418 protein-coding genes, 6 tRNA genes, 4 pseudogenes and 1 other annotated feature (1 of these 429 cut by a window edge) are annotated in these 461,373 nt (G+C 49.1%); of the genes and pseudogenes, 312 read left to right on the top strand and 116 right to left on the bottom strand.

Going from position 1 to position 461,373, the window contains the following annotated elements; translation table 11 throughout:
• Both AB1I67_RS03355 and nagA read right to left on the bottom strand, forming a co-directional pair.
• A protein-coding gene (locus tag AB1I67_RS03355) for a class II D-tagatose-bisphosphate aldolase, non-catalytic subunit (protein ID WP_367028404.1) crosses the window boundary here: on the bottom strand, positions 1 to 863 show its 5' portion. The gene continues 433 nt to the left of window position 1, outside the view; the window shows 863 of its 1,296 coding nt (coding positions 1–863); its start codon is at positions 861 to 863; its stop codon lies beyond the left edge, outside the window.
• 26 nt (positions 864 to 889) lie between these two features.
• A complete protein-coding gene (gene nagA, locus AB1I67_RS03350) occupies positions 890 to 2,029 on the bottom strand; it encodes an N-acetylglucosamine-6-phosphate deacetylase (protein ID WP_367028403.1) in 1,140 nt (379 codons plus the stop codon).
• A gap of 184 nt (positions 2,030 to 2,213) precedes the next feature.
• Between nagA and AB1I67_RS03345 the strand changes: the two genes are divergently transcribed.
• From AB1I67_RS03345 to AB1I67_RS03335, 3 genes are read left to right on the top strand one after another with little or no spacing between them, the layout of a single operon-like run.
• Positions 2,214 to 3,392 carry an SIS domain-containing protein gene (locus AB1I67_RS03345; RefSeq protein ID WP_367028402.1) on the top strand — a complete coding sequence of 393 codons (1,179 nt, stop codon included), beginning with the start codon at positions 2,214 to 2,216 and terminating at the stop codon, positions 3,390 to 3,392.
• Between the two features lie 50 nt (positions 3,393 to 3,442).
• A complete protein-coding gene (locus tag AB1I67_RS03340) occupies positions 3,443 to 3,877 on the top strand; it encodes a PTS sugar transporter subunit IIA (RefSeq protein WP_367028401.1) in 435 nt (144 codons plus the stop codon).
• A gap of 2 nt (positions 3,878 to 3,879) precedes the next feature.
• The gene (locus AB1I67_RS03335) at positions 3,880 to 4,161 is read left to right on the top strand and encodes a preprotein translocase subunit YajC (protein WP_367028400.1); all 282 of its coding nucleotides are present in this window, start codon (positions 3,880 to 3,882) and stop codon (positions 4,159 to 4,161) included.
• A gap of 396 nt (positions 4,162 to 4,557) precedes the next feature.
• Here AB1I67_RS03335 and AB1I67_RS03330 read toward each other — a convergent pair whose 3' ends face one another.
• The 14 genes from AB1I67_RS03330 to AB1I67_RS03265 form a co-directional block, all read right to left on the bottom strand.
• On the bottom strand, positions 4,558 to 5,526 hold the full coding sequence (locus tag AB1I67_RS03330) for a hypothetical protein (protein WP_367028399.1): 969 nt from the start codon (positions 5,524 to 5,526) through the stop codon (positions 4,558 to 4,560).
• Positions 5,526 to 7,040, bottom strand: coding sequence for a xylulokinase (gene xylB / locus AB1I67_RS03325; protein WP_367028398.1), 1,515 nt, complete (start codon positions 7,038 to 7,040; stop codon positions 5,526 to 5,528). The genes AB1I67_RS03330 and xylB overlap by 1 nt, the downstream gene beginning before the upstream one ends.
• Positions 7,041 to 7,042: 2 nt before the next feature.
• On the bottom strand, positions 7,043 to 7,996 hold the full coding sequence (locus AB1I67_RS03320) for an ABC transporter permease (RefSeq protein WP_367028397.1): 954 nt from the start codon (positions 7,994 to 7,996) through the stop codon (positions 7,043 to 7,045).
• A 14-nt stretch (positions 7,997 to 8,010) separates the two neighbouring features.
• The gene (locus AB1I67_RS03315) at positions 8,011 to 8,934 is read right to left on the bottom strand and encodes an ABC transporter permease (protein WP_367028396.1); all 924 of its coding nucleotides are present in this window, start codon (positions 8,932 to 8,934) and stop codon (positions 8,011 to 8,013) included.
• A complete protein-coding gene (locus tag AB1I67_RS03310) occupies positions 8,928 to 10,433 on the bottom strand; it encodes a sugar ABC transporter ATP-binding protein (RefSeq protein WP_367028395.1) in 1,506 nt (501 codons plus the stop codon). The genes AB1I67_RS03315 and AB1I67_RS03310 overlap by 7 nt, the downstream gene beginning before the upstream one ends.
• A 78-nt stretch (positions 10,434 to 10,511) precedes the next feature.
• Positions 10,512 to 11,618 carry an ABC transporter substrate-binding protein gene (locus AB1I67_RS03305; RefSeq protein WP_367028394.1) on the bottom strand — a complete coding sequence of 369 codons (1,107 nt, stop codon included), beginning with the start codon at positions 11,616 to 11,618 and terminating at the stop codon, positions 10,512 to 10,514.
• A gap of 73 nt (positions 11,619 to 11,691) precedes the next feature.
• A complete protein-coding gene (locus tag AB1I67_RS03300; protein WP_367028393.1) occupies positions 11,692 to 12,330 on the bottom strand; it encodes a helix-turn-helix domain-containing protein in 639 nt (212 codons plus the stop codon).
• A gap of 340 nt (positions 12,331 to 12,670) precedes the next feature.
• Positions 12,671 to 13,582 carry an ROK family protein gene (locus tag AB1I67_RS03295; RefSeq protein WP_367028392.1) on the bottom strand — a complete coding sequence of 304 codons (912 nt, stop codon included), beginning with the start codon at positions 13,580 to 13,582 and terminating at the stop codon, positions 12,671 to 12,673.
• Positions 13,583 to 13,593: 11 nt separating this feature from the next.
• The gene (locus AB1I67_RS03290; protein WP_367028391.1) at positions 13,594 to 14,301 is read right to left on the bottom strand and encodes an N-acetylmannosamine-6-phosphate 2-epimerase; all 708 of its coding nucleotides are present in this window, start codon (positions 14,299 to 14,301) and stop codon (positions 13,594 to 13,596) included.
• 17 nt (positions 14,302 to 14,318) lie between these two features.
• Complete coding sequence (locus AB1I67_RS03285; protein WP_367028390.1) at positions 14,319 to 15,281, bottom strand: ABC transporter permease; 963 nt, start codon at positions 15,279 to 15,281, stop codon at positions 14,319 to 14,321.
• Between the two features lie 37 nt (positions 15,282 to 15,318).
• Positions 15,319 to 16,797: a sugar ABC transporter ATP-binding protein gene (locus AB1I67_RS03280; protein WP_367028389.1), complete on the bottom strand. Its 1,479-nt coding sequence runs from the start codon at positions 16,795 to 16,797 to the stop codon at positions 15,319 to 15,321.
• A 57-nt stretch (positions 16,798 to 16,854) separates the two neighbouring features.
• Positions 16,855 to 17,913, bottom strand: coding sequence for a sugar ABC transporter substrate-binding protein (locus tag AB1I67_RS03275; protein WP_367028388.1), 1,059 nt, complete (start codon positions 17,911 to 17,913; stop codon positions 16,855 to 16,857).
• A 32-nt stretch (positions 17,914 to 17,945) separates the two neighbouring features.
• Entirely contained in the window at positions 17,946 to 18,668 is a 723-nt protein-coding gene (locus AB1I67_RS03270) for a GntR family transcriptional regulator (RefSeq protein WP_367028387.1), read from the bottom strand.
• A gap of 253 nt (positions 18,669 to 18,921) precedes the next feature.
• Complete coding sequence (locus AB1I67_RS03265) at positions 18,922 to 20,103, bottom strand: AraC family transcriptional regulator (RefSeq protein ID WP_367028386.1); 1,182 nt, start codon at positions 20,101 to 20,103, stop codon at positions 18,922 to 18,924.
• Between the two features lie 317 nt (positions 20,104 to 20,420).
• Here AB1I67_RS03265 and agaV point away from each other — a divergent pair, with 317 nt between their 5' ends.
• The 7 genes from agaV to AB1I67_RS03230 all read left to right on the top strand — a co-directional run bounded on the left by agaV (position 20,421) and on the right by AB1I67_RS03230 (position 25,990).
• Positions 20,421 to 20,897, top strand: coding sequence for a PTS N-acetylgalactosamine transporter subunit IIB (gene agaV, locus AB1I67_RS03260; protein WP_367029138.1), 477 nt, complete (start codon positions 20,421 to 20,423; stop codon positions 20,895 to 20,897).
• A 92-nt stretch (positions 20,898 to 20,989) separates the two neighbouring features.
• Entirely contained in the window at positions 20,990 to 21,799 is an 810-nt protein-coding gene (locus AB1I67_RS03255) for a PTS sugar transporter subunit IIC (RefSeq protein ID WP_367028385.1), read from the top strand.
• On the top strand, positions 21,789 to 22,613 hold the full coding sequence (locus AB1I67_RS03250; RefSeq protein WP_367028384.1) for a PTS system mannose/fructose/sorbose family transporter subunit IID: 825 nt from the start codon (positions 21,789 to 21,791) through the stop codon (positions 22,611 to 22,613). Before AB1I67_RS03255 ends, AB1I67_RS03250 begins: the two co-directional genes overlap by 11 nt.
• On the top strand, positions 22,600 to 23,283 hold the full coding sequence (locus tag AB1I67_RS03245) for an HAD family phosphatase (protein ID WP_367028383.1): 684 nt from the start codon (positions 22,600 to 22,602) through the stop codon (positions 23,281 to 23,283). The genes AB1I67_RS03250 and AB1I67_RS03245 overlap by 14 nt, the downstream gene beginning before the upstream one ends.
• Before the next feature lie 341 nt (positions 23,284 to 23,624).
• Positions 23,625 to 24,116 (top strand): A24 family peptidase, encoded by a 492-nt coding sequence (locus AB1I67_RS03240; RefSeq protein WP_367028382.1) that lies wholly within the window; start codon positions 23,625 to 23,627, stop codon positions 24,114 to 24,116.
• Positions 24,113 to 25,117 carry a hypothetical protein gene (locus AB1I67_RS03235; protein WP_367028381.1) on the top strand — a complete coding sequence of 335 codons (1,005 nt, stop codon included), beginning with the start codon at positions 24,113 to 24,115 and terminating at the stop codon, positions 25,115 to 25,117. The genes AB1I67_RS03240 and AB1I67_RS03235 overlap by 4 nt, the downstream gene beginning before the upstream one ends.
• Positions 25,118 to 25,129: 12 nt before the next feature.
• On the top strand, positions 25,130 to 25,990 hold the full coding sequence (locus AB1I67_RS03230) for an ATPase, T2SS/T4P/T4SS family (protein ID WP_367028380.1): 861 nt from the start codon (positions 25,130 to 25,132) through the stop codon (positions 25,988 to 25,990).
• Here AB1I67_RS03230 and AB1I67_RS03225 read toward each other — a convergent pair.
• From AB1I67_RS03225 to AB1I67_RS03210, 4 genes are all read right to left on the bottom strand, one after another.
• Positions 25,975 to 27,588: a recombinase family protein gene (locus tag AB1I67_RS03225; RefSeq protein WP_367028379.1), complete on the bottom strand. Its 1,614-nt coding sequence runs from the start codon at positions 27,586 to 27,588 to the stop codon at positions 25,975 to 25,977. The two genes, AB1I67_RS03230 and AB1I67_RS03225, sit on opposite strands and share 16 nt — an antisense overlap.
• Positions 27,589 to 27,766: 178 nt before the next feature.
• On the bottom strand, positions 27,767 to 27,985 hold the full coding sequence (locus AB1I67_RS03220) for a hypothetical protein (protein WP_367028378.1): 219 nt from the start codon (positions 27,983 to 27,985) through the stop codon (positions 27,767 to 27,769).
• Positions 27,986 to 27,987: 2 nt separating this feature from the next.
• The gene (locus tag AB1I67_RS03215; RefSeq protein ID WP_367028377.1) at positions 27,988 to 28,299 is read right to left on the bottom strand and encodes a hypothetical protein; all 312 of its coding nucleotides are present in this window, start codon (positions 28,297 to 28,299) and stop codon (positions 27,988 to 27,990) included.
• Between the two features lie 17 nt (positions 28,300 to 28,316).
• Complete coding sequence (locus AB1I67_RS03210) at positions 28,317 to 29,048, bottom strand: XRE family transcriptional regulator (protein ID WP_367028376.1); 732 nt, start codon at positions 29,046 to 29,048, stop codon at positions 28,317 to 28,319.
• 163 nt (positions 29,049 to 29,211) lie between these two features.
• On the opposite strand from AB1I67_RS03210, the gene AB1I67_RS03205 reads away from it, so the two are divergent.
• The 5 genes from AB1I67_RS03205 to AB1I67_RS03185 all read left to right on the top strand — a co-directional run bounded on the left by AB1I67_RS03205 (position 29,212) and on the right by AB1I67_RS03185 (position 30,717).
• Positions 29,212 to 29,430, top strand: a complete 219-nt coding sequence (locus AB1I67_RS03205; protein WP_367028374.1) for a helix-turn-helix transcriptional regulator — start codon at positions 29,212 to 29,214, stop codon at positions 29,428 to 29,430.
• 6 nt (positions 29,431 to 29,436) lie between these two features.
• Complete coding sequence (locus tag AB1I67_RS03200) at positions 29,437 to 29,607, top strand: hypothetical protein (RefSeq protein ID WP_367028373.1); 171 nt, start codon at positions 29,437 to 29,439, stop codon at positions 29,605 to 29,607.
• A 335-nt stretch (positions 29,608 to 29,942) separates the two neighbouring features.
• Positions 29,943 to 30,095 carry a hypothetical protein gene (locus tag AB1I67_RS03195; protein WP_367028372.1) on the top strand — a complete coding sequence of 51 codons (153 nt, stop codon included), beginning with the start codon at positions 29,943 to 29,945 and terminating at the stop codon, positions 30,093 to 30,095.
• A gap of 158 nt (positions 30,096 to 30,253) precedes the next feature.
• Positions 30,254 to 30,463, top strand: a complete 210-nt coding sequence (locus AB1I67_RS03190) for a hypothetical protein (protein ID WP_367028371.1) — start codon at positions 30,254 to 30,256, stop codon at positions 30,461 to 30,463.
• 44 nt (positions 30,464 to 30,507) lie between these two features.
• Positions 30,508 to 30,717 carry a hypothetical protein gene (locus AB1I67_RS03185; RefSeq protein WP_367028370.1) on the top strand — a complete coding sequence of 70 codons (210 nt, stop codon included), beginning with the start codon at positions 30,508 to 30,510 and terminating at the stop codon, positions 30,715 to 30,717.
• Here AB1I67_RS03185 and AB1I67_RS03180 read toward each other — a convergent pair.
• On the bottom strand, positions 30,677 to 31,114 hold the full coding sequence (locus AB1I67_RS03180) for a hypothetical protein (protein WP_367028369.1): 438 nt from the start codon (positions 31,112 to 31,114) through the stop codon (positions 30,677 to 30,679). The two genes, AB1I67_RS03185 and AB1I67_RS03180, sit on opposite strands and share 41 nt — an antisense overlap.
• A 93-nt stretch (positions 31,115 to 31,207) precedes the next feature.
• On the opposite strand from AB1I67_RS03180, the gene AB1I67_RS03175 reads away from it, so the two are divergent.
• The 33 genes from AB1I67_RS03175 (at position 31,208) to AB1I67_RS03015 (ending at position 56,513) form a co-directional block, all read left to right on the top strand.
• Positions 31,208 to 31,561: a hypothetical protein gene (locus tag AB1I67_RS03175; RefSeq protein WP_367028368.1), complete on the top strand. Its 354-nt coding sequence runs from the start codon at positions 31,208 to 31,210 to the stop codon at positions 31,559 to 31,561.
• A gap of 13 nt (positions 31,562 to 31,574) precedes the next feature.
• The gene (locus AB1I67_RS03170) at positions 31,575 to 31,763 is read left to right on the top strand and encodes a hypothetical protein (RefSeq protein WP_367028367.1); all 189 of its coding nucleotides are present in this window, start codon (positions 31,575 to 31,577) and stop codon (positions 31,761 to 31,763) included.
• A gap of 188 nt (positions 31,764 to 31,951) precedes the next feature.
• Positions 31,952 to 32,719, top strand: coding sequence for a hypothetical protein (locus tag AB1I67_RS03165; protein ID WP_367028366.1), 768 nt, complete (start codon positions 31,952 to 31,954; stop codon positions 32,717 to 32,719).
• 15 nt (positions 32,720 to 32,734) lie between these two features.
• Positions 32,735 to 33,106: an RNase H family protein gene (locus AB1I67_RS03160; protein ID WP_367028365.1), complete on the top strand. Its 372-nt coding sequence runs from the start codon at positions 32,735 to 32,737 to the stop codon at positions 33,104 to 33,106.
• Between the two features lies 1 nt (position 33,107).
• Positions 33,108 to 33,392 carry a hypothetical protein gene (locus tag AB1I67_RS03155; protein WP_367028364.1) on the top strand — a complete coding sequence of 95 codons (285 nt, stop codon included), beginning with the start codon at positions 33,108 to 33,110 and terminating at the stop codon, positions 33,390 to 33,392.
• A complete protein-coding gene (locus tag AB1I67_RS03150) occupies positions 33,385 to 33,900 on the top strand; it encodes a hypothetical protein (protein WP_367028363.1) in 516 nt (171 codons plus the stop codon). The genes AB1I67_RS03155 and AB1I67_RS03150 overlap by 8 nt, the downstream gene beginning before the upstream one ends.
• A 2-nt stretch (positions 33,901 to 33,902) precedes the next feature.
• The gene (locus AB1I67_RS03145) at positions 33,903 to 34,451 is read left to right on the top strand and encodes a hypothetical protein (protein WP_367028362.1); all 549 of its coding nucleotides are present in this window, start codon (positions 33,903 to 33,905) and stop codon (positions 34,449 to 34,451) included.
• 9 nt (positions 34,452 to 34,460) lie between these two features.
• On the top strand, positions 34,461 to 36,500 hold the full coding sequence (locus tag AB1I67_RS03140) for a PcfJ domain-containing protein (protein ID WP_367028361.1): 2,040 nt from the start codon (positions 34,461 to 34,463) through the stop codon (positions 36,498 to 36,500).
• The gene (locus AB1I67_RS03135; RefSeq protein WP_367028360.1) at positions 36,501 to 37,910 is read left to right on the top strand and encodes a hypothetical protein; all 1,410 of its coding nucleotides are present in this window, start codon (positions 36,501 to 36,503) and stop codon (positions 37,908 to 37,910) included.
• Complete coding sequence (locus tag AB1I67_RS03130) at positions 37,910 to 38,281, top strand: hypothetical protein (RefSeq protein ID WP_367028359.1); 372 nt, start codon at positions 37,910 to 37,912, stop codon at positions 38,279 to 38,281. The genes AB1I67_RS03135 and AB1I67_RS03130 overlap by 1 nt, the downstream gene beginning before the upstream one ends.
• Positions 38,282 to 38,326: 45 nt before the next feature.
• The gene (locus AB1I67_RS03125) at positions 38,327 to 38,647 is read left to right on the top strand and encodes a hypothetical protein (protein ID WP_367028358.1); all 321 of its coding nucleotides are present in this window, start codon (positions 38,327 to 38,329) and stop codon (positions 38,645 to 38,647) included.
• Positions 38,593 to 39,240, top strand: coding sequence for a hypothetical protein (locus AB1I67_RS03120; RefSeq protein ID WP_367028357.1), 648 nt, complete (start codon positions 38,593 to 38,595; stop codon positions 39,238 to 39,240). Before AB1I67_RS03125 ends, AB1I67_RS03120 begins: the two co-directional genes overlap by 55 nt.
• Positions 39,241 to 39,280: 40 nt before the next feature.
• Complete coding sequence (locus AB1I67_RS03115; RefSeq protein WP_367028356.1) at positions 39,281 to 39,838, top strand: hypothetical protein; 558 nt, start codon at positions 39,281 to 39,283, stop codon at positions 39,836 to 39,838.
• A gap of 223 nt (positions 39,839 to 40,061) precedes the next feature.
• Complete coding sequence (locus AB1I67_RS03110; protein WP_367028355.1) at positions 40,062 to 40,241, top strand: hypothetical protein; 180 nt, start codon at positions 40,062 to 40,064, stop codon at positions 40,239 to 40,241.
• Positions 40,213 to 40,626 carry a hypothetical protein gene (locus AB1I67_RS03105; RefSeq protein ID WP_367028354.1) on the top strand — a complete coding sequence of 138 codons (414 nt, stop codon included), beginning with the start codon at positions 40,213 to 40,215 and terminating at the stop codon, positions 40,624 to 40,626. The genes AB1I67_RS03110 and AB1I67_RS03105 overlap by 29 nt, the downstream gene beginning before the upstream one ends.
• 303 nt (positions 40,627 to 40,929) lie before the next feature.
• On the top strand, positions 40,930 to 41,250 hold the full coding sequence (locus AB1I67_RS03100) for a hypothetical protein (RefSeq protein ID WP_367028353.1): 321 nt from the start codon (positions 40,930 to 40,932) through the stop codon (positions 41,248 to 41,250).
• Between the two features lie 157 nt (positions 41,251 to 41,407).
• On the top strand, positions 41,408 to 41,818 hold the full coding sequence (locus AB1I67_RS03095; protein WP_367028352.1) for a hypothetical protein: 411 nt from the start codon (positions 41,408 to 41,410) through the stop codon (positions 41,816 to 41,818).
• A 289-nt stretch (positions 41,819 to 42,107) separates the two neighbouring features.
• On the top strand, positions 42,108 to 42,536 hold the full coding sequence (locus AB1I67_RS03090) for a DNA-packaging protein (RefSeq protein ID WP_367028351.1): 429 nt from the start codon (positions 42,108 to 42,110) through the stop codon (positions 42,534 to 42,536).
• A gap of 27 nt (positions 42,537 to 42,563) precedes the next feature.
• The gene (locus AB1I67_RS03085; RefSeq protein ID WP_367028350.1) at positions 42,564 to 44,411 is read left to right on the top strand and encodes a terminase gpA endonuclease subunit; all 1,848 of its coding nucleotides are present in this window, start codon (positions 42,564 to 42,566) and stop codon (positions 44,409 to 44,411) included.
• Between the two features lie 9 nt (positions 44,412 to 44,420).
• On the top strand, positions 44,421 to 44,657 hold the full coding sequence (locus tag AB1I67_RS03080; protein WP_367028349.1) for a peptidylprolyl isomerase: 237 nt from the start codon (positions 44,421 to 44,423) through the stop codon (positions 44,655 to 44,657).
• Between the two features lie 3 nt (positions 44,658 to 44,660).
• Positions 44,661 to 46,166 (top strand): phage portal protein, encoded by a 1,506-nt coding sequence (locus AB1I67_RS03075; RefSeq protein WP_367028348.1) that lies wholly within the window; start codon positions 44,661 to 44,663, stop codon positions 46,164 to 46,166.
• Positions 46,105 to 46,761 (top strand): HK97 family phage prohead protease, encoded by a 657-nt coding sequence (locus tag AB1I67_RS03070; RefSeq protein ID WP_367028347.1) that lies wholly within the window; start codon positions 46,105 to 46,107, stop codon positions 46,759 to 46,761. The genes AB1I67_RS03075 and AB1I67_RS03070 overlap by 62 nt, the downstream gene beginning before the upstream one ends.
• Entirely contained in the window at positions 46,758 to 48,275 is a 1,518-nt protein-coding gene (locus AB1I67_RS03065; RefSeq protein WP_367028346.1) for a hypothetical protein, read from the top strand. Before AB1I67_RS03070 ends, AB1I67_RS03065 begins: the two co-directional genes overlap by 4 nt.
• A 15-nt stretch (positions 48,276 to 48,290) precedes the next feature.
• A complete protein-coding gene (locus AB1I67_RS03060; protein ID WP_367028345.1) occupies positions 48,291 to 48,635 on the top strand; it encodes a DUF2190 family protein in 345 nt (114 codons plus the stop codon).
• An 11-nt stretch (positions 48,636 to 48,646) separates the two neighbouring features.
• The gene (locus tag AB1I67_RS03055; protein ID WP_367028344.1) at positions 48,647 to 48,901 is read left to right on the top strand and encodes a hypothetical protein; all 255 of its coding nucleotides are present in this window, start codon (positions 48,647 to 48,649) and stop codon (positions 48,899 to 48,901) included.
• Between the two features lie 4 nt (positions 48,902 to 48,905).
• Entirely contained in the window at positions 48,906 to 49,241 is a 336-nt protein-coding gene (locus AB1I67_RS03050; RefSeq protein WP_367028343.1) for a hypothetical protein, read from the top strand.
• Positions 49,238 to 49,855: a hypothetical protein gene (locus tag AB1I67_RS03045; RefSeq protein ID WP_367028342.1), complete on the top strand. Its 618-nt coding sequence runs from the start codon at positions 49,238 to 49,240 to the stop codon at positions 49,853 to 49,855. Before AB1I67_RS03050 ends, AB1I67_RS03045 begins: the two co-directional genes overlap by 4 nt.
• A gap of 1 nt (position 49,856) precedes the next feature.
• Positions 49,857 to 50,384: a hypothetical protein gene (locus AB1I67_RS03040; protein ID WP_367028341.1), complete on the top strand. Its 528-nt coding sequence runs from the start codon at positions 49,857 to 49,859 to the stop codon at positions 50,382 to 50,384.
• The gene (locus AB1I67_RS03035) at positions 50,381 to 50,617 is read left to right on the top strand and encodes a hypothetical protein (RefSeq protein ID WP_367028340.1); all 237 of its coding nucleotides are present in this window, start codon (positions 50,381 to 50,383) and stop codon (positions 50,615 to 50,617) included. Before AB1I67_RS03040 ends, AB1I67_RS03035 begins: the two co-directional genes overlap by 4 nt.
• On the top strand, positions 50,607 to 52,109 hold the full coding sequence (locus AB1I67_RS03030; RefSeq protein ID WP_367028339.1) for a phage tail sheath family protein: 1,503 nt from the start codon (positions 50,607 to 50,609) through the stop codon (positions 52,107 to 52,109). Before AB1I67_RS03035 ends, AB1I67_RS03030 begins: the two co-directional genes overlap by 11 nt.
• A 3-nt stretch (positions 52,110 to 52,112) precedes the next feature.
• The gene (locus tag AB1I67_RS03025; protein ID WP_367028338.1) at positions 52,113 to 52,628 is read left to right on the top strand and encodes a phage major tail tube protein; all 516 of its coding nucleotides are present in this window, start codon (positions 52,113 to 52,115) and stop codon (positions 52,626 to 52,628) included.
• A gap of 10 nt (positions 52,629 to 52,638) precedes the next feature.
• Positions 52,639 to 52,980, top strand: coding sequence for a hypothetical protein (locus tag AB1I67_RS03020; protein ID WP_367028337.1), 342 nt, complete (start codon positions 52,639 to 52,641; stop codon positions 52,978 to 52,980).
• A 179-nt stretch (positions 52,981 to 53,159) separates the two neighbouring features.
• Positions 53,160 to 56,513, top strand: coding sequence for a phage tail tape measure protein (locus AB1I67_RS03015; protein ID WP_367028336.1), 3,354 nt, complete (start codon positions 53,160 to 53,162; stop codon positions 56,511 to 56,513).
• 32 nt (positions 56,514 to 56,545) lie between these two features.
• On the opposite strand, the gene AB1I67_RS03010 is transcribed toward AB1I67_RS03015, so the two are convergent.
• Entirely contained in the window at positions 56,546 to 56,947 is a 402-nt protein-coding gene (locus AB1I67_RS03010) for a type II toxin-antitoxin system HicB family antitoxin (protein ID WP_367028335.1), read from the bottom strand.
• Between the two features lie 40 nt (positions 56,948 to 56,987).
• Positions 56,988 to 57,185 carry a type II toxin-antitoxin system HicA family toxin gene (locus tag AB1I67_RS03005; protein ID WP_367028334.1) on the bottom strand — a complete coding sequence of 66 codons (198 nt, stop codon included), beginning with the start codon at positions 57,183 to 57,185 and terminating at the stop codon, positions 56,988 to 56,990.
• 100 nt (positions 57,186 to 57,285) lie between these two features.
• Between AB1I67_RS03005 and AB1I67_RS03000 the strand changes: the two genes are divergently transcribed.
• From AB1I67_RS03000 to AB1I67_RS02850, 31 genes and pseudogenes are all read left to right on the top strand, one after another.
• Positions 57,286 to 57,486 carry a tail protein X gene (locus AB1I67_RS03000; protein WP_367028333.1) on the top strand — a complete coding sequence of 67 codons (201 nt, stop codon included), beginning with the start codon at positions 57,286 to 57,288 and terminating at the stop codon, positions 57,484 to 57,486.
• A 10-nt stretch (positions 57,487 to 57,496) separates the two neighbouring features.
• Entirely contained in the window at positions 57,497 to 58,588 is a 1,092-nt protein-coding gene (locus tag AB1I67_RS02995) for a contractile injection system protein, VgrG/Pvc8 family (protein WP_367028332.1), read from the top strand.
• 5 nt (positions 58,589 to 58,593) lie between these two features.
• Positions 58,594 to 59,001 carry a hypothetical protein gene (locus tag AB1I67_RS02990; RefSeq protein ID WP_367028331.1) on the top strand — a complete coding sequence of 136 codons (408 nt, stop codon included), beginning with the start codon at positions 58,594 to 58,596 and terminating at the stop codon, positions 58,999 to 59,001.
• Positions 59,001 to 59,390 (top strand): phage tail protein, encoded by a 390-nt coding sequence (locus AB1I67_RS02985; protein ID WP_367028330.1) that lies wholly within the window; start codon positions 59,001 to 59,003, stop codon positions 59,388 to 59,390. Before AB1I67_RS02990 ends, AB1I67_RS02985 begins: the two co-directional genes overlap by 1 nt.
• A gap of 8 nt (positions 59,391 to 59,398) precedes the next feature.
• On the top strand, positions 59,399 to 59,692 hold the full coding sequence (locus AB1I67_RS02980; RefSeq protein WP_367028329.1) for a hypothetical protein: 294 nt from the start codon (positions 59,399 to 59,401) through the stop codon (positions 59,690 to 59,692).
• Positions 59,689 to 60,837, top strand: a complete 1,149-nt coding sequence (locus AB1I67_RS02975; RefSeq protein WP_367028328.1) for a baseplate J/gp47 family protein — start codon at positions 59,689 to 59,691, stop codon at positions 60,835 to 60,837. Before AB1I67_RS02980 ends, AB1I67_RS02975 begins: the two co-directional genes overlap by 4 nt.
• Positions 60,830 to 61,774 (top strand): phage tail protein, encoded by a 945-nt coding sequence (locus AB1I67_RS02970; RefSeq protein WP_367028327.1) that lies wholly within the window; start codon positions 60,830 to 60,832, stop codon positions 61,772 to 61,774. Before AB1I67_RS02975 ends, AB1I67_RS02970 begins: the two co-directional genes overlap by 8 nt.
• A gap of 12 nt (positions 61,775 to 61,786) precedes the next feature.
• Positions 61,787 to 62,179 (top strand): hypothetical protein, encoded by a 393-nt coding sequence (locus AB1I67_RS02965; protein ID WP_367028326.1) that lies wholly within the window; start codon positions 61,787 to 61,789, stop codon positions 62,177 to 62,179.
• A gap of 13 nt (positions 62,180 to 62,192) precedes the next feature.
• Positions 62,193 to 62,612: a hypothetical protein gene (locus tag AB1I67_RS02960; protein ID WP_367028325.1), complete on the top strand. Its 420-nt coding sequence runs from the start codon at positions 62,193 to 62,195 to the stop codon at positions 62,610 to 62,612.
• A gap of 3 nt (positions 62,613 to 62,615) precedes the next feature.
• On the top strand, positions 62,616 to 64,031 hold the full coding sequence (locus tag AB1I67_RS02955) for a glycine-rich domain-containing protein (RefSeq protein WP_367028324.1): 1,416 nt from the start codon (positions 62,616 to 62,618) through the stop codon (positions 64,029 to 64,031).
• Between the two features lie 14 nt (positions 64,032 to 64,045).
• Complete coding sequence (locus AB1I67_RS02950) at positions 64,046 to 64,369, top strand: hypothetical protein (protein WP_367028323.1); 324 nt, start codon at positions 64,046 to 64,048, stop codon at positions 64,367 to 64,369.
• Complete coding sequence (locus AB1I67_RS02945; RefSeq protein WP_367028322.1) at positions 64,362 to 64,511, top strand: hypothetical protein; 150 nt, start codon at positions 64,362 to 64,364, stop codon at positions 64,509 to 64,511. The genes AB1I67_RS02950 and AB1I67_RS02945 overlap by 8 nt, the downstream gene beginning before the upstream one ends.
• A gap of 146 nt (positions 64,512 to 64,657) precedes the next feature.
• Positions 64,658 to 66,079: a glycine-rich domain-containing protein gene (locus AB1I67_RS02940; protein ID WP_367028321.1), complete on the top strand. Its 1,422-nt coding sequence runs from the start codon at positions 64,658 to 64,660 to the stop codon at positions 66,077 to 66,079.
• 158 nt (positions 66,080 to 66,237) lie between these two features.
• Positions 66,238 to 67,194: a hypothetical protein gene (locus tag AB1I67_RS02935; protein ID WP_367028320.1), complete on the top strand. Its 957-nt coding sequence runs from the start codon at positions 66,238 to 66,240 to the stop codon at positions 67,192 to 67,194.
• A gap of 79 nt (positions 67,195 to 67,273) precedes the next feature.
• On the top strand, positions 67,274 to 67,477 hold the full coding sequence (locus AB1I67_RS02930) for a hypothetical protein (RefSeq protein ID WP_367028319.1): 204 nt from the start codon (positions 67,274 to 67,276) through the stop codon (positions 67,475 to 67,477).
• Positions 67,478 to 67,495: 18 nt separating this feature from the next.
• Positions 67,496 to 67,960, top strand: a complete 465-nt coding sequence (locus AB1I67_RS02925) for a phage holin family protein (RefSeq protein ID WP_367028318.1) — start codon at positions 67,496 to 67,498, stop codon at positions 67,958 to 67,960.
• 128 nt (positions 67,961 to 68,088) lie between these two features.
• Positions 68,089 to 68,817: a M15 family metallopeptidase gene (locus AB1I67_RS02920; RefSeq protein WP_367028317.1), complete on the top strand. Its 729-nt coding sequence runs from the start codon at positions 68,089 to 68,091 to the stop codon at positions 68,815 to 68,817.
• 278 nt (positions 68,818 to 69,095) lie between these two features.
• Positions 69,096 to 71,258 (top strand): ATP-binding domain-containing protein, encoded by a 2,163-nt coding sequence (locus AB1I67_RS02915; protein WP_367028316.1) that lies wholly within the window; start codon positions 69,096 to 69,098, stop codon positions 71,256 to 71,258.
• Positions 71,245 to 71,901 (top strand): DUF2290 domain-containing protein, encoded by a 657-nt coding sequence (locus tag AB1I67_RS02910; protein ID WP_367028315.1) that lies wholly within the window; start codon positions 71,245 to 71,247, stop codon positions 71,899 to 71,901. The genes AB1I67_RS02915 and AB1I67_RS02910 overlap by 14 nt, the downstream gene beginning before the upstream one ends.
• A 387-nt stretch (positions 71,902 to 72,288) precedes the next feature.
• Positions 72,289 to 72,816 (top strand): annotated as a pseudogene (locus tag AB1I67_RS02905) (ATPase, T2SS/T4P/T4SS family); the annotation flags it as partial.
• A gap of 91 nt (positions 72,817 to 72,907) precedes the next feature.
• Complete coding sequence (locus tag AB1I67_RS02900; RefSeq protein WP_367029137.1) at positions 72,908 to 73,543, top strand: type II secretion system F family protein; 636 nt, start codon at positions 72,908 to 72,910, stop codon at positions 73,541 to 73,543.
• 36 nt (positions 73,544 to 73,579) lie between these two features.
• Entirely contained in the window at positions 73,580 to 74,833 is a 1,254-nt protein-coding gene (locus AB1I67_RS02895) for a hypothetical protein (protein WP_367028314.1), read from the top strand.
• A 13-nt stretch (positions 74,834 to 74,846) separates the two neighbouring features.
• Positions 74,847 to 75,029 (top strand): Flp1 family type IVb pilin, encoded by a 183-nt coding sequence (locus tag AB1I67_RS02890; protein ID WP_367028313.1) that lies wholly within the window; start codon positions 74,847 to 74,849, stop codon positions 75,027 to 75,029.
• Entirely contained in the window at positions 75,029 to 77,017 is a 1,989-nt protein-coding gene (locus tag AB1I67_RS02885; protein WP_367028312.1) for a DUF5702 domain-containing protein, read from the top strand. Before AB1I67_RS02890 ends, AB1I67_RS02885 begins: the two co-directional genes overlap by 1 nt.
• A gap of 188 nt (positions 77,018 to 77,205) precedes the next feature.
• On the top strand, positions 77,206 to 78,066 hold the full coding sequence (locus tag AB1I67_RS02880) for a hypothetical protein (RefSeq protein ID WP_367028311.1): 861 nt from the start codon (positions 77,206 to 77,208) through the stop codon (positions 78,064 to 78,066).
• Between the two features lie 22 nt (positions 78,067 to 78,088).
• The gene (locus AB1I67_RS02875) at positions 78,089 to 78,553 is read left to right on the top strand and encodes a prepilin peptidase (protein ID WP_367028310.1); all 465 of its coding nucleotides are present in this window, start codon (positions 78,089 to 78,091) and stop codon (positions 78,551 to 78,553) included.
• 88 nt (positions 78,554 to 78,641) lie between these two features.
• Positions 78,642 to 78,998: a hypothetical protein gene (locus tag AB1I67_RS02870; RefSeq protein ID WP_367028309.1), complete on the top strand. Its 357-nt coding sequence runs from the start codon at positions 78,642 to 78,644 to the stop codon at positions 78,996 to 78,998.
• Complete coding sequence (locus tag AB1I67_RS02865) at positions 78,995 to 80,248, top strand: DUF6382 domain-containing protein (protein WP_367028308.1); 1,254 nt, start codon at positions 78,995 to 78,997, stop codon at positions 80,246 to 80,248. The genes AB1I67_RS02870 and AB1I67_RS02865 overlap by 4 nt, the downstream gene beginning before the upstream one ends.
• 210 nt (positions 80,249 to 80,458) lie before the next feature.
• Complete coding sequence (locus tag AB1I67_RS02860) at positions 80,459 to 81,085, top strand: rhomboid family intramembrane serine protease (protein ID WP_367028307.1); 627 nt, start codon at positions 80,459 to 80,461, stop codon at positions 81,083 to 81,085.
• 33 nt (positions 81,086 to 81,118) lie between these two features.
• Positions 81,119 to 81,535, top strand: coding sequence for an HIT family protein (locus tag AB1I67_RS02855; protein WP_367028306.1), 417 nt, complete (start codon positions 81,119 to 81,121; stop codon positions 81,533 to 81,535).
• Positions 81,536 to 81,570: 35 nt separating this feature from the next.
• Complete coding sequence (locus tag AB1I67_RS02850; RefSeq protein WP_367028305.1) at positions 81,571 to 82,179, top strand: sigma-70 family RNA polymerase sigma factor; 609 nt, start codon at positions 81,571 to 81,573, stop codon at positions 82,177 to 82,179.
• 44 nt (positions 82,180 to 82,223) lie between these two features.
• Here AB1I67_RS02850 and AB1I67_RS02845 read toward each other — a convergent pair whose 3' ends face one another.
• Positions 82,224 to 83,294, bottom strand: a complete 1,071-nt coding sequence (locus tag AB1I67_RS02845) for an undecaprenyldiphospho-muramoylpentapeptide beta-N-acetylglucosaminyltransferase (protein WP_367028304.1) — start codon at positions 83,292 to 83,294, stop codon at positions 82,224 to 82,226.
• Positions 83,295 to 83,414: 120 nt separating this feature from the next.
• Here AB1I67_RS02845 and AB1I67_RS02840 point away from each other — a divergent pair, with 120 nt between their 5' ends.
• From AB1I67_RS02840 to rd, 5 genes are all read left to right on the top strand, one after another.
• Positions 83,415 to 84,290 (top strand): hypothetical protein, encoded by an 876-nt coding sequence (locus AB1I67_RS02840; RefSeq protein ID WP_367028303.1) that lies wholly within the window; start codon positions 83,415 to 83,417, stop codon positions 84,288 to 84,290.
• Between the two features lie 43 nt (positions 84,291 to 84,333).
• Entirely contained in the window at positions 84,334 to 84,852 is a 519-nt protein-coding gene (locus tag AB1I67_RS02835) for a DUF6147 family protein (RefSeq protein ID WP_367028302.1), read from the top strand.
• A gap of 1,011 nt (positions 84,853 to 85,863) precedes the next feature.
• On the top strand, positions 85,864 to 86,064 hold the full coding sequence (locus tag AB1I67_RS02830; protein ID WP_367028301.1) for a type II toxin-antitoxin system HicA family toxin: 201 nt from the start codon (positions 85,864 to 85,866) through the stop codon (positions 86,062 to 86,064).
• A gap of 27 nt (positions 86,065 to 86,091) precedes the next feature.
• Positions 86,092 to 86,517 (top strand): type II toxin-antitoxin system HicB family antitoxin, encoded by a 426-nt coding sequence (locus AB1I67_RS02825; protein WP_367028300.1) that lies wholly within the window; start codon positions 86,092 to 86,094, stop codon positions 86,515 to 86,517.
• Between the two features lie 88 nt (positions 86,518 to 86,605).
• Positions 86,606 to 86,770: a rubredoxin gene (gene rd, locus AB1I67_RS02820; RefSeq protein ID WP_367028299.1), complete on the top strand. Its 165-nt coding sequence runs from the start codon at positions 86,606 to 86,608 to the stop codon at positions 86,768 to 86,770.
• Between the two features lie 209 nt (positions 86,771 to 86,979).
• On the opposite strand, the gene AB1I67_RS02815 is transcribed toward rd, so the two are convergent.
• Positions 86,980 to 87,225: a TIGR03905 family TSCPD domain-containing protein gene (locus tag AB1I67_RS02815; protein WP_367028298.1), complete on the bottom strand. Its 246-nt coding sequence runs from the start codon at positions 87,223 to 87,225 to the stop codon at positions 86,980 to 86,982.
• A 161-nt stretch (positions 87,226 to 87,386) separates the two neighbouring features.
• On the opposite strand from AB1I67_RS02815, the gene AB1I67_RS02810 reads away from it, so the two are divergent.
• The 5 genes from AB1I67_RS02810 (at position 87,387) to AB1I67_RS02790 (ending at position 95,140) form a co-directional block, all read left to right on the top strand.
• A complete protein-coding gene (locus AB1I67_RS02810; protein WP_367028297.1) occupies positions 87,387 to 88,085 on the top strand; it encodes a 5'-methylthioadenosine/adenosylhomocysteine nucleosidase in 699 nt (232 codons plus the stop codon).
• A gap of 127 nt (positions 88,086 to 88,212) precedes the next feature.
• Positions 88,213 to 89,172, top strand: coding sequence for a hypothetical protein (locus AB1I67_RS02805; RefSeq protein ID WP_367028296.1), 960 nt, complete (start codon positions 88,213 to 88,215; stop codon positions 89,170 to 89,172).
• Positions 89,173 to 89,472: 300 nt separating this feature from the next.
• Entirely contained in the window at positions 89,473 to 90,822 is a 1,350-nt protein-coding gene (locus tag AB1I67_RS02800) for a glucose-6-phosphate isomerase (RefSeq protein ID WP_367028295.1), read from the top strand.
• A 210-nt stretch (positions 90,823 to 91,032) separates the two neighbouring features.
• Positions 91,033 to 93,000, top strand: a complete 1,968-nt coding sequence (locus tag AB1I67_RS02795) for a YcxB family protein (protein WP_367028294.1) — start codon at positions 91,033 to 91,035, stop codon at positions 92,998 to 93,000.
• A 46-nt stretch (positions 93,001 to 93,046) separates the two neighbouring features.
• Positions 93,047 to 95,140: a hypothetical protein gene (locus AB1I67_RS02790; RefSeq protein ID WP_367028293.1), complete on the top strand. Its 2,094-nt coding sequence runs from the start codon at positions 93,047 to 93,049 to the stop codon at positions 95,138 to 95,140.
• Between the two features lie 44 nt (positions 95,141 to 95,184).
• Here AB1I67_RS02790 and AB1I67_RS02785 read toward each other — a convergent pair whose 3' ends face one another.
• Positions 95,185 to 95,451, bottom strand: coding sequence for a hypothetical protein (locus AB1I67_RS02785; protein WP_367028292.1), 267 nt, complete (start codon positions 95,449 to 95,451; stop codon positions 95,185 to 95,187).
• Positions 95,452 to 95,677: 226 nt separating this feature from the next.
• Between AB1I67_RS02785 and AB1I67_RS02780 the strand changes: the two genes are divergently transcribed.
• Positions 95,678 to 96,766, top strand: a complete 1,089-nt coding sequence (locus AB1I67_RS02780) for a hypothetical protein (protein WP_367028291.1) — start codon at positions 95,678 to 95,680, stop codon at positions 96,764 to 96,766.
• Here the strand turns inward: AB1I67_RS02780 and AB1I67_RS02775 are convergent.
• Positions 96,748 to 97,788, bottom strand: a complete 1,041-nt coding sequence (locus tag AB1I67_RS02775; RefSeq protein ID WP_367028290.1) for a LacI family DNA-binding transcriptional regulator — start codon at positions 97,786 to 97,788, stop codon at positions 96,748 to 96,750. The genes AB1I67_RS02780 and AB1I67_RS02775 overlap by 19 nt on opposite strands.
• Before the next feature lie 297 nt (positions 97,789 to 98,085).
• Here AB1I67_RS02775 and AB1I67_RS02770 point away from each other — a divergent pair, with 297 nt between their 5' ends.
• The 9 genes from AB1I67_RS02770 to tkt all read left to right on the top strand — a co-directional run bounded on the left by AB1I67_RS02770 (position 98,086) and on the right by tkt (position 109,198).
• Positions 98,086 to 98,961: a sugar phosphate isomerase/epimerase gene (locus AB1I67_RS02770; protein WP_367028289.1), complete on the top strand. Its 876-nt coding sequence runs from the start codon at positions 98,086 to 98,088 to the stop codon at positions 98,959 to 98,961.
• 16 nt (positions 98,962 to 98,977) lie between these two features.
• Positions 98,978 to 99,928 carry a sugar kinase gene (locus AB1I67_RS02765; RefSeq protein ID WP_367028288.1) on the top strand — a complete coding sequence of 317 codons (951 nt, stop codon included), beginning with the start codon at positions 98,978 to 98,980 and terminating at the stop codon, positions 99,926 to 99,928.
• A 7-nt stretch (positions 99,929 to 99,935) separates the two neighbouring features.
• Positions 99,936 to 101,441, top strand: coding sequence for a sugar ABC transporter ATP-binding protein (locus tag AB1I67_RS02760; RefSeq protein WP_367028287.1), 1,506 nt, complete (start codon positions 99,936 to 99,938; stop codon positions 101,439 to 101,441).
• Between the two features lie 6 nt (positions 101,442 to 101,447).
• Positions 101,448 to 102,386, top strand: a complete 939-nt coding sequence (locus tag AB1I67_RS02755) for an ABC transporter permease (protein WP_367028286.1) — start codon at positions 101,448 to 101,450, stop codon at positions 102,384 to 102,386.
• Between the two features lie 28 nt (positions 102,387 to 102,414).
• Positions 102,415 to 103,434: a substrate-binding domain-containing protein gene (locus tag AB1I67_RS02750; RefSeq protein ID WP_367028285.1), complete on the top strand. Its 1,020-nt coding sequence runs from the start codon at positions 102,415 to 102,417 to the stop codon at positions 103,432 to 103,434.
• A gap of 79 nt (positions 103,435 to 103,513) precedes the next feature.
• Entirely contained in the window at positions 103,514 to 104,113 is a 600-nt protein-coding gene (gene yyaC, locus AB1I67_RS02745; RefSeq protein WP_367028284.1) for a spore protease YyaC, read from the top strand.
• Between the two features lie 69 nt (positions 104,114 to 104,182).
• A complete protein-coding gene (locus tag AB1I67_RS02740) occupies positions 104,183 to 105,550 on the top strand; it encodes a LysM domain-containing protein (RefSeq protein WP_367028283.1) in 1,368 nt (455 codons plus the stop codon).
• Positions 105,551 to 105,889: 339 nt separating this feature from the next.
• Entirely contained in the window at positions 105,890 to 107,161 is a 1,272-nt protein-coding gene (locus AB1I67_RS02735; RefSeq protein WP_367028282.1) for a DUF5711 family protein, read from the top strand.
• 48 nt (positions 107,162 to 107,209) lie between these two features.
• Positions 107,210 to 109,198 carry a transketolase gene (gene tkt / locus AB1I67_RS02730; protein WP_367028281.1) on the top strand — a complete coding sequence of 663 codons (1,989 nt, stop codon included), beginning with the start codon at positions 107,210 to 107,212 and terminating at the stop codon, positions 109,196 to 109,198.
• Between the two features lie 126 nt (positions 109,199 to 109,324).
• On the opposite strand, the gene AB1I67_RS02725 is transcribed toward tkt, so the two are convergent.
• Complete coding sequence (locus tag AB1I67_RS02725; protein WP_367028280.1) at positions 109,325 to 109,711, bottom strand: hypothetical protein; 387 nt, start codon at positions 109,709 to 109,711, stop codon at positions 109,325 to 109,327.
• Between the two features lie 766 nt (positions 109,712 to 110,477).
• On the opposite strand from AB1I67_RS02725, the gene AB1I67_RS02720 reads away from it, so the two are divergent.
• The 6 genes from AB1I67_RS02720 to AB1I67_RS02695 all read left to right on the top strand — a co-directional run bounded on the left by AB1I67_RS02720 (position 110,478) and on the right by AB1I67_RS02695 (position 117,174).
• Positions 110,478 to 111,473 carry a threonine synthase gene (locus tag AB1I67_RS02720; protein ID WP_367028279.1) on the top strand — a complete coding sequence of 332 codons (996 nt, stop codon included), beginning with the start codon at positions 110,478 to 110,480 and terminating at the stop codon, positions 111,471 to 111,473.
• Between the two features lie 107 nt (positions 111,474 to 111,580).
• A complete protein-coding gene (locus tag AB1I67_RS02715) occupies positions 111,581 to 112,525 on the top strand; it encodes an ROK family glucokinase (protein ID WP_367028278.1) in 945 nt (314 codons plus the stop codon).
• Positions 112,526 to 112,836: 311 nt separating this feature from the next.
• Positions 112,837 to 114,510: a putative manganese-dependent inorganic diphosphatase gene (locus AB1I67_RS02710; protein ID WP_367028277.1), complete on the top strand. Its 1,674-nt coding sequence runs from the start codon at positions 112,837 to 112,839 to the stop codon at positions 114,508 to 114,510.
• 116 nt (positions 114,511 to 114,626) lie between these two features.
• Positions 114,627 to 115,409 carry a flavin reductase family protein gene (locus AB1I67_RS02705; protein WP_367028276.1) on the top strand — a complete coding sequence of 261 codons (783 nt, stop codon included), beginning with the start codon at positions 114,627 to 114,629 and terminating at the stop codon, positions 115,407 to 115,409.
• Complete coding sequence (locus AB1I67_RS02700; RefSeq protein ID WP_367028275.1) at positions 115,406 to 115,927, top strand: shikimate kinase; 522 nt, start codon at positions 115,406 to 115,408, stop codon at positions 115,925 to 115,927. Before AB1I67_RS02705 ends, AB1I67_RS02700 begins: the two co-directional genes overlap by 4 nt.
• Before the next feature lie 44 nt (positions 115,928 to 115,971).
• Positions 115,972 to 117,174, top strand: a complete 1,203-nt coding sequence (locus AB1I67_RS02695) for a cofactor-independent phosphoglycerate mutase (protein WP_367029136.1) — start codon at positions 115,972 to 115,974, stop codon at positions 117,172 to 117,174.
• Between the two features lies 1 nt (position 117,175).
• Here the strand turns inward: AB1I67_RS02695 and AB1I67_RS02690 are convergent, their stop codons facing one another.
• Positions 117,176 to 117,682: a DNA-deoxyinosine glycosylase gene (locus AB1I67_RS02690; RefSeq protein ID WP_367028274.1), complete on the bottom strand. Its 507-nt coding sequence runs from the start codon at positions 117,680 to 117,682 to the stop codon at positions 117,176 to 117,178.
• A 159-nt stretch (positions 117,683 to 117,841) separates the two neighbouring features.
• On the opposite strand from AB1I67_RS02690, the gene AB1I67_RS02685 reads away from it, so the two are divergent.
• From AB1I67_RS02685 to AB1I67_RS02665, 5 genes are all read left to right on the top strand, one after another.
• Positions 117,842 to 118,780: a sugar-binding domain-containing protein gene (locus AB1I67_RS02685; RefSeq protein WP_367028273.1), complete on the top strand. Its 939-nt coding sequence runs from the start codon at positions 117,842 to 117,844 to the stop codon at positions 118,778 to 118,780.
• A 177-nt stretch (positions 118,781 to 118,957) separates the two neighbouring features.
• Positions 118,958 to 119,602 carry a dihydroxyacetone kinase subunit L gene (locus AB1I67_RS02680; RefSeq protein WP_367028272.1) on the top strand — a complete coding sequence of 215 codons (645 nt, stop codon included), beginning with the start codon at positions 118,958 to 118,960 and terminating at the stop codon, positions 119,600 to 119,602.
• Between the two features lie 171 nt (positions 119,603 to 119,773).
• On the top strand, positions 119,774 to 120,772 hold the full coding sequence (locus AB1I67_RS02675) for a dihydroxyacetone kinase subunit DhaK (RefSeq protein WP_367028271.1): 999 nt from the start codon (positions 119,774 to 119,776) through the stop codon (positions 120,770 to 120,772).
• Between the two features lie 47 nt (positions 120,773 to 120,819).
• Positions 120,820 to 121,140, top strand: coding sequence for a hypothetical protein (locus tag AB1I67_RS02670; RefSeq protein ID WP_367028270.1), 321 nt, complete (start codon positions 120,820 to 120,822; stop codon positions 121,138 to 121,140).
• A 12-nt stretch (positions 121,141 to 121,152) separates the two neighbouring features.
• Positions 121,153 to 121,995: a class II fructose-bisphosphate aldolase gene (locus AB1I67_RS02665; protein WP_367028269.1), complete on the top strand. Its 843-nt coding sequence runs from the start codon at positions 121,153 to 121,155 to the stop codon at positions 121,993 to 121,995.
• A 248-nt stretch (positions 121,996 to 122,243) separates the two neighbouring features.
• Here the strand turns inward: AB1I67_RS02665 and AB1I67_RS02660 are convergent, their stop codons facing one another.
• From AB1I67_RS02660 to AB1I67_RS02640, 5 genes are read right to left on the bottom strand one after another with little or no spacing between them, the layout of a single operon-like run.
• Positions 122,244 to 123,005 (bottom strand): class I SAM-dependent methyltransferase, encoded by a 762-nt coding sequence (locus AB1I67_RS02660; RefSeq protein ID WP_367028268.1) that lies wholly within the window; start codon positions 123,003 to 123,005, stop codon positions 122,244 to 122,246.
• Positions 123,002 to 123,541 (bottom strand): methylated-DNA--[protein]-cysteine S-methyltransferase, encoded by a 540-nt coding sequence (locus AB1I67_RS02655; protein ID WP_367028267.1) that lies wholly within the window; start codon positions 123,539 to 123,541, stop codon positions 123,002 to 123,004. The genes AB1I67_RS02660 and AB1I67_RS02655 overlap by 4 nt, the downstream gene beginning before the upstream one ends.
• A 26-nt stretch (positions 123,542 to 123,567) precedes the next feature.
• Positions 123,568 to 123,921, bottom strand: coding sequence for an antibiotic biosynthesis monooxygenase (locus tag AB1I67_RS02650; RefSeq protein WP_367028266.1), 354 nt, complete (start codon positions 123,919 to 123,921; stop codon positions 123,568 to 123,570).
• Positions 123,914 to 124,492 (bottom strand): Ada metal-binding domain-containing protein, encoded by a 579-nt coding sequence (locus AB1I67_RS02645; RefSeq protein WP_367028265.1) that lies wholly within the window; start codon positions 124,490 to 124,492, stop codon positions 123,914 to 123,916. The genes AB1I67_RS02650 and AB1I67_RS02645 overlap by 8 nt, the downstream gene beginning before the upstream one ends.
• The gene (locus tag AB1I67_RS02640) at positions 124,489 to 125,133 is read right to left on the bottom strand and encodes a DNA-3-methyladenine glycosylase (RefSeq protein WP_367028264.1); all 645 of its coding nucleotides are present in this window, start codon (positions 125,131 to 125,133) and stop codon (positions 124,489 to 124,491) included. The genes AB1I67_RS02645 and AB1I67_RS02640 overlap by 4 nt, the downstream gene beginning before the upstream one ends.
• 354 nt (positions 125,134 to 125,487) lie before the next feature.
• Between AB1I67_RS02640 and AB1I67_RS02635 the strand changes: the two genes are divergently transcribed.
• The gene (locus AB1I67_RS02635; RefSeq protein ID WP_367028263.1) at positions 125,488 to 126,252 is read left to right on the top strand and encodes a hypothetical protein; all 765 of its coding nucleotides are present in this window, start codon (positions 125,488 to 125,490) and stop codon (positions 126,250 to 126,252) included.
• A gap of 51 nt (positions 126,253 to 126,303) precedes the next feature.
• Positions 126,304 to 126,585, top strand: a complete 282-nt coding sequence (locus AB1I67_RS02630; protein WP_367028262.1) for a DUF503 domain-containing protein — start codon at positions 126,304 to 126,306, stop codon at positions 126,583 to 126,585.
• 362 nt (positions 126,586 to 126,947) lie between these two features.
• Here AB1I67_RS02630 and AB1I67_RS02625 read toward each other — a convergent pair whose 3' ends face one another.
• The gene (locus tag AB1I67_RS02625) at positions 126,948 to 127,475 is read right to left on the bottom strand and encodes a hypothetical protein (protein ID WP_367028261.1); all 528 of its coding nucleotides are present in this window, start codon (positions 127,473 to 127,475) and stop codon (positions 126,948 to 126,950) included.
• Positions 127,476 to 127,535: 60 nt separating this feature from the next.
• On the bottom strand, positions 127,536 to 128,408 hold the full coding sequence (locus tag AB1I67_RS02620; protein ID WP_367028260.1) for a MurR/RpiR family transcriptional regulator: 873 nt from the start codon (positions 128,406 to 128,408) through the stop codon (positions 127,536 to 127,538).
• Between the two features lie 277 nt (positions 128,409 to 128,685).
• Here AB1I67_RS02620 and AB1I67_RS02615 point away from each other — a divergent pair, with 277 nt between their 5' ends.
• The 18 genes from AB1I67_RS02615 (at position 128,686) to AB1I67_RS02530 (ending at position 147,399) form a co-directional block, all read left to right on the top strand.
• Entirely contained in the window at positions 128,686 to 129,102 is a 417-nt protein-coding gene (locus AB1I67_RS02615) for a PTS sugar transporter subunit IIA (RefSeq protein WP_367028259.1), read from the top strand.
• Positions 129,103 to 129,107: 5 nt separating this feature from the next.
• Positions 129,108 to 129,599 carry a PTS sugar transporter subunit IIB gene (locus AB1I67_RS02610; RefSeq protein WP_367028258.1) on the top strand — a complete coding sequence of 164 codons (492 nt, stop codon included), beginning with the start codon at positions 129,108 to 129,110 and terminating at the stop codon, positions 129,597 to 129,599.
• A gap of 15 nt (positions 129,600 to 129,614) precedes the next feature.
• A complete protein-coding gene (locus AB1I67_RS02605; protein ID WP_367028257.1) occupies positions 129,615 to 130,364 on the top strand; it encodes a PTS sugar transporter subunit IIC in 750 nt (249 codons plus the stop codon).
• A 1-nt stretch (position 130,365) separates the two neighbouring features.
• On the top strand, positions 130,366 to 131,193 hold the full coding sequence (locus AB1I67_RS02600) for a PTS system mannose/fructose/sorbose family transporter subunit IID (protein ID WP_367028256.1): 828 nt from the start codon (positions 130,366 to 130,368) through the stop codon (positions 131,191 to 131,193).
• Positions 131,194 to 131,223: 30 nt separating this feature from the next.
• On the top strand, positions 131,224 to 132,387 hold the full coding sequence (locus AB1I67_RS02595; RefSeq protein ID WP_367028255.1) for a DgaE family pyridoxal phosphate-dependent ammonia lyase: 1,164 nt from the start codon (positions 131,224 to 131,226) through the stop codon (positions 132,385 to 132,387).
• Positions 132,374 to 133,108, top strand: coding sequence for a KDGP aldolase family protein (locus AB1I67_RS02590; protein ID WP_367028254.1), 735 nt, complete (start codon positions 132,374 to 132,376; stop codon positions 133,106 to 133,108). The genes AB1I67_RS02595 and AB1I67_RS02590 overlap by 14 nt, the downstream gene beginning before the upstream one ends.
• A 483-nt stretch (positions 133,109 to 133,591) precedes the next feature.
• Entirely contained in the window at positions 133,592 to 134,956 is a 1,365-nt protein-coding gene (locus AB1I67_RS02585; RefSeq protein WP_367028253.1) for an extracellular solute-binding protein, read from the top strand.
• 84 nt (positions 134,957 to 135,040) lie between these two features.
• Positions 135,041 to 135,940 (top strand): sugar ABC transporter permease, encoded by a 900-nt coding sequence (locus AB1I67_RS02580; protein WP_367028252.1) that lies wholly within the window; start codon positions 135,041 to 135,043, stop codon positions 135,938 to 135,940.
• A gap of 10 nt (positions 135,941 to 135,950) precedes the next feature.
• Positions 135,951 to 136,781 (top strand): carbohydrate ABC transporter permease, encoded by an 831-nt coding sequence (locus AB1I67_RS02575; RefSeq protein WP_367028251.1) that lies wholly within the window; start codon positions 135,951 to 135,953, stop codon positions 136,779 to 136,781.
• 9 nt (positions 136,782 to 136,790) lie between these two features.
• A complete protein-coding gene (locus AB1I67_RS02570) occupies positions 136,791 to 137,222 on the top strand; it encodes a PPC domain-containing DNA-binding protein (RefSeq protein ID WP_367028250.1) in 432 nt (143 codons plus the stop codon).
• A complete protein-coding gene (locus tag AB1I67_RS02565) occupies positions 137,222 to 138,277 on the top strand; it encodes an ADP-ribosylglycohydrolase family protein (protein ID WP_367028249.1) in 1,056 nt (351 codons plus the stop codon). Before AB1I67_RS02570 ends, AB1I67_RS02565 begins: the two co-directional genes overlap by 1 nt.
• Before the next feature lie 15 nt (positions 138,278 to 138,292).
• Entirely contained in the window at positions 138,293 to 139,351 is a 1,059-nt protein-coding gene (locus AB1I67_RS02560) for a LacI family DNA-binding transcriptional regulator (protein ID WP_367028248.1), read from the top strand.
• Positions 139,344 to 141,149 carry a hypothetical protein gene (locus AB1I67_RS02555; RefSeq protein ID WP_367028247.1) on the top strand — a complete coding sequence of 602 codons (1,806 nt, stop codon included), beginning with the start codon at positions 139,344 to 139,346 and terminating at the stop codon, positions 141,147 to 141,149. Before AB1I67_RS02560 ends, AB1I67_RS02555 begins: the two co-directional genes overlap by 8 nt.
• 18 nt (positions 141,150 to 141,167) lie before the next feature.
• The gene (malQ, locus tag AB1I67_RS02550) at positions 141,168 to 142,607 is read left to right on the top strand and encodes a 4-alpha-glucanotransferase (protein ID WP_367028246.1); all 1,440 of its coding nucleotides are present in this window, start codon (positions 141,168 to 141,170) and stop codon (positions 142,605 to 142,607) included.
• Positions 142,604 to 143,398 carry an MBL fold metallo-hydrolase gene (locus tag AB1I67_RS02545; RefSeq protein WP_367028245.1) on the top strand — a complete coding sequence of 265 codons (795 nt, stop codon included), beginning with the start codon at positions 142,604 to 142,606 and terminating at the stop codon, positions 143,396 to 143,398. The genes malQ and AB1I67_RS02545 overlap by 4 nt, the downstream gene beginning before the upstream one ends.
• 16 nt (positions 143,399 to 143,414) lie before the next feature.
• Complete coding sequence (locus AB1I67_RS02540) at positions 143,415 to 144,797, top strand: glycosyl hydrolase family 28 protein (RefSeq protein WP_367028244.1); 1,383 nt, start codon at positions 143,415 to 143,417, stop codon at positions 144,795 to 144,797.
• Positions 144,798 to 144,842: 45 nt separating this feature from the next.
• Positions 144,843 to 145,784 (top strand): 2-hydroxyacid dehydrogenase, encoded by a 942-nt coding sequence (locus tag AB1I67_RS02535; protein ID WP_367028243.1) that lies wholly within the window; start codon positions 144,843 to 144,845, stop codon positions 145,782 to 145,784.
• Between the two features lie 274 nt (positions 145,785 to 146,058).
• Positions 146,059 to 147,399 carry an AAA family ATPase gene (locus AB1I67_RS02530; protein ID WP_367028242.1) on the top strand — a complete coding sequence of 447 codons (1,341 nt, stop codon included), beginning with the start codon at positions 146,059 to 146,061 and terminating at the stop codon, positions 147,397 to 147,399.
• Positions 147,400 to 147,640: 241 nt separating this feature from the next.
• On the opposite strand, the gene AB1I67_RS02525 is transcribed toward AB1I67_RS02530, so the two are convergent.
• Positions 147,641 to 148,687, bottom strand: coding sequence for a YARHG domain-containing protein (locus tag AB1I67_RS02525; protein WP_367028241.1), 1,047 nt, complete (start codon positions 148,685 to 148,687; stop codon positions 147,641 to 147,643).
• A 114-nt stretch (positions 148,688 to 148,801) separates the two neighbouring features.
• Positions 148,802 to 149,881: a LacI family DNA-binding transcriptional regulator gene (locus AB1I67_RS02520; protein ID WP_367028240.1), complete on the bottom strand. Its 1,080-nt coding sequence runs from the start codon at positions 149,879 to 149,881 to the stop codon at positions 148,802 to 148,804.
• A 383-nt stretch (positions 149,882 to 150,264) separates the two neighbouring features.
• Between AB1I67_RS02520 and AB1I67_RS02515 the strand changes: the two genes are divergently transcribed.
• The 6 genes from AB1I67_RS02515 to AB1I67_RS02490 all read left to right on the top strand — a co-directional run bounded on the left by AB1I67_RS02515 (position 150,265) and on the right by AB1I67_RS02490 (position 156,555).
• Entirely contained in the window at positions 150,265 to 151,413 is a 1,149-nt protein-coding gene (locus tag AB1I67_RS02515) for an ABC transporter substrate-binding protein (RefSeq protein ID WP_367028239.1), read from the top strand.
• 42 nt (positions 151,414 to 151,455) lie between these two features.
• Positions 151,456 to 152,241: an ABC transporter permease gene (locus AB1I67_RS02510; protein WP_367028238.1), complete on the top strand. Its 786-nt coding sequence runs from the start codon at positions 151,456 to 151,458 to the stop codon at positions 152,239 to 152,241.
• Positions 152,234 to 153,028, top strand: a complete 795-nt coding sequence (locus AB1I67_RS02505; RefSeq protein ID WP_367028237.1) for an ABC transporter permease — start codon at positions 152,234 to 152,236, stop codon at positions 153,026 to 153,028. The genes AB1I67_RS02510 and AB1I67_RS02505 overlap by 8 nt, the downstream gene beginning before the upstream one ends.
• Entirely contained in the window at positions 153,025 to 153,780 is a 756-nt protein-coding gene (locus tag AB1I67_RS02500; RefSeq protein ID WP_367028236.1) for an ABC transporter ATP-binding protein, read from the top strand. Before AB1I67_RS02505 ends, AB1I67_RS02500 begins: the two co-directional genes overlap by 4 nt.
• Positions 153,781 to 153,875: 95 nt before the next feature.
• On the top strand, positions 153,876 to 154,622 hold the full coding sequence (locus tag AB1I67_RS02495; RefSeq protein WP_367028235.1) for an ABC transporter ATP-binding protein: 747 nt from the start codon (positions 153,876 to 153,878) through the stop codon (positions 154,620 to 154,622).
• A gap of 16 nt (positions 154,623 to 154,638) precedes the next feature.
• A complete protein-coding gene (locus tag AB1I67_RS02490; protein ID WP_367028234.1) occupies positions 154,639 to 156,555 on the top strand; it encodes a sulfatase in 1,917 nt (638 codons plus the stop codon).
• 122 nt (positions 156,556 to 156,677) lie between these two features.
• Here the strand turns inward: AB1I67_RS02490 and AB1I67_RS02485 are convergent, their stop codons facing one another.
• Positions 156,678 to 156,956, bottom strand: coding sequence for a DUF6809 family protein (locus AB1I67_RS02485; protein ID WP_367028233.1), 279 nt, complete (start codon positions 156,954 to 156,956; stop codon positions 156,678 to 156,680).
• Between the two features lie 121 nt (positions 156,957 to 157,077).
• Here AB1I67_RS02485 and AB1I67_RS02480 point away from each other — a divergent pair, with 121 nt between their 5' ends.
• Positions 157,078 to 157,290, top strand: coding sequence for a ribbon-helix-helix protein, CopG family (locus AB1I67_RS02480; RefSeq protein ID WP_367028232.1), 213 nt, complete (start codon positions 157,078 to 157,080; stop codon positions 157,288 to 157,290).
• 143 nt (positions 157,291 to 157,433) lie between these two features.
• Here the strand turns inward: AB1I67_RS02480 and AB1I67_RS02475 are convergent, their stop codons facing one another.
• Positions 157,434 to 157,652: a hypothetical protein gene (locus tag AB1I67_RS02475; RefSeq protein ID WP_367028231.1), complete on the bottom strand. Its 219-nt coding sequence runs from the start codon at positions 157,650 to 157,652 to the stop codon at positions 157,434 to 157,436.
• 144 nt (positions 157,653 to 157,796) lie between these two features.
• A complete protein-coding gene (locus AB1I67_RS02470) occupies positions 157,797 to 159,086 on the bottom strand; it encodes an SLC13 family permease (protein ID WP_367028230.1) in 1,290 nt (429 codons plus the stop codon).
• 254 nt (positions 159,087 to 159,340) lie between these two features.
• On the opposite strand from AB1I67_RS02470, the gene AB1I67_RS02465 reads away from it, so the two are divergent.
• From AB1I67_RS02465 to AB1I67_RS02425, 9 genes are all read left to right on the top strand, one after another.
• Complete coding sequence (locus AB1I67_RS02465) at positions 159,341 to 160,729, top strand: MmgE/PrpD family protein (protein WP_367028229.1); 1,389 nt, start codon at positions 159,341 to 159,343, stop codon at positions 160,727 to 160,729.
• 50 nt (positions 160,730 to 160,779) lie between these two features.
• Positions 160,780 to 161,721 (top strand): LysR family transcriptional regulator, encoded by a 942-nt coding sequence (locus tag AB1I67_RS02460; protein WP_367028228.1) that lies wholly within the window; start codon positions 160,780 to 160,782, stop codon positions 161,719 to 161,721.
• 46 nt (positions 161,722 to 161,767) lie between these two features.
• Entirely contained in the window at positions 161,768 to 163,015 is a 1,248-nt protein-coding gene (locus tag AB1I67_RS02455) for an AAA family ATPase (RefSeq protein ID WP_367028227.1), read from the top strand.
• Positions 162,961 to 163,281 (top strand): PD-(D/E)XK nuclease domain-containing protein, encoded by a 321-nt coding sequence (locus AB1I67_RS02450; protein ID WP_367029135.1) that lies wholly within the window; start codon positions 162,961 to 162,963, stop codon positions 163,279 to 163,281. Before AB1I67_RS02455 ends, AB1I67_RS02450 begins: the two co-directional genes overlap by 55 nt.
• Before the next feature lie 101 nt (positions 163,282 to 163,382).
• Positions 163,383 to 165,515: a glycogen debranching protein GlgX gene (gene glgX / locus AB1I67_RS02445; RefSeq protein ID WP_367028226.1), complete on the top strand. Its 2,133-nt coding sequence runs from the start codon at positions 163,383 to 163,385 to the stop codon at positions 165,513 to 165,515.
• 158 nt (positions 165,516 to 165,673) lie between these two features.
• Positions 165,674 to 166,186 (top strand): QueT transporter family protein, encoded by a 513-nt coding sequence (locus AB1I67_RS02440; protein ID WP_367028225.1) that lies wholly within the window; start codon positions 165,674 to 165,676, stop codon positions 166,184 to 166,186.
• A gap of 205 nt (positions 166,187 to 166,391) precedes the next feature.
• Positions 166,392 to 167,189, top strand: coding sequence for a hypothetical protein (locus AB1I67_RS02435; protein WP_367028224.1), 798 nt, complete (start codon positions 166,392 to 166,394; stop codon positions 167,187 to 167,189).
• Positions 167,190 to 167,289: 100 nt separating this feature from the next.
• Positions 167,290 to 167,985, top strand: coding sequence for a helix-turn-helix domain-containing protein (locus AB1I67_RS02430; protein ID WP_367028223.1), 696 nt, complete (start codon positions 167,290 to 167,292; stop codon positions 167,983 to 167,985).
• Entirely contained in the window at positions 167,948 to 168,772 is an 825-nt protein-coding gene (locus AB1I67_RS02425; RefSeq protein WP_367028222.1) for a hypothetical protein, read from the top strand. The genes AB1I67_RS02430 and AB1I67_RS02425 overlap by 38 nt, the downstream gene beginning before the upstream one ends.
• Before the next feature lie 49 nt (positions 168,773 to 168,821).
• On the opposite strand, the gene AB1I67_RS02420 is transcribed toward AB1I67_RS02425, so the two are convergent.
• A complete protein-coding gene (locus AB1I67_RS02420) occupies positions 168,822 to 169,313 on the bottom strand; it encodes a hypothetical protein (protein WP_367028221.1) in 492 nt (163 codons plus the stop codon).
• 5 nt (positions 169,314 to 169,318) lie between these two features.
• On the bottom strand, positions 169,319 to 172,159 hold the full coding sequence (locus AB1I67_RS02415) for a transglycosylase domain-containing protein (RefSeq protein WP_367028220.1): 2,841 nt from the start codon (positions 172,157 to 172,159) through the stop codon (positions 169,319 to 169,321).
• A gap of 373 nt (positions 172,160 to 172,532) precedes the next feature.
• Between AB1I67_RS02415 and murC the strand changes: the two genes are divergently transcribed.
• The 6 genes from murC to AB1I67_RS02385 all read left to right on the top strand — a co-directional run bounded on the left by murC (position 172,533) and on the right by AB1I67_RS02385 (position 179,134).
• Positions 172,533 to 173,912: a UDP-N-acetylmuramate--L-alanine ligase gene (murC, locus tag AB1I67_RS02410; RefSeq protein WP_367028219.1), complete on the top strand. Its 1,380-nt coding sequence runs from the start codon at positions 172,533 to 172,535 to the stop codon at positions 173,910 to 173,912.
• Positions 173,913 to 174,177: 265 nt separating this feature from the next.
• Positions 174,178 to 175,335: a DnaD domain protein gene (locus tag AB1I67_RS02405; RefSeq protein WP_367028218.1), complete on the top strand. Its 1,158-nt coding sequence runs from the start codon at positions 174,178 to 174,180 to the stop codon at positions 175,333 to 175,335.
• 48 nt (positions 175,336 to 175,383) lie between these two features.
• Positions 175,384 to 176,379, top strand: a complete 996-nt coding sequence (locus AB1I67_RS02400; RefSeq protein ID WP_367028217.1) for an ATP-binding protein — start codon at positions 175,384 to 175,386, stop codon at positions 176,377 to 176,379.
• A gap of 180 nt (positions 176,380 to 176,559) precedes the next feature.
• Positions 176,560 to 177,732, top strand: a complete 1,173-nt coding sequence (locus AB1I67_RS02395) for a ribose-phosphate pyrophosphokinase (RefSeq protein WP_367028216.1) — start codon at positions 176,560 to 176,562, stop codon at positions 177,730 to 177,732.
• Positions 177,733 to 177,746: 14 nt separating this feature from the next.
• Positions 177,747 to 178,388: a signal peptidase I gene (gene lepB, locus AB1I67_RS02390; RefSeq protein ID WP_367028215.1), complete on the top strand. Its 642-nt coding sequence runs from the start codon at positions 177,747 to 177,749 to the stop codon at positions 178,386 to 178,388.
• Positions 178,389 to 178,774: 386 nt separating this feature from the next.
• The gene (locus AB1I67_RS02385) at positions 178,775 to 179,134 is read left to right on the top strand and encodes a hypothetical protein (RefSeq protein ID WP_367028214.1); all 360 of its coding nucleotides are present in this window, start codon (positions 178,775 to 178,777) and stop codon (positions 179,132 to 179,134) included.
• Positions 179,135 to 179,167: 33 nt separating this feature from the next.
• Here AB1I67_RS02385 and AB1I67_RS02380 read toward each other — a convergent pair whose 3' ends face one another.
• From AB1I67_RS02380 to AB1I67_RS02240, 29 genes are all read right to left on the bottom strand, one after another.
• Positions 179,168 to 180,850: a recombinase family protein gene (locus tag AB1I67_RS02380; protein WP_367028213.1), complete on the bottom strand. Its 1,683-nt coding sequence runs from the start codon at positions 180,848 to 180,850 to the stop codon at positions 179,168 to 179,170.
• A gap of 120 nt (positions 180,851 to 180,970) precedes the next feature.
• Positions 180,971 to 181,234, bottom strand: a complete 264-nt coding sequence (locus AB1I67_RS02375) for a DUF6870 family protein (protein ID WP_367028212.1) — start codon at positions 181,232 to 181,234, stop codon at positions 180,971 to 180,973.
• Between the two features lie 154 nt (positions 181,235 to 181,388).
• Complete coding sequence (locus AB1I67_RS02370; RefSeq protein ID WP_367028211.1) at positions 181,389 to 181,589, bottom strand: hypothetical protein; 201 nt, start codon at positions 181,587 to 181,589, stop codon at positions 181,389 to 181,391.
• A gap of 497 nt (positions 181,590 to 182,086) precedes the next feature.
• Complete coding sequence (locus AB1I67_RS02365; protein WP_367028210.1) at positions 182,087 to 182,509, bottom strand: sigma factor-like helix-turn-helix DNA-binding protein; 423 nt, start codon at positions 182,507 to 182,509, stop codon at positions 182,087 to 182,089.
• Between the two features lie 550 nt (positions 182,510 to 183,059).
• A complete protein-coding gene (locus AB1I67_RS02360; RefSeq protein WP_367028209.1) occupies positions 183,060 to 183,590 on the bottom strand; it encodes a GNAT family N-acetyltransferase in 531 nt (176 codons plus the stop codon).
• 1 nt (position 183,591) lies between these two features.
• The gene (locus AB1I67_RS02355) at positions 183,592 to 184,179 is read right to left on the bottom strand and encodes a TetR family transcriptional regulator (RefSeq protein ID WP_054349064.1); all 588 of its coding nucleotides are present in this window, start codon (positions 184,177 to 184,179) and stop codon (positions 183,592 to 183,594) included.
• A 296-nt stretch (positions 184,180 to 184,475) separates the two neighbouring features.
• On the bottom strand, positions 184,476 to 185,900 hold the full coding sequence (locus AB1I67_RS02350; protein WP_367028208.1) for a relaxase/mobilization nuclease domain-containing protein: 1,425 nt from the start codon (positions 185,898 to 185,900) through the stop codon (positions 184,476 to 184,478).
• A gap of 95 nt (positions 185,901 to 185,995) precedes the next feature.
• Complete coding sequence (locus tag AB1I67_RS02345) at positions 185,996 to 186,289, bottom strand: CD1845 family protein (RefSeq protein ID WP_367028207.1); 294 nt, start codon at positions 186,287 to 186,289, stop codon at positions 185,996 to 185,998.
• 329 nt (positions 186,290 to 186,618) lie between these two features.
• Entirely contained in the window at positions 186,619 to 187,755 is a 1,137-nt protein-coding gene (locus AB1I67_RS02340) for a hypothetical protein (RefSeq protein ID WP_367028206.1), read from the bottom strand.
• A 19-nt stretch (positions 187,756 to 187,774) separates the two neighbouring features.
• Positions 187,775 to 188,134 (bottom strand): hypothetical protein, encoded by a 360-nt coding sequence (locus AB1I67_RS02335; protein WP_367028205.1) that lies wholly within the window; start codon positions 188,132 to 188,134, stop codon positions 187,775 to 187,777.
• A gap of 221 nt (positions 188,135 to 188,355) precedes the next feature.
• Positions 188,356 to 188,697, bottom strand: coding sequence for a plasmid mobilization relaxosome protein MobC (gene mobC, locus AB1I67_RS02330; protein WP_367028204.1), 342 nt, complete (start codon positions 188,695 to 188,697; stop codon positions 188,356 to 188,358).
• Positions 188,697 to 188,879 carry a DUF4316 domain-containing protein gene (locus AB1I67_RS02325; protein WP_367028203.1) on the bottom strand — a complete coding sequence of 61 codons (183 nt, stop codon included), beginning with the start codon at positions 188,877 to 188,879 and terminating at the stop codon, positions 188,697 to 188,699. Before AB1I67_RS02325 ends, mobC begins: the two co-directional genes overlap by 1 nt.
• Positions 188,880 to 188,889: 10 nt before the next feature.
• Entirely contained in the window at positions 188,890 to 189,408 is a 519-nt protein-coding gene (locus AB1I67_RS02320; protein WP_367028202.1) for a hypothetical protein, read from the bottom strand.
• A 150-nt stretch (positions 189,409 to 189,558) separates the two neighbouring features.
• A complete protein-coding gene (locus tag AB1I67_RS02315) occupies positions 189,559 to 189,939 on the bottom strand; it encodes a cysteine-rich VLP protein (RefSeq protein ID WP_367028201.1) in 381 nt (126 codons plus the stop codon).
• 169 nt (positions 189,940 to 190,108) lie between these two features.
• Entirely contained in the window at positions 190,109 to 190,753 is a 645-nt protein-coding gene (locus AB1I67_RS02310) for a DUF4366 domain-containing protein (protein ID WP_367029134.1), read from the bottom strand.
• Positions 190,743 to 191,009 carry a DUF4315 family protein gene (locus tag AB1I67_RS02305; RefSeq protein WP_087361424.1) on the bottom strand — a complete coding sequence of 89 codons (267 nt, stop codon included), beginning with the start codon at positions 191,007 to 191,009 and terminating at the stop codon, positions 190,743 to 190,745. The genes AB1I67_RS02310 and AB1I67_RS02305 overlap by 11 nt, the downstream gene beginning before the upstream one ends.
• Positions 191,010 to 191,024: 15 nt before the next feature.
• On the bottom strand, positions 191,025 to 192,437 hold the full coding sequence (locus AB1I67_RS02300) for a C40 family peptidase (protein WP_367028200.1): 1,413 nt from the start codon (positions 192,435 to 192,437) through the stop codon (positions 191,025 to 191,027).
• 581 nt (positions 192,438 to 193,018) lie between these two features.
• Positions 193,019 to 193,837: a hypothetical protein gene (locus AB1I67_RS02295; RefSeq protein WP_367028199.1), complete on the bottom strand. Its 819-nt coding sequence runs from the start codon at positions 193,835 to 193,837 to the stop codon at positions 193,019 to 193,021.
• Positions 193,818 to 196,199: a VirB4-like conjugal transfer ATPase, CD1110 family gene (locus AB1I67_RS02290; RefSeq protein WP_367028198.1), complete on the bottom strand. Its 2,382-nt coding sequence runs from the start codon at positions 196,197 to 196,199 to the stop codon at positions 193,818 to 193,820. The genes AB1I67_RS02295 and AB1I67_RS02290 overlap by 20 nt, the downstream gene beginning before the upstream one ends.
• Positions 196,147 to 196,581: a PrgI family protein gene (locus AB1I67_RS02285; protein WP_367028197.1), complete on the bottom strand. Its 435-nt coding sequence runs from the start codon at positions 196,579 to 196,581 to the stop codon at positions 196,147 to 196,149. Before AB1I67_RS02285 ends, AB1I67_RS02290 begins: the two co-directional genes overlap by 53 nt.
• A 48-nt stretch (positions 196,582 to 196,629) precedes the next feature.
• On the bottom strand, positions 196,630 to 197,028 hold the full coding sequence (locus AB1I67_RS02280) for a hypothetical protein (RefSeq protein ID WP_367028196.1): 399 nt from the start codon (positions 197,026 to 197,028) through the stop codon (positions 196,630 to 196,632).
• A 51-nt stretch (positions 197,029 to 197,079) separates the two neighbouring features.
• On the bottom strand, positions 197,080 to 197,781 hold the full coding sequence (locus AB1I67_RS02275; protein WP_367028195.1) for a septation protein SpoVG family protein: 702 nt from the start codon (positions 197,779 to 197,781) through the stop codon (positions 197,080 to 197,082).
• A 54-nt stretch (positions 197,782 to 197,835) separates the two neighbouring features.
• Entirely contained in the window at positions 197,836 to 198,702 is an 867-nt protein-coding gene (locus AB1I67_RS02270) for a VirB6/TrbL-like conjugal transfer protein, CD1112 family (protein WP_160210645.1), read from the bottom strand.
• Positions 198,703 to 198,718: 16 nt separating this feature from the next.
• On the bottom strand, positions 198,719 to 198,934 hold the full coding sequence (locus AB1I67_RS02265) for a Maff2 family protein (RefSeq protein WP_002575635.1): 216 nt from the start codon (positions 198,932 to 198,934) through the stop codon (positions 198,719 to 198,721).
• 108 nt (positions 198,935 to 199,042) lie between these two features.
• On the bottom strand, positions 199,043 to 200,863 hold the full coding sequence (locus tag AB1I67_RS02260) for a VirD4-like conjugal transfer protein, CD1115 family (RefSeq protein WP_367028194.1): 1,821 nt from the start codon (positions 200,861 to 200,863) through the stop codon (positions 199,043 to 199,045).
• Positions 200,860 to 201,327, bottom strand: coding sequence for a PcfB family protein (locus tag AB1I67_RS02255; RefSeq protein ID WP_367028193.1), 468 nt, complete (start codon positions 201,325 to 201,327; stop codon positions 200,860 to 200,862). Before AB1I67_RS02255 ends, AB1I67_RS02260 begins: the two co-directional genes overlap by 4 nt.
• An 87-nt stretch (positions 201,328 to 201,414) precedes the next feature.
• Positions 201,415 to 202,197, bottom strand: a complete 783-nt coding sequence (locus tag AB1I67_RS02250; protein ID WP_367028192.1) for a DUF6674 family protein — start codon at positions 202,195 to 202,197, stop codon at positions 201,415 to 201,417.
• A gap of 60 nt (positions 202,198 to 202,257) precedes the next feature.
• The gene (locus AB1I67_RS02245) at positions 202,258 to 202,620 is read right to left on the bottom strand and encodes a hypothetical protein (protein ID WP_367028191.1); all 363 of its coding nucleotides are present in this window, start codon (positions 202,618 to 202,620) and stop codon (positions 202,258 to 202,260) included.
• A gap of 309 nt (positions 202,621 to 202,929) precedes the next feature.
• Positions 202,930 to 204,318, bottom strand: coding sequence for a ParB/RepB/Spo0J family partition protein (locus AB1I67_RS02240; protein ID WP_367028190.1), 1,389 nt, complete (start codon positions 204,316 to 204,318; stop codon positions 202,930 to 202,932).
• Positions 204,319 to 204,487: 169 nt separating this feature from the next.
• Here AB1I67_RS02240 and AB1I67_RS02235 point away from each other — a divergent pair, with 169 nt between their 5' ends.
• The 20 genes and pseudogenes from AB1I67_RS02235 (at position 204,488) to yabP (ending at position 224,335) form a co-directional block, all read left to right on the top strand.
• Positions 204,488 to 205,354: a hypothetical protein gene (locus AB1I67_RS02235; RefSeq protein ID WP_367028189.1), complete on the top strand. Its 867-nt coding sequence runs from the start codon at positions 204,488 to 204,490 to the stop codon at positions 205,352 to 205,354.
• The gene (locus AB1I67_RS02230; RefSeq protein ID WP_367028188.1) at positions 205,351 to 206,448 is read left to right on the top strand and encodes a glycosyltransferase family 2 protein; all 1,098 of its coding nucleotides are present in this window, start codon (positions 205,351 to 205,353) and stop codon (positions 206,446 to 206,448) included. The genes AB1I67_RS02235 and AB1I67_RS02230 overlap by 4 nt, the downstream gene beginning before the upstream one ends.
• 79 nt (positions 206,449 to 206,527) lie before the next feature.
• Positions 206,528 to 207,325: a collagen-like protein gene (locus tag AB1I67_RS02225; protein ID WP_367028187.1), complete on the top strand. Its 798-nt coding sequence runs from the start codon at positions 206,528 to 206,530 to the stop codon at positions 207,323 to 207,325.
• Positions 207,326 to 207,704: 379 nt separating this feature from the next.
• Positions 207,705 to 208,730, top strand: a pseudogene (locus AB1I67_RS02220) (exosporium glycoprotein BclB-related protein); the annotation flags it as partial.
• Positions 208,731 to 209,343: 613 nt separating this feature from the next.
• On the top strand, positions 209,344 to 209,814 hold the full coding sequence (locus AB1I67_RS02215; protein WP_367028186.1) for a hypothetical protein: 471 nt from the start codon (positions 209,344 to 209,346) through the stop codon (positions 209,812 to 209,814).
• Between the two features lie 980 nt (positions 209,815 to 210,794).
• Positions 210,795 to 211,961 carry a collagen-like protein gene (locus tag AB1I67_RS02210; RefSeq protein WP_367028185.1) on the top strand — a complete coding sequence of 389 codons (1,167 nt, stop codon included), beginning with the start codon at positions 210,795 to 210,797 and terminating at the stop codon, positions 211,959 to 211,961.
• Positions 211,962 to 212,150: 189 nt separating this feature from the next.
• Positions 212,151 to 213,542, top strand: coding sequence for a GGDEF domain-containing phosphodiesterase (locus tag AB1I67_RS02205; protein WP_367028184.1), 1,392 nt, complete (start codon positions 212,151 to 212,153; stop codon positions 213,540 to 213,542).
• A gap of 223 nt (positions 213,543 to 213,765) precedes the next feature.
• Entirely contained in the window at positions 213,766 to 214,542 is a 777-nt protein-coding gene (locus AB1I67_RS02200) for an ABC transporter ATP-binding protein (protein ID WP_367028183.1), read from the top strand.
• A gap of 4 nt (positions 214,543 to 214,546) precedes the next feature.
• On the top strand, positions 214,547 to 216,229 hold the full coding sequence (locus AB1I67_RS02195) for an ABC transporter permease subunit (RefSeq protein WP_367028182.1): 1,683 nt from the start codon (positions 214,547 to 214,549) through the stop codon (positions 216,227 to 216,229).
• Positions 216,226 to 217,215 carry an extracellular solute-binding protein gene (locus AB1I67_RS02190; protein WP_367028181.1) on the top strand — a complete coding sequence of 330 codons (990 nt, stop codon included), beginning with the start codon at positions 216,226 to 216,228 and terminating at the stop codon, positions 217,213 to 217,215. The genes AB1I67_RS02195 and AB1I67_RS02190 overlap by 4 nt, the downstream gene beginning before the upstream one ends.
• Positions 217,216 to 217,267: 52 nt before the next feature.
• Positions 217,268 to 218,368 (top strand): 2-aminoethylphosphonate--pyruvate transaminase, encoded by a 1,101-nt coding sequence (locus AB1I67_RS02185; RefSeq protein WP_367028180.1) that lies wholly within the window; start codon positions 217,268 to 217,270, stop codon positions 218,366 to 218,368.
• Positions 218,369 to 218,371: 3 nt separating this feature from the next.
• A complete protein-coding gene (gene phnX, locus AB1I67_RS02180) occupies positions 218,372 to 219,148 on the top strand; it encodes a phosphonoacetaldehyde hydrolase (protein WP_367028179.1) in 777 nt (258 codons plus the stop codon).
• 227 nt (positions 219,149 to 219,375) lie between these two features.
• Positions 219,376 to 220,299, top strand: a complete 924-nt coding sequence (locus AB1I67_RS02175; protein ID WP_367028178.1) for a sugar phosphate nucleotidyltransferase — start codon at positions 219,376 to 219,378, stop codon at positions 220,297 to 220,299.
• On the top strand, positions 220,292 to 221,047 hold the full coding sequence (locus AB1I67_RS02170) for an exodeoxyribonuclease III (RefSeq protein ID WP_367028177.1): 756 nt from the start codon (positions 220,292 to 220,294) through the stop codon (positions 221,045 to 221,047). Before AB1I67_RS02175 ends, AB1I67_RS02170 begins: the two co-directional genes overlap by 8 nt.
• 38 nt (positions 221,048 to 221,085) lie before the next feature.
• On the top strand, positions 221,086 to 222,384 hold the full coding sequence (locus AB1I67_RS02165) for a hypothetical protein (RefSeq protein ID WP_367028176.1): 1,299 nt from the start codon (positions 221,086 to 221,088) through the stop codon (positions 222,382 to 222,384).
• Positions 222,378 to 222,965: a hypothetical protein gene (locus AB1I67_RS02160; protein WP_367028175.1), complete on the top strand. Its 588-nt coding sequence runs from the start codon at positions 222,378 to 222,380 to the stop codon at positions 222,963 to 222,965. Before AB1I67_RS02165 ends, AB1I67_RS02160 begins: the two co-directional genes overlap by 7 nt.
• A gap of 16 nt (positions 222,966 to 222,981) precedes the next feature.
• On the top strand, positions 222,982 to 223,362 hold the full coding sequence (locus AB1I67_RS02155) for a MazG family protein (protein ID WP_367028174.1): 381 nt from the start codon (positions 222,982 to 222,984) through the stop codon (positions 223,360 to 223,362).
• A gap of 94 nt (positions 223,363 to 223,456) precedes the next feature.
• A complete protein-coding gene (locus AB1I67_RS02150; protein WP_367028173.1) occupies positions 223,457 to 223,732 on the top strand; it encodes an HU family DNA-binding protein in 276 nt (91 codons plus the stop codon).
• 5 nt (positions 223,733 to 223,737) lie between these two features.
• A complete protein-coding gene (locus tag AB1I67_RS02145; RefSeq protein ID WP_367028172.1) occupies positions 223,738 to 223,977 on the top strand; it encodes an RNA-binding S4 domain-containing protein in 240 nt (79 codons plus the stop codon).
• A gap of 73 nt (positions 223,978 to 224,050) precedes the next feature.
• Positions 224,051 to 224,335, top strand: a complete 285-nt coding sequence (yabP, locus tag AB1I67_RS02140; protein ID WP_367028171.1) for a sporulation protein YabP — start codon at positions 224,051 to 224,053, stop codon at positions 224,333 to 224,335.
• Positions 224,336 to 224,338: 3 nt separating this feature from the next.
• On the opposite strand, the gene AB1I67_RS02135 is transcribed toward yabP, so the two are convergent.
• Positions 224,339 to 224,479 carry a hypothetical protein gene (locus tag AB1I67_RS02135; RefSeq protein WP_367028170.1) on the bottom strand — a complete coding sequence of 47 codons (141 nt, stop codon included), beginning with the start codon at positions 224,477 to 224,479 and terminating at the stop codon, positions 224,339 to 224,341.
• A gap of 289 nt (positions 224,480 to 224,768) precedes the next feature.
• On the opposite strand from AB1I67_RS02135, the gene yabQ reads away from it, so the two are divergent.
• The 34 genes from yabQ to AB1I67_RS01965 all read left to right on the top strand — a co-directional run bounded on the left by yabQ (position 224,769) and on the right by AB1I67_RS01965 (position 280,767).
• Positions 224,769 to 225,101, top strand: a complete 333-nt coding sequence (yabQ, locus tag AB1I67_RS02130; protein ID WP_367028169.1) for a spore cortex biosynthesis protein YabQ — start codon at positions 224,769 to 224,771, stop codon at positions 225,099 to 225,101.
• A 34-nt stretch (positions 225,102 to 225,135) separates the two neighbouring features.
• Positions 225,136 to 225,459, top strand: a complete 324-nt coding sequence (locus tag AB1I67_RS02125; RefSeq protein WP_367028168.1) for a septum formation initiator family protein — start codon at positions 225,136 to 225,138, stop codon at positions 225,457 to 225,459.
• Positions 225,460 to 225,516: 57 nt separating this feature from the next.
• The gene (locus AB1I67_RS02120; protein WP_367028167.1) at positions 225,517 to 226,926 is read left to right on the top strand and encodes a SpoIIE family protein phosphatase; all 1,410 of its coding nucleotides are present in this window, start codon (positions 225,517 to 225,519) and stop codon (positions 226,924 to 226,926) included.
• A 254-nt stretch (positions 226,927 to 227,180) separates the two neighbouring features.
• Positions 227,181 to 227,384 carry a hypothetical protein gene (locus AB1I67_RS02115; protein ID WP_367028166.1) on the top strand — a complete coding sequence of 68 codons (204 nt, stop codon included), beginning with the start codon at positions 227,181 to 227,183 and terminating at the stop codon, positions 227,382 to 227,384.
• A 472-nt stretch (positions 227,385 to 227,856) separates the two neighbouring features.
• Positions 227,857 to 229,344, top strand: coding sequence for a tRNA lysidine(34) synthetase TilS (gene tilS, locus AB1I67_RS02110; RefSeq protein WP_367028165.1), 1,488 nt, complete (start codon positions 227,857 to 227,859; stop codon positions 229,342 to 229,344).
• Complete coding sequence (hpt, locus tag AB1I67_RS02105) at positions 229,334 to 229,876, top strand: hypoxanthine phosphoribosyltransferase (RefSeq protein ID WP_367028164.1); 543 nt, start codon at positions 229,334 to 229,336, stop codon at positions 229,874 to 229,876. The genes tilS and hpt overlap by 11 nt, the downstream gene beginning before the upstream one ends.
• Before the next feature lie 45 nt (positions 229,877 to 229,921).
• On the top strand, positions 229,922 to 231,685 hold the full coding sequence (ftsH, locus tag AB1I67_RS02100) for an ATP-dependent zinc metalloprotease FtsH (RefSeq protein WP_367029133.1): 1,764 nt from the start codon (positions 229,922 to 229,924) through the stop codon (positions 231,683 to 231,685).
• 304 nt (positions 231,686 to 231,989) lie between these two features.
• Positions 231,990 to 234,059 (top strand): glycoside hydrolase family 13 protein, encoded by a 2,070-nt coding sequence (locus tag AB1I67_RS02095; protein ID WP_367028163.1) that lies wholly within the window; start codon positions 231,990 to 231,992, stop codon positions 234,057 to 234,059.
• A 119-nt stretch (positions 234,060 to 234,178) separates the two neighbouring features.
• Positions 234,179 to 234,260 (top strand) — tRNA-Tyr (locus tag AB1I67_RS02090).
• A 5-nt stretch (positions 234,261 to 234,265) separates the two neighbouring features.
• Positions 234,266 to 234,351: transfer RNA gene (locus tag AB1I67_RS02085), tRNA-Leu, on the top strand.
• Between the two features lie 19 nt (positions 234,352 to 234,370).
• Positions 234,371 to 234,443 (top strand) — tRNA-Phe (locus AB1I67_RS02080).
• Between the two features lie 83 nt (positions 234,444 to 234,526).
• Positions 234,527 to 234,599, top strand: a tRNA-Gly gene (locus AB1I67_RS02075).
• Between the two features lie 318 nt (positions 234,600 to 234,917).
• Positions 234,918 to 235,613, top strand: coding sequence for an MIP family channel protein (locus AB1I67_RS02070; RefSeq protein ID WP_367028162.1), 696 nt, complete (start codon positions 234,918 to 234,920; stop codon positions 235,611 to 235,613).
• Positions 235,614 to 235,768: 155 nt separating this feature from the next.
• Positions 235,769 to 236,509, top strand: a complete 741-nt coding sequence (locus AB1I67_RS02065) for a LytTR family DNA-binding domain-containing protein (protein ID WP_367028161.1) — start codon at positions 235,769 to 235,771, stop codon at positions 236,507 to 236,509.
• A gap of 206 nt (positions 236,510 to 236,715) precedes the next feature.
• On the top strand, positions 236,716 to 247,662 hold the full coding sequence (locus AB1I67_RS02060) for a Cna B-type domain-containing protein (protein ID WP_367028160.1): 10,947 nt from the start codon (positions 236,716 to 236,718) through the stop codon (positions 247,660 to 247,662).
• 274 nt (positions 247,663 to 247,936) lie between these two features.
• Positions 247,937 to 250,783, top strand: a complete 2,847-nt coding sequence (locus AB1I67_RS02055) for a hypothetical protein (protein WP_367028159.1) — start codon at positions 247,937 to 247,939, stop codon at positions 250,781 to 250,783.
• A gap of 51 nt (positions 250,784 to 250,834) precedes the next feature.
• Positions 250,835 to 260,086: a SpaA isopeptide-forming pilin-related protein gene (locus AB1I67_RS02050; protein WP_367028158.1), complete on the top strand. Its 9,252-nt coding sequence runs from the start codon at positions 250,835 to 250,837 to the stop codon at positions 260,084 to 260,086.
• A gap of 194 nt (positions 260,087 to 260,280) precedes the next feature.
• Entirely contained in the window at positions 260,281 to 261,474 is a 1,194-nt protein-coding gene (locus AB1I67_RS02045) for a GHKL domain-containing protein (RefSeq protein ID WP_367028157.1), read from the top strand.
• 12 nt (positions 261,475 to 261,486) lie between these two features.
• Positions 261,487 to 262,770 (top strand): GHKL domain-containing protein, encoded by a 1,284-nt coding sequence (locus AB1I67_RS02040; RefSeq protein WP_367028156.1) that lies wholly within the window; start codon positions 261,487 to 261,489, stop codon positions 262,768 to 262,770.
• 87 nt (positions 262,771 to 262,857) lie between these two features.
• Positions 262,858 to 263,877 carry a leucine-rich repeat protein gene (locus tag AB1I67_RS02035; protein WP_367028155.1) on the top strand — a complete coding sequence of 340 codons (1,020 nt, stop codon included), beginning with the start codon at positions 262,858 to 262,860 and terminating at the stop codon, positions 263,875 to 263,877.
• Positions 263,878 to 263,919: 42 nt separating this feature from the next.
• On the top strand, positions 263,920 to 265,242 hold the full coding sequence (locus AB1I67_RS02030; protein ID WP_367028154.1) for a VWA-like domain-containing protein: 1,323 nt from the start codon (positions 263,920 to 263,922) through the stop codon (positions 265,240 to 265,242).
• Positions 265,239 to 266,810, top strand: a complete 1,572-nt coding sequence (locus AB1I67_RS02025; protein WP_367028153.1) for an AAA family ATPase — start codon at positions 265,239 to 265,241, stop codon at positions 266,808 to 266,810. The genes AB1I67_RS02030 and AB1I67_RS02025 overlap by 4 nt, the downstream gene beginning before the upstream one ends.
• A gap of 49 nt (positions 266,811 to 266,859) precedes the next feature.
• On the top strand, positions 266,860 to 267,681 hold the full coding sequence (locus AB1I67_RS02020) for a mechanosensitive ion channel domain-containing protein (protein ID WP_367028152.1): 822 nt from the start codon (positions 266,860 to 266,862) through the stop codon (positions 267,679 to 267,681).
• Positions 267,682 to 268,075: 394 nt separating this feature from the next.
• Complete coding sequence (chvE, locus tag AB1I67_RS02015) at positions 268,076 to 269,254, top strand: multiple monosaccharide ABC transporter substrate-binding protein (protein WP_367028151.1); 1,179 nt, start codon at positions 268,076 to 268,078, stop codon at positions 269,252 to 269,254.
• 115 nt (positions 269,255 to 269,369) lie between these two features.
• Positions 269,370 to 270,917, top strand: a complete 1,548-nt coding sequence (gene mmsA, locus AB1I67_RS02010) for a multiple monosaccharide ABC transporter ATP-binding protein (protein WP_367028150.1) — start codon at positions 269,370 to 269,372, stop codon at positions 270,915 to 270,917.
• 1 nt (position 270,918) lies between these two features.
• Positions 270,919 to 272,085: a multiple monosaccharide ABC transporter permease gene (mmsB, locus tag AB1I67_RS02005; protein WP_367028149.1), complete on the top strand. Its 1,167-nt coding sequence runs from the start codon at positions 270,919 to 270,921 to the stop codon at positions 272,083 to 272,085.
• An 18-nt stretch (positions 272,086 to 272,103) separates the two neighbouring features.
• Entirely contained in the window at positions 272,104 to 273,219 is a 1,116-nt protein-coding gene (locus AB1I67_RS02000) for a GntR family transcriptional regulator (protein WP_367028148.1), read from the top strand.
• Complete coding sequence (locus tag AB1I67_RS01995) at positions 273,206 to 273,472, top strand: hypothetical protein (RefSeq protein ID WP_367028147.1); 267 nt, start codon at positions 273,206 to 273,208, stop codon at positions 273,470 to 273,472. The genes AB1I67_RS02000 and AB1I67_RS01995 overlap by 14 nt, the downstream gene beginning before the upstream one ends.
• 73 nt (positions 273,473 to 273,545) lie before the next feature.
• A complete protein-coding gene (gene araA / locus AB1I67_RS01990; protein ID WP_367028146.1) occupies positions 273,546 to 275,039 on the top strand; it encodes an L-arabinose isomerase in 1,494 nt (497 codons plus the stop codon).
• A 41-nt stretch (positions 275,040 to 275,080) separates the two neighbouring features.
• On the top strand, positions 275,081 to 276,685 hold the full coding sequence (locus AB1I67_RS01985) for an FGGY-family carbohydrate kinase (RefSeq protein WP_367028145.1): 1,605 nt from the start codon (positions 275,081 to 275,083) through the stop codon (positions 276,683 to 276,685).
• 127 nt (positions 276,686 to 276,812) lie between these two features.
• A complete protein-coding gene (locus AB1I67_RS01980) occupies positions 276,813 to 277,514 on the top strand; it encodes an L-ribulose-5-phosphate 4-epimerase (RefSeq protein ID WP_367028144.1) in 702 nt (233 codons plus the stop codon).
• A gap of 49 nt (positions 277,515 to 277,563) precedes the next feature.
• Positions 277,564 to 278,217: a fructose-6-phosphate aldolase gene (fsa, locus tag AB1I67_RS01975; RefSeq protein WP_367028143.1), complete on the top strand. Its 654-nt coding sequence runs from the start codon at positions 277,564 to 277,566 to the stop codon at positions 278,215 to 278,217.
• A gap of 341 nt (positions 278,218 to 278,558) precedes the next feature.
• A complete protein-coding gene (locus AB1I67_RS01970) occupies positions 278,559 to 278,936 on the top strand; it encodes a hypothetical protein (RefSeq protein WP_367028142.1) in 378 nt (125 codons plus the stop codon).
• Positions 278,937 to 279,408: 472 nt separating this feature from the next.
• Positions 279,409 to 280,767, top strand: coding sequence for an MATE family efflux transporter (locus tag AB1I67_RS01965; protein ID WP_367028141.1), 1,359 nt, complete (start codon positions 279,409 to 279,411; stop codon positions 280,765 to 280,767).
• A gap of 161 nt (positions 280,768 to 280,928) precedes the next feature.
• On the opposite strand, the gene AB1I67_RS01960 is transcribed toward AB1I67_RS01965, so the two are convergent.
• Positions 280,929 to 282,311, bottom strand: coding sequence for an MATE family efflux transporter (locus AB1I67_RS01960; protein ID WP_367028140.1), 1,383 nt, complete (start codon positions 282,309 to 282,311; stop codon positions 280,929 to 280,931).
• Positions 282,312 to 282,469: 158 nt separating this feature from the next.
• Between AB1I67_RS01960 and AB1I67_RS01955 the strand changes: the two genes are divergently transcribed.
• The 5 genes from AB1I67_RS01955 to AB1I67_RS01935 all read left to right on the top strand — a co-directional run bounded on the left by AB1I67_RS01955 (position 282,470) and on the right by AB1I67_RS01935 (position 289,944).
• Positions 282,470 to 283,438 (top strand): AraC family transcriptional regulator, encoded by a 969-nt coding sequence (locus AB1I67_RS01955; protein ID WP_367028139.1) that lies wholly within the window; start codon positions 282,470 to 282,472, stop codon positions 283,436 to 283,438.
• Positions 283,439 to 283,521: 83 nt separating this feature from the next.
• Entirely contained in the window at positions 283,522 to 286,113 is a 2,592-nt protein-coding gene (gene clpB, locus AB1I67_RS01950; RefSeq protein WP_367028138.1) for an ATP-dependent chaperone ClpB, read from the top strand.
• A gap of 263 nt (positions 286,114 to 286,376) precedes the next feature.
• Positions 286,377 to 286,892 (top strand): hypothetical protein, encoded by a 516-nt coding sequence (locus tag AB1I67_RS01945; RefSeq protein WP_367028137.1) that lies wholly within the window; start codon positions 286,377 to 286,379, stop codon positions 286,890 to 286,892.
• A 47-nt stretch (positions 286,893 to 286,939) separates the two neighbouring features.
• Positions 286,940 to 288,127, top strand: a complete 1,188-nt coding sequence (locus AB1I67_RS01940) for an NADP-dependent malic enzyme (RefSeq protein WP_367028136.1) — start codon at positions 286,940 to 286,942, stop codon at positions 288,125 to 288,127.
• Between the two features lie 398 nt (positions 288,128 to 288,525).
• Positions 288,526 to 289,944 carry a spore germination protein gene (locus AB1I67_RS01935; RefSeq protein WP_367028135.1) on the top strand — a complete coding sequence of 473 codons (1,419 nt, stop codon included), beginning with the start codon at positions 288,526 to 288,528 and terminating at the stop codon, positions 289,942 to 289,944.
• Between the two features lie 10 nt (positions 289,945 to 289,954).
• Here the strand turns inward: AB1I67_RS01935 and AB1I67_RS01930 are convergent, their stop codons facing one another.
• Positions 289,955 to 290,977: an asparaginase gene (locus AB1I67_RS01930; protein ID WP_367028134.1), complete on the bottom strand. Its 1,023-nt coding sequence runs from the start codon at positions 290,975 to 290,977 to the stop codon at positions 289,955 to 289,957.
• Positions 290,978 to 291,124: 147 nt separating this feature from the next.
• Between AB1I67_RS01930 and AB1I67_RS01925 the strand changes: the two genes are divergently transcribed.
• The 7 genes from AB1I67_RS01925 (at position 291,125) to AB1I67_RS01895 (ending at position 299,168) form a co-directional block, all read left to right on the top strand.
• Positions 291,125 to 291,304 (top strand): DUF4250 domain-containing protein, encoded by a 180-nt coding sequence (locus AB1I67_RS01925; RefSeq protein ID WP_367028133.1) that lies wholly within the window; start codon positions 291,125 to 291,127, stop codon positions 291,302 to 291,304.
• 36 nt (positions 291,305 to 291,340) lie between these two features.
• A complete protein-coding gene (gene cls / locus AB1I67_RS01920; protein ID WP_367028132.1) occupies positions 291,341 to 292,810 on the top strand; it encodes a cardiolipin synthase in 1,470 nt (489 codons plus the stop codon).
• A 71-nt stretch (positions 292,811 to 292,881) separates the two neighbouring features.
• Positions 292,882 to 293,328: a hypothetical protein gene (locus tag AB1I67_RS01915; RefSeq protein ID WP_367028131.1), complete on the top strand. Its 447-nt coding sequence runs from the start codon at positions 292,882 to 292,884 to the stop codon at positions 293,326 to 293,328.
• 65 nt (positions 293,329 to 293,393) lie between these two features.
• Entirely contained in the window at positions 293,394 to 294,137 is a 744-nt protein-coding gene (locus AB1I67_RS01910; protein WP_367028130.1) for a lysophospholipid acyltransferase family protein, read from the top strand.
• A gap of 5 nt (positions 294,138 to 294,142) precedes the next feature.
• A complete protein-coding gene (pheA, locus tag AB1I67_RS01905) occupies positions 294,143 to 295,282 on the top strand; it encodes a prephenate dehydratase (RefSeq protein WP_367028129.1) in 1,140 nt (379 codons plus the stop codon).
• A gap of 175 nt (positions 295,283 to 295,457) precedes the next feature.
• On the top strand, positions 295,458 to 297,017 hold the full coding sequence (locus AB1I67_RS01900) for an exopolyphosphatase (protein WP_367028128.1): 1,560 nt from the start codon (positions 295,458 to 295,460) through the stop codon (positions 297,015 to 297,017).
• A gap of 3 nt (positions 297,018 to 297,020) precedes the next feature.
• The gene (locus tag AB1I67_RS01895; protein ID WP_367028127.1) at positions 297,021 to 299,168 is read left to right on the top strand and encodes an RNA degradosome polyphosphate kinase; all 2,148 of its coding nucleotides are present in this window, start codon (positions 297,021 to 297,023) and stop codon (positions 299,166 to 299,168) included.
• A gap of 57 nt (positions 299,169 to 299,225) precedes the next feature.
• On the opposite strand, the gene AB1I67_RS01890 is transcribed toward AB1I67_RS01895, so the two are convergent.
• Both AB1I67_RS01890 and AB1I67_RS01885 read right to left on the bottom strand, forming a co-directional pair.
• Complete coding sequence (locus AB1I67_RS01890) at positions 299,226 to 300,044, bottom strand: Abi family protein (RefSeq protein ID WP_367028126.1); 819 nt, start codon at positions 300,042 to 300,044, stop codon at positions 299,226 to 299,228.
• Between the two features lie 240 nt (positions 300,045 to 300,284).
• The gene (locus AB1I67_RS01885) at positions 300,285 to 300,983 is read right to left on the bottom strand and encodes a GntR family transcriptional regulator (protein ID WP_367028125.1); all 699 of its coding nucleotides are present in this window, start codon (positions 300,981 to 300,983) and stop codon (positions 300,285 to 300,287) included.
• Between the two features lie 339 nt (positions 300,984 to 301,322).
• Between AB1I67_RS01885 and AB1I67_RS01880 the strand changes: the two genes are divergently transcribed.
• From AB1I67_RS01880 to AB1I67_RS01795, 18 genes are all read left to right on the top strand, one after another.
• On the top strand, positions 301,323 to 302,444 hold the full coding sequence (locus AB1I67_RS01880) for a TRAP transporter substrate-binding protein (RefSeq protein ID WP_367028124.1): 1,122 nt from the start codon (positions 301,323 to 301,325) through the stop codon (positions 302,442 to 302,444).
• Positions 302,445 to 302,460: 16 nt separating this feature from the next.
• Positions 302,461 to 302,958 (top strand): TRAP transporter small permease subunit, encoded by a 498-nt coding sequence (locus AB1I67_RS01875; RefSeq protein ID WP_367028123.1) that lies wholly within the window; start codon positions 302,461 to 302,463, stop codon positions 302,956 to 302,958.
• The gene (locus AB1I67_RS01870) at positions 302,943 to 304,247 is read left to right on the top strand and encodes a TRAP transporter large permease (RefSeq protein ID WP_367028122.1); all 1,305 of its coding nucleotides are present in this window, start codon (positions 302,943 to 302,945) and stop codon (positions 304,245 to 304,247) included. Before AB1I67_RS01875 ends, AB1I67_RS01870 begins: the two co-directional genes overlap by 16 nt.
• A 19-nt stretch (positions 304,248 to 304,266) precedes the next feature.
• Positions 304,267 to 305,067, top strand: coding sequence for a 5-deoxy-glucuronate isomerase (locus AB1I67_RS01865; protein WP_367028121.1), 801 nt, complete (start codon positions 304,267 to 304,269; stop codon positions 305,065 to 305,067).
• A gap of 11 nt (positions 305,068 to 305,078) precedes the next feature.
• Entirely contained in the window at positions 305,079 to 305,951 is an 873-nt protein-coding gene (locus AB1I67_RS01860) for a sugar phosphate isomerase/epimerase (RefSeq protein WP_367028120.1), read from the top strand.
• A gap of 8 nt (positions 305,952 to 305,959) precedes the next feature.
• Positions 305,960 to 306,667, top strand: a complete 708-nt coding sequence (locus tag AB1I67_RS01855) for a ribulose-phosphate 3-epimerase (protein WP_367028119.1) — start codon at positions 305,960 to 305,962, stop codon at positions 306,665 to 306,667.
• Positions 306,668 to 306,852: 185 nt separating this feature from the next.
• On the top strand, positions 306,853 to 307,557 hold the full coding sequence (locus AB1I67_RS01850; protein WP_367028118.1) for a response regulator transcription factor: 705 nt from the start codon (positions 306,853 to 306,855) through the stop codon (positions 307,555 to 307,557).
• Complete coding sequence (locus AB1I67_RS01845) at positions 307,547 to 308,701, top strand: HAMP domain-containing sensor histidine kinase (protein ID WP_367028117.1); 1,155 nt, start codon at positions 307,547 to 307,549, stop codon at positions 308,699 to 308,701. Before AB1I67_RS01850 ends, AB1I67_RS01845 begins: the two co-directional genes overlap by 11 nt.
• Positions 308,702 to 308,706: 5 nt before the next feature.
• Positions 308,707 to 311,199: a hypothetical protein gene (locus AB1I67_RS01840; protein WP_367028116.1), complete on the top strand. Its 2,493-nt coding sequence runs from the start codon at positions 308,707 to 308,709 to the stop codon at positions 311,197 to 311,199.
• Entirely contained in the window at positions 311,199 to 312,161 is a 963-nt protein-coding gene (locus AB1I67_RS01835) for an ABC transporter ATP-binding protein (RefSeq protein WP_367028115.1), read from the top strand. Before AB1I67_RS01840 ends, AB1I67_RS01835 begins: the two co-directional genes overlap by 1 nt.
• Positions 312,139 to 313,032: an ABC transporter permease gene (locus tag AB1I67_RS01830; RefSeq protein ID WP_367028114.1), complete on the top strand. Its 894-nt coding sequence runs from the start codon at positions 312,139 to 312,141 to the stop codon at positions 313,030 to 313,032. The genes AB1I67_RS01835 and AB1I67_RS01830 overlap by 23 nt, the downstream gene beginning before the upstream one ends.
• 131 nt (positions 313,033 to 313,163) lie before the next feature.
• Complete coding sequence (locus tag AB1I67_RS01825; RefSeq protein ID WP_367028113.1) at positions 313,164 to 313,862, top strand: DUF969 domain-containing protein; 699 nt, start codon at positions 313,164 to 313,166, stop codon at positions 313,860 to 313,862.
• Positions 313,859 to 314,788 carry a DUF979 domain-containing protein gene (locus AB1I67_RS01820; protein ID WP_367028112.1) on the top strand — a complete coding sequence of 310 codons (930 nt, stop codon included), beginning with the start codon at positions 313,859 to 313,861 and terminating at the stop codon, positions 314,786 to 314,788. The genes AB1I67_RS01825 and AB1I67_RS01820 overlap by 4 nt, the downstream gene beginning before the upstream one ends.
• Before the next feature lie 49 nt (positions 314,789 to 314,837).
• Positions 314,838 to 315,482 carry a pyroglutamyl-peptidase I gene (gene pcp / locus AB1I67_RS01815; RefSeq protein WP_367028111.1) on the top strand — a complete coding sequence of 215 codons (645 nt, stop codon included), beginning with the start codon at positions 314,838 to 314,840 and terminating at the stop codon, positions 315,480 to 315,482.
• A 43-nt stretch (positions 315,483 to 315,525) separates the two neighbouring features.
• Positions 315,526 to 316,779, top strand: a complete 1,254-nt coding sequence (locus AB1I67_RS01810; protein WP_367028110.1) for an SPFH domain-containing protein — start codon at positions 315,526 to 315,528, stop codon at positions 316,777 to 316,779.
• 65 nt (positions 316,780 to 316,844) lie between these two features.
• The gene (locus AB1I67_RS01805; protein WP_367028109.1) at positions 316,845 to 317,861 is read left to right on the top strand and encodes a TFIIB-type zinc ribbon-containing protein; all 1,017 of its coding nucleotides are present in this window, start codon (positions 316,845 to 316,847) and stop codon (positions 317,859 to 317,861) included.
• Between the two features lie 23 nt (positions 317,862 to 317,884).
• The gene (locus tag AB1I67_RS01800; RefSeq protein ID WP_367028108.1) at positions 317,885 to 318,754 is read left to right on the top strand and encodes a TPM domain-containing protein; all 870 of its coding nucleotides are present in this window, start codon (positions 317,885 to 317,887) and stop codon (positions 318,752 to 318,754) included.
• Between the two features lie 231 nt (positions 318,755 to 318,985).
• Positions 318,986 to 319,405 carry an HIT family protein gene (locus tag AB1I67_RS01795; RefSeq protein WP_367028107.1) on the top strand — a complete coding sequence of 140 codons (420 nt, stop codon included), beginning with the start codon at positions 318,986 to 318,988 and terminating at the stop codon, positions 319,403 to 319,405.
• A gap of 71 nt (positions 319,406 to 319,476) precedes the next feature.
• Here AB1I67_RS01795 and AB1I67_RS01790 read toward each other — a convergent pair whose 3' ends face one another.
• The gene (locus AB1I67_RS01790; protein ID WP_367028106.1) at positions 319,477 to 321,447 is read right to left on the bottom strand and encodes a ferrous iron transporter B; all 1,971 of its coding nucleotides are present in this window, start codon (positions 321,445 to 321,447) and stop codon (positions 319,477 to 319,479) included.
• Between the two features lie 126 nt (positions 321,448 to 321,573).
• Between AB1I67_RS01790 and AB1I67_RS01785 the strand changes: the two genes are divergently transcribed.
• Positions 321,574 to 322,524 (top strand): N-acetylmuramoyl-L-alanine amidase, encoded by a 951-nt coding sequence (locus AB1I67_RS01785; RefSeq protein ID WP_367028105.1) that lies wholly within the window; start codon positions 321,574 to 321,576, stop codon positions 322,522 to 322,524.
• A gap of 229 nt (positions 322,525 to 322,753) precedes the next feature.
• Here the strand turns inward: AB1I67_RS01785 and AB1I67_RS01780 are convergent, their stop codons facing one another.
• The 9 genes from AB1I67_RS01780 to AB1I67_RS01740 form a co-directional block, all read right to left on the bottom strand.
• Positions 322,754 to 322,897, bottom strand: coding sequence for a hypothetical protein (locus tag AB1I67_RS01780; protein WP_367028104.1), 144 nt, complete (start codon positions 322,895 to 322,897; stop codon positions 322,754 to 322,756).
• Between the two features lie 184 nt (positions 322,898 to 323,081).
• A complete protein-coding gene (locus AB1I67_RS01775; protein ID WP_367029132.1) occupies positions 323,082 to 323,582 on the bottom strand; it encodes a superoxide dismutase family protein in 501 nt (166 codons plus the stop codon).
• Positions 323,583 to 323,684: 102 nt separating this feature from the next.
• Entirely contained in the window at positions 323,685 to 323,861 is a 177-nt protein-coding gene (locus AB1I67_RS01770) for a hypothetical protein (RefSeq protein ID WP_367028103.1), read from the bottom strand.
• Between the two features lie 242 nt (positions 323,862 to 324,103).
• Positions 324,104 to 324,484 (bottom strand): isopeptide-forming domain-containing fimbrial protein, encoded by a 381-nt coding sequence (locus AB1I67_RS01765; protein ID WP_367028102.1) that lies wholly within the window; start codon positions 324,482 to 324,484, stop codon positions 324,104 to 324,106.
• A gap of 131 nt (positions 324,485 to 324,615) precedes the next feature.
• Positions 324,616 to 325,554, bottom strand: a complete 939-nt coding sequence (locus AB1I67_RS01760; protein WP_367028101.1) for an Ltp family lipoprotein — start codon at positions 325,552 to 325,554, stop codon at positions 324,616 to 324,618.
• 13 nt (positions 325,555 to 325,567) lie between these two features.
• The gene (locus AB1I67_RS01755) at positions 325,568 to 326,059 is read right to left on the bottom strand and encodes a zinc ribbon domain-containing protein (protein WP_367028100.1); all 492 of its coding nucleotides are present in this window, start codon (positions 326,057 to 326,059) and stop codon (positions 325,568 to 325,570) included.
• A 238-nt stretch (positions 326,060 to 326,297) separates the two neighbouring features.
• The gene (locus tag AB1I67_RS01750) at positions 326,298 to 326,435 is read right to left on the bottom strand and encodes a DUF6774 domain-containing protein (RefSeq protein ID WP_367029131.1); all 138 of its coding nucleotides are present in this window, start codon (positions 326,433 to 326,435) and stop codon (positions 326,298 to 326,300) included.
• A gap of 115 nt (positions 326,436 to 326,550) precedes the next feature.
• Positions 326,551 to 326,623: transfer RNA gene (locus AB1I67_RS01745), tRNA-Val, on the bottom strand.
• 200 nt (positions 326,624 to 326,823) lie between these two features.
• Positions 326,824 to 326,894, bottom strand: a tRNA-Gly gene (locus AB1I67_RS01740).
• Between the two features lie 187 nt (positions 326,895 to 327,081).
• On the opposite strand from AB1I67_RS01740, the gene AB1I67_RS01735 reads away from it, so the two are divergent.
• Together AB1I67_RS01735 and AB1I67_RS01730 are read left to right on the top strand one after the other, a co-directional pair.
• Positions 327,082 to 327,690: a hydrolase gene (locus AB1I67_RS01735; RefSeq protein ID WP_367028099.1), complete on the top strand. Its 609-nt coding sequence runs from the start codon at positions 327,082 to 327,084 to the stop codon at positions 327,688 to 327,690.
• Between the two features lie 69 nt (positions 327,691 to 327,759).
• Positions 327,760 to 327,885, top strand: a complete 126-nt coding sequence (locus tag AB1I67_RS01730; RefSeq protein ID WP_367028098.1) for a hypothetical protein — start codon at positions 327,760 to 327,762, stop codon at positions 327,883 to 327,885.
• A gap of 118 nt (positions 327,886 to 328,003) precedes the next feature.
• Here the strand turns inward: AB1I67_RS01730 and AB1I67_RS01725 are convergent, their stop codons facing one another.
• Positions 328,004 to 328,231 (bottom strand): FeoA family protein, encoded by a 228-nt coding sequence (locus tag AB1I67_RS01725; RefSeq protein ID WP_367028097.1) that lies wholly within the window; start codon positions 328,229 to 328,231, stop codon positions 328,004 to 328,006.
• A gap of 172 nt (positions 328,232 to 328,403) precedes the next feature.
• Here AB1I67_RS01725 and AB1I67_RS01720 point away from each other — a divergent pair, with 172 nt between their 5' ends.
• From AB1I67_RS01720 to AB1I67_RS01610, 23 genes and pseudogenes are all read left to right on the top strand, one after another.
• A complete protein-coding gene (locus AB1I67_RS01720; RefSeq protein WP_367028096.1) occupies positions 328,404 to 329,957 on the top strand; it encodes an ABC-F family ATP-binding cassette domain-containing protein in 1,554 nt (517 codons plus the stop codon).
• 492 nt (positions 329,958 to 330,449) lie between these two features.
• Positions 330,450 to 331,211, top strand: a complete 762-nt coding sequence (locus tag AB1I67_RS01715) for a hypothetical protein (protein ID WP_367028095.1) — start codon at positions 330,450 to 330,452, stop codon at positions 331,209 to 331,211.
• A 171-nt stretch (positions 331,212 to 331,382) separates the two neighbouring features.
• The gene (locus tag AB1I67_RS01710; protein ID WP_367028094.1) at positions 331,383 to 334,781 is read left to right on the top strand and encodes a hypothetical protein; all 3,399 of its coding nucleotides are present in this window, start codon (positions 331,383 to 331,385) and stop codon (positions 334,779 to 334,781) included.
• 491 nt (positions 334,782 to 335,272) lie between these two features.
• Complete coding sequence (locus AB1I67_RS01705) at positions 335,273 to 336,247, top strand: hypothetical protein (protein ID WP_367028093.1); 975 nt, start codon at positions 335,273 to 335,275, stop codon at positions 336,245 to 336,247.
• Positions 336,248 to 336,344: 97 nt separating this feature from the next.
• On the top strand, positions 336,345 to 349,256 hold the full coding sequence (locus AB1I67_RS01700) for a SpaA isopeptide-forming pilin-related protein (protein ID WP_367028092.1): 12,912 nt from the start codon (positions 336,345 to 336,347) through the stop codon (positions 349,254 to 349,256).
• 611 nt (positions 349,257 to 349,867) lie between these two features.
• Positions 349,868 to 350,019, top strand: a pseudogene (locus AB1I67_RS01695) (toxin-antitoxin system HicB family antitoxin); the annotation flags it as partial.
• A 318-nt stretch (positions 350,020 to 350,337) separates the two neighbouring features.
• Positions 350,338 to 351,342, top strand: a complete 1,005-nt coding sequence (gene mreB, locus AB1I67_RS01690; RefSeq protein ID WP_367028091.1) for a rod shape-determining protein MreB — start codon at positions 350,338 to 350,340, stop codon at positions 351,340 to 351,342.
• A gap of 125 nt (positions 351,343 to 351,467) precedes the next feature.
• On the top strand, positions 351,468 to 353,717 hold the full coding sequence (locus tag AB1I67_RS01685) for an ATP-dependent RecD-like DNA helicase (protein ID WP_367028090.1): 2,250 nt from the start codon (positions 351,468 to 351,470) through the stop codon (positions 353,715 to 353,717).
• A gap of 69 nt (positions 353,718 to 353,786) precedes the next feature.
• Positions 353,787 to 354,488, top strand: coding sequence for a ComF family protein (locus AB1I67_RS01680; RefSeq protein ID WP_367028089.1), 702 nt, complete (start codon positions 353,787 to 353,789; stop codon positions 354,486 to 354,488).
• A 127-nt stretch (positions 354,489 to 354,615) separates the two neighbouring features.
• Positions 354,616 to 355,512, top strand: coding sequence for an N-acetyltransferase family protein (locus AB1I67_RS01675; protein ID WP_367028088.1), 897 nt, complete (start codon positions 354,616 to 354,618; stop codon positions 355,510 to 355,512).
• 46 nt (positions 355,513 to 355,558) lie between these two features.
• Positions 355,559 to 356,176: a 4Fe-4S binding protein gene (locus AB1I67_RS01670; protein ID WP_367028087.1), complete on the top strand. Its 618-nt coding sequence runs from the start codon at positions 355,559 to 355,561 to the stop codon at positions 356,174 to 356,176.
• A 285-nt stretch (positions 356,177 to 356,461) separates the two neighbouring features.
• Positions 356,462 to 358,993: a ribonucleoside-diphosphate reductase subunit alpha gene (locus AB1I67_RS01665; RefSeq protein ID WP_367028086.1), complete on the top strand. Its 2,532-nt coding sequence runs from the start codon at positions 356,462 to 356,464 to the stop codon at positions 358,991 to 358,993.
• Between the two features lie 24 nt (positions 358,994 to 359,017).
• Entirely contained in the window at positions 359,018 to 360,064 is a 1,047-nt protein-coding gene (locus AB1I67_RS01660) for a ribonucleotide-diphosphate reductase subunit beta (protein WP_367028085.1), read from the top strand.
• A 195-nt stretch (positions 360,065 to 360,259) separates the two neighbouring features.
• Complete coding sequence (gene rpmG / locus AB1I67_RS01655; RefSeq protein WP_080552267.1) at positions 360,260 to 360,409, top strand: 50S ribosomal protein L33; 150 nt, start codon at positions 360,260 to 360,262, stop codon at positions 360,407 to 360,409.
• 12 nt (positions 360,410 to 360,421) lie between these two features.
• Positions 360,422 to 360,628 carry a preprotein translocase subunit SecE gene (gene secE / locus AB1I67_RS01650; RefSeq protein WP_367028084.1) on the top strand — a complete coding sequence of 69 codons (207 nt, stop codon included), beginning with the start codon at positions 360,422 to 360,424 and terminating at the stop codon, positions 360,626 to 360,628.
• An 18-nt stretch (positions 360,629 to 360,646) separates the two neighbouring features.
• A complete protein-coding gene (nusG, locus tag AB1I67_RS01645; protein ID WP_367028083.1) occupies positions 360,647 to 361,162 on the top strand; it encodes a transcription termination/antitermination protein NusG in 516 nt (171 codons plus the stop codon).
• A 276-nt stretch (positions 361,163 to 361,438) separates the two neighbouring features.
• Positions 361,439 to 361,864 (top strand): 50S ribosomal protein L11, encoded by a 426-nt coding sequence (gene rplK, locus AB1I67_RS01640; protein ID WP_367028082.1) that lies wholly within the window; start codon positions 361,439 to 361,441, stop codon positions 361,862 to 361,864.
• Positions 361,865 to 361,941: 77 nt separating this feature from the next.
• Complete coding sequence (gene rplA, locus AB1I67_RS01635; protein WP_367028081.1) at positions 361,942 to 362,637, top strand: 50S ribosomal protein L1; 696 nt, start codon at positions 361,942 to 361,944, stop codon at positions 362,635 to 362,637.
• A 43-nt stretch (positions 362,638 to 362,680) separates the two neighbouring features.
• Positions 362,681 to 362,822 (top strand) — a sequence feature (ribosomal protein L10 leader region).
• Positions 362,823 to 362,884: 62 nt separating this feature from the next.
• Positions 362,885 to 363,388, top strand: coding sequence for a 50S ribosomal protein L10 (rplJ, locus tag AB1I67_RS01630; RefSeq protein ID WP_367028080.1), 504 nt, complete (start codon positions 362,885 to 362,887; stop codon positions 363,386 to 363,388).
• 240 nt (positions 363,389 to 363,628) lie between these two features.
• A complete protein-coding gene (rplL, locus tag AB1I67_RS01625; protein WP_367028079.1) occupies positions 363,629 to 364,006 on the top strand; it encodes a 50S ribosomal protein L7/L12 in 378 nt (125 codons plus the stop codon).
• A 180-nt stretch (positions 364,007 to 364,186) separates the two neighbouring features.
• Positions 364,187 to 365,086 carry a LysR family transcriptional regulator gene (locus AB1I67_RS01620; protein ID WP_367028078.1) on the top strand — a complete coding sequence of 300 codons (900 nt, stop codon included), beginning with the start codon at positions 364,187 to 364,189 and terminating at the stop codon, positions 365,084 to 365,086.
• Positions 365,083 to 365,526 carry a hypothetical protein gene (locus tag AB1I67_RS01615; RefSeq protein ID WP_367028077.1) on the top strand — a complete coding sequence of 148 codons (444 nt, stop codon included), beginning with the start codon at positions 365,083 to 365,085 and terminating at the stop codon, positions 365,524 to 365,526. Before AB1I67_RS01620 ends, AB1I67_RS01615 begins: the two co-directional genes overlap by 4 nt.
• 280 nt (positions 365,527 to 365,806) lie before the next feature.
• A complete protein-coding gene (locus AB1I67_RS01610; RefSeq protein ID WP_367028076.1) occupies positions 365,807 to 366,010 on the top strand; it encodes a cold-shock protein in 204 nt (67 codons plus the stop codon).
• A gap of 87 nt (positions 366,011 to 366,097) precedes the next feature.
• Here the strand turns inward: AB1I67_RS01610 and AB1I67_RS01605 are convergent, their stop codons facing one another.
• Positions 366,098 to 366,445: a helix-turn-helix transcriptional regulator gene (locus AB1I67_RS01605; RefSeq protein ID WP_367028075.1), complete on the bottom strand. Its 348-nt coding sequence runs from the start codon at positions 366,443 to 366,445 to the stop codon at positions 366,098 to 366,100.
• A gap of 172 nt (positions 366,446 to 366,617) precedes the next feature.
• Here AB1I67_RS01605 and AB1I67_RS01600 point away from each other — a divergent pair, with 172 nt between their 5' ends.
• The 16 genes and pseudogenes from AB1I67_RS01600 to AB1I67_RS01525 all read left to right on the top strand — a co-directional run bounded on the left by AB1I67_RS01600 (position 366,618) and on the right by AB1I67_RS01525 (position 385,216).
• Positions 366,618 to 367,217, top strand: coding sequence for a GGDEF domain-containing protein (locus AB1I67_RS01600; protein ID WP_367028074.1), 600 nt, complete (start codon positions 366,618 to 366,620; stop codon positions 367,215 to 367,217).
• 189 nt (positions 367,218 to 367,406) lie between these two features.
• The gene (locus AB1I67_RS01595) at positions 367,407 to 368,789 is read left to right on the top strand and encodes a PTS mannitol transporter subunit IICBA (protein ID WP_367028073.1); all 1,383 of its coding nucleotides are present in this window, start codon (positions 367,407 to 367,409) and stop codon (positions 368,787 to 368,789) included.
• 86 nt (positions 368,790 to 368,875) lie between these two features.
• Positions 368,876 to 370,234 carry a PTS transporter subunit EIIC gene (locus tag AB1I67_RS01590; RefSeq protein WP_367028072.1) on the top strand — a complete coding sequence of 453 codons (1,359 nt, stop codon included), beginning with the start codon at positions 368,876 to 368,878 and terminating at the stop codon, positions 370,232 to 370,234.
• Positions 370,231 to 372,378, top strand: a complete 2,148-nt coding sequence (locus AB1I67_RS01585) for a BglG family transcription antiterminator (RefSeq protein ID WP_367028071.1) — start codon at positions 370,231 to 370,233, stop codon at positions 372,376 to 372,378. Before AB1I67_RS01590 ends, AB1I67_RS01585 begins: the two co-directional genes overlap by 4 nt.
• 173 nt (positions 372,379 to 372,551) lie before the next feature.
• On the top strand, positions 372,552 to 373,031 hold the full coding sequence (locus tag AB1I67_RS01580) for a PTS sugar transporter subunit IIA (protein WP_367028070.1): 480 nt from the start codon (positions 372,552 to 372,554) through the stop codon (positions 373,029 to 373,031).
• The gene (pfkB, locus tag AB1I67_RS01575; protein ID WP_367028069.1) at positions 373,028 to 373,957 is read left to right on the top strand and encodes a 1-phosphofructokinase; all 930 of its coding nucleotides are present in this window, start codon (positions 373,028 to 373,030) and stop codon (positions 373,955 to 373,957) included. The genes AB1I67_RS01580 and pfkB overlap by 4 nt, the downstream gene beginning before the upstream one ends.
• A 41-nt stretch (positions 373,958 to 373,998) precedes the next feature.
• Positions 373,999 to 375,260, top strand: a pseudogene (locus tag AB1I67_RS01570) (zinc-binding dehydrogenase).
• A 360-nt stretch (positions 375,261 to 375,620) separates the two neighbouring features.
• Positions 375,621 to 376,976 (top strand): tagaturonate reductase, encoded by a 1,356-nt coding sequence (locus AB1I67_RS01565; protein ID WP_367028068.1) that lies wholly within the window; start codon positions 375,621 to 375,623, stop codon positions 376,974 to 376,976.
• A gap of 239 nt (positions 376,977 to 377,215) precedes the next feature.
• A complete protein-coding gene (locus tag AB1I67_RS01560; protein WP_367028067.1) occupies positions 377,216 to 377,995 on the top strand; it encodes a polysaccharide deacetylase family protein in 780 nt (259 codons plus the stop codon).
• 22 nt (positions 377,996 to 378,017) lie between these two features.
• The gene (locus AB1I67_RS01555) at positions 378,018 to 379,352 is read left to right on the top strand and encodes a replication-associated recombination protein A (RefSeq protein ID WP_367028066.1); all 1,335 of its coding nucleotides are present in this window, start codon (positions 378,018 to 378,020) and stop codon (positions 379,350 to 379,352) included.
• Positions 379,353 to 379,566: 214 nt separating this feature from the next.
• Positions 379,567 to 380,976 carry a transcription termination factor Rho gene (rho, locus tag AB1I67_RS01550; protein ID WP_367028065.1) on the top strand — a complete coding sequence of 470 codons (1,410 nt, stop codon included), beginning with the start codon at positions 379,567 to 379,569 and terminating at the stop codon, positions 380,974 to 380,976.
• A gap of 136 nt (positions 380,977 to 381,112) precedes the next feature.
• Positions 381,113 to 381,316 (top strand): 50S ribosomal protein L31, encoded by a 204-nt coding sequence (rpmE, locus tag AB1I67_RS01545; protein ID WP_367028064.1) that lies wholly within the window; start codon positions 381,113 to 381,115, stop codon positions 381,314 to 381,316.
• A 77-nt stretch (positions 381,317 to 381,393) separates the two neighbouring features.
• The gene (locus tag AB1I67_RS01540) at positions 381,394 to 382,341 is read left to right on the top strand and encodes a DUF1385 domain-containing protein (protein WP_367028063.1); all 948 of its coding nucleotides are present in this window, start codon (positions 381,394 to 381,396) and stop codon (positions 382,339 to 382,341) included.
• A complete protein-coding gene (prmC, locus tag AB1I67_RS01535; RefSeq protein WP_367028062.1) occupies positions 382,338 to 383,270 on the top strand; it encodes a peptide chain release factor N(5)-glutamine methyltransferase in 933 nt (310 codons plus the stop codon). The genes AB1I67_RS01540 and prmC overlap by 4 nt, the downstream gene beginning before the upstream one ends.
• A gap of 14 nt (positions 383,271 to 383,284) precedes the next feature.
• A complete protein-coding gene (prfA, locus tag AB1I67_RS01530) occupies positions 383,285 to 384,361 on the top strand; it encodes a peptide chain release factor 1 (RefSeq protein WP_367028061.1) in 1,077 nt (358 codons plus the stop codon).
• 117 nt (positions 384,362 to 384,478) lie between these two features.
• Positions 384,479 to 385,216, top strand: coding sequence for a hypothetical protein (locus AB1I67_RS01525; RefSeq protein ID WP_367028060.1), 738 nt, complete (start codon positions 384,479 to 384,481; stop codon positions 385,214 to 385,216).
• A 77-nt stretch (positions 385,217 to 385,293) separates the two neighbouring features.
• On the opposite strand, the gene AB1I67_RS01520 is transcribed toward AB1I67_RS01525, so the two are convergent.
• Positions 385,294 to 386,511 carry a bacterial transcriptional activator domain-containing protein gene (locus tag AB1I67_RS01520; RefSeq protein ID WP_367028059.1) on the bottom strand — a complete coding sequence of 406 codons (1,218 nt, stop codon included), beginning with the start codon at positions 386,509 to 386,511 and terminating at the stop codon, positions 385,294 to 385,296.
• A 241-nt stretch (positions 386,512 to 386,752) separates the two neighbouring features.
• On the opposite strand from AB1I67_RS01520, the gene srtB reads away from it, so the two are divergent.
• The 8 genes from srtB (at position 386,753) to AB1I67_RS01480 (ending at position 397,643) form a co-directional block, all read left to right on the top strand.
• Positions 386,753 to 387,652, top strand: a complete 900-nt coding sequence (gene srtB, locus AB1I67_RS01515; RefSeq protein WP_367028058.1) for a class B sortase — start codon at positions 386,753 to 386,755, stop codon at positions 387,650 to 387,652.
• Between the two features lie 137 nt (positions 387,653 to 387,789).
• The gene (rfbA, locus tag AB1I67_RS01510; protein ID WP_367028057.1) at positions 387,790 to 388,683 is read left to right on the top strand and encodes a glucose-1-phosphate thymidylyltransferase RfbA; all 894 of its coding nucleotides are present in this window, start codon (positions 387,790 to 387,792) and stop codon (positions 388,681 to 388,683) included.
• 86 nt (positions 388,684 to 388,769) lie between these two features.
• Entirely contained in the window at positions 388,770 to 389,792 is a 1,023-nt protein-coding gene (rfbB, locus tag AB1I67_RS01505; RefSeq protein ID WP_367028056.1) for a dTDP-glucose 4,6-dehydratase, read from the top strand.
• A 38-nt stretch (positions 389,793 to 389,830) separates the two neighbouring features.
• Positions 389,831 to 390,679 (top strand): dTDP-4-dehydrorhamnose reductase, encoded by an 849-nt coding sequence (gene rfbD, locus AB1I67_RS01500; protein WP_367029130.1) that lies wholly within the window; start codon positions 389,831 to 389,833, stop codon positions 390,677 to 390,679.
• A gap of 54 nt (positions 390,680 to 390,733) precedes the next feature.
• The gene (gene glmM, locus AB1I67_RS01495) at positions 390,734 to 392,104 is read left to right on the top strand and encodes a phosphoglucosamine mutase (RefSeq protein WP_367028055.1); all 1,371 of its coding nucleotides are present in this window, start codon (positions 390,734 to 390,736) and stop codon (positions 392,102 to 392,104) included.
• Positions 392,105 to 392,506: 402 nt separating this feature from the next.
• Entirely contained in the window at positions 392,507 to 394,180 is a 1,674-nt protein-coding gene (gene leuA / locus AB1I67_RS01490) for a 2-isopropylmalate synthase (RefSeq protein ID WP_367028054.1), read from the top strand.
• A 240-nt stretch (positions 394,181 to 394,420) separates the two neighbouring features.
• Positions 394,421 to 396,673, top strand: coding sequence for a glucose PTS transporter subunit IIA (locus AB1I67_RS01485; RefSeq protein ID WP_367028053.1), 2,253 nt, complete (start codon positions 394,421 to 394,423; stop codon positions 396,671 to 396,673).
• A gap of 139 nt (positions 396,674 to 396,812) precedes the next feature.
• Positions 396,813 to 397,643, top strand: coding sequence for a PRD domain-containing protein (locus AB1I67_RS01480; protein WP_367028052.1), 831 nt, complete (start codon positions 396,813 to 396,815; stop codon positions 397,641 to 397,643).
• 140 nt (positions 397,644 to 397,783) lie between these two features.
• Here AB1I67_RS01480 and AB1I67_RS01475 read toward each other — a convergent pair whose 3' ends face one another.
• Both AB1I67_RS01475 and AB1I67_RS01470 read right to left on the bottom strand, forming a co-directional pair.
• Complete coding sequence (locus AB1I67_RS01475) at positions 397,784 to 398,935, bottom strand: cell wall-binding protein (protein WP_367028051.1); 1,152 nt, start codon at positions 398,933 to 398,935, stop codon at positions 397,784 to 397,786.
• Positions 398,936 to 399,064: 129 nt separating this feature from the next.
• Positions 399,065 to 400,849 carry a phosphotransferase gene (locus AB1I67_RS01470; protein ID WP_367028050.1) on the bottom strand — a complete coding sequence of 595 codons (1,785 nt, stop codon included), beginning with the start codon at positions 400,847 to 400,849 and terminating at the stop codon, positions 399,065 to 399,067.
• Positions 400,850 to 401,292: 443 nt separating this feature from the next.
• Between AB1I67_RS01470 and AB1I67_RS01465 the strand changes: the two genes are divergently transcribed.
• Positions 401,293 to 402,939, top strand: coding sequence for a hypothetical protein (locus AB1I67_RS01465; RefSeq protein ID WP_367028049.1), 1,647 nt, complete (start codon positions 401,293 to 401,295; stop codon positions 402,937 to 402,939).
• A 139-nt stretch (positions 402,940 to 403,078) separates the two neighbouring features.
• Here the strand turns inward: AB1I67_RS01465 and AB1I67_RS01460 are convergent, their stop codons facing one another.
• Both AB1I67_RS01460 and AB1I67_RS01455 read right to left on the bottom strand, forming a co-directional pair.
• Positions 403,079 to 403,831 (bottom strand): hypothetical protein, encoded by a 753-nt coding sequence (locus AB1I67_RS01460; protein WP_367028048.1) that lies wholly within the window; start codon positions 403,829 to 403,831, stop codon positions 403,079 to 403,081.
• The gene (locus AB1I67_RS01455; protein ID WP_367028047.1) at positions 403,824 to 404,771 is read right to left on the bottom strand and encodes a helix-turn-helix domain-containing protein; all 948 of its coding nucleotides are present in this window, start codon (positions 404,769 to 404,771) and stop codon (positions 403,824 to 403,826) included. Before AB1I67_RS01455 ends, AB1I67_RS01460 begins: the two co-directional genes overlap by 8 nt.
• Before the next feature lie 206 nt (positions 404,772 to 404,977).
• On the opposite strand from AB1I67_RS01455, the gene AB1I67_RS01450 reads away from it, so the two are divergent.
• Positions 404,978 to 406,774, top strand: coding sequence for an argininosuccinate lyase (locus AB1I67_RS01450; RefSeq protein WP_367028046.1), 1,797 nt, complete (start codon positions 404,978 to 404,980; stop codon positions 406,772 to 406,774).
• Between the two features lie 129 nt (positions 406,775 to 406,903).
• Here AB1I67_RS01450 and AB1I67_RS01445 read toward each other — a convergent pair whose 3' ends face one another.
• Positions 406,904 to 408,118, bottom strand: a complete 1,215-nt coding sequence (locus tag AB1I67_RS01445; protein WP_367028045.1) for an ATP-binding protein — start codon at positions 408,116 to 408,118, stop codon at positions 406,904 to 406,906.
• Between the two features lie 427 nt (positions 408,119 to 408,545).
• On the opposite strand from AB1I67_RS01445, the gene AB1I67_RS01440 reads away from it, so the two are divergent.
• Positions 408,546 to 410,246 (top strand): argininosuccinate lyase, encoded by a 1,701-nt coding sequence (locus AB1I67_RS01440; RefSeq protein WP_367028044.1) that lies wholly within the window; start codon positions 408,546 to 408,548, stop codon positions 410,244 to 410,246.
• 270 nt (positions 410,247 to 410,516) lie between these two features.
• The gene (locus AB1I67_RS01435) at positions 410,517 to 411,320 is read left to right on the top strand and encodes a tyrosine-type recombinase/integrase (protein WP_367028043.1); all 804 of its coding nucleotides are present in this window, start codon (positions 410,517 to 410,519) and stop codon (positions 411,318 to 411,320) included.
• Between the two features lie 89 nt (positions 411,321 to 411,409).
• On the opposite strand, the gene AB1I67_RS01430 is transcribed toward AB1I67_RS01435, so the two are convergent.
• The gene (locus tag AB1I67_RS01430; protein WP_367028042.1) at positions 411,410 to 413,179 is read right to left on the bottom strand and encodes an argininosuccinate lyase; all 1,770 of its coding nucleotides are present in this window, start codon (positions 413,177 to 413,179) and stop codon (positions 411,410 to 411,412) included.
• Between the two features lie 304 nt (positions 413,180 to 413,483).
• Between AB1I67_RS01430 and AB1I67_RS01425 the strand changes: the two genes are divergently transcribed.
• Positions 413,484 to 414,878 carry an ATP-binding protein gene (locus tag AB1I67_RS01425; RefSeq protein ID WP_367028041.1) on the top strand — a complete coding sequence of 465 codons (1,395 nt, stop codon included), beginning with the start codon at positions 413,484 to 413,486 and terminating at the stop codon, positions 414,876 to 414,878.
• A 134-nt stretch (positions 414,879 to 415,012) separates the two neighbouring features.
• Here AB1I67_RS01425 and AB1I67_RS01420 read toward each other — a convergent pair whose 3' ends face one another.
• The 3 genes from AB1I67_RS01420 to AB1I67_RS01410 form a co-directional block, all read right to left on the bottom strand.
• Positions 415,013 to 415,339 carry a hypothetical protein gene (locus AB1I67_RS01420; RefSeq protein ID WP_367028040.1) on the bottom strand — a complete coding sequence of 109 codons (327 nt, stop codon included), beginning with the start codon at positions 415,337 to 415,339 and terminating at the stop codon, positions 415,013 to 415,015.
• A 150-nt stretch (positions 415,340 to 415,489) separates the two neighbouring features.
• Positions 415,490 to 415,630, bottom strand: a complete 141-nt coding sequence (locus tag AB1I67_RS01415; protein WP_367028039.1) for a hypothetical protein — start codon at positions 415,628 to 415,630, stop codon at positions 415,490 to 415,492.
• A gap of 33 nt (positions 415,631 to 415,663) precedes the next feature.
• Complete coding sequence (locus tag AB1I67_RS01410; RefSeq protein WP_367028038.1) at positions 415,664 to 416,095, bottom strand: hypothetical protein; 432 nt, start codon at positions 416,093 to 416,095, stop codon at positions 415,664 to 415,666.
• A 1,534-nt stretch (positions 416,096 to 417,629) separates the two neighbouring features.
• Here AB1I67_RS01410 and AB1I67_RS01405 point away from each other — a divergent pair.
• The gene (locus tag AB1I67_RS01405; protein ID WP_367028037.1) at positions 417,630 to 417,872 is read left to right on the top strand and encodes a DUF234 domain-containing protein; all 243 of its coding nucleotides are present in this window, start codon (positions 417,630 to 417,632) and stop codon (positions 417,870 to 417,872) included.
• 261 nt (positions 417,873 to 418,133) lie between these two features.
• On the opposite strand, the gene AB1I67_RS01400 is transcribed toward AB1I67_RS01405, so the two are convergent.
• A complete protein-coding gene (locus tag AB1I67_RS01400; protein ID WP_367028036.1) occupies positions 418,134 to 419,900 on the bottom strand; it encodes an argininosuccinate lyase in 1,767 nt (588 codons plus the stop codon).
• A gap of 228 nt (positions 419,901 to 420,128) precedes the next feature.
• On the opposite strand from AB1I67_RS01400, the gene AB1I67_RS01395 reads away from it, so the two are divergent.
• Together AB1I67_RS01395 and AB1I67_RS01390 are read left to right on the top strand one after the other, a co-directional pair.
• On the top strand, positions 420,129 to 421,838 hold the full coding sequence (locus AB1I67_RS01395; RefSeq protein WP_367028035.1) for an O-antigen ligase family protein: 1,710 nt from the start codon (positions 420,129 to 420,131) through the stop codon (positions 421,836 to 421,838).
• A 78-nt stretch (positions 421,839 to 421,916) separates the two neighbouring features.
• Positions 421,917 to 422,852: a tyrosine-type recombinase/integrase gene (locus AB1I67_RS01390; RefSeq protein ID WP_367028034.1), complete on the top strand. Its 936-nt coding sequence runs from the start codon at positions 421,917 to 421,919 to the stop codon at positions 422,850 to 422,852.
• A gap of 108 nt (positions 422,853 to 422,960) precedes the next feature.
• On the opposite strand, the gene AB1I67_RS01385 is transcribed toward AB1I67_RS01390, so the two are convergent.
• On the bottom strand, positions 422,961 to 423,974 hold the full coding sequence (locus AB1I67_RS01385; RefSeq protein ID WP_367028033.1) for a hypothetical protein: 1,014 nt from the start codon (positions 423,972 to 423,974) through the stop codon (positions 422,961 to 422,963).
• Between the two features lie 54 nt (positions 423,975 to 424,028).
• Between AB1I67_RS01385 and AB1I67_RS01380 the strand changes: the two genes are divergently transcribed.
• Positions 424,029 to 425,012: a hypothetical protein gene (locus AB1I67_RS01380; protein WP_367028032.1), complete on the top strand. Its 984-nt coding sequence runs from the start codon at positions 424,029 to 424,031 to the stop codon at positions 425,010 to 425,012.
• Here AB1I67_RS01380 and AB1I67_RS01375 read toward each other — a convergent pair.
• Positions 424,990 to 426,054: a polyprenyl synthetase family protein gene (locus AB1I67_RS01375; RefSeq protein WP_367028031.1), complete on the bottom strand. Its 1,065-nt coding sequence runs from the start codon at positions 426,052 to 426,054 to the stop codon at positions 424,990 to 424,992. The genes AB1I67_RS01380 and AB1I67_RS01375 overlap by 23 nt on opposite strands.
• Positions 426,055 to 426,303: 249 nt before the next feature.
• On the opposite strand from AB1I67_RS01375, the gene AB1I67_RS01370 reads away from it, so the two are divergent.
• From AB1I67_RS01370 to AB1I67_RS01305, 14 genes are all read left to right on the top strand, one after another.
• The gene (locus tag AB1I67_RS01370; protein ID WP_367028030.1) at positions 426,304 to 426,528 is read left to right on the top strand and encodes a helix-turn-helix transcriptional regulator; all 225 of its coding nucleotides are present in this window, start codon (positions 426,304 to 426,306) and stop codon (positions 426,526 to 426,528) included.
• Positions 426,529 to 426,898: 370 nt separating this feature from the next.
• Positions 426,899 to 427,594, top strand: coding sequence for a transcription termination/antitermination NusG family protein (locus AB1I67_RS01365; protein ID WP_367028029.1), 696 nt, complete (start codon positions 426,899 to 426,901; stop codon positions 427,592 to 427,594).
• A 133-nt stretch (positions 427,595 to 427,727) separates the two neighbouring features.
• Positions 427,728 to 429,140, top strand: coding sequence for a sugar transferase (locus AB1I67_RS01360; protein WP_367028028.1), 1,413 nt, complete (start codon positions 427,728 to 427,730; stop codon positions 429,138 to 429,140).
• A complete protein-coding gene (locus AB1I67_RS01355; RefSeq protein ID WP_367028027.1) occupies positions 429,121 to 430,344 on the top strand; it encodes a glycosyltransferase in 1,224 nt (407 codons plus the stop codon). The genes AB1I67_RS01360 and AB1I67_RS01355 overlap by 20 nt, the downstream gene beginning before the upstream one ends.
• Positions 430,345 to 430,364: 20 nt before the next feature.
• Positions 430,365 to 431,147, top strand: coding sequence for a LicD family protein (locus AB1I67_RS01350; protein ID WP_367028026.1), 783 nt, complete (start codon positions 430,365 to 430,367; stop codon positions 431,145 to 431,147).
• Positions 431,144 to 431,842 carry an IspD/TarI family cytidylyltransferase gene (locus tag AB1I67_RS01345; RefSeq protein WP_367028025.1) on the top strand — a complete coding sequence of 233 codons (699 nt, stop codon included), beginning with the start codon at positions 431,144 to 431,146 and terminating at the stop codon, positions 431,840 to 431,842. The genes AB1I67_RS01350 and AB1I67_RS01345 overlap by 4 nt, the downstream gene beginning before the upstream one ends.
• Positions 431,842 to 432,879 carry a galactitol-1-phosphate 5-dehydrogenase gene (locus AB1I67_RS01340; RefSeq protein ID WP_367028024.1) on the top strand — a complete coding sequence of 346 codons (1,038 nt, stop codon included), beginning with the start codon at positions 431,842 to 431,844 and terminating at the stop codon, positions 432,877 to 432,879. The genes AB1I67_RS01345 and AB1I67_RS01340 overlap by 1 nt, the downstream gene beginning before the upstream one ends.
• 11 nt (positions 432,880 to 432,890) lie before the next feature.
• Entirely contained in the window at positions 432,891 to 433,574 is a 684-nt protein-coding gene (locus AB1I67_RS01335; RefSeq protein WP_367028023.1) for a ribulose-phosphate 3-epimerase, read from the top strand.
• Positions 433,575 to 433,592: 18 nt separating this feature from the next.
• Positions 433,593 to 434,528, top strand: a complete 936-nt coding sequence (locus tag AB1I67_RS01330; RefSeq protein WP_367028022.1) for a glycosyltransferase — start codon at positions 433,593 to 433,595, stop codon at positions 434,526 to 434,528.
• Positions 434,510 to 435,955, top strand: a complete 1,446-nt coding sequence (locus AB1I67_RS01325; RefSeq protein WP_367028021.1) for a flippase — start codon at positions 434,510 to 434,512, stop codon at positions 435,953 to 435,955. The genes AB1I67_RS01330 and AB1I67_RS01325 overlap by 19 nt, the downstream gene beginning before the upstream one ends.
• A complete protein-coding gene (locus tag AB1I67_RS01320; protein WP_367028020.1) occupies positions 435,952 to 437,238 on the top strand; it encodes a hypothetical protein in 1,287 nt (428 codons plus the stop codon). The genes AB1I67_RS01325 and AB1I67_RS01320 overlap by 4 nt, the downstream gene beginning before the upstream one ends.
• Positions 437,239 to 437,253: 15 nt before the next feature.
• A complete protein-coding gene (locus AB1I67_RS01315; protein WP_367028019.1) occupies positions 437,254 to 438,330 on the top strand; it encodes an EpsG family protein in 1,077 nt (358 codons plus the stop codon).
• A 71-nt stretch (positions 438,331 to 438,401) separates the two neighbouring features.
• Positions 438,402 to 440,000: a hypothetical protein gene (locus tag AB1I67_RS01310; protein WP_367028018.1), complete on the top strand. Its 1,599-nt coding sequence runs from the start codon at positions 438,402 to 438,404 to the stop codon at positions 439,998 to 440,000.
• Positions 439,997 to 440,965, top strand: a complete 969-nt coding sequence (locus AB1I67_RS01305) for a glycosyltransferase family 2 protein (protein WP_367028017.1) — start codon at positions 439,997 to 439,999, stop codon at positions 440,963 to 440,965. The genes AB1I67_RS01310 and AB1I67_RS01305 overlap by 4 nt, the downstream gene beginning before the upstream one ends.
• 494 nt (positions 440,966 to 441,459) lie before the next feature.
• Here the strand turns inward: AB1I67_RS01305 and AB1I67_RS01300 are convergent, their stop codons facing one another.
• From AB1I67_RS01300 to AB1I67_RS01235, 14 genes are all read right to left on the bottom strand, one after another.
• A complete protein-coding gene (locus AB1I67_RS01300; protein WP_367028016.1) occupies positions 441,460 to 442,392 on the bottom strand; it encodes a glycosyltransferase family 2 protein in 933 nt (310 codons plus the stop codon).
• Positions 442,380 to 443,630, bottom strand: coding sequence for a hypothetical protein (locus AB1I67_RS01295; protein ID WP_367028015.1), 1,251 nt, complete (start codon positions 443,628 to 443,630; stop codon positions 442,380 to 442,382). Before AB1I67_RS01295 ends, AB1I67_RS01300 begins: the two co-directional genes overlap by 13 nt.
• Before the next feature lie 346 nt (positions 443,631 to 443,976).
• Positions 443,977 to 444,291, bottom strand: a complete 315-nt coding sequence (locus AB1I67_RS01290; protein WP_367028014.1) for a hypothetical protein — start codon at positions 444,289 to 444,291, stop codon at positions 443,977 to 443,979.
• 30 nt (positions 444,292 to 444,321) lie between these two features.
• Positions 444,322 to 445,731: a hypothetical protein gene (locus AB1I67_RS01285; RefSeq protein WP_367028013.1), complete on the bottom strand. Its 1,410-nt coding sequence runs from the start codon at positions 445,729 to 445,731 to the stop codon at positions 444,322 to 444,324.
• Positions 445,697 to 447,445, bottom strand: coding sequence for a PIG-L family deacetylase (locus AB1I67_RS01280; protein ID WP_367028012.1), 1,749 nt, complete (start codon positions 447,443 to 447,445; stop codon positions 445,697 to 445,699). Before AB1I67_RS01280 ends, AB1I67_RS01285 begins: the two co-directional genes overlap by 35 nt.
• A 6-nt stretch (positions 447,446 to 447,451) precedes the next feature.
• Complete coding sequence (locus AB1I67_RS01275) at positions 447,452 to 448,978, bottom strand: hypothetical protein (RefSeq protein ID WP_367028011.1); 1,527 nt, start codon at positions 448,976 to 448,978, stop codon at positions 447,452 to 447,454.
• Positions 448,944 to 450,377: an O-antigen ligase family protein gene (locus AB1I67_RS01270; protein WP_367028010.1), complete on the bottom strand. Its 1,434-nt coding sequence runs from the start codon at positions 450,375 to 450,377 to the stop codon at positions 448,944 to 448,946. The genes AB1I67_RS01275 and AB1I67_RS01270 overlap by 35 nt, the downstream gene beginning before the upstream one ends.
• Positions 450,370 to 451,362, bottom strand: a complete 993-nt coding sequence (locus tag AB1I67_RS01265; RefSeq protein WP_367028009.1) for a glycosyltransferase family 2 protein — start codon at positions 451,360 to 451,362, stop codon at positions 450,370 to 450,372. Before AB1I67_RS01265 ends, AB1I67_RS01270 begins: the two co-directional genes overlap by 8 nt.
• A gap of 64 nt (positions 451,363 to 451,426) precedes the next feature.
• Positions 451,427 to 452,290 (bottom strand): LicD family protein, encoded by an 864-nt coding sequence (locus AB1I67_RS01260; RefSeq protein WP_367028008.1) that lies wholly within the window; start codon positions 452,288 to 452,290, stop codon positions 451,427 to 451,429.
• Positions 452,291 to 452,308: 18 nt separating this feature from the next.
• The gene (locus tag AB1I67_RS01255) at positions 452,309 to 453,466 is read right to left on the bottom strand and encodes an SDR family NAD(P)-dependent oxidoreductase (protein WP_367028007.1); all 1,158 of its coding nucleotides are present in this window, start codon (positions 453,464 to 453,466) and stop codon (positions 452,309 to 452,311) included.
• 31 nt (positions 453,467 to 453,497) lie between these two features.
• The gene (locus tag AB1I67_RS01250) at positions 453,498 to 454,685 is read right to left on the bottom strand and encodes a CDP-glycerol glycerophosphotransferase family protein (protein WP_367028006.1); all 1,188 of its coding nucleotides are present in this window, start codon (positions 454,683 to 454,685) and stop codon (positions 453,498 to 453,500) included.
• Positions 454,686 to 454,696: 11 nt separating this feature from the next.
• Positions 454,697 to 456,154 (bottom strand): radical SAM protein, encoded by a 1,458-nt coding sequence (locus AB1I67_RS01245; RefSeq protein ID WP_367028005.1) that lies wholly within the window; start codon positions 456,152 to 456,154, stop codon positions 454,697 to 454,699.
• A 21-nt stretch (positions 456,155 to 456,175) separates the two neighbouring features.
• On the bottom strand, positions 456,176 to 456,946 hold the full coding sequence (locus AB1I67_RS01240) for a glycosyltransferase family A protein (RefSeq protein WP_367028004.1): 771 nt from the start codon (positions 456,944 to 456,946) through the stop codon (positions 456,176 to 456,178).
• Positions 456,936 to 458,330 carry a sugar transferase gene (locus AB1I67_RS01235; protein ID WP_367028003.1) on the bottom strand — a complete coding sequence of 465 codons (1,395 nt, stop codon included), beginning with the start codon at positions 458,328 to 458,330 and terminating at the stop codon, positions 456,936 to 456,938. Before AB1I67_RS01235 ends, AB1I67_RS01240 begins: the two co-directional genes overlap by 11 nt.
• A gap of 421 nt (positions 458,331 to 458,751) precedes the next feature.
• Here AB1I67_RS01235 and AB1I67_RS01230 point away from each other — a divergent pair, with 421 nt between their 5' ends.
• The 3 genes from AB1I67_RS01230 to AB1I67_RS01220 all read left to right on the top strand — a co-directional run bounded on the left by AB1I67_RS01230 (position 458,752) and on the right by AB1I67_RS01220 (position 461,176).
• Positions 458,752 to 459,285, top strand: coding sequence for a hypothetical protein (locus AB1I67_RS01230; RefSeq protein ID WP_367028002.1), 534 nt, complete (start codon positions 458,752 to 458,754; stop codon positions 459,283 to 459,285).
• A 405-nt stretch (positions 459,286 to 459,690) separates the two neighbouring features.
• Positions 459,691 to 459,948: a hypothetical protein gene (locus AB1I67_RS01225; protein WP_367028001.1), complete on the top strand. Its 258-nt coding sequence runs from the start codon at positions 459,691 to 459,693 to the stop codon at positions 459,946 to 459,948.
• Complete coding sequence (locus AB1I67_RS01220; protein ID WP_367028000.1) at positions 459,899 to 461,176, top strand: abortive infection system toxin AbiGii family protein; 1,278 nt, start codon at positions 459,899 to 459,901, stop codon at positions 461,174 to 461,176. Before AB1I67_RS01225 ends, AB1I67_RS01220 begins: the two co-directional genes overlap by 50 nt.
• Positions 461,177 to 461,373: the final 197 nt, after the last annotated feature.

The following is a 461,373-nucleotide window of genomic DNA, read 5'->3' as shown; positions in this document are numbered from 1 at the left end:
ATAGCGATGCCGTCCTCAACCATAGCCTTTAAGCATTCCGGGCTCTGGTAGTCGGTGGAATGACCCTCGAAGCATACCTCCGGGAACTCATTAAGTGCCGCGCACAGCTCGGTGGCAGCGTCATGGTCATAAAGGAACACCTGGTCGTCGCCGAACTCCACGCCCGGCTGAACTACTACGGCCACTACGTCCTTCATGCCGTCCTCAACGCCCTCTTCCTTCCAGACGCGGCGGTAGGTTGCCACGGTGTCGCGGAATGCGTCAGGGCTGGTAACAGCCAGGGTATCCTCGGCCTCCTGTGCGCCGCCCGGGATCGGGACTTCGCTGCCGATGACGAATACCGGGCGGATGGCGTCGGGCTTCTCAGCCTTTAACTCCTCGTAGCCCTTCATGGTGGACTTGTAGAGGATAGCGCCTCTGCGGGCAATGGTCTCTGTGGAGAGCAGCCCTTCCGGATCGTCCGCCACCTTCATGCTGGTGTCTAAATGGATCTTGGTAAAACCGGCGCGGGCATACTGGTAAACCAGCTCCATGGAATTCTCCATGGCTTCCTTTTCCGGCAGGTTCTGCCAGGTCAGCGGCCCCAAATGGTCGCCTGCAAGGATGATCTGATGCTCCGGAACGCCGATCTCCTGTGCCATCGTGAGGACCATCTGGTAAAAGTCTTTCGGAAGCATTCCGGTATAGCCGCCGAACTGGTTGACCTGGTTGGCAGTTGCCTCGATGAGCACTGCGGTATCCTGGGCCTTTGCGCGGCGCAGAGCGGTCTCAAGGACCAGTTCATTGGCACTGCAATAGGAAGGAATCCCACACTTGATGCCCTGGCGGCGGTTTTCCATCATCTGCTGAATCGGATGTTTCATAGTTATATATCCCCCTTTTATTTTGTTTATAACTGTGCTTTGCCCTTACAGTAGGTCTGGCGCACCTGGTAATCATTCTCAAGAACAACCAGGTCGGCGTCGCATCCGGTGCGGATCTGACCCTTGCGGTTTTCGATGCCCAGGCAGCGGGCCGGGTTGATGGTGCAGGCGTTGAGTGCATAGTTGAACGGGATCATGGCTTCCTCGACCAGGATGCGCAGGCCCTCGTTCAGACGCAGTGTGGAACCTGCAAGCGTGCCGGTGGAGGTTAAGTGAGCGCTTCCATCCGGATAGATCTCGATCTCATTGCCGCCGAAGATATACTTGCTGCCAACCGGAGAACCTTTTGCCATCAGCGCGTCGGAAACCATGATGGAATAATCCGGGCCTTTGGACATAAAGTAGTTGTTCAGCGCAGCGGTGGTGGAATGGTTGCCGTCGCAGATGATCTCGCCGTACATGGTGCGGAAACGGTACGCTGCGCCTACCAGGCCGTTCTCACGGTGCTTGAACGGAGTCATGCCGTTGTATACGTGGGTCATGGAGCTGGCGCCGTTGGCATAGGCCATGGCTGCCTGCTCGTAGGTGGCTGCGGAATGCCCGATGCTTACCACAACCCCGCGCTCTGCCAGGTAATGGGTCAGGGCAAAGTCTTCGTCGGTCTCAGTAGCCAGGGTGATGTAGCGGATATTGCCCTTCGCCGCATTCTGGTAACGCTCAAACTGCTCGATGGTAGGCTTCACGATGAACTGCTCCGGCTGTGCGCCCTTGTAAACCATGTCCAGATACGGCCCCTCAAAATGGATGCCCATGATCTCGGCGCCCTCATAGCCGTCCTCCATGACCTTTGCCACGTTTGCAACAGCCGCGGTCAGGACCTCCTCGCTCTGGGTAATGGTGGTGGCAAGCAGGCCCGTAACGCCCTCGCCTACGATATTCTTTGTCCAGTTGCGCAGGCCTTCCTCATTGGCATCGTTGGTGTCAAAGCCATATGCGCCGTGGCAGTGGATGTCCAAAAATCCAGGAACGATCCGCAGATCCCCATAGTCCTCGTCTGCCGGTTTGCTTCCATATGGGAAGATGTTGGTGATCCTGCCGTCCTCTGCTTCGATTTCAGCAGCAATAAACTGGTCCGCGATCCAGACCTTTTTACTTTGTATCAGCATAGTAAATTTCCCTCCTTTACTGTTTTAAATTCCTGTAACTTTATTATAACACCCGGATTTAAAATGAATTTGCATTTTTTGAGCCAATCATTATCTGTTTTAGTTGCTGTATTGTTTTTTATAAATACGTTGCGCTATAATGAAACCATGATACCAGAAAAAATCAATACAGGGGGTAGAAAAGATGGATATTTTTAAGTTTTCAGAGCAGAAAATGCAGGAAACATCATCGACATTTACATTGAACGAGATTTATCAGCAGCCTTCCACATGGAGAAAGACCTGCGCCCAGCTTGCAGCATGCAGGGACGAGCTTCAGGCATTTTTAGACCAGGTGCTGCTGGCGGATGATTTTGATGTGGTACTGACCGGCGCGGGAACCAGTGAATTTGTTGGCAATTCCCTGTTTCAGGCATTGAATAAAAAATACAACTACAAGGTGAAATCCTATGCGACCACCGATATCGTACCATCACCGGAGGATTTCCTTTCCCACACGAAGCCTACGATCCTTGTGAGCTTCGGGCGTTCCGGCAATTCACCGGAGTCCATCGGCGCTGTAGACGCAGCAGAGGTTGTGTGCCAGAACCTGTATCATCTGTTCGTGACCTGCAATCCTGACGGGGCGCTGTCCAAGATGGCCAAAGACCGCAAGAACTGTTTTGCACTGAACCTGACACCGGAGACCCATGACCAGTCCTTCGCCATGACTTCCAGCTTTTCCAATATGTATATGGCAACCTACTTGGCGTTCAATCTGGACCGTTTAGAGGAGATCACCGCCCAGATCGAGAAGGTATGCGCAGCAGGTGAAGCTTTCCTTGACAACACCTGGTCTGTAGCGCAGCAGATCGTTGAGGAGTTTGATTTCAACCGTATCGTATATCTGGGCAATGTGGCGCTGAAGGGCGTTTCCCAGGAGTCCGCACTGAAGATGCTGGAGCTGACTGCCGGTAAAGTGGCGACCATGTTTGATTCACCCTGTGGTTTCCGTCACGGCCCGAAATCTATTATCGACGACCGTACCCTGACTGTGGTATACTTAAGTGACGATCCGTACAGACGTCAGTATGAGGTTGATCTGATCAAGGAAATGAGCGGACAGAGGAAGAAGAACCGCATCGTGGCTGTTGTCAATACTCCGTGCGACGGCTTAAAAGAGCTGGTGGATTACACCGTAGAGCTGAATGTAGGCGCGTCTCTGGAGAATGTACTGCTGGGCTTCGATTATATTCTGTTTGCACAGACCCTTGCCGCGCTGAAGTCCCTTTCCATGGGCATCACGCCGGACAATCCCTGTCCGACCGGTGAAGTGAACCGCGTTGTTAAGGGCGTTACCCTGTACCCATACACGATGAAATAACAGGTACGGACCATATACAGGATCAGAAAACAAACAGGAGGATTATTAAAATGGTAGGATTATTAGTTACCGGACATGGTCACTTTGCCACAGGTCTTGGCTCTGCGCTGCAGCTGATCGCAGGTACCGCAGACAACCTGGCTTTTGTAGATTTTGAGGCGGACCACTCCACAGAGACCCTGACAAACAATCTGAGCAATGCGCTGGACGGCCTTAAGGGCTGCGACGGCGTGCTGGTGCTGGCAGACCTTGCAGGCGGTTCACCGTTTAAGGCAGCCGTAGAGTGCAAGTTTGCAAGACCTGACCAGAAGATCGAGGTAGTGGCAGGCACGAACCTTTCCATGCTTGTAGAGGGCTTCGTGATGATGGGCGCATTTGAAAGCCCGCTTGACATGTCCGAAGCATTGATTCCGGCAGGCAAGAATTATATTGTACGCTTTGAGCTGGAAGAACACAAAGACAACGAGGATGAGGACGGTATTTGATTATGCAGATCAACTGGGAAGTGATTGTTTGGACCTGTGTGACCCTGGGTGTGATCGCGGGCGTGATTGGCATCGTACTCTCGGTTGTTTCCGCGAAGAACGTGCGTAAGCAGCGGGAGAAGCTGGGAAAAGTACATACGGAACTGCACATCGGCAGCCAGGTTATGTTTGCGGGCGGAATCTATGGGCGTGTAGTGGGGATTGAGGCAGATACAGTGAACATCGAGGTCGCCAAGAGCACAGTCATCAAGGTTTCCCGTTATGCGATTCAGTCATTAATTTAGGGGGCGAGGGGGACGCAACCGCCGATAGATGTGTTTCCGGAGAGAACGGGGATTCGGCAAACCGGCGGTCTGGCTCCCGTTTCGGCTATAAGCGGCACTAACATAAAAAGAAGCAGATATCAGGGCAACGCTCCAGCTACGGAATATTCTTGATGAATATTCCTCCGCGGTCGCGCTGCGCCTGGGAGTTGTGCTCCCAGGCTCGGCCCTGATATCTGCTTCTTTTTATGCAAGTGCCGCTAATAGCCTGCAAATGTCGCCGAACCGCCGGTTTGCCGAATCCCCGTTCTCTCCGCCCGCCAGGCTGTGAGGCGGTTGCTGTGCACTGGCGGGTGGGAGGGTGCGGGAGCTGGGGGATTGGCAGCGGGTAGGGAGGGTGTGGGGGCTGGGGGCTTATTAGGGTTTGAAGGTGAAGCAGCGGGCGGGGTTATTGATGAAGAAGTCTTCGATCAGGGCTTTTCCGTTGAGGCCGGCTTCATCGGCTTCTTCGATGAAGCGGGGGATCCATTTGGTTATGATGTATTCCAGGCCGGGGCCGTGGTTGTAGTGTTTGTAGTAGGATTTGCGGGCGGTGTCTCCGCTGATCAGGATCTGTTTTTGATGGCCCGATTTTACCAGCTCCAGGATGCAGTGGATCCGCGTGCTTTCTGGGGCGTATTTTATTTTACCGATCCCGTCGAAGCTCAGGTATGCGCCGGTCTCGGCAATCTTTCGGTGGAGCCAGGGGTCTGGATTGCGGTCCATGTGGCCGAAGTTTACGTATTCTAATGGTACCCCTTCTTCTTTTATGATCGCTATTTGTTCCAGCGCCATGGTGCCGCTTTCGGTGTGGGAATGGACGGGGGCTTTTGTGCTGTGGTGGGCGCGGCAGGCAGCCCGGATGGTTTTTTCCTCCAGGGGCGAGATGCTGTTGTAGCCGGTCCCGAACTTGATCTGGCCGCAGCGGATGCCGGTATCTGCGATTCCTTCCGTGACGTCTTTTATGATAAAGTTGGCCAGCTCTTCTGTGGTGCTTTTTTCAATCCAGTCTTTGAAGGTGATCTGACAGCCGGGGATATTTGCATCCCAGAGAAAACCTTTGTTGAATCCGGCTGTGGCTATGACCTGGAGTCCGGTTTCCTGAGAGATCTTTTTGACGGCGGCAATGTCTCTTCCGTAGTCGATACAGGTTGCGTCAACGATGGTTTTGCCGCCTGCTTTTAAGTAATCCAGAACGTCCAGACTGGATTTTTCCGGGTCGTCTAAAAGAAGGTCATCCATGCCGCGCTCTTTCCAGTAAGGCGGTTCGCATACCAGGTGTTCGTGGGAATAGGTAAAACCCATCTGCTCGGGAGATATATCTCCGTCTATTGTTCGTATAAACATTATGCGTTCTCCTCCTTGCTTATATTGCCGATGTTATGGTAGATTTCTTTTAGGGCCGGGTAGATTTTTTTGTATATCTTGTAATTTGTTTCGTAGAACTCCGCCATCTTCTGGTCCTGTTTTAATTTTGTTTCCCGTACCAGTTTTTCTACAGCTTCATCCCATGTTTTATATGCCTGGATTCCCATGCCTGCCAGGATCGTGGCGCCTACGGGGGCGCTGTCTTTGTTTTTCATCACGCTGCAATCCGGGATATGAAAAGCGTTGGCAATGATCTCACACCAGAGCTGGCTTTTGCTGCCGCCTTCGCCAATCTTGCAGCAGTCAACCTGGATTCCGGCTTCCTCCAGGACTTTATAAATGTCTTTGCAGGCGTAACCAACCCCTTCCATGATCGCACGGACCATGTCTCCGGTGGTGCTGTTTAAGGAGAGTCCTACAAAGGAGCCTCTTGCTTTGGCGTCAGAGTGTGGGATCACGGTTCCTGCCATATAAGGAAGAAAGAAGATGCCGGAGCTTCCCATACCTGCTTTGTCGGCCAGCGTGTCTAACTGGCTGAAGGTCAGATTCTCGGATACTTCCATAAACCGCTCCCGGAACCATGCCAGATTGATCCCGCCTGAGAGGATCGGCCCAAATGCATAGTACTGGTTGGGGACTGCATGGCACATTTGATAGTAGTTGCCGATCTGCTCAGGGTTGACCTGATCCATGGGGATGATAATGTGTCCGGCAGAGCCGATGGTCACACTCATGGTTCCGGGTTTAATGGCCCCGGTCCCCAGCGCCGTACATGCCATGTCTGCTCCGCCGCAGACAACCGGTGTACCTTCTTTCAAGCCGGTGAGCATCTCTACCTGCCGGGAGGTGGAGCTGACAATCTCTGCGGATTCACAGATCTTCGGGAATTTGTCCAAAGAGATACCAACCTGCTCGATCTCCTCCATCCACTGGTGTGTTGCGTAGTCCATCATGGAGGTACCGGAGGCGTCGCTGATGTCAGTTCCAATATGTCCAGTCAGCTTCATCCGGATATAATCTTTGGGCATAACCCAACGGCAGGTCTCTTGCCAGACCTCCTTTTCATTGTGGGCTAGCCAGAGCAGCTTGGGGGCGGACATCATGCTGGTCAGAGGGTTATAGCCTCCCTGCTCTAGCCGGGTCCGCAGATCATCTGAAAAATATTTCAGTACGCTGTCGCCTCGGGAATCATTATACATGATGCAGTTGTATAGCTCCCGGTTTTTCTTGTCTATGGGGATGACCCCATGCATCTGTCCGGAAAGGCCGATTGCTGCAATCGCATCTGTTTTCTTCGGATATTCGGAAAGACATTCCCGGATTGCCAGGATTGCAGCGGTCCACCAGACGGTGGGGTCTGATTCGACCCAGCCGTGATGTGGGGTATAGAGGCAGTAACCCTGTTTCCCTTTTGCAACAATCTGCCCGGTGTCAGAATCAGTTACAGTGACTTTTACACTGGAGGTTCCCAAATCAATAGCCATTAAATCCATAATTACCCTCTCCCTGTTTTGTTCTTTTTTTGAATCCCGTACAAGATCAAGATAACAATAATGATCGTTCCGCGTATGATATCCCTGCCAAAGGTAGGAATGTTGATAATGTTTAGAGCATTTAAGAGCACTGCGAGGATCAGCGTTCCTCCGATCGTACCCAGGTAGCTTCCGTGTCCTCCGGACAACATCGTGCCGCCGATCACGACGACAGCAATGGAATTCATCTGATAATCCGTTCCGGCTCCCATATAGCTGGTTCCGGTGTAGCCCACCAGCAAAAGCCCCGTCACTGCAGCAAATATTCCCGAAAGGGTATAGACCCACAGCAGGGTTTTTGTTACGGGAACACCGGAATAATGTGCGGCAAGCTGATTCTCCCCTACGGCATACACATTTCTCCCAAACACCGTTTTTGTAAGTAAAAATACCATGAAGATCCCAAGGGCTGCCCACAGTACTAAAAGCGGCGACAGTCTTCCGATGAGCCGGCCGCTGACCATCCACCGCATCCAGGGGGCCGTATTTCCTTTCGGCGCCCCTTTGGTGTACAGATATGCCAGTCCCTGCAGTACGCTGCCAGTACCGAGGGTCATGATAAGGGATGGTATATTCAGGAGTGCAACCCCTATGCCATTGATGAATCCTACTATGATACCAATGATAAGTACAAGACACAGTGCGCGAAGTACATGTTCATCCTGCCCGGCCATGATCTGGGCGCCGGCCAGATTCCCCATGGTGATCAGGTAGGAGACGGACAGGTCGGTTCCGGCAGTCAGGATCACAAGGGTCTGTCCTGCCGCTACAATACCGAGGAATGCCGCCTGCCGGAATACATTTGACAGGTTGTCCGCCTGAAGATAGCCTGGCGACAGGCAGCCTACTATGGCGAGCAGAACAAAAAGTGCGCCAAAAACCTTCCATTCCGGCATTGATAAGATTTGTTTTTTCATGCGATCTCCTCCAATCATCCGGCATTCCTTTTTTTGCCGGACGTAACGGCTATGGCAAATATCAGGAGCAGGCCTTGTGCTACGTATTGATAAAATGTAGAGACGCCGGCCAGATTCAGAATATTGTTAATAATAGAAAACAGCAGCGCCCCGGCCAGGGTGCATTCAATCCGGCCTTTGCCGCCTGAAAAACTGGTTCCTCCTATGACAGCCGCTGTTATGGAGCGCAGTGTCAGCGGTCCTCCTGCCGTCGGGTCTCCGGAGTACATCTGGCAGGACATGACGATCCCGGCTATAGAGGCCAGAAGCCCTACCATGGCAAAGGCGGTGATCTTTGTTTTTTTGATGGAGATGCCGGCGCTGAAAGCCGCATTTTCATTGCCGCCCACGGCATAGACTGCTTTTCCCAGTTTTGTCCGGTTTAATAAAAGCCAGAGTGAAACGGAGACAAGGATCAGGATCAAAAATGCCGCGCTGTTTTTGGAAACTGTTTTTGCAAGTCCCATATGTATCCTGCCGCCGGGTTTTGGCAGCATAAAAAGAGCCAGTCCGCCAATGATCAGTGAGGTGGACAGAGTTGCGATCAGCGGCTGGATATGGAATACTGCAGCCAGTGTACCATTAGCTGTCCCGATCAGGATACCTGCAGCTATAGCAAAAAATATCCCGGGCAAAAATCCCCACGGTGTATCCGGTCTCATTTTGGTTGCACATATGGTTGTGGCAAAAGAGATCATTGCGCCCATGGACAGATCCACTCCCCCGGAGATGATCGCAATAGTCTGTCCATAAGCGGCAATGATGAAGGGAAGGGATGTGACCACAACATTAGTCAGGTTCTTTACCGAGAGAAAATCACGGTCCAGGGCAGATGCCGTCAGAAGCATTGCCGCCAGAAGGCCGTAGATCAGAATCGTGTCTTTTCTGTTTTTTAACATGGCCTGGTTCCTCCTTGCAGTCCAACTGCGCCGCGCATGATCTCTACCTCGTTTATGTCGTCTCCAGTCAGTTTCCGGGTGATCTGCCCTTCATACATGGTATACACCGTGTCGCTGACCCCCACTACCTCGATCAAATCACTGGAATATAACAGGATACATACGCCGCTCTGCGCCAATGTCCTGATTTTTCGGTAGATATCCTGTTTGGTCTGGACATCGATGCCGCGTGTGGGTTCCTGGAATAAAATAACCCTGGGTTTAATACCCAGTATCCTGCCGAGGACAACTTTTTGCTGGTTTCCTCCGCTCAGACAGTTTACGGGCTCCGAGTCAGAACTGCATTTGACGGACATATCCTGCAAAGCTTCGGAAACAAAAGCTTCCTCCGCGGATTGACTGAGGATGCCCGCCTTTTGCCTTAAGAACAGGCTGGAGACACCTAGATTTCTCAATATGCTGTGATTTAAAAATAAAGCCTGGGTTTTCCTGTCCTCCGGCACCAGGATGACGCCGTCCCGGACAGCGTCCCGGGGCGTCCGGTATCTTCTTGAATGATCGTCCAGGATCAGTTCCCCGCTGTCTATACGGGTGATGCCGGCGAGACAGGAGAGCAGTTCGCCCTGCCCATGGCCTTTTAAACCGGCGATGCCGACAATTTCACCTTCATGGACGGACAGGGAGATATCCTTAAGCCGGCCCTCTTTTGAGGACAGATGCCGGACTTTCAATACGGCCCTTCCCTGTTCCCGGCATTTGGGCGGGAATACCTCCTTTATGGAACGCCCCACCATGGATTCCACCAGAGTATCCTGATTCAATTCTGCTGCGGGAGCGGACAATACCGCCTGCCCATCTTTTAAGACAGTCACCCGGTCGCCGATCTCGAAGATCTCTTCCATCCGGTGTGAAATGAAAATAATGATCTTTTTCTCCTGTTTCAACTGATTGATAATGCCGAACAGATGGCGGACATTTTCAGAATCCAGCGCGGAAGTGGCTTCGTCAAAGAGGATTACGTCTGGTTCTGTGATCAGCGCTTTTAAGACCTCCGCCATGCATTGTTCGGATAAAGACAGATTTTTCACAAGGGATTTTTCGTTTACCTGGATACCGTATCGTGCGCTTATGGAATGAAGCCGCTCCTGTTGGCTGCGGGTTTTGATCATATTTGCCCGGTTGACCTGTTCTGTACCCAGAAACAGGTTATCAAAAACTGTCATTTCCGGCTGCAAAGTCAGCTCCTGGTATACCATGGATATTCTGTGCTTTTTGGAATCCATAGGAGAGTGAAGCTCCAGCCTGGCGCCGTCCAGAATGATATCCCCGGTATCCGGTGGATGATATCCGGCTATAATCTTAAGCAGGGTGGATTTGCCTGCTCCGTTTTCGCCCATCAGCACGTGGACTTCCCCTTCATGAAAGGTCATGTTTATGTCTTCCAGAACCGTATTTTGGCCAAAACATTTTGTGACATGTCTGACTTCCAGCGTTTTCATAAATACTCCTTTGCCGTTATAGTGGAACTGCCGCAAAATGGTAAGGATCATTTTGCGGCAGCTTCCTGTTACAATGTATCATTTGAAGATCTCGTTGATCTGCTCATCATTGAGATTGGTGATCACCCAATAGCTCTCCGGCAGTTCGGGGCTATAGTAGGTGTCGATATCGTCCTCTGTAATCGAGGCTGAAGGCAAAGTATACATTGCTTCGATAGTCTCTCCATTCAGTGCGCGGAGCGCCTGGTCCATGGCAACCGTGCTGATATAGGTGGGGTACCAGGGGCAGATGCTGATAAAGCCGCTCTCTTTGTTTTCTTTCCAGACCTTGAGGAAGCCGTTGCTTCCTTCGCCGGACATAGGCACGAGAGCCCACCCGGCTTCGTTGTAAGCGTCTACTGCCGCCTGTGTCATCGCGCCGCCCTGGGACCAGATGGCGTCTATATGCTGATTGCTGCCGATCAACGCCTCGACAGCTACCTTTGCTTTGGCGTAATCCCAATCGGCGTCTGTTTCATTGACGATCTTAATGTCGGGATACTGGTCAAATATTTCTTTTGCGCCCAGATAACGGTTTTCACTGCAGGTAGAACCTGCAATACCATTAAGGATGACTACATCACCTTTCCCGCCGATCTGTTCTGCGATAAACTTGGCGCCAATCCTTCCGAATTCCTGGTCGTCACAGGATACCTTGCCTGTCACCTTATCTGTATCCACCAGGCTGTCGAAAGAGATGACCACGATCCCAGCGTCGATGGCTTCCTCACAGACAGGGGACAGGGCAGAAGATGATGCAGCAGTGATGACGATCGCATCTACGCCCTTCGTCATAAGATCCTTAAAATCCGCAATCTGTTTGGAGACGTCCCCATCTGCGTTGGTGATATAGTATTCTGATAAAATGCCTTCTTTGACCAAAGCCTCTGCACGATATTTAAATTCTGCTTCCATCTGGACCTGCCAGGAGTTGGAGACTGCGTAGTTACAGAAGCCGATGGAATATCCGGAAGCTTCTTTTGGAGCATCCTGGCCGGTCTCGCTGGCGGCCTGGGTATCAGGGGCCTGCGTAGCTGCTGCAGAGCTGCTTTCATTGACCGGCTTTTCCCCACAGCCGGTCAATGAAACCGCAAGAATTACGGAAAGTGCTGCTGCCAGAAGTGAATTATAAACGCTTTTTTTCATATACCTCTCTCCTTCTTTTTGAAACACACCTGTATTCAGTTACGCTTCGGCAGCCGCTTATCCGGTTATTGCTTTAATCCTCCTGAGTCTGACTGGATCTTATGTCCTCCAGGTTAGAATAGAGGGTGAACATGGAGATATCCAGGAATTTTGCCACCTTGTCAGTTGACTTTTTGATCTGGAAGAACCCCCTTTCATCCAGGTAGCGGATAAACTCCTTTTTATCATTTTTGTTCATGTACATAGCGGGTTTTCCAATCATCTTTGAGGCTTTGGAAATAATTAGATCCATCAACTCATTGACATCGGAACATTCCTTATCCCCGGATGGGGCTGCGTAACCAGAAAGGTCCTGAAGCTGATTTTGAACAAAGACGATGTCTGTTACATCCAGATTGGTCGTCACTGTACCCACGATCTGACCGTCTTCATAGATTGCTGCTGTAGTGGATTTGATGAATTTTCCGCCGACAGAGACGGTACCTCCAGTAAGGAATCCATGGTTTTCCTCTAAGAGGTTCATATCCAGTCCATTGAAGATAAAACCCACTTCATGTTCAACAGAAGCGTTGCGGGACATTATGATCTTAAGATTCCTCTCCGCCGTTACCTCACATACAATCAGTTCGCATCTGCTTCCTAAATTACTGTCGAGCAATTGCATCATTGGATTTAAAACCGATTCGAGTTGCTCTTTAAACAGTTGAATCATCTCGTTCTCCCTTTCTTATGTTAAATTTACCATATCAAAATCCAAAAATCAACAATTTTATTAGATAATCTAAAATTATTTTATATTTTAGACCAATTATTGCTGATTTTTGGCATTTTTAAAGAAAAAAACTTAGATAATCAATAAAAATATTTGATTTATGGCACATATCCATATTTTACCATATATTTTTTGAATCGCCTAGTTGTTCACGGGAGAAGCGCTAAAACTGGAAGCGCTAAAACAGGATGTTGGAGATACGCAGGGAAAAAGGAGGCAAAAAAGGAGACCAGAGTATTGGGCAGCTCCGGTCTTCATTGTCAAATGTGTATAATAAGAGTTATTTTATTTTGCCGCAAAGATCGAAAGCCAGCCGCGCGGCGCCGAGGAGCGGCGCTTCGTTTCCTCTGGAGGCCAGGGCCAGCTTCTGGTTTTTGGTATGCAGGTTGCCGGTCTGGTGGTAGTGATCCAGAAATCCGTCCCACCAATAGGAGGCAGTATCGGATAACCCGCCGCCGATCAGGATCAGTTCGGGGTCCAGAAGATTTGCCAGGGTTACGGTAAGAGTGGCGAGGTCCCTCTGGAAGGCTTCCAGGATCATCAGGGCTGTCTTGTCTTTTTCATCGACAAGACGGAAGAATTCATAGCCGGAATGCAGGTGATCCCAGCCCAGCCTCTGATTGCAGCTGGTCCATAAGGCTGTTCCGGACAGGTATTGTTCCGCACAGCCCCTTTGGCCGCAGGTGCAGGGACGGCCGCCGGGATGGAGGATCATGTGGCCGATCTCGCCGAGGCCGCCGAAGGAGCCGGGCAGGAGCCTGCCGCGGCTGATCACTCCGCCGCCGAGACCGGTGCCCAGGATGACTCCGGTGACATCCTGATATCCGACGGCAGCGCCCAGCCACTGTTCCCCTGCCAGGGCTGCCCGGCAGTCGTTGGTGACGGCTGTGGGCAGATGGAATTCCTGTTCGAGAAGCTGTTTGATGGGCAGGCCGATGTAGTCTGTGTAGATCCCAACGGCGTACAATACCTGGCCTTTCTCCTCATCGATGCGTCCTCCGGCTCCAACGCCGATGGCGTCGAGCGGAAAGTCTTTCTTTAGTTCCTTTATGATCTGGCGGTAGGCGTCCATGATAAAGGGTCCGGTCCGCCCGGTATTTTCAATCCGTATTTTCTTAAGTATGGTTCCATTTTCATCTACAGCGGCTCCGCCTATCTTGGTGCCGCCGGTGTCGATTGCCGCTGCTATCATGGCGTTCTCCTTTATAAGTACGGCTGGATGTTGTCTACGATCTTTTTGGTGATGATCTGCGGGCGGGTGATGCCGGCTCCGATGACCACGTTATGGGCGCCGGCCTGGAAAGCCGGGATCGCCAGGGTGTCGTCCCAGTACCGGCCCTCGGCGATGACCGGGATCTTAACGCGGGCAGTCAGTTCCCCAACCAGCTCGATATCGGGCTTTTGGAGTTCGATGATCTTCATGTCATCATGGTTCTTTGTGTAATCTGTGTAGCCGGAGAGGGTAGTGGAGATCAGGTCACAGCCTTCATCCACGGCGGCCAGGCCCTCCTCCAGGGTGGAAACGTCCGCCATTAAAAGGATATCCGGGAACTTTTTTCGGATCTCACTAAGAAGCTGGTGAGTGGTGCGGCCTTCTGGCTTCGGCAGTTTGGTGGCGTCCACTGCAATGATCTCAGCTCCCGTCATGTAGACCGTTTCCACGTCTCGCAGAGTAGGCGTGATGTAGCTCCAGTAACCGGGGTAGACATGTTTTACAAGACCGATGACCGGGACCCGGACAAGCTGTTTTGCCGCCAGGATGTCACAGATGCCGTTGATCCTGACGCCCACGGCGCCGCCCATTTCCGCGGCTAATGCAAATCTTCCAATGATGGAACTGTCTCTCATGGGTTCTTCTGAGGTGGCCTGGCAGGAGACGATCAATCCTTTTTTCAGTTCTTCTATCTTCATAATATAGTTCCTTTCCTCTATGCTTTTTTCGTGGCCCGTTTCTGGCTGATCTTGTCGTAACTGATCGCCAGCAGGAGGACGCAGCCTTTTACTACTCGCTGATAATAATCCGGTATGTTCATCATGACCATGCCGTTTAACAGGACGCCCATCAGCAGCAGGCCGATGATCACATTCCGGATGCGGCCCTCGCCGCCGCTGGTGCTGACGCCGCCTAAGACAACGGCAGTGATGATGTCCATCTCATAGCTCTCGCCCGCCTTGGGCTGTCCGCTGTTGACGCGGCTTAAAAGGACCACGCCGGCCATGGCGGAGAGCATACCGCAGAGCCCGTATACTCCGTAGATCACTTTCTGTACATTGATACCGCTTAAGCGGGAGGCTTCGATATTGCTGCCGACCCCGTAGACATAGCGCCCGAACGCGGTCTTTTCCAGGATAAACCATCCGATCAGAAAGCAGATGATCATGATGATGACCGGAACAGGGATCGGCCCTACGTAGCCCTGGCCGATAATATTGAACTTTTCCGGGAATCCATAGACCGGAAGCCCTCCGGATATAATGTAGGTAATGCCTCTCAAAATACCCATGGTAGCGAGGGTGGTGATCATGGGCGGCAGGCTGACGTTGTGAACAAAATATCCATGGCACAGGCCGATGATCATCCCCAGTATCAGAACCATGATAACGGCAAAAAAAGGATGGATGCCGTTTACCATTAAGGTGGCGCAGCCAACCGAAGCAACACCCATCATAGAACCGGCGCTGATATCAATACCGCCGGTAATGATGACCATGGTCATGCCGACAGCAGCGATCCCATTCACAGCCACCTGGCGCAGGATATTGAAAATGTTGGTGGAACTTAAAAATCCTTCTGTTGTCACTGAAAAAAAGATCAGCAGGACAAACAGCGCGATCAACATGGCAAACTGTGACAATACGTCGGATACACTGCCATTCTTTTTCTTTATCATTTGAGGTACTCCCCTTTCGTAATTGAAATCTGTCTTATCAGAGCGTGGCGTACTCCAGGATCTTTTCCTGGGTAACCTCTGTACTGTCCAGCTGGCCTGTGATGCGCCCTTCATGCATGACCAGGATCCGGTCGCTCATACCGATCAGCTCCGGCATCTCCGAGGAGATCATGATGATGGATTTCCCTTCCTCGATCAATCTGCGCATAAGCTGGTAGATCTCTGATTTTGCCCCCACGTCGATGCCGCGGGTCGGCTCGTCAAAGATCAGGATTTCGGAATTTGTAGCCAGCCATTTGCCCAGCACTACCTTCTGCTGGTTCCCGCCGGACAGGGTTTTCACCATCTGGGCAGGGGAATTGGCCTTGATATTCATGGCATCCATGTATTTTTCCGTGACCTGCTGTTCCTTTTTTGCGCTGGGGACGCCAAACTGCCCCATGCTCTTTAAGCTCGCATAGGTGATATTGTAATCGATCCCCTGGTTAAGAAGCAGCCCCTGGTTTTTTCTGTCCTCAGTGATCAGGGCGATCCCGTGTGCGATCGCGTCCTGGGGGCTTTTGATATGTACTGGTTTTCCGTGAAGGGTCAGCTCCCCGGATAAAAGAGGATCGGCCCCGAAGATCGCCCTTGCAAATTCCGTGCGTCCTGCGCCCACAAGACCAGCCAGGCCAAGGATCTCCCCTTTCCTCAGTTCCAGGCTGCAGTCTTTTAGATGGGCGTTGGTAAAATGGGAGGCCGTGAGGAGCACCTCCCCGATCCCGGTAGTCCGTTCCGGGTAGACCTGTCCCAGCTCCCGGCCGACCATGTATTTGATCAGGGTGGTGCGGTCGATCTCACTGGTGGGAACGGTGATCACATGTTTTCCATCCCTTAAAATGACGGTCCGCTCAGAGATCCGAAAAACCTCTTCCAGTTTATGTGAGATATAGAGGATGGCCACGCCGCGTTTCTGCAGCCGTTCCACGATGTCAAACATTTTTTCCACTTCGCTGTCTGTCAGGGGAGCGGACGGCTCGTCCATGATCAGAAGCTTGATATCCTCAGAGACCGCTTTTACGATCTCTACGATCTGCTGTTCCGCGATGGACAGCTCGCTCACTTTTCTGGACGGGTCGATGCTTGATCCCAGCTCCTTTATGATCTGCCGGCTTTTCTCCAGCATTTCTTTCTGGTTTAATATGATTCCCTTTTTGATCTCTTTTCCAAAAAAGATATTTTCCGCGACAGTCAGCGACGGCATCATGTTCAGTTCCTGGTAGATCACGCCGATCCCCAGGGCCTTGGATCTGGACGGGGAGTTGTTCTCGATCTTTTTACCTTCAAACCAGATCTCACCCTCCGTAGGCTCATAGGCGCCGGTTATGATTTTGATCAGGGTTGACTTTCCGGCTCCATTTTCGCCAACCAGAGTCAGGATCTCCCCGGGACTTAAGTCTATGGAAACGTCATCCAGTGCGGGAACACCGGAAAAGCGTTTGGAAATGTGCCTAAGCTCCAATAGTTTTTCTGTCATTGTTTCCCTCCAAAAAAATTTCCCCACTATTAATAAAGCAACAGTGGGGAAATAAACTTATTTGTAATCGCTGATGTTGGAAGAGTTGACTACTTTCATCGGAATGTTGATGGTCTCTTCTAACGGGCCGTTCTGCATTACTTTGATCAGCGTGTCCACGAACAGTTTGCCGGATTCAAAAGGCTGGATATCCACGGTAGCGCGGAAGATCGTGCCGTCCTTTATCTTGTTCAGGGCCTCGTCGGTGGCGTCCAGTCCGCCGATGAAGAACTGGTCGCTGTCCTTATGGGCGGCCATGACCGCTTCATAAGCGCCCAGAGCGCCGGCGTCGTTGACACAGGCCAGGACCTGTACGTCAGGATTGGCCTGAAGGATGTTCTCCATGATCGCCATGCCTTTTTCCGGATTGTTTGCGCTCTGGCGGGCCACGATCTCAGCTTCCGGCGCCTGGCTTAAGATGCCCTCCTGAATTCCATTGCCGCGGGCAATGATGGATTCCAGCTCCGGATAGTCAAAGATAGCGACCTTGGCTTTGCCGTCTAATTTTTCTTTGATCCATTTGCCTGCTTCCTCGCCGATGGCAAATCCGTATTCATATTCAGGAACGGTGATGAAGGCGTCGCTGCCTTCCACAAGCTGGTTGCCTGAAATAACCGGAATCCCGGCCTCCCTGGCAGCTTTGACGGAAGGGATCAGGGCGGTCTCATCGATCGGGCTGATGATGATGCCGTCCAGTTTTTGGGAAGTGAAGTTTTCAAATGCCGTGATCTGATTGGCTACGTCCGCTTTTCCGTCCACGATATTGACTTCGATGCCAAGCTCATCACAGCGGGCCTGAACGCCTCTTGATACTTCTACGAAGTAGGTATTGGTCAGATCCTGGCAGGTATAGGCGATCCGGAGTCCCTCTGTCTTAAACTCCCCGCTCCCGTCCTCAGCTTTTTTATCATCCTGTCCGGCTGTATCCGGTGCCGGGGTATCTGCCGCATTCTTGCTCTGCTCTGCCGTGGTCTGGGCAGGCTGAGCGGCCGGAGCGCTCTCCGGCTTTGTGCTGCAGGCGGTACATGCAAGCGCCGCTGCTAAAAACCCTGTTGCTAACATTATATTTTTTTTCATAAACCCTTTCTCCTTTGCTGCTGCCGTTGTAATTATTTTACGTTCAGTTCTACGGTATAGCAGTATTGATTCCCTCTGTAAAAACGGTAGTTGTATTCGATCAGCCGGTCCTTGCTGTACGTCTTTCTGCATACTTTGAGTGAAGCCGTGCCAACCTTTTCCCCCAGCAGGTCAGCTTCCGTCTCATTAAGCCCTACGGCTAAAAAACACTCAACCGCTTTGTCCGGCACCACGCCCTGCATGCTGAGCATCTCATAGAGGGAATGATTGGTGAGATCTTCCTTCGTCAGATGCGCGCACAGAGAGCACGGTATGAAGGAATGATCGAGGACGATCACCGCATCATTTGCCAACCGCAGACGTCTGATATAATAAACCTTCTCATCTGCTCCCAGATTGAGGTTTTCTTTCACCTCATCATCGGGAGTTATGATCTCTGCATTCAGAATGACCGAACTCGGGGTCATTCCCCGGGCCTTCACCTCCTCTGTAAAGGAATAAAAATTCGTGAGCCGGTGGTCGATCTTAGGCCCTTTGACAAAACTCCCCCGTCCCTGAATGCGGTAGACATAGCCATCTGTCACCAGATCGTCCAAAGACTTTTTGGCTGTGATACGGCTGATGCTGTACATGTCGCATAATTCACTTTCCGAGAAGATCCTGTCGCCGGACTTAAGCTCGCCGGATTTGATCATTTGCTCCAATTCGTTCTTAACCTGCAGGTACATTGGGATTGGATTCGTTCTGTCAATCATAATATTCACCTCATACATTTAATGGTTGTTATGTTGACATACTTGATATATCAACATAATAGACCAGACTTTTTCTTTTGTCAAGAGTTTTCTTGTTAATTATAAACTTGGGAGGTTGTCATGTCAACATGATATGCTGGAATCGCCAGGAGGACTTCAAAGTCTGGCAGTAAGACAGTAAGGCAGTATCCCGCGACCGGCCTGGACATTGCGGAACACTGCCTTACTGAATCTGTTATGATTGTTTCGTTTCTTATGCTTTAAACAGCGTTTTCGAATATTCGCTGGGTGAGATGCGGTATTTCTGTGTGAAGGCCCTGGAAAAATAGTGGATGGAGTTGAAACCCATCATCAGGGCGATCTCACTGATCGTATACTTGTCCTCACAGATCATCTGACGGCTTTTCTCCATCTTCAGTTCATTGATATACTTCTTCGGGGACTGGTTTAAGTTCTCTTTAAACAGGATCTGCAGCGACGAGCGGGACAGGGAGAACTTCTGGCAGATCTCCGCAATGGTCATGGGCTTGCAGATATTTTCATCGATATAGGCGAGTATCTTTTCCAGGAATTCATCCTGGTAATGCTGGCGCGCGCCGGTGACCAGGTGTTCATTCTCCATATGGCTGCCTGTAAAATCATTCTGAAGCAGACGGATGATGGTCTCCTGAAGAAGGCAGAGCATCAGACTGTTCATGTAAGGGAGCTGGGAGGTGCTTTCCAGGATAAAAGTCTTGAGCAGTGTGTGTATTTTTTTCTCATAAGGAAAGACCCGGTTTAGAAGCGGCTCAAACTGGCTGCTCTCCATATCAAAAATGATCGTAACATAAGAACAGGGACCTTCCGAGGAGATCTCCTGGGTATGGAACTGGCCAGGGCCATATATCATCAGTTCCCGCTCCTTAAGCTCGTAGCGGACGCCGTCCACTACAGTCGTCATGGCGCCTAAATCTACATAGGTAAGTTCGAAATAATCATGGGTCTCGCCGTCAAAATGGTAGTCGTTGCTGCGGATGGAATAATAATAGCCAAGGATCTCGCGGATCTTGATCCTTGGAAGTATCCGTCTGAAGTTGTATGGAGTGGCAAGAGGCTCCACGGAAGATGTGTATTTTGCATCAAGGATCATCTTGCAGGTAATATCAGAAGAAATAGCAACCAGGGCAAAATACATATGTGGCTTAAGCCGGACCATCCGGTGGACGGCGAAGATCTCAAGGCTGTCGGCATCCGGGGTCTCGCCTACCAGCAGCGCAGCGATGCCGGACTGCATCTCCAGGCAGACCTCACAGTCGTAGCGGTACAGCTGGGTGACTTTTTTCTCCGCATTTACATGCCAGTCGCGGCTGATCATACCGGAGTGAGCCAGATCGATGGGATCTTTGTAAATGGTACCATATTTTTCAAACTGAGTACTGGATGTTTTCTGCTGCATTCTCTAACCTCCATTCGGGTTACATTATACCATTTTTTTCGAATGATGTCCATGAATCTTAAATACCTTATATAGGGAAAATAGATAAGAAAAATCTGAAGATAAAAGGAGTTGTTTGTCGTAACAGGCAGAAATCGACATTTTTGTCTAAAGTTTTTGTGAAAAATATAAAAAAACTATAAAGAAAAACCAAAATTGAAATGAATAACTTTTTCGCTAAAAATTATAAAGACGAAAAGTGCAAACCCGGACTATAATAAATTAAGATTCTAATTAGAATGTAGGGGAGCATGAAATTAGAGAAAGGAGAGAAAGAGATGCCAAACATTGTATTAACAAGAATTGACAACCGTTTAGTCCATGGACAGGTTGCAACTCAGTGGTGTGGGGCCATCGGCGCAAACTTAATCCTGGTTGCCAATGACGAAGTAGCCGGCAACAAGCTTCGTCAGGGACTGATGGATATGGCTGCGCCCAGTTACGCTGCTATGCGTTACTGGACTCTGGAGAAGACTATCTCCACGATCCACAAAGCGAGCGACAAGCAGATGATCTTCATCGTGTGTGAGAATCCGCAGGATGTGCTTACACTTGTAGAAGGTGGCGTTCCGATCAAAAAAGTAAACATCGGAAACATGCATATGGCGGAAGGGAAACGTCAGGTTGCAGGCTCTGTAGCCGTTGACGACGCTGATGTTGCCGCATTTGCAAAGCTGCGCGAATTAGGTGTGGAATTGGAGATTCGTCGTGTTCCGACAGAAGGCGCAGAGAACATTGAAAAATTGTTCAAATAACCAGGTGTAGCGGACCGAGATGACGTAGACAGTTTTCTCTCCACTAGAACTTAACACCCGGAAAACAATTCTGGAAAGGAGATTCACAAACCATGAATTTTAACGCAATTCAGATTTTGCTGGTCGCTATTTGGGCGTTTATCGTAGCAATCGACCAGTTCGATTTCCTGGAGTCTCTGTACCAGCCAATCGTAACAGGTGCTGTGATCGGTGCGATCTTAGGTGATCTGCAGACAGGACTTATCGTTGGTGGTACATATCAGCTGATGACAATCGGTAACATGCCGGTCGGAGGAGCTCAGCCCCCGAACGCAGTTATCGGTGGTATCATGGCAACCGTATTCGCTATTTCTTCCGGTCTTGACACGACTGCAGCCGTAGGACTTGCAGTTCCGTTCGCACTGATCGGCCAGTACATGGTAACCCTGCTGTTCACTGTTATGTCCCCGGTTATGGGCGTAGCAGACAAGATGGCAGCAAAGGGCGATGCCAAAGGTATCGTTAGACTGAACTGGATGGCAATGGGCGCTCTGGGTCTGTTGTTCTCTCTCGTATGCGTAGCCGGCCTGATCGGCGGTACTGCGATGGGCAGCACTCTGACCGCTATTTCTGAGAAATATGCATGGATCATGACTGGACTGGGAGCAGCAGGCGGAATGATGCGTTTCGTAGGTTTCGCAATTCTGCTTCGTATCATGCTTTCCAATGAGCTTTGGGGCATTTATTTTGCAGGTTTCGCACTGGCAACCATCATCGGATACATTCCGGAGTTAAGCGGCTCTGCACTGCTGCTTATCGCATTTGTTGGTGTAGCAATCTCTCTGTATGACTTCCAGACACGCTGTGCAATGAAGTCTGCAGGCGCAGGAAACGCAAACGGAGGTGACGAAGATGGCATCTAATGCAACTCAGTATAATAATCTTACACCGGCTCAGCCGCTTGACAAAAAAACTCTTAATAAGATGGTATGGCGTTCACTGAACCTGCAGGCATCTTTCAACTATGAGAGAATGCAGGCAGCAGGCTGGCTGTACTGTATCCTGCCGGGTCTTGAGAAGATCCACGGCGATAACAAAGAAGATTTACAGCTTTCCATGGAGCACAACCTGGAATTCTTCAACACCCATCCGTTCCTGGTAACGTTTGTTATGGGTATTGTATTATCCATGGAGCAGCAGAAGGCTGATATCAACACCATCCGTGCCGTCCGCGTTGCAGCAATGGGCCCGTTAGGCGGTATCGGTGATGCTATTTTCTGGTTTACCCTGGTTCCGATCACAGCCGGTATTACGGCTAACATGGCGATAAACGGATCGCTGGCCGGACCTATTTTGTTCCTGTTGATCTTCAACATTGTGCAGTTTGCCCTTCGTTTCTGGCTGATGAACTGGTCTTATAAGTTAGGTTCTCAGGCTATCGAGATGCTGACTGCTAATGCTAAAGAGTTTACGCGTGCAGCTTCCATGCTCGGTGTATTCATCGTAGGCGCATTGACTTCCAACTATGGCGGTACCACCGTTGCTCTTACCATAGCAAACGGCGAAAGCCCCATCGTTATCCAGAATATTCTGGATGGAATTCTGCCGAAACTGATTCCGTTGTCCATTACCTTAGGCCTGTATTTCCTGATCAAGAAAAAAGGCTGGACTCCGGTTGCCTGTATCGGTATGCTTCTGGTTGTCGGCCTGTTAGGAGCCCTTGTTGGAATCTTCTAAGCCACGGCTTATGAAAGCAGTTATATTTGATTTTAACGGTACGCTGTTTTTCGATACCGACTTCCATCTGGATGCCTGGGCGGAGATTTACAGTGAATATCACAGTGGGTCCGATGAGGTCCCCGACCGCAGTTTTTACTGCGGCCCCTGCAATGATGTGATCATCCGGCGCATTGCGCCGCAGCTGTCACAGAAAGAACGTGCACAGTGTTCTTCCCACAAGGAAGCGCTTTACAGGAATATCTGTATGCAGAACCCGCAGAAGCTTCACCTGGCGGCTGGAGCAGAGAAGTTGTTTGATGCTCTGGAAGAGAAGGGGATTCCCTTTGCGCTGGCGACGGCGTCTATCCGCGCCAATGTAGATTTTTACTACAAGGTGTTTGGATTGGACCAGTGGTTTGACCGGGATCTATGCGTTTATGACGATGGTTCATACGCAGACAAAGGTCAGATGCAATTGGAAGCGGCGAAACGTCTGGATATCAGATTCTCAGAGTGCGTCGTAGTGGAAGACAGTATGGCGGGGATTGGGTACGCCCGAAAGAACGGTGCTGGACTTGTTGTCGGCATTGGAGAGGTCGGAACCCATCCGGAACTGATGGCTGCAGGAGCAGATTGTTGCATCTGTGATTTTACCGGGTTTGACCTTGCATGGATGAGTGAAAACTGATAAAGGCCGTTCCGTTGGCAGAAATGCCGGCGGGGCGGCTTTTTTTGTGGTGAAAAAAGTCTTGATCAGTGTTAAAAAGTGTTGTAAAAAAATTTGAAAAATTTTTAAAATTCGGATTGACAGACCCGCAAAAAATGTGTATGATGTAAAAACAATCATCGTCCGTTCTGGACGTAAGATTCTGAAGATAGTTCGTGTCATCAGACAGTTTCCTTGTGAGACAGTTTGGGGCATCGGTCGTATCGGCAAAGTATTCGTAAGCAGTAAGTAGTTATGGATGACAGAGTAAGTGTTTTTTGCGTGGAAAAGGGGGATGTCTAATCAGGATTGTTTTACTTTATGTGTTCCTGCTGGGAGCCGCAGTTACGGATCTGACCAGAGGGAAGGTCTTTAACACATGGCTGGCGCTGGGCGCGGTTTTGGGTATCTGCTGTGTGGGGCGGGATTTCTTTTGGCCGGCAGCAGTGATGCTGATCGCAGGTTTTTTTCTGTTCTGGTTCCGTATGATGGGAGCTGGTGACGGGAAAATGATGGCTGTTATTGCAGGGTATCTGGGACTGTATACAGGGCTTCGGGCGATCGGAACCGGGTTTTTAGTGGGAGCAGTTTGGTCGTTGTGCCGGTTATGGCGCGACAGGAGCTTAAAAGCTCGTCTTTGGTATTTTTTAGCGTATTTCACGCGCATGTTTCAGGAAAAAGATGTAAAGGCGTATGACGAGCTGTCCGGAATGGATGGCAGGCATCACATTCCCTTTGCGGCATGTCTGGCTGCGGGGGTCTGTCTGTATCTGATCTGTTCGGAGGCGGTTCAGTCTGGAGGGAGGATTTTATGAAGCGGATTATGGCGGTCTATGATGTGGACCCGTTTTATGCGGACCGGTTTGCGGAGTTTGCAAACCATAAGGAGACGACGCCGTTTACGGCGGTGGCATTTACCAGTATCAGCAGGCTGAAGGCATTTGCAGCACAGCAGCCGGTGGAGCTTTTGCTGGTGGGGGACGATGTGGAGGAAGCGGAGCTGGAGGGGATTGAGGTTGGGCAGGTCATACGGCTCAGCGAGACTGGGGCGGCAAAGGACGGCGCGCCGGCAGTGTACAAATACCAGGCATCGGACAGTGTGCTGCGGGAGGTGATGGCGTGCTACCAGGTACAGGAGCGGCCGGTACTGATGACTGCCACAGGAAGAAAAAGCCAGGTCATCGGTGTGTATTCCCCGGTCAGCCGCTGCGGAAAGACCGGATTTGCCGTTACTCTGGGACAGGTGTTGGCAAGAGAGAAAAAGGTGCTGATGCTGAGTTTAGAGGAGTTCTCGGGACTGGGAGCGCTGACTGGGACAGTGCACAGCGGCAGCTTGTCGGACCTGATCTATTATTACCGGCAGGGGACTTACAACAGCCTGCGTCTTGGCAGTGTCGTGTATAACTGGGGCGGTCTGGATTATGTGCCGCCGGTGACATATGCGGAGGATCTGGCGGATGTGCAGGGGGAGGAGTTTGCAGGACTGATGGCGCAGATCGCAGGGGAAAGTGTCTATGAGGTGATCCTGGTGGATCTGGGACATTTTGGCCGTGATGTGGAAAAACTCCTGGCTCTATGTGATGTGATCTATGTCCCGGTTAAAGAAGACGTGGTTTCCACCGCAAAGCTGGAGGAGTGGAAAGGGTATTTGAGCGCTTCCGGCAGGGGGGCGATGTGGGAACGGATTCGTCTTCTAAGGCTGCCAAGACCGCGGTCTGTGGGACCGCGGGAAACTTATCTGGAACAGCTTCTTTGGGGAGAACTTGGGGATTTTGTCCGTGAGCTGGTCCGCGGAGCAGGGAAAGGATGGTGTTAGGAGGATGGCAAAATGGAAAAAAATATGGAAAACCGGGAGATACTGGACCGGATCAAGGGAGAGATCCGGGAAGAGCTGCAAAGCCGAAGCCAGGTTGAGGATGAGGAATTGTATGAATGCATCGACCAGGCGATCGCACGTGAGGCGTCGTGCCGTTACCTGCCGCTGAGACAGCGGCTGGAGCTGAAGAACCGGTTGTTTGATGCATTCCGTAGGCTGGATATCCTGCAGGAGCTGGTGGACGATCCGGAAGTGACGGAGATCATGGTCAATGGCAGAGACAATATCTTTTTGGAAAAAAAGGGCCGTCTGCAGCGCTGGGAACGGGGATTTGATGAAACAGAACAGCTGGAAGATATGATACAGCAGATTGTCAGCCGGATAAACCGGGCGGTAAATGTGGCTCATCCCATTGCGGATGCCAGGCTGGAGGACGGTTCCCGTGTCCATGTGGTACTGCCTCCGGTGGCTCTCGATGGACCGGTAGTCACCATACGGAAATTCCCGGAGCCGATCACTGCGGAAAAACTGATCGCTATGGGGTCTCTGAGCGCGGAGGCGTCGGAGTTTTTGGAGCGGCTTGTAAAGTCGGGCTACAATCTGTTCATCAGTGGCGGGACAGGTTCGGGCAAGACCACATTTTTAAATGCCATGTCCGGTTTTATTCCGGAAACGGAACGGGTGATCACGATCGAGGATTCGGCGGAGCTGCAGATCCGGCAGGTCCCGAACCTGGTACGGTTGGAGACGCGCAACGCCAACACAGAGGGGGAGGGGGCTATCGAGATCAGCGACCTGATCCGGGCTTCGCTCAGAATGCGGCCAGATTGTCGCAAGATGAAAAAGAGAAGATTAAATCATAATGTAATATGAAGAGTCTCGCCATCCCATACGCATTCTTTGAGGATGTCTTTAGCTATTTTGTTCCGTTCTTCAGGTGAAAACAGATCAAAGTCTGAAACGAGCCGACAGATTTCTTCACGCTTGGATATGGCTCTCATCTTGTCATCCTCATTTCTTATTTCTTCAGATTTCGCTAAGAGGAGATCACTTTGTAGGGAAATCAGTTCGGCATCTAAACGCTCTATTTCTTTGATAATATATTTCGTAGCAGTGGACTCGGAGTTAGCGGCCAGCGCAGCAGTAAGGTTATTTACCTGCTCCTGCGTGTTCCGGATGCTGGCGCGGATAGAAGCAGCTGATTTCTTGGACTTTGGGTTCTCTCTTTTTTTCATATATTTGTCAATCTCATTCGGATCAACCTGAATTTTATGAAAGATATCCAAGACCTTGTTGTCTAAAAATTCTGTCTTGATAAAGTGGCGCTGGCAATACTCTTCGCCCTGGCGCATTTGCCTTAAACAGAAGTACCACGAGCCGTATGTGTTGTCTACTTTGCGTTTCCAGCTTATCCTCATAACGGATCCACAGGAGCAGTGCAAGATTCCCTTTAACAACGTAGGAGGATGTTTTGATGTTTTGTTAAAGGTATTCTGTTGTAGCTGACGTATAATCTGAAAGTATCGCTCCGCATCCATGATTGGACGATGCCGGCCAATGCACACAAGCCATTTTTCTTGCGGGTTATGTATATGTTTCCCCTTCTGCTCCGAGGTACGCCCGTAGATTATGATTCCGTGCTTTCCGTCCCAATTCTCACGGGCAGAGCGCGTCTGTTCCATCTGGCAACCTTTTGATTCAAAAAAATCATACATTTCCTGTGTGTTTGCAACGCATTGCGGAGCGGTTAATATTGTGTAGATCTGATTGGTCGAGAAGAATTTCCCATTTTGTGTTTTTATGCCATTTTTTCTTAAATATCGCTCCATCCCGGATAAGCTCAATTGGTTATCCAGAAAAATCGATATAAGATTATTTCTATATTCAACAATTTCTGCCACAGGCTCCAATACTTTGTGTACCTTTCCGTTTTCTGTAACTGGAATGAGTGTGTACCCTATGGGAGGTCTTCCTCCAGACCAGTACCCGTACACGGCCAGAGAGCGTGAGTTGTCGTAAGACCGTATGGAGTCCTGCTTCACTTCATACGTGGCCATCATGGCTGCGATATATGCCATCACTTCGCCGATCAGGGGAAGGGACGAGTCGATGCCTTCTCGTACTGCGATGAGTTGCACGCCCTTTTCATCGACGAGCTTAGAATAGAAAAGAGAAAAGTCTTTCATGTTTCCGCTAGCGCGATCTATTCTATATACACATACCAAATCAAGAAAATGATTGTCCACATCACGCATCATTCGTTGCCAGTCTGGACGGTCTGTATTCCTTCGTGTAAATCCTTCATCCGCATAGATAGTTATGGATTCTATCTCCCCAGGAGCTGGATATTTTAATTTTAGGTGTGCTGTGCAGGTATCAATCTGCATTTTGATTGAATCAGATTTTTCACTATCGACAGTTCTTCTGGCATATATTCCCACGCGGAGGCCAGTCTGTTTTTTGTTTCGCATTATATCACCCTCCTTAAAAATAAGTATAAAAAATACACCCATTGACCGGGGGTGCTCCGAATGATATAATACAGGTGTCGAGCGGGTATTATATGTTGGGAGTGATCCCGGTAATAGTATCTATGTGAAAACCGCTTCTGTTATCAGCAGGGCGGTTTTTGCATTATAAAGCAGCAGTCTATTTTCTGTATTTTTTGGGAGTATACTTTTCTTTGTTGCGTTGTTTGCTAATTATAAAAGCACAATGCATAGCTTTTATTAAGCATTCCTTTGTGTCTTCGTCAAGATCCTGATCATCTAACTTTTGGCGTTCGATTTTTAAGGAATTTTCAATATCGCGCAGATCTCTTTTCGTCAAACCAGTCAAATCAACAGGGTCATTTGAGCAAATTATCATGCCTATGCCACCTCGTTAAAATCCAAATCGTTAATACCCTCATTTACAATTTCAAAAATGTCATTCTTTGCAATGAAGGAGATCCAAGATTCGCGCAGGTCGGATTTGATTTCGTGTTTTAGTTTATTATAAAGTGGCTCCATGGACGCTTTCCACATATCATAGGCAGCTTTCTCCATTTTTTCTTCAGTCCAGCGACTCTTAGGCGCTCGTTTTGCATTTTTATCTGATTGATACCGCCGGGCCTTTTGTATAAATGCCTGGTAACCGTCAAGATTGGATTCCAGATATTGTAAAAAATCTTTGTATTTCATATTTAAAATCCCTCCTACTACATTTCTACTTTGCCAAGAACCTCGCCTACCAGTCGGATATCATCGCTGGCCGCGATATTATTTCTTTTCCGGTTGTGAGACAAAAGGCAATCAAAGCCTAATTCCTTAATAAAACATTCATTCCCCCGTGTGAAAACACCAATATGTCCGGTTGGAATTTCGTTTGCAATTTTAACATAGACCATGTCGCCGTCATAATAAGTAGGCTCCATGGAGTCGCCGTTGACACCGATCACAAAATCAGCTTCCTCGGATAAATTGTTAAGCGGAACCTCGATGGTGTCGGTGGGCACACTGTCAAAAAGATATTCGCCGGTCCCCGCGCTGGCCAATCGCTGATAGTAACTGATGATGCGGGTGGGAGCGGGTACGATATCGCTGGCAGCAGTCAGTTGGCTAAGTCGTTCTGTCTCCCAAGAGAGGACGGCATTGACGTGTGATCTACCTGCATCATCAAGTAAGCGATACTGCTTGATATGGTCATATTCGGAAGCCCTTAGGCGAAAAGAATTTAAAACTTCTTTTTCGTCAGTTAGACCAAGCAAGTAATCAACAGAAACATTAAACATTTCAGAAATCTGTTTTAAAAAAGTATGTCCAGGCTCTCTGACACCGGTTTCGTAGTTTCTGAGAGTGGTGCTTGGAATACCTAATTTATCTGCAAATTCATTTCTTTTAGAATATCCGTTTGAAATTCTTAGTTCTGTAAGTCGTTCTCCAAAATTCATAAGATCAGTCCTCCTGTATGCCCATTATATGTAATAAATTACAATATGTCAATAATTAAATGCTCAAAATGAGCAAAAAATTATAAAATTCCCTTGACAAAAGCTCGAAACGAGTTTATTATATAGCCATAAAAGCTCAATATGAGCAGAAAAGAGGTGAAAAATGCTCAGTAGCATTGAGGCGGAAAGAGTACGCAAAGGCTGGACAAAAGAAGAATTAGCAAAAAAGCTTGGAATATCTATTAAAACTTACTACAACTGGATAAATGAAGAAACGGATGTTCCGAGTACTGCCCTTGTGAAAATGTCAAGGATGTTTGGAACCGATGTCGATTATTTACTGGTAGGAATGGCAGGAGTGCCAGATGAGAAAGGAGCGTGAGAATAGTTGGAATTGACAACAAAAAAGAAAATCAATATTAGACGAGCGGATGTTGAAAAGATAATCGTTACTCTTCAGCAAATTATTACCCCTGTCAAACTTGGGGAACCATTCCGGGTTGTGATTGAATACTCCCCGGAACAGCCTACCGTTGAGATTGTTATTCTGGGAGAATAACGGAAACCAAATGCTCAGGAATTCCAATAACTTGAAACAATGGGTCGGATAAATCCCAGAAAACTTCAAATAACCCTATTTTGTCAAGAAAGGGAGAGCACAAAAAAGCAAAACTTTCTAGTTTACGACAATATTGATCTCTTTCTTCCAAAGAGTAAGGCCGTAAATCAACATAATATCGTATTAGCGACATGGAACATCCTCCATATAGTGTATTTCAGTAGTGGCAGTACTGATAACACCATTATAAAACAGAGGAAACAGAAAAACAATCAAAGAGATTTATAAGATATGTACATTCATCCAGCGCATGCGATAAGAAAGGAGCGTGAGAAGTGATCAAAGCACAAGATATAAAAGTAAATGTCACGTTCACCGAGGGCTACCAGCAGCGTTTTACTGAGGCTTGCCTGCGGCAGCTCCGGAACAGGGAACGAAAAGAATGCTTAGAAAAAGAAGAACGGCCAAATCAACCCATGGCGGTGTAGGAGGGACTATGAAATATTACAGATATATTCCATTCAAAAATCTTCGCAGGATGTATCGACGGAGACGAAGAATCAAGGAGGAAGCAAAACAGGCAGCGGTCCTTATGACAATCATGGTTTTTATAGTTGTTCGGGCGTTGTTATGAAAGAGGTACAACATGGCGATCGGAGGGGCAAAGACAATCGCGGAGTACGCGATCCGGAAGTGGATGGAGCAGGAAGGATTTTCACAGGAGTGTTTTAACGTGAAAATGGTAGGACCGCATACGGCGGATGTCATGGATGCCAGCGGGGACAGCTTGCAGTTGATCTATGACCCGGAGAATCGGGTTGTGGTAATGAGAAATGACTGGGGAGTCGGATCATGATCACTGCAAAAAACCATCAATGTAATTGGGCGAGGAGGATAAACATGCAATTAAAAACAGTTAGAGGTAGAGAAGCAAAATCAAATAAAGTGACCATAATCATCAGGGCGGAGAATCAGGAAAAAGCGAATAAGTTACTCGCAGACATGAAAAAGGCGGTTATCAGAGAAAACCGCCACATGGATCATTCTATTGAGTTTGAGATTTTTTGCATTACGAAATCTTGTAATGAGACAACAACTTTTTTATCTTAGCCTGCAAATTTCTAATGTCGATCGATGCGGATTTAATTTCAGAAAGAACGTCTTTAGAGTAGGATGGGTCTTTGGAACACTCTTTAAGATATTCAAGCGCATTATCGACAGCGTGGGCCAGCGTGAAGATTTCTTTGTAAGTAAAGATAATATCACCACATGGGTCATCAGGGGAAAAGTGACGAGTGGAAGTATTGGAATCATAATCAGCCGGAACAGTGGATGATTCAACAGAATCATAGTCAATGCTGGAATATTCACTTTCTATGGCTTCAAATGATAAGGCAGCAGGACAATCATCATCAGCTTCTATTTCGTAGATATCAATATACTCATAACCTTCTGAAATGATTTGTGTGAGAAGTTTTAACAGATCGGATGTTTTATAAGTTGCCATATTAATTTCCTCCTGGATATGTAGTTTTCTTAATTATATGACTAGAAGAAAATAAAAGCAATCTTGTATTAAAAAAATGGAAGGAGAAACAGCATGCAGAATTTAGAAGATATAGAAATTTGGTTGGACAAGTTGTCCGATGATGACAACCAAATGAGCAATGAGCAGATCGTACAGGGATTTTTAAAATTCTACGCGCTGCATGGTCTGTCACTGGATGATGTGAAACACAGTCTGACAGACAGGGAGAGCAGACCTGAGTATTGTGAAGCAGCCATGCAGAACCTGCGGCTGGCCATGGAACACTTTGCAGACCGGGAGGAGAGCAGAACCCTGACGGAAGTACAGATGATTGTAGATGCGGTCAGGGAAGGAATACCAATCCATGTAGAATATTACGATCCTGACATTGATGATGACCCGTATGTAACGCGGGGATGCTGGTAAGGAGGTGACAACGATGCGGATAAGAGGATACCGATACCATAACACCTGCCGGGAGTGTGGCTGTCCGCTGGATGCAGGCGAGGGAGACTACTGCGAGGAGTGTCTGGAGGAGTTCGCCAGAGCGGAAGCCTATGCGCGGCAGTGGCATTTGACGGTAGAGCAGGCACGCGAACTGGTCCGGGAAGGTCTGGTAAGCGCATGAAAGGAATAAGGCACATTGACAACAGAAAAAAAGCTCCTGCGTTACGGCAAATAACGTTGGGAGCTTTCCTGTACAGCACAAAACTACTCACTAATATTATACGCTGTGCAGGCCGGAAAGTCAAGAAAATACAAGGGTTTTATGGCTTTTCTAACTTGATAAAAGGATTAACTTTAGGGGGACAGCAGGTGCACAGGTATAAGCAGATAGAGTACAAGGCAGGAGCAACGATAGAAGTGATCAAGTGCATCCCGCGGGGGTGCAGGAAGGGAGCAGACCGGGGGCTGGGGAGGAAGAAGACACCGGAGGAGATGCGGGAGGCGAACCTGAGGCAGGCGGCCCGGAAGCTGGCGAGAAAGATAAACGCGAACTTCCGGCCAGGGGACTGGCATATTACCCTGACCTATAAGCGGGAGAACAGGCCGGAACCGAAAGAGGCGCAGAAGGTCGTGGCTAAATTGCTGGACAATCTGCGCAGGGAGTTCAAGGCCAGAGGCTTCACTTTAAAATATGTTCTCGTTACAGAATACAAGCAAAAAGCCATTCATCACCATATGGTTATCAATCAGGTGAACGATGGTAAGGCAACAACTATCGGAATAGTGCGGAAGAACTGGAAGGACCGGGGACATATCCAAGCGGTACCGCTATATGAAGATGGGGAATACCAGACATTGGCCGAGTATCTGGTAAAGGAGACAGAAAAGACCTTCCGGGATCCGGAGGCGCCGTTTAAACAACGGTATTCTTGTAGCCGGAATCTGATAACACCAAAGCCGGAGTGCCGGAACCGGACGGCCAAGAAGGGATGGAAGCTGGATCCGAAGCCGAGGGCGGGGTATTACATCATAAGGGAATCCTTGTATAACGGATTTGACAGATTGGGTTATCCGTACCAGCGGTATGTGATGGTAAAAATCCATCCGACTGACGCGGACTGGGAACCCGCCGGATGAAGGGAGCGATTGACAGTGTACACAGTACATATAGAAATCGGCGCAAGCGCAAGTAATTACTGGGCGCGGCTGAGTTTTGAAGATAAAAAAGGCAAGACATACAAGAAAGAGATTATCAAAAATAGAAGTGCAAGTAAGCAAAGCAATCACCTGCAGGCCCTGATCGATGCCATTGAGGTCCTGCAAAGACCCTGCATGATCGATGTATATACTTCTTCCGAGTATATCATCGAGCCGTTCAAGCAGGGCTGGATCACGAACTGGGAGAAAAGCGGGTGGATGAATGCGAAAGGGAATACAGTGCGGAATGCAGGACAATGGAAGCAGTTAAGGAAGGCCCTGACGCCGCATTCTGCAAGATTTTTATATATAGATGGGAGAGGATAATATGGGAAGTAAAAAGCCAATCGGTATGATCCGGGTGGAGGATATCGCACAGATCAGGAATGAAATGTATATCGGAAAAGTGCTGGAAGAAAAGATCTATTTTGACAAGCTGGGAGAGCGCTTGATGAGACCAAAGGTTAAAGTGGTTGAAGTATGCGGTATTTATCCATATCTGGTAGCTGTGAAGGAAAAAGGACAGCCTGAGAAGCTGCCGGGACAGACGATCACCTATGTGGACCTGCTGCTTCGGCAGGTAAAGGAAGCGAGAGGAGAAGAAGATGTTTGATAAATTCGGGAAATTAAATACAGTTGAGGAACTGAATGCCGCGGCAGCAGGACTGCTGGCAGAAGGAGACACGGAGTCCATAATTGCGCTGGCGCAGGAAAATGGACTGGATGTGGAAGATGCGCAGGATTATGCAGATGGAATGGTGCCGGAGCTGGCAACGGTATATCAGGCCGCGGTCGGATGGCTGGGGATCCAGAGGACGCTGTACGTGAACAAAAGTAAGTATGTTGCAGAGCAGATGGCCTGCCATATCATTATCACCATGCTTTTGACCATGTGCACGGATCCGGAGCTGGTAGCAGCCGTCGTGAATAAGGATAAGAACGTGCTTGAAATTTACAATGCCATGGGGGCGGAGGCAAAAAAACACGCATCCGGCCAGCGGGAAGCCGTATCATGTGGGACGGACGAAGAGCTTAGAAAAATCATAAGGGCCTATTATTTAGACCCGAAATCCCTGAAAAAGAAACTGATGGCATTATATGTGCTGGATGGGGAGGGGTAACGATGCTGGCATACAAAGGATTTCATAAGGACCTGACCTGCACACTGGGAAAAGGAAGATACCAGTATCGGGAAAACGAATGGCATGAGGAGGCGAAGGCAAATTGTATGTCGAATGGATATCATTGCGCCGAAAACCCGCTGGACTGCCTGACCTACTACGGGAACTGGGACGAATCGGCATACTATCTGGTCGAAGCGGGTGGGGATATCGATGAAGATGGAGCAGACAGTAAGATATCCTGCACTAGAATCAAACTGATGAAGCGTCTGGATATCTATGATTTTATAGCAGCAGCCGTGGAATATATATGCAACCATCCGGAGCGCCGGATAAAAGCGGTAAACACAACAAAGATCCAGGTTGCAAGAGATATGGGAAAGGCGAGGGAAAACGGGGGAGTAATCGTATACGGAGAAGCGCCGCGGGCGACCGGCCCGGTAGGAAGCGTTATAGCTTTAGTCAAGATAAGGCAGGGTGAGCTGATAAGCATATCCATACAGCGAATAGATGGGAAAAAATACAAACCGGACAGGTGGTATGGAATATAGGAGGAAGCCATGGACAAAAAAATGATAGCTGCCATGCCGCACGGAGAGGCGGAGGACACGGGGAAGTGGGCAAGGGCATACATGGTGGATAAGACACTGGTTTTGGACTGTTTTGAAAGCCGGAAATACATTGGACGCTATTGTATGCAGAAAAACGGACGTTATGATTTCTTTTCCGAAAGAGAGCAGAAATGGCAGAAGAAGCGGCTTAATGTAGCATACGGTAATCCGTGGTACTACAGCTTAGACGTAACATGGAGCCAGGGAAGTGGAGAGATCATAAAGAGCTTCACAGGTTCTATGCGGGGATATAGAAATGGCGGAATCGATTATATGGAGGAGAATTATAACTCCGAAAAGAGGGATCGGGCGATGACAAGAAAAAGAGACAGGATAAACACATTGATGGATACGGTACCAGTGCTTCCGGATGGGTTTTACAACTGGCTGAATGATACCATTTTTGAAGGCCGGGAGTATATGTTCCGGGAATCGCCTGACACATGGAAATGTACAGCATGTGGAAAGAGGCATACATCAAAGAAACCATATAAGAACAATCAGGAAGTGAAGTGCAACAGGACCGGAAAGATCGTGATGGTAAAGAACCGGAGCAATAGTATAAAAAGACGGGAAAATGTCCTGATATTTCAGCAGACAACAGATCCAAGATGGAGCGTGGCGCGGCATTTTACAGCAGAAAGGATCTGGGAGGGAGCAGAAGGGAAAACAGAGGCTTATGAAAATATAAGATATATCCTCGGAAAAAACACAATTTCGGATCAAATGACTGGAAATACAGTGCCATATGTGGACTGGTATTACGGGCAGTATAACCAGGCCGATGAATTTGAACAGGATTGGTGGGACAGTAACAGGGAAAATAAGCGCTGCCAGTCAGAATACTGTTATCCGGACGGGGTGAAAGAAGCGCTTAAAGACACCCTGTATGAAAAATTGCGTCTTGAGACCTTTGCAGATCTCGGGTGGAAGCTGCAATACAATAAGGTTATGATCAACCATAATCACTGCGGATACATGGAATATTTTGCAAAGGCAGGGTTAAGGAGACTGACGGAAGATGCATCGAATGAACTGTCAGTATGGTCATACCGATACAATGCAGACTGGATCGATGAATCCGGACATAATGCGGCGGAGGTGCTGGGGATCGATATGCAGCGATTCCACCGGCTAAGGCAGAATGATGGAGGATCCAGGTATCTTGAATGGCTCAAATATGAGCAGAAGACCGGGAAAAAGCTGCCGGAGGATACGATACAATTTCTTGATGAAAGCAGGATTATGCCGGAGGATATCAAATTTATCGTTGACAGAATGTCACCGGTTCAGGTGGCTAACTATCTGGCCCGACAGGCGAAGGTATCAAAGAAAACTCCGGGAAGCCTGCTGGAATACTGGAAGGATTATCTGTCAATGGCAGTCAGACTGGAACTGGATGTAAATGACGAGATCATATACCGGGCAAAAGAACTGATTCTACGGCATGATGAACTGGTAGAGCAGATTAGTTGCATGAATGAGGATGCAGAAGCAAACAAAATGAGAGCGAAGTATCCGGATGTGGAGAAGATCCTTGAGAGAATCAAAACACGGTATGAATATGAAAATGAGAAATATCTGCTTGTGGTCCCGACAAGGATAGAGGAGATCATGCGGGATGGGCGGCAGCTCCACCATTGCGCTGCGTCCAGCGAGCGGTATTTTGAGCGGATCAGCAAGCAGGAGACATATATCATGTTCCTGCGCAGGAAGTCAAGGCCGTTGCATGCATGGTATACATTAGAGGTAGAGCCGGGAGGGACAGTCCGGCAGAAACGGTCAGAATATAACCGCCAGCCGGATCTGGATGAAGTAAAGAAGTTTATAACTGAGTGGCATCAGGAACTGAAGGCCCGGTTAAAACAGGAAGATCAGGAGCTTGCCGCCCGCAGCAGGGCAGTCAGGATCATGGAGATGCAGGAACTGAAAGTAGAAAATGAGCGGTTTGCCGGTGTGCTGGAAGCCGACTTGATGGAGGTTGGATAAATGCAGGAGATGAAGGAATATACACAGTATGCGGATTTTAAACAGGCGTTTGACCGGGAGTACAGGAACCAGACAGAAGGATACATAAGGATGGGGTATCTTCTCAAGGTGGCGCGGGATACGGACATATTAAGGGCGAGCGGTTATAAATCCATAGCAGAATTTGCCTGGAATGAGTACAAGATCCGGGATGATGCAGTGTCCCGCATGATCGATGTCAATGACCGATTCTCGGAAGATGGCTATTCTGACAGGCTTGACGAGAAGTACAGCGGATACGGGGCTTCGCTCCTGGCCGAGATGATCACAATGTCAGATGCCGTTATCGATGCGCTCCCTCCGGGGACCACAAGGGAAGTGATCCGGGAGGTAAAGAAAGAGATCCGGGATGAAAGCAAAGTGACGGATCTGGAAGTGCTGATCGAGGGACAGGACGGGCAGCAGGCGGATCTGGAATCAAACCTTGCCAGGATGCTGCACCAGTATTACCGGGAAAACAGTCGGGAATATCCGGGGATGCATAAGGCTATGACTGAGGAAACTGTCGATCGTGAAGCAGCAGTACAGATCCTTGCGCCAAACGGCGTATGCGTGAAATTTGCCAGGGTCCGGGGCGTGGGAAAATTCATGCTGTCGATAAAGGGGCGGGATCAGGATCTGGAACTTTTGAACGTAAGAGAAAACCAGACAGAAGCATACACATGGGAGGCGGCGCTCCGTGTTCTTTGTGGGCTATGCCCGACACCCAAAACGAGGACATCATGGGAAGCTGTATACGGAGAACCATATCCGGAGGATAAAAAGGAATTTGCGCCGGCGCAAGAGAAAAAGGCTGAACCTGTGAAGGAGGCAGAAGAGAAACCGGAAGCCAGGACGGAACCGCGTAGCGAGGACGGAACGGCAGCAGGTAGAGCGGAACAGAGGGACGAGGAAACGGAACCGCAGGAGCCGGAGACAGGAGCAGATCAGGAGAGCGGAGAAGTTATTGAGGAGACCGAGGCACAGGAAAGCACTATAGAACCGGCTAAAATAGAGGAGAAAGAAGATCCGGAACCGGAAGAAACAGAAACTGATACCGAAGAGCAGGATATAGATTTTGAAACGGAGATTCCGGAAGCCAGTGAAGCACAGGAAAGCCAAGTAGATACTAAGGGGGAGCCGGTGCAGCAGGGAATTGAGAGCTACCCGGACACCCTGCCGGAGAGCTATATCAAATGCCATGATGGATCCGAGGTAACAGAAAATGAGGAACACCGCAGATGGAAAGAGGCAGCGGAATGGTCAGAGCGACTGTCAAACACCTTCGAGATTGGGGAGTGGCCAATCGAACCGAAGGTGCTTGAGGAGATGGAGACCACAGCAGAAAACCTGCTGAATGCCATAAGAGCGTTAAGAGAAGCGTCAAAATAATGAAAAGCATCATGGAGCCGACACCAGCAGAGGAGTGCTTCCTCTGCGGTCGGTGCGGCCAGTTGGAGGAGCATCACATATTCGGCGGGAACCCGAACCGGAAGCTATCGGAGAAATACGGATTAAAAGTGCATCTCTGCTGCCGGTGCCATCGGGACAACCGTGAAGGAGTCCATGGAAACCGTGAAAAGATGGATCACCTGCATTGGACCGGGCAGCAGGCATTTGAGAGGACCCATAGCCGGGACGATTTTATCCGGATCTTCGGAAAAAATTATCTGGACGAGGAAAAAGTCGGGAATATGCCGGAGCAGGAGAGTGCGAAGCGGAAGCAGGACGCAAATTTAAACGGAATCATTTGGTTAAAATAATTGAAACGGTGACAAAATGTAGCCGTTTGAGAAAGAAGGCAAGATATGAAAAAAGATAGATGGATCAAAAGAGTGATGGGAATCCGGAAACAGGTTACTGACTGGATAGCAGAACAGGCATATGAATTCATTATCCGGTATTGTACACAGCACTTATGGACGGGGACATGTCGTGGATGTACATTCGAAAAAAGCGGTCACTGCCTGATTAGATTAAGAAAGAAATACGATCCGGAAACCTGCCAATATTCAAGGGAAACAGATCTGTACGATGGATGGGAATGCGGACTAACAGGAGGAGCCTGTCTGCATTGGAGAAGGAAGAAAAAGGACTGCACCATCGGGGGTATAAATACCCTGATTTGACTAAGGATACTGCTTTTGGTTTTTTAACCAGAGGATGTCCGCGCGGATGTAGTTTTTGCCATGTAGCAGCGAAAGAGGGACGGTGTAGCATCAAGGTTGCCAATCTTCGGGAGTTTTGGAACGGACAGGGGAAGATTAAGTTATGCAATTCTAATATATTTGCCTGCCGGGACTGGGAGGATTTGCTGGGGCAACTTGTAGAATCGAGGGCGGTCATAGATTTTACGCAAGGAATTGATGTGAGACTGGCGACGCCGGAGCGGATCGAGATGTTGAACCGGATGCGAATTAAGCGAGTGCATATGGCCTGGGATCAGCCCGATCAGGATCTTACAGAGGATTTTAAGAGATTTTCTGAGTGTTATAGTCGAAAGTCTGAAGCTGGAAAAGTAGTGTATGTGTTGACCAATTTTGACAGCACGATAGAGCAGGACTTACATAGGATATATACTTTGCGGGATCTTAAGTTTGATCCTTATGTGATGGTATACGACAAGGAGCACGCAGCGCCGATCTACCGGGATATGCAGCGTTGGGTAAATAACCGGATTATATGGCGGTCATGCAAATTTTTTGAGGATTATGTAGCTTAACAAATTAACATTTTCCGGGATTCTGAAGAAAGGAGAGACAATGGGACTGTTTAAAAAGCTGGACCTGTGGTCCGTAGATGATGGTTTGCAGAAAATTATAGATTATTATTATGACGGCAACGAAAGATACAGCCAGTATTGGGATCATTACAGTGACCAAATTAATGAAATGGGTGAACTTGCAGCCGATATGATGGGTGAGATGCGGGACATTAGGCAAAAGTTAAGCTATCAAATGCCCTGGAAAGAACAGCAGCAGTTTTGCGAAGATGATGAATGTACTTATACGGAGGTTGCCTGGTGGAATACAGCGGCCTGCATGTTATCGGATACGGATATGATAGAGTTGCTGGAAGGTGAAAACATCTATGGAAGCGACATCTGGGAAGAAAAGAACAAGCGGATAAAGGCGTTGGAGCGGCTGACGAAAAAACAGCAGATGTTTTTATACACAGAGGTAATCGGTTTTATATTCCGTTATCAGGAATTGGTTGCGGCATTTGAAACTATCACGGCGGTTATCCGGGAGCTGGAATATCATCAGTCGTTTGTGATTGGAAAATACGGCGTGGTTGCACCGGATGCAGCGTATCTTTAATCCTCTAAACTGAAATTTTCATAAAGAAGGAGAATTATGAAACAGACAACAAAAGAACGCCGGGAAGCCCACGCCGCCCAAGAGCGCGCCAGGCAGACCGGCTACGAGAAGATGCCGACCGGGCCCAAGCCGAAGACGTGGAGCGCGAGGATGCCGGCGTATTGCTTCACCGCGTTGTGTGCGGTACCGGAGTTGCGGAGGCCGCCGGGAGAAAGGAGTAAGGATGGAGAAGGTGAATCTGTTTGATGTCAGAAAGGAATGCAGGGTGTGCGGCCGTAAGTATTCGGCGGACAGCAGGCAGCGCACCTGTGAGTGCGGAGGCTTCTTGTATGCGGTCGGGGCATATTGGCAGAGGAGGACGGGAGGTGGTGCCGATGGGAAACGTAAGGCCATTGAATCATAGTAAATATGGAATCAGCAAGAACCGGTTTAAAGAGCTATATTACTGGTGTCTCCAGTACAATGAGTGGAAGGATGAATTGAAATACAAGACAGATACCGTAGGCGCAATGGAGATTACAGATATGCCGGTATATCACAGTAATGGAGATGCCACACAGAACCTAGCGATGAGACGGGCACAGTTGGAGCAGAACTGCAAGCTGATTGAGCAGGCGGCGATTGATGCGGATCCGGACATCTACCAGTATCTTCTAAAAGCGGTGACGGATGACAATGTTACATGGCGTTATTTAGAGATGATTATGGGGATTCCATGTAGTCGCAATACATATTACAGCCGAAGAAGAAAATTCTATTGGCTGTTGAGCCAAAGAAAAATTTCTTAAAGATTGGGACTCACGGGACAAGTCAATATGGTATTCTTATATTGTGCAAAGGTGGGAAATTACTGGAAGCACAGAAAACTCCATTTTAACGGATGTGAATAAAGCGCCGGAAAGAGGCAGTCTACTTCAGGGGACAACAGCCTGTGTGCTGATGTTACTGCCATACCAAAATGGCTCGTAGGAGCTGGAAACCCTCATGCAGTTGGTACGTTGCGGCGGCGTATGGACTGCATCTTCCCCAGTTTGAATATGCGACAGCCGGGGGTCACAGCTTGTCTGGCGATTATGTGGAGCATACCATCAATGGCAGATGGACAGGACAGTACCCTGGGTTCCGGTTCGATTCCGGATGCGGTCGCTCTATATGAAAAAATACTCTCCTCTGGAAAGGTGCCTGTCGTAAGATGGGTGCTTTTCTTTTGTAGGATTAAAAAAGTAAAAAGAAAAACATTGACATACGGTGCACCGTATGTTATGATATATACAAAAGGAGGTGAAAATCAGATGAGAGGCGGAAGCCGAAAGAAAAAGCCCGATAGCAAATTCAAGACTTGGCTGGTCGGAATGCTAACGGACTTAGTAGTAGGAATCATCCTACTGATTGTTTCAAAGCTACTGGAGTAGCGGGGAGGGGCGCAAGCCCTTCCCTTAAGGATAGTATATCACACTCATCTGTAAAAAATCAATATGGTAGAAGCGTTGAAATTTTTGGGAATCTTCTTTATTGCCATAGCTATAGCAAAGCTTGGAATAGGATTATTCTGTATGTGGAGGGATAGCCGTGGAAGAAAAGAAGATTAGGCCGCAGGACAAGTGGAATGCCAAGGCGGGACTTGTGAGTAAGTCTTACAAGCTAAAGCGCGAGCTGGTGGAGCAGTTTGCAGAAGCCTGTGATAAAGCAGGGGTGAGTCAGGCATCACAGCTCACAAAAATGATGACAGCATTTGCATGCAAAAGGGATGTAGAGAGAGAATATGTCGTGCAAAAACAACAGCTTGATAATAGCGTGATTCAGATACAAAATGCAGTAAGTGCTTTGAGGAAAATGCAGAGTGAAGTTGCAGAAGAAAGCGTACAAGATGAAATGGGCATTATTATTGATAGTCTATTAGACACTAAAGATAAGGGCCTGAAGGCTATGATGGAATTGTATGATATTTACAACGAGGCTTATCAGAATACTCATGAGTGATTACAAGGCATCCGAGCAGTCGGGTGCCTTTAATGCTGTCTCGAAAACACAAAATATTCAGACAACCACTCTTAGGTACTTCCTAAGGGGTGGGGCGGGGTGCGGGGCGAGGAACGCCCGGTATTTCCCTCTGTAAAAGAAAAAATTTCAGGGCACTTCCTTCCGCTTTTGGGGGAAGGAACGTTAACGGGAGCGAGATATGATCGTAAACCAGAAAGAACTGGCGCAGTGCTTGGGTATATCATCACGAAGGGTTCGGCAACTCAAGGAGGAAGGGCTCTTCCAAACTGTGTCCGGAGAACGTGGCTATAACCTGGAAAAAAGCATCCAGGAATATGTTGATTACAAAATAAATGCGGAAACGGGGCGCAGGACATCCATATCGAAGGAAGCGATACAGGCGGAGCATGAGGAAGTGAAGAAACAGATCTCCATTTTGAAACTCAGAAAACTCCGGAGGGAGTTGCATGAAGCCGCCGACGTGGAATGCTATCTTTCGGACATGTTGATACGATTCAAGAACCGGTTGCTGGCACTTCCGTCAAAAATGGCAATGGAAGTTTCCGGTGAAAAGGATGTGAATCGGATCATCGGGATTATCCAGAAGGATATTATGGATGCAATGGAGGAACTGGCAGAATACAACCCGGACGAGATCGACCATAACGGGCCCGATGATTTTGATGAAGATGAGGAGGATGGTGATGGGGAAGATTAAGCGGAGATTGGACTGGAGGGGGAGCGGATGAGCCAGCGGAGCCGTTCGAGGGCAAAGACGTTACGGTTATTCCAGCGCGTGATAAAGCGGACCCTTGAAAAGCCAGAGGAACTGACGGTAAGCCAGTGGGCGGAAAAATACCGTGTACTGGATGATTCCAGTAATATATCCGGGAAATGGTCCAATGACATTACGCCATATCTGGCTGGGATCATGGACGCTTTTAACGATCCATACATCCGGGAAATATATTTTTGCAAGGCGTCACAGATAGGTGGGACTGAGGCTCTGATCAACATCCTGTGCTACCTGATCATGGAAGCTCCGGCGCCGACTATGATTGTTTATCCGTCGGATGATCTGGCGAAGGATATATCAAATGATAAGCTGAAACCGGCTTTCAGGCTGATACCGGAGATACGGCGATTATTTCATGAGAACAGTTCCAAGGAATTACGGTTGAAGTTCAAAACAATGCTGTTATACCTTAGAGGGGCCGGATCACCGGCAAAGCTGGCATCCAAGGCGATTAAATATTTGTTTTTTGATGAAATAGACAAGATGGGCGGAGCCTCCAAAAAAGAGGCATCGCCCTTTAATCTTGCCATGGAGCGTGTAAAAACCTACAAAAACCAAAGCAAAGTCTATGCGTGTTCCACTCCGACTTTGCGGACAAATTATATTTGGAATCTGCACGATAATGCGGATGAAGTACGGCATTATTTTGTGCCGTGCCCCCACTGCGGAACCATGATCGAACTGAAATTCAAGCAGGTCATTTTCGTGGAAGATAAGGAGAAGCGCTTAAGTCCTTATGACAGGGCCAAAACTGCAGTGTATGTGTGCCAGGAGTGCGGGTGCGAGATATCGGACGGTGACAAGCCTAAAATGCTCAGAGACGGCAAGTGGATTGCGGTAAAAAAGCGTGGTGTTGGACACCCAAAGAGCACCGGTTTCTGGATCAATTCCCTGTACAGCGTATTCGTTACCTGGGCCGATGCGGCAGAGGAATATTTAAAATCATATGAGGATCCGGAGCTGTTGCAGAACTTTGTAAACTCCTGGCTGGCGGAGCCGTGGGAAGATACAAAACTGAAGACCACGGAAGATCTGGTGATGGAGAGGCAGACAGAGCTGTCGGAACTGGTGGTTCCGGAATGGACGAAACTGCTGACGGCAGGAGTGGATGTACAGGAAAACAGCCTGTACTATACCATCAGAGCGTTTGGGGACTTCACCACGAGTCAAAACATCGCCCACGGACAGGTATTGTCGTTTTTTGATATTGAGCAGATGATGAACCGGGAGTTTGAAATGGAGGACGGACGAAAGATTGTGGTGAATCTGGCACTGATCGATTCAGGATACCAGCCGGATGCTACATATGATTTTTGCGTTGACAATTCTGATTGGGCGCTGCCGGTGAAAGGTTCCAGCAATCCTATGCGCGACCGATACAAGATCAGCAAGGTAGATAAGGTGAACTCAAAGGCATATGGAATGCAGCTGGTTCTGGTTGACGGCGATCAGTACAAGGATTCCATTGCCGCGAGAATGGGGAGGGACAACGGGTCCGGAAGTTGGATGGTGTATCAGGGGTGCGATGAGGAATACGCCAAGCAGGTTACGTCCGAGCACAAAGTAACTGTTCGGACTAATAATGGGAGCAGCAGGACTACGTGGGTACCGAAACACTCACACGCGGCTAACCATTACCTGGACTGTGAGGTGTATGCCATGGCAGCGGCGGAGATACTTGGTGTTAGGAGCCTGCACCTGCAGCGGGAAAATGAAGAACTTGCGCCGGCGCAAGAAGAAAAAGATGCTTATGCACCGGAGGAGCACTGGATCCAGGAGCAGGAAGCGTGGATTTAAGGAGGACATATGGCGGAAGAACTGGAATTATTCGGGAAGCCCGAGGAACAGCTTGTGGTCGTTAACGAGGCGATTTATGCAGTGCTCAGGGGAGGGCAGTCATACCGGATTGGAACGAGAAGTTTGACCAGAGCTGATCTTACACTTTTATGGGATATGCAGCGTAAGCTCCAGGCCGCACTTCTGGACGATGATGATAATCCCCTGTTCCGCGATACGGTAGTAGCGGTATTCGATGGGAGGTAAAGCATGAATGCATTAGATAATTTAATTGGATGGATATCACCGGAAGCGGGGTGGCGACGGGAGGCATACCGCCGCGCGCTGGAAGAATCCCGCGGATATGATGCCGCAAGTTACGGCAGAGCAAATGCAAACTGGAGGGTCATAAACGAATCTGCGGAGATGACGGACCGATATGACCGCGATACGGTCAGGGCCCGCGCCCGTGATCTGGAACGGAACTCGGATATCATGAATTCCATAACCGGGGCATATAAACGCAACGTTTTTGGGGCGGGCTACAGGCTGCGCGCGAATGTCGGGGATGAGGCAATGAATGCCCGGGTGGAAAAGTTATGGAAAGAATGGTGCAAAAAACAGAACTGCGATGTGACTGGAACACAAAACTTTAATGCCATGATGCGTATGGCGATTCAGAGAAAAAAGATTGACGGCGGGATCCTGTTTTTAAAGCGGTATACGGCCGGAGGTCTCGTGCCATTTAAACTGCAGGCCCTTGAGGTGGATGAGTTAGATATCGTTGCGATTTCACCTAAAACAAAAGGAAATAAAGTTGTTGGAGGCATTGAATATAATGCTTACAACAGGCCGGTAGGATATTATATAAAACAGTATACGATTGATGGAATGACTGCCATGGATTCAATTTATGTTGAAGCCAAGGACGTCATTTTTTATTACACAAAATCACGTCCTTCACAGATCAGGGAAATATCGGATATGACACCGACAATTACCCGGGTTCGCGATGTCAATGAATTTATGCGATCTATTGCGGTTAAAGAGCGTATTCTTGCGTGTCTGTCCGTTTTTATAAAACGGGATCGGCCGGAATCAGGAACGCCGGGGCGCGGAACCGGCTATAAAGACCCGGAAAGCGGGAAGTACAATTACCAGGGAAAAACACTCACGCCGGGCATGATTCAGTACCTCAATCAGGGTGATGATGTGGAGGTGGTAAATCCATCTGGTCAGGCCACGGATGCAACATCATATGTGAAACAGGAAATGCGCATGCTCGCATCCGGACAAGGACTCAGCTATGAGACGACAAGCCGGGACATGTCAGAAAGCAATTACAGCTCGGCGCGGCAGGGTTCGATAGAAGATGATCTGACTTATGCGGAAGACCGGGACCAGCTTATGGAGGTGATGAGCGAAATTTACGAGACCTTTGTGATATCGCTGGTGCTTGCAAAGAAAGTGGATATCAAAGGATTCTGGGAAGATAAAGAGCGATATCTGGAACATAAGTGGATTCAGGCGCCAAAGCGCTGGATCGATCCGCTCAAGGAAGCAAATGCAAACAAGACCGCCCTGAATACCGGGCAAAAAACGTGGGCAGATATGGCAGCTGAGAACGGGAAGGACTGGAAGGAACAGATTAATGAGATGGCCGAGATTATGGACTATGGCCGTGAAAAAGGTATTGATATGGGAGGTGTGATATTTGGAAAGACAAGCAATTCCAAGGAACCTGACAAGGGAACAGGGGGAGAAAAAGCGATCTGAAATGCGTGGGGATTTAAGGCGGGAATTTCTCTTTGCATCCATCCGGGAATCAGATGGGGAGGATCGGACTGTAGAATTATCGTTTTCATCAGAGGAGCCATACGGTCGCTGGTGGGGCGTAGAGATCCTGGATCACACGAAAGGATGTGTGGATTTGGGCAGGTTAAACAGCATTGGTTGCGTTTTGTTTAATCATAAACGCGATGCGGTCATTGGAAAAATTTTAAAAGTATGGGAAGAAGATAAGCGATGCCATGCAAAAATTCAGTTCGATGATGATATGGAATCTGAAGTTATATACAAAAAAGTCAAAAGTGGGACATTAAAAGGCGTTTCTGTCGGATATATGGTTGACGACTGGGAGGAAGTTTTGCCCGGAAAGAAATCTACCGATGGCCGCTTTACCGGGCCCTGTGATATTGCGAAGCGGTGGACGCCATTTGAGATTTCTATTGTTTCGGTTCCAGCCGACCCGACAGTAGGCGTAGGAAGAGACTTAGGAGGCAGACACCCGAGAACAACCGGAAGAACGCTGGATTTTTTCAGCCGGCAGCTTCAAATAAATGCAAACAAATTTAAGGAGGTAACTAAATGACAAGAGAACAGATTATGCAGCGTCAGCAGGAGTTGGTGATTGCTGCGAGGAACGAGAACAGGGATCTGACTACGGAGGAGCAGGCTGAATTTGACGGTTTACAGAAAGAACTGGATAGCCTACCGACGGACGGGCATATGGAACCCGGAGCCGGAATCCGGAGGCTTGATGCGGGTGCTGGACAGACATCTGGAGCGGATCCTTCTGCACAGGCAGCAGAGCGGGCAATCGCCGAGGAACGTCGGCGCGTGTCGGATATTACGGATCTGTGTCGCAGTTTTGAAATCGAGCCTGGTGAGTATATCCGTGACGGCAGCAGTGTTGAACAGGTGCGCGAAGCAGTGTTAAAACATTTGCAGGGCACAGCGGCGCCGGTAAATGCACGGGTGACGGCAGATGAGGGGGATAAGTTCCGGGAAGCCGCTTCGGATGCCATGATGATGCGGTCCGGTATATCTACGGAGAGACCGGCAGAAGGAGCAAGAGAGCTGCGGGGGATGAGCCTGCGCGATATGGCGATTCAGTGCCTGGCCAGGGAGGGAGAGGATGCCATGGCACTCATGCGCATGAGCGCCAACGATGTATATGATCATCTGTGCAGGCAGTTCTACAATCCGACGGCAGCATTTCCTGCAATCCTTGACAGCACGATCCGCAAGAGCATCGTGGAGCTGTATAATCATGTGCCTACCACGTTCCAGGCCTGGACAACGAAAGGAAGCTTGAGTGACTTTAAGGAGACGACAGACCATGAGTATGTCATCGGCGGTCTTGGTGATTTTGGGGAGGTGCCGGAGAATGGGGAAATCAAGTCTGATATTCCAAAAACTGCGGTTTTGCCGACCCGGAAGCTGAAAACTTACGGAAAACAGTTTTCCATGACCAGGCAGGCATTTATCAATGATGATATCGGGTTTCTGACCAAGGTGCCGGGCATGTATGCAACAAAAGCAAAGATGACAATTGACAAGCAGGTTTATTCTCTTTTGTTCGGGAACAGTAAAATCTGGGATGGGAAAGCGCTGTTTGATGCGGCACATTCAAATGTAATGAGCACAGGGGCGAAGCCCTCGCAGCAGGCCATCCAGCAGATCATCCTGCAGATGCAGAAGCAGAAAGACCAGTTTGGCGATGCTATCTATGTAACGCCGAAGTGGATTATCGTACCGGTAGGATACGAGTTTGACCTGGCAGTCATCCTTCATTCCACACAGGTTACCGGAAGCGCAAACAATGATATCAACCCGCTGTACAACTATCCGATCAATATTGTACAGACGCCGGTATTGAATGCTTTAGCCGGGGACAAGGCAGCGCCGTGGTTCATGGTAGCAGATCCTATGAGTGCAAAGTCTATTCAGGTGGATTACTTGAATGGACAGGAGACACCGATTGTGCGCCGCATGGAGGCTCCTGGTACATTGGGATATACCTGGGACATTTACACTGACTGGGGAATCTCGGTACGCGACTTCCGTGGAATTGCTAAAAACCCGGGCGAGATCATCAAATAAGGAGGATGAAACGATATGAAAGCAGGTTATGTTCAGAAAGGCGAAAGCCTGGATTACAAAAACACTGGAAGCACAGTGATCAATGCCGGTGACGTAGTAGTATTTGGAAGCCGGATTGGCGTGGCGGGAGGGCCGATCCCGAAAGGAGAGACCGGGAGCATCCATATGGAGGGCGTTTTCAAAATGGATAAAAAGGCTGGTGAAACGATTACAGCCGGAACGGAAGTGTACTATTCTGTGGATGGCATTACAGCAACTAAGGCCGCGGAAGGAGTAAGTGGAGAACTTCCAAAAGCAGGCTATGCGGTTGCAGATGCCGCGGAAGCGGCGGCTGCAGTAACAGTAAAACTGCTGGGATAATCAGGAGGTACATGATGGCATATACAGCGCATAAGTGGATGAATGGTGAATTGATCACGGCGGAAAGGCTCAATGAATTGGAGGAGGCGGCTGCCCAGGCCGCCCAGCCCGGCCCGGAAGGAAAGCCTGGGATCGGACTGATTGGTGAAGCGACAGAGTTGTTGCCCCTGGAGGAAAACGCAGATACCCCTGACATTCTTGCAAAAGTGAATGAAATCATTGCTGTTTTGAGTGCCAGAGGCGTCAGCAAAGCGCTGGAGGTGTGAGGTGATGCTGGGGTTCAAGGCGCTTCTTCAGAGGGATGTCAAACGGGTGTTCTTAAACCCGGAGGAGTTTGGAGAGGAGCATCTGGTCGGAAATCGGAAGATGACGATCATCATTGACGATATTGAAATGATCGAGAGAGAAAAACGCCAGAAGGGGCAGCAGGAATACCGGCAGGGGATTTACAAAAAGCAGGTCCTGTTTTACGTATCGGGCCAGGAGTTTGGGCGGCTTCCAGCTCTGGGGCGCAGCCTGGAACTGGATGGGAAAGCGTATATCATCACGGACGCGGTGGATGAGGCCGGGATCTATTCTATCAGTCTGGAGGCGGTAAGATCATGAAAGCAATCTTGCTGATTGGGATTAATATGGATGAGGTGAAACGGGTGCTGGGCAAGGTGGAGCCAAAGGAACAGAACAAGGTGTTGAAGAAGGCCTTAAAAGTGACTGCAGAGCAGGCAAGAGACCGGCTGTCCGATAAGGCGCAAAGCGCTTACACCATCAGGAATGCAGGATTTAAGAGGGCAATGAAGATAAAGAGCACGTCTTCCGGAAACCCGTCTGCGACTATCCGTTCCGAAGGGGAGCCCATACCGCTGAAAGAATTTAAGGTAAGACGCGGCCGGGTGACGAAGGTGCAGGTTGTGAAATCAGGAAGCATGAAACCGCTCGTATACCAGCGGAGCGGAATCAAGGCGTTTGTCAACAACATTGCTAATAAGAATCAGATAAGGAAACGAGACACAAAAAAGGGTAAGAAAGGAACACAGGTCAAACATATGGCAGTTGCGCAGCGTGAAGGAGCGGGGAGACTGGGAATCCATGAGAAGTTCAGTAATTCCATTCCGGTCATGCTGGGCAGCGATAAGCATGTGTTTGGCGTTGTAGAGCCATTCATTGCCGGGGATCTGCAGGAGAATCTGCGAAAATTCGTAGACCAGGTACTGGGAGGTTAACATGACGATTAACGAGCTTCAGCGGCAGCTGATAGCAGAAATCGAGCAGCTGGCAAAGGAGGTATCCTTGGTGGATAAAGCGGGGAAGCCAGCAATGCTAAAGGGATACCAGCAGGCAATTCCGATATTCCCGGTTTTTGCAGAAATGCCTTACGATGCGGAATCGGACGGGACTGGAAATTTTCGGGAGGAAACGGATTTGTTTCCGTATTTTATTGTAAGGATTGATACGGTCGAATATCAGAAACCGGTTGATGGGATGACTGAAAATCTTGCCCACGTAATGATCGCCTTCGCAATCTATGACGACGATGAAAAGCTGAAAGGATATTACTCTCTGACGGCCATCATGGAACGGGTTGTGGGAAGATTTCAGAATGATCCTATACTCGGTCAGTTCTGGTGCAATAAACAGATGAACATGGCATATCAGGAGGATGACACTTATCCGCAATTCTTTGGCGCGTTAGAGATGATGTGGAATCTGCCGCAGATCAGTCGGGGTTCAGTGATGGAGGAATTTTTATGAACAAAATGTATATAGGCCCTTCAATTGAAGGGGTGCTTCAGGCGGGATCAACATTCAGCGGGGGATACCCGCCACGGATTAGTTCGGCACTGAAAACTGCGCCGTATTTGGCGGATCTTATGGTGGATACAGGACAGATCGCACAGGCAAAGAAGGAATTAAGAGACCCGGAGAGCAGTCTGAATATGCTCTATCGCCGGGCAGAAAAAGGAGGACATAGTAATGGCATATAAGCACGGAATTGAGGTTACAGAGAAAGCAACGTCTTTCCCCAGCCCGATGTCAACAAAATACGGAGTGCAGGTGATATTCGGGACTGCGCCGGTGAATCTGGCCAGGAATCCTGCGATAAACAGACCGGTAAGAGCGGGAAGCTTTGAGGAAGCGGTGGAGGCGCTGGGGTATAGTGATGACTGGGAAAAATATACTCTGTGCCAGAGCATGGATGCAAGCTTCAAACTGTTTCAGGTTAATCCGGTCATTTTTGTGAATGTACTGGATCCGGAGCGGCATATGCAGGAATTTCCGGAAAAGACCTGCGAGGTGAAAAACCATCAGGCCACGGTAGATGCTGAGGGGATTTTAAAAGGCACGGTGGCCGTTACCGCGCAGTTAAGCAGTGCTAGGACTGGGAAAGCAAGAGCAGGGGAGAACGGACTTCCTGGAGAGCCGTATGCACTCGTGGAAGGGACGGACTACATTGTGGATTTCGATAGCTATGGGCAGTTGGTGATCACATTGCTCAGTGCAGGCGTAGCATATGGAGTGGCCGAGCTGACCGTAACGGGAAAATTCATCGATCCGGATATGGTGACAGAAGAAGATCTGATCGGCGCATACGATGTGGAAACCGGGAAAGAAACCGGGATGGAAGTGCTGCGTCAGATCTACCCGCTGTATGGAGTATCACCCGGAATGCTTCTGGCCCCTGGATGGACGCAGAAACCGAACATTGGCGCGGCATTGCAGGAAAAATGTAGGGATATTTCTGGAGCTTTTCGCTGCACCTGCCTTCTGGATCTGGATACGGAGCTCGCAAAGAAATACAGCGATTGCGAAAAAGTGAAGGAGGATATGGGATACTATGATGAGCACGCGATCGTATTATGGCCCATGGTGACAGCGGGAGGAAAGCGGTACCGCTATTCTGCGGTATACGGCGCCATGATGAGTTACAATACAGTAGCCAATAACGATGTCCCATATCTGTATCCGTCCAATAAGGAACTGAACGCAGATGGGGCTGTCCTTGCGGACGGGACAGAGATCCTTCTTGACCAGACACAGGCCGGAGCTGTAAATGGCGCGGGCATTGTGACGGCCTTCCGCGACGTTACCTGGAAGTCATACGGCAATAATACCGGATGCTATCCCGGTAATACGGATCCGAAGGACCGCTGGATCGGGTGCAGGCGGATGTTTGACTATGTGGCGAACTATTTTGTTGTGGAGTACAGGAAACGGCTGGACGGCAGCATGAACCGGAGGCTTGTGGATGATATCGTAAACAGCTTTAATATCTGGGGGAACAGCCTGACTGCTGCTGGCATGTGCGCCGGACTTTATGCAGACTTCAAACAGAATGAAAACACGCTGGAGGATGTACTGGCCGGGCACTTAAAGTTGCATATCTATTTTGCACCGTTTACTCCAGCTGAGTACATCAACGCCCTGATGGAGTTTGATGTAGCCGCACTGGAGACAACTATGAATCAGGAGGGATAAAGAATGTTCAAACCGCATTTAATGAATCGTTTTAACGTGTACAAAAACGGAAGGCAGCTCATCGGCATAGCCGGAGAGGTGACGCTCCCTGAGGTTACGAATCTGACCGATAGCATGGAAGGGGCTGGGACCGGCGGGAACATGGACATCCCGGTGATTGGACTGATCGAAGATATGGAAATGGAGATCGGGTTCCTGTCGCTGTGCGAGGATATTTTTTCTGTTATGGATCCGTCGGAAGCTGCGGACCTCACGCTGAACGGAGCCCTGCAGGGGTCCGATGCAGGAACTGGGGCGATTGGTTATCGGTCTGTCAGCGTTTCTGTACGCGGACTGATGAAAAAATTTACACCTGGAGTTGCGAAGGCCGGGGCAAAGATGAACTCTAGTGTTACCTTGGGGCTTAGCTATTACAAGCTGGTCTTAAATGGAAAAACTATGCTGGAGATCGACAGGTTAAATGGAGTTTACATTGTAAACGGCAAAGATGTTTTGAAAGATGTCAAAAATATGTGCTAGGAGGAAGGAAATGGATAAGGATAAAAAAGTAGGAGAACAGGAAGCGGAAGCGGTAAAGGATTATCTGATTCTGGATCTGAATACACCAGTAGATTATCAGGGGATGCATATCACCCGGTTGGATATGACCAGGCTGCGGGATATGACTGGGCGGGAGCTCAATACGATCTATAGCTTGTATTCCGCGCAGGGCGGGAATGAGATCGCGCTGCAGGAGAGCACACTTTTATTTGCGCAGGTTATCGCTTCGCGCGTATGTAAGATTCCACTGGAGGCCGTTATGGAGCTTAAAGCCAAGGATTCGGTGTATCTTAAAAACAGGGTATACCGTTTTTTCTTAATGTCGGAATAAGCTGCCCGGCGGACATCCAGAAAGCAAACAGGGCATTCATTGCTGCAGGCCGGTACACAAAGTCCGGTCCGCAGTTTTTTTATGACTTGCCGATAGAACAGTCCTGCAGGTTTATGCGTGAAGCAGCGGATCTGGCCAAGGAAGAACGGTCACAGGCTGGGAGAAGGAGGCGGGGTTAAGTGGCATCTGGAAAAAAGAATTATGAACTGGAAATTATGATATCCGGAGGCACGGATGCCTCGCTTGCCGCATCGATACGAAAAGCCAGGAATGAATTAAACGGACTGGAAAGGCAGGCAGGTTTGTCAGGCCGGAATATCGGGGATTCCTTTGGCGGGATGAGCGTGAAGGGGATTGATGCACTCGGTAGGGCGTCAGACAAAGTCTTTGGTGGAATCGTAAAGGGTGCGAAGCTGGCGGCAGCGGGAACCGCAGCCATCCTGGGAGCTTCTACTGCGGTTGGTATGGGATTTGAATCGCAAATGAGTACAGTGCAGGCTATTTCACAGAGCTCCGCAGGGGACATGGAGAAGCTGACAGCCTTGGCAAAGGAAATGGGCGAAACCACAAAATTTTCTGCGGAGGAGGCAGGAAAAGGGCTGGAATACATGGCGATGGCAGGCTGGAAGACCGGGGACATGATCGGCGGGCTTCCTGGCATCATGTATTTAGCGGCAGCTTCTGGTGAGGAATTGGGAATGGTGTCAGACATCGTGACGGATGCCATGACAGCATTTGAAATGCAAGCCAACGAAGCCGGGCATTTTGCTGACGTTCTGGCGCAGGCATCTTCCAACTCAAATACCAACGTGGCGATGATGGGTGAGACATTCCAGTATGTCGCACCGGTTGCCGGAGCATTTGGATATACCATTGAGGACGTGGCAGTTGCTACGGGATTAATGGCAAACGCCGGAATTAAAGGACAGAAAGCAGGAACGGCAATGCGTACCATGCTTACGAATCTTGCGAAACCGACGAAACAGATGCGGGGATATATGGAAGCCTTGTCAATATCGCTAGTAGATGGAGAAGGCAACATGAAGCCGTTTAGGCAGCAGTTGACAGAGATGCGAGAAGCATTTTCCGGACTATCTGAGGCGGAGAAAGCGGAGTATGCTGCCGGAATAGCTGGAAAAGAAGGCATGTCTGGACTGCTCGCCATAGTCACGGCATCCAATAAGGATTTTGAAAAACTGTCACAGTCAATTGATAACAGCACTGATGCGGCAAAGCGCATGTCAGAGGTGAGAATAGATAATCTCGCCGGAGATCTGACGCTTATGAAAAGCGCAGCGGAGGGGGCTGGGATTGAAATTTACGAAGGCTTTTCCGGAAACCTACGGGAACTCACGCGGGATGCAACCGGGTGGATTGTTAGTTTTACCGGGGAGTTACGGGAAGATATGCCGACAATCCAAAGGCAGCTTAAGCAATTCGGAAAAAGTGCAAAAGAAGGATTCCAGCCGGTACTGAATTTTGGAAGTTGGTGCCTGAAGCATCCTGATGTGGTGAAGGGGACTATTACCGGAATCGTAGCAGCATTTGGAACATTCAAGACGGCGCAGGTGGCGAAAAATGGAATTGCGATGCTGGGGACCCTGTCCGGGATGATGAGCGCATGGCCGGTGGCAGCAGCGGGGCTTGCGATAGGATCCATCGCCGGAATTGCCACAGCGATAGAAAATGCGGAGCACAGAGCGGCGAAGGCGAATCTTGCAGAGCACTTTGGACAGATCGCGCTGTCTGTGGAGGAACTGGATGAAGCGGCCCGCCACATTGTCAGCGGTGGTGGAAATATTTTTGACCAGCTGGACAGTTTTGGCGAAGTTTCCGGAACGGTGCGGGAGTTGGAAAAGTCTCTTGCTTCCAGCTTGAGAGAAATCCAGAAGGCCGAGTGGAAGCTGTCCATTGGCATTGCATTTGACGAGAGCGATACGCAGTCATATGTCACAGCTGTGGAAAGCTATATGAAAAATGCCCAGGAATATATCACTAACAGCGGCTATGAAATGAAGCTGGCAGTGGGGATCGTGTTCGGGGAAGACAGCACCACAGGAAACAGCCTGACTGATGGAAGCGGTGATTTTTACCAGGCATTGTACGACGAATTGAAGCCGCTGCAATCAGGATTACAGGTTGCATTAAAGCATATAACCGAGGAAGGTTTAAGCCTGCCCAGACAGGAGATTGTTGATAGCTATCTGAAGGACATCTCAGAGATCACGTCCATGATTGCTGAGGCGGAGAACTCCGCAGAGCTTCAGATGCTGAAAAACCGATATGCCGGAGCAGATATACTGACCGGAGACACCTTCCAAAATCTACAGGCATCCATACAGGAATACACGGATAAGGCAACAGCGGGTATTGATGAATCTTATAAGCAGATCCTGACAAGCTTAAACGCGCAGCGTCTTGCTGGTGAAAACGGAATGGACGGCGGAATCACGCAAGAAGAATTTGACTCTAAGTCAGCTGACGCTCTGGCGGCATATTATGAGCAGAAAGCTCAGACGATCCAGAACGGCTACCAGGTAATGAAGGATGCGATTTTATCTGCTTATGGAGATGAGATAGAGCCAGCCCTGAATGCAATGAACCAGCAGATTCAGGAAGGGCTCCCGGCCTTGATGGAAAACAGCACAACGCCGGAGAGTTTCCTGTCGGGGTTTGACAAACTCATAACCGATAGCATCGCGGCAGCAGGAATGAGTGCTGACGCAAAGAATGCTGTTAAGATCCTGATGGAGGGAATGCTTCCGACGCAGGAGGATATGGAGCAGCTGAAACAACAGATGGCGGTTTCTGGCTTTCAGCCCTCGGAGATCATAACGGATGCACTGAATGATATGACGGAGATATCGGCTGTAACTGGTGACAAGGAAAGTATCTGGAATATGCTGGGTGGAGTGATCGCAAATGATGCGGATTACGCGCTCTTGGTGTCTACAGTAAGTCAGCAGACCGGGCAGATACCGGATACAGTAATACAGGAGATTAGTGCTAAGAATGGGCAGATTCAAGCAGAAGCGCGGAACATACTGGAAGCAATCCGAAACACCTTTGCGGAAGGTGTACAGGCTGAAATCCCGATCACTTTAAATACAGTTACACAGTACAGGAGCGGGACCCTGCCGGGGGCTGGAGGAATGAAAAAAATCGATCACAATGCAAAAGGAGGCCTGATCAACCGCCCTACGCTTTCATGGTTTGCGGAGGACAGCCCGGAGTACGCCATTCCGATAGATGGATCAAGCCGTTCCATGGCATTATGGCAGGAGGCGGGAGAGGCTCTTGGAGCTTACGAGGCGAATGACTACGGTAAAATGTATGAAAGCTTTTCGACTGGAATCGCAGCGGAGAATTACAACAGCTCCTCTTTTTCCCCGGTATACAGCCCGACAATCCAGATGCCGCCGGGAGGTGGAGATGAAAACCGGTTCCGGGATATTCTACGGGAAGACTATGAAAGATTTGTGGAGTTCATGGAAAGATATCAGAATGAGAAGTACAGGGCATCGTTCTCCTAAAACAATGGAGGAGGGACGGCGCCCTCCTCCTATCAAACGTGGAGCTGCGATTTCAAAGCTTCCTGGAGAACCTGAGAAAAGTTAATATTATGCTCAAGGGCAGCGGCATTAAGCCAAGCAGGAAGCGTAACAGTTCGATTGACGGATCGGTTCATCTGCGCCATTCGGATGGATGGCATATAAACATCGATCAGAACCGCGCGTTCGTTTGGCTGAATCTCAATTTTTGATAACGACGTTGGTGCGGGAATTTCCTCACCATCTTCTTCCAGACCATTAAGGACGCAACCAAGAAGTTCACGAGCGGATAACAGGGCATCATCATCGTTCGTGCCGCTGGTAGCGCAATTCAAGTCGGGAAAGGTTACGGCAATTTCCTGGCCGGATTCATAAGTGAAAATAGCGGGGTAGAAATAACGTTCTGTTTTTTTCATAGCAATACCTCCTCAATTAAGTTGTCAGGAGAGGCCGGGGCTATCTGAATCTTAGCCCCGACTGTGATTCAATGTTATCGAGCGTTTTTCTGGGGATGTCTTTGTCAGGATGTTTGACTGTTGTGCGCCCCTTCTTGGTTGGATGTTTATACTGGTGGTGGCTTCCCACCACATTTACTTCATACCAACCATCTGCTTTTAACATTTTGATCACTTCTCTTGATGAATAGCTTTTCATGTATGATGCCCTCCTGACAATATTATAATAACACATATAATTATATGTGTCAATAGAAAAAACAAATATTTTTGTATTTGTTTTAGAGAGGGTGATTATTATGAAAGCGACTTATCAAACAATCCAGGGAGATACCTGGGATATGATAGCTAAAAAGGTATATGGAGCTGAGAAACACATGGACTATTTGATGGAAAATAATTTTCCATTGTTAGATTATTTTATTTTTCCTGCCGGGATTACGGTGGCAACGCCGGAACTTCCTGCGGATTCACCGGATGATTTGCCACTATGGAGGTGAAGGGGGCCATATGAGCACAACCAGGAACAAACGCGTGAAAATTGCCTATAATGGAACCGTCGTGAATGAAATGCTTGATACATATCTGGAGCGGTTTTCTTATGTGGATTCAGTTGACGAATCCGACACGATTTCCTTGTCAGTCATAGACAGGGATCTAAAATGGGTAAATTCCTGGATCCCGCAAACAGGAGACATCATTACACCAACCATTGTGCTTGAGAACTGGAATTATAGCGGGGAGAAAATGGCATTCCTATGTGGGGCTTTTGTGGTCGATGATTTTGACTTTGCAGGCCCTCCAATAAAAGGAAACATCAATGGAGTGTCTGCCCCGGTAAATTCCAGCTTCAAAGAATCTGAGAACACAAAAACCTGGTCCCAGGCGACCTTACAGCTGATTGCGGGCGAGATTGCCGCCAGGTACGGGCTCGCCCTGGTTTATGATGTGCGAAAGGAAATCCAGATATCCAAGACCGAGCAAAGCCAGCAGACGGACAGCGACTTTATAAAACGACTTTGTGGAAAGTATGGTCTGGGGATTAAGGTATATGCAAACCGGCTGGTCATCTGGGACTATCTGGACTATTTTGCAAAGCCCCCGGTTATGACAATTACGCCAGACCAGGTATCTAAGTGGAGCTATAAAAGCACCATGCAGGGGACATACACCGGTGCGCGTGTGAGCTATACGAATCCGGGAAGCAAACAGACGGTGGATGTGCTCGTAGGAACCGAGGAGCGGCTTTATAAAACCACACAAAAGGCGGATAACGAAGCAGACGCCAGACTGATCGGAGAAGGAGCGATCCTGAATGCAAACCGAAAAGCGGCTACCATGCAGCTTACGCTCCCACCAAAGCTGTCTCTAGCCGCGACGAATACGGTTCGGCTATCTGGTTTTGGGAAGATGGACGGAAAATACTTTATTGAAAAGACTGCCCATAGCATTACAAAAAAATCCTATGGTATGCAGGTGAATTTAAGCAGAATCGTTACCGAAGCTGAAGGTGTGAACAGGCAGACAGGGATCGAAAAAAAGATGGCGGAGATTGTAAACGGAACGCCGGAGGGACCGGCGGACAGCGATACGGAGTGGTAGACAAGATGGATATTGTGCGAGTAGGGATTATATCAACGGTCAATCTGGAACAGGGTACGGCGCAGGTGTATTATCCGGACAGAGGCAGTACGACTGGGCAATTGCAGCTGTTTGCATTCCGGGCAGAGTTTTCTCCGCCGGCCGTCGGGGATCAGGTCGTGGTGTTGCATTTGTCAAATGATAGTAGTTCGGGGATCGTTATGGGACGATTCTGGGGAGAAGCAGATTTGCCGCCGGGCGGCGTGGATTACCGAAAAAATTTTGGCGCAGATGCCTATGAAGCCTTGGAGAATGGTGTATATACAGTCCGGGCGCCGGACATTCAGATGTGTGGAAGCGCTGGGAGCATATCGCTGGCGGAGTTGGTCGACTTAAAGCGTCGGGTAGAAGTGTTAGAAAGGGATGGTGGATAATGGTTGGACTATTTGGGGGGATCCGTTTCAGGGTTTCGGATAACCAGGTGCTGACATTTAAGAATCTGAAGCGTGAAATCTCTTCCACGTGGAACACGATGGATAGGATCGGCATAAAGCCATTGGTGGAATTTGGGGGACCGAACCTTCAAACGGCAAGTCTTGACATTGTACTGGATGCATCATTAGGAGTTCGACCGCAGAAGCTTCTTTCCAATTTGGAACGTATGACGGAATCTGGTGAAGCATACTCGCTGGTTTTGGGGCGCCAGGTGATCGGAAAAAACAAATGGGTGATTACAAAGTGTTCCCAAGCGTATGATATCATCCTGCGCAATGGAGGGGTATATAAGGCGACAGTTTCTCTGATGCTGCAGGAATATGTGTGAGGTGAGAAATGGAACGTTTTAAGATAACGGTTGAAAACACAGAACACGAGGAAGAACTGGTGCGCACGCTCACTGCGCTGTTCGGAACCAAGGCGGGAAGCCAGCCGGCGGACCGGGATTTTGGGATCTCATGGGAATGTCTGGATGACATACCCGAGGTGGCGGAGAATTTATTTTATCTGGAGGCGGTACAAAAGGTGGAAAAGTATGAGCCAAGGGTACAGATAAGGGATATCGTTTTTGCTCGTGATAACGGTGTGGTAACGGCAAGAATTTTCTTTACAGGAAAGGGGGCGGAATGATGGCAGAAGCATTGAAGAAACTGCATGACTTTCCGGACGTCAGCTTTATTGACAATATTAGTTTCACGGAAGTGCAGGAGCGTATGATAAAAAATTTTGAAAAGCGTTACCGGGAACTGACCGGGAAAGATATCAGCCTTGCTCCAGCTGATCCTTACCGGCTGATATTGTATGCCTGCGCAACAGAACTTTATCAGGGATTCCAGTACGAGGACCGAGCAGGAAAGATGGGATTGCTGAAATACAGTACAGGAGATTTTTTGGATAACCTTGCAGCAGTCAAAGGCGTTACAAGAAATGAAGCAAAGCCAGCTAGGACAACGATGCGCTTTACACTTTCTGCGGCAATCAGCAGAGATGCGAGGATCCCGGCAGGAATCCGTGTAAAAGGGCAGGACTTATATTTTGAAACAGTGCAGGAGGCCAGGATCCCGGCAGGAGATCTAACAGCAGAAGTGACGGCGGTGTGTCAGCTGAGTGGAATAACCGGAAATGGTTTTTTGCCTGGAGATATCCATACACTTGTAGATCCGCTTCCCTACACGCTGAGTGCAGAAAATACATCCATGACATCTGGAGGGGCGGACAGAGAAAGCGATGAAAGCCTTGCAGAACGCGTTTATCTCGCACCATCAGGATTTTCAACGGCTGGGCCTGCCGCATCTTATGAATACTGGGTTAAGACATACAGTTCAGCGATCGATGAATGCCGGGTTGTGTCGGAGGCTCCGGGCGAAGTTGACATCTATGTGACAGTGGAAGGGGATTTCCCGACGGATAGTTTTATGGAAGGCCTTGAGACGTATCTGAGGGATGAAAATATCCGTCCACTGACGGATAAAGTCGTGATCAAGAAACCGGAAAAGGTGGAGTATGAAATCGAATTTGTATACTACATAAGCCGCGCTGACCGGGATGTTGAGGAAACGGTGCAGGCAGCAGTGCAGACAGCGTGCGAGTCATATACCGAATGGCAGAAAACAATTGGGCGGGATATCACACCATCCAGGCTCATATATGAACTCATGCGTGCAGGCGCCCAGTCGGTGGAACTTGTAAAGCCCACATACAAGGAACTACTTGCTGGTCAGATGGCCATGGCAAAAACACCAGTGATCACATATGGAGGACTAAGAGATGGTTGACTATAAGCGTGGCGAGCTTTTACAAATCATACCAGTCAACCTGCTGTCACCGGAGGTGATGGCAATCAGTTATGCGGTTGAGGAGGAAAAACGCATATTTTTGCGGTATACAGCAGCAACAAGCCTTTACGCAGCAATAAGCGATGTACCGGAGTCGGTACTGGACTTGATGGCGCTTGAACTTAATGCACAGTATTATGAGCAGAATCTTCCTAGAAACGTAAAAGAACAGCTGGTAGAGCAGACGCTCTTGTGGTATATGCATGCTGGGACACCATCGGTATTGACAGAATTTTTAAAAACAATCATGGCAGGAGGATATATTAAAGAGTGGTACGAGTATGGAGGCGAACCGTATTTTTTTAATGCCTATGCCAGGGTGGATGAGAACATGGAACTCCCACTTGGATATGGCAAAAATGTAAAACAGCGGATCAACATCTATAAAAATGCAAGATCTTGGATGGAGTGGTTTTCCTTTGTGATCAACACGCAGGTTTTGGCTGTGGCCAGAGCGGGAAATCGCATGAAGATGCAGCTGTCTTTCTTCTCCAGGGATAACCAGCCGTTTTCTTTCTTGAATGGGCTCTGGACGCTGGGAGGGAGTCGGTATCTTAACGGGTACGAAGGGGAGGCGCTGGTTGATTTTTATCCGGTTCGGCAATCCCTGCGAATTGCAGCCGGGGCAGTATTCGAAGCCGCAAATATATGGAGTGTAAGAGCAAATACATCATATGTTGAGATGTTGGCGGAAGAGGCTATGCGCTTAAGCGGTTCGAAAAAAATGGATGTCAGTGCAGGCACTGTACTTGAAGTGACGGCGGAACATTCATACAATACTTTGACAGACAGTTATATGACAAAAATGAATCAGATGGATGATAGCTGGAAACTGAACGGCGACCGGAAACTGGATGGCGGCCGTTATATTTTATAAGGAGGGCGAATTATGGCCAACAGTAAATCAGCGATAACGGTAATAGGGAGACAGAAACTTTGTATGGCGCACTCTGGGGACAAAGCACTTCCGAGAATTGCAAAAATGGTTTGGGGTGACGGGGGTGTGGATGAAACCGGACAGCCGAAGACGACCACCGGAAACGAGGTGGGAATGTACAACAAACTGCTGGAAAAGGATATTGAAGGCCATGTTTACACAACAGAGGATAAAACAACCTGTAGGTATACGGCAACGCTGGAAAAAGGCGAACTGACAGGAAAAGAAATTTCTGAAATGGGCCTCGTGGACGAGGAGGGGGATCTGATTGCTTACCGTACATTCATGCGGAAGGGAAAAGATGAAGATATCCCGCAAATTTACGACATGGATGAAATTTTCTAAGGAGGTGTAGGTCATGGCATTTGTAATAAAAGATCCGCCGGAGTTCACTACGGATATCGAACAGTGGACGCGGGAGACATTGGCAGATGGTGTAGAAATGGCTAAGGTGCCAGAGGCGTTGCTGAACAATGATGTGTATTTAAGACAAGGGATTGAACGGGCAGCGGGGAGTCGTTCGGTCGCCCTCCCTGCTTCCGGCTGGAGCGGCACAGCCCCATACACGCAGACAGTCAGTGTAGCCGGTGTGACGGCGGAGGATGCACCGGTGATCGGCATCCTGATCGCAGAAGGCACCACGGCAGCGAATGTAAAGCTTCAGAATAAAGCCTGGGCTTGTGTGGATCGGGCAGTGACCGGGGCAGGGACGATCACGTTCTATTGTTATAATAAGAAACCGGGAAATGATTTTACGGTGAATGTGAAGGGGGTGTAGGAGATGGCAGAGAGTATCATCCAGAAGGCTGGAGGCGGTGCTGCATCGGATGAGTGTACGGCGGGGAAGGCACAGGTTCTTGCCGGGTATACAGCGGTGACGAAGGATTCCGGGGATGAGCCGGTGGCGGGGACGATGGCGCCCAACGGAAGTATGGACGCTTCACTCAATTGCGGACAGAGCAAGAAAATCCCAGCAGGTTATACGCCGGGCGGGACTGTCACGGCCAACAGTCTGGCCAGCCAGACCGGCGGCGCGACCGCGGAGGATAAGTACGTGTTAAACGGCAAGACTTACTGGAAGGACGGCGTAAAGCGGACCGGGAGTATGACGGTCGCATCCGTAGCGTCTTTTAGCGTAGCCCCTTACTCGACCAGCCAGGTCCTGGCGACATGGAAGAACCCAAGTAGGGGGCCATACAGCGGCATTGCGATCTGCGCAAAGGCAGGCAGCTATCCGGCAAATATCAACGATGGAAGGGTGTATACCGGCGTTGGAAGCAACAGCGCGGTGAACGGGACCAGCTCGCAGATCATTGGTGGTCTGGCGGCGGGGACAACTTACTATTTCCGCATCTGGGTTTACTGTACCTGTAGTGCGGGGGATCAGTACAGCGGGTACTTGCAGGCGACCTGTGCACCCACGGCGCATGGCCGACAGGCATTTACTGCTTCGGGGACGTTTACGGTACCGGCAGGAGTAAGAGTTATTAATATCCATTGTACTGGTGGCGGAGGCGGTGGTGACACCTCAACCGTCAGCGCTTTGAGCGGAGGTGGGGGAGGTTATACAGCTTACAAAAGCGGAATATCTGTTATGCCGGGGCAGAAAATAGATGTTGTTGTTGGAGCTGGAGGTGATGCAGGACTTTCTGGAGGGACTTCCCAGGCAGATAGCAATAGTATAACGTTAGTAGAGGCTCATGGAGGAAATGCAAGATACTATACGAATTACAATCCACCAAAATGGATGTATGTTCAAAGATATGGTGGATCAGGAGGTGGCGCACCTGGAGACGGGTACTCCAGCGGTCGAGAGCAATATGAGGCAGCTGGTGCTGGTGGCTCTGATGGAAGCCATGGATATGATAGCTTTTATGTTACAACACCTTCGAGCGCCGGGAACCATACTGCGGGTGGTTCTATGGCAGGAGGTGGACAAAAGACAACAACGCGTGAATTTGGGACAGGAACTCTGTATTCTGGCGGTGGAGGCGGAGGATACAATGGTAATGGCGGATCAAGCATACAAGCACCAGGAGGAGCCGGAGGCGGAGGGCATGGGGCAGCACGCGGCAACAATTGGAATGCCAGTGACGGTTCCGCTGGAACAGGCGGCGGCGGAGGTGGATGTTCTCCGGGAAAAACTAATGGTTATGCAGGAAACGGCGGTTCCGGCAACGTCATCATCACATGGTAAGGAAGGAGAACGATATGATAGTACATGAAGTGTTTGCCCAGGTATTCGAGGGCGAGGTAAAAAATGTAATGGTCTGTGAGAATTATCCAACAGCGGATTATCTCACCAAATGCACCTACGGCCCGGAGGCCTTCGCGGTGGATTGCCTGCAGTACCGTTGCAGCGCAGGAGATAAATACCACGACGGGTTCTTCTGGCATGTGGATCCGGAAACTGGAGAGGAGAAACAGGTCCCGTATGTGCCAACACAGGAACAGCAGGTAGCAGCACTGACAGCAGAGAATATGGAATTGACCCTGGCAATGGCAGAAGTGATCGGAGGTGGCTTAGATGCTTAGTAATATCCAGAAGAACATTATTATCAAGGCAGCGAGAATCCGTATGGAACGCGGTGAAGAACTGGAGGATATCCTGGGATCTTACTCTCGGTTGACCAAAGAGGAAAGGGCGGAGATCCTGGCAGAGATCCAGAGCTTCTGATAATGGTAATTATAGGGAAGCAGGAATGGCTTAAAATATAGCGTTTCAGGGTCCGGATGGAAAAGTGTGTCGGGCGGCAAACGCGTAAGATTAAGTAAAACATGATGGTAAGGATTGGATAATTACCATTATGGGAAGGAGACAGAATGGCAGAATGCGTATTGATGAAATCAGGCGGCGGAGCGGATCTGGATGTTGTGACGGCAGCCGCTGCAGATGTAGTGGCACCGAAAGTGATCGTCGGACCGGATGGCGAACCGGTGACCGGCACCATGGTTGACCGAGGGAACTGGAATTCTACTGAGCTGGCAGCTGGGGCATCGGTAACGATCCCTGCGGGCAGGCATGGAGGCAGCGGAAAGGTAACTGCAAAGAGCCTGGCAGCACAGACTGGAGGGGCAACAGCCACAGACCAGTATGTAAAGAGTGGTATGACCTATTGGAAGGATGGTGTGAAGCGGACTGGTACGATGACAGTATCCAGTGTCGTATCTTTTAGTGTTGCCCCTTATTCTACCTCACAGGTGATAGCAACCTGGAAGAACCCGGGTAAGGGGCCATATGGACATTTTACAATAGGGGCTAAAAAGGGACGATATCCGACCAGTGCAGCTGACAGTGATAAGGTTTGGTCAGGTGCTGGATCAAATTCAGCATTAAATGCCCAGAATTCAGCCATTGTCAGTGGGCTGGAGGCTGGGCAGTTGTATTATTTCAGCATATGGACCGAGTGTGATTGTTCGGGCGGCTGGATGACATCGTCACCATTGCATGCAACCTGCACGCCGACTGCTCATGGGAGGGCAGCATTCACTTCAAGCGGGACATTTTCAGTTCCTGCCAATGTCCGTTCCATCAACATCCATTGCACAGGCGGTGGCGGAGCGGGCATATCCTCAAAGAGAGGTGACAGTAATCATGATGTCTATGGGGGTGGAGGAGGCGGAGGGGGATATACCTCTTATCGTAACGGTATTTCTGTTTCCCCGGGACAAGCCATTATTGTCACGGTAGGCGGTGGCGGAGTTGCAAAAGCAGCTAATGATATTAGCGGAGCAGCTGGTGGTCAATCAAGTGCATCCTTAAATGGATCTATTTTGGTTTCAGCAGCAGGCGGGAAAGAAAGAACTCGAGGGTCCAGTTATTCAGGTCTATGGGGGTCAGATGGAGGCTCAGGAGGTGGTGCAGGGTCCCATTTGTATGCTTATAGTTCTGATCGTTATAGTGGAGGAACTGGTGGATCTGATGGATCTGCTGGAACATCGCCAACTCCAAGCGGATATGAAGGAAAAGGGCAAGGCATTACAACAAAAGAATTTGGAACCGGTACGTTATATGCTGGTGGAGGAGGAGCAGGAGGCGCAACAGCATATAACAGCTCGTCGGAAACTTATCCAATTACTTCTCCCGGAGCAGGAGGAGCGGGCGGTGGAGGAGCAGGAGGAGCAGCAGGTGCTAGTGGAAATCCTGGAACCGCCGGAACTGGTGGCGGCGGAGGAGGTGGCGGATATAATTATGCAAGAATGGGCGGAAGCGGTGGGTCCGGTAATGTCATTATAACATGGTAGTTTTGCACACTTCTGATAATAAGAATTATAGGGAAGTCCCCCTTGTGTTTTATTGGTTTCTGGTACATTTAAAAGTGATAATGCTGTAGTGCCTGCTGAAAAAAGTTGATTTTACGCTGTTTTGCCTCCTGATAATTCTTATTATCGGAGGTAAAGAAATGGCAGAATGTATCTTAATGAAAGCTGGGAGCGGAACAGGCTCTGATGAATGCACAGCAACTAAAGGGAATGTACTTGCTGGAAAGACCGCGGTGACATCCGACAGTGACGATGAAGCAGTTGCCGGGACAATGCCCAATAAGGGAACGTGGACTTCTCGGATCGGCGTAAATGGAAAGGCAGTGATCCCGGCAGGCTACCATAACGGTACAGGTTACGTGGACCAGGCCATCACGAACCGAGGCGCGGTAAGCGCATCTTTGGGTATCAATGGTACATATACGATCCCGGAGGGATATCACAACGGAGCCGGTAAGGTAACACAGAGCATTGCCACCATGGGAGCACAGACCGTAACACCGGGAAATAGCCAGAAGGTGGTATCCTGCTCTGGGAAGTACATGACCGGGAATGTGACAGTGCAGGCGGTGAGCAACCTCATTGCAGCGAATATTAAGAAAGGGGTGGTTGTAGGCGGGGTGACTGGGACATGGGAAGGGTATGTGGCAAATCCGACTGACATTTACAATAATGGTGCTACGTATTACGGAGTCACTACTAACAGCGGGAAGATGGAATCAAACTCGATAACGCTACCTGGTCAGGTTAATTCGGGAGCTGGTATTAACAGAAATTATATTTATACAACATCAAGCATAAATTTAACGGGATATACGGGTATCGCTGTGGAAACAGTGAATGCTAATCCGGATTTTGCTCGTGGTGGTATTAGAATTTTTAGAGGATCAAATTCATCTACTGCAGGAAATCTATTGGGGAGGAAAGGCGGTTCATCGTCTTCGAGTACCCCAATTGAGTTGGGGCATGGTGGCAACAAAGTAACAGTATACATACCTTTTACAGAAAATCACAATGTAGTTGATACAATTGGTGTGGGGTTCGATTTATACAGTGGTTCATCAATACAGCATTTTTACAGAGTTTGGCTATATTAACGCAACTAAAAAATTACAATAACCCGCCGCTTTTCATGCGGCTTAATTTATTTCACAAAAAGAAAGAGAGGACAAGACTATGAGTATCAAACACAAATCAGAAACCCCAACCACCCCCTACGGCCCGGCCACCGGCATCCCGACCCCGGAGCCAAAGAACGAGGCACTGAAGAAAGGCACGGGCCACGAATACACCAGCGACACCACCCCCGGCACCAGCAGGATCGTACAGCCCGGGCATATCCCTGGCGGCCCTGGTCATGCAGCCTGTGACCATGAATAAGAGAGAAAGGTGAGGTAGATGAAAAAAATGCGATTTGTAGATAAGTACAATGCGATTGTTGGAAGTCTGGTGGCAGTCGCCACGGCACTGTTGGGAGCATACTGGTATGTGTTTGCCGGATATCTTTTGCTGAATGTCCTGGATTGGGGGACCGGCTGGTATAAGGCGAGAAAAAAGAAAGAGGAGTCCAGCTACATCGGGCTGCGGGGAATCTTAAAAAAGGTCGGCTACTGGGTGATCATCCTGGTAGCTTTTTTGATGCCTGATCTGCTCATTGGACTGGGCAGGGATGTCCTTGGCATCAATCTGGATTTTTTAATGCTGTTTGGCTGGTTCACACTGGCATGTCTGCTGGTCAATGAGATCCGGAGTGTGCTGGAGAACCTGGTGGAGTGTGGTTATAACGTACCGGCATTCCTTATCAAAGGCCTGGCAGTGACAGAGAAGCTGCTGGAGGTGCAGACGGAAGACCGGACGAAGTGAGTCTGATCCGGCGCAACCCGTTGCGACCATCGCAACAAGCCATAACATCACAACTACATCACAACCCTGGCGGGCAGTAACAACCTGTCCGCCTTCCCCATATCATAATAGAAAAGAGGAAAAACAAAATGAGAGATATCAACTTATGCCACCCGCGCTTACAGACACTGGCATCAGAGTTCATGGCAGAATGCAGCCGCCAGGGCCTTAAGATCGCCATAGGCGAAACCCTGCGCACCGTAGCAGAGCAGGACGCCCTGTACGCCCAGGGCCGCACCAAGCCTGGCAATATCGTCACCAATGCCCCCGGCAGCAGCTACAGCTCCTACCACCAGTGGGGCACAGCTTTCGACATCTACCGCAACGACGGCGCCGGCGCTTACAACGAATCCGGCAACTTCTTCGGCCGAGCCGGAGCCATCGGCACAGCCCTGGGCCTGGAATGGGGAGGCAACTGGAAGTCCATCGTGGACAAGCCCCACTTCCAGCTTCCGGACTGGGGCAGCAGCACATCGGGCATCAAGAAGCTGTACGCCAACCCCGCAGAGTTTATGCGCACCTGGGAGCCGGAGGAGACCCGGATCGGCTGGATCAAGACCCCGCGCGGCTGGTGGTACCGGTACGCAGACGGCGCTTACCCGGCAAACAAATGGCTGACGATCAACCATCACTGGTACCTGTTCAACCCGGATGGCTACATGTGCACCGGCTGGCACCGCTGGAACGGCAGCGTATGCGACCCGGCGGATGGTTCCGGCGACTGGTACTATTTTGACAACACCGTAGATGGGCCGCTGGAAGGAGCCTGCTGGCACACCCATGAGAACGGGGCGCAGGAGATCTGGTACGTGGAGTAATAAAAAAATGGGCAGGCTTTATAATCGTGGTCTGCCCCAAAAATTACAAATGAATTGCAGAGTGATACAAGATGTAGAACTTTGGTAAAAAGCTTTAAATCTGTAAAACTTGTCTGATTTTCTATTCTATTTTTTCCCGATTGAGATAATGCCAATAAAATATTTACGTTACCATTATTAGAATTTTATGATTGAGCCGTTGTGGATGTATGGTATAATTATAGAATAAAATAAATAATGGATAGCAACGGTGATATAAAAAGAAAGGGATAGAAAAAATGACTGAAAATTTAAAAATATTAGGAGCGCTGGAAGACAGTATAAAATATGACATAGCCGAGAGGTTTGTTCAAACTTTTATTAGTTTATATCCAGATGTAAAGGGCGAATTATATTTAGGATACCCTATTTATGTTGACGAAATTGCAAACAGGAGGGTCTGTGTTGATTTGGCGTTAGTTTCGAAAATAGGGGTATATATTTTAAATATTTTGCCAGAACCAGTGACAGACTATGGAATGATACAAGACGATATTTATGCTAAGGTGGAATCAAAATTTAAAAAGCAAAATTTTTTATTTAGAAAACGCAAATTAATTTTTGATTTTTATACAGTAACTTATACACCTACTTCAATGGTAGAAGAAGATGGTTATCCATTGGTGCATGATATTAGTGAATTGATGGATTTTATTAAGGAGAATAAAGAAGATCAAGAGTTTACGGATGATTTGTATGAAAAAATTTTATCTGGGATTCAAGAGGCATATGGAATAAATACTCATAGAGAACGTGGCAATGTTAGAAATGGAACTAAGGCATTTGCAATTGGTCAATTGGCAAATCAGATAGAAAAATATGATGGTAGGCAAATGGAAGCTATACTCTCCGATACTGCAGGAATTCAGCGCATTAGAGGCATGGCTGGGAGTGGAAAAACTATAGTATTGGCAAGAAAGGCAGTTGAATTGCATACAGCGCATCCGGAATGGGATATAGTGGTAACATATTCGACACGGTCACTACGGAACCAATTAATTTCCTTGATTGGAAGATTTTATTCTGCTAAAAATGATGGGGCAAAATATAATGAAGAAAAATTGAAAGTAATGCAATCATGGGGGTCGGCATCTTCAAAAGGTGTTTATTATGAAATATGTCTTAGACATGGCATGTCTCCGTTGAATGTAGGAGAAGCAAAAGCTAAATATGGAAATGGAGCAAATATTTTTTCAAAATTGTGTGGTGACCTTTTAAAATCTATAAAAGATTTTCATAAAATGTATGATTGCATATTGATTGATGAAGCACAAGATTTTGACAAAAACTATTTGCAATTATGCTTGAAAGTTTTAGATAATAATCAAAGATTAGTATATGCCTATGATGAATTACAAAAACTGAATGAAGAAGCTATGCCTAACCCAGAGCAAATTTTTGGAAGAAATATTGACCATGATACTCCCCTTACGGTTTGTTACAGAAATCAGGGCAATGCTATAGTTACTGCACATGCAATTGGGATGGGATTATATAGTGAGGATGGGATTTTGCAGTTACCAAGTTCATCGTCAGTTTGGACAGCGATAGGATATTCTTCTGATACTCCAATATTAGAAGGGAAAAAAGTAACTCTATATAGAACGAAAGAAACAAGTCCGGAGTTGTTAAAGGTTAATCCAGATGAGATAATTCGATTTTTAAGTTATGATTCAGGAAAAGTTATGTATACAGAACTTTTGAAAATGATAAAACAAGATTTAGAGGTTGAGCAGCTGTTGCCGGGGGATATTATGATTATTGATATGGATACATTTGGTTATAGTACTAATCGTATTCGATTATCGAGTATTCAAGATCAACTCAATTTTGAAGCACAGGATGCGGCTGGATGGGACAATGAAAAAGAAGAGGAATATGATTTTAATCTTCATACAGCAGGTGCGGCTAATCCGGAGGATTTCTTTAGGGATGATTCTGTGGTTTATGCTAGTGTTAGGCGAGCCAAAGGTAACGAAACATTTATGATTTATATAGTGAATGCTCAAAAGTGTGTAAATTCGTTGCAACGTAGAAGTGACAGAAATGGATTATTTACTGCGATTACGCGTTCGAAGGGATGGGTTAGAGTACTCGGATATGGGGAAGACATGGAAATTTTAAATCAAGAATTTGAAAAAATCAAGAAACATGATTTTAAATTGTATTTTGAGGAATATCCAGATAAGGAAAAGCAAAAGCAGATTTTTCTAAATAATAAAGATGTAGAAGCTAAAGATATTAAAACCATTGGAAATACTAAAATATTAATTGATAAATTAACGGTTGAAGGTAATGTTTCAAAATTGCAATTAATGCAGGAACTTTTTGGAATGAGTAAAGAAGAATTATTAGAAGAAATTACGAAACAAGCAGGGGGAGAAGAACATGAAAACGTCTAAGACTGTAAAGGCCATCTTAGATGATATGAATAAAACAATAACCGAACTACAAAATAAAGCCTTAGTGCGAGATGTAAGAGGTATTTCAGATAGAACTGTGTCAGGGGGGTTACATGAAATATCATATCCAGGCAAGAATGAATCTGGTAGTATTATATTTGACAAACATATTACTGGTACGAAAATAATTAATGCTTTATTAAAGGGCTTACAATATAATCTTATTTTATATGATAAGGGGCTTATTCAAGCGGAATTTTTAGTAAATCATGACAAAATAGTTAAAGAACGCTTGGTGTTTATTAAAAAGCATAATAAAATATGGAACATGTCAGAAATTGAAGAACATGAAATATTAGAAGAAGACTGGTTCGATGATGAAGATGGTATACCAATTATGCTCAGAATTGATTATGCACCAGATGATCATGTTGACGGGGATCATGCGGCAGCACATTTGACAATATCAAATCATGAAAGTTGCAGAATTCCTATAAAAGGAATTGTCACTTTTTCGGAATTTATCAGATTGATTCTATTTCATTTTTATAATATAAAATTAGAACAAAAGGTCTGGCGTTTTAATGATGAGGAGACAATAACTAGCCTAGAACGGAAAATGTTACATATAAACTGGGAATAAACTTTAAAGTAGAATTAAGCTTAGAACGGCAGGCGCGGAGCTTCACCTGCCGTTGAAATGAGATAGCATGAAATCGCATATAAACATTTTTCATGATTTTGATTGAGATATATTTAATTCTGTTTTAATGTATTTATGATTCCCGGTAGAATTAATAGCAAAAAAATAATTTGGCTATTCTGGATATCTCTTTAAGCAAGTGATTTCTATCAATCTTGTAAATTGTCCCGGTTAGTTTGATTTCGATGCATTCTGTATCTGCGTTACACTTTCCTGTTATCTTCTCAGATCCACAGACAATATGATTTATTTTTACAACACATATACAATTCTTTTTGTTCATAAATACCTCCATATTTTTCGCTAAAATAAGTTCATTTTTTTATTATGCGTCCGGACAGAATCCTCGTTGGTGAAGTGCGGGGAAAGGAATGTCTGGATATGCTGCAGGCGTTGAATACCGGTCATTCAGGAAGCCTTTCCACCGGGCATGGCAACAGTCCCAGGGACATGCTGACCCGCCTGGAAACCATGACGCTGATGGCTGCGGATCTGCCGTTAGCGGCAGTGCGGAGCCAGATTGCGTCGGCCATAGATATCCTGGTGCATTTGGGCAGGCTCCGGGATAAGAGCAGGCGGGTGCTGGAGATTGTGGAAGTTGGAGCTTATGTGGACGGAGAGATACAGCTGAATCCGCTGTACCGGTTTGTGGAAGAGGCAGGAGATGAGCCTGCATTGAAAGAGGCGGGTGATGGCGGAAAAAAGATACCTGAGGAAGGAGCCAGGAAGAATGAGAAGCAGAGTAACGGTGAGAAAAACGGTTTTAGACGGGAGGAACGGGTCAGGGGAAGGCTCGTCCGGGTGGGGAAGCTGCAGGCGGTCGAAAAGCTCCGGTCAGCAGGTTATCCGGTATGACCGCTACCGGCTGTCCCTGCCGGAGCTGTTCACAGGTCTTTTTAAAGGCGCGGCGGTGTGCGGGCTGTTGGCTTATACGTTTTACCGCAGCATGACGGCGTTTTATCTGATGCTTCCGCTGGGAATTCTGTTTCCGGTATATGAGAGCCGCAGGCTGAAGGAAAAGAGGCTGCTTTTGCTGGCACAGCAGTTTAAGGAGAGCATGGTGATCCTGGCATCCTCCCTGAGCGCCGGATTTTCTTTGGAGAATGCCCTGGCAGTCAGCCGGGAGGAACTGATCATGCTTTACGGAGAAGAGGGGATGATCACCCGGGAATTTGCAGGGATGGTGCAGCAGATCCGCATGAACCGGGCGATCGAACAGGTTTTGGAGGACTTTTCCAGGAGGAGCGGTCTGGAGGATGTTCAGAATTTTTCTGAAGTCTTTTCTGTGGCAAAGAGGAGCGGAGGCGACTTAAGCGGTATCATGCGGCATACGGCAGAGGTCATACGGGACAAGATGCAGGTGAAAGAGGAGATCAGGACACTGACAGCATCCCGTCAGTTTGAACAGAGGATCATGAACCTGATCCCATTTTTCATTGTTTTTTATGTGGAGGGTTCTTCACCCGGGTTTTTTGATCAGATGTATGGTACGGGTATGGGCAGGATTTTGATGACGGGATGTCTGATCACATATCTGATATCGTTTTTGATGGCCCGGCGGATTCTGGCGATTGAAGTGTAAACGTCATTGTTAGGTAATACATATGGGAGGGTAAAGATGAGTGATAAAAAGAAAAGGAATGGTGGAGAAACCGCTCTGTGGCGGCGGTGGCTGCTTCCATTTCTGTGTGTGACAGGCAGTGTGGGGCTGTATCTGGCTCTGACGGTGGCGGGGCCGTCAGAGGGACCGGTGTCGGGAGACGGCAGAGTAGCCCGGGAAGGATACGGCGGGGGAGAGCAGGAATATCAGATAATGGTGGAAGGACTGGAGGAACAGGAAGTTTCAGTGACGGTGCAGGTCAGTCCGCGCCGGTATACAAAAGCAGAGGCGGATCAGGTGTTTTACGAAATCATGGACGGGATGGAGGAACGTATCCGCGCAGGGAACCCTTCCCTGATGGCGGTGATGTCGGATCTGAAGCTGCCGACCCGGCTGGATGGGGCTGGTGTGAGGCTGCGCTGGCAATCGTCGGACCCGGACATCCTGTCTTCCTCCGGCCATTTAAAAGAAACGGTAAAGGAAGAACAGAATGTGATCCTTTATGTGGAGCTGTCGGATGGAGATCATCATGGAGAATTTGAAGTACCGGTCCGTCTGGTCCCTATAGCGCTGACGCCGGAAGAAGCGCGTCTGGCGGCATTTCAGGAGGAAGTCAGACGACAGGATGAAAACCAGCAGGCGCAAGAATATCTGAAACTGCCCTCAGAATATGAAGGGAGGTCGCTTCGCTATCGTACAGAGGAAGGAAACAGTTATGCGGTGCTGCCGGTACTGGGAATCCTGATGGCCTGCCTGCTGGCGGCAAGGGGACAGGCGTCCGGCAGGGAAAAGGAGAAGAAGCGTGAACAGGAACTGCTTCTGGATTATGCGGAGCTGCTCTCCAAGCTGATGATATTTATCGGTGCGGGAATGACGATCCGGAATGCATGGGAGCGGATGGTGAAGGATTATGAGGCAGGGCTGAAACAGGGCAGGCAGAGGAAACGCGCCGCTTATGAGGAGATGAGGCAGACATACTATCAGCTCATAAACGGAACGCCGGAGGGAACCGCTTACCGGGAGTTTGGAAAACGGTGCAGGCTTCAGCCGTATTTGAAGCTGAGCAGCCTGTTGGAGCAGAACAGGAAGGCAGGTACAAAGAATCTCAGGGCGATTCTTCAGACAGAGATGGCAGATGCATTTGAGATGCGGAAGAATCTGGCGCGCAGGTTGGGGGAGGAGGCGGGAACCAAGCTGCTGCTGCCGCTGTTTTTGATGCTGGGGATCGAGATGGTGATGATCATGGTACCAGCCATGATGACGATGGGATGAAAAAGGAGGTTGTATGATGAAGGTAATGAATGAGGTTCGGGAGTTTTTGCGGCAGGAAGACGGTGTAGGAGTGATCGAAGTGGTGCTGATCCTGGTGGTCCTGATTGGGTTGGTGATCATTTTTAAGTCTCAGATCACAGCGCTTCTGGAAAGTATTTTTAAGGAAATCAACAGTCAGTCAAAGGAAGTTTACTGATGAAAAGGGGGACAGGGGCGAGGCATCAGGCCGACGGACAAGTGACGGTATTTATCAGCCTGATCATGATGTGTATGTTTGCTTTTTTCTGCGTCCTGCTGGAATCGGCGCGGACTGCGGGGGCACGGTGGTATCTTCAGACGGCGGCATCCTCTGCGATGGATTCTGTATTCAGCCAATATCACCGGCAGCTCTGGGATTCTTACCGGCTGTTGTTTGCGGAGTACGACGGGGAGGAAGAGCTGGGGGCGGATTTTGCAGCATTTATACAGCCTTATCTGGAAACAAAGAACTGGTATCCGATGGAGTTTGAATCAGCTTCTGCGGAAAGTGTTTTGAGAGCTACAGATGAGGGCGGATTGTATTTTGAACAGGAAATCCTGGATTATATGAAATACGGTGTCTGGAATCTGGATTTTGATGCATCGACGGTGGATGGACTTTGGGACAGTGCGAAGGAAGCTGCAGCGGTGAAGGATGTGGCGGCGGCCTACCGGGGACACGCAAAGGAAGCGCTGAAGCTGGAGAAATCTTTGGAGGCGATCAGCAAAAGCCTGGCAGAACAGGAAGCAAAAAAACGGGAAGGGATGTCAAGGCTGAATGCGTATGACGGACCGGGATTTCGAAGGACTGCGGGAAAGCTGATCAAGGAGATGGAGCGGATGCCCGGACTGGTGGAAACATACCGGAAACGGGCGGATGAGCTGGCGCGGGGGCTGGAGAAAAGCCGTGCGTCATATGAAGGGAAAAGCCAGGAGTGCAGCGCCCAGGTCCGGCAGCTTTTGGAGCAGGAGATCCAGGAGTATGAAGCTTATGTAGCTGTTGACGGGCAGCGCCGCCGGGAGATCGAAGCGCTGGAACCTCTGTCTGGTGAGCAGATCCAGCTGGTGAGGCAGGTGATAGAAGAGGCAAAGGAGGTAGAGCGCACGATCGATGAATGGGAGGACGACGATGAGGACGATGACGGACCGGATTTGAATGCGCTGTGGCGTCCGGTAAAGCGTCATTTTGACCGTCTGGAGATCCGGAAGCTCTCCTTCGCCCATGGAGTGAAGGATAAAGAGAAGGAGGGCTGGCTGAACCAGGTGGAGGGCATGTACCAATCGGGACTATTGTCGCTTGTGGTGCCGGAGGGCGCGGTTGTTTCTGAGAAAAAAGCCAATATGACAGAGGCGCCGTCTAAGACGGAGATGTTTTCGGAGGACAGCCGGAGTATCCGTTTTCTGGACCATCTGCTGGTAAATGAGTACTGCGGTCAGTTCTTTAAGAATTTCTGTTCTCAGCTGGAAAATACAGAAGGGGCTGATCAAAGCAATAATGCCGCCGGAGGCCGGGAGAAGACTGTACTGGACTATGAGGTGGAATATCTGATCGGCGGCAGGGAGACGGATGAGGGCAACTTAACAGACGTGGTTCAGCGTCTCCTTGCGATCCGGGAAGGTCTGAATTTTGTACATATACTTTCGGATCCTCAGAAACGTGCGGAGGCGAGGAACCTGGCTATGGCGGTCACCGGGGCGGCGGCAGCCACTCCCCTTCTGCTGGTGACTGCATTTTTTATCATGTCGGTGTGGGCGCTGGGGGAAGCGCTGATGGATGTCCGGGGATTACTGGCCGGGAAAAAGGTTGCGCTGATAAAATCCAAAGAGGACTGGAGCCTGGAACTGGATCATCTGCTGGAAATGGGAAAGAGCAGAAATGTGGAACCGGGGGGCAGACAACAGGGATTAAACTATCTGTCGTGGCTGAAGATCCTGCTTTTTATGGAAAAGATCATACCACAGGAGTACCGGATGATGGATCTGATGCAGATGAACCTGATGCAGGGGCAGGGAAGCTTCCGGATGCGGCGGGGCGTGTACCAGGTGGAAATGGACGGGAAGATTTGTGGAAAACATGTATTCTTTTCCCTTGGCTTTGTGGAAAAACTGCTGGGAGAGACGGATCACGTGTATCCCATGACGGTAAAGGCGGAGCGCGCTTATTGAGACAGATTGCCAGCTTTGAGCGGATTTGAGAAAACATTGTAGAAGAAAGGGGGCAGGGAGGAATGTCTTTTTCCATGGCGGCCATTCAAAAAGATCTGAACTATTGTCTACGTTTCCGTAGAAAATTTCCTTTTAAGGAACCACAACCAAATAAAATCGTGACTCTCCAAGTACGAATCCTCAACAGAATGATTGCAAACAGTTCTCATGGCCGTCATGGTAAAAAGGCATTCCTGCCTGTCCCCGCCAGTATGACGCTGGAAGCGGCCCTCGCACTTTCTCTTTTCCTGTTCGCGTCGGTGAGCCTGATACTTCCTATGAAGATCATGACGACAGAGCGGAGAGTGCAGGCAGGGCTGGAGGCGGTGGGCGAGGATTTCAGCCGTTATGCTTACATACAGGATGCACTGGAACAGGGAAAGTATTTCGCAGTGCCAGGTGCGGATGATTTTGCAAAAGGATTTTGCAAAAATCTTGGCGCCGGGATCGCAGAAGGGTATGCGCTGTCCCGAGCGAAGGGGCATGTGGATACAGGAAATGTCATTCGGGCCAATATGCTGCGTTCTTCTGTGCGGGAGGATGGTGAGACCTTTGATCTGATCCTGGATTATGAGATCCGGATGCCGTTTCCGGTGTTGGGCTTAAATACCATATCCCGGACTGCGCGGAGCTGCCGGCGGGCCTGGATTGGAAAAGACGGAAAGGATGAGGGAACAGACGGAAGCGGCAATGGGGAGGAGGATGAGATCGTGTATGTAGGCAGGGGCAGTACCAGATATCACCGGGACAGAGGCTGTCATTATCTGTCAAATTCGCTGACCTCCGTACCTTATGATTCTGTGGGGGAACAGAGAAATGACAGCGGTAAGAAGTATCATGCCTGTTCCGTGTGTGGGAGCGGAGCCGGGGCAGGCGGCACGGTCTATATCATGCCGAGCGGGACAAGCTTCCATACAACGAAAAACTGCACGGCGATCATCGCTTATGTGAAAGCAGTACATTTGTCGGAGGTGAGTTATCTGGGACCGTGTTCTTACTGCAGCCGGTAATGTTTAAAGGGGAGGGAGTCTGATGATATGGAGTGGATTGTTCCTGTGTTTCCTGTTGGCAGCAGCCTGGCAGGATTTTAGGAACAGGCAGGTGGATGTCTGCATTTTTGTGGTGTTTGGTACAGCGGCAGTGGTATCAGGCGCAGTTCAGTGGCTGATCCTGGGAGAAAATTACTCTGTGCCGGGGCATATGGCAGGGAGCGCGCTGGGGGGTGTTCTGCTGGTTGCCGCTATGGCGAGCCGGGGAGGGATTGGCACAGGGGACGGGTGCTTTTTCCTGGTAAGCGGTCTGATGCTGGGATTCTGGGAGAATCTGGCGCTGTTGTGTTACAGTACATTGTGCTGTGGCTTATTCTGCCTTGGATATTTTGTGTGGTGCAGGACTCAAAAAGGGGTAAATATTGGGAAGCGTACAGTACCGTTCCTGCCGTTTGCAGTATTGCCGGGAATCTGGCTGGTGTTTTGCAGGATGACTGGGGCAATCTGAAAAAATACTGTCTAAGGTGGAGAGCATGAGAAGCAGTTGGAGGAGAAAACAGTCAGGAGCGAAAATAGTCTAAGGGGAGAATGCGAAGATGATGAGGAATGTCAAGCATAACGGGGATAAAGATAATAAATGTAATAAATGCAATAAATGCGGCCGGGCAGCTCTGCGGGCGAGCTATACTGTGGAGGCGGCGGGTGTGATGGCAACGGTATTTTTTATAATCATGATATTGATGAACCAGGCTTTCCGTCTTCATGCGGAGACGGTTGGATATTTTGCCCTGCATGAGACTGTGGAGCGGGAGCGGCATTTGGTGGACAATAAAAAAGAGTCTGAGGTTGTGGAGTACGCAGATGGAACAGGCTGGAACCTGGAGATCACTGCCCCGGTGTTCCGCCCTGAAGATTCGCTGCGGATGTGGAGTCTGGCGGAGGATTTACAATGAAGATCACATATCGGAGAGAGATGAAACACAATTACCTGATCGTGGACCCGGAATCCCTAACATGGCGCAATTATGAATGCCGGATGCTGGCTGCCAATTTTATTGAAGGAGTGCTGCATTTTCAGATGCGCCAGGTGGATGATGAAATTCGTTTTTATTATGAGATCACCTCCAGACAGCCTCTGGACCGGATGCTGGAGGGTAGGAGCGTACATACGGAGGAACTGCGCAGCCTGGTATTTGGCATATCCCGGGTGCTGGACCGCATGGAGCAGTATCTCTTGCCGGAAGGAAGCGTACTTTTAACACCGGATCATATCTATGTAGAACCGGAAACCTTCCGGATCTGGCTGTGCCTGGTTCCCGGATTGGAACGGGATTTCCCGGAGGATTACGGGAAGCTTTTGGAATATCTGCTGGGCAAAGTGGATCACCAGGATAAGGACAGTGTTGTGCTGGCATATGGTCTTTACCAGGAAACCCGGAAAGAAAATTATGGGATGGAGGATATTCTGCGGTTGTTTGGCGGAGGGCAGATGGAGGAGACGGCGACAAAGGAAAAGAATACAGAGGAGCAGGGGCTTCTGTGTTCGGAGGAAAAAGGAGAAATTAAAGAGTATGCGGAGGAGAAACGGAGCCGGAGGAAAAGACAGGACGCGAGCGCTAAGAGAACATCGAGGGAGAAACAGGATCTGTGGAGTCGGATGAAGGGATGGTGGAAGCGAAAAAGAGGGGAAGCGGAGACCGAAACAGTACAGGTGCCATGGGAGATGATGTTCCGCGAAGAAGATATGGTGGATGGGGCGATCGATACAGGTTCAGGACTGAATCAAACAGCTTCAGACTCTCCGCTTCCCGGACAGTCAAAGCAGATAAGACAACACAAAGAACATGCATCTGAGATACAGCCAGGACAGGACACGGTTCTTCTGGCAGATCTGACGCCGGATACCCGGACAAAGCTTCACTGCCTTCATGCGCTGGATCAGGATGGAGCGGATATCGTGATATCCTACTATCCATTTATAATAGGAAAACAGGAGAATCTGGTGGATTTTTTACTGCCATATGATACGGTAAGCCGTCTGCATCTTCGCATTGACAGGAATGAAAACAAGTATTTTGTGCAGGATCTGAATTCCACAAATGGTACAACTGTAGAAGGACGTTTGTTGGAAAATAATGAGTCGGTCGAGATACAGGAAGGAGATGAGATCCATATTGCACGGTATCGGTACCGGTTTGATTAGTAGTAGAGTAACTTAAGTACAAAATAATAAAAATGGCGGATGTGGGCAACGAGATCTTGATAACCAAAATAAACGCAGCAGTTTAGAGTGACAAAAGAAAAATTAGGAATAATTTTCTAATTTTTGGCTTAACAAATGGTAAGGGGTATGATAAACTGAATTAAATCAATAATATAAAAGATAGTGTCAGGAAACAGGAGTAAGAACAGCATGGAACAGTACGGATACAGACGGAAACGGGCTTGGGTGAATGGTTGCCTGATAGGTTTAAATATTATATATTTTCTGTATCTGGAGCTGGCTGGTTCCAGTGAGAATACGCTGTTTATGATACAGCATGGCGCTATGTATGCACCATTGGTGGTTGGGAATCATGAATATTACCGGCTGCTGACATCTATATTTATGCATTTTGGTATTGATCATATTGTGAATAATATGCTTGTGCTTTTTATACTGGGCGACAATCTGGAACGGGCGCTGGGAAAAGTAAAGTATCTGATATTTTACCTGCTGTGCGGAGTTGGGGCCAATGTGGTTTCTATGATGGTGAGTATGAACAGTCCTATACAGGCGGTGGGCGCGGGCGCTTCAGGCGCTATTTTCGGTGTGATCGGCGGTTTGTTATATGCAGTGGCAGTGAACCGGGGGAGACTTGAGGATCTGAGTACAAGGCAGTTGGTGGTAGTGATTATATTTTCCTTGTATTTCGGTTTTACCAGTACGGGAGTAGATAATGTGGCGCATGTTGCCGGTTTGGTGATCGGTGTAGTTTTGGCTGTGGTATTTTATCGGAAACCTAAACCGGCTTCTGTACAGGAATTTTGGGAATTATAATGGATGTAGAAAACCAAAAGAGGAGGTATATGTATGAGGGAGGAGAATTGTATTTTCTGTAAGATCGCAAATGGCGATATCCCGTCGGCGACGGTCTACGAGGATGACGAGTTCCGAGTAATACTGGACCTGGGACCCGCATCAAAAGGGCATGCTCTGATCCTGCCTAAATCCCATTACAGAGATATCTGTGATGCTGACGAAGGGATTGCAGCAAAGTTGTTCCCGTTGGCTGCCAGGATCGGCGAGGCTATGAAGCAGGGGCTGGGCGCCAGTGGGTTCAATGTGGTTCAGAATAATGGGACCTGTGCAGGACAGACCGTATTTCATCTGCATGTCCATGTGATCCCGAGGTATGAGAATGGACCTGCGATGGTGACCTGGGAGCCAGGGAAATCAGATGCAGAGGAGCTTGCAGAGGTTGCAGAAATCCTGAAAAATGCCATTTAGTAATTTTTCTATGCGAATGATAAACAGGAGGGAACATGGAGTCTCAAGAAGATCGGTTTCGCTCCATATATAATTATTATATGCCATTGCTGCGCTGGATTGCCAAGCACAGAGGAATCCCTTATGATGAGATTGACGATCTGGTACAGGAGACATTTACGGAATTTTATGACCATTACCCTTTGACATGGCCAGAGTACAAGATCCGGTCAACGCTTGCTAAGACGATGCGGAATCTTTGTATTGATTACAGGCGGAGATGTCATACGCGCCGTATGGTATATATGGATCCTATGCAGATGCAGGAACAGGGTATGTCCATGGATAAGACCGTATGCCGCGATACATTGAGTATTGTAGTAGAGCGTCAGGAATACAGAGATGTGCTGGACGCGCTCCGCAGTATGAAAGAAGAGTGGGCAGTTGTATTTATCCTGTATATTATTCAGGGCAGGCCCATGAAAGAAGTTGCGGACATTCTTGGTATCACAGATAACGCTTGCAGAACCAGATTGATGAGAGGCAGAAAATACCTGCGGGAGAAATTAAATGAAACGCCGCCAATCTCTGACAAACGAAATATCCCCAGGCTGTCGGAGCCGCCCGGCACCTCCGGTGATTCGGAAGTACCAGGCAATGCGTGAGAGATCAGATGATTGAAGCGGTGTTTTTAGAAAAGTGAGATTTGTCACACATTCTCAGCATAGGAGGCAATAAGATCCAGGATGATCCCGACAGCATCTGATAACTGGCTCTGATTCATATTGCTGACAAATTGTTGGCGTTGTTCATAGGTATTTTGAATCGCCTCATAAAGAGTGTCATCTGTCAGATTTTCTTCTTCAAGAACAGTGGAGAAGCCCTGCTTTTCAAATGAGCGGGCATTTAGGATCTGATCCCCTCGGCTGGCGGATGCGGACAAAGGAATCAGTACATGTGGCTTGCGAAGAGCCAGGATCTCGCATATGGAGTTAGCGCCTGCCCTTGACAGAATCAGATCAGCAGCGGCAAACAAATGACGTAATGGAGCGTCTACATATTCATACTGAACATATCCGACCCGGCCAATCAGGCTTTCGTCCAGATTGCCCTTGCCGCAGATATGTATCACCTGATACGTTTCCAGCAGCCGGGGAAGCAGGCTGCGGACTGCATTATTCACAGCAACAGCACCGAGACTTCCACCGATAACCAGTATGATCGGTCTGGCGGCGGACAAGCCGGTGTACTGCAGGCCGGTGAGCCGGTCGCCTTCCAGCAGTTCTTTACGGATGGGTGATCCGGTCAGGACCGCTTTGTCTTCCGGAAGATATTTTAATGTCTCCGGGAAATTACAGCAGACTTTGGCGGCGGACGGGATGCAGATCTTGTTGGCAAGGCCGGGAGTCATGTCGGATTCGTGAATGATAGTCGGCACTTTATAGTGTTTGGCGGCCAAAACTACAGGGACGGCAACAAAACCACCTTTGGAAAATACCACATCAGGGCGATATTTCTTCATAAGTCGCAGCGCTTCACCGTAGCCCTTGATCACACGGAAGGGATCTGAAAAGTTTTTGATGTCAAAATAACGTCGGAGTTTGCCGGAAGAAATCCCATCATAGGAAATCCCGGCACCTTCAATCAGCTTGCGCTCAATGCCGTTATAGGAACCAATATAGTGTATTTCATATCCGCGTTCTTTCAAAGTGGGAAGAAGTGCCAGATTAGGGGTAACATGCCCGGCAGTTCCGCCGCCGGTCAGGACGATCTTTTTCATATACGTTGCCTCCAGTTGTTTTTTGAACCTATAGTAATATAGTAACCACAACACGCGAAAAGTCAACCCCGAATCCTGCTGGAACTGGTGGAAATTTCGTGAAATCAAAGAGGGAATTCAGTGAAACAGAAAAAGCAGCATTATGATGACTTAAACTGCATAGAGCAGAAAGCGCGTGAGCTTTTTGGATATGATGAGGATAGCCTGCTCGCAGAGATGGACGAGGCGGAGCGTGCATGGGAGGCGGAAAAGTCCGCAAATCCGGAAGCCGCCGTTCAACTCCGGTGCGAGGCAGATGAAGGCTTTGCAAAACTGATGGCCCATATAAAAGCGAAAGGAATCCAACCGGTTTCAGAGGAGGAGTACGAAAACGAGTATCAAAGAGAACGACAGAAGAATAACCGCAGGGCGATCGGTCTTGGGAGAAAAAGGCGGAAAGTGTTGCTGCTGGCCGCGGCTGTGTGTGTGTTGGGGCTGGGGACAACTATGGTGGTGTCGGCGCATAGGGAGTATAAGTATAATTTGTATCCGGTGGAAGCGGAGCAGAATGTATTGGTAAAACAAAATTCAATTATAAAACAAGACGAAGGTAAGTTGGATGATGTCTATAAGCAGATTGGAGATGTAATAGGTATTAAAGTGATGAAATTAGGACACATTCCGGCTGAAATGAAGTTTAAACAGAGTGTGATAAGTAGTGAACGAGCAATTATAGAGTTAGAATACAACGGAAAAAATATTTATTTGACGGAAGAAAAGCATTCAGAACCTGAAGAGGCTTTGCAAGTAAAACTTTCTGATAGAAAGGCTAAAAAAGCAAATACGGAGGTAGACAATTTATGGTTAAATGAAAAGATGGTTATAGAGGCTAATATATTACAGTCGGGGGAAACAGAATTTAGCACAAGCCTTAATGTGGAAGATACTTATTATAGTATATCAGGTATCATGGATAAAAGTGTATTTATAGAAATAGTACAGGGACTTTGCTATTAATAAATATGTTATTGTTATAATAAATTTGGATTCGGGAGCTTATATGAATAAAAAATATTATTTTTTTAGTATAGTTGTTTTTTGCTTATTATGCTCATCAGTTAAGGCATATGCTGGAGATGGAACTTTTATAAATAGTGCAAAAAATATAAGTGGTGATTATCAGTATAAACAATCAAGTATGGTAAGAACAACAGGAACACCAAGAGGTATGTTGCTTTCATCTGTAGATATAGGATTAACCAACAAGGGGGGAGGAACAGTTGAGGTATATGCAGATTTATTATGCCATATACCTGCAAAAAGAATAACAATATGGCTCTATCTGGAAAAGTGGGATAGTGTAGCAGAAGATTGGAGCACTGTAAACTATGAGCATTTTGAATGGTTAGCAGAGGATTTTCCAGATCAAGAGTTGACAATGGCGATAGTATCCTATAAGGTCTCCAGGTTAGAGCGGGGGCAAGATTATCGCCTTAGAGGAATGTTTGGTGCAAGTGCATTAACTTCTTCTTTACAAGAATCGTGGACAGCAAATACAACAAATTTATTTGTTGATTAATATTATGTTATTGGGCGGCCATATAGCAATAAGTATGGTCCCCAATAAATAATTTGTAAATGTTCTAAAGTTGCTTAAAGTTTAAGATATCATTAGTTCTCTATTATCTAAAAACTCTAATTAGTTAAATATAGAAACAATTACCCCATTCACGATAAAGTAATTAACTCTATGGTAGAGGTGATCTTCCTTTGCTTGAAACAGAATTATGGTAAGCGATTTATAAACAACTATTTTCGTTATTAAAATGCTGGAAATAGCTACAGAAAAACGATTTAAAAAGAATCAGAAAGAAAAACACTCAGGAATGGAAGGAAACGGATGGTATTACTATACAACACGTTTTGCCATACCAGTTTATAAAAATAATATGAAAACGGATTTGTATAATATATATTCAGCATGTCTTCTCATAAATGTTACAGATAGTGGTAGGTTATACCTTTATGATTTGGTAGACATAAAAAGAGAAGCGAGCACCCCACTCACGATTAGCTAACTAACCCCATGGTAAAAAAACCCGCTTCTCTTTAGTTAAAAAGATACCATTTATGTTTTGCTTTGTCAATGACTGCAAACAATAAAAAGCACAAACCATTATCAAGAAATAGTATGGAAAAACGATGCAGATAGTAGATGATGCATTAATTTTTCCAGAATTTCCAAGTAAATATAAAGGCTTAAAAGATGCAATAAGTATAGATAGGGTAATTGATAAGACAAAAACGAAAGTATGCTTATAATATATATGATTTGATAAATGTAAAAAGAGGAGCAAGTACTCCACTCCGGATTATTAAGTAAACAAGTAAAAACTGCTTCTCTTTACCTAAAAGCTTATCAGATAAAGTAATATGTCAACTTCAATTCATCTTGAGTCTCCGAAAAATCAAGAAATTAAATAATTTGGTTGTTGCGCTAAAATGAATACTAGATTGTAGATTTTTTAAACACGTATTTACTTAGCACGTGTTGTTGAGTATAATGATATTGTTGGGAGGAGTTTATATTATGCCAATGAAACCCAGAGAAATGGAAAAAAGAATCCTTGCAGATGGATGGAAGTTTAAGTCTCAGGTTGGTTCACATAGACAATATGTCCATCCATCAAAAACAGGAAAGGTCACAATTCCATTTCATGGAAAAGAATTACCTAGGATTACGGAGATTTCCATCCTAAAACAGGCAGGTTTAAATAACCATGTCAAGTAACCAGCACCAACCAAGGAGGTAAAAACTATGTTATCTGCATATCCTGCATGTTTTTTTAAAGAAAAAGAGGGCTACTCTGTCATTTTTCCGGATCTGAACTATTTAGCGACCAGTGGGGAGTCATTGGAGGAAGCGCTGGCGATGGCGGTAGACTGTTTGGCCGGTTACCTTTACTGGTGCCAGAGTGATAATGAAACGGTGCCAATGCCTTCTGCTATGGAGGCAATTAATTTGAATGATGTGGCTGAGGCATTGGGGGGAGAACAGGCGGAAGGATCATTTGTAAATATGGTAACTGTGGATGTAACTGAATATGCAAAGCACCATTTTGAGAAATCCGTAAAAAAGACACTAACGATTCCAGCATGGCTAAATACTATGGCACTCAAACAGAATATTAATTTTTCGCAGGTTTTACAGGCGGCATTAAAGGAAAAATTACACATCCATTGACAGGAAAACAGGTATAATTTGCAGATTTTGACACAAAATAAGCTTGTTCTCTATAAAATTGAATCTATTCGTGTGAGGAGGCATCGTTATGCAGAAATATCTTTGTGAACCCTGTGGTTATATATATGATCCGGAGGAGGGTGATCCGGATAATGGAGTGGAGCCGGGAACGGCATTTGAGGATATTCCCGATGACTGGCTGTGTCCGCTTTGCGGGCTGGGCAAAGACGCGTTTGTTCCTGTGGAGGAATAACAGCTGTAAATAGCCGCGGGAAGAATAGCTGGAAGCCTGTTAAAACTGCAAATGGAGCAAAAGTGGTAAAAAATTCCATATAAACAGCAAGAAATATGATGAAAGTGGTATCGAAATCACTTGATTAAAAGATTTTAGACAAAACAGTGGGGAGATACAGACGAAAAACATCTGTATCTCCCCGCTGCATTCAGAACAGAATAACGATGTCAATGTTCCTTCTTATACTGTTTCAAAGCCCGCGCAAGCTGATCCGGGCAGGAAGTTGGACGGGGGCCGCAGTGGATTCCATCAATCCGTTTGATGGCTTCATCGATGTCCATACCTTCGATCAGCCGGGCTACGCCCTGGGTGTTGCCGGAACAGCCGCCTATGTACTGGACGTTGGTGATCTTGTTATCTTTTACATCAAAATGAACTTCTCTTGAGCAGACGCCCTGTGTCTTATATACCATGATGATATCCTCCGTATTCTTTGTAAAAATGAGAAAAATATGTTTTTGTATACCTGGTTTATTATAGCCAGTGTGGAAAGGGATTGTCAAGGGCGATTGGGGCGGATATAATAGAGAAGAGAATTAATCTGAAATATTTGAAAGAAAGAAGAGGAGCAGTCATGTTAGGTATCATCGGTGCGATGCCGGAGGAAGTGGAGCAGTTAAAACAGGAGATGGACCAGGTACAGGTGATCAGTGCGGCCGGGATGGAATTTTATAAAGGGAGATTGGAAGGCAGGGATGTGGTGGTTGTGCGATGCGGAGTGGGCAAAGTCAACGCTGCTATGTGCGTACAGGTCCTGGCGGACCGGTTCGAGGTAAATGGTATCATAAATACGGGGATCGCAGGATCTTTGAGAGCTGAGATCAATATCGGCGATATGGTTCTTTCTACGGATGCGGTGCAGCATGATGTGGATGCCACGGTTTTTGGCTACAGGCCGGGACAGGTTCCGCAGATGGATGTATTTGCATTTGAGGCGGATGAGAGGCTGCGGGCGGCGGCAAAAGAATGCTGCCGGAATGTGAATCCGGATATTAGCGTATTTGAAGGCAGAGTGCTGACGGGAGATCAGTTCATTGCCGGAAAGGATAAAAAAGAATGGCTGGAGGAAACCTTTCACGGTTTTTGTACGGAGATGGAAGGAGCAGCGATCGCGCAGGCGGCGCATTTGAATCAGGTCCCGTTTTTGATCGTCCGGGCGATCTCGGACAAGGCCGATGACAGCGCGACGATGGATTATCCGGAATTCGAGCGCCAGGCCATCATTCATAGTACCAGATTGACGAAAGAATTGGTGCTGACATGTTCAACCTGAAGTTGAGAATCGATTTTTAGCGAAATTTGATGAACGATTCTAGGCTCCCTGAACTTTCCAAAATTGATTTCGGTAGTTATAATGTGAACTGTCTGAAGAAATCAGGAAAGAAAGGGGAGCTGTTTTTATGCTACAATTATTGGAAACGGGAAAAGCACTGTATGTGCTGGCGGCAATCTGTCTGCTCGGAATCATGACCAGGGGGATTACCAGACATCTCTACAAAAGATTATTGAAAGAAAGCACCAATCTGACTCTCACCAAGAACAAAGGTCTCAGAGAACTGAGGCAGAGAGCGGAGAATACATATCGGATGAATCAGGGGCTTCGGGACTGTGGGGCCTGGGTGGAGCATCAGCTTTATGATTTAAAGGTAATGGGAATGACCCTGTCGGGGTGGAGTACACTGTCCATGCAGTGGACCTGGCTGTGCCTGCTGGCAGGAGGAGCAGGAGCATTTTTATCCTACTGGTACCGGTTGGATACTTACTATATTGTAATGTACGGTGGAGGCGCCGTGCTGCTGTCCATGTTTACCATGCTGTTTGACAATGGGATGGCTGGCGGCTGGCGAGAACAGCTTGTGGTAGCCCTGCAGGATCAGCTGGAAAATGTTATGTGCCCGAGGCTGGCGAGGAACCTCCCGGCAGAAGGCGGACGCGGTGCAGAGGCAGCGGATCGTCCTGGAATGAGAAATGTAAGCCGGCTGTCGGAGCGGGCGGGACGGCTTGCCCGCGGCGGTCAGATGGAACAGGAAGGTCCGGAGCATCAGGAAATGCCGGAACGCAGCAGTGCGGCCGCAACGGCGGCTACAGCCGGTGCCGCTGGAAATGGAGGTCCGGGTACCGGGACCGGAGGCAGAAAAGGCGGCCAGCGCGGAGGCAGGCGGAATCAGGCGCCTGACACGACGGCAGGAACCGGAGGTGCTCAGGAAAATATCCGGGATGTGGATTATTTGAAGCGCAGCCTGGAGCAGATCGCGGCCAGCCGGGAAAAGAGCCGGCTGCTGGATGAAAACTGGCTGAAGGACTTAAAGCCGGAGGAGGTAGAGCTGATCGGAGATATCCTGAAGCAGTATCTGGCTTGATATATATTCTGAAGGCCAGGAAGCCCTGGCCTGAGATCATAACTAGCAGGCTGTAAAGCCCTGGCCTGAGATCATAACGGTGGGCCAGGAAGCCCTGGCCTGATACATAGTCCGGCAGCTGGCATGCGGCGCTGCCGGGGCTGCCAGGGATCGTTTTGAAGATTATTTTGAAGCGGTTTTTGGTGGAATTCATGTCGCATTTTAAGATAGATTATGCTATAATTGGTACAACGATTATCTCTGTGAAGGCGGTGAGGTTCAGGGCTGCCGGCGGGGAACATAAGAAAAGGAGAGAGGACCATGTTGAAGACAGTAACATTTGATTATTCCAAGGCATCCGGTTTTGTATCTGCAGAAGAGATTGATAATTTTAAGAGCACCGTAATGAGTGCCAGAGAGACGCTGCTTGGCAGAACGGGCGCCGGTAATGATTATCTGGGCTGGATTGACCTGCCGGTAGATTATGATAAAGAGGAGTTTGCAAGGATCAAAGATGCGGCAAAGAAGATCCAGGGGGATTCTGATGTGCTGCTGGTCATCGGCATTGGTGGCTCTTATCTGGGGGCGCGTGCGGCGATTGAGTTTTTAACCCATAGCTTCTACAACGTGCTGGACAAGTCAAAGAGAAAGACCCCGGAGATCTATTTCCTGGGCAACAGTATCAGCAGCAAGTATCTTAAAGATTTAAAGGATGTTCTGGAGGGCAAGGACTTCTCCATTAATATCATCTCCAAGTCCGGTACGACCACAGAGCCGGCTATCGCATTCCGCGTGTTTAAGGAGATGCTGATCGAGAAATATGGACGTGAGGAGGCAAACAAGCGTATCTACGCCACCACCGACAAGGCGAGAGGTGCGCTCAAGAACCTGGCGACTGAGGAAGGCTATGAGTCTTTTGTGGTGCCGGATGATGTAGGCGGACGTTTTTCCGTGCTGACCGCAGTTGGCTTACTGCCGATCGCAGCAGCAGGGCTGGATATTGACAAACTGATGGAGGGTGCAGCTTCCGGTAGAAAGAAAGCACTGGAGACTCCCTATGAGTCCAACGATGCCATGCTGTATGCAGCAGTCAGGAACATCCTTCACAGAAAAGGCAAATCCGTAGAGATCGTGGCGAACTACGAGCCGAGCATGCACTATGTATCTGAGTGGTGGAAGCAGCTCTATGGCGAGAGCGAGGGCAAGGACCAGAGAGGTATCTTCCCGGCGGCGGTGGATTTGACCACAGATCTGCATTCCATGGGACAGTTCATCCAGGACGGCTCCCGTGTTATGTTTGAGACCGTGATGAGTATTGAGGAATCTCCTGCGGAGATTCTGCTGGGTAAAGAAGAGGTTGACACCGACGGCATGAACTATCTGGCCGGCAAGAGCGTGGGCTTTGTGAACAAGAGCGCGATGAACGGCACCATCCTTGCGCACACTGACGGCAATGTGCCGAACCTGATGGTAAAGATTCCGGAGCAGAATGCATTTTATTTGGGAGAGCTGTTTTACTTCTTCGAGTTTGCCTGCGGCATCAGCGGTTATATCCTGGGAGTAAACCCGTTTAACCAGCCGGGCGTAGAGAGCTACAAGAAAAACATGTTTGCCCTGCTTGGCAAACCGGGTTACGAGGACGAGAGGGAGAAACTTCTGAAACGCCTGTAAGACCGTGTGTAAAGTAGATTTAAAAGAGATATAACAGACATATGTAATGCGCATATCATATGGAACAGAGAGACAGGAACTGACGCGGGCTGGGCGTTGGTTCCTGTCTTTTTTTTCGTCAAATATTCTAATTTTGCACACTTCCTACCCATTTAAGAGATTCTATGATAAGATAAAAATCAAGAATGGTATTTGCCAGGGGGGGATCGTATGGAGTACAAATACAGGTTTACAACTTTGGAAATCCTGGATTATGGTGTGAACATGGTCTGGCAGGCGATCAGAAAGTTTTGGAGGATTTGGCTGGTGCTGGCAGTATTTCTGGCAGTCACCAGTAATATTCGATGGAAAGAAGTTTTTTTGTTGAATCAGGTCATGGTGCTGACTCTTCTGAGGGTGGTGGGGTACAGCCTGCTTTTGGCGGCAGGATTTCTGGTGTTGCTTTTTCTTGCCGCAATATACCTGATGGAGAGGCGGTTTCGAAATACAGACCTCCAAATGATTGTGAAGGATGGCAGGCTCACGATGACAGTCGGGGAGTCGTGCTGGCAGTATTCCTGTACAGAGATCATCAAGGTGGAGAAACGCGGGCGGTTCATTGCGATTGAACTGAAGACAAAGGGCAGGGGAGATGAAATCTTTCTACTTCCCCGTCGGATGTTTGCTGGAGCACTGGAACAGCGGCAGTTTCTGGAGTTTGTGGAGCGGCAGCGGAATTATGCCCGTGAGACATCAGAGTTTGGTTGGCAGAGCGGGGCAAAGAGTATCAACAGCGGTGAGAATGACAATGAATCTGCGGATTTCAATTTTCAAACCCAGTGGAATGAACAAATGCTTCGCGAACTGAAAGAGGAGGTCTCCTGGATCAACGCACAATCAGGGTTTTCTACAGAAACCTATCGTATGCTGGGGCTGTTGATCGGTATTTTATTGCTGATGAGAGCGGTAATGGATCTGCTGCGGGGAAAAGGCGAACTGATCACACTTCTTTTCACAGGTATTATTTTGATGGCAGTCCTTTGGTTCATGGCGCACAGAGGGATGAAGAAAAAAACGGTGGGTGGTGTTTTCGAAAAGATACTTCGTCCAATGTTAAAAACAAATCACAGACTTGAGGAAATGTTGACTTCACAGATCATAGTTGGACAAAAGAACATCTTTGTGCGGGAAGGCGGAAACGAGGCACGGATTTCCTGGAAGGATATGGCGTATTTGCTGGAATCTGGCCCATGGTTTTTAATCTATAATGCAAAAAAACATCCAGTACTTCATTTTCCGAAAAAGAGTCTGGGAGATGAGGAGGAGCAGAAGCGTTTTGAGAAATACTGTCAGGAGCATGGGCTGGAATATCGGAGCATGCGGCCTGATGATACGGAAGGAAAAAAAGGGGCAAAGGGTAAAAGTGTTGGAGAACGGATTGCATTTGCGGCCGGGATATTTTTTCTTATATGTGTAGTGGTCAGTTTTATTTTACCGGTCGTGATGATTGTAATCAGAAAACCGGATCCGGCCACTTTCCAGGAGGAGCCGACAACGGAATATGTCTTTTACCCTGAAGACTTTGAACATTATCTGCCGCTTGAAAAACAGGTCGGTGTTCTAAAGTCTCTTGGAATCAAAGTCCCGGAGAAGATTCTTAAAGAGGAGCGGGACTGGATGGAGGAGTATCCCAGTTCGCGGGAGTGGATAGAAGGGGAACCATATTATACTTTGTTGTCAGACCTGGGTTATCCCGTGTATGATGAGGAAACTTATGAGATCAAGTCCTATTCCAATCAGATGTACACGGTGGATTGGGATGGATATGATCTGACGGAGGATTATGTTTCTCTGCTGAACGGGGTAAATGCGATCTCCAGGGGGGAGTACACTCTCACAAGTCCGGCTGTGATACTGGATGGCGTGGACATGGACAGCCTGACGGGGACTACGCAGATATATTTTCTGCTGAACGGGACTCCGTATCTGTACGAGCTGGAAGCGGATGGTTACTATTTGGATACCAGGGTCCTTCGGTGTTTGAACGAGGCGTTTGGAAAGGAACAGATACCGGGAAGGCTCTATGGAGCGGATTATGACGGCTGGAGCTGCATTCTGTTCTATCAGGACCGGGAATGGGCGGCAGAGTTTACCGGAAAGACGGGGATTCCGCTGATCCTGGAATATGTGAGGGAATGAATGGACTGCACGGGGGAAAACGATAAAAAGAATGGCAGGGATGGATATGAGATTTTCTTACAGACTGACGATGTGGGAGTGTATGGTTGGCGGAGCCAGGAGAGCCAGGAACTATTTGGTGTATAAGTCTGGATTCTTCCGTACAGCAATGTTGATACTGGGCGGAGTGGCGCTGTTGGGCAGTATTCTTGCGGCGGTCCGTGACGGCGGGGTTCATGTTATTCCGGTGATCCTCACGGTGTGCTTCCTGCTTGTGCTGTGTTTGCTTGTGTGGCTGTCGATTCTTCCCGCGGAGGTGCTGAGGATATACCGGCAGTGTGGAAAACGGGAACGGACGGTTCGGATAGAGGATGGCAGTATTTTTGTGCAGGATGGGGGAACTGTCAGGGAATATGATTGCAGGAACATCCAGGAGTTCCAAAAACAGGGTTGTCTGTACCGGATCATCATGACCTGGCGTATGGGAATGCTCGTGGAGCTGTATCTTCCGGTCCGCATTGTGGGAGGCAAAGAGGCACAGGAGTCTTTCCGACGGTATGTCAATGACCAGCGCAGGATATCGGGAGATAAACTGAACAGGCAGACGGGGGAAGGGCATGAGAGCTGTGAGGCAGGCGAGGGCTGTATCCGTCAGGATTGGAACATGGATACAGTTACTGCAGCAATGGCAGAAAGTTCCTGGATTGCCGCCCACTATATGAAACGTGCAGGACGGGGAGCGCGAGTATTAAAATACATCCATCTGGCAGTATTTTTGATGCTGGATTGCCTGATCATCGTGATCTGCTTGAGCCGTATGGGGGTGTTAGGAGCCATATTTTCATTGGTACCTATTGGTATGATTCTGGTCCGCATAGCACGGGACTGGGTGCCCCATAGATTGTCTCAGCAGTCAATACGTGAAGCGTTGAACCGTGAAGGCATCGATTCCTATGAGGAAACATGGGTATTGCAGTTTACTCCGCAGGGGATCCACAGGACCGGTCCGATGCTGGAAAATACATGGACATGGGGCGAAGTGGGATTCCTTTTTGAAACAGATGAAAATCTTTACTTTTATTCTCCGAAAGAAGAATTGCTGTTTTATATGACAAAAGGACTTCTGGGGGACTGGATGGCTCAAAAACTGTTTATACAGGATTGCCAGGCAAAGGGAATCTCCTATCAGATCGTGCAGCCGGAATATGTCCGGGATCTGCGGCCTGCAGAGGAAAAGGAAGCAAAAATGCAAGGTCATAAGGTATCAGGGAAAGACAATTTTCATGTGTTGGACGGCGGCAGGACGGCTAAGAAGAAACGTGACCGGAACATCCCTGATACGCAGGAAGGCTGGCGCCGGTTTTGGGCGGAGAAGGAGAAGGGAACCCGGTATCCGGAGACCGTCCGTGTGATGGTGACGCTTTCAGCAGTGGTGGGAATCTTTCTGCTGGCGTTTCTCCTGCCGGATTTTCGTGGGAGCCAGGGCATCGGGGGCCTTCCGGTTATAATGGACATGCCGCAAAATGGTGAGGAATACGTGTTCCATCCGGGATCCTATGCAGATTATAAGCCGTTGGCGGATCAGGTGACAGTGCTGGAAGGCCTGGGCTTCATCATACCGGAGGACGTGGTGGTGGAGATGAACCGCAGCATGGAGGAAATGCCGATGGCGCGGGTCTGGATCGAGGGATATCCTTATGCAAGTCTTCTTTCTGCGATCGGAATGCCGGAGTGGGATTATGAGGCGTGGGAGATCATCCGTTACTCAGATCAGGCGTACTGGTTTGACTGGGAGGGATTTAATCTGGACATGGATTATGTCCATATCCTGAATGGTGTGAATGCCATGGCAGGCGGTGATTTCGCCATCACGGATGCACAGCAGGATATGTCGGATGTGGACTGGGAGAAAGGTACCGGGACGGTACATCTGAAGTTTTGTATAAACGGCGAACCGTATGAATATAAGCTGAAAATGATGAATGACTGGCTGGATTCAGATATCATTAAGGACTTAAATGATGCTCTGGAAACAGCCGGAGTGGAAAAGCGTGTTTATGCTATGGCAGATGACGGACAGGGCAGCGTCCTTTTCTACCGGGATAAAGAGTGGGCGAAGCGATTTAAGAAGGAGACCGGGATCCGGCTGGAAACCCGGTGAAAAAAGGCAGCGCCTGGCTCCAGGGCCAGATGCTGCCTTTTCTGTCACTCCTCGATCACCTGGATCTCCAGATAATCAAACTCTATATGTTCGATAAAGCAGTCCTGGCTGAAGCGGGTCTTGTCGTGACGCCGGAAGTCCTCGATGTTCGCATCCAGCCAGATCGGCTTGCCCAGATCAAATTCATAGCAGATGTCATCTAATGACTGAAAGACCATGGCGGTGCGGGACATACTGTAGTCTGTCTGGCAGATGACGGTGTCTTTTATCATATGATTGTCTTTCCAAAGCTTACCCCACATACGGAACATGGCGGTCCTCCTTTTATCTGTTTAAGAATAATGTGACCCGGCCGGAGCCGGTGCATTTTCGTGATTTCAGGGTTTCAGTATAAGCCATTTTTCAGGCGGTGTAAAGGGAATTCTTTTTTCTGCATACCCTTGTAGTGTGCCGGATTCTGTAGTAAACTATTAAATAAATATATAGATTGATTCGGATTTGCAGATGAAAGGATAACATGCGAAGGAGGGCCGTGGTATGGTGCAGACGGCGGAGGAATGCCTGGATTTCCTGGGGAGAGCGCGGGAGGCCGTAGATGAGCTGTCCGTGTGTCAGGACAGAGAGACGCAGCTTTTGCAGGACGAAGACCGGTTAGGCAGGCTTTTGGAGGCAGAGAAAAGGCTGGTGTCTGATACGATCCAGTCAACTGTGAAAAAACGCAGGGAGGAACTGAATTCCAGCTATGACGCAGAGATCGGAAAAGCACAGGAGCAGCTGAAAAAGGTCCGGAGCCAGAGAGAGAAGGCGAAGAACCAGGGGATGAAGGAGCGGATCGCGGAGGAGACTTCGGAGCTTCATTCTTACAATGCGGAGCTGACTGCGAGTATGAAGACCACATTTAAAAGGAATCATGTTCCGGCACTGTGCAGGACCCGGTTATATTACAGCCTGTATTTTCCACGCTGGGCGATGGAATTTCTGGTGCTGCTTGTCAGTGTGGCGGTGGTTTTCCTGGTGCTGCCGTATGGGATCTATATGCAGATACCTGAGCGGACGCCTCTTTGGCTGGCGGGGATCTATCTGGTGGATATCCTGGTCTTTGGCGGGCTTTATATGACTGTTGGGAACAATACGAAGATAACGTATATGGAGTCCCTGAAAGAGGGACGGCAGATATTAGATCAGATCCACGCCAACAATAAGAAGATCCGGGTGATCACCTCCACGATCCGTAAGGACCGTAACGAGTCCTTATACGATCTGGAGAAGTACGACGACGAGATCGCCCGGCTCCAGCAGGAGCTGAGCGATGTAGCTGCCAAGAAGAAGGATGCCCTGAATACATTTGAATCGGTGACCAGGACCATCCTCCAGGATGAGATTGAACATAATCACAAAGAAAAGCTGGACAGGCTTCAGGCAGAGTATGAGGATGTAAAGGAGCAGCTTCGGACCACTTCGGCGGAGGTGAAGGAAAAGCGCCTGTATATCACGGACAACTATGCCTGCCATCTGGGAAAGGAATTCCTGGATTCTTTTAAGATCAATGATCTTGCTGCCATCATCCAGCGGGGAGAGGCTCTAAATATCAGTGAAGCAGTGGAGGTCTACAAAAAACGGGATTGATACGCCAGTTCGTCTATTGCAATGGTGATGGGAATCTCAATCTCGTTATTAGGCGTAATGTTTTTGATCAGATATTCAAACAGCACTTTCACAAGCTGATAACCCTGCTGTTCCGGGTTTTGTCCCAGCGCAAAGTCGATCTGTCCGGAATTCAGCAGATTCAAGGTCTCCGGGGGCAGGTCGTGGCAGATGACTTTTACGGTCCCCCTTTTTTCGGCTACATCCAGTGCGCTGCACACGCCTGCAATGCCTCCGCTGGTAAGGTATATGGCATTGAGATCCGGATAGCGGTTGCAGTATTCCAGTGTGATGCGGAATGCGTCCTCTTTGCGGTCCTGGTTTTCCTGTACGTCCAGGATGAGAGCGTCGGTATAGGCCTCGGACAGCTTATCCTGGAAACCGGACAGCCGGTCATGGTGGCAGGAGAGATTGGAGGAGCTGATAATGACTCCTGCGCGGACGGGGGCAGGCACAATCTTCCCCAGCAAACTGGCGGCAGTGCGTCCGCCTTTGTAGTGATTCTGGCCGATGAAGGCCAGATGACGTATCCCATCCACCTTTGAATTGAAAGTGATGACAGCCATCTGCCCCTGGATCAGCTGATTCACCCGGTCAATAACCTGAGGCGCATTCGTAGGGAAGATCGCCATCCCCTGTACGCTGCTGTTCACCAGCTCGTCGATGATAGTAAGCTGTTCCTGCGGTTCCAACGTGGTCATCAGTTTTGCGATCACCTCCAGGCCAAAGGGCGCAAATTCTTTTTGGGCTGTCTGGATGCCGTGGAGCAATTCCTGAATATATGGATTGTAATCCGGTGTCAGGATGATGCCGATCCGGATGGGATCTTTGCTGCGAACCAGCGCTTTGCCGATGATATTGGGCTGGTAGTTCAATTCTTCCGCGATCTTCAGTATTTTTTTCTTCGTGGATTCCTTTACTCCCGGACGGTTGTTGAGGACCTTGTCAACGGTTCCTCTTGATACATTCGCCAGAGAAGCGATTTCTTTGATTGTCACGGCCATATCCATACTCCTTACCCATTTGTTTATGAGAAAAAATATCTTAATTCTATTCTAAACGGTTATTGTGCACGTGTCTATATCTTTTTCATAATTGGAATTTTATTTGTGAATAATGCAAAAATAAATAATTAGAAAATAGGTAATATTGCCCAGTTGCATATTTGGTTTTGCTGTGTTATTATAAATTTATCATAAATAGAGCACGAGCACAATAGAAAACGCCATGGATATCCGATGGCTTTTATAATACAAAAAATTGTGCACGAGCACATAGAACAAATAAAGATCAGGAGGACAATGATGAAGTTTGGAGCACTGTATTCATACTGGGGCCACGAATGGCAATGTGATTATGAGGAAACAGCAAGACGGATGGCGGAGTGCGGATGTGATATCATCGAGGTTGGCGCGCCTCATCTTGTGGAGATGAGCGATGGAGAACTGCAGCGCCTGAAAAATGTGTGTGAAACTCTTGGTATGACGATCACATCGAATATTGGCCCGGCAAAGGAGTATGATCTGTCTTCCACGGACTCGGCAGTCCGGGCGGCTGGAGTAAAATATCTGACAGATATCTTGAGGGCAATGGATAAAATAGGTTCCCGTTCTCTGGTTGGTGCGATGTATTCTTACTGGCCGTGCACAGATTTTTGCTGCGAGGACAAGGCGGGGGCATGGGAGCGTAGCATAGAGGGAATGAAAGAGGTGGCGAAAGTTGCCGAGGAATTGAACATCGAGTGCTGTCTGGAGGTGCTGAACCGTTTTGAGACTTACATTATGACAGACTGTGAGGAAGCCATCGAATACTGCAGACGGGTGGGGAGCAGGAATGTAAACATTTTATTAGATACATTCCACATGAATATAGAGGAGGATAACCTTCCGGATACGATCCGGAGAGCAGGAAGCCTGTTGGGGCACCTCCACGTAGGAGAAGGCAACCGGAAACTTCCGGGTATGAGCAAAGGCTCTATGCCGTGGGCGGAGATGGGACAGGCGCTTCGGGATATTGGATACGACAAAGGGGTTGTGGCGGAGCCGTTCTTACTTGCCGGAGGAAAGATCGGGGCGGATATCAAGGTATGGAGAGATTTAAGCAATGGAGCGGATGAGGCGGCTATGGATCTGTACCTGAAGGACTCCATGAAATTTTTAAGAGATATGTTTCTATAAATAAGGAGGTGCAGCCATGGCAGAGATCATGATTATGGGAGAACTTCTGGTGGAGATTATGAGGGCCGGAGAAGACGTGCCGCTCTTTGAGACGGGGGCGTATTTCCGGGGGCCGTTTCCCAGTGGTGCACCGGGGATCTTTATCAGCACGGCAGCGAGGCTGGGGCACAGCGCAGGGATCATCTCCGGTGTGGGAGATGACGATTTTGGAAAGAATATCCTGGACCGGCTGGAGGCCGTAGGCGTGGATACCAGAAGGGTGATACGCAGCCGGGAAGGCGCGACGGGAGCAGCTTTTGTAACATATTTTTCTGATGGGGAAAGAAAGTTTATCTTCCATATAGATCATACTCCGGCAGTAGCGGCGAAAGCGCCGGAGAATATGGAAGGGCTTGAGGATGCAAGATATTTTCATATTATGGGGTGTTCCCTGATGGCGTCGGTAAGCTTTGGAAAAGAGATCGTGAAGACGATGCGCAGGTTAAAAGCCCAGGGCACAAAAGTCAGTTTCGATCCCAATGTCAGGCTGGAGATGCTGCGGGACGCGGAGGCTATGGACCTGGTGCAGGAGGTGTATAAAAATTCTGATATCTTCATGCCGGGAGTGTCGGAGCTGAAGATGATCACGGGTATGGAGACTGTGGAGGCTGCCGTTGAAAAAGCGTTTGAAGACAATTCCGGGCTGGAGCTTCTGGTATTGAAGAATGGTTCTAAGGGTTCACGTCTGTATACAAGAAATGGGCTGGAAGAGACCATGGGAATCTATCCGGTGGAACAGGTCGATGCAACCGGTGCAGGGGACAGCTACGACGCTGCCTTTATCTGCGGACTGGCCGAGGGCAAGAGCCTGAAGGAGGCTGCACAGATGGGAGCGGCCGCAGGAGCGTTAAATGCAGCGGCCTTTGGACCGATGGAAGGTGATATATCCAGAGAAACGGTGATGGGAATGATCGAGAAGCACAAATAGGAGGAGCATGATGGACGATTATCGGTTGGAGGTCCGTAATTTACATAAACGTTTCCCTGGGGTATATGCGGTAAAAGGAGTGAGCTTTCAGATCGCGCCGGGCGAGGTCCATGCCATTGTAGGTGAGAACGGAGCAGGAAAATCCACCCTGATGAAAATGATCACGGGAGAATATATCCCGGATGAGGGAGAGGTCCTGCACAACGGAAATGTGATAAAACCCAGATCCATTGCGGATTCCCAAAAGACAGGGATCGCCATGATCCACCAGGAATTGGCGCCCCTTCCGGACATGACGATCGCAGACAATATTTTTCTCGGACAGGAGCTTATGAAAGGCTGTTTTCTCAATGATAAAGAAATGGCCAGGCAGACGGAGGAAATCCTGAAGGAATACAAGCTGGATTTTTCTCCCTGGACCAGAGTCCGCAATCTGAGCGTCGCACAGATCCAGATGCTGGAGATCATTAAAGCAGTGAGAAAGCATGCGGACATTATCATTATGGATGAACCAACATCTTCGCTTTCAGAAGACGAGTCACAAAAACTGTTCCGGATCATCCGGGAGCTTACGCAGCAGAAGGTTTCTGTTATCTATATCTCCCACCGGCTTGAGGAGATTCTGATGCTGACAGACCGGATCACCGTCTTGCGTGATGGAGAGTATATCAAGACAGTTCCTGCAAAAGGCGTCACACAGGACGAACTGGTAGAGATGATGGTGGGGCGTGCCCTTGATCAAATCTATCCCAAGGAAACCATTCCTGCCGGGGACGTGGTATTTGAAGCCCGGGATCTATGCAGAAAGGGCGTGTTTGAGCATGTGAATTTCCAGGTGCGTGCAGGAGAGATCCTCGGATTTTCCGGTCTGGTGGGAGCCGGGCGGAGTGAGATCATGAACGCCATATTTGGGCTGGATCCCCTGGACAGCGGGGAAATCCTGGTGGAGGGCAGGCCGATCAGGATCACATGTCCCCAGGATGCTATCAAAAACAGGATTGCATTGGTGAGTGAGGACAGAAAGGTATACGGACTGGTTTTGTGCAGGTCCATAAAAGAAAATATTTCATTGCCGAACCTGCGCAGACTGCACAGGGAGCCGTTTATCCAATCAGGCAGGGAAAAAGCTGAGGTGACAAAATACAAGGAGGCGCTTGGGATCAAGTGTGCCGGCATCCATGTGAGTACGGGGACGCTTTCCGGAGGAAATCAGCAGAAGGTTGTTCTGGCAAAATGGCTGCAGTCAGAGCCGAAGGTACTTATTCTGGATGAACCGACCAGAGGCATTGACGTAGGCGCAAAATATGAGATCTATAAAATGATGGTAGAACTGGCGAGAAAAGGGATCGCTATCATTATGATTTCCTCGGAGCTTCCGGAGGTGATCGGGATGAGTGACCGCATTCATGTTGTCTCTAAAGGAAAGATCACATGCACTGTTACCAAAGAGGAACTGGAGAATGGAAAAGTCACCCAATACAATATATTAAGCAGCGCTCTGGAGGAGGTTTAGTCACTCATGGATAAAAAGAATGTGTTGAATGCGGAGTTTATAAGAAAGTATGGAATCCTGATGGTTTTGATCCTGATGTGGGGGATTCTGATGTGCGTGTCGCCCACCTTCCGGACGGTGGATAATGCGGTCAATATTCTGCGGCAGGTGGCGGTGAACGGTATTTTGGCAATCGGGATGACTTTTGTTATTATGACCGGAGGGATTGACTTAACGGTAGGCGCGCTGGTAGCAGTGTCCGGCGTTATATGCGGCAGTATTTTGGTGGTGCATCCGGATCAGGTGCTGCTGGCTGTATTGGCGTCCGTTTTGGTCTGTGCGGCGTTTGGGGCGCTGAATGGTTTTTTTGTTTCCTTTGTCGGGGTTCCGGCATTTGTGGCGACTCTTGCGGGGATGACCATGGCGAGAGGTTTTGCGTATGTATATTCAGACGGAAAACCATACACGCTGAACGCGCCGGGGTTCCGGTTCATCGGAAAGGGCATGACGCCGATCATTATTTTCCTGGTGATCGTTTTCATCTGCCATATCATCTTGTCCAAAATGAAGTTTGGCCGGTATATCTATGCCACAGGAGGAAATATAAAGGCGGCAGAGGCATCGGGGATCAAAGCGAAATATATCCTGATGCGGGTATATATCATGGCAGGGGTATTATCAGGGATTGCAGGGATCGTTTTGGCATCCAGGACAAATTCCGGTCAGCCTGCGGTAGGCGTGGGATTTGAGACAGATGCGATCGCTGCTGCCGTGATCGGCGGCACGAGCATGACAGGCGGGATCGGGACCATACCGGGGACACTGGTGGGAATCCTGATCATAGGAACATTAAATAATGGCCTGAATCTGCTGGATGTTTCATCCTATTGGCAGCAGATCATCAAAGGTATGATCATAGTTGGGGCAGTATGTTTTGACCTTTTATCAAAAAAAGGCAGAAAATAAATCAAAAGAAATGAGAGGGCAAGGTATTATGAAAAAACAGAAATTGGCAGCACGGGTTATGGCGGGAACAATGGTGTTAAGCATGATGATGCTCAGCGCATGCGGCGGGAAGACAGAGACGGCGGCATCCGGTGCGGCAACGACGGCAGCAGATGCCAGCACACAGTCTGGACAGGCTTCGCCGGAGTCTGCGGCGGCAGGGGACAATGTGAAGATCGGAGTTCTGATGAAAACCATGTCAGACGCATATTCCAACAAGCTGGGCAATGCAATTGAGAGCTATGCAAAAGAGAATTACCCGGATGCAACTGTTTATCTGCTGGATGGACAGGCGGATATCGCAAAACAGATTTCGCAGGCAGAGGATATCATCACGAAGCAGGTGGATGTGATCATCCTGAATCCGCAGGATGCAGACGGCTCAGCACAGGTTCTTGACCTGGCGTCGGAAGCGGGTATTCCGGTGGTAGAGGTGAATACGGAAACAACAAGAACAGACTATACTTCTTATGTAGGTTCTAATGATGCTGAGGCCGGTGAGATCATGGGTAAATTCGTGACAGAACAGCTGGGCGGCCAGGGAGAGTATGCGATCCTGGAAGGTGAAATGGGCCAGAGCGCACAGCTGCTGCGGTACGAAGGGCTGGAAAATACCATTTTAAAAGAAACCGGAATGACCTGTGTTGCAACACTGTCTGCTGGATGGCAGCGGGATAAGGCGATGTCTACTACAGAGGATTGGCTGGGAAAATATAAAGATTTAAAAGCAGTGATCTGTGAAAATGATGATATGTCCATGGGTGCGCTTCAGGCAGCGGAAGCACAGGGACGGGATCTGGTGATCATCGGTGTTGACGGGATCGAGGATGCTTTGCAGGCGATCAAGGACGGACGCCTCGCAGCCAGTGTCCTGCAGGATGCGGCAGGACAGGCCAGCACAGTGATTGACGTGGCGGTAAAGGTTGCAAAAGGTGAGGAAGTAGAATCCCGGTACAATGTACCGTTCCAGCTGATCACAGCGGAGAACGTGGATGAATTTATAAAGTAATTGTAATCGCAATATCTAGTATAATTCCATCTGCCTGTGCTTATAATAGGAATAACAAAACAAGCACAGGCGGGATGGGATGAAGACAGGGTGGAGAAAAACAAGGAGACCGGGAAGGGAAATCTATTATTTTGATTCTGAAAAGGCGGATGATACGGAGCTCTGTGCCAGGATGCTGCACACCATGATCGGGGAGACCCTGGTGGAGGAGGATCGGGACGGGGTGGTTTTTTTATGTATTGGGACAGACCGTTCTACAGGAGACAGTCTGGGGCCTTTGATCGGATACAAGCTGAAGGAGCAAAGACTCCGTCAGATTGAGATCGTGGGTACGCTGGAACGCCCGGTACATGCCATGAATTTAGAACAGTCCATGGCGATGGTCCGGATGCGTTATCCCAACCATGTGATCGTGGCGGTGGATGCATCGGTGGGCAGCCTGGAGCATGTGGGCTGCATTACACTGGGAAGAGGCGCCCTGCGGCCGGGACTGGGAGTATGCAAGGAGCTGCAGGCGGTGGGTGATATTTTTATCACCGGTATTGTGGGCGGCTATGGAAATTATGATCCGCTGATGCTGCAGAGCGTGCGCCTGTCAGTGGTCATGCGGATGGCGGATTATATCTGCGAAAGTATATATCTTGTCGAACAGTTTTTGGAACATGCTGCGCTGGTTTGACAAAAAACACACCCCGGATGTGCTATGATTTTTCAGATATCAGAAAATCTAGCAGCGGGGTGAATTTTTATGGGCGAATTGTATAATCCCTATCCGAAGCTGCCGAAAAATATCCGGCAGATAGGGGAACGGGATCAGATTGTGAAGTTTTATGTGGAGGATTATGTCAATACATATCTGAAACGGTTGTATCCGACCGGTGGACAAGATCTGCGGGTCGGACTTTTGGTGGGTGAAATGCGTGTCCAGGACGGTGTTCCGTATCTGTTTGCGGACGGCGCGCTGGAGATGGAGGACGTTACCCGGGACGGGGAAAAGGTGGAGTTCACCGAGGAGGCGTGGAAGAAGGCATACCAGACCATGGAGCAGATGTTCCCGCGCCGCAGCGTGCTGGGCTGGTTTTTGTGCGGAGCGCCGGACTGTACCTTAAGCCCCCTCAATTACTGGAAACAGCACAGCCAGTATTTTACTGCCAAAAACCAGCTCATGTATTTAAACAGCGGGCTGGAGGGCGAGGAGGCGATCTATACCGCGTCGGAGGACGGATTCTATAAGCTGCGCGGTTACAGCATCTATTATGAGCGGAACCAGATGATGCAGGACTACATGGTTTCCAGGAAAGACGCGAGGCGGGTGGAGACCGGCGCCCGGGATGTGGTGATCCGGGATTTCCGGCAGAAGATGGAGGACAAAAAGACCGAGGCCGGCAAGACGCGCTCTACGGTGAATATGCTGGGAACTGCCTGTGGCGTGATGGCGGTGATGGTGCTTGCCGGAGGCGTGGTGATGTTTAACAATTATCATAAAATGAAGGCCATGGAGACGGTCATCGCTTCTGTTGTCCCGGAGGGGACTGCGGGAGGCTGGTCCAATGCCCTGACAAAGGGAAGTAACGGTAAGGATAAAGGCCAGGCCGCAGGTGATGTTGAGATAGAGCATGTGCCGGGGGAGGTGTATCCGACCCAGGCGGAGATCGTCATTGAGACAGAGGCCAACGCGCCGGCTGCATCCCAGGATGGCGCGGGCGGGGCCGGGATAGCTGGAGCGGACGGCGCCGGTGCGGCAGGCGGAGCCGGGACATCGGGGAATGCGGGTACAGCAGGCGGAGCCGGGGCATCGGGGAATGCCGGGGCCGCAGGTGGAGCCGGAGCGTCGGGCAATGCAGGTGTCACAGGCGGAGCAGCAGGCAATGCGGCGGCGGCAAACGGCGCTGGAGTACAGGCGGGAGTATCTGTACAGCCGACCGAGGCGGCGGAGCCGGTACAGGTGCCTTCCGATGCGATCCTGCATGTGGTGCAGGGCGGAGAGACCTTGTACGGAATCTGTATGGAGCGTTATCACAGCATGGCGAATCTGGAGGAGATCTGCCGTTTAAATGGACTGGATGATGAAAACAGGATCTCCATTGGGCAGGAGCTGTATTTACCGGCTCAGTAAGCTGCTGAAACTGACCCGGTACATAACATGTGCTAACGATGTCCAATGTTGTTCCAACACCGTTTTAACGCCGTATGAACGCAGACCTGCGCAGATCTGTCGTGCAGAAACGTTTTGACCCCCCGGATAAAATGATGTATACTAATTTGTAGTATGTTTGTAACAGTTCAGGACGGCGGGGAAATTGGCGCAGAAGGCAGCGTCAAGCTTGCTTGTAAGCAGCCTTCTGCGCCAATTTCCCCATCGGATGGACATTCGATGCTTCTTGACCAGCTTTTTCGGTCAAGAAGATGAGCCGCCCTGAACAGTTACGTATGTTTATTTGCAGGAGATAAAAGCATGAGTGATATGAGCTCCATGAACAGGGAGAGTAAGAAAAGGCAGCTCCGCCGTCAGATGGTATCCTCGGACACGCCGGTTTCCCGTCCGGGAGTCCGCAGCGAGGACAGCGAAGAGGCGGTGCGCAGGGCGCATAAAAAGGTGCAGCGGCGCAGGCTGATCATTGTACTGGCTGTGCTGATACTGGTGGGGGGAGGTGCAGGCGCCTGGTTCTATTATCAGCGGACTTACCAGTATACCAGTTTTGAGACGGCATGGCAGATCGATATCAATGAAGGAAGCCTTGTCGGATATGAAACTTTTGGCAATAATGTGCTGAAGTATACGAAGGACGGAGCATCTTACATTGATAACCGTGGGAAAAATATCTGGACAGAAAGTTATGAGATGAAGACCCCGATCGCGGCAGTGCAGGGGGATTATGCAGCTATTGCAGATAAGCAGGGGAACAGTATTTACATATGCAGCCTGGAGGGAAAGGTGGGACAGGCGACCACCGTTCTCCCGATCAGCAAGGTGGCTGTATCAGGTACGGGGATTGTGGCGGCGGTCCTGGAGGATTCTGTGTCCAGCTATATCACATTTTTTAACAAGGACGGCAGCAAGCTTGATATCCTGGTGAAGACAAAGATGTCCGGCGACGGATATCCGCTGGACATTGCCCTTTCGCAGGATGGGACCCAGCTTATGTGTTCGTTTATCTACCAGCAGGGCAGCGAGGTCAATAACCGGGTGGTATTTTACGATTTCTCCGAGGTGGGCAAAAATATCCCCAACCGACTGGTGGGTGGCTTTGACGAGCAGTTCAAGGATACCATGGTGCCGCGGGTAACCTATATGGGCGAGCCTTACTCCTGTGCATTTTCCGGCAGCGGCCTGACTTTTTTTTCCTCGAAGAACTTAGCGTCCCCGGAGCTGGTGGTCCAGATCCCGATCGAGGAGGGGATAGACAGCGTTTTCTATTCTGAGGATTATGCGGCAGCCATCGTGAAAAATAATTCAGGCGAATATGCCAGCCGCCTGGAGGTATATAAAAAAGACGGCACCCATGTGCTGAGCAAGGAGTTTTCCTATGAATATACCCACGCCGATATTGACGGTGATTTGATTATTCTGTATAATGAAGATTCATGTGAGATATTTAATATGGCAGGGGTACAAAAGCTGTATGCAACCTTTGATTATCCGATCTCCAAGATCCGCAGGGGAAGATTCCCGGACACTCTGGTAGTGACCGGACCACAGCAGATGCGGGAGATCAAACTGCACTAGAACGTGAATACTATAAAATAAAATCATCTAACACAGGAGGTCCTACCAATGAGCAATATTGATACTATGTCCGTTAATGCGATCCGTGTACTGTCCGCAGATGCGATCCAGAAGGCCAACTCCGGCCATCCGGGGCTGCCTCTGGGATGCGCCCCCATGGCGTATGAGCTGTGGATGAACCATATGAACCACAATCCGGCCGACCCGGATTGGGCGAACCGCGACCGGTTTGTATTGTCCGGCGGGCACGGCTCCATGCTCCTTTATTCCCTGCTCCATTTATTTGGGTATGGGGATCTGTCCAAAGAGGATCTGATGCAGTTCAGGCAGATGGGCTCTCTGACCCCGGGACATCCTGAGTACCGCCATACGGTGGGCGTGGAAGCAACCACAGGGCCTCTGGGCGCAGGCATGGGCATGGCTGTGGGCATGGCGATGGCGGAAGCACACCTGGCTTCCGTGTTCAATAAAGAAGATTATCCGGTAGTAGATCATTATACCTATGTACTGGGCGGGGACGGCTGCATGATGGAGGGCATTTCCTCCGAGGCATTTTCCCTGGCAGGTACACTGGGGCTGGACAAGCTGATCGTTTTATATGATTCCAACCGGATCTCCATCGAGGGAAGCACGGACATCGCGTTCACAGAGAACGTGCAGAAGCGCATGGAAGCCTTTGGATTCCAGACCATCCTTGTGGAGGACGGCAATGATCTGGCAGCGATCGGCGCGGCGATTGAGGAGGCAAAGGCGGACAGGTCGAGGCCGTCCTTTATCACGATCCGGACGGAGATCGGCTATGGCTGCCCGGCGAAGCAGGGTAAGGCCAGCGCCCATGGAGAGCCTCTGGGAGCGGAGAATGTAGAAGCCCTCAAGAAGAACCTGGGCTGGGAGAGTATGGAGCCGTTCTATGTACCGCAGGAGGTGTATGAGCATTTCAGCAGGGCGGCAGAGGATATGGCCGACGTGGAAGCCGCGTGGAACGTGATGTTTGCGGCATACTGCGAGGAGTATCCGGAGATGGAGGCTCTGTGGAACCAGTATTTTAACGGCAGACAGGAGATTGCGGATAAGCTTATGGCGGATGAAAGCTTCTGGGCTAACAGCGAGAAGCCGGAGGCGACCCGGAACCTGTCCGGCAAAGTGATCAATAAATTAAAGGATATGATGCCGAACCTGATCGGCGGTTCCGCCGACCTGGCGCCGTCCAACAAGACCAATATGAGCGGCGTGGGTGATTTCTCTAAGGAGGACCGCACCGGCAGGAACCTGCACTTCGGAGTCCGTGAGCTGGCAATGACTGCGATTGGGAACGGTATGATGCTCCATGGTGGTCTGCAGGCATATGTGGCGACTTTCTTTGTGTTCAGTGACTACACCAAGCCTATGGCGCGCCTGTCTGCACTGATGGGACTGCCGCTGACTTTTGTGTTCACCCATGACAGCATTGGCGTGGGCGAGGACGGGCCGACCCATGAGCCGATCGAGCAGCTTGCCATGTTCCGCGCCATGCCGAATTTTCATGTGTTCCGCCCCTGCGACGCTACGGAGACGGCAGCAGCGTGGTACAGCGCGGTGACTTCTGACAGGACGCCCACAGCTCTTGTGCTGACCAGGCAGAATCTGGCTCCGATGGCAGGAAGCAGCCGGGAAGCTCTTAAGGGCGCCTATGTGCTGGATGACTGTGAGGGCACTCCGGAGCTGATCCTGATGGCATCCGGTTCTGAGGTGGAGCTGGCAATGAAGGCGAAAGCCGTGCTGGCGGCTGAAGGGAAGAAGGTGCGTGTGGTCTCCATGCCATGCGTGGATCTGTTCGAGGAGCAGTCTGCGGAATATAAGGAATCCGTGCTTCCGAAGGAAGTCCGCAGGCGGGTTGCTGTGGAGGCACTCAGCGACTTCGGCTGGGGAAAATATATCGGTTTAGACGGCGCGGCTGTGACTATGACTGGTTTTGGAGCCAGCGGTCCGGCGGCAGAGCTGTTTGATCATTTTGGATTTACCGTGGACCATGTGGTAGAGGTGGCACGGTCTTTATAAGAAGTTTGCCATTGTTGGGGGCCGCTGCAGAAAAAACTGCGGCGGCCCTTTTTAGAGTTTGCTATTTGTGCAGAGCGCGGGCGATTGGCCTCCTTCATGGCTTACTGCACAAATGGTTCCCCTGTACTAAGATATTTTAACAATATTGAGTGATGCACCGGTACCAGCCTGTAATGTGACCTGACCATTTACACCATAAAGCTGCAGTGATAAGATATCGCCTGCTGTTAATGCCTGCATGAATGTCACGCTATATTCATTTGAAGCTGTTGAAGCGGTACTGACCGAATTCAATATTGGCGTACCATTTAAGGTTACTCTTGATGACATTGGCAGACCAGATGTCATTTTGATATCATAGGAAATTAAATAAGTTCCTGTTTGAGTTACTGTAAATGCTGTATTTGCAGCATTTGCCGTGAACCCGTTCATGTAGGGTTGGACTGGCAGAGATATATCAGTCCCATCGGTTGTTACGGAAAAGGTGCTTGCTGAAGTGTTAAGCGCTGACATTGCAGCAGAGACTCCTGATGCACCGGTCGGGCCGGTAGGGCCAGTGGAGCCGGTTGCGCCAGTTGGCCCAGCAGGGCCGGATGCTCCGGTTGAGCCTGTCGCTCCAGTTGAACCAGTCGCGCCAGTCGGACCGGTTGGCCCAGCAGGGCCGGATGCACCAGTTACGCCAGTTGGTCCAGTCGCACCAGTTGGCCCAGCAGGGCCGGATGCACCAGTTGCGCCAGTGGCACCAGTCGCACCCGTTGGCCCAGTTACGCCAGTAGATCCCTGCGGGCCGGGGCAGCCTCTGGGCCCCATGGGGCCAATTGGTCCGCGGTCACAACAACAGTAACAGTTTCCGGGGGTGTTACCACAGTTTATTTCGTTTGGATCATTATAAAACATAGCAATTGCTCCTTATTTATTATTCTTCCGACAGCAGGAACCGGGGGATGGGATGCTGCCTGAGCGGGCCCGTTCCCCTGCGCCAGCGGAATCACCAGGTAATCTGGGCTACCTGGCAGGATCTGACGCGGAAGGGAAAAAAAGGAGGGATGTCCGGTCCGTAAAAAAGCCGCGGCATCTGCTGAACGGTCTAATATAACATATGAAAAGTAAACAAGTTGTGTGAAACGGGGGAAGACAGAGTATGAAATTTATATGCAGTAAGTGCGGCAATCAATATGGCGATTCCGATATGCGGTGGAGATGTGTCTGTGGAGGAAGCCTGACCTGTGACTTCATTTCCACTTTTACAAAAGAAAAGATCAGACAGGACAGGTATAGCATGTGGCGATATGAGGGAGCGTATCCGCTGCATTATGAGGATGTGTCAATCTCTTTCCAGGAGGGTTTTACGCCTTTGGTGGCTATCCGGGCAAAGGGCTGCCAGGTCCGGGTCAAGATGGAACAGCTGATGCCTACCGGTTCTTTCAAAGACCGCGGAACGGTAATGGTGGTCAATTATCTGAACATGCATGGCGTTGATATGATCACAGAAGATTCATCAGGAAATGCAGGAGCTTCTGTGGCTGGATACTGTGCCTTGGGCGGGATTCCCTGTGAGATATATGTGCCAAAGGGGAACTCTGCCGGAAAACTGACGCAGATCCGCGCTTATGGGGCAGTGATTCATGAGATAGAAGGGAGCCGGGATGCGGTGGCTCTTGCAGCCCAGCAAAACAGCGAATCTTACGCAGGACACAACTGGCATCCCATGTTTATCCAGGGCACCAAATCCCTGGCGTATGAATTGTGGGAACAGAACGGGTTTAAGGCCCCGGACAATATCGTAGCTGCCGCGGGAAATGGAAGCGCGGCGCTGGGACTTTACTGCGGATTTAGGGAATTGATGGAAAACGGGCAGATCGATCATATGCCAAGGCTTTTTGCAGTCCAGGCAGAAAATTGCAATCCCATTTACAGACAATATATGGGTATGGAACGGAAACAGCGGTATGAAAAGACCATTGCAGAGGGGATCGCGCTGGCAGGCCCCAATAAAACAGAGCAGGTGATCACTGCCATAAAAGAAACGGATGGAGCCGTTCTTTCCGTGAGCGAGGAAGAGATCGCAAAAGCCCTGTGGGAGCTGGCGTCAATGGGGATTTATGCGGAGCCTACGTCTTCAGCGGCGTATGCCGGGATCAGGAGGCTTTGCAGAGAACGGATACTGGGCAGAGAGGACGATGTGGTCATGATCGTGTCGGGGAACGGTCTGAAGGCTGGCAGCGAGATTGAGGGCCTGCGCTCATTTATGGCAGGGGAGAAAAAATATTGTTAAAGGAACAAGCACTTGCATTCGGGATGGGTTTCTTTTATACTACTAGGTAATGAGATATCATCTGCCGGGAGTATGTCGGGGCCCGGGGAGGAAAAGGAGCGGATAAGATGGAGAAAAAGTGTATTGGGATTGACATTGGCGGTACTTCTGTAAAACTGGGCCTGTTTGAGACTGACGGCACACTGCTGTTCAAGTGGGAGGTTCCCACCCGCAAGGAAGAAGGCGGGAAATACATCCTGGAGGATGTGGCGGCATCCATCCGGGAAGTGCTGAATGAGAAGGAGATCCACCTAACGGATATCGTGGGCGCGGGCATGGGCGTGCCGGGGCCGGTGATGCCGGACGGGCATGTGGAAGTGTGTGTGAACCTGGGCTGGCGCAATGTAAATCCGCAGGAGGAATTGAGCGCTATGCTGGACGGTATGCGGATCCGCAGCGGCAATGATGCCAACGTGGCCGCCCTTGGCGAAATGTGGCAGGGAGGCGGCATGGGCTTTACCGATGTAGTGATGGTGACCCTTGGCACCGGCGTGGGCGGAGGCATCATCATTGATGGGAAGATCATTGCCGGCAAGCATGGTCTTGGCGGGGAGATCGGCCATATCCATATCCGTGATGAGGAGACCGAGTACTGTAACTGCGGCGGCGTGGGCTGCGTGGAGCAGATCGCCAGCGCTACGGGCATCGCCAGGGAAGCCAGAAGGAAGATGGCGGCAGGCGACGCTCCGTCGGCTCTTAGAAAGTACGGAGACCAGGTGACAGCCAAGGATGTGCTCGACGAGGCCAAGGCAGGGGATGCCCTGGCGATGGAGGTTGTGGAGATCGTGGGACATTATCTGGCAAGGACTCTGGCGCTTCTGACCATGACCGTGGATCCGGAGATGTTCGTGATCGGCGGCGGTGTGTCGAAGGCAGGCCAGTTCCTGATCGATGTGATCGACAAGTATTATCAGCAGTACACCCCGATCTCTCCGTATAAGGGAGTGATTGGTCTGGCAAAGCTCGGGAACGACGCCGGGATCTATGGTGCTGCAAAGCTGGTTTTGGATTAGGCCCTGAAGCAGAGACTTTGAGCGGGACAGGGGACCGGGCATGAGCGTCCGGTTCTCCTGTCCCTGATAAAATGAGGAGACCCCGGTGGATTCTCATCCAACCGGGGCAATTATGAAAAATCTATGTGCAATTTGACTATGATATCAAGTTACAACCTTGATTTTTTATAAATTTAGTATAAGAAATATCTGTGAACAAAATGTGAACGCATTGTAAACAGATTGTGAAAATCAGGGTAAAAGTTATAATTATTTTTTGGAAACAGGAATAAAATTGTGAAATGTGCAAAAAAGAATTAACGGAGGAGATTATGGCAGAGGAGAGAAGAAGAAAGACCATTGTGATCGGACATAAGAACCCGGATACGGACTCCATATGTTCTGCTGTCTGTTATGCGAATCTGAAGGCAACGGTCACCGGGAAGGAATATGTGCCGGGACGTGCGGGCCATATCAATGAGGAGACCCAGTTTGTGCTGAACTACTTTGGGGTGGAGCCGCCGGAGCTGGTGGAGAATGTAAAGACCCAGGTGCGTGATATTGAGATCCGTGAGACGAAAGGTGTGAACCGGAATATTTCCCTGAAAAAAGCCTGGAATCTGATGCAGGACGCCAGCGTAGTGACCCTGCCGGCGGTCAGCAGCGGCGATGTGCTGGAAGGTCTGATCACGGTGGGCGACATCACAAAGTCTTACATGAATGTTTATGACAGCAGTATTTTGTCCAAAGCAAGGACCCAGTACAGCAATATTATCGAAACGTTGGAGGGCGCCCTGGTTGTGGGCAGTGCCGATGCGTATTTTGAAGAGGGAAAGGTACTGATCGCGGCGGCCAACCCGGATATGATGGAGTACTATATCGCGCCCCATGACCTGGTGATCCTGGGGAACCGTTATGAGTCCCAGCTCTGCGCCATCGAGATGGATGCGGACTGCATCATCGTCTGTGAGGGCGCGGCGGTGTCCATGACGATCCGCAAGCTGGCTCAGGAGCATGGCTGTACGGTGATCACCACCCCCTATGACACCTATACGGCGGCCCGCCTGGTGAACCAGAGTATGCCGATCAGCTATTTTATGAAGACGGAGAACTTGATCACTTTCGAGGACACGGATTTCATCGATGAGATCAAGGAAGTGATGGCCAGCAAGCGCCACCGGGATTTCCCGATCTTAGACAAGGACGGCAAGTACAAGGGCATGATCTCCCGCCGGAACCTGTTGGGCGCCAAAGGCAAGCAGATCATCCTGGTGGACCACAATGAGAAGAACCAGGCGGTGAGCGGCATTGAAAATGCAGATATCCTGGAGATCATCGACCACCACAAGCTGGGCACGGTAGAGACCATCTCCCCGGTATTTTTCCGCAACCAGCCCCTGGGCTGTACGGCGACGATCGTTTACCAGATGTACAATGAAAATAATGTGATGATCGACAAAAAGACCGCAGGGCTTTTGTGCAGCGCGATCATTTCCGATACGCTGCTGTTCCGTTCGCCCACCTGCACGGAGATCGACAAGATGGCTGCTCTGGCATTGGCCGGGACCGCGGGGATCGATATTGACAAGTATGCCGCGGAGATGTTTGCCGCAGGCAGCAACTTAAAAGGCAAGAGCGACGAGGAGATCTTTTATCAGGACTTCAAGCGGTTCAGCGCAGGGAAAGTTTCCTTCGGTGTGGGCCAGATCAGCTCTCTAAATGAGGAGGAGCTGGCGCAGCTCAAGGAGCGTATGCTTCCATACCTGCAGAAGGCCCATGAAGCCCACGGTGTGGATATGCTGTTCTTCATGCTGACCAACATCCTGACGGAATCCACGGAGCTTCTGTGCGAAGGCGCGGGAGCGGAGACGTTGATCATGAATGCATTTCATGTGGATGCTGAGGAAGAGTTGTCCGACGCGAAGGAGTGCGTGGTGGAGCTGCCGGGGGTGGTGTCCAGGAAGAAGCAGCTGATCCCGGCGATCATGATCGCATGTGAGGCATAGTGAAAGGCTGGAAATACAGTAATGGCAACAGTGATTGTGAGACTTTCGCGGAGCTTGTCATGTTCCAGCCAAATGTGGAATCATATCAGATTAAATATCGGAGGCGGTAAACGAATATGAGCAAAATCACATGGCGCGGAGGCAATATGCTATACCCTGTCCCCGCAGTAATGGTGAGCTGCCAGCGGCCGGGAGAAAGACCGAATATCATCACCGTGGCCTGGGCGGGGACTGTCTGTTCAACGCCTGCCATGCTTTCCATATCGGTGAGAAAAGAGCGGTATTCTTATGATATCATCAAAGAGACCGGGAATTTTGTGGTGAATCTGGTAAACCGGGATCTTGTTTTTGCTACCGACTACTGCGGGGTAAAGTCCGGCAGGGACACGGACAAGTTTGCGGAAATGAAGCTGACGGCGCAGGCCTCGGAGCATATCGATGCGCCGGGGATTCTGGAGAGCCCGCTGAACTTAGAGTGCAGGGTGACCCAGGTGATCCCCCTTGGAAGCCATGATATGTTCCTGGCGGAGATTGTGGGAGTGACGGTGGATGAAAGGTATATGGATGAAAAGGGGACATTTCATTTAAATGACGCGGGTCTGGTGGCATATTCCCACGGCACGTATTTTGAATTGGGGGATAAATTAGGGACGTTTGGGTATTCGGTGAAAAAGCTGGGGCGGAAGGTCAGCAGCGGAAGGCTGCCCGCTGACGGCAAACCGGCAACCGGTGACAAGTCCAGAACCGGCGGGAAATCCAGAACTGGCGAGAAGCCAGCAACCGGCGGCAAGCCAGCAACTGATGGCAAGTCCAAGTCTGGCAAAAAGGCGACAACCAGCGGCAAATCCGCCTCTGCCCGAAAGCCCTCAAATCATACAGGCAGGAGAAAGACATCATGAAATCGAACATAACACTGATCGGCATGCCGGCATCCGGCAAGAGCACGGTAGGGGTACTTTTGGCAAAACGGCTGGGGTATTCCTTTGTGGACGTGGATATCGTCATCCAGGAAAAGACAGGAAAGCTTCTAAAAGAGATCATCGAGGAGCAGGGAACGGAAGGATTTTTAAAGGTGGAGGACCGGATCAACCGGGAGTTGGATGTGAAGCATTCTGTGATCGCTCCGGGCGGCAGTGTCATCTATGGAGAAAAGGCCATGGAGCATCTAAAGGAGATCAGCACCGTGGTCTATCTAAAGCTCAGCTATCGGGATGTGAAACTCCGCCTTGGCGATCTGAAAGACCGGGGCGTTGCGCTGAAGGACGGCATGAGCCTGCGGGATCTGTACAATGAGCGGGTGCCGCTGTATGAAAAATATGCAGATATTACGGTGGACGAATCCGGCAAGACGCCGGGGGCGACCGTGGACGAGCTGCGGGCGATGATGGAAGCGCGCATGGCCCGGGGGGAGATGTAATGCCAGACAGTCCGGGCGAGAATCCGGAGAAAGGGAGCGATGAGATGAAATATATTGTGATGCTTGGGGATGGAATGGCCGATTATCCCATAGAGGAACTTGGCGGAAAGACCCCACTGGAGGTGGCGAAGAAACCGAATATTGACCGGTTGGCCCAGGGCGGTGAGCTGGGTATGGTGAAAACGGTGCCGGAGGGGATGAAACCGGGCAGCGATGTGGCGAACCTTTCTGCTATGGGTTATGACCCACTCAAATGTTATACGGGACGTTCTCCTCTTGAGGCGGTCAGCATCGGGATCCAGATGACAGACACGGATGTGGCATTCCGCTGTAACTTAGTGACGCTGTCTGATGAGACGGAATATGCGGATAAGACCATGATGGATTACAGCTCCGGGGAGATCACCACTGCCGAGGCAGCGGAGCTGATCAAAGCGGTGGATGCGGCGTTTCGGACCGATGAGATCGTATTTTATCCGGGGATCAGCTACCGGCACTGTATGATCTGGCGGGAAGGGCCGGTGGGGCTTAATTTAACGCCGCCTCACGACATCTCAGACCAGAAGGTGGGAACATACCTGCCGGAGGATCCGGTGATCCTGGATCTGATGAAACGCAGCTATGAGGTGCTCAAAGACCATCCGGTCAATCAGGACCGCCGGGCAAGGGGACTGAATCCAGCCAACTCCATCTGGCTGTGGGGGGAAGGCACCAGGCCGGGCGTTTTCAGATTTGAAGATATGTACGGCGTGAAGGCGTCCGTGATCTCCGCTGTAGATCTGATCAAAGGGATCGGCATCTGCGCCGGGATGAAGGTGATTGAAGTGGAAGGCGCCACCGGAAATATTGACACCAACTTTAAAGGCAAGGGCGAGGCGGCCCTCCAGACCCTGTTGGATGGGCAGGATCTGGTCTACATCCATGTGGAAGCGCCGGATGAATGCGGCCACCACGGGGATGTGGATGGAAAGGTACGCTCCATTGAGCTGATCGATGAGCAGATCGTGGGGCCGCTGTTAAAGGGTCTTGAGGATGCCGGGGAGGAATATTCCATCCTGGTGATGCCGGATCACCCGACTCCCATCGCCATCAAGACCCACATCTCGGACCCGATCCCTTACCTGCTGTACCGCAGCACGGAGACGGTGGAATCGGGGATCAGCTCTTATACGGAAAAAAACGGGGCAAGTACCGGGCGGTTTGTGGCTCAGGGGCAGGAACTGATGAAGAAGTTGCTGGGCAGATAGATCAGAGTGTGAGCTCCCGACTCCACTCATCAGCAAGACGGTCTAAGGTAAATACTGCGTTGGCAGGACTGGTAGAGGGGCATTTGACAGCCTCCCTGCCTGTCTGGGCTTCGCAGTATTTTTTGTACAGGGAAAAAGCGGTGCTGCCATTTGCAATGATCTTCTCTATGTCTGCGGCCTGCAGGACGCGGTTTAGATCCGCGGGGGTCACGTTCCGGATGCTGCTGTCGCTGGAACCTTTGATGTCACATGCGGCGATCACGTCCCAGATGGCGATGCGATGGCGCAGCAGCATGGTCTTTTTCTCTTCGATGGTGTTTGGCAGCGGTTCGCTCAGGAGCCGGGCCATCAGTCTCCAGAACCGGTTTTGAGGATGCCCGTAATAAAAGTCATTCTCCCGGGATTTGACGGAAGGGAAGCTGCCGAGAATCAGGATGCGGGAATTCTCATCGTATACGGGCTCGAAGGTGTGGCGGACGTGGGTGTAGGGGGATTTTTCGGTGTTCATGTCTGGACGGCGCTCCTTTGTAAGTTTTCTTTTTATATTATGATAGCGGAAACTGGGGGAGATTACAAGGGGAAGGAAAATGACAGATTTCTAAATAAAGAATTGCTTTACTCCGTACAGGCTGATAATATAATACGTAGAGAAGGCCGGAGGATAGCAATGGACAAGCGCAGCAGGACAGAACGTCTGGTAAACATTGCCAGACTATACTATGAAGAAGACAGGACGCAAAATGAGATAGCAAAGCAGTATGGGATCTCCCGGCCGATGGTGAGCCGGTTGTTAAAGGAAGCGAAAACAGAGGGGATCGTGGATATCCGGATCCGGGAGCCGGAGTATGCGGCGGGCCGCGGTGAGAGCTGGATGGAAGGGCTGCGCCGCAGCTTCGGCATCTGCGGCGGCGCGGTGGTACCGGATGGAAATCAGGATCTGGAGACCAATGCCGCGGTGGCGGAGGCCGCGCTTGGGTATCTGGAGGCCCTGGGGCAGGAACGGCTTGGGATCGGCTGGGGCCATATCATCGGCGACCTGGTTTCCCGGGTGGAGCAGAGCGGGAAGCCGGTTTCCATCTGCAGGGCGATCTGCCCGCTGATCGGAAACGGCGGGGTAGGGCTTAAGAATTACCACTCCAACGAACTGGTGCGGGTGCTGGCAGAGTGCAGCGGCGCGCAGCCGGAGTTCATCTATAGTCCGGCCTGCGTATTGTCGGAGCAGGAATTGAGGCTTACGAAGGAACTGGAGAATTACCGCGCGGTACGTGAGGCGTGGGAGCGCCTGGATGCAGCGCTGGTGAATATTGGGAATTTCCCGTCGGTGCCGGATTTTGCTTCTGAGGCACGTTATGGGGACCTGTTGGTAAAACAGAAAGCGGTAGGGCGGATCCTGAATTACTTTGTGGACGGAAATGGACATGTCATCCATTCGGATACGGATTATGCGATCCAGATCCCGCTGGAACTTTTGGGGCGGGTCCGCCATGTGGTGGGAATCTGCTCTGCTAATACGAAACCGAAAGCTCTCAGCGGGGTGCTGCGCTCCGGGTATGTAAATCATATTATTGCTCCGGAACATGTGGTAAAAGCAGTTTTAGAAGAATAGGGTTACATATGTAACTAAACTGATCAGCGTCTGGTTGTGTTTGTACACAAACAGACGCTGTTTTTGTGCATATTGATTAAAAATATATAAATTAAAATGTATTTATTGACATAGAACCTGACAAGTGTTACGCTTAACTCAGCACATATGAGAAATAAAAAGGAAAGGAGGTTACATATGTTACTTTTAGAACCAGAAGTAAAGAAGATGCTGCGTGGAGTAGCACGGCTGTGGAATGAGAACAAGGACCGGCTCAGCGAGATCGACTCCCGGTTCGGAGACGGCGACCACGGAGTGACCATCGGCAAGATTGCCGGCTTGATGGAGCGGAGCCTGGATGCATGGGAGGATGATGACATCGAGACATTTATCCAGGATCTGGGGGATGATACGATGGAGATAGGCGGCGGAAGCGCAGGTCCTCTCTACGGAACCCTGATCGGAGGCCTGGCGGAACCGCTGACTGGCGGTGAGGGGATCGACGGAGCGGGTTTAAAGGCCATGTTCGCAGGCAGCCTGTCGGCGATGGAGGATATCACTACGGCCAAGGTTGGTGACAAGACGATGATGGATGCGCTGATCCCGGCGGTGGAAGCGGCTGCCCAGGCTTCAGATGATGTGATGGAGATTCTGAAGGCGGCGGCGGAAGCGGCGGAGCAGGGGGCAAAGGAGAGCGAGAACTATATCTCAAAGTTTGGCAGGGCCAGAAGCTACAAGGAGCAGACCATCGGCACGCCGGACGCAGGAGCGGTGAGCACGTCACTGTTTTTTAAAGGGCTGTATGAAGGGCTGTATGAAGGGCTGCATGAGGCGGAGCAGTGATTTGGAGTAGCAGAACATGAACAGCGATAGTAAATGGCACGGCGCGGCGGAGCAGCAGTAAAATAGAGCTGTGAGGCGCGGCAGAGATATGGGGCAGCAGGACACCGCAATGATTGAGTTAAAAAGACGCGGTAGATTCAGAACAAAATAGAACAGGAGAAGAAAACAGATATGAAAATGAAAAAATTTATCAACAATCCGGAGAACCTGACACCTGAATTGCTGGAAGGATTTGCAGAAGCACACAAGGATCTTGTAGTATTGGGCGATGAACGTATGGTCATCAACAAAAAATTGGATTCGGCAGACCGTGTGACGATCGTGACCCAGGGAGGTTCCGGGCATGAGCCGGCGATCAGTGGTTTTGTGGGTGAGGGCATGGTAGACATCTCGGTAGTGGGCGATGTATTTGCGGCTCCTGGACCGCAGGCCTGCGTGGACGCGATCAAGCTGGCGGATAAGGGAAAAGGCGTGCTCTATATCGTGCTGAACCACGCGGGCGATATGCTGACCGGCAACCTGACCATGAAGAAATGTGCCAAAGAAGGGCTGAATGTGGTAAAGGTAGTGACCCAGGAGGATATTGCCAACGCTCCGAGAAGCAATGCGGATGACAGACGGGGGCTGGTGGGCTGCATTCCCACCTACAAGATCGCGGGAGCGGCAGCAGCGGAAGGCAAGAGCCTGGAGGAGGTTGCGGCGGTCGCACAGCGTTTTGCGGACAATATGGCGACCCTGGCCGTGGCGGTGACCGGGGCAACCCATCCGGCGACCGGCAGCCTGTTAGCAGATCTGGGTGAGGACGAGATGGAGATCGGCATGGGCCAGCACGGCGAGGGCGGCGGCGGACGCCAGCCTCTTAAATCTGCGGACGAGACAGCCCAGATCATGCTGGACGGCCTGATCGCAGACTTAGGCATCAAGGAAGGCGAGAAGATCATGCTGATCTTAAATGGTACAGGCGCAACCACGCTGATGGAGCTGTTTATCATTTACCGTAAGTGTGTGTCTTACCTGAAAGAAAAGAATATTGAGATCGTCGCCAACCACGTGGGCGAGCTTTTGACCGTGCAGGAGCAGGGCGGTTTCCAGATGTTTATGGCGAGGATGGACGACGAGCTGCTTCATTACTGGAACGCGCCGTGCAACACCCCTTATATGAAAAAGTAAGAAGTGAAGAGAGTTTGAGCGGTTTTCCAAAGTAAAGGAGGAAGGTTATGTCAGCAGAATATATGCACATCGGAATCCCGGTTCTGAACAAAAAAGAGGGAATGACTTACAACGAGGACATGAAGTTCTGGGTCAGCAATGTGGACGACTATGATTTTAAGATTGAGTACTTGAAGTTCGAGGAGGGAACGCCCTTCCCGGAGATCCTTTCCAAACAGCCTCATGTGGCTTACAAGGTGGACGATTTAGACCAGTATGTAGCCCAGGCCCAGCGGGTGATCTGCGGGCCTATGGACTGCGGTCCCGGCGCGAGGCTTGCGTTTGTGGCCTGGGACGATGCGATCATTGAACTTTACGAGCAGAAATAAGGAGACCAGGCTATGTTAGTGAATATGAATACGGTTTTGCGCCATGCGGAGGAGAAACAGTGCTGCGTTGGGGCGTTTGATACGCCGAACCTGGAGATCCTGATGGCGGTCATCCGCGCGGCTGAGAAGCGGAATGAACCTGTGATCATCCAGCACGCCCAGCTTCATGAGCCAGAGATGCCGATCCGCATCATCGGCCCCATCATGGTGCGGATGGCAAAAGAGTCTTCTGTTCCGGTCTGTGTGATGCTGGATCACGGCGAGGACATGGAGTATGTGAAAACGGCTCTGGATCTGGGGTTCTCCGCAGTCATGTACGACGGCTCCTCCAAACCTTATGAGGAAAATGTCCGCATGACAAAGGAGGTAGTCGCTCTGGCGAAGGAGTATGACGCCAACGTGGAAGCCGAGATCGGCATTGTGACCGGACATGAGGGACGGGAATTTGCGATCCAGGACGTCAGCGAGGCCTATACGGACCCGGATCTGGCTGCCCGGTACGTGAAGGAAACAGGGATCGACGCTCTGGCGGCGTCGGTGGGTACGGTGCACGGATTCTACGCCACCAAGCCGAAGCTGGACTTTGAGCGGATCGAGAAGATAAAAGAACTGACCGGTGTGCCGCTTGTGATGCACGGCGGTTCCGGCATCAGCGTGGAGGATACCCAGCACGCGATCCGCTGCGGAATCCGAAAGATCAATTATTTCTCCTATATGTCCAACGCGGGTGTGAGGGGCGTGAAAAAGCTTCTGGAAGAAAAAGAAGTGAAGTATTTTCACGATCTGGCAAACGCTGCGGTTGACGCGATGGAGGAGGATGTGCTGAGCGCGATGGCGATGTTTGCACTGGAGTGAAAAATATAGTTAGTGAGTGGCGGAGGGGTCGCAGCCTCCGCCATTTGCTGTGTTTGGAAGGGAGGCAGGGGCCATGGGGCTTTGGACTCCGGCTCCCTTCCGGCTACGGTTTTTCGGAGGCTGCTGGGGGCGGGCTACCGCCAATCAACATTGGTGGTAAGGAAAGGGCGGGGAGAGTGTTTGGTGACAACAGTAACGGGAACAGGAAAAATAGGCCGACAAAACAGAATTTGTCGAATGCCCATTCTTTATTTTTTTACACCGATTAGTAACAACCATCTATGATCAAACCATATTTGCCCATCTTTCCAATATGGTTCAAAGCCCGTCTTTACACCGCCATTTATATCAGCAGTCATAAGTTCAACTATATGTTTTTGAATATCCACAGGCGTATCTGTCAGTTCCATCCAGCTTTGAAGATTCACAGGTACAAGAGTTGTTTCCTTCACTTGAAGATCAAACTCATCCTGATACAGCAATACAAATTCCTCCCGGCTCAATATTCGTGTGTGGGAATCATCACGCATTTTTTCTATGGCATCATTACTTTCTCTCAATTCCTCTGCTGTAGCTTCCATATCCCAGACCACTAATTTCCCGCCGTTTTTTAGCACTCTTTGCATCTCACCGAAAAGTTTTTGCGGTTCTGTAAAATGATGCAGAGACAGTCTTGTGATGACAAGGTCGAAGGAACCGTCATCATAGGGTAATTTCATTGCATTATCTATAACAAAAGATATGTTTTGTATATGATTTTTTGCAGCAAGTTTCTTTCCCTGCTCAAGCATCTCTTCCGTCAAATCCAGGCAAATAACATCTTTTACATAAGGCGCCAGGGCTCTCCCGCATATACAGGTTCCGGCTGCAACCTCCAATGTGTGTTCATTGCCTTCTGCATGAATCCGCCCTGTCAAATAATCGGTGTATTCTGCCTTAGACATATGATATGCTGCAAATTTTTCCGCCTGCTTTCCAAATGACTTTTTTACTTTGTCGTAGTGATTCATAGTGCCGTCCCTTTCTTTGGAATCATAAATTTGTCCATATCATTTTGTTCCAGTTTAAGCAGTGCAATTTTATTCTTAATCCCTCCACCGTAACCTGTCAAAGAGCGATTTGAACCTACCACCCTGTGGCAGGGAACTATGAGGCAAATAGGATTCCACCCGACAGCACCGCCAACAGCACGGGAAGACATCTTTTCAATTCCCCGTTTTTTCGCAATGTCTCCGGCGATGTCTCCATATGTTATCGTTTCCCCATAGGGAATTGACAGCATATATCCCATGACTTCCTTCCGAAAGTCCGTAAGGTTTTCTATTTTGTATTTCGGAACAAAATCCGGCTTTTTTCCTTCAAAATATAAATCCAGCCACTTCATCGTATCTTCAAAAACCGGAAGCAGCTTTTCTGCGCAGTCAATACAATGCTTGGCTGCATCTCTTGAACCTTCAAACCATAAACCTGTAAGAAACTCCCCATCGCTGTTCATCCAAATATCCGAAAAATCATCCGGTGTTTTATAATAATATTTGTACTTCATCGTTTTACACCTCTTTTCAACACCATCTATTTTTCCAGATACTCATTGGAATCTTTTGGCGCTTCCTCTCTATCCACATCCGTATACTCACGAATAGTCGAACACACTGTAATTTTGTAGCTTTCAAACAGTTGTTCTTTTCCTTCCTTTTGGCACATACGATGCTCCATCACATTTCTCCAGCGTTCTACTGCCGTTTCGTCTGCCCAGACATTCATGGACAGCAATTTTCCTTCCTCGTTCAGACTTGTAAACCTTTCTGCACGGATAAATCCTTCAAACCCGGACAACATAGGCTTTAACATTGCAGCATTATCCAGGTATTTTTGCATTCCCGCCTTTGTGGGTTTTACTTCAAACAATACAATTACTTTACTCATGTCGAAAATCTCCTGTTCTTCTTTTGTTTTTACGTTCTCTCCGGTATTCAGACGGCGTGATTTTTTCTTCTTTTTTGAAAAAGCTATAGAACGCTGATAAGCTGCCAAATCCAACCGAGTAGGCAATATCAATCACTTTTTTATCGGTGTCCTTCAAAAGCCGTTTTGCTTCTGCTAATCGGAGATGGTCGGCATAGGCTTTTGGTGTCATTCCGTATTCATCCTTAAAAATATCAGCAAGCCGCCGTCCCGTGATGCCAACCTCATTCAGTTTTTGGCACAAATCAGCCTGCTCACAATAGACTTTTTCAATTTTGCATTTTACATCCTCGGCAATCTGCTTCATAGGCTGATAGTCGATTAAGTCACTTCTACAGCGTTTGCAGGGACGAAACCCAGCTTTTCTTGCCTGCTCTGATGTTTCAAAGAAACAGATATTTTCTTTTTTGGGTGGTTTTGACTTACAGGAAGGGCGGCAGTATATTCCTGTCGTTTTAACAGCGTAAAAGAAGACGCCGTCATATCCCGCATCATTGTTCAAAACTGCCTGCCACATTTCCTGTTCCGTCATGATTTTTTCCTCGTTGGTGCAGGGTCAGTAAGCTCAGGAATCGCACCTCCTGCGATTGCCCATAGATAAAGGCTGGCAACTGTACCATAAGGGGAATATCTTTTTCGGTATCGTTCAAACTTTGCCCTATCTATTTCTTTATGGCGATACAGCATACGCATTCCCCGTATAATAGCCAAATCTCCATAGCTGACCACATCGGGACGCTGCATACAAAATGTCATAATCATTTCCGCAGTCCAGACACCAATCCCCTTTAGAGAAGACAATTCCTGAATGACCTGTTCATCTGCCATATGATCCAGAGCTGATATATCAAAGGAACCCTCTCTGACCTTCTCGGTGAAGTCCAGAATGTAGTCAGCCTTTTTGTAGGTCATGCCTATGGATTGTAATTCATCACGGTTTAACGACGAGATACTTTCCGCACTTACATCACCAACTTTATCTGACAATCGATTCCATAGTGTTGCCTGTGCTGCAGTTGAGATCTGCTGTCCAATGATATGATGGACAACGGATGAGAATAAATCATCATCAACTTTACGGTCAATATGTCCAATTCGATCAATGACCGCTTCTAATTTTTTATCTTTAGATTTCAAATAATCTATTTCTTTTTCTCCATAATTAAAGTACAAATGCTTCACCTCCATAACGAGAGAATATCACTTCTTGGCGAGTGTTTCTTTTCGTTTTTGGAAATCTAATTCTATATATTGATCCCATTAAATTCCAATCTGCCGTTCTACCTGCTCTGCCGACCACACATCTAATTGTTCTTTTGTATAATCTTTCGCAAGCACTCCAGTTTTCTGTGTCGTTTGGTAGTAGTACAGTTACATCTTATCATATTGTCATATGCCTCACAACAAAGAATGTCTATAACATCATCCAGAAAACGCATAGAATTGTAAACAAAGTTTAAAGCATAATAATCAGAGATCTGCTATAGTAGAAGAAAGATAGGGAACAGCCACTTGGAGGTAAGGTTTATGGAAGTAAAAAAGGGTATGATTCTGTTGGCGGTTGTCCTGGGGCTATCAGGCTGTGGCCTGAAAACTGAGGTTAAAACAAGCATGGACAGCGGATTGGATAATGTGGAAATAGATTATTATGAGAAATTAATAGAAGCTGCAAGAGAGTGTATCTTACAGAGCAGGGATGGTAAAACATCAGAAACGTATGAATTTACCCCGGGTGAACCAGGAGAATCACTGGGTTATATGATACAATGCAGTCCAAAGAAAGATGGGGAATTATCGGAGAAATATTATATCAGCAGTGTTATGATGACTCCCAGGAGTTATGAGATATTGGGATATTTGATACAAGATATAGACGGAAATGGAACAGATGAACTGATTTTTGGAGGAAATGAGACCGGCCCGGATGGTGCTCGGACTGGGATTATCTATGATATATATACGATATCGGATGGAAAGCTTGTATATGTGCTGAATGGATGGGAGCGAAACAGATATTATCTCTGTAACAATGGAATGATCGCGAATGAGGGCTCCAGCGGCGCGGCTCATTCCAGTTACTCATATTTTACTTTTGAAGGATCAGAGCTTCACTTGGTGGAATCGGTAATATATGATGGGGACAAGGATAGAGATAATCCATGGTTTCATTCAACCGAGTCTGAATATGATGCAAAAAGCGCAGAGCCAATAAGTGAGAAGAGAGCGGACGAAATCAGGGAAAAGTATACTTATGAATATCCAGCATTTATTCCGTTTACAGAGGATAATTAGCTGCGTTCCCAATCTATGAAGTAAAATAACTGCGATAGCGAGGTGCAGACAATGTTAATAGTATCGTTGAGGATCAAACTTCATGCGCCTTGGGTTCACTCACTCAAAGAGAAGCGTATGATCGTCAAAAGCCTGATGGCTAAACTGCGGAACAAATTTAACGTATCGGTTGCGGAGGTGGATGAGCAGGACATACACCAGACCATTGTCATCGGCGTGGCGGCGATTGTGCCCCATCATGCCCAGGCAGACAGCGTTACAGAGGAGCTGCAGTATTTTATAGAAGGGAACACGGAAGCGGAGATCGTGGAGATTGAAAAGGAGACGTATTAGCTTCCATTCTTCACGAGAGACAAATCCGATTCTGTCCCAATATACAATATCAGCGTCTTTGCGAACAAAAGCTACAATTACAATGCAGCTTAAATCCAAATCATCCTCACAGACCAGAAGCGGCAGAATAACTGGTTCTTCCCGGTCAATCAGATTCCAGATAAAACGGATTTCGCCTCTGTGCAAAAGATCCTTTCCCCACGCAGGATACAATCCCAGCAAGGATACAGAGCCTTTGAAATAACCTCCTTCTGACGCTTTGGCGTACGAATCCACATAATACGGCAGGAATACGCCATCGATCATAAGATGCTGCTCCTTGTAACCATATGGGGTCTGCATTGGCTTGACTGCAATCGTATTCACGTTTCCTCCTTCATAGAGTTATGCTTTTTTTCTAGTTTAATAATCCTGTCATCCGTTGGATTCCAAAAATTATAATGTACTTCACCGCCATTCGTATTTAATCTGGTTTTAAACTCCTTTATTTTAAAAATGAATGAAAACACATCTTTTATAGGGCGCTCGCTGCTTTCGGACTTTGTAATGGTAGTGCTGCCAAGCCATTGCAACGGCTCGCCGGAATACATGGTCGCGGAGCATAGTTCATTGTTTAATATCCCTATTAGGGTTTTGGCCATCTCCTTGTAGTCATTTTTGTTGGGATAATAATGCTCATGGTATATTCCATATGAAAGCGTGAATTCTTCTTCTAAATCAATATAAATTTTATTTTTTGAATAGGGATTGGGTATTGTAATGCACACGTCTGCTTCATCTAAATATTCATATTCATCATCATCATGATAATGCAGTTCATATTGATACCCGCTTAATAGATCACATAATTCCTGTAATGCATCATGTGTATCAATGAAATCTTCTCCCATAAATCCTCCTATACTGTATTCTGGTTCCTGGCACAACAGATTGGAAGCTTCTAATAACGTTCATAGCAGATCCATCAGTCTTCTAAGTCCGTCCCGGGTGTCATCCTGGTTGCTGAGCTTTGAGTAAGATGCGGTCTTTTGGAAGGTCTGGTAGGACTTTAGGTCTTCTGTCAGGAAGTTGTGGAACAGCATGTCAAAGAGCACCAGGATCAGGATCTCGCGGGAGATCGTGTCGCTGCTGTGGAGCAGGTCTGTCTTGGGGATCAGCAGGGTCAGATTGGCATGGGTGGCGCACAGGGACTTCTCATAGTTGGATATGAGGATCACGCTGCTCTTGTTCTTTTTAAAATCCGCAAGGATTGAGGACAGCTGCTTGTGGTTGCCGGACAGGGAGATCGTGATGAACAGGTCGGTTTCTCCGGACAGGCTCTGGTAGAGACGCAGTGTGTCGTAGTTGGTGAGGGACTGGACCGTAAGGCCCAGGGTCATGAACTTGTGGGCGATGATCTCTGCTACGTTTTTGTTGAAGTCCAGTCCGACGATGAAGATGCGCCGGGCCTTCAGCATCATCTCCCGGGCGTGGTCGATGTCCGCCGGGTTGGTGAGGTTGAACAGGCTGTCCAGCAGAAGCTTTAAGTCGCTGAGCAGGGAGGAGTAGTCGGAGTGGTTGACGGAGGAGGAGTTCTTATCAAGCTCCTTCTGCATGGTGTATTTTAATTCGTTCAGCCCGCTGTAGCCTACCTTCTGGGCAAAACGGATGATGCTTGCGTCGGAGGTGCCGATCTCCCGGGCCAGTTCCTGGGCGCTCAGCTCGATAAAACTGGTGGTATTTTTTTTGATATACTGGACGATCTTCCAGTCTGTCTTGGTAAACTGATTGGACATCCCGTCTATGCGGGCCATCAGGGTAAAGAGTTCGTAATGTTCAGCCATGGATGAGTTTGTCTTCCTTTCATCACTTTTGTAGTGACTCTGTAGTGAATTTCAATTTGAGTATAACATATTTCTGCTCTAAAATTCAACAAGCCTTATTTAAAATGTCATAATTACAAAAAAGTAGTAAAATTCAAAAAGATAAACTGTAAAAACAATACAAATACAATATTGACAATAAAAATGTAGTATGCTACAATCTGATTCATAAGAATGATACCCGGGAATATCAGGCTTACGGTTTCAGCGTTGAAAAACAAGGCGATGGAGGTATGAGATGGAAAAGCCACAGATACTGCTCCTGACTCATGGAGGCTGGGGGATGGCGCTGGTGGAAAGTCTTAAGATGATCATGGGGGCGGTGGATTTCGTGCATGAGATCCCGCTTACGCCGGAATTGACCTTTGCGGAGTATTATGAACAGGTCGAGGCGTTTGCGGCAGACCTGCCGGAAAAATCCCTGATCCTTACAGACGTTTTTGGAGGCACTACTACAAATGTGGGGGCCAAGGTTGGCAGGGACCGGAATCTGAAGGTCGTATCGGGTCTGAACGCCCCGCTCATGATAGAGGCGTGTACGCAGATCATGTTTACGGGAGACTGCAATTTTGACCAGGTATTACAGCAGGGACAGGCGTCGATCATCGACGTGGTGGCGGAGATCACCAGGTCCCTTAAGAAAAAGGAGGGTTAGGTTATATGGCGGAGATCGTGCTTTGCAGGATTGACAGCAGGTTGATCCACGGACAGGTTATGACAAAATGGGTGAATCAGTCCCGGGCCAACAAGATTGTTGTAGTGAGCGACAGCCTGGCGGCGGATGAGTTTATGCTGGAGATCTATCTGATGGCGGCGCCGGCCGGGGTGAAGGTAGAGTGTTACAGCAGGGCGGAGGCAGTCAGAAGATGGAAGGAGGAGCAGTTTGGGACTGGGCGTGTGCTTCTGCTTTTGCCGGATCTTGAGAGTATGAAGGATGTGTACGAAGGCGGCATCCAGGTGACGGATATCCAGGTGGGCGGACTGGGTGGTTCCCCGGGACGCAGGGTGGTGTTCCAGAATATCACTTTGGATGACAGGGACGTAGATGTACTGAAAGCATTACAGGATAAAGGGGTTAAGATCATTTTCCAGACCATCCCTGAGGATGTTCCTCAGAGCCTGGAAGCGATCCTTAAAAAGTACAATAACTAAGGAGGGTTTTGAAGTATGAGTGTGCTGATGTTGGCTGTATGTATGGGTGTTTATTACTGGTTCTGCAGGCTGCGGTTTGGATATACCTTTTCGTCCATGCTTCTGCAGCCGGTGGTGATCGGCGTTTTCGTGGGGCTGCTCACAGGCAATATGCCTCTTGCCATGAAGATCGGAGCGGGCCTGCAGCTTGTTTATCTGGGGGTGACCTCCACGCCGGGCGGGAACGTTCCCAGTGATCCGGCACTGGCGGGATGCATCGCCATCCCCCTGGGCGTCATGTCCAATATGTCCCCGGAGGTGGCGATCGCGCTGGCGATCCCGTTCGGCGTGCTGGGCGTGTTTGTGGATCAGCTCAGAAGAAGTACCAACGCCGTTTGGGTACATATGGCGGACCGTTATGCGGAAAATGCAGATACAAAGGGGATCATCCGCGCGGCGTTTATCTATCCGTCGATCGCCGGTTTTATCATCCGTTTCCCGATCGTGTTTGCGATTGATTTCTTCGGGGTGACTGCGGTGGAAAAGCTGATCGCAATCCTGCCCCAGTGGCTGATGCATTCCTTTGAGATCATGGGCGGCATCCTTCCGGCTCTTGGCTTTGCGATCACGCTGTCTGTGATCGGAAAGAAGAATCTGATCCCATTTTTTATCATCGGGTTCTTCGCTGTCATGTATCTGGGGCTTGACACCATGGCAGTAGCCATTTTTGCAACTTGTATCGCATTATTACTGGGATTATTCCAGCTTAAGGAGGAGGCAGTGTAAGATGGGAGAGCAGACACAGGTTAAAAAGCTTACGAAAAAAGATATCACCAGATCCATGTGGATCTACTATGCGGGCGCGGAGCTTTCCAACTCTTATGAACGTTTACAGAGCCTTGTATTTTGTGCATCCATGACGCCGGTATTAAAGAAGCTTTACAGCACCGACGAGGAGTTGAGCGCCGCCTTGAAACGGCATCTGGTTTTTTTCAATACAGAGGGGACCTTCGGAGCCATCATCCAGGGCATCGTTATTTCCATGGAGGAGCAGAAGGCCAACGGGGAAAACGTGACGGATGAAGCTATCACTGGGATCAAGACCGGCCTCATGGGCCCGATCGCGGGCATGGGTGACGCCATCGTGTGGGCGGCGATCATGCCGATCATCATCTCCATTTTCCTGCCCTTTGCCAGCAATGGTTCTGCCCTGGGCGGCGTTATGCCGCTGATCCTGTACCCGGCTGTCACCATTGCCATCGCTTACGGCCTGATCCACAACGGCTATACCCTGGGCAAACGCTCCGTGGTGTCGCTGCTTCACGGCGGGAAGATGAAGTCCATCATATTTACGGCCAATGTGATCGGCCTTACGATGATGGGAGCGCTGTCCGCCAGCTATGTCACCATCTCCACGCCGCTGACCTTTGGCTTCTCAAGCGGCACGCAGATCGTGTTCCAGGATATTTTAAATACGGTGGCTCCCGGGTTACTGCCGTTAGCGGCTGTATTTATCATCTACTATTACCTGAAGAAAAAAGGGCCGTACTACAACCGGATCCTGCTCACTGTGGTGGGCGTGTCCATCGTGACGTCCTTACTGGGCATTCTGTAAATGCAGGTTATCATGTGACGGGAGTATTTTATGGAAAACATATATAGCAGGAACGGGTTAAGACCCGTGATCAACGCATCCGGCAGGATGACGAAGCTGGGCGTCTCCACCATCTCAAAAGGGGTGGGGGAGACCCTGGTGGAGGCGGCGGGCAACTACGTGGTGATCGACGATCTGTACGCCTGGGCGGGGAAACGGATCGGAGAGATGATCGGTACGGAGGACGCCTGCGTCACCTCCAGCGCCTCCGCAGGCATCGCCCTGGCGGTGGCGTCCCTGATCTGCGGGAACAGTCTCCAGAAGGTACAGCATCTATACGATATCCTTCCGGATACCCCGAAGCGGGAGGTGATCCTGCTGAAAGGGCAGAACGTGGATTTTGGCGCGCCCATCGCGCTGATGGCCCAGGCAGGAGGGGCAAAGATTGTGGAAGCCGGTTATGCCAACGGTTCCAGGCCCGGCGATATCGAGGCTGCGGTCAATGAACATACCCTGGCAGTTCTTTTTGTCAAATCCCATCACTGCGTACAGAAGGAGATGGTGGATGCCAGAACGGTCATAGAATTGACCCGCCGTCTGGGGGTTCCCTGTATCGTGGACGCGGCGGCGGAGGAGGACTTAAAGGCGTATGCCGCCATGGGCGCTGATTTTGTGTGCTACAGCGGGGCCAAAGCCATCGAAGGGCCTACCAGCGGGTTTGTGGCCTGCCGGACAACTGAGTTTGCAGACAACATGCGCCTTCAGTATAAGGGCATCGGAAGGACCATGAAGGTGGGAAAAGAATGTACCATGGGGCTTGTAAAAGCCATTGAGGAATACCTGGCGGGAGGAAAACCGCAGGCGGTATCCCTGGAAGACCTGGAGCGATTTGCGGCAAAAACAGGGGAGATCGGGGGCCTTAAGACGTCCATCATACAGGACGAGGCGGGCAGGGAGATCTATCGATGTAAGATCGATTTTGACCCCAAGCGTTACGGACTGGACGCAAAAGAAGCCGTGAAGGCGCTGCAGGAGGGAAATGTGGCGGTCTATACACGGGATTACCAGGCCAATATCGGGTCTGTGGCCATCGACCCGAGACCCTTAAACAGCCTGGAGGAGCTGGATACCATATATCGCAGGCTGCTGGAGATCCATCAGTCGGCAACAGAAGGAAAGCAGTCAAGAGGAGAAAAGACAAATGGAAGGGCTTAATTTTTATAAAGGAAGGGTATGCTTAAACTGCCTTACCAATTCGATTGAAAATGCAAAGGCGATCTACGCGGCCGCGGAAGGGCATGTGGCGGTCGGAATATTGTCCGCCGATTATCCGGATGTGGATAGCGCCGTGGAGGATATGAAACGCTATCAGGAGGCCGTGGACAATAATATCTCCGTAGGTCTCGGGGCGGGCAATCCGGGCCAGTGGAAGGCGGTGGCGGAGATCTCCGGACAGATCATACCGAAGCATATCAACCAGACCTTTACAGCCGGCGGTTACACCAGGGCGAAGACCGGGCCGGGGCCGTTCATGAATTCCATGGTAGCTCCGTGCGGGAAGCCGGGGTATGTGAAGGTGTCTACCGGGCCTCTGTGCAGGGACGAAGAACCTGCCGTAGTGCCGGTGAAGACGGCGATCGCCATGGCAAAGGAGCAGGGGGCGGATTCCCTCAAATATTTCCCCATGGGCGGCTTGAAGGTGAGAGAGGAATATGAGGCGGTGGCGAAAGCCTGCGCCGAGACCGGATTTGGTTTAGAACCCACAGGCGGCATAGACCTATATAACTTTAAGGAGATCCTTCAGATCGCGGTGGACGCGGGGGTGGAGAAGATCGTTCCTCACGTGTATTCGTCCATTATCGATAAGGAGACTGGGGCGACCAGGATTGGGGATGTGGGGCGGTTGTATGAGATCATGAAAAAGACCGTCGGGTGAAGGCTGTGTTTGATTTAAATATCTGACCAAAATAATAGATGCTCTGAGTGATTTTTGATTATGCCTTTTCTTATGATCAATAAGTTGCTTAGAGCATTTCATTAAATGGAGCCATGTGGAGAAAAGAAGATAATTTGGTGAATTTGGAAAGCTGAATAACGGGTTACTTGCAAAAAGATTGGAGTTATTGGCGTTTATGCCATTTATAGATGCTGAATCTGATTGTAGTATAGTAAAAACTTCTGATACCAAATTTAGAATAAAAAGAAATTTATGTATAAAATTCATAAAATATGTTGACAAACTATAAAATAAGTGGTTTACTTTATATAGGTCGAAACAATACACCATTTTATTTTTAACTTCAAAATGGTAACGTTACCATAAAATGAAAACGTTACCATTTTGACCTCAAACAACTGTGGATGTTATGAAAGCAGACCGGATACAAAGAGGATCTGGTCAAATGAAAGGAGAATGTTTATGAAAAAACAAATGGGGAAAAGGTTGGCAGCAACTGCACTGGCGGGGGTCATGGCATTGTCTTTAGCCGGATGCTCCGGGGGGAGCAGTTCCAGTGACGCGGCAGTGGGTGCACAGGGGGCGGCAGGCGAGCAGGGGACGGCGGTCCAGACGGCGGTTTCATCGGCAGAACCGGTCACGATCAAATTCATGCATGACTGGCCCGAATATGAGACCCAGTTCAACCAGATCATCAGTGATTTTGAGGCGGCAAACCCGGACATCAAGATCGAGACAACCGTGATCACCTGGGATGTGCTGACAAAAACGCTGCAGACGGCATTTGCCTCAGGGGACGCGCCGGATGTGACCTGCTGCTGGCTGGACCGGGTAGGCGGTTTTAATGCCCTGGGCGCCTGTTATGACTTAACAGAAGCCATGGAAGCAAACGGATCAGAGTGGAAGAATGAGTTTATCCAGGCTTCTGTTGACCTGGGAACTGTAGGAGGGAAGATCTATGGCGTTCCCTTCCGTTCGACCTGTACGCTGCTGGTGTATAATAAAACCATGATGGATGAGAACGGATGGGAAGAGCCAAAGTCCCAGGCAGAGCTTGTGGAGCTGATGGACAAGGCGGTGCAGAAGGGTGTGATCCCGCTGATCGCTCCAGGAAATCCTGAGGGCTTCCAGCTTGCGTCCCTCACAAAGACTTTGGCGGAGCCGGAGCTTTACAAATCCGGCAAGCTGACTTCCGATGAGTATTTAAGCGGACATTTGAGCGATGTTTCTGCGGAGTATGAGGCGGCAGGCAATAAGATCAAGGACTGGATCGGCAAAGGTTATATAGACAAGAACGCGCTGGCATTGACAAAAGAGGAGGCAGCAGCCCAGTTCTATACAGGAAAAGGGCTGATCTATTTTGCTAACAACAATGAATTGACCGCTCTTGAGGAGAATGCGAAAGAAGCGGGTATTGAACTTGGCTTTATGGCGTTCCCTCCGGAAGAAGGGGTGCCGACCCTGCTGTTTAACTACGGAGTGGACGGCTGGATGGTATATTCCGGGACCGAGTACCCGGAGCAGAGTATCCGCTTCCTGAAGTATTTAAGCTCCCTGGATGTCCAGCAGGCGTTCGGAGAGGAAACCCTGTCCGTCATGGGCAACAAAAACTGTAAGTATGAAAATGCGAACCAGAACAAATTTGTTGAGATCTTCTCTGAGGCCAAATCCTACAGGATCAAGTTTGATTATTCCCAGGGATCCCTGATCACGGACGAGGCGCTGGCTATCGCAGATTTCGTTGCGGACAGCAGTAAAACAGGCGCGGATCTGGGAAAAGCGATCGCAGATCTGAAACAGAAATGTATTGAGGAAAATGCAAAATAGGCAAAATGTGTATTGTCATATGGGAAGGTGCCATAAGTATATGCGCCTTCCCATGATGATAATATTCCGAAAGGAGATGTGACGTTGAAGGGTAATAAACTGGAAACGAAGAAAAAGATCGCCGGATATTTTTTTCTGATCCCTTCATTCCTGTTTCTGGCAACGTTTCTATTATATCCATTAATAAAAAGCATTGTCATGAGTTTCACGGACTGGAATGGATTTAATCCGGAATACAGCTGGGTTGGGATTGAAAACTATGTGAACCTGTTTACCGATACGCCGGCATACTGGTCTTCTATAAAAATCAATCTGACCTTTGCGATCGTGTCCACACTGATTCAGACCGTTCTGGGATTTTTCCTGGCATTTGCCGTGTACCATATGACTCACCGGTGGCAGAATTTTTATAAAGTGGCCTTGTATATCCCGGTGATCCTGCCGGCTTCCGTGATCGCGGTCATGTGGAGGTTCATGCTGTCGCCGGATACGGGGCTGGTGAACACACTTTTAAGGTTTGCGGGGCTGGATTTTCTGTGCCATGCGTGGGTGGGGGAGAATGCTACCGCGCTGGGGACCATCATAGCAGTCAATACCTGGCAGTATGTGGGATTTACCATGGTCTTATATTATATTGCCATGCAGAATATCCCTCTGGATATCCTGGAATCCGCAGAGATTGACGGAGCGGGGAAATGGCAGAAATTCCGCTATTTCTTTCTTCCGCTGACCGCCGGCACGACTGAGACCAATGTGATCCTCTCCATAACGGGCGGAATGAAATCCTTTGCACTATTCTATATGCTGACAGGCGGAGGCCCGGGCACGGCTACAAGGGTAGTATCCATGCTGATCTACAATACAGCTTTTGTGGATTATAAATTCTACAAGGCGCTGACCATGTCGACCGTTCTCTTTTTGATCATTCTTGCCCTGGTGCTGCTCAGCCGCTGGTTGGGGTCAAGGCACAGTCAGACAGAGTGAAGGAGGTACTATGGGGAAAAAGAAAATTACCATATCATACATATTGTCCCAGGTGATATTGATCCTGCTGGCGGCCGTCGTGATATACCCGCTGTTTTTTGTCATCATGACTTCGGTAAAATCCAATTTTGACGTACTGACCCATCCGTTTACCATCCATTCCTTTAAGCTGGAGAACTATAACGAGGCATGGAGGATCGGCAAGATCGGAAAGTATTTTATGAACAGCGTATTTATCACGGCGGTGACTCTGATGATCCAGATGGTGGTGATCGTGCTGGCTGCCTATGCATTCGGGAAACTGAAGCCATGGGGACACAATGTGCTGCTGATCGTGTACATGACCGGCCTTTTCGTTACCTCGGAAATGATCACGGTTCCCAACTTCATGACCATGAAGGAGCTGAACCTTACGGGGACCAGGCTGTCACTGATCCTTCCGTATGTTACCAATGGGACGGCGCTTGCTACGTACATTATGACGAATTTTATCAAGGAACTTCCAAAAGAGCTTGATGAGGCCGCCACAATGGATGGCTGCGGCATCCTGCAAAATCTTTACCTGATCACGCTGCCGCTGATGAAGCCAGTGCTGGCGACCATCACGATCTTCAATTTCCAGGGAGTCTGGAGTGAGTTTTACTGGGCGCTGATCATGATCAAGAAAGAGAGCATCAAGACATTATCCCTGGGGCTTATGAATTTCCAGTCACAGTACAACACGGATTACGGGGTTTTGTGTGCAGGGCTGACGATCTCCATCATTCCGGTGCTGCTTTTATATTTGAAATGCTCCTCCCAGTTCATAGGCGGTATTACGGCAGGAGCGGTGAAAGGTTAAGGTGACGCTATGAAATATTTTATAGATAACGGAAGAACAAAGCGGGTCCTGATCCGTCTGGATACAGGCGATATGCTTTTAGAAACCATAGAACAGGTGATCGCAGAGGCGGGGATCCGGGACGGCGTGGTAGTGTCAGGGATCGGCACCTTGTCAGATACCCGGATCCATATGGTTACGACGACCACCTATCCCGCGGTTGAGATCTATCCGGAGTGGAAGGATGTGCCCATGGAATTGAGCTCCGTGTCGGGGATCATCGCGGACGGCGTTCCCCATTTGCATATGGTCTTTTCCAACCCGGAAAAAACCTGCAGCGGACATCTGGAACATGGATGCAGGACTCTGTATTTATGTGAGATCGTGATTGAAATATTTGATGACATTCATCTTCAAAGGAAGACAAACAGCAGGGGAATACTGGAATTGGAGGAAAAATAATGATATTATTAAAAGATAAAATGTTTGGATGCATTGCAGGCTGTCATATCGCTTCCTCCATGGGCGCTGTTGTGGAAGGGATGAAGTGGCAGGAGATAGAGGAAAAGTTCGGGTATGTAGAGCAGTTGTATCCTTACGAACACTACTGGAACGGGTGGCAGAGGGAGGCAGGGACCACAGAGGACGGTGTTGAGCGTCAGAAGCTGATGATCACGGCCATCGGTGAAAAGAAAGACCGGGTGAATGCCGAAGACATCCGGGCGGTCTGGCTGAGAGATGTCAAAGGCCAAGTGGGCGGATGGGTGTCAGAACCATTTGAGGACACGCTGCTTGCCATGGCGAGAACGGGGATCCCGGCTTCAGATCTGGGACGGTACTGTGATTATGCCGGCTTAAACAGCTTTGCCAGAGCCTGCCATCCCATCGGCCTGATCAATGCCGGTGATATCCAGGGGGCAAAAGAGGATGTCCTGCAGTGCGGACAGCTCTACCAGACAGCCAACAGTAAAGGGCTTAAGTGGGCCTGCGTGACGGGCGTGGCTATCGCTGCAGCCACAAAGCCGGACGCCACCGTGGACAGTGTGATCGGGGCGGTCTATGACAACTGTGACAGGGATCTGGTGGTGGCGGAGATCGACAGGCAGCTTGCATATACAAAGGAATGCAGGACCATCCAGGAGATGCGGGTAAAGTTTGACAGCGTGTACAGCGGAGAAGGAATGCCATACCCGTTTAGTTATGCCAATGAAGTGGTTACGAAGGGAATCTGTATTTTCAAGATGGTCCAGGGGGATACCAGGGAAGCGATCCTGGGCGGTGTCAATATGGGCAGGGATACGGACTGCGTGGCGGCGGTTGCGGCCGGCATTGCGGGAGCGCTGACAGGGGCGGAGTCCATTCCGGAAGAATGGATCCGGCAGGTGGATCACGCCACGTCGGTCAATCCTTATACCAACTCAAAAAGGACCTTAAGGGAAAACGCGGACATGATCTATGAGGCGTTTTTATCCAGGCTTGAAAAGGCAGAGAGGTATATCAAAGAAATGAGATACTAAAGGCAGGAGGTTATTGTGGACAAGGCAAATATCAATATTAAGGACATAGCGAAGCTTGCAGGGGTCAGCGTCACGACTGTATCGAGGATCATCAATAATACGGGAGAGGTGAAGGAGTCCACCTGCCAGCGGGTGAAGGAAGTCATCAAAGAATATAACTATGTTCCCAATAACAGCGCCAGGAATTTAAAGAGAATACAATCTAATGCAATCTGCGTTCTGACAAAAGGAATCGCCAACCCGGCCTTCAGCGATATGCTGAGCATCATCCAGAAAAAAAGCCTGGGCTACAGCTATGATGTGATGATCCAGCAGATCGATCAGTATGAGGATGAGCTGGATGTCGCCATCGCCCAGATGAAGGAAAAGCGGCTGAAGGGGATCATCCTGCTTGGCGGAACGTTGAAAAACCAGGGAAACAAATTCAGCGAGCTGAATACGCCGTTAGTCATGGTCACCAGCAACGCGGTGGAGAACATCCAGGCCGATGAGTATTCCAGTATCACTATTGACGACCGCAAAGCGGCATACGAGGCGGTAAAATACCTGTTGGGCCTGGGCCATCAAAAGATCGCCATGATCACTTCCGAGCTGTCCAGCGCGGGCATTATGAAGCTGAGAATGGAAGGCTACATGGCTGCCCTTAAGGAAGCCGGGATCAAGGCTGATCCAAATCTGGTCGTCAATGCGGATAATTTCTCCATGAAGAGCGGTTATGACGCGTTTGTACGGCTGAATGAGGCCAACCGGGGGAAGTTCACTGCGGTATTTGCCATGGCTGATACCCTGGCGATCGGATGCTTAAGGGCCGCCAGGGATGCAGGGATGTCTTTGCCGGATGATCTGTCGGTGATCGGATTTGACGGCCTGGATATGGGCAGATACTATGTCCCGTCCATAACCACCGTGAAACAGCCGTTTTCCTACATGGCAGAGCAGGCTATGGACATGATGTTCTGCCTGCTTGACGGAGAAAAGAACAGCCACCGGATGCTGGATGCTGAGATTGTAGAACGTGAATCCTGTGCAGGGATAAGCCGGTCCGCTGGAGAGAGTGGAGAAGTCGATGTATAAAACAACAGTATGTGTAGATTTGCGTAGTTTTGACAGGGAGGACCCTTCATATGGGGTGGAGGATTACTTTCAAAAGCTGGGATTTGTCCCGGATACTATCTGTTTCCTGAATTTTCAGGTAATGTTCCTTTTTGGATTTAAGGAGATAACGGATGAATACTTAGACCCGATCTGTGTTGGCCAGAACGGGACCCCCTGCAGCCAGAGGTGGACCTGCCGGGATCTGTATGGCCTGATCAGGTGCATACGGCAGCATGGCTCCAGTGCCTGTCTGGGCATACTTTCCAATACGATCAGTCCTGTCTGGAAGAACACACAGTATCAGTGGCAGTATCGGGAAGTATTGCAGACGATGCGCGGGAACCGGCTCATGTGGGGGGAAGCGCTGAATGTCTTAAAGCGTCTGAACGATGGACGGTATTTTGAAGATATCTATATAGAAAAATTGAGAAAGGTGATCGACGCCTTTGAATTTGACGGATATGTGGCCGGAGATGGGATGCTGGGGCTAAGAGGCCCGAGGGAGACCCTGGCGGATACGGATTTTTCCGTTGATATGGTCTCTCAGTTTACGGAATATATGGGGGTCGATCCCATTGAGATCGAAGATTACGATGAGAGAGCGGATTATATCACAGAGAATCTGATGCCCCAGTGGATCGAGTTCTGGTGCTTTCGATGGTCTGTTCATGCGTCGAAGGTTTCTGCAGCCCTTCAGGAGGGCGGAAAGGTCTTCATGGCGATCGACGCCTGGAGCCGCAATCCGGAGGAAGTGCGGACCGCGTTTGGCATTGATTATAAAAGGCTGTACCAGTGCGGCTTAAAGGCAGTCTTCGTCCAGGCCAGGGAGACCAACAAGTGGAGGAAACACCGGGAAGGGGAATATGTGAGGGAGCAGAACAGTATATATACGTTTCTGGCTCACAAAGCCTATGAACCGGGGCTTGAGTATTACTGGGCGCAGGCGACGGTCAATGTCCCGGAATTCTGGAACACGGTCCAGGATCTGCCAAATGTGGCTGAACGTGAAAACTACGGTTATCTGTGGACCCATTATTATGGCGGGGACGGGTGGAAGCCAGTATGCAGCGGCGTCTGTATCATATGGGGCAACGATCTGACAGAGGAGAACTGGAGATGGCTGAAGCAGCGCTGGGACCAGGCGTATGATCTGCGCAGTGCCTATCTGAGACCTGTGGGGATCACGCTGCTGTGGAGTGATTTTGGGGTACGGCAGCAGGATGCGGATAATAAAAGATATGGGAGCCAGATCGCTGGTCTGATCCAGGATGGGGTGTGTATACAGTCCGTGGTGAGCGAGGAGATGGCGGAGGCGCTGAAGGAGAAGGAGACCTGTTATTATGTGGCTGTGGACGACGGGATACTGAAACGGCATCCTCATCTGGCTGCCAACACGGTTTTGCTGCGGGATGGGTTCATGGAATGGAACCGGACCAGATACAGCTATTGTGAAGGGATACAACTGCTTAAGGGGCTGGGGGGAATAAAAACTACAAAAGGGCGCGTCCTTGGATTTGAAAATACCCGGCATGAATATGTTGTAAGTATTGAAAATCCGGACAATCTTTTTTATGAGCAGATCTATCTGGCGGTGGACCGAAAGATCCGTGACGTGCGGGCGCTGCCGCCCAGAGAATGGTATGTGCTGCCGCATTCCACCGAACAGGGAAGCCTGGCTGTGTCCGTATCGCCGGATGCCTCCCTGCAGCTTATGGTTGGAACGGATCCGGAGACGGAAGTGGAAATGCAGTTCAGGAAAAAGGATTTAGGTATATAAGCGCCAGGAGGATACGTTATGAGGAAGGCAGGGATACTATTGCCGTTGTCCTCCATTCCGAATGAATTTGGGATTGGGGATTTTGGGAAAAGTTCATATGAATTTATTGATCATCTGGCGGAGGCGGGGATCGGGATCTGGCAGATCCTGCCGCTGAATCCTTTGGGATATGGGAACTCGCCCTATCAGCCGTTTTCTTCTTATGCAGGAGATGAGATCTATATTTCGCTGGAAAAGCTGAGTGAATACGGCCTGCTGAAGCCGTCGGAGCATTATGAGATGGAACGGACGGATCATATTTTATATGAAGAAGTGCGAAAGAGGAAGAATATTTATCTGCGACTGGCCTTTTCCAGATTTGAGGAGAGCGCGGAGTACCGGGCATTCACCGAAAACAGCTGGGTGAGACAATATGCGGAGTATCTGACCTGCAAGAAGAAAAACGGTATGAAGTGCTGGACGGAATGGCGTGGAGATGTGGTTTCAGAACCCGGCGATAAGGATATCCGGTACGAAATGTTCCTGCAGTTTATATTCCTGAAACAGTGGAGAGAGCTGAAAGCATACGCCAACGAGAAGGGGTTACTGATCATGGGAGACATTCCCTTCTATGTGGGACTGGATTCCCTGGACGTGTGGGAGAACCGGGAGCTGTTCAAGCTGGACGAAAAGGGGTATCCGACTGTTGTGGCGGGAGTGCCGCCGGATTACTTCAGCAGTCTTGGGCAGAGATGGGGGAATCCAGTATACAACTGGGAGAAGATCAGGGAAGATCATTACCGGTTCTGGCTCGACCGGATCCATTATAACAGCCGTATGTTTGATATGATACGTTTGGATCATTTCCGGGCATTTGACACCTATTGGGAGATTCCTGCTTCCTGTGATACGGCGGTTGTCGGAAGGTGGGTGGAAGGGCCGTCCTATGATTTTTTTGATCAGTTGTTGGAAACATACCCGGATACCAATATCATCGTTGAGGACTTGGGGGACCTGCGCAGTGAGGTCTATGAGCTGAGGGATCATTTTGGATTCAAGGGAATGAAAATCCTTCAGTTCAGTTATGATCCGAAGGAAAACAATAATAATTTCCCGGACAGAGAGGAACTGGTGGTATACACCGGAACCCATGACAATATGCCGGTAAAGGGATGGTTTGATACCCAGCCGGAGGATGTGCAGCAGCAGGTTTTGGAGAATCTGGAAAAACAGGGGATCACGGAGGGGGATATTGCATGGAGGTTCGTGGTTCTGGCTTTTTCCAGCGTTGCCGCCATTGCGATCGTTCCCATGCAGGATATCCTGGGTCTGGGCGAGGACTCCAGGCTGAACGTGCCGGGAGAGCTTGGAAGCCCTAATTGGGAATGGAAGCTGAAAGATTTTCGGGCATTCCGGGAAAAAACAGGAAAGCTGCGGGAACTGGTGAAAGCCACGGGAAGGCAGAAGGAGAAGGTATGAACAGTACTTATCAATTAAAACAGGTAAAGGATGGAGTTTATCAGATATTGGAATCAGGTCTGGATGCGATGTATCTGATCTGTGGGTCAGAGCGTTCCATTCTTATCGATACGGGGGCAGGTACCGGGGATCTGAAATCTGTGATCGGGAAAGTCACAGACACGCCTGCGGATGTGTATCTGACGCACGGGCACCGGGACCATTTTGGCGGAGCGACCCAGTTTCCGCAGGTATACCTGTCGCCGCGTGACCTTGGGCTGGCCGGCGCTGTCGATGTGGACAGCCGAAAAGAATATGTCAGAAAGATGGTAGCCGCAGGGGCGGCGGATGAGTCGGTCCTTCAGGCCATGATGGTTTTGGACTGGGGGATGGGGCCGCAGATACTGCCGGTGCGGGATGGAGACCGGATCGAGACCGGAGACAGGACGCTTGTGTGTATGGAGGCCCCGGGACACACGGACGGCTCCGTTATCTACTATGATGAAAAGAACAATATTATTTTCTCAGGCGATGCAGCCAATCCGATCATGGTCTTGAGAAAAAGCGGGGATATGGACTATAAAACCTACATACACAACTGGATCGGCAGGATAAAAGAAATCAATGAGATGATCGATGACGAGACCTGTATCTGCGCAGGCCATGGCATCATTCCGAGAGAGGCATGGTATCAGCTTATGGAGACGGCGGAGCGTTATCTGGAGGGAAAGCTTTTGCCGGAAAGAAGAAAGATCCATTTTTATGATAATCTTTTTCTCATAAATGGTAACGTTTCCATAATGCTGGGTTAGAGAAAGGAGGGCTGCTATGAAGGAGCTGGTTTATGATCCGGATCCGAAACCGGTCAGGGAGCCGTTGTTTGAGCGGCACAGTATGAGTGAAGTCGGGCATTCCTGCAAATACGAGCTTTGGTGCAACGGCAGAAGGCAGACCGTTTATGAAACGGATTCCTTTCACTATGCGCCGGTGGCTGTGGAGGACGATATAAACGGGATCGATGTGGAGATCGATGTGAAAACCCCGTTTCATACAGTGATGATCCGTCCGTCTAATCATCAGATTGAATATGAGACGGAAGGGACGCGGGTCCGGTTCCGTCTGCCGGGAATCATAAAGGTGAGCGTGGAGTTGGACGGTGATCTGAAGTCTCCGTTATTTATATTATGCTCCCCCAGGGTAAAAAAACCGGAGGACACGACGGTCTGCTTTGAGGCGGGAAAGATCTACAATGTTGCGGCTCTTGAATTAAAGGACAATGATGTGGTCTATTTTGAAGAAGGCAGCATTGTGTATGGCAGGGTGTATGCCTGTCATTGCAGGAATTTAAAGCTTGTGGGAAACGGGATCTTAAACGGCGCGCCATGGCATCTTCCAGACAGCAACGGACGGGCATTCCTGGTGGATATCCGTTGGTGTACCAACGTGCTGATCGAGGGGATCACGGTGGTGGACAGCGCCATGTGGCAGATCGTTCCCGCGGCATGTACGGATGTGGTGATCCGCAATGTGAACTCTTTATCGCGCCTGGTGACGGGGGATGGGATCGACATCACCGGGTGCCAGAATGTGCTGGTCGAGGATTGCTTTGTCCGTGCGGCGGATGACTGTATCTGCATCAAATCCGGCAGGCTTCCGGAACCGTCTACGGTCAGGGATGTAAAAAATGTGCTGGTGCAGAGATGTGTGCTGTGGAACGCAGAGCCGGGTAATGCGATTGAGATCGGATATGGGCTGATGTGCGACGAGGTATCCGGCCTGACATTCCGGGACTGTGATGTGATCCACTGTGAGTATGAAGGAAACATGGGGGGAAGCGTGCTTTCTATCCACCAGGCGGACAATGCGTACATCCATGATATTCATTATGAGGATATCCGTGTGGAGGACGCCGCACAGAAGCTGTTTGATATTAAAGTGCTGCTGTGCAAATATTCCTCCACACTCCAGAGAGGGCGTATCGAGGATATTTATTTTAAGGATATCCGGGTTCTGAACGGGAATTTCCCAGTGTCCATTATAAGAGGATATGAGATGAAGCAGGAGGAGAGCAGGCCGGAGAGGATCTATTTTGAGAATATAGAGATCCTGGGCAAACGGTGCAGCTCTGTGCTGGACATGCACATGGTAGTGGAGCTGGCCCACAGGATTTATGTTGATGGGGTGATGGAATGCCCGAGAAACCGGTTTTAGGCACTGAAACAGACAAAATATGAGAGATCAAAAAGGAGAAGGAATATGAAGATTGTTTTTTTGGAACCATTAGGGATCCCGCAGGAGGATTTAAAGGCCATGGCTGCAGAACAGCTCGGCGGGGAGGCGGAACTGGTTTATTATGACACAAGGGTGGAGGATAGCCCGTCCCTGACCGAGCGGAGCAGGGGAGCAGACTGCGTAGTACTGTCTAACTTCAGGTACGGAAAAGATGTGATCTCCCAGTGCCCGGATCTGAAGATGATCTGTGTGGCTTTTACCGGCGTGGATCATGTGGATCTTGCGTATTGCAGGGAAAGGGGCATCACTGTGTGCAATTGCGCCGGATATTCAACGGTTGCGGTTGCAGATATGGTATTTGGTTTTGCCATCGATCTGGCGAGGAATATCCTGGCCTGTGACAAGACAGTCCGTGCAGAAGGAACGAAAGCCGGGCTGGTGGGATATGAGCTGGAAGGAAAGAAGTTCGGTGTAATCGGCGCCGGCGCCATCGGGAGCCGGGTGTGCCGGCTGGCTAATGCATTTGGATGTAAGGTATATGCATACAGCCGCACGCCCAAAGTATGGGAAGACGTGGAGTTTGTTTCCATGGATGAGCTGCTGGAAACCTGTGATATCGTTTCGCTGCATGTCCCGCTGAATGCTGATACCAAAGGGCTGATTGGCAGAGAACAGCTTGCAAGGATGAAAAAGAGCGCTTTCCTGATCAATACGGCCAGAGGGCCGGTGGTTGACAGCCAGGCCCTGGCGGAAGCTCTCGCACAGGGGGAGATCGCGGGCGCGGCGGTGGATGTGTTTGAGATGGAACCTCCAGTCCCGCAGGACCACGTGCTGCTTAAGGCCCCCAATCTGATCGCGACGCCCCATGTGGCCTTCGCATCCCAGCAGGCGTTTGAAAAGCGGGCGAAGATTGTCTGTGACAATGTGAGGAAGTGGCTGGACGGGGAGCCGCAGAATGTGGTTTAGAGTTTATTTTATAAGGGATTTTTAGAGGCATTGGAGCAGGATACGGGATATCGTCAGTGATATGCAGGAAGTGATATGTGCCGGGGGCGTCTTCTGTAATGGGGAAGAGGATGCCCCCGGCGTGTTTTTTGTAATTTTATGCTCTGTGAAATGTTATGATTTATAAAGTGAAGCGTAAAATTATTTTGCATATATATCATAAAAATAATTAATAATAGTATAATATATAAAATAAACGAAAAAATTAATTGCGTATAAAGACAAAGGTGATATAATGGACATAGAAAGGCTAATAGTTGGGTGTTTACAAAAGAAAGAGGTAGATAATTTGAAATTGATAAGTGTAAAGATAGAAGGATTCAGGAATATTGACAGTGCTGAAATTCGGTTTGATCATTTAACCTCTCTGGTTTCATTAAACAGCTATGGAAAGTCAAATTTGATGAAAGCGATCGATTTTGCTGTTGATTTTATTAAAAAGGATAAGGAAGAGAAGGATAGAATGATGTCCTGGACCGCTGGTCTTCCGCTCAATAAAAAAATTGACTCAAAAAATTTTATGGCAGAGTTTATGTTTTCTTACATGATGGATAAAAAAGAATATTATGTAAATTATGGATTTGAATTTATCTGGATCAAGAACCATGATGCCGGCAAAGAGATTGTAAGAGAATGGCTGAATGTAAAAGAAAATGAAAAATCACAAAAATACAGTAAGCTGATAAGCAGAGATGGTGTTGGAACTTACAGGACATCTGTTACCGGCAGATGTACAAATGTGCTGAATATTGATCAGAATGAACTTATGGTAAATAAATTACTTTTAAATGAGTCTCTGTATTATTATGACATTCTGCGGCAGCTTAATGAGATAAAAGTATATGTTGACAGGCATCTGGATGCTTCGGAGTGGTACAGCCGCAATAGTTTAATTATACGGAAAAATGCGGACGAATTTGATCTGGATGAGGTAGAGAGCATACCGAGAGTCATATTTTTCTTAAAACAAAAGTATAAGGAAAAATATGAATTGTTAAAAGATGTATTTTGTCAATTGTTCCCTAATATTATGTCTATTGATGTGCGGGAGATCGATCTTGGAAAAAATAGCTCTGTCCGCTTTTCGGGTGATATACCATATGTCATTTCCAACAAGGTTTACTCGATGTATGTTCAGGATAGAACCTTAAACCAGCCGATAGCCTTTACAAATCTTTCTGATGGGGCAAAAAGGATCTTCCTTATGTTGACGTATACCATTCTGGCTGATATTTCAGGAATTACTTTGATTGCATTTGAAGAACCGGAAAACTCCGTGCATCCGAGTCTTCTTCAGAGTTATTTAAATATACTTTCTCAATTGGCTAAGGACTGCAAGATCATAATTGCCAGCCATTCGCCTTATATTATTCAATATGTGAATGCAGAAAGCCTGTATATTGGAAAACCAAATGATCATGGACTTGCCGATTTCGCCAAGATCGACAACAGAAAAATCAATCAATTATTGAAGGATGCATCTGACAGCAATGAATCCATTGGCAGTTATATTTTTGATCTGTTGTCCGGTGGAGACGATGAGATTGGTATTTTACTTGATTATTTGGAGAAATAATATGAAAGATAAAATAGTGGTGATTTTTATTGAAGGAGATACGGAAGAAGAATTTTATAAAGAGTTGATTTCTTCCTTGAGGCAAAAATGTGGATAGACATGGATGCATTATTCCGGATGCAGAGTGAGGAACGCTGTCTCCTCTTGAGGAGAATGGGTGGGTATCTATATCAAATTGCAAACGCAAAAGGAGTGTTGCTATGTGACTATTTTTAGTACATATAGCAACACTCTTTACAAACTACTGGCTGTTGACCTCCATCCTGTGCTGGATCACTTTTATATTAGCCTTTTCTATCTCTGAAAGCACACTTTCGCTGAAGTCTTCCGGGGCGATGGATCCCTGGTACCAGGACTGTTCATCGAACCAGGATTGAAGCTGGCTGTCTTTAAATCGCCGCCCGTGTCTGGCGTAGATCTCGTTTTTAGCACGTCTTAACTGGTCGGGAGTCATCCAGTAAATATCTGTGTCGCTTATGTATTCCGTGCTGCTTTGTGGGATCATGACATAAGCGCTGTCAATGTCGCCTTCATCGCTGTAGTACGGCATGTTCGGCCCCGGATATCCACTGGGAAAAGTATCGTCGCCGGTATGGGAGGAGCCTTCGGCACTGTCGTATCCGTTATCTCCATAATAGGTATCATCCGATGGCATGTCACCTTGTACCGCGGCGTCTGGCAAGCCGTAGCCGAAGGGGGCATAATAAAGGTTAAGATCCACCAGGACTTCCTTATCGGCGTTCAGATAAGCCCTCATTCCGCCGCTATTAAGCGTATCGATGGACACTTCAAAGATTCGGGCGTCGCGTGTTTTGATCCCGGGGTTCATGTCGCTGATCATTTTGGAATCGGTGTATTTCTCAAAATACCAGGAAGCATCTGAATCCTGATTGTAAATGGCGTCATTCCCATCCACAAGATGAACGGATGGCAAATCCCAACTGCTGACAGGCTTCTTGGAGATGTTTTTAAGTTCATACTCTACGGCTACATATACAGCTCCTTCCGGAATATGTTTATCAGGACCCAGATCATCCACTACATAGGCATTGGTTACTGTAAATTCAAAGACATCGGTAACTGCGGCCTCTCCAACCTGTGGGTTCTGGCTGATCTCAGGCTCTGTCGGGACATCTTCTGGGATAGCTTCCGGAGATTCGTTCTGCGTCTCTGTGGTCCTTGTTGTTTCGGCTACGGCCCTGGTAGTCTCACTTCCATTGCTGCTTCCGCAGGCAGTCAATGCGATGGAAGATATGATGGTTAATAGTATAATCCTGCTTTTTTTCATATGTGTTCGCGCCCCCCTGTTAATAACATTCATTATACTACTTAAAGAAAGTATTTGAAAGATATTATGGAGTTTTTTATGTACGGATTTCAGGTTCCTGCAGGGGCCTCTGCCTCACCCCGCCCTAACTACCTGCGGATACTCCGCCCGGATCAGCTCCACATCCGACAGATTCTCCCTCAAAATAATATGGGTGCGTATATAATGGTTCTGAAACAGCGGTTCCTTATTGGCTGCAAGGTATTCAAACAGGATCTTCACCGCGGTATACCCCTGCTCCTGGGGGCACTGGGTGATGGCGGCTACGATGCTGCCGTTGCTGATCTCCGCCCCGATCTCATCGGAATAGTCGTAGCAGATGATCTGGGAGCGTCCTAAGTAGCCCTGTTCCCGGATGGCCTGGAGATTGCCGCGGCTGTAGGCGCCGGGACAGACAAAAAGGTCGGTGTCCGGAAACCGGGAAAGAGCCTCAGAGGTGATCTGGTAATCCTTGATATCATCTCCGGTCATTTCATAAATATGCTGAAGCGTAATCTGAGGGTACTGGGCTGTAAGCTGCTGCTCTAAGCCCTCTGCCCTCATGGTATGACCATACATCTGGAAGCTGGGTGAGAACAACAGCAGTTTTCCGCCCTGGGGCCTCAGCATGTTTAAGAGGCCGGCGGTCACTTCGCCGGACAGCCTGTAGTTGCAGCCCACAAAGCTCAGGCACCGGGTATTTTCTATGATATTCGTAAGGAAGACCACCGGGTAGCCGGAGTGGTGCAGCTCGTTTAACCGTTCCCGGATGAGCGGGCTGTTGATCGGGACGATGGCGATGGCGTTGGCTCCGTCCTCGATCGCTCGGTCGATCAGCGCAAGCTGTGCCGCCGCGTCGAAGTCGGGGCAGAAGCAGACCTCCACCGCGATCCCAAAATCTTTGATCTCCTCTTTGCACCGTTTTATCCCCGCGATGACGTCGTCAAAAAATATATTCCGGTTCTGTACGTGAAGGATCACCGCGATCTTTAAGTTCCGGTTCCGGGTGGACAGGCTCTTGGCAACCGAGTTGGGGCGGTAGTCCAGCTCAAGGGCGATCTGCTTGATGCGCTGGGCCACCTTTGGATCTACACGTCCCCGGTCATGCAGGGCCCGGTCTACGGTTCCCGCGGATACTCCCGCCAGTTCGGCAATCTTCTTTATCGTTACAGCCATATGATTCTCCTTTTATACTCATTCTGCTGTGTTTCTCCTGATTTTGACCTGTGATTTTGCCCCAACAGAAACTCAGATCAAACTCCAGTAAGTTCAAAGCAGTCGTCAGTCAGAATAACTTATCCCGTATTGCGTTTCCGATAACACACATCTTGATTTTAACAAATAACAGATTGGAAGTCAATGAAATATATGGTTCTACATGAAATCCATAGTAGAAATGTATAAAAGTGATGTTGCGTGTTTAGGGAATAATGACAAAGTTAATAAAAGTGAAGGTAAATCAATTGACATAACAGACAAGTGTTCCTATAATCGAATTATAACGCGTGTACGAAAACGCAATGAAACACACATCACACAATCAATTGGGAGGTATTACTATGAGACGTAGCAGAGTATTGGCAGTGGTTCTATCCGTAGCAATGGCAGCAGGTCTGACAGCATGTGGTTCTTCCGGCGGGAGCGGGGCGCCGGCGGGCGGCAGTGCAAAAGAGGCAGAGGCTGGAGGAGCGGGCAGTGCAGCCGGGGGAAGTGCAGACGGAGCGAAGGCAGCCGGGGCGTCAGGCGCTGCATCGGAGTATAAGGTGCTGAATGTGGGCACCATGGCCCTGACCTGCGGCATTCCGGTGCTGTATGCGGAGGAGAAGGGATATTTTAAGGATGCGGGGCTGAATGTGAACATTGAACTGTTTGCCACCGGCGCGCCCATCAACGAAGCGATCGCTGCAAATGAGATCGATATTGCGGTATCCGGGTTTGCGTCCGTGTACTCCCTGGCTAACGCCAACTGTACCTGGCTGGCAGACGTGAACACCACTGGCGGCATGGGGCTGTTTGCCCGGTCGGATTCCCCGATCGCGCAGAATGCGGAGAAGGACGGCATGATCGGTGATGCAGAAAACTTAAAGGGAATGCAGATCATGGAGCCTCTTGGAACCGCCGTACAGTATATGACCGAATCCTACGCTGAGAAGTACGGTCTGACCCCGTCCGATATCAACCAGGTGAACATGGAGTATGCGTCCGCGTATCAGGCATTTACCACAGGCGAGGGGGACGCCATGGCAGCCAACCCGCCTTATTCCTACCAGCTTGCGGAGGCCGGGTATACCATGCTTTGTTCCTTTGAGGCAGCTACCGGCGTGAATATGTGTGACGGCTGTTTTGCAAGAAATGAGGTGGTGGAAAAGAGACCGGAGGAGGTTCAGCTTTTTATCGACTGTCTGGTAAAGGCGATGGACGATATGCAGGATGAAAAGCTCCGTTCCGAGTACACGAGAAAAGTATATGATACCAATGCGATCACCTGTTCCGACGCGGATCTGGCCCATGAGATCGAGGATCGTGACTATGTGGGCACAGAGGCCATGAAGGCTCCTGAGTATAAGCTGGGCGAGGCATGGGTCGCGATCACAGATTTCCTGGTGAAAGCGGAGAAGATCACAGAGGACAACGCACCAAACGTGGCTTCCTCCATTAACCCTGCTTTCGTATCCAAAACAACAGGCGTTGAGATCAAGACAAAATAGTCCGGGAATCCATGGTTTCCTGAAGGGAGTATGAAGTCAGACATGAAAAAGAAAAAAGAGAATTACTGGTGGCTGTCGATTCTTTCCATTTTCCTGTTCATTGCGGTCTGGTGGCTGTGCTGCGATGTGATGAAGCTCACAAGCAGCTCCACCCTGCCGGGGCCGGCGACAGTGGCAAAGACATTTGTCAAGAAGCTTTCCAGTACCGCGCCGGACGGCGCGACCCTCCCGCAGCACATCTTTTCATCTTTGAAGATCGCGCTGGGAGGCTGGGCCATGGGGGTCGTCATCGGAACGCCGTTGGGAGTATTTATGGCGTGGTACAAAAAAGTGGATCTGTTTGTGCGCCCGGTATTTGACCTGCTCCGCCCCATACCGGGGCTTGCATGGATCCCGCTGATGATCATCCTGTTCGGCATCGGGATCACACCGAAGATCGCAACGGTCTTCCTCTCCGCCTTCGTGCCCTGTGTGCTCAATTCCTACACGGGCATCCGGCAGACGAAGGACGTGCATCTCTGGGTAGGGCAGACCTTCGGGGCTTCCGACAGCCAGATGCTGATCCACATTGCCGTACCCACGGCTCTGCCTATGATCATGACCGGCATCCGCGTGGCCCTGGGCGCCGCCTGGACCTGTATTGTGGCGGCTGAGATGCTGGCGTCCACCAAAGGGCTGGGCTACATGATCCAGCAGGCCCGCGGCATTTACCGCCCGGATATCATCATCTGCGGCATGATCGGCATTGGTGCGATCGGGGCTGTGTTCTCCTGGATCCTTTCCCTGATCGAGAATACCATAGTGAAAGGAGTGCGAAGGGATGGTTAACCGTTTTCATTTAAAAGCCGGGAATTATCAGAAGACCGTCTGTGCGGTGGTCTCTATATTCCTGTTCCTCTGCGTCTGGCAGATTGTTGTCAGCTTTACGAAAGCAGGCCTGGTGCTGGCGGGGCCGGTGGAAACACTGCGCGCATTTTTTGTATCCATCCTCCGTCCGATCGGGACCCACACCATTGAGGGACATATCCTCTGGAGCTTAAGCCGCGTGCTGGTGGGCTTTGCACTCGGCTCCCTGGCGGGAACCATACTGGGTATCCTGATGGGATGGTTCAAGCCGGTATCGGCCCTGTTCCGGCCCATCTTTGAGCTGCTGCGCCCGATCCCGCCGATCGCCTGGATCCCGCTTTCTATCGTGTGGTTCGGACTGGGCGAAGCGTCCAAGTATTTCCTGATCTTTTACTCCGCGTTCTGCGCGGTGACGATGAACGCTTATTCCGGCGTCCGCTCGGTGGACCCGGAGCTGATGGGGGCGGCCAGGATGCTGGGAGCCAACAACCGGCAGGTATTTTCCACCATCGTGCTCCCGTCCTGCGTCCCCCAGATCTTTGCGGGGCTGCAGATCGCCGTAGGCACCTCGTGGGCCACGGTGGTGGCGGCAGAGATGGTCCGTTCCTCGGAGGGCGTAGGCTGGGTCATCATCAAGGGACAGGACAGCAACAGTACCGTACAGATTCTGGTAGGCATCGTGGCGATCGGCGTTGTGGGATACATCCTGGCCGTTGCCATGAGAGCCATTGAGGCCAGGCTTTGCAGATGGAGTGTGAGGGGCAGATGAGCAGAGAGATCATTGTATGTAATAATGTGGAAAAGACGTTTGATACGTCCCGCGGCCCGGTTCCCGTGATCGGCGGCGTGACGCTGGATGTTCATGAGAATGAGCTTTTAGTCCTGTTCGGGCCGGGACAGTGCGGGAAATCCACCCTGATAGGCTGCATGTCCGGGCTGGAGCCGGTTACCGCCGGAACCGTGGAGGTGAGCGGGAAAAAGGTGACAAAGCCGGGGCCGGACCGGGGCGTGGTGTATCAGCGGATGGCGCTGTTTCCGTGGCTCACCGTGATGGGTAATGTAGAGTACGGCCCGAAGGTGTGCGGCGTCCCGAAGAAGGAGCGCCGGGAGCGGGCGCTGCACTACATCGACCTGGTCGGACTGAAAGGCTTTGAAAATTCCTATCCAAACCAGCTTTCAGGAGGGATGCAGCAGCGTGTGGGGATCGCCCGGGCCTACTGCAATGAGCCGGATGTGCTGTTTATGGATGAGCCCTTTGGGCACTTGGACGCCCAGACCCGGTACTTAATGCAGGAGGATCTGATGCGGATCTGGGAGAAGGAAAAACGCACCATCGTGTTTGTTACCAACAATATCGAGGAGGCCGTCTATCTGGCGGACCGGATCGTGGTGATGACAAACTGTCCCACCAGGATCAAGAAGGAATATGTTATCGACCTGCCGAGACCCAGAAACTATGTGGACGAGGAGTTTTTAAAGCTGCGGGAGGAAATCAGCGCGGTTGTGGACAAGGCGCTGTAGGCCGCGTGTGCTGAGTGCTCAGGTTATGGCAGATGTCCAAAACAGACGCTCAAGAGAGATGTCCATGACAGTCATTCCTAGCAAGGAGGAAAAAAGTGAACAAAAATGATATAATCCTGCATGTGGATCACATGACCAAGTCCTTCGGGGACTTAAAAGTGCTTGATGATGTATCCTTTGACGTGCGCCGGGGAGAGTTTCTGTGCATTGTCGGTCCTACAGGCTGCGGCAAGACCACATTTTTAAACTGCATCACCGGCCTCTACGACCTGACGGCCGGACAGATCCTTGTGAATGGGGAGCTGGTGGATACGAAAAAACATAACATCGCTTACATTTTCCAGGAGTATTCCACCATGTCCTGGCTGACGGTGGAGGAAAATGTGGCCTTCGGCCTGAAGATGAAGCGCAAACCGAAAGAGGTCATTGACCGGGAGGTGTCTGAGGTCCTGGAGATGGTGGGTCTTACAAAATACAAGGACTACTACCCGGTGGAGCTGTCCACCAGCATGCTGCAGCGGGTGGTGATCGCCCGGGCGTTTGCGGTGAAGCCGGACATCCTTCTGATGGATGAGCCATACGGACAGCTGGATGTAGAATTGCGGTTCCGGCTGGAGGATGAATTGATCAAGCTGTGGAAAAAGCTTGGCACCACCGTGATCTTCATCACCCACAACATTGAGGAGGCCGTTTATTTAAGTGAAAATGTGCTGGTGCTGACCAACAAGCCCACCAGCATCAAGAAGAAACTTGAGAACACGCTGCCGCGGCCCAGAAGCGTGGTTGCGCCTGAATTCATCGAACTGAGGAATCAGGTGACGGAATTGATCAAATGGTGGTGACAGAGGGGGAGTTTTCATGAAAGCAGTTATGTTGATGTTTGATTCGCTGAACCGCGGGATGCTTGCGCCTTACGGGTGTGACTGGACAAAGACCCCGAATTTTGCGCGGCTGGCGGAGCGCACGGTCCGGTTCGACCAGTGTTATGCGGGAAGCCTGCCCTGTATGCCGGCGAGGAGGGAGCTGCATACGGGACGCTATAATTTCCTGCACAGAAGCTGGGGGCCGGTGGAGCCGTTTGACGACTCGGTGCCCCAGATCCTGCGGGAAAATGGCGTATACTCCCATCTGATCTCAGACCACATGCATTACTGGGAGGACGGGGGCGCCACCTACCACCAGCGCTATAATTCCTGGGAGATCGTGCGGGGGCAGGAAGGAGATAAATGGAAATGCCTGCCGGAGCTGTTTGACGCGGAAAAGGACGCCAGGATACAGAACCGGGAAGGGGAGTATTTTTACGCCACCCGGGATCTGCAGCGCCACGACGCGGTGAACCGAAAGTTCATGGACACGGAGGAGGACACTTCCCTGGCAAAGACCTTTCAGGCCGGGATAGAATACCTGGATGCAAACCATTCCTGCGACCGGTGGTTTCTGCAGATCGAGTGCTTTGACCCCCACGAGCCGTTCTTTTCCCCGGAGGCCTTTAAAGCGCTGTATCCGGACGGCTATGAGGGGCCGGAGACCGACTGGCCGCCCTATCATCATGTGACCGAGGACGACGCGACGGCGCAGCACTACCGGTACCAGTATGCGGCCCTTTTGTCCATGTGCGACTGTTATCTGGGAAAGCTCCTGGATAAATTCGATGAGCTGGATCTGTGGAAGGACACGATGCTGATCGTCAACACCGACCACGGATACCTGCTGGGCGAGCATGGCTGGTGGAGCAAGGTGGTCATGCCCTGTTATGACGAGATCGTGCATTTGCCGCTGTTTATCCACGACCCACGGTTCGCCTGCGGCGGGACGTCGCGGGACGAACTGGTGCAGACGGTGGATATCGCGGCTACGATCCTGGAATTCTTCGGTCTGGAGAGGCCGAAGGACATGCAGGGAAGGCCGGTGCGGCCGGTGATCGAGAAGGATCTGCCTATCCGCGACTATGCGCTGTTCGGAATTCATGGGGCGCATGTGAATGTTTTTGACGGCAGGTACGTGTATATGAAGGCTCCGGTCTCGGAGGAAAATGCGCCGCTCAACGAGTACACCACCATGCCTACCCATATGCGGACGCTGTTTTCTGTGGGGGAGCTTCGGAAGGCGGAGGCGGTTTTAGGCGACACCTTTTCCTTCACAAAAGGCTGTCCGGTATGGAAGATCCCGAAAGGGAACGGAAGCGGCGACCGTGACTTCAGCGACCTTTTGATCAACGGAAAGGACAGCGAGGAGGCCAGGCACATCGACAACAACAGCCTGGTAAATGCCGCCAATTTCGGCGACCTGCTCTTTGACATGAGCGCGGACCCGCGCCAGGAGAGTCCCCTTAAGGACCCGGAACTGGAGGCGCGCATGGCAAACCTTATGAAGCGTGCCATGAAGGAAAATGAATGCCCGCCGGAGCAGTTTGAGCGGATCGGGCTGCCGGGGGCGGACGATACCGGGATCACGACGGAGGATATCCGGCGGCTGCATGAGCAAAATGAAAAAAAGGCGGAGCCGGTCATCCTGCCGGAGCTTGCCTGGACCAAAGGGGCCGTGAATACCTACAGGGCGCTTATGCGGTTTATCCCGGAAGTACGGAAGGCGGAGGCGGCGGATGTACTGGCGCGGGAGATACAGGAAGCGGTATCTGGGGATGGAGCGTCTGACGTACAGGCCGGTGAAACGGTGACGGCCCGGACTGTGTTAAACTGCATCCCGGCGGTTGTGCCGGCAGAGTATGTGGAGATGGTGGAGTATTTTGTGGATCTGGCGGGGCGGACCTCGTAGGATAGAAGTTTCAGCATAAAAGCGGGCGGCAGCTTTACGACTTTTTGATCGTGAAAGCGGCCGCTCCTTTTAGTTATGGTTTGTGGTCATTACGGGATAGTATCGTATTGGCTGATTGCTGCTCACTTGTCTTCAAAAACTTCAATCATCATTTTTACCCCCAGACGAAATCCGTCAATGAACATTTCCGAAAGTTCCAAAGGAATTGTTTCAAGCTGTTCATTCATTATCTTAATGAAACGGTCACCCAATGGTGTAGAGAGTTTATTCAGTTCCTGTACAAAATCTTCATAATGTTGATATTGCTCTTTCCACAGTTTTTTATATTCTTCCATAAATGGGAGATATTGCTCTGCCGGAGAGATTTCTCCATTATATAGCTGCTTAAGTATTTCTTGCATATGGATCCTCCTTTTCGTAATACATATTTGTATTACTATTTAGTATTCTATCAATGTGTCATATAAAAGTCAACGTGAAAACACTATAATTGATTTCATAGATAGAATACGGAGGTGTATTATGGCAGACAAGTTTATTGTCCGGCGCAAGCAACCGGATAAAAAAGAAGATAAATCCGTTGTAATGACCTTAAGAATGGACAGGGAATTGCAGGAGGCGTTTGACAAACTATCTGCACAGAGTGACCGTTCCAGAAATGAACTTATGTGTATGGCTTTACGTTATGCGCTGGAGCATTTGGAATTTATCCCTGAAGATACTGATGAAAATTAATCGCAAAACAGAATGGCCACCAGCGGCACATATTTAATAACTCAGATTGTAGCCAAAGCGGCTCTGGGATTTGCGTCCCAGAGCCGCTTTATCTACAATCTGCTTGGGCGGCTAAATACTGCCCGGTTTTTATAATGCGTCCTCTATCGTTCTTCCATATCCACATTCTGCTCTGCCTTCAAACTCCCATCACAATTCTGGTTCAACTGGCAGTAATGCGGGCACCCGCCGCAGGCGCAGCCTCCGGTCGGCAGGCCCCGTTTGCGGGAGTCATAATTCAGCCAGCAGGCTCCGCCGCAGGCAGCAAAGATCGCGATCAAAATAATCCATTCTACGAGACTCAGGCTCAAAAAGATCTCCATACACAGCTCCTTTCATAATTTCAATATAATAACGGTAACTATTATCAATAATATATCATAGCCATGGAGATACGTCAAGAAATCTTAGTTTCGTTTAGCCAATCTTTTAGTAAATTCCTTTCTTTTAGCACAGAGATCATGTCCTCAGCCCAATGGATAAAACATCGCAATGTATCCAACAGACACCACAATACAGATCAGAGTAAGTGGAAGGCCTGGCTTTAAGTAGTCAATGAACTTATAGCCGCCTGGCTCCACCGCCATGGAATTGGCGGGCATCGCCACAGGTGTTGCGATGGCAATGGAAGCTGCAAAACGCACTGCGATCAGGATGGCTTTCGGTCCGATCCCCAAAGTCTCTGCCACGATCAGCGCAATGGGGGTAAACAGGATAATGGTTGCCGCATTTGACATAAAATTCGTGAGCGGGGTGATGATCAGGAAGATCAGGCACAGGATCAGGACCGGGCTGCCAAGGCTTCCCAGCACTTTTAAGGAAGCGTCTGCGATCAGATCCGCTGCTCCGGAGTTGGTCATTGCCTTTGCCACAGGCACCATGGCGGCGTAAATGATGATACCGCTGACCGGGATTGCCCTGGTGGCTGCTTTTACGGTGATGCACCGTGCACTTACGGCAATAAGCGCGCCGATGATAGCGATAAAGTGCAGCGGGATTCCTATCTGTTCTTCAAAGATCATCCCCAGGAAGGTAGCTACCATCAGGCCAAGGCTTAAGGCAGTCTTCCATTTGGGGATGCCGGAAAAATCAGCGGCATCTGAGGAGGAACCCTGGTCGGTGCTTTCATTTCTGGGCGAATCCGGCAGAAGCTTATAGCCTAAAGTAGCCATATAGATGGCCGAGATCACCAGAAGGATCAGGGACAGTGGGGCAAACTCGAAGAACCCCATGGTCTGGCCGATATTCAGCCCTTCTAAGGTCTCTTTGAGGAAAGGGCCGGAGGTAGTACCTACGATGGTGATACCGCCGCCGAAACAGCAGCCGACAATGACCGGGTACATGAGCTTGGAGCGTTTCATGCCGGTGGAGGCGCTGATTCCCAGGATCAGTGCGATGAGCAGTGCGGCAGCCCCGGTGTTGGACAGAAATCCGGACATGATGCCGGAAAACATTACAATGGCAAAGATCAGATAACGTTCATTTTTTGCAAACTTTGTGAGCAGGTGGCCGATCCTGTCGGCGCCGCCTGTCTGGAAAACGGCTTCCCCAATGATCGCCATGGCGGCAATGATCATAGCTGTACTGCTGGCAAATGATTTCAGCGCGGTATCCGCGTCGATGGCGCCGATCAGGTAGAAGCTGACAGCCACGGCCATTGCGGTGGCGGGAAGCGGGATCCATTCTGTCACAAACAGGACCAGTGCGATCAGAATGATCAAAATAACAAGAATTGCAGGGTTGATACCCAGTACCATAACAGATCCTCCTTTAATAAACGCATTTAAATATCATCTCATCATATCGAATTGGCCAATTTTCTGAACTGATAAACTGAGTATAAACCAGACTATGAGGTTACACAAATTGCAAAAAGTTTCATGGGATATAACTGTTGATTATTGACAAAAAGTTATACCGCCTGAAACTCTTTGTCATTATGCAAATCCAGTGTCAGATACTATAATGATTCCCATAAAAATGATGGCATTGCCGGGAAAGGGAGTCGATTATGGAAGAATTAAAAAAACTGGCTGGGTTTGTGGCGGATTTTAAGCTGGAGACCGCAGGACCGGATGTATGCGAGGCAGCAAAGGGATGTGTCCTGGATACGGTGGGGCTGGCTCTTGGGGCTGAGACAAACACTATGTTCCGAAGCATACGGAAGGTGTATACAGAGACGGATGGAAAGCCCACGGATGGAGGAATCGCCCTGTGGGGCAGCAGGAAATATGGAAGTTTAAGGACGGCGGTATTTTTAAATGCCATGATGGGGCACATTCTGGAGCTGGATGACGTCCATATTAAGTCCAAGACACATATCGGTACGGTTGTGATCCCGGCGGCCTGGTGCCTGGCGGAGTATCTGGGAAAGAACGGAAAACAGTTTCTGGAGGCCGTGATCTGCGGCTACGAGGTTATGGCGCGCATTGGCATGGGCTTTGGGGTGTCTGCTCACAGGAATAGAGGCTGGCATGTAACCGGTACGGCTGGAACCTTTGGCGCTGCGGCAGCCTGCGGGAAGCTTCTTGGATTTGATGAGGAAAAGCTATTGTCAGCCTTTGGCCTGGCGGGAACCCAGTCCTGTTCCACCTGGGCGTTTCTATCAGACGGGGCCACGAATAAGGTGCTCCATCCGGCGCGGGCGGCGGTAAGCGGCCTGGAATCCTGTATGCTGGTCCTGGGAGGGATGAAAGGATCCGGGAGGATCCTGGATGCTGACGACGGAGGTATTTTCCCCATGATGTCGGATGGATATGATTATGCTCTGCTAAATGCCGGATTGGGGGAGATCTATGAGATTCGCAGTATGGATAAAAAGCCATATCCCTGCTGTAGGAGCACTCACTGCGCGATCGATGCGGCGATTGCCCTGCGGGAATCCAGAAAGATACCGCCCGAGTCAGTCCGTGAGGTGAATATAGAGACTTATCTGGTAGGAGTCAAGCAGTGCGGGATGACAGAAGGCAGCCTCCGCCCAAAACAGCCGACGGAGGCAAAATTTTCAACCCCTTATACGGTGGCATGCGCGCTGCTTAACGGGAATGTAGGGCTTGCTGATTTTGAGCCGAAGGCCATTGACAGAAAAATGGTAAGGGAGCTGGCGGAAAAAGTCCATGTAAGTGAGGCAAAGCGGTTTACGGATAAATATCCGGAGCACTGGGGATGCAGGATGGAGCTGATCTTAAAAAGTGGAGAAGTTTACACAAAAGAAGTGGAGGATGCGTCGGGAAGTATCTCCGCTCCGCTTACGAAAAAACAGATCCTGGAAAAAGCAAGGGCCTGCTGCAGCAGTTATGAGAGATCCTGGTGCGATAAAATCTTTCAGGATATAGAGAATATGGAAGGCATTGGAAGCATGCCGTCTCTTTTACTGGGCCGGGGATCTGTGGTACAATAGGGACAGTTGGCGTTTCGTGAGAAGCCGGTAAAGAAAGCGGGGGAATCTGGATGAATAAGGGTGACTTGGAAAAGATCGTGGCGATCGCGGAGGAGGGCAGCATGGCGAAAGCGGCTCAAAAGCTGTATATTACCCAGCCAGCTCTGAGCAAGTGCCTGACAAAGGTGGAAGAATCTCTGGGGGAAGCGCTGTTTACCAGGCGCCCCAACGGATTAAGCCTGACTTATGCGGGAGAATGCCTGGTGAAAAGGGCATATCAGATTATGAAACTGTATGACGAGGTGGAGATAGAATTTTGCGAACTGAACCATATGCGCAGAGGGATCTTAAAGATCGGTTCTGCGGAGCGCATCGGTGCGCTGGTGCTGCCAGGCCTTTTAAAGCGTTTTAAGGAGCTGTATCCCAATATCAGGATCGATATAGTGGAAGAGAACAGTATGATCCTGGAAGAAAAACTGCTGATGGGCGCGCTGGATCTTGCGATTCTCTGCCTGCCCTTAAAAAATACAAATGTAAACTATCATGTGTTTTATGAAGAACCGCTGTATGCGGCGATTCCGGCTGACCATCCGCTGAATGAGTATGCATACAGAAAAGAAGAGGAAGACATGGCGTTTTTACCTTTGGAAAAGCTGAAGGGCGCAGAATTCATCCTTACAAAGTCATTTAAAAAGACCAGAATGGCGGCGGACCGTATTCTGGAGTATTTAGGCGGGGATTATTCAATCACGATGGAATCTCAGAATATCGAGACTGTGATCCGTCTGGTGGCAAACGGGCTGGGGATCTCCCTGATACCTAACATCTATTCCAAAGTGTATCGGACCGGAGATAAGATTGTTTATTATAGACTTGAGGAGGAGTATCAGCCGTTCTGGCAATGGGCGGTGATCTACAGTGAGGGAGTAGAGAACCTGACCCGCCCGTCCAGGGAGTTGTACCGGATCTTATGTGAGGAAGGGTGTCGGCTGCCGAATTATGTGGAGGTTTAGGGCCCATGCTGGACTGCGCCGAAATGATTGCGCGGGTTTGATTTAAATGTTATACTGGAAGCAGGAGTTTCACTTGCAGGAACCACCCCGGCAACGCACTGGAAAGGAGCAGTTACAGATGGGAGTTTATTTAAACAGCACAGCTGCTTATACATTATTTAAAGATGAAGTGCAAAAACCATATTTTGTAGATAAAACACAGATGTTGAAGGAATTATTCCCATTGGTCAGCAAAGGGAACAATCACATATGCGTTACTCGGCCGCGCAGGTTCGGAAAGACCGTTATGGCAAATATGATCGCCGCTTATTTTTCAAAAGGCTGCGATTCCAGTGATGTTTTTGATCATCTTCAGATCAGCGAAGCGGACGAATATGCACAGTATAAAAATCGGTTTTCTGTAATTCATATCTCATTTAATGACATAGCCGGAACGTGCGCTTCTTACATGCAATATATTAGTCGGATTCAGGCCCGGCTGATTCGTGATCTGAAAAAGGAATATCCGGAGGTGCAGGCGTCAAATGAGACGGATATTGTTGATCTGCTGATTGATATAAATGCAGAGAACCCGCAGGTACGTTTCATTTTTGTGTTGGATGAGTGGGATTATATTTTTCATCAGGATTTCGTGACCGATCAGGACAGAAAATCTTACCTGCAGTTTTTGCGAAGCCTGCTCAAAGACCGTTCCTATGTCCTTTTGGCATACATGACGGGGATTTTACCGATTGCCAAGTATTCCAGTGGCTCTGAGCTGAATATGTTTCTGGAATATACGATGATTACAGAAGAACGCTTCAGCGATTCATTTGGTTTTACTGATACGGAAGTTGACATGCTGTATCAAAAATATCTGCAAAACAATTCCAAAATCCGGGTGACAAGAGACGGACTCAGAGACTGGTACAACGGATATCACACCGGTTCCGGTGAGCGTGTTTATAATCCCCGTTCTGTAGTCAGCGCATTGGGGAATAACAATCTGGGAAATTATTGGACGAGCGCGGGACCATACGATGAAATATTCTATTACATTGAGCAAAATGTAGATGAGGTAAAGGACGATCTGGCGCTTATGGTATCCGGCATTCCGGTTCCTGCCAAAATTAGGGAATATGCAGCTACCTCTATGAACCTACAGACAAAGGACGAGATATTCTCTGCAATGGTAGTATACGGTTTCCTGAGTTATGAAAACGGACTGGTCAGCATACCCAATCAGGAGCTGATGGAAAAATTTTCAGATATGCTGCTGAAAGCTATCTTGCTGCCCGTGACAAATATCGGATAGAACGTGAAGACAAAGCCGGTAAGGGATATGTGGATTTTATTTTTTATCCGGTTATGGACAAAAAAGCCGACTGCATTATTCTGGAATTGAAGGTTGGGCATTCTCCGGAGGAAGCTATCCGACAGATTAAGGAGAAGAATTACGCACAGCGTTTCCGCGGAAAGTATGCACAGCCGGCTGAATACAAAGGACGGGTTCTGGCTGTCGGAATTGCATATGATAAAAAAGATAAGCGCCATAAATGCAAAATAGAAGTTTTGCAATGATCATTCAGAAAGAATTGACGTATTCCCGGCATACGTGGTAACCTGTGACCATAGATTTCTTAACACAGATAACCATACCACCCAGGCGGGAGGCCGGATTTATGAACATAAACAATCAAAAACTAAAACCAGTAGACCATATAAACGGCTTTGATGTGCGGCCTGGCTTATATGAGGTAAACGGCGCGTCGGCGCTGCCGGACGGGGTGAGCTTTACGATCGCCTCCCGGGGCGCCACGTCCTGTGAACTGCTTTTGTTTCACAGGCAGGAGTCAAAGCCGTATGCGTGCATTCCATTTCCGGCATGTTACCGGATCGGCAATGTTTTTTCCATGATGGTATTTGGCTTGGAGATCGATGAGTTTGAATATGCCTACAGGCTGGACGGTCCGTATCAGCCGGAAAAAGGGCTGGTCTTTGATAAGACGAAATACATTCTGGACCCTTACGCGAAGGCGGTCACCGGGCAGAGCCAGTGGGGCGTTCATCTGCCGGGAGAGGAGCACCGGTACAAGGCCCGGGTGGTGCAGGACAATTTTGACTGGGGCAACTGTAAGCAGCCGCTGATCCCCTTGCGGGACAATATTATCTATGAGCTGCATGTGCGGGGATTTACGAAACATGCTTCTTCCGGCGTAAAGCATCCGGGCACCTTTGCCGGCCTGATGGAGAAGATACCGTACTTAAAAGAACTGGGCGTCAATGCGGTGGAGCTGATGCCGATCTTTGAGTTTGACGAGGTAGGCGGCGGCCGGGAGGTGGACGGACGGAAGCTTCTGGATTACTGGGGCTACAATCCCGTGTGCTTTTTTGCGCCCAACACCAGCTACGCGGCGCAGACGGAGTACAATCAGGAAGGGATGGAGTTAAAATGCCTGATCAAAGCGCTCAATGACAACGGTATTGAGGTGATCCTGGATGTGGTGTTCAACCATACGGCGGAGGGAAATGAGAAGGGGCCGTTTTTCTCCTTCAAGGGCCTGGACAATAATATCTACTATATGCTGACGCCGGACGGGTATTATTATAATTTCAGCGGCTGCGGCAATACCTTAAACTGCAACCATCCAGTGGTGCGGCAGATGATCCTGGACTGCCTGCGCTACTGGGTCATCAATTACCGGGTGGACGGTTTCCGGTTTGACTTGGCTTCGATCCTGGGCAGGAGTGAGGAAGGCGCACCCATGAGCAGCCCGCCGCTGTTAGAAAGCCTGGCCTATGACCCGATCCTGGGCGGGGTGGATCTGATCGCGGAGGCATGGGATGCGGGCGGACTGTACCAGGTAGGGTCATTTCCTTCCTGGAACCGCTGGGCGGAGTGGAACGGAAAATACCGGGATGATATCCGAAGCTTTCTAAAAGGCGACGCCGGCTATGGCAATGCCGCCCTGCTGCGCATTATGGGCTCGCCGGATCTGTACCCGCCTGAAAAGAGGGGAGATCACGCGTCGGTCAATTTCCTGACCTGCCATGACGGATTCACGCTCTATGACCTTTATTCTTATAATGAAAAGCATAACGAAGCCAATGACTGGAACAATACGGACGGCAGCAGTGACAACCGGAGCTGGAACTGCGGGGCGGAGGGTGAGACTGAGGATGAGGCGGTAAATCTCCTGCGGCTGCGCATGGTAAAGAATGCCTGTGCGGTATTGCTGTGCAGCCGGGGAACGCCGATGTTCCTGGCGGGGGATGAATTTGGCAATACCCAGTTCGGGAATAACAATGCATACTGCCAGGACAATGAGATATCCTGGCTGGACTGGTCACTGCTTCAGAAAAACAGGGAGATATTTGATTTCTTTAAATTCATGACCGCATTTCGCAGGAAACACGCGGTCATACGGAGGAATACCGCACCGGCGTCCTGCGGGCATCCGTGGATGAGCGGATATGGGTTTGGACAGACGCCTTCACAGATTCCGGAGCTATGGAATGGCAGCTGCGGGCCAGAGACCAGGACCATCGGCGTTATGTTTGCGGGAAAGGATGAAGATACCGGGCAGGATGATGCAGTCTATCTGGCGGTCAATGCATATTGGGAGCCCAGGCGGATCGTGCTGCCGCTTGTCACGATCGAATGTTACTGGATCCCGGTTGTGGATACAGGACGGGGACCGGCTGCCATCATAGACGGTGAGGAGATTCTGGACCGCCGTGAGTATGTCTGCGCGCCGCGCTCTGTGGCGGTGTTTGTGATGAAAGGGCGGCGGGGAAACAGCCCGGACAGGTGATTGTGAAAGGCAGCGGTAAGGCTGGCAGGGAAATAGCCTGCGCTTGCATTTTCAAACATTTTGTGATATAGTAGCCCCTGCAACACGAAACGGTCAGTTCGAGACCTTCCTGACCGAGCCGAAAGGCAAAAAAACAAAACTAAAGGAGAAAACTGAATATGAGAGAATCAAAAAACAAGGTTCAATTTATGACGCAGTCTGCGATGATCGCGGCGATCTACACGGCGCTGACGGTCGCATTTGCGCCGGTTGCCTACGGGCCTGTCCAGTTCCGGATATCCGAGGCATTGTGTGTCCTGCCGTTTTTCACACCGGCAGCGATCCCGGGGCTGTTCCTGGGGTGCGCCATATCCAACGGGATCGGTGTGGCGCTTGGAACGGCGGTCCTTCCGGATGTGGTCTTCGGAAGCCTGGCTACGCTCATTGGCGCGCTGGGATCCTACGCAGTGAGGAAGAACCGGTGGCTGGTGTGTATTCCTCCGATCGCAGCCAATACGATCATCATCCCGTGGGTGCTGCGCTATGCTTATGGCGCGCCGGATCTGATCCCGGTCATGATGGTGACGGTGGGGATCGGCGAGATCCTGGCGGTCGGCGTGCTGGGGAATTTCCTGCTGGCGGCGCTGGAGCGTTATAAGGGCCTGATTTTTAAAAAGATATTTGTAGGATAAAGGATTCCGGTATCAGACAGTTGCGGCTGTCCGATGCCGGGATTTTTTTTGTATAATTTTGTCCTGAATCTAAAATCCAGACATGCTGTTTTCTGAGAATATTCTGGCTATGAATTAAAGTCATTCGCTTAATTTCGTAAGTCATTCACATAATTTTATTGATGTATGGTTTATTGTGTTTAAAATGAAAGCAGGGAGGTGGACCATGAGAGAATATAGACGGATAGAACGAACAGAAGAGAAACAAAAAAGTCATACAAGCGCAGGAAAAAATGCAGCACAGATGTTAAAAGCAGCAGGGAATCAATCGGTATTGCAGATGATGGGAGCATCAGCTGTTGTCCAGTGTATACGAGTGGCTGATGCCAGAGACAGTGACTGGTATTCTGCGTTGCCTGAAAAAGTTAGAGAAAAAGTGGAAGAACAGTTGGGGGATACTAACTATTCATCTGAAAATGACTTAAAGACAGCAATCAATGAGGTGATGGCAGAGATGCATTTAGAGGCAATGGCAGATTTTATTGAGACTAAAGAATATGGGGGTGCTTTTAGGCCTCGCAAAAGTTCTGGCAGCATAAGCAGCAGTGGGATGAATTGTTGGGGAGCAGTGTTGATGAGCGCTTTTCAGGCGGGACTCATTACTGCGGATCAGGTCATAACGTTAAATAAATCAACTCCCATTTCCGAGACGGCAAAGAACAGCGCAGATGAAGATTTACAAGATTTTATGGATTTATCGGATACCATTACCATGAATCAGCATCTTCACCAGGTCAGAGATGATATTCCTAAGGGCCATATCATTGGCATGGGCACGAATTTTATTGACCATGTTGCATTATCACGGGGAAAGGTGGACGGGAAGCAGTCTGCACTGGAGTTTGATGCCGGGCATAAGGGTAGTACTACGCTCGATGACATGAAAGCTGTGCATGCATTATCCTACGAGGGAAGGGCTGTGTTTGCAGGGGCGCCGCCATGGTTTTTAGATATTGATTCATAATGTAAATTAATTAATTTATTGACAATCCAGAAATGACTATGATACACTAATATCATCATGGAAGCTGTTAATGCAGAATGATCCAATGGGAGGTGGAAGGATGGATAAAAAAGAACCGAAGCCAACACCCTACGAGCCGCCGGGGATGCGCCGGCTGTGCCGTGAGATCTTCGGCACGGATGAGGCGGAGGAACTGAGGGAGATTGCCCGCAAGGCGAAAGCCTATGACCGCCTGATGAAAAAAGACCGTCCGGTCAACCTGCGGGGAGCCGGGCGCAAGCAGTGTTTTACCGACGCGGAAGTGGATATGCTGATCACCCTGTACCAGGAAGGGAAGTCCATCCAGTTCCTGGCAGAGCATTTTGATGCCAGCAGGCCCACCATATACAAGTATCTGGAGTCGGAGAAGCGGTTTGAGAAGAATCCTTTTTTGACCATGCGGATGATCTTTATGGACGGGGATAAGGAGTGCACAGTCATAGATGTGGATTTTAAACACAAGAAGATCTATATCAGGAACAAGACAAAGGATATCCTCCACAGGGCCTTCGGGGTGGTGGAGGATCCGGACTGGGAGGCTTTTGAAGAATTTTTAGAGAGCCGCTGTTTTCCCATAAGCCGTGCCAACTTAAAACTGGTCTTGCGGGATGTGGGCGTGCCGACATATGATCCCCTCCAGATCATTGAGAAGACCGGGGGGCGCATGGCGGAGGATAACCAGTGGATCAGGATCCAGTACCGGGAGGAGGTGCTAAAGCGTGGAATACATCAACTTGGACCTTGTCGAAAGGACTGAGACGGCGGGCCATTCCTCGAAGGGGAACCAGCTTAAGTGGAGGCAGGGAGATATCTGGTACAAGGCGGACTACATGGGGTACGAAGGGATGGCGGAAGTGGTCATCTCCGATCTGCTGGAGTGGTCGGATGTGCCGGAGCATGTCCGGTATGAGCCGGTGATGATCCAGTACGGCGGCAAGCTGATGCGGGGATGCCAGAGCCGGAACTTCTTAAAAGAGGGTGAAGAACTGGTCACAGCCGACCGCCTGTTCCGCCTGTACACGGGTAAAAACCTGACTCAGGAGCTGGCCCGATTGCAGGATATAAAGGAGCGGGTCCTCTATCTTGTGGAAAATATGGAGGAGCTGACCGGACTCAGGGGATTTGGCGCTTATCTGACAGCCGCGCTTGAGATAGACGCCGTATTCTTAAACGAAGACCGCCATACGAATAATATCGCTGTGATCTATAATAACCGGACGGAGGAGTATCGGCTCTGCCCATATTTTGACCATGGGCTGTCCCTGTTTTCGGATACGGTCACAGATTATACCCTGGATATTCCGGTCTTTGACTGCTGGAGCCGGATCAAGGCGAAGCCATTTTCCAGGGATTTTGACGAGCAGCTGGACGCGGCGGAGGAACTTTACAAGAATCAGATCCATTTCTGGTTCGGTGATAAGGAGATTCGCGCGGAAATGGAGAAGATGGAAGGGATCTATCCTCACGCGGAGGTGAAGCGGGTAGAGACGGTACTGTATCAGCAGAAGCGCAAGTACGGATATCTCTTTGGAAACCGGAAATAATATTTGGCCCCCGGCATGTTACCATATGCCGGGGGCCATTTTTGATGTATTACAGCATTTCCATATAAGCCAGCAGCTGGTCTAAATACCCTAACCCGATGTAGACCAGGATCCCGAGAATCAGCACGGAAACCAGCAGAAATATCAGTTTATAAAACAGATAGGCCCGCGCGAAGCTGCGCCGTTCGGTCTGTTTCTTGCTGAATGCAAGATACAGAAGGTAGATCCAGCCAACGATCGGGATGTTCATGCACATGAAGGTAAAAAACCAGGTGTGTACCTGTGTATGATCCGATCGCTTCTCAGACTGCGCGGGATATTCGCCGTCGTTTTGTGGACTTGCAGCATCGTCTTCCTGAGCATCCAATGGGTATGCGGTCTTTGTCTCCCCGGATCGCTCTGATGCATCAGGGATACCGCTCAGCGGAGGCAGGGCGGCAGTTTCTTCATCTACGACCTTTTCGATAGCCTTCTGGATCCGGTCGGTGTCCTCCATCGGGTCTAAAGCAGGCTCTAAAGCTTTCTCCTGTTCTGTACTCATGTGGTTCACTCTCCTTCCGGCCCCGGAATGACTACCGGGCTGGGGCTTACGCCCGGCCCTACTTCGTGCGGGGTGCTGTTATTCCATTTTTTCTGTTCCTGGTTTAAGGCGCCTTCGAGCTTTGACTGTTCCTGGCTGATCTGCTGCTGTACAGATTCCTGTGCAGCAGCTTCCTCTGCAGCTTTCTTTTCCTCCATCATCTGCCATTCTTCAGCGGTCGGCAGGGTGGAAACGCGGGAAATAGCAGCGTCCAGGCGTGTGCTGTAGGAAGCGGCTTCCTCATAGTCTGCGACCAGAGGCAGCTTGCTGATGGCAGTCTGGATCAGTTCAGAAGCATTGGGAGCCTGATACTCCAGGTTCTCCACATCCCGCAGGGCGATCAGAAATTCGTTCTTCCTGGTCTGGATCTCCAGCTCCTTGCGGCGCTTCTCGGCAGTCTCCTCCGCGCGCTTCTGAGCGTCGGCCTGTTCCCGTTCTTTCTGTTTTTCATAGAGGGCGATGGTGGACTGCATCTCTTTGATCGTGACGGAAAATTCCTCGTACCGGGAGGTGACCCGTTCCAGAAGCTCTCCGCGCAGTTCGCCCTCATCCATGAGGTTCAGTTTGGATACCAGAGACTGGTAGCGGTTCTTCACCCAATAAGTGTCCTCCACAGTCTCGATGGTCTTATTCTCGAATTCGTCTACAGAGGCTTTCAGCTCATCCTCCAAACGCCGCTGCTCCTTGTCGTGGAGACTCTGCTCGGCGCGCAGCTTGGCTGTGGCGCTGACCAGATCGGTGATCCCGGTCTTTTCGTCCGGCTGTTCCTCCACTGTGGCAGGCTGTTCCCAGTCCCATGGTTCTTTGCCGGTGTGGATCTGGTCCATGACCTGCTTCCAGATCTTTCCCGCATAGGTTTTGCCGTAGATACCGGGCATGGCCCGGGGAATGTCATATCCCACCCAGACAGCGGTGGTGTAATACCGGGTATATCCGCAGAACCAGGTATCCTTGCTGCTGTTGGTGGTGCCGGTCTTGCCTGCGGCGGGCATGTCATTGTCCAGGGCCAGGCCGTAACCGGTGCCGTAGCTCTCGGTCAGGGTACCTTTCAGGATATCCGTCAGCATGTAGGCGGAGTCCTCCTGGTAGACCTGTCTGGCATGGGGCTTTAAGTCTTTGGTCAAGTTGCCCTGCTGTTCATGGTCGATCTGGCGGATACAGGTGCGGTCGTTATAGACACCGCTGTTGGCGAGGGTACTGTAGCCTTTTGCCATATCCACTACCCGCACGCCATTTGTGAACCCGCCGATGCTTAAGGACGGCACATCATTGTCAATGTAAGTCAATTTCAGGAAATCCATCTGTCCCAGATAGTCCAGTCCGAAGTTGACGCCGATATCTGTGAGGATCTGCCATGCTACGGTGTTCAAGCTGCGGTTGAGGGCTTCGCGCACAGTCACATTTCCGTAGTAATGACCGCCGCTGTTGGAGGGACCGTCCTCCCATTTGTGGTCGTCCACCATCCGGGCGGGATAGTATTCTCCCGTATCGAAGGCGGGGCCATAGTCGATCAGCGGCTTGATGGTGCTGCCGGGCTGCCGGGCGCTTAGATAGGCGCGGTTGAACATATCCTCCGTGCCGCGTCCGCCCACGATGGCGACCACATAGTTCGTCTGGTTGTCCACGATGACGCCTGCACCCTGGAGTGCGAATTTGCCGTTGTCCTGCAATTCTGTGTAGGAGGAAAGCCCGTTATCGATCTGAGCCTGGAGGACCTGCTGGAGGCTGTTGTCCAGAGATGTGTAAATACGGTAGCCGCCTGCGCGGATCTCATCATTCTTTTCATTGTAAACGGTCTGATAACGGTCTACATAGCTGTCGTAATCGTCCTTGTCTTCGAATGTGTACTGGAACTCAAACCCGTCCAGCGCCATAAGCTGTAGTGCGGCACAGTGGATCGCGTAGCTGGACTGGTAGTTCTCGTCTGTGCCCTCGGCTTCTTCCTGGACAATGCTCAGGGACTGGGCGATGTCCGCGTCATATTCTTCCCGGGTTAAGTAACCCACCTCATACATACTGTGCAGTACGTCGTTGCGCTTGGTGAGCGCTGCCTCTGGATTCTTGATGGGATCATAGGCGGTAGGACTGTTGCTTAAGCCTACCAGCACGGCAGCCTCGTAGGGCTGAAGTTCGTCCGCATTTTTGCCGAAATAGTAGCGGCTGGCAGCCTGCACGCCGTAACAATGATTGCCGTAGAAGTTGGTGTTGCAGTAGAATTCCATGATGTCGGCCTTGGAATACTCCTTCTCCACCTCCGGCGCCAGAAGGATCTCGACGATCTTGCGGGTGAAGCTCTGCTCCTGGGTTAAGTACGTGTTCTTGATGACCTGCTGGGTGATCGTACTGCCGCCCTGGGTGATCTCACCGCGGTTTTTTACAAGTGCAAGCCCTGCACGGAATGTGGCGATCCAGTCTACGCCGGTATGGCTCTTGAAACGCCTGTCCTCCTGGGCTATGTATGCGTTCTGGATATTTAGACTGATCTTGTCGATCGGTACATATTCGTAGTGTCCGGCGTTGATCAGGCCGATCAGCTGGTTATCCTTGTCATATATCTCGGTGTCGGAAAGCATGCGGAAATCCTGGCGCTGCATCTGGGAAAGCTTGTCGTAGGCGACTTCCCGGCAGTAGTCTAAATCCGGCTTGGCTTTTACGTAGATTAAAAGCGCGGCCAGAGCGCCGATGATGAGTGTGGCGGTCAGAAGCTGCATCATGGCCTGTAAAAGCCATCCGAGGATTCCGAACAGGCTTACGAAAAAACTGGCAATGCCTTTGAGGATTGCCTTGATGGTGTTGCGTGATCTCATAGTGTGATTCCTCTTTTTGTTTACTCGTGGTGGGACTCTGTGGTGCGTGGGCGGTGGCTGGTGAGTTGGTTGCGGTTGGGAGATATTTACTCAGTTGCCTGCTCCGCAGTGCGTGGGCGGTATTGCGCTGCGCTCCATACCGCTCACGGGCTTCGCCCTATAGGAAAAGCAGCGTGATTTGTGCTTGGTGAGCAAGCTCCCCATTCACAGATCTCGCTTCTTTTCCTGCACTGCTCATTGTCTACGTGGACATTATAATACAAAAACTCAAAAAGGGATAGAAAAAGTATAAAAATAAGAAGAAAACATTGACTTTCGGGGGAAAAAGAAGTAAAAAGGTAAGGAATAATAAGGGGAAAAGGATGGATTTAGTATGTATCAGATAGATTTTAAGAAACCACTGGCGGTTCATTTTATTGGGATTGGCGGGATCAGTATGAGTGGGCTGGCGGAGATTTTGCTGGGGGAAGGGTTTCGGATCAGTGGTTCGGATTCTCATGAGACCGAGCTGACGGATCATCTGGCAGCCGGCGGGGCCAGGATCGCTTATGGACAGAGGGCGGAAAATATTACGGATGATATTGAGCTGGTGGTCTACACCGCAGCAGTGCATCCGGACAATCCGGAGTACGCGGAGGTGGTGCGGCGCGGAATCCCTATGATGAGCCGCGCGGACCTGCTGGGGCAGATCATGAAGAATTATACGGAGTCGGTTGCTATCTCCGGCACCCACGGCAAGACGACGACCACCTCCATGGTGACGGATATCCTGCTTGCGGCAGGGAAGGATCCGACCATTTCTGTCGGAGGGATCCTGCATTCTATTGGCGGCAATATCCGCGTGGGCGGCCCGGAACTGTTTGTCACGGAGGCATGTGAGTATACCAACAGCTTCCTGTCGTTTTTTCCGACTATAGAGGTGATTCTGAATATTGAGGCGGACCATCTGGATTTTTTCAAGGATATTGATGATATCCGCCACTCCTTCCGGCTGTTTGCCGAGAAACTGCCGGAGAACGGACTGCTGATCATGAACAGCGATATCCGGGACTATGAGCAGATCACAGACGGCTTAAGCTGCCGTGTGGTGACAGTGGGGCACGGTCCGGACAGCGATTACAGCGCTGCGGACATTTGTTATGACGAGCTTGCAAGGGCTTCCTTTACTCTGCTGGCAGGTGGAGAGGAGCGTGGGCGGATCACACTGAATGTCCCGGGGGAGCACAATGTTTACAATGCCCTGGCTGCCATCGCAGTGGCGGAGGCCCTGGGGATCTCTGGTGATGCCATCGCAGAGGGCCTGTCCCATTTTACCGGGACAAAACGCCGGTTTGAGAAAAAGGGTGAGATCGGGGGCGTGACCGTGATCGATGACTATGCACACCATCCGCAGGAGATCGCGGCGACACTCTCCGCGGCAAAGAATTATCCACACAGGAAGCTGTGGTGTGTTTTCCAGCCCCACACGTATACCCGGACGAAGGCGTTTCTGGATGAGTTTGCCCAGGCGCTGTCTGCGGCGGATGAGGTGATCCTGGCGGACATTTATGCGGCGAGGGAGACGGACACCCTGGGGATCAGTTCCCGCGATATAGCAGAGAGAATTGAAAAACTGGGCGTAAATGCGCATTATTTCCCGACCTTTGACGATATCGAAACATTTATTTTAGAAAATTGTTCAACCGGTGATTTGTTGATAACTATGGGCGCCGGAGACATTGTAAAAGTTGGGGAAAGGCTGCTTGGGCAGTAGTTATCCACATTATCCACATAGTTTTCCACTTTTTATGTAAAGGGGCTATGTGGATTTTTTGATTTACATAAGAAAATATCTAAAAATTTGGAAAACCTTGAGTTTATAAACAATTCGACCGGATTCGACGAGTTTTTCACCGTTATGTTGACCTGTTATCCACATTATCCACAGAATCCACAATGATTTCTGTGGATAAACCCGCCTATTTTCTTTTGAAAACAGATGTGCTAGAATGGAGGAAGACAGGAGAGGATGAGGATCTATGGATTTGACATGCAGTTTTGGAGTGGAGGCGACCATGGTTGCCAACGAGTTTATCGACCGTTATATGGCTGAGGCCAACGGTGAGTATGTGAAGGTGTATTTATACATTCTGAGGCACCAGCATGAGAAGCTGGATATGGACGGGATCGCCGACGCCCTGAACCACACGGAGGCGGACGTGCGGCGTGCTCTGGCTTATTGGGAGAAGCTGGGGACCTTGAAGCTGGGAGGCGGAGATAGCCGTTTTAACAGGCCGGCGCAGGAACGCGCGGCGGAACGGGCGGAGACGCGTGCAGATCGTGGAAAGGCACGCTCGGTGCAGCAGGATCCGGTATCCACAGCAGAGCCGGCGGCGCGTCTGGGCGGCAGTGAGCAGCCCGGTGCTGTCAGCCGTGAACCGATATCAGCGCCAGGCAGCGGGCATTATGGGGGCGGGGCGGCGTTGTCCGCGCAGAAGCCGGCGGCTGAGACGGCTGCTTCCCGGCCAGTGTACAGTCAGGAGCAGGTGAACCGCCTTCAGGACGACGGGGAGTTTGCGCAGCTTCTTTACATTGCGCAGCGGTATCTGAACAAGATATTCACCCAGAGGGAGCTGGAGGTGTTTGCCTATCTGTATGATGGCCTCCATATGTCCACAGAGCTTTTGGAGTATCTGGTGGAGTACTGCGTCCAGAGCGGGCACACCAGCATCCGGTACATAGAGACCGTGGCCTTAAGCTGGCATGAGAAGGGCTTTGCCACTGTGGAGGAGGCGAAGGCTTACGCCAGCGGCTTTACAAAGGATTCCTTTTCCGTTATGAGGGCGTTTGGCCTGACGGACCGGAAGCCGGGGAACGCGGAAAAAGAGATGATCGAGCGGTGGTTCAAGATTTATGGCTTTACACGGGAAGTGGTGCTGGAAGCATGCAACCGGACTTTAGAGGCGACGCACAAGCCCAGCTTCCAGTATGCGGAGAAGATCCTGTCCGAGTGGAAAAAGGCGGGCGTCAAAGGGCTTACGGACATATCTGCGCTGGATGAGAAGCGGAGGAGCCAGGGACGCCAGACTGCCCGGTCACCGAAGAAGCAGACCAACCAGTTTCACAACTTTGAACAGCGGAATACGGATTATGACTCCATGGTACTTGACCAGGTGAAGGAATGGCTGAGCGAGTAACAGAGTCTGAAGCAACAGAAATACCACAGGCAGAAAGGAGCGGACACCATGGCACTGAGCAATTCCCAGTACAATGCGGTGATGCGGCAGTACGAACAGCAGCAGCTTACAGACCGGCATGAGAGAGAGGCGCGGGTGGCGGAGGTCTTTTCAAAGATTCCCCGCATAGAGGAGCTGGAAAAGGAGATCAGCACCCGTGCGGCTGCATGTGCGCGGCGGCTGCTGGAAGGGGACACCGGGGCGCGCAGCCAGCTGAAGGCGGAGCTTGCCGACCTGCGGGAGGAGCGGGTGGCATTGCTAAAGAGCGCAGGATTTCCAGAGGACTATATGGAGATGCGCTACCGCTGCCCGGACTGCCGGGATACCGGGTACAGCAACGGGCGCCGGTGCCACTGCTTTGAGCGGGAGAGGATCCGGGTGCTCTATGCCCAGTCCAATATCCAGGAGGTATTGCAGCGGGAGAATTTCGGCACCTTTTCGTTTGACTATTTTGATGACAGCAAAAAGCTGCCGGGGCTGGGGATGACGGAGTCTTTCTATATGCGCCAGGTGGTGGAGCGGTGCAGGCGCTTTGCAGCCCGGTTCCCGGACGACGGGATGAATATCCTGTTCACCGGCAGTACCGGCGTGGGCAAGACTTTCCTTACCAATTGTATTGCAAAGGAGCTGATCGACCGGTATGTGTCGGTGATCTATTTATCCTCCCATGATCTTTTTGAGATTTTTTCCCGGTACAAGTTCAGCCGGGAAGCCGAGGAGGATGTGGAGGAGACGTACCGCCATATTCTGGAATGCGAGATGCTGATCATCAACGACCTGGGTACGGAGGTGAACAACTCTTTTGTATCCTCCCAACTTTTTTACTGCATCAATGAGCGGATCAACCGCCGGAAGGGCACGATCATTTCCACAAACCTTTCCATGAATATGCTGCAGGACACCTACTCTGACCGGGTGACTTCACGGATCATGAGCCATTATATTCATATTCCGCTTTATGGCGGGGATATCCGTATGAAAAAAAGGCAAAGTTCCAGGGATTAACTTGACTTAACCGATGCATAATGATATAAAAGATACTGTTCAGGACGGCGGGCAAGCAGACAGGGATATCTGTACGGCATCATGCCGCGCAGGAAGATAAGAACATAAGCCGTCCGATATACTTTGCAATCATACAAGATCATAAAACACATAAAGCGTACAGAGCACATGGAGGATAAGATGATATACGAAGAAAAAACCATTGAAACCATCCCGGTAGGGCCGCTGGGCCTGATTCCGCTGAAAAGCTGTTCCGAACTTGGCGCAAAGGTCAATGACTGGCTGGTAGAGTGGAGGAATGAGCGCGAGAGCGAGCATAAGTCCACGATCGCATTTGCAGGTTACCAGAGAGAATCCTATATCGTGGAGGCGAAGACCCCGCGTTTCGGTTCCGGCGAAGGCAAAGGGACCATCGATGCATCGATCCGCGGGGATGACCTGTATATCATGGTGGATGTATGCAACTACAGCCTTACCTATTCTCTGTGCGGTATGACGAACCACATGTCACCGGACGACCATTTCCAGGATTTGAAGCGTGTGATCGCGGCAGCGGCAGGCAAAGCCCGCAGGATCAATGTCATCATGCCGTTTCTGTATGAGAGCCGCCAGCACAAGCGTTCCGGCCGGGAGTCATTAGACTGTGCCCTTGCGCTGCAGGAGCTGACCAATATGGGCGTGGAGAACATCATCACCTTTGATGCTCATGATCCCCGTGTGCAGAATGCCATTCCGCTGAAGGGCTTTGAGACCGTGCAGCCGATCTATCAGTTTATCAAATATCTGCTTAAGGTGGAGACGGACCTTCAGATTGACAGCGACCATATGATGGTGATCAGCCCGGACGAAGGCGGCATGGGCCGCGCTGTATATTTTGCAAACGTGCTGGGACTGGATATGGGCATGTTCTACAAGCGCCGGGATTATACCCGCGTGGTAGACGGACGGAATCCGATCGTGGCGCATGAGTTTTTGGGTTCCTCCGTGGAGGGCAAGGACGTGCTGATCATTGACGATATGATCTCCTCCGGTGAGAGCATGCAGGATGTGGCGAAAGAGTTAAAGCGCAGAAAAGCGAGAAAGGTATTTATCTGTTCTACCTTTGGCCTTTTCACCAATGGGCTGGCTAAATTCGATGAGTACTATGAGAATGGCCTGATCGACCGGGTACTGACCACCAACCTGGTGTACCAGACCCCGGAACTGCTTTCCAGGCCGTACTATATCAATGTGGATATGAGCAAATACATCGCATTGATCATTGACAATTTAAATCACGATGATTCCCTGAGCGAACTGCTGAATCCGACCAAACGGATTAACAAATTGTTAGAGAAATATCGCAACAAATAAAGGCGGGTTACTGCATGAAAGAAGATATAAGAGAGATGGAGGAGATGGAGCCGGAAGACTCTGCCGTGAGGGACCAGGAGGCGTCCGGACAGGAAGATAAGAAGGAAGGCTGGCAGGTGCCCAAGCAGGAGTCAGGCGGCTGGAAGCGGGAAGTATGGGAGTGGCTGAAGATCATCATTTCAGCCGCCGCGATCGCCTTTGTACTAAATACCTTCATTATTGCCAACAGCGAAGTGCCCAGCGGTTCCATGGAAACCACAATCATGACGGGGGACCGGGTGATCGGTTCCCGGCTATCCTATAAATTCGGAGATCCTGAGCGCGGAGATATTGCTATATTTCATTTCCCGGACAATGAAAAGATATATTATGTAAAACGTATCATCGGGCTTCCGGGGGAGACTGTGGATATTGTGGACGGCAAAGTTTATATCGATGGTTCCGAGACACCGCTGGACGAACCCTACATTCGGGAACCTATGATTCCAGAAGCTCCCATGCATTTTGAAGTGCCGGAAGACTGCTATTTCATGATGGGAGATAACCGGAATTACTCCCTGGATGCGCGGCGCTGGGAGAACACCTATCTAAAGCGGGAAAAGATCATCGCAAAGGTATTGTTCCGCTATTTCCCCAAGCCTGGGAAGATTGAATAGGGCAGGAGAGATCAAACATTTATGTTGTCATTGACGAACACCTCTCAACGTGGATATAGCAAAACCATCAGAGACCAGCGGTGCTGTATGCAGTCGTTGTCAGAGGTAAGTACGGGTGAGGCTGCACCAATTTGATCATAGGGATTGATGCTTTGCGTTTTGCCGTTGGGAATGATGCGGCAAAGCGGATAAAAGTTAGATCAGAAGATATACAATTGAACACGGGAAGTATTCCATGTATGTATGCGGCATAGTCAGAAATGGCTATGCCGTTTTGCATGTCCGAAATCAATCCGGGCTGGGACTTGGACACAGAACTGTTATATCTTTCATATAGTAACAGTAGACTGGCGGGATATGCCAGATCCGGAAGGAGAAGGGAGAATATGATGTGTTTTGACTATCCAGGCGGGATACCCGATAGAGATGAGTGCTGCGGAAATGAAGGACGGTGCTGCGGCTGTCCCTGTACCCCCTGTTGTTGCCGTGGACCAGAAGGCCCTATGGGCCCGACGGGAGCAACTGGAATGCGGGGGGCTACAGGCCCTATGGGCCCCACAGGAGAGCGTGGAGCGGCAGGCCCTACAGGAGCAACCGGCCCTACAGGAGCGGCGGGGGCGCCGGGAGTTACAGGAGCAACCGGCCCTACAGGAGCGGCGGGGACGCTGGGAGTTACGGGAGCAACCGGCCCTACAGGAGCGGCGGGGACGCCGGGAGCTACGGGAGCAACTGCACCACTTTTATAAGGAAAGCGTACTACCTATAAAAACGCGGTTTTTCTAAACCGCTTCACTCGGATTGTTGACCTCGATAAATTCTTGTATTCTGCGGAGCTCGTCAGCAAACCGAAATACTATGCTGATGTTCCCGCCCTCGTACACCTTGATATGGTCAACCAATTCAATCAGAACATCTCTTGTCAGCTTTTCAATATTGCCGTATTGCCTGAACGCCTTCAAAAATGGGTTTTCGGTATCAATGCCATTTTCAAGCTCTGCCTGTTCGACCCGGAGCTTTTCGATGACTTCATTTAGTGCCTCGGCCTGTTCCTCGTAGTCCTCTTTCATGTGGCGGTAGTCGGAATGGGTAATCTCTCCGTCTTTCCAATCCTGATAGATTGCTTGTTTATACCGGGCAATTTTGGCAAGCTCCCGCTCCTTTTGTTCAATAGCGTCCGCCAGCTTCTTTGACTGGCTCTTCACGAGTGGAGCCCGGTTTATCCGTTCTATGGTCTTTGTATAGTCAACCGCCAAATAAACCTGTTGCTGTATAGCATAAAGAACGGCCACCTCTAAGCGGTTATGTTTGATTGTGTGTTTCGTGCAGGCACTTTTAGATTGGTCTTTGTAGGTACGGCAATAATAGTAAACCGTCCCGCCTACCTTGCTTCGGGTCATAGCCTTACCGCAATCAGCGCACCGAAGAAAACCGCTGAACAGGTAAATCTGCTTTTTTTGTGGGGCTGTGCGGGTGTCTCGAAGCAATAACCGCTGAACCTTATCGAAGGTATCACGGTCAATAATGGCTTCGTGGGTATTCTCCACGATATACCATTCGTCCTCGGGTACGACCTCCTGAACGTGTATCTTGTAGCTTTTCACACGGTAACGGCCCTGTACCATATCCCCGCAATACATACGGTTTTTCAAAATTCCTGTGATTGTCACAGCGCACCACAAAGGCCGCTTTGCCGGGTCAATGCTCGGATTTTGGTATTTGAGCCCTAACCGCTCCCGCTTATAGGCGGCGGGGGAAAGTACGCCGTGTTCATTGAGATAATGAACAATCGCGTTTTTACTCATACCGTCCAGAAACTTTGTGAAAATCTCCCGGACTACTTCGGCGGCTTCTTCATCAACCACTAAGGCGTTTTTGTCGTTGGGGTCTTTTATGTAGCCGTAAGCGGCGAAAGAACCAATATGTTCCCCGTTGCGCCGCTTCATATCAAATACTTCCCGGATTTTATCGGAAGTCTCGGCACAATGGTTTTCATTCAAAACACCCTGAATGGGAACCGCGATACTCCGCATATTCTGCGGCTCTTTGTAGCTGTCTAATGGCTGATGATAGAGGGAGATAAAACGGACGTTAAATCTCGGGAACCAATCATCTAAATAATAGCCCTGATCGCTGTAATTTCGGAACGAACGGGCAAGGTCTTTTACAATCACACAGTTAATACGGCCTTTTTTAATGTCACCCAACATTCTTTGGAAATCGTCCCGCTCGTCATCGGTTGTACCGGAAATTCCATCGTCTACATACTCGTCAACAATAATATATTCGTCTCCGTCATTAAAGCTGGCAATATGTTCTTCAATGATAGCCCGCTGATTTGAAACACTTTCGCTCTCGTCATTGTTTCGGGCATCCTCTTTAGAAAGCCGAATATAGATTGCGATTCTCCATACCCTGAATTTTTGTTTTATCGTATCTGTGATAGTACGGCTTTTGCGTGCCATGTGAACCTCCTTCCCCTATCACGTTACACCTATATTATACCTCTTATAGGTGCGGTGAACAATGTTGTCGAGCCCTTGCAAATCTCGTCCAGAGGCCAACACAAGCGGCCTGAACGTTGGTTACAGGCCGCTTTTTTTACGTTGTAGGAAGTCAGTGAAACAATCTTGGAGGGGCGGGGCGCTATCCAGAAATTCCAGTTTTACGCCCATATCGCCCACCCGAAAGCAGTACGGATTTTTTACTTTGCGGAGCACTTGCACCGCCCGTTGTTCTCTTGGAACCGTGTTATCGAAAACCAGCCCGGACACGTCAACTAAGTCCTCTTTGTTGACCGCCGTTATATCAACGCCCGCCAGCTCCGATAAATGAATTTGTTTTTGCATGGATATTCGCCCCCTTTCTTCCATGTGTATGTCATTCCCTGATTGTCCTATGAGAAAATGACAAAAGGCGGCCCGTTCTCACGCGCCGCCCTTTGCCATCTGCTCATAAGACCTCGGGCCAAGTTGGCCCGAGGCCAGAGCAGCGAAGAAAGGTTTAGTAGGGGCTTTGGCAATAGTGCTCGTCGGCTTCTTCAATGGATTTCATATCGAAAACCCAATGAAGCTCACGAACCACCCGTTTAATATCCTCGGGCTTAAAGTCACAGTTTTCCATCGCCCAAATGACGTAACCACGGCAGGCGTTGTTGCTCCACTGCTCGGTCAACATCATATCCAAAGTCAAATCTTTTTCCATTTCGATTCTCCCTATCAAAAAATAGGTGGAGCGCAGGGCCGGGAAGTTTTGGGCTGTTATCAGACAGAATATCCGGTCCGGCGCTCCTGATCGTTTGCTTCAACAGATAACCCGGACGGGCGGCGGCTTGTCCACCCCATAGGAATTTCACCTCTCCCCATTCTTATGGCAAGGCGTTCTCAATGCCTGCGACGGCTCACGGCCTTTGGCCGCTTCAACGCTCGGACTATGACTAAACGCAAGTATCAGGGCTTGTCTGCTTTATCCGGCGGAACCAGCCTCGGCCCGCCTGCGGCATGGGCCTTGTCGCTCTCTCTATTCTCTGGCAATAGAGGTCATGGCGGGCCTGTCACTCAGCATACGCACCCTTCGTATCCGGGTATCTTTTTATGAAATTGTCAAGCTACACGGGGGAGCTTCAAGCCTCGGGCTAACTTGGCCCGAGGTAGTTATCCCTCTCAATAGCCATGAGAATAAACGGGCAAAATCGGGCCGGTTTAGATACGATTTTTCAAAAAAATTTCCATGTTGCGGAGCCCGCGCTCAATCGAAGTCCGAACTGTTTTCTCATGGACTCTCTCGGCTCTTGCAATTTCAGTTTTGCTCATTCCGAGTATGTAATGGCCGTAGACCCTCCGGCCCTGTGTATAAGGGAGAGCGTTCAGGGCGGCGCGGAGTTCCTGCGCCGTAACCTTGCGCTCGTAAATCTCACAGGGAGAAAGGGCAACAAAAAGAGCTTCGTGCTCGATACCGTCTCCGGCGTCCAGTGAAAAATACGCCTTGTTCCAGTAAACACGGCGGATATAGTTCTTCTCCATGCGCTCGGCCTCGGCCAGAGCCGCCGCCACTTCGTCAGAGACTTCCACAAACAGGTCGTTATAATAAAACGGGTACAGATCCCGCAAGTTGATTTTCTTCATGGTGATACCTCCATTTCGGTTTTGGTGGACGAGTGAACCGAAATGGAGAGGGCGGGGAACGGCAGCGGGGCAGTTCCCCTTTGTTTGGTACCTCGGGCCAAGTTGGCCCGAAGCCAGTTTGTAGCAAAAGAAAAGCGCCCGAATGGCATACGGCCATACGAGCGCAAGAGTGACAAGAATCGACTATGTGATACGCATAACTATCCCGTTGATAGATATGACTTTTTTTCGCAAGCCGATATTTGTAGAATTATGTTGTAGATAAAGAAACACGGCGGCAACCTCCTTGTACCGCCGTGTCCTTAAAGAAGCGCGACTTTACCACGCCCCCCGCTATTTCATTTTTCAAAAACAGCGGCGGTTTTTATTGTTACTTTAAAACCGCCGCTCCATTTAAAGAGACAACACAAAATACTCCCGCAGCAACGGTTTTTTTCTTTCGCCGTTTAAGCGGCGGGAGTTTTATAGGCTTCGGGCCAAATTGGCCCGAAGTTATATTTGATTGTATATTACATAACCTGTTCCTTATATTTATTCCAAAAGGATAGTTTTACAACAGAGTGATTTTATAAATATCGGCTTGTTCTCCCTCAAATTCAAAACTTCTTTCGTAAATGCCACCATTTTTAATTATTGTCTTTATTGATGGAGTATTGTTTTTCTCTACTGATAGGTGTAATTCTTCCATTCCTGCGTTCTTTGCAACTTCAAGAATTTGTCTTAGCATTTCAGTTGCATACCCTCTATTTCTCATAGAGGGCCTCACACTGTATCCACAATTTCCAAGGTTGATTAAAAAGTCATTTAATGTATGCCGCAAATCAATAATACCTACAATTTCTTCCTGTTCATCAACAGCAAAAAATGTATCCGTCAGCACCCAATTTGGATTTACTGTCTCCGGGCATGAATTTTCTGTTACAGAATATAACCATTCTTCATATGTATCTGCCTTATCAAATAGCTCGCTGCCATTGATGATGTTTTCTCCAGTATCAAAATGTTCTTGTCTATACTGTAAGGCTTTTTCTTTTAATTCTAATGTAGGTCTTACTAAATGAATATTTCTTTTATTTTCCATGTCAAACCTCCTCTGGTAACAATAATCTTTTTATCTCGGTTATTATCTTATTAGGGATAGTTTCATCAATTTTCATCAGCCTACTATACATTCGCACCCCTTGGTATGAAAAAATAATAATATTAAAAACGCCTTCGGGATTAACTTTTTTAAATTCTTTAGTTGCCATACCATAATTGATTAAATCTACCCATGTAGATTTTGATATTTCATATTGCCTAACTACAGAATTTTTAGTTTTCGATATTTCAGGATTGCTATAAAATTCATAAATAGCTTGGCTTAAAGAATTTTCACTATCTATCATTTCATTTGCATACCTTGAGAGAATTTCATTTAAAATTGTAGAAGCAGGAACATGGTTTGCAATTTTAGTCGAAACCTCGTCCTTTTGTTCAGTTGAAAAATCGTTAACAATTTCCAAAAATATTTGCTCAACACTATCATAATGCCGATACAATCCACCACGGCTAAGACCTGTTTGTTCACATATATCTTTCATCGTGATGTCTTTATATCCTCGTTTAGAAAATAATTTATATGCTTCATCACAAATATTTTGTCTTGTTTTATCTCCCTTAAAACTCATTTCCTTGCCTCCTTTGCAACACTTGTGTCTCTTTCTATTATGCGACACGAGTGTTGCTTTGTCAATAGCACCTGCAATAATTCCAACGAATTAGCCCGAAAATCATATCTGCGTTAAAGACTTGCGCTAAACGGCAAGCGATGCAAGTGTCTATACACTTGCGAATTTTCCATGTTCCGGCCTCCGCCGAAACCTGAAAAATCCCGCTTGTTGGGGCCAGCCCCAAACCCTGCGGAACCTCGGGCCAACTTGGCCCGAAGCTCCGGCGCTCCGCTCGATTGGTTGCGTCTCATTCGCTATCGCTCCTGTTCCTTGTTTTTCCCCTGCCCGGTCAGGCCGAGCAGATAATCAATGTTTGCTTTTGCCGTTGTGACTTCCCGCATATCTTTCCGGGCCTCCCGGTATTCAGCGTAAAGCTCCTTTTTTTCAGCCGCCAGCCTGCGGCCTTCCTCCTTCTGTTTCTCCATCTTCGGGAGCTTCGCCCCGGCCAGAATGTCACTCATTTTGGCCCGGGCCGCCCGGTAGATTTCAATATCTGCCTCATGCTCCGCAAAGAATTTTTTACTGTACCGTGAAGCCTTGTACGCCTCAAACACGGGGCGGGTCTTAGCGTAGTTTACCGTGGCCCCTTTGAGCTCCGCATTGGCGGCAAGCGCGGCCTCCACTGTTTTGATTTTTCCGGCCAGAACGTGAAAACGCTCCGTGGCCTCCCCAGCCTTTTTCTCCAACTGCTCATACTCCGTCAGGCCGTTGTCCTGCAAGTAGGCCAGAGCCGCCGCCATCTGCTTTAGGTTGAATACCTTTGCCCACCGCTCATAGGCCGGGCCTTTTCCTTGAAGCCGGTTCTGAATGTCGATAATCAGGTTGAGCCTGCGGCCCGGCTTCACAGGCTCCGCCGCCCGGCTGGAGGGCAAGGGGGCGCGGCCTTCGATAACGGCCCGTATATTCTCCGGGCCATAACCTTCCCCGAGTGTGGAGGCCCGACAACGGGTAAACCGTTCCTGTCCGGGACAGCGAAACGAGAGAGAGCCGCCGCGCCCGTGTTTTACCTCGTAGCCCGCCGCCTTCATCAGTGAGAGAAAAGCGGCAAAATTGGCGGGCTTCTGCAAGAGGGCCGCGTCGATCTGCGCCCGCAGCCGCTCCTGAAAGGTGGGCGGTTTGTTATCCCCAAGCCATTCCCTGTAATTCTTAAACTTGCCCTTACTCCGGGGCTTCGGATTTTTCACAATCGAAAGCCCGTGTTCCAGACAGATCCGGTCACTTACCCGCCGGATTGCAAAAGAACTGTTCCAGAAATTCCGAAACTTCCGGGCACAGTCAAGAGACGTTGAATTGTAGTAAATATGGTTATGGACGTGTGCCTTATCAATGTGTGTTGTGACAATAAAAGCGTGGTTGCCTTTTGTCCAGCTCATGCCGAGCTCGTAGCCGATACGGTTTGCTTCTTCCGGGGTCACTTCTCCGGGGAGAAAGGATTGCCGTATCTGATAACATAAAATGTCCTCGTCCCACTTCTGCACCCGGCCCGTGATGGCCTTATACTTGCTCTTAGAAAGCAAAAATTCCGCGTCCACCGTGGCCGGGTCGCACTCATAAGCGGAGATAAGTTTACCGCCCCGGGTCTTATCGGGATTTTTGCCGTAGTCAATACAGTCCTTGATTGCCTCCGCTATCGTCTCCCCGGCGTTGATATGCCGGGTAAAATGGCGGGTAGTTGCCATGTCTCACCTCCATTCCATGAAGAACGGCGGCCCCGCAGAGCCGCCGTTTTGCAGTTCCTGCTTCGGGTCAACTTGGCCCGAAGTCCCGCCGCCTGTCAGCTTGTGATGAACCGCCGGAGGGAATAGTTCAGCCCGTCCAATGCGCTGATGATAAATTCCGCGATAGCCGGGAGCCCATAGGGCGAGAGCAGGAAAGCAAGGACGAGAAACGCCACGCCGCCGACAGGCTGATGTTGGAGCACGAACAGGCCCACGGCAATCAGGGCCAGCACCCCGGAGGCCAGAGACAAAAGCCACCCGGCCACATCGAACAGGAACATCAGCACCGCCACCAGAAGTGACAGAACCAGCAGGAACGGCAAAGCAAAAATCTTAAATATCAGTCTCATGTAAACAGCCCCTTTCTTTGTTTTATCCTACTATAATTTTACCATTTCAGGGGCCGGACAACAATGTTGTCGGGACTTTGCAAATCTTGTCCCGGCGCACTTCGGGCCAACTTGGCCTGAAGTCCATAGAAAAGAAAAAGAGAGGGAAAAGCCGGAACGCTTTTTCCTCTCTAAAATTTTTTATACACCTTTTACCAAAAAGGCGTACTTAAACAGCCCTACAAATTGGAATTTGTTGCTAATTCATATTTTTTAATTTGCATCCAAATCCAAGAAATTAATAATAGAAAATACCAATTATAATCATAAATAATTCTGTTCACAGTTTTTTAAGATATATACTTTCTTATTTCTTCTCTAAGCATTTTTTCATTTACTTCGGTGCCATCTATTCTAGGTAAAATAAATTCAATTATTGAATCAAAATCCTCAAGTAACAAATCAAAAATAAGGTCAATGGAAACAAGAAAATTAGTATCACCTCTCTGAAGGAACCCATTTAAGTTTTCTCTGCGAATTACATATTCAGGATGTGAATTATCTTTTATATGTGTTATAGCATTAAGCTTTTCAAATAATGCAAAAGTTCTTAGACATAAATCAATACCAAATACGCTCAAAGGATACTGTACATCATTTTTGTTTAATATTAAATCTGAAAACATTGCTCCAAAAAGATCTGCTTCTAATTCGTCATTCTTACTTTTCAATGAAAACTGAGCATCATCATTGAATGGTTGTGAAATATTGTCTTTAAAGGTATGCCCTAGTAAAAAGTGGCAGTATTCATGTGCTACAACAAAATGCAAGAACCCTTTTACCAAAGTTTCAGTCATGGGTATAGTATTGTCATTCATTAATGTATTAGCAGGACATCGCTTTGAGAAGAAATATGTTAGTATTAAACAGTAAAATTCTTCCTTTATATTTAGCCTTTTTATTTCTTCTTTAATAAATGCTTCTTCAAGAAAAAGACCAGATAATGTTAGTGGTCGATTCTTGCTAACAGGATAGAAGCACGCTACTATTGAACATAGATAAAATGCAAATGATATCAGTCCATCAGAAATAAGGATGATTTCGTTCGTATCTTCATTTTTTGCTTTAATCAAAGCTGTAAAGCGATTGGACGGAATGGTGCCAAATATAGGTATGTCGTTTTCTAGATTTATAAACTTCGTTTTAAAAGGGTCAACCGAAAAAAGGTGCTTTACATCAACAATATTCTCAAATATTTCATATATATCAAGATAAGAGAGTGTATCTTGATACTTCGAAGGAATATTTATTTTTCTAGCTTTATCAATATGAATACTTGTAGATGGAAAAGATGGTCTGATTTTTTGTGCATATTCATCTACTTCTTTAAGGTGCTGAGACAAATAGTCTACTCTAAATGTTGATGGAATTTTTTGATAGGAACTCTGTATAGTCTCAAGGAGCTCAACTGTTTTTTTATCAGTCATTTCTATGGTTCTCCTCTAATCATCTGGTGAATTTTTTAACAACAGCATCAATTAATTTGTCTTTTTGTGAGTCGGTCAACTCAAAATTTATAGTTAATGATTCAGTTTGACCATTACATGTTAGCTCAATTGTTGTTTCCTTTTTTCTAATATTAGTAGCTTTATTCACTACGATAGATAAACAATACTTTAACATATCATATAGAGCACTGTACCCAATATTTTGAATTGCTTGCACCATAACCATTACTACTCCCGCATCAATTAAGGATAACGCTTCAATTTTACTAAATTCGATTTGCCTATTGGCAGACTCTTTATTCAAGCAAATAATATCTTCTTTACTCAAATCTAAGCCACTAATGATTACCTTATACATTTAATTTGCCTCACCTTCGATTTGTAATTTCTGTATAGTTTTATATGTCTCGTTAAATTCCGATTTGTCTAGTACGCCTTCTCCGCCAAAAGCGAACCTATTATTATCAAATCAAGTATACAATAGCTCGAACAATCCGTCAATCTTCGGGTCAACTTGGCCCGAAGCTCCCGGACAGAAAGAAAGCAGGGGAGCGAAGGCCCGGCCCCCGCTCCCCATGCTCACAGCTCCACAATGGCGGATAGCTGTTTCAGTATGTCATTCATGCGCCCCCACAGCTCGGCGTAGTCCTGTTGAAGCCCGGCAATTTCGTCCGGGTATATGCCGTAGGTGTTGGCGTGGATCGCCACCTGATTCAGATTGTTGGAGCACCGCCGTTGCAGGGAAACCAGTTCCCGGACGGGCGAGAGGTCAACATGGAGGATATAGCCGTTTAAGGCCATCTTGCGGACAAAGGCGCTCATGTTGCGGACGCCCGCCTCGTCCATGCGGGCGTGGAGCTGTTCCAGTTCCTCCGGGGATACCATCACATAAAGCGGGATATTCCGCCTGCGGCGGGGCATTACCGTTCCTCCCGCTCCCGGCTCCGCTTGTGGTGGGGCGGCTCCTTTACCTTATCCAGCGGCTTTTCCCGTTCCGGGGGAACCGGGGCGGGCGGCGTGTTGTTCAGCACACCGTCAATCATGTTGTAATTCTGTTCAGCGGAGAGCTCCGCCGACTTCAAAGGGTTATCCTTTTCCTGCATGAAATACCTCCTATCTCTCCTCATGGGCGGGGCCGCTTTTCTTTACGGGCGGTTCCTGATGATCCTTTGCCTGCTTCGAGCCCTTGCGGAGCTGGGCGGCAATCGAAAGTTTTTCTCTGCGCTCCGCTTGTAATTCCTGCATAATTTCAAGCCGCTCCGAGAGCTGTTCCGGGGTCACAAAGTCTTTCAGCACATAGGAACCAAAATCCGGGTGGAACCACGTCAGCCGTTTGCGCTCGGAGAAATGGCGGCTGTCCTCCCATTTTCCGAGAGCCTGTGTCTGTTCCTCCATGCGTTTTTTCAGGTCAGGATTTTTCCGGGAGGGTTTCAGTTCGTAGTCCTCCATCTGCTTATCTGTCAACGGCTTTGCGTAAATCAGTTCGCCCCACGCCCGGAAGGCTTCCCCCGGTATGGGAATACGAAAATCACAGTCATAGTTTTTAATCTCCACGGGCTTATTATCGGGCGGTTCAGGGAACGTCGATATATCCACTGGCCGCTGTGTAGAGTAGTATTTATACCCGTCCAAACAATTCCTCCTTTCCAGCCTCGGGCCAACTTGGCCCGAAGTCCTTATTTGTTACGATTTACCCCACAAAACAGAGGCAAGACGTAGATTGATATTAAGACCGCCAAAACCGGGCGCGGAAAGCCCGGAAACACAGGGATTTTACAGGGCCTAATCGTAACGCCTCCCCCTGTTTTTTTCCCGCTTTTTCCGCATACGCGCCCGGCTCCGGCGGCGGTTGCCCTCGGCCTTGCAGGCTTCGGAACAGTAGGCTTGCCGCCCCTCGGGAATAAAGGCCCTCCCGCATACGGCGCAGCGCTTTATTTCCGGCCCCGCCGCCTCCCCTGTGAGGGCGGTTTCCAGCACCGGGGCCAGAGGCAGCACCGCCGCCCGGAAGTAGCGGCACAGGCTCCCCGTCCACCACTTGCCGAGCATATAGCAGGGGCAGTCCAGCGGGAGACAGCCGTATTCGCTGTCATAGTTGGCGCACATACCCGTGACCAGCCGCCGGATTGTTTTCCTCTCGTCACGGGTCAGCTCCCGGCACATCACCGCTTCGGGCCAACTTGGCCCGAAGTCCTGCGGGGCTCCACAATCAGGGTGCGCCGCTTCTTCCTGCAATCGCCGCTGCGCTCCCGGCAGGCAGGGCAGGGCTCCGGGTCGTGCCGGGAGGGCCGGGGAACCTGCTTCATCATTCGCTCATAGGGGCTGTCGGTAAAATTCATTCTTCGTCCTCCTTCCCCGGCTCGTCCTCGTCCCACGGCGGGAGGTCGCTGTCCCCGTCAGGCTCGTCCCCTTCTTCCTCAAAGTCGATTTCTTCCTCGTCCAGATCGGGGGCCTGATGTTTCGGGCGGTAAATCTTGAAGTACCAGCCGGCCCCGCCACCGATTGCCACCACGGTCAGCACCAGAAGGATTGTCCCGATGGGACTGTCTTTCTTTTCGGGCTCCGGGGCGGGGGCGGGTTCCGGCTCGTCGGCGGGCTCCGGTGGCACAGGTGTGGGCTTCGGTTCCGGTTCCACCGTCTCGGGCTCCTTCTCACTTTGCGCGAGGGAGAGCAAATCCTTTTCCGTCACAGCGTCAAGGAAATAGACGTTTTCGCTTGTGCGCTGTTTGTCAATGACCAGAAAGAAAACGTGCTCGTCCGGGGTCTGAATGGTATAAAACTCTTTTCCGTCCTCGTCGGTGGCGTTGTCAACCACTGTGCCGGTTCCCTCCGGGGTGAAGGGCTTGGCGGTGGTGGTTTCCTCCTGTGCGGGCGGTTCCTCCGTAGGCTCGGTGCTCTGCGCGAAGGCCGGAAGGGCAAAGACAGGAAGGCAGAGAAAAACGGCGGCCAGCGCCGCCGCCATACGGGATTTAGTTTTCATCATCAGTCGGTTCCTCCTTTCTTTCGCCGGACTTCGGGCCAACTTGGCCCGAAGCGGCAGGGGCCTTTTTCTGCTCCTTCAGGAAGTCGGCCAGCGCGGCGGGCGTCAGGTTGAGAGAACGCACCAGCTCGACAATCTCTGTGTTTTCCAGTTCGGTTTTCTGGCGTTCCAGCTCCCGGAGCCGGGCCTGCTGTTCGCTGATTTTCGCCTTGACCTTCTCAATCTCGGCGCATACCTTGTCAATTTTACTGCTCATGCAAAACCTCCTTTTTCAGTTGAGCCGCCCGAAGGCGTAAAAATGTTCCTGCCAGTAGGACGTGCTGATACTGGCATATTTGATGGGGTCGCCACAGTGGATCATCATATTGTCGCCTACATAAATGCCGACGTGGGAGACAGGCCCGGCGCTGTCATAGGTGCGGGTAAAGAAAATCAGATCTCCGGGCCGGGCTTCACTCTTTGGAATGATGGCGCATTGGTTGTAAATCCCGGTTGCCGTGGTGCGGGGCAGGTTGTAAACGCCGGAATGGGTGTATACCCAGCACACAAAGCCCGAACAGTCAAAACTTGTGCTCGGGGAGCTTCCGCCCCACACATAAGGGTAGCCCAGGTACTTTTCCGCCTCGGCAATCAGGGCGGCAAAATCCGGGTCGGTCAGGGCCTCCCCCGGTATCTCGTAGGAGGGGCCGGGGGCGGTATCGCCGCCCGTATAGATGTTATCCCACAGATAGGGCTTGTTGCCCTTCGTCCACATGGTAGCCGAATAGAGCTCCTTCTGGTCGGCGGTCAGCCGCTCGTTGATAACCACGGGCAGGGTGCGGTTTTTCAGGGTGACGGTGAGAATGTAATACTCGTAGGGGACTTCATAGGTGTCCGTATGGCTGTTGCCTTCCTCGTCCGTCCATGTATCGGTTTCCGTGCGGTAACGGATTTCCACCGTCTCGGTCAGGGTCAGCTTATACTGTGCGTCAAATACGGCTTGAAGCTCCCCCTGTACCTCGGCGCGGGTGTAGGATTGGAATTTTGCGGTTAAGTAGGAGGCCAGCTCATAGGGGTTGTGTCCCACCTCGTCCACCTGATAGCGGTACTCGTCATAGCCGGGGTGGGTGCTCTCGATATTGGCGATTTCGTCCACCATCGCCCGCTCTAATGCCGTGTAGTCCTCGTCGGCCCCTAACAGGTCGCTGTCCTCGGAACCGTAGGAAGTGCCTAAAACAGCGTTCATGGCCCCGCCCCCAATCATGCCGGGGAGGGAGGATAAAGCGCCCATCAGCAGCATGACCACCAGAAGGACGGCAAGCACAATCAGGACGCCGACCGGGTGGCGTTTCACAAAGAGGGCCACACGCCGGGCCAGTTTTTCCGTGGTAATGGCGGTTTTCTCCGCCGCCCTTGCGCCTTGCTTCGCCGCCTCCCGCGCCCGCTTGGCATACTCCCGTTTGAGTTTCCACTTCTGCGAAAAGCGGGACAGGGGATTGCTGTATAGCTCCGGGTGTTCCTGCGCGGCGGTGTGAAACGCATAGTCCGCACTGGCTCGGATTTCTTTTTTCTCCCACTTCACCACGCTTCGGGCGTGGCGGGTACGCCACCGCCTTTTGGCAAACCGGGACACCTTGCGGATACCTGTCTCGGCCACAAGCTCGGATTTGTGGGCTCCTTCCACGCCCACATTTTCATGTTCCACTTCATGTATCTTGTTATGAGCGTAAATCCATGCCCCGGTGCGGGCGCTTCGGGCCAGCCTGCGGGGGATACCGGGCTCTTTGGGCGGCTTCTGTGCGTCCAGCTTAGTCCGGGCCTTGCCGAGCTTTTCCCCGGCTTTTTCAGCCCGTGCCTTTGCCTTCTCCGTCTTTTTCCCTTCCCGTGTCTGCGGCCCTTCGCTGTCTGTTTTGCCGGGGTCTGCTCCTGTCCGGGCCTCCCCGGCGCTGTTTCCGGGCGGCGGCTCCCCTTCACGGCGGAGCCGTTCCGAGGGCCGGGGCCGCTCTTTGTCCTGCCGGAATTTCTTCTGCCCCTGCTTCGGGCCAACTTGGCCCGAGGTAGTTTCTTCCCCTGTCCGGCCTGTGCTGTTGCCCGGTTCCCCTTCGTCCTCAAACCGCAGGCGGGAGGAAGGCCCCGTCGCCTCCGGCTCCGGGCCGGGCGGGGCCTGTTTCCTTCTGGCGGACTTCGGGCCATGTTGGCCCGAAGTGTCCAGTTTCTTTCCGGGTGTCCGGTCTATCCATTTTGCGATAAAATCAACCTCCTTTCCCTAAAAATGAAATGTACCAGTCAATATCTCTGGACATTGAACTGGCATACCTCTTTGTTAAACCGGGGCTGTTGAATTGGAATGTAAGTGCCGGGGGCGCTCCGCATGGAATAGAACAGGTCTTTATCCTTTGGATAGGCCAGACCTTGATACTCCGGGTAGCTCTGTAAAATCCTCCGCCCCCGTTTAGTAAGCGGGTACAGGTAGCGGAACATACGGCCATTGATTTTCTCAATCCCCTTGTACTGGCAGTAGCCAAAGGTCAGCCAGTAACGTTTTGCCACGCCGTCAAAGGCCGCGTTTTCTTCCAGCAGGAGCCGGGCGCTTCGCGGGTGGATTTTCTCCCCGGTCAGGCTGTCCCGGTAAACGCTTGTTGTGAAACTCCCCACATACTGGAAGTTGCTGGCCTGATACACATAGCCGCATTTTCCCATGATACCGTCCGCCAATGTGTAAAGATACAGATAGCGTGTGTTGGCTTTCAGCCATTTCACCATCTGGGAAATGACGATACTTCCGAAGCATTGGGTGTCGTTGAAGTCCGGCAGGAAACACATCTTCCCGATTTCGATATAGTCCGTTGTCCGCAGTACATGGCAGGGGAACAGCTTGCGGATTGTCTGCAAGGGCTGCGTACCCCATCCCAATACCACCACACCGGCTAACCGCCCATCAATGAAAAAGCCTAAGTAAAACCGGTTCAGCCGCGGCATGACCTTTGAATAATGGTACTGATGGATAAAGTTTACGGCCTGATCCTTTGATATTTCCTGTACCGCTGGAATGGGCTTCGGGCCAACTTGGCCCGAAGTGTCCCGGTCATACGCCCGTCCCTTCATCTTTCAAATCCTCGGGGCGGGTGGTCAGGAGACGGTAAATCTCGGTATTCTGCGGGAACCTGTCAGAGAATGGGATAATCACATTTCCGAAGAATAAGAGCCCTTCGCCGCTGTTGCTGTTGGTGACAAAGGATAACTGGGTGGGACTGATTCCTAACTGCTTCGCCAAAATCTGCCGGTCGCCCTGGGCCTGCGAGAGCATAACGAGAAAGTCGCTGTTTTCAAAGATGTTCTCTATCTCCCGGCTGGCAAGAAGGTCTTTTACATTCTGGGTCAACGCACTCGGGACGCAAAATTTCTTCCGCAGCATTTTCCAGACGGTCACGCAGTAAGAGGCCGTGAGCTCGTCTTTCAAGAGTAAATGGAACTCGTCAAAGTAGCACCATGTGGCGGTTCCCTGTGCAAAGTTGGCCGATACCTGCGAATTAACTAAATCCTGCATAATCAGCATGGCGATTGTCCGCAGGCCCGCCCCGAGCTTCTTTAGGTCGAGGCAGACAAGGCGGCTTGACAGGTCAACATCGGTTTCATGGTTGAATACATTGAGGGAGCCCGACACATAGATTTCCAGCGAGGTTGCCAGCCGCGCCGCCTCCGGCTCCGTCTGTTTGCACAGGAGCGTATACAGGTCTTGGAGTATCGGCATTTTGGCCGTGCCGGGGGCTTGCAGATAGTCCCGGTACATGAGCCGCACACAGCGGTCAATGACTGTCCGCTCCACGGGTTGAAGGCCGTCCTTGCCGCCCACAATCAGCTCCATCAGCGAGAGAATGAAGTCCGCTTTCAGCGCCATTGGGTTTTCCTCCCCAGTGTCAAAGTCTGCGGATATGTCCATCGGGTTGATGTGGTGCGGGCTGTTAGGCGCAATCTCCACCACCTGCCCGCCAAGCCGCCGTACCAGAGCGGAATATTCCCCCATTGGGTCTACGATGATAATGCGGTCATTTGTGGCAAGGAATACGTTGACTAATTCCCTTTTTCCGGCAAAACTTTTCCCACTTCCCGGAACTCCAAGGTATATCCCGTTGGGATTTTTAAGTTTCTTGCGGTTTGCCATGATGACGTTATGGGAAAGAGCGTTCAGGCCGTAATAGACCGCTTCCCCGTCCATGCGGAGCTCTTGGGTCAGGAAGGGAATGAAAATCGCGGTGCTGCTGGTTGTCAGGCCCCGCTGGATCTCCACGGCATTACAGCCGAGGGGAAGGGAGGACAGAAAGCCCTGTTCCTGCTGGAAGTCCAGCCGCCGGATTGTGCAGTTATATTTCTGCGTGATACCGGAAACCGTGAAAATCTCGTTTTCAAGCTGTTCCCGCGTGGGGGCCATGTTGACAATCAGGAAGGTTAAAAGAAACATTCTCTCGTTGCGGCTCTGCAAATCCTCCAGCAAGGTCTTTGCGTCCTTGCTGAACGTCACAAGGTCGGGCGGGAGAATGTCCATATCGTAGCCCGAGCGGACAGCCTTTTTCTGTTCTTCCATCTTCATTTTGTCAATGTCCGAGAGCTTGCCCTTGATGGTCTTGATGGCCTTTGACTGGTCTACCGTCTGAATGTGCATGGTGACGGTCATTTCCGTGTCCAGTTCCAGAAGCTCCGCAAGCAGTTTGTCGGAGAGCTCCGAGGCGGTTATCTGCAAATAAGAGGCCGCGCCCCATGTTGCCCCCACCTTGAAGAACCGGCCCCGGCGGAAGTCAAAGCTGGTCGGGGCGATAAAGTCTTTTGTGGTCATGCCTGTCTGTGGTATCTGCTCCCATGTGAATGTGAAGGGCTCCCGGCCTCCGGGGTGGAGTTGGCCGTGTAGGATTTCCAGACGTTCCCGCCCGGGGAGGGGCCGCGACTGGACGCCTAACTGTTTGAAGTTCCCCATAATGTCGGCCTCAATCCGTTCCAGCCGGGGCCGCGCCGCCTTCACGCTATCTGCCGGGACGCCGAAGGTTATCAGCTTCGTGCGGACAATGCCGTTGTTGCTTTTGGCAATCTGGTTTTCCAGCATTTCCACATACTCGGCCCGGATACTGTCAAACTCGTCATGCCTCGGGGCGATGTTCACGGTGTACTTGCTTTCAGGCCGGGAGCGGTGGTTGATGAAGGAGAGCTGGAAGGGCAGGGCGCTGTCAAAGTAGTTCAGGAAGGAGCTCCACCCGTCAAAGATAGCCGACTGATCTTCGGCCTGCGCGAGCTGGTAGTTGATGTCCTCAAACTCCACCGTCTTTGTGTAAACGCCGTTGTTTAAGCGGCATACGCCGTCCTTAAACATTTCCCGGAACGGGATTGTCTGCTGTGCGGTCTGCGGCCCCGCCTGTTTCCGGCCCTTATCGCCTGCCCGTTTGGGCGCGGCCTGTTTTGCCTCTTTTCCTTTTCGCAATCCTTGTACCTCCTTTCGGTGTGTCCTCCGGCTTCGGGCCAACTTGGCCCGAAGCGCCGGGGCCGCTCCATGCGGCATAGAAATTTTCGGTCTTGTAGGGCCGGACTTGGGGCCAGAGGAACCGGGCCCGGATATAGTTTCGCAGTATCTTTTCAAAGGGGAGGCCGTCACGCTCGAACATGGCAAAGAAAAAGAATGGGAGCATGAGGCCAATCATCAGGAACAGTGCCGGACTGTTACCGATGACGGGGCGGGTCAGCAGATAGACGGGGATTCCCACCGCCGCCGCGCCCGAGAAACAAATAAGCTGGCGCTTCGTCAGGTTGAAGGCCAGCTTGGTCTTTACTTTGGATAAATCTTTCGGAACCTGCACATAGGGCAAAGCTCAAAACCTCCTTTCATCACCTCGGGCCAAGTTGGCCCGAAGCGGTTATCGTGTCTCGTCCCGGGCCGCGTCCTGCCGGACAGCGGGCCGGGCGGTTTCCCTCCCCCGTGTCCGCGCCCTCCAATATGCGGGATTGTGTTCCCGGAGAGATTGATTGATGTTTTCTTCATACGCCTCCTTGTTTCTGATCCGGTCGGGGATTTTCCAGAGCCGCTTATCCAGCAGTTCCCGGAAAACGACTTCCTCCTGTGTATCTTCCTCAAAGCAGAGATAGCCGCCCTGCCGGAACCCGCATTTCTTTGCGGCGGGGGAGAGAAAAGCCGCCACTTCCTTTGAAACCATTGTCCCGCCGTGGCTGGCGGTGCTTACCAGAAAGACGCCCGGGCAGAGAATATCACAGACCTGCACACGGCCCCACGGCGATATTTCCGGCTTTCGGTACATGGGCTGTCCTCCTTTCCGCCGGGGAACCTCGGGCCAACTTGGCCCGAAGTGTTACCGCTCCGCCGCCTTCGCTGGCTTTTCCTTCGGGGCTCGGGCGGCGTTCTCCTTTGCCGCCTTCTTCGTTCCGGCCTCCAACTGGCCCTTGATGGACGCCTTTTCCGGTGGCGGGGCCTGCCGGGCGGCGGCAATCCGGGCCTGTAACTTTTCTATCTCCTGTTGGTACGCCTCTAAAATCGCCCCGTGAAGTTCCTCCCGGAACTCCTTTGTGATGGGCTTCACCGTGTCCCGGTAGCCTGTCCGGCTGCTCTTGTCCGGCTTGCTCGGCATACCCACATACAGGCCCTTGTCACTCTGTAAAATCTTGAAGTCCTCCACCACAAAGCAGTCGTTGAGCTTCACGGTGGCAAAACCCACCAGATTTTTGATGGGGTCAATGGGCCGGGCGGTCACGTCCAGCTTTAGGCCGGAGCCGCCGGGGGCCTCCTGTTCCGGGGCCTGCGTGCCCGTGGTCTTTTCCTCACTCATTGTCATTTCCTCCTTTCCGGGCCGGGAAAGAACCTCCCCGCCCTCGTAGCGGTAGCCTGCCCGCCTGATTGCCGTCAGCGTGTCCGCAGACACATTTCCGTTTAACTGAATATCCGTGTCGGCCATGAAGCGCAGGGTGTCCGCCTCGGTGAAGTCCTCCGCCAGTTTTCCATGCCATAGCGGCTGAATACTTCCGTCCGAGGCCACGCCGTACCGTCTCGGGGCCATAGCCTCACCTCGTTTCTGAAACCTCGGGCCAAGTTGGCCCGAAGCTCCGCCTTATCAATGAGCGCCAAAGATGGATTTTGCGAGGGAGCCCGTCTTAAAGAGCGTAAAGCAGAGCAGGACGGTATAGCCCACACAGCCCCATATCGCGCCGATCATGTCCCCGCCCGTGGCAATTCCCTGTATCAGCACCGCATAGATAGCGACACAGACGATAATCAAAAGCCCTTGGAAGCCCACCGCCAGCAGGGAGCGGAAATAGTTCTGGCCCATACTCCCGATTTCCCGGTTGACTACCGTTGCAAGGGGAATCGGGGCAAGGCTCGTCATTAGGTAAATTTCAATCATTCTCCCGTAGACAATCACGAAAATCACGATATTGAGAGCGGTCATGGTAAAGCCCACAAAGAAGGATTGGAGCCAGAGCCCCAAGAGGGGGCCGAGCTCCATCGCCTCCAACTGCGTCTCCATATCGGCCATCATATCCGGGGTGATTTCGGTGCTCCCCTGTATCAGTCCCGCCGACTGCTGGACAACGGACTGCGCCATATCAAACACGCCCATCACGATATTGAAGGTATTGGACAGAATGAGAATGGCGCAGAAGGTCTTGAATATCCACTTGAAAAATATCCATGTGTCTATATCGTGCAGGTTGTTCCGCTCAACAAGTAGCTGAATGAGCTCGTAGCACATGACAAAGGTGAGCACCAGCCCGGCGATTGGGAGAATGACAGTCTCGGAGAGCTGCCGTATCATGGAGAAAACCCCGGCGTTCCATGCCGCCGGGGCCGTCCCCACTTGGTCTGCAATCTCTCCGACCTGCGCGTTTACGTTGTCAAAGAGCCCGCCGAGGTTGCCCATGATACCGGCAACCAGCAGGCCCTTGAGCCATTCCGCGATTGCGTCGAAGATTATCTGCATGGCGTCTCCTTATCGTTTAGCTGAACAGGCCGGACAGCAGGGGAATGAGCGTTGTTCCAATCAGGATAATCCCGCCGCCGCTCATAAGCTGTTTAATTCCCTGGCTCTTGGCTCCCGGGTTGTCCGAACCGTAACCTTCCAAAAGATTGACCACGCCCCACACGCCGAGGCCCGCGCCGATAGCGATAACAAGGATTTTCAGGGTGTCGATAGCAGAAGCAAAAAATTCCATATAGTTTTCCTCCATTCAAAATGTTTATTGTTGTGGGGCAAACGCCCCGGCTACGAAAAAAGCCGCCCATTTCAGGCGGCGGGAACCTCGGGCCAACTTGGCCCGAGGTCAGGCGAAGGCGTCCGGGTCGTCCAGATCGTCATAGTTGAGAATATCGTCCTCGGCGCTGTCTACGTCCCCGGCCCCGTAAACCTCGTAGACTTCTTCGGGGTTCAGTTTCAGCCGGGTGCTAATCAGCTTTTCCAGACGGAAGGCGTTGCGCTTCTTGTCGGCCTCCGCCGTGTATTTATAGTTTGGGTGCTTTTTCAAATCGTACTTTGGGGACAGGAAGGGCCGGAGCCCCCGAAGCTGTAAGATACATTTGCTCCCGTCCATTGTGGTGAGCTCGTCCATTGTCATCAGCTCTTTGCCGAGCCGCTGGAGGTTCTGGCCGTAGCTTTCCGACTGGCCCCGCGTCCGGCTCTCGGTATACATGGAGATAGTCTCTTTTCCCAGTACCTCCGAGATTTCCTTAATCGTGGAGTGCTCCCGGCCCCCGAGGAAGATAACCGAATCCATGTTTCCCAAGATGGTTTCGGAATTGTCTTTGTACAGGGCCTTGCACTGGCTCATGGCCTGATAGAACAGGCACAGGCTGATTTCCCGGGAGCGAATGACAGCGACCATTTTTTCGAGCTGCGGCACTTGTCCCGTGTTGGCGGCCTCGTCCCACAGCACCCGTACATGATGGGGGAGCCGCCCGCCGTAAACGTTATCGGCTTTCTCACAAAGCAGGTTGAACATCTGCGAGAAGGCAAGGGCCACGATAAAGTTGTAGGTGCTGTCCGTGTCGGAAATGCAGAAGAACAACGCCGTTTTCTCGTCTCCGAGCCTGTCAAGCTCTAACTCGTCATAGCTCATAATCTCCCGGAGCTCCGCAATATCAAAGGGGGCCAGACGTGCGCCACAGCTAATCAAGATACTTTTCGCGGTCTTGCCGCTGGAAAGGCGGTACTTGGCATATTGGCGCACCGCGAAGCATTGGGGCTTGCGCTTGGCGAGGCCGTCAAACATATAATCAACGGCATTTTTGAAACTTTCATCATCCTCCCTTACTTCCATGCTGTTAATCATTTCGACTAACGTATTCATGTTCCGTTCTTCCTCCGGCCCCTCAAAGACGATATAGGCCACAAGGGCGCAGTATAAAAGCGTCTCGGCTTTCGTCCAGAACTCGTCCCCCTCTTTCCCTTGTCCCTTTGTGTTGGTTATCAGGGCGTTGACGAATTTCAGAACGTCGCTCTCTGTCTTAATGTAGGCCATCGGGTTATAGTGCATACTCTTTCGGAAGTCCACCGAATTGAACACCTTGATTTTATAGCCCTTCCTCTTTTGCAGGAAATGTCCCACTTGGGAGAGGACGCCGCCTTTCGGATCTACGCACACATACGAGGAATGGGCCTGTAATAGTTGCGGGGTCAGCCAGAACCGGGTCTTTCCCGAGCCAGACGAACCGATAATACAGCAGTTGAGATTTCGGGCGTTGGCCGGGATTTTGGGCCGGGTGTTCATGGTGAGAAATTCCGTCCCGGTCAGTATCACGTTGTTTTCAAACTTCGGGTCTATGAATGGGGCTATGTCTTTGGCCGTTCCCCAACGGGCCGAGCCGTATTCCACGTCCTTCCTGAATTTCTTTGCGTTCTTCACTTTGTTGTAGACCACCAGCCGGAGCGCCACGGCCCCCACAAGGCCCACCAGCAAATCGAAGCCAGAGAGGCCCGGCGCGATTGTCCCGAAGGCCGGGCCTATGGTTTTCATCATGCCTATGAGCTTCGCGCCGAAGTCCGCACCTGTCGCAAGGCGGTACGCCTCCCCGAGCTTACAGAAGAACCAGAAAATAAACAGGTACGGGAGGTTGGGAACCACATATTTTTTGATTTTGGCGTTCACCGTTCCTGCACCGCCTCTCTGGTCTTTTCCCGTTCCTTCTGCCGGGTCTTGACACGGCCCACGGCCTGCCGGAGCCCGCGCCGGATAGAGGGCTTGTCTTTCTGGCGGGCCATCACCCGCTTGGTATACTCGGAAAATGCCGCCGTGATGGCGTCGGCCTGTCCCGCCTTGAAAAACAGGAGATAGTCCTTCGGGCCTACCTTGTGGAACGCATAGTCTACATTGAATTTCCGGGCCACCCGGTCAAACAGGCGGGCGTCCCCCTTTAGCTGGATACTGTTGGACTGTCCGACGTGGCCCATGAGCTGTTTCACGGTCTGCCGCCCGTGGGGCGTGAGCGCGTCCCGGTTGTGTTTCTGCACTCCGGCCAGAAACTTCTGGCACGCCATGAACAGCACCCGGCCCGTCAGCTTTGCCGCCTGTACGGATATAGCCACAGTCTTTCTTGATACTTCTTCTTCCATTGATACCTCCTTCCCGTCCGGGAGCCGCCGGTTAAAACCGGAGGCCCCCGGGGATATGGGAAACCTCGGGCCAACTTGGCCCGAGGTCTACCGCTCGTCATGTGCCACCGCCGGAGCTGTCTTTTCCTTCTTCGGCGGGCTCGTTTCCTTATGCTCCTGCATGGTTTTCAAGATCGAAGGCTGTCTTTCGGCGGCGCGTTCCAGACGGTCAAGACTGGCAACCGCCTTATCCAGACTGTTCCGGGCCGCAAGGAAACAGGCCCGTTCCGCCCGGTAGGGGGCCTGTACCGTCTTTGCCAACTTTCCGGGGGCCTTCGCCTCCTGTACGGCCTCCTTCCCCATCAGGGCCCGTCCTATGTTTTTCAAGTGCCGCCCGGCTTCGTGGTATTCGGCGCTTACGGCCTCTATTCTGGAAATGGCCTTCTCGTCAGCCTGTATGCCTTCGTTAATGTTGTTCCGCAGGGCCGCAAGCCCCGGCTTGATATGGAAGAACCGGGCGGCGTGATCCAGCGCGGAAATTCCACGCTCCTTCACAGCGGCCAATGTATTTTTACAGCCTTCAATGATACCGGCTTTCAGCTCTGCGAGACTGTCACGCAGGGCAAGAATACGGTCTTGCAAGACAACGATTGATTTTTGCAGGACTGATTTTAACGGGTGGTTCTTCATTTTCTCCAAATCCTGCCGCATGGCTTTCAGCTCGTCAACCGCGCTGGCAAGCTGTTTTTCCATCTCGGAAACATGGCCGATAGCCTCTAACAGTTCCTTTCCTGCCGGAGACTGGTTTGCTTTCAGCAGGGCCAGCAGTTCCTTTACATACTCATTTTCAGCAATCGGCGTTTCCACGGCGGGCGCTTTCTTTTTTGGCAATATTCACACCTCCTTTCGTCCGGCCAGCAAAAACCTCGGGTCAAGTTGGCCCGAGGCGGTTTACTGGCGATTGTCACGGGGCTGTGTCCGGCCCTGCTGTTTTACCGCGATTATGCCCTCTAAGGTGGTCGCTGTGATGTTGAGCCGCCCGGCAACGGCAATATCGTTCTTTACGTCCTCATTGACACCGCCGCCGCAGAGCACCAGCACATGAGCCCGGCGGAGCATATCGCGGGAAATGTCAATCCCGCTTTTGTGTTCCTCGGGAATATCGTCATTCAGGAACAAATGCAGGTAGAGCAGGGGGCAGACCGGGGAAAATCCGGCCTCATAGACCGCCCTGCAATACCGCGCCGCCTGCTGTGTGTCAGCCTCCCGGTCGCCCGTCCATGCGGCGGTAATGTATGCTAAGGGTCGTTTCATGGGGTTTCCTCCTTCCTGTTTGCGCTTAATAGGGAGCCCATCCCCTCCGCCCCTTCCCGTGGGAAGGGGAACGGCTCAAAGGAATATATATCCCCGTCGCTTGACTACTACAAGCACAACCGGGAAAGGCTGTCAAGGGCTTCGCCGCCGCAGGCGGTGGCGCGGGCGCCACCCTTGACCGCCTTCCCCGGTTGCGCTATACAGACCACGGCGACGGGGAATATATTATATCCTTTGAGCTTCGGGGCGCGGGGCTTAAGCCCCGCATTTAGGCAGGAACCTCGGGCCAACTTGGCCCGAAGCCCCGTCTTATTTCTCCTTCTCCGCCTTTTTCTCGGGCTTTGCGTGTTCCTTCTGCTTGCCCTTCCAGTCGTCCAGCAGCTTGATAATCTGCTCCTTCATTTCCTGCGGGGTCTTTTCCTTCCCGAAATACTTTTCCAGCTCTGCACCATTGATAATCACTTTGTCTACCTCCTTCTTTTCTTCCAGCATAATTCCGTCAATCACATCACCGTTGAGCACGCCCTTCTGATCGAGCTCCCGCATACGCTGTGCCTGTGAGAGAGAAGGGGCCGACTGCTGTGCGTCAATAGCAACGGCGATATACTGCTGATTTTTCGGCGCGATATAGGCAAGCTCCACGGCGGGAGTGAATTTGATCCGGCCCTCGTCCATGGCCTTTGAGAGCTCCGGCACAAGGTCATTGAGCTTGATATACCGCTGAACCTGTTTAACCGTCATTTTATTGCGGAGGGCCACAATCTCATTGGAGCGTTTCCCGGCCTCCTTCGGGTCAATTTGGCCCGAAGTCTCCCGCGCACCCTGATGTTTGATAGCCTCCAACTGCATTTTCAGGGCCTTTGCCCGCTCACTGGGAAGGATATTTTCACGCTGGTTGGTATTGTCCTCCACCATCTGCGTGATGGCCTGTTCATCGGTAAGGTTGCGGACGATACAGGGCATATCCAAATATCCGGCAAGCTGGCTTGCCTTCTGGCGGCGGTGGCCGGACACGATTTCATAGCCGCCGCCCTCACGGGGCCGCACAATGGCGGGCTGTGTTACGCCCTTATCCTTGACACTGGCAACCATAGCCCGCATTTCTTCATCATCACGCACCTGAAACGGGTGATTTTTGAAGGCGTGGAGCTCGGACAGGTTGATATGGACAATCTGCTCCGGCTCCCCGGAACGCGGGGCCGCCACAGGCCCGGCGGGCTTTTCCGGCTCCTTCGGCTTCTCGGGGGCCGGAGCCTCTTTTTTCGGCTCGGCCTTTTTGGCGGCGGGCGGCTTATCCGATTTTTCAGGGGCTTTTTTTACCGCCTTCGGGGTGCGGCCCGCCTGCTTCTCCGACTCTTTCTTTTCCTTCTGTTCCGTTTTTGCAGGTTCGGCGGGCTGTTCTTTCCCGGCCTCCGCCACCTTTGCCGCCTTTTCTTTCTCCGCAACGATTTTATCAATCATAGCGCCGGAAATATCAATGACGTTTCCGGGGCGGCTCTTATCCGCCGGGCCTGCCGCCTCCGCCTTTTCCTGTTTCGGGCCGCTGTCCTTTTCGGGGACCGGGGCCTCTTTTGCCGGGGGCAAACCTGCGGCCTCTTTGGCGGGCGGCGTATCCTTGCCGGGGGTATGCTGTTCAGGAGCGGTGGGGCCGTTCTTGGCCTGTTCCTCCGGCTTCAAATCTTTTTTATCATCAGCCATTCAATTAACCTCCTTCATTTTGGCATGAAAATAGGGCCCAACTTTTTCAGTCAGGCCCACAAGCGGCCTCGGGCCATGTTGGCCCGAAGCATGGGAATTGTCCTCCTTTCCACCTCACAACGGAAAACGCCGCCCGTAGTCTCTACTTGGGCGGCGCTTGTCCGGTAACGTGATAAGCTCATATTTTATTTTTTCCCTTGTTTACGGGGTATATAGTCACTTTCCTTTTAACAGCGGCCCGACCGGCCCTACAGGAGCGGCGGGGACGCCGGGAGCCACGGGAGCAACCGGCCCCACTGGAGCGGCGGGGATGCCGGGAGCAACCGGTCCTACTGGAGCGGCAGGGATTCCGGGAGCCACGGGAGCAACCGGCCCCACTGGAGCGTCGGGGACGCCGGGAGTTACCGGCCCTACAGGAGCAGCGGGGACGCCGGGAGCCACGGGAGCAACCGGCCCTACAGGAGCGGCGGGGATTCCGGGAGCCACAGGAGCAACCGGCCCCACTGGAGCGGCGGGGACGCTGGGAGCCACGGGAGCAACCGGCCCCACTGGAGCGGCGGGGGCGCCAGGAGTTACGGGAGCAACCGGCCCCACTGGCGCAACAGGGGCCACGGGTCCAACGGGGCCGGTGCCGGATGATGTATTTGCATCTTTTAAAAATTTTGGAGTCGGGCCAGAGGATGGTACATTGCTGCCGCTTGATCCTGTAGTGGTAGATCCGACAGGACAGATCGTGACACAGGATAATCAAAGAATCTTACTGGCAGCAGGATATTATCTGATCTCGTATCAGGTATCGGGACTTCTTAGAGAAAAGGGATATATGCAGATCACGCCGTATTATAATGATGCAGCGCATTTGGACGAAGGTATATATTTTATGACGGGAGACGGGGTCAGCAGTGCGGCTGGATCAGCGCATTTGATTGTAGAGACATTAGAGGGGACCAGATTCAGCCTGACCTTTAACAGCAGTGTCCGGGTTTCGGAAGTTCAGACGACGATAACCATTCTAAAATTGAGGAGGACATTATGATTACGATCAGTCTGTGTATGATTGTCAAAAATGAGGAACCTGTCATTGCACGTATTTTGGAGCAGATGAAAGACATTGCAGATGAAATGATCATTGTAGATACAGGATCAGTAGACCAAACAAAAGAAATAGCAAAAAAATATACAGATCAGGTATTTGAGTATCCATGGAAGCAGGATTTTGCCGCGGCTAGAAACTTTGCATGTTCCAAAAGCACTATGGATTATTGGATGTGGCTGGATGCAGATGATGTTTTACCGGAACCGGAACAGAAAAAATTGCTGCGTCTGAAAGAAGAGCTTGATCCTGATACGGATGTGGTGATGATGAAATATCAGACCGGGTTTGATCAGAGCGGAAATGTATCATTTTCTTACTACCGGGAACGGTTATTGAAAAATGGACGCGGTTTTTACTGGGAGGGTAAGGTGCATGAAGCTGTGACGCCCCGGGGAAAGATCCTGTATTCCCCAATCTCTATTGAACATCGGAAATTGGGGAGTGGGGATCCGGACAGGAATCTGAATATCTATGAAAACATGCTGGAGAACGGGGAACGTTTGGGCGCAAGGCATCTGTTTTATTATGCAAGGGAATTGTATTACCATCAAAAATATGAGAAGGCAGTTGAGGTATTTGGAGCATTTTTAGAAGACAGGGACGGATGGGTTGAGAATAAGATAGAGGCATGTATACAGATGGCTTCCTGTTTTGAGCACATGGAAAAGGAAAATGAGCGTCTTAAAGCATTGTTTGCCAGCTTTGTCTTTGATATTCCGCGGGCGGAGGTCTGCTGTGAGATCGGCAGGGCCATGATGGACCGGAAAGATTACCGACAGGCTGTTTTCTGGTATCAGCAGGCGCTCCTTAAGGAGGCGCATGAGGATTCGGGAGCATTTATCCAATGGGACTGTTATGGTTACCTTCCGGCAATACAGCTATGTGTCTGCTATGACCGGATGGGGGATTTTGAGAAAGCGCTGGAATACCATAAAAAATCTATGGAATACAAGCCTGATTCACCGGAAGTCAAATGGAATAAAACGTATTTTGCAAAACGTTCTGCACATTTGGAGGAACCGGACGTCCGGTAACTTGTACACAAACCACATCGCTTTTTCATATAGTACAGTATGCCGGCATGAAAAAGCCAGCAAAGTATAAGAAGGGAGAATGCGATGGATTACAATTGCTATAATAATACAGAGTTTCGTGAAATTCCGGAGTATGGTGGCTGCAACAGAAGTTACTGTTGCTGGCAGTGATGGGCCAATGGGGCCGATGGGACCAATGGGGCCAATGGGGCCACAGGGGTGTCCGGGAATGGAGGGCCCTGCCGGGCCGACAGGGGCTACAGGGGCAACTGGTTCCACCGGACTTACGGGAGCAACAGGCCCGACGGGAGCAACCGGTGTCACGGGAGCAACAGGCCCGACGGGAGCAACCGGTGTTACAGGGGCGACTGGACCTGCCAGCAGTACGAGTACTGCTAATTGCGCCTGTAAAGAACAAATGAGAAATATAATACAGCAAATTATTACGTTATACCCCAATAATGATCTATTTATCACTTTGGAGAGTGGAGATGCAGTTGTTGGCCGTCCGGGACTTTTGACATTAGGCCCCAATGGACGTGCTGGAGTATTTGAGGTGATAAATTCTCAGAGTTTAGGGCAGTATTTGTCTGTATGTAGTATCGATACAATTCAAATAAACAATGCAACATATAATGATGCAATTACCTATTTGCCAGGACCGGTCCCTGCTCCGACAGATTGCTGCGCTGATTGCGAAATAACGATTCGTTCTCTTTTACCTGTCGGAACGGATGCGAATATAATAACAAATACTCAAACCCCATCAACGGGAACGGTCATAAGGAATGAATACGGTATGATCGTGCTTGCGAATGAAGCTGTTACCAATATAACCTTTGTTTCAACCTGCAACATAGATCTGTTTTACAGATAAAACCTGAAATGGGTGGGCACAACTGTCCACCCATTTGCGCGTTATCTGACTTGTACACCAACATCATCCATTGCTCATATATTATAGTATGCTCAGAGGAAATATCCAGTATGTTATGAGATGGGCAGGCCGGACTGACCGGTGAAACAGACCAGGCCGTTTTCGACAATTTATGATACGGGTATCTGATGGCTAATAGAATCAAAGAGAGGAGAACATCATGTTTTTTAATTATCAAAATGATAACGTCGGAGATTTTGGCGGTTGCAGGTCCGATGATTCTACATTACAAAATAGAGAGCTGACAGAAGTTGGGTGTGGCAGATATAACTCATATGGGTGTGAGTGTAATAATCAATGCGGCAATTGCTGCAGTCAGGGACCAACAGGACCCAGAGGTCCCATGGGGCCTCCCGGATGTCCTGGGCAGAGAGGTCCCATGGGGCCGCAGGGATGTCCTGGTATTGTCGGTGCAACTGGCCCGACAGGAGCAACTGGTGCAACAGGGGCTACTGGAGTGACAGGCCCGACTGGAGTGACAGGCCCGACTGGAGTGACAGGCCCAACCGGAGTGACAGGGGCTACTGGAGTGACAGGCCCAACTGGAGTGACAGGCCCAACGGGTGCAACAGGCCCCACCGGTGTAACAGGTCCAACTGGAGTGACAGGCCCAACAGGCCCAACAGGCGCAACAGGTCTAACTGGTGCAACTGGTCTGGCAGGAGCAACTGGTTTAACTGGAGCGACCGGCCCGACCGGGGTGACAGGCCCGACTGGAGCGACAGGCCCAACGGGTGCAACAGGCCTGGCAGGAGCAATCGGCCTAACCGGTGCAACTGGTCCGACTGGAGCAACCGGCCCGACTGGCCCGACCGGTCTTGCGGGAAGTTCTGCTATTGTTCCATTTGCTTCAGGTATCCCTGTAACTTTGACAACGATTGCGGGAGGACTGGTTGGTACTCCGGCTTTTGTGGGATTTGGCAGCTCAGCTCCTGGATTAACCATTACAGGTGGTGTTATCAACCTTACGAATCCGGCAGGGACGTTAACTAACTTTGCTTTTTCTATGCCGAGAGCTGGTACGATTACAAGCATAAGCGCATTCTTCAGTACAACGGCAGCATTATCATTGGTAGGCTCTACTATCCAGATTACTGCCCAGCTTTACAGCTCCAGTACGCCCAATAACCAGTTTACTGCTGTGCCTGGCGCAGTTGTCACACTTTCGCCGGCATTGACAGGTGTGCTTTCAGTTGGTGCGATTTCATCCGGTATTACAACTGGACTAAATATTACTGTGACAACACAGACTCGTTTAATGCTTGTATTTTCAGCGACTGCGTCAGGTTTGTCGCTGGTCAATACTGTTGTAGGGTACGCCAGTGCGGGTATTGCTATTTCTTAATAGATGAATCATTTTGCAAGTGCGTTTTCTGACAATGTTAATACAGACGGCGGCATATAAAGAATAGGAGGGGAATAGCATGTTTTTTGGCTACCAGAATGATATGAATTATGGCAGGGATTTTGATTGTGACGAATCAGAAAATTCTTTTGTAAGAAGCATAGAGTCGGAAAGATCTGTGGCTGGCAGATATAATTCGTGCGGGTGTGGTTGCAATAATCCATGTGATAATTGTTGTTGCAATCGGGGACCTACTGGTCCTGAGGGCCCAATGGGGCCGCAGGGATGTCCGGGACCAATGGGGCCGCAGGGATGTCCGGGTCAGAGGGGCCCGCAGGGAGTAACTGGCCCTACGGGAGTAACTGGTCCTACCGGTGCAACTGGGGCCGCCGGAATGACAGGCCCCGCGGGAGCAACTGGGGCAACCGGGCCGACTGGTGCGAGTGGAGCGACAGGCCCCGCGGGAGCAACTGGGGCAACCGGGCCGACTGGTGCGAGTGGAGCGACAGGCCCCGCGGGAGCAACTGGGGCAACCGGCCCCACCGGCGCGACTGGATCTACCGGTGTTACCGGACCTGCTGGTGACAATGCAGCCTGTGCCTGTGTTGCTCAGATGCAAAATGTACTTCAGCAGATTATTCAGCTTTATCCAACGGATAATATTGTGGTATCAATGGAAAGCGGGGACAATGCAAGCGGTCGAGCTGGCAGCCTTTTGCCGGCTCCAAATTCAAACCCCAATGCCGGTCTTCTCCAGCTGACCAATAGCCAGGGCGTGGCACAGGAAGCAGTTTCCATCTGCAGAATTGCCTCGGTCAGGGTTACCAGTACAACCTATAATAATGCCATCACATACCTTCCTGCGCCAACGCCAACACCAACAGGCTGCGGAGCGAACTGCGAAGCTGCTGTCCGTTCCTATCTTCCGGTAGGAACTGCTGGAGTCAGTATCAAGGCTGGGGGACAAACGGTAGGGCAGGGAACTGTTCTGGTTAATCAATTTGGCATTCTGGTACTTGTAGGTGCCAACAACAGTGATCCCACCTTTGTTTCTGCATGTAAAGCAGAAATACTCACCAGATAAATCCACGAAGCATATCCACGGAACATGTGACACTGCTGGCATAGATTTTTTGCCGGTTAGAAAAAATTAGTACGGTATGCTGGTTCTTTTAAAGCCTGAAGAGGGTGTCGCTCAATCATCTATGTTAATGATTTTGCGCCCCCTCTTTTTGTGTGCGGTATAGTGATAATGCTGATTTCTAATGCCTGTCCGATGACTTGTACACCAACTTTGGGTTTTATTCATATAATACAGTATGCTGACAAAGAATGTTAAGCATGTTTCATCAGACCATCCGCAGGAGTGAAGGCTGGAGAAAACATCGCTGAACTTGTGCCGAATGGCGATTCTGTGCTAATGGCCTTTTGTTTTTAAACAGTCATGGAACCATGTGTTGTAAAAAGTTAAGAAGGAGGATTGTTATGTTTTATAATTGTCAAAATCATCCGAATTTCAGTGGGGGTTATGATTACAATGGATCTGAAAATTGTGGATCAGAAGATAATGCTTTGGTAGAAACGGGAGCTGGCAGATGTAGCACATGTGGGTGCAACAGCAATTGCTGCTGTAACCGGGGACCGACCGGTCCTATGGGACCAATGGGGCCACAGGGATGCCAGGGACCAATGGGACCACGTGGGTGTCCGGGGCAGATGGGACCAATGGGACCACGCGGGTGTCCGGGCGCAACAGGAGCCACTGGGCCAGTCGGAGCACCTGGAGCGACAGGAGAACCCGGTCCGACCGGAGCCACTGGAGCCACCGGAACCGCCGGAGTCACCGGTGCAACTGGCTCAACCGGACCCACCGGCCCAACGGGTCCGAGCGGAGCCACAGGAGCCATCGGCTTAACCGGAGCAACCGGGTCAACGGGTCCCACCGGAGCCACCGGCCCAACCGGTGTAACTGGCCCAACGGGTCCAACGGGTCCAACGGGTCCAACCGGCCGCAGCGTCGTCATTCGCTCAACTACAACAGTAGAGCCGGAAGAGGGAGCTCGGGTGATAGATGCGGGTGATGCTAATTTTGCTGTTCTGGACTTTGAAATACCGCGTGGAGCCACCGGAGCCACCGGAGCCACCGGAGCCGCCGGAGCTACCGGAGCCACCGGAGCTACAGGAGCCACCGGAGCTACAGGAGCCGCGGGAGCCACGGGACCTGCCGGAGCCACCGGAGCCACAGGAGCCGCTGGGGCTACAGGAGCTACAGGAGCTGCCGGAGCCACCGGAGCCGCCGGAGCTACGGGAGCCACGGGACCTGCCGGAGCCACCGGAGCCACAGGAGCTGCCGGAGCCACCGGAGCCGCCGGAGCTACGGGAGCCACGGGGCCTGCCGGAGCCGCCGGAGCCACCGGAGCTACAGGAGCTACAGGAGCCGCGGGAGCCACAGGAGCCACCGGCGTTACCGGCCCTACCGGCCCGGAAGGCCCACAGGGCCCGGAAGGATTGCAGGGCCCAGAAGGACTACAGGGTCCGGAAGGACTACAGGGTCCGGAAGGTCCACAGGGTCCGGAAGGTCCACAGGGTCCAGAAGGACTGCAGGGTCCGGAAGGGCTGCAGGGCCCAGAAGGTCCGGAAGGTCCGCAGGGAAGATCGGCAACGATCCGTGTTGGTGCGGTGATAACAGGTGAACCGGGGACACCGGCGGAAGTGATAAACGTTGGTACAGAAGAAGATGCTGTGTTTGAGTTTGTTATACCGCGTGGTGAACCGGGCGGTGGCGGCGGTACGTTGGATGTATTGGCAACAACAGATACTTCAAGACAGTCGCCTCCGGCAGGCGGAGCGCTCTATTATGGCAACAATCCGTTGATAGCCGGCAGCGCCATCACTCACCAGGCAGGATCGACAGATGTTATCATCACTCAGCCCGGGGTGTATCAGGCTACGTTCCACAGCTCCGTATCGGTCAATCCAGGCACGGCTATTCCGGCACAGTTAAGACTTCATCTGAACCTGGATGGAGTACAGGTGGCAGGTGGTGTGGCCAGTACGATCTTCACATCATCTTCGGAACAGGCGAACTTGTCATTCAGCGTTCCGTTCCTTGTGACTAATGTACCGGCAACACTCCAGGTAGTTGTGGACGAAGATGGTTTTACCTTTGATGAGATCGCATTTACTGTTATCCGGCTGGGCGATAATACCGGTGTCAGGATCAGCGGCTAAAATACTATCAAACGAGATTTTAGCAGATACCGTGGATGAAATGGGGCCGCCGGGCAGAATTGCCTGGCGGCTTTGTTGTGAAAAGAGAAGGCCGCCAGACTGGTATGTTTTACGCAAAAGTAAAAAAGAGATGGTAAATCAGCAGTGATTCAGCTACAATAGGAATATATCAGGGCAGGAGGAAAAAAGATGAGTATATTTCGCAAAAAGAGCGCGCCGTTAGAAGAGCAGCCTGCGGATAAATCATTGGCGGAAGAACAGAGGTCAAGAAACGCTGTCTATGAAGAGAAAAAAGAGAGCGACAGCCGGATCTGCTACCGCCATTTAGATGCGCAGTTCCAGCTGGGAAATGAGGGCGTTGTTCTGAAGCTGTATATTGAGAACTTCAAACGCATGAATGAGCTGTTTGGATATGAATATTGTGAGGAGCTGCTGGAGAATATCCTCGGATATCTGGAGGAGATGACGGGCTGTACCGTGTACCGTTATGTGGGTGTGGAGTTTATAATTATCCTGAAGGATTACAGCCAGGGAGATTCAGTCAGGCTTGCAGAGAAGCTGATCCGGCGGTTTGACCATGGCTGGAAGATACAGGATATGGACTGTCTCTGTTCGGTGCAGATCGGGCTTTGCTCCTATCCGGGATATGCGGACAATGCCGGGGATATGATAAAGTGCCTGGACCTTGCCATATCCAGTGCGGCAGAGTCGGGCAGCAACCAGTATGTCATGTATGACAAACAGCTGCACACCCAGTTTCTGCGGCGTCAGGCGATCGCGCGTTATCTGAATACAGCCCTTGACAATGATGAGATCGAGGTACGCTACCGTCTGACCTATGACACCAGGGCAGATAAATTCACACGGGCGGAGATCTATCTGCGCATTTATGTAAAAGGCATAGGCATGGTCGGAAGCGCGGAGTTCCTTCCGGTGGCGGAGGATACGGGACAGATCCGTGCGGTAGAGTTTTATGTGCTGAATAAAGCGGCGGCTATGATCGCCGGGCTTATAAAGGCGGGTAAGGAATTTGAGTCGGTCGCGGTGCCTGTTTCACCGGCCCTGTTCTTACAGGAGGGCTTTCTGGACGAGATATCCCGTCTGATAGAGACCTATGAGATCCCCGCAGGTAAGATGGCGATTGAGATTGACGAATACGCTATGAGCACAGCGTATATGAATATAGCCGTGCTTATGCAGGAGCTGTCTGAGATGGGGGTGGAGGTGATCCTGAACAATTTTGGTTCCGGTTATTCCGGTATCAGCCGGATCTTCGAGCTTCCTGTAGATACCCTTAAATTTGAGCGGATGTTCATCTGGCAGCTGGAGGCGAACCCGGAATCGGAAGCAGTCATTGAAGGTTTGGTACATATTGCCCAGAAGATGGGCAGACGTCTGATCGCGGAAGGGGTGGAGACTGACAGGCAGTTAGATGCCCTGGAGCGGTTTGGCTGTGAGCTTCAGCAGGGATTTTACTATGCGCCTACCATTCCGGAAGAACTGCTGCCGGAGCTGATCGATACCTCCATGGAAGAATCAAGGATCGCGCTGGAGCGTGAAAAAGAAAAATTAAAACGGTAGATGAACGGAGCATGGGGCCTGGCCCACAAAAGCTGCTCCGCCGGACTGCAAAAATAAGAGCTGTGGAGCTCGGATTTGGATCAAAATATCCCAAATCAGAGACTCCGCAGCTCTTTTACGTTTTTTTAACCCAAAGTTATCCGAAATCCGGTAGAAGAAAACCACCAAAATATGGTTTTATGTAGAGGCAGGGAAATAGAAAGAAAACGTGAGAGGAGTTCCTATGCTGGAAATCAGAAATTTAAAAAAATCATATGATGGAAATACGATTCTGCACGACATTAACCTGAATATTGAGGAGGGAGAGATCGTCTCCATCCTGGGACCTTCCGGGTGCGGGAAAACGACGCTTTTAAACCTGATCCTGGGACTGACTGATGCAGATGAAGGGGCTATTTTATTTGACGGCAGGGATTTAACGGCCATGCCCATGGAACAGCGGGGATTTAACATCGTATTCCAGGATTACGCTCTGTTCCCCAATCTGAACGTCTATCAGAATGTTACATACGGGCTTAAAAACAATCCAAAGATCTCTACATCCCAGGAGGTGGAGGAGCTGATCGACCTGCTGGGGCTGCGGGAGCATCTTCACAAGAGGATCGAACAGCTTTCCGGCGGACAAAAACAGAGAGTGGCATTGGCAAGGACCATGGTGATGAAGCCCAAGATCCTGCTGCTGGACGAGCCGCTGAGTGCGCTCGACGGCGTGATCAAAGAGTCGATCAAAGAAAAGATCCGCCAGATCGCCAGGGACTATCGCCTGACAACGATCATTGTCACCCATGACCCGGAGGAGGCCCTGACGCTGTCGGATAAAGTGCTGATCGTAAATGAGGGGCAGATCTCCCAGTACGGAAAGCCGGAGGAGATCATCGAGACGCCCCAAAATGACTTTGTGAAAGAATTTATTTTAAACCAGCTTGTCATCAAAAGGAATCATATCTTCACCCTGTTTAAACAGGGTACAGCGCCCCGGCTGGAAGTGCGGGTGGGGTAAGGGTATGGGGAAGAAAAAAGAACCAGAGATAAAAGGAATATTCCTGGCGGTCACCCTGCTGTTTTTTGCATTCCTGATCCTTCCGATCTGCCGGCTTTTTTATAAATCCTTTGAAAATGGCGGCGGCATTACCTTTAGGAATTACGCGGAGGTCCTGACTGGCAGAGGATTTGCGGAAGCCTTCGGCAATAGTATCTGGATCTCTGTATGCTGCGCCGTGCTGGCAACCCTGCTTGCATTCCTGCTTGCCTATACGATCCACTACAGCAATCTTCCGGCAGGATATAAGGCCCTGATCCGCAGGTGTGCGGTGATACCTATGCTGCTGCCTACCATAACCTATGGCTTTGCCATCATCTATTCCTTTGGCAGGCAGGGGCTGATCACAAAGCTGTTCGGACGGCAGATATTCGATCTGTATGGCTTTTACGGGCTTCTGCTGGGATATTTGATCTACACTCTGCCGGTGTCTTTCCTGTTGGTGTCCAATACGATGGGATATATCGACAAGAAATTCTCTGTCGTTTCGCGGATCATGGGAGACAATCCGTGGCAGACCCTTACAGGAACTGTAGTGCGCCCTCTGCTGGGAACTCTGGCGGCATCCTTTGTGCAGTGCTTTTTCCTCTGTTTTACCGATTATGGCATCCCGGCGTCGGTGGGAGGCCAGTACGAGGTGGCAGCGTCCGTGCTTTACAATGAGATGTTGGGCAGTATCCCCAACTTCAACCGGGGATCCGTGGTGGCGGTGCTGATGCTGATCCCGTCGGTACTGACCATAGCGCTGCTGCATTACCTGGAAAAGTACAATATCCGGTATAATAAGATCTCTGTCATAGAAATACGGAAAAACCGCCTGCGCGACGGGCTGCTGGGCCTGGGAAGCGCGCTGGTGCTTGTGTTGGTGCTGTCGGTGTTTGCTGTTATTTTCCTGGTACCGTTTGTGGAAGAGTGGCCTTATCGGATCAGCTTCACACTGGAGCATTTAGAGAACGTGCTGCGGGATAAAAGCCTGCTGGGAGTATATAAAAACTCTTTGGCGGCAGCGCTTTTAACAGCTCTCTTCGGTTCGCTCACCACCTACGGGGCGGCTCTTGCCACGGCGCGGAGCCGCATGCCGGACCGTGCAAAAAGGGTGATTGAAAATATCTCCCTGATCACCAACACTATTCCGGGCATGGTGATCGGTATTGCATACTTGCTGGTATTTTCCGGGACTTCCCTGCAAAATACGCTGACGCTGATCGTGGTCTGCAATGTCATCCATTATTTTTCCACGCCATATCTGATGATGAAGAATTCCCTGGCAAAGATGAACGCGTCATGGGAGACAACGGCGATGCTGATGGGAGATACCTGGCTTAAGACCATTGTACGCGTGGTGACGCCCAATGCAATGGCGACGATCCTGGAGGTATTTGGCTATTATTTTGTCAATGCCATGGTAACAGTCAGCGCGGTGATCTTCATCGCCGGGGCGCGGACCATGGTGATCACAACTAAGATCAAGGAATTGCAGTATTATACGAAGTATAATGAAATTTTTGTTCTGTCTATTTTTATCCTTATAACGAACCTGGCGGCAAAGACCCTGTTCCACCGTCTGGCAGCAGACCGGAACAAGGGGAGCATCAGACAGAAGACCTGTATCAGAATAAAACAGAATCAGGAGGAGATCATCCTATGAAAACTTTTATAAGAATTGCGGCAGCAGGCATGGCCTGTGCGCTGCTTGCCATGACAGCCCTGACCGGCTGCGGGAAAAAGGAGCAGGAGGTCGTGATCTACACGAATGCGGACGACGAGGCGATCAATGCCATGAAAAAAGCCCTGGACGGCAACGGCTACGAGGGAAAATACATCCTTCAGTCCTTTGGGACCTCGGAGCTGGGCGGCAAGCTTCTGGCGGAAGGGACCGATATCGAGGCGGATATGGTTACCATGAGCTCGTTCTACTTAGACAGCGCCCAGGAGACCAACAACATGTTCAGAAACCTGTCCTTTGAGACAAAACCGCTGGCAGAGTACCCGGCATTCTATACGCCGATCACGGCGCAGGAGGGAGCGGTCATCGTCAACACGGAGGTGCTCAAAGATGATGGACTGCCCATGCCAACATGCATCAAGGACTTGTCTGACCCGGTATACGCCGGCAATGTATCCGTGACGGATATAAAAAGCTCCTCCACGGCGTGGCTGCTGATGCAGGCGCTGGTAAGTGAATATGGAGAGGATGGGGCAGAAGAAGTCCTGGCCGGCATTTATAAAAATGCAGGAGACCATATTGAAAGCTCCGGCTCCGCGCCCTTAAAAATGGTCCGGGCAGGGGAAGTGGCGGTTGGTTTCGGACTGCGACATCAGGCGGTGGCGGACAAGGCGGACGGACTTCCTGTGGACTATGCAGACCCAACAGAGGGTAATTTCTCTTTGACAGAATCCGTGGCTGTGGTGGAAAAAGGGGATAAGACAAATCCGCTGGCGATGGAGATGGCGGAATGTATCATAAAGAACGGCAGGGAAGATTTACTAAAGACCTATCCTCTTCCGGTCTATGAGGGCGAGAGCGGCGATTCCGCCGATCAATCAGCTTATCCGATGATATTCCCTGAAAAGCTGACGGTACAGCTTTTAGAGAAGCATCAGCAGATTTCCGAGAATGCAAAGGCACGGTAAACGAAAACCGGGTAAAAGAAATCAAGACAAGAAAGAGAAACGGAGAAAAAACATGGTACAATATAAATTACTTACCCCTGGTCCCCTGACTACCACGGAGACCGTAAAAAAAGAGATGCTGGTGGATCACTGCACATGGGATGACGACTACAAACAGATCACCCAGTGGATACGGAAAAATCTTCTGGAGCTGGCCGGTGCAGATGAAAAGGAATACACGGTCGTTTTGATGCAGGGCAGCGGGACCTTCGGTGTGGAGTCTGTCCTGACCAGCGCTGTGCCGGAGGATGGCTGCCTTTTGATCGCAGCCAACGGTTCCTATGGGCTGCGCATGGGGGAGATTGCCGCCCATGCAGGGATCAGCCAGATGGTGTATGAGACAGAGTACGACCAGATCCCGGACGCAGGTACGGTTGCCCGGATCCTGGAGGAGAACCCGCAGATCACCCATGTTTCCATGGTGCACAGTGAGACTACTTCCGGCATTTTAAATGATATAGAGTCTGTGAGCCGGGTGGTAAAAGCCGCAGGCCGGACCATGATCGTGGACGCCATGTCAAGCTTCGGCGGCATGGAGATCCCGGTTGGAGAGTGGGGCATTGATTTTATCATCAGCAGTGCCAACAAGTGTATCCAGGGCGTGCCGGGATTTTCTTTCATCATTTGCAGGAGGGATGCGCTGGAGGCATGCCGCGGCAGGGCCAGAAGCCTGTCCCTGGATCTGTATGACCAGTGGAAGTGTATGGAAGCAGACGGAAAATGGCGCTATACCTCCCCGACCCACGTGGTCCTGGCTTTTGCCCAGGCGATCCGGGAGCTTTTAGCAGAGGGCGGTATCCCGGCGCGGCATGACCGGTATGTGAAAAATAACCGGATCCTGATCGACGGTTTAAAAAAGCTGGGCTTCCGGCCCTATGTAGGGGAAATGTATCAGGGACCGATCATCACCACATTTTTCTATCCGGAGCAGAAGAATTACAGTTTCCAGGAGATGTATGACTATATCAAGGAGCGGGGATACGCGATCTATCCGGGTAAGGTGACGGATGCAGAGACCTTCCGGGTGGGGAATATCGGAGAGATCTATCCGGAAGATATGGAGAAGCTTTGCAGGATACTTACTGATTTTTTAAGGGAAAGGGAGGAGATTTGAGTTATGAGATGGGAAGCAGTGATCTTTGACTGGGCGGGTACGACGGTGGACTATGGTTGTTTTGCGCCGGTCCAGACATTTATAGAGGTTTTCCGGGAGTATGGGCTGGAACCGACCATGGAGGAGACCAGAAAACCTATGGGAATGCTGAAATGGGACCACATTAAGACCATGTTGGGAATGGAGCGGCTTCATAATGAGTTTGTACATGTTTATGGCCGGGAACCGGAGGACCGGGATGTGGACGTCATGCATGATTTGTTTATCGGTAAGCTCTTAAAGGTGCTGGACCGTTTTGCAGAGCCGAAGGATTACGTGCTGGAGACGGTGGAGCGCCTTCGGGCCGCGGGGATCAGGATCGGTTCCACCACGGGATACACCGACGAGATGATGGCGATCGTCACCAGGGAGGCAAAAAAGGCAGGATATGCGCCCGACTGTATGTTTACCCCGGATTCTACGGGCCATATGGGGCGTCCGTACCCTTACATGATATTCCGCAATATGGAGGCCCTGGGGATCTCCTCCGTCAAGGCGGTGATGAAGGTGGGGGATACAGTTTCCGATATCCTGGAGGCAAAGAGCGCAGGCGTGACGGCAGTGGGCATCCTGGAGGGAAGCTCCGAGATGGGGCTTTCTAAGGCGGAATGGGAGACGCTTACCGACGCAGAGCGGGAAGAAAAAGCCAGGGAGGTCGAGGCGCGCTACCGGGAAGCCGGCGCAGATCATGTGATCGCGGATATACGGGGAGTGCTGAAACTGGTTGGGCTGGACTGCTAAAAAGACATGAATAAAGAGGTATCATAATGCGGGGCAATATCTCAGGCTGGAAAGATCTGAGATATTGTCTTTTTTGTGAAATTACTGTCCTGGCGTCCGGATGGAAAACCTGTGCGCGGCTGCAAAATGAAGAAACGTGAAATTGCCTTTTGACCGATATTGTGTTATATTTTAGATAGCTGTCGGCAGATTGTCCGACAAAAGAAATGACGAAGGGGAACAATAAAATGAAAGATACCACATTAGTGATCATGGCAGCCGGGATCGGCAGCCGTTTTGGAGGCGGGATCAAGCAGCTGGCGCCGATAGGCCCTGGAGGTGAGATCATCATGGACTATTCGATCCATGACGCGTTAGAGGCAGGATTTAACAAGATCATTTTCATTATCCGCAAGGACTTAGAAAAGGATTTCCGGGAGATCATCGGCAACCGGATCGAGAAGGTGGCCCATGTGGAATATGCATTCCAGGAGCTTTCCGCGCTGCCGGAGGGCTACAGTGTGCCGGAGGGCCGCAAAAAGCCATGGGGTACCGGACAGGCGGTCCTGACCATCAAAGGCATGGTGCATGAGCCGTTCCTGGTGATCAATGCAGACGATTATTACGGCAAAGAGGGCTTTCGGAAGATCCATGACTATATGGTGAATGAGATGGACACGGAGTCCGGCGTGTATGATATGTGCATGGGCGGCTTTATCCTGGAGAATACTTTAAGCGAGAACGGCGCGGTGACCCGCGGCGTGTGTGTGGTGAACCCGGACGGCACCTTAATGGATGTGACGGAGACCTATGATATCGAGTGGAAGGGCAATGGCCTGTACGCAGCTGACGAGCAGGGCAATCCGGTGCTCGTGGACCCGCAGCAGCATGTGTCCATGAACATGTGGGGGCTTCCGCCGGCATTTTTGGAGGAGCTGGAGCGGGGCTTTCCGGAGTTTTTAGACAATATCAAGGATGGCGATGTGAAAGCGGAATATCTGCTTCCGAAGATCATCGATAAGCTGATCAAGAGCGGCAAGGCGACGGTAAGAGTACTGGAGACGCGCGATAAGTGGTTCGGCGTTACCTACAAGGAGGACAAGGAGGCTGTGGTGGCGTCCATCCGCAGGCTTATCGCCGACGGCGTGTATAAGGAGAGATTATATGACTAAGATGGTATCCTGGAATGTCAACGGGCTGCGTGCTGTTGTAGGGAAGGGATTTTTAGATATTTTCCATGAGCTGGACGCAGATATTTTCTGTCTGCAGGAGACAAAGCTCCAGGAGGGGCAGATCGATCTGGACCTGACCGGTTATCACCAGTACTGGAATTATGCTGAAAAGAAGGGATATTCCGGCACGGCCCTGTTTACAAAAGAGGAGCCGATTTCCGTCACCTACGGGCTTGGCATTGAGGAACACGATAAGGAAGGCCGGGTCATAACTGCGGAATTTCCGGAATATTATGTAATTACGTGCTATACGCCAAACTCCCAGAACGAGCTGGCGCGGCTCCCATACCGTATGGAGTGGGAGGACGCGTGGCGCGCCTATTTAAAAGGGCTGGAAGAGAAAAAGCCGGTAATCTTCTGCGGCGACTTAAATGTGGCGCACAAGGAGATTGACTTGAAGAACCCGAAGACTAACCGGAACAACGCGGGCTTTACCGACCAGGAACGGGACAAGTTCACGGCGCTTTTGGAGGCGGGCTTTATCGACACCTGGCGCTATTTCAATCCGGATCTGGAAGGCGTTTATTCCTGGTGGTCCTACCGTTTCAAAGCGAGGGAGAAAAATGCAGGGTGGCGTATTGATTATTTCTGCGTCTCGGAGAGCCTGAAGGACAGGCTTAAGGGGGCTGCGATCCACACGGAGATCTTTGGCTCCGACCACTGTCCGGTAGAACTGGACCTGGAATAAAAGCAACTGGCGTTGATAAAGAAAGAGGTAGGCGAAGGATGGGACAGTATAAGGTAGACAGCAGTGATGACAGGGTGTATTCCATGGGACTTACGAGAATAGAAGGGGGGATCCATATCTCCGTGGCAGCGGCTGCAGATGAATGCAGCCTGCTCCTTTTTCACCCGGAGGCGGCGCATTCCCGGAGGAAGGGAGACCGGAAGGCAGCGGCCAGGATCCCGTTTCCGCCGGAGGGCAGGATCGGCGACGTGTGGGAGATGACCCTGAAAGGGGAAGGCCTGGACGCATTCGAATACGCATTTGAGGCGGACGGAGTGCGGTTTGCAGACCCCTGCGGCCGCGCTTACCGTGGCAGGGAGCAGTGGGGAAGGCTGGAGCAGGCGCATATTCTTCCCACAGTCCCCATCGGACAAAAGCCGTTTGACTGGGAGGGGGACAGGCCCCTTCATATTCCTTATGAAGACTGTATTGTCTACCGCGCCCATGTGAGGGGGCTGACAAAACATGTGTCATCCGGAGTGGAGGGACGCGGCACCTTTGCAGGGATCGCAGAGAAGATCCCCTACTTTAAGGAGCTGGGGATCACTACGCTGGAGCTTCTGCCGACGGCGGAATTCCAGGAGGTGATGATGCCGGAACAGATAGACGGCAATCCCTATGGGCAGACCGAGCCAACCGGGAAGATCAACTACTGGGGATATGCGGATGCATATTATTTCGCTCCCAAGGCATCCTATGCGGGGAAGGGCAAAGACCCGGCCATCGAATTTAAAAAGCTGGTGAAGGCACTGCACAGGGCGGGGATCGAGCTGGTGGCAGAGCTTTATTTTACCGGGAAGGAGCCTCCTTCCTTTGTGCTTGATGTGGTGCGGTTCTGGGTCCGGGAATTCCACGTGGACGGCGTACATCTGACCGGCGGGGCGCAGGTGTGGATGATGGCCCAGGATGCCTATCTGACGGATACCAAACTGTGGGCGTCCTCCTGGGAAGGAGCGCCGGTGGGTGCGGCAGGACAGAAGCATTTGGGCGAGTATAACGACGGCTTCCAGATCGATATGCGGAGGGCGCTCAAGGGCGACGAGGAGCAGATGAACAATCTGGTGTACCGCAGCCGCAGGAACCCGGACAGGTGGGGCGTGCTCAATTTCATTGCCGGGACCAACGGGTTTACCATGATGGATATGGTATCTTATGAGCAGAAGCACAATGAGGCCAACGGGGAAGGCAACCGGGACGGCAGTGATTACAATTATTCCTGGAACTGTGGCGCGGAAGGTCCGGTGCGGAAGAAAAAACTGCTGGAGCTTAGAAAAAGCAGCTCCGCAATGCAGTGCTGATGGTATTTTTAAGCCAGGGAACCCCTCTGCTCTTGGCGGGTGACGAGTTCGGCAACTCCCAGGGCGGCAACAACAACGCTTACTGCCAGGACAACGAGACCTCCTGGCTCAACTGGAACCAGCTAAAGAGCCATGGCGATCTGTATGAATTTGTAAAATATGTGATCGGGTTTCGAAAGGCCCACCCGGTATTCCACATGGAGAAGGAACCCCGGATCATGGACTATCTGGCCTGCGGGCACCCGGATGTTTCCTATCATGGGGTCAATGCCTGGAGACCGGAATTTGAGAATTTCCGCCGCCAGATCGGCATTCTTTACTGTGGAGAGTATGCAAAACGGACGGACGGGACTCCGGACGATTACTTTTTTGTGACCTACAACATGCACTGGGAACCCCATGAGTTTGCGCTGCCTAACCTGCCGAAGGGCCGGAAATGGAAGCTGGCTTTTGATACCAGTGACAGCGCGGCAAACGGATATTACAGAGCGGGAGAAGAACTGGGGCTGGAGAATCAGAAGAAGTATATGGTGCCTTCGCGCTCCATTGTGGTATTCGTCGGAGCGGCAGAGCGTGTGTGAGCCAGGAGGGAGAAGGATGCATTCATTTGAAGAACTGAAGGAAGTGGTGGCGGAGCTTCGCTCGGAGCATGGCTGCCCGTGGGACAGGGAGCAGACCTTTGAGAGTTTGAAACCATATCTTTTGGAGGAGAGCGGGGAGGTATTACAGGCTATCGACAACCACGACATGGAGAATCTTTGCGAGGAGCTGGGGGATGTGCTGTACCAGGTGATGATCCACAGCCGGATCGCAGAGGAGCTGGGATATTTTACCATCCATGATGTGGTGGACGGTGTATGTGAGAAAATGATCCGCAGACATCCCCATGTATTCGGGGATGCGGTGGCTGAAACACCCGAGGAAAGCCTTGCTTTATGGCGGGCCATTAAAAAGCAGGAAAAAGCCAAAAAACCTTGACAAAGTGTAGTAAAACGGATATAAATGATAGAGTACATGAATTTATGAATAGTTACCTGACAGGTGCTATAGACCATTGTAGGAGGAAATGATAATGAACAAGACAGAATTAGTTGCAGCAGTTGCTGAGCAGGCAGGGCTGTCCAAGAAGGATGCAGAGGCAGCAGTAAAGGCATTTACGGATGTAGTATCCGATGCACTGAAGAAAGGCGACAAAATCCAGCTTGTTGGTTTTGGTACTTTTGAGGTATCTGAGAGAGCAGCAAGAGAGGGCAGAAACCCGAAGACCGGCGAGAGCATGAACATCGCAGCCTGCAAGACCCCGAAGTTCAAAGCTGGTAAAGCTCTGAAGGATATGGTAAACGACTAATTTTTATGAGATTAGATAAGTATTTAAAGGTATCCCGTCTGATCAAGCGCAGGACCGTAGCCAATGAAGCCTGCGACGCAGGGCGTGTGCTGGTTAATGACCGTCCCGCCAAGGCATCGGTCAACGTAAAGGCGGGGGATATCATAGAGATCCAGTTCGGGACAAGCTCCGTCAAGGTGGAGGTCTTAGACGTCCAGGAGACAGTCAAAAAGGACGACGCCAAAGAGCTGTACCGCTATCTCTGAGGGATCATATCATAAACTGAAAGACCTTCTCATATACTGAACCAGGTGTTCGTATAGCAGGAGGTCTTTTTGCATGGAAGAAAAAACAGGAATCCGCCCCCACTCATGCCTGATGCAGAACCGTTCTGCAGTCAGCCTGACCGGGGTGCGCGAGGTGGTGTCTTTTGATGAGGGGCAGGTGGTCATGGACACGGATATGGGGCTTTTGACCCTCAAGGGAAAAGAACTGCACGTGAGCCGTCTGACGGTGGAAAAGGGGGAAGTGGATGTGGAGGGGAGTTTGGACAGCCTGACTTATTCTTCCAATGAGGCTTACAGGAAGGCGGGGCAGTCGGTGTTTAGTCGGCTCTTTAAATAAATATCAGAGTTTCCGCATTTTGCGGCGGCGGCAGTCCGGCGGCAGAACCGCAGGTTTTTGTTCCGGTTTCGACCATAAGGAGATGTAAGTATCCGGAATTTTCTTAAAGGCCTGCCAGGAGAAGGGGCAACTCGCTTCGCTCAAACAACCCCTTCTCCTGTCAGAACAGAAAATCCCGGATACTAACATCTCCTAATGGTCTGCAAAGTCACAAAAACCCCGCGGTTCTGCCGCCGGACTGCCGCCGCCGCAAAATGCGGAAACTCCAGCTACGTATGTGGAGTGAGCGGGGAGGAAGTAGCTACGTATGTGGCATGAGTCAGGAGGAAGTAGCTACGGATGTGGCGTGAGCGGGGAGGAAGTAGCTACGGATGTGGCGTGAGCGGGGAGGAAGAAAGCTGGGGATGTGGAGTGAGCGGGAGGAGGGGATGGGGTGAGTCCTAATATTCAGGTCGAGGCTCGGTTGCTGGTGATGAGCGTTGCTGCGGGAGCGGGGTTGATGGCGGTTTATGATGTGCTGCGGGTGTTTCGGTTGCTGGTGCGTCATGGGTGGCTGTGGATTGGGGTGGAGGACTTTTTGTATTGGATATTTTCGGGGTTCGCTACGTTTTACCTTTTGTACCGGGAGAATGACGGGGCGCTGAGGCTGTATGTGATCGGGAGTGTGCTGCTGGCTATGATCGTGTATGACCGGGTGCTCAGCGCAAATTTTTTAAAACTATTGAAAAAGGCTGGAAGATGCTTTAGAATAAAAGCAACAAAGTAACAAGGCAATATGGGTTTATAGAGCTGGTGATTGAATGAAAGTACGCGGAAAGACACGAAGAAAGAAAAAGGACCGCTGGGGCAACCGGCTTGCCATCATCGGGATTACCCTGGTCGTGGGAAGCCTTGCAGTTGTGGTCAATTTAAAGAGTACCTCCATGAGAAAGAAGGATCTGGAGTACCAGGCGAAGGAAGAGGCCCTGGCCAAGCAGGTGGAGCAGGAAAAAGCGCGTGCCAATGAACTGGAAGAGTATCGGGTCTACGTTCAGACCAAGCAATATATTGAAGAAGTGGCAAAGCAGAAGCTGGGACTGGTGAAGCCGGACGAGATTCTGCTTAAACCGGCGCCGAAGAATTAAAGGACAGGCATACAATCCCCTCCTGCCGCATATAATGTGGCTTAGGAGGGGATTGCTGTGTTGAGACGAGTGAAGCGCCGGGATATGGCGGATGTGAATGTATATACGGCAGGCAGATTGAGTGAGATGGCCCGGTCGCTGGGGCTGCTGGCAAAAGCCTGCATGGACAATATGGATGAAGAAAAAGGGCTGACGAAGGACGATGCACTGGCGGCGATGCAGATGTCCGCTGCCATGGTGTGCGGGGAGTGCAGCAGGTGCAATCTTTACAGCGACAGCCAGAAGGAAGATAGTTATTACCTGTATTATCTGCTGAGAGCGTTTGAACAGAAGGGGCATGTGGAATATGAGGACATGCCCCGGCTGTTTCTGGAGACCTGCAGGCGGAAGGAAGACTATATGGCGCAGCTCAACCGCAATCTGGGACGGGCCACCATGAACCTGGAGTGGAAGAACCGCTTCCTGGAGAGCCGGGATACGGTCATGGTGCAGTTCCGGGAGCTGGCGGTGATCCTGGAGGAATTTGCCCATCAGATGGAGCAGGCCACAGATATTACAGCCCAGAAAGAGGAGGCTGTGCGGAGGGTGTTCCGTCTTCACCATATGGTGGTGGAGAATATGCTGCTTCTGGAGTATGAGAATAAGCAGCGGGAGGCATATCTGACCGTGCGGACTACGGGAGGCAAATGTCTCACATCCAAAGATGCGGCGGAGCTTTTTGGACAGGCTGTGGGCAGCGGCAGCTGGTATGCTCCGCCGGATACCCGTGCGCTGGTCACGCGGCAGCCTGCGGTCATCCGTTTTAGTGAGGCGGGGGATTACCGGATGATGTATGGCGTAGCAAGGCTTTCCAAGGACGGGGAGGGCGTTTCCGGCGACAACTACACCTTTTCAGACAGCCTGCCGGGACAGGTGGTCATGAATCTGTCTGACGGCATGGGAAGCGGTGAAGGCGCGGCAAAGGAGAGCCGGAAGGTGGTAGAGCTGACAGAGCAGCTTCTGGAGACTGGATTTTCCGCCAGGGCAGCCCTTAAGATGGTCAATACGATCCTGATGCTGACTGGTGTAGAGCAGCATCCGGCGACGCTGGATCTGTGCTGCGTAGACCTGCATACGGGCGTGCTGGAGGCCATGAAAATGGGAGCGGTCGCCACATTTATCCTGAGCGGCGGAACCGTCGAGGTCCTGGAAGCAGGGGAGGTCCCTGCCGGGGTCTTAAGTTCCGTGGAGCCGGTGCTGCTGTCCAGAAAGCTTTGGGACGGGGACCGGATCGTCATGGTGACAGATGGTGTGCTGGACGCCTGTCCTGGAGAGGACAAGGAGCTGAGCTTAAAGGAATACATAGAAGGGATGACCGTGAAAAGTCCTCAGGATATGGCAGAACGTATCCTGCGTTTTGCCTGTCAGGAAAGCGGAGCAGTGCGGGATGATATGACGGTACTGACTGGGGGGATATGGAGAAGGTGAGGAATAGGGGTTACGATTCAGCGCGGGGGAGTGGGTTGGCCTGCGCCCTCACGGGCGACCGTATCGGGCTGAATCGTAACTGTCCGTCACTGGGGGAGGCGGCGAGGAACGGTGGGGATTTTGGCGCCTTTTTTATGATATGAACTGAACGGTTTGACATTTCCATGCGTTAATATTAGAATGGAAAAAGTTAGAGTTCTATTCGTGCGTCTTTGGCGAAGAAGGTGCATTTAACAAACCGGAGATAGGAGAAAATGAAACTTGAAAAGATATTTTCAGGCGATAGGGATATGGTGTCTGATGATACCTTTGGCTATAGCAAACGGTTGGCTTCGGGAGAATGTCTTAATTTTCCTGGGCGGTTTGGCATTGCCATTAAGTGGGGTGATTTTATGTGCTTGTATATTTGTGACAGCACTCCTTTTAATTCCGAAAATAAAAAATTGCAGGCCGTATGATTATATCGCTTTTGGGACAATGTGGTTTCTTTTAACTAATTTATTTGATTTAAGCTCAGTAATATTGAGTGGAGGAAATCTATCAGACTTCTTAAAGATTTATGATGTTACAACCGGGAACTTATGGGCTGCTGTAGTGATTGTCTCGGCTGTTTCCCCTTATTTGGTATCAAGACTCAGGTGTGATCATTAAAATAAGGGCTGCATGGCCAATCTCTCCACATATGGCGGTTTTTTTACTGGGATCTGGGTTCCAGTATCCAGCGGGCGTTTTGTAGTGCCTGACCATACAAAACCATGATGTTGAACCAGGAACATCATGAAATATGAAATACTGGTTGGATAAGCTGGACCTGACCACAAAATAATGTGATGAGGTGGCGTGAAAATGTCTGCTGTGTTAGAATAGGAGTAATTATTTGGCATAGAATAAGGTTTAGAAAACACTGACTGGATAAACGGAGAGAATTACATGCTGGAGCAGGTGCGGAAGTTTGTGGATGAATATGGTATGCTGGAGCCGGGGGACCGGGTGATCGCAGCAGTATCAGGAGGGGCGGATTCGGTCTGCCTTCTGTCTGTGCTGGCGCGGATCGCGCCGGAGCTGCCGGTTTCTCTGCGTGTGGTCCATGTGCATCACGGGCTTAGAGGGGCGGAGGCGGATCGTGACGAGGCGTATGTGCGGGAGCTTTGCGGCAGGCTTCAGCTGCCTTTTACTTCAGTACACAGGAATGTGGCTGCATATGCCGCCGAGAAGGGGCTCTCCACAGAAGAGGCCGGGAGGATTCTGCGGTATGAGGCCCTGGAGGAAGCAGCAGAAGCGTGGGACGCAGAGGTGGGAACCGGATCGGAGTCCGCAGAGCCGGGGGTGTCGCCGGAGCCGGAAAGGCGCGCGGCGTGTGTCCCGAGGGCGGCGCAGAAGGCGAAGATTGCCATTGCCCATCATCAGGAGGATCAGGCGGAGACCATTCTGCATAACCTGCTCCGGGGGAGCGGGCTTAAGGGGCTTTCCGGTATCCGGCCGGTGCAGGGAAGAAAGATACGGCCTCTTTTGTGTGTGGGGCGCCGGGAGATCCTGGATTATCTGAGCATGGAAAAGATAGGCTGGTGCGAGGATTCCACCAATGCTTCCGGGGATTATACCCGCAACCGGATCCGCGGGCAGCTCCTTCCAATGATGACGGAGCTGGTCAATGTGCGGGCGGTTGAAAATATCCTGCGGGCAGGTACGGTTTTTGCCCAGGCGGACCGCTATATAGAAAAACAGGCGGCGCGGGTGTGGGATGAGGCAGGTGCGAAAACGGCGGCGGTTTCCGCGCAGATCCCCCGGGATGTCTTTTGCCGGCAGGAGGAGATCATCCGGACATACCTGGTCCGCCGGATGTTTGACGAGGTGGCTCCCGGCTGGAAGAATATCACGCACCGCCATTTCAAACAGATATCGGAGCTGGCGTTTAAGCAGGTGGGCAGCAGGCTCGACCTGCCCTGCGGCATGGAGGCGGAGGTTGGATACGATGCTTTGCTGATCCGGCGGAAGCAGGCGGCGCAGCGGCGGGGAACCGGCCGACAAAAGATTCCGGGTTCACCGCCCCAAAACGTCGCAATCGATCCGGAAATCATGAAAATGAGCATATTTTCGCGGGAAAAAGGGATGGAAATTCCCAAAAACCAGTATACGAAATGGTTTGATTATGATAAAATTAAGGGTACGCTGTCTGTAAGAAGCCGGCAGGAAGGGGATTATCTGGTCCTTCCGGGCGGAGGCAAAAAGACTGTGGCCCGGTACATGATTGACGAGAAGATCCCGAGGCAGCAGCGGGGGGAGATTCCCGTGCTGGCGGAAGGTTCTCATGTACTTTGGGTGGCGGGATACCGGATCAGCGAATATTATAAGATTACGGACAATACAGAAACGGTATTGCAGGTAACATATGACGGAGGAGAAAATCATGGAAGATAAGATTCGTGTTTTGCTTTCAGAAGAAGAAGTGAACAGGCGGATCAGCGAGGTTGCAGCGCAGGTCAGCAGAGATTATGAGGGGCGCTGTGTCCATCTGATCTGTGTGTTAAAGGGCGGAGTGTTCTTTACCTGTGAGCTGGCAAAAAGGCTGACCGTGCCGGTGAGCATGGACTTTATGTCTGTGTCCAGCTATGGCGACGATACCAAGTCCAGCGGTGTGGTGCGTATTGTAAAGGACCTTGACGAGTCACTGGCAGGCAAGGATGTGCTGATCGTGGAGGATATCATCGATTCCGGCCGTACCCTGGCTTATCTGATCGAAGTCTTAAAGCAGCGGGGGCCCGCCAGCATCCATCTGTGCACCCTGCTTGACAAGCCGGAACGCCGGGTGAAAAAGCAGGTTAAGGTAGATTATACCTGTTTCGAGATACCGGACGAATTCGTTGTGGGATACGGTCTGGACTATGCGCAGAAATACCGCAATTTACCGTATATCGGAGTAGTAGAGATAGAGCAGCAAGGAGGCAATTAAGTGAGACAACAGACGTATCGTGGTACTGGATTACTGATCATGTTCATGCTGATCATGGCCTGCGTGTGGCTGGTCATGCCGCAGAGAAACCAGGATCAGCTCACCAACCAGCAGTTCATGCAGGTGTTGGAGGACGGGAACATCCAGGAGCTGGTGATCCAGCAGAATGAGCAGACCCCCACCGGAGAGGTAAGGATGGCGCTGTCCGATGGAAGTGTTTATGTAGTGTATGTTTCCGATGTAAAGGAGACTCAGGAGCTTTTAGATTCCAAAGGCGTTGATTATGTTCTGAAGAATGTCCCACAGAACAACTACTGGCTGGGTATGATCCTTCCGGTGGTCCTTTCCGTGGGCGCTGTGATGGTGATCATCTTTATGATGAACATGCGCGCAGGAGCAGGCGGCGGGACCAATGCCAAGATGATGAATTTCGGCAAGAGCCGCGCCCGCATGACCCACAACAGCAATATCACATTTAAAAATGTCGCAGGCCTTCAGGAAGAAAAAGAGGATCTGGAGGAGATGGTGGATTTCCTGCGCAACCCGCAGAAATACACCAGTGTCGGCGCCAGGATCCCCAAGGGCGTTATTCTGGTGGGACCTCCAGGGACCGGTAAGACCCTGCTTGCTAAGGCAGTGGCCGGAGAGGCTGGAGTGCCGTTTTTCAGCATATCCGGTTCGGACTTTGTGGAGATGTTCGTCGGCGTGGGCGCATCCCGTGTCCGCGACCTGTTTGAGGACGCCAAGAAGAATGCCCCCTGTATCGTGTTCATAGATGAGATTGATGCGGTGGCGCGCCGGAGAGGTACCGGCATGGGCGGCGGCCATGACGAGCGGGAGCAGACCTTAAACCAGCTTCTGGTGGAGATGGACGGCTTCGGCGTCAATGAGGGTATCATCGTGATGGCGGCGACCAACCGCGTGGATATCCTGGATCCGGCTATCCTGCGTCCGGGCCGTTTCGACCGTAAGGTAGCGGTGGGAAGGCCGGATGTGAGAGGCAGGGAGGAGATCCTGCAGGTGCATTCCAAGGAAAAACCTCTGGCGGAGGATGTAGATCTGATGCGCGTGGCGAAGACCACCTCCGGGTTTACCGGGGCGGACCTTGAGAACCTGATGAATGAGTCGGCGATCCTGGCAGCAAAGGAGAACCGCAGTTTTATCCGCCAGGAGGATATTGACCGCGCCTTTGTAAAGGTGGGGATCGGTGCGGAGAAAAAGAGCCGCATCATTTCTGAAAAAGAAAAACGGATCACGGCCTATCACGAGGCTGGCCATGCGATCCTCTTCCATGTGCTCCCGGATGTGGGGCCTGTGCACACAGTCTCCATCATTCCGACCGGTATGGGGGCGGCGGGCTATACCATGCCTCTGCCGGGAGATGACGAGATGTTCAACACCAGGGGAAGGATGCTTCAGGATATCATGGTATCGTTAGGCGGCAGGATCGCGGAGGAGATCATCTTCGAGGATGTGACTACGGGAGCCTCCCAGGATATCAAACATGCCACCAAGATTGCCCGTTCCATGGTGACCAAGTACGGCATGTCCGACAAGGTGGGTATGATCGATTACGGCAGCGACGACGATGAGGTCTTTATCGGGCGTGACCTGGCGCATACCAGGAGCTATGGCGAAGGTGTGGCCTCCACGATCGACGGCGAGGTAAAACGCATCATCGATGAGAGCTATCAGAAGGCCAAAGCCATCATCCTGGATCACCGTTCCATTCTGGACCGCTGCAGTGAAATGCTGATGGAGAAAGAAAAGATCGGCCAGGAGGAGTTTGAAAGCCTCTTCGCAGTTTGATATTTCATGAAGAACAATACTACGAAATAATATTTCGTTTAATTTGCATAAAAAGGCATGAAAAATTTGCCCAAGTTTGTGCACACTTATTTTCGGGTTTATGGTACTATAATTAACGTAAACCCCCCAATACATTATATAGTTTTTGCTACACCCCATTAGAAACGAAATACCTTCTCCTGAAAGAGCCAGCTACCCCGCTGGCTCTTTCGCTGTCCGGATGTCCTTATAATAAAAAGGAGTTGTATCTTCCGGGGGAATCGGATAGAATAAAGGTAATGACAACTGAAAGGTAATATCCATTATGTTGGAGGAACAGAATCGTAAAATGAACCGGCAGGCCCTGTTTGCGGACGAGACATCGGATTACCGCATACCGGAGGAGCCGGATGCCGGAGAGCCGGTGAAGCTGCGTTTTCGTACTGCGAAGGCGGATGCGGACCGGGTTTCCTATATCGAAGAAGACAAGAACATTGAGGCTGAGATGACGAAGGTGTCGTCGGATGAGCTTTTTGATTATTATGAATATGTGACCGTGGCGGACAGCGAGCCGCAGCGGTATTATTTTCAGGTGGTGAAGGGCGGCGAGATCTGTTACTTCAACCGTCTGGGCGCAACCATGGACATCCAGAGCTGCTATGCATTCCGCATTACGCCGGGCTTCCACACGCCGGAGTGGGCCAAGGGAGCTGTGATGTACCAGATCTTTGTAGACCGTTTCTGTAATGGAGATACGGACAATGACGTCCAGGAGTGCGAATATGTCTATATTGGCCGGCCGGTGCACAAGGTAGAGGACTGGAATACCAATCCTTCTACGATGGATGTGGGCTGCTTTTACGGCGGGGATCTGCAGGGAGTCTGGGATAAGCTGGATTATCTGCAGTACCTTGGCGTGGAGGTGATCTACTTTAACCCTCTTTTTGTGTCGCCGTCCAATCATAAGTATGACAGTCAGGATTATGACCATATAGACCCTCATTACGGGGTGATCGCGCAGGACGGCGGTGAGAATGTGGCGCCGGATGCGGTTTCCAATGAAAAAGCTACCCGCTATCAGCTCCGCAGCGCAGCGCCGGAGAACCTGGATGCCAGCGATGCATTTTTTGCCCGGTTTATGGAGGAGGTCCATAAGCGGGGGATGAAGGTCATCATTGACGGCGTGTTCAATCACTGCGGTTCTTTCAACAAGTGGCTGGACCGGGAAAAGATCTATATCCGGCAGGGCGGCTATGAGCCTGGGGCATATCTTGAGGCAGACAGTCCCTACCGCACCTTCTTCAAGTTTTACAATGAGGATGCATGGCCGGACAACGGCAATTACGACGGATGGTGGGGCCACGATACCCTGCCCAAGCTCAATTATGAGGATTCCTCCAAGCTGTACGAGTATATCATGAAGATTGCCCGCAAGTGGGTGTCGCCGCCGTTTAATGTGGACGGATGGCGCCTGGATGTGGCGGCGGATCTAGGACACAGCAGTGAGTTCAACCATAAGTTCTGGCGTGATTTCCGGGACAATGTAAAGAGCGCCAATCCAGGCGCCCTGATCCTGGCGGAGCATTACGGTGATCCCAGCAGCTGGCTGCAGGGAGACCAGTGGGACACGGTCATGAACTATGACGCGTTCATGGAACCCCTGACCTGGTTTTTGACCGGCATGGAGAAGCACAGCGATGAATATAATGGAGCCCTGTACGGGGATGGAGTGAGCTTTTTCCGTTCCATGTATTATCATATGAGCCGGATGCAGACCCAGTCTGTGATGGTGGCGATGAACCAGCTGTCCAACCACGACCACAGCCGTTTTCTCACCAGGACCAACCAGATCGTGGGGCGGATCGGTACGGCTGGGGCGGCGATGGCCAGCTTTGGAGTCAATTACGGAGTATTCCGCGAGGCGGTCATGGTACAGATGACCTGGCCGGGAGCGCCGACTCTGTATTATGGTGACGAGACCGGCGTCTGCGGATGGACTGATCCGGACAACCGGAGGACCTATCCCTGGGGCGAGGAGGATTATGAGCTGATCGAATTCCACCGGTATATGGTGGATCTGCACAAGAAGCTTCCGGCACTGCGGCGAGGCTCCTTAAAGCAGCTTGTGGCGGACCGTCAGCTGATCGCTTATGGGCGCACTCGTGGAAGGAACCGCTGCGTCGTAGCGGTCAATAACCGGGGCGACAGCCGTGAGGTGGAGATCCCTGTATGGGAGCTGGGCATCCGGGATGAGGATGTGTTGGAGCGCGTTATGCTGACCAGCGCGGCGGGATACAATGCCGGGCGGATGCAGTACCATGCCCAGGGCGGGATCCTGAAGCTGACACTGGGAGCCAACAGCAGTATTTTGTTGAATACTGGCGTTGAGATTTAAACATCATGCTGTCCGGTCCCCCGCCTGCCGCCGCTGCAAAATGCGGAAACTCAAGTTAAAAATACTTGATTTTTGCATGATGCTGTGATAAGATAAAGCGTGCTTGTTAAAGCCTGTATGGATGGGTTCCCGAGTGGCCAAAGGGGGCAGACTGTAAATCTGTTAGCTGTGCTTTCGGTGGTTCGAATCCACCTCCATCCATGTCTGCCGCAGTGGCGGAACTGGCAGACGCACAGGACTTAAAATCCTGCGGGACTAATCTCCCGTGCCGGTTCGATTCCGGCCTGCGGCATTTCGGCTTTGACAGACGTGCCTTGGTAGCTCAGTTGGTAGAGCAGTGGACTGAAAATCCACGTGTCACTGGTTCGATTCCGGTCCAAGGCATTTTGCAAAAAACACTTGATTTTTTTGCAGAATCATGATAAAATTATTACCGTTCAGCAGAGTATTATAGTATGCTGGCGTATGCGCGAGTGGCTCAGTTGGTGGAGTACGACCTTGCCAAGGTCGGGGTCGCGGGTTCGAGTCCCGTCTCGCGCTCTTTTTATTTGGTTGCCGGAACCTTGATTTTACAAGGAATTCCGGCTTTTTTTGATCTTTTTTACCTGTGTATGGCAGGGTAGAGCAGGAGAGGGTCCGGGGGCTGTCTGCAAGATGTGCAGACACCCCGGATTTTTTTGATGGAGCAATCCGGCAGGAGCCTTACAGCAGAGGCTGCCGCATTTCTATGTGAGAGATATGTCAATATTGTGAAAAAGTGCGTATAATCGGCACTTGAAAGTTACAATGCTTACGAATATACTTAAACTATCAAGGGGTATTTTAACAACCCCGATTGAACTTACGGAGGGTTTTGGTATGAACATGAAGAAGTATGTAGCAGAGTTTATTGGCACCATGGTACTGGTCATCTTTGGCTGCGGAAGCGCAGTAGCGGCAAACACCCTGCTGGGCGGCGCAGGACAGGAACTGCCTTTGGCATTTTCTACTCTGCTGATCTCTTTTGCATTTGGCCTGTCTATCGTTGCCATGGCCTACTCGATCGGCAATGTATCCGGCTGTCATATCAACCCGGCGGTATCCCTTGCGATGTTCATCAGCGGCAAACTGGATTCTAAGGATTTCGTGGGATATCTCATAGCACAGTTTGCAGGCGGCATTGTGGGTGCGGCGGTTTTGTGTGTATTCTTCGGGAGCAATGCATCTCTGGGAACCAACGGTTACGGCGCCGCAAGCGCACTGGGGACCGGGATGGGAGTTGCCTTCCTGGTTGAAGTGGTTTTGACCTTTACCTTCCTTCTGGCGATCCTGGGCGTTACCTCCAAGGTGGAGAACAGCCCGGTAGCAGGTCTTGTCATTGGCTTGACCCTGACCCTGATCCATATTTTGGGAATCCCGTTTACAGGGACCAGCGTGAACCCGGCGAGAAGCTTCGGACCGGCGTTGCTGGCAGGCGGACAGGCATTGAGCCAGGTTTGGTTGTTTATTGTGGCGCCGCTGGCAGGCGCGGCACTGGCAGCTTACGTGTACAAGTTTATCACATCTGAAAAGTAAACTATTGTGACAGACTGTATGAGGGCGGAGGATACAGGTCCTTCGCCCTTTTTTCATACGCGGGCATGCGGGTGACAGAATGACTGCGCTTTTCAATACGAAAGTCCGCATGGTACAATATACAGACATGGATAAAAATGCAGAGGATGAGAAATATGCTTAAGATAGTCATGTGTGATGATGATGAGTTTGATTTGAATCAGATTGCGGGTATGGTTGAGAGATACCGGAATCATCACGTGGAAAAGGTATTTACAGTGGAACAGACCTTGTCTGTCACCAACTTAATGGAAAAACTGAGGCAGGGAGAGCGGTATGATATCTATATTCTGGATATCATGATGGATGAAGGGGACGGCATCAGTCTTGGCAGGGAGATCCGCCAGCTCAGTCCCAAGAGCGCGATCATCTATGTGACCGGGTCTCCTGAATTTGCGCTGGGTGCGTTCAGCGTATATGCCAATGGTTATCTGCTGAAGCCCGTGAACGAAGAGCAATTTACAGAGTGTATGAGTCATGTGGTGCATCAGCTGGAGTCCCGGGAGGAGAGCATATACACATTTAAAAGCCGGGAAGGGATCGTGAATATTGAGCTGAGCCGCCTGTTCAGGGTGGAAAACATTTCCAGGGTAATGCATTTTTATCTGGAAGGCGGAGAGACTTATGAGAGTGTCTATATCCGCAAGCCCTTTGAAAAACAGTTGGAACAGCTGCTGGCAGATGAGCGTTTTATACAGCCGCACAAGTCATTTGTGATCAATATGGAGCATGTGGAGAAGGTGCTTTCCCATGATTTTATGATGACTGATGGGGTGATCGTCCCGATCAGCCGGAACAATCTGGCTGTGGTGAAGAAGCGGTACCTGGAGTTTCTCTCGAAGTCGGACTGGAGATAAGTTCAGAGTAAAAGAGGAGTACATTTGCGGAGTTCCTGTACTTGAAAGTCATGCCCTCCAATAATAAAATAAAGATATACAGCAAGCGATATAAGTTTGAAAAAATAAGGTTATTGCCGGATGCAAATTTTGTGTTTGCAGTCCGGCTATTTTATTATCCGGATAGTCCGGCACAGACGGACAGATAATGCAGGGGGATATGGCAAATGAAGAAAACATGGATGGACAGGATCAAACGGAAGGTATCGGCAGTTCTGGTGTGCAGCATGCTGATGATGCAGATCAGCGCGGCGACGCCGGGGACGGCATCAGCAGCATCGGAGTCCGCCAGTAAAGAACAGGTGGAGACCGTTACCCTGAGGGGAAGGATCGTGAGCCTGGCAGAAGGATGTGATGTGACGAAGGACATTGATCTGAGACTGTATGTCAACGGACGTCCTGATACATCCCGCAGACCGGTTTTTGTAAAGGCAATGGACAGCCGGCAGCCGTTTGATCTGTATGATGATTCCTTTGAGTTGATCAATGATCTGGAGGATGGTATCGGCCGTGCAGGGCTTGCCAGCGCCAGTGATGCGGAATACGATGTGTGGGAGTACCGTTTTGAGGAGCTTCCCTTTGAGGATGCAGACGGCAATGAGTACGAGTATACGATCCGGGACGCTGCCAGAGGAGCCGCTACTCCTTCCAATATGGCAAGCGGCAGCGATCTTGCTACAGACAGCCGGGCCATAAGAAGGCAGGATGTACTGTACTGGACGGACATGGAAGGCACAGAGATCCTGGGGGTAAACGGTGTGGAATTCCCCGCTGCGGGGACGCGTCTGGTCTATATTCCCTACACGGATGTGGAAGGGGCCTATATATTTGACGGTGCAGATGACCATGATCCGGAACGGGTGACACTGGAGGCGGGATGTGTGCGGGAGGCGGATGAAGATTTCCTGGAATCCTGCGGAGACAATACTTCCGGAGCCGGACTGGATGGCAGGCCGGAGGTCCTTCTGGATGTAAAAAAAGGCCGTTGGTCTGTAGAGCGTGTGCCTCAGTACAATCCGCTGACCTGTACAGCGGTTGAGTACCGCATTGAGGCGGTATCCGGGTATGAGGATTATCAGGTTCGTTATGAGAACCGTGGGGATTATACGGGGGAGAAGGACTATGCTTTTGCGGGCGGGACCATTTACCACGAACCTGCCATACCGGAACAACCGGTCACCTATAGCGTAACTGGAGTTATCTCCTGGAATGACCAGGATGATCTTTGGGGGATGCGTCCGGATTCGGCAGACTTTTTGCAGGTATATGACGAAGCTGGAAAGAATGTAACATCCCGGACAGCTATCCGCACCGAAAAAACGGACACGGATGCATGGGCCTATACCATAGAGGGGCTGATAAAAGGAGAACGCTATATCCTGGGACAGAACCTGCCTGCTTATGAGGCGGAAGGACTGGATGAGACCATCCTGGCAGCGGGAGAAACAAAGACGATCCAGCAGAACTTAAGAACGGGAAGTGTGCGCGGCCTGATCCATATCAGCAGCCGGAACCCCCTGGTGAGGGAGTTGGACTTCCTGGATATCCTGCACGTATATGCGGCAGGTGAAGAAGTGACGGACCGGGTGAAGGTGGAGCTGAACCGCGGCGATGGGGGTTACGAGAACGGAGATTATCTGGCATATATGGTAGATGGGCTGCCAAAAGACCAAATATTTACGATCCGTGCAGACAAGCCGGAGGGCTATGCAGTGATCCCGACCGAGGCGTCTGTGACGGCAGGCAGCAGCTATGACCTGCGCAGCAGGCTGGACGCGGAGCTACCGGGGATGTTTACGCTGCGTGCTGAGACGCCGGTGAAGCTGACCATAGACAATGTATACTTTGACGGAAAGAGCGGCGGCGAGACCGGGAGTTTCACTTATGAGTTAAAAACGGGGGATACAGCGTTTTCCCTCAGCCAGTACAGCGGATCCTACAGGATAATAACTGATAAAAAGACGGGGCGTTATGAAGAAACCAGTACAGCTGACGGAACGATCCGGCTCTCAGAAAATCAGCAGGCCATCATACCGCTGATCGTGGGACAGACATACTGTGTAACGCAAAAAGCGGAAGCCCCGGAGGATGAATTTTCTCTTCTCTATGGTGGTGAAGCTGCCCGGACAAAACAGATATCCAAAGATCAGACGGAGACCTTTACCAATATCAAATACCAGCTGAAGCAGTACAAAAAGAGCTGGAATGACAATGGGAACCAGAACGGGGTCGGACAACGCCCCAGTGGATATGATTTGCAGGATCACCTGAAACTGTCGGTGACAAGGACAGATGGAAGCCCTCTCACTTCAGAGGAGACCGATAAATTAGGGCTTAATGATCCCTCTGTCACGATTGATACCGGACTTGGAGCGAATGAATGGGCGATTGTCTATGAGAAGATGCCCGTGGCAGATAAAGAAGGAAACGCTCTGTCCTATGACCTGATGGAAGATCCTGTAAAAGGCTATAAGACCACATATGCGGAAGACTCCATCTACGAGAAGGTGATCATAAATACCAGCTATATGACCTTTGATGCAACGATCCTATGGCTGGATTCAAACAATGAGACTCTCAGGTTTGCGGCAGCAGAAACTTTTAAGGATCATCTGGAGCTTTACCGGTCAGATCCGGCGGGTGGTCCGGATGAACCTGTTATTTTTGATGCGGCAGATAACAAAGGTCAGACAGTAGAAAACAGTATTACCGTCGAAGGAGATGCGGAAAGTCTTTTCTGGGATGTCAGGATTGAGAATCTGGTGGAGTATGATGACAAGGGACTGCCTTATGCTTATTATCTGAAAGAGAAAACAGACCCGGACGGCACTATAAAGACAGACGACCCGAAGGCCTGGTATGTACCAACATGCACGAACCTTGTCAATTACTTTAACGAGAAGGAAAAATGCTATGACGGCGGATATATTACGAATCTGCTCCAGGGAGATACCACTGTGGCTTTCACAAAGCTGTGGAAAGACGGAAATGCGGATATTACAGAGACGCCCGACTTGACATTCCAGCTGATGCGTTTCCCGTCCAGCCTTGACCCGGTAAAGGGATATGCCCAGGCTTCTTCTGTAGAAACTAAAACGGCAGCGGATCTCAGCCCCACGGGTAAAAAGATCGAAGGCAGAATCATCTGGGGAGAAAAAACAGCGGGGCAGGATAAGATAACAGCCGCCATATTCCCACGGTTTGATGCAAATGGGGAAGAGTATATATATTTCGTGCGGGAGCTTTTGAGCGGAACAAACAGCGGAGAGTATGTTCAGAAGATCACTGCTGCTGACGGCGGCAAGTCATTCTTTGCAGATTCCGGCCTGCCGCTTGTGGCAAACGGCGAGACGGTGACCAATAAGCGGGAAGGCAGGATCAGCCTGCCGGTGACCAAGACCTGGAAAAGCGCCGCATACCAGAACATTGACGCAAAAGTAGAGCTGGAGGTGATGCGAAGGAGCCAGAACCCCAAAGACACCGGGTGGCAGACTATGAAGCCGGAATATTTTGAAGGAGGCGTCTGTCCGGTCATCACAGGATTTAGTGCAGAAACCCTGACGATGGGGACGACGGTGGGCAATCTGTTTCAATATGATGATGACGGTTATCTGTATGAGTATGAAGTGTCGGAGAACCGCATCTGGCTGCGGACAGATAAGACAAAAGCCGCCCACCCTGGTGATGAGGACGCCCAGTATGTGGAGCTGGCAAAGGAAGAGGTAAAAAACACGGACGGCGATATAACCAGCCTTGTTTTTAAGACCACGCAGGGGCATTTTGACGGAAATCTGCAGTACAGGTTTCGTGAAAAAACGGAATCTGACGGTGAGACAGGATGGAAGATCACCAATACTCTTGAAAATGATATTCAGATACGTGTGGATAAATATTGGGAAGGCGACTGGACAAAAGTAAAGCCGGAGGATTATCCTGTAAAGCTGACATTTGAACTTTTCAGGGATAACAGCCTGCTGGCAGATGAGACGTTGGAGAAACCAGAGATCAATCCCCTGATCGATGGGAAGATCCAGACGATTCCGTTCCTCAATTCAGAAAAGGGCAATGAAAACCAATGGCCCCGGTATGATGAAAACGGCAAAGAGCACGTTTATACCATAACAGAAACAGTGGAAGCAAAGGGCAGCGTGGGCCGGATCACTTACCGGTACAACTGGGATCTGGGGGAATGGGCGTCAGATGATGAGGCGGAGAGTGACAAAGAGGATGATACCTGGGTCACAAAAGTGTCGAACCCGCCGCCGGGAAAAGGTGCGGGCATAGAGGTTGAGAAGATATGGCTGGATGGCGGCGACCTGCCTCACCGCGAGCCAGCGGAGGTTACCCTTTACGAGAAAGACCCGGATGGCAGCTGGAAGAAAACTGACAAGAAGACATTCCTGACGGAGGAAGACGGCTGGAAAGGATATATCTCCATCACTGACAAGGAAGATACCATAAAGAATCCAGACGCATATATGGTGGTGGAGACTGCACTGGGGAAGAACAGTGCAGACCACAGACATGAGGTGGATTATGAAAGTCCTGAGTTTATTAAAGGTACATCCGGGAACTATACGGCGTCCGGAACGGTTGAGAATGAATATCATATCTATACGGTGACGAATCGTTACTCCGCAGGGAAATGTACGATCACAAACCTGCGCAGAGGGGTTGTCGATGTTGCTGTCACAAAAGAGTGGAAGGATGGGGTTGCCGAGGATCCTGTGATAGCTGCTGGTGATGTGACCGATGGACACCGCCCGAAAAATGCGGAATTCCAGCTTTTTCAGAATGATGAGCCGTATTCCTGGAATGCCGCGGACAATAAGGATGCAGCGGACAATAAGGATGCCGCAGGCAATAATAAAAATCCCCAGACAACAGCAACCAACAAGAGTCAGGCAAAAGACCATGACCAGCCTTTGATCCAGTGGACAGATCTGCCCAAATATGATGAAAAGGGCGAACTATATCTTTACACGGTCAGGGAAACAAAGATAGGTGATGAGGCAGTTGTTTCCGGAGGCGCAGATTTTACGGATCTGACAAATGGCGGGCCGGGCGTTGTCCATCATTACACCGCTTCTATAGTGACAGCGCCCTATGAACACAGCAGCACGGATCCGGACACTGGCAAAAAGACCAACGACAGGATCGCATTTCATGCCGTAAATCAGCGGAGCCAGGAACGTACCATCGAGATTTATAAATACTGGAAGGATGATGGTCCCAATACAAGCCCGCGGGCAGATGTCTATTTTTCGCTGATGCGTTCCGTGGATGGCGGAAAGACTCTGGAACCGGCAGCGGAAGCGGGCAAAGCCATCAAGGATGACAGCTATGCTCCTCCGGGTGGATATGAAGCTCAGAAAGACAACTGGTTTAAGTATGTGTTTGATTCTGCGCCGCGCTACGACGGGGAAGGTAGGGAGTATACGTATTACCTGAGTGAAGGGATGAACGGCAACAGCAGCCGGTATAAGCCTTATTATTATGATGAAACCCCGGAGAATATCGGGCCTGACACAGAGTTGCTGAAGGGTATTTCAAAAGATGAGGTATTCTGGTATCCAATGCCTCATGATACCGCAACTGTGGTCAATATCCGTGAGGACAGCGTAAAGGTGACAGGCAAAAAGATATGGGATAATATGGGCGGCCTAAAGCAGGAGAATGGCGATTTCCCTAAATTAAAGCTGGAATTACAGGTAAAGCCGCTGCATGATGATACGGCTTCGTATACAAATGTTTTAGAGCGGCCTGGAGAGAGCGGCAGTGTATATACCTGTACCCTGCCGGGTGAAAACTACAGCTACGAATATCAATTTACCGGGCCGGAGCAGGATGGAGGTTTCCCCAAGTATGATGAGGCAACCGGCCAGGAGCTGACTTACCATGTGGCTGAAAAAACAATCGACGGCAAAGACCTGGAAAGCCTGGGCTACTATAAGAGAACATCGGATGAGAAAAGTTTTATTATCAAAAACACTTATACAGGTGATACGTCCTTTCAGGTTGAGATGGTAAAAAGCTGGGCCGGTGTTCCGGCAGATATTCAGGCGGATCCGGATAAAGAAGGCCCGGTTATCACGGTAGAACTTTGGCGGATGATGACAAAGCTGGGGGAGGGCGATAAGGCAACTCCCATACCTTATACAGCAGAAAAAGTAGAAGGTAAAACTGTAAAATACAGCCAGTCCGCCGATGAGAAAAACACGGTTTATTTTGAACGGCTGCCAAAGACGGCTCCAACCATGCAGCCATATCAGTATTACTTAAAAGAAACAAAGCTGAATGGATATCAATCCAGCCTGACGGCTCAGGAAGCTGACACCGGCATGTGGGTAACACCTGAAGCTGAGCGGTTTACACTGGATCAACAGTCTGTGAAAAAGACGATTGAAAATACTTATGTTCCGTCAACAGAGGAAGTAACCGAGATAAAAGGCCAAAAAGCATGGGCTTATACGGAGCATCAGGACAAGCTGACGCTGGAGGCGCGTGCTGGCATCACGATGGAACTATACAGACGGTATGTAAACAGTGAGACTGGCAGGAATGCAGAGGAGATGGTGGATGCAGAATTTGCGTGGACAGAACCGAGTGGCAGCACGGATACTTCGGCGCCGTGGGGATTCTGTTTTAAACCAAAGGATCCGATGAAGGGCTTTCCGAAATATGCGCCAAATGGCACAGAGTACGCTTATTTTGTCAAAGAAACGATTAAAGATGAGAATCTGAAAAAGCTGTTTGGGGAAGGCAGTGATTCCAACGCGCTTACAGTATCTGCAATGGATCGTGGAAATAATCTGCTCACGGTCACAAACAAGCTCCAGACAGTAGGGCTGAATGTAACGAAGACATGGGATGATTCTAAGAATCTGTATCAGACCAGACCTGAGGAAATTACGCTTACAGTAGAACGGAAAGCGGTAGACGAAGCTTCTGCCGGCTGGTCGGATTATCAGGTGGAGGGAGAAACTGTTACATGGAAGGTGAGCGGCGATAGGACGGCAGAGACATGGACGGCTTCCATAACAGACCTGCCCCAATACGGTTATACAACAGATACTTCCCCGGCCTTAAGAGAATATGCGTATCGCGCCGTAGAGAAAGCTGTGCCTGCTGGATATGTACATGATGGCAATGCCGATATACATAGTGGGGAAGCTGATGGAAGCGGGCCGTATTCCTCCACGCTGAAAAACACCGTAATACATACGGGAATCCATATTACGGCTGAAAAAGAGTGGGACGACGATGAGGATGTAGATGGACTTCGCGGTAAGATAACAGCCTGTGCGCAGCTGTGGCGGATGGCTGAGGGGGCAGAGGAGAGTACGGCGGAACAACTGGATACTGTGCAGATCCTGGAGTCCCCTGACGATGCAGAAAAAAATCCTAAAACCGGGGTAAGCCGCAGTGCCAACACGGTCACCTGGGAGAATCTACCGACCCATATGCCTGTCGATGAAACAAAAAAGGCGGTTTATTTTATAAGAGAAACTATGGAGGGAGAGGGAGCTAAGTTTTACACTTCTGTGGTGAAGGAACCAGATGCGGACAGTTCTGTATGGACGATTAGAAATACACATGGACAGATCACAGATATTCAGGTAACCTTCACTAAAAAGTGGGACGACCAGAATAACGCATGGCAGGTACGTCCGGAAACGGTTTCCGTAGTGCTTCTGCGTAAGGCCGGCATAGACGGCGCAGAAGAGGTGGCATACAACGTGCCTGAAAACGGCAGTCAGCCAGAAGCCCAGATGGCGGTGCTCCGCGCGCCTGAGTCCGGGGATACGATGGAAAGCTGGGCGTCTGTGACATTTGATGATCTTCCCTATGCCTCAGGCGGGATTCCCTACACTTACTATGTAAAAGAGGGTACAGTGAAGGGCGGCAGATTCGTGCCAGGGACGGCAGCCGGCTATAAGCCGTTTGCAGAGGGGGATGGTACGGAATTCACACCTGAAATCATATCTGTTACGGATAGCCATAGTGGTGAAGTTTCTCTCAAGAACACCTTGGACACCACATCTGTGCAGGCAGAAAAGGAGTGGGCAGATAACGATGACCGTTATCATACCAGGCCAGATTCCGTGCGGTTTGAGCTGTACCGCAGATCCGGGGATCGGTCAGAGTATGAAAAGGTCCCGCAATCCATGGCTGCGCCTGTCATCATTACAAAGGATGGATTTAAGAATGGCGAGGCATTGGCTGGAAACGCTGATTTTAAGTTAAAGTATGATGGCCTTCCGAAAACGAACGCGGAAGGAGAACAGTACGCCTACCAGATCCGGGAAACAGCCATGATATTTGGAAATGGGGAGGGAGCTGTATCGTATCCGGTAAAATGGAATCCTGACGGTACATCAGGTCTGGAAACCGCAGGTGGATACCGGGTGACATCCCATGTCAGGGATGGCTCGTCAGGGGCGGACCAGACGATCACCAACACTTTGAACACCTCTGCCCCCATACGGGTGGAAAAACAGTGGGAGGACCAGAATGATCAGGATGGCATACGGGAAACACAACCCTCCAACATAAACGTTACTCTGTACCAGACCCTGGACCAGTCTGAAACAGAACCATCAAGAATGGTTTCCATGGGAGAGAAACCACTGGCGGGACAGACCGGATCTTCAGGAGCAGACGCCCTCTGGTTTGCCGAGTGGGAGGGCCTTCCAATACAAAACCCGGAGGGTAAGACGTACTATTACCGTGCAGTTGAAACCCTGCCGGGGGATTCAGCATATACCGCATCCTACAGCCCGGGGAACGGAGTGGCGGGAGAAGCTGCGGGAGATCGGGACCATGTGGTCACGATAACCGTGACGAATACCTACACGCCAAAGACCATGAAGGTTTCGGCATTAAAGGAATGGGCCGGGGATGATGACGGTATTTTGAGCCGTCGCCCGGATACGGTCCTTCTGGGATTGTATCAGAAAAAGGCTGGCGATACAAAGCCGGTCCCGGTCACGGATCAAGCCGGAAATCCTCTGCAAAAAACAGTCGGAGCGTCAGGGCAGTGGATGGCGGAGTGGTCCGGTCTTCCGGTCTGCAGCGGCGGAGGCCAGAAGATCACTTATTATGTAAAAGAAGAATCAGCCATATCCGGATATACCAGCAGCTATGGAAATGGGAATGCGGGAGCGGCTGATGGAACGGGTTTTGAGACTGCAGGAGTAAAAGGAGATGTGGGGGCAGACAGCGGCAGCGGGGCTAACGCGCAGGCTGTCACGATCACCAACACCTGGGATACGCGGACCATCTATGCCAGGAAGATATGGGAGGACGAAGAGAACCGGGATGGGTTGAGAAAAGATATTACCCTGAGGCTTCTGGCGGACGGCAGTCCTGCCGTTGGACAGCAGGATAAACTGGTCGGCAGATATGCAGACGGTCCCGTATCCTGGTCCGGCCTTCCGGTGAAGGACAGCGAGGGGGACCGAATCACTTATACAGTGATGGAAGTAACGGATCTCGATGGTTATACGGCTTCTTACACTGGAAGTACAACCGATTCGGAAACGGCTCTCAATAACGGAGCTTCAAAAGACACCCCGCTGCTGGTAACCAACACCCACCGCCCGGCAAAGACCACCTACACCATCGAAAAGCTCTGGCTTGGTGATGATGACTGGAAAGAGGAGGTTCGCCCGGACTCCATCCAGGTGCAGCTCTATATGCTTGAAGCGGACAACGCCGATAGCCTGGCGGGGGTGGAAAAAGCCGTGGGAGACCCGGTAACTCTCGTCCCGGATGCAGACGGCAGGTGGACGTATACCTGGACGGATCTGTACAAATACCAGAATGAAGGGCAGGAAATCCGCTATTATGCCAGAGAGCTGGGGGTAGACGGTTACATCCCCACGGCATCCGGTTCCAATGCGGAGAGCGGTATGATCGCCAACAGGATGAACACCACCAGCCTCAAAGTGAGCAAAGAGTGGGAGGATGGAGGCGACGAGTACGGCATGCGCCCGAATACCATCAAGATCCTGCTTCAGAGAAAGCTTAAAAATGCGGCTGCGTGGGATACCCTGCCGGAGTCAAAGGCAGTATTTGTCATGAACAGGGCAGACGGCTGGGGGACGGTGGAATTTACCGGCCTGCCGACCCATAACAAGAAGAACCAGCCATACGAGTACCGCGCAGTGGAGGCGGAGATCGGAGGCGATCGCACGGACCATGGAAGGGCTGCGGGCTATGAGGCCGTTTATGAGCATCATCCGAACTTTTTGGCGGTACCAGGCGAGACAAAGATCACCAACAGGCTGGCCTCCGGTTCTCTGGAGGTAGCGAAGACCCTAAAGATCGGGGCCGCCGCAGATTTCAGTTTCCAGGTGGAGTTGACCGTTGATGGGACAAGGACCGGTACCAAAACCTTTACAAAGGAATTGACCGTCCGCAGCGGAGAACGTTTCCGCATTGACGGGATTCCAGCGGGAAGTACCTACACGGTGACCGAACTTGAAAAGAGCGGATACAGCCTGGACAGTAAGAACGGGGATAACGGAGTGATCGTGGAAGGCGCCGTTGCCACGGCAGAATTTGTCAACCGAAAGAAATCCAGCGGAGGCGGAGGCGGGGGAGGCGGCCATAATACACCGCAGGATCCCACAAGCCCCACAGCTCCCACAGGACCGGCAGGACCGGGGACTCCCACGGCCCCCGCAGGGCCATCGGCGGGAGACCTGCCCTCAGAATCTGAGTCCCCCATGGAGAGCACAACATTGCCGCCGGACAGCCCGGGTCTGCCGGATATTCCGACGACCCCGGACCGGAGACCGGATGTGCCGAAGGGTACTACAGTAGAGATACGAGATCCTGGTGACCCGGATGGCGCGCCGTTGTACCATGGTTCCTATACAGGTGGATTTCAAGATGTGCCTTCGGGAAGATATCTGCTGGTCACCCTGGATGAGGAAGGTGTACCGCTGGCAAACCTGATCATTTTCATTGATGACGGAGGCGTGCCGCTGGCGCTGCCCAGGACAGGAGATAACAGTATCCCGATCGCGCTGTTGGCAGCGGCGCTGATCGGTTCTGCCGCAGGACTTGTGCTTCTTGCAAGGTACAGACGGAAGGACGAAGAATAGATAAAAACAAGCCATGAGGCAGACGCAGATGCAGCTCTGTTTCATGGCTGTTTTTGGTTCGGCGCACATATCTCTGCCTCTGAACAGGCGCGCGCAGATTTGTGCTTAAAATGCGCAGAACGTGCAGCGGATTTGGGGCGTTTTCCGAGGTTTGTAACCGGTTTTGATACCGCTGCATGTTATAATATGGAATAAAATATGGGATAAGTCTGCCCCTGCGGCAGGGCCTACATAAAGATTATGAATCCAGATATTGAGAGGGAGATGTATCGCTATGAAAGAATTTTTTGCAGGTATGTGGACACAGGAGAAAAAGGACTGGGCGAAGCGCAGACTGGCGGCGTTGCTGTGCGCGATACTGGTCATACAGGCTGTGTTACCTGCACAGCCTGCGTTTGCTGCATCCGTACCGGAAGCGGATGATGCAAATGTGATCGTGCTTCAGGGCGATCCTGAGGCTGCGTTTGACTATATCCGCGCAAAAGTGGGTGATAAGATCGGCTCCGGAGGAGACAGCCTTTCTCTGTATTTCTATTTTGGTATGAACGATGAATACCGGGATGAGCTGCTGGCTGAGTATATTGAGAACGGGACTTTGATCGACGCCTATGATTTTGAGCACAATGACGCCTATAAAGCCCTTTATACGGAGTTCGGCGGAAGCTATGACAACTATCTTCTGGGGCAGAGCGGCCTGAAGAACCCGGAGTTCACCTGCACGGTCAACGAGGGGCTTCTGGACGTGGCAAAGATCCGGGAGTATCTGGAGAGCAACTCGGACATCGTCACCACCAGGGGTGATAAGATCGGAACATGGGAGATCGAGAACACCGCGGACGGACCGCGCTTCAGGATCATTCTGAACAACCTGATCTACAACCGGACCAACATCATTGCCAATAAGGGGATCCAGCTCAGCCTGCTGGAGAGCTATGAGCCGGGGACGGATGTAGATGCGCAGCCGGGTGCAGGCAATGTGGATATTGAGATCACGGTCAACGGGGAAGGAACTCCCACCGCCACAGATTCCAACTATGAGATGGAGAAGTTTGCGGATATTTCCGGGGAAGACCCGTCAGCGATCATTTATACGGTCATGGCATATGCCAGCAGCTCCAATGCGGAAGCGGCTGCGGCGGTGGCGACCGGCAGCAATACCTTGAAAGCGACCAGGTCCAACCTGGCTATGGATACATACGAGGACGAATACGATGAGGACGAGGAGGAGATGGAGCCGGATTCCAGGGATATGGATCTGATCTATGACCTGGAGGTCCCGGTGCAGTCCCATATGGTGAGGACCCGCGCGGCAGCTGCGGACGGGACGGTCGTGGCGTCGGACAGCAACCTGATCGGCAAATACATTTCAGACACCATTTCCGACGGGCTTTTGCTGGATATGGTGGAGATCAGCTATGACGGTTATCACTGGGAAGAATTGAGCGTCAGCGAGCTGGGCGGCTATGACAGTTGGGAGGCCTGTCTGGAGGAGAATGGACGGAGCTTTTTCTACCAGATCGAGGGGGCGGACGGGGAGACCGACACGGAGGACGCGGTGGTGCAGACCTTTGGGGTCCGTTTTCACACCAGACTGTCCGAGGCGGGCTGGCGGGAGTATGCCACAAAGGGAGAGCTGCACAAGGTATTCCCCAACCGGGCGGTGCTTAAGGACGAGGACGAGGTCACCACACTGACCACCTCCAATAAGGTGGAACCGAGGCTGGACTGGAGCAGCATCTTAGAAAAAGAAGGGCTGCCTCTGGATGTAAATGGGAAGGTGTATCAGTGGAATATCGATATCAGCACGAAGTTTTCCGATGGGGTTCAGCTCTATGCGGTCGATTGCCTGAAGGACATTGGGAATACTCATAACTATATCTGGGAGGACCCGTCTTATCCGGTCACCATTATCCGGAACGGGCAGAAGGAGACCCTGGAGGTGGAAGTCCTGACGCAGGAGGAGCTTCTGGCAGCCGGAGCGGAACATATTGATCATGAGCATATTACCATAGATGATATCCAGACGATCCTTGGGGAACGGTACCTGGACGGAAAAGTTTACATTTACGAGTATGATGATCAGGAAGGCCCGGAGGATGGGGCGCAGGAGGCGAAGCGCGCGGCTGTGATGCTGATCCCGCTGGACCAGTACCTCAACGGCGACAGCAGGATCACTTATTATACGGATATCACCAAAGCCAACGAGAATGGTTTGAATTACAGCACGAAGATCGAGAACTCGGTAAAAGCAGTCTGGAGATGGAATGAAGGCGAAGGCCCCGGGATTGGAACCGGAGACGGCAGCGGCGATCCCTTTGGCAGCGTGACCATCAAGAAAGAGTATGAGATCGATGTAAAGCCCGTAGGCAAGGAAGGCGTGCGCTATGATGAACTGACCAATCTGATCACCTGGGAATTTGAAGTGAACCGCCCCGGCGTGGCTCTGGATGAGCTGTGGATCGAGGACGCCCTGGTTGCAGACGACAGTTCCTGGGCGGGCGTTGTGAAGGACGGCGAGGATCTTGTGCTGACCGGATATGACCGTACTCTGCCGCCTTCTCCGGCGAATCGGACGATCGATACGGAGCCAAACGGTAAAGACCTGCTTGTGCCTTATGAGCCGGCTGCGGCTGCGGATCCTTCCGCATATGCAGCTCAGAATTATTATACGTTAACCGAGGCGGATGGAAAGCAGATCCTGCTGATCCATCTGTACGGGGTGAAGGCGGAGGATTATTACAAGTTCCAGGTCCAGACTTATGTGGAAAACCGGAACTATGCGGTGTCCAGCCTTGTCATTGAGAATACGGCGGAGTACTGGGGGACCAGCGGTGACCAGACGATCGAGAGACACGAGGTGACGGCAAAACAGCCGATCACCCATACTCTGATCGCAAAGTCGGCAGAGCCGTTTACCGGCGGCGCCGGAGAGAAGTATCTCTATGATTATGAAAACAATACGGTGCAGTGGAAGATCCGGATCAATGAAAAGGGCCTTCCCATCGACAATGCGGTGATCACGGATGATCTCCCGCTGGGCGTGACCTTCCCCCATAGCTGGGAGGGGGCTGTGACCGGTGCGGTCCGCGTGAGCGGCGCTGCATCCTGGAACGGAACCTAGATTCCGGGGACGGATAATGGAGCTGCCGGGACGATTGTATTTGAAGACGGGATGCAGATCGAGGTACAGGTGACTGAAGGCGCGGCTCCGGCAGATAACGGGAAACCATACAGCAAGGATACTTTGACATTTACCTTCAAAGATGAGGAAGGAAATGCACAGCGGATCAACCACAAATACGAGATCACCTTTATCACCAGCCTGGATGAGGATTTCCGCCGGGAGGTGGTAAAGAGCAACCGTGTTACGAAGCTGGTAAACCGTGCAAAACTGGATGGTTCCATCGACGGCCGCCCGGTTGATACCGGATGGGTGACAGCGGAGAATGAGGCTGTGCCGAAGCCTCTTGTCAAGGAAGGAAGCTATCATGGCAAGACAGGCGGCAGATACGAAACATATAGTTATCAGTACTATGATGAAAATGATGTGCTGCAGACCCAGGAGGTCGAGGCGGCATACTTCAACTGGACTGCTTATGTAAATCGGACCGGCGCGGATATGCTGGGCGTAAAGATAAGCGACCAGGTGGAGGACTGCTTTGAACTGGTGGATGCATCCATCAATATCTATACAGTTACTCTGGATGCGAAGGGCGAACCGGTTCCTGGCTCGGAGCAGATGATCGTAAAGAACCGCAAGCCTTATGATGGCGCGGCGGCGCTTACAGACCTCACTGCGGACGAATCCGGGTTCAGCTTCCAGATACCGGAGGACTACAGAAACAGCGTTTTAAAGATCACCTTTGACACGGTCCTGGTGGATGATGCGGTCGCATCAGAGATGACCAACCGGATCACGGCGGAGGGCGATGGATGGAAGGACAGCTCTGAGGAGGCCACAGACAGCAAGGCAGACGACTTCCGGATCGAGGATTATGCACAGGCGGAAGGCATGTTCTTCCTGCGCTTGGTCAAGTCCAGTGACACTACGGATGCGCTGGCTTTGAAGGGCGCGGAGTTTAAACTGACCCGGATGACGGCAGATCTCGGGGCAGACCGCACGGAGCTTAAGAACTGGAGAGAGACCTCCTCTGTAAAGACCAGGACCACCAATGCCCGGGGCGTTTTGAACTTTATGTTCCTGCGGGCCAATGAGATGTATAAGCTGGTGGAGGCCGTTCCGCCGGTGGGCTATGACAGGACAGAGAAAGAATGGTATGTGATCATTTGCCCGGAGGAGGGGACCCGGTTCCCGAAGGATGATACCTTGACGGTTGACGGCAAACCGGTGGAGATCCTGATCGAGAAGGATAAGAATTATGTCAATACGGGGATCAAAAACTCTCCAAATGGTCACCAGAACACGACCAACGACCTGAAACTGAAAAAGCTTGGTCAGAACAACCAGGCTCTTGCAGGCGTAGAGTTCGGATTGTATCTGGACAACAAGCGGGTGAATGCCGGGACGACCAATGAAGAAGGCATTCTGGAGCTGGCTGATCTGGATCCGTTGAAAGAGGGCAGATATTATCTCCTGAAGGAGACGACTCCGAAAGGATATGAGAAGGCGGCGCCGATCCGGGTGTATGTGACCGCAGTGAAAGATACGGTCGGGCATGATAAATACACCATAAAACTGACCAGGACAGACGAAAACGGTAATGAAGAACCGATTGAAAGTCAGATCGCTGAGGAAGGCGGCGCATGGCTGATCACAAATGAGGCGATCCGCCGCAGCGGTTCCTTTGAAAAAGTGGACCAGAACGGCGACCTGGTGACGGGCTTTGACGTAACATTTGATGTTTCCCGGCGCGGTTCCGGCGGCTTTAGTGATGCTGGAGACGACAATTATACGGTAGTTATGGCGCCGCAGGGCGACGGCGCTGACGAGTACAAAAGTTACAAGGTTCAGCCAACAGTCACCTCGGAAGATGGCGTTGTCCGTTTCAATGAGTTCTATTATGGCTATTACAAGCTGACAGAGCAGGGCAACGGTGACAGATTGCTGTCCACAGCGAATCCGATCTATATCCTTGTCAATAAAAAGGGTATGTTTGCACTGCCCGCAGGGGAGTATGACGATACGGAAGCCGTTTCTCTTGACGACAGCGCCTATACGGTCAATCTCGGCGATGCAGGCAGCTTGATCGTGGAGAATAATCTGAAATGGGGACTTGTCCAGGTCAATAAGGCGGTCGGCAAGTATGAGGCTTCTGAGAATGGAGCAGGCAGCGAGACTGCGGAGTTGGATAAAAATGGCAACCCGGTCCCTGTAAGCGGAGCGGTATTTGCCATTTACCGTGATAAGAATGGTACGCAGGAAACAACCCCGATGATGCATGTAAAGACGGATGAAGACGGTCGCTTTATCATGCTGGATGCGGATGCAGGGAAGTATCAGTGCTTTGACCAGAATGGCAGCGCTGTAAAAGATGGAAATAAAGCAACCAGCAAGGTGCTTCCGGTTGGCAGCTATTATTTGCAGGAAGTAAAGGCGGGGGATGGTTCTTACCGTGTGAATGGAGGGATCTGCCCGTTTGAGATCCAGGCAGGCAGCGGTGAAGGTGCGGATTACAAACCGGCTGATACCGTAGTGATCTCCACCAATGCGCAGGGTGAGCCGGTGATTTCGCAGGATCCGGATGACCTGTTCCTGAATATGCCGGTCCGCCGGGGCGTCAATCTGAGAAAGGTAGACAAAAACTATCCAAACAAGCTGAACCTGAATAATGCGGAGTTCCATGTCTACGACAGCACAGGTAAGGATCTGATTGCGGAGCTGATCTATGATGAGAAAGCAGACGCGCCTGAAGCAGACAGAAAATACGTGCTGAAGCCGATGGGAACCATTGACGGCTGTAAGCTCTGCGAGGGTAAGGCGGCTGCGGTGAACAAAGATGGAGTCCCTTATCTGGCGCAGAGCAAAGACGGCAAAGCTTATGAGCTGCTGACGGGTACTTATATTGTAAAAGAGACAAAGGCGCCGACACTTGTTGATAAGGCTGGAACGGAGTACCCGGGCGTATATCCGGAGCTGACCGGGAATCCGGCGAAAGCAAGGCTGGTTGTCACGGCGCAGGAAGAAGCAAAGCTGGAGAGTACAAATGGAAGCGCCATATATAGAGGTAAATATGGGCTCTGGAACCAGGCAAAAACAGGATCATTTAAGGTAGATAAAAAAGTACTTAAGCTGGCAGGCGGCCAGAATACAAATGAAGGCCAGTATTCCTATGAGCAAAGCCTGGCGGGATTTCAGTTTAAACTGACGGCTCTGGAGCTGATGCACGGAGCGGTGCCGGTGGATAAGAGTAAGGACTTCTATACAAGAACGACCGGAGAAAAAGGGCTGGCTACTTTTAATAACATCCTGATTGGAACATACCGCCTGGATGAAATTGACGTACCGGCCGCCTACAGATCCGGCAATGAATGGCTTGTGCGTAAGTTGCCGTCCATCTATGTAAAAGTAGAGGCCGATCCAAACAAAGCGGCTGCTGTGGTAACTTACTATTCAGACGATAAGTTTGAGAACCTGTTAGGCGTGCAGCCGTCAGATATACCCACGGATCAGTCGGATGTTTTTGACAAAAACAATGCAGCCAATGACCTGGCGGCATACAACAGCCTGAAGCTGGCTGATATTGAGGGCAGCAAGGAAGCAGTGTTTGGCGGCGGCGGGCAGCAGGCCAGCCTTGGGTCACTGGCAGGAGCAGAGTTCACCCTGACCCATAAGACGCTTGGTTACACCTTCAAGTGCACGACGGATGCGGATGGAAAAATCAGTTTTAAAAATGTTCCGTATGGCCAGTATACCCTGTCCGAGACGAAAGTTCCGGATGGCTATCAGAAGATGGCGGATATGGAGTTTGCAGTGGATTCAAAAACGGTTATTCCTGCTGAGGCCAACGGAAAACCGGACAACGGAGATCCTGCTAATGGCGGAATCTACCGGATAAACCGTAACACAGCGGGCGAAAGCCAGCCGCTAAAGAACAAGGTCATCACAGCCGATGCCAGGTTCAAAAAGGTAGACCAGAACGGAGATGTGATCACCAGCGATGATATGGAGGCGAAGTTCAAAGTCACCCAGACAGAGACTCCGATCGCAAATCTGGCAAATGGACCGTTTGAGGATGAAGAGAACCCGGGTCAGTATACGAAGGAAAAAGTTTTCTCCATAGATAAAGACGGCATCCTGAACATCACAGGACTTCCCTACGGAACCTACGAGGTACAGGAAATGGCAGAATCCGTGGATGGGAAGCTGGATGATCTGGCTGGCCTGGCGCACTTTATACTCACCGTTGAAAAAGGGAGCGATGTGAGTGGAGACACTGCGGGAACAACTGCTGCAGGTATAAAAGTCACTGTAAAGAATTATGTGGATGGCAATGCTGTTTCCAGATTCTTCAAGAATGCTTTTGACGCCGACAGCAACGGCTGGCATATAGACGGCCTGAAACCGGGTGGAACAGCAGATTTCGCCATTACCGATGCCAACAGGCCGCTTATGACCAATGTTTTGAAGTATGGTTTTGTGGCGATTCAGAAGGTCCGCGGCGAGCAGACCGGAGACGGAAGCTATAAGGCAAGTGAAAAACCGGTGGAGGGCGCGGTATTTGAGATCTACCAGGCAAAATCAGACAGTGCCAGCGGCGTTACGAAGGGGGCGTTGTATCTTACACTGAAGACTGATGCAGAAGGGAAGTTCCCGGCGCCGGATGCAGATGGCAGATACCAGGATGCGAAAGATCTTGATGTGAAAAAGGCTCTGGTGGCAGGAGAATATATCCTGAGGGAAAATGGAATCGAAGATAGCGATGCCTACCAGATTCCGGGGACCGGGGAACCTGCGCTTGAGATTGCATTTACCATAACCGGAAGAGATACAACCGTCTGGTTTGGCACAGACACGCAGCATCGATTGACTGCAACGGCAGTTGATACCAATACCGGCGCTGATACGGATATTACCTTTATGAATATCCCGAAGCGCGGAACCCTGCATTTCACGAAGGTAGATGCGGACACGGGCGCAGCGTTGGAAGGCGCGGTATTCGGCGTCTATGACGGTGAAAGCCTGGTCGCTTTTGCAGAATACAATGAAAGCGAGAAAGATTACCGGATCGTCACAGGCGGGCGGGCTTTAGAGCTTGCCGCGGCCAACGGGGGCTGGACCCTGACGGCGGAGAGATCAGATCAGTCCGGAGCCATTCCGTACACCTCCGACAGAGACGGTATGGGCTGGCTGCTGGAAGGCGACTACACCATAAAAGAACTGAAAGCGCCAAGCGGCGACTACAGCCTGCTGGATGAGGCTATTCCGGCACAGATAACCGATGGCAAAGTCACTGCGGTGAACAGCAGCGGGTCGCCAGCAGGTGTTGTGACAAACAGGATCCAGAGAACGGTGGCGGCGCTGACCTTTAAAAAGCAGGTAGAGGAAAATGCCTACCGCCCGGACGTAAAGATCGACGGTTTCGCCTTTGTATTAAAAGGCGATCCGTCCAACAGCCATGAGGCGTGGAAAGAGCAGCATTTTACCATCAGCGGGGACAGCGGCGAAAACGGCGCTTTCCGCATTGAGAATATTCCGGTTGGAACCTACACGCTCTACGAGCAGAAACCAAAAGAGGATGCATATCAGGGTTTTGACGGCAGGACAGAAGTAAAGCTTCTTGATATCATCGTGACGGCGGATGATACCGGAACCCCGAAGGTAGAGATCATAGTGGCGGATACAGCGACCGGAGCGGAGCCGGACGGCGTCCATGTGGAAGTGACCCGGGATGAAAGTGGGAACGATGTGGTCACCGGAGCCCGGATCACCAACAACTGGAAGACCGGAACCATCACCGGACACAAGGTTGCCCAGGCAGCGGGTGTGAATGAAACGACTGAAGTGCCGCTGGAAGGGATCTATTTCGCACTGTATGAGGCGGAGGATGCTAAGCAGCCGATCGCCGTAACAGGCAATGACGGAGCAGGCGGCACCGATGAGGTGAAATACCTGGCAGTGACCGATGCGGATGGAAACTTCCGATTTGAAAATGTACCGTACGGGACCTACTGGGTAGGCGAGTACGGCACCGCAGACGGGAAGACGCCGGAAGGCTATGCTGAAAACAGGACGCGCCACCAGGTAACGGTTGGCAGTCATGGCGAAACAGTAACGGTCAGGGACAGCTTTGTCAATGAACGCTTAAGAGGAACCGCTGTGCTGGATAAAGTATCGGCGGCAGACAAAGACAGCGACGGAAATCCCGTGAAGCTGTCGGGCGCGGAATTCACGGTATATACCAATGAGGGAAGCGCGGCAGCGCCTGTTATGGGGACCAAAGTAGCGTATCTGACAGAAACGCCCGATGAGCCTGGGCATTATATCCTGAACAATAGAAACGGGGCGGGAGATGAGCTGAATGAAACGGTGCCGTCAGGCAGGACCGGAGCAGGTCTTCCTTACCTGGAATATGACCATGCGGGCGGGACATTCTGGCTGGCATATGGCGAATATGTAGTGGCAGAGACCAAAACCCCGGCGGGCTATCAGCCGGATGTACGGAAGCTGTCAGGCCGGAGCCTGATCACAGGAACGCCGGAGGCCAATCTTTTAAAGCTGCATCCGCTGACCATAAGCGGAGCCCAGGACCAGGTGTGGTATATTGGAAATGACAGCACGTCGGCAAAGCCGCAGGTATTTGCCAACACCAGGAACCTTGCAGAGCTGAAGGTCGCAAAGCTGAAAGAGCTTCCGACCTATAACGGCGCGGAGAGTAAGTTTGAAGCAGGAGCAGGCTTCCGGTTCGCAGTCCGCGGGACCGTTGAGGACCCGGGAGTACCGGGAAGCAGCGAAGGACTGGATCTGATCGATTATCTGGAGCGTGTCGGAAGGACAGATCTGGATCGCCTGGTCGAGACAGATCCTGTGACGGGAGACAGGCGGGTGGTGATCACTTCCGGTGATACCGGGCTTGCAATACTGGCGGGACTGCCTGCGGGCGTCTACACGGTAGAGGAGCTTGTGGAGGATTCGGACGGCTACAGCTATCAGCCTGCCCACGATGACAATGCGAAGCGTCAGGTGAAGATCGGATTCAGCTATAACACGGAAACGGGGAATTTTGACCCGTCCTTTGCGTGGAGCTGGATCCAGGATGGAAGCGCGGCTGAGAGCGGAAGCGCTTCTGTGGATGTATTTAAGAACCATTTGAAACGGGGGACCATACAGGGCCGGAAGGTCGCGGCAGACAATGAGATGGTTGGACTGGAAGGTGCGGTGTTCGGGCTTTATACGGATGAAAGCTGCACGGAGGACAGCAGGGTCATGACGGCGACCAGCTCCAATGCATCCGCTCCTTCGGGTGGATTTGCCTTTGAACAGGTACCATATGGAACCTATTATATTAAAGAGATAAAAGCGCCTTCTGGTTATGTGCCGTCCACCATGCAGTACCGGGCAGTCATAACGGCGCAGGGAGCGCATGTGACCCGGGGCTATGCCGATGGGGAAGCGGCGCTTAAGGATATTGTATTTACCAACAGCAACAAATGGGGCAGTGTTCAGCTGACCAAGAAGTCGGATGACGGGAGCGGTGTGGCAGAGCTGATGCCGGGCATGGCGGAATTCACCGTATATGCGGATGAAGACTGCACAGAGGCAGAGGCGGTCGCATATCTAAAGGACGGCGACCGGGACGGCGTGTATACGCTGGAAAACGGAAGCGGCCTGAAACAGACCGTGAACGGAGTCAGATATTTACAGCGGGACGGAGGCGGTGATCTGAGGCTGATCCAGGGAACCTACTGGCTGAAGGAGACGAAGGTCCCGGACGGCTACGAGGCGGAAATGGATGGGAGCAGTCAGAAAGCCTACCGGTTTACGATCCACAGCGAGGACCATGAGACCGTGCAGGAGCTTGGCGCTGTCATCATCTCCAACAGTGGGAATGACGCAGATACAGCCTTCTACAACAGGCTTGCCCTCGGCGGATTTACGCTGGAAAAGACCATCGAGACATCCAGGCCGGACGACCTGGCCATGGCAGAGGAGAAAAAGCCCGGCACAGGATTTGTATTTGAGATCACAGGCAGGGATGCGGTTGCGGACAGTGCGAAGAAGATCGCAGATATCCCGACTCTCAGGATCAACGGGGAAGCGGCGGAAGCGGAAAACATGACCGCAGACGGCGGCATCCGTGTGACGACAGATGAGGACGGCAGAGTGAAGCTCAGCGGACTGCCGGTGGGAACTTATATTGTGACAGAGGTAGACGGACCGGACTACAGCCTGTATGCCGGTACGGAACCGCGCAGGGTAGAGCTGACACAGAGCAGCGACAAGGCGCAGCTTTTGACAGAGTATGACGGTGAGGATGCTGATCCGGAGCATGATACGCTCCAGTTCCACAACAGCCTGAAGCGCTATGATATTGCAGGGCAGAAGGTCAGTGACAGCGGCTTAGCCTTAAAGGGCGCGGAGTTTGGCCTGTATTCAGAAGACGGGAAGGTGCAGTACCGCACGGCGGTAAGTGCAGAGAACGGCAGTTTTGTTTTTGCCGGAGTACCGGTTGGAGAATACGTGGTAAAAGAGGATAAAGCTCCGTCCGAAGCATACACGAAGGATGATACGGAGTACCGGGTATCGGTTCAGGCCGGCATGGATACCACTGCGGAGATCCAGGTGAGCGGGCAACCGATCGTCAACACTTTAAAGCGCGGGAACATTGAAGGGCTGAAGCTGACGAACAGAAAAGCGCCTCTTGCAGGAGCTGTCATAGGGCTGTTTGCAGCGGATGTCACGGAATTTGTGGAGGCCAATCTGTACGACGGCAGGACGGCAGTCTCCGGGGCTGACGGAAGCTTTATGTTCCGGGATGTTCCGTATGGGACCTACCGGATCGCAGAGATAAAAGCGCCTTCCGGATATGGACTCAATAAGATGACAACATTTGTGGTGAGGATCACGCAGGATGGAGAGACGGTGAATACCGGACTCCTGGCTGTGCCGAACCGGGAACCGGCAGATGCAGAGTCAGAGATCGTGATCATAAACAGCAGAAACAGCGGCGGCGGTGGAGGCGGCGGTGGCGGTTCGAACACACCGGGAGGCTCCACAAGCCCGGGAGGACCGGGAGATGGACTGCCGGTACCAGATCCAAACGGTGAGATGCTGGTGACGATCAATGAAAACGATGTGCCTCTTGGACGCTTCATGATCCCCATTGAGGATGAAGAAGTACCGCTGGCGCTTCCAAAGACAGGAAACAGCGGCATTCCGGCCGCCCTGCAGGCGGTTGCCCTGCTGGGGTCCCTGGTGGGAGCCATGTTCTTGAGACGGCGGAAAAAGGATGATGAAATAATGTAGTGCAGCAGGAGCCACTGCCGGGCGGGCAACCGCCTGTGCGGCGGCTCTTTTCAATGCTGTGGAATTATGGTATGATTTTAATGTTATAGGAATAAAAGGGGATGAGTATGGACGAATTCCGAGTTATATGTTATTGTATTTCCCATTTCAGCATGATGTGTTTTTTACTGGCGTTCACACAGCGGCGATACTCCATGAGAAAGACCGTTGGAATCCTGCTGGCAGCATTTGCCATGCTGTCAGGGCTTGAGATCCTGCATGATTTTCTTGACAGCAGCGAACAGGCATATTCGATCATTGTGATACTTCAGATCCTGATCCTGCAGAGTGTCACGCTATTGATCTCGGAATACCGGGATTTCCGCGCATTGTTTACGGGGCTGATGTCCAGCAACTACGTGCTCCCGGGAGTGATGAGCAGCGTCTATATGTATGTTTTGACGGAGTGGATGCAGGCATCGGTGGTCTATGAGATTTTGATGAATGCCGCTTTATTGTGGATGCTGATCTATCTGCTGCGCCCTGTTTATTTGGAAATCCAGAGGGAGGGCAGGGGTGAATGGATGAACATGTGCCTGATGCCTTCGCTCTTCTATATATCTGCCCAGGGGCTGGATCTGGTCGCCAAGGGAAGCGGCAAACCTATGAAAGCGATGCTGGCGGTGATGTTTTTTCTGGCGACCATGTATATCGCCTATATCCTGGTATTCCGGATGATCGGAAAGCTGTACCGGGAACAGCAGACTGTGCGGGAACGGGAGATATTGAAAGCGGGTATCCGTGCGCTGAGGCATGAACTGGACGAGATGAGGGAGACGGAGAGCAAGATCACAGACCATGTCCGAGATAAACAGCGCCTGATCCGGATCATGCAGGGCCTGATGGAGAAAAAGGATTATGACGGGATCAATCAGATGTTGGAAGAGATGCAGGAGATGACAATGGTATCCTGTCCGGTCCGTTATACGCACAATGCGGCGGTCAACGGCGTCCTGGTGTCCTATGCGGCGGAGGCGGCCTCCAAAGAGATTGAGTTCGCAGCCCGGCTGGAGCTTCCGGAAAAACTGCGGGTCAACGACTGGCAGCTGGCGGTGGTCGTCGGCAACCTGCTGGACAATGCGATCCGGGCATGTGAGGGAACGGAAAAGGATGCTCTCAGACGTATCCGGGTGACGGCCCGGCAGAGGCATGGGCAGGTGCTGATCGAGATCAGAAACACCTGCGGGAAGAAGATTGTTTTCGATCCGGAGACCGGGCTGCCGGTGTCGCAAAGAGGAGAGGGTCACGGGATCGGCATGCACAGTGTTGCATATTTTGCTGAGAAAAATCAGGTAACGTTCAGCTGCGGCGTCCAACGGGGAGAGTTTTTTGCCCGGATATTGATATAAAGGAGATTGCTCATGAGCCTGCAATTACTGGTTGTTTATGGGATTTCCCATTTTTTTTTGGCCGCGTTCATGCTGGTCTTTACAAAAAGACGTTACAGCTTGTGGATCACCGCAGCCGTACTGTCAGTTACCTATATCCTGGTGTTTATGCTGGAATTTTTGCGTTACCGGCTATCCGGGATGGGGTATACCTGGCGGTTTACCATGGTGATCGCCAGCCTGGTCAGCATAAGCGGTGAACTGATCGTTTCACAATACCGGGACGGGCGGGCAGTGTTTACGGCTTTCCTCGGAGGAAGCTATATCATGTGCGGCGATATGATGGCCAAGATCCTCCTTTCGGTGAATGCTGTGACCGCGGTGGTATTTGCGGCAGAGATCGTCTGCCATGTGCTGCTGCTTTTCCTGCTGATACGTTTTCTGCTGCCGTCCTATCGTAAGCTTCAGCAGATATACCGGGCGGAATGGGGGCAGATCACCATAGTCCTGGTCATGTTTTACTGCGGGGTATACCTGCTGTTTGACTGCTTGAAGCGTCCGGATGTCACGGCCCTTCATTATATGATGCCGTTAGCCTATCTTTTTACGATCTATCTTCTGATCATACTGATGTTTCAGATGCTGGGAAGGCTGAAGCAGAAAGAATTGGAAGACCGGGATCAGAATGTTCTCGGGGTCTGTATGGAAGCATTGAAGATGGAGGTTGACCAGATGCGCCGGGCTGAGCGCAGGATTGCGGAATATAACCATGACAGCCGTCATTTTGTCCGGATGCTGAGAGGCATGATGGCTGAGCAGGATTACGAGGGTGTGGAGCGGACGCTGGCGGAGATGATGGACATGCCTGACATGGCGCAGATAAACCGTTATTGCAGGAATATCCCGATCAATGGGGTGATCTCACATTATGTACGGCTGGCAGAGTCTCAGCAGATCCAGATGACCGTGGAGCTGGAGCTGCTGCCGGATGATCTGGGCGGCAATGACTGGGGGATCGCTATGGTACTGGGAAATATTCTGGAGAATGCCGTCTGTGCCAGCAAAAGCCTGGAAATGCCGGACCGCAGACGGCTTCATGTAGTCGGACGCCAGGATGGGAAAGAGACATTGCTTGAGATCCGTAATGTTTTTTCGGAAGAGGACCGGTATCTTCGTGGGGCGAACCCTCCTGTCCTGGGAGACAGAGAAGGGCGCGGACTTGGTATCAGGAGCCTGGCTGGTCTGGTGGGGCAGTGGAAGGGGACGCTGGAATACGGCGTGGAAGACGAGTGGTTTTATGTAAGGATCCGGATATAATGACAGCGTTCAGAGGGTTTTCCGGGATGACAGACAGTGATCCGGGTTATGATAAGATAGAATGAATAAAAGTAAATGCAGGTGATTATGGAATTAAAGTATACCATAACCGGGCGGGAAGCCCGGATCGACAAAATAGAGGAAGTGGGAGCGGTCGTTTCCGTACCTGAGGAGCTGGAAGGCTGCCCGGTAACGGAACTGGGCGCTTATGTGCTGTCAGGCAGTGATGTGGAGGAAGTCCATCTGCCGCCGAATTTAAAAAAGATAGGCGCTTACGGCTTTTATGAATGTGATAAGCTGCGCCGCATTTACTGTTACAGCCGGGTGACGGATCTGGGAGCGGGGCTGTTTGCCGGAGTGCGGAGTGTGGAGCTTTTGGATATCACGGAATTTGAGGGGGAGAAATCCTGTTTTCAGGACATGCTCTCGGAGCTGCGCCAGACATTGCGGGTGCGGTTAAGGCCGGCGGAGAGCGGAGCAGGCCGGGATATGCATTGGACGGAGGACGGCGCGGGCCGGGCTGGGGATCTGGCGGAAGCCAGGCTGATCTTTCCGGAATACTTCGAGGAATCGGTGGAAAATACTCCTGCCAGGATCCTGTTTATCGAGACTCATGGCTGCGGGCACCGTTACCGGTACTGTTTCGCCAACCGGCAGTTCCAGTATTTAAGCTATGATGAACTGTTCCCCCATGCCAAAGTGCAGGAGCCGGAGGAGCTGGTGACGGAGCTGGCGCTGGGGCGGCTGCTGTTTTCTGCGGGGCTGTCCGAAGCGCACAGGGTGATGTATCTGGACTATGTGCGGGAGCACTGGCAGACCGCAGGGAGGCTTCTCATAGGGGCGGATGGCTGGAACCGCGGCGCGGTGACGAATCTGGAGCCGGGCGGCTTGCCATGGCTGGTGGAATCGGTGCTGTCTCCTGAAAAGACCTTGGGGATGCAGTTAGAGACTCTGATATCCATGGCGCAGCAGGCGGGCGATACGGAGATGGTCAGCTGGCTGATGGATTACCGGCACCTGATGCAGACCGGCGCAGCCTGTACCGGCACGGGAGAGGAAGGCCTCCCCGGTCAGCAGAGAAGGAGAAAGAAAAGATTTGAATTATAGAGTGAATAATAGCTGCCATCGGCAGCAAAAGGCGGTGGGACGATGATCGATCCGGTGAGACACCGGCAGTTAGAAGAACTAAATATGGTGGAGCTGTGCACCCGGGTCCTGTCAAATTCCAGAAATGAGCTGTACTTAAACATGCGCTATCTGGATATTTCTCTGAGCAGCCTGGGGTTTGAGGCGGACCCGGAGTGCCGGGGGCTGGGAACGGACGGCTTTCTGATCTACTATCATCCGGACTATCTGGGCAGTCTGTACCGGCGGGGAAGGGTCTTTGTGAACCGCTCGTACTTACACATGGTATTTCACTGCCTGTTCTGCCATATGGATATGCGCGGCGGACGGGATGTGCGGATGTGGAACCTGTCGTGTGACATTGCCGCAGAGTCGGTGATCGACGGGCTTTACTTAAAATGCGTCCATGTGCCGCTGACCCCGTTTAGGCGGGACTGGTACGGACGGCTGCGCGGGAAGCTTTCGGTGCTGAATGCGGAAGGGGTGTACCGGGTCCTGTCGGGGATGGATCTGACGGAAACGCAGCGGGACCGGCTGGAGGCGGAATACTATGTGGACGACCACCAGTACTGGGAGCTGCCGCCGGATGCGCCCCAGACAGCCATGATCCGGCAGAACCAGTGGAGCGACAACCGGGATAAGGTACAGACCGAGATGGAGACCATGGGCAACCAGCAGGACGAGGAGTCCAAAAGCCTGCTGGAGCAGGTGCAGGTGGAGAACCGGGAGCGGTATGACTATAGGCGGTTCCTGCGGAAATTTTCGGTCCTCCGGGAGGAGATGCAGGTGGATGAGGATTCCTTCGACTATGTGTTTTACACTTACGGCCTGTCCCTGTACGGGAATATGCCGCTGGTGGAACCGCTGGAGTCCAGGGAGATCAGCCGGGTGGAGGATTTTGTGATCGTGATCGACACGTCCATGTCCTGTTCTGGTGACCTGGTCCGCAGATTCCTGGAGGAGACCTATGATGTGCTCAGCGAGGCGGACAGCTATTTTAAAAAGACCTGCATCCACATCATCCAGTGTGATGAACAGGTGCAGGATGACCGGCTGATCACCAGCCGGGAGGAGATGGAACGCTACATGGAGGACTTTACCATCATCGGGCAGGGCGGGACGGATTTTCGGCCGGCCTTTGAGCATGTGGACCATATGGTGAAGCAGGGGGCGTTCCACCGCCTGAAGGGATTGATCTATTTTACGGACGGGGAGGGGATCTACCCGGTAAAGCGTCCGGTTTATGATACAGCTTTTGTTTTTGTCAAGGACCAGTACACGGATATTTCCGTGCCGGCCTGGGCGATGAAGCTGATACTGGAGACTGAGGAGATTATGACAGAATGAATATAAAACGAGCAAAACAGGAGATCAAGGACACCATTGCGGCATATCTGCAGAGGGACGAATACGGGATGTACACGATCCCTTCCATCCGTCAGAGGCCGGTACTGCTGATCGGGCCTCCCGGCGTGGGAAAAACCCAGATCATGGAGCAGATTTCCCGGGAATGCCGGATCGGGCTGGTGGCCTATACCATCACCCATCACACCAGGCAGAGCGCCATCGGCCTGCCGTTTATCCAGCACAGACAGTATGGGGGAAGGGAATATGCGGTGACGGAATACACCATGAGCGAGATCGTGGCATCCGTTTATGAGAAGATTGAACAGACGGGCCTTCCGGAAGGGATCTTGTTTATCGACGAGATCAACTGCGTGTCGGAAACCCTGGCGCCCACCATGCTGCAGTTTTTGCAGGGGAAAACATTCGGGAACCACAAAATCCCCGATGGCTGGATCATCGTGGCGGCAGGGAACCCGCCGGAATACAACAAGTCTGTCCGGGAGTTTGATATCGTGACCATGGACCGGATCCGCCGCATCGATGTGGAACCGGATTTTGGAGTGTGGAAGGAATATGCGGTGCAGGCGGATATCCATCCGGCTGTCCGCGCCTATTTGAATGTACGGCGGGAGAACTTCTGCCGGATCGAGACCACAGTGGACGGCAAGCTGTTTGCCACGCCCCGCGGCTGGGAGGACTTATCGCAGCTGATCCAGGTGTATGAAACGCTGGAGAAGAAAGTGGACCGGGAGCTGGTGGCTGAATATATCCAGTTTCCGAAGATAGCGAAGGATTTTGCCAATTATCTGGAGCTTTATTACAAGTACCAGGATGACTATCAGGTGGAGCGGGTGCTGGCGGGAGAGATCTCCGAGGCGGCAGTGGACAAGCTGGAACGGGCGCCTTTCGATGAGCGGATCAGTGTGGTCGGCCTGCTGCTCTCCGGCTTGAACGGAAAGTTCCGCCAGGTCAGTGAGACCGGGGAGATGCTGGAGCGGCGGATGGATGTGCTGCGGAAGGTGTTGGAGACAGGCGCGCCGCAGGAGGCAGATGCGGCGCAGGATGGCATGATGCCGGGAGCAGGTATGGAAAAGAGCAGCGCCGCCTCCGCGCATTTTATGCAGGAATTCGCCCGAAGGATCGATTCCTTCCGGGAAACCTGGGAGAAGAGTCGGGAAAACGGGCTGTTGTCCAGAAGAGAGCTGCGTCTTGACCGGGCAGTGACTGCAAAGCTGGAGGCAGATCTGCAGGAGCTTCGCAGACAGGACATCCGCACGGAGGAGGAGGCAAAGCAGTTTCTCCGCGGCAGGTTTGGCGCAGACAGCGACGGATACGAGAACCTGGTGGACGAAGCAGGAAAGATGCTGGAGCATGGCTTTGATTTCATGGAAGCGGCATTTGGGAACAGCCAGGAGATGGTACTGTTCGTCACAGAGCTGAACACCGGATTTTACAGTGTGGAATTTTTGCAGGAATATGACTGCGACCGGTATTACCGGTACAATAAGGAGCTGCTGTTTTCAGAGGAGGAGCGGGAGCTTGGAAGGCTGCTTGACAGACAGGCGTGAGGCGTGAAGCCGGCCTGCCGGAGAGGCATAAGTATGGGAGGATAAACAGATGGAAGAAGTGTTGACGACAATGAAGAGCTGGACGCCGGGGCTGATGAGATTTGGATACCGGCTGCTGATCGCTGCGGTGATCCTGTTTATTGGCACCCGGGTGGTGCGGATCGTCCGGCGGATACTGAAAAAGACCTTTGAGCGGACGGAGCTGGACTTAAGCGTTGCCAGGTTCCTCATATCCGTAGCAGATGCGGGGATATATGCCCTGACGATCTTTATTGCTGCGGATCAGATCGGCATACCGTCGGCGTCGATCATCGCCCTGCTTGGTTCTGCCGGTATTGCCGTGGGCCTGTCCCTTCAGGGCAGCCTGGCAAATGTGGCGGGCGGGATATTGATCATGCTGATGCGTCCCTTTGGCGTGAAGGATTATATTATCTACGACGGCATGGAGGGAACGGTGGAGAATGTGGGGCTTGTCTACACAACCCTTGTGACTGTGGACAACAAGAAGATCACGATCCCCAACGGCAGCATTTCCAATGGAGCTGTGGTCAATGTGACAGCCCAGGAAAAGCGGCGGGTGGATATCGAGGTGGGGATCGGATATTCTTCTGATATGAAGAAGGCAAAAGAGATCATCCGCCATATCTACGAGAGCCATCCTCTGATCCTGAAGGAAGACGGGATCACGGTATATGTGGGAGAGTTGGCGGACAGCGCGGTTGTGATCGGAGGCAGGGGCTGGACGAAGACGTCGGATTACTGGACCGTGCGCTGGGCTGTCACCGAGAGCATCAAAGAAGAATTTGACCGGGCCGGCATCGAGATCCCGTTCAACCAGATGGAAGTTACCATACGGAACGAGCGGGGATGAGACGGGCTGACGGAACTCCGGGGGATTGAATTGGAACGGGGAAGGGATCGATCAGAGATAAAACATCAGAAATAAACAATAGCGGCAGCCAGGCAAATTTCCAGGCTGCCGCTATTGTTCTCTGCAAACATGTATGTACAACTATAAAAAATATTAATAAAAAGTACAAAACAGTATTGACAAATGATAGAGAAAAATGTATAGTTGTATTATCAAAAACAGAACGGATATAAGCAATAATAACAAAACGGCAGAATGAAAGTTAGTGTTAATAGGTATTGTGCGCAAAATATGACAAAAAATACATAAATAATTGCGCGCATTCACGTTCGTACAAAATTGCACAGTCGTGCAAGTTGTATATACAAAAATATATATCCTGGGAGGGAAAATCATGAAACGAAGAATTCTCAGTATCATCCTCGGAACAGCAATGACAGCAGCACTGCTTGCAGGCTGCGGCGGTTCACAGACAGCGGCTACGACGGCAGCGGCACCTGCAACCGAGGCTCCGGCAGCGGCGGGAGACACCACGGCGGCAGCAGCGGCAACAGAAGCGGCGAAGGCAACCACCGAAGGCGGCAAGGTTGGCGTGGCGATGCCGACCCAGTCCTCTGAGCGCTGGATCAACGACGGCGCCAACATGAAGAAGCAGCTTGAAGGGCTTGGCTATGAAGTAGATCTTCAGTACGCTGAGGATGACGTGCAGATGCAGGTTTCTCAGATCGAGAACATGATCGCATCCGGCGTAAACTGCCTGGTTATCGCATCCATCGACTCTTCCGTACTGGTAAACGTGGAGGAGCAGGCCAAGAACGCAGGCATCCCGATCATTGCTTACGACCGTCTTCTGATGGACACCGATGCAGTATCCTACTATGCAACCTTCGATAACAAGGGTGTTGGAACCGCCATCGGCGAGTACATAAAAGAAAAGAAAGAACTGGACAAGGCCAAAGCAGAAGGCAAGTCCTACACCATCGAGTTCTTCATGGGCTCACCGGATGACAACAACGCACTGTTTCTGTACAACGGCCTGATGGAAGTGCTCCAGCCGTATCTGGATGACGGCACTCTGGTATGTGAGTCCGGCAGAACTTCCTTTGAAGATACCTGTATCTTGAGATGGTCCCAGGAGACCGCACAGCAGAACTGTGAGAACTATCTGACCGGTTTCTATGCAGACAAGAAGCTGGATATCTGCGCAAGCGCATTTGACGGTTTCGCATATGGATGTAAAGCAGCTCTTGAAGGCGCAGGCTACAAGGTTGGCGAGGACTGGCCGCTGATCACAGGTCAGGACGCTGAGCTGATGGCAACCAAGAACATCATTTCCGGTTATCAGACCATGTCCATCTACAAGGACACCCGTCTCCTGGCTGAGAAGTGCGTAACCATGGTACAGGCAGTTCTTGAGGGAGCTGAGCCGGAGATCAACGATACCGAGCAGTACAACAACGGCAAGATCGTGGTTCCGTCCTATCTGTGCACCCCGGTTGCAGTAGATAAAGACAACTATAAAGAGATCATTGTGGAAGGCGGTTACTACACAGAGGAACAGCTGGCACAGTAATAAAACGTATGGACAGGCGGCGGCGTAGGTACCGCCGCCTGTTTCATAGTACGGAGGATACAGGGGTTTTGCGTGCAGGACTTTCTGTTGAAAATAAAGAGAAGGAGTTGAGAAGATGTCCGATTATATCTTGGAGATGAATCACATCACGAAGGAGTTTTCCGGAGTGAAGGCGCTGGATGATGTGAACATCAAGGTGAAGCGCGGCGAGATCCATGCGCTCTGCGGGGAAAACGGAGCAGGCAAGTCCACCCTGATGAATGTGCTCTCGGGAGTCTGGCCTTACGGCAGCTACACCGGCGATATTGTCTACAACGGCAATGTGTGCCAGTTCCACAGCATTAAGCAGAGTGAAGCGAAGGGGATCGTCATCATCCACCAGGAGCTTGCCTTAAGCCCGTACATGTCCGTTTCGGAAAATGTATTCCTGGGGAACGAGCAGACCTCGGTAAAGGGCGTGATCGACTGGACGAAGACCCACAAGCACGCGCAGGAGATGCTTGCCAGGGTGGGCCTGGAGAACGAGAACTTAAATGCGCCGGTCAGCAGCCTGGGCGTGGGCAAACAGCAGCTGATCGAGATCGCCAAGGCCATGGCAAAAAAGGTAGAGCTCCTGATCCTGGACGAGCCGACCGCGGCTTTAAATGACGAGGAGAGCCAGAGGCTTTTGGAGATCATGCTGGATTTAAAGAAACATGGCATTACCTGCATCATCATCTCCCACAAGTTAAACGAGATCAGCTATGTGGCGGATTCCATCACCGTGATCCGGGATGGGAAGACCATCGAGACCCTGGACAAAGAAAAGGACGATATCAGCGAGGACCGGATCATCAAAGGCATGGTGGGACGTGAGCTGACCAACCGTTACCCGGAGCGCAAGTGCGCGATCGGGGATACGATCTTTGAGGTCAACAACTGGAATGTCTATCATCCGGACGACCCGGACCGCCAGATGATCCGGGATGTGAGTTTCCATGTAAAGGCGGGAGAGGTTGTAGGCTTTGCGGGCCTGATGGGAGCGGGGCGGACCGAGCTTGCCATGAGCCTGTTTGGAAGATCCTACGGGCAGAAGATCAGCGGCCAGGTGAAGATCAACGGGAAAGAGGTCCACTTAAAGGACGTCCGCGACGCCATCAACAACAAACTGGCCTACGTTTCAGAGGACCGGAAGAACTACGGCCTGGTGCTGATCGAAAGTATCAGGGGGAATATGACGCTGGCAGCGCTGCGCAACTTTTTCTCCAAAAACGGCGTGGTAAACAGCAATGACGAGATCGTATCGGCAGAAGAATACAAAAAGAGGATCAATATCAAATCAAATTCCATCAATCAGACGGTAGGCTCCTTATCAGGAGGAAACCAGCAGAAGGTGGTGTTAGCCAAATGGATGCTGACGCAGCCGGACGTGCTGATCCTGGATGAGCCGACCCGCGGCATCGACGTGGGCGCCAAATATGAGATTTACTGCGTGATCAATGACCTGGCAAAAGCGGGCAAGGCGGTCATCGTGATCTCCTCCGAGCTTCAGGAGGTTATCGGCACCTGCGACCGGATCTATGTCATCAATGAGGGCAAGATCACCGGGGAGCTGTCAAAGGATGAAGTATCCCAGGAGCGGATCATGAAGTGCATTATGCAGGATAATGGAAAGGATGAGTGAGATGGATAAGAAGAAAACAGTTAATATTGATATGAAACAGTACGGTATGCTGCTGGCGCTGATCGCAGTATTCCTGATATTTGCCGTCATGACCGGCGGAAAGAACATGTCCCCCGCCAACATCAACAACCTGATCATGCAGAACGGATACGTTGTGATCCTGGCAGTGGGTATGCTGCTCTGCGTACTGACCGGCAACATCGACCTGGGAGTTGGCTCGGTGGTTGCCCTCTGCGGCGCGGTAGTCGGCATCATGATGGTAGACTACAAGACCAACATGTGGGTGGCGATCCTGGCAGCCCTGGCGATCGGTACCCTGTCCGGTATGTTCGTCGGTTTCTTCGTGTCGAAGCTGGCGATCCCGCCGTTTATCGTTACCCTGGCAACCATGCTGATGGGGCGCGGACTTACCTACACCCTCTTAAAGGCACAGACAAAAGGCCCGTTTTCCGCAAGCTATTCCTACATAGGCGCAGGCTTCCTTCCCACCGTCAAGGTTCCCTTTGGAAACGGCACGCTGGATCTGGTCTGTATCGCCGTGGCGGCAGCGGCCTCTGTCCTGGTGGTGCTGTCCGAGCTTAAGTCGATCCGCACCAAGAAAAAATACGGATTCCCGGTCAACCCGCTGTGGCAGACCGTTGCGAAGGAGGCGGTGATCCTGCTGATCATCTGGTTCTTCTTCTACAAGCTGGCCCGCTATAACGGAATCCCGTTCGTGCTGGTCATCATGGGCGCGCTGGTGGCGCTGTACCATTTCATCACCAGCAAGACCGTTGCCGGACGCCAGATCTATGCGCTGGGCGGCAATGCGAAGGCAGCCAAGCTTTCCGGCATCAATACGGAAAAGGTGTTCTTCTGGGTATACACCAATATGGGTATCCTGTGCGCAGTGGCAGGCATCGTCCTCTCCGCACGAAACGCCTCTGCCACGCCGAAGGCGGGCGACCAGTTTGAGATGGATGCGATCGCGTCCTGTTACATCGGCGGCGCGGCAACGACCGGCGGCGTTGGTACGATCATCGGAGCGGTGGTCGGGGCATTTATCATGGGTATCTTAAACAACGGAATGTCCCTTTACGGGTGGTCCACAGATATCCAGAAAATCGTGAAAGGTGCTGTACTTTTGGGCGCTGTTACGGTAGACTTGTTATCAAAGAGAAAGAAATAACAAGGAGATAAAAAACAGATGCAGGGACAGGAACCAAAATATAAAGCAGTCGTAAACTGGGTGCTGGAGAATATCAATAACGGGACATTTGCCATGGGGGATAAGCTTCCTTCGGAGAATGAGCTGGCGGCGCAGTTTGACTTAAGCCGTCAGACCGTGCGCCACGCGGTGGATCTCTTGGAGCAGCAGAAGCTGGTGCGCCGTGTCCGGGGGAGCGGTACTTATGTTGGTGAGACGGTCAGGGCCGTCAGGCAGAAATCCTACAAAAATATCGCGGTGATCAGTACCTATGTGGACAGCTACATATTTCCTCCTGTGATGAGAGGGATCGAGCGTGTGCTCTCAAAAGCCGGTTACACCATGCAGGTAGCCTTCACGGGGAACCGGATCGACCGGGAGTGCGATATCCTGGATTCTATCCTGGAAAAGGGCGGTATCGACGGACTGATCGTGGAGCCGGCAAGGAGCGCCCTGCCCAATCCCAATCTGCATTATTATAAGAAACTGATGGAACAGCAGATCCCGATCCTGTTTTTCAACTGCAGCTATCCGGAGCTTGATCTGCCCTGTGTGGCGCTGGATGACCGAAGCGTTGGGCAGAAGGCGGCGGAATACCTGATCCATGCGGGACACCGCAGGATCGGCGGAGTCTTCAAATGCGACGACGGACAGGGACACCTGCGGTATGCGGGGTACGTCCGGGGGCTCCAGGAAGCGGGCCTTAAGGTGGACGGGAAGAAGGTAGTGTGGCTTGCCACGGAGGATATTAACAACCTGGAACAGTGGCCGGATTATCTGCTGTACCGTCTGGAGGGCTGCACCGGGCTGGTATGCTATAACGATGAGGTGGCCCATATCCTGACGGGGATCTGCGCAAAAAAAGGCATCCGGATCCCGGAGGACTTATCCATCGTCAGCATTGACAATTCGGACCTGGCGGCGTTTGGGGAGGTGCAGGTCACTTCCTTCCCCCATCCCATGGACGCCCTGGGAAAAAAAGCAGCGGAAAACATGATAAAGATGATAGAGAACCCTTATTTTGACGGCAATTACCTGTTTGACTCGGAAGTGATCGAGCGGGATTCCGTCAGGATCATAGAAACGGAGGCGGCAGGACGTAGTGGAAGATATTAAGAAAAAGAAGATAACGCGCCCGGCGCAGATCATCCTGGTCCTGCGCCTGATCGCAGGAAGCTATCTGGTATATTTATCCTGGGGACTGATCGAGGAGGTACGCAGATACACGGGGGCAAGGCAGATCGTGCTGATCGTCAGCATGGTGTTGTTTTTCTGTATCGGACTGGCTCTGGCCGGATGGTCCTTGAAAAAATTGGCCAGGGGTGAGTTTTTACGCCCGTGGCAGAGCGAGGATGATTTCGAGGACTGACATGGCCCCTTGAAAAAGGGCGACAAAATGACTGAAAATCAAAGACAGATCATAAAAAGGAGTGTATAATATTATGGACGGTAAAAATTACAAATTTTGGTTCGCGACCGGTTCGCAGGATCTATATGGCGACGAGTGCCTTGCCAATGTGGCAGAGCATTCCAGGATAATCGTGGCAAGATTAAATGAGTCGGGAGTGCTGCCTTTTGAGCTGGTGTGGAAGCCGACGCTGATCGACAACACCTCGATCCGCCGCCTGTTCAACGAGGCCAACGGGGACGAGGAGTGCGCGGGCGTGATCACCTGGATGCATACCTTCTCACCGGCCAAGTCCTGGATCCTGGGGCTTCAGGAGTACAGAAAGCCACTGATGCACCTGCACACCCAGTTCAATCAGGAGATCCCCTACGATACCATCGACATGGATTTCATGAACGAGAACCAGTCCGCCCACGGTGACCGGGAGTATGGTCATATCGTGAGCCGTATGGGGATCGAGCGGAAGGTGGTCATGGGCCACTGGGATGATCCAGCTGTGCAGAAGCGGATCGCCGACTGGATGAGGACCGCCATTGGCATCATGGAGAGCAGCCATATCCGCGTGGTGCGTATTGCTGACAATATGCGCAATGTGGCGGTGACCGAGGGCGACAAGGTGGAAGCCCAGATCAAATTCGGCTGGGAGATCGACGCATATCCGGTGAACGAGATCGCCGAATATGTGAAGGATGTGTCTGCCGGGGACATCGAGACCCTGGTGGAGGAGTATTACAGCAGATATGATATCCTGTTGGAAGGCAGGGACGAAAAAGAGTTCCGCAGCCATGTGGCTGTCCAGGCCGGTATCGAGATCGGCTTTGAGAAGTTTTTGAAGGAGAAGAACTATCAGGCCATCGTCACTCACTTCGGGGATCTTGGCTCCTTAAAGCAGCTTCCGGGGCTTGCGATCCAACGTCTGATGGAGAAAGGCTATGGTTTCGGCGGCGAGGGGGACTGGAAGACCGCAGCCATGGTACGCCTGATGAAGCTGATGACCTCTGGCATGAAGGACGCAAAGGGAACTTCCTTTATGGAGGATTACACCTACAACCTGGTTCCGGGCAAGGAAGGCATCCTTCAGGCCCATATGCTGGAAGTCTGCCCGACCATCTCCGAAGGACCGATCGGCATCAAGGTCTGCCCGCTGTCCATGGGTGACAGGGAAGACCCGGCCAGACTGGTGTTTACCTCCAAGACCGGGCCGGCAGTGGCTACCTCCCTGATCGATCTGGGCAATCGTTTCCGCCTGATCATCAATGAAGTGGACTGCAAGAAGGTGGAGAAGCCCATGCCGAAGCTGCCGGTAGCGACCGCATTCTGGACTCCGCGTCCAAACCTGGCGACCGGAGCGGAGAGCTGGATCATTGCGGGCGGCGCCCATCACACAGCATTTTCCTATGACCTGACCGCAGAGCAGATGGGCGACTGGGCGGCAGCTATGGGGATCGAGGCGGTGTATATCGACAATGACACCACGATCCGCGGGCTGAAAAATGAACTGATGTGGAACTCGGTGGTTTACCGGTAAGCATAGCTGCCGTAGGACAGCGGCAGAGACAGGAGGTTACAATGGAAGTTGATCGAAATGATATCAAGCGGCAGATCCGGGAGGGAAAGACCGCTCTTGGCATTGAGCTGGGATCGACCAGGATCAAGGCGGTCCTGATCGGGGAGGACCATACCCCGGTCGCTTCGGGAAGCCATGACTGGGAGAACCAGCTGGTGGACGGGATCTGGACCTATTCTCTGGATGCGGTCTGGGCGGGGCTGCAGGATGCATTCCGGGATCTGGTGGAGGATGTGGAGCGGCAGTACGATGAGGCCCTTGTTACGATCGGCGCCATCGGCATCAGCGCCATGATGCACGGGTACATGGTGTTTGATAAGGCGGGCGATATCCTGGTACCGTTCCGCACCTGGCGCAATACCATCACGGGCGAGGCGTCGGAGAAATTGACGGAGCTGTTTGGCTATCCGGTCCCGCAGCGGTGGAGCATTGCCCACCTGTACCAGGCCATCTTAAACGGCGAGGCCCATGTTCCGGATATCGACTATATGATCACGCTGGAGGGCTATGTACACTGGAAGCTGACCGGTCAGAAGGTTCTGGGGATCGGAGATGTAGCCGGGATGTTCCCGGTGGACCCGGCTGCGAAGGACTTTGACCAGAGATGTGTGGAGCAGTTTGACAAGCTGGTGGAAGAGAAGCATTTCCCGTGGAAGCTGCGCGATATCCTGCCGAAGGCCCTGACCGCCGGGCAGGATGCGGGCGTGCTGACGGAGGAAGGCGCGAAGCTTCTGGATGTGAGCGGGAACTTAAAAGCAGGCATTCCCATGTGCCCGCCGGAGGGCGATGCGGGAACCGGAATGACGGCGACGAACAGCGTTGCGGTCAGGACCGGCAATGTGTCCGCCGGGACCAGCGTATTTGCCATGGTTGTTTTGGAGCATGGACTTAAGAAGGTTCATCCGGAGATCGATCTGGTGACCACGCCGGCAGGAGACCTGGTAGGCATGGTGCACTGCAACAACTGTACCTCGGACCTCAATGCGTGGGTAGGGATCTTTAAGGAATTTTCCGAAGCCATGGGCATGGACGTGGATATGAACCGGCTCTTTGGCACCCTGTACAACAAGGCGCTGGAGGGAGATAAGGACTGCGGCGGACTGCTGGCGTACAACTATTTCTCCGGGGAGCATATCACCGGTTTTGAGGAAGGACGTCCCCTTTTCGTGAGAAAGCCGGACAGCGCATTTAACCTGGCGAACTTTATGAGGACCCATCTGTATACATCCCTGGGCGCGCTGAAGACCGGTCTGGATATCCTTTTTAAGGAAGAAGATGTGAAGCTGGACGTGCTCCTTGGACACGGCGGGCTGTTCAAGACGAAAGGCGTGGGCCAAAGTATCATGGCGGCTGCAGCCGGTGTGCCGGTGTCCGTGATGGAGACGGCAGGCGAGGGCGGCGCATGGGGGATCGCGCTGCTGGCGGCTTATATGGTGCAGAAAGGCGCGGACGAGACCCTTGCAGGATATCTGGCAGACAAGGTATTTGCCGGGCAGAAGGGCAGCCGGATGGAGCCGGATGCAGCGGATGTGGCTGGCTTTGAGGCATTTATGGAGCGGTACCGCGGCGGGCTTGCCATCGAGCGGGCGGCGGTTGACACGCTTTGATGAATGCCGGCTGAGACGGACGGTGCCTGGCGGTAGTTGTGATGTTACAGACGCGGCAAACGTCGGAGACGGCGCTGCGGGATATGACAGCGGCAGAGCAGAAATATTGGAAAAGCGGAGGCAGGATATGTTAGAGGCATTAAAACAGCAGGTATATGAGGCAAATATGGAGTTGCCGAGGCGTGGTCTGATCACCTACACCTGGGGCAATGTGAGCGGGATTGACCGGGCGCTGGGCCTGTTTGTCATCAAGCCCAGCGGCGTGGACTACGATGTGCTCCGCCCGGAGGATATGGTGGTGATGGATCTGAACGGAAACCGGGTGGAAGGGACGCTTAACCCGTCCTCCGACACAGCGACCCATGTAGAGCTTTACAAAGCATTTGCGGAGATCGGCGGGATCGTACATACCCATTCGCCCTTTGCAACCTCCTGGGCGCAGGCGGGCAGAGCGCTTCCCTGCTACGGAACCACCCATGCAGATTACTTCTACGGGGAGATCCCCTGTGCCAGGAATCTGACTGCGGAGGAGATCGAGGACGGCTATGAGAAGAACACCGGAACGGTGATCATCGAGACCTTCCAGGGTAAGAATCCGGTCTATGTGCCGGGCGTGCTGTGCAAGAACCACGGCCCGTTTACCTGGGGGAAGGATGCGGCCCAGGCGGTCCACAATGCAGTGGTACTGGAGGAGATCGCGAAGATGAACCTGATGACGGAGCTTTTGAACCCCACAGCGGACAACCGCACTCCGCAGTGCATGCAGGATAAGCATTTCTTAAGGAAGCATGGTCCGAATGCATATTACGGGCAGGGCGGTAAAGAGTAGAATCATTCAAAAAGATCTAAAATAATATAAAAGATGAAAAGGAGAGAGCATGAAATTTTTTGTAGATACAGCAAATGTAGAGGATATCAGAAAAGCAAATGACATGGGCGTGATCTGCGGCGTTACCACCAATCCGTCCCTGATCGCCAAGGAGGGCCGTGATTTCAAGCAGGTGATCGAGGAAATTGCCTCCATCGTAGACGGACCGATCAGCGGTGAGGTGAAGGCTACCACCACCGACGCGGAGGGAATGATCGCAGAGGGCCGTGAGATCGCAGCGATCCATCCGAACATGGTCGTGAAGATCCCGATGACTGTGGAAGGCTTGAAAGCAGTCAAGGTGCTCACAGCAGAGGGAGTGAAGACCAACGTGACCCTGGTATTTTCAGCAGCCCAGGCGCTCTTAGCGGCACGCGCAGGCGCAACCTACGTATCTCCGTTTTTGGGACGTCTGGACGATATCTCCATGCCGGGCATCGACCTGATCGAGGATATCACCGAGATCTTTATGGTGCATGATATCAAGACTGAGGTGATCGCAGCCAGCATCCGCAATCCGATCCATGTGATCGACTGCGCAAAGGCGGGCGCAGATATCGCTACGGTACCTTACGGGGTGATCGAGCAGATGACAAAGCATCCGCTGACCACCGCCGGGATCGCCAAGTTCCAGGCGGATTATAAGGCTGTGTTTGGGGAGTAAGGATACAGGAAGGGGCGCTGCGGAGCAGCGCCCTCTGTTATTTTCCGGTACGTCGGTATTTTTTAGAATATTCTTTGTTATCAAAACACTCACAGTCTGTTTTCCTGCCGGGAGCATAGCGCCGTTTGTTGTCAGCAGCCCGTTTCACGGTCTGCGTGTAGTCTCTTGTAAACTGACCTAAATAACTATATTAATATATCGATATTGTAAACATTGATATTAACAAGTACAGCCGTTATAATAGATTTATACAGTAGTTTCCATATTACAAATAATCGTGTGTTTGAAATTAGTATTTATATGTCAAGATAACACACATTAGAATGGAAGGAGCTAAGCGAATGAAAAAAAGAATTTTTATTATCTGCGGGGTTGTTCTCATATTGCTCTTTGGGGTCTTTGCTATTCCCCAATACCTCAAACCTGAACTTGCTCCTACCGGAACATATCGAGAAGGCTTTGAGTATGGCGGTCAGGATTGCATCATGTACAATGATCTTTTATATTGGGAGCAGTCTATTTATGAAGATCCGCCTTTGGACAGCATGGAATTAGTAGGAACTGTCAAACAGGCAGTTGACAGAATACCCGAACAGAATTTTGACTCGGCTGTGACCGCAGAAGGTTCGGAACTATATTATACTGACAATAATCCAGGGATTATTGTTGTAAAAGAAAATGGTATTTATTATATTTTTAGCTTGCAGGATAATAGTTGAGATTTAAGGGGTGAAACTTAAGACCATCACAATATTGACATCATGATCCTGGCTGTCTATAATGAGAACATAAGGCGAAAAGAAAGGGTGAGCACAATGCAATTATATGGGAAATTCTGTATTGGATGCAGCTCCAAACAATTGTATCATACAAAACATTGTGTGGAGCCTGATATGAAATCATCACAGGAAAAAGCATATTCCAAAACGAACCGGTAGTTTGGGGTTTGTTTCGTATGCTATTTAGGCAGCCGACAGTGTTTTGTCGGCTGCCTTTTGGTTATAATTATTTAAATTATAAGCAGAGGGTGCATATGGTTGCTGCCTTCTGTTTTTTTATTCATAGGCAATTATGTCCTTCAGGGGAAAGCACATGCTATGAATGTAAAAACAATATAAGAAATCCGTTACATACAGTCCCTGGAGAGGGACGATAAACACTACTACTATCATAATGCGAGGAAGTTATATCATGAAAGATGGACAGGATCTGACAACAGGAAGTGTATCAAAAAAGTTGATTTTATTTGCATTCCCTCTGCTGCTTGCCAATCTGCTGCAATCCTTTTACAGCATTGTTGACATGCTGGTTGTCGGTAGGCTTGTGGGAGAAACGGGGCTTGCCGCGATCAGTAATGCATCCATGATAAGTTTTATTATCAATTCGATCTGTATCGGTGTCACAATGGGTGGAACGGTACTGGTGGCACAGTGTAAAGGGGCGAGGGATGAGACCGGGCAGATTGAAACCATAGGGACGTTGTTTTCCGTTGCCCTGATTGCATCCGTTCTGGTTACGATTCTGGGATTACTTGCATACAGACCTCTTTTTCAGATGCTCCATGTTCCGGAGGATGCTATGCAGGATGCCTGTGATTATATGAAGATCATCTGCTGCGGTACGGTATTTGTGTTTGGTTATAACGCGGTGTGTTCTATTATGAAGGGATATGGAGATTCCAAAAGCTCCCTTTACTTTATTGCCGCTGCGACAGTTGTAAATATCATATTGGATATGATTCTGGTGGGGCCGTTGGGCATGGGGACAAAGGGAGCGGCGTATGCCACCATTTTTTCACAGTGTATTTCCCTTTTTATCTCCATTGTCCATCTGAAAAGAAAGAACTTTGTTTTTGATTTTCGGTTAAGGAACTTTGCGGTAAAATCAGACAGGCTGGCGGCTGTTTTAAAAGTTGGGCTGCCGACGGCGGTTCAAATGGTGGTCGTCAATATCTCGTATCTCTTGATCACCGGGATGCTCAATCATTTTGGGGTATCCGTTGCAGCCGCGTCAGGCGTGGGTCTGAAGGTCAATACATTTGCAGGCATGCCCTGCTGGGCGGTCGGGCAGGCGGTGACCGCTATGGTGGGGCAGAATATAGGCGCTGATGATATAGAACGCGTAAAGAAAACTACAAGGATCGGACTGCGCCTAAATATCCTGGTCACGTTTATGGCGGTGGTATTTGTACAGGTATTTGCAGAGCAGATCATCCTGCTGTTTGACCCGGCCAGTCCAGAAGTTATGGATGCAGGGGTTCTTTATCTGAGAATCTGCTGTGGAGTGAACAGCCTGGTCTATGCGGTCTTATATACATTTGATTCCTTTGCGATTGGGATCGGTTCTGCAAACATTGCAATGATAAATGCACTTTTGGACGCTGTGGTCGTCCGGCTGCCTGTAAGCTGGCTGCTGGCATTTGCGGCTGGTGCGGGATATGCAGGTATCTATATCGGGCAGGCGGTTTCTCCGCTTTTGCCTGCGGTCGTGGGGTTGTTGTATTTTAGGGGCAGGGGATGGGAGCGGAAAGGGATGGGCGGAGCTATATAGTCTTCCATCCAATCCGAAACGATGGAGTTTCCAGAAACAATTTCAAAAGTCTGGGCCTCCCCGCAAGTACAGGGAGGCTCGCCCGGTTATGCAGCTATCATTCCAGGATGTATTTGAGATTTACCAGAATCCGCAGGTAAATGAATTGCCGGAAATCCTCGTCAATGCACCTGTTTCTCTCCTAATTCTCTTGTGATATTCTTTAGCCAGCCATATTTCCGATAATGGATAATGGCGGCGGGCAGCTTGACAACTTCATCTAAATTGATAATCAGGAATACAACGACAACGGGTAGATTCCAATAAAACGCCGCAAGGAAACCGGCTGGAACAGCAAAAATCCACATGGTGATTGCGTCACATACCAAGCCAAACTTGGAATCACCGCCAGAGGGAAAAATCCCGGCTATTGTCGTCATGTTAATTGCCTTTGCAACCATATAACAGGCACAGAATAGTAACATCCACTTTAAGTATTCGGTGGCTTGAGAGCTTAAAACTGTTACGTTCAAAATTAGAGGTGACAACACAAGCAGGAGCAGGCCGGACGCCACGCCTCCGATAACCGCCATTTTCCAGAGCAGACCGCCGTACAGCTTTGCTTGTTTCAAATTTCCCATGCCCAACTCGTTACCCACGATAATGCCGCCGCCGTTGGCAAGGCCGGTACAAAAACTAACGATCAAATTCTTTACGATATTTGCAATCGAATTAGCGGCCACAGCGTCGCTGCCTAAGTGTCCCATAATGACGGAATACATGGTGAAGCCACACCCCCACACCAGATAATCACCCATCATAGGCACTGTATATTTCCAGTAGTCCAGGACCAAAAGGCGATCTACCGCAAAGCAATACTTCATACGCAGCCTGATTCGATTTTTTCGCAAGGATTCCACATAGGCCCAAAGCATTTCAAGGAACTTTGAAATAGAGGTGGCAAGGGCAGCGCCCGCAATTCCCATTTTGGGGAAAAAGACCAGCCCAAAGATCAGCGCGGCATTTAAGAAAATATTGATAACAACGGCGCTTGACCCAATCACCATGCTTTTCATGGCATACCTTGTATTTTTCAAGATACAAAGGTAAATTTGCGATATGCCGGTGAAAAGATAGGACGCTGCTACAATACGAAGATAAACGCTGCCGCCCGTTATTAGTTGCAGCTCGCTGGTAAAAATCCGCATTAACTGATTGGGCATAAAAAGGGACGCTAAAAAGAAAACTGCTGAAATTAAAAAGGAAACCCTTGTGACATATGCAAATATTCTCTCAATAGCGTTTACGTCACCCTTTCCGTAGTATTGTGCAGTCAAAATGCTTGTTCCCATTGTCAACCCGCCCATAAACAGGTTGAACACAAAGGTGATTTGCCCGGCCAACGATACCGCCGACAGGGAATCCTGATTAACAAATCCGAGCATGAGAGCGTCCGAAGCACTCACCGCCGCCAGCATAAATTGTTGAAATGCGATTGGCAGCACAAGGACAAACAGCTTTTTATAAAAGACTGTTTTCCCACCACCTGACTCTTTTTCTTCCATCGAATAACCTCCTGTCTGTTTTTCTTAACAATCCTTAGTATAGAAGAAAGAAGTTAGAGAAACAGCGCCAAATCTTAATATATACAGTGGTATTTTCTCATGTCACATAGTATAATGGGAACAAAAATTGGGTGCTTTTGGAGTAAAGGAGTGGCAAGGTGGGAAAAGAAATTTTATGTGCGGCAGTCGAGAGATTGCGGGAAGAATTTGGGGTGTTGGACTGGACATATCATAATTATCCCGGTGAAGATCAAGAGGAAAAAATGTTTTATTGGCCCGGTGCGCCGGAAGATGAAATTATGGTGGTCGTCCATCAGAGCAGAGGACGGCAAGAGTTGTTTCACCGGCATGATTACTTCTACTTCAATTACACCTATCAGGGCGAATACGATTCCATTAGTTTTAAGTACGATAACCGTATTACGATTCAGGAGGGGGAACTGTATGCAGGCCAGCCCTTTGCCGGTCACGCTCTTTGTGTCCATGACGACAAGGAAACAACGATCATCGGCGTACTGGTTCAGAAGGACACTTTTTGTCGGGCCTTTTTACCAATGCTTTCCGCCAACACAAAGCTGTTTCATTTTCTGCTTGACCCGTCGACCAACAAATTTTCTGATGAATATATTCATTACAAAATTGAGGACGACTGCAACATACGGGCGCTTCTTGAAATGATGGTAGTAGAGTATGCCAACCGGCAAGAGGACACACAGGTTGTCTTGAAGTCGCTCACATTGTCATTTCTTATTCAGGTTGCGCGTCAATATGTCAATGTGAATCGGGAGACTGCAAATGAAAGCCCTTCGGAAAAAATCGTACAGTATATCGGGGAACACGTTGATACCGTGACGCTCAAAGAAATTGCAAAGCATTTTTCGTATCACCCTAATTATGTTTCAACATTGTTGCACCGGGAAGTTGGGAAGTCCTTTTCAGAAATTTTATTGGAATTACGAATGGAACGGGCGGTAATCCTTTTGAGAGGGACAAAACTGCCGGTTGAAGAGATTTCCTCCGTATTGGGTTATAGCAACAGCAGCAATTTTTACAAAGCTTTTCGGGATTACTACCATGTTTCTCCAAGAGAATACATAAAGGTGGGGACTGATATGAAAAGAAATTAGCACTCGCCTGTTGACAGTGCTAACAACATGTGTTATAGTACTGATATAACAAAGTCAAAGCACTAAAAATGGAGGCAAATTCTATGAACATAAATAAATTCACACAAAAATCGATGGAGGCCGTCCAGAACTGCGAGAAGCTGGCCTATGAGTACGGCAACCAGCAGATTGAGCAGGAGCATTTATTCTACAGTCTCCTGACGCTGGATGACAGCCTGATCTTGAAGCTCCTGACCAAGATGGGCATTTCCAAAGAGATGGTTACCGGAGAGGCGGAGCAGAAGCTGGCTGGACTGCCGAAGGTGAGCGGAGGCGGGCAGGTCTATATCAGTCAGGATTTAAACAAGGTGCTGATAAATGCCGAGGATGAGTCGAAGGCCATGGGCGATGAATACGTGTCGGTGGAACACATTTTTCTGTCCATGATAAAACATGCGGACCGTACCATGAAGGAGCTTTTCAGACAGTACGGGATCACAAGGGACGCCTTTTTGCAGGCTCTTTCTACCGTAAGGGGGAACCAGCGCGTGGTCAGCGACAACCCGGAGGCGACCTATGATACCCTTGAGAAGTACGGATATGATCTGGTGGAGCGTGCGAGGAATCAGAAGCTGGACCCGGTGATCGGACGTGACAGCGAGATCCGGAACGTGGTACAGATCCTTTCCAGGAAGACCAAGAACAACCCGGTCCTGATCGGTGAGCCCGGCGTCGGTAAGACGGCGGTTGTGGAAGGGCTTGCCCAGAGGATCGTGCGGGGTGATGTGCCGGAGGGACTGAAGGACCGGAAGCTGTTTGCCCTGGATATGGGGGCGCTGATCGCAGGCGCCAAGTACCGGGGCGAGTTCGAGGAGCGTCTGAAAGCGGTCCTGGAGGAAGTGAAGAAGAGCGAAGGACAGATCATCCTGTTTATCGATGAGCTTCACACGATCGTTGGGGCAGGGAAGACCGAAGGCTCCATGGATGCGGGCAATCTGTTAAAGCCGATGCTGGCGAGAGGAGAACTGCACTGTATCGGTGCAACTACCCTGGATGAATACCGGAAGTATGTTGAGAAGGACGCGGCGTTAGAGCGGCGTTTCCAGCCGGTCCAGGTGGACCAGCCGACGGTGGAGGACACCATCTCCATCTTAAGGGGCATCAAGGACCGCTACGAAGTGTTCCACGGCGTCAAGATCACCGACTCCGCGCTGGTTGCGGCGGCAGTGCTGTCCGACCGCTACATCACGGACCGGTTCCTGCCGGATAAGGCCATCGACCTGGTGGACGAAGCCTGCGCCATGATCAAGACCGAACTGGATTCCATGCCGGCGGAGCTTGACGAGCTGTCCCGCAAGATCATGCAGATGGAGATCGAGGAGACGGCCCTGAAGAAAGAGACAGACCGCTTAAGCCAGGAGCGTTTGCAGGACCTGCAGAAGAACCTGGCCGAGCTGCACGACGAGTTTACGGCGAAAAAGGCCCAGTGGGAGAATGAAAAGTCTTCCGTAGACAGGCTTTCCTCACTCCGCGAGGAGATCGAGCAGGTAAACAGGGATATTGCCCAGGCGCAGCAGCAGTATGATCTAAACAAGGCCGCCGAGCTCCAGTACGGCAGACTGCCGCAGCTTCAGAAGGAGCTGGAGGCAGAGGAAGCGAAGGTGAGAGAACAGGATCTTAGCCTGGTGCGTGAGAGTGTGACGGATGACGAGATCGCCCGGATCATTTCCCGTTGGACCGGCATTCCTGTCAGCAAGTTGAATGAGAGCGAGCGGAGCAAGATCCTGCACCTGGACGAAGTGCTGCACAAACGTGTGGTGGGCCAGGATGAAGGCGTGGAGAAGGTGACTGAGGCGATCCTGAGGTCCAAAGCCGGGATCAAGGACCCGACCAAGCCCATCGGTTCCTTCCTGTTCCTGGGACCGACCGGCGTCGGCAAGACCGAGCTTGCCAAAGCTCTGGCGGAAGCATTATTTGACGATGAGAACAACATGGTGCGTATCGATATGAGTGAGTACATGGAGAAACATTCCGTGGCCCGTCTGATCGGCGCGCCGCCAGGATATGTAGGCTATGACGAGGGTGGTCAGCTGACCGAGGCCGTGCGCAGGAAGCCATACTCTGTCGTGCTGTTCGATGAGGTGGAAAAGGCCCATCCGGATGTATTTAACGTGCTGCTCCAGGTATTGGACGACGGGCGTATCACCGATTCCACCGGCAAGACCGTGAACTTCAAGAATACGATCCTGATCATGACCTCCAACATCGGTTCCCAGTATCTGCTGGAAGGTATCGATGAAAACGGTCTGATCCGACCGGACGCGGAGCAGATGGTCATGAATGATTTACACGCCCATTTCCGTCCGGAATTCTTGAACCGTCTGGACGAGACGATCCTGTTCAAACCGCTTACGAAGGACAATATCAACCACATTGTGGATCTGATGGTTGCAGATGTGAATAAACGTCTGGCGGACAGGGAACTGAAGGTGGAGCTTACCGATGCGGCAAAAGATTTCATCACTGACCACGGATACGATCCGGCATACGGCGCGCGTCCGCTGCGCAGATATCTGCAGAAGCATGTGGAGACCCTGGCGGCGCGGATCATCCTGGAAGGGAATATCGGCGAAGGCCAGACGATCGTGATCGATACGTCGGAGGACGGCGGGAAGCTGATCGCTTATGTGGAGTAAATATTAAATTAATGCTTGCATTCGGAAAGTTGATTGTTTATAATTTACTTGAAAAGATACTTCGCAGGATGAGACGAGTGACGGTTCTGACTCGTCGGTAAAATAAAAACTGACCGGATATGAGACGAGTGACGGTTCTGACTCGTCGGTAAAATAAAAATTGACCGAGCGAAGAGTCCAGTGGGAGGAGTTTCTGCTCCTCCCATTTCTGTTTTTCAGATTTTCATATATCAAGATTTTGTGTCAATCTCCAGGAGAACATTATGAAAAGCAATTATGAATATTACATTCTTAGATTGGCGGATGCTTTTTACTGCGCCTATCCCAATCCGCCATATTCGGAAATACTGAATAAAAAACAACGGGCATATAGTTGTTTGTTGCTGCTTCCACAGCCACAATATTATATTTGCATTCCTTACCGGACAGAGATATCCCATCCCTATGCATTTCATTTCCAAAAATCAAAACGTTCCCGCAGCCATAGATCAGGCTTGGATTATACAAAGCTTGTAATCATTCAAAACCTTGATTATCTTGAAAAGAAACAGGCTGTGATCGATCATGATGAATATGTGGAAACAATTAATAATATTGATAAAATAGTTCGGGATGCAGTCCGGTTTATAGATGAATACTGCGGATATATTACAGGGAAGAATTGTTTACATAAGTCGGAATATGAACGTAGATATCAATTTTCTCCCTTGAAATATTTTCATCAGGAACTGGGCATTCAAAATCCGGTTCGCGTTGACGCTCCCCCCAATTTGTATTAAAATAATGTCAGAAACCAAATTCATTTACAATACAGGAGGGAAATTCTGTGGATAAGAAGCAGCTGGCGATTGAGAAGCATAGAGAGTGGAAGGGCAAGATCGAGGTGATCTCCCGCGCACCGATCACGAACAGGGAAGAACTGGCGCTTGCGTATACCCCGGGTGTGGCGGAGCCGTGCCTGCTGATCGCGGAGGATGAGGAGAAGGCATACGACTACACCCGCAAGGGCAATCTGGTGGCGGTCATTACTGACGGTACGGCAGTGCTGGGACTGGGAGATATCGGCCCATCCGCAGGAATGCCGGTCATGGAGGGTAAATGCGCCCTGTTTAAAGAGTTTGCAGATGTAGATGCATTTCCGCTGTGCGTGGATTCCAAGGATGTGGATACAATCGTGAAGACCATTGCCCTGATCTCCAAGAGTTTTGGCGGGATCAACCTGGAGGACATTGCGGCGCCGAGGTGTTTTGAGATCGAGAAAAAGTTAAAAGAGGTCTGTGATATCCCGATCTTCCACGACGACCAGCACGGGACGGCGATCGTGGTTGGCGCCGCGCTCTTAAACGCGGTCAAGGTGACCGGCAAGCAGATGGGCAGCCTGCGGGTGGTGATCAACGGCGCGGGCGCGGCGGGAGTATCCATCGGCAAGCTGTTGATCGCCATGGGCTTCGGCAACATCATCATGTGCGATATTAACGGTATTATCTGCGAGGGGGACGAAGGGCTTAACTCCGGGCAGGAGGAGATCTCTCATATCAGCAATCGGAATAAAGAGCACGGCAAGCTGGCGGACGCGCTGAAGGGCGCGGATATCTTTGTGGGCGTGTCAAAGCCGAACCTGGTGACAAAAGAGATGGTGGCAACCATGAACCGGGGGATCGTCTTTGCCATGGCAAACCCGGTGCCGGAGATCATGCCGGACGAGGCGAAGGCAGGCGGCGCTGTGGTGGTGGGAACCGGGCGCTCCGATTATCCGAACCAGATCAACAATGTCCTGGTATTCCCTGGCCTGTTCAAGGGTGTGCTGGCTGTGCGGGCGCGTGATATCACGGAATCCATGAAAGTGGCCGCGGCTCATGCGATCGCCGCTGTGATCCCGGAAGAAGAGCTGAATGCCGAGTATGTGATTCCGTCGTCCTTTGACAAGCGGGTAGCGCTTGCCGTTGCCAACGCGGTGGCGCAGGAAGCTGTAAAAGAGGGGATCAACCGCGCGCCATATACTGATATCAAATAGAGTAAAAAGAGTAAAAAGAAATGAGGCTGCTTTTCCCCCACAGAAAGCAGCCTCGGTCACGATCTAAAACCGTTACACTATAAAGTATTGCCTGGTATCCCCATACCAATCATAGAAATCGCATCCTGCGAGTTTTCTATCGTCGTAAGTTAAGAAAATAAAGGGCGCCGATGATTCGGCGCTTTATGTATTTCTTACGAGGAACAATATACCATTTATTTTCTCTCCCGTCAAGATTGTTTGTGCAAAATTTAGCAAAATCCCACCATATAAAACATAAAAATGAAAAAAATGCATAGAACCGTCCGTATAGAAAAGACAATGGTCCGCTGTGGATAAAACTGTCTCAAACCGCGCATACTGAAGCTGTATAAGATTGCGGAGAGGGGTGCAAAAGCATGGCGTTTTCGAAGAGTCTGACGGAAAATCTGGAGAGTTTAAAGCAGACGCTCCAGGCAGATAAAAATTTTGACATAGTATATCGAACTGTTGACATAGGCGGAAGAAAAGCCTGTGTATTTTTCGTGGATGGTTTTACAAAGGATGAGGTGCTGTTAAAGATCCTTCAGTCCTGGTGGAGCATCAAACCGGAGGACATGCCCCCGGATGCTCATGGATTTTCTAAAAAATATGTGCCTTACGGAGAAGTCGGACAGGTGGCAGAAGAAAAGGATATGGTCGTCCAGCTCTTGACCGGCATGTCCTGCCTGTTCATCGACGGCTATGACGTTTGCCTTACGGTGGACTGCCGTACCTATCCGGCCAGAGGCGTCGGTGAGCCGGAAAAGGACAAGGTCCTGCGCGGCTCCCGGGATGGATTTGTGGAGACCCTGATCTTTAACACGGCGCTGATCCGCCGGCGGATCCGGGACCCGAAGCTGAGTATGGAGATCATGACGGCGGGCGAAAGCTCCCACACGGATATCGCCATCTGCTATATGGACGGCAGGGTGGATGAACAGCTTTTGAAGGAGATCAAAAGGCGGATCCAGAACCTCCATGTGGATGCCCTGACCATGAACCAGGAGAGCCTTGCAGAGGGGATCTATCCGCATAAGTGGTTCAATCCGTTTCCCAAATTCAAGTTCACGGAGCGCCCGGATACGGCGGCGGCCTGTGTGCTGGAGGGAAATATCGTGATCCTGGTGGACAATTCCCCTGCGGCTATGGTGCTTCCTTCTTCTGTATTTGATATTATCGAGGAGGCGGATGATTATTATTTCCCGCCGATCACCGGAAGCTATCTGCGGCTGTCCCGGATGGTGACCGCGTTTTTGTGCCTGTTCCTGACCCCTACCTGGCTGCTCCTTATGATGCATACGGAGATCCTCCCGGAATGGCTTAAATTTACCATGCTGTCAGACCAGACCTATGTGCCTCTGATCTTCCAGCTTCTGATCCTGGAGTTTGCCATCGACGGCCTGCGCCTGGCGGCAGTCAACACCCCCAGCATGCTGACAACACCCTTAAGCGTCATCGCCGGTATCGTGCTGGGCGAGTACTCGGTGAAGTCCGGTTGGTTCAACAGTGAGACCATGCTGTATATGGCCTTTGTGACGATCGCCAACTACAGCCAGTCCAGCTTTGAGCTGGGGTATGCGCTGAAATTCATGCGTGTGATCCTCCTGATCCTCACAAGCATCTTTGATGTGTGGGGATATGCGGCAGGTGTGATCCTGGCAGTTTGTGCCATCGCCTTCAACAAGACCATCGCGGGCAAAAGCTATATCTATCCGTTGGTCCCGTTCCATTGGGGCAAGCTGAAGAAACGTTTCCTGCGGGGCCGCCTTCCCCAGAAGGAGAAAAGCGGAAGCTAAAATATCTGGATCACCAGGTGCTTGTAAAGAGCATGTCCCGGTTAATGGTGCGGTAGAACAGTTCCCGCACCTTTTTCGGGTCCCGGGTCTGCCCCAGGATCCACATCAGCTTGGTGACGGTGGCCTCCAGGGTCATATCATAGGCTTCCAGAAGGCCGAATTCCTGCTTGATACCGCGGCCGATCTCGTATACGGACATATTGCTGCCCTCGTTGGTGACCTGGGTGGTCATGACCACTGTTTTTCCCGCGGAGACAAAGCGTTCTATGGCCTTGTGGAAATCGCCGGTATCGTAAGTGGGGATGCCGCCTACCCCGAAGGATTCTATGATCACAGCATCATAATGCTCCGCCATGTAGTCCAGTACGCCGGCCTCCATGGACGGAATCAGCTTTAATAGGGCGATTCGGCTGTTCAGCTCGTGCCAAAAGCGCACCGGCCCGGCAATCTGGTCCTTATCATCCAGATAGAAGATGATGTGGCCGTCCTGGATGGTGGCAATATAGGGGAAGTTGATGCTGGAAAATGCATTATAGCTCTTGGTTCGTTCCTTCTTGCCGCGGGTCCCGGCGATGACCTTGCCGTCAAAAACGATGGTGACGCCGTGCGCCCGGCTGCTGCTGGCAAACAAAAGGCTGTCGGAGAGGTTTGCCTTGGCGTCGGTTATCTCTAAGTCGATGGGCTTCTGGGAGCCGGTGATGACAACCGGTTTTAAGGAGTCCTGGATCAGATAGGAGAGAGCGGAGGCAGTATAAGCCATAGTGTCGGTTCCGTGGCACACCACGAAGCCGTCGTATTCCTCATAATGGGCTTCGATGGCGGAGGCGATCAGCAGCCAGTGTTTGGGCTGCATGTTGGTGCTGTCGATATTGAGTACCTGCACGGTATCCACCTGGCAGAACCGGGTCACATCCGGTACATAGCTTAAAAGTTCCTCTGAGGTGATCAGTGGTTTTAAGCCGCTGCCGCCGCTCTTGGAGGCGATCGTGCCGCCGGTGGCGATCATCAGGATACGTTTTTTCTGTTTGACCATTTTTAAATTACCCTCCCTGTGTGGAAAAAACTTGTCATCTGACTGGAATCATTGTATTATATCAATTAATCATAACATAAGTATTCCAAATGGAACAGATATCAATACCAAAACCAGTCTTTATCAGAAAGCGAGGAAGCAAGTGAAATGACCACAATACCCAAAGACCCGGTGATGCTGATGAGTTATTTAAATACGCAGCTTAGGGATCATTATCCGACCCTGGAGCTGCTGTGTGAGGATCTTTTGCTGGACCGGGAGGAATTGGAGACGAAGCTGCTTGCCATAGACTACCGCTATGACAGCAAGATCAATCAGTTCCGGTAGGCTGGCAGCGGATATGAGCAGAGAGGAGTGAGGACCATGGCACAGGCGGCAGCGGTGTGGACCTGGATGATGGAGCACCTTTTATATATCAACCTTTTTTTATCGGTAGTGATCGTGTTTTTTCAGAGGCGGGACCCCAAGGCAGTGTGGACCTGGCTTCTCATCCTCTATTTTGTGCCGGTTTTCGGCTTTTTCTTTTATCTGATGTTTGCCCAGGACTTCCGCAAGAGCAAGATGTTCCGCGTCAAGGAGGTGGAGGACCGGCTGCGGTTTTCTTTGAAAAGCCAGGAGGAATTTATCCGCAATGCCAGCCAGGATTTAGATGACCCGCTGGCGGCGGATTATGCGGACCTGGTATTCTATAACCTGGAACAGGCAGGTGCGGTGCTGACCCTCAACAACAGCCTGGAGATTTTTACAGACGGCCAGAAAAAGTTTGAGGACCTGCGCCGTGAGATGCGGTGTGCGAAGTATTTTATCCATATCCAGTATTATATTATCAAAAATGATGAGCTGTTCGACACCATTGTCCCGATCTTAAAGGAGCGGGTGCGCGCCGGGGTGGAGGTCCGCATTCTTTATGACGGTATGGGCGGAAGGTTCATGCCGGAGAAACGGTGGCAGGAGCTTCGCGAGTCGGGCATTCTGGTAGCCAGCTTCTTTCCTCCTATACTGGGGCGGCTGAACCTGCGTGTGAATTACCGCAATCACAGGAAGATCGTGGTGATCGACGGGCATGTGGGATATGTGGGCGGCTTTAACATCGGCAGGGAATATTTGGGCAGGGACCCGAAGTTCGGTTATTGGCGGGACACTCATTTAAAACTGACCGGGGATGCGGTGATCAGCCTTCAGATCCGCTTTGCGCTGGATTGGAATTACGCTGCAAAGGAAAATCTGTTCAGGGACAGCCGGTATTTTGCGGACAACCGCGTGCCCAGGGAGCAGTTTTATGATCCGCTGGGGATCCAGATCATCACCAGCGGCCCGGATTCCCAGCAGCGGCAGATCCGGGACAATTATCTACAGCTGATCCATCGGGCGCGCCATCATATCTATATCCAGACTCCGTATTTTGTACCGGACGATGCGGTCTTGAGCGCTCTTAAGATCGCTGCGGAATCCGGGATCGACGTGCGGCTTATGATCCCGTGCAAGCCGGATCACCCCTTTGTGTATTGGGCTACCTATTCCTACGTGGGAGAGATGGTGGCGGCAGGTGCGCGCTGCTATACCTATGAGAACGGGTTTCTGCACGCGAAGGGGCTTATGGTGGACAGCCGGGTGAGCTGTTATGGAACGGCCAATATGGATATCCGCAGCTTCGAGCTGAATTTTGAGGTGAATGCCACGATCTTTGATGAGGAGAGCACGGAACGGCTGGAGGAGATCTTCCTGGAGGATCTGACCCGGTGCAGGGAAGTGACAAAAGAGGTCTATGAGGCGCGGGGCCTGTGGGTGCGCATCCGGGAACAGGGCAGCAGGCTTTTGTCCCCGCTTCTGTAGCTGCAGCTTTAGTGACTGGAATTTGATATTCGGGATGCATAAAGGCGGATGGCCGGTGGCATACTGATGTCATGAACATCATGAGAAGATTAAAAGAATTACCAGTCAATTTTTTTAAATGCGGGATCACCGGGTGGTGCCTGGAGGTGATCTTCACTTCGGTGGAGTCCATCATGGCGCACGACTGGCGGCTGATGGGCCGCACATCCCTTTTAATGTTTCCGATCTACGGCTGCGGCGCGCTGCTGTCTCCGATCGGTAAGGGAGTGGACCGGTGGATCGGGGAGAGCAGTATACGGCCGGCAGACCGGTATATCCGCCATGGGATGATCTATATGGTGCTGATCTTTACGGCGGAGTACTTGTCCGGGGCGTGGCTGCGGGCAAAGGGGATGTGTCCCTGGGACTACAGCAGCAGCCAGACCAGTGTCAACGGCCTGATCCGTCTGGACTTTGCGCCGCTGTGGTTCGCCACAGGATTATTGTTCGAACAAATTACAAAAAAGAGGGGCAAATGACTTGTTTTTGCCCCTCTTTTTTTATATACTTAAACGATAACAGGTTAGTACAAAGAGGTGTGGGAATGATACGATTTATTTTGGTTGCTCTGATGGTTTTGGGATTTCTGGTTTCCAGTATCCCGCTGCTGATCGGAGAATGGTTTGTGGGCCGGAAGGACAAGAAGCGCCAGCAGGAGCACAGCCTTCTTGTGGTGCAGGCGATGTTCCGGATGCTGATCCGGCTGACCGGTTCTACGGTGACGGTGAAAGGCAGGGAGAGGATACCGGAGGGGGCGGTCCTGTATGTGGGCAATCACCGGAGTTATTTTGATATTCTGGTGGGTTATACGTCGGTGCCGGGTCTGACAGGGTTCGTTGCAAAAAAGGAGATGCTGCGTTATCCGCTTTTGTCCAACTGGATGTGCAACGTGAACTGCCTGTTTTTGGACCGGACGGATATGAAGGCGGGGCTTAAGATGATCCTGGACGGGATCGCCAAGGTGAAGGAAGGGATCTCTATCTGGATCTTCCCGGAGGGGACCCGCAGCCGGGGGAAGGATATCCTGGAGATGCTCCCATTTAAAGAGGGAAGCCTAAAGATCGCGGAAAAGTCCGGCTGCCCGGTGGTGCCGGTCGCGATCACGGGAACAGGGGACATATTTGAACAGCATATTCCGTTTATGCGTCCGTCCCATGTGACGATCGAGTTTGGGGAGCCTTTTTACATCAAAGAGCTGCCTCCTGAGCAGAAGAAGCACGCAGGTGCATATACCCAGGGGAAAATCATAGAAATGCTGAAGCAGGAACAGCAGGCGCGGAGGGCTTAGGACAAGTGGATTTACAGGAATGCAGAAGAGAACTGGATAAGATTGACAGAGAGATCGTGGAGCTGTTTGAGCGCCGGATGGAGATCTGCGGATGTGTGGCGGAGACCAAGATCGGTTCCGGCAGGGCGGTCTATGACGGGGAGCGGGAGAAACAGAAGCTGGAGACTGTGGGCGCTATGGCCCATGGGGAGTTCAACCAGACTGCGGTGAGGGAGCTGTTTTCCCAGATGATGACCATCAGCCGGCGGTATCAGTACCGTATGCTGGCAGAGCACGGAAAGGGCGTGGATCTGGGCTTTAAAAAGCTTACAGAGCTTTCGACAGAGGGGGCACGCATTGTATATCAGGGCGTGGAAGGCGCTTACAGCCATGCGGCTACACTTCAGTTTTTTGGGGATCAGGCTGACATCTATCATGTGGCGAGTTTTGAGGACGCCATGAATGAGGTACAGGACGGACGGGCTGATTTTGCGGTGCTTCCCATTGAGAATTCTTCCGCAGGTGCGGTCATAGACATGTATGATCTGCTGATCCGTTATCATAACTATATTGTGGCGGAGACTTTCCTGCCTGCGAACCATGCGCTTTTGGCGCGGCAGGAGGCGGAGATCACCGATATCCGGACGGTGTATTCCCATCCCCAGGCGCTGATGCAGTGCTCCAGGTTTCTGAATGAACAGAAGGAGTGGAAGCAGATCAGCTTTGCCAACACTGCAGTAGCGGCAAAGAAGGTGCTGGAGGACAACGATAAGACCCAGGCGGCGGTAGCAAGCGAGATTGCCGGAAAGCTCTATGGCCTGAAAGTGTTAAAGCCTTCGATCCAGAACAACCAGGGCAATACCACCCGGTTTATCATCCTTGCAAAGGAGGCGGTGTACCGGAAGGATGCAGGGAAGATCAGCCTCTGCTTTGAACTGCCGCACCATAGCGGAACCCTGTATAATATGTTGGGGAATTTTATTTTCAACCATGTAAACATGATGATGATCCAGTCCAGGCCGATTCCGGGAAGGAACTGGGAATACCGGTTCTTCGTGGATATCGAGGGGAATCTGGAGGACGCCGCGGTGGAGAATGCGCTGAAAGGGATCGCGGAGGAAGCGCTCAATATGCGGATTTTGGGGAATTATTTTACGAAGAGTTAACGCGTGTCTTGCGGGAGTATTTTACGAAGATACAACGCGTGGTTCGCGGGAATATTTTGCGAAGTTTTAACACATAACTGGCGGAAACATGAGGATAGGTCTGATAGGATCGGGGAAGGCAACGGCAGACAGCCGGCTGTCGGATGCTACGGACAGGATGAGAAGGAGGCGGCGTATGGTACGTACGTTTGCGGCAATCGATGTGGGGTCATTTGAGCTGGAGCTTGGGATATACGAGATCGTGGATAAAGGCGTTATCCGCTCTGTTGACCATGTAAAACACATGATTGCCCTTGGAAAGGATACTTACAATGAAGGCAAGATCAGCTACGGCCTGGTGGAGGAAATGTGTGATGTGCTGAATGATTTTGTCAGGATCATGCAGGGGTATCAGGTGTCGGATTACCGGGCCTATGCCACCAGCGCCATGCGGGAAGCGCTGAACAGCCAGATCGTGCTGGAGCAGATCCGGGTCCGCACGGGGATCGAAGTGAAGGTGATCAGCAACTCGGAGCAGCGCTTTATCAGCTATAAGGCGATCGCCGCCAAGGATGCGGAATTCCAGAGGACGATCCAGAAGGGGACAGCCATTGCAGATGTGGGATTTGGAAGTATGCAGGTCTCCCTGTTTGACAAGGATGCCCTGGTGTCCACCCAGAACCTGCCCTTAGGCGTGCTGCGCCTGCGGGAGCTGCTCGCCCATGTGAAGCTGACTGCGGATATCGAGCAGTCGCTGGTGACGGATCTGGTTGACAATGAGCTGGTGACATTTCGAAAGATGTATTTAAAAGACCGGGAAGTAAAGAACTTAATTGCGATCGGAGAGCCGATCCTGACCCTTTATTACAAAGCGGGGGCGGCAAAGCGCAGCGACCGGGTCACGAAAGAAGAGTTTACGAAGTTCTATGACAAGATGCGGCATCTGACCAGGGACCAGATCGAGGATATTTTCGACGTGAATGCAGATTATGCATCCATGCTGTTCCCCACTGCCGCGATCTATAAGAGGATGATGGAGATCACCGGAGCGGAGATCATGTGGATGCCGGGCATCCGTATGACGGACGGGATTGCGGCTGAATATGCGGAGGACAAAAAGCTTTTAAAGTTCAACCACAATTTTGCCAACGACATCATTGTCACATCCCGCAATATGGCCAAGCGGTATAAGTGCCACATGCATCATATCCAGATGGTGGAGACGGCAGCCCTGCAGGTGTTTGACTGTCTGAAGAAATACCACGGCATGAAAGCGCGGGAGCGTCTGCTTTTGCAGATCTCGGCGGACCTCCACTCCTGCGGCAAGTTTGTTACCATGCGTGATGCTGCCGAGTGTGCATACAACATTATCATGGCAACGGAGATCATCGGCCTTTCCCATGTGGAGCGGGAGATCGTGGCGAATGTGGTCAAATACCACGCCCAGAGCTTCCGTTATAATGAGGTGGAGGTGGCGGAAAAGGTTTCTCCGGGCAGCCGCCTGGTGAACCCTGACAATCTGGTCCTGATGATCGCCAAGCTGACTGCGATCCTGCGGCTGGCCAACGCCATGGACCGGAGCCATGCCAATAAGCTGGCGGGATGCCGGCTGAATGTAAAAGAGAACCAGTTGATTATTACCACTGATTACGACGGGGATGTGACGCTGGAGGCCATGTCCATTGAATCGAAGGGTGATTTCTTTGAAGAGATCTTCGGAATCCGTCCGGTTCTGAAGCAAAAAAAGAGGGTGTAGAATATGGCAGAGACAGATACGATTTATACCGACCCGAAAAATTATGTTAATCGTGAACTGAGCTGGCTGGAGTTTGATTACCGGATCTTAAATGAGGCCAGAGACAAGAGTATTCCGCTGTTTGAGCGGCTGAAGTTTTTGAGTATCACAGCCTCCAACCTGGACGAATTTTTTATGGTGCGCGTGGCATCCCTCAAGGATATGGTGCATGCCAAGTATAAGAAGCCGGATATTGCAGGATTAAAGCCTGAGGAGCAGCTGGTGCTGATCGGGGAAAAGACCCATGATCTGGTGGATATGCAGTACTCCACCTACAACCGGTCCCTTTTACCGGCTCTGAAGCAGCAGGGGCTGCATATCGTTTGCGAGCACGAGGAACTGACGGAGCAGGAAGCGGCGTACGTGGACAAATTTTTCCACAAGAATGTATATCCGGTGCTGACCCCTATGGCAGTAGATTCCTCCCGGCCGTTTCCGCTTATCCGCAACAAGTCGCTGAACATTGCGGCCCTGGTGCAGAAGAAAGACGGGGAACAGGACTTGGAGTTTGCCATGGTCCAGGTACCGGCGGGGCTGGCGCGCATCGTGGAGCTTCCGGACGGCAAGGACGGCGAGCGCCGCGTGATCCTTCTGGAAGAGATCATCGAGCGCAACATGAAGGAGCTGTTCTTAAACTATAATATCGTGACTGCCCACCCGTTCCGCATCATGCGCAATGCTGACTTTACCCTGGACGAGGAGGAGGCTGTGGATCTTTTAGAGGAGATCCAGAAACAGCTCAAGAAGCGCCAGTGGGGCGAGGTTATCCGCCTGGAGGTTGAGGAAAAGGTTGACAAGCGGCTGTTAAAGATCCTGAAGAGGGAGTTGTCCGTTGGGTCGGAGGATATCTATGAGATCAGCGGTCCCCTGGACTTGACATTTTTGATGAAGATGTACGGCATGAGCGGTTTTGACCATCTAAAGACGCCGGCTTACATGCCTCAGCCGGTACCGGCATTTATGAATGACGACGATATCTTTACCAATATCCGCAAGGGAGATATCCTGCTGCACCATCCCTACCAGACCTTTGACCCGGTAGTGAATTTTGTGCGGCTGGCTGCGAAGGATAAGGATGTGCTGGCGATCAAGCAGACATTGTACCGGGTGAGCGGCCATTCGCCGATCATCGCGGCCCTGGCGGAAGCGGCTGAGAACGGCAAGCAGGTATCGGTGTTAGTAGAGCTGAAGGCCCGTTTTGATGAGGAGAACAATATCAACTGGGCGAAGAAGCTTGAGAAGGCCGGCTGCCACGTGATCTACGGCCTGGTGGGCTTAAAGACCCACAGCAAGATCACCCTGGTGGTGCGCCGGGAGGAGGACGGCATCCGCCGTTATGTCCATCTGGGTACTGGTAACTATAACGACTCTACGGCCAAACTCTATACGGACTGCGGGCTGATGACCTGTCATCCGCAGATCGGGGAGGACGCCACCGCCGTGTTTAACATGCTGTCAGGATATTCGGAACCGCCGACCTGGAACAAGCTTCTGTTGGCCCCGTTGTGGCTGAGGAGCAGATGTATCAAGATGATCAAACGGGAGGCCGCCCATGCACGTGCAGGGAAACCGGCCCACATCATGGCGAAGATGAACTCTCTCTGCGACAAGGAGATCATTGCCAATCTCTATGAGGCCTCCTGTGCCGGAGTGAAGATCGAGCTGGTCATCCGCGGGATCTGCAGCCTGAAGGCTGGCGTCCCGGGCCTCAGTGAGAATATCAGTGTCCATTCGATCGTGGGCAATTATCTGGAGCATGCACGGATCTTTTACTTTGAGAATGACGGCAGCCCGGAGGTATACATGGGCAGCGCTGACTGGATGCCGAGGAACTTGGATAAGCGTGTGGAGATCATGTTCCCGGTGGAGGACCCGGAGCTTAAAGAGCAGGTCATCCACATCCTGGAGGTGCAGCTTGCCGACAATGTGAAGGCACATATCCTTCAGCCTGACGGCACCTATGAGAAGATCGACAAGCGGGGCAAGGTCCTCGTCACCGCCCAGGAGCAGTTCTGCCAGGAAGCAATCGCCATGGCAAAGGCCCGGCGGGAGGGGCAGGATGTGCATAATACGCGGGTGTTTGTGCCGGCTACGCCGCCGGAGAACGAGTAGACAGGATATAGGGGCAGACGACGATACCGTCTGCCTCTTTTAGTATTTTTTGACAGATTAACATTTTAACCGGATAATGGATGTCCAATTTTTGAGAAATCCCATTTTTTCTAAAATAGTGCTTTGAGGGTGGTATTTTTTTATGCAGTGCTTTATATCAAAATAAAAATTGTGGAAATCCTCATTGTCCAACAAGTATTTTAATATAATGACTTCAGAAAAAATATCATTTTTACCACACTGATAACGATTGTGAAGTTGAGGAATATGTAACTTATCATGAATCAGGGTGTCCGTAATGGAATCCTTGGTAACATAATTGAAAAAACGGTTTCCATGTGCACATACATTGCGATGCTTTGTCATAATGGATAAAAACGAATGTAAAGTTTTTCTTGATATACAGTGATAGTCATTGCAGATTTTGATGGCAACAGAAGCTTTCAGATAGTCAAACAGGTGAGAGGCCTGTCCCATGGTTAATACCTGGACCATAATCCAGAGAGGAACATTTTGATGTTTGGATTTATAATGATTAATATATGCGTACTCGCTGTTGTAAGTTAAATGATAAGATAGAATATCAATTAGCTTTTGTATACCTTTTCTTGTGGAGTCTGTAATCAGATAATTGTATGGTGACAAATACTGTTGCTGATTGTCCCCATATATGGAACAAAAATGGTAGGCTAAAGAGGATTTTATACTTCTTTCTGCAATGAGTATATACTTTAAGAATATACTTCGAAGTTCGTTGTCAAATTGATATAACCGATAAATATCTTCTAAGGTAGTACCATCTATGTATTTTCCGGTAGCTGGATTTTTGAAGGAGTCCTTGTAACCAGAGATTAGGGAGAAATAACTGGTTTTCATTAAGATATGTTTCGCGGTATCGAAGTCCTGGATAATAAGATTTTTATCTTTTTGCAAAAAGATGAGCAATTCATCATAGGATTTATATGGTTTTGCTATATGCTATCACTCCATTTCAAAGTAAAATAACGAAAGGCCCCCGCAGGGACCTTCCGGACCGAAGGCTTCACAAGTTTCTCCGGTACGATCACCAAGGTCAATATAACAGAATTCAAGAAAGTTGTCAACGGTCTTTGTTCTCTATATCTGATTCTGCACAAAATACCCATCCCATTTATCCACCAATACATGCTGGAAAGACTGAAGCTCACGGATATGCCTCTGCAATAGGCCGACCGCACTGTCAACATCCTTATGGCTCACGTAGTCTACAAGCTGTTCATGTTCCCGGATAATGGTATCAGCAACACCCTGCTCCCGGGAGGAGATCAGGCGGACCCGGTCGTAATGCCCGTTCATCTGCCGGATCAGGGACGCGGCCAGATCTTCATGGGTATCGGTGAATTCCAGCTGGTGGAAGCTGTTGTCCAGCTCCAGATATTTTGCATAATCTTCGGCATGCAATGCCTGATACTGCTGCTTTATGTTGTCACGCATAGCTTTAATAGTATCTGCCGAAGCTGCTGCGGCAAAGTTATACATATTCTGCACTTCCAGGGCTTCGCGGATAAAGCGCTCCTGGTTTACCCGGTCAAAATCAATCCGCGAGACTACTGTGGCTTTCTGCGGGGAGATCTCCAGCAGGCTTTCTCCCTGAAGCCGGATAAAGGCTTCCCTCACGGGCGTCCTGCTGATATTCAACCTGGTAGCGATATCCTGTGTACTGATCACAGTCCCTGGCTTCAGTTCCATACTGACTATCTCATTGCGGAGCGTCTGGTAAGCCTGTTCCCGCACACTGTTGACCACCACAACATACTGTCGTTTTTCATCCATCATTTCGTTCTTTTCCTCTTACTCCTAGTATTTTCCATTTTATCACGATAAAAAAGAACCTGCAAGCATAAGTACTTGAGTTTCAGCATGTTACGGAGGCGGACAGAAGATCGCACAGAATGCCTTTGTGCTGATAATAGTATTTGAACTTTTAAATAAAATACTATTTGGACAAAGTGCATAAAAAAAATATTTAGATTTTATAAAAAGCAACAAAAATGCCGTACAAACCTGTCTGTACTACCAAAAAGTGTTGCAATTAACATGCTAACATGTTAGTATAATAGTATCTAAAATTCCTTATTCAAAGAATAAGGCTCACTTCATCAGGAGGAAAATGATATGAAGAAAAAAGTTATGGCATTTGTATTGACGGCTTCTATGATTTTACCGCTGGTTGCGTGTGGCAACAGCGGAGGCAGCGGGGCGGCGGCTCCGGCAGCTAAGACGGAAGCGGCATCTGAGAATACGGAGGCTGCTCAAACAGAGGCGAAAAAGGCAGAGGCAGCAGACGATACGGAAGCTGCCGGGGAAGCGCAGGCTGCGGTGACGGAGGGGGCTTCCTACTCGATCAACGTGGCTTCCACATTTGCTCCTGAGGGACCGGTCCATCAGGTGATGGAAGAATTTAAGTCCAATATTGAGACTGCTTCCGGAGGAAGGATCAAGGTGGTCATCCACCCGAGCGGCGCCCTGGGCGGGGCAAGGGAAGTTGCTGAGGGGCTACATGCAGGGACCATAGAGATGGGCGCCCTGGGATGTGAGGATTTTGAGTATTATGCTCCGGAATATTCAATCCTGGAGGCACCATACCTGTTCCGGGATGTGGACCATTTTAAGAATTTTATGGATACATACGGTGATCAGATCTTTTCTGAGGTTCAGGAAAAGTCTGGGATCATGACATCAGCGTGGTTCTACAGAGGCGCCAGGATGATGACTGCGAACAAGAAGATCGAGAAACCGGAGGATTTAAAGGGACTGAAATTCCGCCTGCCTTCCATCCCGGTAAGGGTCTCTGTATTTGAGGATTTTGGGGCGTCTCCCACCATTGTTGATTTCTCCGAGCTTTATATGGCGCTCAAGACCGGGACTGTAGATGCACAGGAGAATCCTCCGGAGACCATCTATTCCTACAAGTATTATGAGGCACAGAAGTATCTGATCCTTTCATCTCATATCTTTACGCTGGCCAGATATATTACCTCTGAGTCCTGGTTCAACACGCTGACGCCGGAAGACCAGGCCCTGATCGGTCAGGCCTGGGCAGATGCACAGGCGAAGGTTACCGCGGAGTATCCGGACCCGGATGCAACCTATATAGAGAAATGCCAGGCGGAGGGGATGGAAGTTGTTACGCCGGATAACGAAGCATTTATAAAGCTGGCTGCACCTGTGGTTCAGGAGTATAACGACAAGAACTGGAAACCGGGCCTGCTTGATATGGTAAATGACCTCAAATAAAAGCAAGGAGATAAAGATGACAAAAAAGATATTGTCTTTCCTGGAGAATGTCTGTGCGGTATGTCTCTGTATACTTACATTTTCCGTGTTTTTTCAGATTCTGGCCCGCCTGGTATTCCATATCCCGGCCACGTGGACTGTCGAGATCGGACGGGCGATGTTTTTATCCATCGTATTCCTTGGAATGCCAATCCTGATCTATCATGACGGACAGATGGTAGTCACAATGATAAAGGATCTGTTTGCCGGAAAGAGAAAAGCCACTTTAATATTCAATGTGATAGAGGATGTGTGCGCCTATTTCTTTTTAGTGACGCTGGCGTATGGCTGCTATGACAGAATGCTTTCAGAATGGACTGCGGCGATCCCCACGGTTGAATGGCTGACCTATGGTTATCTGTATCTGGTCATGCTGGCCGGAACACTGCTTATGCTGTATGCCAAGGCAGTCCACACAAAGAATTATTTGACTGGAAGCCGGAGAGAGGAGGATGACTCATGTATCAGACCGTAGCGTTGATCCTTACACTTGGACTTATCATCCTTCTGGCATTTGGCGTGCCGGTGGGCATGTCCCTCTGCGTAGTGGGATGTGTGGGTTTTATGGTCAATATGGGGACCATAGCGTCATGGTTCCAGCTTATATCCATGCCCTTAAAGCTGACCAGCAGCCTGCAGAACTTCCTTTTGCTGTCAATCCCGCTTTTTATCCTGGCGGCAAAGATCATGAACGGTTCTTCGATCACAAAGCGGATATTCAAATTTGCAAATGTGGCTGCCGGGTGGCTGTCGGGGGGACTGGGACATGCCAACATCCTTGCGTCCCTGCTCTTTGCGGGAATGTCCGGGACGGCAGTCTCCGATGCAGCCGGACTGGGCCAGATTGAGATAGAGGCAATGAAAAACAATGGCTATGACGTTGACTTTTCAGCGGGTGTTACGGCGGCGTCCTCCACGATCGGTCCTATTTTCCCGCCGTCGGTCCCTATGGTCATGTATTCGACCATATCAGGCGTATCGGTAGGGTCTCTGTTCCTTGGAGGGGTAGTGCCGGGAGTATTGATGACCATAACCATGATGATAATCGTGTATGCTGTTGCAAAAAAGAGGAATTATCCCAAGATGCCATTCCCGACAGTAAAAGAATTTGTCTCAGCCTTTTGGGAAGCGCTGATCCCCATGCTGACTCCGGTCATCCTTCTGGCGGGGATCTGGACAGGCCTTTTCACGACGACGGAATCGGCTGTGGTAGCGACGGTGTATGCACTTTTGATATCCTTCTTTGTGTTTAAGGAGATGACCCTGGAACGGTTGTGGGGTATCTTGAAAGAGACGATCAGGGACACGGCATCTATCGGATTTGTTACGGCTGCGGCTGCCTTTTATGGCTGGGTCCTGGCGCGCTGTGGGATATCCAACGCCATTGCGGAGTGGCTGGCAAATGTAACGACCAATCCGATCGTATTTATGCTGATCGTCAACATTGCGTTACTTGTGATCGGCTGTTTTATGGAGAGCATTGCAGCGATCCTGGTGTTTGGCCCGGTCCTTCTGACTGCGGCTACCGCTATGGGGATCGATCCGCTTTATTTTGGTCTTGTGATGGTCTTAAACCTGATGATCGGCCTGTGTACGCCTCCATTTGGAGTATGCCTGTTTGTCATAGCTGACACGGCTAAGATAAGTTTTCAGAAGATGGTGAAGGCCATGCTCCCATTTTATATCCCGTTGTTCGGATGCCTGATACTTCTGTGTCTGGTGCCTGAAATAGGGACATGGTTACCGGGCTTGTTTGCAAAATAATGATTGGCAGGAGTTTAGCATGATAAAAGTTGTAAGAGGGAATATCAACCGGAAGTGGAACAATTATGTATGCAGGGACAAAAACCCTGAAATGATGGACTCAGAATTCAGCGTGATCTATTTAAAGGCTGGAGAGGATTTTGAGATTCTGACGGAGGAGGAGTATGTATTCTGTTTAAACTGTGGTTCTGTCATCTTTCAGTGGGATGGTTTCGAGGCGTCTGCCAGGAGGGGGAATTGTTTCAGGGACGATCCCTATGTACTGCATGTCCACTGCGGTACCCGGGTGAGGCTGCGGTGTGTTTCAGAACATGCGGAGATAAACGTTGCCAATACCTTAAACCATAAGCAGTTTGCAAATAAGTTCTATGAGCCGGACGATCTTCTCTGTTCTGAAACCGTAGATGAAGAGAAGCTGGACGGCAAAGTAAAACGGATCAAACGGGTGTTTTTTAACCGGTCCACTTGTCCTGAGACCAATCTGTTCTGTGGGGAAGTCGTCAACTATCCTGGCTGCTGGGCCTGCTTCCCGCCCCATCTTCACACAGAGCCGGAGATTTATTATTACAAATTCCTGCCGGAGCAGGGGTATGGGTTTGCGGAGTTTGGAAGTGAAGCGGTCAAGGTTGTGAACCGGAGCGTTACATGCAATCCGGGAGGTCAGCTGCACTCTCAGGCCACGGCGCCGGGGTACGCGGGGTATATTATGTGGACACAGCGCCTGCAGGATAATGGTGAAGATATCGTGTATTCCTTGAAGGAGGAACATGCCTGGCTGGATGCGGATCATATCAAAATATTTCCGGAATTAACGGAATAGAGGAGGAGACAATGTATATATCATATAACGAAGCCTGTGGTCTGGGATGTTCCACACTGGAAGAAGATCTTAGATTGTGCGAAAAGGAAGGGTTTGATTACATAGAGATCAGGTTCGACATGCTCATGAGCTATTTAAAAACCCATACGTCAGACCAGTTGGCAGAGTTTTTCTCCACCCATCATTTAAAGCCCCATGCGTTTAATGCTTTGTACCTGTACCCGGAATTCTTGCGAGAGGATGACGAGCCCAAACGGCGGACATTTTTGCTGGGACAGTTCTTATATGCCTGTGAGATCGGGAAAAAAATCGGCTGCCATTATATGATCGTAGTGCCTCCATTTTTAGAGCAGGAGAACTATGTGCCGTTTCCAGGGACTGACGGGGAGAAAAACAACAATTGCGTCCGTATGCTTAAGGCGCTTGGCCCCATTGCGAAGCAGTACGATATGAACCTGTGCTTTGAGCTTGTGGGCTTTCCACGGTCGTCTGTGAGAGATATTGAAAATGCCCGGAAGATCATAGAGGCTGTAAATATGGATAATGTGGGATACGTTTTTGACGCTTACAATATCTACCTGTTTAATGGTCAAAATGATTATGAGCCAATGAAAACAGTTGAAAAAGAAAAAATCTTCGCCGTACATTTAAACAGTGCGGACGATGTGCCTGAAAGGGAACGGAAACAGGAAAAACGCTGCTTTGTAGATGAGGGGGTGGTGGATATAGACCGGTTTTTGAGAGTTTTGAAGGAGATCGGTTATGAGGGGATGTGTTCCATAGAGACTTTCCGCCCCGGACACTGGGCAAAGACCCCGGAATGGGTCGTGCAGAATGCCTATGAGACCACATACGCGGCTATGAAGAAAAATCAATGCATATGAGGGGAAATATGAAACCAATCGTTATCAATTCACCGTCCCTGGCAAACTGCAATACTCTGCATATCAGAGAGGATATAGAGGCGCTCAGGGCTGCGGGGGTTACATGGCTCCACGTGGATCTTATGGACGGGAACTATGTCCCCAATCTCTGCTTCCCGGTACGGTTTATGAAAGATGTAAAAGAGGAATATCCGGATATGATACTTGATGTCCATATGATGGTGACAGATCCGGCTGGATATGTTGACCGGATGGCGGAGGCGGGAGTGGATTATTTAAGCTTCCACGTGGACAGTACGCCGTTTGCTTTCAGGGTCATGGAGCGGATCAGGGCATCCGGCATGAACCCCGGGGTAGTTGTCAATCCATCGCAGGATGTTTCGGTCATTGGACCGTATGCCGACCTGGCGGATATGGTGACCCTTATGGCAGTGGAACCTGGGTTCGCGGGGCAGGCATTTATGCCGAGGACGGTTGACAAAGTGGAAAAGCTGGCGTCGCTGCGGAAAAAATGTGGAAAAGATTTTCTGATCAACGTGGATGGCGCAATGAATTATGAAAACCTGATCCCCTGCGTCAGACGCGGCGCGAATGTGATCGTCACCGGTATCTATACGGTCTTTCAGCAGCCGGAGGGGATCGTGTCTGCGTGCAGGCGGTTTGACGAGGAGTGCAGAAAAGGTTTGGCATCCGGGTTTGTGGGGGATGCGTATTAAATGGATGCATATTAGAACGATGCACATTAGAAAATAGGGGGCGGCCTGATATTTTGCGGGGCTGCCCCCTTATGCCATGGAATTTCTTTCACTATTTGTCATAAAAAAGTAAGGCATAAAGCGACATTTTATGCTACACTTATGCATAGGATGAAATGACTATTTACTGTTAGGAGGAAACTGATATGGCAGAGACCAATATCCTGGTGGTTGATGATGAGCAGGAGATCGCGGACCTGGTGGAGATATACCTGGTCAGTGACGGATATAAAGTGTTTAAGGCGTCCAATGCGCAGGCGGGGCTGGATATCCTGGATAAGGAAGAGATCCATCTGGTGCTGCTGGATATTATGATGCCCGGGATGAACGGGCTGGAGATGTGCAAGAAGATCCGGGAAACCAACAACATCCCGATCATCATGCTGAGCGCCAAGTCCACCGACTTAGATAAGATCTTAGGGCTGGGCACCGGGGCGGATGACTATGTGGTGAAGCCGTTTAACCCGCTGGAACTGACGGCGCGGGTTAAGTCCCAGCTGCGCCGCTACACTCAGCTGAACCCCAACAGCAGCGTCCATGAGAATGCGAAGAATGAGATCAGCATCCGTGGACTTACGATCAACAAAGACAACCACAAGGTGACCGTATACGAGGAGGAGGTCAAGCTGACCCCCATCGAGTTTGATATCCTGTATCTTTTGGCGTCTAATCCGGGCAAGGTATTCAGCACTGACGAGATCTTTGAGAAGGTGTGGAATGAGAAGGTATATGAGGCAAACAACACCGTTATGGTACATATCCGGCGGCTTCGCGGCAAGATGAAGGAAGACGAGCGCCAGGACAAGATCATCACCACTGTGTGGGGGGTAGGATACAAAATTGAAAAGTAAGAAAAGCGGCAGGAGTGATCTAAGCCACCGCTATCATACCCGCGTGATCGCCAACATCGTCTACAGCACGCTTGTTACGTGTCTTGTGGAGATGTTTTTGGTGACCAATTTATCCATGCTGGCCGGCTACGCGGAGGAATCCCAGTGGGACAATGCGCTTCTTGCCATGATCTATCACTCCGACATTGTCATAGTACTGGGGTATGTGCTGGTGGGGATCGTGATCTTTTCTGCAACCTTTTTGCTGCTCCAGGAGAAGTCTATCGCGTATATCAGCCGGATCTCCGACGCTATCAGCGATATCTCCGAAGGGAATCTAAACACCAGTGTGGAGGTCGTCGGGGACGATGAGTTCGCCTCCATGGCGGAGAATCTAAACAAGATGGTGGAAGATATCCGTAAACTGATGGATAAAGAGAGGGAAGCGGAGCGGACGAAGAATGAGCTGATCACCAATGTAGCCCACGATCTGCGCACCCCCCTGACTTCGATCATCGGGTATCTGGAGCTGCTATCCGGCAAGGTAACGCTGCCGCCGGAGATGCAGAAGAAGTACATAGATATCGCTTACGGGAAGGCCAAGCGGCTGGAGAAGCTGATCGAGGACCTGTTTGGATTTACCAAGATGAATTACGGCAAGCTGTCCATGCATGTGGCAAAGGTGGATATCATCAAGCTCTTAAGCCAGCTTCTGGAGGAATCTTATCCCAATTTTGCGGATAAAGGGCTGTCCTACGAGCTGCAGAGCAATGTTCCCGCCAAGGTCATCACGGCGGACGGGAACCTTCTGGCGCGTCTGTTTGACAACCTGATCAACAATGCTATCAAGTATGGGGCTGATGGGAAGCGGGTCATTGTAAAGGTGACGGCTGCCAGCAGCACGGTCCAGGTGTCGGTGACCAACTATGGCTACGTGATCCCGGCTGAGGAGCTGCCGCTGATCTTCGACAAATTCTACCGGGTGGAACAGTCCCGGTCGACCCATACGGGAGGTACGGGGCTTGGGCTTGCGATCGTAAAGAATATCGTGGACATGCACGGAGGCACGATCACAGTGAAGAGCGATCTGAATGGAACGGTGTTTACCGTTACCCTTCAGGTGGATTTTGATATCAACAAAGAGAATTTTGGAAAGCTGGGGTGAATGAAATGCGCGACCAGATTCATAAGCCCCGGATGGGCAGGGAATTTGGGTGGAATATAGAGACAGTCAGACCACAGAGGAGATGGATCGCAGCCATGGCGGCGCTTTTCATGTTTCTATGCGGTCTGGCTTTTTGTACTCCGGCGCTGGCGGCTGAGGAGCCGGTGGCTATGGATGTCCGGTATGGTTATGACAATACGGCGAAGGGCGGGCGTTATCTGCCTCTGGATGTGACTGTCAGAAACAATCAGGAGCAGCCGTTGTCTGCCACGCTTATGATCAAGTCTATGGAATCGGACGGGACCTTATACCGCTATGATCATGCGGTGGCTGCAGAGCCGCTGTCCGAACAGCTTTACCGGTATTATATTCCTTTGGGGAACAATGCAAACCAGTTGTTTTTGACGCTGGCCGACGGGGACGGCAACACGATCCTCAATAAGAAGGTCAAGCTGAACGTCAGCCGGGATGTGCCGGAGATGTTCATTGGACTGTTGTCGGATGAAGCATGGGCGCTCAACTATTTTGACAGCGTAGGCGTCCATTACAGTACCATGAGGACCCGCACATTCGAATTGGATGCGGAGACATTTCCGGAGGAGGAGATCGGGTTAAGCCTGTTTGATGTGCTGGTGGTCAACAACTACAAGCTGCGGAGCCTGTCGGAAAAACAGACTGCGGCGGTCATGGACTGGGTCCATAATGGCGGAGTGCTGATCCTGGGGACCGGCGAGCGGGTGGATGACACGCTGGGGCGGTTTGCGCCTGAGCTTTTGGACGATTCTTATGGGACCCCGAGCCTGCGGCATATTGACCTGGGAGAAGGCTTCAGCCTGGATGACCCTGGGGACGGGATGCTTGCGATCACCTGCGTGGATATTCCTCTGCACGGGGGAAATGTGATCCTTTCCAGCAATGGGTTTCCCCTGTTGACGGCGGCGGCTAAGGAACAGGGTATGATCGCTGTTGCGGCTTATGATCTTGGGGATATTTCGGAGTTCTGCAGCCGGCAGCCTGCATATGTGGATTACATGCTGACCAGTCTTTTAGGAGAGAGCCGGATCAATCGTCTCGCAAAGGTGGTCTACAGCGGCAATTCCGGCAAATTCTGGTCGGTGCAGAGCCTGATCAATACAGGGGATGTAGATAAGCTTCCAAGGCTGATGGTCTACGTGGGGATCATCGTCATTTACCTGCTTATGCTGGGGCCGGGGCTTTACTTATTCCTGCGGAACCGGGAGCTTCAGATCTATTACCGGCGCGGCGTGGTGGTACTTTCCCTGGTATTTGCGGGCATCATATATATGATGGGGACCACGACCCGGTTCCGGTCCACGTTCTATACCTATGCGGCGATCCAGGATGTGACGGAAGATTATGTGACAGAGACTACGTATCTGAATATCCGCAATCCTTATAACCGACCATATACCGTGGAGCTGGCGCCGGAGTATTCGGTGCTGCCCATCACGGAGAGCTATCTGTATGATGGCGGCGGGACGGCTGAATTTTCAGGAGACGAGCCTTACCAGATCGCGATCGAAACCACTTCGGAACAGACCACGATCCACAGCCAGAATATCGCAGCCTTCACACCGCGGTATTTCCAGCTGGAACGGAGGGTGGACAATACAGATCAGATCGGGATCACCGGTGAGGTTGATTATTTTGAGGGAAAGATAAGCGGAAGCCTGACCAACCGTTTTCCGTTCCCCCTGGAGAATACCACTCTGATCCTGTACGGCAATATGGTGCAGCTGGACCGGATGGAACCGGGAGAGACGAAGAACCTGGAAGATTATGACCTGCTCCGTTTTCCGCTTGGCAATTCCTATGTAGTGGCAGAGCGGGTATCCGGTGAGAATGCATACCATAAAACGGATATCAATGACAAGAGCTATCTGCTGGCGATGGAGCGCTCCAATATGCTGAAATTCTATATGGACAACTATATGACCGGATACACGGCAGACGCGCGGATCCTTGCCTTCAGCACGGATAAGGAGGACAGCCAGTTTTTGAAGACAGTGTCTGAGGAGACTTACGGGCTGACCATGCTGACGGTCTCCATGCCGGTGAATGCTTCACGGGACCGTTCTCTGTATCGTTCTGTGCTGATGAAAACACCCAAGGTGGTAAATGGGACCTATGATGAGACGACCAATTCCATGAGCAGTATTGAACCGCTGACGCTGGAATATCAGCTTGGCGGTGACATTGATGTGGAGAGCCTGACCTTTGAGACTGTGTCGGAAGAGTTCCTGGAGGCCGGCAATACAAGCTTTACCAGGGCCTTTACCGGAAGTATTTATTTCTATAATTACGGCAGCGGGAATTATGACCAGGTGGATCTGGAGGGAAGGACCATGGATGTGGACCAGCTCCGCCCGTATCTGTCGCCGAACAATACGCTTACAGTCCGTTATGTGTATGATGGAATGGGCGGATACAATTCGATCCAGCTTCCGATGCCAATGGTTGCAGGGAGGGAACGATAATGCTTAAGATTCAAAATCTGCAGAAGTCCTACGGGAACTATCATGCGCTGGACGGTCTGGATATGGAGATTGAAAAAGGCGCTCTGTATGGATTTGTAGGACCTAACGGCGCGGGAAAAACGACCACGATCAAGATCATGACCGGGCTTTTAAAGCCTGACGGCGGAAGTGTGGAGATTGACGGGATCAGTGCGGTCAGAGAGCCCCACCGCCTGAAAGAAAAGATCGGGTATGTGCCTGACCATTTTGGTGTGTATGACAATCTAAAGGTATCGGAATATATGGAGTTTTTTGCCGCCTGCTACGGCATAGAAGGGTTAAAGGGGCGCAAGAGGGCGCAGACGCTGCTGGCGCAGGTGGGGCTGGGCGACAAGGAGGATTTCTTTGTGGACGGTCTGTCCCGCGGCATGAAGCAGCGTCTGTGTCTGGCGCGGGCGCTGATCCATGATCCGGCGCTGCTTATCATGGATGAGCCGACGGCGGGGCTGGATCCCCGGACCCGGGTGGAATTCCGGGAGACGGTGAAGGAGTTAAATGAGCAGGGGATGACCATATTGATCAGTTCCCATCTGCTGTCAGACCTGTCAGAGCTTTGTACGGATATCGGTGTCATCGATGCGGGCAGGATGATCCTGACAGGAAGTATCGATGAGATCATAGACCGGATCCATACCTCCAAGCCGGTGATCATCACGGTCCAGGACCGTATGGATATCGCCATGGGGCTTTTGAAGGAGCACCCGCTGGTGCAGACCATCACGGTGCGGGATACAGATATTATGGTGGGATTTATGGGGAGTGCAAGACAGGAGAGCGAGCTTCTCACGGCGCTGGTAAATGCAGGCGTGATGATCCGTGGTTTTGTGCGGGAGCCGGGCAGTCTGGAAGCGATCTTTATGCAGATCACCAATCACGAGGAAGAAAGGGTGGTATTGTCCTATGAGGATGAATCCGGTTTATAAACGGGAAACCATGGTCAGCTCCAGGAGCATCAAGCTGGCTTTGATCCTGATGGTTTTCAACGGGATCCTGGCGATGGTAGCGCTCCTTAATATGTATTCGACCCTGGCGCAGGTGCGGGTGACTGCGGAGATCCAGTACACCAGCTTTCTGGACCTGTATCTGTTTGTGGCTGTCCTGGAATTCGTGATGCTGATCTTTATCATGCCGGCCCTGACGTCGGGAAGCATCAGCGGAGAGCGGGAACGTCAGACTCTTGAACTGATGCTGACGACGAAAATGCGTCCGTGGGAGATCGTGCTGGGGAAGCTGGCGGCATCTTTGAGTACGATGTCCCTGCTGATCATTTCCAGCTTTCCGATCATCGCCATGGTATTTGTATACGGCGGCGTCACGCTGAATGACATCGGGCTGCTGCTGCTCTGTTACATAGCTGCCGCTCTGTTTGTGGGAAGCCTTGGGCTGTGCTGCTCCGCGCTGTTCCGCAAGACAACCCTGTCTACAGTGGTGTCCTATGCGGTCATGGGACTGGTGGTCATCGGCACCTATGGTATTAACCAGTTTGCCTATTATATGAGCGGAATGCATGTGGACAGTTACTTTGCGTCCATCGGGCAGTCGCCTGCCCACGCCACATCCGGAGGGCTTTTATATCTGCTGCTGATCAATCCTACCACAACCTTTTTAGTGACGATCAGCCAGCTGACAGGACAGGCGCAGGTGACAGCCAATGTTGGGCAATGGTTTGGAGGCCACAGTGCAAGCCCAGTGTTTGCCCAATGGGTTGGCGTGAGCGTGGTGATCCAGCTTTTGATGGCGGCGCTCTTTGTGTGGATTGCCATACGTGCTATTTCCAGCGGAAAACAGTCGTAATTTATGAAATAAATATTGCCAAAATCTCGATTTGTTAGTACAATTTTAATGAGTAGGGGGATGCAGAATGGAAAGCGTCAGCTTTGCAGTCCGTGTCCCCTGATTAAATTTTATGGAGGAGGAATCTGTATATGGAGATACTCAAACTGATAGGCGTAGTAGTTGTGATCATCGGATTCATGCTGAAATTCGATGCTATGGCGACGGTAGTCGTGGCGGGGTTAGTCACCGGCCTGGTGGCAGGGCTTTCGCCGATGAATATCCTGGATATCCTGGGAACTGCATTTATTACCAACCGGACGGCAACACTATTTGTGCTGACCCTGCCGGTCATCGCGCTGTGTGAGCGCAACGGGCTGAAGGACAAGGCGGTGGATCTGATCAAGAAGCTCAAGAATGCCACCACGGGTAGGCTGGCTTCGGTGTATCTGGTCATCCGTGCGATCGCGGCTTCTTTCTCCTTGAGAATTGGTGGTCATCCCCAGTTTGTACGGCCGCTGATCAATCCGATGGCGCAGGGCGCGGCTATTGCAAAATACGGTGAGATCGATGAGTTGACGGAGGATGAGATCAAGGGTCTGTGCGCGGCCAATGAAAACTATGGCAACTTCTTTGCGCAGAACTGTTTTATGGGTGCATCCGGAACACTTTTGATCGTATCAACACTGACGGAACAGGGGTATGAGGTGAATGCTCTGCAGATTGCCAGCCAGTCTGTGCTGATCGCAGCCTGCGCGGTTCTGGCAGGAATCTGTTTTAACCTGATCTATGATACGAAGCTGAACCGGCGTTTTTCCGGTAAAAAGACGAAGGGGGCGGATAAAGCATGACTTGGACATTGAGTACGATCGTTGCTGAGGTATTTTATTGTATTATCGGACTTATCTTTACTTTGACAGGGGTGAAGGCTCTGAAGGATGCAGAACTGAAAGCCCGTTACTATACGGCGGCATTCTGGTTTATCCTGGCATTTACTTTTATTGCAGGACCCTATATCCCTAAATGGATCGTGGGGCTGTGTGTGATCGCAATGGCGGCTATAACTGCCATGGGCAGGGTACGTCAGAGTAAGAGTGATGTGCCGAATCCGTCAGAGACGCGCAGGGCGGCGGACAAATACGGCAATGCAGTATTTATTCCGGCACTTAGCCTGGCCATTGTTGCAGTTCTTGTTGCAACCTTCTGGAGTTCCCTGGGAGCAAATAATGCAATCGGCGTATCTGGTGCAGCTGCTCTTATTGTAGCGTTCGTGATCTTTAAATGTAAACCGGCTCAGGCTGCATCCGACGGGACCCGGCTGATGGACAATGTAGGTTCGGCAGGTATCCTTCCGCAGGTTCTGGCTGCATTGGGCGCGCTGTTTACAGCGGCAGGCGTAGGCGATGTGATCGCTGCGGGAGTCCGTCATATCATTCCTGACGGGAACCGGTTTATCGCCTGCGCGGTGTACTGCGTGGCAATGGCGTTATTTACGATCATTATGGGCAACGGTTTTGCTGCATTTTCCGTGATCACGGTGGGTATCGGCATCCCGTTCCTGATCATGAACGGCGCAAGCCCGGTGGTAGTCGGCGCGCTGGGACTGACGGCAGGTTTCTGCGGGACCCTGCTGACTCCCATGGCTGCGAACTTCAATATCATGCCGGCAGCGCTGCTGGAGACGAAAGATAAGTATGTGATCATTAAAAGTCAGGCGCCCATGGCGGTCACCATGCTGATCATACACATCCTGCTTATGTATTTCCTTGCATTTTAAACGTATATTAAACGGATTTTGGGACGGGAGGTCCCGGAAAGGACGAGATATGAAACTTCTTTTAACTGCATTTGATCCATTTGGCGGAGAGCCTGTGAATCCGGCGCTGGAGGCGGTAAAGCAGGTCCGGGACAGGATCGGTGAGGTGGAGATCGTGAAGGTGGAGGTGCCTACGGTTTTCGGGAAATCCATCGATACGGTCACTGCCGCAATTGAGCGGGAGCTGCCGGATGCGGTACTTTGCATCGGTCAGGCGGGAGGCCGTTATGACCTGATGCCGGAGCGCGTAGCGATCAATCTGGACGACGCCCGTATCAAGGACAACGAGGGGAACCAGCCGATCGACCAGCCGGTTTTTGAGGACGGAGCGCCCGCATATTTTGCAACGCTGCCGATCAAGGCGATGGTGAAGCGCATCCGCGAGGCGGGGATTCCATCCAGCGTTTCCAATTCGGCGGGAACCTTTGTGTGCAACCATCTGATGTACGGGGTTTTGTATACCCTGGATAAAAAGTACCCTGGCGTGCGCGGCGGTTTCATGCATGTACCCTTTATCCCCAGCCAGGTGGTGAACCGCCCGTCACCTGCGCCAAGCCTGGCGCTGGCGGATATCGTGCGTGGAATCGAGGCGGCTGTGGAGGCGATCGCGGACAATCAAAAAGACATTGGGACGGCGGAGGGCGCCACCCATTGACGTAGAAGCTATAGAAGGTTTTAAGACCTGGAGGAGGTAAGAGATGGGCATTATCAAAGCAATTGCAAGCGCGGTAGGCGGATCCCTGGCGGATCAGTGGCTGGAGGTCATTGAGGCTGACAATATGGGAGACCAGACCGTATTCACCAGCGGTGTGAAGATCCGCAGGGGTTCCAACACAAAAGGCACAGAAAACACAGTATCCAACGGCTCCGTGATCCATGTGTATCCCAACCAGTTCATGATGGTAGTGGACGGCGGCAAGGTGGTGGACTATACTGCGGAGGAGGGGTATTACACCGTGGACAATTCCTCCCTGCCGTCCCTGTTTAATGGAGAATTCAAAGATACCTTAAAAGAGACCTTCAACCGCGTGAAATACGGCGGATCCACTCCCACGGTCCAGAAGGTGTGTTATGTAAACTTGCAGGAGATCAAGGGGATCAAGTTCGGAACCCGCAACCCGGTCAACTATTTTGACAGCTTTTATAACGCGGAGCTGTTTCTGCGGGCTCACGGCGCTTATTCTGTGAAGATTACCGACCCGTTGTTGTTTTATGAGCAGGTGGTCCCGAGAAATGTATCGCGGGTGGAGATTGATTCCATCAATGAACAGTTTATGGATGAATTCCTGGAAGGTCTCCAGGTAGCGATCAATAAGATGTCCGCGGAGGGAGAGCGCATCTCCTTTGTGGCATCCAAGGGCACCGTGCTCAGCCGGCATATGTCGGAGGTTTTAGATGAAAACTGGAAGCGGGACCGCGGGTTTGAAGTGATGAACGTGGGACTGGCCAGTATTTCCTACGATGAGGAGTCCCAGAAGCTGATCAATATGCGCAACCAGGGAGCCATGCTGGGCGACCCGGCGATCCGGGAAGGCTATGTGCAGGGTGCAATGGCGCGGGGCATGGAAGCGGCAGGCTCCAACGCAAACGGAGCCATGGCTGGCTTCATGGGTATGGGCGTCGGTATGAACGCAGGCGGCGGATTTATGGGGGCGGCGTCAGCAGCCAATATGCAGCAGATGCAGATGAACCAGGCGCAGGCAGGGCAGATGCCCCAGATGAACCAGGCCCAGATGAACCCGACGCAGGGGAATCCGGCCCAGGCAGGCCCGATGCAGTCCGGCCCGGCAGGCAATGCCGGTTCCTGGACCTGCCAGTGCGGTTCGGTAAACAGCGGTAAGTTCTGCAGCGAGTGCGGCAGTCCGAGACCGGCTTCCGGGCCATGGACCTGCTCCTGCGGAACCGTAAACAGCGGTAAATTCTGCAGCGAGTGCGGGAAACCCAGAAGCTGACGGCCCGGCTGGATATAGATAACAGAAAAGTACCAGTGAATTTCTAATCAGAATCAGGAGGAACCATGGCAGTTATTACATACAAATGTCCCAATTGCGGCGGGGATCTGCGGTTCGACCCAGAGTCGCAGAAACAACGCTGTGAATACTGCCGGTCTTTGTTTACCAAGGAAGAGTTGGACGCTGTAATGGGTGAGAAGGACAGCGAAACTGCGGTCCTGTACAATTGCCCCAGCTGCGGCGCGGAGATTGTTACAGATGAAAACACGGTGGCTACCTTCTGCTATTATTGCCACAATCCGGTGGTGCTGTCAAGCAGGATGCAGGGCGAATACCATCCGGACTATGTGCTTCCGTTTGCGGTAGACAGAGCGAAGGCACTGGACATTTTTGATCAATGGATCCGCAAAAAGAAATACATTCCAAAAGCATTTTATACGAAAGACCAGATAGAAAAAATGACCGGTGTTTATTTTCCTTACTGGCTGTACAGCTGCCAGGTGGACGGAAAGCTGGATGCGGAAGGTGTTAAGCGCAAGATCTGGACCTCGGGCAATACCCAGTATACCCAGACACAAAAGTATGATGTGAGCCGGGAAGGCCAGATGCAGGTGGATCACGTTACCCGCAACGCTCTGTCCAAGGCCAACCGCAAGCTGGTTGAGGGAGTGCTGCCCTTCGAGATGGAGAAACTTCAGCCGTTTTCCATGAGCTATCTGTCCGGTTTTATGGCAGAGAAGCGGGACATGGAGGAGGATAAATTCCAGGTCACAGTGAGGCAGGAGGTCAAGGACTTTGCCGGAAATGCACTTCGAGCCGGAGTCAGCGGCTATGATGCGCTTCAGGTGCGTCAGCAGAATACGGAGCTGAGGGATGAGAAATGGGATTATGCTCTGATGCCGGTGTGGACTTTAACCTACAGGGACCCGAAAAAGGATAAAGTATATTACTTTGCCTGCAATGGACAGACCGGGAAGGTCTGCGGGGAGCTGCCGGTAGATACGGGACGTCTGATGATGTTGTTTGCGTCTGTTTCTGTACCGATATTTCTTGTTTTGCTGATTGTGGGGTATTTCTTATGATGAGACAGGAAAAAAGATTATGGGTGGCAGTACCTTTGCTTGCGTGTGTGTTATGGATGGTTACGATGGTATTATTCCCGTTTTCAGCCACGGCTCAGGTAAAGGAAGCCAGTTCCCGTGTCAGTGACGATGCCGGGCTGTTCACTTCTGGGGAGATCCGCGAGATGGAAGCGCAGATTGCGGCTTTGCGGGAAGAGATGAATATGGACGTGGCCGTTGTGACCACGGACTATACAGGCGGGATGTCTACAGAAGAATATGCGGATGAATATTATGAGGCCAGGGATTACGGCACAGGGAAGAACCACAGCGGAGTCCTTCTTTTGCTGGATATGGACAACCGGCAGGTCTATGTATCCACAGAAGGCGCGATGATCCGTTTCCTGGAGGATGACCGGATCGAGACTATGATGGACCATGCCATTCCCTTTATGCAGAAGGAAGACTATGGCGGCGCGGCAGTTTCTCTGCTGAATGATGTGCAGACATATTATAGAAAAGGTATACCAGGCAATCAGTACAACTATGACCGGGAGACCGGGACAGTCAGCCGCCACCGCAGCATCCGGTGGTATGAAGGGCTTTTGGCTGCCGCTGTGGCGGTATTCTGCGGCGGAAGTGCATGCCTGTCCGTGAAAAAACAATATGCCATGCAGGAGGAACAGCGTCAGGCTGCCAATTATCATATGGCTTACCGGGCTAATGCACAGTTTCAATTTCAGGATCAGAACGACGCGCTGGTGGATCAATATGTCGCCCAGAGCCTGATCGCCAGTGCGGTCAGAGGCGGTGGCCGGCCTGGCGGCGGAATAGGCGGTGGTGGAGGTGGAAGAAGCACTACCCATTCATCCTCCAGCGGACGGACGCACGGAGGAGGCGGGCGCCGCTTCTGATCCTTGGGAACCATACGGATCTGCTGCCTGGCCGCCATTTCTGTAAAGTGGGAGCAAAATACGGGGAATCCAGTTGAAATCTGGTTGCGGTGCGTGCGGAAGTGAAGTAAAATGTAGGTAGAAACAGGCGGATACAGACAGAAGCAGGTTGATGCAGGCGAATGTGGCCAGATATAGGCAGATATGCGCGGCAGCTGCCTGTCGAAATTTAGAAAAGGAAGGTATTGTGGTATGAAAGATGTAAATTGCGCGTATTGTATGCAGGGAGAACTGGTTGCAAAGTTTGCGTACCCAGTCTGTAAAATGGACACAGGTTTTCTGTATGTTTTTAAGGAGCAGAGTCATCCTGGCCGCCTGATCCTGGCGCATGATAAGCATATCAGCGAGATGATCGAGCTGACGGATGAGGAGCGTAATGCATTTTTTGCAGATGTGGCAAAGGCTGCCCGTGCGATCCACAAAGTGTTCCATCCCAACAAGGTGAATTATGGCGCATACGGGGATACCGGCTGTCATCTGCACATGCATCTGGTTCCCAAATATAAAGATGAATTTGAGTGGGGCGGTACATTTGAGATGAATCCGGGGAAGGTGACTCTGACAGATACAGAGTATGAGGATATTGCTGAAAAGATCCGCCAGGCGCTGTAAGCGTAACAAAGATTAACCACCCGGCAGCGGCTGGATTTTGTTCCGCTGCCGGGTGATCATGTTTTTGCAGGTCACAGAAAGAAAGCAACCAGTTCCGAGGCGCCGGTGACCATCAGGCACAGGCATATGCCGATAAGTGTCGGAAGAAGTATGGAGACTGCGGTCCATTTCAGGGACCCGGTCTCTTTTTTTATGGTCAGGACCGTAGTGGAACAGGGCCAGTGAAACAGGCAGAAGAAAATCATGCAGATCATGGTTTTCCAGGTCCAGCCGTGAGCGGCAAAGAGCCCGAGCAGGGCGGATGGGTCCGCCATGTCAGTTAATGTGCCAGTCTGTAAGTATGCCATCAGGATGATCGGAACCACAATCTCATTGGCAGGGAAGCCCAGTATGAATGCTGCAAGGATCACTCCGTCCAGTCCCATAAGGTGTCCCAATGGTTCAAAAAAGCTGGTGACGCAGGCCAGCAGGCTGGGCGCTGTGGTGACAGTGGCAGCAGCTGAGATGCCGGAGGCCGCAGTGAAGCCAGAAGCGGCTGCGCTGCCGGACAGGATGAACCAGCCATTTTCCGGACCTACGTACAGGATATTTGCCAGCAGCCAGATGATCAGACCGGCCGGAGCAGCAACAATGACAGCGCGGCCAAGTACAAACAGTGTGCGGTCAAATACAGACCTGACAATGACTTTGCCAATCTGTGGACGTCGGTAAGGCGGAAGTTCCAGGGTGAAAGAGGAGGGGATACCTTTTAATAAAGTGTGGGATAACAGCCAGGAGGCGCCCAGGGTAGCGCCCACGCCCAGCAGGATGACCAGAGTCATAAGTACAGCCGACAATAGGGGCGTGATGCCAGGGGACAGCTTCATGGACATGAAAAGCAGGGTGATCATCAGGAACAGGGTGGGCAGCCTGCCATTGCAGGGAACCAATGAGTTGGTGAGGATCGCGATCAAACGTTCCCGAGGGGAATCGATGATTCGGCAGCCTGTAACTCCGGCAGCGTTGCACCCGAACCCCATGGCTGTAGTCAGGCATTGCTTTCCACATGCCCTGCAGCGGTGAAATGCCCGGTCCATATTAAAAGCGACTCTCGGCAGATACCCCAGATCCTCCAGGAGGGTAAAGAGCGGGAAAAAGATAGCCATGGGCGGCAGCATAACCGATACGACCCACGCCAGGACCCGGTATATGCCGTAAACCAGCATGCTGATCAGCCAGGCCGGCGCACCAGCCTGTGCCATGGCATCCGCCATCCGGCCTTCCAGCCAGAAAAGTCCATCCCAAAGCACCGCCGATGGTCTGTTAGCCCCTGACATGGTCAGCCAGAATACACCTAAGAGCATAAGAAACATAATGAGTCCGCCGGTGACAGGCCCGGTGACGATCCTGTCGATCAGTTCCTCTCTCCGTCGGTAGTTGGGCCGTGTGTATCGAACGGTTTCTGCTGCCAGTTGTTTTGGACAAAAATCAAGGCAGTCATAGGAGAAATGCTGTCCGACAGTATCAAGAAGGGTCCTGCGGATTTCTCTTAAGGAAGAAGAACACCGCGCACAGCAGCAGATGACCGGAATCTGAAGTACATCCTGAAGCAGTTCAAAATCAATCTCAATGCCTTTTTTTCGCGCTTCGTCACAAAGGTTGACACAAAGAATCAGAGGCGCGCCGGATTCTTTTACATAATCCAGCGATACAATCTGTTTCAGCAGATGAAGGCCCCGCTCCAGGCAGGTGCCGTCGCATACGATCATTGCCATATCTGCTTCCCCGGAACAGATATAGTCACGGGCAATCATTTCCTCCTGGGAATGCGCAGCAAGCGAATAGGTACCCGGTAAATCTACCAGCAGAAATTCCTGTCCTTCTACGAAAAAACTGCCGCGGGCAGAGGCAACGGTGACTCCTGGCCAGTTGCCGGTGTGCTGCCTCATCCCAGTCAACCCATTAAAAATCGTACTTTTCCCCACGTTGGGGTTTCCTGCCAGCGCCACGGTGATGGGCCGGCTGGCAGACGCCTGTTCGGGAGTTAGCTGACTTTCAATCATATAGATGCTCCCATCCGCAATAAGTCTCTTATAGATTAAATATGTGTGGGGTGAAGGCGCGGTGCCTGTATGAGGAGGCAAAAAAATCATGGCCAGTTCATAGAATGAAAGAAAAAGGAGTTTTTTATGAAGATCTGTCTGGATGCAGGCCATTACGGCAAATATAATCAAAGCCCTGCAGATAAAGCGTATTACGAATCGGAGCTGGTGTGGAAGCTGCATTTGCTTCAGAAAAAGTATTTGGAGGCATATGGGATAGAGGTGATAACTACCAGGAATAATCAGAAGACAGACCGGGGGCTGTATGACCGGGGGGCGGCATCGAAGGGCTGTGATCTGTTTATCTCAGATCATACCAATGCAGTGGGAACCACCATGAATAACCAGGTGGATTATCCGGCAGCGTATTGTGCCATAAATGGGAGCGCCGATGGAATCGGGATGGCTCTGGCCCAGTGTGTGGAGGTGGTCATGGGAACCCGTCAGCCAGCCCGTATTGAACATAGGAGAGGAAATAATGGGGATTATTATGGAGTACTGCGTGGAGCTGCAGCAGTAGAGACTCCGGGACTGATCCTGGAGCATTCATTCCATACCAATGCAGAAATTGTCAGATGGCTTCAGGATGAGTGGAATTTAGAACTGCTTGCCCAGGCGGAAGCAGACACGATCGCACTTTACTATGGGCTTCTGACTCCGGAACATAAGACAGGTTGGGTTGAGGAAGAGGGAGGCTGGCGTTTTTATCTGGACAGTGCGGGAAAATATGTTATCAATGACTGGTATAAGGACGGTGATAAATGGTACTGGTTTGATGGAGCAGGTATGATGATCGCCAATAATTGGAAGACGGGATCAGACGGAAAATGGTATTATCTGACTGACACAGGAGCTATGGCAACAGACCAGTGGGTGGTATGGAAGAAAAAACTGTACAGGGTAACAGAGGATGGCAGTTTGTTCAGTGGGAGTATTTCCCTGGCTACGGATGAGGATGGTGCCCTGGTACCATATTGTGAGGAGCAGGATCCAGAACGGACAGCAGAGCGGAATGCATCAGAGGAAGGAGATGCATGACTGGAAACGTAACTGGCAAATAAAATAATCGGGCAGCAAAACAGCAGGCATTCCGGGTAGGGCCGGAGGGCCTGCTGTTTCAGGGAAAGAGTCTGTAGTAACAGTTCAGGATGGCCCGTCTTCTTGACCGAAAAAGCTGGTCAAGAAGCATCGGATATTTCCCCGCCGTTCTGAACTGTTACGTCTGTTATATGAAATAGAAACTCACATGGGATAATATGTGGGTTCCCTAACAGGTAAGGGGAATGTTGAACTTAATTTTGCGGTACCCTTTCCAGATGATGATTGCCGGAATGCTGATCACCAGTACGATCGTGGAAATGCCGCCGATCAATGCATAAAGTGCCATAACTGCCCAGATGCCGATAGCCATATCAAGTGCCTCCTTGTGCTGTTGCTGATATTGATCTGTTTTTGTTTCGCTTCCTACATTCTATCCGTTCTGCTGTCAAAATGGAAGATGCCGGGAGGCATTTTAACATCATCTGCACAGGTTGTTAACGGCATTTTTATGGCTGGCAGAATTTTATTTATACCGGTTTGATAAAGGGCGATTATTAGGCTTTGCGGATCACTCCGCACGCGATCTTTTCGCCGGAATTACCTGCAGGCTGGGTTGTAAAATCATCACGCTGTGAGTGGATAACGACAGAACGGTCCAGGATATCCTTTACCCGGAAACGTTTGTCATAGAATGCGCCCCAGGCGTAGCCCTGATTGCCCATCAGAGGCAGCAGGTCCCCGGCGTGTTCCGGATGGGGCTGCATGGTTGGATTGTAGTGTTCACCGGTCCTGGTAAAGTTATCGGAGCAGTCACCGTTTTGATGAATGTGCATGGCGTAAAAGCTGGTGGAACCCTGAACGGCACTGTTTGGCAGCCCAAAGACTTCTGCCTCCACCAGGATACCTCCATAAGGAGTATCATAGAATTTAACAAGTCCGCTTATCTGTGGGTATGCGTGACCTCCCCGGACCCATGCGGTCGCCTGAGGACGGTTATCTTCAAGCAGCTGCACGAAAGCGAGCCGTGGAGTTGGAGATTGGTAAGGTTGCTGCATCATTGTTGAGATCCTTTGGATGGATTTGTTTATAGAATATGCGTGGATGCGCCGGCCTGGAACCATGAAAAAAGCCCTCGTTCGAGAGCTTTTTAAAGGTATTTAGCGAAACATATTTTCCACGTAGCTGCGCATCTCCTCATGGGAGTGTATCTCTCTCGCTCCATTGACGATGGAGTTCTGTTCCGGTTTGGACAGCTTCGCAAACTGGTTCAGCGTATCGGAGTGCAGTGCCAGCTCCATGGTAAAGCCAATTGGAAGTTCCTCATTATCTATCATGTCATCACCTCTGTAATAGGATGTTCCGCAGAGCTGAAGTTTATACGGACAGAATCTGAATTTAAAAATATAGAACAAATGCGCCGGTTGTCACCTGGTTACTGTAAATTTTTTTGTCTGCCCAGATAACAGAACAATGGCTTGTAAATATGAACAGGCAGGCTGTAAAATACAGCACCTGATATTTATGACTGCAGCCAGGGCATTCATGATCAAAATGCTTATGAGTACAGCAGTGATAATCAGGTGGAACCGCCCACAACTTTGACTTGAAACTGCAGGGTGGCAGTGCCAAGTGCAGCGATCGTTGGTATGGTGTAGGTTATTGTATTACTGGTGACAGTCGGTGTCGCTGCTGTTCCGTTAAGCGTGAAAGAACCTGTGGTAAATGTAGAACCAGCAGGAAGGGTATCGGTAAATGGTATATTGCTTATAGGATTTAACGCCGGATTGGTGATTGTCACCGTGTAGGTCAGGCTGTCGCCAAGGCTGGCTGTGAGCTTGTCAACCGCCTTTAAAAGCGTAGGTGCAAGAAGCAGGACAGTGGAAACACTGTTACTGTTTAGGGTATTGCCCCCATAGGTTACACTGGCTGTATTGTCCAGTTTATTGATGATTGCCATAATTGCTCCAATATATAAGTTTTAATATATCTTATGCCGGTCTTGTACAAATTGTTATACAGACAAAAAGAGGCATGTTTCCATGCCCCCCTTAGTTCTGTATGTAACATTTATAAAATCTCAGTTGGATGTTACTCGAGATTTGCAATGGCAAAGTCTGCTTCAGCTTTTGTGAACTTTTCACCGTACTCGGAGGTGAGCTGGTCGTGAATGGCAGAAGGAGACATGTTCATTGATTCCTGATAAACTTTTGCTTTTGCCAGAGCATTTGCATTCCAGTCTGCGGTTAAATGATCAATAGCATATTGTGCCTCGTCTTTGGTAAATTGTTCGCCGTATTCAGAGACCAACTGATCATAGATGGCAGCTTTGGACATAAACATGGTATCACTGTAAGTTTTTGCTTTTGCCAGTGCGTTTGCGTTCCAGTCTGCGGTCAAATGCTCCATTGCATACTCAGCAGCCTCGGGAGAGAATTTTTCTCCATATTCGGAGGTGAGCTGGTTGTAAACAGCAGCTTTGGACATGGACATGATGTCACTGTAAAGATTGGCTTTTGCTAATGCTGATTGATATTCCGTTGGAATCTTTTCAGCCTCAGTACTGGTTTCAGCTGTAGTTGTTTCAGCAGCGGTGGCCTCTTCTTTAGACTCGCTTTGGCCGGCAGTGGCAGGAGCAGTCTCTGCTTTTGTTATCTCTGCGGCCTTTACTGTTTCTGCCAGCTGGGTGTCCTGTGGGACAGCGGAAAGGTTGCCATAGATACCAATTATAAAACAAAACACAAAGAAAATAGTTATTATGATTCGGACAGGTTTGTTGAACTTTTTATATTTCCACATGAGGAATAATCCAACGGGAAAACAGCAGCATAGCATCATTAATAAAATAAACCAGGTCTGCGAGTAAAATGGTTCTTTGACTGGTGCAGCCACTGATGCCGTATTTATTTCTACACCATTCAGGAGAGTGGCGCTTTTTTGCGGTTCTACGATAACTTCCGGTTCTGCGGGTTCCCCGCAATTCGGACAAAACTTTCCTTCATACTCTTTGCCGCATTTTCGACAGAACATTATGAATCCCCCTTTATGCTTTAAACTTTTTTCCACACTTTAAACAAGTGACCAGTACCTTTTTTGCCCCTAAGTTTCCGGCAACCAGTCCGATTGGCCCGACGAGAGCCGCACCAACAACAGCTTTTCCAATCCCAAATCCCTTTTTGTTTCCGGCAAGTGAGGTGGAACCGCACCGGGGACATCTGGCCATGGAATCATACTGCATTTTTTGAATCTGTAACTGTTCCTGCTGTGCTTTCAGAGTCATGGCCTGCATTTGCATCTGTGCCTGCTGCAGCTGCAGATCATTCCTTTTTTTGACTTCAGCAATGGCTGTTTCTGACAGTGGAGACCGGCAGTTTGTACAAAAGTTTGCATCTGCAGAAACAACTGCTCCGCATTGCGGGCATCGGAGGCCATCCATTAGATCAGAAGAATCATTTGGTTCTGGAATCCGTTTCCCGCAGAAAGAGCAGAAAATACTGTCGTCAGCTATGGCAGCATTGCAATGAGGACATAGCATACTCACATCCCTCCCTTTTTGTCTGATAGAATAATAAGAGGCTATGACAGCAGAAAAATCGAAAATTCAGATATCACAATCTGTCGCCCTTATAAATCTGATTATACACAATTTACAAACAAAAGGGAATGGTAATTTTAAATTTAGTATTGTAACCTTTAGTGTAATAATAGTGCATAGATTCAGAAGATTTAAAGATAAAAATGAGATAAGCAGAGAATACATCTGTCATGGTGTTTTATAGATCCGAATCTTTTGCGGAGCACAAAGCCTGGTGCGCAGCAATCGTTGTCAGGGTATCGCCTAACTGCATAAAAATAGAACTGATCAGAGCGATTTCCTCTGTCGATTTGTCCTCTGCGATACAACATGCCATAGCGGATATAAGCGCAGCAAATTCACATGATTTCATAATATCACCTCAAAATCAGTGTATGCTGCAGCGAAATGATCAAGAACAGTACATCTGCTTAGAATTTTTATACAAAAAATGGAGACAACAGGACTCGAACCTGCGACCCTCTACACGTCAAGCAGATGCTCTCCCAGCTGAGCTATGTCTCCATGAGATGATTATAAACGATATCGTGGAATTTGGCAAGAAAATGATGAAATCATATTTACCATATTTATCAATCCAAACCTGCATTCATGTGACGGAACCGGAGAATTGCGGCGCTGTGGAAAAATAGTACCGTTTTAGTAGCATCTGAATAATAAAAAAGCCAGAAACAACGCTATATCGTGCTTCTGGCTTTTATAAGAGCAGATGACGGGAATCGAACCCGCCTCCCCAGCTTGGGAAGCTGGTGTTCTACCGATGAACTACATCTGCGAATGTCATTTCGACGAGGTTTATTATACCTCATAACCACAAAATTGTAAAGCTGAAAATATCAAATGCCGCAACTTTGGTCTGGAATGTTGTGCATGAACCTCTTGCATGCCTGCGTCAAAATGGTATAATAGGATAAAAGTGACGGACTGGCATAACAGTCTGTATACAGGAGGTTAAAAAGATAATGGAAAGCCGGATTACAAGAGAAGAGGCATTAAAGCTTTTGAGAGAATATAACCAGGAGCCGTTCCACATTCTCCACGCATTGACCGTAGAGGGCGCCATGCGCTGGTTTGCAAGAGAGCTGGGATATGCGGAGGATGAAGATTACTGGGGGATTACCGGTCTCCTGCACGATATTGATTTTGAACAGTATCCTGATGAGCACTGCGTCAAGGCGCCGGAGCTTTTAGCCGCAGGCGGGGTGGGGGAGGACATGATCCACTCGGTCTGCTCTCACGGTTATGGACTTTGCTGTGATGTGGAACCGGAGCACCAGATGGAGAAAGTGCTGTTTGCATCGGACGAGCTGACCGGCCTGATCGGAGCGGCGGCGAAGATGCGCCCGTCGAAGAGCTGTAAGGATATGGAGGTTTCCAGCTTAAAAAAGAAGTTTAAAGATAAAAGGTTTGCCGCGGGGTGCTCCAGGGATGTGATCCGCCAAGGCGCTGAGCGCCTTGGGTGGGAACTGGATGAGCTGTTCGCAAAGACCCTGGAAGCTATGCGGTCCTGTGAGGATTCGGTAAATGCAGAGATGTCCTTGCTATTTCCGGCAGGAGAGAATATAATATGAGAATAATGACATGCTGATAGACAGGAAGACGGGAATGCGATATTCCGTTTCAGCGACAGGAGGCAGAATATGGAGATTATGATGGTAGGCGGGCTGGGCCTGATCATTTTATTCGTGGTGGTTGTGGTAGTTTCCACCGTAGTTGGTACAGTTGGTTCCGGTATCATTGATGATGAGGAAGCAGAAGATGATTGAGCCGCTGGAATTGGAAGCGGGGCAGAAATGTAATTGTATAAAGAAGCGGGCAGTGGCAGTAGTCACGGCCCGCTTCTTTTCCGACAGTCAGGTCAGAACTAATCAGAATATAACATATCTATAACTCCACAAAAATCTCATTTGCATTTTCCTGGCGAAGCGCGATGACGGCGCCCTGTACCAGATAGGCGCTCATACCTCCGCGATGGGGCTTCAGCACGCAGGATAAGAATTCATCCGGGGCAAAGCCCAGATCTGTGAGACGCTGTTTCATGTGGGTTTCGCTGGCAACCCAGACGACGCGGCACCGTTCGCCGGGTTTTATATGACTTAATGGAATGACCATAAAATTCACTTCTCAAAAAACACGTTGTTACCAGTTTATGCAGGATATAACAAAGTGTGCGTGGCCGTTCGGCCAATCGAGGGCGTAAAAGCCAAAAGCGCTTGCCAGAAGCAGTTTTCTCATGTAGAATAAGGACGGATAAAGCATCGTTTGACAAAAGGAGTAAAGACAAATGAGCATATTGAATGTTGAACATTTAAGCCATGGATTTGGGGACCGGGCGATTTTCCACGACGTGTCCTTCCGGCTGCTGAAAGGCGAGCACATCGGTCTGGTGGGCGCCAACGGCGAGGGGAAATCCACATTTATGAATATTATTACCGGTAAACTGCAGCCGGACGAGGGGAAAGTAGAGTGGTCAAAGCATGTCCGCGCAGGTTATCTGGACCAGCATACGGTCCTGGAAAAAGGCATGACTATCCGGGACGTGTTAAAAAGTGCGTTTGCCTACCTGTTTGAGATGGAAACGCAGATGAACGAGATTTGTGACCGGATGGGAGAGGCGTCTGAGGAAGAAATGACGGCTATGATGGAAGAACTGGGGACGCTTCAGGATCTTCTGATGGCCCATGATTTCTACGTGATCGACAGTAAAGTGGAGGAAGTAGGGCGTGCCCTGGGCCTTCAGGAGATCGGCATGGATAAGGATGTGTCGGAGCTTTCCGGAGGACAGCGCACAAAAGTGCTTTTGGGCAAGCTGCTTTTGGAAAAGCCCGATATCCTGCTTTTGGACGAGCCGACCAACTATCTGGATGAACAGCATATCGAATGGCTGAAGCGGTACCTTCAGGAATATGAGAATGCATTTATCCTGATCTCCCATGACATCCCGTTTTTAAACAGCGTGATCAATCTGATCTACAACATGGAGAATCAGAAGCTGGACCGTTATGTGGGAGACTACGATCATTTCAAGGAAGTCTATGCGGCGAAAAAGGCGCAGCTTGAGGCAGCCTACAAGCGGCAGCAGCAGGAGATCGCGGAGTTGGAGGATTTCGTGGCCCGCAATAAGGCGCGGGTATCCACCCGCAACATGGCCATGTCCCGGCAGAAAAAGCTGGATAAGATGGAGGTCATCGAGCTGGCAAGGGAGAAGCCGAAGCCGGAGTTCCATTTCCAGGAGGCGCGGACGGCGGGTAAGCTGATTTTTGAGACGAAGGAGCTGGTGATTGGATATGAGGAACCGTTGACGAAGCCGCTGGATCTGTCCATGGAGCGCGGGGATAAGATGGTTTTAAAGGGTTCCAACGGTATCGGAAAGACCACGCTTTTAAAGAGCATTCTCGGATTGATCCCGCCTGTGAGCGGCAGCGTGGAGCTGGGAGATTACCTGCATATCGGATATTTTGAACAGGAGATGGCTCCAGGCAATACCACCACTTGTATTGAAGAGATCTGGAAGGAATTTCCTGCTTATACCCAGTATCAGGTGCGTTCTGCCCTGGCAAAATGCGGGCTGACTACCAAGCACATCGAGAGCCAGGTGCGGGTTTTAAGCGGCGGCGAGCAGGCCAAGGTGCGGCTGTGCAAGCTGATCAACCGGGAGACCAACGTACTGTTATTAGACGAGCCGACCAACCATCTGGATGCGGAAGCCAAAGAGGAATTGCGCCGGGCGCTGGCAGCCTATAAAGGCAGTATCCTTCTGATATGCCATGAGCCGGAATTTTATGAGAGCTTTGCAACAAAAGTGGTGGATTGCAGCGAGTTCTGTCTGAGAGGCTAAGGTCAAAACAGGAACAGCAAGGAACTGGAGAAGAAAATTTCACAGGAAGATCGTATCCCATGGACAGGTAAAGTCTGTGGGATATTTTTATTGTGAATATTGTCATTATAAAAAATATTTTATCAGTTGCATTTTAAAATAGATTGTGATATTATAATGCCACACATCCGAAATTCTTACGGATCTGATAGTCATTTGAATTCTTTGCTTTCTGAGATTTATATCCAGGCAAAGTCCAAGAAGAAAAGTTTTGTTTATGTTGTTTTAGGTATCATTTATATTTGGCAGTATGAAGCCCACACTGTATGGTTGGCAGCAGACAGTTGTATTTTAAGTTTCTAACAATAGTTTTATCTGCAACTCATTATTTCAGTATTTCAAAATTTCAAAGATTATCAAGATGTTGTCAGGTGTTTTGGAAAATGTGCAGGAAAGGGGGAGGAAGAACAAAAGAAATACGCCGGAAAATATAAACGGGGAAGAAGGAGGTATATGAAAAGAAACAGAAAGGTGAAAACGGCTCCGGCGGCATTGATGGGCGCGGTGCTGGCGTTGGCGGTGACAGCTCCGGTGTGCGCGGCTGTATCGGCAGATCTGTTCCGGGCGGCATTCCAGCCGGGGGTAAGGACAGGGGCTTCAGAGGAAAAGATGCGCTGGAGCCTGGGGGATACAGTCGTCCGTGAGATTGACGGTGAAACATACCGGTTCCGATGTATAGACGAGAATTATTCCGATGAGATGGGGTATCACAGACAGGCAGCACTATTTTTGTGTGACACGGTGGTACCTGCCAATTATGGTTCCAGGTATGAGTTTGAGACACCGGATGACAGGGATCATGGCTATGTGTATGTTCCGGGTCCAATCGTGAATTTTGGTACATCCTGTGACTATAAATACTCTGCTGTCCGCAGATGGCTCAAGTCGGCGGAACAGAGTATGGATGGAGCAGAGCCGGTCAATATCGGTGTTTCCCGCGCCTATACGGGAAGTACGACGGAAGGAATATACAGCAGTTTTTCCGGAGGACTGGCAGGCAGTTATATTGGGAGCCAGAAAATGACGGACCAGTTATTTATCCTGTCGGTAGATGAGGCCTTTAAATACCGGGAATGGCTGTGGCGTTTTGACGGTGCCAAAGAGGAGAATCCGGAGAGCCAGTATGGGCCGTTCAGCAAGGGCTACTGGCTCGCAGCCCGGCGGGTGACTGCGGGAATCTGGATACGGGTCTGGTGTATATTGTGGATCTGGTAAATGGAAATATCCACCCCGCGCCCGTAGTACCTGCAAAACAGAGTACTAAAAATATTATAAATCTTTCCGGGGATAGAAAGGATGCGGAGGACTTAGAAGTTCAGCTGACCGGGACCACAGGAGTACGTCCGGCATTTGTCCTGCCGCAGAGATAGAAAAGGGGGATGACAGATGAGATCTGTAGAAAAAAGAATTGGAAAAGAACGGCTCGCATTTCTGCTGATCGTTGTTTTGATATTGCAGGGAATGTGGCCGGAGCGGAGTATGATGGCAAGGGCTGAGGAAGGAGCAGGCGGCTCCGCCCCCCAGATACAGGCCACACCGGGGGAGGCGGAGGAGATTTTAGAGAATGACCTGGAAGAATATACTCTGGCGACGCCATCGTATGTGGAGCAGCCAGAATATGAGCTTGCAACACCCTCCGTTCTGCTGCGCGGTGCGGGCATTGGCGATTTGTGGGTGGACTGGAGCGGTGATGCGGATTTCCCGGGTTCAGGGACAGCGTCCCATCCATATCAGATCAGCAGCCTGGCGCAGCTTATGGGGCTTGCGGAGGCGGTGGCATCCGGCAGGGATTTTTCCGGAGAGTATATTGAGCTGACCCGGGATATTGATTTAAGCGATCTGCAGGCAAACAGCGGCAATTGGAATCCGATCGGCTGGTACCAGAATGGTTCAGAGCTGGCTGGGGAGGTATCCCATCCTTTTCGGGGGAACTTTGATGGATGTGGGAACACCATATCTGGTTTAAAGATTATAAACCCCGCCTGGAACCTGAAGAATATTGGACTGTTTGGAACCATTGACGGAGGTTCTGTCAGAAATCTGACAGTGGAAGGCGAAGATATTTACGGGGAAGAAAATTCCGCAGTTTTAGCCGGGAAAGTAATGGGCGACACGGTGATTGCGCATGTCACGGTATCCGGTTACGTTCACTCTGCGGAGGATGCGGGAGGCATTGCGGCAGAGGTATGCGGGAGCGAAAAGCCGGACAGCGGAGATAATCAGGTGACGATTGAAAACTGCCGTGCAGATGGGATCATCCTGAATTCCACAGGGACCGGAGGTTATGTGGGAGGTATAGCAGGAAATGTGCAGCGGGCGTATCTGGTTGACAATACGGTCATTACCCAGAATGGAGACGCCAACCGGATACAGGGAAAAGGTTATGTTGGCGGGATCGCAGGCCGGATGCGCGAGACCAGTATTTACAATTCCTATGTAAACGGCACAGTCGGAGGAAATGGAACCAGGGCTGCAGGAGGTATCGTCGGAAAGTATGAAAGCGGCAACCTGATCCTTGCCCGGATGGCAGGGGATATATCCCGGACAAATAACGGCAGTGCGTCGCGGGAGGGGACTTTTGTGGGTACCCGTGAAAGCCGTGACAATTTTACTTACGGAACAGAGAAAGACAGCCGCCTGGCATATTTATTCACTACCTCAGCCGCCAAAGCGAAACTGGTGTTCGGAAGCAATATTGACGGGGATAACAGCTTCACGAAATCCGCTCATATTGGTTACTGGACGGACTTGGAACGTAAGTATGCGACGGTTGCGGGGAAGACAGAATACGGCTGTGGGGACCGGTATTTTTATGAAGAACTGGAAGATGGGATACGTTATATCGTCACTCAGAAGCTGGAACGGGAATTTACCGCGGATGGCTATGCGAAAGACCTGGCCTTCCAGATCGATCATTTTGCTCCAGGGCATATGGGAGAGCCGGTACGTGGCTATCTGGTGTCCGTCGCAAGGATTGATGCCAGAAATGCCAACGGTACCTTTGACACGGACGTAGCGTCGCTGACAGCCATTTCTGAGACAGGCAGTCCCTATTACCGGGCGATTGACAAGGACCATGCCGCTGCGGTTGCTCCGGGTGCGGTAGTAACGGTAACCACAGCGCCCAGGAATACCGGCAGGGACCGTTATCAGATGGCGGCGGACGTCTTACAAAAAGGTGGGGTGAAGCCGCCGACCTATCAGGATGAGGATGGCAATGCAGAGCCGATGAATTACATAAATGGAGGGGCTTATTCTTTTATAATGCCTGCATGTGACACAGAACTGAATGCAGAATATGTCAAGGTCACGACAATATTGACTGTTGATCCGGCTGAGACAGCCATCCATGTCGCACAGACCCGCAGCGGGGACAGAAAACACCCGCAGATTGTTACCGAGGTCAAAAATGCAGAGGGTATTTTGATCGCCCGGTATATTGATGGAGAACAGGACCAGACCGTGGAAGTGCAGCCGGTTACTGTCCACGCGGAGCATAATGGAGCCGGACAGACTGTGGACCGGACGGTCCGCTGGTCGGTGGATGATCAAAACCTGCTCATAAACCGGTCTGAAAATGGATATACACTGAAGGACGCGGCAGTTCTGCCGAATCTGGATTCTTCATTTATTCAGGATATCATAGTCCGTGAAATAGAGGCGCAGGCAGCCAACCAGTACCGGGAAAAGATCGGCAATACTGTTTATACAAAATATGCAGTCGTCACAGCCGCCACCAACCCGGACACTTCCGTAAATAACCAGCCGGTATATGGGAACTGCCGCGTGGCTGTGGACTTCCAGATAATAGACAATACAACCCTGAGGGTGGAGCAAATGGCGCTTAACAAACAGGACCTGGCATTTACGATCACGCGCAGGCTCACCGGCAGCCGCTATAACCCGGTGGAAAGCATTACCTGCACGGAGCCGATAGTGCTGACCGCATCCCTGGTTCCCAATCAGCCATTTTTAAAAAATGTAAGCTGGGCTGATGAGCAGAGCGGGAAAGTGATCACATTGGTTCCATCGGGAAATTATTCTCAGGATTGCAGGATTTCCGTGAATTTTGACCCGGAAGGGCAGGCGAATCCGGCATGGATCCAGAATATCATCAATGCTGACAGACAACGGAAAAAGGCAGATCCGTTCCTCAAGGTGGATGGAAATGGTCTGAACTATGAAACAGTGACTGTCACCAGCGAGGATCAGACCCATGGACATGTGACTGCGGACTGTCATATAACCGTGCGGTTTGAGACACTGGATGAGACAACTTCCGGTTCTTCTGGCAGCGGGGGAGGAGGCGGAGGCGGTTCATCCTCCGGATCGTCGGGCGGCAGCTCCAAAGGGATAACTGCCGTGGGTACGACCATGGCGTCAGGCCCATCCCTGCCATCCTATGTAGTCACCGGTACCTGGGTCCAGAATGCTGCAGGCCGGTGGATGTTTATGGACACCGCCAGGACGTTTGCAAACGAATGGGCGGCAGTTCATAATCCTTATGCAAATACGGCTTCAGGCCAGAGTGTGTATGACTGGTTCCGTTTTGATTCGGAAGGTTTTTTGGTGACAGGGTGGTATACCGATGAGAATGGAAACACTTATTTTCTGAATCCGGTTTCCAACGGCACCCTTGGGCGGATGCTGACCGGATGGAGCCTGGTCGATGACCGATACTATTACTTCAATGAAGCTTCCGACGGTACAAAAGGAGCGTTAAAACGGGATTACACAGCGCCCGACGGAAGACGTACAGACCAGGATGGGGCGCTGGAGCAGTAACTGGTAGTGTGGAATGCCAGAGGCCTGTCTATGTACCTTGAAAACTGAATAGAGAGAAGGGCTGATAGTGAGAATGAGATAGAGCGTGTGGAATAGAGAGAAAAGATCGCTGGCTGCCGGGTATTGTAGGCAGCCAGCAGATCATACGATTTATTTGGTTTCTGCCAGGCGGGGAATATGACCTGTAATTGATGGGCGGCAAGTGAAATGATTTTTAAAAAATGACATAAATTGTATAAATACGAAATACTGGTCCGGCTTTGTTGACGTGTAAATGTCTTGGTGATAAAGTTGCAGAAGAGGGAGAAATAAAATGCGATATGGTTGTGGAAATATTTGAATGGAAATGAGTGGGAAAAATAACTTCATATTTTGAAGGTGTATATAGATTGTTTATGGATTCTATGTGAGATGGTTTTTTGATGAATCAGAAAATGTGCAGGTTGTATTGATTCTATGGTTCAGTACTATATTAAGATGGGGGAAGGAATATGAGAAAACGAAGAGTATGGGCAGGGATGTGCGTGATGATGTTGGCTGTAGGAGTGCCGGCACAGACAGTTTGGGCGGATACTGTGGAGGAAACAAGTGTGGATACAGCTGAGGGGTATGATGAGCAGTATCCGCTGAGGGAATATAAGGATTGGCTGGCAGTTAATCCATTTACCGGTCAACTCAACTGGATATGGGAGGATATGTATATTGGAGCTGCAGGGTTATTAAATACGGGTGATTATACACCGGACCCCAAATATGGACATACAAGCCCTATCGGTGAATATATGTATCGGCACGCGGCAGAAAATGATGATTTCCGCTATCTGATGTGTCCTGGTACAGGAGAAGAACTTTTAGTTATTGCGAAATTGGCAGGAGTAGAACCTGTCGGTTATGATGATTGGGCAATAAATAGCCAAGAGGTTGCTGCATTGGAGTGCGAGACGCGAGAATTTTTGAACAGTTTTGATTGGCGGAATGCATCAGATGAGGAGAAAGCAGTCAGGATTGTGAAGCGCATTAACCAAGCAGAGTATGATCATAGTGATAGTCCAGATTCTAATAAAAGTAATTTAACATATGGATGTCTAGTAAATGGGACGGCACTTTGCGGTGGGTATGTGAATGCAGCAAATTATTTGGGGTTCTGTGTAAATCTTCCGGTTTCTGGTCATGGGGTTGGAAATCATATGTATACTTTATTTAGGGTAAACGGTGTATGGCTATCAAACGATTCTGCAACGAAGGATACCATATTTAAGATCTATGACCCCTCTGAGGGTTATTACATGCTTGGAGACATAAAGTATTTTCAGCAAGTTGGGGAGTTTTGTGACAGGCAGGGATACCAGAAACCAGAAACGCTGGATGGGGTTATTCATGATATGATCTTTTCGGATGGTACTCAAATTTATAAAAGCCATGCTTGGTATGGCGGAAGAGATGCTGACGTGATGCAGTTCAGATAATAGATAATATATATTGAAAAAGTTATAACAGGGCTATCAGACAAGGAATTGTTTGGTAGCCTTGTTATTTTATAAAAAGACTTTGGGAGGAAATTTAATGATGAAGTGGAGGAAACAAACGAAAGGGAAGGTGGCATTATTTCTGGCAGTCCTGACTGTCAGCATGGTGACGGTACCATATCTTCCAGTTAACTTACTGGACGTGTGGGGATTTAAAATTCATATAAATACGAATTATGATCCCAATGGACCTTATATTACAGGACGTATCGAAGGAGAACTTCGAGATACGGAATTGTTATGCTTAAACAAAGGTGCACCAGCTAACCACACGATGGATTATAAAAAAGTGACTGCTGATGTGAACTATTCTGAGGGTACGTTGGAACAGAAAAGACTTTTTTGGGCATACATTGGAGCATTTGGCAGTGCTGATGGGGATGATTCTTTTCAAAAATATCGTTATACTCCAAACCTGACCAAAGATCAGGCCCGGAAAGTAGCCTGGAAACTTGCCGATAACGCCTGGGTCAACATGATGGCCAACGATGGTTTCATGAATCTGGAGAACGTTCCAACAGGATGCAAAAGCCCACAGGACATCTTTACCCTGGTCAGCAAATACGATACTCCGGAAAAAGCCATGTCCATCAACGCGATCCGGTCCGAGCCAGGCGTGTTCAGCAAGGAAAAACTGTATGAGATGATGGGACTGGCAGACCTTGCGGCGTTTGAGAAATACTGCACCTTTGAGTATTACGCGCCTCCAGGATACACCGTGGTAAAGACAGAGACTTCCACGACGCTCCATTTCAATGTGGTTAGAGAGGACGGCGTTCTGATCGCTGTCGGAGAAGCTCCGGGTTTCACGATCAAGGTCAAATACGATCCTGCATATTTCAAGGTGGTAAAGGTCAATGGGAGGCTGGAGAAGTATACGGCAGTCAGCGGCAACCGCGCGGACGAGGCCCAGGTGTTAATGCGCGCTGTTGGCAAGGTTGAAGAAGCATACCCGGAATTCTATATGACCACTGGCGATGGTTATATCCCAACCCCCGGCACCCCGGACGGCGGAAGCGGTGGGAACCGCGGCGACAGCGGGGAGATCAGCTATGTCGTCTATGAACACAAAGAAACCTTCGAGAGCAACTACAAGGTGGACCTTAAAAAATACGATTACGAGACAGGCCATCCTTTAAAAGATTCCACTTGGCAGGTCTTAGAGGCGTTTCCCGACCAGAATAAACTTGAGCAGAATGAAAACGGCGGGAACCTGATGGAAAAAAACATGCGTGAAGCGCCGACTACCTGGGAGGACTGGCTGGTCTTTGACGATGACCTGATGACGGACGAGGACGGTTATATCAGCCATGCGGACAAACGTTACTATGATTTCGACCATGCATACTGCAATGGGCATCCGATTCCGCCGGAACCGGAAAGCGACGGCGGCGAAGGTGAGGACGACGATGAATACGAGCAGCTAATGGAGGAATGGCAGGAAAAGGTGGATGAATGTCAGGCAAAGTCTTCAGCCAGCAATGGGACCCTGCACCATTGGCTTTGCGGCAGTGAGAGCGAGCCGTCAGAGAGTGAGGCATTTGGAAATTCCGGCTGTAAGGCCGTGCGGGATTTAGCGTATGACAATTTTATCAACCTGCGCTACTCCTATACATTCCGGGAAACAGATGCCAGGGACGGCTATATCATCCATGGGCAAAACGGTCATCCGGACGATGTGCCGGTAGAGATCATCACTACGGCTTCCTCTGAGGCTGACCAGGAGGCGGAATGGACCAAAGCCAGCAATGAAGATATTAAGGTATCCGGCTATCTGCGCAACCGCATTGCCAGGGAAAACAGGAAAGCTGAAGAAAATGATTCCGGTGACGAAGGTACAGCCACAATTCAATACAGAACTGGTTTTATCCGTGAAAACATGGATAGTGCAACACCTGGAAACATGAGAAAAATGTACCTGACAGAGCATTATGATCTTCCGGCAGGGGAAAAAGCAGTCAATTTACTGCACAGTTTCTTTGGGCTTCCGGACGCGTTTATCTCTGAGCACAGTTTTGCAGTGAATATAGTTGCAGATGATGATATCCGGGTTGCGACTGCATCCGATCTGGATGAAGAGGAGGATAGTGAAGAAGATGACCTGTCGGAAATACCGCTGGTCAACGACCTGATAACAGAAACAGCGACAGATTCCAATGCGGCAGGAACCAAACGCTTTACACAGGCGACATCCTCTAATGCAGCCAGTCCTGCGGTTTACCAGTATTCCAGCAGTCGGCCAGATCGTAAGCACCTTTATGGTGCAGAAGATGAGCCGGGTCTTACGGGGTACGGTATGGGGAACTATGAGACCGATCCAGAGGGCTTTGGCGATACTTCCCTGGATATCCAGCCGGGTGTGACGGAGGGGCCCCATGATAATCTGGCCCATACCTTTCATGTCTACGATCACCGGGTACCGGGACAGATCCATTTCAATAAGCGGGACATGGGACTGACGGCAGGAGAAAACAAAGATTACAGCGCGTATGGTGACACTCAGGGAGACGCCACGCTGGAGGGCGCGGTCTACGGCCTCTTCGCTGCGGATGATATCTACGGGCCGGACACCCAGCGTGCGGCAGATGGAAGCGTGCAGAAAGGTTCTGGCATTATTTTCGATGCAAACGACCTAGTAGCAGTAGCGGTGACAGATAAAAATGGTGACGGCTCTTTTCTGACGATCACCGAAAAACCCCACAGCACATACAACTATAAGACAGGCCAGATTGAGTATTCCGGAAAATCATACCCGAAGAACCTCTATGATTCAGACATTTACCGGAAAGCAAACGCCAACGAGGCGAAAGGGAGGATATACACCGACTGTCTGGGGGTCAACGGGGATTATTGGATCGGCAGGCCGCTCATTCTTGGAAATTATTATATTAAGGAATTGTCCCGTTCCGAGGGCTATGAGCTTTCCGTCACGGGAAAAGACATGGCGGTGACCAATGCGGATGAGGCAACCAGAGATGACTATGGTGAGACGGAATCTTCCATGTCCCATCCGGTCGGCAGTGCATGGGTATACCGACAGTTGTCCCATATCGTGACATTTCCGGAGCAGCTAAAGGAGTTCGGGAACCGGGAGAACTTATTTGAGTTCAGCATCGGCTCCAATGACACGGCAGAGGGATATAATGTGGTCATTGATGGCATCCCGGATGGTGCGGACCTGTATTTCAATGATGTAACAATAAATACTGTGAAGAAAAATGTGGTCATCGGACATGAATGGGCAGATGCAGCAGAAGAACCGCTGTATGAGACAGCAAAAGATGCAGCCATTTATAAAAAGGACGCTGCCGGGAACCGGATCTTAAATCCATCGGCAGTGGCAGACATTCCGCGGGCGGCCCATGTATACGCCAGCACAGCTGATAAACTGGAACCGGGCAGAGCTGCCACAGCCACAGATCCGGCACGCTACCAGTCTGCTTTTACCGGTGAGGATGATAACCTCCGCTATGTAAAATGCGAACTGGAAGGCATGATGCGTCAGCTGGGGATGGAAACTCCAAAAGGAACGAACTATTCCACCGAAGACAAGCCGGTGTATGATGAGGCCCGGAATGGGGATTATGGCAATCCGGAAGTAACGATAACTGTCACTAACGTATCGACCAACGCTTCTCTGATCCAGGCAATCCTTGATTATTTCCAGGCGCAGAAGGTATTCACCTATGGCAGCCTTCAGGCGGTCACCCTGACCGGGGATACCGCTGTCGTAAAGCTGGCGGTCAGCATGACACCGGACAAGCTTGCCATGGTGGAGACAGATGACAGTGGGACTCCAGTTGCCGGGTACCTGTTCAAACTGAACGAGACAACAGGACGATATATCCTTCGGAAATACACCGGCGATCATTTCATGGTGATGAGACAGATGACGGGAGGCCGCTATGAGGTGCAGATGTCACCGGATTATACGGTAGATGAGTCAGGGATGCCGTTGGATGTGATGGATCATGCCTCCGAACTGGACCAGTACCTTCACTATGAGACCGGAGATATCCTGTATGAATATTGGTCTGCAGATGGAAGCACCGGCTATAATCCGGTCCGCAGACGGGTTTATCAGCCGATCTATGAGGAGCAGGACGTGGAGGAGAATGCAACATCCACATCCCAGGTGCCTCAGGTGGCATCCAGGGAGGAAGCAGCGGATCCCGTGGGCAGCACTTATTTTTATTATGATGCGGTGTCTGGTCAGTACACCCTTCATGTGGGAACAAACGATGCAGATCTGGGTGGTACAAAGGTATCTGCTTTCACAGTCGCTATCCCGGACGGAAGTACGATCATCACCGCAGATGACATTGCAAAGATTGGCCCCAACAATGTCTGGGGGTACAAAGAGGGAGACAGTCTGAACAATTCCGAGTACATCCGCAGGATAACCGGCGCTGGCGTCAGTGTCTATACCGGCACGGTTTTTGATCAGGATAAGACCTTTATCAAAAACCAGAACCTGATCTACAATGGAAACCATGATTTACGGGAAGACGGTAACACGGATGCAAACCCGAATCCATTGACAGAACGGATCATCAGCCAGCAGATCAAAGTGACCAAGTCCATAGACACCAGCTCCTACAACAACACCAGTTCCTATGCAGAGGTACATGAGGACTGGTGGACGAAGCTGTTTGGCGGTTTGGCCGGGCAGGATAAGCGGGCTGCAAAAATGGCAGACTTCCGTTTCAAGACCTATTTAAAATCCAATCTGGAGCGGTTGTACCGGGATGAGGATGGAACGGTGACCTGGCAGGACCGAAAGGGCGGTGAGTTGGACGTACTGGAGGCAAACCGGATATTTCCTGCTAGGGTCAGCAAAATCTATACGAAAGTGCCCCATGCAACCACACCACTGTATCAGGATTCAAGGGACGCATTGATAGCCAACACGGAACTCTACAGCTATTCGGATGGCCTGATTCACGAAGATCAGAATAGTGGTTACACGGCAATCCTGGAGACTGTGGATCGTCTGGCGGAGGACGCGACCGGAACCCGGATGGTGAAGGATTATAATTATGACAAGTTCTTTGATGCCATTGCAGCAGCCAACCATGATAAGTGGGACGATGCAGCCCCCACTTACACAAGCTGGCAGCCCATCGGAAACCAGATCAACCGTACAGAAGATACCATAGAGAATGCAAAAGCTTCCGATATGGTACGCCAGTTTGCAATCAAATGGTACCTGGATGATGAGGTGGAAAAACTGGTGCGTGATGCAGCCGGAAGCCACACGGCGAAAAAAGATAGAGCGCAGGAAGCTATCGAACAGGAATACGCCGACGGGAAAGTGAAATATGCCGATGAGCTGTATGATGAAGCTCTTCACAGAGCGCTTCAAAAATCCGAAAACTACTTAAAACCATTCTTTACCTACGACCTTGACGAGATCTACGCGGTCGAATGGGACAGCGCAGAACATGGCGGCAGTGACAAGGATACCACGACCCTGTCCGCAGATACTTTATATGGCGATACCACAGATTCCGGGGAAGGGTATTATTTTGGAACCTCGACCTATCTGCCATACGGTGATTATGTGGTGGTGGAACAGCAGCCGCGCTATGCAGACCTTGAAGATTTCAAGAACAAGCATTACCAGATCGACAGACCCAGGGAAGTGACTCTTCCGGCAGTTTATCAGGATTATGACGGTTCCCAGGCTTCACCGGAGGTGTTGAACGAGTACTATCATTACGACGCAGCTCTTTCCCAACCAGAGTTGGAGCGACGTTATAGAATCCGTTTCAATGAGGAAGATATCAGAGCTTCCGGACATATTATCCGGGGCAGGAACGCAGAGGGCGACTTTGAAGTGTATAAGTATGGGGCAAGGATTGAACAGATCCAGAACGGAGCGCCCGCAGTGCCGGATGCAGGAGACTACTATGCCCTGACCCAGTCCGAATATCGCCCGTATAAGAACTACTACAATGCAGAGGATAACCGGACAAATGGAATTGTTCCCTATTATCTGTCTGAGGGTCTAAATGCAAAAACCTCTGTATCAAAGTACTACCGCTACAGTTCCGTATCGGAGCATGCGGGGACCGCAGGTGACGTCCCGTTTCCAAGCGGCAATGTGACGGAGGAAAATGCGCCCGGCATTCAGTATAAAGATAATGTCATGACCATGCATGGCATCCGGACCGCTTATCAGGGAAAATACGCCTCCATGCTGGTACCGTGGAGCATTAAGGCATCAGAAAATTCAGCAGAAGAAGTGAAGGACGCCGAGAACCAGACCACAGGGGAAAGTTTCTATAAAGGGTTCGGGTACACGAAGTTCCGAAACAGGCTTTATACTGCCAAACTCCGGATCGAAAAGCTGGATTCCGAGACCCATGAGAATATTTTGCACGATGGTGCGCTTTTTAACATCTATGCAGCCAAACGTGACGACAGCAGGGATGGAAATGGAGAAATCCTGTTTTATGACACGGATACAACGATCACTGGAACAAGGGAATTTTTAGAAGCCATGGGAGCTGACCATATCCAACAGATCATGCGCCGCTCCAGCTGGATCGACCGTCTGACCGGGAAAGAGTATGGGCCGGGAAATCTTTACAGCGGTGTGGTCCCGGCAGGAACTCCTGTCTGCCAGGAGCCGGAGCAGATCGCATTGGGAGACAGTTACGGCCTCCAGACAGTGGCATTTAAAGCTTATTCCACGGTCCGGGATGGGAAAATGAAGACGGAGGAGAATAATACCGGAGCGGAATACCAGCTTCAGACAGTTGGATATCTGGAAACCCCACAGCCGTTGAGTGCCGGATGCTATGTGCTCTGCGAGGTAAAAGCCCCGTCTGGGTATGCCCGTACAAAGCCAGTGGCAATCGAGATCTATTCTGACAAGGTTACATACTACAAAGAGGGGAACCGGGACAGCCGAATCCTCGCTGCCCTGTACGAGTATGAATCAGATCATCAGACAGCCAATGGCAGTAAGCCGCAGGATACCGTAAATGTTGCGCGGATCAATGTGGAGAACCAGCCAGTTAAGCTGCAGGTGGAAAAACTGAAAGAATCCAGCATCACCACAGCAAACACTACAGCCGATAAAACCGTAACGTTCAAGATCAGCGGCCGTGTCGATGGAAAGCTGGTGGATATTGGCAATAATCCGTCCCTTGTATATGCGTATGAGAACGGTGATTACCTTGGATACGCATGGAAGAAAGGCACACTGGAGTATCTTGCAGGTCTGCGGTCAGCCGGGGAACAGGTGGAGATCATCTACAACGGAAGAAATTTTGCCGGATACGGTTATGTGACCCGGACACTTGAGACTGCCGACGATGTAAACCAGTACGTGGCGGGCGCCACCATGGCCCTGTTTGAAGCGATCGCGCTCAATCCTTCCGGTGATACGGAGGATCACGCCTATAACGGTCTGGTGATTGAGCGGAACGATACCAATAACATAACCCGGATGTATGTGAAGGAAGGTTATGCCGGGGAGAAGGTAGATTTTGTCAAGGAAAAGGACTCGGATGGTCAGGAGATCACAGTGGAATACCAGGCCGGAGTGGATAAGGACGGGGAACCGATCATGGAGACCGGCAATGTCTGGTCGGCGGTGACACTGCAGCGTCATGACACAGATATCCTGTACTACGATCTGGACAGCCTTGCCGTGACCGTGTCGGAGAATGTGGACGGTCGTGAGATCCTTTATGGCTATGACCGGGATTATGGAAAAGTGGCAATAGAACAAATAGAATCAGATAAGCAAAACATTGAAAAGACCGACACGGAGCATTCTATTTTTGCTTTCAAGGGCGGGACCCCCTACCTGGAATTTGTTGACGGAGATTTTACGAAGATCCATTACTCCCCGAGAGATAAGGTTCTGGAGGTCGGGGAGGGAACCCTTGTATACCATCTGGACCGTGACGGGAACCGGGATGCCCTGGTAGATCCCTACACAGGAATGGCATATGTAGTGGAGACCACACCGGAGGGCGAAGAACAGGTGCTTGTCTGGTCGGTGAATATCCGCCGGGATGAGTATGGCAATGTGATAGCCAGAGACAAGATCACCACGTCCCGGATCGCGACAGTGGGAGAGAACCAGGACGGATATCAGGAAGAGTCAACACTGGATATAACAAACAATTCCGGCCATGAGATCCCTGGAGGGGAACGCCCATCTTATCGTCATACAGAATCTGGCTACATTACGGGCAGCTGGAGATCGGACGCAGGGGAAGAAAGCCATAAGGAGACCAGCGTCAATACCAATCAGGCTGGGCAGAATATGAATGATGAGGTGCTGTCGGATGACAACAACGGAGCTTTTGAAAAGAGTTTAAATCCGGTCTATGACGGACACGGCTTGCCGGAATACTACCAGAGAAGTGAGGGGACCTACGACAAGAGCGCAGATCTATATGACCGGAACGGTGATTTTGTCCGTCAACAGGATAGTGACAACTTAGAGGAGTATAACAATGCAGCTTACAGGATCAATGACCACGAAGAACTCTGCGATGGTGCCCCATTAAACGCTGCAGAGTCCATGAGAAAGCCGCTGTATCACCGCCTGGGTGAGGGATATATCCTGGAAAATACCTGGATCACCTCAGCCAAAACGCCAAACGACCCGTTCCAGGATCAGATGACAGACGGTCAGCCGGATATACTAAAGCGGCTGCCAGCGGGCCGGTATATTATGGAAGAGCTGAAAGCACCGGAAGGGTATTTAAAAGGGCTGCCGGTGGGCATCTCTGTCCGGGAAGTTCCGGCTGCGCAGCAGGCGGGCATGGTGGAGAAGACCACAAAGATCCTGATTGATAAAGTTGACGGCACAGAGGATTGCCAAACGGGGCGTGCAGGAGGTTATGGTTTCCGAACCCTGCCAGGGGCGGAGCTTGCATTATATGAGGCAAGACGGATTTATACGGACAACACGGAGAAATATCCCAGGGGATATTATCTGGAAAAGAAGACGGAAGAACCATTTTCCTATACGTCCACCGACAGCCGCAGAACTGCGCCCGAAAAACTGACGGCACAATGGACAACCGGGACAGTGCCATTTTATATGGAAGGAATCCCGGTAGGGTGTTATGTGCTGGAGGAGTTAAATACACCTGACGGATTTGTTAAAAGCAGTCCATTGGAAGTAGAAGTTGCAAACACCCCGCAAGTCCAGACTTTTATCATGAATGACGATCATACCAAGGTTGAGGTGGAGAAATATTTTATTGACGGAACGGAGAAAAAACTGTTGTCCGGAGCTGTTTTTACTCTTTATGAGGCGATGCTGGATGATGATGGGGACGTTGTCTGGGAGAAAGGGAAACCCATGTATTATGAGGATCGCCCGGTAGATAACTGGATGAGCGGTGACGGGAGCGAGTATGCCGGATTCGTCCCTGCTTTTGAGGCGGTATACCGCGAGTACGGCACGCAGCCGGGTACTTCCGTGTCATGGGAAGCTGACGGTAAGCTTAGGACTGCATCCTGCCTTTTTGTGGAACAGATTGATCCGTCCATAGATGGAGGAAACACTGCCCTATATCCGACCACGGCGGCAATGACCTGGCGGACAGACGGCGGACAGGATATCCGGATCTGTATTTACGGTGAAAATGCGAATGCGGGAGGAAGGGACTTTACATTTGAGTACCAGTTTGACTACCGGAAGCTTCCTCATATCAATGCTTATGCCAATTCCTATCAGACGCTGGAAGGACGCCGCCGTATGGATTATCTGCCTGTCGGCGGGAAGTATGTGCTGTCGGAAACTGTGGTGCCGGATGGGTTTTGTAAGGCGGAAGACCAGCTTGTGACTGTTGTGGATACGGGAGATATCCAGCGCTATCATGTGGAAAACTCGGAAGGAAAACTGGTTGTTTCCAAAACATCCAGGGATAAGGCTGGCGAACTGGCAGGAGCGCATCTGGGGCTGTATCGTGCAGACGGCAGCGGCAGCTTCATCCAGGCCACGGAGTATCTCGTGGAAGAATGGATCACCGGTATGGATGGGATTTATACAGAGCTTGACCGCATCAACAACCGGATCCCGGAAGGCTATGCGCCGGGGGATTTACGGCCCCATGAGATCAGGAGGCTTCCGGAAGGGTCCTACTATCTGGCTGAGCTGGAAAGTCCGAGCTATTACACCCTGTTTGAACCAGTGAAGCTTGAGTACCAGCAGGAGGACGAGGTTCGGATCGTCCGTGTGACGGATATTCCGGCAGAGGGGACGCTGGAGATCGTTAAAAACGATGGGGCTGGCAGGCCCCTCGCAGGCGCAGTGTTTGAGCTGGCGGCATACAGGAAATCCGATCAGAGGAATCCGGTCCTGACGCGCAGCATAGGTATCCCCCATGGAACCGCAGTTGTTAAGGGGCTGCCTGTAGGAGAAGTACAGGAGGACGGGAGGATTGAACCGTATCTGTATAAATTGAAGGAACAGATCCCGCCGGACGGATATGCTGTCAATACTGAGGTTTTCCGCTGGCAGTTTGCCCCTGATAAGAATGGAGTATCCTTTGCATTTGGAGAACAGGCGGAAGAAAAGGTAACGGTGGCGAACCAGAAAACCCGCGTGGAGATCACCAAAAAAGATTTTGATGCCCTGGGGGATGATAACGGGGAAAGCGCCTTTGTTGAGGGAGCCAGACTGGCAGTCTATGAACTGACAGGGCGGGATGACGAGGACGGCCTGATCTATGATAAGGACCGTCCGGTTGACACATGGACCACGGAACAGTCCGGGAAGGCTCATGTGCTGGAAGGGCTGATTGCCGGGCGCAGTTATCTTCTGGAGGAGCAGGAGGCTCCTGCGGGTTATCACATTATGAAACCGGTCATTTTTACCTTGTCGGCAGACGGGCGGAAAATAGCGGATATGAGCAACCGCTTGAGTACCGTTACGGTAAACTATATAACCGCGGCGGAGAATCAGGAGAATATAGAGGTGCTGGACCTGGATTCTATTCAGTCGGTAACGCTCAAAGGGCGTTATGCCGTGAAAGTATACCATACACAGGAAACGGAAGAATCCAATACATTTACAGAAAAGACCGTATATTCCGATGGGGCGGAGCTTATCACAGGCAGAGTGACAGGCATGCCGCCCTCTGAAAAGGATACAGAAGACACGGGAGCAAACCTGCTTCCGGTGCGCCGGGTAACCGATGTGACGCTTGCTATGGAGTTTGCAGACGGAACTCCTGTTGCAGAGTTCCATCCAGGAGAAGCCATGACAGAGACTACGATCCATAATAACACAGCGCCGGAGAATCCAAGGATCCTTATGTACAATCCCGGAACCAGCCCGGGTGAAGCGCTGGACCCGGGACAGGCTGTGCTCAATACTGTGACTTATGTAAACTTGTCCAACGCTGCTGCTGATATGAGGCTGACGATCCACCTGGATTCCGGCACGAACGTGCTGGATGGAGGCGGTGGAATACAGTATAACGGCGGATTTCAGAACAAAAGCCAGGTGCAGGCTGGCGGAGTCCTGGTCTTTGACTTAAAGGACATAAAGCCTCTCCAAAGCGGTTCCGTCACGTTTGCCACGGAAGTGGGCGGGACCTCCTCCAGGATTTCTGCCTCCTTAAAATACAATGGAAATACAGTTATAACAGAAAAGGAAGTGCCTGTGCTCCAGCCGGGGGAGCTTACCCTGTACCATGAAGTGACTGGTTCCGGCAAGAATCTCTGCGGAGACGAGACTGAAGAATTTGAGATCCGACTGTTTGCCGACAATGGAGAAGAGCTGCGAGGAAGTTATCCGTATTGGGGCAATGGAGGTACGGGGACAGTGCACAGTGGGGACCGCCTTTCACTGAAAGGCAACCGGTTTGTACATATCGACCCGGAACCATACCGGAATGCCAGATTCCAGATCACCCGTCTGCGTGACAACACAGTACTCAGTTCCGGGAAAATACAGGATTCCGGAGCCTGCGCCGTTTTTTCCAGAGAGGTTTCCGATACTTCAGAACGTGTGCTGTTTAAAAAGGGTGAGAGCTACAGGGTCAGAGAATATACCACCTTTGACAATGGGGAGGTGCAGGAAACCAACCGTCTTGCTTTTACACTGAACGAAGATGGTGCAGTGAGCCAGATAACGGCTGCAGACCGAAAGACAGATGTTTCCATCTCAAAAAAGGATCTCACTGACGGGGAGGAGCTGCCGGGGTGCCATATGTCCCTGACAGATGAGAGCGGGAACCTGCTGGATTCCTGGATCTCCGGGAAGGAACCTCACCGGATTTTGGGTGAGCTTGAACCAGGTGGGACTTATTTTTTGCGGGAGGAGCGTCCTGCCGAGGGCTATGCATACGCGTCAGAGATCCGTTTTACGGTGAACAGAGACGGGACGCCGGAAAAAGTGATCATGGCGGACGGCCTTACCCGCGTGCAGGTGCAGAAACTGGATGGAGATACGAAAGAACCGCTGCAGGGAGCAGAATTCCAGATCCTGGACAGGGACGGCAATGTGGTGGACATATGGATATCAGGGACGGTCCCCCATGAGCTGAAGGGAATTTTAACAGCAGATGAAACCTATCTTTTAAGAGAGATCCGCACACCTTACGGATATCTGCCCCTGGAAGATATATGGTTCACCGTCCCACACGGAAGGGAAATTTTTACGGTGGTCTGCGAAAACAGGCGTAAGCCGTATACTCCAAAACCTGGAGAGCCGGATCACCCGGCGCCTGACACCCCCAAAACGGATGTGCCGGAAAAGATCGGCCGGATCACCGCTGTTTACATACCGGAATCGCCAAAGGCCGGAGGCTGGTTGATATTCGGTCCGGATGGAAGCATCATGATTCCGCTTCCGGGAACAGGAGACGCCTCAGAGAGGCTTATGTATGGCTGGATCATGCTGCTGTCAATTCTGGGGATCTGTATTCTGAAAAAGAAGAAAAGGGATGGAGGACCGGAGTAAAAATCAGCCGGCAAAATGATTCATAAAAATGCCTACGGGGTGAAAAAGGTGGGAAGCCTTTTTCACCCCGTAAACTTTGGGAATGGTAGGTATACAAATTAAAGAAAATGGTTTTTAGGGGGGTGGCAGTTTTTCAACTGCCTGGTATGAGTATCGTAAAGCTTTTTGCTTTACAAGATCTATAATACAGGCAAAATGTGAGTAAACTGTGGACTTTTCATGAAAAAAGAATAAAAATTATTAGAAAAAAATGAACCTTTGTATAAATCTATGTTGACTACTATAATATTGACACCATATATGACACCAACGTATGTAGAAGGAGTAGGATATGTCTCAATGGAATAAACTATTGGACAGGATAATTTTGTTGTCTAAAGATTGGCGTTTTGATGAACTTCGGCGTATTTTGGAACATTACAGATACGAAATGAGGGAGCCCAAAAGCGGCAGCGGTCACGTTACATTTTGAAAGAATAGATGTATGCCGATTACGATTCCAAAGAATGAACCAATAAAGAAGATATACGTTCCAATGGTAAAAGAAATAGTGGAAAGCGAGGAGAAAAGCAATGAGAACAATCGATGAGTACATGAAGCTCCCTTATAGGATTCCTGAACCGGATGATCTGGAAAAATATTCTGGCAGTTTAAACTGCGCCTCCCCAAGTCACTGCACCGTCAGCTGGCGGAACACTCCAGGCGGGAAGGGGTAAGCGTGAACCAGTATTGTGTGTACCTTCTGGCGAAGAATGACATATGAATAAAAAACCGCCCTGCACAAAGCAGAGCGGAAAGTCTTTAGGGGGGCCGGGCAGTTTTAAACTGCCCGGTATGAGTATGAAAAAGCTTTGTAATTTCAAGTATGCACTTGAAACAAAGGTTCATTACCCTTTCGGATAATGTACTTAGAGTATAAAAAACAATTGTGTCAAAAATGTGTCTCCACAATAAAAAAACTATAAAGAAAATAAAAAATAAAAAAACCCTTTCAAAAAATGCTATGATTGTATATAATAAGAGAGATTAGAGTTAAAATTCGAGAAAAATGGACTGTAAGGAACAAACAGGAGGAATGATAATGTTAGTATCCAATGACATCGGTATCGATTTAGGTACGGCGAGCATTTTAGTATATATCAAGGGCAAAGGCGTGGTGCTGAAAGAGCCGTCCGTTGTGGCGATCGACCGTGATACCAACAAGATCATGGCGATCGGTGAGGAAGCACGTCTGATGATCGGAAGAACCCCGGGTAATATCATTGCTGTAAGACCGCTGCGTCAGGGCGTTATCTCTGACTATACCGTGACAGAGAAGATGTTAAAATATTTCATTACCAAGGCAGTGGGCAAGAGGACCCTTCGCAAGCCGCGCATCGCGGTCTGTATCCCCAGCGGAGCGACTGAGGTGGAGAAAAAGGCGGTCGAAGATGCGACTTATCAGGCAGGCGCCAGAGATGTGTCCATCATTGAGGAGCCGGTTGCAGCAGCCATCGGCGCAGGCATTGACATCTCCAAGGCCTGCGGTAATATGATCGTAGATATTGGAGGCGGTACTGCCGACATCGCAGTGATCTCCCTGGGAGGAACAGTGGTGAGCACCTCCATCAAGGTGGCTGGTGATGACTTCGACGAGGCGCTAGTGCGTTATATGAGAAAGAAGCACAACCTCCTGATCGGTGAGAGAACGGCTGAGGAGATCAAGATCAATATCGGCGCGGCTTACCGCAGGCCCGAAGTCCTGACCATGGAAGTCCGCGGACGGAACCTGGTTACCGGCCTGCCGAAGACCATAGTGGTCACATCGGATGAGACGCTGGATGCGCTGAAGGAACCGGCTATGCAGATCGTAGATGCGGTGCACAACGTATTGGAGCGCACACCGCCGGAGCTTGCAGCGGATATTTTTGACCGGGGCATTGTGATGACCGGAGGTGGTTCCCTGTTAAACGGCCTGGATCAGCTGATCGAGGAGAAGACGGGCATCACCACCATGGTAGCGGAAGATCCGCTGACTGCCGTAGCGATCGGTACCGGTAAATTCATTGAATTCCAACACGGAGATGCCAGGGCGATGGAGTATTGATCTTTGGAGAGTTGTAGAGAGCAGCCTGAAATATAGCAATATAGAAGTCTCGTGTCCATCGCGGACGCGGGACTTTTTGCCTTTATGGGAACAAACCCACAAAAGATACGTTTGGAGCGGGAGAGATGGCAACAGTAAATGGATTTGTTGAAAAAATAAAGTTTCGGAATGAAGAAAACGGCTATTCCATCCTGAGTGTCAATGCGGATGATGAAGAATATGTTCTGGTTGGGACATTTCCTTATATCAATGAAGGGGATCTCATCGAGGCCAGTGGGCGGCAGGTGGATCATCCGATCTACGGAGAGCAGATCCAGGTGGAGAGCTATGAGCTGAAAGCCCCGGAGGACACGGAGTCCATGGAGCGTTATCTCGGTTCCGGAGCTGTGAAGGGCGTCGGGACGGCTCTGGCAGCGCGGATCGTCCGCAGGTTCAAGGCGGATACCTTCCGCATCATCGAGGAGGAGCCGGAACGGCTGGCGGAAGTAAAGGGCATCAGCGAGAAGATGGCTATGGCGATCTCGGAGCAGATGGAAGAAAAGAAGGAAATGCGCCAGGCGATGATGTTTTTGCAGGAGTATGGCATCTCCATGAACCTGGCGCTGAAGATCTACAATGAATATGGTCCAAGGATGTATGGTATCATCAAAGAAAATCCTTACAGGCTGGCGGACGATATCCAGGGCGTGGGATTTAAAATGGCAGATGAAATTGCCCAGCGGGTTGGGATCTTTACTGATTCAGATTATCGTATCCGCAGCGGTATTTTCTATACCCTGCTCCAGTCGGTAGCCAATGGCCATACTTACCTGCCCCAGGAGGAACTTCTTAAATCGGCGTCGGAGCTTTTGCATGTAGGCCCGGAAGTGATGGAAAAACATCTGATGGATCTGCAGATGGAAAAGAAGATCGTGGTAAAAACGGGGGAAGATCAGAAATCTGCAGAGACCCCGTCCCGCCATGTCTACGCCGCCCAGTATTATTATACGGAGCTGAACACGGCCCGCATGCTCCATGACTTGAACATCCGCGGCAGCGAGCCGGAGGCGGAGATTAAAAAGAAACTGGAACGCATCTGTGCAGAAGAACAGATCGAGGCAGATGAACTGCAGATCCAGGCGGTGACCGAGGCGGTCAACAGCGGTCTGCTGATCATCACAGGAGGACCCGGTACCGGGAAGACTACGACGATCAATACCATCATCCGGTATTTTGAGCAGGAGGAGATGGAGATCCTTTTGGCCGCGCCCACCGGACGCGCCGCCAAAAGGATGACCGAGGCCACAGGCTATGAGGCGAGGACGATCCACAGGCTGCTGGAGCTGTCCGGGATTCCTGCCGACGACGGCGATACCTCCGGTATGCATTTTGAGCGCAACGAGGAGAATCCGCTGGACGCGGACGCCATCATCATCGATGAGACTTCGATGGTGGATATTTACCTGATGCACGCGCTCCTGCGGGCGGTGAATCCGGGTACCCGCCTGATCCTGGTGGGGGATGTGAACCAGCTTCCCAGCGTAGGTCCAGGCAATGTGCTTCGGGATATGATCGACTCTGGATGCTTCAATGTGGTCATGCTGACCCGTATTTTCCGTCAGGCAGCGGAGAGCGATATCATTGTCAACGCCCACCGGATCAATGCCGGGGAGCAGATCATGCTGGGTAAACGGAGCAATGACTTTCTGTTTATCCGGAGGGACCAGCCGGATGCTATCATCAGCGCCATGATCACACTGATCAAAGAAAAGCTTCCGGGATATGTACATGCCGATCCATTTGATATTCAGGTCATGACGCCCATGCGCAAGGGTGCGCTGGGCGTGGAGCGGCTCAACGGCATCCTCCAGGAGTACTTGAATCCCAAGGCGCCCTCCAAACCGGAGAAAGAGGCGGGGGGGACCATATACCGCGTTGGCGATAAGGTCATGCAGATCAAGAACAATTACCAGATCGAGTGGGAAACCCGGAACCACTATGGGATCCCGGTGGATTCCGGGACTGGCGTGTTTAATGGTGATATCGGAGTCATACGGGAGATCAACCAGTTTGCTGAGGAGCTGACGGTTGAGTTTGATGAAGGCCGTATGGTGGATTACAGCTTTAAACAGCTGGAGGAGCTGGATCTTGCCTATGCCATCACCATACACAAATCCCAGGGGAGCGAGTACCCGGCGGTGGTCATCCCGATCCATTCCGGCCCCAGGATGCTGATGACCAGGAACCTGATCTATACGGCAGTGACCCGGGCCCGCTCCTGCGTATGCCTTGTGGGTATCCCTGAGACCTTCCAGGGCATGGTGGAGAATGAGACGGAGCAGCGGCGCTATACAGGCTTGAAAGCACGTCTTCGGGAAGTCATGGAAGCGGAGTAAAAGGAGGGGATTTCTATCGCGGTTAGAATCAATTTATTTCAAAAGCTGCAGTTATCACTGATCAATCTGATGTTCCCGCGCCGGTGTCCGGTCTGCGGGGACATTGTCCTGCCGGAGGGAGCTCTCATCTGCCCCTCCTGTATCTCAAGGCTTTCGCCTGTCAGACAGCCAACCTGTAAAAAATGCGGCAAGGAAGTGTTTGCCGAGCATATGGAGTACTGCCTGGACTGTACACGGCACAGGCGCAGTTTTGATTCCGGCGTGGCTCTCCTCAACTACAATGACACGGCACGGCGTTCCATGGCAGCCATTAAATACAAGAACAAACGGGAATATCTGGATTTCTATGCGGAGGCAATGGTACATCGCTATGGGAAATGGATGGCTCGCTTAGTTGCGGATGCCCTGATCCCTGTACCGGTACATCCGGCCCGTCTGCGCAGACGCGGTTTTAACCAGGCGGCGGAACTGGCATACCGGCTGGAACGTCTCACCGGCATCCCGGTCATCACCGATCTTCTTATCCGGACCCGCCGTACGGCGCCCCAGAAGGAGCTGGGCCCGGCAGAACGTCTGAAAAACCTCCAGCAGGCATTTTCTGTTTCGCCCCGATATCAGGGAGCAGGCGCCCGCCCGGTCCCTGCCTGTGTGATCCTGGTGGACGATATCTATACGACCGGGTGCACCATGGAGGCCTGCGCCCGTATCCTGAAACGCTCAGGAGTTCATCGGGTGTTCTGTGTGACCATCTGTACAGGCAGTGCAAGGTGAGGTTTTCTATGTGACCAAATGCGGCAGAATGCCGAAACTCAAGGATAAATTCGGTTGTAACAGGCGATAAAATGCTGTATAATCAATCAAAACAGTGAAAAACGGCAGCTGCCGGATTGGAGTATATATGGAGAAAACGGAGACGAAGCAGGCGAATACAGAACCGGCAAACCAGCTGCCGGAAACGGTTGATATGGCAGAATCTGTGGATGCAGAGGAAGCCCGGCTGTGGGACATGCTGGTTTCCCGGCAGGGCAGCCCGTTCCACACAGCCAAGAATCTTGAGTTTACCTATACGATCCGTGGTGGTGAGATGTTTGTGGATCGCCGTTCCAAATCTATTACCAGAGCCACCATCAGCAAGGCATTCCGGCGTGTGCGGGAGGATGGGGGACATGAGATCCAGGGGCCAAAGGCATTAAACTGCTTTGGCGCGCCGTATGTGTGGGCGATCTTTACTGCATTGGGCGTAGTAGTTCCCGGAGAGAGGAAACCCGGCGGCAGGAAGCGGGGGCGGAAACCGGCAGAACCCCTGCGGGTCCGCACTGCAGAAGAACGGGATCTGCCGGAACTGCTTGAAATCTATAATTATGAGGTGCAAAACGGCGTTGCCACCTTTGATTTAAATCCCAAGTCCCTGGAGGATTGGGCCATCTGGTTTAAGGCGCATAATACGGGCAATCACCCTCTGATCGTGGCAGAGTGGAGCGGAGCTGTGGCGGGATATGCCAGTCTGTCGTCTTATCGGGAAAAGGAGGCGTACGCGGCTACGGTGGAGCTGTCGGTGTACGTGGCCCCCAACTACCGCAGAAAAGGCGTAGCAAGGAAACTGATCGCTGATATTCTGGAGGACGCGCGCAGGAGAGATGACATCCATACGGTCATTTCCGTTATTACAGATGGCAATGAGGCCAGCGTAGCGCTTCATGAAGAGTTCGGTTTCGTGTACAGCGGTACGCTGAAGGAAGTGGGGGAGAAGTTTGGCAGGAAGCTGGATGTGGTGAACTATCAGCTGATGGTATAGGAACAGACGGACGTAAAGCTGATGCATGTAAATGAGACGGAGGAGAATGATGGACAAAAAGGCGAGAAAGTATGTAGATATGTTCCGGACGGTAAAGATCGCATCGGCTGCCACGGTGGACAGGGAGGGACATCCTCACAGCCGGATCATCAATGTGATGATTGCGGCGGACGAAGGGATGTATATCGTGACTTCCAAAGGAAAGCCATTCTATGAGCAGCTTACAGAGACAGGAGAGATTGCCCTGAGCGCCATGTGCCCGGACTGCCAGTCTTTAAAGTTCCAGGGGAAGGTGCGGGTAGTGGAAAAGAGCTGGGTGGACCGGGTCTTTGAAGAGAATCCTGGGATGAATGAGGTCTACCCGGGAGATACCAGGTATATTCTGGATGCATTTTTGATCTATGAGGGTACGGGAGAATGGTTTGATCTGCTGCACTATCCTATCAGCCGGGAAAGCTTCGCCTACGGAGTGGAGGAAGAAAAAGCCGGATTTGAGATCCTTGACTCCTGCGTCGGATGCGGAAGCTGCCTGGAGGTCTGCCCGCAGAAGTGTATCACGGAAGGCAGCCCATACAGGATCAGGGCAGAGCACTGCCTGCAGTGCGGAGCGTGCAAAGAGGTATGCCCGGCAGGAGCCGTACATAGAGTCTCGGGAAATGCGTAAAACGGGAGATCCCGGTACATTACGACACATCTGGACAACAGAACATGCTTATAAAAATATGGAAAATACAGATAATACGGGATGCTGTGCAGCGCTGTTTTGCTTGAAAGGCAGGACGCGGGATGCGGCATCCCGTATCGCGTTTTCTTAAACCCGACCTTGAAAAACACAATATATTGTGGTATAGTTATCCATGAGCAACTACAATAACAGTTACTACTACTGATATATGCAGCATGGGACAAGACAGTCTATACAAATCTATAGAGAATGGCAGGAACAGAAATGGACATCAAAAAAAGGAACGGACAGCCGGAGCCGTACAACAGCGGGAAGATCAGGAATGCGGTCTGCTGTGCATTTGAAAGTGTGGGACAGGATCCGGGAGAGGAGCAGCTCGACTGTATCATGAGGCTTGTGGAAGCAAAGGTTCAGGCTGCCGCAGCGAATAAAGACGACCTGTGCGTGGAGCAGATCCAGGATATGGCGGAGCAGGCGCTTATGGAAACCGGATGTTATGAAACCCTTAAAAGCTTTATTCTTTACCGCAATGAGCGGGCGAAAGAGCGAGAATCATGCCGGGAGCTGCAGGGATATTTTGAGGAGGTTCCGGAGCTTTCGGAGGTCCTTGGCTCTGTCAGGAAACGGTGGACCGATGTCAGATATCGATTAGAGCATCTTCTGGTCAAATTCGCAGCGTTTTACAAGCCGGACATGAGGACTCAGGATAAGCTGGGCGCACTCATCCAGGCGGCGGTAGAGCTGACGACCCAGGAGGCGCCTGACTGGGAATATATTGCGGCGCAGCTTCTCATGCTCCGGTTCCGGCGGGATCTGGCGGCAGCAGAAGAAACATACCGGATCAAAAGCTTCTATGATAAGGTCTGTTACCTGACCGGGGAGAACTTATACGGCGCGTACATCCTGGAGCACTACACCAGGGAGGAGATTGAGCGGTGCGCTCAGATGATCGATGAGACACGGGACAAGCTGTTCAATTATTCCGGCCTGGAGCTTTTGCTGGGCAGATATGTGATCCGCAGCCACCAGAATGTTCCGCTGGAATCTCCTCAGGAGATGTTCCTCGGCATTGCCCTGCATCTTGCCATGCTGGAGAAGGATGACAGAGAGGGCTGGGTGCGCCGGTTTTATGACATGCTCAGCACGCTCAAGGTGACAATGGCCACGCCGACCCTCTCCAATGCGAGAAAGCCTTACCATCAGCTCTCCTCCTGTTTTATCGATACGGTACCTGACAGCCTGGACGGGATTTACAGAAGCATTGACAGCTTTGCCAAGGTCAGCAAGTTCGGCGGGGGCATGGGGCTTTACTTCGGAAAGGTCCGGGCCAGCGGCGGTTCGATCCGTGGCTTTAAGGGAGCGGCAGGCGGTGTGATCCGGTGGATCAAGCTGGCCAATGACACTGCGGTGGCGGTGGATCAGCTCGGAGTCCGCCAGGGAGCTGTGGCGGTCTATCTGGATGTGTGGCATAAGGATCTGCCAGAATTTCTGGCGCTGCGCACCAACAACGGGGATGACCGCATGAAGGCCCATGACGTATTTCCCGCAGTCTGCTATCCGGACCTGTTCTGGAGACTGGCAAAAGAAGATATCGACGCGGACTGGTATCTGATGTGTCCTCACGAGATCCTGACGGTGAAGGGGTATGCGCTGGAGGATTCCTATGGAAAAGAATGGGAAGAACGCTACCAGGATTGTGCCAGGGACCACCGGATCCACAAACGGGTGATCCCGGTCAAAGAGATCGTCCGCCTTATCCTGAAAAGTGCGGTGGAAACCGGGACTCCGTTTACATTTAACCGGGATCTGGTCAATGAGGCCAACCCCAACAGCCATAAAGGGATCATCTACTGCAGCAACCTCTGTACAGAGATCGCCCAGAATATGAGCCCGGTGGAGCTGGTGGAACAGGATATCCGGACCGTGGACGGGGAAACGGTGGTGGTGACCGTGACAAAGCCGGGGGATTTCGTGGTGTGTAATCTGGCGAGCCTTTCCCTGGGGAAGATTGATGTGACGGACCGGGCGGAGGTGACGGAGCTGACGCGGAGCGCGGTGCGTGCGTTAGACAATGTGATCGATCTCAATTTCTTCCCGGTGCCTTACGCGAAGATCAACAACCTGCGCTACCGTCCGGTCGGGCTGGGTGTCAGCGGATACCATCATATGCTTGCCAGAAACGGGATTTCCTGGGAATCTGAGGAGCATTTGAGATTTGCGGACCAGGTGTTTGAACAGATCAATTATGCGGCCATCGAGGCAAGCTGCGACTATGCGGCGGAAAAAGGCAGATACGAACTGTTTGAGGGGAGTGACTGGCAGACCGGGCAATATTTTGAAAAACGCGGATATGTTTCGGAGGAGTGGACCTGCCTGAAAGAAAAGGTGGCGTCACAGGGCCTCCGCAACGGCTGGCTGATCGCGGTGGCGCCAACCAGCAGCACAAGCATGCTGGCAGGAACCACTGCCGGCCTGGACCCGATCATGAACCGTTATTATCTGGAGGAAAAGAAGAACGGGCTGGTGCCCCGGGTGGCGCCGGATCTGTCGCCGCGCACGTTCTGGAAATACAAGAATGCTCATTATATTGACCAGCAGTGGTCCGTGCGGGCCGGCGGCGTGCGGCAGCGCCACGTGGACCAGGCCCAGAGCATGAACCTGTATATCACCAACGAGTACACGCTCAGGCAGGTGCTGAATCTATACATCCTGGCGTGGGAATGCGGTGTTAAGACCATTTATTATATCCGTTCCCGAAGCCTGGAGGTGGAGGAGTGCGAGGTGTGCTCCAGCTGAGAGCACGGAGAGAGGGAGAATATCATGGAAGACAAGTTAAAGAGGAAACCGCTGTTCAATCCGGACGGCGATACCGATGTGCGGAATCGCCGTATGATCAATGGGAATACCACCAATTTAAATGATTTTAACAATATGAAATATGCCTGGGTCAGCGACTGGTACCGCCAGGCCATGAACAATTTCTGGGTCCCTGAGGAGATCAACCTGGGGACAGACGTAAAAGACTACCCGATGCTTGGCGCCGGGGAGCGCAGGGCGTACGACAAGATCCTGTCGTTTCTGGTGTTTTTGGACAGCATCCAGACAGCCAATCTGCCGGCGATCGGAGAGTACATCACTGCAAATGAGATCAACCTCTGCCTGTCGATCCAGACCTTCCAGGAGGCGGTCCACAGCCAGAGCTACAGCTATATGCTGGATACGATCTGCGAACCCCAGGCCAGGAACGAGGTGCTGTACCAGTGGAAGAATGATGAGCATCTTTTAAAGCGGAATACCTTTATCGGAGATCTCTACAATGAGTTCCAGAAGAACAAAAGCCCGTTTACGTTTATGAAGACGGTAGTGGCCAATTATATCCTGGAGGGCATTTATTTTTACAGCGGCTTTATGTTTTTTTATAACCTGGGCCGCAGCCACAAGATGCCGGGCTCTGCCCAGGAGATCCGGTACATCAACCGGGATGAGAATACCCATCTGTGGCTGTTCCGAAGCATGATCATGGAGCTGAAAAAGGAGGAGCCGGAGCTGTTTACGAAGGAGAAGACCGATGTATACCGGGAGATGATCCGGGAGGGCTGCGAGCAGGAGATTGCCTGGGGCCATTATGCGGTCGGCGACAGCGTGCCGGGCCTGACGAGAGAAATGATCACGGATTATATCAAATACCTGGGCAATCTGCGGTGTGCCGGACTGGAGCTTGATCCGGTCTATGAGGGGCATGGGTCAGAGCCGGAGAGTATGGCCTGGGTCAGCCAGTACAGCAACGCCAATATGATCAAAACAGATTTTTTTGAGGCGCGCAGTACGGCATATGCAAAAAGCAGCGCGCTGATCGATGATTTATAGAGGCTTGGGTGGATATTGCCGTCAGCGGTTTTTTTAAAATAAACCGTTGACGGATTTCTATTGGTGTGATATAGTGATATGGCGAATGGAAGAGCTTAGGTCTTTTTTTTATGCTCAAAATTGGGTTTGGATCAGCCCGGTTAAAGCCTGAAAAGAGACTGAAAACAACGAAAAATCAAAGTGGAGGTGGAAGTCGTGCGCACAAAGATTACACTGGCATGTACAGAATGTAAACAACGTAACTACAACATGACGAAGGATAAGAAGACCCATCCGGACCGCATGGAAACCAAAAAGTATTGTAGATTCTGCAAAACTCATACTTTACACAAAGAAACCAAGTAAGGAGTGTGAGATATGGGAGAAACCACAGGAACTGAGAAAGCTCCGAAAAAGAGTTTTTTCAAGGGTTTGAAAGCCGAGTTCAAGAAAGTCGTATGGCCTGACCAGGAAACCGTCGGCAAACAGACGATTGCTGTTTTGACGGTATCTGCTGCGCTGGGGATTATCATCGCAATCCTGGATTTCATTATCAAATGGGGACTCAAATTCATTATTATTTAATAAGGCGAGGGTGATAAGATGTCAGAAGCAAAATGGTATGTGGTGCATACCTATTCAGGCTACGAGAACAAGGTGAAAGTTGACATTGAGAAGACGATCGAGAACCGCAACCTACAGGACCAGATCCTGGAAGTATCCGTTCCGATGCTGGAAGTGGCGGAGCTGAAAAACGGCGTTGAGAAGCTGGCGGACAAGAAGATGTTTCCTGGCTATGTGCTGATTCATATGATCATGAATGATGATACATGGTATGTAGTGAGGAACACCCGCGGTGTCACCGGATTCGTAGGCCCGGGTTCCAAACCGGTGCCGCTCAGCGAGGAAGAGATGGCGACGCTTGGCTTTGGCAGGAAGGATGTTGTGGCGGCTTACGAGGTTGGCGATACCATCGTGGTAACTGCCGGCGCCTGGAAAGACACCATTGGCGCGGTCAAAGCTATCAACGAAAGCAAGAAAACCCTTACGATCAATGTTGAGATGTTCGGCCGTGAGACACCGGTTGAACTGAGTTTCACAGAAGTTAGAAAAATGTGATTATAATTCAGCAGTGCAGAAAAACGGCATGACCGGAGACCGGGGAGCTTGCTCACCGGCCGCAGGGCAGGACGGTTTTTCTATAGGGCGGAACGCCCGACATGAATAATTTGGCAGAGCCAAATTATGAATGCACTGCGTACGAGAGCGCAACATGCACTATACAGCATACGCTGCGCCAGACAATCACAACGTAACAACAAACCAGGCCGGCCTTTTTACCCGGCCCGTGGGAGGGAAATCCCCGACAATACCACATTATAGGAGGTCATTATCATGGCAAAGAAAGTAACTGGTTACATCAAATTACAGATTCCGGCAGGCAAAGCTACTCCTGCTCCGCCAGTTGGTCCTGCACTGGGTCAGCACGGCGTTAATATCGTGCAGTTCACCAAGGAGTTCAACGCAAGAACTGCGGACAAGGGCGATCTGATCATCCCGGTTGTCATCACGGTATACGCAGACAGAAGCTTCAGCTTCATCACCAAGACTCCGCCGGCTGCTGTTTTGTTAAAGAAAGCCTGCAAGCTGAAATCCGGTTCTGCAGCTCCGAACAAGACCAAAGTAGCTACCATCTCCAAGGCAGATCTTCAGCAGATCGCCGAGACCAAGATGCCTGACTTAAACGCAGCAAGCATTGAAGCGGCTATGAGTATGATTGCAGGTACTGCAAGAAGCATGGGTATCACTGTCGAGGAATAACTCGCCAGCAGAAGAGATGAAACTTTAAAAAACGTGGGAGGGACATCCCCGACAATACCACTAGGAGGTTATTTATTATGAAACATGGAAAGAGATACGTAGAGGCGGCTAAATCTGTAGACCGCGCTACTCTTTATGATGCAGCTGACGCTATCGCATTAGTGAAGAAGACTGCAGTTGCTAAATTTGATGAAACTATTGAAGCTCATATCAGAACCGGTTGTGACGGACGTCACGCTGACCAGCAGATCCGTGGTGCAGTTGTACTGCCTCATGGTACCGGTAAAGTTACCAGAATCCTGGTTTTCGCAAAGGGCGTAAAGGCTGATGAGGCTCAGGCTGCAGGCGCTGATTATGTAGGCGCTGAGGAGCTGATCCCGAAGATCCAGAACGAAGGCTGGCTGGATTTTGATGTGGTTGTAGCTACCCCGGATATGATGGGTGTTGTAGGTCGTTTGGGCCGCGTACTTGGACCGAAGGGCTTAATGCCGAACCCGAAGGCCGGTACCGTAACCATGGACGTAACCAAGGCTATCAACGATATCAAAGCTGGTAAGATTGAGTACAGACTTGATAAAACCAATATTATCCACGTGCCGGTGGGTAAAGCTTCTTTCACAGAAGAACAGTTAGCGGACAACTTCCAGACGCTTATGGATGCGATCGTCAAAGCAAAACCGAGCACCTTAAAAGGTGCCTACATTAAGAGTGCGACCCTGACCTCTACCATGGGCCCGGGCGTAAAGCTGAATGTAGTTAAGCTGATGGCTTAATTGTTTTAAAATTTGATTGACAATCCAAATACAGTATGTTATCATACACAAGTATTGACTGCCGAAGACAGCAGGTGCCGTAAGGCATAAGGTTAGAGCCGCCTGCCGAGGAACGTACAATTATCTTTAAGATGAATTTGTAGAGCCTCCCTGTCTTTAGCCAGGGAGGCTTTTTCCTTGCAGTCGAAGGGTGTCGGGTGTCCCTTTGGATATCCGGCGCGAAAAATAAAACAGGAGGTAGACATTCATGGCAAAAGTTGAGTTAAAACAGCCGATCGTAGCTGAAATCGCTGAACTGTTAAGCGGCGCAGCATCCGCAGTAGTAGTAGACTATCGTGGTCTTACTGTTGCTCAGGATACCGAGCTGCGTAAGCAGTTAAGAGAAGCTGGTATTACTTATAAAGTATATAAGAATACCATGATCAAGCGTGCAGCTGAAGGTACTGATTTTGCTGCTCTGGATCCGGATTTAGAGGGACCGACCGCACTTGCAGTATCCAAGGACGACGCGACAGCTCCGGCTAGAATCCTGGCAGAGTTCGCCAAGAAAGCTGACAAGCTGGAAATCAAGGCAGGTATCATAGAAGGTACCTATTACGATCAGAAGGGTATGCAGGTTATCGCAACCATCCCGTCCAGAGAAGTACTGCTGGGCAGATTGCTGGGAAGCATGCAGTCTCCGATCGCAAACTTCGCTCGTGTGCTTAATCAGATCGCCGAGAAGCAGGGCGGCGGCGCAGCAGAGGCATAAGTTTCTTAGCGAAGCGGTGCTGTTAAGCACCGGTGAGGTTAGAAACTTAGCCGTTCGGTGACCATTGGGAGCCGAACATCCGTATGATTTCTTAGCGAAGCGGTGCTGTTAAGCACCGGTGAGGTTAGAAACTTAGCCGTTCGGTGACCATCGGGAACCGAACATCAGCGGAAACAACAAGAATGAAAGAAACCACGCGCCGCAGGCGCAACCCAATCATATTAAATGGAGGAAATTAAAATGGCAAAGTTAACCACTGCAGAGTTTATCGAAGCTATCAAAGAGTTATCCGTATTAGAGCTGAACGAGCTGGTAAAGGCTTGTGAGGAAGAGTTTGGCGTATCCGCAGCAGCAGGCGTTGTAGTTGCAGCAGCAGGCGCTGGCGCAGCTGAGGCAGCTGAAGAGAAGACCGAGTTCGACGTAGAGCTGACCGAGGTTGGCCCGAACAAGGTTAAAGTTATCAAGGTTGTACGTGAAGCTACCGGCCTGGGCCTGAAAGAGGCTAAGGACGTAGTTGACGGCGCTCCGAAGGTAGTAAAAGAGGCTGCTTCCAAGGAAGAGGCTGAGGCTATCAAGGCTAAATTAGAGGCTGAGGGTGCTAAAGTTACCCTGAAGTAAGACGAGTTCAAACCGACTCTCTTTCCCCGGAATCTGTTAAAATACAGATCCCGGGGTTTTTTTTATTTAACGGAAAATTCTTCTTGCATTATCCTCTCGGCTGCGATACAATAAATCTATCGAAAAAAATGAACTATTATTGTAATACATCAAAAAATACGATGGATAAACGTACGCCGCATGGAAATAAGAAACCTGATCACATTTACAAAGGTAGCAGAGGTCCAGAGCCTTTCAGGAGCTGCCAGGCTGCTTGGCTACGCACAGTCCACTGTGACGATGCAGATGCAGCAGCTGGAGCAGGAGCTTGGGGTTCCCCTGTATGAGCGGGTCGGAAAGCAGATCCGCATCACCCAGGCGGGCCAGGAACTGCTGACATATGCTGTACCTATCATCAAGATGTCTCAGGAGGCCCTGCAGGTTGGCAGGGGAGGGGCTAAGACAGCGGAGGGTTCCCTGCGCCTTGGTGTACTGGAGGTGTTGGCAGATGAGCGGCTTGCGCTGCAGATAGATGCCTATCTCTCCCACAACCCCCGGGTAGAGCTGGAGGTGCGGACTGAGGCGGATGCCCGGACGCTGCTGAATCTGCTGAGGCACAATGAGATAGACCTGATGCTTACCCTTGACTATCCGGTTACAGACGCGGACCTTGTGCATGCAGGAGAGGACAGAGCGGAACAGATTCATTTTTTTGCGGTCAAAGGGCACCCTCTGGACGGGAAAAAGGACATGGAGCTGGACAGGCTGTTTCAGTATCCACTGATCCGCGGCACAGCCTGTCTGCCCTATGAACAGGAGCTGGACCGTCTCATAGCGGGGCAGGAGGTCAGGCAGATCAGGCTTCAGAACCAGGATCTGGCGCTCCGTACGGCGGTGCGTCAGTCAGACCGGGGAGCGCAGGCGGGTATTACCCTGGCGCCGGACCGTGCAGCACAGGAATATGTGATCAGCGGAACGCTGGTCAAGCTGGATTACGAGATGCCTGGATGCCACATGTGGGAACAGACCATTTATCACAGGAACAAATGGCTGACAGGTGCGATGAACGCTTGGATTACGATGGCGGAGGACAGAAGATGAACCTGGTTGGAAATACCTTGAGAAAAAGAAGTGCAGTCAAGAAGAAGCCTTATGTGATGAAGGTGGATGAGAAGACAGGCGCCCTGATCCTGGAACGGGAACGTCCGCCCTTTGTGGGAGAGCTCCCATATCTGACAGCGCTTATGGTGACCGTTTTCTTTGCACTGTTTTCCTGCTGCCGCTATATTCAGCTCCGCACGGATGTGGAGTACAGGATCCGCCGCACAGAAGCGCTGGAGCGGGATTTTCTGAGTCTTAAGAACGATAATACCCTGATAGAGCGGGAGGTCCGTCAGACCCCTGATCTAAGCCATATATATGAGATTGCGGTGAATGAGCTTGGTATGGTGCCGGCTACTGCTGAGAATATCCTGGTCTTTGAGAGGACCAACAGCGAATTCATCTATCAAAGAGATAATATTCCCAATTTTGGATTTTAAGCATATGCGCACAGCCGGTACACTTTCCCCGGTTGTGCGCCCATCACACTCATTTGTCGTTTTTTGCTGAAAATGCGCGATAATGCGAAATTACCTTAACTTTTTTGGCAAAATTGCTTGACAGATAGAAAAATGGGTGTTAAACTTACGTTGTATTTTGATATGAGCTTTTGATTCACATATTTTTGTAAGTCATGAAGTGCATTTCATGGTTTACAAAAATATGTGATTTTTTTGTTTCAGACGAAATACAAATAATATTTTATAGGAGGTACCACTCATGAATAACGGTACAGTTAAATGGTTCAACGCAACTAAAGGATATGGCTTCATCACCAACGATGAGACCGGCGAGGAAGTATTCGTACATTTCTCCGGTATCGTAGCTGATGGCTACAAGAGCCTTGAGGATGGTCAGAAAGTTACTTTCGACACCACCGAAGGCAACCGTGGCGTTCAGGCTGTAAACGTACAGCTTGCTTAATCGCTACTGTCGGTTGACAAGAGAACCAAACGGCGCTTCAGGGCCAGCGATGCAGATTGCTGGTTCTGAAGCGCTTTTTTGATATGTTTATTTGGAATGCTTCCGCTTCCGGAGACTTTTTTTCGTAGCGATCACAATATCGGTGATGATGCGGATCTCTTCGTCGGTGCAGTCAGTCAGCTCACGGTTCAGTTCATTTTCAAATTCAGCCCGGGCATAGTCCAGGCTGTCACACAGAAGTTCGTCCACGGTACAGCCAAGAGCGTTTGCGAGATGTACCAGTGTAGGCAGGCTGACTTTGGTGCTGCCTGTTTCAATATGACTCATATGAGGTGTGGACAGATTTACCTGCTCGGCCAGCTTGTCCTGGGTCATTTTCCTGGAAATTCTCAGTTTTTTAATCCGTTGCCCGATATCAAGGTAGTTTAAATCCATGCCGATCCTCCGTTTTGTGTCTGTGTTTATTATGTATTTTCTATTGTATCGGCATTCGGGTTGTGATATAATAATTTAAATAGGCGAAATGTGCATACAGATAAAAAGACAATAAATTTTGATCAGGCAAAAGCAAAAGGCCAAAATGATGGTTTCAGATATGGAGAGTCAGATGGAAAAAGATTGGAAGATGAAACTCGAAGCGGAAAATCTGGAATTAAAAAACCAGATCTGCAGGCTGGAGGAGGAACTGCGAAACTGCCATGCAGCCCTGCAGTTTGCAAGCGAGAGAGCGGATATTGATTATCTCACGGGGATCTATAACAGAAACGGCATTACACGTTTGGTGGACGGTTTTCTGGGGATGGAGAGGGCAGAAAAAGGCGCCCTGTGTTTTCTGGATCTGGACAATTTTAAACAGATCAACGACCAGTATGGACATAAGTATGGTGATGAGGTACTCTGCAATGTGGTGCAGAGCATTTGCAGGAATATGCAGGAGAGCGATGTGGTGGGCAGGTTCGGAGGTGATGAATTTGTGATATATCTGCGTATGCCAGAGGGGATTGCAGATATCACCGGGCGGGCTGAGAACATCTGCAGGGGCATCCGGCAGGAGCAGGGTTGCCATGGCCTGACGGCAAGCATCGGGATTGCCCGGTATCCGGAAGACGGCAGACAGTTTACGGAGCTGATCGAGAAGGCGGACAGCGCACTCTACGAGAGTAAGAAAGAGGGGAAAGACCAGATACGGTTCATAAGTGAGGAATAAGGGAGGCACTGCCGGAGGGCGGTGCTTTTTTCTTAAACCGGTGTCATCAGTTCATGATGTCAAATCTGTTTTTCTATTGATTGAAAATCTGTTGGAATATCATTTATAATAAACCCATCAAAGGAAATGATTGGCCAATCATACCGGAATGCGCAACCATGAAATGATATGGAAAGAAGGTATGAGAGAATGAAAGAAAAAGTACAGGTTTTCGGGCGTTTTTTAAGTGGAATGGTGATGCCTAACATCGGAGCGTTCATTGCGTGGGGACTGATCACGGCGATGTTTATCGAAACAGGCTGGTTCCCCAATGCGACGATCGCCGCGTTAGTAAGCCCCATGTCTTCCATGCTGCTCCCGCTGCTGATCGCCTACACGGGCGGCATGGCGGTGGCAGGGCAGAGGGGAGGCGTCATCGGCGCGTTAACGACCATGGGGGTGATCGCAGGGTCTGATATCCCGATGTTCTTGGGAGCGATGATCGTGGGGCCGGCGGCCGGCTGGGTGATCAAAAAGTTTGACCGGATGATCGAGGGAAAGGTGAAGGCCGGGTTTGAGATGCTGGTCAATAATTTTTCACTTGGGATCATCGGGGCCATCCTGGCGGTGATCGCGCTTAAAGGCGTGAGTCCGCTGGTGACCGGGATGAGCAAGGCCATGGAGCAGGGCGTGGGATTTTTTGTGGATCACAATATGCTGCCGCTTGCCAGTATCCTGATCGAACCGGCCAAGGTACTGTTTTTAAACAATGCGATCAACCACGGTATCTTATCGCCGATGGGGATCCAGCAGGTGGAGGAGATCGGAAAGTCCATATTTTTCCTGCTGGAGGCTAATCCGGGGCCGGGACTTGGCATCCTGCTGGCTTACTGTATCGCAGGAAAAGGGTCCGCGAAAAGCTCCGCTCCCGGCGCGGTGATCATTCACTTTTTGGGCGGCATCCATGAGATCTATTTCCCGTATATCCTGATGAATCCGCTGCTCTTGCTGTCCGCGATAGCAGGCGGGGCCAGCGGTGTGTTCACGTTTACGCTGATGGGGGCGGGCCTTACGGCGCCGGCATCCCCGGGAAGCATACTGGCCATCCTTGCGATGACGCCGAGAGGCGGGTATCTGCCGATCCTGGCGGGCGTGCTGGTGGCGACGGCGGTATCCTTCGCGATCTCCCTTCCGCTCCTTAAATTTGCGGGGAAGGATGAGGACCTGGAGGAAAGCCGTAAAAAGATGACAGAAATGAAGCAGGAGGCAAAAGGCGTCAAGCCGGCGGATGAGCCTCCGGTGTTAAAATCTGGCGCAGTGAAAAAGATCGTCTTCGCCTGTGATGCGGGCATGGGCTCCAGCGCCATGGGCGCCACGGTCTTAAGAAAGAAGCTGACCGCGGCAGGGCTCGGGGATATCGAAGTGGTCCATTCGCCGGTGTCCTCCATCCCGGCGGATGCCCAGGTGGTGGTGACCCATCATGAGCTTGGAGAGCGCGCGGCAAAAAGCAATCCGGAGGCAAAACTGATTTTGATCCATAACTTCCTTGCGGCGCCGGAATATGATATACTGATAGAAGAATTGAAGAAATGACCGGCAGGCCATATGGTTCTCGTGATGAAGCTTAAGCGGGGACTGTATGGCTGTTTCGGCAGACAGAAAGGAGGGCGGACGGAAGTATGAGAGCGAAAGCAAAAGGATTACTGAGAGCATACGGGAGCATCATCACAAAGAATATCCCGTTGTTTCTGGCGGTAGGGGCGGTCAACATCCTGTTTTCGGAACAGGGATGGTTTCCGGGAACGTACATGCAGGCATTTGGAACCTTTCTATACCAGTTCGTCATCCCTCTGTTCCTGGCTTACTCGGCGGGACAGAAAGCCGGGATAGCGGCGGACCGGGACGGCGGGGGGAATATGTCGGGGCTCTCGGCAGTACTGGCGGCCGGCTGCCTGGTGGTGAATCAGACCTCCGGAGGGATGTTTTGGGCCATCTTAGCCGGGGCGGCGACGGGATGGCTGACAGCGTATGTATGGAGGCATGTTTCGGTGAGGTGTCCGGCCGGTTTTGAGATGATCGGGCGCAACCTGCTTGTCATGATCTTTGGCATCCTGGCCGGAGGCGTTTTTACAAATGGAGTCATGCTGTTTACCCGCCTGGCCGGCGGCTGGGTGAATCAGGCCGCGGCGATCCTGTTTCACAGCCGGTTTTTATTTTTGTCCAATCTGCTGATCGAGCCCCTAAAGGTACTTTTTTTGAACAACTGGCTGAATCACGGGATCCTGATCCCCCTGGGGATGGAACAGTTAAGATCTGCGGGATCATCGGTGCTTTTTCTGATAGAGAGCAATCCGGGACCGGGACTGGGCGTCCTGTCCGCCTACTGGCTGGCCGGGAGGGGAAAGCGAAACGGGCTTGCCGCCGACATGGCGGCAGAATGCTTCGGGGGGATCCATGAGCTGTATTTTCCTTACGTTTTGGCGGATCTAAGGATGATGGGAGCGGTCATGGCAGGCGGAATGTGCGGCACGTTCTGTTTCAGCCGTGCGGACGCCAGCCTGTTGGGGCCGGTATCTCCCGGAAGTATCTTAAGCATCCTGATGATGGGTCCCATGGACCGGTGGGCAGGGATCCTGCTGGGGGGCGGGATATCGGCTCTGGTCTCCGGAGCGGTGGCTTTCGGTATTTTAAGAAGCGGAGGTGAGGGGTTGGAGGAAGAAGAGGCAACTGCCTGTTTACTGCCGGAAAGGATCCGCAGGATCTATGTGGTGTGTGACGCGGGACTGGGATCCAGCGCCATGGGAGCGGCGCTTCTCAGACGCAGGCTGCAGGCGGAGGGGGTCGTAGGGATCACCGTGCAGGCGGCGGCCCTTGACGAGCTTCCGGAAGATGGGGATCTGCTGGTGTGCCAGTGTGATTTCTATGAAAAACAGATGAAAGGGAGGGCAGATAAGCTTCCGGCCGTCTATCAGGTAGAGCAGCTGGCAGGCCGGGGGGTATATGACCGGCTGGCGGAAGAGATAAAGGGGAGAGCATGATGAACAGGATTACCAATGATTTTTCGATTCGGATGCAGCAGATCTTAAAATACCTGCTGAAGCAGGAGTCCGCTGTGCCGGTCAGGAGTCTGGCAGAACATCTGGGGATCAGCAAGAGGACGGTCCAGCGGGAGATGGAATCCATCGACCGTCCGCTTAAAAAGTATGGGATCACCTTTCACTCCAAAGTGGGAAGCGGCGTATGGCTGGAGGGCTATCCGGAGGACAAGGCGGCGCTGCTTGCGGAGCTGGAGGCGGAAGACGGACTGGATGTGACGGACAGGCAGGAGCGCCGGAAACGTCTGCTCCTGGAGATACTGAAGGATAAGAATGTGAAGAAGCTTTACTACTACGGCGAGATGTTCGGAGTCAGCGAGGCGACGGTCAGTTCCGACCTGGAAGCGGTGGAAGGATGGCTCTCCGGCTTCGGGCTGACCGTGGTGCGCAGACCGGGACTGGGAACCGGCATAGAAGGGACGGAAGGGGCCTTCCGGCAGGCCCTGAGAGCGTTTATCGATGAGAATATCAATTCCGAGCTGGTGAACGAGCTGTATCAGAATTACACCTTGGGGGAGGGACGGGAATGGGAACGGGTAAAACCGGTGCTTAAGCTGGCCCGGGACAAGAGTGAAAAGAATGTTTACCGGGTGCTGGACGAGGAGACTATGAGGCGGGTGATTTCCTGTATCCAGAAGATCCAGGATAAGCGGCTGCAGAACCTGACGGAAAACTCCTACACCGGCCTTGTGATCCACGTGACCATAGCCATGAAACGCATCATGGGCCAGGAGCTGATGGAGTCCAACCCGGAACTGTTAGATAAAATGGCGCGGGATGAGGAGTTTGCTCTGGCATCGGAGATTGTGCGCCGTCTGGAGGCGGAGTTCGGCGTCCAGATTCCCAGGGATGAAACAGCCTATATCTGCCTCCACATCAAAGGCGCCAAGGTGCAGCAGTATGAGCTGGACAGCGTGGCGGGAGAGCAGATCCTGGATTACCGGGAACTGGTGGATACGGTCAATGAGATGATCGACTGTTATGATCCGGAAGCGGCCTATGCGCTGAAACAGGATGAGGAGTTCGTGGTGCAGGGACTGATCGCCCATTTGCAGCCGACACTGGTCCGCTTGAGGAATCACATGAAGATCAAAAATCCGCTTCTGGACCACATAAAGAAAGAGTATGCGGAGATTTATGAGAGATGCAGGGCGGTGGCCCGCGTCCTGGAAGCGCGGTACGGCTATGAGGTGCCGGAGGAAGAGATCGGATTCCTGGCAGTCCATTTTGGGGCAGCCATGGTCCGCCTGGAAAACAGGAGGGAGAAGAAACGAAAGGTCTATATCGGTGTGGTGTGCGCCAGCGGCATCGGGATCTCGCGGCTGATGGTCTCCAAGATGAACCGGCAGTTTCTGGACCGGGCGGAGATCACGGCCTACGGCACCGGCGATCTAAGTCCGTTTGTCCTGGAACAGCTGGATTTCCTGGTAACGACCCTTCCTGTGAAAGAGGAGCTGGAGACGCTGCTTGTCAGTCCGCTCCTGACAGAGGAGGAGATGGAACAGATCGAGAAACGGGTCCGGTTTTATGAGCGGATGCCGGAAAAAAAGACAGAGCGGAATGAATTTACCAGGCAGCTGGAGCAGGTCAATTATGTGGCGGTCCAGATAAAGACCATGATCCAGGAGATGGGATATCTGACGGTCAGTCCGGATATCTCCTTTGAGGAGCTTCTCGTGGCGGCCAGTGAGATCCTTTCCCCCTATAACGACAGAAGGCTGAAGATCCAGGAGGACCTAAAGCGTAGGAAAGAGCTGGGGACCCAGGTCTTCCCTGATTTTGGGTTTGCGCTCCTGCACTGTAAAACGGAGGGAGTCCTAAGACCCAGCTTTTCCGTCTGCCGGGCAAAGGGCCTGGCGCCCTTTGAGCAGCCGTATTTCCAAGGGGTGGGACTGGTCATCTTCATGCTCATGCCGGTGGATGAGCACTTAAAAGAGAACCGGGAGATCCTGGGATTTTTGAGCGAAAAGCTGGTGGAGGAGCCGGAATTTTTAGACACCCTTTCCTCAGGCGGACGGGAGGAGATCCAGGCCGTATTATCCAAATATCTGAAACGGTTTTTTAATCAGTATCTGGACCGGGTATAAGTCCGGTCAGAGCGCAGAGACGTCAAAAGCAGACGGTCCCTGCGCTCTTTTTATGCAATTTTGGCACTAGTCCATGGCGCCAAATGTCCGTTTCTTTGAATTGAAAATCCCTGTAAAACCCCTCTATAATTAAGACATCAGGAGGCCAGAGCAAAGAAAAAAGGAGGTCAGGCATGTTTGGTTTTGGAAAGAAAAAGGCAGAGGCAAAAGTGGAAAAGCCGGAGCTGCTGGAGATGAAAAATATCCGGCTTGGCTGCAGCAGGATGCCGAAGGAGGAGGTGATCCGTGAGATGGGGCGGATGCTCAGTGAGAGCGGCTATGTGGATGAGGCCTATACGGAGGCAATGCTGCTTCGGGAGCTGACATTTCCCACCAATATCGGAAACGGGATCGCGCTCCCTCACGGTGTGGAGGAGGCGAAGAAGCAGATCCGCCGTTCGGGCATTGCGGTGATGGTGTTTCCGGAAGGGACGGACTGGGGCGGCGAGGAAGTGAAGCTGGTGATCGGCATCGCAGGCGTTGGGGAGGATCATCTGGAGATCTTAAGCATCATTGCAGAAAAGATGTCAGAGCCGGAGGCGGTGGAACAGGTGGTAAAAAGTTCCAGGGAAGAGATTTATAAGACCTTTACGGAGAAAGGAGAGGCGGCATGATCATAACCGTGACAATGAACCCGGCCATCGACAAGACCGTGGACATAGAAAGGCTGCGGCACGGCGGCTTAAATCGTATCAGCCATGTGGAGATGGATGCGGGAGGAAAGGGCATCAACGTTTCCAAGACCATCAAAAGCCTGGGCGGCGACAGTCTGGCCACGGGATTTCTTGGCGGCAAGGCGGGGGAGACCATCGAGGGCGTTTTAAAGGAATGGCAGATCGCCACAGATTTTGTGTACGTGGATGGGGAGACGCGGACCAACTTAAAGGTGGTGGAAAACAGTGGAGAGGTGACGGAGCTAAATGAGCCGGGGCCGGAGGTGAGTGCGGAGCAGCTGGAGCGTCTGATGCAGAAGCTGGAGGGCTACGCAGGGGAGGACACCCTTTTTGTCCTGGCCGGCAGCATACCGAAAGGCGTGCCGAAGACAATCTACAGGGATATTACGGAGCGTGTGCACAAAAAAGGCGCAAAGGTGTTGATGGATGCGGACGGGGAGCTGTTTGTGCACGCACTGGAAGCGCACCCGGATATGATCAAGCCAAACCGTGTGGAGCTGGAGGCTTATTACCATCTGGATTACCGGGCGTCAGAGCAGGAGCTGGTGGCCATGGGCCGCAGGCTTTTGAAGGAGGGGACAGAGTTTGCGGCCATCTCCCTGGGACAGATGGGAGCGCTGTTTTTGACGGCCGCAAGAACCGTCAGATGCCCGGGACTGAGTGTGAAAGCACATTCTACCGTGGGGGCAGGCGACGCTATGGTGGCGGCCCTCGCTTATAGCTGGGGACAAAAGTTAAGTCTGGAAGAGACGATCCGCCTGGCTATGGCGACCTCGGCGGGCGCGGTCACGACCATCGGGACGAAGCCGCCGGCAAGGGGAGTTGTCGATGAGCTGGCGTCAGCGGTGGAATTATCGGAAATCTAAATGATGAGATAAGGTGAAGAGAAAGAAAGGGGAATTTTATTATGAAAACAAGAGCCGTGAGAATGTATGGAGAGATGGATCTGCGCCTGGAGGAATTTGAACTTCCGGAGATCAAAGACGATGAGATCCTGGTGAAGGTGATGAGCGACAGCATCTGCATGTCTACCTACAAGTTAGTAAAGCAGGGTAAAAAGCACAAACGGGCGCCGCAGAACATCGATACGAACCCGGTCATTATCGGACATGAGTTTGCGGGAGATATTGTGAAGGTCGGGAAAAAGTGGCAGGACCAGTTTAAACCCGGACAGAAATTTGCGCAGCGCTGGCCCTAAACTACAAAGGAAGCCTGGCGTCGCCGGGATATTCCTATGAGTTTTTCGGCGGAGCCTGCACTTACTGCATTATCCCGCAGGAGGTGATGGAGCTGGGGTGTTTGCTTCCCTATGAGGGGGAGAGCTATTTTGAGGCGTCCCTGGGAGAACCCATGAGCTGCATTATCGGCGGCTACCATGCGAACTATCACACCAACAAGCAGAATTATCAGCATGCCATGGGGACGAAGGAAAACGGCAATATCCTGATCATGGGCGGATGCGGGCCGATGGGGCTGGGAGCCGTTAGCTACGGGATCCAGTTTGAGAACCGCCCGAAGCGCATTGTGGTGACCGATGTGGATGATGCAAAGATCGCACGGGCCAGAGAGGTGATCTCCGAGGAGTCTGTGAGAGAGAAGGGTGTGGAACTTTTCTATGTGAACACGGCAGCCATGGACGATCCGGTCCAGGAGCTTTTGGATATGACGGAGGGACACGGTTACGATGATGTGTTCGTCTATGTCCCGGTCAGGCCTGTGGCGGAGATGGGAGACAGGCTGCTGGCCTTTGACGGCTGCATGAACTTCTTTGCCGGCCCCACCGACAACCAGTTTAAGGCGGAGATCAATCTCTATAACGTGCATTACACCAGCACCCACCTCCTTGGTACTACAGGCGGGAATACGGACGATTTGATCGAGGCCAACAGCCTGGCGGCCAAGGGCGCCATCGAACCGGCCGTCATGGTCACCCACGTGGGCGGCATCGACAGTATCGCCGAGGCGACCAAATGCCTGCCGTCCATACCGGGAGGCAAGAAGCTGACCTATACCCAGTTTGAAATGCCGCTGACGGCAATAGACGATTTTGAGAAGCTGGGGGAGAGCGACCCGCTCTTTAAAAAGCTGAGTGATTCCTGCAAGGCGCACAGGGGACTGTGGAACGCGGAAGCAGAGAAGATCCTGTTTGATCACTTCGGCGTCAGATAAGCGCCGGATAAGAAGCAGATAAAGATCAGATAGGCAAAGATGAACAGGGAGAAAGCCCGGAGTTTCCAGATAGCCTGGATACTCCGGGCTTTCTCCCTGTTAGTCCTGCGGCGCGGCAAAAACGAGATGAAGGCATAAACGGGTCATGACAAACGAACAGAATATGTAAGGGCTTACAAAAAAGTTGCAAAACCTATTGCATTAAGCAAACAAATGGTGTATAGTAATGCTACAAAGTATTACATCCTGTAACTGCATGGCAAAATGTAAGCACTTACATTTTGTTCGGTTTTTAAAACCTCAGCCGGCGGCACCGACAGGAAAAACGGCAATAAGAGAAATCAAAGACAACATAACAAAATGAAAAAGTGGAGGTTTCAGGCGATGAGCAAAAAAGAGACAGTGATTCAGTTTGGCGAAGGCGGTTTCCTGCGTGGTTTTGTGGATTATTTCTTTCAGAAGTTAAAAGAGCAGAACCTGTTTGACGGTTCCGTTGTAGTGGTACAGCCGATCGAGCGCGGCATGTGCGAGATGCTGGAGAAGCAGAACTGCGAGTACAACTTATTCCTGAGAGGGATCGACAACGGCCAGGTGGTGGATGAGCACACCCACATCGACGTGATCTCCAGATGCATCAATCCTTATACGGACAACGAGGGCTATATGGCTCTGGCTGAGAACCCGGACTTCCGTTTTATCGTTTCCAATACCACCGAGGCGGGTATCGAGTTCGTCCCGGAGAACCGGTTTGAGGACGCTCCGGCCAAGTCCTTCCCGGGCAAGCTGACCCAGCTTTTATATAAGAGATACAAACTGGGCCTGAAGGGATTTATCGTGCTCTCCTGTGAGCTGATCGACCACAATGGTGAGGAGCTGGAGAAGTGCTGCATGCAGTATGCGGACCTCTGGAATCTGGGCGAGGATTTCAAGGCCTGGATGAAGAATGAGAACGATTTTTGCTCGACCCTTGTAGACCGTATCGTTACCGGCTTCCCGCGTGACGAGCATGAGGCCCTGTGCGAGCGTATCGGCGAGCAGGACAATATGATGGATACCGCAGAGATCTTCCATCTGTGGGTCATCCAGGGGCAGCATGAGGACGAGCTGCCGCTGCAGAAGGCTGGCTTCAACGTGATCTGGACCGACAACGTTGATCCGTACAAGAAGAGAAAAGTAAGGATCTTAAACGGCGCCCATACTTCCATGGTGCTGGGCGCACGTCTGTATGGCCTGGAGACCGTGGGTGAGTGCCTGAAGGATGAAAAGGTATCTGCACTGCTTAAGAAATGTATCTTTGAAGAGATCATTCCGACGATCGGTGACAACGAGGACAACCGGAAGTTCGGCGCAGCGGTACTGGAGCGTTTCTCCAATCCATTCATCAAGCACCTGCTGCTTTCCATTGCTTTAAACTCCGTTTCCAAGTTCAAGGCAAGAGTACTGCCGACGATCCTGGAGTACAAAGAGGAGTTTGGCAATTACCCGCAGGGACTGACATTCTCCCTGGCTGCCCTGATCGCGTTCTACCGCACTGACGAAGCCAATGACAGCGAGGATATCATGAAGTTCATGAAGGATGCCTCCGTTGCGGAGATCCTGGCAAAGACCGAGTACTGGGGCCAGGATTTGAGCGATATGCTTCCGGTAGTGGAAAAATGGTATGACATGATTGAGAAAGAGGGCATGGGCAAAGCATATGACGCAGTGCTGGCATAAAATAGAACATCAACCATAGTAAATTTGATACGTTCCATACGTTTGATACAGGGCGGTCATGCCAAAGCAGGCATGGCCGTCCTGTTATTCTTGAAAGCTGTCAGGCGGGATGATATAATGCAGGTATGTGCAAGTGTGATCTTGCCCGATCCGGTACTTGCAGCCGGAAACACCGCATATACTATGACAGGGATTTTTGGGAAAATACCAGGCATATGCCTGTCAAAAGGGGCGGTTGAATGAGGATCTGGAAGTGGGATTTCCGAAAACAGGCGGTAGCGCTGGTCTGTGTGGTCCTGTTGGACGGGGCGATATTGGGAGCGGCGATGGGGGTCATGCAGCCGGGGCAAAAGGTATCTGCCGGAAGCAGTGGGGAGATAGAACAGCTGCCCCACAGCGCATGGATGAAGGATGTACAGGCGGACGCCTCTGCGGGCGGTGGGAAAGAGTCGGCGCCGAAACCAGTTAAGGCCGTAGCCCTGACCTTTGATGACGGCCCGCATAAGACCTATACGCCTATGCTTCTGGACGGGTTAAAGGAGCGCGGAGTCAAGGCCACGTTCTTTCTCATGGGCGAAAGCATTTCCGGCAATGAGGAGCTGGTGAGCCGGATGCAGGAGGAAGGGCATCTGATCGGCAATCACAGTTACCGGCATATCCAGCTCACAAAAGCGGGCGAGGATGCGGTGTGCCGGGCGGTGGAGCAGACGGAGGGGATCATTGAAGATATTACCGGGGACCGCCCCCAGTATCTGCGACCTCCCTACGGCGACTGGAATGAAAACCTGGAATGCAGGATGAATCTGACCACGGTATTCTGGACTGTGGACTCCCTAGACTGGAAATTAAAAAACACGGACAGGATCGTAAAACGGGTGGAAAAGCAGGTGAAGGAAGGCGATATTATCCTGATGCATGACATATTTCCCACTTCGGTGGAGGCGGCTCTGCAGCTGATCGACAGGCTGCAGGCAGAAGGCTACCGGTTCGTGACAGTAGATGAGCTGGTAATAGACTGAACATAGAAACGAGGCGATAAACATGGATCTGTTTGATTATATGAGAAGCACTACCCAGGAAAAAGAGTCGCCCCTGGCGTCCCGGATGCGTCCCACGACGCTGGAGGAAGTGGTGGGGCAGAAACACATTATCGGAAAGGACAAACTGCTTTACCGGGCTATCAAGGCGGACCAGCTGGGGTCCATTATCTTTTACGGCCCGCCGGGAACAGGCAAGACCACCCTGGCCAAAGTGATCGCCAATACCACCAGCGCCAGCTTCCGCCAGATCAATGCGACCGTAGCGGGTAAGAAAGATATGGAGGAAGTGGTGAAGGAGGCGAAGGACGCCCTGGGGATGTACGGAAAAAAGACGATCCTTTTTGTGGATGAGATCCACCGGTTCAACAAAAGCCAGCAGGATTATCTGCTTCCCTTTGTGGAGGACGGCACCCTGATCCTGATAGGCGCGACCACGGAGAACCCGTTCTTTGAGGTGAACGGCGCGCTTTTATCCCGCTCCCGCATCTTTGAACTGAAGTCATTGGAAAAAGAGGATGTAAAGGAGCTGATCTGCCGCGCAGTCACAGATGAGACAAAAGGCATGGGCAGCTACCATGCGGTGATCGATGAGGATGCTGCCGATTTCCTGGCAGATGTGGCTGGCGGGGATGCCCGGGCGGCGTTAAACGCGGTGGAGCTGGGGATCATGACCACAGACCGGGACCCATTGGATGGTAAGGTCCATATCACCATGGAGGTGGCCCAGGAGTGCATTCAGAAGCGCGCGGTCCGCTACGACAAGGACGGGGACAACCATTACGACACGATCTCTGCATTTATCAAAAGTATGCGTGGATCTGACCCTGATGCGGCGGTCTATTATCTGGCCAGGATGCTGTATGCGGGTGAGGATATCAAATTTATTGCGCGCCGGATCATGATATGTGCGTCGGAGGATGTGGGCAATGCAGACCCGCAGGCTCTCACTGTGGCGGTCAGCGCGGCCCAGGCGGCAGAGCGCATCGGCATGCCGGAGGCACAGATCATCCTGGCTCAGGCGGTGGCTTATGTGGCGGCTGCGCCCAAGAGCAATGCGGCGTGCAATGCCATATTTGAGGCGATGAACGCCGTGCAGAACCAGAGGAATATGCCGGTGCCGGTGCATCTTCAGGATTCCCATTACAAAGGCTCGGCAAAGCTGGGGCATGGCGCCGGCTACAAATACGCCCATGATTACCCCAACCATTATGTGCAGCAGCAGTATCTTCCGGACGGCATGGAAGGGCAGCGATTTTACCGTCCGACGGAGAACGGTTATGAAAAACAGATCGGAAAACACCTGGAATTCCTTCGGGAATCCGCAAAAAATGCGTAAAATCATAAAAAGTACTTTCTTTTTCCAGAAAATAGTTTTATAATGTTAGCATACGGGATGGGAACTGTGCCGCACAGTTCCCTAAAAATCCGTGATCAGGATTTTCTGGTATCTTTAATTACCCCTTATTAGGAAGAGAAATTGAAAGACAAAGAAAAAATATAACTGAAATCAAATGTTATGTATAAAATAAATAATGGAATGGAGAGATTATATGCGAGAGAAATTACAGACATTACCGCTCACCCAGTTAAAAGAGATGGCAAAGGCCCAGGGGGTAAAGGGAGCGGCCACGATGCGCAAAGCAGAGATCATTGACGAGTTGTGCAGGATTGCAGAGCAGGAGGAGATTGTGCGTACGGCAGTAGCGCCGCCGACTCCCAAGACCAGTACGCCGGCAACTGAGACGAAGACAGAAAGCAGCGACCGCCGTCAGGCCAGACCTGCCCCCCGTCAGCCGGAATCCTTAAGCCCACAGGAGGTTGCAGAGCTTGACAGCGGCATTGAGGCGAACGGTATTCTGGAGGTTATGCCGGATGGATTCGGGTTTATCCGGTGCGAGAACTTCCTGCCGGGTGAGAACGATGTATACGTGGCGCCGTCCCAGATCCGCCGTTTCAACTTAAAGACCGGAGATATCATTTCCGGAAACCGTAGGATCAAGACGGCTGCAGAGAAGTTTGCCGCCCTGTTGTACATCCGCAATGTCAACGGGTATCCGGTCAGCGTGATTGAACGCCGTCCGAATTTCGAGGACCTGACCCCGATTTTCCCGAATCAGCGTCTGCATATGGAGACTCCGGGCAATACGTCCATGGCCATGCGTGTGCTGGATCTGCTGTCCCCGATCGGCAAGGGCCAGCGTGGTATGATAGTATCCCCGCCAAAAGCAGGTAAGACCACACTGCTCAAGCAGGTGGCTCAGGCGATCACCACCAATCATCCGGACATGCATCTGATCATTTTGCTGATCGATGAGCGTCCTGAGGAGGTTACGGATATCAAGGAGTCTGTTGTTGGGGATAATGTAGAAGTCATTTACTCCACCTTCGATGAACTTCCTGACCGTCACAAACGTGTTTCCGAGATGGTAGTGGAGCGTGCAAAGCGACTGGTGGAGCATGGACGAGATGTCATCATCCTCTTAGACAGCATTACCCGTCTGGCACGGGCATACAACCTGGTGGTCCCGCCCAGCGGAAGAACCCTTTCCGGTGGTCTCGACCCGGCGGCCCTGCATATGCCGAAGCGGTTTTTCGGCGCAGCGCGTAATATGCGTGAGGGCGGCAGCCTGACTGTCCTGGCGACAGCCCTGGTGGATACCGGAAGCCGTATGGACGATGTTATCTACGAGGAGTTCAAGGGTACCGGCAACATGGAGCTGGTATTAGACCGCAAGCTGTCCGAGAAGCGTATCTTCCCGGCTATCGATATCTTGAAGTCCGGCACACGCCGCGACGACCTGCTGCTGACCAAAGAAGAAGCAGAGGCCGTAGATATCATCCGCAAGGCCACCAATACCCTCAAACCGGAAGATTCTGTAGAGCGCGTCCTGGATCTGTTTGCAAAAACCAGGAACAACCGCGAATTTGTGGAAAATGCAAAGAAAATCCGTTTCTATTAAAAAATCTCTTGCAAAGAACGGGCTTCTATGCTATACTAACAAAGCTGTTTATAGACGTGAGGTGATTTTAACAGTACGTCAGATGACTGTTAGATGATCACAATGATATAATCGAAAAAGTTAAGAGGTGAAAGACATGAGAGAAGGAATCCATCCAGCTTACTATCAGGCAAAGGTAACCTGCAACTGCGGCAACGAGTTCGTAACCGGTTCTACCAAAAAGGAGATCCACGTGGAGGTTTGCTCCAAGTGCCACTCTTTCTACACCGGCCAGCAGAAGGCTGCAAGCGCACGTGGTCGTATCGATAAGTTCAATAGGAAATACGGCGTTAACGCATAAGCATAGCAAGAGCGAAGTAAGGTTGAGACTTAAGTGGAGACACTTTGGCTCAACCTTTCTTTTTTAAAGGAGATTATATGAAATATTCCGGTATCGGCGGCCAGGCCGTCATTGAAGGAATTATGATGAAGAATAAAGACAATTATGCCACAGCGGTGCGAAAGCCTGACGGTGAGATCGAAGTCCAGAAGGATACCTATGTCAGCATGACTGAGAAGGTAAAGTTTTTCGCCCTTCCTTTTGTGCGCGGTGTGTTCAGCTTTGCGGATTCCATGATCCTGGGGATGCGGACGCTGAGCTTTTCAGCCAGTTTTTTTGAGGATGATGAGGATTCGGAACCGGGAAGGTTTGAACTGTGGCTGAACAAAGTATTTGGCGAGAAGCTTGAAAAAGTCCTGATGGGATTTGTGATGGTGTTTTCGGTCCTGATGGCGATCGCTATCTTCATGGTGCTGCCCCTCGTGATTGCAAATACCTGCCGCCGTGTCATCCAGTCGGAGACGGTGATGGCAGTTTTGGAGGGCGTGATCCGGATCGCGATCTTTGTGGCATATATCAAGCTGATCTCCCGGATGGAGGATATCCGCCGGACGTTTATGTACCACGGCGCGGAGCACAAATGCATCAACTGCATAGAGCACGGCAAGACCCTGACAGTGGAGCATGTGCGGGAAAGTTCCAAGCAGCACAAGCGGTGCGGGACCAGTTTCCTGATCATCGTGATGATTATCAGTATCCTGTTCTTTATGGTCATCCGTGTGGACAATGTATGGCTCCGGATCGTCAGCCGCATCGTGCTGATCCCGGTGATCGCCGGCGTGTCCTACGAGTTTCTGCGTCTGGCGGGGCGCAGCGACAGCGCGCTTGTGAATTTCCTCAGCAAGCCGGGGATGTGGATGCAGAATCTGACTACCAAGGAGCCGGATGACAGCATGATCGAGGTGGCGATCGAGGCGGTAGAAGCGGTATTTGACTGGAAGGCATATCTGCGGGAGAATTTCCCGGAAACGGAGATCCAGCCATGACCCTGTTCCAGCTTTTTACAGAGGGCGCCCAGGAGCTTTTACTGGCGGGTGACCCGGATGCGGAGACCGACGCCAGGCAGCTTCTCCTGACGGCATTTTCCCTGGATACGGCGCATTATCTTTTGAACCGTCTTCAGGAAATGGAAGAGAACAGCGCCAATGCTTCCTGTATGGAGAGATACCGCGGCATGATCCAAATGCGGAAAAACCGATGCCCTGTACAGCATATTCTGGGGACTCAGGACTTTATGGGAATGACATTTTATGTAAATGAACATGTGCTGATCCCCAGGCAGGATACGGAAACCCTGGTGGAGCTGGTGCTTGAGGAACAGAAGGACAGGTCTGACAGGGTGCTGGATCTGTGTACAGGTTCTGGCTGTATCGCGGTCAGCCTGGCAGTGATGGGCGGTTACGCTTCGGTGACAGCCACAGATATCTCCCCGGAAGCGCTCAGGACAGCGAGAAGGAACGCAGATGCCCTGCTGGGCGAAGGTAATGAGATCCGGTTCCTGCAGGGGGATCTGTTTGATGCGCTGGACTGTGAGGCATCAGGCATTGAAGCTTCGGATCATGCGCTTTCAGGCAGGTTTGACGTCATCATATCTAACCCGCCTTACATTCCCACGGAGGTCATAAAGACTCTGGAACCGGAGGTGCGGGATCACGAACCGCTGCTGGCCCTGGACGGAACGGAAGACGGTTTACAATTTTACCGCAGGATCGCGTCAGGCGCAGGGGCGCATTTAAGTGACGGCGGGCATCTTTATCTGGAGATCGGATATGACCAGGGAGCCGCGGTTAAAGAACTTTTGGAAGAGGCCGGATTTCAAAAGGTGCGGGTATACAGGGATCTGCCCGGCAAGGACCGGGTGGTCAGCGCAGTCTGGCCGGGAACGCGTCAGGAACATGTAGATACAGGAGAATAAACAGGAGGACCCCCATGTTTGATAAATTAGAGGATATTCTGATCCATTTTGAGGAGATCATGCAGGAGCTGAATGAGCCGAATGTGACGGAGAACCAGAACCGATTCCGCAGGCTTATGAAGGAGCAGGCAGACTTAACGCCTATCGTGGAAGCATACAGGGCATACAAAAAGGCAAAGCAGGACATCGAGGACAGCCTGGCGCTTCTTGATGAGGAGAGCGACGAGGAGATGCGGGAACTGGCAAAAGAGGAGCTTTCAGACGCCAGGAAGCGCGTGGAGGACTTAGAGCAGGAGCTTAAGATCCTGCTGCTGCCCAAGGACCCCAACGATGACAAGAACATCATCCTGGAGATCCGTGCAGGAGCAGGCGGCGATGAGGCGGCTCTGTTTGCTGCGGAGCTGTACCGTATGTATGTGAACTATGCGGAGGCACAGCGCTGGAAGGTAGAGATCATCAGCTTGAGTGAGAGCGGCATTGGCGGATTTAAAGAAGTCCAGGCCATGATCACGGGCAAGGGCGCTTATTCCAAACTGAAATACGAGAGTGGTGTGCACCGGGTGCAGCGTGTTCCGGAGACGGAATCAGGCGGTCGGATCCATACCTCCACTGCGACGGTTGCAGTGATGCCGGAAGCAGAGGAAGTGGATATCCAGATCGATATGAACGACTGCCGCATCGACGTCATGCGCGCGTCCGGCAACGGCGGACAGTGTGTCAATACCACGGATTCCGCCGTGCGTCTGACCCACAACCCTACAGGGATCGTGATCTACAGCCAGACGGAGAAGTCCCAGCTCCAGAACAAGGAAAAGGCGTTCCGCCTTCTGCGATCCAAGCTGTACGACTTAGAGATGGAAAAAAAGATGAACGCGGAGGCGGCGGAGCGCCGCAGCCAGATCGGGACCGGAGACCGTTCCGAGAAGATCCGCACCTACAATTTCCCACAGGGCCGTGTCACCGATCACCGGATCAATCTGACCCTGTACAAGTTAGATAAGATCATGAACGGTGATATACAGGAGATCCTGGATGCCTGCATCGCTGCCGACCAGGCCGCAAAGCTGGCAAAGATGAATGAAGTTGCATAATGGATTGCATGAATCTGATAGAAATATAATAAAAGTATAAAACGTAACCGGATTGTAACCGCTGTCCGCTATAATAAAGTCAGTAAACTGGCAGATAAGACGGACGGGGGAAGCCATATGGCAATTTCGGTTAGAAGCAGATTAAGTGAGGAAGAACGGATCTTTACCGTTGCGGTGGACCGCAGAGGCGAGGATGGCGTGGATGGTATGCTGTTTCACGGCGCATCACACCAGGGCTGGCATTTTGGCAGCTTTTTGGAGATGACGGAAGTTGTGGAACAGATATTGGGACAGATACATTATCCGGGGGAAGTGATGAAGAAGCGCTTTTTCGGGAGAGCACGAAACCGGTCGGCAGAGCAGAAAAAGTGCGGGGAGAAGCTGGCCTGGCGTGAAGGCGCCGAGGGTACTTACCTTCTTCGGATCCGGCACCGGCAGAATGCCAGCTGGCAGGGAACCCTGTATGACAGAAAGAACGGACAGCGTTTTGCGTTCCACAGTTTTTTGGAGCTTGTGGAATATCTGGATTCCGGTATGGCTGCTCCTGATATGCAGCGGGAGGAGAGATGCCGGCAGATCATTGAGCGCTATCTGCCCCTTGTCCTTACGGACAGCCAGTCCTGGCCGTGCATCCAGGAGATTCTTCCGAATGTTGCGGTCTGCCAGGTGTTTTGCGGTGGCCGTAGGAATACGTTTCTGCTCAGACTGATGTTTTTTGAGCATCATGCCTGTCAGGGAGTCCTCTACTGGAAAGAGAGGAACTGTCAGCAGTCATTCCGCAGTTTCCTGGAGCTGGTGCAGCTGATCGGGGAAGCGGCCCGGGATGAAGAAGAGTGGGAAGAGTCGGCCGGGTGAGATGACGCTCCTGAATAGTCTTAGATATCAATGAAGAGAAAACCAGCGGAACGGAAGCGCCCGCTGGTTTTTGCATGCTAGTGTATATCTTCTATATCCGGAACGATCGGCTGCAGAGAAAAACTGACTGTTAAGTCCTTGCGTGTATAAGCCTTTTTAAAGTTCCGTACAATGCGTGCTATGACCATTTCCCCATTCTCATAGGAGGCGGTGGGCAGCATGATCATATATTGGCTGACGCTGTACCGGGTATAGGCATCCCCGCGGCGCAGAGAGGACTGGATAGACGCCTGCAAATGATTCATTCCGCGGGTCATGACAGAGAGCTTCGGCAGGTCCCCGTGTTCGTCCTGAAGCGTCAGCAGGCAGAGGAAGACCGAATCTCCGGTGCGCTCGATAGAGCGCTGCTCCAACTGGTATATATCCTGGAAAACGGAAAATTCACAAAAATATGCGCCGTCACACCGCTGTGCTTCCCGCATGGATTCCTGTATGATGGACAGATCCGTGGTGATGCCGTGTTCCTGGTTGCGGATCATCTTATATAAGTCCTTCAGCCGCTGGGACGGCGTGATGGCAAACTCATTGTAAAAAAGATTCGTCATGTGCTGGTAATGCTCCAGCGCCTGGTTCTGTTCCCGGTTGTTGAATAAAGAATAGATCAGGTAATAATGGAAATCCTCATCAAAAGGCTCCACTGCCAGAGCGCGCTGGCACAGTCCGATGATGCGCGTCCAGTCCGCCTGATCCAGCAGCAGATCGATCGCTGTGTGGGCGGCCTGAAGGTACATGGAGTGATAAAATGTGCTGATGGGAAGCGCCCAGGCCTCCCAGGAGGATTTGGGCAGGAAATCCCCTTTGTACAGGTCGAGCGCCTTCATCAAAAGCTCCAGACGCTGTTCCCGTGTGAGAGAATCGGCCTTGCTCTGCTTGCACAGCTCCTCAAACTGATCCGTATCTACCGTCAGCCTGATCTCAGGATTCCATGCGTAAGTACCGCTCTTTTGAATGATGAGCTGATGGGTGGGCAGACCAAATGGCTCCAACAGCTTCCGGCTGCGGAACATAAGCGTCTTTAAAGCGCCGTTTGGATTGGCGCTCTCTTTGGTGGACCAGATCAGGTCGATCAGTTCGCTGCAGGCGATCTCGCGGTTGTGGAAGGTGATCAGGTACTCCAGGATGCTCCAGGGTTTTTTTGCCTGGCTGCTCCTGTCGCTGATGGTAATGCCGTTGATAGTCAGGTGGAATCCGCCGAGCATCTGGACGGATGCGGTGATGTTTTCTATGTTATTCATGTAAATCCCTCTTTCTGCTATACTTTGCCTCGTTATGTAACTACAAATAAAAACATTGTAACCTTGATTATCTTTATCATATAAAAAAATAACAAATAAGTCCAGAGAAATATGAAAATTTTTAATTTTTATCTTTTTTATGGAATTTGAGGCTAATATATCCATCTAATGGAAAAATAGTTGTATCTGCAGGGGGCTTCGGTTATAATCTAGGAAAGAAAATCCGTAGGAGGATTAAGATATGGACAAAGAAAAAAAGCGGAAGGTACTCTCCGTCCGCAATATTATCATAGGAATCCTGCTGTTGGTGATGGTTGTCAGCGGTATCGGTTATATCAGAGAGCAGGCGGCAGCCCGGCGGCAGAAGGAGCAGGAGGAGAGCCTGGCGCAGCTGGCATCCCAGACATCAGAGGAGACAGAGAGCGAAAGTGAAAGTATTACGCAGGCCCAGGAGCCGGAGACAGAAGCTCCCTATGTATCGCCGATCGATTTCGAGGCGCTGCAGGCGGAGAACCCGGATACGGTGGGGTGGATCCGGATACCGGATACGAGGATCGATTATCCCATTGTGCAGGCGGCGGACAATGAGAAATACCTGCACACGGATTTTGAGGGAAAGGACAGCATATACGGTACAGTCTATCTGGATTGCGACAGCCGGTCCGATTTTTCCGGATGGAATAACCCTGTTTATGGGCATCATATGAAGGACGGCTCCATGTTTAAGGATGTGGTGAAGTTTAAAGAAGAAGAATTCTTTAAAGACCACCAGTATTTTGAGATCTATACGCCGGAGCGCACGATCCATTTAAAAGCGGTGGCCTGTTATTATGCCGATTCAAACGGGATTGTGCGGAAGACCAGATTTGCGTCCCGGGAATCCTTTGACAAGTGGCTGGATGAACGGCTGGCGCCCTGCAGTTTTGCCGAAATCCCGGAGGTGCCGGTGGATTCCATGTTTGTGCTGGTGACCTGCAGCTATGAACTGAACGACGCCAGGACCCTTTTGTATGCAGTAGAGGTGGACGAGGATGGGAAGGTCGTGGAAGGGACCGATAAAAATGTGCCCCCGCTGGTGCCGGTCCAGGATGGTCAGGGGCTGCCGATGCCGTCACAGTCTTCGGCTCCGGCGGCGCCGTAGCCCAAATTGCCCTTCAAAGCGCCGTAAATAAAGAGAATCCTCATAATAGTTTTAAGATTCCTTAATTGAATTCTAAAATGTTGTGTGGTATAGTACAAACTAGTGTAAAATGCATATTGCTTATAAGGAGAAAAACCATGAAAGGTATTATACTTGCCGGTGGTTCAGGCACCCGCCTGTACCCGCTCACGAAGGTAACATCCAAGCAGCTTCTTCCGATTTATGACAAACCCATGATCTATTACCCGCTTTCTGTTCTGATGAACGCAGGCATCCGGGAGATCCTGATCATATCCACCCCTGATGATACGCCCCGGTTTGAGGCGCTTTTAGGCGACGGACACCAGTTTGGCGTAGAGCTTCAGTATGCGGTCCAGCCGAGTCCGGATGGACTGGCCCAGGCATTCATCATCGGCGCTGATTTTATCGGAGGCGACCCGGTTGCCATGGTGCTGGGGGACAATATCTTCCACGGCCAGGGACTGAAAAAACGCCTGCGCGCTGCCGCGGAAAAGGAAAAAGGGGCTACCGTATTTGGCTACTATGTGGATGATCCGGAGCGTTTCGGCATTGTTGAGTTTGACGCGGCAGGCAAGGCGGTTTCCATTGAGGAGAAACCGGCAAAACCCAAGTCCAACTACTGTGTGACCGGTTTGTATTTTTATGACAACCGGGTGGTGGAGTATGCGAAGAACTTAAAGCCTTCTGCCCGTGGGGAGCTGGAGATCACGGATTTGAACCGGATCTATCTGGAGAATGGCGAACTGGATGTGACCCTTCTGGGGCAGGGCTTTACCTGGCTGGACACCGGGACCCATGAATCCCTGGTGGAGGCTACCAATTTCGTCAAGACGATCGAGGACCATCAGCACCGCAAGATCGCGTGCCTGGAGGAGATCGCCTATTTAAACGGCTGGATCACGAAGGAACAGGTGCTGGAGACCTACGAGATCCTCAAAAAGAATCAGTACGGGCAGTATTTAAAGGACGTCCTGGACGGGAAGTACATCGACAAGCTGCATAACCTTTAAGGGACTGGTACAGATACATGAAAAGCGCCGTATGCAAAGGGCGGCATAAAATAAAGATTGGCTGAGAGAGAAAGGATACGAGACAAATGAAGATTATTGTGACTGGCGGAGCCGGATTTATCGGTGGTAATTTTGTGCACTATATGGTAGAGAAATACCCGGAGGATATGATCATCAATCTGGATGCCCTGACATACGCAGGGAATTTAGAGACCTTAAAACCGGTGGAGGACAAGCCGAACTATCGTTTTGTAAAGGGCGACATCGCAGACAGGGAGTTCATATTTGACCTGTTTGAAAAAGAGAAACCGGATGTGATCGTGAACTTTGCGGCGGAGAGCCATGTGGACCGTTCCATTACGGACCCGGAGATCTTTGTGCGCACCAATGTGATGGGAACCACGACCCTTTTGGACGCCTGCAAAAAGTATGGTATCAAGCGGTTCCATCAGGTGTCCACTGACGAGGTTTATGGAGATCTGCCATTAGACCGCCCGGACCTGTTCTTTACAGAGGATACCCCGCTGCACACCTCCAGCCCTTATTCATCCTCCAAGGCCAGTGCGGACTTGTTTGTGATGGCTTATCACCGGACCTTTGGCGTACCGGTGTCCATTTCCCGCTGCTCCAACAACTACGGGCCTTACCAGTTCCCGGAGAAGCTGATCCCGCTGATGATCAGCCGTGCGCTGGCGGACGAGGAGCTTCCAGTATACGGAAACGGTGCAAACGTCCGTGACTGGCTGCATGTAAAGGATCACTGCCAGGCCATCGACCTGATCATCCGTAAGGGCGCGGACGGCTGCGTCTACAATATCGGCGGACATAACGAGCGCACCAACCTGGAGGTAGTACAGACCGTGCTCCGCGCTCTGGACAAGCCGGAGAGCCTGATCAAATATGTGACGGACCGTCCTGGACATGACATGCGTTACGCGATCGATCCAAAGAAGCTGGAGACAGAGCTGGGCTGGGAGCCGGAGTTCAATTTCGACACTGGCATGAAACAGACGATCCAGTGGTATCTGGACAACCGCGAGTGGTGGGAGCATATCATCAGTGGTGAGTACAGCAGCTATTTTGACAAGATGTATGGGGACAGGCTGTAAGGCCGGAATGACAGTACAGGCGGTAGATGAAGATGAGCATGAGGGTATTGGTAACCGGAGCCAAAGGACAGTTGGGTACGGATTTGATGAATGAGCTTAAAAAGCGTGGTCTGGAAGGGATCGGCGTGGACGTGGAGGAGATGGATATCACCGATGCGGCTATCTGTAAAAGCGTGATTTCCCAGTCAAAAGCAGACGCAGTGATCCACTGTGCTGCATATACTGCAGTAGATGCAGCGGAGGATGATGTAGAGCGGTGCCGCCGGATCAACGGCGAAGGCACCCGCAATGTGGCGGCAGCCTGCCGCGACGCAGGGGTGAAGATGATGTATATCAGCACCGATTATGTGTTTGACGGTGAAGGCACCCGCCCCTGGGAACCGGATGACGAGAGGAATCCGCTGAACGTGTACGGACTGACCAAATGCGAGGGTGAACTGGCGGTTGAGGAGCTTTTAGACCAGTACTTTACCGTGCGGATCGCCTGGGTGTTCGGCGTTGCAGGAAAGAATTTTATCAAGACCATGCTGCGTCTCGGCAAAGAGCGCGGTGCAGTCAGCGTGGTAGATGACCAGGTTGGTTCCCCGACCTACACCTATGACCTGGCGAGGCTTTTGGTGGATATGATCCAGACTGACAAGTATGGAAGATATCATGCCACCAACGAAGGTCTGTGCAGCTGGTATGAGTTTGCAAAAGAGATTTTCCATCAGGCGGGTATGGACGATGTGAAGGTGACCCCGGTCAGCAGCGACCAGTTCCCGGCCAAGGCAAAGCGCCCCGCCAACAGCCGTATGAGCAAGGCGAAACTGACAGAGAATGGTTTTGAACTGATGCCGACCTGGCAGGACGCCCTCAGCCGTTTCCTGAAGGAAATCGAATATTGACAACAGAGAGCAAGGGGCTTGCTTTTGTATGAACTAAAAAGGAGATATGAGAACATGGGTAAGTATTTTGGAACCGACGGCTTCCGCGGAGAGGCCAATGTGAACCTGACAGTGGAGCACGCATACAAGGTGGGACGTTTCCTGGGCTGGTATTACGGCCGGCACAGCAAACCTTCTGCGATGAACCCGGAAGGCAGATGCCGCGTGGCGATTGGAAAAGATACGAGGCGGAGCAGCTACATGTTTGAGTATTCCCTTGTGGCGGGCCTGACGGCGTCCGGGGCGGACGCTTATCTGCTCCATGTGACCACGACCCCCAGCGTTTCCTATGTGGTGCGCACGGAAGAGTTTGACTGTGGTATCATGATCTCTGCAAGCCACAATCCATACTATGACAACGGGATCAAGGTCATCAATGGAAAGGGCGAAAAGCTGGAGGAGGACGTCATTGAAGAGATTGAGAAATATTTAGACGGCGAGACCGGCGAGATTCCTTTTGCCCTGAAAGACAAGATCGGGCGCACTGTGGATTATGCGGCAGGGCGGAACCGCTATATCGGTTACCTGATCTCGATCGCGACCCGGTCCTTCAAGGGGAAAAAGGTGGCTCTGGACTGTTCCAACGGCAGTGCCTCCGCCATCGCAAAGAATGTATTTGACGCACTGGGCGCTGAAACCCATGTGATCAACAATACGCCCAATGGCCTCAATATCAACACAGACTGCGGTTCCACCCATATCCATGTACTGCAGAAGTATGTGAAGGATACGGGCTGTGACGTAGGCTTTGCCTATGACGGGGATGCAGACCGCTGCATCGCCGTGGATGAAAACGGCAATGAGATCAACGGCGATCTGATCCTTTATATCTGCGGAAAGTATATGAAGGAGAATGGTTCCCTGTTCCACAATACAGTAGTTACCACGGTAATGTCCAACTTTGGCCTTTACAAAGCGTTCGACCGCGAAGGCATTGCCTATGAAAAGACTGCGGTTGGCGACAAGTATGTGTACGAGAACATGTCCCAATACGGCAACTGCCTGGGCGGAGAACAGTCTGGCCATATCATCTTCAGCAAACACGCTACCACAGGGGACGGTATCCTGACCTCCTTAAAGGTGATGGAAGTCATGCTGGAGAAAAAAGAGAGCCTGGCAAAGCTGGCTTCCGAGGTGGAGATCTTCCCGCAGGTACTGAAAAATGTCCGTGTCCATGACAAGCAGACTGCCCAGGATGATCCGCAGGTACAGGCGGAGGTGGCGAAGGTCACAGAGGCGTTGGGCGGCGACGGACGTATCCTGTTGCGCCAGTCCGGCACCGAGCCGGTAGTACGTGTGATGGTAGAGGCCGCCAGCGAGGAATTGTGTGAGAAGTACGTGGATCAGGTCATCGACGTGATGAAGGCCCAGGGTCATGTGCTGTAGCTGACTGTATGCGGGAATGGCAGATATAACCTTTTGTTATAATAATTTTCTTGCCAGTATCTTTTTCTTATGTTAATATATACTAATAATGCGGCAGAGAAGTAAATAATCCCCGGGTGTAGACTTGCAGCCGGGGATTTGTGTAATCGTATCAGCGCGGCACAGGCTGTCGCTTCGCCGCCGCAGTTTGATTCAGAAATTTATCAGAAAAGGGATGATGAGAGATGGGGCTGAATCGTTAGGATCAGTACTGTTCATTGTTCGGCGCTATGGAGTGATCGAGCGACTGCCCGTCACGGGCTGACGGTTGAAAGACAGAAAACGGATGTGTGCGCTTTTGAGAGCGCATGCAAAAGCAGAGCGATTAGCGGGAACTATTGAACAGAAATGGAGGAAGTTATCATGTTAAACTATCAAAGATATAAAAGAGTCCCGGTGGTGAACTACCCGGAGAGGCAGTGGCCGAACAAAGAGATTGAAAAGGCGCCGATCTGGTGCAGCGTGGATCTGCGCGACGGCAACCAGGCTCTGATCGAGCCGATGGTCGTGGAGGAGAAGATAGAATTCTTCAATATGCTGGTGAAGCTCGGTTTCAAGGAGATTGAGATCGGATTCCCGGCGGCGTCCCAGATCGAGTATGACTTCTTGCGTCAGCTTGTGGAGCGCAGGATGATCCCTGACGACGTGAGGGTGCAGGTGCTGGTACAGTGCCGTGAGCATCTGATCAAGCGGACCTTCGAGGCGATCCAGGGGATCAAGAAGGTGGTTGTACATATCTACAACTCTACCTCCACGCTGCAGCGGGATGTGGTGTTCCACAAGGACAAAGAGGAGATCAAGCAGATTGCCATCGAGGGCACTGAGCTTGTGAAAAAATATGCGGCGGAATACGACGGGGATCTGCTGTTAGAGTATTCCCCGGAGAGCTTTACCGGAACCGAGCTGGAATATGCTCTGGATATCTGTACAGCAGTCCAGGATGCCTGGGGACAGGCGACCCCGGAGCGGCCGATCATCATGAACCTGCCGTCTACCGTAGAGATGAACACGCCCAACGTTTACGCGGACCAGATCGAGTGGATGAACCGGCATTTCAAGAACCGCGACAGTATTATCCTGAGCGTTCACCCGCACAATGACAGAGGTACGGGCGTTGCGGCTACGGAGCTGGCGCTTTTAGCCGGGGCTGACCGTGTTGAGGGAACCCTGTTTGGCAACGGTGAGCGTACCGGCAACGTAGACATCCTGACCCTGGCTTACAATATGTTCTCACAGGGCATCGATCCGGTGCTGGAGATTGGCAATATCCGTGAGATCGCGGAAGTTTATGAGCGCTGCACCAAGATGGATATCCATCCGCGCCACCCCTACGCGGGCAAGTTGGTGTTCACCGCATTTTCCGGTTCTCATCAGGACGCTATCAACAAGGGCATGCAGGCCCTCCACGAGAGAAACAGCGAGTACTGGGAGGTCCCGTACCTGCCCATCGATCCGGCAGATATCGGCAGACAGTACGAGCCGATCGTCCGCATCAACAGCCAGTCCGGCAAGGGCGGCGTAGCTTTTGTTATGGACACCTTCTATGGCTTCCGTCTGCCGAAGGGCATGCACAAGGAGTTTGCAGATGTGATCCAGAAGATTTCCGAGAAGCAGGGCGAGGTTGCTCCGGAGCAGATCATGGACGAATTCAAGAAATGCTATCTGGAGAGAAAAGAGCCGATGCATTTCCGCAAGTGCCAGATTACCGACACAGAAGTGGAGGATGGCGTATATGCGACTCTGGCCAAGGTTACCTATACCGATCACGGTATGGAAAAGACCTTCGAGGGCGTTGGAAACGGACCGATCGATGCGGTACAGCGAGGCTTAGAGGAAGCGCTTGGTATCCAGATCCGTGTTCTGGACTACAACGAGCACGCAATGCGGGCAGGTTCCGGCGCGCAGGCAGCTTCCTATATCCATCTGATGGATCAGGCAACCGGAAGAGTGACCTACGGTGTTGGCGTCAGCTCCAATATTACGAGGGCGTCTCTGCGCGGTATCTTCAGCGCGGTGAACCGTCTGTTCTACGCATAAGTATAGAACGCGGACAAAAAGTTCCAGTTGGATTAAAAACAGGCTTGACTTTTTGTGAACCCTCCGTTATAATTCCTTTTGTAAATAAATACAGATTAGTGTGTTACTGATTGGAATATCAATTCAGGCATAAACTATGCAGGGCTCGGCTCATAAGGCTGTGCGTGTAGTTTATGCCTTTTTTAGTGCCCGGAACATTTTTTATTTACACAAATAAAAAAGAAAGCAGGTATCAGAAAAATGAAAGACAAGATGTTTGGTATTCTTCAGAGGGTGGGGCGCTCCTTTATGCTTCCCATTGCAATTCTTCCCGTAGCCGGTCTGCTGCTGGGAATCGGCGGATCCTTTACCAATGCCACCATGATCAGCGCGTACCATCTGGAAGCATTTTTGGGTGAAGGAACCTTTCTCTATGGTTTCCTGACCATATTGAACAGCTGCGGAAGCGTTATTTTTGACAATCTGCCCCTTCTGTTCGCCATCGGCGTTGCAGTCGGTATGGCAAAGCAGGAGAAAGAGGTTGCGGCCCTGGCAAGCGTGATCTCATTCTTTATTATGCACACGGCGATCCATGCGCTCCTGGTGCTTTCCGGGAAGCTGGAGGTGGTAGCGGCTCTGACGGATGGATCGGGAAATGCCGTATCCGGTGTTGTCGGCGCGGTGGAACACACCATGGGAATGCTGGACGGTACGGTTACCAGCGTACTGGGGATCAGCACCCTGCAGATGGGCGTTTTCGGCGGCATTATCGTGGGCCTTGGGGTAGCGGCGCTTCACAATAAATATTACAACATCCAGCTTCCCCAGGTACTGTCCTTCTTCGGCGGGACCCGGTTTGTACCGATCATTTCCAGCCTGGTATATATCTTTGTGGGCATTGGCATGTACTTTATATGGCCGGTGATCCAGTCCGGGATCTACGGTCTGGGAGCCCTGGTCAACAATTCCGGATATGCGGGAACCCTGCTGTATGGCATTATTGAGAGGGCATTGATTCCTTTTGGGCTCCACCACGTATTTTACATCCCATTCTGGCAGACCGCGGTCGGAGGCCAGATGGAAGTCGCAGGACAGATGGTCTATGGGGCACAGAATATCTTTTTTGCACAGCTGGCAGTAGCCGGAGATATCAGTCATTTCAGCGTCAATCCCGGAACCAGGTTTATGACCGGCAAATTCCCGTTCATGATCTTTGGGCTTCCCGGTGCGGCTCTCGCCATGTATCAGGTGGCCAGGGCTGACAAGAAAAAGGCGGCGGGAGGACTTCTGATCTCAGCGGCGCTGACTGCAATGCTTACAGGGATCACAGAACCCATCGAGTTTACATTCCTGTTTGTGGCGCCATTTTTGTACGCCATTCACAGTGTGCTCGCCGGTATTTCCTATATGCTTATGCATATGCTGAATGTGGGAGTTGGCATGACCTTCTCCGGCGGGATCATCGATCTGGTACTGTTCGGCATCCTGCCCGGAGCTTCCAAGACAAGCTGGTACTGGATCCCGGCGGTGGGCGTGGTGTATTTTGCAGTGTATTATTTCCTGTTTAAGTTCCTGATCCTGAGATTTGATCTGAAGACTCCGGGCAGGGATGACAGTGAAGAAGTGAAGCTTTATGTGAGAAGCGATGTGAATGCGAAAAAGCAGGGGGCAACAGACGGGACATCTGCTGCATCCTCCAATACAGACCAGCGGTCTGAGATGATCTTAAATGGCCTTGGCGGCAAGAAAAATGTAGCAGACGTGGATTGCTGTATCACCAGGCTGCGCTGTACGGTAAATAAGCCGGAGCTGGTGAACGAGACGCTTCTGAAAGAAACGGGGGCCGCAGGCGTCATCCGGAAAGGCCAGGGAGTACAGGTGGTGTACGGACCGTCAGTTCCCAATATCAAGGCAGATCTGGTTGCCTATATGGCAACCGCGCCGGATACGGAGTACCATGGAGAATTGGAAAATACAGGGACCGATCCACTGGAAAAGACTGCCGGAGCCGCAGGCGGATCTATCATACCGGACGAGAGCCGGGAGATTCTGACCAATGAGAAAGTGACGCCGCTGTACAGCCCGTTTGACGGAATGGCAGCGCCCATTGAGGAAGCTCCGGACGTTACATTTTCCCAAAAGATGATAGGAGATGGCTATATGGTCATACCGGAAAACGGAGAAGTGACTGCGCCCTGCGATGGGGTGGTTGCCTTTGTCTTCCCCACAAAACATGCCATGGGATTAAAGACAGAGGATGGTATGGAGCTGATGCTTCACATTGGCATTGATGCCGTGAAGCTGAACGGCGAAGGTTTTGAGACCTTTGTGCAGGATGGAGATACCTTTAAGAAAGGCGACCTGCTGATGCGTTTTGATCTGGACTATGTAAGAAAACATGCAGTTTCAGATGCGTGTATCGTCATCTTCACGTCTCTGCCGGAAGGGGCATTCATCAAAACAGACAAAAAGCCGGTGAAGGCCCTGGAACATGCAGCAGATTTGGTCGGGTGAAGATATATCCGGATACCCGGGAAGCTACCCACAAATAAATTGGCAATTAAGATCAGACAGGACGGGACAAAACAGGGGAGACATGTTATTATAAAAGGAGAACATTGGGGTAAAAATGTTTTAATAACGGGGGAGAAAAATGTATCGCGTGATCAAGGTTCTGAACAACAACGGAATACTGGTTTTTGATATGCAGCGTGAGGAAGAAGCCATTTTGCTGGGGAGCGGCGTAGGTTTTGGAAAACGCATAAATGAACGTTTTGAGCTAAAAGAGACAGATGCGGTAAAACGTTATGCCATCGTCGGCAGGGAGGAGAAAAACCGCACGGGACGCCAGGTGATCGGAGGAGTGGAGCCGGTTTATCTGGAAACGGCGGGGCGTATCGTGGATGCAGGAAGACAGGCTTTAGGGGAGATGAACCCCAATATCCTGATTCCGCTGGCGGACCATATCGCATTTGCTGCAAAACGCGTGAAGAGCGGAGTCGTGCTGGACAATCCTCTTCACGCGGCGATCCAGATTTTGTATCCCGAAGAATATCAGGCGGCGCTGGCTGCCCGGGAGATCATACGGGAGATGGCGGACTGCCTTCTGCCCGAAACGGAGGTCGGTTATATCGCTCTCCATCTCCGGGCCGGGCGTATGGATGAGAAGCTGGAAGAGTCTTTAAAGACGGTGTCGCTTTTGGAAAAGCTGACGGCGCTTGTGGAAGAACGGCTGGGGATCGACCTGGACCCGCACTCCTTTGCGTATGAACGGTTCATGGCTCATTTGCGTTATCTGGTGGCGTGCATAAAGAATTCCGATCCCATCAGCCTTGATATAGACGAGTATGCCAGGACCCAGTTCCCGGATTCCTATAAGATTGCCATAGAGGCGTGTGCACTCATGGCGCAGGAGCTTCAGCGGGATATTCCGAAAGAGGCTGTGGGACACCTGGGGATCCACATTGAACGGTTGAGGGCGTAGGCTGGAAATGGATGTAAAAATAGCAATGGCAGTAAAACAGCGACCATAAAACAAATATCAATAAACAAACAGTACCGGGCATTTGCGTCTCGGTACTGTTTGTTTTGTCAGAAATTTTGCTTATTTGTAAATTTGGTCCATCACGGTTTCGGTCCGCCGGTCAGTCCCGGCTGCAGATCGTAACCGTAATTGCTGCTGGGGGAATTAGATCCGCCTGGTGTCGAGTTGCCGCTCGGCGAAGCGTTGGTAGTTGGTGATGAGTTTGTATTTGTGCCGCCCGGAGTGTTATAGGTGTTATTATTATTTCCGCCCGAAGCGCCAGGGCCGCTGTTTACATAATTATTGTTATTGAAATTGTTATTATTGTTGTTATTGTATGTATTGTTCCCGCCGGTCGGGGAGTTGTAGCTGTTATTGTTGTTGGAGTTCGTGTTATATGCATTTCCTACATTTCCGCCGGTGTTGCATACTCCGTTTGAAGCAAAGGAGTAGGATACTCCGCCGATGGTCATCGTGGTACCGGCCACCATCCGTCCGTCTGCATTCGGATCCAGATAATAGTAACTGCCATTATCTATGATCCATCCCGTCTGCCGGTGTCCGGAATTGTTAAAGAAATAGTAGTAATTGTCAATCACGGTCCATCCAGTGGACATCCTGCCGTTAGCCGGATTCATGTAATACTTGTTGGTGCCGTCACTCAGCCATCCGGTCAGCATCTTGCCATCTGTGTGGAAGTAGAAATAGTAACCGTCCACCTGCTGCCATCCGGTCAGCATCTTTCCGTCGGAACCGAAAATATACCAGCTTCCGTCAATTTCGCAGGGAGTATTCAGGATGCACTTGCCGTTGTCGGTGTTGAAATAGTACCAGGCATTGTCCATTTGATACCAGCCAGTGACCATGGAACCGTCTTCCTTCAGATAGTAGTAATCATTGCCAATGTTGATCCAGCCTTTGTGCATGGTGCCGTCGGTCAGAGTGTAGTAATACTTGCCGCCGTCCTGCACCCATCCGGTAGCCATCAGGCCGTTTGGCTGGAAATAATACCAGTTGTTGTTGATGAGTTTCCATCCGGTGACCATCTGTCCGGTAGAAAGGTCCGTGTAATAATAACCGTTGCCGGTGTTCACCCAGCCTTTGTGTATGGAACCATCAGCGTCATAATATACATATGTGTTCCCGGTCTGCACCCAGCCGGCAGCCGCGTAAGCCGTAAAACTGGAAGACAGCGTCATCGCTCCCATCATGCCCGCAAGTGCCACAGCAGTCAGACGTCGTTTGTTCCTCATACCTTCCTCCTCCTTGTAGATCGATATATGTGTATTCCAATTGTTCTCTGTTTTTCATTATAGCACAGGAAGTAAAACAAGTGGTAACATTTTTATTACAATCTGCGTAAATATTTCTGCCATTTTTTCCTATTCCTGCACCATATCGGTAATTTTCCGATAATAATCTTTGGCATACCGGTACATGATCAAAGTGTATTCACCAAACTCTTCACCAAGAGAGGCTTTATAGACGGCCCAAAGGCTCCACAGGAACCCGCCCAGAGCAATATAGGAATAAACAGCCAGACGTTCCTCTTCTATGGCAGGACGTCCAAAATAAATATCCATCAGTTTCTCCACCGCCTCTTCATCATAATAGGAATAAATGGAGCACATACCAATATCGATCAGGGGATCACACATGCCCGAATATTCCCAGTCGATCAGACGCACGGAACCGTCCGGCAGGAACAGGAAGTTATCAGCCACGCTGTCGATATGGGCCAGAGCTTTTGGCCGGCCCAAACGGTCTAGACGGTCCATCAATTCCTCCATCCAACCCCGTACCGTTTCATAATCCTCAAACAGCGTGCCTCCGTGGGCGCTGCAAAGTCTTTCATAGAAGGAGATCCGCTCCCGGATATCAAAATCATGGTCCACAGTCAGCCCGGAATCATGCAGCCGGTGCAGTGCAGCCATACAGGCGGCCACATCCTCCCAGTTGTCGGCCCGTGAATTGCGTGCGCCTTCATAATATTCAGAGATCTTATATCCAGTGCGTCCGTTCATATAAATGATATGCTCAGACAGATCCAGCGGACGTATTGCTTCATAAACCTCACTCTCCTCCTGCCGGTTGATCAAAAGCTCCGTCCCAAGTCCTGGTATCCGGCAGATATAGTGGCGACCATTTACCTGAAACAGGAAGGATTTGTTGGTCATACCGGATTTTAAACAGCGGATATCGTGGATATCGGACTCAGGTATCTGAAAAACCTCCGAAACCAGCTCCAACGCTTTATTATCAGAACGGTTCTGATACCGTGTGTCGAATTTGCGCAGTTCCTCCAGGTTCTCAAACTCATAGACCTGGTCTTCAGGCTGACGGTTGATATCCATTTCCAGTTTATCGAGATGCCCGAATAATGCATTTTCCCAGTAAAACTGCTCGGTGCCGGGGGTATGATAATCTTTCTCCAGTATAGGCAGGAACGCTTCCGAGAATTCCTTTGAAAAGAAAACCGGCCCGTACATCACCCAGGCATCCCGTCCGCCAACGGCAATGTCTGTGATTCGTCCTTTCTTATTATAGGTAAGGACCCACTCTGAAGTATCCCCCTCCATATAAGCAGAAGAATACCATGCGCCGCATTCATAGCTGTGGAACATATTTTCGCGCATCCAGTTATCGGAGGACAGAAGATACATGTTGCGCCCGGACAAGACCCTGCGGGCGTGATAAATGGTTGCGAGAGTATTTTTGCAGGAATACTCCGGATTATAGAGAAGCTTCACCTGGTATTTATCGATCAGATATTCAAACTTTTCCTTTAAATATCCTACAGCGATCGTAATATCCGTGATCCCCACTTCATGCAGCTGGCAGATCTGCCGTTCGATCATCCGCTCTCCAAACACCTCCAGAAGCCCCTTGGGCGTTTCAAAGGTCAGCGGAACAAAGCGGGAGCCGAACCCGGCGGCAATGATCAGCGCGCCATCCACCTTGAACTGTTCCAGGAAAGCATCCCCTGCGCCAGTCACCTCATAAGTTCCTGCGATGCTTTTCTCCTGTGCGATCAGTCTCTGGCGGGTGCATTCTTTGATCAGGGTGTTGACAGTTCCCAGTGACAGATCCATTTTTTGCGCCAGTTCCCTCTGGGTACTATGCGGATTTTCTTTAATGTAACGACAGATCAGACCGATTCGGTTCATATATTCTACCTCCTGAAATTGCTCTTTAAAATGATTTGGCACGCATTTTTTTAGTTCCTACTCTCTCCAAACATGTTCAAAAATATTCAAAACAAAGAACTTATGAACATTATATCACGCAGTCCCATAAAAACCCAGCAAAAAGAAAGATTGTACTAATATTAATACAATTTTTGGGAAAAATTTGTTTTTCGTAAGATTTCCGTAAGAAAACGCTTAGGGTTTCGTTATAGCATTTCCCGAAAAAGTGTATTATACTGTCAGTGTGATGGAGAGGTGGTAACTTCTAGTGGTGTATGAATAGATTTGCATTTATTCCAAAACAACGAAAAAATGTAAAAAAACTATTGATAATTTACCTTATCGGAAGTATAATTACCTCGTAATGCAATTTAGGAAATTTCGAGAGAATTTCAAAAAAGAAAAAGGAGAGTGCATTAATTATGAGAAAGCAGACAAAATTAGCTGCAGTCGTATCTGCGGCAGCCCTGCTTGCTATCGGCGCTTCCATGACTTCCTTCGCAGCTACCGGCTGGGTTGAGGAAGATGGACAGTGGTTCTTCTATGACAAAGATGGCAACAGAGTAAGCGACGAGTGGAAAAAGTCCGGTGACAACTGGTACTGGATGGATAGCGAAGAGAACGGCGCTATGGCCACTGACAAACTGATTGAAGACGGCAGCGACACCTACTATGTTGATTCCAACGGTGTTATGGTTAAGAACACCTGGGTTAAAGTAGTAAACGAGGATCAGGATGATGATACTGATCCGGCTGAGTACCGTTACTACTACATGCAGAGCAATGGTAAAGCATATAAGAGCGATACCTTCTCTAAGAAAACTATCGACGGCAAGAAATATGCTTTCGATTCCGATGGTAAGATGCTGTACGGCTGGGTTGACAAAGAGACCAACAGCCTGATGGCTGAGGATGACGGCTGGAAGAGCGCTACCAACTACTTTGGCGGTTGGGAAGACGGTTCCATGAAGACCGGCTGGCAGAAGATTACCGTATATGACGCATGGGATAATGAAGATGAAGATGCTGATTACTGGTTCTACTTCGGTAGCAACGGCGTAAAGAGAACAGGTACCAGTGATGCTGATGATACCATCCGTATCAATGGTAAGAGATATGCATTCACCGCTGAAGGTGAGATGTACTACAAATGGTTGGATGAGGCTTCTGCAAGCAATGATGCTTCTCCGAGTGCGTGGAAGTACTTTAACTCTCCGGATGACGGCGCACGTCAGACCAAGGGTTGGTTCAAGGTTGTTCCGAAGAACAAATTTGACTACGAAATGTCTGGTGATGGAAACGATGAAGCACAGTGGTACTATGCTGATTCCGATGGCAACCTGAAAGTTCAGGAAATTGCAAAGATCAAAGGCAAATATTATGCATTTGATGAGTACGGCGCAATGCTGAGCGGTCTGGTTTATATGTCTGTTGATGAGGCAAATGGCAAGATCAATGATATTTTTGCAAAAGAGAACGACGTTCGTGATAACGACACTACTCTGGATGCAGATTATCTGGATGATCTGAAAGATGGCAAGATTACCGAAGAAGGAACTCTTTACTACTTTGGTGATCCGGATAATTCAGACAGCGATGGCGCTATGAAGACTGGTACTGTAAGCACAAGCGTTGATGGAAGCAGCTATACCTTCAACTTCGCTAATTCCGGTGGTGTTGGAAGCAGAGGTGCAGGTAAGAATGGCGTTTCCAAGAAAGTATACTACAAGTACGGTATGAAGATGGCTGCAAGCAGCGAAGATAAGTATAGAGCAGCAGATATTGATACTGATGATATCGCAACATTCCTGAGCACCAGTGATGTAAAGAACTTAGTTGAAGGCAAGACCGTTATCTACAATAAGGGCAAATCCAGCGAAACTAAGATCAGATACTACGAGCTGAGCGGCGAGGATCTGTACTTAATCGGTACCAACGGTAAGCTTAAGACCAAAGCTAATGGCGTTAAGGATGGCGAAGACTGGTACTTCTTCTCTGACAGCGAAGGCAAGATCACATACTATGCTGACGACAAGAATGTTGAGAAAGCTATCGAGCAGAACAAATAAGATTCATTAGAACCAAAAGTAATTTCTTGAATTTTATAATGTAATGCAAAATAATTGCCGCCTCCGGGTTAACCCCCGATGGGCGGCAATTATATATTCAGAGAGTGTAAATAAAATCGCGCTATCTGGGAAATAAATACTACTTCAAATAAATCCCTCTCATTCTGCTAATAATATCCTCATTTTTCATGCTTAAGATTCCAAGGGCTTTGAGATCCGCAGGTTCTTTTTCATAACCATCAATAAAAAATTCCATATCGATTCTGACTTCATCTGGCAAAATCAGATCTTCATTTTCACTAAGCAGCGTAACCAACCGAACTACATCGTTCTTATGCTTTTTAATATCTTTGCTATCTACATGCAAACCATTTTTACGCTTTTCAGACAGATCCAGCCATGCTTTAGCCTTAAAAGGTACAATATACACGGGCGCCAGCACAACCATACCGTCAATGACCATTCGTCCGTCCAGAATCATCTGATAATAAACATCATTCAGTAAAATTGCCGATAAACTAGATATCTCATCTCCGATATGCATCGGTGTGAGAACATTCGTATCGCCCACTAATTGAAAAGACTGTCTTGAAAATAGTTCCAACATATAAGGGTATTCTGGCACTTCAGGCTTATCAAAACGATAAAACTGCGGTGTTCCCTCGCTGCGGCTCTTATTGTGGTACTTCCCAGTATTTACAAATTCCCAGAAGATCTTTCCAAATTCCGGGGTAAGTGCCTCTACAATCAGAACTAGGTCCAGGTCCCGTGTGGCTCGAAATTCCTGTGCAGCATCTTCAAAAATAATATCGCATGCTGCTCCGCCAATCAGTACATATTGCTCTTTGTAATCTTGAAAAAAATCCCTAAAAAGTTCTAATCCTTTAACCATTCCACAAATCCTCCAATATTATTTCTATAGCGCTTTCAATCCTGGGGTCTTCTTTCTCCTGATCAGACAGACATAGAATGGCACTTAATGGATCGATAGCGCCATTCTGTTCTATCTTATACCGCAAAACATGCAACCTGCAGGCAGGCGTCTCCGTCCTGGAGCACTGTCCGCACCTCGCTTCATTTAACCGAGAATATTCTTCTCGGCTTACTGCATAAGTAGGATATCTTCCATCTGACAACATTGAATAATAAGCTATTGCAGAGATTCCGCCAAGGCAGTTTACGTTGCCCGGAATTTCTTTTAAGGTAATGGATTTTGCTACTGGATTTATAAAATATGGTTTACACAAATCATAAAGCGATTTTCTGTCTCCCGCAAATGCAAAATACTTTGTTTTTCCTTTTATTTGCACTAGCGGTAGTCCCAGGGCCTGTAGTTCCATCAGGCACCTTCCAACTGTCATTCGAGAAACTTGCAAGCGTTGGCTGATTTCTTTCGTAGAAACCATCTCCCACTTTTCATACAGCGCCTTCAGCAGTATTTTCTGCGTAGCAGGTGAAAACTCATCCACCTCCGGCAGTGTAAAGCTTCTTTTGCGGGTCAGCACAACGCCCATAAATGGCAGATAAATATCTTCATTTCCGAATACAAATGGGATTCCCATCTCAATCATTCGTTTTTTGCCGTAATAGGTGTAATTGTCATCAAATATCACACAAGGAAAACCGGTCAGTTGCTCAAACTTCTTCCAATGTTTCTTAAGTGCTGAAAAAGTGACAGGCACTTTGGGGTTGACAAATAAGATATCTGTTCCTGCAATATTAATCAGTTTAATCTCATAGCCATCTAATAAAAATAGCGGCAATTTTTTTTGTTCCTTATATTCACATTCCATGACATCTACATGTAATAAATTGCTTAATAATCTTTGCATGCTCATTACCTCAACATTATTTTTTTAATTATAACACACTTTATGTTTAAAAGCAAAAAAATACTTTATTATAGGGAAAATCGCATAGAAATATTGCCTATCTCCCCTTCTCAATAATTTACCTTATCGGAAGTATAATTACCTCGTAATGCAATTTAGGAAATTTCGAGAGAATTTCAAAAAAGAAAAAGGAGAGTGCATTAATTATGAGAAAGCAGACAAAAGTAGTTGCAGTAGCATCTGCAGCAGCCCTGCTTGCCATCGGCGCTTCCATGACTTCCTTCGCAGCTACCGGCTGGGTTGAGGAAGATGGACAGTGGTATTTCTACGACAAAGATGGCAACAGAGTCGAGGACGAGTGGAAAAAGTCCGGCGATAACTGGTATTGGATGGACAGCGAAGAAGGCGGCGCTATGGCTACCGACAAGCTGATCGACGATGAGGACGATACCTACTATGTAGATAGCAACGGTGTTATGGTTAAGAATACCTGGGTTAAGGTTGTTAACGAAGATCAGGACGATGATGACCCGGCAGAGTATCATTACTACTATATGCAGGGCAATGGTAAGGCATATAAAGCCAGCAACAACACCAGCACCAACACTAAATTCAAAACCATTGATGGCAAAAGATATGCGTTCGATGATGAAGGTGTTATGCTTTACGGTTGGGTTGACGACCAGGCTAATCGTTTAAGCGATGACAGTGGTTGGTCTGACGTAAATACAGATAGTCCGGTATATTACCTGGGCAGCTGGGAAGACGGCGCTATGAAGACCGGTTGGCAGAAAATCACTGTATATGATGATCAGGAAGATGAGGATATGGATCACTGGTTCTACTTCCAGAGTAATGGTAAGAGATTCCAGAAGAGCAGCACAACTACTGATGAATACAGAACCAAAACTGTTAATGGTAAGAAATATGCTTTTGATAACAGAGGTGTTATGGTTTACACCTGGGCTATCGCTAGTGTAAACAATGCTAATACCAGCAGTGGTTCCAACTGGGGATACTTCAACAGCCCTGAAGACGGCGCACGCATTACCAAAGGCTGGTTCAAAGTAGTTCCTCCGAATGAGGATAACACTTTTGACGCTACCTTTACAGACACCAACTCCTTTGATGTAAAGGATGCTGACGACGAGGACGAGAACTGGTACTATGCAAATGGTGACGGAACTCTGGAAACCGGTAAGATCAAAAAGATCAAAGGCAAATACTATGGCTTCATGCCTGATGACGGCAGAGAAGGCGCTGGCAAGATGATGAGTGGCCTGAACCTTCTGGATGTAGACGCAAACGGTAATGTTATCGATGTTAAGCTTGACGATATGGACAGCGATGATATTGACGATCTGCTTGATGGTGATTACGACACCGAGCTTGCTAGTGGATACACTCTGTATTACTTTGGCAATGATGGCGATGTTGATGGCGCTATGAAGACTGGAAATGTAACCGTAAGTATTGATGGCAGCAGTTATTCCATGCAGTTCAGCAAATCCGGCGGTGCAGAAGGTAAGGGCCGCGGTGTAACTGGTATTGATGATAAGAAATATATCTACAAAGCCGGCATCAGAATGAAAGCTGGCTCTGATGATAAGTATAAAGTAATCAAGGTTACTTCGAACGCTGGTACAGATGTTGATATTAATGCAACAGGAGTTTCTGTAACCAAGATTTCCGGAAGCAAGTTGAGAGGTACTTCTACCAACTATAATAGCACTGGCACATATAGGAATAAGGATGGCGACAGCCTGACCTACTATAAGCTGGATAATAATAATTACTACTTAGTAAATTCCAGCGGCAGTGTAGTAAAGAATAAAGCCAGCGTTAAAGATGGCGATGACTGGTTCTTCTTTGTTGATAATTACGATGTTAAGCTGTATACCAACGAAAAAGTACTTAAACCGGCTAAGGTTAACGGTGTCTTTGTTGACAACGGCGCAAACCTTGAGGATTGGAAGAACGGTTTTGTAACCCCTAGTCGCTAATAGAACTTTAGTGTGAAAATATTTCCACATAAGTTAAGCTAAAAAGAGTTCCTTGTTATGGACATGTAAATTCCATAGCAGGGAACTCTTTAATATCGGCATGGAATTGGAGTTTTCCGCTTTAATAACTTATTCCCAATTACCCATCATAAGAAAATCTCTGATATTTTTATGTTTTATTCCATTTCTGCTCATATCAAATTCATCCAATGACACCACATATTTAGGATAATTATCACGAATAGAATCATAAGCGCCAAATTCACGACGGATTGTATCTTCAGTTGCTAAAATATATGTCACCTGGATATACAATTTATCCTTCTGATGCTCACATACGAAATCTATTTCCTTCTCACCAGTCTTTCCCACAGTAACTCGATAGCCACGCCGTAATAATTCCAAATACACAATATTTTCAAGGATCAGGTTAATATCTCGCTGATTTTCACCCATAACAGCCTCTCGCACTCCATGGTCTGCAACATAATATTTTTCATTCACAGTAAGTAGTTTTTTTCCCTGCAAATCCTGGCGCCGTACACGATAGAATAAGAATGCGTCCTCGCATGCCTTAATATAATTAAGGATGGTTTCTGCCGCTACAGTGCGCTGCTCATTTTTAAAATACTTTGATATTGCAGTTGCGGAAAATGTTGTTCCGATATTGGCCATAACGTAAGCAATAATGCGCTCCAGCAAATCTACATCACGTATTTTATTGCGCTTTACTATATCTTTAAGAACCACAGAATTATACAGATCCTGTAAATACTGACGGCATGGTTCGATTTCATATCGCAAATTTCCCAAATAAGGCATTCCCCCATATGTTACATACTTCGTAAAAATATCACGGGCCGGCGTATCTGGATAGTACATCTGATAAAGCTCATAAAATTCCATGTAAGAAAACGGATAGATAACAAATTCCACATATCGTCCAGCAAGGTAAGTTGCCAATTCCCCAGATAACAATTTTGCATTTGAGCCAGTTATATAGATGTCACAGTCCAGTTCAACCCTAAGTGAATTGATACAGCGCTCCCATCCCTCTACTTCTTGGAGTTCATCAAAGAATAAATAGGCCCTTCCTTCAATAGCAGATACTCGTCTTTTTATCTCTTCATGTAACGCCTCCGCTGTGCAAAGATACTGGTTACTCATATCTTCAAAATTGAGCGAAACAAAACAGGACGATGAGATACCGCGCTTTATCAATTCTTCCTTAATCAATTCCATCATGACAGATTTTCCACTTCTTCGAATCCCAGTCAATACTTTAATAATATCCAAACCGATAAATGGGCGTATACGGTTCATATACGATTCTCGTTTTATCATTGTTAAATTACCTCCTTTACTAATATAGTATACCAAAGGTACAACCGATATACAACAATTAATAATTAATTTTATAAGTTATAACTAATAAAATTTTCTATTTTATTTTTTTAACTTCCTTACCATATGATAAGGTGTGCTATTTACAAACACTAAAAATTCTATTTCTGCAGATAATATAATACTTAGTTTCTCATGTCCAAACCTTAGGATATGATCTCCATCCTGATGATCCAATAGTATTAAAACATAAATTTGCACTGCTAACTTTATTTATCTGAACACATTCATAACCCCATTTTTTTGACATTTCCTCCCTATTTTCCACTTCTCAATAATTTACCTTATCGGAAGTATAATTACCTCGTAATGCAATTTAGGAAATTTCGAGAGAATTTCAAAAAAGAAAAAGGAGAGTGCATTAATTATGAGAAAGCAGACAAAATTAGCTGCAGTCGTATCTGCGGCAGCCCTGCTTGCTATCGGCGCTTCCATGACTTCCTTCGCAGCTACCGGCTGGGTTGAGGAAGATGGACAGTGGTATTTCTACGACAAAGATGGCGTAAGAGTAGAGGATGAATGGAAAAAATCTGGTGACAACTGGTACTGGATGGACAGCGAAGAGGATGGCGCTATGGCTACCGATAAGCTGATTGAAGATGACGATGATACCTACTATGTAGATAGCAATGGTGTTATGGTTAGAAACACCTGGGTTAAAGTAGTAAATGAAGAGCAGGATGATGATGATGATCCGGCTGAATATCATTACTACTATATGCAGAGCAGCGGTAAAGCATATAAGAATACCGGTGATACCAGCAAGGTAAGAAAGAAAACCATCGACGGAAAGCAGTATGCTTTTGATGAGGATGGCGTTATGCTGTATGGTTGGGTTGGCGAGGATGGTACTCGTTTAACTGGCGATACGGGATGGTCTGATGAAGATGGTAACGTATATTACTTTGGCGGTTGGGAAGATGGTTCTATGAAGACCGGCTGGCAGAGAATCTCTGTTTTTGATGAAGAGAAAGATGACGACTACGATTACTGGTTCAACTTTAAGTCTAACGGACAGCTCCGTAAGGGTACCGAGGCTAAAAAGCTGAACGGTAAGTATTATCGCTTTGATGACCGTGGTGTAATGGTATACCAGTGGAGCATGAAGGCAAGCGGTTCAGAACAGACTCCGTCTGACTGGTCTTACTTCAACAGCCCGGAAGATGGCGCTCGTGTAACCAAAGGCTGGTTTAAAGTAGTAGCTCCTAACGAGGATAATTCCTTCTTAGAAAGTGATGCTTCTTTCGACAAAGATAAAGCCGAGGACGAGTCTGAGAAATGGTATTATGCAGATGGTGACGGCGAACTGTATGCTGGCGAGATCAAAAAGATCAAAGGTAAATACTATGGATTTGCTCCGACTGGCTATATGTTAACTGGTCTGTGCTATCTGGATATTGATGGTTCTAGCATTGATAATGTGTACGAGAACGACATGGATTCCGATACTTTGGATGATATCATTGATGGTAATCACAAGAATAAAGATGGTAAGATCTACTACTTTGGCAGCAATGAAGATAGTGATGGTGCTATGAAGAGCGGATCTACTACCATTTCCCTGGATGGAAGCAACTACCAGTTCTTCTTTAACAACAAGGGTGGCGCTGAAAGCAGAGGTTATGGTATTACTGGTATCTATGATGGTAAGTATATCTACCAGATGGGTAAGAGGCTGAAAGCTGACAGCGATGAGAAGTACGTATTAGCATTTGCTACAGATGATTATGCAAGTGAGGGTGTTGAGGCATTCAAGGTAAGCGATAAGAATCTGAGAAAAGCTAATCCAGAAGTTGATGGAGATGCTACACTTACTCAGGATACCGATGTTAACAAGGATAAGGATACCGTTAAAGCAATTACCGGATTTACTGACAATTACTACCTGATTAATACCAGCGGTGCTATTCAGAAGGGTACTAAGACTGGCACAAAAGATGGTAATGATTGGTACTGGTATCTGAATGATGGTCATATCAAGATGTATACCAATAATAAATCTCTTTCCAAAACCAAGTGGGATAACAACGCTTGGAAAAACATCGTAACAGCTGGTGTTAATAAGTAGGTTTATCTAAATACTTAGTTTTATAGTAAGAGTGGGGTCCATATGGACTCCACTTTTTCTATAAACAGACCTAAAAACTATGCGCAAATTTGTGTATAGTTCCTTTTTAATTGAAATTATTTATTTTTGTTTTTATAATTTTAAAACCATCTCCAAATCTGGAAATCCCCATTTTTTCTTCTCTATATGTATAATAGAAGGACGATATGGCGCCCTGTCGATAAATCGTCATATTAAAAACACTATTACCAACACAAAGGAGAAGGAAACATGAACGAAGAATTCAAGGAATACCTACAAGATTTAAGCTTATCCCCAAACACAGTCACCTCGTATTTGTATGCAATCAAACAATATTACAGCAAATATGATAGTATTACCAGAAAAAATTTAAGGGACTATAAAGTTTTTTTGATTGAAAACTATAAACCACAAACAGTAAACTTACGTATTCGTGCAATAAACTGCTATTTGGAGAGTATCAAAAAAGAACAATGGAAAGTTGCATCAGTTAAAGTACAGCAAAAACCATTTTTAGAGAATGTTATTAGCGAAGCGGATTATTTATACTTTAAAAACTGTCTAAGGAACGATGAAGAAATGTATTGGTATTTCGTAGTACGATTTCTTGCCGCCACTGGAGCCCGTGTCAGCGAACTGGTACAAATCAAATCAGAGCATGTTAAAATTGGCTACCTGGATTTATATTCAAAAGGGGGAAAATTGCGTCGGATATATATCCCAACAGCATTACAAAAAGAAACTTTAGTTTGGTTAGAAGAACAACACAAACCCAGCGGTTTTATATTTCTGAATAAATACGGTGACCGGATCACTGCCAGGGGGATTGCAGGCCAGTTAAAGCGTCTGGCTATCCGTTACGGTTTGGATCCGTCTGTAATATATCCGCACTCTTTCCGGCACCGATTCGCGAAGAGTTTTTTGGAACGATATAATGACATTGCCATGCTGGCAGATTTGATGGGGCATGAAAGTATTGAAACTACCAGGATTTACTTAAGAAAAACCAGTACGGAGCAGCAGAATATTGTGAATCAAGTAATTGACTGGTGACGATGTGAAAAAATAATTTCCCCACTTGAAAATGACCTTCAAGTGGGGAAAAGTATTACTTATTCAATTCTATTACTCTGTACCAATAATTATCTGTCGATGATGTCATCCAGACCAATCGTGTTACCATTATTAATGGATACATCGGTCTTATCCCAAGCATCTTTCAGAACATTACCATTTTCATCAGCCGGAGCCGGTTTCTTGGTATCAGCTGTCAGAGTCTTGTTGTTGGTATACATCTTGATCTGCTTCTCATCAACGTAGAAGTACCAGTCATCGCCATCTTTAGCAGCGGTCTTATTCTTAATTACAGAACCACTGGTATTTACCAGATAGAAATCACTATTAAGGGTTCCAGTATACTTAATAGTATCGCCATCTTTGTTCTTGTTAACAGCTTCCTCAGACATACGTCTAAGTTTTGCAGAATCAATTTCCTCTACAATTGCACTGTCATCACCAGTATCACCAGTTGCGTAAACAATCTTATACTTGTCATCGCTGCCAGCTTTCATCTTCATACCGAACTTGTAGATGTACTTACCATCATCAAGACCAGTCAGACCTTTACCTTTACCTTCTGCACCACCGCTCTTGCTGAACATGAAGTTATAAGAATCACCATCAATGCTAACAGTAGCAGTACCAGTCTTCATGGAACCATCAGTATCCTCGTCACTACCGAAATAGTACAGGGAAGCATTCGGATTACCATACATAGCAGCGAAATCGCCCTTACCGTCCATGCAGTCATCTAAGTCATCAGAATCCATATCAGCTGCAATAACCTCTTTGATTGTGCCATCTTCAACAACTAATGCACACAGACCTGTCAGCATAGCACCTGCTTTGTCGGTTCCTTCCGGATGGAAACCATAGTATTTACCTTTGATCTTTTTGATCTGACCAGCATACAGCTCGCCATCACCATTAGCATAATACCATCTCTCGTTCTCATCTTCGGAATCGCCCTTTGCGAAAGTTCCGCCGTAATCAAGGAAGGTGTTGTCGTTGTCATCAGCCGGTGCAACTACCTTGAACCAACCTTTGGTAACACGAGCACCATCTTCCGGGCTGTTGAAGTAAGACCAGTTGGAAATGGATGCCGGGCTTGTAGTGCCATCACTTGCAAGTGCCCACTCATAAACCATTACACCACGATCATCAAAGCGATAGTACTTGCTGTTGATCTTTTTCTCTTCAACGCTCACGCGCTTTTTACCGTTAGATTTGAAGTTGAACCAGTAGTCCATATCATCATCTTCTTCGGTATCATAAACAGTAACTTTCTGCCAGCCAGTCTTTAAAGAACCATCTTCCCAGCTACCCAGATAATACTCTGCAGTTTCCCAGTCACTGTCATCAGTAGCCAGAGTAGAATCGGTATTCACCCAGCCATACAGCATCTTACCATCCTCATCAAAAGCATACTTCTTGCCATCGATGGTTTTGAAAACGGTAGTACCGCTGTCTTTTGCCTTGTATGCCTTACCACTATTCTGCATGTAGTAGTAACGATATTCAGCCGGATCATCATCATCATCCTGATCCTCATTAACAACCTTAACCCAGGTATTTTTAACCATAACACCGTTGCTATCTACATAGTAAGTGTTGTCGTCATCTTCAACCAGCTTGTCGGTAGCCATAGCGCCGCCTTCTTCGCTGTCCATCCAATACCAGTTATCGCCGGACTTTTTCCACTCGTCCTCGACTCTGTTGCCATCTTTGTCGTAGAAATACCACTGTCCATCTTCCTCAACCCAGCCGGTAGCTGCGAAGGAAGTCATGGAAGCGCCGATGGCAAGCAGGGCTGCTGCAGATGCTACTGCAACTACTTTTGTCTGCTTTCTCATAATTAATGCACTCTCCTTTTTCTTTTTTGAAATTCTCTCGAAATTTCCTAAATTGCATTACGAGGTAATTATACTTCCGATAAGGTAAATTATTGAGAAGGGGAAAAGAGGGTGAAAATTAAACGCAAATGGGATGATTAATCGGTAAAAAGATAGATTGCATTTTTTTGCATAATACATTATAATATAGCTAATCATATGATTACTAATTATTAACTTAGTAATTTTAAAAATAGTTATTTGTTTAGACCTGCGGGCATTTTGGGGATTACGTCCTGCTGGCAGTAATCAAAAGGAGGATTCTATGTTTGTTGGTAGAGAGACAGAACTGAATAAATTAAATGCCATGTATCAAAGCAACCAGTTTGAGTTTGCCGTCCTGTATGGCCGGAGACGAGTTGGAAAAACAACGTTGATCAACGAGTTCTGCAAAGATAAAAAGACCATTTTTTTTGTCGCTACAGAGTCAACCGGAAAAGAAAATCTGGCACAGTTTTCAAAGTGCGTGTTAAAATCCATAACAGGTAGCGAGGGAGATTTCAGCTTTTCTTCTTACGAGGATTTGTTCCAGTATATTGACTCTATATGCAAAAAGGAACGATTGATTTTGGCAGTTGATGAGTATCCCTATCTTGCGGAAAGCCATAAAGCCATATCTTCTTTGCTGCAGGTCCATATCGACCATATGTGGAAAGACAGCAAACTGTTTTTGATCCTGTGTGGTTCCTCTATGAGTTTTATGGAAAATCAGGTCCTGGGATATAAAAGTCCTATTTATGGAAGGCGAACGGCTCAGATGAAAATTCATCCGTTTAGCTATTTTGATTCCCGTCGCATGTTAAATCATTTTACTTCGGAGGAACAGGCCGTTTTGTTTGGCGTGACTGGCGGTATCCCAGAATATTTAAGTAGGATTCGCAGCAATTTATCTCTGGATGAGAACTTAATACAACTTTTTTTTGAGCCAAGCGGAAGACTTTACGAGGAACCATCCAATCTCCTGAAACAGGAATTAAAGGAGCCGGCAACTTATCACAGTGTTCTCCGTGCTGTGGCTCAAGGAGCCAGCAAATTAAATGAGATATCCACAAAGGTTGGGATTGAAACCAGTGCAGCCAGTGCGTTCCTAAATTCTCTGATTTCGCTTGGCTTGGTGAAAAAGGAAGTTCCGGTTACAGAACCACAGACCAGCAGAAAAACTATTTATCTGCTGGAAGACCAGATGTTTCGTTTTTGGTACCGTTTTGTTGCACCCAACACAAGCAATATTACCTGGGGGCTGGGGCGACAGGTTTATGAAACCATGGTACGCCCACAATTAAATAGTTACATGGGGCTTGTTTTTGAAGATATTTGCCGCCAGTGTTTTTATCAGCCACAGTTTTTGAAAACCCTTTCCTTTTTTCCGCAGAAGACTGGCCGCTGGTGGGGCAATAATCCAAAAGAGCGAAAGCAGGAGGAGATAGACATCCTGGCCTTTGATGAGGAGAACCTTCTGCTTGGTGAGTGTAAATGGAACGAGTCGCTGGTTCCTCTGACTGTTTTGCAGCAGATGGAGGAGCGGGGGGCGCTGTTTGTAAAAAGGCATAAGTACTATATTCTTTTTGCTAAAAATGGGGTGACCGATAGTGCTTTACAATATATAAAAGCAAAACAATGGTTTCGGATTATTACGTTTGAGGAAATTAATCAAATATAATAGAAAAGAACTCTAAATATATTGCTGAAGCAGAATTTAAACAGATCCTATTCTGGTTATTGAAGAAGAACTAAAAAACTGGGAACGTGCAACTTAACACGTTCCCAGCAGTTGTTATGATGCTTTACTTTATATTATTTCAGATCTTCAGCTGATCCGGTAAAACCAGAGTCAATGGATACAGTTGTCTTATCCCAATCATCTTTCAGACTGTGACCAGATTTATCTCTCAGAGCTGGAGCAGTACCCTTAACACTTAAATCTTTGTTGTTGGTGTACATTTTGATGCGATATTTGTCAACATAGAAGTACCAGTCATCACCATCTCTTGCAGCAGTCTTGTTCTTAACGATAGAACCGCTGTTTCCGATCAGATAGTAATCTTTGCCCAGGGTACCAAAATAGCTAACAGTTGCGCCGTCTTTGTTCGTCTGAACAGTATCGGCAGAAGCAAGTCTCATATTAGCACGGTCAACTTCAACAACAGAAGCTTTGCCGGATGCAGTATCAGCCGTAGTATAGACAACTTAACATAGTTGTACCATGATCCTCATCACTCTCAGGGTAGAAGCCGTAATATTTGCCTTTGATTTTCTTAATTTCGCCCTGTGCTAAATCGCGATCACCTTAGCATAATACCATTTCTCATTCTCCGCATCGGAATTATCATCAGCAAAGCTGCCCAGGAAGTCCTCTGTTCCAAATGTATTATTTTCGGTAAGCGGAACTACTTTGAACCAACCCTTGGTCATACGTGCGCTGTCTTCCGGGCGTCTGAAGTATTTCTATGTGGAGGTGGAAGATAAGTCACCAGAAGTTGCTACGGTCCATTCATAAACCATTACACCTTTTTCATTAAAGCCATAAGTTTTGCTGTTGATTTTCTTCTCTAAAATGGTCTCGTTGCCTTTTGCATCCGCCGGATTAAAGTAGGTCTTCTTACCATCAATGGCTTTGAAGCGGGTAGCGGTAGGATTCTGGCTTGCCTTATATGCCTTACCAGAGGACTGCATATAGTAGTAATTATACTCAGCCGGATCATCTTCATCATCCTGATCCTCGTTTACAACTTTCACCCAGGTGTTTCTAACCATAATACCGTTTCCATCTACGTAGTAAATGTCGCTGTCATCGTCGATCAGCTTATTGGTAGCCATAGCGCCGCCTTCTTCGCTGTCTAACCAATACCAGTTGTCGCCGGACTTTTTTGTACTCATCTTCGACTCTGTTGCCATCTTTGTCGTAGAAATACCACTGTCCCTCTTCCTTAACCCAGCCGGTAGCTGCGAAGGAAGTTATGGAAGCGCCGATGGCAAGTAGGGCTGCTGCAGATGCTACTGCAACTACTCTTGTCTGCTTTCTCATAATTAAGTTTATGGACCTAACCAAATAACAATCCATCACTGTTTTCTGCATTTCAGCATTTAGTCGACCATATCCTTGAAAAGGGGACGTCTCTTTCTGATTCTGTGCAGCAGTCATCAGAGGGGATAGAGAAGGAAGTTCTGGGAGCAAAAAGTCCGTTATTTGAGAGGAGAACCGCAAAATTGCAGATGAAATCATTTGATTACTTGACGAGTGCTGAATTTCTGGCGTAATTTACCGCACAGGGTAAATTGCTGCTTTATGGGAATTATTGTGGAAGTAGACAGTCAGATTGTGCGGATTGGAGCAGAGATGATGTTCTTTTGAAAATAAAATAAAAATCGAGCTGTTACGGAGTTGCTATCTAACGCTTGTAATTCAAATCAGAGCATTCTAAAATACATTTTACTAAATTATATTTTAGTAAAATGTATTTTATTTAACTAACAAGCCGGATTAGTAATACCAAACGAAAGGAAGTGATTTCAAATGTTTATCGGAAGAGAGTATGAGTTTAACGAAATGGTCAAGGCATATCAGAAACACGAATTTCAATTTCTGGTTTTTTATTGATGACGCTGTGTGGGAAAGACCCGACTTATACGAGAATTTACAAAAGGCAAAACGGTGATTTATCATATGGCGATTGAGTCTAATAGTTCCCGGAATTTAGAACTGCTTTCAGCATCTGTCTGGAATATACTTATGCCGAGGAAAAGCGGACTTTCGGCGTTTACATCTTATCAGGAGGCGTTTGATTAGATTGTAGAAGTTGCACGCAAGCAGAAAATCATTTTTGTTATAGACGAGTACCCGAATCTGGCTTCAGCGGAGCGCGGTATATCCTCATTGCTTCAAAGCTATATCGATAATCAATTTTCCGAAACTGACATGGTGCTGATTTTGTGCGGATCGTCTATGAGTTTCATGGAGCATCAGGTGTTAGGCTATCAAAGCCCTCTTTATGTGTGCAGGACTGGGCAGTTCAAGATCCTGCGGTTGGATTACTTAACGTCGGCACAGTTTGTACTAGCATATACCTGAGGAAAAAGCGATTGTTTATGGCATTATCGGAGGAATTCTCAAATATCTGGAACTTATTAACGACAGGCTGACGTTAAAGGAAAATATCATTGAATTGTTTTTAAAACCGAATGGTTATCTTCATGAGAAACCCTACTATCTTTTGTAGCAGGAACTGCGGGAACCGGGTAATTATAATGCAGTGATTGAGGCGATTGCGACAGGTTCCTCACGATTAAACGAAATAGCGACTCGTACACATATGGAGACTGTGAATCTTGATTACGCTTGGAATTATAAAAAAGAAACTGCCATTACAGATGAAGCCAATAAGAAAAAACTTTATATGTCCTGGCGGATCATATGTTCAGTTTCTGGTATAGATATATCCCTGCGAATATGTTTATGATTGCTTCGGAGGATTTTGAGACACTATATGATACTTGCATCAAACCGACACTCAGCAGTTTTATGGGATATATTTTTGAAGAGATGTGTAAACGGTATATGCAGCAACAAAATCGTTGTGGGAATGCCTCTTTTAAAATACAGAAATTGGGGCGTTGGTGGGGAATAGTCTTGTCCGTCGAAGAGAAATGGGATTGAATATCATGAACAAACTGGCGGACCAGTCACAAATATTTTGCCAGTTTTCTGAAAAATACTATATTTTATTTTCTAAATCAGGATTTAAAACAGAGTTAAAGGAAGCGGAACAGAGAGGGGGGTGCAGATTAATTTCACTGGAGTATATGTATTAAATATTATCCTGTTTATACTGATATTAAAAAGAGCTGCCATCTCGGATAACCCGAAATGACAGCTCTTTTTTAATCTAATTAGTGCAGTACTAATGTTGAATTAATATTAATCTGCAGTATACTTTGCATCATTCTTTACAGTTGCAGAAGTAAAATTCTTCCAGCCGCTGCCCTTGAAGTTGGTCTCATCAAAGTCTTTGCTGTCGGTGTACATGATGATGTCGCCATCATTCAGGTACCAGTACCAGTCATCGCCGTCCTTGATACCGGACTTGGTTGATGTCTGGATCTTACCACTGGTGTTTACCAGGTAAACGCCGTTGTCAGAGGTAGCAAAGCCGCTTGTTACTCTAACTTTTCCGTCTTCAGCAGCAATCTTACCATGGTCAAGTGTAGTATCTTTTCTGATATCAGATCCGTTGTAATCAATAACCTTTGCATTCTCATCATTAATGTCACTGGTAGCAACAACAACAAGATATTTCTCATCAGAGCTGGCTTTGACTTTCTGGCCATGCTTGTAAATGTACTTCTTATCATCAACACCGTTCACACCACGACCTCTGCTCTCAGCGCCGCCGGATTTTTTGAACATGAACTGATAGGAATCGCCATCCAAGTTGATGCTAACGTTACCGGTCTTCATTGCGCCGTCAGTATCAGCATCATCTCCGAAGTAGTACAGATAAACATTGGTGTCAGCCTGAGACTCGTTCTTGTAAGCATCCATGAAGTTATCCAAACCGTCAGAATCCATGTCATCATCAATTACTTCCAGGATTTCAGAACCGTTCATTTTAAGTGCGCACAGACCAGTCAGCATACGACCAGATTTTGCGCCATCCTCCGGCCAGAAGCCGTAGTATTTGCCTTTGATCTTCTTGATCTCGCCAGCAACCAGACCCTCGTCATAACCGTTGGAGTAATACCATCTCTCAGACTCGTCACCTGCATCGGCTGTTGCGAAGCTATCGGAGTCATCTTCTAAGAAGGTGTTATCCTCTGTCGGAGCAACTACTTTGAACCAGCCTTTAACCTGACGTGCACCATCTTCCGGGCTGTTGAAGTATGCCCAGTTTGCTGCGGAAGCATTGGATGAAGATGCATCTGCATCTACGCCATACCACTGATATACCATTACGCCACGTGCGTCAAAGTGATAGTATTTGCCATTGGATTTCCAGGTCTTGTTGGTCTGCTCAGTTCCAGTGGAGTCATTGTTGGTACGCTTTTTACCATTGGACTTGAAGTTGAACCAGTAATCATAATCGTCATCTTTGTTAGCATCCGGATCATGTACGGTGATCTTCTGCCAACCGGTCTTCATGGAACCATCTTCCCAACCACCGAAGTAGTAGGTAGCATTCTGCCAGTCATCTTCACCGTTAGCCATATCACCATCGGAGTTGACCCAGCCGTAAAGCATCTGGCCTTCCTCGTCAAATGCATACTGCTTGCCATCGATAGTCTTCTTGTTTAAAGAAGTACCATTGCCTTTGTATGCTTTACCATTGCTCTGCATATAATAGTAGCGATATTCAGCTGGATCATCGTCATCATCCTGGTCTTCGTTTACAACTTTGACCCAGGTATTCTTAACCATAACACCGTTGCTGTCTACATAATAGGTATTATCATCATCCTCGACCAGCTTGTCGGTAGCCATAGCGCCGTTGTCTTCGCTGTCCATCCAATACCAGTTATCGCCGGACTTTTTCCACTCGTCCTCGACTCTGTTGCCATCTTTGTCGTAGAAATACCACTGTCCATCTTCCTCAACCCAGCCTGTAGCTGCGAAGGAAGTCATGGAAGCGCCGATGGCAAGCAGGGCTGCTGCAGATGCTACTGCAACTACTTTTGTCTGCTTTCTCATAATTAATGCACTCTCCTTTTTCTTTTTTGAAATTCTCTCGAAATTTCCTAAATTGCATTACGAGGTAATTATACTTCCAATAAGGTAAATTATGGTCAGAGGCACTGTTGGCATAGTGGAGGGGGTGGAGACGGATACGATTAACCGTTGCACGACCTGAAATTAGATGGTATACTGTAGAAAGATTTGGAGAGATACTAATAGAAAATACAGATGGAGGCATCTGCGATGGCAAAACTTGCAGCAAAGAAGGAGATGGACAGCAGTCAAGACAGTTTTTCGATGACATGCTCATCCATAGTCAGCGGCGTGATCAGCTTTTTTATGCTGGTTCTGGTTACTGTGTTTCCGCTTATTTATGATAAATCGTATGTTAATATTTTGGAGACCAAATACAAGTGCTTTTATATGAGCATTTTGGCGATGATCGTAGTATTATTGGTGTTGTCTATTGTTATGCTGGTTGTTGATCTGAATGAGTTTGGGGGGCAGCATGCTAAAATGCTGTTTTCTGCATTTGCGCCGAAAAATTGGAAGACAACTTTTCATGTAGCAGATGCAGCAGTACTCATATTTTGGGTCGTATGTTTGATTTCAACCCTTCAATCAGAGTATCTGTTTGAGGCGTTTTGGGGGAACGAGGGACGGTTTACGGGATTGTTCCTGATTACTCTGTACGTAGCAGCATATTTTATCATTAGCCGATTCTGGAAACTCAAAGGCTGGGTAGTTCAGGCGTTTCTGATAGCGGGATTGGTTGTATGTTATATTGGAATTACTGATTATTTTCAGCTGGATATCCTGCACTTCAGGGGAAAGATAAAACCGTCACAGTCTACGATATTTACGTCAACGATTGGCAACATCAATACATTTACAGCGTATGTGGCTTTGGTGATGGGAGCGGCGACTGCTTTATTTACTACAAGCAAAGGGTTGCTGAAATCCATTTGGTATTATTTGTGCATGGTTGTTGCATTCTTTGCGATAATTATGGGATGCAGTGATAATGCTTATTTGGCTATTGGTGCGCTATTTGCGTTTTTGCCATTTGTGTTGTTTAAAAGTAAAGATGGCGTTGTACGGTATTTGGTGGTCCTGGCGACGTTTGCTACGGTGATCCAGTGTATAGACTATATTAATCAGAAATTTGCTGAAATGGTAATAGGGCTTGATAGCTTGTTTAAAGTTTTGGTTAATTTTGGTGGGTTGGAGTTTGTTGTGATTGCATTGTGGGCGGTGACAGCTGGGGTATGGTTTGCATGTCGACTGATCAGCGTTGGCGGTATAAAGTTGGAAGACTTGGGAAATGTCAAAACTTCTGCAGGCCTTGACGATGAAAGGAAAGGCGGAAACAGCGGTGATTTCGGCAATCTTTTGGTCTATATATGGCTGGGGATTGTAATTGCAGGAGCGCTTGCCGTGTGTTTTGCACTGTATGATGCTAATGCACTTGGTAATAGCAGCCGATATGGAGGACTGGGGAAATATCTGGTGTTTAATGATCAATGGGGGACGAATCGAGGTTATATATGGAGGAAATCCATAGAATTATATAGAGATTTTCCTGTTATTCACAAATTATTTGGATATGGGCCGGATACGTTTGGTATATTGACAACCAGGTATATTATGCCGGAGATGAATGCGGTAACAGGTCAGACATTTGACAGCGCACATAATGAGTATTTACAGTTTTTAGTGACAATTGGTCCGTTTGGGCTGGTAGGTTATGTGGTATTTCTGGCAGGGTCTGTGTGGCAGATGGCGAAAGGGTGGCTGAAGAATCCATATGTGATTGGATGCATGATGGCGGTATTATGCTATGCGTTTCAGGCCCTGGTAAATCTAAATTTACCGATTGCGACGCCTCTTATGTGGCTGCTGTTGGCAGCAGGTGTGGGGGCAGCAAGATCTGTTGCACAAAAAGCGATGTAGTATAAAGTATAAATATTTATGAGAGAAAAGCTTTTCTTTGTATAATGGTAGTATATCTTATACAAAGGAGGGCTTTTTATGTTTTGTGAACAAGTTTCGACGTATCTTGCATATTGCAAACTGCAGAAAAATCTGGATGGCAAAACCTTATCGGCGTATCGAATTGATTTAAGGCAGTTTGAGATTTACCTCAGAGAAAAAGGATATTCGCTGGAAATTAACACGATATCGCGCATTGTCGTTACAGAATATATTGTGGAATTGCATAAGCGTTATAAGCCGCGAAGTGCAAAAAGAAAGATAGCCAGTCTGAAAGCATTTTTTTGCTATTTGGAGTATGAAGAAATTATTGACAGCAATCCGTTTGACAGAGTTAAAACTCATTATAAAGAACCGGAATTATTGCCAAGGACAATTTCGGTACCAGATTTACAAAGACTTTTGTCGGAAGCATACCGGCAGAAGGAATGTAATGACAATACAGATTATCAGAGAAGAGTATTTTGTAGAGATGTAGCTGTTTTGGAACTTCTTTTTTCTACAGGCCTGCGGGTTTCAGAGCTATGTAATTTGAAAAAATGCAATGTGAATTTGGACCAGGGAATGATGAGGATATATGGAAAAGGCGCAAAGGAGAGGATGCTTTATCTGGCAAATCAAGCAGTTTTGGATGCATTGAGGGATTATTATGCGTTGTTTGGAGACTGGATCAAAACAGGGGAGTATGTCTTTTATAATCGGATGGGACGGAGGCTGTCGGAGCAGTCGGTCCGCTTTATGATACAGAGATATGTGGAGGCAGCAGGATTGACTGAGCATATAACACCCCATATGTTTCGTCATACGTTCGCCACGTTACTGCTGGAGGAAGATGTGGACATACGTTATATCCAACAGATCCTGGGACATAGTTCGATCACCACAACCCAGATCTATACTCATGTGGCCATGGAAAAGCAGCGGTGTATTTTGACGAACAGGCATCCAAGGAATCGATTGGTGATTGGACCGTGAAATAACAAAAGGAGAGGACCCGGGCTTGTGCCCGGGCCTTTGGCTGTTGGAGGGATCCAAGATAGGGGAATGGAATATAATACGTTGTTATGCAGCAAATACATCCCGCTAAAATATAAAGCTATAAAATGAAACCAAATGGATAAGACAGGTCAATATGGAAGCGCTGACTGATAGTATTTTTTCGCTGCGTTTCGGCAAATATGCCTCATCCAGAGAATTTTCTATAAATTTTATACTTTGCAGCAAAGAATAGAAGCAGCAGGGGTTCTTCGTAATGTTCGAACAAGAACAATCATTTATGATTCGCTCTCTAAAATCGCATTCAATGTATGATACGATTTTTTTGAAGCTTTGCATCTGCTTTATACCTATGACGGGAAATGCTAATGCAATGGCAATAAAAATAAATAACCAGATTACTGCCAGCTCCAGAGGAATGTTTTTTAATCTATCGGTCCAGGACATCATTTCTTCTGAGTTGACGACGGGGTTAAAGTTTGCCCCAAATAGTAATGCATTCTCCATTACGAAAAGTAAACCGATACAAAAAGCAGCTATCCGGGTAACCATACTTAAGTGATATACATACTTTAACCATAAGGTATGTTTCGGATACTCGTAATCATAGTTTACATTTGTATGACTAATGCCTTTCTCTATGTAAATCAGACAACGCGTAAGTTGAATATACAGCTCATAGCTGATCAGTGCAATGAAAAATGTACAGCCACCAAGAAAAAAGATATAAATGCCCATTAAATTTAATGTAAAATAATTCAGATGATATAAACAAATAAAATATACAAGAACCATTAGAACAAACCCAAAAACAGTCAGGGTATTGGACTTGTCAGGAAGTAATTTGGATAAAGCTTCTTTTATAAAAGGATTTCCTGAACAGGTAATACTATGATCATTAATTTCTTTTAATATTAATTTTAAGACAACCAGTGTCAAAGACATCATAATTAATAGCATAGGACACAAAATATAAAAAAGTGGATACGGCTCATAGCCATTTATCCAAAAACCAACAAATAACATGAGACTTGCAAAGGTTATAATGTGATTCCATTTTAGTTTATCTCGAATATATACGGTAAAAATAGTATTCGTCATTTTACTTTTTCCTTTGTATTTTACTTAACTGTTTATATGATAAAGGGGACACAAATGAAAAACAAGTTCTTCAACAATTATTTATCAAAACTTTTACTGGAAAGTTGGCATAGGATGTTTCTGCTTTACGGCGGCGTTTTTCTAAGCGGTTGCTTGCTAAACCAACTCTATCCGTATGAAAATTTTTATGTCTATATTATTATGTTATTATTTATTTTGTGTATTTCTAATTATTTTATAAAATCAGTTGTAAGATTCCGTCAAAATATACGCTTTCTATTTCCATCAACTAACGAATGCATTGGAGCCAATATTTCATTATTGGATATTGAAAAAATATGCAGTAACGGTTTATGGATCCCCGCAATACTCACAATTCTGTATTTTACTTTTATATACAGTATGGGGTATTGGGAATTCAATATAATGGGATTTTATATTGTCTTAGTGGGCGGGACTACATTGTTCCTTTCCTTTATCTGCTATCGCTATGTATTTGCTGTAATAAATTTATTATTTAAAATCAGCAAAGGAGAAATCAAAGACTATACTTATTTTGATCCTGCCAGCACATCCTGGTATCAAGAATTACTGCAGCTTACATCAGTCACTCAGTGGTGTTTTCTTGGGGAGGGTATTTTTTATGTCATATTATATGGCATATTAACTGGAGCAGATTATAAAAAATATGGTTTATCCTGTGTCCCTCTCAATATAACCTGGAGCGGTATTTTGTTTGGCATTGTTCTCGGCTGCCCACTGATCATAGGCTTGATGAAATACTATTTAAAACAAATACTTTACAAAATGAACAATGCCTCTATTCAGGATATCAGTATTTTGCTTAAAACAAACCTAAACGGGCAAAATCCGCAGATACAGAATATGCAGCCGCTGATTCAACTTTTAATGGAACTTAAGAAAAGCAAAACAAATAAACTGGAACTGGCAGGCCAGTATCTGTCTGTCGCGGGATCCTTCGTTACATTGGTTTTACATATAAATACTATCTTTGTTACAATATACCCGCTTCTGTAATTACAAAATCAAACCGTTTCATACATATTGAAATGAGCATATTGAAAAAAATCTGGAAATCATCAGCCCAGGCTTTATTATGTAAAAGTGAGGTTATTTCCTCAAGCCATTGGTATACGCAGGTGCGCAGAGTCTGTACTTCTGTCAAAATGCATTCTGCAATATGGTGTGAATCCAAAAGAGACATGATTGTATCAAAATCCTGATTGTCAATTGCGGTAATCAGCCTTTCCCGATCTTTAAGGGAAAGCTTTTCAAATAAGTATGCCATCGCAATGTTTTTCCTGGATTTAGTTATATCCAGATTGGTATTGCCTTTGTAAAGTTTATTTTTATTGATACCCCAGAATGGCTCCATATCATTTAATATCTGAAAGATGTAACCGCATTTGTCACCGATATTAAGCACTAATTGTTTTGTTTTATCAGATTGTGCCAGTTCCTGTTTCTGCATACCATATAAATAACCAATATAGAAACTGTTTTTGATCAATATGGAGGTTTCCATATCAATGATCTGACGTATACTCAACAAATCAGACTGATTGTGACTGGCATTTTCTTCTCTTAAAGCACCGAGTGACATATTTTTAATGGTATCTGCATAAATGCTGAACAGGGTATCTAAGTCCACATTTGCCTTAGCATTTTTAAGTTTCTCAGCTGAAAATGCTAATAAATATACAGCGCTTACAATGGCTTTGTCGGTACCGTTCGTAATATGAAAGGCCGGTATTCCCCGCCGGGCGCTATCCTTATCTATGATATCATCTACAATGATGGACGCTTTATGGATAGCTTCCACAGCACAAGCCACATCCAATATGTAGTTAAAGTCTGGATCTTCATTACATGGAGCAGCCATGCAATACCCCCATGCCAGCAAAAGCGGCCGCAGATGGTTTCCGCTTGTCAACTGAGCCGGATCGTCGACCAGGTCTGTAAGTTCGTTTAAACTATTATGCCAATAGGTATTGAATTCTCCAAGAAAACTGCCCGGGCATTCACTCATAATCTGGTCCATGAAATAAGATTTCGTCATCCCTGCCTCCTTATTAAAACAGATATTTGCTGTTCGGCGGCGCAATGCTGCATAACAACGTATTATCTAATATTATAATGCATTTGATAAGGCGATGCAATTAATTTTGTGACTTGAATAATCAAAGAATGCCATGTTATGCTGTACTGATGCAATTTCCCGAAGGTAACAGGATTTTTATATGTTTAAATTATTTCCTATCTTTAATCTTTAAATAAAGTTACAATACCCCTGAAAGGGGGATATACCATGATTGTATATGATAAACTGTGGAAGACAATGAAAGAAAAGGGAATCAGCCAGTACAAACTGATCAAGGATTATGAAGTTAGTGCGGCCCAGATTCACAGGATGAAGAAGAACATGAATATTTCAACCTATACAGCCAATATGTTCTGCGAAATCCTGGATTGCAGAGTGGAAGATATTATGGAATATGTGGCGGATCCAGAAAAAGAAAAAGGTAAAGCCTGAGTGAAGGGCGGGAAAGGGGCTGATTGCTTCCAGAAATGGAAGACTCAGCCCCTTTTCTTGTTATATATACGAGAAACTTCCTGTATAAATAGGAAAACAAGCCAAATTTAATAAAATATTAAAAGTTTTCCAGATTTTTTCGGCATGTGTTAAGTTGCGTTATTATCGTGTAAATGTTATACTGTATTGAGATTTACCAGGTCCTGTTGCCTGGGATCATAGTAAAACCGGCTGTTTACAAGAGAGTTTGAAGGCTGCTTGTCTGCGAAGGGGATATAAGTAATTAGGATAACTATCCGGAGGATCATTTTCATGATTCCTGCGGATATGGCGAAGCCTACCCTAAAACAGGGTGAAATGGAGAATGGTTATGTGGTATGTGATCCAAACAATGAGCGGTCAGGAAGAACACGTGATACAGATGATCAGAAAGATTGTTCCTTCTGAATTATACACGGACTGTTTTACACTTTATTATGAGCGGCTCTGGAGAAAGCAGCAGAAGAGCATCGTCCATGTAGAACGTTTATTTTCTGGATATGTATTTATTATAACAGATTGTCCGCAGGAGATATTTTTTCATCTGAAGGATGTCCCTGCATTATCAAAGTTGATGTCTGATCCGAATTTTGTTTTTCTCCCTTTGAATCAGGATGAGGAGACATTTTTCAGTCAGGTATCTGACGATGAGCATGTAGTCCGGCTGTCTTATGTGAAAACAGGGGCAGGAGGGCATATATTGCGAATCAGTGGAAGTTTGAGCAGCTTTGCAGACCGGGTTGTTAAATATAATTTTAAAAAGCGGTATGCCATAGTTGAACTGGACTTTCTAAATAAGAAAAAGACCGTCGTTCTCGGAATCCTGCTGGATGAAGATATTCGTCAGGAACTTGAATACGGAAAAATAGAAATGCCAATGAAGAAATTGGCCGTATACCCGGTTGATAATCTAAGAGGCGATGAACCTGAATCTCAAAAAAGCAGCAGAGCGAATTTTCGCCGGGGGATGAAGTTGAAGTGGTTGCCGAAGCATTCAAAGGAATGCATGGTTTTGTCTGGAGAGTAAAGTCCCGGACAGCCGAGATTGGAATACGAATGTTTCAACAGGATATCGCTGTTGAATTGTCATTTGAAGAAATAAAGCGCGTATCTTCCTATAAGGATGATTATGCGAAGTGAAATGTTAGGAGTTCCCACGTATGAAAAGCTATGAACAATATAAACGTCTGATCCGTTTCTTCACCTCGGTCGCCATCCTGGCCATCGAGGTGGGCATCTACTGGATCGCCTGGGACCAGTACTTCTCTCAGGCCGCAGGCACGCCCTTCTTCCGAAAAGGGGACTGGCTGATGGCTGCCGTCTATGCCATCCTGCTGTTATTCTTTTCCCGGATGTACGGCGGACTGAAGATCGGATATTTAGAGAAGGGCAACGTGCTTTACTCCCAGGTCCTCTCCGTGATCCTCGTCAATGTGATCACGTATCTTCAGGTGGCGCTCCTGGCAAAACGGTTTTTAGGCCCGGCGCCTTTCCTTGTGATGTTCGCCTGCCAGGTCATCGCGATCTGCATCTGGACGCTGTTAGCAAACAAGCTTTTCCAAAAGCTGTTCCCGCCGCGCCAGATGCTCCTGATCTACGGCAACCGGCCGTCCCTGACCCTGATGCATAAGATGAACTGCCGCAAGGACCGGTATCAGATCCGGCAGGTGGTACATATCGAGGTGGGATTAGAGCGGATCCTGGAGCTGATCGCGGACTATGATGCAGTGGTCATCTGCGATGTACCGTCCCAGATCCGGAACCAGGTCTTAAAGTATTGCTATGGCAAGGGGATCCGGGTATATGTGACCCCGAAGATCTCCGATATCCTGATCCGCAGCGCGGAGGATGTGAACCTGTTTGACACGCCGCTGATCATGGCGAGGAACGGGAGGATGTCCATCGAGCAGGCATTTGCAAAACGGACGATGGACATCGTGATCGCAGGGATCGCCTGTGTGATCGCCTCTCCGTTCATGCTGGTGACGGCCCTGGCTGTAAAGCTGCAGGACGGCGGCCCGGCGCTGTACAAGCAGAAACGCCTGACCATCGATGGGGAGGAATTTTATGTATATAAGTTCCGGAGCATGCGGATGGATGCGGAGAAGGACGGCGTGGCGCGGTTAGCCAGCGCCGGAGACAGCCGGATCACCCCGGTGGGAGCATTTATCCGGAAGGTACGGCTGGATGAGCTGCCGCAGCTTTTTAACATCTTAAAAGGCGATATGAGCATCGTGGGGCCGAGGCCGGAGCGGCCGGAGATCGCAGCGCAGTACGAGGCAGAGATGCCGGAGTTCCAGTACCGGCTGCGGGTGAAGGCGGGGCTTACCGGGTATGCGCAGATCTTTGGGAAGTACAACACGACGCCCTATGACAAGCTGAAGCTGGATCTTCATTACATACAGAATTATTCGGTGATGCTGGACGTGAAGCTGATGATCCAGACGGTGAAGATCTTGTTTATGAAAGAGAGTACAGAAGGGGTCGCGGCTGGACAGACGACGGCGGCGATGGAAGAATCTTTTAGAAAAAAGAATGAGGATAGTTTCTCCCATGGAAAAAATAGTATTTAGTTATGAAAAAAATAATCATAGTGCAGATAGGAAGAACTGCTTACTAATCTTGCCTCGACCAATATTTCCACTAATTAGTGGTTACTCAAATAAAAATTATAATTTAATAGATGGCTTGTCAAAGCAATATAATCTTACATTAATTATATTAATATCTCAAAATTTATGTGCTGAAGAAATTGCTTTTTACGAGAAGCGGGTTTGTAATGTATCATGCTTTTTGATAACAAAACGTGAAAAATATATTGGTTCTATCAAGAGTTTGTTTTCTCGTAAACCATTACAAGTGGGGTACTATTATAGAAAAGAAATTGCAAATCAGATAACACAGCAATCCGATAATATGGATATTGCGATTGCAGCATTAGTTCGCACTATAAAATATTTAGATGATATTTCATCTGGCTGCAAAAAGGTTTTCGATATGGTTGATTCTATAGGATTAAATTATATAAATTCCTTACATGAAACATCTTCTGTTTTTTGGAGACTGCTTTATATGATAGAGGGACGCCGTCTGCTGAAATATGAAAAAGAAAAAGTAAAAACATCAGACTGCACCTTTTTTATCAGCGAAAAAGAAAGAAAATATTACCAGCAATATGGAAAAACTGTGTGGCTGCCACATGGGGTAAAAGAAAGCCTGTTTATCTATGATAAATTCGATGCAAGCTATAGCAAGTCGATTGCTTTTATTGGCAAAATGGATTACCAACCCAATATAGATGCAGTAAAATGGTACGTTAAAAATGTCCATAGTCGAATTGCTGATCAGGTGCCTTTTATTATAATAGGCGCCAATCCTACGGAAGAAATTTTAGATTTGGGGAAAAAATATCCCAATATAACGATTACGGGTTATTGTGAAGATCCGTATATTTACTTATATTCCGCTATGGCAGTTGTAGCCCCTATGCTAACTGGCGGAGGAATACAGAATAAAGTTTTAGAAGGTATGGCACTTGGCAAAATCAACATTCTTACATCACTGGCAGCAGAACCAATAACTGGGGCAGAAGATAAAAAGCATTATCTTGTTGCCAATACGGCTGAAGATTATTGTTCTGTTATAAAAAATATAGTTTCTAATCAAGACGAGTATAAGGATATAGGAATTGAAGCACGCAAATTCATACAAAATAACTTTACTTGGCGTGCTTATAATAATAGCTATATTAGTGCATTGGAAGAAATGAAAAAATAATTAAAAACATGGGGGTACTTATGGATGCTACATTAGAACGTATACATATAAGATTGCTTGATATGATGATGGTTTTTGATGATTTGTGCAAAAAGCATCATTTAACATATTATCTAATCGGGGGATCCGCATTAGGAGCTTTGCGTCACAATGGCTTTATACCGTGGGATGACGATGTTGATATTGCTCTGCCTAGATCTGATTTTGAGAAATTAGAAAAAATACTGAGATCTGTTTATCAAAACAGACCTGTAAATAATGTCATATATCAGAGTACTTTTCACACCGCACCAACAGGACATTTTTATTTATATGATTGTAAACATCAAACTGCTGAACATGCAGTTGCAATTGATATATTTCCATTGGATGCAGTACCTCGTTCTCGTATGCAGCAGAAAATTCAACAGATTTGGTGTCAATTATATCATGTATCTGCATATCGTAAGCCACCACAGAACAGGGGAAAAGCATGGTACGTAGCAACAAAACTGTTTCTTATTTTTACAAATAAAGCATGTCTCAATTTGCTTGAAAAAATATCAAAAAAAGTTATAACACATTGGAATGGTAAAGAAACAGGAATAGTGAGCAATTTATATGGTTTAGCTGGTTATAAAAAAGAGATGGTTCCACAGTCGTTTTTTGGAAATCCAGTATATCATCAATTTGAGACCGGGATGTTTCCAATACCGGAAAAATGTCACGAATATATGACGCATATCTATGGTGATTATATGATTTTACCCCCGTTAGAAAAGCGCATACCAAAACATATAAAAGAAATGGAAGGGAATACATGAATTATTTATTACTACTTGCTGGTGGAAGCGGAAGCCGAATGAAAACGGCAACTTGTCCGAAACAATACTTATTAGTAAAAGAGAAACCTATTTTCCTTTATTCTTTGGAAACTTTTGAGAATAATGAGCTTATATCCGGAATTGTGATTGTTGCTCATGAAGAATGGCATCAGGAAATTAAAGCGTGGATTAAATCTTTTTCAATTGATAAGTTTTTAGGCTTTGCAGCAGCGGGTGATTCTCGTCAAGGCTCTATATATAATGGTTTGAAATACTTGAGAGATTTTGCTGGTCAAGATGATAATGTAATAATTCATGACGCTGCAAGACCATTGATTTCAAATGAATTAATTAGAAATTGCCTATTGCCACTAGATGCGTATGATGGGGTCATGCCTGTGCTGCCTGCAAAAGATACGTTTTATCAAAGTGTTGACGGAAAGCATATCAATAGCCTTTTGCCACGAGCACAACTTTTTGCCGGACAAGCCCCTGAAAGTTTTAAGTTTGAAAAATATTTGTCTTTACATGAAAAACTGAGCGCAACAGAACTTGATAGAATAACCGGCAGTACAGAAATTGCATTGAAAAACAATCTTAATGTTTTAATGATTTCTGGAGAAGAAATTAATTTTAAAATCACTACCGACAATGATATAGATTTATTTAACATGTATATAGGGGAGAGTGTGTGATGAAAGCTCTGGTGCTGGAGAGTGTAGGCAATTTGATGCTTAAGGAGGTTGAAAAACCTATTGCAAAAAAAGATGAAGTGATTCTGAAAGTAGAAGCTTCTGGAATATGCAATAGTGATATTGACCGGGTGTTTAAAACAGGAACGTATTCATTTCCATTAATCCCGGGACATGAATTTTCTGGAAAAATCATAGAAATAGGTGACGGAGTTGATCCCAGTTATTTAAATAAGCGAGCTACTGTTTTTCCGTTAATACCTTGTGGGAGATGTTCCTCCTGTAAGGAAGGTGAGTACGCTCGTTGTGATAATTATAACTATTTTGGTTCTCGTTGTAATGGTGGCTTTGCGGAGTACTTAGCCGTTCCAATCTGGAATCTTGTATGTTTTTCAGACACATTAGATTATGAACAGGCCGCTATGTGTGAACCCGCTTCTGTTGCGCACAAAGCAATTATGCGCTCAGCGCTCAGTAGTTCTGATTCCATATTGATTCAAGGTTCCGGCACCATTGGCCTACTAATAGCAATGTGGGCCTTAGAAAAAAAAGTCCAAAACGTCGTAATGGTAGTCCGTAATAAAAGCAAAATCAATTTACTCAATAGTTTAGGTATCCATAAAGTTATAGATTTATCTGTAGAAAGTGAAGAAACCGGATTACAACGTTTGGGATTAGATAATAAAGTTGACATTACGTTTGATTGCGTCGGCAGTATAGATTCCGTATCCTCCTGTATTCAATCGGCAAAAAAGGGAGGTAAAGTGGTTCTTGTGGGAAACCCTACGAAAGATATGATGTTTGACCGAAATATTTATTGGAAAATATTAAGGAATGAATTATTGCTAATTGGTGTGTGGAATTCCTCATATAATGCAAAGGTAAATGACTGGAAAGAAACCATTTCTGCGATGGAAAACGGAACGTTAAATGTAACGCCTTTAATTACGCATCGATTTGCTCTAAATGAGTCAAAACAAGCTTTTAATATTTTAAGAAGCAAGAATGAATTAGCAATTAAGGTAATGTTTAAATTATAGAGGAGATCCGAATGAGTAAAAAATTGCAAGGAAAAATATCCGCCTCAATGATGTGTGCGGATCTGGTTCACTTAAAAGAAGATATTGAATTATTTGAAGCCATGAATATAGATTTTCTACATATAGATGTTATGGATGGGGCATTTGTTCCGAACTATGGTTTGGGTGTGGATTATATTCGAGGTTTGCATGAATTAACTCACATACCGCTGGATATTCATTTAATGGTTGAAAAGCCAGAAGACAAACTAAGTTGGTTTAAAATAAAACCTGAGGATTCTGTTACAATTCATTACGAAAGCACCCCCAATATTCAGCGCGCGCTTGTAAAGGCAAGAGCATATGATTGCAGTGTAAGGTTAGCAATTAATCCAGGCACTCCCATATGCTTGACAGAGGAATTATTAAGAGATATTGATGGTATTACCCTGTTAACTGTTAATCCAGGCTTTGCTGGTCAAAAAATTGTGCCAGGTTCTTTTGAAAAAATGGAAAAATTAACGAATTATTTAATTCAAACAGGTTATGAAGATATGAGTGTTCAGGTTGATGGAAATATCAGCTTCAATAATGCAAAACAATTAAGAATTTGTGGTGCGGATTTTTTTGTTGCAGGAACATCAAGTATTTTTGAAGTGCATAACAGCAAAGCCATGAAGCAAAATATTCACCTTTTGCGAGAGATGATTCAATAGTATTAAGGAGTCTGCATAATGACTAAAGTGGTATTTATAATTTTGCACTATAAATTATTTAATGAAACAGTAAAATGTGTTAATTCATTACTTAGACTTGAGCAAATTGAGGATTGTCTGATTATCGTTTATGATAATGGTTCCAATAATGATTCTTTTGAAAAGCTGAAAAAACAATATTTACATCATACGAAAATAGACATTTACAAAAGTGATGTAAATTTAGGGTTTTCTGTTGGAAATAATATGGCATATCAAATTGCAAAATCATATCATCCCCAATTTATAATAACTTTGAATAATGATGTCGTTATTAAACAAAAGGATTTTATCATGCATGTATTTAATGCGTATGACAAGTATAATTTTTTTGTTTTGGGGCCAGATATTTATGCGCCTTATTTAAAAGCTCATCAAAATCCTTTATATGCTAAATATCCCTCCATGGAGCAATTAGATACAGAAATGCAGGTATTTCGCAACAATCTATCCAATCCTCGATGCGGAAGAAGATTAGAAAAAATTAAAAGATATAAAAGCGCCATACGGCGGTATATTCCGTTATTTCTTTTGGATATATTTAGATGGTTGAAAGCACAACTAGGATTATCAAAACCTTATGATAAAATTTATAAAAATGTACTTACAGATTCTGTACTGCATGGAGCATGCCTGGTTTTTTCAGAGTTATTTATAAATGAGAATGATAAATTATTCGAACCGGAAACCAAGTTTTATCATGAAGAATTATTATTGACTTTAAAATGTAAAACTTTGGGATATTCTATTATATATACACCTGAATTACAGGTACTTCACTATCATGGCGTATCAACAAAAAAAAGCACAAAAACTATTAACCAATATTTAATTTTTCACTCTCAAAGCATGTTAAGCGCCTTTGAAATATTAAAAGAAGCACAGAAAGAAAACCCATGGCAGAAAAATCATTAAAAAGAAATTCTTTAGTGAATTTAGCAAAAACAGTTTTAGGACTGATTTTCCCCCTAATAACCTTTCCTTACGCATCCAGAATATTAGGGGTAGAGAATATAGGACGTGTCAACTTTGCCAATTCCGTTATGAACTACTTTGTACTTCTTGCTGGTTTGGGCATTGCCAATTATGCGATTCGGGAAGGCGCCAAAATTCGTGACAATCAGGAAGCAATTAATACATTTTGTACGGAAATTTTAATAATCAATATTGGTTCAACGCTTTGCTCTTATCTTGGAGTATTCCTATTGCTTCAGATACCGGTATTTCAATCTTATAAATCACTATTATTGCTATTCAGTACAACGATTCTCTTTAATGTTATCGGTATGAACTGGCTTTTTAACATATATGAGGAGTTTGTTTATATTACAATCCGAACGATCCTGTTTCAGCTTATTTCTTTAGCGCTGCTTTTAGCATTGGTAAAAGAAAAAACAGATTTTATGATATATGCTGGTATTCTGGTACTTTCCAGTGTTGGAGCGAATGTATTTAATATATTTTACTCTCGTAAATTTGTCCGCTTTTTTCCGGGTCAGCCTTATACTATTAGGAAACATTTGAAACCCATATTTATTATATTTGGAATGAGCATTGCGAGTACTATCTATTTGAATCTGGATATGACCATGCTTGGACTGCAGGCAGGTGATTATCAGACTGGATTGTATACTGCGGCTTCTAAGCTGAACAAGGTTGTCTGTAATGTGATTGCCTCTGTGTGTGCTGTGTTTCTTCCTCGCCTGGCTTATTACCTGCATATGAATCGGAAAGAAGATTTTCAGACACTTGTCGATAAGGCATTTTATTATATTCTGGGATTGACAGTTCCAGCAACGGCAGGAATGCTTGTCCTCAGTGAGGAAATTGTACTTGTATTCAGCGGCACTGCTTTTTTGGATGCTGTACCGGCCGCAATGATAAAAGCGCCCAACATTATATTATCTGTAATCAATGGCTTTATTGCGATTCAATTATTTATGCCTTTAAACAAAGAAAAGGAATCCTTGTATGCAACTATAGCAGGCGCTGTTATGAACTGCATCCTAAACTATCTTATGATTCCCAAATGGGGAGCAGCAGGAGCAGCTTTAGCGACCATTTGTGCAGAAGGTTCAGTTTTCCTAATTTGTCTGATTTACCTGAGAAAAATCTACCCATTAGGGAATCTGGCACAGGAAACATGGAAATATCTGATCGGCGGAGCAGGAATCCTTATGACAGGGTTGATGATACAAAAACTTGAGTTGAATTTATGGATACGCATCCTGTTAATAACAGGAACGGGGGTCTTAATCTATTTTGTGATACTCATATGTTTGAAAGCAAAATTAGTAGAAAATATAAATAGGGAGTTTAGGAAAAGGAGAACACGTTTATGAACACTTTTTTTGATTTGAGAGAATTTTTTATTGTCATTTTGAGGAAAGCAAAACTTTGCATTGTCCTGACCTCTTTATGCGTGTTAGGAGGCTGTATGATTCGATTTGTTCCACTAATAATCGAATATGTTACATTTCAGGAGCCGTCTATCGAATCCACTCAGCAGCTGGCGGAAGATTTTCCATATAAGTATCAGGCACGACGAACACTTTTTCTGGATTCTAAATATGAAAACATAGAAGGCTTAGTTGTTGACCAGACCCCTACCATTGCAAATGCATATTTGGCTTGTTATCAAAACAAGGAAGTACTCCAGCCATTAGTGGATAAATACTATACGGATGCTGCTAAGGATTTTATACAATATAATGAGAAGCTGGTTGAGTATAATTATAATACAAAGGCCATTTTAGAAGAAGTCTATACGCCTGCTAAATTTTATGACGTTGTATCAATCAAAGTAGTTGGCAGTACTGAGGAAAAAATCGGAAATTATATTAACATTTATGCTACTACAGGAAGCAGGGATTTATCAGAGGATATAGTGACGGATGCGGAAAAACTCTTAAGCTCTTACGTTCAAAATCTGGTTGGAGAGTATCATTATACGATAACAGAAGGGCAATTAGGGGAAATCATGCCTCAAGCTTCAGCTGGTTTGATCCCCAAATCATTATCAGGCAGTTCTTCCCAGGTGGCGACACGACTGGAATTATCTTATATTTTAAAAAGAAGTATCAAAGGTGCAATCTGGGGACTCGGAGGCGGCATCGGTCTGTCTGTAATCCTCTGCTTTTTCTTCCATTGCTTAAGCTTAAATATTACAACGGAAGAAGATTTGAAAGGATATTCTGTTCCTGTCCTAGCATCGGTAAAGATAAAAGGGAAAAAACATTTTCTGGGATTTGTTGATGACTGGATTGATATTTTAGAGGGGAATAATCAAAATTGTAGTTCCTATGAAGAGGCCGGTAAACTGGTCAGTGCTTATCTGCATGCAATGGAGTCAGTATCAACCGGTCATATTGTGGTGACAGGGGCAGGTAACGTAAGAGAACTTGAAAGGTTTGGAGAGGAGTTACATAAGGCGGAACCAGAGTATTCTATCTCCATGTCGGATTCCATAACGACTTCTTCAGATACCGTTGAAAAAATATCCAATGCATTAGGTGCAATTTTATTCGAAAGTTTAGGATATTCAAATAAGCAGGAAATTCAAAAAGAGATTACCCGTATTGAACAGCTTGGAAAAAAGGTCTATGGAATTGTTCTGGAAAAATAGAAGGGATTGCGGAATATGGTATATATTATAATGCTTCTTATCACGATTCCGCTTGCCTATATCTGGCAGGCTCACTCAGAGGTGACGTATTGCCCACGAGAGTGGCTTATTAAAAATCGCATAGTATTTCATATTACTCCGCGATTTTGGGCTATGTTGGCATTTGTACCATTGTATTGTATTTATGCTTTTCAATATTCTTTACATACAGATTATGACAACTATGAAAAGGCATTTCTGCAGATTAAGGCCGGAACTGGCTCCATCCGAGAAATCGGCGTAAATTACATCAATAAACTGGTTGCTGTCCTGGATTTGGATTTTCAATTTGTCTATTTCATCATATACCTGATAGCGTTTTGTATACTGGCTAAATGTCTGATGGACTATTCAAAAGACTATGCTATGAGTATGTTCTTATTTGTTACAGTCTTTTTTATGCTGGGATTTCTTCAGATACGCCAGTTGGTTGCTGTAATTATATCACTCTATGCTTATCGCTATATTTCTGCGAATAGATTTGGACAGTATATTTTAACGATTGCTGTTGCGTGTTTGTTTCATGTATCGGCAGTTATTATGATACCAGCCTATTTTATATTAAAGTATGATTTTAGATGCAGCTATTATTTTATGGCAGCCGGATTGTTTGGAGTGTTGACACTCTTCCAAACAAAAGTTCTGACTTGGATTGTAAAGACATTTATACCAGGATATTACGGCAGACATGAAATGTTTCGGAATCTTCAAATAAATAAGTGGGATGCTATTATGCTGCTTACTATTCTATTTCTGTGCGCCATTTACTATAGCCGTGTTCGTGAGCAGTATGCGTGCAATCGTATTTTTATAAACGGACTTTTTGTCTATGCAATTATATTCTTTTTAGGAAGATGGATTATCGAGTTTGACCGATTTGGATACTACTTCTATTTTCCAGTAATATGCCTTATTCCCAATATGCTGGATTGCGAGAATAATTTTTCATTTAAATGGCTGCTTAAAATAGGGGTGTGCGGCATGAGTTTATTATTTTGGATAATTCGGTATGGTGGTGGAGAAATGTTTCACTACGTAAGCATTTTGGGCTGATACTAGCATTTTATATTTCTAATAAGAAACATTATAGGAACATTCTAAAAATCACTTCGGAGACAATTACTATGAGCCGAAACAAAAACTCAAATACTATAGTCTATACTGCTATTACATGGATGTTTGAATTTGCCTTTATCAGTATATTTCTTATTTTAATAGTACTATCTAAATATGGATATCCGGGTAAAAAGGAGTTTGTGTCTTCTAATATTTTATTATTATTAGCAGCGATGGCTCTAATGGTATTTGCGATACTGGCATGCGGCTACTTTGTGAGAAGGGTACCTCATTTAACTAGATTTAGATCAGTAAAAATTTCTCATATCACAGTTTTTTTGTTTTTTGCTCAGATATATTGCTGTTATAACTTTTATTTTGAAACGGGTTGGGATGTTCATGTAATTATTAAAAACGCGCAATTGGTCGCTGAGGGAATAACAGAAGATCTGAGTAATAGTTATTTTTCTTCCTACCCCAATAATGTATTTTTAATGTGGCTATTCTCAACTATTTTAAAACTCAATAATGCGGTAGGAATTTTGGACACACAAAATGGATTAATGTTCATTATTACCATTCAATGTTTACTCTCCAGTATAACAGGATATCTCATTTTCAAAATAATTAATGATTTTACGGATTTAGAACGATTAGCTTGGGCCTCGTGGTTTCTATATTTTATATTACTTGGAACATCACCGTGGTTGGCAATCACCTATTCTGACAGCATGATACTCATGGTCCCAGTGCTGATCTTCAGGTTATATCAATTGCTTAGAAATGGCCACTACAGCAATATTAAATGGGTGGCCATTATATTGCTGTCCTACTGGGGGTACCGAATAAAACCTCAGGCAGTGATCATTACCATAGCAATCATAGTTATTGAAACGGCTCATTTACTGAGTAAAAGTAAAAAATGGAAACTAAAAAAAATCATTACACGGGCGGTTATCATTATCAGCTGCATATTATTGTCACAGGCAAGTTTCCATATGGTAATTAATCAAACCGGTCTTTCCTTGGAACCAGAAAAGGCTATCGGAATGTCCCACTTTATGATGATGGGACTTAATAAAGAAACAATTGGCAAATACTCTGAGGACGATGTGAATTTCTCAAAAAGCTTTGATACTCGAAAAGAACGAACATCTGCCAATATTGAAATTATCCAAAAACGGCTAAAAGATGCTGGAAGTATAGGGTTATTAAAGCATATGGTAAAAAAGACACTTGTTAATTTCAACGATGGAACTTTTGCATGGGGAAATGAAGGACACTTTTATAATGAAATTTATGCTCCTAAAAACGATGTGATCTCGCCCCTGATCCGAGACATCTGTTGGAACCAGGGCAGTTATTTTCCTATATTTTCTTCCATAAAGCAAGCCTTTTGGTTGTTAACATTGTGTTTATCTACAGGTGTGTGCTTCGGCAAAAGGAGCAAAGAGCTGTCAGTGCTGCTTCTTTCCCTGATTGGGATTATGATGTTTCAATTACTATTTGAAGCCAGAGCACGGTATTTATATCTGTATGTACCAATATTTATTATTGTCGGAACCTATGGGGGACAGCAATGGACAGCGGTTTTAAAAGAGATAGTTACACGATATAAAACTAAAGAAGTAATTGTTTTCTGGAAAAACAGAGGTAAACTAAAGTGAAACCAATACTGTATATTATAATCCCCTGCTACAATGAGCAGGAAGTCCTGCCAATAACAAGCCGGACATTTGAAAACAAAATAAAGGAATTAATTAGTGCTGAAAAAATAAGCGAAGAAAGCCGTGTCATGTTTGTTAACGATGGCAGTAGGGATAATACCTGGCAGATTATTTGCCAACTGGCAGTTGAAAGCCCTTATTTTATGGGCATCTCTCAAAGCAGAAATCGTGGACACCAAAACGCCGTCCTTGCGGGATTGATGGAGACAAAAGACTGCTGCGATATTACAATATCCATTGATTGTGATGGACAGGATGACATTAACGCCATGAACGATATGGTTGATGCATATCTTGAAGGGTGCGAAATTGTATATGGGGTCCGAAGCAAACGAGACACAGATACCTTCTTTAAACGTTTTTCTGCAGAAGGGTTCTATAAGCTTCTTAACTGGATGGGCGCAGAAGTGGTTTTCAATCATGCTGACTACCGATTGATATCCAGTCGTGTGTTAAAAGAGCTTGCTAATTTTAAAGAAGTAAATATTTTTTTGAGGGGAATGATTCCGCTTGTGGGTTTCAAGAGTACCAGTGTTTATTACGAAAGGCATGAACGACTTGCTGGGGAAAGTCATTACCCACTAAGTAAGATGCTTGCACTGGCATTTGATGGTATCACCAGTTTAAGTATCAAACCCATCCGTATCATAACAGGTATGGGGTTGGCAATTGCCTTTTTGAGTTTTCTTGGCGTTATCTGGTCCGTTGTAACTCATTTTCTAGGTAATGCTGTGAGCGGCTGGGCAAGTATGACAAGCTTAATCTGTTTTATCGGTGGAGTACAGCTAATCTGCCTGGGAATATTAGGCGAATACATAGGTAAAATCTATCTGGAAACAAAATCAAGACCTCGGTATATCATCAGTGAGCGAACTTATAATCGGAAAATAAAAGAAAAAAAATAAAGCTCTCCTACTTGATTGCATATGAGAGCTTTATTTTATGACATGTTTTTTACAATAATTAATATTAGGAACTTATTAAGTTATAAATTTAGCGAAAAAAAGACTTTGTTGCTGCATGCAAGTTTGCATTTATTCATCTGCAACATTATGAATAAACGGGTATACCAAATATACAGGGAACAGCAATGCTAATATATAAACATAACGCAAACTAAATGCAACAGGTGTAGCAATCATAATACACAGCCAGCATAAAAAACCAGGTAAATAAAAAAACAGGCGATAGAAATCGTGTTTCTTAGCACATAAAGTAGCGGATATCAACAAAATCCAAAGAAAAGTCCTTGATCCTATTATTTCCAGAGACACTTCCACTAAATACAATTTTATGTGCTAACGTGCCAAATACATCCAAAACTACAGATGTTAAAAGATATTTTTTTCTGTTATTTAGAGAACTAAACATACCTTGACATCTTTTCAAAAATTTGCGGTTATTTTCTTTTTAAGTTTTCTTTAATTAAAAGTAAATGATATTCAAACTCTTTCCGTCCTTTTTCTGCAATGCTGCTTAGTATCATTCCAGAAAAGAAACTGATAATGGCAGTTAAAGCTATAAAGCCTGATACAATCAACGTCGGAAAATTAGGAACAAGACCGGTTTGAATATATTTAATTAAAATTGGAATAAATAAAACAGCAGAAAAAAGGAGGAGTACACCAGCAATTCCACTGAAAAACCCAAAAGGCCTGTAATTTTTAAACAGGCGGCCTATTGTCTTGAGAACTTTGAGACCATCCGAATATGTGTTTAGTTTGGAAAAGCTGCCATCTGGACGATCACGATACCCAACAATGACGTTTTCTGTAGACATGTTTTTATCTATAGCATGGATTGTCATCTCAGTTTCAATTTCAAATCCCTTTGAAAGCACTGGGAAACTTTTTACAAATTGATAACTAAATGCTCGATAGCCTGTCATGATATCTCTAATATCAGATTTGAAAAGAAAATTAATAGTTCCACGCACTAAACTGTTTCCAAGATTATGAAAAGGTCGTTTATTTTCTTCAAAATATGTAGAGGATAAGCGATCGCCGATTACCATATCGATATTTTTGTCTAGAACAAGTGAAACCATTTCCACGGCATTTTCAACAGGATATGTATCATCACCATCTACCATCAAATAGCATTTTGCATCAATTTCGCGAAACATCCGTCTTATTACATCACCCTTCCCTTGCTGATATTCATGACGAACGAGAGCACCATGTTCTGTTGCAACCTTTACTGTATCATCTGTTGAATTATTATCATATACAAATATTTTTGCATCAGGAAGAGTCCTTTTCCAATCATCTACTACCTTTCCTATGGTTTTTCCTTCATTATAACAAGGAATAAGAACTGCTATTTTTTCCATTTTTTCACCTCTGTATGTTCTGTTAAATTAATAAAGAAACAAGATAGTGCAAATATACTTACGCCTAAACTTCGAAATGTAAAGAAATCATGTATGTAAGAATGATTGCTTAAAACAATATACCAGGCAATCGGCATAAACGCGATTCCACAGAATAGAATACCGTCCGTAAAATAAGGAGTGCGATGTTCCTTAATGATTTTTATGAAACTATAAGTAGGCGTTATTAAAAATAGCAAATAAAACGAAAAATGTTTAAAGTGTGCTATATTTTTAAAAAGAACTTGCAGTTTGGTCCAAGTTTCACCATCGTAAGAGCTTGAGGTTCGGAACGCAGCAGTTTGCATAGCTTGCCCTATCACATTTTGTTTTAATACAAGAGAACTTATAATCCATTTAAACGCCCACATCCCAAAATATCCGAATGACCACATTAAAGCTGTACTAATACATATTTTTAACTTCTCTCCTGATGTGCTGTCATCTAACAACATTAATATTGTTAACGGAATACCCAGTGTCAGAATGGGATATGTTAAAAAATCAAGCCAACTGGTGACAATTCCAATTAACATAAAGAAAACGCCATAACCTGGCGTCGTACGGATTTTTTCAAAGTTGTATAGCAGTAGAATAATAGCAATTGAAAAAACGTAATATATCGAAGAAAATTGCATGGATAACTGTATTGCTGATGGATTTAATGAAATCCATAAAATTGTATATGGTAGTACAAAAAGTGCCTTGTTTCGTTTTATTAACAATGTCAAAATAACTGCGAAAACTAATATTTGTAAAATAGCATTTATCTGACGGATCCCTTGGTAAGTCGTAAAGAATAATGCAAGTTTTACAAATGGTATGTAACCGTGCCAATATCTACTGTATGGAGCAACGGATATTGGTTCATCATGCTTGGAGTAGGCCGTCAAAAGCCAGGATATGGAACTTTCCTGACTTGTTTTATACCGATAATTAGACGACAGCTTTGTTAGTAATGATTCGCCACCATCATATGCTGCTATATTAATCATTAAAGCATCTGTGAAATTATCCAACTGGGAATTATAAAGGCTTAATACTTTCGGATAGGTCCCCTCACCGTCCAGAATATATGCAGATTTTGCTACATGCTGTTTAAATATAGTATTTGTAGGTAATGCATAACCAATAACACTAAGCAGGATACATATAAAAACAGTTGTGAGTACATATTTTATTTTAGATAGAAGAACCATGGTGAGACTCCTTTGTATTTATATATTTTTCAGGGTGGGGCACAGTACTACTAAATATTGTACTGGGTTCCTATAATGTTTCTTATCAGTAGCATTCATTAAACTTACTATTTTGATTTAGCAACATAAAAAGTTTCTACTTTTTCAATCAAGCAATTAATCAATTGATTGTATCTGGTCGTTTTTTCATCCATTCGATTAGAATTGATAATAAAATATAAATCCCCAGCAATATACTATTAAGAAAAAGAAAACTAAATTTCATGTGAATTTCAAAATTGTTCAACAGGCACAACCAAATAGATGCGATACACTAAATACATTAAAATCATATCTATAAAATATCTTAAAATCCTTTTAGAGTTATTAAACAACCAATTTTCTTCTGCAGCCAACGTCCCAATACATAATATGTAAAGATATGTGTGAGGAAATCCAAACATTTAAATTTCCTCACACATATTTTGAAGGACCATGATACCTTCACAATATAGGGTTGTAAGAAAGGATAAAATGAAATATCATAGCTCTCAAAACGATTAACACCGCCAAAACAGTAATGAAACATCATCAAAAGAATCGCAATACCCTTAATTTTTAACAAATCGCTTTTACTAAAACCATTTATGCTACGAGTATTTTCTTTTATCACTGTTTCCATTTGTAGCCTCCAAATGTCTTGCGTACTTATTTATTCCAAGACAATACAACCAACAATCTCTTTGCCCAAAGTTTGTGCTAAAATTATCTCTTCCTCAATAATAGATAAGGTCGAAAATTTTGTTTGTTCCACCAGAATAATACCTTCGCACTGTGGCAACATTTTTAAAGTTTCTGAGAAGTGCAGCATATCATAACCGCATAAAATTTTCTTATCCGGTAATCGTTCAGATAAATTTTCTTGTATTATTTGGAGCTGTTCTTCTGACACCATACTCACTATTAGTAATGTGTCTATATTACTTGCATAGTTTACAAGATTAGCACTTATCAAATCATATTGTTGCTCCGAATTGCCAATTGGTTTAATCCCCTCCATTCGATTTAGCCAAGCATCAATTCCTTTAACTGTTTTTTTGTTCAGCAGTGACACCATTCCCAATATTTTTATATTAAAACATTTCCTTAGTTCCTGTCCAGAATACAATTTATCGCTTAACAAAAATATAATACAAGCAAGAAATACGGCAATACAGCTTCCCAATACACCACCTAAAATGCCATATTTAACTCCCTGTTTTATTGCTGTCTTTATGGGAGAAGTAACCCCTGTCGGCTTTACTAAATCTTTAACATATTTTTCCTTTTCATTTAATAAAGTCTGTAAATCAGTTAAGCGTTTGCTGGCGTCTTTCTGGACATTAGCTAAATCTAAATCTATAACAGTTCCATAGCTTTTATCTACAATATGCAATTCATGTTGGCCAATACTGTTTGTGATCGAAGATTGTAAAGCTTCTGTTTCTGAAAGGATATATTGTAAAATATTTTTTGCCTCAGCTTCGTTGTAATGATGAACTTGTATAGTTAAAAGATTAGTTAACTTTGTTACATCTGCGCCATCTATCGTTGTTCCTATGCGTTCAATAGATACTAACTCCTGGAGATATCGCTCCTCTATTCCGGATTTATCGGCAATTTTTTTCCAAAATGCAGCATTTGAAATAATTGACTGATAGGCTTGTATTACAGTATCGGTATAATCCACATTTTGATATAACATACCAGGCATAATTTCAAAGTCAGTTTTGATAAAAATATTTGCTGTAGCTTCTTTTATGTCGTAGGGGCTCATATTCATTAAAATTGAGTTTTCCATATATTTTTGCTGCATTTCAATATCTTTTTTTAAATTTTCAATTTCTTGTTCGGTAATTGTTCTGTTATTTTCATATAGTTTAAGATTTGTATCATATTGGATTTGAGCTTGTTCGATAAATTCTGTATTACTCTGGGTTTTATAGTTTGAAATAAATTTTAAGCCTCCCAATATAACAGCAAAGCAAACTCCTATTATCAAAATTAATCGCCATTTGTGTAAAATAGAGAAAATTAAATCTCTTAAATCAATTTCTTGCTTTTTTGTACTGTTTGTATTCATTTTTAATACCCCTTTGCCTTTTAAATTTGTATTCATAATGTGTCGTAACTTTAAAAATCAACCAGTCAAATAACATCAAACACTTATAGATATTTTTCTTAAAAAAATCCCATCGCATAATTATTATTTCATCATAAATATCCATATTGTCTTTTAAACAAACTTTCAGTTTGATTTTTTTATAACCAGGAAGCAGATATATTGAATTTTTATGAATTTTGATGCTATTTGGCGGAGATTCTTTTACAATTACATTGTCGTCTTCGATAGATAGGGTATGAGGTTCTAAACCATCATAGTAGTAAACTTGCAAATCAATCATAGATTGTTTGGAATTCACGATAAAATTATAAACAAAATTATTATTTTCCATAAGTTTTATAAAAGCCATTTGATTTCTAATAATTTTGTCGTATATTTCTATTTCGGCAATACCAGCTAAATTACCAGTGAATTTTGTAATCCACAAATCTATGTGAGATATTAAATCAGTTGATTCAATAACGATTCGGGATTCATTACCGTTATTTAATATATCATTATAAATAATCTCCTGACCGTTGCTCAATTTAATTTTACATTCTTCAATATGATGAAGTTGGTTTGGATTTTCATATATGCTAATATGATGGATTTGTTTGGGTTCATTTAAAATTAAACGAATGTGCTTATCTTTATCGTCAAACGCCGGTATCCACAAGGAAGCTTCTGCATTTGTTCTTTTGGGTAACACAGTCCATGAATCCATCAGTTTAAAATCGGTTATCTTTTCAATGTTTCCTGAAGAAGCCGATACTTCACATTGATAGGAAAGGCTATTTGTATTTCTTCCCCAAAAAATCTGATCTCCGTTAATTATACTTAAAGCTTTACGCTGAGCTGTTTGACTTTTGTGTTTTTTTAATGCGTAGTAAATCGGGTTATTTCTTATTGTGTAAGATAAAACATCTGGCGGTATTGGAAATCGTATTCGTTTTTCCCAGTTAAAAAAAGGGTTATCCATTGCGCTTTCGCAATATTCCTCATGTTCATTTTGCGGTTGAACAGTAGAAAGAATATTTAGCGCATAAAAATCAGGTTTAGAAAACCATGCTGTGCTATAAGCAAAACCTTTGTATATAATAGGGAAATAACTGTTTCCTGTCTCTTTTAGTAAAATACATAAAGCTTCTTCAAAAAAAAGGCTAAGCGCTCGATGGTCAGCATGGAAATCAAAATCTATACAAAAAATAATATCTGGTTTATAGTCTTTTAGTAGGTGACATATGTTTTCTACAATAGCCTTACGGGAATAAGGAGCTGCTATACCATTGCATTGCGTTGAGTAGTCAGGATGGTTTTTTAGACCATAAGTGTAGTTTACTTCGGCTGAAGAATTTAAAATATCGTCACTGGGGCAATTGTATATATGAAAATTTTTATTTGTCATATTATCCCCAAATCCGAAAAAAATAACATCTTCTTCTTTTACCCCTAAAATCTGTAAAGCGTTTAAAGCTTCTTTTAAACGAGTCTCTCCATTAAATCCGAAATCTCCGTTTGTAAGGTATGCACACTTAATCTGACATTTTTGCTTTGAAAGTCCAACCAGTGTTGCACCAATTAGATTAATTTCATCGTCCTCGTGCGGTACTAGTATTAATATTTTCTGATTTATAAATGACGAATACTTATAAAAGCTATTATTACCTTGATACTTATAAAAATTCCACATTAATTTTTACCTTTTCCGGTGAAATATTTTACCAAATAATTGTAAAAGAATCTTTCTCTCTAATAGATTCATAGTCCCTAATACATATATTAAAGTAATAATAAAAGAACATATAAATGCTTTTAATATCCAGTTCCACCATGAAACATTTCCCCAATTTTCCAAAAGCAATACGGATATAACAAATGACAAACCATATAAAAACAAATATTGTATAAATTTTTTCCAGTATCTTATCCATGGAACCTCTAAGGCATATTTATATACAATCAATGGTTCAATCCACAAGCAAGTAGAAACAGTGCTAATAAAAGTTCCGACAAAAATACCCAAAATCCCCCAGCTTTTTGAAAGCCATATTGACACAACCAGATTAATTATGCATTCGAAAAGGGGTTTATACCTATCATACCAAAATAAGCCAAATGATTCCCAAAATGTTTGAAGGGGTTGCCGAATCCCATAAATGTATAAATTTAAACATAATACAAAAACAACCCTTTTATCAAATGTTAAGTCTTTTCCCAACCATAAATTAATGAAAGGATTAATCAAATTAAAAATGCAAATTGAGCATAAACCATATAGCCAGTTTGCCAATAACAGAGTAACATTAAATATTAATTCTTTTTTCTCACTCGACTCTGTCACTCCAAGATTGCCAACACTAGCAGATATAGATAAGAAAAATTGCTTAAGAACATTTTTGACAGCGTTAAGTATTAGTTGATAATTGGAATATATGCCAACCGGTACAATTCCTATTAGCATAGATAGTAAAATATTATCTGTTGATATTACTACAATTCCTCCTAATTTGTGAAAAATCATAGCAAATGTATTTTTAAATATGTGATTTTTTGTTTCATTATCAAGGCTAAAAGTGGATATACTTTTTAAAAAAGGATAACTTTTGTTTGCCTTAATTGAAATAATAATATTTTCGCTTATAGTGAAAATAATTTGCCACAAAAGATATAGTTTATAATTTCCAAATACAATCAAACAGAAAATCTGAATCAGATTAAAAACTATATATAAACTGTAATGGACAAGATTATATATATATCTTTTTTGATCAGCTAAAATTAGCGACTTTTTATATGCAAAAAAATATGAAACAGAAGAATTTGCAACAAAAAGAATAAATATCGTGTTTAACTCTGTAGAATATGTATAATCTTTAATTATGTATGGCAAAAATGGAACAAATAATAATCCTAATAATGCAACAAGAATACCTATGATTGTGTAAATTTTTTTATAGAAACTTAATAATCCACATATCTGAGGTGTGTTTTTTTGTGCCAGCGGTTCATACATGCAAAATATTATAGCTGGTCCTATCCCCAATTCTACTAAGGACAACATCGATAAAATTTCTGTAAAAAGTCCATTTATTCCTAAATAGTTTTCCCCCAAAGTATGAAGAAAATAATACCTAGATATAAACCCTATCAATAATGATAATACTTGACCCATTAAGGCAGTAAATAAGTTACGAATTGAATTCTGAGTACGTGTCATCTGCATTTATATTATTACCTTTATAGTTAAAATTGATAAAAAATAGAAAAAACCCAAAATAAATAAAAAAAATAGCATTCATATGGTTTGTCGTGTAAAGTATATTGGCTTCAACCATATTGTTTATTACTAACATAAACAATATGGCCGTTACAGAAATCAAATATTTAGTATATTGGCAATGCCGATTTTTTTTAATATACGTAATTCCGTGAAAACCTAGAATAGCCATAAGAAGCAAAAGCATTATAGCGCCGGGTAATCCATACATTACCATTGTTTGAATGATTATATTATGAAAGCTTCCACTTTGAACACCTCTATCATTTTTTAAATGAGGTGCATAATATATAGCCGCTTCTTTTGGAACGCTTACCCCTACTAATGGGTGATCTTTGACAATGTCTTTAGCAATATGCCATAATTCAACACGTCCTCCTCCACTTTTTTCATTTTCTGTATTGCGTATAAGATTGGTGTAAGCTATTGATTGAATAGTATTTGATTCAGAGCTATTTGCTTGTGAAGTTTGCACTCGTGGCAAATACCCTATCATCTTTCTGGCAGGATTAAATGATGCGAATAATAATAAAGCCAAAATTAAGCTAAGTAGAAATGATAAAATGTAACCACTTTTGTATACTTTTCTTAATTTAAGGCTTTTAAATGAAAAAGTCATGTAAAAGACCAGAAATGCTAAAAGAGAAATCTCAGCTCCTCTTGAATTTGTCATTAAGAAAGCTAAATAATTAATAATAAAGGTAAAAATATAGTATATTTTTTTTGTTGATTTTTTATTCCTATATTCCAATATTCCTACGGCTATACCAATGGTGGATAAAATACCCAAATCATTGGGATTAGATGTTATACCGGTTAAACGCCCATTAAATGCGACACCATAATAATATTTAAACTCGAACTCTGTGTTCTTAAAAATAAGATACTCCCCATTAATATTAAAAAAGTAAACATATAGGCTCAAAAAAGATATAATAGTTATCGTAAAAATAATTATCATATTCAAAATATGTAGCCGGGAAACTGCTTTTGAATAGGAAGTTTGTCTACTAATAAGTGCAATAAAGTAAAATTGAAAAATAGTATATAGAGAAACTTTTAAATTTCTCAAAAAACCATTTTCATATAAATGGGCTAAAGTAATTATAAAGAGTATCGAAACAAATGAAAAAATTAAGACAGAAAAAATATTTACTGTCAAATTCAGTCTCTGCTTGCAAACAATATAATAAAATACACATAAAAGCCCTATAAGTAAACAATATTTATAAAGGAAATTCAAATCTTCTCTTAAAAAAGGCACAATGCATACAATTCCAAGTACAACATAAAACACTTGTAATATAAAAAACACTTGTTCAAAAGATATTTTGTTTCTAATCATTATGTTTTCCCCTGAACTTTAAAAATAGTAAAGTTTTTCGATACCATCTATATAGTGGATAGTAACACCTAATCACATTAATCATTATCCGCTGGTGATATGTCATAAGATGATTTTTTAAAATTGACATTGGGTTTTGAGTTAAAATATTAACAATTTTTTGTTCCGCCGCCGAATAATTGCATGCATCTAAATAAATTTTATCTAACAATTTAAAACAATTATTATATACGCGTTTATCATAATAAGGTTTTAGCTCGGGATACTTTTTTACAACTAGTTCTCTATTCTGAATCCAAACAGTAATATATTCTAAATTACTTTCATTAAATGTCTGATGCATACTACTGCTTTGCCTTTGAACATAAAAATAATAAGATTCGGGAGAAAAAACAACGCGTATGTTTTCTTCTAGTAACATAGGAACTATTATTCGCGCATCTTCATATATATGTCCTTCTTCAAAAGGATATTTTGCTATCAATTCACGTTTAAATAGCTTATTACATGGATATACGCCAAAACCATTGTCTTTGCATACGCCTATCAATGCATCTTTTTGCGATAAAATTTGGGGGAATTCCCCATTAGGGAATTCTGAATAAACAGTCTTATCTGAATATTCCAAAGCAATACCACAAATTGACAAATCGCAATTATACACTGTAATATTGTTATATAAAGTTTCAAACAATAGAGGAGAGATATAATCATCGCTGTCTACATATCCTATATATTTTCCGGTAGAAAACTGAAAACCATAATTTCGAGCAGCAGACTGCCCTTGATTAGTTGTGTGAACACATTTTATTCTAGTATCAAGCTGTTCATAATAGTCACAAATAGCACCGCTACTGTCCGTAGAACCATCATCTACTAAAATTAGTTCAAAATCAGTAAATTTTTGATGTAAAATACTATTAATGCATTTTTCTAAATATTTTTCTGTATTGTATACTGGAATAATAATGCTGATAATAGCCATAATACCTACGCGAATTCCTTTCTATACATAGCCGCTAAAAATATTATGCCAAAAACCTCGCCCCTCATATCTTCTGTTTATGTATATCAGGGTTATATTGTTCGTAAGGCAAGTTTAAATTAAAGTAATGTGCATAATGATGACCTTTTCTTAATTCCTCCGGCGGAGGTGTCATGTAATCTTTTCCATAAAGTGAGTTAAGATAATTAGTTGCATTTTGGGGTCCCCAAAACTTTTGCCCTTCAAATATATATTCTTTTGGAGGGAGAAAATCTGTTTTAGGAATAACTTCTTTAAGACCCCAATGACCTAAAATATTTGACGCATAATTGCTCCCATTATATGGATAGTGAAAAATTATTTTATGTATTTTTTTAATTATAAATCCTACGGAAAATGTATGACGAGCAAACATCATAAATGCCTTTTTGTAAAAAGGACGTTTCTTTGATGCAGGGCTGGCAACCTTAGCAAACAAAATTTTTTTCCATAACAATAAATGAATTTCTTGTAAGCGTCTTTTAAAATACGAATTTGAAGCCCCAACTAAGGGGAATATATCAATATATGCTCCACCAATATAATGCTCATTGTCTCGATCCAATTCAAGATATGTGGTTCTTTTATCCTCTAGTCTTGTAAAAGCATATGGACATGTTTTATCATTTTCATAATTTCGAACAATATACTCATCACCTATCCCATTAATAGTTGAATCTAGAAATTTTTTATAGTCGTCTTGAGGCATTCCGATATCCATATCGTCATCCCAAGGAATAAAACCTTGGTGTCTTATAGCCCCAAGTGCTGTTCCTCCTAACATGAAATATGAGATATTCTTAGTTCGACAAAAATCATCTAATGTTTTCATCATATTTAAGAGCGACGAGTGAAGTTCATCAAGATCATTTCTTGTTAAATCATACATAGTAGTCTCCATAATAATTTATAATTGCTGTTGAAATAATACGCTGCGAATCTGCGTACTGCTTGTCCCTTTTGTATAAGGAAAGTATACAATTTCTACATTCTTATCTTGAAAGTATGCTTCATATCTGTTGAAACGTTCACTTCCTTTATAATCACTTCCGACAAACAATCTGTCATAATGCCACAAAGCCCATGCGTCACTATCTTCCGGGCAGGATGTAACTACCTTATCTACATATTTGCAGGCATTTACAATAGCCATTCTTTCTTCAAATGGAATGAAAGTCTCTTTTCCTTTATGTGCAGCATTAGGGTGCACACCCACAATCAGATAATCGCAATGTACCTTTGCATTTTTTAACAGATTAAGATGTCCAATATGGAATAAGTCAAAAGTACCAGACAAATATCCGACAACAAGTTGTTTCTTGTTACATACTCTTCCAGAATTCTTTTTATACTCATAACTTTCCACTCCAAAAGTATGTGGATCCGTAGAATATCGCTGCAATACATTTTTGTATATTGTTTCGTATTCAGGTATAAAAAGCGTCTCGGAATTAAACAGATGAAAAATAATTTCCTCCGCTAAGGCAACCATAAGTGGTAGATGATTTTCTTCTCCATTAAACCTGGATCCTTTGATAGATCCTGGAGATACATTCAAAATACGATTTTGATATCCAGACTGTTCTAACTCGATATTTATACTTTCTACGAAGCGGCAAATTGCCGCTTTTGAAGCTGCGTAAACAGAAAACATAGGAGAACTAATCCAACCTGCTATGGAACCCATAATACCGCAGTAAAATGGCTTCGAGTCTTTAATTCGTTCATAGAAATATCGTATAATTTTAATATTTGCTGTCGCATTTACTCTCATTATATTATCAATTTCCATTGGTGTGAGCCATTCAAATTCCGCAACTCGACCGAAACCAGCAGTGAGCATTAGTATCTTAATATCTTCACATGAGGCTAATTCTTCTAATATAGATTCATCGATATCAAGCAGATTACAATATTGATATATATAATTATCCGTATTTGAAAAAATAGATTCATCGGGCACGCATCTATCTAAAATAATGATATGATAACCCTTTTCAATTAAAGTTTTAGCAATAGCAGCTCCTATTCCGTTGCTGCCGCCTATTATTAATGCTTTTTTCATAATTATTATATCCTTTTTAGTATAATTTTAACTACATTCCTATTAACTGAAGCAGGCGTTTTGAATTGTCACCATCGTGATATTGATTACATAAATCATTGACCCTCCTTCTTTCAAGATAATATAAATCAATACCTGACAAGATTTGGGTTAAAAATTGGTAAAATTCCGCTATTGTTTTAATATGATTTCCCGGCATTAATTCAAACGGATTATCTACCACAAATCCTCTCGCAGACTGATAAAGTTCTATATCATTGATAATGAAACACATTGGCTTGTTGAGTAGCAGATAGTCAAAATAAATCGAAGAATAATCGGTTATTAGAGCGTCAAAGGCTGCAATGAACTGATATAAAGAAATATTACGTTTTTCTAGATCCTCATCTTTAATCATATGAATATTATGAAAATCCACATTATTTATCTGTGCCAACGTATGTGCTTTAATAATCAGTAAGATATCATTTTTAACACAAAAATCATCTAATGTGTTTAAACTTGAATATGTCTCTAGTAATGGAAGCATGGTTTCAGAATCATATTTATAATTGTCCCCCAAGTCTTTATGTCGTGCATCTTTTGTAACTCTAAATGTAGGCATCCAAATAATGGATTTCTTATGTCTTTTAATCTCGTCTAAATAGTCATTGTGAGTCTCAACGAAAAAATCATCTGTCCTCGGATGTCCACACACTAAAACTTGAGACTCTTTACAGCCAAAAGCTTCTCTCATAATTGGCTTGAAGAACTCAGATGCAGCAAGTAAATAAGTAAAAGAGCACATATCTTCACCAGTATTGAATTTATCTTTTGAAAGATTACCAATGACCTTCAAAGGGGTGCCGTGCCACATATTTACTATCACCTGTTTTGAGGATGGCTTTATCCTTAAAGATGAATAAGAATAAAAACAATATTTTGAAAGCATAAAGTATAAAATTCCTTTTAATTGCCCCACTACTACTGTATGATTTGAAAATAGTTTGCGGTTTTTTTCTTTATTACTTGCGCAGATAAAATATTTATATTCAGGATAATGTTTTTTCATATAGTTATATAATGCGCGAGAATTATCATGTAGTTCACAATCAACACTTTCATAAAAAAACACCCATTTCTTATTTTTAGGTAAAAAACAGTTTATTGCTGTAAGCATTTTGCAAAAGAACAATATAATTTTCCGAAGAAATTTGTTTGTGACCAACTTATTAATCATAAATCACCTCTTTATTTGAAAAGATATTTTTTTAATCGATTAAATGCCTTTAATGACCGCTTCAAATCATCCGGGTCTTTCAATCCCACCCACAGTCGATGCATGATATACCGTGGCCGCATATAATATCTACGCCTTGCATTATCACAAAAGCCAACCATTTCTTCTGAGGTCAGTTCAGGAAGTTCCAACACACAGTTATGAGTGCCGTCCTCCTTACAGTAATGGTCATAACCTTCCTTAATGTAATGGTTTTCCAACGCCCATTCATAAGCTTCTGTACCCGGATAGGGAATTAAAGGAAAGAACTGAGCGGTATCTGTGTTCAAATGCAGGGCCAACTTCAACGTATTTTCCATGGTTTCTTTGGTCTCGCCTTGATTTCCGACCATGTAACATGCATGAATCAGAAGTCCTGCTTTTTTCGCATTTTTCACGTAAGCTTCTATCTGCGCTAACGTTGTGCCTTTTTTAATATTATTCAAGATTTGCTGGTTTCCGCTTTCAATGCCTGGTATGATAAGCCGGCAGCCAGCTTTTTTCATGATACGCATAGTCTCCAAATCCAGATTTACCCTGGCATTGCAAAGCCATTTTAAGCGCTTATTTAATCCTTTTTCAATAAGCAGGCTGCAAATGTCCATAACACGCTTTTTGTTTGCAGTAAATGTATCATCTTCTATGACCACTTCTTTTACATCTGGAAAATGATTAGCAATATACTCAAACTCGCCAACCACATTTTCCGGTGTCCTTAACCGGTACTGATGCCCATGCATGGTCTGAGGATATACACAGAAGTTACACCTGCTGGGGCATCCGCGGCCTGTAAATATCTGAATTGACGGGTAATGGGCTGCTGCAAAAAAATAGTCTCTGGGATCAAGATAATGCTGAATAAACTCTGACGCATAGGGTATCGTATCTAAATCTTGAATGTACTCTGCATCCGGATTATGCTGGATTTCATCATTTCTGCGATAGGAGATTCCGTACACTGTATTTAAATCTTCGTTTTCCTGTAAGGCTTTTGCCAGATTAAAGACAGTGTAATCGTATTCTTTCCGGGCAACGCCGTCTATTAAATGATTGCTATTAAGTGTTTCTGTAACCGTTGAAGATGGGTGCGTACCTACCAAAAGGATAAACGCATCTGGATACAGTTCTTTCAATCTGGCACCAAAGGAAATATCGCTGTTGATGGAGGGAGTACTGGTGTCTAATACAAATAAACCTGTATCTGATGCATGTTCTTTTATATAGGCAATGCTTTCTTTTTCACTCCATTGTTTTGCAGGTGCATCAAGGAATTCAATATTAAAACCTTTTTTTTCTGTGTAAGCGGCTGCATAAATAAGCCATAGCGGGTAATATAAAGCTCCGCTTTTTGTTACTGCGGGACTGCGGGATTCTCTTGAAAATTTGCCATATTCAGATTTAAAAGGGGGATTTATAAAAAATACTTTCATGTTCTTTCTCCATTAAACTAATTACTTTTTTTGTATTGCGTGATATTTTTTTAGATTTTTACAGCCATACCAAACAAAATAATACATTGCCTGTATATGGTTCAGACCAAGGTAGCGATATACTTTATATGTCATCAATGCAGCTTTTTTCTTATTGCTTGATTTTGAATTTGTTGACAGGCGATATACTAGCAATGGCTCATTGATTCCATAAGCCTGATACCCCTGTTTTAAGATTTGCAGCCATACTGCATAATCTTCATGCATGTCATCATATTTCATCGGAAAATGACAGATTATATCTCTTTTAACCATTACTGATGAACAGGAAATTACATTTTGTTTTAATAACTGATGATATGTGATTGTCTCAGGTACAGAAAGCTTGTATTCTGACATTTCTCCAATTGCATTCACAAAAGCGCTTCCTGTAAATATCAGAGCAGCTTCATTATTTCGCGCTAATAATTTTACTTGTTTTTCCAGTTTGTTGGGAGCCCACATATCATCACTGTCCAAAAAGGCAATCCATGACCCCAACGCAGCTTGCACACCTTTATTCCGTGACTCAGATACACCTGCATTTTGATGGTTTTTCAAAATTTTGATTTTTGTATTGCTGAGTTGAAGTTTTTGCATCAATGCATATGTGTTATCTATAGAGCAGTCATCTATAATTAATAACTCCCAATTACAGTAAGTCTGGTTGATGACAGACTGAACTGCCTGAATCAACGTTTTTTCTGCATTGTAAGCAGGCATTATAACGGAAATCAATGGGCTATTGTCCATGCTCTTTATCCTTTACTATTGTGGAAGGTTCCATCGCTGCCGTCGTCTGCCCAGCCGCGACCCCTTCCGTACTCTCTTTCATAAACAAGATCTTCACCGTCTGGATCATCAGCTTCACGTCCAGCATCACCGAATAATTCTGTATGTAATGCAGATCCAGCTTCAGTTTGTCATAGGGCGTCGTGTTGTATTTCCCAAAGATCTGCGCATACCCGGTAAGCCCTGCCTTCACCCGCAGCCGGTACTGGAACTCCGGCATCTCTGCCTCGTACTGCGCTGCGATCTCCGGCCGCTCCGGCCTCGGCCCCACGATGCTCATATCGCCTTTTAAGATGTTAAAAAGCTGCGGCAGCTCATCCAGCCGTACCTTCCGGATAAATGCCCCCACCGGGGTGATCCGGCTGTCCCCAGCGCTGGCTAACCGCGCCACGCCGTCCTTCTCCGCATCCATCCGCATGCTCCGGAACTTATATACATAAAATTCCTCCCCGTCGATAGTCAGGCGTTTCTGCTTGTACAGCGCCGGGCCGCCGTCCTGAAGCTTTACGGCCAGGGCTGTCACCAGCATGAACGGGGAGGCGATCACACAGGCGATCCCTGCGATCACGATGTCCATCGTCCGCTTTGCAAATGCCTGTTCGATGGACATCCTCCCGTTCCTCGCCATGATCAGCGGCGTGTCAAACAGGTTCACATCCTCCGCGCTGCGGATCAGGATATCGGAGATCTTCGGGGTCACATATACCCGGATCCCCTTGCCATAGCAATACTTTAAGACCTGGTTCCGGATCTGGGACGGCACGTCGCAGATGACCACTGCGTCATAGTCCGCGATCAGCTCCAGGATCCGCTCTAATCCCACCTCGATATGTACCACCTGCCGGATCTGATACCGGTCCTTGCGGCAGTTCATCTTGTGCATCAGGGTTAGGGACGGCCGGTTGCCGTAGATCAGGAGCATCTGGCGCGGCGGGAACAGCTTTTGGAACAGCTTGTTTGCCAACAGCGTCCAGATGCAGATCGCAATGACCTGGCAGGCGAACATCACCAGGAAAGGCGCCGGCCCTAAAAACCGTTTCGCCAGGAGCGCCACCTGAAGATACGTGATCACATTGACGAGGATCACGGAGAGTACCTGGGAGTAGAGCACATTGCCCTTCTCTAAATATCCGATCTTCAGTCCGCCGTACATCCGGGAAAAGAATAACAGCAGGATGGCATAGACGGCAGCCATCAGCCAGTCCCCTTTTCGGAAGAAGGGCGTGCCTGCAGCCTGGGAAAAGTACTGGTCCCAGGCGATCCAGTAGATGCCCACCTCGATGGCCAGGATGGCGACCGAGGTGAAGAAACGGATCAGACGTTTATATTGTTCATAGCTTTTCATACGTGGGAACTCCTAACATTTCACTTCGCATAATCATCCTTATAAGAACAAGAATTAGTAACTTAAAAAATGAAAGTGTCAGATAGTTCTTTTCGCGTTTTTATTTAGGTGGATTTTGATGAGTAGGACAACAATATAATTAGCAAGTCTGATTGCGTTTGATTGAGACGGTAACGGTTGCTCATAGATCAATGGTTTAGATTCAACTGGAAAAAGTATAAGTATATGATACAATACCAAGATTGCATATCTTGGAAATTAGTTGCAAAGGATTTTAGAAAAAGGATACATACATATGAGAAAAACTTTTTAGTTAAATAGATTTGAAAGATTGTAAAAAAAGAAGAAAGGAGTTGCATATCCTTGCGGCATGTGATAGAATTAATTTGCAAGGAACATACGAAGAAGGAAAGGAGAAAAAATGGAAAACACCAATGGGACACAATTAGCCGTTGCGACTGGTTACATAGAAGAGTATTTACGGGAGAAGAGCGTTGCATCTGTTCCAGAGATGAAAAATTATGTAGATAGCCGTATGGGAAAGGAAATCAATCTTAATACCTTTTACAATATTGTTCACAAGATGAAAACGAATGGATTTATTGAAGGAACCAGCAAACGGGGCGAATATTGTTGGCCGAATAAACAGGAGAATAAAGACACAATGGAAGATACATCAGCAAGTAATATTGTGGATAATCAGTTTGAACAGTCCTCTATGGTGAATGAGGATAAGATGAAATATAAGGGATCAGAAACTGTCAGTGCAGAAGAGTTTATCAAACGGGCACTGATGGGACTGAGGATAGCGACAAAATACAATTCCTTTTTGAAGAATGATATAAGTATAGAACCTTGGAGTATTACACCGGAATATGCACAGTGCATAGAATCGATTAAAAAAATTGTTGAAGAATTCCAGAAGATTGATAATATCCTGAAAAAGAATAATTAACATGTTGTATCAGCTAATTAGCTTTTACATAAAACATATGCCAGATGTTATCATCTGGCACATGCTTGAACGGGATAATCATATGTAGCTGATTATACCATACCGACAAATATGAGTATAACATAAATATTATCCTTTTTCAAGCGTGCTTGAAGAAAGGAGATGATAGCATGTATATATTTCGTACATGGACAACCACCAAAGACGGTAGAAGAATTTATGCGCGAGATTATGGAAAAAAAGCATTTCGCATCAAGCTTTGAAATTAATTTATGACAACGAAAGGCGGAAAAGCAGCTATTTCCGCCTTTCGTTGTCTATATGGTGTGGATGAGTGTGAAGATCGGCAAAAGAAGCCGAGTTGCAATTCAGACCCGAAACGGTGATTAAGAGGAGGCGAAAAACATGTTAGAGCAGTTCAAAAACCTGTTAGACCCCAGCACAACTTTAGGGGCATATCTGATAAGCATATTAGCCAGCATTACGATAAGTTTCCTGGCAGGATACCAGGTGTGCAGTAGACGAAACCATAAACAGAAGCAGTCCAATCAGTTCAGAGCATTTTCAAATGAAGGCAATGTGGTACAAAGTAATACAATCACTGGTGAAGAATATGAAAAAGGAAAAGAAGGAAAAGAAAACAAGTCAGTTCAATCAGTTTAAAAGTCTATTTTTCCGAGGAAATGTGAGCCAGAACAACATAAAAAATTTGATTTTGGATGATTCGTCTATGGCATTGAAGGAGATGGCTAAGGAAGCCAGAATTCCAGCGATACAGGTACATCTTGAGAATGAGAGGAATCTGATCGGACGTGAACATCCATTATTTCCTTATTATGACTATCGGATTGTGGATGATGGAAGGCGCGTCTGCCTCGAGAGTCGTCCATTGTCTCCCGAAGCGGTAGAGAAATATCCTCCAAGAGCGCAAATTAGATTTTCACTCCCTGAAAAGTATCGGAAATATGGAACGATGCAGAATTTGATGCAGCATGCGTATGGGGAGCAGACGGAAATCGAGATAAATGTTGTCGAGTTCCGAAAGATGTTGGGAGATACTCCGGATCCAACGGACACGGAGGCCTGGAAGGACTGCGAATGGCGGATTGTTCCTAAAAAATTTCCGCCGCCGCGTCCCTGTTCGCTTGTGCTGGAAGGGAGTACGTATGGTTATGACTACCTGATGCTGGGGATAGAACGGATCAGTGAAGCAGAAATGATTTTTTCCAATCATACTCAGGACATTGGGGTGCAGATACAAATAAGATATCAGGTGGAAACGAAAAAGATTAAAGTTTCGGCGTCCTGTACAAGTGAGAGTGTCGATGAAATGTTTCATTTTCTCATGTTCATGAAAGCTGCTCAAAATGGATGTGAAATTATAATCAAACTTTTGGAAGAACAGAAGGAGCTGATTACTGGAAACTTAAACCTTTCTCCGGGGCCGGGGTGGAGTGAAGATTTGCAGTTTATGGAGATGTTAAAAGATATTGAATCTATCTATGGAATCAAGCTGAATTTGTTAAAGAAATTTAGCGAGAAGGATCTGGAAAATATTCAGTTGCTTTATACTGCGAAATCTCAAAGGGGGCTAAGTTGCCGCGTTCATTCTCCAATTAAAATGCAGGCAACTCCGGAACCGGAAATGAAGAATCATATACAGGAAGTTTATGATCAGATAACGATATGTTACCCCACCAATATAGAGATTCAGGATATTGTGATCCCGGAGGTTCGGATCAGCGAAGAGTATAGTCAGTTAAGGCTTTGTAATATTGAAGAGCTGAAGCGGTATATTGAAGACACTGGAAAATGTGGCAAGACCATTGAGTTGGTTTTTGAATCATTAACAGGGGAAATGAAACGTTTAGTTCGTTGGGAATCAGTATAATTGGCATTTATAATATCAGGGAAGGAGGGTTCGGAAAAACAATGCAGGAATATTCGAGAATAACTATCGAGAAATCCTGCAGGTCACATCCTAAAACTAAGAAAAGTACAATTCTCTGGGGTTTAGTGGAACTGTCCTGCAACATGGAATGTGAATCAACAGAAGACGATGTGATAGAATCGGAGCGAATTAGACGA

Origin of the sequence: Clostridium sp. AN503 (assembly GCF_040719375.1) — a bacterium.
GTDB lineage: Bacteria > Bacillota > Clostridia > Lachnospirales > Lachnospiraceae > Brotaphodocola.
This window is presented reverse-complemented; position numbering and strand designations above follow the sequence as displayed.

What these genes read in the sequence shown, in the direction of transcription:
- nagA (WP_367028403.1), bottom strand. Translation starts at nt 2,029, where the DNA reads ATGCTGATACAAAGTAAAAAGGTCTGGATCGCGGACCAGTTTATTGCT.
- AB1I67_RS03345 (WP_367028402.1), top strand. Translation starts at nt 2,214, where the DNA reads ATGGATATTTTTAAGTTTTCAGAGCAGAAAATGCAGGAAACATCATCG.
- AB1I67_RS03340 (WP_367028401.1), top strand. Translation starts at nt 3,443, where the DNA reads ATGGTAGGATTATTAGTTACCGGACATGGTCACTTTGCCACAGGTCTT.
- AB1I67_RS03335 (WP_367028400.1), top strand. Translation starts at nt 3,880, where the DNA reads ATGCAGATCAACTGGGAAGTGATTGTTTGGACCTGTGTGACCCTGGGT.
- AB1I67_RS03330 (WP_367028399.1), bottom strand. Translation starts at nt 5,526, where the DNA reads ATGTTTATACGAACAATAGACGGAGATATATCTCCCGAGCAGATGGGT.
- xylB (WP_367028398.1), bottom strand. Translation starts at nt 7,040, where the DNA reads ATGGATTTAATGGCTATTGATTTGGGAACCTCCAGTGTAAAAGTCACT.
- AB1I67_RS03320 (WP_367028397.1), bottom strand. Translation starts at nt 7,996, where the DNA reads ATGAAAAAACAAATCTTATCAATGCCGGAATGGAAGGTTTTTGGCGCA.
- AB1I67_RS03315 (WP_367028396.1), bottom strand. Translation starts at nt 8,934, where the DNA reads ATGTTAAAAAACAGAAAAGACACGATTCTGATCTACGGCCTTCTGGCG.
- AB1I67_RS03310 (WP_367028395.1), bottom strand. Translation starts at nt 10,433, where the DNA reads ATGAAAACGCTGGAAGTCAGACATGTCACAAAATGTTTTGGCCAAAAT.
- AB1I67_RS03305 (WP_367028394.1), bottom strand. Translation starts at nt 11,618, where the DNA reads ATGAAAAAAAGCGTTTATAATTCACTTCTGGCAGCAGCACTTTCCGTA.
- AB1I67_RS03300 (WP_367028393.1), bottom strand. Translation starts at nt 12,330, where the DNA reads ATGATTCAACTGTTTAAAGAGCAACTCGAATCGGTTTTAAATCCAATG.
- AB1I67_RS03295 (WP_367028392.1), bottom strand. Translation starts at nt 13,582, where the DNA reads ATGATAGCAGCGGCAATCGACACCGGCGGCACCAAGATAGGCGGAGCC.
- AB1I67_RS03290 (WP_367028391.1), bottom strand. Translation starts at nt 14,301, where the DNA reads ATGAAGATAGAAGAACTGAAAAAAGGATTGATCGTCTCCTGCCAGGCC.
- AB1I67_RS03285 (WP_367028390.1), bottom strand. Translation starts at nt 15,281, where the DNA reads ATGATAAAGAAAAAGAATGGCAGTGTATCCGACGTATTGTCACAGTTT.
- AB1I67_RS03280 (WP_367028389.1), bottom strand. Translation starts at nt 16,797, where the DNA reads ATGACAGAAAAACTATTGGAGCTTAGGCACATTTCCAAACGCTTTTCC.
- AB1I67_RS03275 (WP_367028388.1), bottom strand. Translation starts at nt 17,913, where the DNA reads ATGAAAAAAAATATAATGTTAGCAACAGGGTTTTTAGCAGCGGCGCTT.
- AB1I67_RS03270 (WP_367028387.1), bottom strand. Translation starts at nt 18,668, where the DNA reads ATGATTGACAGAACGAATCCAATCCCAATGTACCTGCAGGTTAAGAAC.
- AB1I67_RS03265 (WP_367028386.1), bottom strand. Translation starts at nt 20,103, where the DNA reads ATGCAGCAGAAAACATCCAGTACTCAGTTTGAAAAATATGGTACCATT.
- agaV (WP_367029138.1), top strand. Translation starts at nt 20,421, where the DNA reads ATGCCAAACATTGTATTAACAAGAATTGACAACCGTTTAGTCCATGGA.
- AB1I67_RS03255 (WP_367028385.1), top strand. Translation starts at nt 20,990, where the DNA reads ATGAATTTTAACGCAATTCAGATTTTGCTGGTCGCTATTTGGGCGTTT.
- AB1I67_RS03250 (WP_367028384.1), top strand. Translation starts at nt 21,789, where the DNA reads ATGGCATCTAATGCAACTCAGTATAATAATCTTACACCGGCTCAGCCG.
- AB1I67_RS03235 (WP_367028381.1), top strand. Translation starts at nt 24,113, where the DNA reads ATGAAGCGGATTATGGCGGTCTATGATGTGGACCCGTTTTATGCGGAC.
- AB1I67_RS03230 (WP_367028380.1), top strand. Translation starts at nt 25,130, where the DNA reads ATGGAAAAAAATATGGAAAACCGGGAGATACTGGACCGGATCAAGGGA.
- AB1I67_RS03225 (WP_367028379.1), bottom strand. Translation starts at nt 27,588, where the DNA reads ATGCGAAACAAAAAACAGACTGGCCTCCGCGTGGGAATATATGCCAGA.
- AB1I67_RS03220 (WP_367028378.1), bottom strand. Translation starts at nt 27,985, where the DNA reads ATGATAATTTGCTCAAATGACCCTGTTGATTTGACTGGTTTGACGAAA.
- AB1I67_RS03215 (WP_367028377.1), bottom strand. Translation starts at nt 28,299, where the DNA reads ATGAAATACAAAGATTTTTTACAATATCTGGAATCCAATCTTGACGGT.
- AB1I67_RS03210 (WP_367028376.1), bottom strand. Translation starts at nt 29,048, where the DNA reads ATGAATTTTGGAGAACGACTTACAGAACTAAGAATTTCAAACGGATAT.
- AB1I67_RS03205 (WP_367028374.1), top strand. Translation starts at nt 29,212, where the DNA reads ATGCTCAGTAGCATTGAGGCGGAAAGAGTACGCAAAGGCTGGACAAAA.
- AB1I67_RS03190 (WP_367028371.1), top strand. Translation starts at nt 30,254, where the DNA reads ATGGCGATCGGAGGGGCAAAGACAATCGCGGAGTACGCGATCCGGAAG.
- AB1I67_RS03185 (WP_367028370.1), top strand. Translation starts at nt 30,508, where the DNA reads ATGCAATTAAAAACAGTTAGAGGTAGAGAAGCAAAATCAAATAAAGTG.
- AB1I67_RS03180 (WP_367028369.1), bottom strand. Translation starts at nt 31,114, where the DNA reads ATGGCAACTTATAAAACATCCGATCTGTTAAAACTTCTCACACAAATC.
- AB1I67_RS03175 (WP_367028368.1), top strand. Translation starts at nt 31,208, where the DNA reads ATGCAGAATTTAGAAGATATAGAAATTTGGTTGGACAAGTTGTCCGAT.
- AB1I67_RS03170 (WP_367028367.1), top strand. Translation starts at nt 31,575, where the DNA reads ATGCGGATAAGAGGATACCGATACCATAACACCTGCCGGGAGTGTGGC.
- AB1I67_RS03155 (WP_367028364.1), top strand. Translation starts at nt 33,108, where the DNA reads ATGGGAAGTAAAAAGCCAATCGGTATGATCCGGGTGGAGGATATCGCA.
- AB1I67_RS03150 (WP_367028363.1), top strand. Translation starts at nt 33,385, where the DNA reads ATGTTTGATAAATTCGGGAAATTAAATACAGTTGAGGAACTGAATGCC.
- AB1I67_RS03145 (WP_367028362.1), top strand. Translation starts at nt 33,903, where the DNA reads ATGCTGGCATACAAAGGATTTCATAAGGACCTGACCTGCACACTGGGA.
- AB1I67_RS03140 (WP_367028361.1), top strand. Translation starts at nt 34,461, where the DNA reads ATGGACAAAAAAATGATAGCTGCCATGCCGCACGGAGAGGCGGAGGAC.
- AB1I67_RS03135 (WP_367028360.1), top strand. Translation starts at nt 36,501, where the DNA reads ATGCAGGAGATGAAGGAATATACACAGTATGCGGATTTTAAACAGGCG.
- AB1I67_RS03130 (WP_367028359.1), top strand. Translation starts at nt 37,910, where the DNA reads ATGAAAAGCATCATGGAGCCGACACCAGCAGAGGAGTGCTTCCTCTGC.
- AB1I67_RS03125 (WP_367028358.1), top strand. Translation starts at nt 38,327, where the DNA reads ATGAAAAAAGATAGATGGATCAAAAGAGTGATGGGAATCCGGAAACAG.
- AB1I67_RS03115 (WP_367028356.1), top strand. Translation starts at nt 39,281, where the DNA reads ATGGGACTGTTTAAAAAGCTGGACCTGTGGTCCGTAGATGATGGTTTG.
- AB1I67_RS03110 (WP_367028355.1), top strand. Translation starts at nt 40,062, where the DNA reads ATGGAGAAGGTGAATCTGTTTGATGTCAGAAAGGAATGCAGGGTGTGC.
- AB1I67_RS03105 (WP_367028354.1), top strand. Translation starts at nt 40,213, where the DNA reads ATGGGAAACGTAAGGCCATTGAATCATAGTAAATATGGAATCAGCAAG.
- AB1I67_RS03100 (WP_367028353.1), top strand. Translation starts at nt 40,930, where the DNA reads ATGGCAGATGGACAGGACAGTACCCTGGGTTCCGGTTCGATTCCGGAT.
- AB1I67_RS03085 (WP_367028350.1), top strand. Translation starts at nt 42,564, where the DNA reads ATGAGCCAGCGGAGCCGTTCGAGGGCAAAGACGTTACGGTTATTCCAG.
- AB1I67_RS03080 (WP_367028349.1), top strand. Translation starts at nt 44,421, where the DNA reads ATGGCGGAAGAACTGGAATTATTCGGGAAGCCCGAGGAACAGCTTGTG.
- AB1I67_RS03075 (WP_367028348.1), top strand. Translation starts at nt 44,661, where the DNA reads ATGAATGCATTAGATAATTTAATTGGATGGATATCACCGGAAGCGGGG.
- AB1I67_RS03065 (WP_367028346.1), top strand. Translation starts at nt 46,758, where the DNA reads ATGACAAGAGAACAGATTATGCAGCGTCAGCAGGAGTTGGTGATTGCT.
- AB1I67_RS03060 (WP_367028345.1), top strand. Translation starts at nt 48,291, where the DNA reads ATGAAAGCAGGTTATGTTCAGAAAGGCGAAAGCCTGGATTACAAAAAC.
- AB1I67_RS03055 (WP_367028344.1), top strand. Translation starts at nt 48,647, where the DNA reads ATGATGGCATATACAGCGCATAAGTGGATGAATGGTGAATTGATCACG.
- AB1I67_RS03050 (WP_367028343.1), top strand. Translation starts at nt 48,906, where the DNA reads ATGCTGGGGTTCAAGGCGCTTCTTCAGAGGGATGTCAAACGGGTGTTC.
- AB1I67_RS03045 (WP_367028342.1), top strand. Translation starts at nt 49,238, where the DNA reads ATGAAAGCAATCTTGCTGATTGGGATTAATATGGATGAGGTGAAACGG.
- AB1I67_RS03040 (WP_367028341.1), top strand. Translation starts at nt 49,857, where the DNA reads ATGACGATTAACGAGCTTCAGCGGCAGCTGATAGCAGAAATCGAGCAG.
- AB1I67_RS03035 (WP_367028340.1), top strand. Translation starts at nt 50,381, where the DNA reads ATGAACAAAATGTATATAGGCCCTTCAATTGAAGGGGTGCTTCAGGCG.
- AB1I67_RS03030 (WP_367028339.1), top strand. Translation starts at nt 50,607, where the DNA reads ATGGCATATAAGCACGGAATTGAGGTTACAGAGAAAGCAACGTCTTTC.
- AB1I67_RS03025 (WP_367028338.1), top strand. Translation starts at nt 52,113, where the DNA reads ATGTTCAAACCGCATTTAATGAATCGTTTTAACGTGTACAAAAACGGA.
- AB1I67_RS03020 (WP_367028337.1), top strand. Translation starts at nt 52,639, where the DNA reads ATGGATAAGGATAAAAAAGTAGGAGAACAGGAAGCGGAAGCGGTAAAG.
- AB1I67_RS03010 (WP_367028335.1), bottom strand. Translation starts at nt 56,947, where the DNA reads ATGAAAAAAACAGAACGTTATTTCTACCCCGCTATTTTCACTTATGAA.
- AB1I67_RS03005 (WP_367028334.1), bottom strand. Translation starts at nt 57,185, where the DNA reads ATGAAAAGCTATTCATCAAGAGAAGTGATCAAAATGTTAAAAGCAGAT.
- AB1I67_RS03000 (WP_367028333.1), top strand. Translation starts at nt 57,286, where the DNA reads ATGAAAGCGACTTATCAAACAATCCAGGGAGATACCTGGGATATGATA.
- AB1I67_RS02995 (WP_367028332.1), top strand. Translation starts at nt 57,497, where the DNA reads ATGAGCACAACCAGGAACAAACGCGTGAAAATTGCCTATAATGGAACC.
- AB1I67_RS02990 (WP_367028331.1), top strand. Translation starts at nt 58,594, where the DNA reads ATGGATATTGTGCGAGTAGGGATTATATCAACGGTCAATCTGGAACAG.
- AB1I67_RS02985 (WP_367028330.1), top strand. Translation starts at nt 59,001, where the DNA reads ATGGTTGGACTATTTGGGGGGATCCGTTTCAGGGTTTCGGATAACCAG.
- AB1I67_RS02980 (WP_367028329.1), top strand. Translation starts at nt 59,399, where the DNA reads ATGGAACGTTTTAAGATAACGGTTGAAAACACAGAACACGAGGAAGAA.
- AB1I67_RS02975 (WP_367028328.1), top strand. Translation starts at nt 59,689, where the DNA reads ATGATGGCAGAAGCATTGAAGAAACTGCATGACTTTCCGGACGTCAGC.
- AB1I67_RS02970 (WP_367028327.1), top strand. Translation starts at nt 60,830, where the DNA reads ATGGTTGACTATAAGCGTGGCGAGCTTTTACAAATCATACCAGTCAAC.
- AB1I67_RS02965 (WP_367028326.1), top strand. Translation starts at nt 61,787, where the DNA reads ATGGCCAACAGTAAATCAGCGATAACGGTAATAGGGAGACAGAAACTT.
- AB1I67_RS02960 (WP_367028325.1), top strand. Translation starts at nt 62,193, where the DNA reads ATGGCATTTGTAATAAAAGATCCGCCGGAGTTCACTACGGATATCGAA.
- AB1I67_RS02955 (WP_367028324.1), top strand. Translation starts at nt 62,616, where the DNA reads ATGGCAGAGAGTATCATCCAGAAGGCTGGAGGCGGTGCTGCATCGGAT.
- AB1I67_RS02950 (WP_367028323.1), top strand. Translation starts at nt 64,046, where the DNA reads ATGATAGTACATGAAGTGTTTGCCCAGGTATTCGAGGGCGAGGTAAAA.
- AB1I67_RS02945 (WP_367028322.1), top strand. Translation starts at nt 64,362, where the DNA reads ATGCTTAGTAATATCCAGAAGAACATTATTATCAAGGCAGCGAGAATC.
- AB1I67_RS02940 (WP_367028321.1), top strand. Translation starts at nt 64,658, where the DNA reads ATGGCAGAATGCGTATTGATGAAATCAGGCGGCGGAGCGGATCTGGAT.
- AB1I67_RS02935 (WP_367028320.1), top strand. Translation starts at nt 66,238, where the DNA reads ATGGCAGAATGTATCTTAATGAAAGCTGGGAGCGGAACAGGCTCTGAT.
- AB1I67_RS02930 (WP_367028319.1), top strand. Translation starts at nt 67,274, where the DNA reads ATGAGTATCAAACACAAATCAGAAACCCCAACCACCCCCTACGGCCCG.
- AB1I67_RS02925 (WP_367028318.1), top strand. Translation starts at nt 67,496, where the DNA reads ATGAAAAAAATGCGATTTGTAGATAAGTACAATGCGATTGTTGGAAGT.
- AB1I67_RS02920 (WP_367028317.1), top strand. Translation starts at nt 68,089, where the DNA reads ATGAGAGATATCAACTTATGCCACCCGCGCTTACAGACACTGGCATCA.
- AB1I67_RS02915 (WP_367028316.1), top strand. Translation starts at nt 69,096, where the DNA reads ATGACTGAAAATTTAAAAATATTAGGAGCGCTGGAAGACAGTATAAAA.
- AB1I67_RS02910 (WP_367028315.1), top strand. Translation starts at nt 71,245, where the DNA reads ATGAAAACGTCTAAGACTGTAAAGGCCATCTTAGATGATATGAATAAA.
- AB1I67_RS02900 (WP_367029137.1), top strand. Translation starts at nt 72,908, where the DNA reads ATGACGGCGTTTTATCTGATGCTTCCGCTGGGAATTCTGTTTCCGGTA.
- AB1I67_RS02895 (WP_367028314.1), top strand. Translation starts at nt 73,580, where the DNA reads ATGAGTGATAAAAAGAAAAGGAATGGTGGAGAAACCGCTCTGTGGCGG.
- AB1I67_RS02890 (WP_367028313.1), top strand. Translation starts at nt 74,847, where the DNA reads ATGATGAAGGTAATGAATGAGGTTCGGGAGTTTTTGCGGCAGGAAGAC.
- AB1I67_RS02885 (WP_367028312.1), top strand. Translation starts at nt 75,029, where the DNA reads ATGAAAAGGGGGACAGGGGCGAGGCATCAGGCCGACGGACAAGTGACG.
- AB1I67_RS02880 (WP_367028311.1), top strand. Translation starts at nt 77,206, where the DNA reads ATGATTGCAAACAGTTCTCATGGCCGTCATGGTAAAAAGGCATTCCTG.
- AB1I67_RS02875 (WP_367028310.1), top strand. Translation starts at nt 78,089, where the DNA reads ATGATATGGAGTGGATTGTTCCTGTGTTTCCTGTTGGCAGCAGCCTGG.
- AB1I67_RS02870 (WP_367028309.1), top strand. Translation starts at nt 78,642, where the DNA reads ATGATGAGGAATGTCAAGCATAACGGGGATAAAGATAATAAATGTAAT.
- AB1I67_RS02865 (WP_367028308.1), top strand. Translation starts at nt 78,995, where the DNA reads ATGAAGATCACATATCGGAGAGAGATGAAACACAATTACCTGATCGTG.
- AB1I67_RS02860 (WP_367028307.1), top strand. Translation starts at nt 80,459, where the DNA reads ATGGAACAGTACGGATACAGACGGAAACGGGCTTGGGTGAATGGTTGC.
- AB1I67_RS02855 (WP_367028306.1), top strand. Translation starts at nt 81,119, where the DNA reads ATGAGGGAGGAGAATTGTATTTTCTGTAAGATCGCAAATGGCGATATC.
- AB1I67_RS02850 (WP_367028305.1), top strand. Translation starts at nt 81,571, where the DNA reads ATGGAGTCTCAAGAAGATCGGTTTCGCTCCATATATAATTATTATATG.
- AB1I67_RS02845 (WP_367028304.1), bottom strand. Translation starts at nt 83,294, where the DNA reads ATGAAAAAGATCGTCCTGACCGGCGGCGGAACTGCCGGGCATGTTACC.
- AB1I67_RS02835 (WP_367028302.1), top strand. Translation starts at nt 84,334, where the DNA reads ATGAATAAAAAATATTATTTTTTTAGTATAGTTGTTTTTTGCTTATTA.
- AB1I67_RS02830 (WP_367028301.1), top strand. Translation starts at nt 85,864, where the DNA reads ATGCCAATGAAACCCAGAGAAATGGAAAAAAGAATCCTTGCAGATGGA.
- AB1I67_RS02825 (WP_367028300.1), top strand. Translation starts at nt 86,092, where the DNA reads ATGTTATCTGCATATCCTGCATGTTTTTTTAAAGAAAAAGAGGGCTAC.
- rd (WP_367028299.1), top strand. Translation starts at nt 86,606, where the DNA reads ATGCAGAAATATCTTTGTGAACCCTGTGGTTATATATATGATCCGGAG.
- AB1I67_RS02815 (WP_367028298.1), bottom strand. Translation starts at nt 87,225, where the DNA reads ATGGTATATAAGACACAGGGCGTCTGCTCAAGAGAAGTTCATTTTGAT.
- AB1I67_RS02810 (WP_367028297.1), top strand. Translation starts at nt 87,387, where the DNA reads ATGTTAGGTATCATCGGTGCGATGCCGGAGGAAGTGGAGCAGTTAAAA.
- AB1I67_RS02805 (WP_367028296.1), top strand. Translation starts at nt 88,213, where the DNA reads ATGCTACAATTATTGGAAACGGGAAAAGCACTGTATGTGCTGGCGGCA.
- AB1I67_RS02800 (WP_367028295.1), top strand. Translation starts at nt 89,473, where the DNA reads ATGTTGAAGACAGTAACATTTGATTATTCCAAGGCATCCGGTTTTGTA.
- AB1I67_RS02795 (WP_367028294.1), top strand. Translation starts at nt 91,033, where the DNA reads ATGGAGTACAAATACAGGTTTACAACTTTGGAAATCCTGGATTATGGT.
- AB1I67_RS02790 (WP_367028293.1), top strand. Translation starts at nt 93,047, where the DNA reads ATGAGATTTTCTTACAGACTGACGATGTGGGAGTGTATGGTTGGCGGA.
- AB1I67_RS02785 (WP_367028292.1), bottom strand. Translation starts at nt 95,451, where the DNA reads ATGTTCCGTATGTGGGGTAAGCTTTGGAAAGACAATCATATGATAAAA.
- AB1I67_RS02780 (WP_367028291.1), top strand. Translation starts at nt 95,678, where the DNA reads ATGGTGCAGACGGCGGAGGAATGCCTGGATTTCCTGGGGAGAGCGCGG.
- AB1I67_RS02775 (WP_367028290.1), bottom strand. Translation starts at nt 97,788, where the DNA reads ATGGCCGTGACAATCAAAGAAATCGCTTCTCTGGCGAATGTATCAAGA.
- AB1I67_RS02770 (WP_367028289.1), top strand. Translation starts at nt 98,086, where the DNA reads ATGATGAAGTTTGGAGCACTGTATTCATACTGGGGCCACGAATGGCAA.
- AB1I67_RS02765 (WP_367028288.1), top strand. Translation starts at nt 98,978, where the DNA reads ATGGCAGAGATCATGATTATGGGAGAACTTCTGGTGGAGATTATGAGG.
- AB1I67_RS02760 (WP_367028287.1), top strand. Translation starts at nt 99,936, where the DNA reads ATGATGGACGATTATCGGTTGGAGGTCCGTAATTTACATAAACGTTTC.
- AB1I67_RS02755 (WP_367028286.1), top strand. Translation starts at nt 101,448, where the DNA reads ATGGATAAAAAGAATGTGTTGAATGCGGAGTTTATAAGAAAGTATGGA.
- AB1I67_RS02750 (WP_367028285.1), top strand. Translation starts at nt 102,415, where the DNA reads ATGAAAAAACAGAAATTGGCAGCACGGGTTATGGCGGGAACAATGGTG.
- yyaC (WP_367028284.1), top strand. Translation starts at nt 103,514, where the DNA reads ATGAAGACAGGGTGGAGAAAAACAAGGAGACCGGGAAGGGAAATCTAT.
- AB1I67_RS02740 (WP_367028283.1), top strand. Translation starts at nt 104,183, where the DNA reads ATGGGCGAATTGTATAATCCCTATCCGAAGCTGCCGAAAAATATCCGG.
- AB1I67_RS02735 (WP_367028282.1), top strand. Translation starts at nt 105,890, where the DNA reads ATGAGTGATATGAGCTCCATGAACAGGGAGAGTAAGAAAAGGCAGCTC.
- tkt (WP_367028281.1), top strand. Translation starts at nt 107,210, where the DNA reads ATGAGCAATATTGATACTATGTCCGTTAATGCGATCCGTGTACTGTCC.
- AB1I67_RS02725 (WP_367028280.1), bottom strand. Translation starts at nt 109,711, where the DNA reads ATGTCAGCGCTTAACACTTCAGCAAGCACCTTTTCCGTAACAACCGAT.
- AB1I67_RS02720 (WP_367028279.1), top strand. Translation starts at nt 110,478, where the DNA reads ATGTGGCGATATGAGGGAGCGTATCCGCTGCATTATGAGGATGTGTCA.
- AB1I67_RS02715 (WP_367028278.1), top strand. Translation starts at nt 111,581, where the DNA reads ATGGAGAAAAAGTGTATTGGGATTGACATTGGCGGTACTTCTGTAAAA.
- AB1I67_RS02710 (WP_367028277.1), top strand. Translation starts at nt 112,837, where the DNA reads ATGGCAGAGGAGAGAAGAAGAAAGACCATTGTGATCGGACATAAGAAC.
- AB1I67_RS02705 (WP_367028276.1), top strand. Translation starts at nt 114,627, where the DNA reads ATGAGCAAAATCACATGGCGCGGAGGCAATATGCTATACCCTGTCCCC.
- AB1I67_RS02700 (WP_367028275.1), top strand. Translation starts at nt 115,406, where the DNA reads ATGAAATCGAACATAACACTGATCGGCATGCCGGCATCCGGCAAGAGC.
- AB1I67_RS02695 (WP_367029136.1), top strand. Translation starts at nt 115,972, where the DNA reads ATGAAATATATTGTGATGCTTGGGGATGGAATGGCCGATTATCCCATA.
- AB1I67_RS02690 (WP_367028274.1), bottom strand. Translation starts at nt 117,682, where the DNA reads ATGAACACCGAAAAATCCCCCTACACCCACGTCCGCCACACCTTCGAG.
- AB1I67_RS02685 (WP_367028273.1), top strand. Translation starts at nt 117,842, where the DNA reads ATGGACAAGCGCAGCAGGACAGAACGTCTGGTAAACATTGCCAGACTA.
- AB1I67_RS02680 (WP_367028272.1), top strand. Translation starts at nt 118,958, where the DNA reads ATGTTACTTTTAGAACCAGAAGTAAAGAAGATGCTGCGTGGAGTAGCA.
- AB1I67_RS02675 (WP_367028271.1), top strand. Translation starts at nt 119,774, where the DNA reads ATGAAAATGAAAAAATTTATCAACAATCCGGAGAACCTGACACCTGAA.
- AB1I67_RS02670 (WP_367028270.1), top strand. Translation starts at nt 120,820, where the DNA reads ATGTCAGCAGAATATATGCACATCGGAATCCCGGTTCTGAACAAAAAA.
- AB1I67_RS02665 (WP_367028269.1), top strand. Translation starts at nt 121,153, where the DNA reads ATGTTAGTGAATATGAATACGGTTTTGCGCCATGCGGAGGAGAAACAG.
- AB1I67_RS02660 (WP_367028268.1), bottom strand. Translation starts at nt 123,005, where the DNA reads ATGAATCACTACGACAAAGTAAAAAAGTCATTTGGAAAGCAGGCGGAA.
- AB1I67_RS02655 (WP_367028267.1), bottom strand. Translation starts at nt 123,541, where the DNA reads ATGAAGTACAAATATTATTATAAAACACCGGATGATTTTTCGGATATT.
- AB1I67_RS02650 (WP_367028266.1), bottom strand. Translation starts at nt 123,921, where the DNA reads ATGAGTAAAGTAATTGTATTGTTTGAAGTAAAACCCACAAAGGCGGGA.
- AB1I67_RS02645 (WP_367028265.1), bottom strand. Translation starts at nt 124,492, where the DNA reads ATGACGGAACAGGAAATGTGGCAGGCAGTTTTGAACAATGATGCGGGA.
- AB1I67_RS02635 (WP_367028263.1), top strand. Translation starts at nt 125,488, where the DNA reads ATGGAAGTAAAAAAGGGTATGATTCTGTTGGCGGTTGTCCTGGGGCTA.
- AB1I67_RS02630 (WP_367028262.1), top strand. Translation starts at nt 126,304, where the DNA reads ATGTTAATAGTATCGTTGAGGATCAAACTTCATGCGCCTTGGGTTCAC.
- AB1I67_RS02625 (WP_367028261.1), bottom strand. Translation starts at nt 127,475, where the DNA reads ATGGGAGAAGATTTCATTGATACACATGATGCATTACAGGAATTATGT.
- AB1I67_RS02620 (WP_367028260.1), bottom strand. Translation starts at nt 128,408, where the DNA reads ATGGCTGAACATTACGAACTCTTTACCCTGATGGCCCGCATAGACGGG.
- AB1I67_RS02615 (WP_367028259.1), top strand. Translation starts at nt 128,686, where the DNA reads ATGGAAAAGCCACAGATACTGCTCCTGACTCATGGAGGCTGGGGGATG.
- AB1I67_RS02610 (WP_367028258.1), top strand. Translation starts at nt 129,108, where the DNA reads ATGGCGGAGATCGTGCTTTGCAGGATTGACAGCAGGTTGATCCACGGA.
- AB1I67_RS02605 (WP_367028257.1), top strand. Translation starts at nt 129,615, where the DNA reads ATGAGTGTGCTGATGTTGGCTGTATGTATGGGTGTTTATTACTGGTTC.
- AB1I67_RS02600 (WP_367028256.1), top strand. Translation starts at nt 130,366, where the DNA reads ATGGGAGAGCAGACACAGGTTAAAAAGCTTACGAAAAAAGATATCACC.
- AB1I67_RS02595 (WP_367028255.1), top strand. Translation starts at nt 131,224, where the DNA reads ATGGAAAACATATATAGCAGGAACGGGTTAAGACCCGTGATCAACGCA.
- AB1I67_RS02590 (WP_367028254.1), top strand. Translation starts at nt 132,374, where the DNA reads ATGGAAGGGCTTAATTTTTATAAAGGAAGGGTATGCTTAAACTGCCTT.
- AB1I67_RS02585 (WP_367028253.1), top strand. Translation starts at nt 133,592, where the DNA reads ATGAAAAAACAAATGGGGAAAAGGTTGGCAGCAACTGCACTGGCGGGG.
- AB1I67_RS02575 (WP_367028251.1), top strand. Translation starts at nt 135,951, where the DNA reads ATGGGGAAAAAGAAAATTACCATATCATACATATTGTCCCAGGTGATA.
- AB1I67_RS02570 (WP_367028250.1), top strand. Translation starts at nt 136,791, where the DNA reads ATGAAATATTTTATAGATAACGGAAGAACAAAGCGGGTCCTGATCCGT.
- AB1I67_RS02565 (WP_367028249.1), top strand. Translation starts at nt 137,222, where the DNA reads ATGATATTATTAAAAGATAAAATGTTTGGATGCATTGCAGGCTGTCAT.
- AB1I67_RS02555 (WP_367028247.1), top strand. Translation starts at nt 139,344, where the DNA reads ATGTATAAAACAACAGTATGTGTAGATTTGCGTAGTTTTGACAGGGAG.
- malQ (WP_367028246.1), top strand. Translation starts at nt 141,168, where the DNA reads ATGAGGAAGGCAGGGATACTATTGCCGTTGTCCTCCATTCCGAATGAA.
- AB1I67_RS02545 (WP_367028245.1), top strand. Translation starts at nt 142,604, where the DNA reads ATGAACAGTACTTATCAATTAAAACAGGTAAAGGATGGAGTTTATCAG.
- AB1I67_RS02540 (WP_367028244.1), top strand. Translation starts at nt 143,415, where the DNA reads ATGAAGGAGCTGGTTTATGATCCGGATCCGAAACCGGTCAGGGAGCCG.
- AB1I67_RS02535 (WP_367028243.1), top strand. Translation starts at nt 144,843, where the DNA reads ATGAAGATTGTTTTTTTGGAACCATTAGGGATCCCGCAGGAGGATTTA.
- AB1I67_RS02530 (WP_367028242.1), top strand. Translation starts at nt 146,059, where the DNA reads ATGGACATAGAAAGGCTAATAGTTGGGTGTTTACAAAAGAAAGAGGTA.
- AB1I67_RS02525 (WP_367028241.1), bottom strand. Translation starts at nt 148,687, where the DNA reads ATGAAAAAAAGCAGGATTATACTATTAACCATCATATCTTCCATCGCA.
- AB1I67_RS02520 (WP_367028240.1), bottom strand. Translation starts at nt 149,881, where the DNA reads ATGGCTGTAACGATAAAGAAGATTGCCGAACTGGCGGGAGTATCCGCG.
- AB1I67_RS02515 (WP_367028239.1), top strand. Translation starts at nt 150,265, where the DNA reads ATGAGACGTAGCAGAGTATTGGCAGTGGTTCTATCCGTAGCAATGGCA.
- AB1I67_RS02510 (WP_367028238.1), top strand. Translation starts at nt 151,456, where the DNA reads ATGAAAAAGAAAAAAGAGAATTACTGGTGGCTGTCGATTCTTTCCATT.
- AB1I67_RS02505 (WP_367028237.1), top strand. Translation starts at nt 152,234, where the DNA reads ATGGTTAACCGTTTTCATTTAAAAGCCGGGAATTATCAGAAGACCGTC.
- AB1I67_RS02500 (WP_367028236.1), top strand. Translation starts at nt 153,025, where the DNA reads ATGAGCAGAGAGATCATTGTATGTAATAATGTGGAAAAGACGTTTGAT.
- AB1I67_RS02490 (WP_367028234.1), top strand. Translation starts at nt 154,639, where the DNA reads ATGAAAGCAGTTATGTTGATGTTTGATTCGCTGAACCGCGGGATGCTT.
- AB1I67_RS02485 (WP_367028233.1), bottom strand. Translation starts at nt 156,956, where the DNA reads ATGCAAGAAATACTTAAGCAGCTATATAATGGAGAAATCTCTCCGGCA.
- AB1I67_RS02480 (WP_367028232.1), top strand. Translation starts at nt 157,078, where the DNA reads ATGGCAGACAAGTTTATTGTCCGGCGCAAGCAACCGGATAAAAAAGAA.
- AB1I67_RS02475 (WP_367028231.1), bottom strand. Translation starts at nt 157,652, where the DNA reads ATGGAGATCTTTTTGAGCCTGAGTCTCGTAGAATGGATTATTTTGATC.
- AB1I67_RS02470 (WP_367028230.1), bottom strand. Translation starts at nt 159,086, where the DNA reads ATGGTACTGGGTATCAACCCTGCAATTCTTGTTATTTTGATCATTCTG.
- AB1I67_RS02465 (WP_367028229.1), top strand. Translation starts at nt 159,341, where the DNA reads ATGGAAGAATTAAAAAAACTGGCTGGGTTTGTGGCGGATTTTAAGCTG.
- AB1I67_RS02460 (WP_367028228.1), top strand. Translation starts at nt 160,780, where the DNA reads ATGAATAAGGGTGACTTGGAAAAGATCGTGGCGATCGCGGAGGAGGGC.
- AB1I67_RS02455 (WP_367028227.1), top strand. Translation starts at nt 161,768, where the DNA reads ATGTTATACTGGAAGCAGGAGTTTCACTTGCAGGAACCACCCCGGCAA.
- glgX (WP_367028226.1), top strand. Translation starts at nt 163,383, where the DNA reads ATGAACATAAACAATCAAAAACTAAAACCAGTAGACCATATAAACGGC.
- AB1I67_RS02440 (WP_367028225.1), top strand. Translation starts at nt 165,674, where the DNA reads ATGAGAGAATCAAAAAACAAGGTTCAATTTATGACGCAGTCTGCGATG.
- AB1I67_RS02435 (WP_367028224.1), top strand. Translation starts at nt 166,392, where the DNA reads ATGAGAGAATATAGACGGATAGAACGAACAGAAGAGAAACAAAAAAGT.
- AB1I67_RS02430 (WP_367028223.1), top strand. Translation starts at nt 167,290, where the DNA reads ATGGATAAAAAAGAACCGAAGCCAACACCCTACGAGCCGCCGGGGATG.
- AB1I67_RS02420 (WP_367028221.1), bottom strand. Translation starts at nt 169,313, where the DNA reads ATGAGTACAGAACAGGAGAAAGCTTTAGAGCCTGCTTTAGACCCGATG.
- AB1I67_RS02415 (WP_367028220.1), bottom strand. Translation starts at nt 172,159, where the DNA reads ATGAGATCACGCAACACCATCAAGGCAATCCTCAAAGGCATTGCCAGT.
- murC (WP_367028219.1), top strand. Translation starts at nt 172,533, where the DNA reads ATGTATCAGATAGATTTTAAGAAACCACTGGCGGTTCATTTTATTGGG.
- AB1I67_RS02405 (WP_367028218.1), top strand. Translation starts at nt 174,178, where the DNA reads ATGGATTTGACATGCAGTTTTGGAGTGGAGGCGACCATGGTTGCCAAC.
- AB1I67_RS02400 (WP_367028217.1), top strand. Translation starts at nt 175,384, where the DNA reads ATGGCACTGAGCAATTCCCAGTACAATGCGGTGATGCGGCAGTACGAA.
- AB1I67_RS02395 (WP_367028216.1), top strand. Translation starts at nt 176,560, where the DNA reads ATGATATACGAAGAAAAAACCATTGAAACCATCCCGGTAGGGCCGCTG.
- lepB (WP_367028215.1), top strand. Translation starts at nt 177,747, where the DNA reads ATGAAAGAAGATATAAGAGAGATGGAGGAGATGGAGCCGGAAGACTCT.
- AB1I67_RS02385 (WP_367028214.1), top strand. Translation starts at nt 178,775, where the DNA reads ATGATGTGTTTTGACTATCCAGGCGGGATACCCGATAGAGATGAGTGC.
- AB1I67_RS02380 (WP_367028213.1), bottom strand. Translation starts at nt 180,850, where the DNA reads ATGGCACGCAAAAGCCGTACTATCACAGATACGATAAAACAAAAATTC.
- AB1I67_RS02375 (WP_367028212.1), bottom strand. Translation starts at nt 181,234, where the DNA reads ATGCAAAAACAAATTCATTTATCGGAGCTGGCGGGCGTTGATATAACG.
- AB1I67_RS02370 (WP_367028211.1), bottom strand. Translation starts at nt 181,589, where the DNA reads ATGGAAAAAGATTTGACTTTGGATATGATGTTGACCGAGCAGTGGAGC.
- AB1I67_RS02365 (WP_367028210.1), bottom strand. Translation starts at nt 182,509, where the DNA reads ATGAAGAAAATCAACTTGCGGGATCTGTACCCGTTTTATTATAACGAC.
- AB1I67_RS02360 (WP_367028209.1), bottom strand. Translation starts at nt 183,590, where the DNA reads ATGGAAAATAAAAGAAATATTCATTTAGTAAGACCTACATTAGAATTA.
- AB1I67_RS02355 (WP_054349064.1), bottom strand. Translation starts at nt 184,179, where the DNA reads ATGAGTTTTAAGGGAGATAAAACAAGACAAAATATTTGTGATGAAGCA.
- AB1I67_RS02350 (WP_367028208.1), bottom strand. Translation starts at nt 185,900, where the DNA reads ATGGCAACTACCCGCCATTTTACCCGGCATATCAACGCCGGGGAGACG.
- AB1I67_RS02345 (WP_367028207.1), bottom strand. Translation starts at nt 186,289, where the DNA reads ATGAGACTGATATTTAAGATTTTTGCTTTGCCGTTCCTGCTGGTTCTG.
- AB1I67_RS02340 (WP_367028206.1), bottom strand. Translation starts at nt 187,755, where the DNA reads ATGACTGATAAAAAAACAGTTGAGCTCCTTGAGACTATACAGAGTTCC.
- AB1I67_RS02335 (WP_367028205.1), bottom strand. Translation starts at nt 188,134, where the DNA reads ATGTATAAGGTAATCATTAGTGGCTTAGATTTGAGTAAAGAAGATATT.
- mobC (WP_367028204.1), bottom strand. Translation starts at nt 188,697, where the DNA reads ATGCCCCGCCGCAGGCGGAATATCCCGCTTTATGTGATGGTATCCCCG.
- AB1I67_RS02325 (WP_367028203.1), bottom strand. Translation starts at nt 188,879, where the DNA reads ATGCAGGAAAAGGATAACCCTTTGAAGTCGGCGGAGCTCTCCGCTGAA.
- AB1I67_RS02310 (WP_367029134.1), bottom strand. Translation starts at nt 190,753, where the DNA reads ATGAAAACTAAATCCCGTATGGCGGCGGCGCTGGCCGCCGTTTTTCTC.
- AB1I67_RS02305 (WP_087361424.1), bottom strand. Translation starts at nt 191,009, where the DNA reads ATGAGCAGTAAAATTGACAAGGTATGCGCCGAGATTGAGAAGGTCAAG.
- AB1I67_RS02295 (WP_367028199.1), bottom strand. Translation starts at nt 193,837, where the DNA reads ATGAAGGGACGGGCGTATGACCGGGACACTTCGGGCCAAGTTGGCCCG.
- AB1I67_RS02280 (WP_367028196.1), bottom strand. Translation starts at nt 197,028, where the DNA reads ATGTACCGAAAGCCGGAAATATCGCCGTGGGGCCGTGTGCAGGTCTGT.
- AB1I67_RS02275 (WP_367028195.1), bottom strand. Translation starts at nt 197,781, where the DNA reads ATGGCCCCGAGACGGTACGGCGTGGCCTCGGACGGAAGTATTCAGCCG.
- AB1I67_RS02270 (WP_160210645.1), bottom strand. Translation starts at nt 198,702, where the DNA reads ATGCAGATAATCTTCGACGCAATCGCGGAATGGCTCAAGGGCCTGCTG.
- AB1I67_RS02265 (WP_002575635.1), bottom strand. Translation starts at nt 198,934, where the DNA reads ATGGAATTTTTTGCTTCTGCTATCGACACCCTGAAAATCCTTGTTATC.
- AB1I67_RS02255 (WP_367028193.1), bottom strand. Translation starts at nt 201,327, where the DNA reads ATGGAAGAAGAAGTATCAAGAAAGACTGTGGCTATATCCGTACAGGCG.
- AB1I67_RS02245 (WP_367028191.1), bottom strand. Translation starts at nt 202,620, where the DNA reads ATGAAACGACCCTTAGCATACATTACCGCCGCATGGACGGGCGACCGG.
- AB1I67_RS02240 (WP_367028190.1), bottom strand. Translation starts at nt 204,318, where the DNA reads ATGGCTGATGATAAAAAAGATTTGAAGCCGGAGGAACAGGCCAAGAAC.
- AB1I67_RS02230 (WP_367028188.1), top strand. Translation starts at nt 205,351, where the DNA reads ATGATTACGATCAGTCTGTGTATGATTGTCAAAAATGAGGAACCTGTC.
- AB1I67_RS02225 (WP_367028187.1), top strand. Translation starts at nt 206,528, where the DNA reads ATGCGATGGATTACAATTGCTATAATAATACAGAGTTTCGTGAAATTC.
- AB1I67_RS02215 (WP_367028186.1), top strand. Translation starts at nt 209,344, where the DNA reads ATGCAAAATGTACTTCAGCAGATTATTCAGCTTTATCCAACGGATAAT.
- AB1I67_RS02205 (WP_367028184.1), top strand. Translation starts at nt 212,151, where the DNA reads ATGAGTATATTTCGCAAAAAGAGCGCGCCGTTAGAAGAGCAGCCTGCG.
- AB1I67_RS02200 (WP_367028183.1), top strand. Translation starts at nt 213,766, where the DNA reads ATGCTGGAAATCAGAAATTTAAAAAAATCATATGATGGAAATACGATT.
- AB1I67_RS02195 (WP_367028182.1), top strand. Translation starts at nt 214,547, where the DNA reads ATGGGGAAGAAAAAAGAACCAGAGATAAAAGGAATATTCCTGGCGGTC.
- AB1I67_RS02190 (WP_367028181.1), top strand. Translation starts at nt 216,226, where the DNA reads ATGAAAACTTTTATAAGAATTGCGGCAGCAGGCATGGCCTGTGCGCTG.
- AB1I67_RS02185 (WP_367028180.1), top strand. Translation starts at nt 217,268, where the DNA reads ATGGTACAATATAAATTACTTACCCCTGGTCCCCTGACTACCACGGAG.
- phnX (WP_367028179.1), top strand. Translation starts at nt 218,372, where the DNA reads ATGAGATGGGAAGCAGTGATCTTTGACTGGGCGGGTACGACGGTGGAC.
- AB1I67_RS02175 (WP_367028178.1), top strand. Translation starts at nt 219,376, where the DNA reads ATGAAAGATACCACATTAGTGATCATGGCAGCCGGGATCGGCAGCCGT.
- AB1I67_RS02170 (WP_367028177.1), top strand. Translation starts at nt 220,292, where the DNA reads ATGACTAAGATGGTATCCTGGAATGTCAACGGGCTGCGTGCTGTTGTA.
- AB1I67_RS02165 (WP_367028176.1), top strand. Translation starts at nt 221,086, where the DNA reads ATGGGACAGTATAAGGTAGACAGCAGTGATGACAGGGTGTATTCCATG.
- AB1I67_RS02155 (WP_367028174.1), top strand. Translation starts at nt 222,982, where the DNA reads ATGCATTCATTTGAAGAACTGAAGGAAGTGGTGGCGGAGCTTCGCTCG.
- AB1I67_RS02150 (WP_367028173.1), top strand. Translation starts at nt 223,457, where the DNA reads ATGAACAAGACAGAATTAGTTGCAGCAGTTGCTGAGCAGGCAGGGCTG.
- AB1I67_RS02145 (WP_367028172.1), top strand. Translation starts at nt 223,738, where the DNA reads ATGAGATTAGATAAGTATTTAAAGGTATCCCGTCTGATCAAGCGCAGG.
- yabP (WP_367028171.1), top strand. Translation starts at nt 224,051, where the DNA reads ATGGAAGAAAAAACAGGAATCCGCCCCCACTCATGCCTGATGCAGAAC.
- AB1I67_RS02125 (WP_367028168.1), top strand. Translation starts at nt 225,136, where the DNA reads ATGAAAGTACGCGGAAAGACACGAAGAAAGAAAAAGGACCGCTGGGGC.
- AB1I67_RS02115 (WP_367028166.1), top strand. Translation starts at nt 227,181, where the DNA reads ATGAAACTTGAAAAGATATTTTCAGGCGATAGGGATATGGTGTCTGAT.
- tilS (WP_367028165.1), top strand. Translation starts at nt 227,857, where the DNA reads ATGCTGGAGCAGGTGCGGAAGTTTGTGGATGAATATGGTATGCTGGAG.
- hpt (WP_367028164.1), top strand. Translation starts at nt 229,334, where the DNA reads ATGGAAGATAAGATTCGTGTTTTGCTTTCAGAAGAAGAAGTGAACAGG.
- ftsH (WP_367029133.1), top strand. Translation starts at nt 229,922, where the DNA reads ATGCTGATCATGGCCTGCGTGTGGCTGGTCATGCCGCAGAGAAACCAG.
- AB1I67_RS02095 (WP_367028163.1), top strand. Translation starts at nt 231,990, where the DNA reads ATGTTGGAGGAACAGAATCGTAAAATGAACCGGCAGGCCCTGTTTGCG.
- AB1I67_RS02070 (WP_367028162.1), top strand. Translation starts at nt 234,918, where the DNA reads ATGAACATGAAGAAGTATGTAGCAGAGTTTATTGGCACCATGGTACTG.
- AB1I67_RS02065 (WP_367028161.1), top strand. Translation starts at nt 235,769, where the DNA reads ATGCTTAAGATAGTCATGTGTGATGATGATGAGTTTGATTTGAATCAG.
- AB1I67_RS02060 (WP_367028160.1), top strand. Translation starts at nt 236,716, where the DNA reads ATGAAGAAAACATGGATGGACAGGATCAAACGGAAGGTATCGGCAGTT.
- AB1I67_RS02055 (WP_367028159.1), top strand. Translation starts at nt 247,937, where the DNA reads ATGAAAGAATTTTTTGCAGGTATGTGGACACAGGAGAAAAAGGACTGG.
- AB1I67_RS02050 (WP_367028158.1), top strand. Translation starts at nt 250,835, where the DNA reads ATGCAGATCGAGGTACAGGTGACTGAAGGCGCGGCTCCGGCAGATAAC.
- AB1I67_RS02045 (WP_367028157.1), top strand. Translation starts at nt 260,281, where the DNA reads ATGAGAAAGACCGTTGGAATCCTGCTGGCAGCATTTGCCATGCTGTCA.
- AB1I67_RS02040 (WP_367028156.1), top strand. Translation starts at nt 261,487, where the DNA reads ATGAGCCTGCAATTACTGGTTGTTTATGGGATTTCCCATTTTTTTTTG.
- AB1I67_RS02035 (WP_367028155.1), top strand. Translation starts at nt 262,858, where the DNA reads ATGGAATTAAAGTATACCATAACCGGGCGGGAAGCCCGGATCGACAAA.
- AB1I67_RS02030 (WP_367028154.1), top strand. Translation starts at nt 263,920, where the DNA reads ATGATCGATCCGGTGAGACACCGGCAGTTAGAAGAACTAAATATGGTG.
- AB1I67_RS02025 (WP_367028153.1), top strand. Translation starts at nt 265,239, where the DNA reads ATGAATATAAAACGAGCAAAACAGGAGATCAAGGACACCATTGCGGCA.
- AB1I67_RS02020 (WP_367028152.1), top strand. Translation starts at nt 266,860, where the DNA reads ATGGAAGAAGTGTTGACGACAATGAAGAGCTGGACGCCGGGGCTGATG.
- chvE (WP_367028151.1), top strand. Translation starts at nt 268,076, where the DNA reads ATGAAACGAAGAATTCTCAGTATCATCCTCGGAACAGCAATGACAGCA.
- mmsA (WP_367028150.1), top strand. Translation starts at nt 269,370, where the DNA reads ATGTCCGATTATATCTTGGAGATGAATCACATCACGAAGGAGTTTTCC.
- mmsB (WP_367028149.1), top strand. Translation starts at nt 270,919, where the DNA reads ATGGATAAGAAGAAAACAGTTAATATTGATATGAAACAGTACGGTATG.
- AB1I67_RS02000 (WP_367028148.1), top strand. Translation starts at nt 272,104, where the DNA reads ATGCAGGGACAGGAACCAAAATATAAAGCAGTCGTAAACTGGGTGCTG.
- araA (WP_367028146.1), top strand. Translation starts at nt 273,546, where the DNA reads ATGGACGGTAAAAATTACAAATTTTGGTTCGCGACCGGTTCGCAGGAT.
- AB1I67_RS01985 (WP_367028145.1), top strand. Translation starts at nt 275,081, where the DNA reads ATGGAAGTTGATCGAAATGATATCAAGCGGCAGATCCGGGAGGGAAAG.
- AB1I67_RS01980 (WP_367028144.1), top strand. Translation starts at nt 276,813, where the DNA reads ATGTTAGAGGCATTAAAACAGCAGGTATATGAGGCAAATATGGAGTTG.
- fsa (WP_367028143.1), top strand. Translation starts at nt 277,564, where the DNA reads ATGAAATTTTTTGTAGATACAGCAAATGTAGAGGATATCAGAAAAGCA.
- AB1I67_RS01970 (WP_367028142.1), top strand. Translation starts at nt 278,559, where the DNA reads ATGAAAAAAAGAATTTTTATTATCTGCGGGGTTGTTCTCATATTGCTC.
- AB1I67_RS01965 (WP_367028141.1), top strand. Translation starts at nt 279,409, where the DNA reads ATGAAAGATGGACAGGATCTGACAACAGGAAGTGTATCAAAAAAGTTG.
- AB1I67_RS01960 (WP_367028140.1), bottom strand. Translation starts at nt 282,311, where the DNA reads ATGGAAGAAAAAGAGTCAGGTGGTGGGAAAACAGTCTTTTATAAAAAG.
- clpB (WP_367028138.1), top strand. Translation starts at nt 283,522, where the DNA reads ATGAACATAAATAAATTCACACAAAAATCGATGGAGGCCGTCCAGAAC.
- AB1I67_RS01945 (WP_367028137.1), top strand. Translation starts at nt 286,377, where the DNA reads ATGAAAAGCAATTATGAATATTACATTCTTAGATTGGCGGATGCTTTT.
- AB1I67_RS01935 (WP_367028135.1), top strand. Translation starts at nt 288,526, where the DNA reads ATGGCGTTTTCGAAGAGTCTGACGGAAAATCTGGAGAGTTTAAAGCAG.
- AB1I67_RS01930 (WP_367028134.1), bottom strand. Translation starts at nt 290,977, where the DNA reads ATGGTCAAACAGAAAAAACGTATCCTGATGATCGCCACCGGCGGCACG.
- AB1I67_RS01925 (WP_367028133.1), top strand. Translation starts at nt 291,125, where the DNA reads ATGACCACAATACCCAAAGACCCGGTGATGCTGATGAGTTATTTAAAT.
- cls (WP_367028132.1), top strand. Translation starts at nt 291,341, where the DNA reads ATGGCACAGGCGGCAGCGGTGTGGACCTGGATGATGGAGCACCTTTTA.
- AB1I67_RS01915 (WP_367028131.1), top strand. Translation starts at nt 292,882, where the DNA reads ATGAACATCATGAGAAGATTAAAAGAATTACCAGTCAATTTTTTTAAA.
- AB1I67_RS01910 (WP_367028130.1), top strand. Translation starts at nt 293,394, where the DNA reads ATGATACGATTTATTTTGGTTGCTCTGATGGTTTTGGGATTTCTGGTT.
- AB1I67_RS01900 (WP_367028128.1), top strand. Translation starts at nt 295,458, where the DNA reads ATGGTACGTACGTTTGCGGCAATCGATGTGGGGTCATTTGAGCTGGAG.
- AB1I67_RS01895 (WP_367028127.1), top strand. Translation starts at nt 297,021, where the DNA reads ATGGCAGAGACAGATACGATTTATACCGACCCGAAAAATTATGTTAAT.
- AB1I67_RS01890 (WP_367028126.1), bottom strand. Translation starts at nt 300,044, where the DNA reads ATGAAAACCAGTTATTTCTCCCTAATCTCTGGTTACAAGGACTCCTTC.
- AB1I67_RS01885 (WP_367028125.1), bottom strand. Translation starts at nt 300,983, where the DNA reads ATGATGGATGAAAAACGACAGTATGTTGTGGTGGTCAACAGTGTGCGG.
- AB1I67_RS01880 (WP_367028124.1), top strand. Translation starts at nt 301,323, where the DNA reads ATGAAGAAAAAAGTTATGGCATTTGTATTGACGGCTTCTATGATTTTA.
- AB1I67_RS01875 (WP_367028123.1), top strand. Translation starts at nt 302,461, where the DNA reads ATGACAAAAAAGATATTGTCTTTCCTGGAGAATGTCTGTGCGGTATGT.
- AB1I67_RS01870 (WP_367028122.1), top strand. Translation starts at nt 302,943, where the DNA reads ATGTATCAGACCGTAGCGTTGATCCTTACACTTGGACTTATCATCCTT.
- AB1I67_RS01865 (WP_367028121.1), top strand. Translation starts at nt 304,267, where the DNA reads ATGATAAAAGTTGTAAGAGGGAATATCAACCGGAAGTGGAACAATTAT.
- AB1I67_RS01860 (WP_367028120.1), top strand. Translation starts at nt 305,079, where the DNA reads ATGTATATATCATATAACGAAGCCTGTGGTCTGGGATGTTCCACACTG.
- AB1I67_RS01855 (WP_367028119.1), top strand. Translation starts at nt 305,960, where the DNA reads ATGAAACCAATCGTTATCAATTCACCGTCCCTGGCAAACTGCAATACT.
- AB1I67_RS01850 (WP_367028118.1), top strand. Translation starts at nt 306,853, where the DNA reads ATGGCAGAGACCAATATCCTGGTGGTTGATGATGAGCAGGAGATCGCG.
- AB1I67_RS01840 (WP_367028116.1), top strand. Translation starts at nt 308,707, where the DNA reads ATGCGCGACCAGATTCATAAGCCCCGGATGGGCAGGGAATTTGGGTGG.
- AB1I67_RS01835 (WP_367028115.1), top strand. Translation starts at nt 311,199, where the DNA reads ATGCTTAAGATTCAAAATCTGCAGAAGTCCTACGGGAACTATCATGCG.
- AB1I67_RS01830 (WP_367028114.1), top strand. Translation starts at nt 312,139, where the DNA reads ATGAGGATGAATCCGGTTTATAAACGGGAAACCATGGTCAGCTCCAGG.
- AB1I67_RS01825 (WP_367028113.1), top strand. Translation starts at nt 313,164, where the DNA reads ATGGAGATACTCAAACTGATAGGCGTAGTAGTTGTGATCATCGGATTC.
- AB1I67_RS01820 (WP_367028112.1), top strand. Translation starts at nt 313,859, where the DNA reads ATGACTTGGACATTGAGTACGATCGTTGCTGAGGTATTTTATTGTATT.
- pcp (WP_367028111.1), top strand. Translation starts at nt 314,838, where the DNA reads ATGAAACTTCTTTTAACTGCATTTGATCCATTTGGCGGAGAGCCTGTG.
- AB1I67_RS01810 (WP_367028110.1), top strand. Translation starts at nt 315,526, where the DNA reads ATGGGCATTATCAAAGCAATTGCAAGCGCGGTAGGCGGATCCCTGGCG.
- AB1I67_RS01805 (WP_367028109.1), top strand. Translation starts at nt 316,845, where the DNA reads ATGGCAGTTATTACATACAAATGTCCCAATTGCGGCGGGGATCTGCGG.
- AB1I67_RS01795 (WP_367028107.1), top strand. Translation starts at nt 318,986, where the DNA reads ATGAAAGATGTAAATTGCGCGTATTGTATGCAGGGAGAACTGGTTGCA.
- AB1I67_RS01790 (WP_367028106.1), bottom strand. Translation starts at nt 321,447, where the DNA reads ATGATTGAAAGTCAGCTAACTCCCGAACAGGCGTCTGCCAGCCGGCCC.
- AB1I67_RS01785 (WP_367028105.1), top strand. Translation starts at nt 321,574, where the DNA reads ATGAAGATCTGTCTGGATGCAGGCCATTACGGCAAATATAATCAAAGC.
- AB1I67_RS01780 (WP_367028104.1), bottom strand. Translation starts at nt 322,897, where the DNA reads ATGGCTATCGGCATCTGGGCAGTTATGGCACTTTATGCATTGATCGGC.
- AB1I67_RS01775 (WP_367029132.1), bottom strand. Translation starts at nt 323,582, where the DNA reads ATGCAGCAACCTTACCAATCTCCAACTCCACGGCTCGCTTTCGTGCAG.
- AB1I67_RS01770 (WP_367028103.1), bottom strand. Translation starts at nt 323,861, where the DNA reads ATGATAGATAATGAGGAACTTCCAATTGGCTTTACCATGGAGCTGGCA.
- AB1I67_RS01765 (WP_367028102.1), bottom strand. Translation starts at nt 324,484, where the DNA reads ATGGCAATCATCAATAAACTGGACAATACAGCCAGTGTAACCTATGGG.
- AB1I67_RS01760 (WP_367028101.1), bottom strand. Translation starts at nt 325,554, where the DNA reads ATGTTCTGTCGAAAATGCGGCAAAGAGTATGAAGGAAAGTTTTGTCCG.
- AB1I67_RS01755 (WP_367028100.1), bottom strand. Translation starts at nt 326,059, where the DNA reads ATGCTATGTCCTCATTGCAATGCTGCCATAGCTGACGACAGTATTTTC.
- AB1I67_RS01750 (WP_367029131.1), bottom strand. Translation starts at nt 326,435, where the DNA reads ATGGCATGTTGTATCGCAGAGGACAAATCGACAGAGGAAATCGCTCTG.
- AB1I67_RS01735 (WP_367028099.1), top strand. Translation starts at nt 327,082, where the DNA reads ATGGAAAGCCGGATTACAAGAGAAGAGGCATTAAAGCTTTTGAGAGAA.
- AB1I67_RS01730 (WP_367028098.1), top strand. Translation starts at nt 327,760, where the DNA reads ATGGAGATTATGATGGTAGGCGGGCTGGGCCTGATCATTTTATTCGTG.
- AB1I67_RS01725 (WP_367028097.1), bottom strand. Translation starts at nt 328,231, where the DNA reads ATGGTCATTCCATTAAGTCATATAAAACCCGGCGAACGGTGCCGCGTC.
- AB1I67_RS01720 (WP_367028096.1), top strand. Translation starts at nt 328,404, where the DNA reads ATGAGCATATTGAATGTTGAACATTTAAGCCATGGATTTGGGGACCGG.
- AB1I67_RS01715 (WP_367028095.1), top strand. Translation starts at nt 330,450, where the DNA reads ATGAAAAGAAACAGAAAGGTGAAAACGGCTCCGGCGGCATTGATGGGC.
- AB1I67_RS01710 (WP_367028094.1), top strand. Translation starts at nt 331,383, where the DNA reads ATGAGATCTGTAGAAAAAAGAATTGGAAAAGAACGGCTCGCATTTCTG.
- AB1I67_RS01705 (WP_367028093.1), top strand. Translation starts at nt 335,273, where the DNA reads ATGAGAAAACGAAGAGTATGGGCAGGGATGTGCGTGATGATGTTGGCT.
- AB1I67_RS01700 (WP_367028092.1), top strand. Translation starts at nt 336,345, where the DNA reads ATGATGAAGTGGAGGAAACAAACGAAAGGGAAGGTGGCATTATTTCTG.
- mreB (WP_367028091.1), top strand. Translation starts at nt 350,338, where the DNA reads ATGTTAGTATCCAATGACATCGGTATCGATTTAGGTACGGCGAGCATT.
- AB1I67_RS01685 (WP_367028090.1), top strand. Translation starts at nt 351,468, where the DNA reads ATGGCAACAGTAAATGGATTTGTTGAAAAAATAAAGTTTCGGAATGAA.
- AB1I67_RS01680 (WP_367028089.1), top strand. Translation starts at nt 353,787, where the DNA reads ATGTTCCCGCGCCGGTGTCCGGTCTGCGGGGACATTGTCCTGCCGGAG.
- AB1I67_RS01675 (WP_367028088.1), top strand. Translation starts at nt 354,616, where the DNA reads ATGGAGAAAACGGAGACGAAGCAGGCGAATACAGAACCGGCAAACCAG.
- AB1I67_RS01670 (WP_367028087.1), top strand. Translation starts at nt 355,559, where the DNA reads ATGATGGACAAAAAGGCGAGAAAGTATGTAGATATGTTCCGGACGGTA.
- AB1I67_RS01665 (WP_367028086.1), top strand. Translation starts at nt 356,462, where the DNA reads ATGGACATCAAAAAAAGGAACGGACAGCCGGAGCCGTACAACAGCGGG.
- AB1I67_RS01660 (WP_367028085.1), top strand. Translation starts at nt 359,018, where the DNA reads ATGGAAGACAAGTTAAAGAGGAAACCGCTGTTCAATCCGGACGGCGAT.
- secE (WP_367028084.1), top strand. Translation starts at nt 360,422, where the DNA reads ATGGGAGAAACCACAGGAACTGAGAAAGCTCCGAAAAAGAGTTTTTTC.
- nusG (WP_367028083.1), top strand. Translation starts at nt 360,647, where the DNA reads ATGTCAGAAGCAAAATGGTATGTGGTGCATACCTATTCAGGCTACGAG.
- rplK (WP_367028082.1), top strand. Translation starts at nt 361,439, where the DNA reads ATGGCAAAGAAAGTAACTGGTTACATCAAATTACAGATTCCGGCAGGC.
- rplA (WP_367028081.1), top strand. Translation starts at nt 361,942, where the DNA reads ATGAAACATGGAAAGAGATACGTAGAGGCGGCTAAATCTGTAGACCGC.
- rplJ (WP_367028080.1), top strand. Translation starts at nt 362,885, where the DNA reads ATGGCAAAAGTTGAGTTAAAACAGCCGATCGTAGCTGAAATCGCTGAA.
- rplL (WP_367028079.1), top strand. Translation starts at nt 363,629, where the DNA reads ATGGCAAAGTTAACCACTGCAGAGTTTATCGAAGCTATCAAAGAGTTA.
- AB1I67_RS01620 (WP_367028078.1), top strand. Translation starts at nt 364,187, where the DNA reads ATGGAAATAAGAAACCTGATCACATTTACAAAGGTAGCAGAGGTCCAG.
- AB1I67_RS01615 (WP_367028077.1), top strand. Translation starts at nt 365,083, where the DNA reads ATGAACCTGGTTGGAAATACCTTGAGAAAAAGAAGTGCAGTCAAGAAG.
- AB1I67_RS01610 (WP_367028076.1), top strand. Translation starts at nt 365,807, where the DNA reads ATGAATAACGGTACAGTTAAATGGTTCAACGCAACTAAAGGATATGGC.
- AB1I67_RS01605 (WP_367028075.1), bottom strand. Translation starts at nt 366,445, where the DNA reads ATGGATTTAAACTACCTTGATATCGGGCAACGGATTAAAAAACTGAGA.
- AB1I67_RS01600 (WP_367028074.1), top strand. Translation starts at nt 366,618, where the DNA reads ATGGAAAAAGATTGGAAGATGAAACTCGAAGCGGAAAATCTGGAATTA.
- AB1I67_RS01595 (WP_367028073.1), top strand. Translation starts at nt 367,407, where the DNA reads ATGAAAGAAAAAGTACAGGTTTTCGGGCGTTTTTTAAGTGGAATGGTG.
- AB1I67_RS01590 (WP_367028072.1), top strand. Translation starts at nt 368,876, where the DNA reads ATGAGAGCGAAAGCAAAAGGATTACTGAGAGCATACGGGAGCATCATC.
- AB1I67_RS01585 (WP_367028071.1), top strand. Translation starts at nt 370,231, where the DNA reads ATGATGAACAGGATTACCAATGATTTTTCGATTCGGATGCAGCAGATC.
- AB1I67_RS01580 (WP_367028070.1), top strand. Translation starts at nt 372,552, where the DNA reads ATGTTTGGTTTTGGAAAGAAAAAGGCAGAGGCAAAAGTGGAAAAGCCG.
- pfkB (WP_367028069.1), top strand. Translation starts at nt 373,028, where the DNA reads ATGATCATAACCGTGACAATGAACCCGGCCATCGACAAGACCGTGGAC.
- AB1I67_RS01565 (WP_367028068.1), top strand. Translation starts at nt 375,621, where the DNA reads ATGAAAAAGTGGAGGTTTCAGGCGATGAGCAAAAAAGAGACAGTGATT.
- AB1I67_RS01560 (WP_367028067.1), top strand. Translation starts at nt 377,216, where the DNA reads ATGAGGATCTGGAAGTGGGATTTCCGAAAACAGGCGGTAGCGCTGGTC.
- AB1I67_RS01555 (WP_367028066.1), top strand. Translation starts at nt 378,018, where the DNA reads ATGGATCTGTTTGATTATATGAGAAGCACTACCCAGGAAAAAGAGTCG.
- rho (WP_367028065.1), top strand. Translation starts at nt 379,567, where the DNA reads ATGCGAGAGAAATTACAGACATTACCGCTCACCCAGTTAAAAGAGATG.
- rpmE (WP_367028064.1), top strand. Translation starts at nt 381,113, where the DNA reads ATGAGAGAAGGAATCCATCCAGCTTACTATCAGGCAAAGGTAACCTGC.
- AB1I67_RS01540 (WP_367028063.1), top strand. Translation starts at nt 381,394, where the DNA reads ATGAAATATTCCGGTATCGGCGGCCAGGCCGTCATTGAAGGAATTATG.
- prmC (WP_367028062.1), top strand. Translation starts at nt 382,338, where the DNA reads ATGACCCTGTTCCAGCTTTTTACAGAGGGCGCCCAGGAGCTTTTACTG.
- prfA (WP_367028061.1), top strand. Translation starts at nt 383,285, where the DNA reads ATGTTTGATAAATTAGAGGATATTCTGATCCATTTTGAGGAGATCATG.
- AB1I67_RS01525 (WP_367028060.1), top strand. Translation starts at nt 384,479, where the DNA reads ATGGCAATTTCGGTTAGAAGCAGATTAAGTGAGGAAGAACGGATCTTT.
- AB1I67_RS01520 (WP_367028059.1), bottom strand. Translation starts at nt 386,511, where the DNA reads ATGAATAACATAGAAAACATCACCGCATCCGTCCAGATGCTCGGCGGA.
- srtB (WP_367028058.1), top strand. Translation starts at nt 386,753, where the DNA reads ATGGACAAAGAAAAAAAGCGGAAGGTACTCTCCGTCCGCAATATTATC.
- rfbA (WP_367028057.1), top strand. Translation starts at nt 387,790, where the DNA reads ATGAAAGGTATTATACTTGCCGGTGGTTCAGGCACCCGCCTGTACCCG.
- rfbB (WP_367028056.1), top strand. Translation starts at nt 388,770, where the DNA reads ATGAAGATTATTGTGACTGGCGGAGCCGGATTTATCGGTGGTAATTTT.
- rfbD (WP_367029130.1), top strand. Translation starts at nt 389,831, where the DNA reads ATGAGGGTATTGGTAACCGGAGCCAAAGGACAGTTGGGTACGGATTTG.
- glmM (WP_367028055.1), top strand. Translation starts at nt 390,734, where the DNA reads ATGGGTAAGTATTTTGGAACCGACGGCTTCCGCGGAGAGGCCAATGTG.
- leuA (WP_367028054.1), top strand. Translation starts at nt 392,507, where the DNA reads ATGTTAAACTATCAAAGATATAAAAGAGTCCCGGTGGTGAACTACCCG.
- AB1I67_RS01485 (WP_367028053.1), top strand. Translation starts at nt 394,421, where the DNA reads ATGAAAGACAAGATGTTTGGTATTCTTCAGAGGGTGGGGCGCTCCTTT.
- AB1I67_RS01480 (WP_367028052.1), top strand. Translation starts at nt 396,813, where the DNA reads ATGTATCGCGTGATCAAGGTTCTGAACAACAACGGAATACTGGTTTTT.
- AB1I67_RS01475 (WP_367028051.1), bottom strand. Translation starts at nt 398,935, where the DNA reads ATGAGGAACAAACGACGTCTGACTGCTGTGGCACTTGCGGGCATGATG.
- AB1I67_RS01470 (WP_367028050.1), bottom strand. Translation starts at nt 400,849, where the DNA reads ATGAACCGAATCGGTCTGATCTGTCGTTACATTAAAGAAAATCCGCAT.
- AB1I67_RS01465 (WP_367028049.1), top strand. Translation starts at nt 401,293, where the DNA reads ATGAGAAAGCAGACAAAATTAGCTGCAGTCGTATCTGCGGCAGCCCTG.
- AB1I67_RS01460 (WP_367028048.1), bottom strand. Translation starts at nt 403,831, where the DNA reads ATGGTTAAAGGATTAGAACTTTTTAGGGATTTTTTTCAAGATTACAAA.
- AB1I67_RS01455 (WP_367028047.1), bottom strand. Translation starts at nt 404,771, where the DNA reads ATGCAAAGATTATTAAGCAATTTATTACATGTAGATGTCATGGAATGT.
- AB1I67_RS01450 (WP_367028046.1), top strand. Translation starts at nt 404,978, where the DNA reads ATGAGAAAGCAGACAAAAGTAGTTGCAGTAGCATCTGCAGCAGCCCTG.
- AB1I67_RS01445 (WP_367028045.1), bottom strand. Translation starts at nt 408,118, where the DNA reads ATGATAAAACGAGAATCGTATATGAACCGTATACGCCCATTTATCGGT.
- AB1I67_RS01440 (WP_367028044.1), top strand. Translation starts at nt 408,546, where the DNA reads ATGAGAAAGCAGACAAAATTAGCTGCAGTCGTATCTGCGGCAGCCCTG.
- AB1I67_RS01435 (WP_367028043.1), top strand. Translation starts at nt 410,517, where the DNA reads ATGAACGAAGAATTCAAGGAATACCTACAAGATTTAAGCTTATCCCCA.
- AB1I67_RS01430 (WP_367028042.1), bottom strand. Translation starts at nt 413,179, where the DNA reads ATGAGAAAGCAGACAAAAGTAGTTGCAGTAGCATCTGCAGCAGCCCTG.
- AB1I67_RS01425 (WP_367028041.1), top strand. Translation starts at nt 413,484, where the DNA reads ATGTTTGTTGGTAGAGAGACAGAACTGAATAAATTAAATGCCATGTAT.
- AB1I67_RS01420 (WP_367028040.1), bottom strand. Translation starts at nt 415,339, where the DNA reads ATGAGACTTGCTTCTGCCGATACTGTTCAGACGAACAAAGACGGCGCA.
- AB1I67_RS01415 (WP_367028039.1), bottom strand. Translation starts at nt 415,630, where the DNA reads ATGACCAAGGGTTGGTTCAAAGTAGTTCCGCTTACCGAAAATAATACA.
- AB1I67_RS01410 (WP_367028038.1), bottom strand. Translation starts at nt 416,095, where the DNA reads ATGAGTACAAAAAAGTCCGGCGACAACTGGTATTGGTTAGACAGCGAA.
- AB1I67_RS01405 (WP_367028037.1), top strand. Translation starts at nt 417,630, where the DNA reads ATGTTCAGTTTCTGGTATAGATATATCCCTGCGAATATGTTTATGATT.
- AB1I67_RS01400 (WP_367028036.1), bottom strand. Translation starts at nt 419,900, where the DNA reads ATGAGAAAGCAGACAAAAGTAGTTGCAGTAGCATCTGCAGCAGCCCTG.
- AB1I67_RS01395 (WP_367028035.1), top strand. Translation starts at nt 420,129, where the DNA reads ATGGCAAAACTTGCAGCAAAGAAGGAGATGGACAGCAGTCAAGACAGT.
- AB1I67_RS01390 (WP_367028034.1), top strand. Translation starts at nt 421,917, where the DNA reads ATGTTTTGTGAACAAGTTTCGACGTATCTTGCATATTGCAAACTGCAG.
- AB1I67_RS01385 (WP_367028033.1), bottom strand. Translation starts at nt 423,974, where the DNA reads ATGACGAATACTATTTTTACCGTATATATTCGAGATAAACTAAAATGG.
- AB1I67_RS01380 (WP_367028032.1), top strand. Translation starts at nt 424,029, where the DNA reads ATGAAAAACAAGTTCTTCAACAATTATTTATCAAAACTTTTACTGGAA.
- AB1I67_RS01375 (WP_367028031.1), bottom strand. Translation starts at nt 426,054, where the DNA reads ATGACGAAATCTTATTTCATGGACCAGATTATGAGTGAATGCCCGGGC.
- AB1I67_RS01370 (WP_367028030.1), top strand. Translation starts at nt 426,304, where the DNA reads ATGATTGTATATGATAAACTGTGGAAGACAATGAAAGAAAAGGGAATC.
- AB1I67_RS01365 (WP_367028029.1), top strand. Translation starts at nt 426,899, where the DNA reads ATGTGGTATGTGATCCAAACAATGAGCGGTCAGGAAGAACACGTGATA.
- AB1I67_RS01360 (WP_367028028.1), top strand. Translation starts at nt 427,728, where the DNA reads ATGAAAAGCTATGAACAATATAAACGTCTGATCCGTTTCTTCACCTCG.
- AB1I67_RS01355 (WP_367028027.1), top strand. Translation starts at nt 429,121, where the DNA reads ATGGAAAAAATAGTATTTAGTTATGAAAAAAATAATCATAGTGCAGAT.
- AB1I67_RS01350 (WP_367028026.1), top strand. Translation starts at nt 430,365, where the DNA reads ATGGATGCTACATTAGAACGTATACATATAAGATTGCTTGATATGATG.
- AB1I67_RS01345 (WP_367028025.1), top strand. Translation starts at nt 431,144, where the DNA reads ATGAATTATTTATTACTACTTGCTGGTGGAAGCGGAAGCCGAATGAAA.
- AB1I67_RS01340 (WP_367028024.1), top strand. Translation starts at nt 431,842, where the DNA reads ATGAAAGCTCTGGTGCTGGAGAGTGTAGGCAATTTGATGCTTAAGGAG.
- AB1I67_RS01335 (WP_367028023.1), top strand. Translation starts at nt 432,891, where the DNA reads ATGAGTAAAAAATTGCAAGGAAAAATATCCGCCTCAATGATGTGTGCG.
- AB1I67_RS01330 (WP_367028022.1), top strand. Translation starts at nt 433,593, where the DNA reads ATGACTAAAGTGGTATTTATAATTTTGCACTATAAATTATTTAATGAA.
- AB1I67_RS01325 (WP_367028021.1), top strand. Translation starts at nt 434,510, where the DNA reads ATGGCAGAAAAATCATTAAAAAGAAATTCTTTAGTGAATTTAGCAAAA.
- AB1I67_RS01320 (WP_367028020.1), top strand. Translation starts at nt 435,952, where the DNA reads ATGAACACTTTTTTTGATTTGAGAGAATTTTTTATTGTCATTTTGAGG.
- AB1I67_RS01315 (WP_367028019.1), top strand. Translation starts at nt 437,254, where the DNA reads ATGGTATATATTATAATGCTTCTTATCACGATTCCGCTTGCCTATATC.
- AB1I67_RS01310 (WP_367028018.1), top strand. Translation starts at nt 438,402, where the DNA reads ATGAGCCGAAACAAAAACTCAAATACTATAGTCTATACTGCTATTACA.
- AB1I67_RS01300 (WP_367028016.1), bottom strand. Translation starts at nt 442,392, where the DNA reads ATGGAAAAAATAGCAGTTCTTATTCCTTGTTATAATGAAGGAAAAACC.
- AB1I67_RS01295 (WP_367028015.1), bottom strand. Translation starts at nt 443,630, where the DNA reads ATGGTTCTTCTATCTAAAATAAAATATGTACTCACAACTGTTTTTATA.
- AB1I67_RS01290 (WP_367028014.1), bottom strand. Translation starts at nt 444,291, where the DNA reads ATGGAAACAGTGATAAAAGAAAATACTCGTAGCATAAATGGTTTTAGT.
- AB1I67_RS01285 (WP_367028013.1), bottom strand. Translation starts at nt 445,731, where the DNA reads ATGAATACAAACAGTACAAAAAAGCAAGAAATTGATTTAAGAGATTTA.
- AB1I67_RS01280 (WP_367028012.1), bottom strand. Translation starts at nt 447,445, where the DNA reads ATGTGGAATTTTTATAAGTATCAAGGTAATAATAGCTTTTATAAGTAT.
- AB1I67_RS01275 (WP_367028011.1), bottom strand. Translation starts at nt 448,978, where the DNA reads ATGCAGATGACACGTACTCAGAATTCAATTCGTAACTTATTTACTGCC.
- AB1I67_RS01270 (WP_367028010.1), bottom strand. Translation starts at nt 450,377, where the DNA reads ATGATTAGAAACAAAATATCTTTTGAACAAGTGTTTTTTATATTACAA.
- AB1I67_RS01265 (WP_367028009.1), bottom strand. Translation starts at nt 451,362, where the DNA reads ATGGCTATTATCAGCATTATTATTCCAGTATACAATACAGAAAAATAT.
- AB1I67_RS01260 (WP_367028008.1), bottom strand. Translation starts at nt 452,290, where the DNA reads ATGTATGATTTAACAAGAAATGATCTTGATGAACTTCACTCGTCGCTC.
- AB1I67_RS01255 (WP_367028007.1), bottom strand. Translation starts at nt 453,466, where the DNA reads ATGAAAAAAGCATTAATAATAGGCGGCAGCAACGGAATAGGAGCTGCT.
- AB1I67_RS01250 (WP_367028006.1), bottom strand. Translation starts at nt 454,685, where the DNA reads ATGATTAATAAGTTGGTCACAAACAAATTTCTTCGGAAAATTATATTG.
- AB1I67_RS01245 (WP_367028005.1), bottom strand. Translation starts at nt 456,154, where the DNA reads ATGAAAGTATTTTTTATAAATCCCCCTTTTAAATCTGAATATGGCAAA.
- AB1I67_RS01240 (WP_367028004.1), bottom strand. Translation starts at nt 456,946, where the DNA reads ATGGACAATAGCCCATTGATTTCCGTTATAATGCCTGCTTACAATGCA.
- AB1I67_RS01235 (WP_367028003.1), bottom strand. Translation starts at nt 458,330, where the DNA reads ATGAAAAGCTATGAACAATATAAACGTCTGATCCGTTTCTTCACCTCG.
- AB1I67_RS01230 (WP_367028002.1), top strand. Translation starts at nt 458,752, where the DNA reads ATGGAAAACACCAATGGGACACAATTAGCCGTTGCGACTGGTTACATA.
- AB1I67_RS01225 (WP_367028001.1), top strand. Translation starts at nt 459,691, where the DNA reads ATGTTAGAGCAGTTCAAAAACCTGTTAGACCCCAGCACAACTTTAGGG.
- AB1I67_RS01220 (WP_367028000.1), top strand. Translation starts at nt 459,899, where the DNA reads ATGAAAAAGGAAAAGAAGGAAAAGAAAACAAGTCAGTTCAATCAGTTT.